The following is a 458,434-nucleotide window of genomic DNA, read 5'->3' as shown; positions in this document are numbered from 1 at the left end:
GAGGTGAGCAGCTGGCGCCACGGCGTGATCCAGTCCGGACGCAGCTCGGCGGCCTCGAACAGCTGCCGCTCGGCGATGTCGAGCCGCTCGTGGAACAGGCGCCACTGCTCCTGGGTGACGTGCACGGCGCGGGCGGCGGTGCGGGCCTCCCAGCCCCACTTGATGTGCCGCGCACCGGATATCAGCAGAGCCAGGGCGCGGTGCTCCTTGTCCTCCTCGACGGCGTGGCCGATCCAGTCCTGCAGCCCGTCGACGTCCACGAGCTGACCGAGGACCTGGTGGTCGCGGCCCAGGTCGAACGGGGCCAGCGCCTCCTTGACGTCCTCCCAGTCGCCCGCGTCGGCCGCCTCCACCGCCGCCAGCACCCGCCGGTCGCCGAGGGCGCGCAGCGGGTGGGCGCCGCTCTTCCCCCGGGGGACCGGAAGGGCGTGCGGATCCGCCCCCGGTCTCTCCTCGCCCCTGTCGAACAGCTTGCCGAACATGCCGCGCCCTCCCCTGGTCCCGCGTGATCGTCCGGCGCATCATAGGGCGCACCACCGACACCGCTTCCACAGGGTTTTCACACCGGCCTCACGCCGACGTCGCAGGTGACGCCGGAGCCTGCGGCGCGTACGGGGGACCGGCGGCAGTCAGCCGCGCAGTTCCGCCAGCACGCCGTCGGTGAACGGCGGCCACGCCTGGACCGCCCAGGGTCCGAACGCCCGGTCCGTGAGCGCCACGCAGGCCGCGCCCGCGTCCGGGTCGATCCACAGGAACGTGCCCGACTGGCCGAAGTGCCCGAAGGCGCGCGGCGAGGACGAGGCGCCCGTCCAGTGCGGCGACTTGCCGTCCCGGATCTCGAAGCCGAGCCCCCAGTCGTTGGGGTTCTGGTGGCCGTAGCCCGGCAGCACGCCCTTCGTGCCCGGGTACTGCACGGTCATCGCGGCCGCCACCGTCCGCGGGTCCAGCAGCCGCGGCGCCTGCACCTCGGCGGCGAACCGCAGCAGGTCGTCCACCGTGGACACCCCGTCCTTGGCGGGAGAGCCCTCCAGCGAGGTGGACGTCATCCCCAGCGGCTCCAGCACCGCCTGCCACGCGTACTCGGCGAACGGGATCTCCGTCGCCTTCTCCACGTGGTCGCCGAGCTGCTCGAACCCGGCGTTGGAGTACAGCCGCCGCTCGCCGGGCGCGGAGGTGACCCGGTGCTCGTCGAAGGCGAGGCCCGAGGTGTGCGCGAGCAGGTGCCGCACCGTCGCCCCGTCCGGTCCGGCCGGCTCGTCCAGCTCGACCGCCCCCTCCTCGTACGCGACGAGCACCGCGTAGGCGGCCAGGGGCTTGGTGACCGAGGCCAGCGGGAAGCGGTGTCCGGTCGGGCCGTGCGTGCCCAGGACGGTGCCGTCCGCCCGTACCACCCCCGCCGCAGCGGTGGGAACGGGCCAGTTCTCGATGGACGCGAGGCTCTTCAGCGACATGCGGTCGAGCCTAAGCGCTCAGAGCATGAGCTCCAGCAAAGGGTCCGGCCTGGGCGTGAACCCCAGCGACCGGTACAGCGGCTCCGCCTCCGGGCTCGCGGTCAGCCGCACCCGCCCGGCGCCCCGCTCGCGGAACCACTCCAGCAGCGCGCCCACGCAGGCCCGCGCGTAGCCGCGGCGACGGGCGTCCGGGTCGGTGGCGACGCTGAAGACGTACCCGTCGGTGCCGCGCGGATTGCGCGCCCCGCCGATGCGGTAGTCCAGCGTGCCGGCCACCAGCGCCGCGAGGGCGCCCGGCCGCTCCGGGTGGTCCACGACGAACGCGGCGAAGGAAAGGTCGTCCGCCAGCCGCTCGCGCAGCACCGGCAGGGACACCGCGTGCCACGCGGTGGACGGGTCGGAGCGGGCCATCGAATCGATCATCACCTGGCGCAGACGCAGCACTTCCTCCGCGTCCTCGGGCGTCGCCCGGCGTACAAGGCTCATGCGCGCACGGTAGCCGGAGCGTCCCGACACGTCCGCCCCTTTCTCACCGGCACCGCTTGCCTGGAGCGCACTCCAAGGATCTAGCGTGGACGTCATGACGGTGACGGAGACCACGGACACCAGGACCGACACCTGCGCCATGCCCCCGCAGGGCGACCGGCGGCCGGACGGCAAGGACAAGTACACGATCAGCGAGGTGGCCGCCCTCACCGGGCTGACCGCGCACACCCTTCGCTGGTACGAGCGCATCGGGCTCATGCCGCACATCGACCGCTCCCACACCGGGCAGCGGCGCTACACGAACCGCGACCTCGACTGGCTCGCCCTGGTCGGCAAGCTCCGTCTGACGGGCATGCCGGTCGCCGACATGGTGCGCTACGCCGAACTGGTCCGGGCCGGCGACCACACGTACGCCGAGCGCTTCGAGCTGCTCAAGGCGACCCGCGAGGACGTGCTGGCCCGCATCGCCGAACTCCAGGGCACGCTCGCCGTCCTGGACCGCAAGATCAGCTTCTACGCGGACGCCGGGCGCGCCCTGGCCTCGGAAAGGGCATGATGACCGGGCACACGATCCCGACGACGACGCTGGGCGCCGACGGCCCCGAGGTGGGCGTGCAGGGCCTCGGCTGCATGGGCATGAGCTTCGCCTACGGCCCCGCCGACGCGGACGCCTCCCGGGCGACCCTCGAACGCGCCCTGGAGCGGGGCGTCACCCTCTACGACACCGCCGACGCGTACGGCGCCGGCGACAACGAACGCTTCCTCGCCCCGTTCCTGGCGGCGCACCGCGACGAGGTGCTGATCGCCACCAAGTTCGCCCTGTCGATCCCGCCGGACGACCCGACCCGGCGCATCGTCCGCAACGACCCGCCGTACATCCGGCAGGCCGTCGAGGCGAGCCTGCGCCGCCTGGGCGTCGACGTCATCGACCTCTACTACATGCACCGGCGCGACGTGAACGTGCCCGTCGAGGAGACCGTCGGCGTCATGGCCGAGCTGGTCCGCGAGGGCAAGGTGAAGCAGCTGGGCCTGAGCGAGGTGACGGCCGGTGAGCTGCGCGCCGCGCACGCCGTGCACCCGATCGCCGCCGTGCAGTCGGAGTGGTCGCTGTTCAGCCGGGACATCGAGGCCGCCGTGGTGCCGGCCGCGCGCGACCTGGGCGTCACCCTCGTCCCGTACTCGCCGCTCGGCCGCGGCTTCCTCACCGGCTCCTTCACGGACGCCACGAAGGACCTCACGCAGGACGACTTCCGCCGCACGATGCCCCGCTTCACCGGCGACAACGCGGCGGCCAACGCGGCCCTCCTGGAGCCGGTCCGCGCGGTCGCCGGGCACCACGGCGCGACCCCCGCGCAGGTCGCCCTGGCCTGGGTGCACCAGCAGGCGGCGGTCCACGGTCTCCCGGTCGTCCCCATCCCCGGCACCCGCAGCCCGTCCCGCGTGGACGAGAACACGGCGGCCACCCGCATCACCCTGACGGAAGCGGACCTGAACCTGCTCGACCCGATCGCGGACCAGGTCACCGGCACCCGCTACGCGGACATGTCGTTCACGTCAGCGGGCAGGGAGTAGAAGGCGCTGCGGAAGAACGCCCCGAAGGGACGCGGGGAACCGCGCGCCCAGCCCTCACGCACCCGCGGGGAAGGTCAGAGCTCCGCGAGCAACTCCGCCTTCTTGGAGGAGAACTCCTCGTCCGTCACCAGCCCCGCCTGGTGCAACTCCCCAAGATGCCGGATCCGCTCGGCGATGTCCGCAGGGTCACGCCGAGCGGACGGCACACCGCCCGTGGCCGCAGCAGGCGATATCGCCGGCACCGCCGCACAGTCCCGCACCGCGGCCAGCACCGCCGCCGCGAACGGCAGCGACTCGTGCACGGGGCCGTACCCGAGCCCGAACACCACCGCGGCGGGGTCCTGGTCGGCCTGCGCCGGGGCCGGCACCGTCGTGTCCCGGCGCAGCAGCCGCAGATGGCCCTCGAACACCTCTGGCGAACGCCACTCCACCCCGCTCAGCTCGGAGACGGGGAAACGCTGGTCACCGGCCTTCCACTTGGCCGAGGACGCGCCGGTCCAGAACCAGCGGAACGCCACCGACGTGCCGTCGAACGTCGCCTTGCCGTCGTACGCCTTGAACTGCAGCGGCGGCTCGGGCGCGGCCACCAGGTGGCGTTCGGCGGGGCCCGACTCGGTGAGCTGCGCGCGCAGTTCGTCGGCGTAGTACTCCGCGAGCGTCTCCCGCTCGGCGGGCAGCACCAGCCGGTAGGGGTCGCTGCTCTCCTTCAGCTGCCCGGCGGCCGCCTCCGTCAGCGGGTCGGCTCCCGGCCGTGGCTCCAGCCGCAGGACCACGGTCCCGCGCTTGCCGGGCGTGAGGGTCACGCCCTCGATCGCCTCCAGCGGCACGCGCCGCTCGCCGAGCGCCTGGAACAGCTTGGGTGTTCGAATCCCTCGTACGTAACGGATGAGCACGGAGTCGGACTCGAACTCCCAGGCGGCATGAAATCCGGCCAGTACGTCACCCATGCGGCTCATCGTATGCGGCACGAGCTTCTCCGTCCCCTCCCCACGCATACCGCAGTATCTCCGCTTCTACGCGCGTCCGGTAGGGGTCGTACCGGACAAACCTGCCAGGCAGGTGTCGTTCCGGTGCGCACATGACACCGCCGTGTATGCGCCAACCCCGATCCCCGCGAAGTTCCGCAGGCTGTCCGTGCCGGGCACGAAGTACCCGGCGTGCCCCTTGGCGTCACGGGCCGACAGCAGACGCGCGCCGAACCCGTCGGCCATCGGGTCGGCCCCGTGGCCCAGTCCGCCGAGCTCCAGGTGGGGCACGTCCCGGATCCAGTCGTCGGCGTCCCGCATCGCCCACACCCGCGCGGTGGTGCGCAGCTGGGAGGCGTGCTCCACCCGCATCCCCGGGCTGCCGGCCACGGCGATGTCGGACACCCGCTCCGGCAGGTCCCGCGCGGCCAGTCCGCAGACCACCGAGCCGTAGCTGTGGCAGAACAGCGAGACCGGGGCGAGGCCGGGCAGCCCCCGCACCATCGCGTCCAGCCGGTCCGCGCCGTCCTCCGCGCGCATCGCCGTGGCAGCGTCCATGCCGAGCCCGCTGGGCGCGGTGTAGTCGGCCCAGGCGACCACGGCCGTGCGCGTCGCGGGATCGGCCTGCCGCTGCGCCTCGTACAGCGACGTGGCCATGCCCACGGGGGCGGTGTGCCGGCGCTCGGAGCGCTGGAAGGTGAGCAGATCGGTGTCGACGCCGGGGACGACCACCGACACCCGCTCGGCGTGGCGCAGGTCACCGAAGACCTCGGCGACCCGTCCGGTGCCCGCCGGGTTGAAGGCGAGGATGCGCCTCTCCGGCCGCATGAGCGACTCGATGCGGTCCAGCCTGCGGGCCGCCTGCTCCTGGCCCGCGGGCGTGAGCCGGCTGTCGCGCACCCGTCTGAGCTCGGTCCCGCGGGCCTCGGCCAGCGCGATGCGGTTGGCGCGGTAGCGCAGTTCGACCGGTGCGCCGTTCATGTTCCCGACCGCCAGCGGATACCGCTCGGCGAGCCGGATCCGCTGCGCGTCGGTGAGGGATGCGAAGAAGCGGGCCAGTCGCGTCGGCTGCGACTGCGGGTCGGGCAGCCGCTTCCCGGCCACCCGCCCGTCCTCCCACGCGGCGAGCGACGCCTGCAGGGGAGCGGGGTGGCGCTGGTGACGCAGTGCCGTCCAGCCGGTGGTCGCGAGCATCACGAAGACCACGGCGAGCGCCAGGAGCGCCCGCCACACGTTCAGCTGGGGGGAGGTGTCGAAGGAAGTCACTGGGAGGACACACTAGGAGAACGAGAGTGTCTCGCGGGAATCCCGTGACCGGGATCACGTTTCGTTGTGCCGTTTCAGGGATGCAGTCGTACGCCAGTTCGTGGCGAGGGCCGGTCCGACATGGTCCAGGCACGTCCGCATCAGCTCCCGCAGCGCCTCCGTGCTCGGGTCGTCCCCGGCGGACCACCGCCGCTCCGCCACCCGGATCACCCCGCCGAACGCGGCCACCAGGATGCGCGGCCGGGGATCGGTGTCCACGTCCAGCCCCTCGCGCTCGGCGATGATGCCCGCCAGTTCCTCCTCCAGCTCCGCCGCCCGGCGCAGATGTGCCGCGAGCAGCGCGGGCGTGGACTCGATGACCCGGTAGACGCGCATGTGCAGCTCCAGCGGGACCAGTTCACCCACGGCCTCGTTGATGGCGTCCCAGCTGTCCAGCACGGCCCGGCGCAGCGTCTCCAGCGGCGCCTCGTCGCGCGGGCGGGCCCGTACGGCCTCGGCGACGCGCAGCTCCGCCAGGTGGGGGACGAACAGCGCCACCTCCTCCTTGCTGGCGAAGTAGCGGAAGAAGGTGCGCTGGGAGACGTCCACGGCCGCGGCGATGTCGTCGACCGTCGTGCCGTCGTAGCCGCGCGCGGCGATGAGCTCCAGCGCGGCCCGGACCAGGGCGTCCCGGGTGCGCTGCTTCTTGCGCTCACGCAGCCCCGGCCGTGGCGGCGCGCCCACGGCGGTCCCGACCGTCTTCATGGCTCCTCCTTGAACCGTTTGCCCAGTTCAGGCTATACGCGGATGTCCTGTCAGCAACCGACTGGTGAATTGGTTTGTCAACTGTCAGTGACTGTCATTAGTGTCGAACGTATGACTAGTCAGACCACCCTCGACAAGGCGGGACAGGGGGACGGCCCTCCGGCCGGCCCGTCGGAGGCGACGCCCGGCAAGGGGCTGCGCGGACACCCCTGGTTCACGCTGTTCACCGTCGCCGTGGGCGTCATGATGGTGGCCCTGGACGGCACCATCGTGGCCATCGCCAACCCGGCCATCGCCAGTGACCTGGGCGCCACCCTCGCCGACGTCCAGTGGATCACCAACGCGTACTTCCTCGCCCTTGCGGTCTCCCTGATCACCGCGGGCAAGCTCGGTGACCGCTTCGGCCACCGGCAGACCTTCCTCATCGGCGTGGTCGGCTTCGCCGCCGCGTCCGGAGCCATCGGCCTGTCCGACAGCATCACGCTCGTCATCGTCTTCCGCGTGCTCCAAGGCCTGTTCGGCGCGCTTCTGATGCCGGCCGCTCTCGGTCTGCTGCGAGCCACGTTCCCCGCCGAGAAGCTCAACATGGCCATCGGCATCTGGGGCATGGTCATCGGCGCCTCCACCGCCGGCGGCCCGATCCTCGGCGGTGTTCTCGTCGAGCACGTCAACTGGCAGTCGGTGTTCTTCATCAACGTGCCGGTCGGTGTCCTCGCCGTCGCGCTCGGCGTGTGGATCCTGCTCGACCACCGCGCGGAGAACGCGCCGCGCTCCTTCGACATCCCCGGCATCGCCCTGCTGTCCGGCGCGATGTTCTGCCTGGTGTGGGCGCTCATCAAGGCGCCCGAGTGGGGCTGGGGGGACGGCAGGACCTGGGCGTTCATCGGCGCCTCCGTGGTCGGCTTCCTCGTCTTCGCCTTCTGGGAGACGAAGGTGAAGGAGCCTCTGATCCCGCTGGCCCTCTTCCGCTCCGTCCCGCTGTCCGCGGGTGTGGTGCTGATGGTCCTCATGGCCATCGCCTTCATGGGCGGCCTGTTCTTCGTCACCTTCTACCTGCAGAACGTGCACGGTCTCAGCCCGGTCGACGCCGGTCTGCACCTGCTGCCGCTCACCGGCATGATGATCGTCGGCTCCCCGCTCGCCGGCGTGATGATCACCAAGGTCGGCCCGCGGATCCCGCTCGCGTTCGGCATGGCCTGCACCGCGCTCGCCATGTACGGCATCTCCACGCTGGAGAAGAGCACCGGCAGCCTCGCCATGTCGGTCTGGTTCGCCCTGCTCGGTCTCGGTCTCGCCCCCGTCATGGTCGGCGCCACCGAGGTCATCGTGGGCAACGCGCCGCTGGAGCTGTCCGGTGTGGCCGGCGGTCTCCAGCAGTCCGCGATGCAGGTCGGCGGCAGCCTCGGCACCGCCGTGCTGGGCGCCGTGATGGCCTCCAAGGTGGACGGCGACCTGCCGGGCAACTGGGCGAAGGCCGGGCTGCCTCCGCTGACACCGGAGCAGACCGGCGCGGCGTCCGAGGCGGTCCAGGTGGGTGTGCCGCCGGTGGCGAAGGGCACCCCCGAGGCGATCGCCGCGAAGATCACCGACGTCGCCCACGACACCTTCATCTCCGGCATGAGCCTGGCGTCCCTGGTCGCCGCCGGGGTCGCCGCGGTCGCGGTCCTGGTCGCGCTGTTCACCAAGCGCGGCGAGAACGCGGAGGCGGGCGCGGGCGTCGGTCACATCTGACGGGCCGTCGTGCGACCCGGTGTCACTCGCCGGGACGAACCGACGCGGTGATTTCTCCCCGCGGGAAGGCGCCGCAGGTCACAGCAGGTCAAGTCCTGTGCGGGGCAGTGAGGACGACGGCCGCTGCGCGCTGCTGGAGGGGGGCGGCGCGCAGCGGCGGCCCCACTGGCCGTCCCAACGGGATGAATCCACCGCAGAAGCGGGGGTACCCGCCATGTCAACACACCCCAAAGGGAGTTGATGATGGCGAGCTTCGGACACGGAACGCGCAGGCACCCCCGCACACGTGGCCGGACGTGGTCACGGTCCGGGCCGGATCGCGCGACGCTCGGGATCATCGGAGCCATCTGCGCGGTCGCCGGCTTCTTCGTGCTGGGGATCGTTCTCGGCCCGGTGGCGATGGTCTGCGGGTGGCTCGCCATGGGCCGCAGCTGGGCGGGGGGTTCCCGCTCGGCGCCCGCCCTGGTCGCCCTGATCCTGGGTGCGATCGACACGCTCCTGGCCCTCGTCTGGCTGGCCGGGCCGACCCCTGGGTACGGCATGTTCTGACCCGGGCGCGAGAACCGAGGGTCTCCGGTGGGGCGCCGGGGGCCCTCACTCACGCCAGTTCGCGCGGCGGCCCGGCTGCCGGATCCGCCGTTTGCCCCCGCAGCGCCGCGATCTCCGCGCGCAGGGAGCGGACCTCGTCGGTCAGCGCATGGATGGCCGCCGTCTGCCGGCGCTCCTCCTCGTCGTCCATCTCGAACCGCGCGATGAACCACGCGGCGATGTTCGCGGTGACGACACCGAGCAGCGCGATCCCGGAGAGCATCAGCCCGATCGCGAGTATCCGGCCCCATCCGGTGGTCGGCGCCATGTCGCCGTACCCCACGGTGGTCATCGTCGTGAACGCCCACCACACCGCGTCCTCCAGCGTGTGGATGGACGCGTCCGGCCGGCCCCGCTCCACCTCCAGCACGGCCAGCGCACCGAAGACGAGCAGCCCCAGACAGCAGCCGGCGACATACGTCGTCACCCGGATCTGCGACGCCAGCCGCGCCCGCTGCCCGGCCAGCAGCAGCAGCGAGACCAGCCGCAGCAGCCGCAGCGGCTGCACCAGCGGCAGCACGACCGCGAGCAGCGCCAGCGGATTGCCACGCACGAACCGCATCCGGTCCTCGCTCAGCCACAGCCGGACCGCGTAGTCGCCGGCGAACGCGCACCATACACCCCAGTTCACGGCGTGGCAGGCGGTCAGCAGCGGCCGCGGGGCGTCCGGGTCCACGATCGGCAGCGCGTAGGCGATCGCGAAGAGGACGGCGAGAGCCATCAGCGGGATCTGCGTACGCCGCTCCCAGCGGTCCAGTGCGGTCGGTTCGGCCATGGGGGCATCGTAGGCGCGGACGGGCCGGCGGCCCCAAGGACCGCCGGCCCGCTTATGTCCGTGACCGGGGGCGCCGTCAGGCGTCGCCGCCCGCAGCGCCCGGGTCCGCGGCCGCCACGTCCAGCAGTTGGTACCGGTCGATCGCCTGCTTCAGCACCGAGCGGTCCAGGTGCCCCTCACGCGCCAGCTCCGTCAGCACCGCCAGCACGATCGACTGCGCGTCGATGTGGAAGAAGCGCCGCGCCGCCCCGCGCGTGTCCGCGAAGCCGAACCCGTCCGCGCCCAGCGACTGGTACGTCCCCGGCACCCAGCGCGCGATCTGGTCCGGCACCGACCGCATCCAGTCGGACACCGCCACCACCGGCCCCTGCGCCGACGCCAGCTTGCGCGTCACGTACGGGGTGCGCTGCTCCTCCTCCGGGTGCAGCAGGTTGTGCTCCTCGCACTCCACCGCGTCGCGCCGCAGCTCGTTCCAGGAGGTCGCCGACCAGACGTCCGCCTTGACGTTCCACTCCTCGGCGAGGATCTTCTGCGCCTCGACCGCCCACGGCATCGCCACCCCGGACGCCAGGATCTGCGCGGGGAGCGAGCCCGAGGTGCCCTCGCTGAAGCGGTACAGGCCCTTGAGGATGCCCTCGACGTCCACGTTCTCCGGCTCCGCCGGGTGCTGGATGGGCTCGTTGTAGACCGTCAGGTAGTAGAAGACGTCCTCGCCGTGCGGGTGTTCCTCCGACGAGCCGTACATCCGGCGCAGCCCGTCCTGGACGATGTGCGCGATCTCGAAGCCGAACGCCGGGTCGTACGCGACGCACGCCGGGTTGGTCGACGCGAGCAACTGCGAGTGCCCGTCGGCGTGCTGGAGACCCTCACCGGTCAGCGTGGTGCGGCCCGCGGTCGCGCCGAGCACGAAACCGCGCGCCAGCTGGTCGGCCATCTGCCAGAACTGGTCGCCGGTGCGCTGGAAACCGAACATCGAGTAGAAGACGTACACCGGGATGAGCGGCTCGCCGTGCGTGGCGTACGCGGAGCCCGCCGCGATCAGCGAGGCCGTGCAGCCCGCCTCGGAGATGCCGTCGTGCAGCATCTGACCCTGCGGCGACTCCTTGTACGCGAGCAGCAGTTCCCGGTCCACCGCCTCGTACTGCTGGCCGAGCGGGTTGTAGATCTTCGCGCTCGGGAAGAACGAGTCCATGCCGAACGTGCGGTACTCGTCCGGCGCGATCAGCACGAACCGGCGGCCGATCTCCTTGTCCCGCATGAGGTCCTTGAGGAGTCGCACGAAGGCCATGGTCGTCGCGATGGACTGCTGACCCGAGCCCTTCTTCACACTCGCGTACGTCTTGTCCTCGGGCAGCGCCAGTGGCTTGCCGCGCACCACCCGCGTCGGCACGTACCCGCCGAGGGACCGGCGGCGGTCGTGCATGTACTGGATCTCCTCGGTGTCCGGACCCGGGTGGTAGTAGGGCGGCGGACCGGACTCCAGGTCCTTGTCGGAGATCGGCAGGTGCAGCCGGTCCCGGAAGTGCTTCAGGTCGTCGACCGTCAGCTTCTTCATCTGGTGCGTGGCGTTGCGGCCCTCGAAGTTCGGGCCCAGCGTCCAGCCCTTGATCGTCTTGGCCAGGATGACCGTCGGCTGGCCCTTGTGCTCCACCGCCGCCTTGTACGCCGCGTAGATCTTGCGGTGGTCGTGGCCGCCGCGCCCCAGGTGCAGGATCTGGTCGTCGGTCATGCCCTCGACCATCGCGCGCAGCCGGTGGTCGTCGCCGAAGAAGTGCTCGCGGATGTACGCCCCGGACTCCGTGGCGTACGTCTGGAACTGACCGTCCGGCGTGGTGTTCATCCTGTTGACCAGCACGCCGTCGCGGTCCTGGGCCAGCAGCGGGTCCCAGGAGCGGTCCCAGATCAGCTTGATCACGTTCCAGCCGGCGCCGCGGAAGATCGACTCCAGTTCCTGGATGATCTTGCCGTTGCCGCGCACCGGGCCGTCCAGCCGCTGGAGGTTGCAGTTGACCACGAAGGTCAGGTTGTCCAGGCCCTCGCGCGCCGCGATGCTCAGCTGGCCCAGCGACTCCGGCTCGTCCATCTCGCCGTCGCCGAGGAACGCCCACACGTGCGACTTCGAGGTGTCCGCGATGCCCCGCGCGTGCATGTAGCGGTTCATCCGCGCCTGGTAGATGGCGCCGATCGGGCCGAGCCCCATCGACACCGTCGGGAACTCCCAGAAGTCCGGCATCGACCGCGGATGCGGGTACGACGACAGCGCGTACGGCGCCGCCGACTTCTCCTGGCGGAACCCGTCCAGGTGCTGCTCGCTCAGCCGGTCCAGCAGGTACGCGCGGGCGTAGATCCCCGGCGAGGCGTGCCCCTGGAAGAAGACCTGGTCGCCGCCGTCGCCCTCGTCCTTGCCGCGGAAGAAGTGGTTGAAGCCCACGTCGTACAGAGACGCGGAGGACGCGAACGTCGCGATGTGCCCGCCCACCCCGATGCCCGGGCGCTGGGCGCGCGAGACCATCACGGCGGCGTTCCAGCGGGTCGCGTTCAAGATCTTGCGCTCGATCTCCTCGTTGCCCGGGAAGAACGGCTCGGCCCGGGTGGGGATCGTGTTGACGTAGTCCGTGCTGCGCATCTCGGGCACGGCCACGCGCCGGGCGCGGGCTCGCTCGATCAGCCGCAGCATCAGATAACGGGCCCGCTCCCGGCCGCGCTCGTCGACCGCGGCGTCGAGGGAGTCGAGCCACTCCTGGGTTTCCTCGGGATCGAAGTCAGGAACCTGACTCGGAAGGCCGCCAATGATGATCGGGCTGCGATCGGATGCGGAAGCCACGCTGTTCCTTACCTGTCAGAGGGCCGTGGATGGGCCGTCGTCTCGCTCGCCGCGGCCCGGTGTGCGCCGCTCCCATGCTCCACCTCGCGGCCGCGGACGTCATCTCTACCGAGAGGTAATCCCCCGGCGCGGCCGGTACGGTGACCCAAGGGGCGAGTACATGCGAGTCTCGTACCCACAGACGGTTCCCAAACGCCCAAACGGGGCACAAAGGTGTGGTGTCCATCACTACTGACGGAGACGGGGTGCCTGGAGTTGCGGTGACCCGGCCGGGATCGTCACCGTTTCGGCGGTCCGCACGGCCGGGTACTTGCGCGATCCGTCCCGCCCGTGTGGACTACGGCCAATGCTTCGCGCACGCGCGTGGCTGAGATATTCCCAAGACATGATCAGGAGGCAACCCGTGAGCGCGACCGCGGACCACGCGGAGGAGCGGACGAACCCTGCCGCCAGGCTGGGGTTCCAGCCCGGGCAGGTGGTCCAGGAAATCGGCTACGACGACGACGTCGACCAGGAGCTCCGCGAGGCCATCGAGGGCGTCATCGAGAGCGACCTCGTCGACGAGGACTACGACGACGTGGCCGACGCCGTTGTGCTGTGGTTCCGTGACGACGACGGCGACCTGACGGATGCGCTGGTGGATGCCACCACGTACATCGAAGAGGGCGGCGCGATCCTGCTGCTCACGCCGAAGACCGGCCGGGACGGCTACGTCGAGCCGAGCGACATCTCGGAGGCCGCCACCACGGCCGGCCTGACGGCGTCCAAGAGCGTCAGCGTGGGCAAGGACTGGAGCGGCAGCCGGCTGGCGACCCCGAAGGCCGCCAAGTCGAAGCGGTGACACACCCCCGGACGGGCCGGCGGCGGCGTGCGCCGCACGCGTCGGCCCGTTCGCGGGACCCTCGTCCTGCCTGCGTAGGGTGGTCGCACGGCACCACCCCGGAGGGACGAGAACGACGATGACGATCCCGGTCGGAGCGCAGGCCCCCGACTTCGAGCTCAAGGACAACCACGGCGCCCCGGTGCGCCTGTCCGACTTCCGTGGGCAGAGACACGTCGTGCTGCTCTTCTACCCGTTCGCCTTCACCGGTGTCTGCACCGGCGAGCTGAGCGAGATCCGCGACCGGCTGGAGCAGTTCGCCGAGCGCGACGCCGAGGTGCTCGCCGTCTCCAACGACTCCATCCACACCCTGCGCGTCTTCGGCGAGCAGGAGGATCTTCCCTTCCCGCTGCTCAGCGACTTCTGGCCGCACGGCAACGTCTCGCGCGCCTACGGCGTCTTCGACGAGGACAAGGGCTGCGCCGTACGGGGCACCTTCGTGATCGACCGGCAGGGCGTCGTACGCGCCACCGTGAGCAGCGGGATGGCGGACGCCCGTGACGCCGGCGAGTACCTCGCGGCGCTCGACACCCTGTGAACGTCCGTCCCCAGGCCCTGCGGGTCCGGGGAACCCGTCACTAGGATCGACTCGTTGATCCGACATCCATGCACAACGGGGCATCCCGCCCCGGGACACCTAGGGAGGACTCGTGGGAGTCAGCCTCAGCAAGGGCGGCAACGTATCGCTGAGCAAGGAGGCGCCGGGCCTGACCGCGGTCATCGTCGGACTGGGGTGGGACGTCCGCACCACGACCGGCACCGACTTCGACCTGGACGCCAGCGCCCTCCTGCTGAACAACTCGGGCAAGGTCGCCAGCGACGCGCACTTCATCTTCTTCAACAACCTCAAGAGCCCCGACGGCTCCGTGGAGCACACCGGTGACAACCTCACCGGTGAGGGCGAGGGCGACGACGAGCAGATCAAGGTCAACCTGGCCACCGTCCCGGCCGACGTGGAGAAGATCGTCTTCCCGGTCTCCATCTACGACGCCGAGAACCGCCAGCAGTCCTTCGGCCAGGTGCGCAACGCGTTCATCCGCGTCGTCAACCAGGCCGGCGGCGCCGAGATCGCCCGTTACGACCTGTCGGAGGACGCCTCGACCGAGACCGCGATGGTCTTCGGCGAGCTGTACCGCCATGGCGCGGAGTGGAAGTTCCGCGCCATCGGCCAGGGCTACGCCTCGGGTCTGCGCGGCATCGCGCAGGACTTCGGTGTGAACGTCTGAGCCGGACACGTCCCGGGTACAGACCCGAGCGGCCGTCCCGTACGGCCACCGCCCGGGCGCCGCGCGCACTCCACGCGCGGCGCCCGGGGACGCCCCCTCGCGGGGGAGTGCAGGACCACCTGGATACACCACCCGGAGGGGGACCAGCATCATGGGCGTCACGCTCGCCAAAGGGGGAAACGTCTCTCTGTCCAAGGCCGCACCCAACCTCACGCAGGTGTTGGTCGGGCTCGGCTGGGACGCGCGCTCCACCACGGGCGCCGACTTCGACCTGGACGCCAGCGCCCTGCTGTGCAGCGGCGGCCGCGTCATGGGGGACGAGTGGTTCATCTTCTACAACCAGCTCAAGAGCCCCGACGGCTCCGTGGAGCACACCGGCGACAACCTCACGGGTGAGGGCGACGGGGACGACGAGTCCCTGCTGGTGGACCTCTCCAAGGTGCCGCAGCAGTGCGACAAGATCGTCTTCCCCGTGTCCATCCACATGGCGGACGAGCGCGGCCAGACCTTCGGCCAGGTCAGCAACGCCTTCATCCGCGTCGTGAACCAGGCGGACGGCCAGGAGCTCGCCCGCTACGACCTCAGCGAGGACGCCTCCACGGAAACCGCGATGATCTTCGGTGAGCTCTACCGCTACCAGGGCGAGTGGAAGTTCCGTGCAGTAGGGCAGGGGTACGCGTCGGGCCTGCGCGGCATCGCTCTAGACTTCGGGGTCAACGTTTCGTAAAGCCGCCGCGGCGGCGGGGGAGACCCGTACACACACATGGGGTAGCCAGTGGTTCTGAAAACCTTCGGCTGGTCGTTCGCGGTGACCGCGCTCGGCCTGGTCGCAGCATTCCTCTTCGGGGGGTGGACCGCCTTCGGAATCGTGGCGATCCTGTCGATCCTCGAGATCTCGCTGTCCTTCGACAACGCGGTGGTCAACGCCGGAATCCTGAAGAAGATGAATGCCTTCTGGCAGAAGATCTTCCTCACCATCGGCATCCTGATCGCCGTCTTCGGCATGCGACTGGTGTTCCCCGTCGTCATCGTCGCGGTCAGCGCGCAGCTCGGTCCCATCGAGGCGGTCGACCTCGCGCTCAGCGACAAGGACCGTTACCAGGAGCTCGTCACCGACGCCCACCCGGCCATCGCGGCCTTCGGCGGCATGTTCCTGCTCATGATCTTCCTCGACTTCATCTTCGAGGACCGGGAGATCAAGTGGCTGGCCTGGCTGGAGCGGCCGCTGGCCAAGCTCGGCAAGGTCGACATGCTGTCGGTCTGCATCGCGCTGATCATCCTGCTGATCTCCGCCATGACCTTCGCCACCCACGCCCACCAGCACGGCGGCACGCACGTGGACAAGGCGGAGACCGTCCTGCTGGCCGGTATCGCCGGTCTGATCACCTACATGATCGTGGGCGGGCTCTCCGGCTACTTCGAGGACAAGCTCGAAGAGGAGGAGGAACAGGAGCACGAGGAGGAGGAGAAGGCGGCCCGTGAGGGCAAGCCCAAGTCGGCGATCGCCCTGGCCGGCAAGGCAGCGTTCTTCATGTTCCTCTACCTCGAGGTCCTGGACGCGTCGTTCTCCTTCGACGGCGTCATCGGCGCCTTCGCCATCACCAACGACATCGTCCTGATGGCGCTCGGCCTCGGCATCGGCGCCATGTACGTCCGGTCGCTCACGGTCTACCTGGTCCGCCAGGGCACCCTTGACGACTACGTGTACCTGGAGCACGGCGCGCACTACGCCATCGGCGCCCTGGCGATGATCCTGCTCGTCACCATCCAGTACGAGATCAACGAGATCATCACCGGCCTCATCGGCGTCGTCCTGATCGGCGCCTCCTTCTGGTCCTCCGTGCGCCGCAACAAGCGCATCGCGGAGGCCGAGGCACAGGCGGGCGAGAAGACCGAGGTCCCGTCCGGGGTGTGACGGCCCTCCGGGTGAGGAACGCTCTCGACGGGGCGGCCACGAGGAGCAGTCCTCGCAGGCCGCCCCGTCGGCCGTGCGGCGCACCGGCGCCCCGCGGCCACCGGCGGGGGTTCGACGAGTGGACTTGGGGCGGGAATGGGTTTACTGGACGGACTGCGGCGCGGCCGCAACGACGACTTCGACTCCGGCAACGCGGCCACCAACGCCATCGAGCTGACCAAGCGGCACGGCCAGGTGTCGCTGACCAAGCAGGGCGCCGCCACCGGCCACCTGCGGATCAACCTGAGCTGGCAGATGCGCACCTCCGACATCGGCGGCCTGCAGCGGGAGAGCCTGCTGCGCCACCCGTTCAAGGCGCTCAAGCCGCCGGAGGTCGTCGGACACAGCCAGTCCATGGTCAACGTCGACCTGGACCTGGGCTGCCTGTACGAGCTGCAGGACGGCACCAAGGGCGTGGTCCAGCCCCTCGGCGGCTACCTCGGCGACGTCAACGGCCCGCCGTACGTGAAGCTCAGCGGCGACGACCGGTTCGGCTCCGCCTCCGGCGAGACGATCTACGTCAACCTCGACCAGCGGGAGAACATCAAACGCCTGCTGGTCTTCGCCTACATCTACGACCAGACGCCCGCCTTCGACCGTACCGAGGCCGTCGTCACGCTCTACCCGAGCAACGGCCCGCGCATCGAGATCTCCCTCGACGAACGCCAGCCGCAGGCCCGCTCCTGCGCGGTGGTGCTGATCGAGAACGTGAAGAACGAGATCGTCGTGCGCCGCGAGGTGCGGTTCGTCTACGGCTTCCAGGCCGAGCTGGACCGGCTGTACGGCTGGGGCCTGCAGTGGGGCCGGGGATTCAAGACGAAGGCCGACCGCTGAGGCGCGGTCGGCCCGGGGCGTGCACCGATGTCGGTGAGGGTGCGCGCCCTCAGCGTCCGATGAACTGCGGCCCCTGCGGCGGCAGCCGGAAGTCCGGGTCGGGCGCGCCCGTGGCCGGCGGCGGGAAGCCGTACCGGTCCTGCGCCGCCTGGGCCGCCGCCGTGGCGGGTGCGGGCGCCGGGTATCCGTGCGCGGGCGGGCTCGTCGGGTGCGGGTAGCCGTAGGCGGGCTGCGCGGGCGCGGTGGCCGGGGGCTGCTGCGGCGGGTAGCCGTACGCGGGCTGCGTGGGCACGCTCGAGGGCGGCTGTTCGGGCGGCAGCGGGCGGGACACCTCCGGGGCCGGCGCCGCCGGTGCCTGCGCCTGCGTCACCGCGTCGGGTGAGGCGGACCCGGGCGTCCGCGCGGGCGGCTCGGGCGTGGCGGACGCCTCCGGCTCCTCGGCGGCCTCCGACTCGTCCACCGAGATACCGAAGTCGGTCGCCAGACCCTTCAGACCGTTCGAATAGCCCTCGCCGAGGGCCCGGAACTTCCAGCCCTCTCCGCGCCGGTACAGCTCGCCGCAGATCAGCGCCGTCTCCTGGCCCGTCTCGGGCTTCACGTCGAAGTACGCCAGTGCCTCCCCGTCCGGGCTCTGCGCGTCGTACAGCAGGATGCGCAGCGCCTGCACACGGTCGAAGGTCACCCCGTCCGCCGACGCGACGAGCAGAATCCGGCCGACACCGGACTCGACACCGGCGAGGTCTGTCTGGATCGTGTCGGTCAGGCTCTCGGCCGCGCGCTTCTTGCCGAGCCGCCACACCTTCCCGGACGGATGCCGGGGCTGGTTGTAGAAGACGAAGTCCTCGTCGGAGCGCACGCGGCCGTCGAGACCGAGGAGCAGCGCGGAGGCGTCCACGTCCGGCACCCCCTGCCCGGGCGACCAGCGCAGCACGGCGCGTACCGTGGTGGCCTCGAGAGGAACGTTCGACCCCTTCAGCATCGCGTGCGTCATGCGGTCATCCTGCCTTCTCCGTCCTGGTCACGACAATGCGGGGGGTTGGCTCCGTCATCACGGGGTTACCTGAAGTTCATGCCCGGCGGGAACCGCCGACATGGGCTTCTACGTACTATTACCGGCCACCTTCCGGCACTCCACAGAGTCCACTACAACCACGGGGGAGTTCAATGCGTCATTTCGGGCACATCGCCCCTGAGGTGCGGAAACGTCTCTTCTATCGGGAGCCCTGCGAGTTCACCGCCGACTCCCCGGCCCGGGTGCTGTCCGCGGCGCTCGGCGCCACGCTCTACAGCCCCGCCACACGGCCCCGGCTCGCCGACGACGTCCTCAAGCAGGGCGACCGCGGCGTGGTCTCCATGGTGCTGTGCCTGGAGGACTCCATCAGCGACACCGAGGTCGTCGCCGGCGAGGAGAACCTGGTCCGCCAGCTCACCGACCTCGCCGGACGGCCCGGGGCGGATCTGCCGCTGCTGTTCGTCCGGGTCCGCGTGCCGGAGCAGATCGGCGACCTGGTCCGACGGCTCGGCCCCGCCGTCGCGGTGCTGTCCGGATTCGTGCTGCCCAAGTTCACCGCCGAGCGTGGCCTGCCGTTCCTCGAGGCGCTCACCGCCGCCGAGGCCGCCTCCGGCCGCCGTCTCTTCGCCATGCCGGTGCTGGAGTCGCCCGAGCTGCTCTACCGCGAGAGCCGCGTCGAGACCCTCGAAGGCATCTTCCGCGCCGTCGACAAGTACCGCGACCGCGTGCTCGCCCTGCGCCTGGGCGTCACCGACTTCTGCTCCTCCTACGGGCTGCGCCGCGGCCCCGACATGACCGCGTACGACATCCAGGTCGTCGCCTCCGTGATCTCCGACGTGGTGAACATGCTCGGCCGCGCCGACGGCACCGGCTTCACCGTGACCGGGCCCGTCTGGGAGTACTTCCGGGTGCAGGAGCGCATGTTCAAGCCGCAACTGCGGCAGAGCCCGTTCCTGGAGGTGGAGGCCACCGCGCTGCGCCAGAAGCTCATCGAGCACGCCATGGACGGCCTGCTCCGCGAGATCTCCCTGGACCGCGCCAACGGCCTCCTCGGCAAGACCTGCATCCACCCCTCCCACGTCCTGCCCGTGCACGCGCTGTCCGTCGTCAGTCACGAGGAGTTCAGCGACGCCCAGGACATCCTCCGGCCGGAACGCGACGGCGGAGGTGTACTGCGGTCCGCGTACACGAACAAGATGAACGAGGTGAAGCCGCACCGCGCCTGGGCGGAGCGGACCCTGCTGCGCGCCGAGGTCTTCGGCGTGGCCGACGAGGACATCGGCTTCGTCGAACTGCTCGCGGCCGGTCTGGCCGAGTGAGCGGGGCGTGGGAAGGAGTGGCCGAGGCGGTCGGCGGAGCGAGCGGGGCGTCGGGCGGAGTGAGCGGGGCGTGGGGCGGACCGACCGGGGCGGTCGGCGAGTGACCGAGAGGGAGACAAGAGTGAACACCTGGTCCGGCACCTGGGTCGCCGAGCGGCTCGGCGTCGAGCTGGCCGGCGACGAACGGCTGCGCGGCATGCTGGGGCTGGCGCTGCGGCGCAACCCCAAGCGGGCCCACCTGCTCGTGTCGAACCTCCTCGGCAAGCACGTGCCCCAGACGCCGTCCGTGGTGTACGGACACGGCGTCGAGCTCGGCCGCCGGGTGCGGGAGCTGCTGGGCGACGCGGCGGCCGCGCAGGCCGTCGTCCTCGGGTACGCCGAGACCGCGACCGGCCTCGGCCACTCCGTCGCCGACGGTCTGGGCACCGCGCCCTACCTGCACTCCACGCGCCGCCCGGTCGCCGGCGTCGCCACCGCCGGCGGCTTCGAGGAGTCCCACTCGCACGCCACCTCCCACCTGCTGCTGCCGGAGGACCCGTCCCTGCTGGCCGGGGACGGGCCGCTGGTTCTGGTCGACGACGAGTTCTCGACGGGGAACACGGTGCTGAACACCGTGCGCGACCTTCATGCGCGGTACCCGCGGGAGCGGTATGTCGTGGTCGCCCTGGTCGACATGCGGTCGGCGGCCGACGCCGGGCGGCTGGAGGAGTTCGCCCGGGAGATCGGGGCGCGGATCGACCTGGTGACGGTCGCCTCGGGGACGGTGCGGTTGCCTGACGGTGTCCTGGAGAAGGGGCAGGCGCTGGTCGCGCGGTTCGAGACGGCCGCGGCGCCGTCAGGGCCGAGCACGCAGTTCCCCGCGCCCCTTGAGGGTGAGTCGGTCACCGGCGACTCTCAGGGCGCCGGCCGGACAGCTGACCCAGGGGCGCGGGGAACTGCGCGACCAGCCTCCACCGGGCCGCAGTCACCCGGCACCGTCACACGAGTGGGCCTCCGCTGGCCGGCGCGTCTCCCTGACGGCGGCCGACACGGGTTCACCCCCACCCACCGCGCCCAACTGGACGCCGCCCTCCCCGCCATGGCGGACCGAATAGCCACCGCCCTCCCGGAAGACGCGCACCGTGTCCTCATCCTCGGCTTCGAGGAACTGATGTACGCCCCCTTGCGGCTGGCCGCGGAACTGGAGCGCACCACCACCGCCGAGGTGCGCTACAGCACCACCACCCGCTCACCCGTCCTGGCGGTCGACGACCCCGGCTACGCCATCCGCACCCGCCTCGTCTTCCCCGCCCACGACGACCCCGTCGACGGCCCCGGCGAGCGCTACGCCTACAACGTCGCCGGCGCCGGCTTCGACGCCGTGGTCGCCGTCGTCGACTCCGCCGCCGACACCCCCGCGCTGCACGCCCCCGACGGCCTGCTCGCCCGGCTCGCCGAACACACCCCGCACGTCCTCCTGGCGGTCGTACCGTCGTACGTGCCGGCCGCACTCGCCGGCGCCCAGGACGCCCCCGAAAGGCCCGTCACCATGCTGCCCGAGCCCCTCCGCGGCCCCGCCTTCTCGTCGTACGCGCCCGAGGAGGTCGGCTGGCTGCTCCAGGACCTCTCGGACGTGACGCTGGAGGCGCCGACCGAGGAGCGTGAGGAGGCCATCCAGAGCGGCGGCGCCCACTACGCCGAGTCGCTGCCCGTGGAGTACCAGCCCAGCGAGCAGTACCAGCAGCTCTTCCACAACGCCCTGGACGCCTCGGCCGCCCGCCTGGCGCACGCGGTCGGCGTGGTCACCGAGGTCGTCCTCGCCGAGCGCCCCCACTCCCGGCTTCGCCCGAGCGGGGGGATTTCCATGCCCCGCCCGGTGCTGGTGTCGCTGGCCCGCGCGGGCACCCCGGTGGGCATCCTGATGCGCCGCTGGGCGCAGCACCGCCACGGCCTCGACCTGCCGCACTACGCCGTCTCCATCGTCCGCGGCCGCGGCATCGACGCCAACGCCCTGCGCTGGCTGGCCGCCCACCACGACCCGCGCGACGTGGTGTTCGTCGACGGCTGGACAGGCAAGGGCGCCATCGCACGCGAACTCGCCCAGGCCGTCGAGGAGTTCGAGAAGGTCCACGGCGTCTCCGGCTTCGACCCGGAGATCGCGGTCCTCGCCGACCCCGGCTCCTGCGTCCGCACCTACGGCACCCGCGAGGACTACCTGATCCCGTCCGCCTGCCTCAACTCCACGGTCTCCGGCCTGATCTCACGCACCGTCCTGCGCGCCGACCTGGTCGGCCCCGACGACTACCACGGCGCCAAGTACTACCGCGAACTCGCGGACTCCGACCTGTCCGTGGCCTTCCTCGACGCCGTCTCCGCCCGCTTCGACGAGGTCACCGAGGCCGCCTGCGCCGAGGCCAAGGACCTGCTCGCCGCCGACCGCACGCCCACCTGGGCGGGCTGGGCCGCCGTGGAGCGCATCAGCGAGGAGTACGGCATCCACGACGTGAACCTCGTCAAGCCCGGCGTCGGCGAGACCACCCGCGTGCTGCTGCGCCGGGTGCCCTGGAAGGTGCTGGCCCGAGCCGGGGCCGGCAGCGACCTCGACCACGTCCGGCTCCTCGCCGAGCAGCGTGGCGTCCCCGTGGAGGAGGTACCCGACCTGCCCTACACCTGCGTCGGCCTGATCCACCCCCGCTACACCCGGGGCGCCACCGGCGCCGACGGCACGGCGGTGACCCGCTGATGCCCGTCATCGTCGCCAGCGACCTCGACCGCACCCTCATCTACTCGGCCGCCGCACTCGCCCTGACCATGCCCGACGCTCGGGCGCCCCGGCTGCTGTGCGTGGAGGTCCACGAGAGCCGGCCTCTGTCCTACCTGACGGAGACCGCGGCCCAGCTCCTCACCGAGCTGGGCGACGAGGCCCTGTTCGTCCCCACCACCACCCGCACCCGCAAGCAGTACCAGCGCATCAACCTCCCGGGTCCTCCTCCCACCTACGCGATCTGCGCCAACGGCGGGCATCTGCTCGTCGACGGCGTCTCCGACCGGGACTGGCACGCGCGCGTCCAGGACCGGCTGGCCGACGAGTGCGCCCCGCTGTCCGAGGTCCAGGACCACCTGCTGCGCACCGCCGACCCCGTGTGGGTGCGCAAGCACCGGACCGCCGAGGATCTCTTCGCCTACCTCGTCGTGGAACGCGAGCTGCTGCGCGAGGAGTGGGTGAAGGAACTCGGGGAGTGGGCGGAGAACCGCGGCTGGACGGTCTCCCTCCAGGGCCGCAAGATCTACGCCGTCCCCAAGCCGCTCACCAAGAGCGCGGCCATGCGGGAGGTCGCCCGGCGCACCGGCGCCGACCTGACCCTCGCCGCGGGCGACTCGCTCCTCGACGCGGACCTGCTCCTCGCCGCCGACCTGGGCTGGCGCCCGGGCCACGGCGAACTGGCCGAGGACTCCTGGACGGCCCCCGGCGTCCGGGCCCTGCCCGAGCGGGGAGTGCTGGCCGGCGAACGCATCCTCCGCGAGCTCCTCCGCACCGTCCGCTCCCGCTGAGACCGGTCCGCCGGGGCCGGTCCGCCGGGGCCGGTCCGCTGAGGCCGGCCCCCGGCCGGGGCCAGGCGGCGGGTTCACTCGGGGCGGCGCAGGCTGAGGGTGTCGGCTGCCGAACGGGCGGGCCGGGCGTGCGCGAACGAGGCGCCGTCGGCCGTCCCGGCCCCGCCGGCGCCGGACTCCGCGCCGGAGTGGGCGCCCGCGTCACGGGAGCCGCTGTCCCTCGAAGCCGAACCCCGGCCGGCGCGACGGCTGCCGCCGCCCGAGCGGAACAGGCGTATGACGACGAAGGCCACGAGGGCCAGGGCGGCCGCCGCCAGCACGACCTTCGAGTAGGCCGACACCACGGACGTCACCTGCGACCAGTTGTCCCCGAGGGCGTAGCCCGCGAGCACGAACGCCGTGTTCCATATCGCGCTGCCCAGCGTCGTCAGGCCGAGGAACAGCGGCAGCGGCATCCGCTCCACCCCGGCCGGTATCGACACGAGACTGCGGAACAACGGGATCATCCGGCCGAAGAACACGGCCTTCGACCCGTGCCGCAGGAACCACGCCTCCGTCTTCTCCACGTCCGAGACCTTCACCAGCGGCAGCCGTCCCGCCAGCGCCAGCGTGCGCTCCCGGCCGAGCAGCGCTCCCACCCCGTACAGGGCGAGCGCGCCGACCACCGAACCGACGGTGGTCCACAGCAGCACGGCGATCAGGCCCATCCGCCCGTTGCTCGCGGCGAACCCCGCCAGCGGCAGGATCACCTCGCTCGGTACGGGCGGGAAGAGGTTCTCGAGCGCGATGGCGATGCCGGCCCCGGGCGCGCCGAGGGCGTCCATGAGGTCGTTGACCCACTGCGGTCCGGCGTCCGTGCCCGAGGCCGCCGTGATCGTCTGCGCTGCGATGGCTGTCATGTCGTCCAAGCTAGGAAATCGGAGCTGAAGGGTCGCTGAGGAAAGCCGCACGACCGCCTGCGGTTCCCCGTACGAACGCGTGTGGTTTCCCGCAGGGCGAATTGCGGTTTTCCGCAGTGTGTGCCCCCGGCCGGCCCGGCTAGTCTCGCGATCATGCGAGTCATGGCGCGGCGTGTGGTGCGGTGCGCGGTCGGTCTCATGTGGGGGGCCGCCGCGGCCGTCGTCGAGCTGCTCGGGACCGTCCTGGCCGGCCTGCTGCTTCTGCTCGTCGTGGCCTGGCCGCGGCCCCGCCGGGCCGTGCTCCGCCCGGTCCTCGCGAGTGCGCGGCAGGTGACGGAGCTGGAGCGGGCCCGGCTGCGGGTCTGGCTCCGGGTCCACACCTCTCCCGTGTACGAGGACACGCAGGCCCTGCAGTATCTGGCCTGCCGCTGGGCCCTCGGCGTGCTGGGCGCGGTGGTGATGCTCTCGGCGGCGGTCGGCCTCGGCTACGGCACGTCCTGGATGTACCTGTGGCTGCTGGTGGACGACGTGCGGAACACGGGCGCGGTCGTCTACACGTCGCTTGCCGGGCTCTTCCTGCTCTTCCTCACCGTGCAGGGGATACTCGCGGTCGCCGAGCTGGAGGGGAAGCTGGCCCGCCGCATGCTCGGTCCCCGCCACCAGGAGGAGCTGGAGCGGCGCATCGCCGAGCTGTCCGCCAGCCGCGCGGCCGTGGTCGACGCGGTGAACGACGAGCGGCGCCGCATCGAGCGGGACCTGCACGACGGGGTGCAGCAGCGCCTGGTCGCGCTCGGCATGCTGCTCGGCCGGGCCCTGCGCAGCCAGGACCCCGAGCGCGCGGACCGGCTGCTGCGCCAGGCGCACGAGGAGAGCCGGCAGGCCCTGGACGACCTGAGAGAAGTGGCCTGGCGGATCTACCCCACCACATTGGACGAGGCCGGGCTGCGGGCGGCGCTGGAGACGGTCGCCGAGCGGGCGTCCGTCCCGGTGCGGGTGGAGTACGGCCTGAGCGGGGAGCCGGAGCGACCGGTGGCGACGGTCGTCTACTTCGTCGTCTGCGAGGCGGTGACCAACGCGGTGAAGCACGCGGCGCCGAGCCGGATAGTCGTCGCGATCGCATTGAAGGAGGGAGCGTTGCGGGTGAGTGTCGAGGACGACGGCCGCGGCGGGGCGAACGCGTCGGGCAGCGGCCTGTTCGGACTGGCCAGACGGGTGGCCGCGCTCGACGGGAGGCTGGAGGTGCGCAGTCCGCCGGGCGGGCCGACGCTGGTGACCGCGGAGCTGCCGTGCGCGTGATTCTGGCCGAGGACTCCATTCTGCTGCGGGAGGGGCTGGTGCGGCTGCTGGCGGAGGAAGGGCACGAGGTGCTCGCCGCCGTCGGCGACGCGGACCGGCTGCTGCAGGCCGTCGCCGTGACCCCGCCGGACGTGGTGGTCGCCGACGTCCGGATGCCGCCCACGCACACGGACGAGGGGCTGCGGGCGGCCCTGGAGATCCGCCGAAGCCGCCCCGAGGTGGGGGTGCTGGTGCTCTCGCAGTACGTGGAGAAGCGGTATGCGACGGAGCTGCTGACGGGCGAGTCGGAAGGGGTCGGCTATCTGCTGAAGGACCGGGTCGTCCAGGTCGACGAGTTCCTGGACGCGCTGGAGCGGGTGGCCGCCGGGCGGGCCGCCTTCGACCCGGAGGTCGTCCGGCAGCTGCTCGGCCGCACCACGCACGTCGACCCGCTGGCCCGGCTCAGCGCGCGGGAGCGCTCGGTGCTGGCCGAGATGGCGCAGGGGCACACCAACGCGGCCATCGCCCGCCGGCTGCACATCTCGCAGAGCGCGGTGGAGAAGCACACCAACGCGATCTTCGACAAGCTGGAGCTGGCGGGCGGAGGAGAGGGCTACTCGCGCAGAGTGCTGGCGGTGCTCCGCTACCTGGGCAGCTGACCCGCCCGGCCGGCGGTGGCGGGACGGTGTCAGCCGCAGCAGCCCCCGCCGCAGCAGCCGCCACCGCCACCGCCGGCCGGGCGGGGCGCGGGGGCCGCCGCGGAGGCGGCGCCGCCGACCGAGACCGTGGAGAGGAGCTTGACCGTGTCGTCGTGACCCGCCGGGCAGGCCGCGGGGGCGGAGGACTCCGCCATCGGACGGCTCAGTTCGAACGTGTCGCCGCAGGTGCGGCAGCGGAATTCGTAGCGAGGCATGGGCACAGGTTAACCGGACCGGTGGAAGGGGGCCGGTCAGTTGGCGCCGGCGCCGCGCTCCTCGCGTATCTGGGTCACCACGCGGCTCGCGGTCTCCCGGACCGCCTCGGTCTCGGTGAGGAAGTGCCAGTAGTCGGGGTGGCGGCCCTCCAGTCCGGCGATCGCGCGCTCCAGCCGGGCCACGGCGTCGTCGAGAGGGCGGGCGTGGCTCGGGTCGGGGGTGTTGCGGCCGGCCATGGCGAGCCGCTGGGCGTCCCGGATGGCGAACCGGGTGCGTTCGATCTCCTGCTCGGGGTCCTTCTGCACGGCGTTCAGCCGGCGCAGGCGGTCGCCGGCGGCGGACACGGCCTCGTCGGTGGTGTTCAGCAGGGCCCGCGCGGTGGACAGCAGGGAGGTGGCGTCGGCCCAGCGCTGATCGTCGCGGGCGGTGCGGGCCTCGGCGAGACGGGACTCCGCCTGGCGGACGTTGCGCTCGGCCAGCTCGGGCACGCCCTGGAGGTCCTGCCAGCAGGCGACGGTGAAGCGCCGGCGCAGTTCGCTGAGGATGGGTTCGACCTGTTCGGAGCGGGTGGTGAGGGCCTGGGCGCGGGTGCGCAGGGAGACCAGTCGGCGGTCGATCTCGGCGGCCCGTTCCGGCAGCCGCTCGGCCTCCACGCGGATCGCCTCAGCCTCGCGGGTGACGCGGGCGGCCCGGTCCAGGGTGGCGGGCACGCCGTGCTGTCCGGCGCCCTGGTTCAGCTTGGTCAGCTCGGGGGACAGGGCGGCCAGACGGGAGGCGAGGTCGTCGGCCTTCAGCCCGGAGCCGCGGGCGGAGTCGAGGGCCTGGGAGGCGGCGAGCAGCGCCTGCCGGGCGCGTTCGACGGCGGGCGCGAGCCGGGCCAGCTGGGTCTCGGCCTTGCCGAGCAGCGGGCCGAGGCCGTCGGCGAACCGGTCCAGGTCCTGCTTGACCCGCCCCAGTTCGTCCTTGGCGGCGGTCAGGTCGGCTCGGGCCCGGGAGGCCGTCGAGGCGTCCAGGTCGTCGCGGTCGAGGTCGTGGGCGTCGACGGCGCCGATGTAGCGGTGGCTGGCCTCGTCGATACGCCGGCCCAGCTCGGCGAAGTCGTCGACGGCGCGGCGGGCCGCGGGGGAGTCGTCGACGGCGGTGATCGTCTCGATGGAGATCCGCAGGTCGCGCTGGGCGGTGTCGAGTTCGTAGAAGGCGGCGGCCGCGGCGTCCTTGGCGGCCTGCGCCTCGGCGCGCTGGTTCTCCGCGCGCCCGCCGAACCAGCGCCGGGTGCCGCCCCCGGCGAACGCGGCGGGCAGCACCAGCGCCGCCACCAGCGGCAGGGCCGCCAGAGCGAGCGCGTCACGCAGGGATCCGGAAGCACCCCGGCGGGCGCGGCGGGCACTCCGGCCCGCCGGTCCGGGGAAGGGGGCGCGGCGCACGCGAGGCACGCGCGGCTCCGACGGCGAGTACGGCTGTGCTGGTGTCGCCGTCACATCCCTCTCCCGTACTGTCGTTCGCCCTGCCCGTTGTCATTCTCCCACCGGTACAGGACGAACACACGGGCCCGTCAGTTCGCGGTGCGGACGGTGAGTTTGCCGTCGCCGGTGCGTGCGGTCACCTCACGGGAGCTGGAGTCGTCGCGCGGGACGGTCACGTCCTCGCCGCCGTCGCCGGTGGAGGTGTCCACCCGATAGCTGCCACGCGGCAGCTCGATGGTCGTCGAACCGTCGCCGCTGCGGGACTCCACCCGGTCCGGCACGGCGGTGAGGACGAGGTGCAAGGAGCCGTCGCCGCTCCGGGCGCGCACGGTGGGGGAGGAGACCTCGGCGCGCACCGATCCGTCGCCGCTGCGCAGCTCCAGAGGCCCGCTGGTGTCCGTGACGCGGACCGAGCCGTCCTTGGTGCGGACGGCCAGCGCGTCGCGGAAACCGTCGGCACGGACACTGCCGTCGTCGCTCTCGACGGTGACGGCGACGCCGCGCGGCACCACGATGCGGTGCTTGGCGGAGCAGTCGGCGACGATGCCGGAGCAGTTCTCGCGCAGCACCAGCCGGTCGCCGTCCATGGACCAGGTGACCTCCGGGTCCGAGCCGATGGCGACGGTCCCCTGGAACCAGCGGGTGACCGCGATCTCGCCTTCCGGCTGCTCGTCCGAGGCGACGATCTCCAGGGCGGAGTCGTCGGAGTCGACGGTGAGGCCCGTGCCGGGCAGGTCGAAGGCGCGGTGCTCGGGCTCGTCGTCGTCGGCCGCCGACGCCCCGCACGCGCTCAGCGCGGCGCCGAGCACCACGGCGGCGCCGGCGAGCGCGGCGGCGCGCGCCCGTGCGGGACGGGACGTGCGGGTGGGTGAGGTGGTGCGGGCGGCGGCGGTCATGGCGGGCTCCCCCTGGAGGTACGGCTGACGGACGGCCGCGCGGTGCGGCGGCGTCGGACGTCTTCGACCGTAGGGAGACGGGGGCCCGGAGGGGATCCTGCCGACCGGCGGATCCGGGGTGGGGATATCCCCCGTGCCGGGGCGTGAGGGGTTTGCGGGACCGTGACCCCCGCCATGTAGTCTGTCCACTCGACCCGGGCGGCGAGCGACGGGTCAGGGGTGCGTAGCTCAGGGGTAGAGCGCCTGCCTTACAAGCAGGATGTCGGCGGTTCGAAACCGTCCGCGCCCACACGGGTCACAGGCCCCTCACCCGTCCGGTGAGGGGCCTTTGTGCGCCCCTTCAGGAGATCCGCAGGTGACCGCGCGAACAGCCCGGCCCGGTGACGTGGTCAGCCGGTATCGCGGGTACCGGTGCGCGTCGTGCGGTAGCTGTACACCAGCAGGGCGACGAGGATGACGCCCGACAGGATGAGCCCCGCGCCCGTGGGCCAGCCGCCGAAGGGGAGTTGGGGCATGACGCCCCAGAACAGACCTGCCGCGAGCAAGGCCGCCGCCGCGAGGCACGAACCGGCGATGCGGACGGGGGAGGAGACACTCTCCCTGGCCGCCCGCATGGCGCGCCGGCGCACGGGGTCGACGAAGCGGGCCACGGCGGGGAACCGGTCGGCGAGGACGAGCAGCCCGGCGAGGATGAGCAGCAGTCCGGGGCCGGGCAGGACCAGCAGCGCGACGCCGACGAACAGCAGCGCGAACCCGGCCACGAGTGCGAATCCCCTGCGCAGGATGTCTTGGCTGCTCACCTCTGCCTCTCGTGGTCTCCTCATGTGACGCAAGGCCGTTGGAACGATGGTCCGCTCCGGTCCACTTCCATGCTGGTGCCGGGACGCTCCCTGTGCAATCCGCCGGCCGTCCCGGGAGCTACGGAGACTCCTCCGCGCCCTCGTGGGCGCGTTTCAGGGCCGAGCGGGCGTACACGCGGTCGGAGCCGGTGAGTTCGGCCCAGTAGCGGTGGGTACTGACGAACACGGCGAGCTCGTGCTCGCGGCGCCGGAGCTTCTCGACCTCGGCCTGCTCGTCCTCGGTCCAGCCGGGCGAGGCGGGGCGCTCGACCTTGCGCCAGCCGTTGTCGTCGCTGAACCCGTCGAGGGGTTCGACCGACCAGGGGAGCCGCTTCAGCAGGGCCGACAGCTCGGCCCGGACCTGATGCAGTTCCTCCTGACCGGCACGGAGGTCACTTGGAAAGTCATAGGTCGCAGCCACGGCTCAATGATACGCCTGTTCGATTTTGGGTGGCGAGGTGTTCCGGGGTCTCCGGAGCGGTGTTCACTCCTTCGTGGCCTCGGGGGGCGGGAGGCGCGAGACTGGGGTCATGTGCCGGAGTATCAAGACCCTGCGTCCGCCCGCGCTCCCCGAGGAGGCCACGGAGGAGGACATCCGGGCCGCCGCCCTTCAGTACGTGCGGAAGGTGTCCGGCTTCCGGGCGCCCGCCGCCCACAACCGCGAGGTGTTCGACCAGGCGGTCGAGGCGATCGCCGCGGCCACGGCGGAGCTGCTGGAGAACCTGGAGGTGAGGGGCACCCCGGCCGGCCGACGGGCCGGCTGAGCGACGCCGTTCGACCCCCGGGAGGCCGCCGGGCGGACCGTCGGCCGGCGGGTCCGTGAGCTGAGCGGCGTGCCCGCCGCTGCCGCGCCGCCGTCTCCGGGCAGGTGAACTGCCGTGGTTCGTCCGGCCGCGCGGCGTCCGCTGCCACGCGGCCGTCATCCGGCGTCGAGCGCGCTTGCTCTGCTGCCGAGCCGTGTTCGGCGGACGGCCGTCGCCTGGCTGCCGGGCGGGATGCGATCAGGACTGCCGGCCCGCCGCGCCGCGGGCTGAGCGGCGCTGACGGCTGCCGGACAGTCGTCGAAGGGCCGTGGTGCGCCCCCGGGCCTACCCCGCCTTCGAACGGCCGTGGTGCGCCCCCGGGCCTACCCCGCCCCCCTCGGCTGCGGCTTGCGCATCAGGTACCCCGCCCCCGCCCCCGCCGCGAACAGCGCGCCGACCGAGACCGCCGACGCCAGCCATGTCGCGCCGAGCCACTGGCCGCCGAAGTAGCCGAGGGCGACGCTGTAGCCGGCCCAGGTGAGGCCCGCGAGGGCGGACCAGGGGAGGAAGTCGCGTGCGCGGTGGCGGGCGGCGCCGGCGCCGAGGGAGACCACCGAGCGGCCGGCCGGCGCGAACCGGGCGAGGACGACGAGGCCGCCGCCGCCCCGGGCCAGCGCCGCGCCGAGACGTTCCTGCGCGCCCCGCAGCCGGCGGGAGCGGGCCAGGGCCCGGTCCAGACGGGCGCCGCCGCGCCAGGCGAGGCGGTAGGCGACCAGGTCGCCCAGGAGGGAGGCGGTCGCGGCGCAGAGCGTCAGCACCAGGATGTCGGGCACGTAGGCGGCCGTGCTGGCGGCGGCCGCGGTGGCCGCGGTGATCACCAGCACCCCGCTGGGCAGTACCGGGAGGAACACGTCGAGCAGTACCGACAGGGCCACCACCACGTAGATCCACGGGCTGCCGACCAGCGACCCGACACTCTCCACTCGCACTCCCCGTACGCCCCCGTGGGCCCGCGCCCGCCGCGCTGTCGCGGTGGAGGCGGCAGGGGTGGCAGGAGAGGCCGATGACAGCCATAGAGCGTACGCCCGGCAAGTGACAGAAAGGTCACGGGGGGTTCGTGTGCCGGCCGGCCCGTGTGCAGCCCGTGTACGCCGGTCGTTCGCCCGCGTACGCCAAGGCGCCCCCCGCGTGTGCGCGGGGGGCGCCCGGAGCGACTCGGTGTTCCGCCGGGGAGGCGGGTGCCGTGGGGAGGCGTCGGCGGTCGTGCGGGCGGGCGGGGCGGGACCGGGCGGTCAGGCGGCCACGGGGGTCTGTTCCGCAGGCCGGCCCTCGCGCGCCGAGGCGCGCCTGGCGAGCAGGCGGTCCAGGCCGAAGGCGCCGGAGCCGGTGAAGACCAGCAGGAACATGGCCCAGCAGTACATGGCCGCGCCCTCGCCGTGGTTCTCGATGGGCCACAGGGCCTGGGGCTGGTGCACCTTGAAGTACGCGTAGGCCATCGCGCCGGACGCTATGAAGGCGGCGGCCCGGGTGGCGAGCCCGAGCAGGACGAGCGTGCCGCCGACGAGCTCGATGACGGCGGCGTACCAGTTGGGCCAGGCGCCGGCCGCGACGGTGCCGCCGTTGCCGTCCTTGCCGCCGAACAGGCCGAGCAGGGAAGCGGCGCCGTGACAGGCGAAGAGCAGGCCGACAACCATGCGGAACAGGCCCAGGGCATAGGGCTGGGCGCTGGTGAGGCGTCCGTTCATGGGGGAGTCTCCTTCGGTCGGGCCGGCCCCCGGATGAGGCCGGTCCAGGGGGACGGAACCGAGTCGGAGATTCACGTTAGGTGTACCTAAAACTTGCTTGCAAGTTCAACTTTTGGCCACGGCTTCGGCCCCTTTTGACCCCCTCCCGCACGCGGCAACCGCACGTCACCGCCCATCCCGCGGTGCTCCGTTGATCGCACGCATGACCGGAACCGCCCCTCGCCGCACAGCTGACTCACAGGGCACCACCCGCACTCCCCGGTGGCGTGCGCGCCGCCCCGTCCCGCGGTCGAGTGCCGCCACGTCAAGAGCTCAAGCGCCGCTCCATCACGCGCCGCAGCCGCACCCCGCCCCGGTGCTCCTGGGCGTGCTCCAGTCGCAGCACCGCCGAACGCCCCCGCGTGGCCAGCGTCATGAGCTGGTTGCCGAACCACGGCCCGCCCGTCCTGCGCCAGCCGACCGGCGGCCGGTCGAGACCGCCGTGCCGCCTGAACACCCGGCCCAGCGACCGGGCGGCCGAGCTCCAGCCGAACCGGAAGCCCACCCGCATCGAGGCGGGGATGGAGTTGTGCACCGGGGAACAGGTCAGCTGCACCACCCGCGCCTCGGGCTCCGCCCGCCCAGGCCAGCTCGGCTCGGCGACATAGGCGTGATGGACGTCCCCGGACAGCACGCACACCGTGGCGGGCGCGTCCGGGCCGCTGCCCGCGTCGGCGAGCACCTCCGCCAGCTCGGCGAACGAGTCCGGGAACGCCGACCAGTGCTCCAGGTCCGCCGCCCGCCGCAGCTTCTCCCCGAGCCGCGCCCAGCGCGGGCCCTTGTCGCCCCGGCACAGCACGGAGCTCCACACCTCCACGTCGTGGATGAGATGGGGGAGCAGCCAGGGCAGGGAGGTGCCGACGAGCAGATGGTCGTAGGAGCCGCGGTCGTCGGACACCTGGGCCCGCAGCCAGTCGGCCTCCTCCCGGTCGAGCATCGAGCGCCGCCCCTCCTCCAGCACCCGGGCCGCGCGGCTGTCCACCATGACCAGCCGCACCCGGCCGAAGTCGCGCCGGTAGCTCCAGCGCACGGCCGTCGCGTCGGCCTCCGCCCGGGCGGCGAAGTCCCGCAGCGCGTCGGTGCCGTCGGCGGTCTTCCGTACGGCCGCGTGGACGGGGTCGGCCTCGATGTCGGCGGGGGAGAGGTTGCCCAGGTGCTGGTACACCCAGTACGACATCAGCCCGCTGAGCACCCGGTCCCGCCACCACGAGGTGGCGCGCATGTCCTCGACCCAGGAGGCGGAGGTGTTCCAGTCGTCGATGACGTCGTGGTCGTCGAAGATCATGCAGGTGGGGACGGTGGACAGCAGCCAGCGCACCTGCGGGTCGAGCCAGGACTCGTAATAGAGGTGGGTGTACTCCTCGTAGTCCGCCACCTGGCTGCCCGGCGGCTCGCTCAGGTCGCGGCGCGCGGCGAGCCACTCCTTCGTGGCGTCGGAGGTCTCGTCCGCGTACACCTGGTCGCCGAGGAGCAGCAGGACGTCGGGCCGCTCGCCCTCGGGGTCGGCGGCGATGCGCTTGGCGAGGGCGTCCAGCGCGTCCGGCCCCACCGGGTCGGGCTCCCCGGTGGGCGGGGAGGCCCAGCGGCAGGAGCCGAACGAGATGCGCGCCCGGTCGTCGCCGGCCGGGGTGCGGATCACCGACGGCGGGAACGACGGGAACGGCTCCCGGGCGAGCGGCCACACGCGTTCGCCGTCCACATGGACCTCGTACGGGGTGGCCGTGCCCGGGGTGAGGCCGGTGACCCGGACCAGCGCGTAGTGGTGACCGCACACCTGGAAGGTGCCGGAGCTCCCGCCGGCGCCGTCCGGGCAGCGCACCTCCACGGTGCCCGGGCCCTCCGTCTCCGCCCAGACGGTCGCGGACGACCCGTCGACGTACCTCAGCAGCGGTCCGAGCCGCAGTCCGGCCATGGGGTGACCCCTTCCTCCGTCGCTCCGTACGGTACGCAGCGACGGAGGCCACCGGGAGATCGGCGCACCCGGCGGTCCGGGCCGTGCTGCGTCAGCAGTTGTTGAGGTACCCCTGCAGCGCGGATTTCTCGGCCGAGTCGACGGCCAGGTCGTAGTAGTACTTCACCTGGACCCACGCGCGGACGTAGGTGCAGCGGTAGGCCGTGCGGGACGGCATCCAGGTGGCGGGGTCCTGGTCGCCCTTGGACTGGTTGACGTTGTCGGTGACGGCGATGAGCTGCGGGCGGGACAGGTCGTTGGCGAAGGCCTGGCGCCGGGACGTGGTCCAGGAGCCCGCGCCCGAGTCCCAGGCCTCGGCGAGCGGCACCAGATGGTCGATGTCCACGTCGGAGGCGGCGGACCAGGTGGCGCCGTCGTACGGCGAGTACCAACTGCCGCTGGTGGAGGCGCAGGCGGAGTCGGTGACGACGTTCGAGCCGTCGCGCTTGAGGATCGTCTCGCGGGTGTTGCAGGTGCCGCTGATGGTGATCCAGTGCGGAAACAGGTCACGGTCGTAGCCGGTGCGGCTCTCGGTGCGCACGGGGAGGGTGGCGAGGTAGCTGCGCGCGGTGGCGGCGCTCACGGGGGTGGGGAGGGCGGCGGAGGCGGCCGGGGCGTTGAAGAGCCCGGCGGAGGCTATGAGTCCGGTGAGCGCCGCGGCTATGCTGAGCCGTCGACGCGCGTAGAACTTCGACATGCGAACTCCCTTGTGGGGTGCGGGCGTTGGCGTGCGTGCAGGGGAATGCTCGCGGCGCCGTGTTGCCGGGAGGCGAGGGTCCGGTAAGAAGTTAATGACGTGCTCATGACGCGTCTACGGTTCGGGTGTGAAGTTTCCGCGCACCCCGGTGCGGGCGGTCCGGCCCGGCGGTCGTCTCCGAGGTCCGCGCGGGTCTCGCGTACGATGGACGGCGCAGAAGGGGAGTAGCCCTGTGCCGGACCGTCGACATACTGCTCAGCCCGCCTGAGCCGGCGCCCGGAGGCAGATCCGTGACGGGTCTGCCGGCGAGACCTTCGGCAAGCAGTGCACGCCCGCGCCGTACGGTGCGGGCGCCGAGTGTGCTGCCGTGCCGAGGCGTCTTGCGCGAAAGCTCATCACTCTCGGTGGGGCGGCCCCGACCGATTGAGGAACCGTTGATCAGCCTGACCGTGACGGCCGTCGTCTTCGGCGTCGTCTTCCTGGCCGAACTGCCCGACAAGACCGCGCTCGCCGGTCTCGTCCTCGGCACCCGCTACCGCGCCTCGTACGTCTTCGCCGGCGTCGCCGCCGCCTTCGCGCTGCACGTCGCGCTGGCCGTGGCGGCGGGCAGTGTGCTGACCCTGCTGCCGCAGCAGCTCGTCCACGCGCTCACGGGTGTGCTCTTCCTCGCGGGCGCGGCGATGCTGCTGCTCAAGAAGGACGAGGGCGAGGAGGAGATCCGCAAGCCTGAGGACCAGTCCTTCTGGAAGGTCGCCGGGGCCGGGTTCATGCTCATCCTGGTCGCCGAGTTCGGCGACCTGACGCAGATCATGACGGCCAACCTCGCCGCCCGCTACGACGACCCGCTCTCCGTGGGCCTGGGGGCCGTGCTGGCGCTGTGGGCGGTGGCGGGGCTCGGCATCGTCGGCGGCAAGGCGCTGATGAAGCGGGTGCCGCTGAAGCTGATCACGCGGATCGCCGCGCTGCTCATGCTGGGTCTGGGTGTCTGGAGCCTGTGGGAGGCGGTCGCCGGGTGACGTGCGGCGGTCCCGCCGGTGAATACCCCGTGGAGGCGGTGGCGGGAAGCCCGGTTCGTTTTGTACCGTGGTTGAACAAAGTGGCTCCCGCCCGTTTTCCCTGACCGGCGGGCGGGGCCGCTCTGTCCCGCACGGGACCCGCCTCCACGGTCCCGCACCCCCGCCTTGGAGCAGCCGATGACGGTCACCACCGCCGTACTCCCCGCCCGCGCCCTCCTGCTCGACATGGACGGCACCCTCGTCAACTCCGACGCCTCGGTCGAGCGCATCTGGCGCCGCTGGGCCGAGCGCCACGGGCTGGACGGCGACGAGGTCATGAAGGTGGTGCACGGCCGGCAGGGCTACGCCTCGATGGCCCTGCTGCTGCCGGACCGGCCCATGGAGCAGAACTACGCCGAGAACGCCCGGCTGCTCGCGGAGGAGACCGCGGACACCGAGGGCGTCGTCGCGATACCGGGCGCCCGGGAGTTCCTCGCCTCCCTCGACGGGCTGCCGCACGCGCTCGTCACCTCCGCGGACGTCGCCCTGTCCACGGCGCGGATGGCCGCCGCCGGTCTCGAACAGCCCGCGGTGCGGATCACCGCCGAGTCGGTCGGCGCGAGCAAGCCCGACCCGGAGGGCTTCCTGAAGGGCGCGGCGGAACTGGGCGTCGCCCCGGCCGACTGCGTCGTCTTCGAGGACTCCGGCGCGGGGATCGCCGCGGGGCGCGCGGCGGGGATGCGGGTGGTCGGCATCGGCCCGCGCGCCGGGTTCCACCAGCCGGACGTCGTCGTCCGCGACCTCACCCAGGTACGGGTGGAGCGCACGCCGGAGGGGACGATCCTGCTGCACGTCTCCGCGTAGGGCCCGGCCGGGGAGCCCACGCCCGTTTTCAGGGCGGGGGCGTGCCGGACCTCGCGTCTTCGGCTGACCGGGCAGGCCTCGGCGACGGCTTCGGGTGGCGTGCTCCGTCGGGGCGTTCCGGTCTCCGGCGACGGCTTCGGGTGGCGTGCCCCGTCAGGGCGTTCCGGTCTCCGACTCCAGGCGGGAGCGGGTCTGCGGGCCGTACACGCCCAGCTCCTCGTGGATGCCCCGCGACCACTGGTAGTGACGCACGGCCTCCTCCACCCGGCGGCTGTACCAGCCGTCCGTGTCGCCCTGGTACAGCCACACCATGCGCAGGCGCTGCTGGAGCTCGACGACCTCCGGCCCCCGGTCGCCGCGCCGCAGCACGGGCGCGGTGTCGACCGGCTCCTCCGGCTCCGGCGCCACGGCGGGCGCGGACGACGCCCCGCCGGCCGACGGGGTCACCGACGGCTCGGCGGTCGCGGAGGCGCTCGGCGCGGAACTGGACGCCGAGGGCGACGGCGACCCCGACGCGCTCGCGCTCGCGGACGGGGACTCCGACGTGGACGCGGACGCGCTGGGGGAGGCGGACGGGTCCTCGGAGGACGGCTCCGCCGAGGACGCCTCCGGCGACGCGTCCGGCACGCTCGCCCTGACGTCGTCCGGCGCGGCGGTGTCCCGCGACGGCGTCTCGTACGAGAACAGCCCGCTCGCCCAGCCCGCGGCGCCCAGGACGGCCACGACGGCGCCGGACGCAGCGATGAGCGCTCCGCGCCGGCGACGGTTCCGGGGCGCGCCGGTCCCGTGGCGCGGGGCCGCCGGTGCCGCCGCCCCCGCGGACACCGCGCGAAGAGGGCGAGTGGAGTCGTCGAAGAGGCCCAGGTCGTCGGCGCTCGGCTGTGCGGTGCCGAGGGCGAGGGGGGTGGGGAGGACGGACGTGCGGTCGTCGGGGGCGGGGGCGGGGGCGGGGGCGGGGGGAGCCGTGCCGTCCAGACGGACGGCACGCAGCGCCATGGTGGCGTCGGGCGACTCCGCGACGTCGGAGTCCGCCGTTTCCTGCGACCCGCGCCGTGCCGATCCGGTGCCAGCCGCACCTCCGCCTTCGGGGGCGGCTGCGGCTGAGGCGTGGTTCTCGCCCTCGGACGCCGCGCCGGCTGCGCCACCCTCCGGGTGGGACGCGGCCGCTGTCGAGCCGGGCGCGGAGGCGTGGTTCTCGGCGCCGGGTGCCGCGCCGGCGGGGTCGCCGGTGTGCGCGGCCCCCGTGTGGGGGGCCGTCCCGGTGTCTGCGGCACCTCCCGGGGCGGGGGCTGCCGCCTCCGAGCCGCGTGTCTTCGCGGCGTCCGGGCTGATGGCCTTCAACGTCATCGTCGCGTCGGGCGCGTCCGGCCCCTCGGTCCCCGCCCGCGTCGCGGGCGACCCGTCGTGGGTCGCCCGGCCTCCCGCGGCAGGGCCTGCGGCTCCACCGGCCGTGTCCGCCGACGCGCCCCCCTGCGCCGCCGCCCGAGGCGTCCCCGACGCCGAGGGCGTTCCCTTCGTTGCCTCCGGCAACCCGTCCGGGCGAGTGCCGTTCAGGTCGACGTACGGGCGTATCCGGAGGGGATCGAAGTCCTCCGCTGCCGCCGCCTCCGCCGTCCGGGCGTCGCGGAGGGCGTCGGCCGTGCGGCGGGTGCAGGCGCACGTCGGTGTGCGGTCGGCGTGCCTGGGCGCACCGCATTCCGGGCACGGGTGCCCGTTCGGCTGGTCCACGTGTCGTCCCTCCCCTCGCGAACTCCAGAGATTATGCAGATCTTCTTCACACTCTTGTTCGCGCGCCCCCGGAATGCAGAGTTCCGCTCGGACTCGACAGGCCATAACCGGTCACACCGATCACGATGGGGGTGTCACGAGAACCTCTGGAGGTCCGCATGGCCGGGGACGCGCACCGTTCGGCGTCGGAGACGGGACGCACGCGGCCCGCACCGCCGGACGGTACGGCGGCCGCGGGCGGGACCGGCACGGACCAGGTGTCGAGCAGCGTGTGGCTGTCGATCGGCGCGCTGCTGCTCGGCCTGCTGCTGGCCGCCCTCGACCAGACCATCGTCTCCACCGCCCTGCCGACCATCGTCAGCGAACTGGGCGGCCTGGAGCACCTGTCCTGGGTGGTCACCGCGTATCTGCTGGCGTCCACGGCCGCGACCCCGCTGTGGGGCAAGCTCGGCGACCAGTACGGCCGTAAGCGCCTCTTCCAGACCTCCATCGTCATCTTCCTCGTCGGCTCCGCCCTGTGCGGGGCCGCGCAGGACATGCCCCAGCTGATCGGTTTCCGCGCGCTGCAGGGGCTCGGCGGCGGCGGGCTGATCGTGCTGTCGATGGCGATCGTCGGCGACCTGGTGCCGCCCCGTGAACGGGGGCGCTACCAGGGCCTGTTCGGTGCGGTGTTCGGCGCGACGAGCGTGCTCGGGCCGCTGCTCGGCGGGCTCTTCACCCAACACCTGAGCTGGCGCTGGGTGTTCTACATCAACCTGCCCGTCGGGATCGTCGCCCTCGTCGTCATCGCCACCGTGCTGCACATCCCCCGCCGGTCGACCAAGCACGTCATCGACTACCTGGGCACCCTGCTCATCGCCTCCGTGGCCACCTCCCTGGTCCTGGTCGCCTCCCTCGGCGGCAACACCTGGCCCTGGACGTCGCCGCAGATCATCGGGCTCGCGGTGCTGGGCGTCGTGCTGATCGCCGTGTTCGTCGCGGTGGAGCGCCGGGCCGCCGAACCGGTGCTGCCGCTGAAGCTGTTCCGGGTGCGGACCTTCACCCTGTCCGCCGTGATCAGCTTCATCGTCGGCTTCGCGATGTTCGGCGCGCTGACCTATCTGCCGACCTTCCTCCAGGTGGTGCACGGGATCAGCCCGACCCTGTCCGGGGTGCACATGCTGCCGATGGTGGCCGGCATGCTGCTGTCCTCCACCGGCTCCGGCCAGATCGTCAGCCGCACCGGCCGCTGGAAGGTGTTCCCGATCGCGGGCACCGCCGTCACCGCCGTCGGACTGCTCCTGCTCCACCAGCTCGACACACAGAGCTCCACCGCGGTGATGAGCGCCTTCTTCTTCGTCTTCGGCCTGGGACTCGGCCTGGTCATGCAGGTCCTGGTGCTGATCGTGCAGAACGCCGTCCCCTACGAGGACCTCGGCGTCGCCACCTCAGGTGCGACCTTCTTCCGGTCCATCGGCGCGTCGTTCGGCGTCGCCGTGTTCGGCGCGATCTTCTCCGGCCGGCTCGGCGACCAGCTCAGCGCCGCCTTCCGCGGCGCGGACCTGCCGCCCGGCGTCTCGCCCGAGACGCTGGAGGCCGACCCGCGCGGCATCGGCGCCCTGCCGCCTCCCCTGCGCCCCGCCGCGCTCGACGCCTACTCCACCGCCATCACCGACGTCTTCCTGTACGCCGTGCCGGTGGCGCTGCTGGGCTTCGTGCTGGCCTGGTTCCTCAAGGAGGACCCCCTGCGCGCCTCGGTCACCGCGCCCGACGTCTCCGAGACGCTCGCCCCCAACCCGGTGGAACGCTCCTCGCACGACGAGGTGTGCCGCGCCCTGTCGGTGCTCGGCACCCGCGAGGGACGCCGGGAGATCTACGGGAAGATCACCGACCGTGCCGGCTACGACCTGCTGCCCGCGTCCAGTTGGCTGCTGTTGCGCATCCGCCGCCACGGCTCGGTGGAGCCGGCCCGGCTCGCCGAGCGCAACCCCGTCCCGCTGGACGTCGTCCTGGAGGCCACCCGCCAGGTCGAGAGCCGGCGCCTCGCCGTGCGCCGGGGCGTCGACATGGTGCTGACCGACGAGGGCCGCGAGGTCGGCGAGCGGCTGGCGCGGGCGCGCGAGGAGTCCCTGGCGGAGCTGCTGGGGGACTGGTGGGGGCCGGACCGGCCGACCGACCTGGTGCAGCTCGTGCACGAGCTCAACGACGAGCTGTGCGGCTCCCGCGGTGAACGCCCCCAGGGCGCCCGCCCGGTCACACCGGCCCGCTGAGACACGGGTGATGACCCTGCCTCAGGCGAGCTGTCTGGCGAACCAGTGCTCCGCGTACGGGTCGTCGTTGTGCGGCTCGGTCTCGGCGTACCCGAGGCGGGCGTACAGGGTGCGCGCCTCGACGAGGTCGCTGCGGGTGTCCAGGATCATCCGGCGGGCGCCGAGGTCCCGTGCCGCCTCCTCCGCGGCCCGCACCAGCAGCGCCGCCCCGCCCCGGCCGCGCATCCCCTCGTACAGGAACACCCGGGTCAGCTCGGCCGCCGTGCCGTCCGGTGACAGGCGGATCCCGGCGCTGCCCGCCGGCTCGCCCCCGTACCGCGCGACCAGCAGCAGCCCGCGCGGCGGCGCGAGACCGGCGCCCGACCGCGCGGCGATCTCCCGCTCCAGCTCGTCCGGGTCGGTCCGGCGCCCCTCGTGCAGCAGGTACCAGCGGTCGCTGACCTCCGTGTAGTACGCGCGCCAGAGCGCGAGGGCCACGGGCGAATCGGGGGACTCCGGGGTCACGGTCCAGGTCATGGCCGCATTCTCCGTCCCCTACGGGCCCTGGGGGCAAGTGAATTGGGCGCCGTGCGGTGCCGGCCGGAGGGCGGGCGTCTGCGCCGTGCAGTTTGTGCGCGGTGCAACGGGCAACCCGTTGGGGCGAACCGGCTCGCGAGGAGTGCCGGTTGGGACGAGAACCCCGGAAGGCATCCATGTCCACTGGCCTGATCATTGCATTGATCGTGATTGTCGCGGTCGTTGTCGCCGTCGCGGCCGTCCTGACCCTGCGCGCACGCGGCCCGCGACACGGCGCGAGCCTCAAGCGGCGCTTCGGCCCCGAGTACGAGCGTGCCGTCGCCCGGCACGACGGGGACGCCAAGGCCGCCGAGCGGGAGCTGTCCGAGCGCGTGGAGCGCCACGGCTCCCTCCAGGTGCGACCGCTGGAGCCGGCCGAGCGCGAGCGCTACGAGGCGCGCTGGACGGCCGCCCAGGAGCGGTTCGTCGACGCGCCGCGTGAGGCGGTCGCCGAGGCCGACCGCCTGATCGCCGAGCTCGCCGGCACGCGGGGCTTCCCCGCCGACGGGCAGTACGAGGAGCAGGTCGCGGCGCTGTCCGTGCACCACGCCCACCACGTCGAGGGCTACCGCCGCGTCCACCGCGTCGCGCAGGCCCACCCGGACGGCGCGCACGAAGGCGCCGCCGGCACGGAGGACATGCGTGAGGCGATGGTCGAGGCACGGGCGCTGTTCGAGGAACTGGTCCGGCCGTCGCGCCACGACGGCGGGCGCCGCGGCGCCGCCGGCGAGCGTACGGCCGCCCCCGCCACCCGTCGCGACGGTCACCGCACCCCGTCGCTGCTGCACCGCCGCCAGGCGAAGGAGAGCTGATCGTCATGCCCGAGGCACCCCGCCGCACCACCCAGGACACCTGGATCCCGAACGGCCCGGACGCCCCGGCGCCCGGCCCCGCCTCCGCGGACCCCGGCCACGAGGCGGCCACGCTCGACCACAAGACGGAGGCCGGCCGCAGGGCGGAGCCCTCCGCCGGCCGTGGGGGCACGGACTCCACAGCCGGCTTCGGGGAGACCGACGCCGCGCGCCGCGGCGGTACGGGGGCGGCCTCCGCCGTCGGCGGCACGGACACCGCGCGTGGCTCCGGCCGCGGCTCCGCCGGCACGGAGAGCCCGCTGGTCGCGGCACACCCGCAGACCGGCGACCGCACCTCCGCCGGTACGCCCGGCACGGCCGACCGCACTTCCGCGGTACCTGGCCCGGACGGCACCGGCACCCACACCCCCGGCCCGGCCGGCACCGGCACGCGCACGCCCGGTCCGGAAGGCACCGGCACCCATGTGTCGGGCCTGGAAGGCACCGGCACCCACGCGCCCGGCCCCGACGGCACGGGCACCCGCACCCCCGGCGCCCACGCCGCCACCCCCGGCCAGGACGGAACGTCCGGGCGCCCCGGCTCCCGTCTCCTCGCCGACGACACCTGTGACCGTCTCTCCGCGCAGCTGCGGCAGGCCGTCGCCGGGTTCGTGGACCGGCCGCGGGACGCCGTCGAGGAGGCGGACCTCGTCCTGCACGAGATCACCGAGCGGCTCAACGACGCCCTCACCGAGCGCCGCCACACCCTGACCCGGAACTGGAAGGCGCCCGCCTCGGGCGACCCGAAGAAGGGCGACGCGGCCCCGGCCGCCGACACCGAGCAACTGCGGCTCGCGCTGCGGGACTACCGCGAACTGGCGGAGCGCCTGCTAGGTGTCTGAGCCGCCCCGCTCGCCCGTCCCGCCCTGTCCGTCCGACGCCGCCCGGCGCTCCCGCCACCGGCGTACGACGTCCTCCACGTCGTACGGCTTCTTGCCCAGCGGGGGGCCGGGCGGCGGCTTGAACATCATGTCGCTGATCTTCGCGTTGACGTCCGCGAGGATCTTCCGCACGATCCGCTCCGAGGGGGCCGTGAGGGCCGCCTCCAGCGCGTCCTCGGCCTCCTTGCGCAGGGCCAGTGCCGGCGGCAGCACCGACATGCCCTCACGGGCCATCTTCCGCTTGACCCACCAGAGTTCGTCGTAGGTGCTCTCGACCTCGGGCGGCAGCGGCCGGCCGGCGCCTTCGAGCCGTTCGAACTCCCCGCGCGCGTCGGCGTCGCGGATCTGCTTGTCGACCCAGCTCTCGAAGTCGACGCCCGGTGGCTTCCGCTCGGTCATGACCCCATTGTGCCGGACGCGGTACGGCCGGGCGTTTTATCATCTGGCGGCGGGCAGCCGATCCGGCCGCCCCGGCCCCAGGACCTCTCAGGAGGAGCGCACGTGCTCGAACTCACCATGGCCGCGGTGTCAGCGGCGGAATCGGGCGCCACGGCCGGGATGCTGATGGCCGACGCGCCGAGCGAGCCGGGCACCGTGCTGCGGGTGGGGAGGGACACGTCCCTGTGCCGGCTGGCGACGCCTGACGACTGGCTGTTCGTGTCCCGGGTGCACCTGGAGTTCCAGTGCGCGCAGGACGGGAGCTGGCAGCTGACCTGGCTGCGCGGTTCGCTGCCCGACCCGTCGTCGGAGGTGCGGCTGACCGTCGGGGAGTACGCCCAGCCGGTCGCCTACGGCGGGACCGTGCCGCTGCCCCGGGGCGGCAGCGGCGAGGTCGTGATCCTGGACCGCACCGCCCCGCGCAGCGTCAACGTGGGTTTCTACCACGAGGTCTGAGCCCGAAGGCCCGTCCCGGCACCCGGCCGCCCGTCCGCCCGTCCGCCCGTCCGTTCACGACACCACGCGCGCCAGTGCGAAGCCGTCGTGGTCCTTGACCCCGACCGTCTGCACCGCCGTGGCGTCGAGCCGCGGGTGGGTGCCGAACATCTCCAGGGCGGCGCGGGTGCCCACCACGTCCGGGTCGGTGTTGTCCGGGTCGGCGACCCGGCCGCCGCGCACCACGTTGTCGAGGACGATCAGGCTGCCCGCAGCCGTGAGGCGCAGCGCCCACTCGACGTAGTGCGGGTTGTTCGCCTTGTCGGCGTCGATGAACACCAGGTCGAACGGCGGCGGCTGCTCGTCCGCGAGCTTCGGCAGCGACTCCAGCGCCGGGCCGACCCGCACCTCCACCCGCTCGGCGAGGCCGGCGCGGGCGATGTTACGGACCGCGATCTCGGCGTGCCGGGGGTCGTACTCCAGGGTGATCAGCCGTCCGTCGGCGGGAAGGGCGCGGCCCAGCCAGATGGTGCTGTAGCCGCCCAGCGTGCCGATCTCCAGGACGCGCCGCGCGCCCTGGATCCGGGCGAGGAGATGGAGCAGCTTGCCCTGGAGGGGGGAGACGGCGATGGGCGGGAGACCGGCGGCGTCGCTCTCGCGCAGTGCCGCCGTCAGGGTCTCGTCCGGGTCGTCGCCCAGCAGCCGCCCGGTGAAGTAGTCGTCCACCGCGTTCCAGAGCCGCGCCTCGCTCATGCAGGGGTGCCTTTCGTCGCGCCAGCCGGACCTGCCCGGCCGGACCGGCTGTCGAAGATACGGGGCGCGGCCCTGGGATGTCAGACCTTTTCCGGGTGTGTCCCGGGCTCGAGCGACGGGGGCGATCCCGGCAGCGGGCGGCCGGCCGACTCGGCCATGCGCCACACCGCGAACCCGCCGATCACGGCGGCCGCCATCATGTAGTAGGCGGGCATCATCACGTCGCCGGTCGCGCCGATCAGCGCGGTGACCACCAGTGGGGTCGTGCCGCCGAACAGGGACACCGAGACGTTGAAGCCGATCGACAGCGAGCCGTAGCGGACCCGGGTGGGGAACAGCGCGGGCAGCGCGGACGGCATCGCGGCGGTGAAGCAGACCAGCAGCAGGCCGAGCGCGCCGAGGCCGGCGGCGACCGCGAGCAGCCCGCCGTCGCGGATCAGCAGCAGCGCCGGAACGGACAGCAGGAGGAAGCCCGCGCAGCCGGCCGCCATCACCGGGCGGCGGCCCACCCGGTCGGTCAGCGCGCCGACGAACGGCTGCACGGCCATCATCAGCACCATCACGCCGAGGACGACGACCAGGCCGTGCGTGGCGTCGTAGCCCAGCTCGCTGGTGAGGTAGCTCGGCATGTACGACAGCAGCATGTAGTCGGTGACGCTGAAGACCAGCACCAGGCCCACGCACAGCAGCAGCGCGCGCCACTGGCCCGTGACCATCTCGCGCAGCGGCACCTTGGGGCGCTCGGTCTCGGCCTTGGCGACCTCGGCCGCGAAGGCGGGGGTCTCCTCCAGCCGCATGCGCAGGTAGAGGCCGACGACGCCCATCGGGCCCGCGATCAGGAACGGGACGCGCCAGCCCCAGGAGAGCAGGTCGTCGGTGGACAGCAGCGCCGTCATCAGGGTCACCAGGCCCGCGCCGCCGATGTATCCGGCGAGCGTGCCGAACTCCAGCCAGCTGCCGAGGAAGCCGCGCCGCTTGTCGGGGGCGTACTCGGCGATGAAGGTGGAGGCGCCCGCGTACTCGCCGCCGGTGGAGAAGCCCTGCACCAGGCGGGCCGCCAGCAGCAGGATCGGGGCGCCCACCCCGATCGCGGCGTAGGAGGGGATCAGGCCGATGGCGAAGGTGCCCGCCGCCATCATGATCATCGTGAGGGCGAGGACCTTCTGCCGGCCCACGCGGTCGCCTAGCGGCCCGAAGACCATGCCGCCGAGCGGGCGGACCAGGAAGGCCGCGGCGAAGGCGCCGAACGTGGACAGCAGCTGGGCGGTGGCGTTCCCCGTGGGGAAGAAGACCTTGCCGAGGGTGACGGCGATGTAGCTGTAGACACCGAAGTCGAACCATTCCATGGCGTTGCCGAGTGCGGCCGCCTTCACGGCGCGCCTGACCAGCGCGGGGTCGGTGACAGTCGGGGGACCGGCGGAGGGGTCGGGTGTCTGTGCCGCACCGGCCCGGGGAGGGCCGGAGGGACCGGGGGCGACGGAGTGATGGGCGACCTGGGAAGTCGACAAGACGTCGCTCGCCTGCCTTTCGTCGGGAACAGGGGCGGGTCCGCGCGGCGGCACTGTCGGGCGGGCCGAAGCCAGTGACGATAGGAGGCGTTTCCCCCGTTACGTACGGTACGAGGGTCGATGCATACTGCACGGAAATGTGCCGTGTGCAGGCACGCCGTGCTCCCGGGGATCTTCACCGTAGGTGGCCGGTTGTGATCCTTCTCGCGTCGCCCCGAGGCAACCGCATCCCGCGCGGACTATCGTCATCCGGACAAAAGAGAGAGGGCCGTCAAGTGAAGCGGCGGTGTCCGGCGTCCTTGTGAGGGGCGCGCGCCCTGCGGGCCGCGCACGGCACGACCCCGGCACGGGACGCGCGGGGCGACAACGGGGCGGGAGGCCGACGAGGCGTGGCGAATGCGGAACACAGTGGGGGACCGGCCGAGGCGTTCGGCGCGACGGCCGTGGGCGGCACCCGGGCGCGGCTGCGGGCGGCGCGCCTCGGACTGTGGCTGCTCGCCGCCGTCCTCGCGGCGCGCCAGGTCGCCCTCGTCCTCACCACTCCGAGCGGTGAACGCCTGACCGACCTGGAGACCTGGGTGGGCCCCGAGGGCGTGCTGCACGTCAGCGGCTCCCTCTACGACTCCACCGAGTTCACCGGCACACCGTTCGGCGGTCTTGTCCTCAAGCCGCTCACCAGATCCGCCGAGCAGACCCTCGGCTGGGGCTGGACCTTCGGCACCCTGCTGCTGGTCGTGGCGCTGGCGCTGATCGCCGCCCGCGCGCTGCCGCAGCCCGTCGGCCGGCGCACCGCCCTGCTCGCCGCGCCCGTCGCGGTCAGCCTGCTCATGGTGTCCCTGCCGGTGCGCAACACCCTCTGGCTCGGCCAGACCAGCATCATCCCGGTGCTGCTCGTCCTGCTCGGCTGCTTCGTCGCCCACGGCCAGCGGGCCGGCGGCGTCCTCGTCGGGGTCGCCGCTGCCCTCCAGCCGACCCTGCTGCTCTTCGCGCCGCTGCTGTGGCTCACCGGCCGCCGCCAGGCCGCCACCGTCACCGCCGTCACCTTCGCCTCGGCCACCGCCCTCGCCTGGGCCGCCATGCCGCAGGACTCCGCCGCCTACTGGGTGCACCACCTGGCGGGCGTCGGGCTCGGCGGACCCGCCGACGCCCTCGCCAACCAGTCCCTGCACGGCGCGCTGCTGCGCCTGGGCCTCGAGGGCCCGCTGGAGATCGCCCTCTTCCTGCTGCTGGGCGCCGCCGTCGTCACCCTCGGCCTGAGGCGCGCCGTCCACTACGCCCGCGACGGCCAGCTGCTCCTCGCCGTCGGCATCACCGGGTGCGCCGCCATAGCGGTGTCACCGACCGCGTGGCAGCACCAGCTGCTGTGGGTGCTGCTCACCGTCGTCGGCCGGGTCGGCACACGCGCCCGCGACCGGCTGGTGTGGCCCGTCGCCGTGGTCCTGGTGATGACGCTGCCGGCCAAGATGATGCTGCCGAACATGGCGTTCCTGCACCCGCTGCGGGACAACACGGTGCTGCTCGCCGCGCTGGCCGCCGCCACCGCCGTGCCGTTCCTCCGACGCACGTCGCCGTACTTCCGCGAGCCCGTGCCCACGCCGTACGCCCCGCCCGTGCCGGCCCGGTTCGCGTTCGTGCCCCTGCTGCCGTTCCTGCGGCGGGTGCTGATCCGGCCGAACCTGCTGCTGGAGCTGCTCCTCATCCGCGTCACCTACGCCGGGTACGCCAAGGTGCGCCTCGCCGCGACCGGCGGCAGCAACGAGGCGGGCCGGGCCCGCGCCGAGAAGCACGGGCAGCAGATCCTCGACCTGGAGCGCCTGCTCCACATGGACATCGAGCACGCCGTCAACCACGCCGTGGTGAAGGCCGGCTGGCTGCGGAACTTCTTCGACTTCTACTACACGTCGTTCCACTTCGTCGTGCCGCTGACGGTGCTCGGCCTGCTCTACTGGCGCCGCCCCGTCCACTACCGCTGGGCGCGCTCCGCCCTCGGCTTCGCCACCCTGCTGGCCCTGGTCGGCTTCTGGCTGTACCCGCTGGCCCCGCCGCGCCTGATGCCGGACCTCGGCATCATCGACACCGTCCACGGCGTGCAGGACTTCTCCCAGCCCGACTACGGCACGCTGACCGCGCTCACCAACCAGTACGCGGCGATGCCCTCGCTGCACTTCGGCTGGTCGCTGTGGTGCGGCCTGGTGATCGCGATCATCGCGCCCAGGACCTGGATGAAGGTTCTCGGGCTGCTGCACCCGCTGTTCACGGCCGCCGCGATCGTCGCGACCGGCAACCACTGGATCCTGGACGCGGCCGGCGGCGCGGTCGTCGTCGGCGGCGGCTTCGCCCTGACGTACCTGTTCCAGGGGCCGCGGGCCCGCACGGTCACGGCGGCGGCCGAGGAGGACGGGGTGAAGGAGGTCAGCAGCGGGCCGCCGGCGCCGGAGAAGGACCGTACTCCGAGCTGATCCGGTACTCGCCGGGCGCGGACACGGTGAGCCGGGTGAACTCGCCCGCGCGGGACAGGCAGCCGCCGCCGTCCACCCGCAGCCACGGCGAGTACGCGACCCGCACGGTCATCGTTCCCGGCCGTGCCGCCCGCAGCACCAGCTCCGCGCCGGTGGTCCGCACCACCGACCCCGGCGCGGACACCAGCGGCACCGCGTCCCGTACCCGGAACACCTCCCAGTGCGCGTCCCGCCAGACCGGCACCAGCCAGTCGGGCCGCCGCTCCCGCAGCAGCCGCGCCTCCTCCTCGGCGTACCCGTCGGGCTTGCCGTCGTGCAGCACCACGAACCCGACCGCCCACCGGTCCAGCCACGCCCGGTAGGCGGCGGCGGAGAACGAGCCGTCGTAGAACAGCCGGGCCCGCTCCATGTCGAGCTGCCGGTTCCAGCCCCGAGCGAGGTGCACGTGGGGGGCGAGCGCCACCGCCTCCCGGTGGTTGCGGGCGGGCACCGCCTCCACCCGCGTCCGGTCGGCGCCCAGCGACTCCAGGGCACGCACCACGCCGTCCGTCTGCGCCGCCCAGGCGGGGACGTCCGTGGAGACCTTCAGGTCGTCGACGGTCTTCTTGACGGTCCACCCGGCGGAGAACACCAGCGCCGCCACGAGCAGGACGCGGCGCACCGGCCGCAGCCGGGGCTGCGCGAGCAGGGCCACCAGCAGCGCGACGGGCGCGGCGTACTCGGCGAACCGCTCGACGTTCGTGCCGATGGGGGAGGGAACCAGATACACCAGCGCGGTCCCGGCCGCGTAGACGGCGCCGCTCCACCGCGCCGCCCGCCAGGACGGCGGTGACAGCACCGCGACGGCGATCCCCAGGACCGCGGGTATCCATATGCGGCCCGCGGGCATCAACTGCTCGCCCTGGAAGGGGAAGAGCACACTGGTCGCGCCCACCACCAGCGCGGGCGGGACGAGCAGGGCGACGGCGGGAGCCGGGCGCCGCACCAGCGCGTACCCGGCGCCGACCACCGCGAGGAACAGGCCCGCGACCGGGGACGCCATGGTGGCGAGGGCGGCATAGGCACCGGTGAGGACGAGACGTTTCTGCTGGGCCGCGTGGCCGGTGAGGTACAGACACGCGGCCAGTCCGAAGGCGACGCCGAGGGCGAACGTGGTGCGCCCCGAGGCCACGTTGCCCCACAGGCCGAGCGCGGCGAGCAGCGCGGGCGCGAGCGGCCGGCGCGGCAGCACCCGCTCCACCAGCACCGCCGCGGTCCAGGTGGCGGCCAGCCCGGAGGCCACGGTGAGCGCCCGCACCCCGACGGCCGCCATCAAGTACGGCGATATCAGGCTGTAGTTGGCGGTGTGCATGCCGCCGTACCAGAACAGGTTGTACGCCGACGAGCCGTGCCGCCCCGCGAACCCCGCCCACGCGTCCTGGGCGGCGAGGTCACCGCCGCCGGTCGCCAGCACCGCCCACCACAGCGCGTACAGCGGCAGCACGGCGAGGGTGGCCAGGAGCGGGGTGCGGCGACGCCGGCAGAAGGAGCGGAAGGACCGCGTCCGCCGAGTGGCCGGGGCCGGCCGCCGGAGCAGGGTGAGGTCGGCAGAGGGCACGATCTTGAAGACGTCGTACTCCGCCCCCGCGTTCACTCCTGTGGGGGGTCCCGTCCACTATTCCCGGCGGCGAGACGGCCGCGCGGCTGCCGCCCGGTCCCGGGCTCGGACAGGCGAAGGCGGCGGCCCCGGGGATCAGGGGGCCGCCGCCTTCGGTATCAGGGTGACGCGCGCTCGTCAGTACCAGTGGTTGGCCTGCCAGAAGGACCAGGCGTCGCAGGCGCTGCCGTAGCGGTCCTTCATGTAGTCCAGGCCCCACTTGATCTGGGTGGCCGGGTTGGTCTTCCAGTCCGAGCCGGCCGAGGACATCTTCGAGGCCGGAAGCGCCTGGACCAGGCCGTAGGCGCCGCTGGAGGCGTTGGTGGCCTTCGGGTTCCAGCCGCTCTCGTGCGACACGATGTTGGAGAAGCACTGGAACTCGGCCGAGTCGCCGATCATCTTCTTCGCGGTCGCCTGGGCCGAGGCGGCGGTGGGGGCCGCCGTGGTCGCGGCCTGTGCGGGCGCGGCGGCGATCAGCGTGCCGCACGTGGCGGCCGTCAGGGCGGCGCCGACCACGGCCTTCTTCGGGGTGGCGACGGAGCGGAGGAGGGAAACGGCGGACACAGGCGGCCTTTCGGTCGGATGCAGGGGAGTCGCGGCCCCGCCGTGCGGCGGGGGCATACGTCGGCGCCGCGACCCGTGGGGTTCGTCGGCGCCTGGCGACTGTTCCACAGAAACAAATCCCCGGATCGCCCGCAAAGGTCCCTTTTACTACCGATGGTCGGAGGCGCTCGCGGCCTCCTGTCCGCAACGTCCGTTTTGGTGTGCGATAGCCGTAAGTGACCGCACGGCCTGTCTACGGCTCTCCTTCGTATGTGACGCCGGTCATGTGGGGTGCTTCACCACCTCGCCCACCCGGCGCGTACGCCCCCTTACCGAGGGGCGTCGTCGAATGTGACCGGCGCCTCGAAGGCGGCCCTGCGGGTGGCCCGGCGCAGCGCCCGCAGCACCGTCGCGCCGACGGTCAGCGTCAGCACCACCGTGATCACGGCCCGCCCCAGGTCCCAGCCGAGGGAGGTGGCCAGGCAGTAGGCGACGAAGCGGGCCAGGTTGGCGGCCACCGGGTCGTCGCCGTCGAAGGCGATGTTCGAGGCGAGCGAGCTCATGAAGGTCCAGCCCGCCAGGTTCATCACCGTGCCGTAGGCGAAGGCGGCCAGGAAGCCGTAGACGGCGAGCATCCACACTTCGAGGCGGCCCCGCAGCCGGTCCGGGCCGGGCAGGAAGCCCGCACCCATGGTGAACCAGCCCATCGCCAGCATCTGGAACGGCAGCCAGGGGCCCACCCCGCCGGTGAGCAGCGCGGACGCGAACATCGTGACCGAGCCCAGGGCGAAGCCGAACCCCGGGCCGAGGACCCGGCCGCTGAGCACCATCAGGAAGAACATGGGTTCAAGACCGGCGGTGCCCGCGCCGATGGGACGCAGGGCCGCGCCCGCCGCCGCGAGGACGCCGAGCATCGCCACCGCCTTCGCACCCAGGTCCGACTCCGACAAGGCCGCCGCCACCACGGCGACCAGCAGCACGAGCAGCCCCGCGAAGAGCCACGGCGCGTCCCCCTCGTGCGCGTTCACCGCCGACTCAGGCGGGGCCAGGAACGGCCAGCCGAAGCCGGCCACGCCCACCGCGCTGACCAGGGCCAGCGCCAGCCAGGTGCGGGGGCCGAGGCGCAAGGCGCGGGCCTGGCGGTCCACGGGCCGCGCGGGGGTCGTCGGCGCGCTCATCGCTCCAGCGCCTCCTTCACCTGGGCGACCGTGAGCCAAGGCTGCGGCGCCAGGATCTTCGCCACCTGCGGGGCGAACGCCGGGGACGCCACGACCACCTCCGCCGACGGACCGTCCGCGATCACCTCGCCCTCGGCGAGCAGCACCACCCGGTGCGCCAGCTCCGCCGCCAGCTCCACGTCGTGCGTGGCCATCACGATGGCGTGGCCTTCGGCGGCCAGCCGGCGCAGGATCGCCGTCAGCCGGGCCTTCGCCGCGTAGTCCAGGCCGCGCGTCGGCTCGTCGAGCAGCAGCAGGGGCGGCCGCGCGGTGAGCACCACCGCGAGGGCGAGCGTGAGCCGCTGCCCTTCGGACAGGTCACGGGGGTGCATGTCGTCGGCCACCGACGGCAGCAGCTCGCCCAGCAGCGCGCGGCAGGTGCCGGGCTCCGCCTCCGCGTCCCGGTCGGCGGCCGCGCACTCCGCCGCCACGGTGTCCGCGTACAGCAGGTCGCGGGGCTCCTGCGGGACCAGACCGACCTTGCGGACCAGGTCACGGGGGCGGGTGCGATGCGGCACCGCGCCGCCGGTGCGGACCGAACCGGACGACGGGGCGACCAGCCCGACCAGCGCGCCGAGCAGCGTCGACTTGCCGGCGCCGTTGCGGCCCATGAGCGCGACCGTCTCACCGGGCGACACCGTGAGGTCCACCCGGGTCAGCGCCTGCACCCGGTCCCGGCGGACCGCGAGGGACCGCGCCTGGGCCACCGGCTCGGGAACGCCGGCGTTCTCCTTCTTCGCCCGCCCGAAGAGACGCCTCGCCGGGGCAGCCGTCCGGGCAGCGGCGGTGTCCGGCTCGGGCCGCCCGCCCTCCAGGCGTTCCCGCAGCGGGGCCGCCCTGCGGCGGGCGTCGCGCACCGTCAGGGGGAGCGGGGACCAGCCGGCCAGGCGGCCCAGCTCGACCACCGGCGGGCAGACCGGGGACACCGCCATGACGTCCGCCGGGGCGCCCATCCACGGCCGCTCGCCGGGGCCCGGCAGCAGCACGACCTGGTCGGCGTACTGCACGACCCGCTCCAGGCGGTGCTCGGCCATCAGGACCGTGGTGCCCAGGTCGTGCACCAGGCGCTGGAGGACCGCGAGGACCTCCTCGGCGGCCGCCGGGTCCAGGGCGGACGTCGGCTCGTCCAGGACCAGCACCTTCGGGTGCGGGGTGAGGACCGAGCCGATGGCCACCCGCTGCTGCTGGCCGCCGGACAGCGTGGAGATGTGCCGGTCCCGCAGGTCGGCCAGGCCCAGCAGGTCGAGGGTCTCCTCGACGCGGCGGCGCATCACGTCCGGCGCAAGGCCCAGCGACTCCATGCCGTAGGCGAGTTCGTCCTCCACCGTGTCCGTCACGAAGTGGGACAGCGGGTCCTGGCCCACCGTGCCCACCACGTCGGCGAGTTCGCGCGGCTTGTGGGTGCGGGTGTCGCGGCCGGCGACCGTCACCCGGCCGCGCAGGGTGCCGCCGGTGAAGTGCGGCACCAGTCCGCCGACCGCGCCCAGCACCGTCGACTTGCCGACGCCGGACGGGCCCACCACCAGCACCAGTTCGCCCTCGGGGACCTCCAGGTCGACGTCCCGCACGGCGGGCCGCGCCGCGCCGTCGTAGGTCACCGACACGTTCTCGAAGCGGATCACGTCGTCGGCTCCTTGCGGGGGTCGCGGGCCGCCTCGGGGGCGGGGGTCACGAAGGCGGGCAGCAGACCGAGCAGCACGGCCGCCGCCGGCCACAGGGGCAGGGTGGGCGGCTCCAGCGGGACCACACCGGGGTCGAGACTCCCGGGGTCGAGCGAGCCGGCCAGGATCAGGAGGGCCGCCACGGCCGCGCCGGACGCGGAGACCAGCCAGGCGCGGGCGTCCCACGGATCCGGGCGGTAACGGGTGCGCACGCTGCGCCGCCCGCCGAGCCACAGGCCCGCCAGCGCCGACGCCAGACCGGCCAGCAGCACGGGCAGCCCGTAACTGCCGCCCGCCGCGGTGAGCAGCCCGTACGTCCCCGCGCACACGCCCAGCAGACCGCCGAGCGTGAGAGCGGCGGTGGTGCGCCGCACGGCGGTCGGCACCTCGGCCGTACGGCCGTACCCGCGCGCGTCCATCGCGGCGGCCAGGGACACGGAGCGCTCCAGCGCGCCCTCGAGGACCGGCAGCCCCACCTGCACCAGACCGCGCACGCCCTTGTCGGGGCGGCCCCGCAGCCGGCGCGCGGCACGCAGCCGCCGTACGTCGGCGATCAGATGCGGCGCGAAGGTCAGCGCCACCACCACGGCCACCCCCAGCTCGTACAGGGCGCCGGGCAGCGACTTCAGCAGGCGGGACGGGCTGGCGAGGGCGTTCGCGGCGCCCACGCAGATCAGCAGCGCGGCCAGCCGCAGCGCGTCGTACAGGGCGAAGGCGAGGCCCTCCGCGGTGACCCGGCCGCCCAGGCGGATGCCCTGGGCCCAGTCGGGCAGGGGTACCTCGGGCAGCGTGAACAGGATGTGGGTGCCGGGGATCGGCGAGCCGAGGACGATCGCGAAGGCCAGCCGCAGCACCAGCACGGCGGCGGCGAGCTTCACGAAGGCGCCGTAGGAGCGGGCCCACGGCGTGTGCGGGCGGCGGACGGCCACGACGTATCCGGAGACGGTGATCAGCAGGGCGAGCAGCAGCGGGTTGGTGGTGCGGGTGGCCGCGGTGCCCAGCGCGAGGGCCCACAGCCACCACGCGCCGGGGTGCAGGGCGCGGCGCGGGCGCGGCACGGGGACGCCGGCGGGCGGTGTCCCCCGCTCCGGGCGCGGACGGGCTAGGCCCGGACGCCCGGAGCGGTCCGTCTCACGCACGGCGACGGACCTGCCAGACGGCGGCGGCGCCCAGCACGACCACCACCGCACCGCCCGCGATCAGCCCCACGGAGGGGCCGGATCCGCCGTCGTTTTGCGCGGAGGCCTCCTCGGCGGTCTCGGCGGCCCCGGTGGCGGCGGACTCCTTGCCGCCCGTGGCGACCTGCTCGCCGCAGCCCTTCGCCGGGTAGCCGGCGATCGCGCACAGCAGGGCGTTGCTGTCGTAGCGCAGCGGCTCGGCGACCGAGGCCAGCGCCTCGGCCGTCGTGGCGTCCTCCGCCACCTGCGCGCAGGCCGTGCGGCCGGCCGGCGGCTTCGCCCCGGACGGGGCGTCGGCGGGCGTGCCGAAGTCGATCACCAGCGCCACCCGCTTCGTGCCGTCCTCGGCGGGCGTCCTCGCGCAGATCGTGTCGAAGTCGGCGGTGCCACGCGGCTTGGCCGCGTCACCCGAGTCCTCGCTGACCGAGAAGCGGAAGCCCTGCACGTCGCCGTCCGCGGGCCGCGACAGCGAGGGGCCCACGGTGGCGTACGCCCAGGCCGAGCCGTCCCGCTCCCAGAAGGACCAGTAGCGGTACCCGGCGGCCTGGGCCTGGCCGGCGCCCGCCAGCAGGGGCAGGAGCGCGGCCAGGAACAGCACGGTGAGGCGGCGGGTCACGGCTGCTGCCTCTTGGTGCGGTTGCTGATCAGGAAGCCGATGCCGATGCCCGCGACCAGGCAGACGCCGACGAACCACCACACGCCGAACGGGGACGACTCGTCCTTCTCGTCCTCGGCCTTCTCCGTCGCCTTCGTGGTCTTCCCGGGGGCGGCCGGGCCGGCGGCCTGGAGCTGCTTCACCAGGTCCGTGCCGCCGAAGTCGCGCGGGTCCGCGCCGGTCGCGTGGGCGGCGAGGATCAGCTGCGCGTAGGCGGCGGGCCCGCTCTGCGCGGCCCAGTCGGCGGCGTTCTTCTCCAGCCAGGCGTACGACTTGTCCGCCTGCGCCGCGTCGCCCCGCGCGGCGAACGCGATCACGGCGTCGGCGGTGTTGCCGAAGTCGGGCTGCTCCTCGCCGCCGGGCGTGACGGCCAGGAGGTGGCCCTCCGCGGTCAGCTCGCCGGAGAGGTGGGCGGCGCCGTTGGCGGCGGCCTGCTCCGGGGTGGTGGCCTTCACGCAGGAGCCTGCCGCTTCACCGTCGCCCTTGCCGGGCTCGACCAGCAGGCCCTTGCCGAGCGCGCCGAGCATGCCCGCCGCCGTGGCGTCCGCGTTGGCGGCCAGCGAGCCGTCCTTCTCCGGCTGGAAGGCGAACGCGCCCGCGCCCTCGCCCGTGCAGGGCAGCTCCAGGCCGAGCAGCGCGTCGTAGGGGGACTTGCCGCTGTTCTTCACCTCGCCGGGCTTCTCGCCTGCGGCGGCGAGCGCGCCGATGACGACGGACGTGGAGTTGGTGTCGCTGGCGCCGCCCGCGGTGTAGCCCCAGCCGCCGTCCTTGTTCTGCACGGACTTCAGCCAGCCGACGGCCTTCTCCGTGACGGCGTCGTGGCCGCCGAGCGCGGCGAGCGCCTGCACGGCGGCGGCGGTCTGGTTGGTGTCGACCATGGTCTTGGCGTCGCACGCGGCGGAGGGGTCGGCACGGAACGGCGCGAAGGAGCCGTCGGCGCACTGCTGGCCGGTCAGCCAGCCGACGGCGGCCTTCGGCGGCTCGGCGCCGGCGGCGTGCTGGGCGAGCAGGGCGAGCGACTGGCGCCACACCCCGTCGTACTGCGGGTCGGTGTCCCCGTACAGCGCGGACGGCAGTTCCTGCGGGGTCGGCGACGGGGACGAGTCGGCTGCGGCCGGTGCGGCGGCGCCGAGGACGGCGACGGCGGCCAGCACCGCTGCGCTGCGGCGGACGTTCATGACGGGCGGGTGCCTCTCCCTGAAAGAGGGCCGGGCAGCGCGGGACACCCCGGCGGCTCGGCTCCGTATACCTCGACGGTGCCCGTGCGCCGGCGGGACGCCGGGCACGTGAGCCGGTCACGATCCGTGCGGAGCATTCCGGCTCACCGTCCCCGGGACGGCTCACGGTTGCGGGTCAGCGCCGGATTCGCACCGGCTTCCCCCCGTACGGGTGTGATACGACCCGGCCACTCTACCCGCCCGTAGAACGGGTGTCCGGGGCGGCCGTGTGCGCGAGGAGAGGCACACAGACGTGAGGTGACGGGGGTCACGGCGCCCGTGAGCCGGTCCGCACCCGGGCGGGTGCGGACCGGGAGGAGGAAGGGCGAGGAGGGTCAGGAGGCGGTGCAGGCGCCGATCTGCGGCGGGGACGCGGAGGAGCCGTCGACGGTGAGGCCGAAGCTGGTCGAGGCGCCGGCCGCCGGCGAGCCGTTCCCCGTGGAGCGGACGGTCATCACGTTGCCGTTGCGGCTGGGTGATCCGTTCCACACCGAGTCCACCTGCTGCGACGACCTCGGGGGCAGCGTCGCGCTCCAGCGGGAGACCGGCGCGCCGGTCGCGGTGATCGTCACCCTGCCGTTGCAGCCGCCGTTCCACTGCTCGGACGTGGTGGAGGCGGCGGTGCACGCCGCGTCGGGGTCGCCCGGGTTCGTCAGCCCTGCCCGGAGCGCGGCGGAGCCGTCAGGTCGATCAGCCGGCACACCGTTTCGATGTCCACGCCCACCTGCTCGATGGAGGCGCGCCCCGACAGCCAGGTGATCAGCGTCGAGTGCCAGGTGTGCCCGATCACCCGTACCGCCGACAGCTGCTCGGGCGTCGGGTCGGTCAGGTCCGTCGCGTCCAGGACGATGGCCGTCGTCCGCCGGAAGACCTGCTCCACCTCCGCGCTCACACTGCGGTCCGCGAACGTCAGCGCCCGCACCATCGCGTCCGCCAGCAGCGGGTCGCGCTGCATCGCGCGGAAGGCCCGCATCAGCGTCCCGGCGACCCGGTCCGCCGCCGTCTCGCCGGCCGGCGGCTTCTTCCGCAGCGTCGCGTGCAGGTGCTCCAGTTGGTCCTGCATCGTCGCCACCAGCAGATGGATCTTCGAAGGGAAGTACCGGTACAGCGTGCCCAGCGCCACCTGCGAGGACTCCGCGACCTCACGCATCTGCACCGCGTCGAAACCGCCCCGCGAGGCCAGCCGCGCGCACGCCTCGAGGATGCGCCGGCGCCGCGCCTCCTGCCGCTCCGTGAGCGGGGAGGCAGGCTCGGCGCGCCCGGCGTCCGGCGCCGCCTTGGTCCTGTGGGCATCCGCGGGCATGGGTCCCGTCCGTGACAGTCGGTGAGGATCGATGATCGGACAGCATGGCACGGCGTCCGCCGTGGCGTGAATCACCTGATCCACCGCTGCCCCCGTTCTTACCTGCCGGTAGATTCGGTTCCTCCGAACGATCAACTCTGAAACTTGTTCTAGATCGGCGTCCCGTCGTACTGTCGCGGGACAGTGCAGGCAGAAGGGGGGCCCAGAGTGACCGCTGAGGCCAGTCAGGCCGGGCCCTCGGCAGGCCCCGCATCCGACGGCTCGCGACCGCTCCGCATCGCGCTCCTCACCTACAAGGGAAACCCGTTCTGCGGCGGCCAGGGCGTCTACGTGCGCCATCTCTCCCGCGAACTGGCCCGGCTGGGGCATCACGTCGAGGTCATCGGCGCGCAGCCCTACCCGGTGCTCGACGAGGGGCACGACGGGCTGAGCCTCACCGAGCTGCCCAGCCTCGACCTCTACCGGCAGCCGGACCCCTTCCGCACCCCGAAGCGCGACGAGTACCGCGACTGGATCGACGCCCTCGAGGTCTCCACCATGTGGACCGGCGGCTTCCCCGAGCCGCTGACCTTCTCGCTGCGCGCCCGCCGCCATCTGCGCGCCCGCCGCGGCGACTTCGACGTCGTCCACGACAACCAGACCCTCGGCTACGGCCTGCTCGGCGACCTCGGCGCGCCCCTGGTGACCACCATCCACCACCCCATCACCGTCGACCGCCGCCTCGAACTGGACGCCGCCGAGGACTGGAAGCGCCGTATGTCGGTGCGCCGCTGGTACGCGTTCACCCGCATGCAGAAGCGCGTCGCGCGCCGCCTGCCGTCCGTGCTCACCGTCTCCGGAAGCTCCCGCGCCGAGATCGTCGAGGACCTCGGTGTCCGGCAGGACCGCGTCCACGTCGTCCACATCGGCGCCGACACCGACCTGTTCTCCCCGGACGCGTCCGTCGCGGTCGTCCCGGGCCGGATCGTCACCACCTCCAGTGCCGACGTGCCGCTGAAGGGCCTCGTCTTCCTCGTCGAGGCGCTCGCCAAGGTGCGCGCCGAGCAGCCCGACGCCCACCTCGTCGTGGTCGGCAAGCGCCCCGCCGAGGGCCCCGTCGCCCAGGCGATGGAGCGCTACGGCCTCGAAGGCGCCGTCGAGTTCGTCAAGGGCATCTCCGACGCCGAACTCGTCGACCTGGTGCGCTCCGCGCAGGTCGCCTGCGTGCCGTCGCTCTACGAGGGCTTCTCCCTCCCGGCCGCCGAGGCCATGGCCACCGGCACCCCGCTGGTCGCCACCACCGGCGGCGCCATCCCCGAGGTCGCCGGACGCGACGGGGAGACCTGTCTGGCCGTGCCGCCAGGCGACGCGGGCGCCCTGGCCGCCGCGCTCACCCGGCTCCTCGGCGACGACGAACTGCGCGCCCGTCTCGGCGCCGCCGGACGCGACCGCGTGCTGGCCCACTTCACCTGGGCGCGCGCCGCCGAGGGCACCGTCGCCCGCTACCGCGAGGCCGTCGAGACCGCCCGCGCCGGCCGGGGCGGGCCCCCGCGCGTGACGGCCACGGCCCCGCAGGACCCGGCGCCCGCGGACCTCGACCTCGTCCCCGACGCTCCCGCGGACACGGGCGGCGTACCCGTGACCGCGGCCGACACCTCCGACCGTGAAAGCAGGGCCACGTGCTGACCGTCGACTTCTCCCGGTTCCCGCTCGCCCCGGGCGACCGCGTCCTGGACCTCGGCTGCGGCGCCGGACGGCACGCCTTCGAGTGCTACCGGCGCGGCGCCCAGGTCGTCGCGCTGGACCAGAACGGTGAGGAGATCCGCGAGGTCGCCAAGTGGTTCGCGGCGATGAAGGAGGCCGGTGAGGCGCCCGCCGGGGCCACCGCCACCGCCATGGAGGGCGACGCCCTCGCCCTGCCCTTCCCCGACGAGTCCTTCGACGTCGTCATCATCTCCGAGGTGATGGAGCACATCCCCGACGACAAGGGCGTGCTCGCCGAGATGGTGCGCGTCCTCAAGCCGGGCGGCCGCATCGCCGTCACCGTCCCGCGCTACGGCCCGGAGAAGGTCTGCTGGACCCTGTCCGACGCCTACCACGAGGTCGAGGGCGGCCACATCCGCATCTACAAGGCGGACGAGCTGCTGGCCAAGATCCGCGAGGCGGGCCTGCGCCCCTACGGCACCCACCACGCCCACGCCCTGCACTCGCCGTACTGGTGGCTGAAGTGCGCGTTCGGCGTCGACAACGACAAGGCGCTGCCGGTCCGCGCGTACCACAAGCTGCTGGTCTGGGACATCATGAAGAAGCCGCTGGCCACCCGGGTCGCCGAGCGGGCCCTCAACCCGGTGATCGGCAAGAGCTTCGTGGCCTACGCGACCAAGCCGCACCTGCCGCGCGCCGAGGCGGACGCCACGTGACGACCTCCCGCCCGGCCGGCGACCCTCGCGCCCCGCAGTCCGAACACCTCGTCCTCGACGGCGTGCTGACGGCCGAGCAGGCGGCGCGGACCGTCGCCGGCATCCTCGCCGTGCAGCGGGAGGACGGCGCCGTCCCGTGGTTCCGCGGTCACCACCTCGACCCGTGGGACCACGTCGAGGCCGCGATGGCGCTGGACACGGCGGGCGAGCACGAGGCGGCCGAGCGGGCCTACCTGTGGCTGGCCCGGCACCAGCTCGACGACGGCTCCTGGTACGCGGCCTACGCCGACGGGGACCCGGACGACGTCACCGACCGGGGCCGGGAGACCAACTTCGTCGCCTACGTCGCCGTCGGCGTGTGGCACCACTACCTCGCCACCGGCGACGACACGTTCCTGGACCGCATGTGGCCAGCCGTGTGCGCGGCCGTGGAGTTCGTGCTGGAGCTCCAGCAGCCCGGCGGGCAGATCGGCTGGCGGCGCGACGACGACGGCACGCCCGCCACGGACGCGCTGCTCACCGGCTCCTCCTCCGTCCACCACGCCCTGCGCTGCGCCCTCGCGATCGCCGAGCAGCGCGAGGAGCCCCAGCCCGACTGGGAACTGGCCGTGGGCGCGCTGCGGCACGCCATCCGGCGCCACCCGGAGCGGTTCCTGGACAAGGACCGCTACTCGATGGACTGGTACTACCCGGTGCTCGGCGGCGCGCTGACCGGAGCGGAGGCACGGGAGCGCATCGACGAGGGCTGGGAGCGGTTCGTCGTGCCCGGCCTCGGGGTGCGCTGCGTGGTGCCCAACCCGTGGGTGACGGGCGGCGAGTCGGCCGAACTCGCCCTGGCGCTCTGGGCGACGGGCGAGTCCGACCGCGCGCTGGAGGTGCTCCAGTCGATCCAGCACCTGCGCGACCCGGAGAGCGGCCTGTACTGGACGGGCTACGTCTTCGACGACGACGCCATATGGCCGCGCGAGCTGACCACCTGGACGGCGGGGTCACTGCTGCTGGCCGTCGCCGCCCTCGGCGGTCACGAGCCGACCTGCGCGGTCTTCGGCGGGGAGCAGCTGCCCAAGGGCATGGACCCGGACTGCTGCCCGGACGCCTGATCCGTACGGACGCCCGACCGCCCGGCGTTTACCCGCCGGGCCCCGGACGACCCGGGCAGTGGCCGCCCGGGTCAGTGGCGGCGCAGCCGGCCGGCGATGGCGTGGCCGATGAACAGGTAGACGACGGCGGCGAGTCCGTAGCCGAAGACGACCCGCGCCCACTCCTCGTCGAAGGTGAACAGATCACGCGACCAGGCGGCCAGCCAGTTCGCCGCGTCATGGACGAACCGCACCAGGTCGTTGGCCCGGTTGGCGTCCAGCAGGTACATCAGAATCCACAGTCCGAGGATGACGGCCATGACGTCCGCGATCACCGCGATGACCGTCCCCGCGGAGGTGGAACCAGAGCGATATCGAGGGGACATGCTGTCCGTCTGGCCCCGAACGCCCGCTTGAAACCAGCCCGGTTCGGGGCCCGCACGCGAACGGCCCCCCGCCCGGCAGGGCGAGGGGCCGTCGACGACGGGGCCGGGGCTCAGCCGCGCTGGATGCCCGACGTGTCCTGGAGGACGCCGCGGCGGCCGTCCTGCGTCTGCGCGACCAGCGCCTGACCACGCTGCTCCACCGCCAGGTACCAGGTGCCCGGGGCGAGTTCGGCGATCGGCGTGGGCGAACCGTCCTCGGGGAACAGCGGACGCGGCACCGGCACGGCGAACCAGAACGGCGAGAAGTCCGCGGCGGGCGGCGCGGCCGGCTGGCCCTGCTGCGGCTGACCACCGTACGGCTGGCCCGGCTGGCCGCCGCCGAAGGAAGCCTGCTGGGCGCCCGGGTAGCCGTAACCGCCGGGCGGCTGCGCGCCGTACGGCTGCTGCGGGGCGGCGGGGCGGGCGGCCGGGAGCAGCGCGCCCTTGAGCGCCGGCACCAGTGGCGTGGCCACGGCGGCGGCCGCCATGACCAGCGTGGCGACGAGCGCGAGGATCAGACCGAGGCCCGCGTCGGGGCCGTCGCCGCCGCCCCCGAAGTTGTCGGCGCCGCCGGCCGGGTCGAAGACGTTGCCCAGTGCGCTCCAGGCGGCGAACACCGCGAAGGCGACGCCGAACGGCGCCAGGTCCAGACCCGCGACCTTCGGCGCCTGCGGCAGGCCCCGGGCGACGACGATCAGGGCCGCGGCGATGAGGCCTGCCAGCACCACGCTCAGCAGCACCGGACCGCTCGCCCACAGGCTGGGGATGTCCACGCTGTCCGAGGCGCCTTCGATCGAGTACAGATCGAGGAACGACGCGATGAACAGCAGTACGGCTGCTCCGATCACCACGCCGTCGCCTCGAGTGAGGGAGCGGATATTCACTTCAGGTCCTTCGTAGGTCGTCTCGTCGTCGGAAGAGGCGTCGCTGTCACCAGGTCGCCCCGTAGGGTCCGGTGCGAAGCGCGGGGGTGGCCCCTGATCGTACGGACGACACTATCGTCCGCCGGACGGGGCTGTCCGCCCGGATCAGCGCGCTGATCCCTACCCGCGCAGGAAACTCACGATTCCCTCGGAAATCCCTTGCGCCGCTTTCTGCCGCCAGGCGCCGCTGGTCAGCAGCGCCGCGTCCTTGCTATCGCGCATGTTCCCGCACTCGATGAACACCTTCGGAACCGTTGACAGATTGAGACCGCCCAGGTCCTTCCGCGTGACGAGTCCGGTGCCGCCGCCGGTGTAGTTGGACGGCGCGGTGCCGGTGACACGGACGAAGTTGCCCGCGATGCGCTCCCCGAGGGCGCGCGAGGGCGCCACGATGGCGCGGGTGTCCGCCTCGCCCTCGTTCACGGAGCCCGGCAGGATCACATGGAAGCCGCGGTTGCCGGCGCCGGATCCGTCGGCGTGGATCGACACGACCGCGTCCGCCTTCGCCGCGTTGCCGATCCGGGCGCGCTCGTCCACGCACGGCCCGTACGGCCGGTCGCGGTCCTGCGTCAGCTTCACCGTCGCGCCCTGCTTCTCCAGGAGGGCGCGCATCCGGTGGGCGACGTCCAGGGTGAACTCGGCTTCCGCGTACCCGTCGTTGGTGGACGTGCCGGTGGTGTCGCACTCCTTGCGGTGCGTGCCGACGTCCACCTGACGGTTGATCTCCGCCGTGTGCTTCACGTTCGTCGGGTTGTGCCCCGGGTCGATGACGACGACCTTGCCCTTGAGCGGGCCGGCCGCGGCGGGCGCGGACGCGGAGGGCGTCCGTGAGGCGGGGGACTCCTCGCCCTCCGCGGACGGGGACGAGCCGCCGGCGGTGGGGGAGGAGGCGGCGGGCGACGGCGTGCGGGGCGCGGCCGACGGGGAACCCCCGGCTTCCGCGCCCTTGTCGTCCGTGCCGCCCGTGGCCGCGTACACACCCCAGCCGAGCAGCCCGCCGCAGACGAGCGCCGCGAGGGCCACGGTCAGCGGACCACGGCGGGAGCGCCGCTCCGGGGGCGGATCGAAGTCGGGACCTGTGTACGACACGCAGCCACCCTAGCGGTGCGCGGCGGCCGCACCCGTACGGCGCAGGACGCGCAGCGAACCCGTGGCGGAGACCTCGGTGAACTCCCCGGACGCCAGCGCCCGCTGGTGCACGCGGTACGGGGCCTGCCCGGTGAACTCGTCCACGGGGTCGGGGAAGACGTCGTGGATGACGAGCAGCCCGCCCTCGGCGACGTGCGGGGCCCAGCCCTCGTAGTCGGCGCTCGCGTGCTCGTCGGTGTGGCCGCCGTCGACGAACACCAGGCCCAGCGGCCGCCCCCACAGGGCGGCGATCCGCGGGGACCGCCCCACCAGCGCCACCACGTGCTCCTCCAGACCGGCCCGGCGCAGGGTCCGCCGGAAGGTCGGCAGGGTGTCCATCACGCCCAGCTCCGGGTCGACCGTCTCCGGGTCGTGGTACTCCCAGCCCGGCTGCTGCTCCTCGCTGCCCCGGTGGTGGTCCACGGTGAGCGCGGTGACACCGGCCGCGCGGGCCGCGTCGGCGAGCAGGATCGTGGAGCGGCCGCAGTACGTCCCGATCTCCAGCAGCGGAAGCCCCAGCCGCCCGGCCTCGACCGCGGCGGCGTACAGGGCCAGCCCCTCGTCCAGCGGCATGAACCCCTTCGCCGCCTCGAACGCGGCGAGCACGGCCGCCTCCGGCGCCTTCACCACGAGCTCCGCCTTTCCGCAGGTCACAGAAGTCTCCACGGGGCCATGCTGCCGTAGTCCGGGCGGGTGCGGTGAAGGGGGGTACCGGGAGGCGGAGCGGGTGCCGCCCGTGGTGCGTCACGGGCGGCACCCGGCCGTCAGGCCGTGACCGTCTCCGGCGGCAGGGACAGGTCCACGGCGACGCAGTCGCCCGTGCCCGTGTGGGTGGCCGGGGAGGCCAGGGGGCCGTGGCCGGGGGCGCGGGCGGCGAGGACGTACGGGCCCTGGGCCGGGACCGCGAGGGCGTAGGTGCCGTCGGCCGCGGTGACCGTGGCGCCCGCGCGGCGGCCGTGCCGGTCGATGAGGGTGACCCGGGCGCGGGCGACCGGCGCGCCGGACGCGTCCAGGACCCGGCCGCGGAAACCGCGCAGCGCCTCCCGCGCCCGCTCCAGGTTCGCCTCCTCCTCACTGCTCGCCCGGAGCCGCGGGTGTTCCGACGGGCGCCGGCCGGGCAGGAACAGCGCCAGCACCAGACCCACGGCCACCGCCGCCGTCGCGATCCCGAACGACACGCGGAACCCGTGCAGCGTCGGCACCGCGACCCCGCCCACCGCGTCCGAGGTGTTCGCCAGCACCATGCCGATCACGGCGCTGGACACCGACGTGCCGATGGAGCGCATCAGCGTGTTGAGGCCGTTCGCCGCGCCCGTCTCGGAGGCCGGGACCGCGCCGACGATCAGTGCGGGCAGCGAGGAGTACGCGAGTCCGATGCCCGCGCCGAGGGCCACCGAGGTGACCACGGTCTGCCAGGCGGCGCTCATCAGCCCGAGCCCGCCGCCGTACCCGGCCGCGATGACCAGCAGGCCGATGATCAGGGTGACCTTGGGGCCGTACCGGGCGGACAGACGGGCGTACACCGGCGCCGTGAACATCATCGTCAGGCCCAGCGGCGCCACGCACAGGCCCGCGACCACCATCGACTGCCCGAGCCCGTCCGAGGCGGTGGGCAGCTGGAGCAGCTGGGGGAGGACCAGGGAGACGACGAAGAAGGAGACGCCGACCATGATCGAGGCGAGGTTGGTGAGCAGCACCTCACGGCGGGCCGTGGTGCGCAGGTCCACCAGCGGCGCGGCGACCCGCAGCTCCATCAGCCCCCACAGCAGCAGCACCACGGCCGCCGCACCGAACAGGCCCAGCGTGGTGCCGGACGTCCAGCCCCAGTCGCTGCCCTTGGAGACGGGCAGCAGGAACAGCAGCAGTCCGGCGGTCAGCCCCAGCGCGCCCGGCAGGTCGAACGAGCCCTTGGCGCGCAGCGGTGACTCGGGCACGACGGCCAGGGTGAGGGCGATGGCGAGGACGCCGAGGCCGGCCGCGCCGAGGTAGAGGGCGTGCCAGTCGGTGTGCTGGGCGACCAGCGCGGCGGCGGGCAGCGCCAGACCGCCGCCGACGCCGATGGAGGAGCTCATCAGCGCCATCGCGGAGCCCAGGCGCTCACGCGGCAGCATGTCCCGCATCAGGCCGATGCCCAGCGGTATCGCGCCCATCGCGAAGCCCTGGAGGGTACGGCCGGCGATCATCACCAGCAGATCGCTGGTGAACGCGCTGACCAGCGCGCCCACCACCATCACCGCGAGACTGGCGACCAGCATCCGCCGCTTGCCGAAGAGGTCGCCGAGCCGCCCCATGACGGGGGTGGCCACGGCGCCCGAGAGCAGGGTCGAGGTCAGGACCCAGTTCGCGTCCGCGGGCGCGGTGTCCAGCAGCCGCGGCAGGTCCTTGACGACCGGGACCAGCAGGGTCTGCATCACCGCGACGACGATGCCCGCGAAGGCCAGGACGGGGACCACCGCCGTGCCCGCTCTGCCGGAGGGACGGGCGGGCGTCGTCTGTGTCATGAAGGTGCCTCCAGGCAGGCCGAACGGCAAGGTACGTGGGCCATGAACCCCGTGCGCCGAGGCAACTATTCCGTTGTTTTGGCCCGCTAACAATTTCTTGACCGTTCCTTGGGCCTCCGCAGACCGGTCGCCCGCCACGGCGGGCTCCTCCCTCGGTCCGAGGGAGGAGCCGGAGGTCGGACGAAATGCCGATGCGGCCCGCGCGCGTGGGTTGAGAACATGACCCTCATGCTCGAAGCCCCCGACACCACCCGCGCCCCCGCCCGCATCACACCGCCCGTCTGGCTGGTGGTGGCGCTCGCCTGCGCCGGCCAGTTCCTCGTCGTCCTCGACATCTCCGTGGTGAACGTGGCCCTGCCGTCCGTGCGCGGCGGCCTCGGGCTGGACGAGCAGGGCCTGCAGTGGGTGGTCAACGCGTACTCCATCGCGTTCGCGGGCTTCATGCTGCTCGGCGGCCGGGCCGGTGACCTCTACGGACGCAAGCGCATGTTCCTCGTCGGGCTGGGCCTGTTCACCGCGGCGTCGCTGGCCGGCGGGCTCGCCCAGGAGGGCTGGCAGCTGCTCGTGGCGCGGGCCGTGCAGGGACTCGGGGCGGCCGTCCTCGCGCCCTCCACGCTCACCCTCGTCACCTCGGCGGTGCCGGAGGGCGCGGCCCGCGCCCGCGCCATCGCCACCTGGACCGCCGTCGGCGCGGGCGGCGGCGCGGCGGGCGGCTTCGTCGGCGGGGTGCTCGTCGAGACGCTCTCCTGGCGCTGGGTGCTGCTGATCAACGTGCCGGTCGGCGCGGTCGTGCTGGCCGCCGCCGCCCGCTGGATCACCGAGAGCCGCGCCGGGGACGGCCGCCGGCTCGACCTGCCCGGCGCGGTCCTCGTCACGGCGGGCCTCGCCACCCTGGCGTACGGCGTCTCCCAGACGGAGGCGGCCGGCTGGACGGCGGTGTCCACGGTGGTGCCGCTGTGCGCCGGGCTCGCCCTCGTCGCCCTGTTCCTGCTCGCCGAGGCCCGCGCCAGGTCCCCGCTGATGCCCCTCGGGCTGCTGAAGCTGCGGTCGGTGGCCTCCGCGAACGTCGCCATGTTCCTCAGCGGCTCCGCGATGTTCTGCATGTGGTTCTTCATGACCCTGTACGCGCAGAACGTCCTCGGCTACACCCCGCTGGAGGCCGGACTCGCCCTGGTGCCCAGCTCGATCGCCGTGATCGTCGGCTCCAAGGTCGCCCCGCGCCTGATGCGGGCGACGGGCCCGCGCGCCGTGGCCGTGCTCGGCACGCTCGTCGCGACCGCCGGCTTCGCCTGGCAGTCCACGATGACGGCGGACGGCGACTATCTCACCGCGATCATGGTCCCGGGCGTCCTGATGATGCTCGGCGCGGGCCTCGCCGGCACCCCGCTGGCGTCCCTCGCCACGTCGGGAGCGGCCCCCGAGGAGGCCGGGGTGGTCTCCGGCCTGGTCAACACCTCCCGCACGATGGGCGGCTCCCTCGGCCTCGCGGTCATGGCCACCATCGCGGCGGCCCGCACGAACGGCGCGGACACCCCGGAGGCGCTGACCGAGGGCTACGCCCTCGTCTTCACCACCGGCACGGCCGTCCTGGCGCTGGGCGCCCTTCTCATGTGGGCGTGGCTGCCGCGGACGCCTGCGAGGCAGGCGGGCTGAACCTGCGGTCCGGGACGGCGCCGACCGCCGACCGCCGGTGCGGTGCCTCGCGGGTGTCGGGGCCGCCCCAGCCGTCGTGGTACCAGCTCACCCAGCCCGCGACCGCCGTCACCGCCGCGCCGACGGCCAGGAGCGGCCGCCCGCGCAGCACCACGCCCGTCGCCAGCCCCAGCAGCGGGAAGAACAGCAGCCAGTCGCCGCCGTGGGCGACGGCGAGCGCGCAGGTCACCGCCGCCAGCAGACCGAGCGCCACCCGCCGCGCCGCCGCGTCCCGTCGCCCGCAGGGGTGTGTGGTGAACGCGAGGTAGACGTACACGGAGTTGAAGGCCAGCAGCCCCGCCGCGCCGGCCCACGGGTTCGGCGTGGTGCCCTGGAAGAGGCTGGAGAAGGCGCCCATGGCGAGCAGCAGCCAGGGCAGCAGCCGCGGATGGCCGAGCCCGGCCCCGTGCGGCCCGCGGGCCTCCGTGGACGTCTCACAGGTGGTCGTCATGTCGCTGTCCCCGTCGTCATCGGTACGCCCGGCTTCCGTCACAGGTCCGGCTGCCGCCGTACGTCCGGCCGCCGTACCCGGCCGGGTGCGGTCCCTGCCGACGGTAGGCCCGGCCCGGCGCCCCCCGACAGAGCCGTCCGTACGGTCCGCACCGGTACGGATGTCCCGGGTCCCGCGGCCGACGTGCGGGCGTCCGGCTATACAGGGTCCGGACCACCCCCGGCGATCAGGAGCGACATGCCCGTCGACACCGCCCGCGCGCTCGCCGCCGCGCCCCGCACCACCGACATCTCCTGGACCCCCGAGGACGTCCAGCTCTACCACCTCGGCATCGGCGCCGGCGTCCCCGCCACCGACCCCCGCGAACTGCGCTACACCCTGGAGTCCCGCCTCCACGTCCTGCCGAGCTTCGCCACCGTCGCGGGCGGCGGAGCGCCCGGGGTGATCGCGGCCCTGTCCATGCCCGGCGTCGACGTGGACCTCGCGAGGGTGCTGCACGGCGCCCAGTCGCTCCGCGTGCACCGCCCCCTGCCCGTGCGGGCCACCGCCACCCGCACGGACCGGATCACCGCCGTGCACGACAAGGGCAAGGCGGCGGTGCTGGTCCTGCGCAGCGACGCCGCCGACGCGGACGGCCCGCTGTGGACGGCGGAGGCGCAGGTGTACGTACGCGGCGAGGGCGGCTGGGGCGGCGACCGCGGGCCCTCGGCGGACGCGCCGGAGGAGCGGGGCGCCCCCGACCGCACGGTCGAGCGCCCCGTACGGGAGGACCAGGCGCTGCTCTACCGTCTCACCGGCGACCTCAACCCCCTGCACGCCGACCCGGAGTTCGCGCACCGCGCCGGTTTCGACCGCCCCGTGCTGCACGGGCTGTGCACCTACGGCATGACCCTCAAGGCGGTCGTCGACACGCTCCTCGACGGCGACGTCACCCGCGTCCGCTCCTGGACCGCCCGGTTCGCCGGGGTGACGTACCCGGGCGAGACGCTGCGGATCCGGATGTGGCGCGGGGACGGCACGGTACGGGTGGCGGTGGGCGCGGTGGAACGCGGGGAGGCGCCCGTACTGGCGGGCGCGACGGCTGAGTTCACCCGCAGGTGAGCACGGAGACGGCCCCGACCGTCGGACGACGGTCGGGGCCGTGTTCTCCGTTCCGCCCGCGGGGGGCGGGACCGGCCGACCTGGGTCAGGCGGCCTGCTCCCCGCGGTCGTTCTCCTGGGTCGGCTTGCGGTGCCGGCCACGCGGGGACGTCTCCGCCTCCTGCGTGGAGACCGGACCCCGGTGCCTGCCGTGACCCGCGGCGGCCTGCTCGTGCTCGACGGGCCGCGGCTCGTGCGTGATGACGTCGCTCATCGGAAGGAATTCACCCCGTAAACATGATCTTTCCTACAGCCGGGCGAGTCTAACCGGCCCACCGCACCCCGGATCCAGGCGGCCACGCCAACCGCCGCTAGTTCGTTACAAGCCGTCCAAGGGGAGCTTGCTGAAGAGGCACGGGACGCGGCACGTCGGCCAGGGAATCGAGGTGATGAACGGTCATCTCCGTTTTACCGGTGGGTAGTTGAGCGCTGTACCGCTCGCCGCGTGGAAACGGCGATTCCGCGCCCTCCGCACCCTCCTCCGCCGTGGCGTCGTCCGGGGATCCGTCCTCCGGCCGCCGTTCCTCACCCGGCATCGTCAGCGTGGCCACCCCGCACGGCACCGCGCCGACGGAGTACGGGAGCCGCAGCACCCCGTCCGCCGTCCACAGCCCCGTGCCGCCCAGCCAGCCCGCCGGGGCCGGGACATGGTGGACGCGCCGCTCGGCGGGACGCCACAGCCCGATCCAGCCGGCGCCGTCCACCCTCTCGACGTGCAGCGCCACCGCGCACCCCTCCGGGGTCAGCATCTGCCCCGGCTGCACCGCGAACGGCGTCACCCTGCGGTCCGGCAGCCGCAGGCACTCGGGGAACCGCACGGGCAGGGTGCTGCCCAGCACGCCCCAGCCCAGCCGCGCCTCCCCCGGGGAGGGCGCGTCCGAGCGGATCAGCAGCAGACCGCTGTCCGGGTCGGCGAGCAGCACCCGGTCGTCGCTGCCGGGGGCGATCTGCAGCAACGGCGACACCTCACCGCCGCGTCCGAGGTCGACCACCACCGACTTGGTGCGTCCGCCCGACTCCCGGTCCAGGGCGAGCATCCGCCCCTCACGGTCCAGCCACACCCCGCCCGAGCAGCCGCCGGGGACCTCCGCGACCCGCTCGGGCCCGGATCCGCCGCCCGCCACCAGCCACACCGCGGCGCTGTGCCGTCCGGCGGCGAGGGCGTACGCCCGGCGGCCGTCCGGGGCCGGGGGGAGCAGCCGCAGCCGGGTCCCCTCCTCGGGGCGGTCGACCGTGCCCAGCGGAAGCTCGCCGGTGCCGGGGCCGGTCGGGTACAGCAGGGAGAAGGCGTGCCGCCCGTCCACCAGCCGGTGGATGAGGACCCGGCCGTCGGCGAGGGGCTGTACCTCGGTGCCGGGCTCCTCGGGCTGGTTGCCGGGGAGCGGCACCGCGTACGGCTCGGGGCCGTCCAGGGTCCAGCGCTCCGGGAACAGGGAGTCCCCGGCGAGGGCCAGGCGGGCGGCGTAGCAGCCGTCCGCGGTGATGGTGCAGCCCGCCCGTCCCGCTCCGTTCTCGTGTGCCGCCGCAGGTTCGATGGCGCAGACCGTCATCTTTCGGTCACCTCCGGTGACGAACGGTAGTTTTCGCGGACGGAGGCGGCGGAGCGGAGGAGCGCACTTCACACGTAAGGGTGCTCCAGGAACGATTCTGCTGAGGAAGCGCGGGGACTGTGCTTCACGGCGGCGGCACGGGGGAAGGCGGCCACCGCGCGGCGGAGGTCGCGGGGGATCGCGGGAGGACCGCGGCGGGGACCGGATCCGGTACTGCCGTGCGAAAGGGGCAGGTAGCCTTGGCGGCGTGCCCCGTCTGTCAGAAGTCATCTCCGCGCTGGACGACCTGTGGCCCGCCGAGCGGGCCGAGTCCTGGGACGCGGTCGGCACCGTCGTGGGCGACCCGGACCAGGACGTCACGCGCGTCCTGTTCGCCGTCGACCCGGTCCAGGAGACCGTCGACGAGGCGGTGAAGCTCGGCGCCGGCCTGCTGGTCACCCACCACCCGCTCTACCTGCGCGGCACGACCACCGTCGCGGCCTCCACCTTCAAGGGCCGTGTGGTGCACACGCTCATCAAGAACGACATCGCACTGCACGTCGCCCACACCAACGCCGACACCGCCGACCCGGGAGTCTCCGACGCCCTCGCCGGAGCGCTCGGCCTCAGGGTCGTCCGGCCGCTGGTGCCGGACCCGTCCGACCCCGAGGGGCGGCGGGGACTGGGCCGCGTGTGCGAGCTCGACGCCCCGCTCACCGTGCGTGAGTTCGCCGCCCGCGCCGCCGGGCGGCTGCCCGCCACCGCGCAGGGCATCCGCGTCGCCGGCGACCCCGAGGCACCGGTGCGCACGGCCGCCGTCAGCGGCGGCTCCGGCGACAGCCTCTTCGACCACGTCCGGGCGGCCGGCGTGGACGCCTTCCTCACCGCGGACCTGCGCCACCACCCGGCGTCGGAGTTCATGGCGGACCGCGCCCACGGTCCTCTCGCGCTGCTCGACGCGGCGCACTGGGCCACCGAGTGGCCCTGGTGCGAGCTGGCCGCCGCCCAGCTCGACGAGATCTCCGACCGTCACGGATGGGACCTCCGGGTCCATGTCTCGCGCACGGTCACCGACCCCTGGACCGCCCACGCGGATTCGTCCCGGGCCCACCCGTCACCCACCGCCACTCTTCCGGGGGGCGCTGCGCGCGCCCCGCTCGATTCCGAATCATCTGGAGCCCCCAACTGAACGCCGAGCCCGCCGACCAGATCCGACTTCTCGACGTCCAGGACCTCGACGTCCGCCTCCAGCAGCTCGCGCACAAGCGGAAGTCGCTCCCGGAGCACGCCGAGATCGAGTCCCTGAACCGGGACCTCGCCCAGCTGCGCGACCTGCTCGTCGCCGCGCAGACCGAGGAGAGCGACTGCACGCGCGAGCAGACCAAGGCCGAGCAGGACGTCGACCAGGTGCGCCAGCGCGCCGCCCGCGACCAGAAGCGCCTCGACTCCGGCGCCGTCTCCTCGCCCAAGGACCTGGAGAACCTCCAGCGCGAGATCACCTCCCTCGCCAAGCGCCAGGGCGACCTGGAGGACGTCGTCCTCGAGGTCATGGAGCGCCGCGAGTCCGCCCAGGAGCGCGTCGCCGAACTGACCGAGCGCGTCGGCTCCGTCCAGGGCAGGATCGACGACGCGACCGCCCGCCGGGACGCGGCGCTGGAGCAGATCGACGGCGAGACCGCGTCCGTGACGAAGGAGCGCGAGGTCGTCGCCGCCTCGGTGCCGGCCGCGCTGCTCAGCCTCTACGACAAGCTGCGCGAACAGCAGGGCGGCATCGGCGCGGCCAAGCTGTACGCGCGCACCTGCCAGGGGTGCCGTCAGGAGCTCGCCATCACCGAGCTGAACGAGATCCGCGCCGCCGCCCCGGACACCGTGGTGCGCTGTGAGAACTGCCGCCGCATCCTGGTCCGCACGGCGGAGTCGGGACTGTAGGGCCTGTCGGCAGGGGATCGAGTCCGATGCGGGAGTTCGTCGTCGAGGCGGACGGCGGGTCACGGGGGAACCCCGGACCGGCCGGTTACGGGGCCGTGGTGAGCGACGCGGCGACGGGGGAGACGCTGGCGGAGGCGGCCGAGTACATCGGCGTCGCCACGAACAACGTCGCCGAGTATCGGGGCCTGCTGGCCGGTCTGCGCGCCGCCAGGGAGCTGGATCCGGACGCCCGGGTCCGGGTGCGGATGGACTCCAAGCTCGTCGTCGAGCAGATGTCGGGCCGGTGGAAGATCAAGCACCCGGCGATGAAGCCGCTCGCGGCTCAGGCCGCGACGGTCTTCCCGCCGGACCGCGTCACCTACGAGTGGATCCCCCGCGAACGCAACACCCACGCGGACCGGTTGGCCAACGAGGCGATGGACGCGGGCAGGCGGGGGGAGTCCTGGTCGCCCGCGGAGAGCCGCGCCGACCTGGACACCCCGCCGACCGCCCCGGTCGCCCCGGCCCCCGAGGGCACGCCGGGCGACGCGACGGCCGGGGCGGCGCGGGTGCGGGAGGCTCTGGCATCGGCGGGCGGCGCTGCCGCACCCGGTGAGCCGGAGCCGGAACGGCGCCCGGTGGCCGAAGGTACTGCCGCGGCTGGCGCCGCGGACCCGGCGGGGACGGTCCGGGGCCGCAGCACCGAGGACGCCTCCGGCGAAGAGCCGGACACGGAACCGGGCCCCGGGGCCGACGACACGGAGCCCAGCCCCAGGGCCGACGACACGGAAGCCGCGGACGTTCAGGGCGGGCGCGGTGCCGAAGGAGACAGCGGCGGAGCGGGCGGTCCGGCACCGACGGGCCGGGCTCGTAGCCGCCGGGCGGGGGAGCCCCCCGCCACGGGGGTCCGGGCCGCGGGCGCATCGGGCGAGGGCCCCGAGGTCGGAGGGCCCGGCAGGCCGGGTGGGCGCGGCGTTGAAGGGGACAGCGGCGGAGCGGGCGGTCCGGCACCGACGGACCGGGCTCGTGGCCGCCGGGCGGCGGAGCCCCCCGCCATGGGGGTCCGGGCCGCGGGCGCATCGGGCGAGGGCCCCGCGGACGGGGGGCCCGGCAGGCCCGCGGGGCCTGCCCCCGCCGAAGCCGACCGCCGGGCCGCGCAGGCCGTCGCCACCCCCTCCTCCGGGTGGGCGCCCGCCGACATGGGAGCGCCGGCCACCTTCGTGCTGCTGCGGCACGGCGAGACGCCGCTCACCCCGCAGAAGCGGTTCTCCGGCAGCGGGGGCAGCGACCCCTCCCTCTCCGACATCGGGCGCGAGCAGGCCGGGAAGGTCGCCGCGGCGCTCGCCCGGCGCGGCACCGTGCAGGCGGTCGTCGCCTCGCCCCTCGCCCGTACGCGCGAGACCGCGCGCATCGTCGCCGCCCGGCTCGGGCTCGACGTGGCCGTCGAGGACGGGCTGCGGGAGACGGACTTCGGCGCCTGGGAGGGCCTCACCTTCGGCGAGGTGCGCGAGCGGTACCCCGAGGACCTGGACGCGTGGCTGGCGTCCCCGGACGCCGAACCCACCGGCGGCGGCGAGAGTTTCGCAGCGACCGCCGCCCGGGTCGCGGAGGCCCGCGACAGGCTGCTCGCGGAGTACCGGGGCCGCACGGTCCTGCTGGTCACCCACGTGACCCCGATCAAGATGATGATCCGGCTCGCCCTGGGCGCCCCGCCCGAGGCGCTGTTCCGCATGGAACTGTCCGCCGCCTCGCTGTCCGCCGTGGCGTACTACGCCGACGGCAACGCCAGCGTCCGGCTGTTCAACGACACGTCCCACCTGCGGTAGGGCCTGTCGTCCGTATCGGACCGGCCGTGAGACGCGGTGCCTGGCCGGCCGACCCGAACGGGGTCCCCGCTCGAGCGCGGCCGGGAGCGGGGGCCGGCAACCGACGACAACGCCGCCGGGGCGCCGCCCACGCCGTGAAGGCGGCGGGGGGCGTGTGCCGGATCCCCCGCCGCCAAGGATGATCCGAGCGCAAGGCCCCGGACGGGGCTACAGCGCCGCCGCCTCCCGCGCCAGCCGCTCCACGCGGTCCCAGTCCCGGGCGGCCACCGCGTCCTCCGGCAGCATCCAACTCCCGCCGACGCAGCCCACGTTGGGCAGCGCCAGGTACTCCGGGGCGGTGTCGGGGCCGATCCCTCCGGTGGGGCAGAAGCGGGCCTGCGGCAGCGGTCCCGCGAGGGACTTCAGATACGCCGTGCCGCCGGCCGCGCGCGCCGGGAAGAACTTCATCTCCCGCACCCCGCGCTCCAGCAGCGCCATCACTTCCGACGCCGTGGACACCCCCGGCAGGAACGGCACCCCGGCCGCCCGCATCGCCGCCAGCAGCGTGTCCGTGCACCCCGGGCTGACCAGGAACCGCGCCCCGGCCGCCACCGCGTCCGTGACCTGCCCCGGCGTGAGCACCGTCCCCGCGCCGACCACGGCACCCGGCACCTCGGCGGCGACCGCCCGGATCGCGTCCGGCGCGGCAGGGGTCCGCAGGGTCACCTCGATCGCGGGCAGCCCGCCCGCCACCAGCGCCCGCGCCAGCGGCACGGCGTCGGCGGCGTCCTCGACCACGACCACGGGCACCACGGGAGCGAGCCCGAGCACCGAGAAGGGGACAGCGGGCGCGCCGGACGACGGCAGGGGAGCGTTCATGGCGCTCATCCTGCCGTCGGCGCGCATCCTGCGCAAAGGTCGTTGCGCATAGTGCAACGCGAGGGTCAGTGCACCTCGTCCACCAGCACGTCCAGCGCCCACGCCGCCCCCGCCCGGGACGGCGCCGCGGCCTCCACCACGTACCCGAGGTCCCGCAACGCCTCCACCAGCTCCGCCGGGTCCTTCGGCGCGGCCCCGGCCGTCAGCAGACTCCGTACGATCCGGCCCTTGGTCGCCTTGTTGAAGTGGCTGACCACCTTCCGGGTCGGCGCGTGCAGCACACGGACCGTCGCCGTCCGCCCGGCCACCTCACCCTTCGGCTTCCACGCCGCCGCGTACGCCGCCGAGCGCAGGTCGAGCACCAGCCCCGACCCCGCCGCCTCCGGCAGCACCTCGGCCATCGGCGTCCGCCAGTACGCGCCCAGCGCGCCCAGGCCCGGCAGCTTGACCCCCATCGAGCAGCGGTAGGAGGGGATACGGTCGGTCACCCGGACCGCACCCCACAGCCCGGAGAACACCAGCAGCGACCGCGCCGCCCGCCGCTTCGCCGCCGCGTCGAGCGAGGCCAGGCCGAGGGCGTCGTACAGCACGCCCGTGTAGATCTCCCCGGCCGGGCGGGCCCCGGCGGTGCGCAGCTCACGGTTCTTCGCGACCTCGCCCCGCAGGCCCTCGCTCAGCCCGAGCGCGTCCCGCGCCTTGTCCTCGTCGCCGGAGCAGAGGTCGACCAGCTCGGTGAGGACCTCCTCCCGCGCGGCGGTCAGTCCCGGCAGCGACAGGGACTCCGGCCGCAGCGGGGCACCGCGGCCGGAAGCGGCCTTGCCTTCGGACGGCGGCAGCAGGACAAGCACAGGTACTCCTTCGATCGAGCTCGCCTGTCAGGGTACGGCGTGCCGTCCGCCGTCCGGCCTGGTGGCGTGGGGTACGGCACCCCTCTCCGGCGGGCTCGGCTCTACGCGGCGGCGGGCTCGGCTCCTACGCGGCGGCGGTGAGGGCCCGTACCAGGCCGTCGGCGTCGTCGGCGTGGAAGCGGACCACACGCACGTCACGGGTCCGGCCGAGCAGGGACCGGTGCGTGACCGGCTCGGTCAGCTCCACCGTCACGGTCGTCTGCGAGCCGACGGCGAGGTCCAGCTCACCGTCCGCCGGTTCGTGCGTCATCCGCAGCTCGCGCCGCACGGAGGCGATCCGCTCCCTCGGTATCCGCAGGTCCACGTGGACGGCCCGGCGGATCCGCAGCCCTTCCGGCCCGAGGACGTGCGGACGGACGACGGACGCGGCGTGGAGCGCGACGACGAAGACGACCGTGTAGACATCGAGGAAGAGCACCACCGCGTGCGCGGCCGGCCAGTCGCTCAGCAGCGCGGACATCGCGACCGTCTCCACCACGCACACGAACGCGAGCCCGAACATCATGGCCGTCTCCCCGCGCGCATAGCCGAAGGCGGTGCCTCCGCCCGTCCCGTCCGTACGCCGCGCCAGCCACAGCACGAGGCTCGCCATCAGCCGCGCCTCGTGCCGCACCAGTGTCCAGCCCACCCGCGTCGCCGCCATCACACACCCCCTCCACGTGTTCCGCCCCCGCGCCCCGGCCGCTCCGTCCTCGGCCGGTCCGCCCACCGTCGGCCCTACCTCACCCGCACGCTCCGCACCCACCACCCTCTCCTTCCACGACCGCCCGCCCTCGCGTGCTCTTCCCGTACTCCCGTCCGCCGCGGCCCCGCTCACGACCGCCCCTCCGCGAGCCTCCGCAGCGCCCGGCGGAAGGCCTCCGCCTGGGCGGGGGCGAAGTCCGCGTACAGGGCGGTCAGGAAGCTGTTGCTCTCGTCGAGGACGGCGTCCTCGGGCAGCAGCTCGGCGGGCACGCACTCCGCGATGGCGCGGGCTGCCTCGTCGATCCGCGGATCGTCGGGCCCGGCACCTTCGAGCTCGTCGAGCAGCCGGTACACGGCCGTGGCCCGCTCCGCCCCGCCCGGCGCGTCGACCACCCCGCTCATCAGCCCCATCAGCCGCTTCCGCTCCTCCGGCGGCGCGGAGGTCTCGATCAGCGCGAGGATCTCGCGGTCCTTCGCGGCCATGGGGGAGTCGGCGAGATGGGCGGTGTCCCGGAACAGCGCGGCCAGCTCCGGCGAGACCGGACCCTCCGCGGCCGTCCCGCCCTCCGACTCCAGCAACGTCCGCAGCCGCGCCCGCCGCTCCCGGATCGCCTCCTCCTGCCGCGCCAGGTCCTCGTCCAGCTCCGCCAGCACCTCGGCGAGATCCTTGCCCGCGTCGTCCGCGAGCACGTCCCGCACCTCGGCGAGCCCGAGTCCCAGCTCGGTCAGCCGCCTGATCCGCGCCAGCACGACGGCGTGCCGCAGGGTGTAGTCCCGGTACCCGTTCCCGAGCCGCTCCGGCTCCGGCAACAGCCCGAGATGGTGATAGTGCCGCACGGCCCGCGTGGTCACCCCGACCGCCGCGGCCAGCTCTCCGATCCGCATGCCCCCAGTAGAAACGCTGACGTCGCGGCAGGGTCAAGGGAACGCTGTGGCGCCCGACGGGGCCGCTGTTCCGCCACGATCGGGCGAACGGTTCCCGCACCCGCGAAGGGCGACGAGTACCGGGAGCACCGCACCCGCCCCCTGGGCAAGCCCCTCCCCCTCCCCGGGCCCTTCGCCTTCGACCTGGACACCGCCGACTTCCTCTGATCCCCTGAGGAGCGGGGGTGTGACGGCGTGGGGGACGGGCGGGAACAGGCCAGGTGGACCAGGGCGCGGCTCGGGCGGTGCGGGCCCGCGCTGGATCTGCTCACCGCCCGGTTCGCCCGGCACGAGTACGCGCCGCACGCGCACGACGAGTACACGGTCGGAGTCACCGTCGGCGGCCTCGAGGTGATCGCGTACCGCGGCGGACGCATCGTGTCCGGGCCCGGCTCGATCGTCGTGCTCGAGCCCGGCGAGATGCACACCGGAGGCCCCGCCGCCCCCGAGGGCTACGCCTACCAGGCCCTGTACGCCGCCCCCGCCCTGCTCGGCGACGGCACCCTCGGCACCGCCCTCCCGTACTTCCCCGACCCCGTCCTGCACGACCCGGAGCTGGCCGCCGCCCTGCGCCGTACGCACACCGACCTCAGCGCCCACCCCGACCCGCTGGAGGCCGAGTCGCGGCTGCCCTGGCTGCTCGCCGCGCTGGCCCGCCGCCACTCCACGTCCCGCGCCGACGACGGCGCCCTCCCCGGCGCCCGGTCCGTCGCGCTCACCGTCCGCGACCGCCTCGCCGACGAGCTCCTCGCCCCGCCCTCCCTGGCCGACCTCGCGGCCGACCTCGGCCTCTCCCGCTACCAGCTGCTCCGCGCGTTCCGTACGACGATGGGCGTGCCGCCGTACGCGTGGCTCGCCCAGCACCGGGTGGCCCGGGCCCGCGCCCTGCTGGACGCCGGGGTGCGGCCGGCCGAGGCGGCCGCCCTCGTCGGCTTCGCCGACCAGGCGCACCTCACCCGGTGGTTCCGCCGTGTGCTCGGCGTGACCCCGGCGGCGTACCGCAACAGCGTTCAAGACGCGGGGTGCTGAGCAGGCGGACACTCTCCGCATGACTGCACGCGGCTGGTTCCTGTTCTCCCTGATGGGAGTGGTCTGGGGCATCCCCTATCTGTTGATCAAAGTGGCGGTGGACGAGGTGTCCCCGTCGGGCGTGGTCTTCGCCCGCTGCGCCGTCGGGGCGCTCCTGCTGCTCCCCTTCGCCCTGCGCCAGGCGGGCCTCGCCCGGAACCTGCGGGCGCACTGGAAGCCGATGCTGGCGTTCGCGGTGATCGAGATCGTCGGCCCCTGGTACACCCTGACCGACGCCGAGCGTCACCTCTCCAGCTCCACGGCCGGACTGCTGATCGCGGGCGTCCCGATCGTCGGCGTGCTGCTGTCCCGCGCCTTCGGCCGGGCGGAGTCCCTCGGCCCCCGCAGGACCGCGGGTCTGGCGCTCGGTCTCGGCGGCGTGGGCGTCCTCACCGTCCCCCACCTGACCGGCGGCGACGCCCTCTCCCTCGCGGAGGTCCTGGTCACGGTCGTGGGCTATGCGACGGCGCCGCTGATCGCCGACCGCCACCTCAGGGACGTCCCCACGCTGCACCTGATCACGCCCTGCCTGGCCCTGGCCGCCCTGGTCCACGCCCCCGCGGCGATCGCCTCCCGTCCCGATGCGCTCCCCGCCCCGGAGACCCTGGCCGCGCTGGCCGCCCTCGGCGTCGTCTGCACGGCGGTGGCGTTCGTCGCCTTCCTGGAGCTGATCAAGGAGGCGGGCCCGATCCGCGCGTCCGTCATCACCTACGTCAACCCGGCGATCGCGGTGGCGGCCGGCGCGCTCTTCCTCGACGAGGCCCTGACCACGACGGTGGTGGCCGCCTTCGTCCTGATCCTCACCGGATCCGTGCTGGCCAACGCGCGGGAGCGGAAGCCGGCCGGCCGGCGGGTACCATGGTCGACACGGCAGACGAGCCGGGCGGACGGCCGCGTGGAGTCCCCGTAGGGGGCTTCCCGAGGAACGTCCGGGCTCCACAGGGCAGGGTGGTGGCTAACGGCCACCCGGGGTGACCCGCGGGACAGTGCCACAGAAAACAGACCGCCCGACGCTCAGGCGCCGGGTAAGGGTGAAACGGTGGTGTAAGAGACCACCAGCGCCTGAGGTGACTCAGGCGGCTGGGTAAACCCCACCCGGAGCAAGGTCAAAAGGAAGCACCCCGGTGCTTCTGCGCGGACGTTCGAGGGCTGCCCGCCCGAGTCCGCGGGTAGACCGCACGAGGCCGGTGGCAACACCGGTCCTAGATGGATGGCCGTCGCCGGTGGGTCCGCGAGGACCCACCGGAACAGAACCCGGCGTACAGCCCGGCTCGTCTGCCGCTCTCCTCCCTCTGCGGAGGAGCCGCCGTTTCCTCGTGCGCGACCCCCGTGTGTCCTCGCTCACGCAAACCGGCGCGAGCTGCCGTCACCGAACCTTCACGACCGGCGGGAATCCTTCACCTTCATGTCCTCCTCGTCACCGTGGCCAGGTGTGAAGCGCCTCTGGCATAACCGCAGTTGGCCGAAAAATGATGCCTCGCGTGGGTGAGGGGAGCCGCGACAGGCCTCCTGTGAAGCAGATGTGACGAACCGTCAGGCGCAATCGTGGGTGCGTTGTCGCACTCCGGCCCGGCTCGTCCGACCTCGTCACGGCTAGCACAGCGGAACGTACGAGCGATGGGTTCACGACGAACTGATTTTGCTGACGAGCTGTTCAGCAAGCGGGGCTTCGGCGCGCATCGGGGTGATTAGCATGAGCCGTACGTGGTCGGAAGATCGCCTTCTGTGGGCAGATCCCTTCCCCGGCCCGCGGCCGTCGTCGTAGGCCGCCCCCTTCCCCTGCTCTCACCGACCGAGGGACCGCTCCATGCCAGTGCCTGCTTCTCCCAGCCAGCACCCACCGGCGGGGGCGCCGCGCACCTCGTTCGCCGCACGGGCTGCCGTGCTGGTGGTGACCGCCGCCGCCGGTGGTGCGGCGCTCGCCCTGGCGCCCTCCGGCGCCACCCCGTGGACCCTGGCCGTGGTGCTGGCCGGATGGGCGTGCGTGGCCGTCACCGTCCTCGTCGACCACCGCCTCGTCCGGAAGGCCCGCGCCACCGCCGTCGAGCGGGAGTCGGAGGTCGGCCGCCTCCGCGCCGAGGCCGCCCGCCGCTCCGCCGAGATCTCCCACCTGGCCGGAGCCACCCTGCCCGCCGTGGCCGAACGGCTCCGCGAGGGCACCAGCGCCGCCGACGTGCTGGCCGCCGTGCCCCCGCCGTCCGACCCGCAGCTCTCCCGCGTCACCCACGCCTTCGCCGCCGTCGTGGAGGAGGACGTACGGCGCGTGATCACGCTCGACGACGAGTACCGCGCGATCCGGGACGAACTCGACCGGACCGTGGCCGAACACGACCGGTTCGCACGGGAGACGATGCCGGCCGCGATCACCCGGCTCCGCGAGGGCCGCTCCGCCGACACCGTGCTCGCCGAGACCGACCTGCCGCAGCACCCCGCCCTGCGCGCTCCGGCGGAATCGTTCATCCGTGAACTCGCCCACAGCGAGCGGCGCGCCGCCGCCGCCCAGGCCGCCTCCGCCAAGGCGCTCAGCCGCGTCCAGGCCAAGGCCGTACAGATGCTCGCCGACCTGCGCGAGATGCAGGAGCGGCACGGCGAGGAGGTCTTCGGCGACCTGCTCAGGCTCGACCACAGCACCTCCCAGCTCGGCCTGATGACCGACCGGCTCGCGCTGCTCATGGGCGGCCGCTCCAGCCGCGCCTGGAACAAGCCGATCAAGATGGAGAGCATCCTGCGCGGCGCCGCCGGCCGTATCGCCGCCTATCAGCGGGTGCGCCTGCACTGCTCCACCCGCACCGCGGTCGCCGGGTTCGCCGCCGAAGGCGTCATGCACCTGCTCGCCGAACTGATGGACAACGCGGCGAACTTCTCCCCGCCCATCGACGAGGTGCACGTCTACGTCGAGGACCGCAGCGCCGGCATCGTCGTCACCATCGAGGACAGCGGCCTGAAGATGGCCGACGCGGCGATGCGGCGCGCCGAGGAGGCCGTCACCGGCCGCGTCACCGACCTCGCCTCCCTCCAGGGCACCCGGCTCGGCCTGGCCGTCGTCGGCCGGCTCGCCTCGAAGTACGGCGTCAGCGTCAGCTACCGCCCGTCCTCCCGCGGCGGCACCGGCGTCGTCGTCCTGCTGCCCCTGCACCTGCTCGCCCAGCACCGCGAGCCGGCCCCGTACGAGACGGCCGGGCGGGGCGAGTCCCTGGCCGGGCGCGGGGGCGCGGCCCGGGGCGTGCCCGTGCAGTCCCCGTCGGCGTCGCGCGCGTCCTCGCTCCCCGCCCGGGACGCGTACGCCCTGCCCGCCGCGGGGTCCTCCGCCGGCTCCCGCAGCGACGCCGACGCCCTGCCCGTCCGCGGTTCGAACGGCTCCCGCGGCGACCGTGACAACGCTGCCGAGCCCCGCCCCACGGCGGCGGAGCTGCCCGCCGCCCCGGAAACCCCGGCCCCTCGCACGGAGCGCCAGGCCGCCATCACCGAGCGGTTGTCCGAACTGCCCACCGTCCCCGGCCAGGGACGGCACCGGCAGCCGGACAGCACCACCCCGAACGGCCTCCCGGTCCGCGCCCCCGGCCGCACCATGGCCGAGGCCGAACGCGAGCGCGAACAGCGCCAGTCGGCGGCCGCCCGCTCCGGCGACACGTCGGGCCGGCGCGGGGCGCGCGACGCCGGCTCCCGGTTCGGCGCCTTCCACCGCGGCGCACGGCAGTCCGGCAACGGTGTCACCGGCACGCCCGGCACCGGCACGCCCGGCACCGGCACGCCCGGCACCGGCAAGCCGGGCGACGGCACCTCCGGCGTCGACTCCCTGCCCCCCGCGGCTCCCTAGTCCCACCCCTCCCGTACGGCGCCGCGGCCCGGCCCCGTTCGGCGTCCGGGGCGACGGCGCCCCTTCCCGCTCGAGCACGTGAGATAGGAGGCACGGGCCGGTGACCGGCCAGTCCGGACACCACCGTCCCAACACCACCATGCAGACCACGACCACCGACAACAGCCTCAACTGGCTCCTGCAGGGTCTCCTGGAGCGGACCCCCGGCGCACGGCACGCCCTGGTCCTCTCCCGGGACGGCCTCAAGCTCTGCTGGAGCGAGCACCTGACCCTCGACCTCGCCGACCAGCTCTCGGCCATCTGCTCCGGTATCCAGGCGCTCGCCCAGGGCGCCTCGATGGAGTTCGGCGACGGCACCGGCGGCGTACGGCAGTCGATGACCGAGTTCCACGGCGGGCTGCTCTTCATCGTGGAGGCCGGCGCGGGCGCGCACCTCGCCGTCGTCGCCGGTGAGGACGCCGACCCGGGCGTGGTCGGACACCAGATGATGGAGCTGGTCGAGCAGATCGGCGACCACCTGCGGGCCGAACCCCGAACCGAGGCCCCCGGGAGCGGCACCTCGTGACCCCGCGCAAACCCGTCGACACGGGTGACCCGGACCGGCTCTACACCGTCACCGGAGGGCGCAGCCGCGCCGACGAGTCCTTCGACCTGGTCACCCTGATCGTCAGCGAGAGCGCGCCGACGCCGGGGATGCAGTCGGAGCACGCCCGGATCCTCGAACTGTGCGAACACCCCGTCGCCGTGGTCGAGATCGCCGCGGAACTCGGGCTGCCGGTCACGGTCGTGCGCATCCTGCTCGGCGACCTGCTGGACACCGGGCGCATCACCGCGCGCCACCCGCGCGCGGCGGCGTCCGTCGCCTCCCTGCCCGATTCCGCCCTACTCCAAGAGGTTCTCCATGGACTCCGCAACCTCTGAGCTGCCCGCCCACCGCACACCGCTCCGCGACACCGCGGAGACGGGGCTGAAGATCGTCGTCGTGGGCGGGTTCGGCGTGGGCAAGACGACGCTGGTCCGCTCCGTGAGCGAGATCCGGCCGCTGAACACCGAGGAGGTGATGACGCAGGCCGGTGTGGGCGTCGACGAGACCGAGGGGGTGGCGGCGAAGACCACGACCACGGTCGCCTTCGACTTCGGGCGGATCAGCCTCAACGACCGCATGGTGCTGTACCTGTTCGGCGCGCCCGGGCAGGAACGCTTCTGGTTCCTGTGGGACCGGCTGTTCTCGGGCACCCTGGGCGCCGTCGTCCTCGTCGACACGCGCCGGATGGACGACTCCTGGTACGCCATCGACCGGCTGGAGCACCACGGCACGCCGTTCGTCGTCGCCGTCAACCGGTTCGACGACGACGGCGTCCGGTACTCCCTGGACGAGATACGCCAGGCGCTCGCCCTTCCCGCGCACGTGCCGATGGTCGACTGCGACGCCCGGGTCCGGGCTTCCGGCAAGGACGTGCTGATCACCCTCGTGAACCACCTCCACGACCTGGCCACCGCCAAGGAGGCGACACTGTGACCGATCCGGCCGATCCCTTCGCGCGGCAGACCCGCACCGCGGACGGGCCGCCCCCGGGGTGCCCCGCGCACGCCGGCGCGGTGAGCCTGACCGGGCTGGACTTCCAGCAGACGCCGTCGGAGCTGTACCGCACGATGCGCCGCGAGCACGGCCCCGTCGCGCCGGTGCTGCTGGACGGCGGCATCCCGGCCTGGCTGGTGCTGGGCTACACCGAACTCTCCTACGTGACCAGCCACGACGAGCTGTTCGCGCGGGACTCCCGGCGTTGGAACCAGTGGGAGAACATCCCGTCGGACTGGCCGCTGCTGCCGTACGTCGGCTACCAGCCGTCGGTGCTGTTCGCCGAGGGCGACGAACACCGGCGGCGGGCCGGTGTGATCACCGACGCCCTGGAGGGCGTCGACCAGTTCGAGCTGGGCAACGAGTGCCTGCTGATCGCCGACGACCTCATCGCGCGGTTCGCCGGCAGCGGCCAGGCCGAGCTGATGTCCGACTACGTGCACCCCCTGCTGATGCGTGCCGTCGTGCAGATGTGCGGGATGCCGGCGACGGGTGAGGACACCCGCCGGCTCGTCGACGACCTGCGCATCTCCCTGGACGCGGCGGAGGGCGAGGACCCGGTCGCCGGGTACAACCGGGTGGGCGAGCGGCTGCGGCAGCTGGTCAAGGAGAAGCGGATGGCGCCCGGCCCGGACGTCACCTCGCGCATGGTGATGCACCCGGCGGGGCTCTCCGACGAGGAGATCGTCCAGGACCTCATCTCCGTGATCTCGGCGGGCGAGCAGCCCACCTCCAACTGGGTCTGCAACACGCTGCGTCTGCTGCTGACCGACGAACGCTTCGCCGTGAACGTCTCGGGCGGCCGGCTCAGCGTCGGCGAGGCGCTCAACGAGGTGCTGTGGCTGGACACGCCGACGCAGAACTTCATCGGGCGGTGGGCGGTACGGGACGTGCAGCTCGGCGGCCGGCAGATAAGGGAGGGCGACTGCCTGGTCCTGGGCCTGGCCGCGGCCAACACCGACCCGCAGATCTGGCCCGAGGGCCACGTCGGCGCGGAGAACGCCGCGCACCTGTCCTTCAGCAACGGCGAGCACCGCTGCCCGTACCCGGCCCCGCTGCTGGCGGACGTGATGGCGCGCACGGCGGTCGAGACGCTGCTGGAGCGGCTGCCGGACCTGGTGCTGTCCGTGGAGCCGGAGGAACTGGTCTGGCGTCCGTCGATCTGGATGCGGGGCCTGATGGAACTGCCGGTGCAGTTCACGCCGGTGGTGCAGTAGGGCCTCGCCGGCCGGGACGCGGGTGGGCACCGGCCCCCCTCCGCGGACGGCCGGGCGCGGTGGGACCCGACCGTGGCGGAACCTGACCGGAGCGGCCTCGGTTCCCGGCGGGACCCGCTCGGGGTGTAATCCGGCCGCGGCGGGCCCGGTGGGGGCGGAGCCGACCGGGTGGGCCGGGCCGACGGGATCTGGTCGGGACGGAATTCGACTGCGGGGGACCCGGTTGGGGCGGAGCCGACCGGGCGGACCCGGCCGGGACTGGAACCGGCCGCGGCGGACCCGGTCGGGATTGGGTCCCGCCGCGGCGGACCCGGTCGGGATGGAATCCGGCCGCGGCCGACGGGATCCGGCCGGGACGGGACCCGCGGGACCGGATCCGGCCGGGACGGGCGGTGGGTACGGGAGTGCGGCGACCCGTGGCGGTCAGCCGGTCACCGGCGTGAACCGGACCGGGAGGCTCTGCACGCCGCGGGTGAACACACCCTGCTCGGCCGGGCGGAAGCCGTCGGCGAGACGGACGTCCGGCATGGCGTCGAGGAGCTGGTTCATGCCGATCTCCACCTCCGCCTTGGCCAGCAGCGCGCCGACGCAGAAGTGCCGGCCGAGCGCGAAGGCGAGGTGGTCGGCGGCGGCGGAGAAGGCCTTGGTGGTGGCCAGGTCCTCGCGGAAGATGTCGAACCGGTCCGGGTCGGCGTAACGGCGCTCGTCCCGGTTGGCGGCGCCTATCAGGCAGGTGACGGTGGCGCCGGCCGGCACGGTGCCGCCGCTGAGGGTGACCTCCGTCGCGGACTGCCGCATGATCATGTGGACCGGCGGGGTGTGGCGCAGGGTCTCGGCGAAGGCGCGGGGTATCAGCGAGCGGTCGGCGCGGACGGCGGCGAGCTGGTCGGGGTGGGCGAGCAGGTTCGCGAAGATGCCGGCGATGGCCTTGTCGGTGGTCTCGCCGCCGGCGGCCAGCAGCAGGCTGCAGAACGCCTTGACGTCCTCGTCGCTCATCCGCACCCCGTCGACCTCGGCGCTGCACAGCGCGGACAGCAGGTCGTCGCCCGGGTTCTCGCGGCGCTCGCGGATGATCGGCAGCATGTACTCGGCGAACTCCACACGGGTCCGCTCGCCGGCCGCCGTCACCTCGGGGTCGCCCGCCAGGTTGCCGAGGAAGGCGATGACGGCGGTGTACCAGCGGTGGAAGCGGGGGTGATCGGCCTTGTCGAGGCCCAGCATGTCGGCGATGACGTTGACCGGGAAGCGGGTCGCGAAGTCGTCGACCAGGTCGGCCGAGCCCTTGTGGCGGAAGGCGTCGATCAGTTCACGGGAGTTGCGCTCGATGACCGGCAGGAACTTCTGCTCGAGGTCGCTGCCGCGGAAGGCGGGCGCGACCAGGGCGCGGCGCACGGCGTGCTCACGGCCGCTCATCTGCAGGATCGTCTTGCCGTGCACCGGCTCGAGCTGCCAGGCGTAGTTGTCGGTGGTGAACTCACCGGCCTTGTCCTTGAAGACGCGCTCGACGTCCTCGTAGCGCGAGACGACGTAGCTCTTGGTCGCCTCGTGCCAGAGGAGGGGCGCGGTCTCCCGCATCACGCGGTAGGCCGGATAGGGGTCGGCTGCGAACTCGGGCGAGAGGATGTCGGGCACCTGCTGGGCGGTGGACATGGGGCTCCCTGCGATCGTATTTCGTGTACTGCACAAGGTTATTGATCATCTGTCAGCAACGACAGACCGCCCGATGACCGGATCCGCTTGAACGATGAACAGGCCGAAAACAGCCCCTTGCGGCGCTCCCCGTGTACATGAGAGCCCTGCCGTCCGAAAGGACCGGCAGGGCTCTCATGACCGTACGAGTGTCAGACGCACCGCTCCGAGGAGGCCAGCCCGACGAACCCCGCCCACGCGTCACGCGAGACCGTGAGGACGGGCCCGGCGGCGGCCTTGGAGTCGCGGATGTGCACACCTGCTGTACCGTTTGCGACCTCTACGCATTCGCCGCCCTCGGTACCGCTGTGGCTGCTCTTGAACCAGGCGAGGCCGGAGGCGACGGTCGAGGACTCAGCGCTCTTCATGGCGATCCCAGCAACCTTTCGATGAACTCCGTTGACTCTCGCGGACTGAGAGCCTGTGATCGGATGATCCCATAGAGCGCCGCGGCCAGAACCCCTTGTTCCGGGTCGGTCTCCAAGGAGCCGATGCCTCGCGCCTCGGCATACACGAACTTCTTGCCGTCCTTGCGCGTGACGACCGTGAACGGACCGTTCACGCCCGCGTTGTCCTCACGGTCGAGCGGCATGACCTGGATCTCGACGTTGCGCTTCTGTCCGATCAGCAGCAGATGCTCCAGCTGTCCCCGCAGCGCGGCCTTACCCCCGTAGGGGCGTCGTAGCAGCGACTCGTCGAGCACGAAGCTGAGGAAGGGTGCCGGCCGGCGGTCGAAGATGTCCTGTCGGGCCAATCGTGCTGCCACACGCTGTTCTGTGGTCTCTTCGTCCAGGGGAGGGCGCCTCATACCGAGCAGCCCTCTCATGTACTCCTCGGTCTGGAGCAGTCCGTTGAGGACGGGCATGCTGTAGGAGACGAGTTCAACGGCCTCCTTCTCCAGCGTCGCCATCCCCTGGAAGAACACCGGATACTGAGCCCGCTCCACCTCCTCCTTCCATACGCACAGCAGCCCGTCGGCACCCAGCACCTCGTCCGCCCGTTCGATGGTCCGGGGTGACGGAATCCTCCGCCCCTGTTCGAACGACGCGACCGTGGCCGCCGAGTACCCGATCCGGCTCCCGAACTCCGCCCGGTCCAGCCCTTCCCGCAGCCGCAGCGTCTTCAAGGTCTGCCCGAACGCGGCGACCACGCCCTTCCCCGCCCCGTCCTCGGGCCGGCGCGCGCCGCCCCCGCCGTCGTCGCTCTCCCATCCGTCCCCGACACTCACGACCGTTCCGCCGTCCTCGCCGCACGCCAAGGCGTCCGTGCCCGTACGCTTCGTCATCGACCACCGCCTTCTCGGGCTCAACGCGCCCGCCGGGGACGCCGTCACGCCACACGCCTCGTACGCTCACCGGCACGTCGCGTACAGCGGCCCACGTCGGTGCGTCACCCCTGGTCACGCTGGGCGACCGGCGCGACCGTGGACGGCATGACGAACAACCCCGCCGGTCCCACCGGCCCCGGCCGACTCGCCACCCCCGCCGCTCACTTGGGCACCGCATCACCGGGCCTCATTCCGGTGTCCCGCACCTTCGCGATGCGCTTCACCTCCACCCCGCGCGGAGCCCGTCTCGCCCGCCACCTCACCGCCGTCCGCCTGGACGCCTGGGGCCTTCCGTACGGCACCGACGACCACGACGCGATCGTGCTGATCGTCGCCGAGCTGACGGCGAACGCCGTGCTGCACGGCAACGTACCGGGCCGGGACTTCCACCTCCGTCTCGCGCTCCTGGCCACCGGGCCCCGTTCCGCCACCGTTCGCGTCGAGGTCACCGACTCCCGAGGCGAGCGGGTCCCGCCGCGGCCGGGCGTCTCCCGGCCGGAGGTCCCCGCCGTCGACGAAACCGGCCGGGGTCTCCTCCTGGTCGCCGCGCTCGCCGCCCGCTGGGACTGGCGCCCACGGCCGGGCGGCCCGGGTAAGACGGTCTGGGCGGAATACGAGACCGCGACCCAATCAGATGTACATCCGCTGCATTCGCGACATGAGTGAACCGGTGATCGAATCCATGGCCGAGGTCCGAGGCCACCTCGCCGACGTCATCGACCGTGCCCGGCGGCAGGAGACCCCGACGATCATCACCCGGCGCGGAAAGCAGGAGGCCGTCGTGATCGACATCGAGGAGTACCAGCGGCTGCGCCGGATCGCCGAGGACGCCGAGGATCCTGGCTCAACCGGCTCGCCGACGAAGCCGAGTCCGAGGGCCTGGAGGGGTCGGTATCGCTCGAGGAGATGGCCGCCATGCTCCGCACCGACCGGGACTGACCGCATGGGATACGTCACGCGCTTCACGCCGCACGCGCAGCGGGACATGCACAAGATCCCGCGCCCGGACGTCCTGCGGATCCTGTATCGGCTCACCGAGTTGCAGAAGGCGATGGACGCCGGCGACACAGCGGCGTTCGACATCAACGCCCTGCAGGGCCACAGCGCCCGGTGGCGGCTCAGGGTCGGTGAATACCGCGTCGTCTACACCGTGGAGGACGGTCGGCTGATCGTGTGGGTCCTGGCTCTCGGCAATCGCTGGGACGTCTACCGTCAGGTGCCCTGACGTGCCGTCCTGCGAACTAGGTACCTGACGACGACGTTCGCGCCCGCCGAGCCCCCGGGTCCGCCGCGGCCTCAGGCCCGACGTCACCCGCCCGGCAGTCGTACGAGGAAAATGCGGCGACGTGCCCCCGGGTTCCGCGGTACGTTCCCGCTGTTCGAAGGGGGAGCCCGTGACCAAGCTGAACCAGATCATCGCGGTGGAGAAGGGTGTCAAGAGCAAGTCGCTCCAGGACATCAACGCCGCGCACGCCAAAGTGCAGAAGCCGGCCCTGCTGGCCGGTATCTCGCGCACGTACCAGCCGAAGGACGAGGAGGGCGAGCAGCTGCCGCCCGAGTCCACGCGGGTGCAGGTGCAGGCCGAGGACGTGCTGCGCGAGGTGTCCGCCTCGCTGACGCGGCTGTTCGACGTCACCGCGACGAAGGACTGGGCCAACTGCCTGGCCCGCGCGGACGTCACGGTCGACGGGCGGGCACTCGTCGCCGACGTTCCCGTCAGCTATCTGCTCTTCCTCGAGAAGCAGCTCGCCGAACTGCACGGCTTCGTGAAGAAGCTGCCGACGCTGGACGCCGCGGAGTCCTGGTCCCCCGACCCGTCCACGGACTGGTGGAAGACCGACCCGGTGCGCACGATCCGCACCAAGAAGGTGCCGCGCAACCACGTCAAGGCGGAGGCCACGGAGAAGCACCCGGCGCAGGTCGAGGTGTACTACGAGGACGTGCCGATCGGTTACTGGACCACCGTGAAGTTCTCCGGAGCCCTCCCGGCGCGGCGGGTGAACGAGTTGCTGGAGCGGGTCGAGAAGCTCCAGCAGGCCGTGAAGTTCGCCCGTGAGGAGGCCAACGGCACCGAGGTCACCGACCAGCGGGTCGGCGACGCGGTGTTCGGCTACCTGTTCGGCTGACGCGCGGCGCGGCCACAGGTGGCATCCACGATCGCCCCCGCGTGCGAGCGCGGGGGTGCGCTACGGGGCGCGGGCCGGGTGAGGACCGGTTCGCGCCAGGAGCGCAAGCTGAAACTGAAGTTCAGCCTGAAGAGCGGTCGTCGCAGAGGCGGCCGCGGTCAATCTCAGACTCTCGCTCCAGTCTCAGCATCGCCGCCGATCGCCGGACCGAACGGGGACGGACGAACGCCGTCGGATGCGAGTTCGACTCTCGCCTGCGCCTCTCTTCTCGGCGCGGTAGTTCAAAGGAAGAACACGACGGCCTGACGACTGATCCGTCCTCAAGCGCCGCCGGCGTGCGAATTGGGTGGCACCCCAGGGGCCCGGGAGCTGGATACGACTCCCGGGCTCCGCCACGTTCTGCGCCCCTCGACCGAGGTCGGGCCCGCCCGCGCCGCACAGTCGTCCAGCAACCCCTTGCCCTGGCGCGCACTCCAACTCCTACCGTCCCCCGCATGGAGTTCACACGCACACTGGGACGCAGTGGTATCCAGGTCAGCGCGCTCGGGTTCGGGTGCTGGGCCATCGGCGGGGAGTGGCAGGACGACACCGGGCAGCCGCTCGGGTGGGGGAAGGTCGACGACGAGGAGTCCGTGCGGGCGGTCCGGCGGGCCCTCGACCTCGGTGTCACCTTCTTCGACACCGCCGACGTCTACGGCACCGGCCACAGCGAGCGAGTCCTCGGCAGGGCGCTCGGCTCGCGGCGGGACGACGTCGTCGTCGCCACCAAGTGGGGCAACCTCTTCGACCCCGACACCCGCACCCTCACCGGCACCGACGACTCCCCTGAGCACCTACGCCGTGCCTTGACCGCCTCCCTGCGCCGGCTCGGGACCGATCACGTCGACCTCTACCAGCTGCACCTCGCCGACGCCGACCCCGACCGGGCGGCCAGGCTGCGCGACGCGTGCGAGGAGCTGGTCGCGGAGGGGCTGATCCGGGCGTACGCCTGGAGCACCGACGACCCCGCCCGTGCCGCCGTCTTCGCCGAGGGGCCGCACTGCGCCGCCGTGCAGCACGCGCTCAACGTCCTCGACGACGCCCCCGAGTTGCTGTCGCTCTGCGAGAAGAACGATCTCGCGTCCGTCAACCGCAGCCCGCTCGCCATGGGTCTGCTGACCGGCAAGCACCGCGGCGGCCGGTCGCTGGAGGCCGGGGACATCCGCAACCGTCCGCCCGCCTGGCTGCGGGGCTTCGGCGACGGCGGCGGCGCCGACCCCGAGTGGCTGGCCCGTGTCGACGCGCTGCGGGACATCCTCACCAGCGGCGGCCGCACCCTTGCCCAGGGCGCCCTGGCCTGGCTGTGGGCGCGCAGCCCGCGCACCGTGCCCATCCCCGGCTTCCGCTCCGTCGCCCAGGCCGAGGAGAACGCCGGCGCGCTAGCCAAGGGGCCGTTGACCGAGCGGCAGATGACAGAGGTGGAGCGCGTCCTCCGGCGAGAAGCGGCAGGGGCCGCGTAAGACGTGCGGCAGCCGTTCCACCCGCCGGTGCGCACCCGCGGTCCCGCGCGGGCCCACCCCCAGCCGGCGGCGTGGAACGGCTGCCGCCTCCCCCCTGGATGTGGCCCATCGGAAGACCGCTGCCTCAACTGTGAAGCTTTGGTGCAGAGAAGTTGAGCATAGGTTCTCCACCGGCCGCAATGGCGCGGATGTGCTAATTCCGATTGTGGGGATCGTGGCGCGCCGAATGCCGCGCCGACGCCGCGGAACGCCTCAGCCCCGCCCCACGTACGGCATCCCCGTCGCCAGCACCGTCGCGAACTGCACATTCGCCTCCAGCGGCAGCTCCGCCATGTGCCGCACCGTGCGTGCCACATCCGCGACGTCCATCACCGGCTCCGGCGCGATCTCCCCGTTCGCCTGCGGCACTCCCGTCCGCATGCGCTCCGTCATCTCCGTCGCCGCGTTGCCGATGTCGATCTGGCCCACCGCGATCCGGTACGGACGCCCGTCCAGCGCCAGCGACTTGGTCAGGCCCGTCAACGCGTGCTTCGTGGCCGTGTAGGCGACCGACCGGGGGCGCGGGACGTGCGCCGACACCGAGCCGTTGTTGATGATCCGGCCGCCCTGCGGGGTCTGCCCCTTCATCTGCCGGTACGCCGCCTGCGCGCACAGGAACGCCCCGTTGAGGTTGGTGTCCACCACGTGCCGCCACGCCTCGTACGGCAGCTCCTCCACCGGCACCCCGCCGGGTCCCGACGTACCTGCGTTGTTGAACAGCAGGTCCAGCCGCCCGAAGCGGTCGACCGCGGCCGCGAACAGCGCCTCCACGTCTCCCGGTCGTGACACGTCCGTCGGGACGGCCAGTGCCTCCCCGCACCCCGCACCGGCCGCCCCCGCCGTCTCCTCCAGCGTCTCCTCCCTGCGCCCGGCCAGCACCACCGACCAGCCCCCGCGCAGCAGTTCACGGGTCACCGCGCGTCCGATGCCGGAGCCCGCCCCGGTGACCACCGCGACCCCGGTCCGCCCGTCCCGTCCGTCCGTTTCCTTGGCGTTCATGGGCCCGCAGCGTACGGGAGGGTTCGCCATGCGGACCTCATACGACCGTCATCCGGATGCTGTGTACGCGTCAACGGTGCGTCGTCCCCGGCCACTGCAATTCCTCCCGCACCCACTCGCCCGCCAGGGGAGGACCCATGACGCAGGACCTCACGGCGCCCCACGCCGCCCGCTCGTCCCACGCCCCCGAACTCCGCGCCGTCGCCCGCCACATCGGCCGCCGCCGCTTCCTGACCGCCACCGGCGCCGCCGCCGCGCTCGCCTTCGCCGTCGGCGTGCCCGGCGCGGGCACCGCGGCCGCCGCCGAACTGGACACCGCGCGGCTCACCGACGACCCCTTCACCCTCGGCGTCGCCTCCGGTGACCCGTACCCCGACTCGGTGCTGCTGTGGACCCGCCTCGCGCCCGTCCCGTACCAGGCCGACGGCGGGCTGCCCGCCCGCCGCGTCACCGTCGAGTGGGAGATCGCCCTGGACGCCCGCTTCCGCAGTGTCGTCAGACGCGGCAAGGCCGACGCCCACCCGGAGTTCCACCACACCGTGCACGTCGAGGTGGGCGGGCTCGCCCCCGGCCGCGTCTACCACTACCGCTTCCGCGCCGGCCGCTTCGTCAGCCCCGTCGGCCGCACCCGCACCGCGCCCGCCCCGCGCAGCCGCGCCGCCGGGCTCACCTTCGGCGTCGTCTCCTGCCAGCGCTACGACCAGGGCTACTACACCGCCTACCGGCACCTCGCCCAGGAGGACCTCGACGTCGTCTTCCACCTCGGCGACTACCTCTACGAGTACGCCGTGAACGACGTCGCCGGCGCCCGCGCCTACCCGGCCGGCACCCTGCCCTCCGGCCTGTTCAACCGGGAGACCGTCACGCTGGAGGACTACCGGCTGCGGTACGCCCTCTACAAGTCCGACCCCGACCTCAGGGCCGCGCACGCCGCGCACCCCTTCGTCGTCACCTGGGACGACCACGAGACCGAGAACAACTACGCCGACGACACCCCCGAGAACAGCGTCCCGCCGGAGGAGTTCCTGCTGCGCCGGGCCTCCGCCTACCGCGCCTACTGGGAGAACATGCCGCTGCGCCGGCCGCAGCGCCCCGAGGGGCCCGACCTGAAGCTGTACCGCCGGCTGCACTGGGGCCGCCTCGCCCAGTTCGACGTGCTCGACACCCGGCAGTACCGCTCCAACCAGGCTTACGGCGACGGGTGGCAGTACCCGGGCCCCGAGTCCGAGAACCCCTCGCGCACCCTCACCGGCGCCGCCCAGGAGCGCTGGCTGCTCGACGGCTGGCGGCGCTCCGACGCGGTGTGGAACGTCGTGCCGCAGCAGGTCACCTTCTCCCAGCGGCTCGACACGCCCACCCCGCCCGCCAAGGTCTCCATGGACTCCTGGGACGGCTACCCGGCCTCCCGCGAGCGCGTCCTGGCCGGCGCGCAGGCCGCCGGCGTCGAGAACCTGATGGTCCTCACCGGCGACGTGCACGTCCACTACGGCTTCGACATCAAGCGGGACTTCGCCGACCCCGGCTCGAAGACCGTGGGCACCGAGATCGTCACCACGTCCGTCACCAGCGGCGGCAACGGGTCGGAGAAGCCCGCCAACTGGGACAACCTGACCGCCGCCAACCCGCACATGCGGTTCTACAGCGGCCTGCGCGGCTACACGACCGTCACCCTCGGCCGGGAGCGGGCGCGCGCCGACTTCAAGACGGTCTCCCACGTCACCACGCAGGGCGCGCCGCTCACCACCGCCGCCTCCTTCGTCACCGAGGCGGGGGACCCGGGGCTCAAGCCGGCATGACCGCCGCGCCGTGCGCCTCCTCGTCCGGGTAGCGGACGCCGACGCGGTCCCGGATCGCGTCGAGCGTCCGCATCACGGCGAGGGTGCCGTCCAGCGGGACCACCGGCGACTCCGTCTCACCGGCCCGCAGCGCCCGCATCACCTCCGCCGCCTCGTGCTTGAGGCTGGCCCGCGGGCCGTCGGCCGGGTCGGCCACGAACTCCTCGGCGTCCCGGCCGTCCCGGTGCAGCACGAACCGCTCCGGGAAGAAGAAGCCGTTCGGGATGTCGATGCGTCCCTCGGACCCGGTGACCGACGCGGAGGTGGCCGTACCGCCGACGATGGAGCAGTGCACCGAGGCGAGGGCGCCGTTCTCCCAGGAGAGCAGCGCCCCCGTCTGGAGGTCGACGCCCTCCTCGGAGAGCGTCGCCCGCGCGACGACGTCCGACGGCTCGCCGAGCAGCAGATGGGCGAACGACACCGGGTACACCCCGAGGTCCAGCAGCGCGCCGCCGCCGAGCGCGGGGTCACGCAGCCGGTGCGTGGCAGGGAACGGGCCCGCGAGACCGAAGTCCGCCTGGACGTGCCGCACTTCGCCGATCGCGCCGTCGGCGACCAGCGCCTTGAGGCGGCGCACCATGGGGTGGCAGTACATCCACATGGCCTCCATCAGGAAGCGTCCGCCGTCCCGCGCCAGCGCGACCAGCTCGGCGGCCTCGCGCGTGTTCAGCGTGAACGGCTTCTCGCACAGCACGTGCTGTCCGGCCTCCAGCATCATCCCGGCGGCCGCGCGGTGCGCGGAGTGCGGGGTGGCGACGTACACGACGTCGAGGCCGTCGTCCGCCGCGAGCGCCTCCCAGTCGCCGTAGGCGCGCGGTATGCCGAACCGGTCGGCGAAGGTCTTCGCGGACTCCACCGAGCGGGACGCCACAGCGACGACCTCGGCGTCGGGCATGTCCACCAGGTCCGCCGTGAACGTCGCGGCCATGCCGCCGGTCGCCAGGATCCCCCAGCGCACCTTCTGCTCTGTCATCCGTCCCACCCTGATCGTGTCGTTCGCCGTATCGTCGACGATGGCCGATGGAAGCGCTCCCATGACATCGTCGTCGACGCCGAGCACTCCGTACGAGCTGAGAGCATAGGGAGCTGACGGCGTGAAAAGGGAGGGGCACATGCCCGAGGGTGGGGCGTCCATATCGAAATCGACCCATAACGGGACGGCGGGCGCGGGGGCGGGCGCAGTGGCCCCTCCGGGCGCGGCGGCGGCCCCGCCGGGACGGCGCACCGGCGGGGCGTCGCAAGCCGGTCTGCTGGTCACCTTCATCCTCGGCGGCCTGACCGCCGTGACGCCGCTGGCGATGGACATGTACCTCCCGGCCCTGCCGGAGGTCACCCGGTCGCTGAGCGCGCCCGCCGCGACCGTCCAGCTCACCCTCACCGCCTGTCTGGCCGGCATGGCGCTCGGGCAGCTCGTGGTCGGTCCGATGAGCGACCGCTACGGCCGGCGCCGGCCGCTGCTCGTGGGTCTCGTCATCTACGTCGTGGCCACCGCGCTGTGCGCCTTCGCGCCGACCGTCGAACTCCTCGTCGCCTGCCGGCTGGCGCAAGGCCTCGCGGGCGCGGCCGGCATCGTCATCGCGCGGGCGGTCGCCCGTGACCTCTACGACGGCGTCGCCCTGGCCCGCTTCTTCTCGACTCTCATGCTGATCTCCGGCATGGCGCCGATCCTGGCGCCGCTGATCGGCGGTCAGGTGCTGCGGTTCACGGACTGGCGGGGCGTCTTCGTCGTCCTCGCGATCCTCGGCGTGCTGCTGACGGCGCTCGTGTGGACGAAGCTGCCCGAGACGCTGGCTCCCGCCGACCGGCACGGCGGCAACGTCCGCGAGGCCCTCGCGCCGATGCGCCGGCTGCTCGCCGACCGGGTCTTCACCGGCTACATGCTCGCCGGCGGCTTCGCCTTCGCCTCCCTCTTCTCGTACGTCGCGGCCTCCCCGTTCGTCATGCAGGAGATCTACGGCGCCTCCCCGCAGACCTTCAGCCTGCTGTTCGGGCTCAACTCGATCGGCCTGATGATCATGGGTCAGGTCAACGGGAAGATCCTGGTCGGGCGGGTCCGGCTGGACAAGGCGCTGGGCGCGGGACTAGCCGTCGTGATCGCCGCCGCCACCGCGCTGCTGCTGATGTCGCTGGGTGTGTTCGGTGAGACGGGCCTGGTGCCGGTCGCCGTGGCGCTCTTCGTGCTGATGTCGTCCATGGGCGTCGTCATGCCCAACACCCAGACGCTCCCGCTGATGCGGGCCCGGCACGCGGCCGGCTCCGCCTCCGCCCTGCTCGGCACGACGTCCTTCCTCATCGGCGCGATCGCCTCCCCGCTGGTCGGCATCGCCGGCGAGGACACCGCCGTCCCGATGGCCGTCGTCCAGCTGGCCTCCGCCCTGGTGGCGACGGCCTGCTTCCTGGGAATGTGCCGCCCGTGGAAGACCGCGACGAGCACGAAGGGCGGGGGCGTCTGAGCACCCCGCGACTGCGCCGGGGCACCCCGGAACGCGCCGGGCTGGACGCCGCGGAACTGCGGCGTCTGGTCCAGGAGGTCCGCGCCCGCACCGAGGGGAGCCGCCCCTGGGCCGCGGGCGCGGTGGTCGTCGCCGGACGCGGTCCGGTGGTCGCGGTGGAGGAGGCGGCGGGCTGGGCGGTGCGCTACGCCCGCTACGACGAGCAGGCGGACGCGCCGGTGGAACTCCCGCCGGAGCAGCGGGTGCCGACGACCGTGGACACCCCCTTCGACCTCGCCTCCGTCACCAAGCTGTTCACGGCGGTGGCCGCGGTGCAGCAGATCGAGCGGGGCACGCTGGGACTCGACGCGCGCGTCGGCACGTACCTGCCGGACTTCACGGCGGCCGTACGGCACGGCATCACCGTGCGCCACCTGCTCACCCACACCTCCGGGCTCCGCCCCGAACTCCCCCTGTACGACTGCGCCGACGACGCGGAACGGCTGGCGCTGCTGCGCGCGGAACGGCCGGTCGCCGCGCCTGGCACGTACCGCTACTCCGACCTCAACATGCTGCTGCTCCAGCACGTCCTGGAGCGGCTCACCGGCCGCGCCCTCGACGTCCTGGTGCGCGAGGGCATCACCCGGCCGCTCGGCATGGACGCGACCGGCTTCGGACCGTGCCCGTCGGCGGCGGCGACCGAGGACCAGCGGCGTCCCTGGGCCAAGGCGGACCGGGGGATGCTGCGGGGCGAGGTGCACGACGAGAACGCCTGGGCGCTGGGCGGGGTCGCCGGTCACGCCGGCCTCTTCTCCACGGCGGGGGACCTGGCGGTCCTCTGCCGCGCCCTGCTGGCGGGCGGTTCGTACGGTCCGGCCCGCGTCCTCGGCCCGGACCACGTGGACCTGATGCTCCGCCCCCCGGGCCTCGGCTTCGCCGTCGACCAGCCGTACTTCATGGGCGCCCTGGCAGGCCACGGCGCGGCGGGCCACTCCGGCTTCACCGGCACGTCCCTGGTCCTCGACCGCGCCACGGACACCTTCGTCGTCCTCCTCGCCAACACGGTCCACCCCCGCCGCCCCACCCCACCCGACAGCACCCCGCGAGCGGAGGCGGCGACGCGGGTGGCACGGGCGGTACGGGGGAGATGAGAGGGCCCGCCTCGGGGTGGCCCGGCGGCGGCGTCACGCCCGCGCGTTCTCGACGCCCCGCACGCGGTGAGCACGCGGGGCCCCGCCCACGGACCGTCACCAAGGGGTGGGCGCCCCGGGCGCGGACTGCTTGAATGCCGCGGTGATCACAAGCGTGTGCGCCATCGCGGCCGGCGCGCTGACGGTGCTCGCGCTGAGCCGTACGGTACGGCGACGCGACGAGCGGGCTGCGAGGGGCGGGACGATCGAGGTGCCGTGCATGCTGCGGCACCCCGCCCGTGAGCGGCGGTGGCTGCGGGGACGGATGGCGGTGGGACCGGCCACGGTCGCCTGGAAGCCGCGAACCCGGGCCGGGGCGGAGGTACCTGCACCGACCGCGTTGCGGCAGGTCGGCACGCGTGCGCCCACGTGGCGGGAAGGGCTGAGGATGAATCCCGGGTGCACGATCGTCGCGTGCGACTCCTCGGTGGGCGCCGTCGAGATCGCCGTGATGCCGCACGACCTGGGGCACCTGCTCCTCGCCCTGGAGCGGACCGCGACGGAATGAGGACGCCGGGCACCGACGATGCGGGCCGGGTGCTCTCGTGGGCCGAGGGTGGGGGAGTCGGGGCATCGTGCGGCGCCGGCAGGGAGCTGACGCGCTCTTCGTCGCCCCGCACGGACGAATGGTCCGGGGCCCCGCGCCCCGCGGTGCCGCGTGGAACAGAGGCCCCCGGAGGGGGCCGTAGAATCTCCGGGTGAACGCCCCCGCCTCCCTCCCCGCCGCCGACTCCCTGCGTGCCGCCCTCAGTGGGCTGCTGGACGGGATTCCCGCGCGGCAGGCCGGTCAGGCCGTCGAGCGGCTGATCGGGCACTACCGGGGCGCCACCCCCACCGACGCCCCCATCCTGCGCGACCGCGCCGACGTGGCCGCGTACGCCGCGTACCGGATGCCCGCCACCTTCGAGGCGGTGCACGCGGCGCTGCTGGCCTTCGCCGACGCCGTCCCCGGGTGGGCGCCCGGGAGTCACGTCGACGTGGGCGGCGGGACCGGCGCGGCGGCGTGGGCGGTGAGCGCGACCTGGGACGGCCAGCGTCCGGTGACCGTGCTGGACTGGGCCGCGCCCGCGCTCGACCTCGGCCGTGAACTGGCCGCCGGCCACCCCGCCCTGCGCGGCGCCCGCTGGGAGCGCGCCCGGATCGGATCCACGCTCACCCTGGAGCCGGCCGACCTCGTCACCGTCTCCTACGTGCTCAACGAACTCACCGCCGCCGACCGCGCCGCGCTCGTCGACGCGGCCGCCGGCGCCGCGCGGGCCGTGGTGATCGTGGAGCCCGGCACCCCCGACGGTTACGCCCGCATGATCGAGGCCCGCGACCGCCTGGTCGCCGCCGGCTTCCACGTGGCCGCACCCTGCCCGCACAGCGCGTCCTGCCCGATCGTGCCCGGCACCGACTGGTGCCACTTCTCCGCACGGGTCAGCCGCTCCTCGCTCCACCGCCAGATCAAGGGCGGCACCCTCGCCTACGAGGACGAGAAGTTCAGCTACGTCGCCGCGACCCGGCTGCCGGTCACCCCGGCCCCCGCCCGCGTCGTCCGCAAGCCCCAGATCCGCAAGGGCCAGGTCCTCCTCGACCTCTGCGAGACGGACCCGGCCCTGAACCGCACCACGGTCACCAAGCGCCACGGCGCCCTCTACCGCGCCGCCCGCGACACGGACTGGGGCGACCCCTGGCCGCCGCGGTCCGCGCAGGACTGACGCGCCGTCATCCCTGCTCCGTCTCCTGCCCCTCGTCGCGCCGTTTCTGGAGCTTGCGCAGCAGCGCGCGCTTCTGGGCCCGGGGGTCCGTGCCGCCGCCGATGCGGCCGGCCGGGCCCCCGCCGCGCAGGGCCTTGCGGCCCAGGTGCTGCCGGGCGCCGCCGACCCCCAGCATGTTTCCGCCTCGAGCCATGACGGGCTCCCTTCCGACAGTCGCCGCACGACGGGCGGCCGACAGACAACAACAACGAAACGAGACGGCTCGTCTCGCTTTCCGGTCGTACCAGCGTCCGGCGAGACGCGGCGTCTTGTCAACCTGGTAAATTCGGGCCATGGCCCAGAACCCGTCGTCCGCCCCCGACACGTCGCGCCGCAGCGAGCGCTCCCGTCGTGCCATCTACGACGCCGCCCTCGCCCTCGTCGCCGAGGTGGGGTACCCGAAGACCACCATCGAGGGAATCGCCTCCCGCGCCGGCGTCGGCAAGCAGACGATCTACCGCTGGTGGCCGTCGAAGGCGGACGTGCTGCTCGAGGCGTTCCTCGACCTGAGCGACCAGGCCGCCGAGGCCGCCGGACAGAAGCCGTACACCATCCCGGACACCGGTGACCTCGCCGCCGACCTCAAGAACGTCCTGCGCGCCACGGTCGACGAGCTGGGCGACCCCGCCTTCGAGGCGCCCTCCCGCGCCCTGGCCGCCGAGGGCGTCGTCAACGAGGAACTCGGCCGCCGCTTCGTCGCCCAGCTCCTGGAACCCCAGCTCCAGCTGTACGTCGACCGGCTGCGCGCCGCGCAGGAGACCGGGGAGGTCCGCCCCGACATCGACCCGCGCATCGCCCTGGAACTCTTCGTCTCGCCGCTGGCCCAGCGCTGGCTCCAGTACACCGGCCCGATCACCTACGAGTACACCGACACCCTCGTCGACTACGCCCTGCACGGCCTCGCCCCCCGCTGACGCCGGCCCTCACCGCCCCGTCACCGAGCTGACCGCCCCCGGCACCCGCGTCCGGTGCCGCGCCAGCCGCCCCGGCGCGTCCGTGAGGACGCCGTCGCAGCCGAGCGCCAGGGCGCGGTCGCGCTGGGCCGGGGTCACGACGGTGTGCGCCCACACCCGAGGGATCCCCGACCGGACGGCCCGCGTCACATCCCCGTCCCGCGCGCGGATGTCGACGTCCAGCAGGTCGACGAAGGAACGCCACCGCTCCGGCCGGTCGGTGCGCATCTGCTCGGCCGAGCGCCACAGCTGGGTCAGCAGCCCCGCGCGGTGCACCCGCTCCGCCACCCGGGGGTGGTTGGTGTTGACGAACACCGACCGGGTCAGCCCCCGCGCCCGGATCATCCCGGCCACCCGCTCGAGCCCGGCCGGGTCCTTCAGCTCCAGCATCAGCAGGATCCGCCCGCCCAGCCGGTCCAGCACCTCCTCGACCGTCGGAGGCCGCTCCGACCGCCAGCTCCCCGGCAGCCGGTCGCGCGGGCGCAGCCGCACCCCCTTCCACTCCTCCGCGTCCAGCTTCCGCACCTCCCCGCCCAGGAAGGTCGTACGGTTCAGGGTCACGTCGTGGAAGACCACCGGCGTGCCGTCCCGCAGCACCCGGGTGTCGAAGTCCAGCACCTGCGCCGTACCGCGCCGGTACGCCGCCATCAGCCCCGACATGCTGTTCTCCGGCACCTCGCGCGCCCCGCCGCGATGCGCCGCGTACGTCACACGGGGCAGCGAGTCCACCGTCAGCGGGCCGTCGCCCCATTCCAGCGGGGGCGGGCCGCCGTGCCCCGTGAGCGTCAGCGCGGCGAGGGACACCACGGACACCAGGGCGGCAGGCGCCGACGACGCGATCCACGTGATCATGGCGCCACGGTAGGCGGGCTCATCAGGGCGGACCGCGCATCGACACCCGGTCCGCGGCCTCCCGGCGGATGTCCTGTTCGCCCCACCGGTCAGCTTGCGCCCGGTGCCGTCACCCTCGCCCGACCTGCGGTGATTACACGCTCCGGGCCCCCGATGCGCACGATCGTGGGACCATAGGGCATGCTGGAGCGCACGACGGCGAGGCGAGGGGATAGATGAGCGCGGAGTTCGGCGGCCGGAGCGGCCGGCAGGGCAAACTCTCCCAGTGGCTGCGAGGACGCCGCCCGAAGCAGGCCGCCGGTGACGGCGGCCGTGAGGCCCTGCTGCTCGCCGCCGCCGAAGCGGGACTGCCCCTCGCGCCCGCCGCGCACCCCGCCGGCTACCGCTGTTCCTGCGACCGCGTGGGCTGTCCCACCCCCGCCCGGCACCCGGTGTCCTTCGCCTGGCAGACCCAGTCGACCACCGACCACGCCCAGATCGAGCGCTGGGCCCGCCACCAGCCGCAGGCCAACTTCATCACCGCCACGGGCATGGTGCACGACGTCCTCGACGTCCCCCTCGACGCGGGCCGCGAGGCCCTGGACCGTCTGCTGGAGGCCGGGGTCGAGGTCGGCCCGGTCGCCGAGAGCGACGACGGCCGCCTGCTGTTCTTCACCCTCACCCGGGGCACCCCCGAGGACGAGGACGAGTGGTGGCCCTGCGAGCTGGACTGCCATCCGGAGACCATGGACGAGCATCCCGGACTGCGCTGGCACTGCCGGGGCTCCTACGTCCTGGTCCCGCCCGCCCGCCTCCCCGGCGACGACGACCCGTCGGTCCGCTGGGTACGCGGCCCCGAGCATCCGCTGCCCGACCCGCTGAGCCTGCTGGAGTACCTCACGGACGCCTGCGCCCGGTACGCGGACGTCCGGCCCGACCCCACCGGCGCCGCCTGGCCCCTGCGCCACTGAACGCCGCCGACCGTCACGCCGGTCCCCCCACGCCGTCCGCCCGCCGCTACTCGCCCTTCGCGGACGTCAGCCCCTGGATCCGCCCCAGCACCTCCACCGGCCCGTCCGCCGGGTCCAGCGCCACCTCGTTCGAGACGAACTCCATCGTCAGCGACTGACGTATCTCCCCGCTGGTCAGCGCCAGCACGTCCTCGTTCGGCGTCGGCACCGTCGCCCCGGCCGCCGCCGTCTGCTTCTCGAAGTGCCGTGTCGTGAAGAACACCAGCGCCCCGCCGTCCGCCGTGCGCAGCGCGAGCGGCGCGTAGTCGCCGTTCACCAGCGGCTCGTCGATGTACTGCGTGGCCAGACCCGGCCGCACCGACTTCTGCTTACGGGTGTCCCGCCACCCCGTGGTGTGCGGGCCCTCCGCGAAACCGGCCCCGCCGTCCTTCAGGTACGTGGCGTACTTCTGGCTCAACTCGCCCGGTGCGACCGCGACATCGGTGGAGTTCGCCGGGACGGTCTCGGCCCAGCCGTCCTTGTCCGTCTTGAACTCCGGCACGTCGTCCGGGGAGACCAGCGTCAGGTACGCCACCTCCCACGGGTCGTCCAGCGCGTCGCGGGTGAACACCAGCAGCCAGCGGACGTCACCGCCCTTGTTGGCGGCGGTGTCGGCGAGGAACCAGCGCGGCCAGCCCGCCTTGGCGGGGATGGTGAACTTCGCGTCGGTCAGCTCCAGCGGCGCGTGACTCGGGTTGCCGTCCGGGTTGTTGACCTTGCCCGCCTTCAGCCGGGCCCCGTCGATGTCGGCGAGCGCGCCGGTGGTGCGGTCGGCGTCCAGGGAGGAGTCGTACGCCTTGTCGGCGGCGTTGTACGCGGCCGTGAACTCCTTGAGCGCCTCGGCGGCTTCGGCGCGGGTCGTCGCCGGGAGCACCTCGCGCTCGCCGTGCACCACCACACAGCCGCTCGCCGTCAGCGACAGCGCGGTCACGGAGACCGCGGCCAGCGCGGTACGGCGAGGCCCGCGGGGCCCGCGGAGTCCGTGGAGCCTACGAAGACCGAGATCCCTGCTCATCCGGTTGCTTCACCTTCCCCTTCCCGGAGGCGAACCCTACCGGGACGCCCGCACCGCCGGACGCGGGGACCGGTCACAGCGGCCACACCGTGACCTGGACCGCCTGACGGCACGCCGATCCTCACTCCTCCCGCACGGGCAGCACCAGCACCGCCCCCGTCCGCGGATGCGGGAGTACCTCGACCGGCTGGTCGTAGACCTCCGACAGGAGGGGCTCGGTGAAGATCTCCTCCGGGGGGCCGTCCGCCGCGACGCGGCCCGCGCGCAGGACCGCCACCCGGTGGGCGTAGGCCGCGGCGAGGCCGAGGTCGTGGAGGACCACCACCACCGCGTCCCCGGCCCGCGCCCGCTCCCGGCACAGCCGGAGCACCAGCTCCTGGTGGCGCAGGTCGAGTGCGGCCGTCGGCTCGTCGAGCATCAGCAGCGGCGCGCGCTGGGCGAGCACCCGGGCGAGCGTCACCCGCGCGCGTTCGCCGCCGCTCAGCGCGGAGAACGGACGTCCCGCGAACGCGGTCACCTCGGTCGCGGCCATCGCCTCGGCGACGGCCGCGTCGTCGTCCTCCGGGCCGAGCGCGGCCCAGGGCGCCCGTCCCATCCGTACGACCTCCTCCACCGAGAAGGGAAAGCTCAGTGCGGACGCCTGCGGCAACACCGCGCGGCGCAGGGCGAGTTCGGGGGCGGACCAGTCCGACACAGGGCGCCCGTGGATCCGTACGACCCCGTACGCAGGCGCGAGGTCGGCGGCGAGGGCGCCGAGCAGGGTGGACTTGCCGGCCCCGTTGGGCCCGACCAGCGCGAGCACTTCGCCCGCGCGGACGGCGACGTTCACGCCGTGGAGGACGTCCCGGGTGCCGTCGAGGCGGACGTGGAGGGCTTCGGCCTCGGCGAGGGTGTCGCCGGGGGAGGCGGGGAGCGGGGGAGCGGGACGGGGGCGGAGCAGTCGCACGGAAGGACCTTCCGGATCGGAACAAGGGGGACTGACGGACGAACGGCTGGGCGAGCAACCCAGGGGGCGCGGGGAACCGCGAGACCAGCCCTCACCGGCCCGCGGACGACGCGCGGCGCGGGACCGGAGGCCGGGGCTCTTGGACGAACGGCACGGCAGACCCCCTCAGAGGCGCGGGGAACTGCGCGACCAGCCCCCGCTCCCGCCGCAGACGGGACACGACCTCACGCCCAGCCCCCGTGCCGCCGCCGGGTCCTCCGCAGCAGCCAGAAGAAGAAAGGGCTGCCGAGCAGCGCCGTCAGCACCCCCAGGGGCAGCTCCGCCGGCGAGGCGACCGTACGGGCCGTCAGGTCCGCCGCCAGCAGCACCAGCGCGCCCAGCAGCGCGCTGCCCGGCAGCAGGAACCGGTGTCCGGGCCCGGCCGCCATCCGCAGCAGGTGCGGCACGACCAGCCCGACGAAGCCGATGATGCCGGACACGCTCACCGCGGCCGCGGTCAGCAGCGCGATCACCAGCACCAGCACGATCCGCAGCCGCTCCACGTCCACGCCCAGGTGGCGGGCGGGCCGCTCGCCCAGCGCCAGCAGGTCCAGGCGGCGGGCGTACAGGGGCGCGACGCCCAGCCCGAGCACCGCGCACGGCAGCACCGCCAGTACCTTCGGCCAGGTCGCCTGGGACAGTGAGCCGAGCTGCCAGAAGGTGATCTGGTTGACGGCGGCGGCGTCCGCGAAGAACAGGAACAGCCCGATCAGCGCGCCCGCGAAGGCGTTCACCGCGATACCGGTGAGGATCAGCGTCACCACCTCGGTGCGCCCGCCCGAACGGGACATCGCGTAGACGAGCAGCACCGTGACGAGTCCGGCGACGAACGCCAGGATCGAGACGGTCCAGTTGCCGGCGAAGTTCAGCCCCAGCGCGATGGCGGCCACCGCGCCGACCGCCGCGCCGGAGGAGACGCCGATGACGCCGGGTTCGGCGAGCGGGTTGCCGAACACGCCCTGCATCAGCGCGCCCGCGCACCCCAGTGACGCCCCCACCAGCAGGGCGAGCACGATCCGCGGGAAACGCACGTTCCACAGCACGGACTCGGCGACCCGGTCGAGCTCCGTGCCGCCCAGGCCCAACCGGTGCTGCACGGAGGCGACCACGTCCCCGACGGGCACGGGATAGGCGCCGGTGCGGGCCGCCACGGGCACCAGCACGACGAGGGCGGCGACCAGACCCGCCGTCAGCAGCCAGGGGACGCGGCGGCGCCGGGCGGGCGGGGCGGCCTCCCGTGGTTCCGTGCCGGAAGGTGTCCTGGTCAGGACGCTCACCGGGCACCGCCCTCGCCGCCGTAGAGCTGCTCCATGACGGAGGAGAGCACCTGGTCGGTGCGTGGGCCGTAGTTGAGCAGCACGCCGTCCTCGACGGAGACGATCCGCCGGTCCATCCCGGCGGGGGTCTGCGCGATGCCGGGGATCTCCACCAGCCCGTCGACGCCGCCGACCGACTCCAGCCCCTTCGACATCACGAGCAGCGCGTCGGGGGCCGCCTTGACCAATGCCTCGCTGGTGAGGGCGGTGAAGTCCTTCTCGAGGCCCGACTCGGCGCCCGCGTCGACCGCACCGGCCGCCTCGATCAGCGAGGTGGCGCCGGAGCCCTTGCCGCCGATGAGGTACACGGAGGCGGAGCCGCGCAGGTACAGGAAGGCGACCCGCGGCTTGTCCTTCTCCGCCGGTACGGACTCCGCGACGGCGGCGACGCGTTCCTCCGTACGCCGGGTCAGCTCCTCGCCCGCGGACGGCACACCGAGCGCCTGGGCGACGGCCTCGATGCGCGGGCCGACGTCGTCGAGCCCGGTCGCACCCTCGACGACGAGGACGGGCACGCCGGCCGCACGGATCTGGTCCATGGCCTCTTCGGGGCCGGTGGTGGATTCGGCGACGACGAGGTCGGGGCGCAGGGACAACACCCCTTCGGCGGAGACGTCGTGGCCCCGGGTGACGACCGGCAGGGCGGCCGCCTGCTCGAAGGTGGCGGTGACGTCACGGGCGACGACCCGGTCGCCGAGGCCGAGGGTGAACACGATCTCGCTGAGGCTGCCGGACAGCGGGACGATGCGCTCCGCCTGCTCGACCGTCACCTCCCGGCCGTCGGCGGAGCGGACGGTCACCGGGAGCCGCGGCTGCGGGGTGGAGTCCAGGGGTTCGACGCGGTCCGCCGTCCTCGTGGATGAGGCGACGGGGGAGGGGGAGGCGGCGTCGGAGGAGCCTCCGCACGCGGTCGTGGTGAGGGAGAGGGCGAGCACGGACAGCAGTGCTCCCGCCAGTTCTGTGCGCAAGCGTCGCACGGTTCCGTCCGTTCCTTCCGGCTGTGGGTGCATGTCGACCCAGGCGTAGCTTAGGTTAGCCTTACCTTCGTTCGCTATAGGCCCCCGCCTCCGGAGGACTTGCCATGCCCACGCGTCTTCGCGTCCTGGTCGCCGTGCTCTGCGCGGCCGTCGTAGGCGCGCTCGTCCCGGCCGCCACTGCGCACGCCGAGGCTCGTACCGTCCAGGGCGGCAGGCTCGACTGGGGCATCAAGACGTCGTTCCAGCGCTACGTCACCGGCCCAGTCGCCCAGGGCGGTTACGCCCTCACCGGCGGCGCGGCCACGGTCGGCGGCAGCGGATTCCGCTTCCACTCGGCCACCGGGACGTACGACGGCGAGACGGGCGCCTTCCGCGCCGCCTTCTCCGGCGGGGTGCGCTTCACGGGGCACCGCACCGACAGCGGTGCGTACCAGCTCGACCTCACCCTCAGCAGTCCCACCGTGTCCGTGTCCGGCGGCTCCGGCACCCTCTACGTGGACGTCACCAGCAAGGCGAAGGACACCGGGGCGATCACGACGGCCCGTCAGGTGCCCTTCGCCTCCCTCTCCCTCAGCGGCATCGACATGCGCGGCGGCGGCACCTCCGTGGTCCTGAACAACCTGCCCGCCACCCTCACCGCCCAGGGCGCCACCTCCTTCGCCGGCTACTACACGGCCGGTACCGCCCTCGACCCGGTCAGCCTCTCCGCCGACGTCCGGCAGCCGCGGGGCGAGGCGACCAAGAGCCCCGCGGCCAAGAGCCCGCAGCCCGAGAAGACGCGGAAGGCCGTGAAGAGCACGGCGCTCGTCGACGGAGCCGTCGACTGGGGCGTCCGCCGCACCTTCCGCGAGTACGTCACCGGCGACATCGCCCGCGGCAGTTGGGCCCTCACCTCCGGCGCCCTCGACGGCGGCGCCTTCTTCCGCTTCCCCGGCGGCCGGGGCACGTTCGACGACGGCGACCTCACCGCCACCTTCCGAGGCGCCGTCCGCTTCACCGGCGACCACGGCCTCGACCTGCGCATGACCGCCGTCCGCGTCACCGTCGAGGACGGCGAGGGCACCCTCTACGCCGACGTCACGACACCGGACCACACCGGCCGCAAGGTCCCGTTGGTCACCTTCACCGCGGAGAACCTCAAGACGAGGAACGGCCTCGCCACCGTCACCGAGGCCTCCGCGAAGCTCACCGCCCGGGGCGCCGAAGCCTTCGGCGGGATGTACCCGGCGGGCACCGCGATGGACCCGGTCACCCTGGCCGTCGCCCTCACCGACACCGCCGCGCTCCCCGCCCTGCCCGACCTGGGCAGCGCCCCGACCGCCACCCCGACGGCGTCCCCGTCCCCCTCCGTCGCCTCGCCCGAGCCGGCCGCGCAGGCCACAGGGCCCGACGACGACGGCACGTCCCCCGCTCTTCCCCTCTCCCTCGCGGCCGGATCCCTGCTGGTGCTCGCCGGCGCCGCCGCGCTCCTCGTCCGCACGCGCCGCGCAGGCACGGACGCCGCGGACACCCCGCGGAACCACTGATCCCCTTCACCTCCAAGGAGACATCCCGTCATGTCCGCAAGACGACGCCGCTCCCTCGCCCTCGCCGCCGCGGTGGCCACCGCGGCCGCCCTCGGCGCGACCGCCGCACCCTCCGCCTCCGCCGCCGCAGTGCCCCTCGACGGCTACGAACTGACCTGGGGCATCAAGGCGAGCTACCGCACCTACGTCACCACCTTCGCGCAGGGCACCTTCACGCCCGGCGCCGGCGCGAGCCAGGCCGAGAACAACGGCGCCTTCACCTTCACCGGCGGCACGGGCGCCTACGACTCCACCACCCACGTGATGTCGCTCGGCTTCCGGGGCGAGCTGCACGTCAAGTCGGAGAAGCATGGCTTCGAACTCAGTCTGTCCGACCTGAGGTTCGACAGCGGCAAGGGTGAGATCACCGCCGACGTCGAGCGGAACGGCACAACCGAGGACGACGTCCCGCTCGCCACCGTCACGGTCACCCGCGCGATGACCGACATGGCCACCACCCTCACCAAGGAGGCCGGCGAGGTCTTCGGCAGCGCCAGTTACGCGGGCGCGGAGGGCGACCCGCTGAGCATCGTGAAGAAGGCCGACCCGGAGCCGGAGCCCGAGCCGTCCACCACCGAGCCCGCCACCACCCCGCCGGCCTCCCCGACCGCCGAGCCCGAGCCCACCGGTCCGGCCACCCCGACGGCCGTCCCGACCGGTTCCCCCACGCCCACCACGCAGCCCCCGACGCCCACTCCGAGCGTCACCGCCTCGCAGTCCACCGCGCCCGCCACCCAGGGCGAGATAGCCGACGGCACCCTCGACTGGGGCGTGAAGCAGTCCTTCCGCACCTACGTCACGGGCCCCGTGGCCAAGGGCACGATCACCGCCTCGGAGGGCGCCACCCAGGCCTCCGGCAACGGCGCGTTCACCTTCTCCGACGCCACCGGCACGTACGACACGGAGGCCGGCACCCTCAAGGCCGGCTTCGAGGGAGCGGTCACCTTCAAGGGCCACGAGCACGACGGCGCCCACAGCCTCGACCTCACCCTCGGCGACCTGCGGGTGAATCTCACAAAGGGCAAGGGCACGCTCTCCGCCGACGTCGCCGACCACGACGAGACCACCCAGGACGTCGTCCTCGCCGACCTGTCCTCCCCGTCGCCCACGCTCACCGCGAAGGACGACGTCATCACCCTCGACAAGGTGACCGCCACCCTCACCGAGGCCGGAGCCAAGGCCTTCGGCGGGTTCTACGCCGCCGGCGCCGAACTCGACCCGGTGAGCCTGGCGGTGTCCCTCACCGAGGGCGCGGAACTGCCCGCCGGCACGGACGGCAACGGCACCGGCGGCAGCGGCACCGGTACGGACGGCGGCCCGGACGGTTCCGGCTCCACCACCGGCGGTGTCGGCTCGACCGTCGGCGGCGACCTGGGCGGCAGCCTTGCCAGCACCGGGTCCGACATCCCGGTCGGCGCCCTCGGCGCGGCGGCCGGCGCGGCCGTGGCCGCCGGGGCGGGCGTCGTCCTCGCCCTCCGCCGGATGCGCGCGACGGCAGGGTGAGTCACGGGGACGACGCACACCGTCCCCCTCCACCGAAACGCGTCGCCACGCGACGGAAGGGCGCCCCTCGCCCCCGGAGGCGCCCTCCCCGTGCGTCCGCCTAGCTCGCGAAGGCCGGCAGGGCGAAGCGCTGTACGAGCGGGAAGCCGTCCTCGCGGGCGCTCTTGGCGTTGACCGAGTGGACGACCGTGCGGGACAGGTCCCGGGTGGCGCCCAGCACCGTGTGGTAGCCGGGGCGGGAGCCGGTCTTGCCCCAGATCTCCCGGCCGTCGATCACGAACCGCTGGAGTGCCATCCCGTAGGTCGCGCCGTCGACGTCCGGCACGGTGAGCATCTGGTCCAGCAGCGACCGCGGGACGACCTTGCCGCCGAACACGCCGAACACCAGGCGCTCCAGGTCGGCGGTGGTGGAGATCATGTCGCCTGCCGCCCAGCGGTCGGACATGTTCCACTCGGTGACGTCGGTGGTCCGGCCGCCGATGTCGGCGTACGCGCGGTGGTGCGGGCCGTGGATGCGGGGGTCGGGGCCGCCGGGGAAGCCGGTGTGCCGCATGCCGAGAGGGCGGAAGACCCGTACGGCCGCCTGGTGTTCGTAGCTGTCTCCGGTCACCGCCTCGATGAGCATGCCGAGCACGGTGTAGTGGATGTTCCCGTACTCCTGCCGCTCGCCGGGGTCGTGCGCCGGGCCCTGGGCGACGGACGCGCCCACCACCTCCTGAGGGGTGAGCGTCTCGAACCGGTGCGCGTACATCTCCTCGGTCGTCGAGCCGAGGCTCGCGCCGGGGCGCAGTCCGCTGGTGTAGGTGAGCAGGTGACGCACGGTCGGGGGCTCGGTGAAGGACGGCGGGAGCAGGTCCGGCAGATAGCGGCCGACGGGCGCGTCGAGGTCGACGCGCCTCTCCGCGACGAGCTGGAGCACGACCGCCGCGGTGACCACCTTGGTCGTGGAGCCGGCCCGGAAGCGGGCGTGCGGCAGTGCGGGCGCCCCCGTGCGCAGGTCCCGGACGCCCGCGCTTCCCGACCAACTGCCCTTGCCACCGACCCGGATCAGCGCCGCGGAGACGTCCCCGTCGGGGACCTCGGCGAGCGCCCGCTCCAGCGCGGTCGCGTCGAACCCGCCGGCGCGGGGCGCGGAGGCGGCGGGGTGAGGGGCGGCAGCGGGGTGCGCGGCGGCCGTCCCGGCGAGGGGGACGAGCAGCAGGGACGAGCCCAGCAGGGCGGACACGGCCGTGGCGCGGGCGCGGGCGGTGGTGCGTGCGGTCATGGAGGATCTCCGATCGCGGCGGTATGTGCGTACGTGCTGCGGACGGAACCATCCTGGTGATCAAGTGAGGCGCCGGGATCGTACGCGGTGACGAGGCCCGCCCCTGACGCGTCCCTCACCGACCGGCCTGTCCTGTAGGGGACTTCCCGGGGCCGTGGCCCCGAGACGGGCGGGTGCCCGGGCCCATGGGCGGCCGGGGGCCGCGGACGGTGCTTCAATGCCCCCGTGACTGCTTACGACGTGCTGCGTGTCTTCTGCGGCCCACGCGGCGGATACGGCAACGAACTGGGCGTCGTCCGGGACGGCTCGGTTCTGCCCGGACCGGACGAGCGCCAGGAGTTCGCCGCCGAACTCGGCTTCAGCGAGACCGTGTTCGTCGACGACCCCGAGCGCGGGGTGATCGACATCTACACCCCCACCACCCGCCTGCCCTTCGCGGGCCACCCCTGTGTCGGCGCCGCCTGGCTGCTCGACGTGCCCGAACTCGTCACGCCCGCCGGGGTCGTGGGCGCCCGGCAGGACGGGGAGTTCTGCTGGATCGAGGCACGCGCGGAGTGGGTGCCGCCGCGCACCCTGCGGCAGTACGCCACCGCCGCCGAGGTGGACGAGCTGCCCGTGCCGCCGAAGGGCGAGTGGATCTACGCCTGGGCCTGGCTGGACGAGCCGGCCGGACGGATCCGCGCCCGCGCCTTCCCCGGCCGCACGGAGGGGCGCGGCGACAGCCGCTCCGGTGGGGCCGGCGCCTGCGCCGGGGGCATCGACGAGGACGAGGCGACCGGCGCCGCGGCGCTGCTGCTCACCGACCGGCTGGGCCGCGCCCTGAACATCACCCAGGGCGCCGGCTCGCAGATCCTCACCGCGCCGCAGCCGGAGGGATGGACGGAGGTCGGTGGCCGGGTCCGCCTGGAGCGCTGACCGGCACGACGGACGGGCGGCGCCGTCCGGGGCGCCGCCCGGCGTTCGCCCGACACGGACACCCTCGCGGGCGATCTGGCCGCCGTGAACGGTGAGGTGGAGGCCCGGGCTCACCGGTGAGCAGCCCGCGCGACGGCGGCCAGCGCCACACCGGCCGCCGCCTGTCGCGCGAGAAGCGGCCGCCTGCGGCGAGCGGAACGAAGCCGCGATCAGCGCCGCGGGCGTGCCGAAGGCCGGCTCACGCCGACAGCGGGAACTCCTCGCCCAGTGCGCGGAACACGTCCGAGTTCAGCGAGAACGCCCGCTTGCACTCGGCCACGACGCGCTGCTTCTCCAGGTCGTCCACCGCCAGCCCGTCCAGCAGCGCGCGGTACTCCCGCTTGAACGCGGCCGGATTGGTGATCCCTTCGAAGACGTAGAAGCGGACCCCGTCGCCCTTCTTCGTGAATCCCCAGGTCCGCTCCGCCTTGTCGCGGATGATCTGACCGCCCGAGAGGTCGCCCAGGTAACGGGTGTAGTGGTGCGCGACGTACCCCGCCGGCCACGCGCGGGCCACGGCCGCCACCCGGTCCGCGTAGACCCGCGTCGCGGGCAGGGCGGTCAGGGTCGAGCGCCAGTCCGGGCCGCGCAGATGCTCGAGGTCCCGCTCCAGGGCGGCGAGCCGGAACAGCTCGGGGCGGACGAACGGGCCCGTCACCCGGTCCGACGCCAGGTACTGCGCGCGGGACTCCAGTGCCTCGTACACGAACCACAGCTGCTCGGTGTAGCGCGCGTAGGCGTCCACGCCCAGCCGTCCGCCCAGCAGATCGGTCATGAAGGTCGAGGTCTCCGCCTCCATGTGCTGCTCGTGGGAGGCGGTACGGATCAGGGTCGAGAAGGAGTCCATGGTCCGATCTTCTATGGTTAGCCTTACCTAAGTCAATGCCTTGCCGACGGCCTGTCGGGAACTTCCCCCGCCCATGCGCCGGGCACACGGCGTGAGGCACGAGGAAGGAAAGCGGAGGGCCCGCGCTCCCGGAGGAGGCGGGCCCTCGAAGGCGTGGCGCGGACGCGCCGGACGTCACGGCAGGGTCAGGATGTCCGCCCCGGTGTCCGTGACCACCAGCGTGTGCTCGAACTGCGCCGTGCGCCTGCGGTCCTTCGTCACGACCGTCCAGCCGTCGTCCCACATGTCGTACTCGTGGGTGCCCAGCGTCAGCATCGGCTCGATGGTGAAGGTCATCCCCGGCTGCATCACCGTCGTCGCGTGCGGGCTGTCGTAGTGGGGGACGATCAGGCCCGAGTGGAACGACGAGTTGATGCCGTGACCGGTGAAGTCACGCACCACCCCGTAGCCGAACCGCTTCGCGTACGACTCGATCACCCGGCCGATGATGTTGATCTGGCGGCCCGGCTTCACCGCCTTGATCGCGCGGTTCAGCGCCTCGCGGGTCCGCTCCACCAGCAGGCGGCTCTCCTCGTCCACCTCGCCGACCAGGTACGTGGCGTTGTTGTCCCCGTGCACCCCGCCGATGTACGCGGTCACGTCCAGGTTGACGATGTCGCCGTCGCGCAGCACCGTCGAGTCCGGGATGCCGTGGCAGATGACCTCGTTGACGCTGGAGCACAGCGACTTGGGGAAGCCCCGGTAGCCGAGCGTCGACGGGTAGGCGCCGTGGTCGCACATGTACTCGTGCGCCACCTTGTCCAGCTCGTCCGTCGTCACGCCCGGCGCGATGAGCTTCGCGGCCTCCTCCATCGCGCGGGCCGCGATCCGGCCCGCGAGCCGCATCGCCTCGATCGTCTCGGGCGTCTGCACCTCCGGCCCGGTGTACGGGGTCGGCGCGGGCTTGCCGACGTACTCGGGACGGCGGATGTTCCCGGGCACGGAGCGGGTGGGGGAGAGCTTCCCCGGTACGAGGAGTGACTGGCCAGACATGCCGCGAGTCTAATTCAGCCGCGACGGGGGACCATCTTCCGTGGCGAGAGGAGCCGACATGCCCCTGTTCAAGAAGCGCACGGCCGGCAAACCCGGCGAGTGGTACTACTGCCTGGAGCACAAGAAGGTCGAGGAAGGGCCCGAGTGCCCCGCCAAGGACCGCTTCGGTCCGTACGCGAGCCGCGCAGAGGCGGAGCACGCGATGGAGACCGCCCGCGAACGCAACCTCCAATGGGAGAACGACCCCGCATGGCACGACGCGCCGAAGGGCCGCGACGAGGACTGAACCGCCGCGTCACCGGCGCGTCACCAGCGGGTCGGCGGCGGGGCGGTGAGCAGGTCGGCCAGCCGGGACAGCCGGTCCCGGAAACGGCGGCGGCCCCGGCGGGCGGGCAGCGCGTTCTCCCCGGCCGCCGCGCTGACCAGGTGCTGCACGGTGTCCAGGTCCAGCTCGGAGCCGTCCGGGACGGGCAGCACCTCGTGCGCCAGCGCCGGCAGCTCGCCCGCCTCCGGACCCAGCGACAGCAGCGTCGCCCCGGCGCGGCGGGCGTCCGACGCCCGCTCCAGCAGCGCCGCGGGCGGATCGCCGGGCGCCACCACCAGCAGCGTCTCGCCCCGCCGCGCCGCCTCCAGCCGGCCGAGGCCCACCGCCAGGTGCGCCGGGTCCGTGGGGCGCGCGTCGTGCCGCACCAGCGTCGGCGCCAGCTCCGGGGTGCCCGACCAGGCCGCCTCGTCCACCAGATGCGCCGCCAGGTGCCACGGCTCGTACTCCGGCGTGCCCACCAGCAGCAGCCCTCCGCCGTGCGACACCACCGACCCGCGCAGCGTCCCCGCGAAGTGCCGGGTCGCCCCCAGCCACTCCGTCCCCGCGAGCACTTCCCTCAGCAGCGCGACCCGTACGGCATCCATGCCGCCGCATCCTGCCCCCAACGGCACGCCCGCGTCCCCGTGTTCGGGGAGGGTTCGCCCGACCCGGGGACACCGGGCGGACGCCCGCGGGCGTCGCGTGACAGGCCTCACGCCCGGCCGGTGCGGAGGCGTGCGCGGCCGTAGAGTCGGGCCATGACCTCTACCGACAGCGCACAGCAGCCCCCGAAGAAGGCCCCCGCCAAGGACCCCTGGGACCTGCCCGACGTCTCCGGCCTCGTCGTCGGCGTGCTCGGCGGCACCGGACCGCAGGGCAAGGGCCTCGCCTACCGGCTCGCCAAGGCCGGCCAGAAGGTGATCATCGGCTCCCGCGCGGCCGAGCGGGCGCAGGCCGCGGCCGAGGAGCTCGGGCACGGCGTCGAGGGCGCCGACAACGCCGAGACCGCGCGGCGCAGCGACATCGTCATCGTCGCCGTGCCGTGGGACGGTCACGGCAAGACCCTCGAGTCCCTCCGCGAGGAACTGGCCGGCAAGCTCGTCGTGGACTGCGTCAACCCGCTCGGCTTCGACAAGCAGGGCGCCTACGCGCTGAAGCCGGAGGAGGGCAGCGCCGCCCAGCAGGCCGCCGCGCTGCTGCCGGACTCGCGGGTCACCGCCGCGTTCCACCACCTGTCGGCGGTGCTGCTCCAGGACCCGGAGATCGACGAGATCGACACCGACGTCATGGTCCTCGGCGAGGTCCGCGCCGATGTGGAGATCGTCCAGGCGCTGGCCGGGCGCATCCCCGGCATGCGGGGCATCTTCGCCGGGCGGCTGCGCAACGCCCACCAGGTGGAGTCGCTGGTCGCCAACCTGATCTCGGTCAACCGCCGCTACAAGGCGCACGCCGGGCTCCGCGTCACGGACGTATGAGGCGATGGGGGACACTGGAGCGGAAGCAGTGTCCCCCGACAGGAGCCCCCGCCATGCCCCGCCTCGCCGTCTACGCCCTCGTCGTGTGCCTCCTCGCCGTCGCCGCGGCCGTCGTCTCCTTCGTGGAGGGCAGCGTGCTGATCGGCGTCGTGTGGGTCCTGCTGGCGGGCCTGTCGTCGAACATGACCTGGTACTACATCCGCCGGGCCCGGGCCGCCGGCCCTGACACCCCGGCCACGAACTGACTCGGCAGGGGCTGACCCCCTCCAGGGCCCGGTGGGACGCCCGGCGCCTGGCCGGCGGGCCCCGCGCCCTGCAACGGGCTGCGGCGGGCAGCCGCCAAGCTGCGGGCAGTCGTGCCGCTGGGGCGGCACGGGTGGGCGCAGCGGCCTCAGCCCGGCAGCGGCTCGAGCGTGCCCACCGCGGTGAGCGGGACGCGGGTGCCCTTTGCAGCACCGGATCCTGCACGCACGCACCCGTAGGTCACCTGGCCCCCGGTGGTGGGTGCCGCTGCGCCCACCCGTGCCGCCCATACGGCACGACTGCCCGCAGCGGCGGTGGTGGTGGGGCTGCGCCCGGCGCGACTGCCCGCAGCGGCGGCGGGGTGTCGCCCCACAGGGGGATGCAGGGGTGCCGCGCCCTCAGACTCCGCAGTACTCGTCCGTGCCCCGCCAGAAGCGGAACAGGTCGAAGCCGCAGTACGTGTCGATCTCCTCGATGCACAAGAAGCCCAGCACCCCGTCGACCATGTCGAAGAAGACGCGGTTCACGGACGGCACCCACAGCAGGGCGAACACGAACAGCAGCCCGAACGGGGCGAACGGCTCGACCTGGCGGCGGACGCCGTGGGAGAGCCACGGCTCGATCACGCCGTAGCCGTCCAGCCCCGGCACCGGCAGGAAGTTCAGGATCGCCGCCGTGACCTGCAGCAACGCGAGGAACGCCAGCGCGAACCGGAAGGCGGGCGGCACGCCGTCCAGCGCGCCCAGCCAGAACGGCGCCGTGCAGATCACCGCGAACAGCACATTCGTCAGCGGCCCCGCCGCCGAGATCAGGCTGTGCCGCCACCGCCCCCGGATGCGGCCGCGCTCGATGAACACCGCCCCGCCCGGCAGGCCGATCCCGCCCATGATCACGAACAGCACGGGCAGCACGATGCTCAGCAGCGCGTGCGTGTACTTCATCGGGTTCAGCGTGAGATAACCCTTCGCGCCGACCGAGATGTCCCCGCCGTGCAGGGCGGTGCGCGCGTGCGCGTACTCGTGCAGGCACAGGGAGACGATCCACGCGGACGTCACGAAGAGGAACACCGCGAGCCCCGGCACGGCCGCGAACCCCGTCCAGGTGGCCCAGCCGGTGACCCCCGAGACGGCCAGGATGCCCAGGAAGACGGGACTGACCCTCCGGTCGCCGGGACGGGTGGCGGTGGTGGTCATGTGACTCCCAGGACTGAGGAACGCGCGGGCCTGCCCGACCGTACCCGGACCCGGCACGCCGGGAAAACGCTTCGCGCGGCCGCCCGGTTCCGTGCAAGGTGAGGGCGCCCCTGACCCCGGCCGCGCGATCCCGCGGGCGGCACCGGAGAGAATGGACCCCGTGCGCTACCGCATCCTCGGCACCACCCAGGCAGTCCGCCCCGACGGCACCGTCGTCCCCGTGGGCGGCGCACGGCTGCGCGCCCTGCTGACCGTGCTCGCCCTGCGGGCCGGCCGTACGGTGCCGGTCGGCCTGCTGGTCGAGGAGGTCTGGGACGGCGACCCGCCCGCCGACGCCACCGGCGCGGTGCAGGCACTGGTGGGCCGGCTGCGCCGGGCGCTGGGCGCCGACGCGGTCGTCTCCGACGAGGGCGGCTACCGCCTCACCGCCGCGACCGACGACGTCGACCTGCACCGTTTCGAGCGGCTGGCCGGCGAGGGCCTGCGCGCCCTGGCCGACGGCGACCCCGCCAAGGCGGCCACCGTGCTCGACGACGCCCTCGCCCTGTGGCACGGCGGCCCCGCGCTGCCCGGTCTGCCCGACCGCACCGCCGAGGCCGCCCGTGTGGAGACCCGCCACCTGGACGTGCTGCGCGCCCGCCACACCGCCGCCCTGGCCCTCGGCGAGGCCGAGCGGTCCCTCCCCGAGCTGACCGCCCTGTGCGACGGCCACCCCCTGGACGAGCCGCTCCAGGCGCTGCGGCTGCGCGCCCTGCGCGACACCGGCCGCACCGCCGAGGCGCTCGCCGCCTACGAGGAGGTGCGCCGGCTGCTCGCCGACCGCCTCGGCTCCGACCCCGGCGCCGAGCTGCGTGCCCTGCACGCCGAGTTGCTCAGACCCGAGACGCCCGCACCGCCCGCGCGCCGGGGCAGTGGCGCGCCCGGCAACCTGCGCGTCCGGCTGACCTCGTTCGTCGGCCGCGAGGCGGACATCGAGGCGATCCGCGCCGACCTGTCGGCCGCCCGTCTGGTGACGCTCCTCGGCCCGGGCGGGGCGGGCAAGACCCGTCTGTCGCAGGAGGCCGCCGAGACCGTACGGGCCGCCCACCCGGACGGCGTGTGGCTGGCCGAGCTCGCCCCCGTGGACGCCCCCGACGCCGTGCCGGAGGCGGTCCTCACCGCCGTCGGCGCCCGTCAGACCGTGCTGTACGGCGCCGGCGCGGAGGGCATGCGGGCCGTCACCGACCGGCACAGCGACCCCGTGGACCGGCTCGCCGAGCACTGCGGGCCGCGCCGCATGCTGCTGATCCTCGACAACTGCGAGCACGTCGTCGAGGCCGCCGCACGCCTGGTGGAGACCCTCCTCGAACGCTGCCCCGGCCTCACCGTCCTCGCCACCAGCCGCGAACCCCTCGGTGTGCGCGGCGAGTCGCTGCGCCCCGTGGAGCCGCTGCCCGAACCGGTCGCGCTGCGCCTGCTCGCCGAGCGCGGGGCCGCCGCCCGCCCCGGCTTCCGCACCGACGACGACCCGGAGGCGTGCGCCGAGATCTGCCGCCGCCTCGACGGTCTGCCCCTGGCCATCGAACTCGCGGCGGCCCGGCTGCGGATGCTCACCCCGCGCCAGATCGCCGACCGGCTCGACGACCGTTTCCGCCTCCTCACCTCCGGCAGCCGCACCGCCCTGCCCCGCCAGCAGACCCTGCGGGCCGTAGTCGACTGGTCCTGGGAACTGCTCGACGCCGGCGAACGCGACGTGCTGTGCCGCCTGTCCGTCTTCGCCGGCGGCTGCGACCTCACCGCCGCCGAGGCCGTGTGCGGTCCCGCCGCCCTGGACGCGCTGGGCTCCCTCGTCGACAAGTCGCTGGTGGTGGCCGCCCCGTCGGGCGACGACGGCATGCGCTACCGGCTGCTGGAGACCGTCGCCGAGTACGCGGGCGAACGCCTCGACGAGTCCGGCGGACGCGACGACGCCGAGCGCGCCCACCTGACGTACTACCGCGAACTCGCCCGTACCACGGAACCGTTGCTGCGCGGCCCGCGTCAGGTGGAGGCCGTCGCCCGGCTGGAGCGCGAGTACGAGAACGTCCGCACCGCGCTGCGGCACGCCGTCGTCCGGCGCGACGAGCAGGAGGCGCTCTGCATCGTCCTGTCCCTGGTCTGGTACTGGCAGATGCGCGACCTGCGCATCGAGGCCCGCAACTGGTGCAGGGAGGTCATGGCGCTCGCCCCCGACCCGTTCGCCGAACCCGTCGAGCCGGCCGCCCCGCTGTGGCAGCGCTGCACCGACCGGCCGCCCCCGATGTCGGGCGAGCTCCTCGCCGAGGCCCGTCGCGGGGCGCACCTGGCCCATCTCGCCCAGATGGACACCGAGCTGGACGACTGGCAGACCCCGCGGGCCCAGCACCGGCTGCGGCTGGTGTCCGCGACGTACGAGCCGGGGCTGCCGCAGGTCTGCCGCCCACCGGGCCTGCTGTGGACGTTCGCCGTGATGCTCACCGGCGACATGGAGCGGCTGCGCGAGGTGGTGGACGCGGCGATCCGCACCTGCCGGGAGAACCCCGGCTTCGAATGGGAACTGGCCTGCAACCTCCAGCTGCGCGCCAACTTCCTCGCCAACCGCAGCGACTGGGCCGGCGACGCCCGCCGCGACGCCGACGAGGCCCTGGAGATCCACCGGCGGCTCGGCGACACCTGGGGCATCGCCGAGGCGCTCTCCGCGCGCGGCGAGGCCCGCGAGCGCGCGGGCGCCTACCGGGAGGCCGCCGCCGACTACGAGGCGGCCATCGAGCACGCCGAACGCCTCGGCGCCCGCTCGCACACGGCCGTGCTCACGGCCCGGCTGGGCAACGCGCTGATCGAGGAGGGCGTCACCGAGCGGGGCGAGCGGCTGCTGCGCGAGGTCATCGACCACACCAGCGGCCGGCACACGGAGGCGCTGCCCGCCGCCCGGCTGTTCCTCATCGGCTGGCTGTGCGTGAGCGGACGCACGGAGGAGGCCCGTGAGCACGTGCGGGCGCTGCGCGAGGAGTTCCGCCTCGCCCACTACGTGGTCTTCGACGCGTTCATCCTCGGCGCCGAGGCCGGAATCGAGGTGGCCGCGGGCGACGACGAGCGCGCGCTCGACATCGTCCGGGAGGCGATGCGGCAGGCGGACGACTCGCTGGTCGTCGCCATGGCCCCGCACCTGCGCGCCTCGTACGTCGTCCTGGCCGCCGCGGCCCTCGCCGGGCTGGACGGCGGACGGCACGCCCGGGACGCGGCCCGCTGCCTGGGCGCCGCCGACTCCTGGCTGCCCGAGGGACACTCGGCGAGCCTCGTGGAGCGCACGACCCGCGCCCGCGCCGAGGCCCGGATCCGCCAGGTGCTGGACGAGGCCGCCTTCGCGGCCGCGTACGCCGAGGGCGACGGCCTCTCCCCGGACGAGGCCGTCGCCCTGCTCGACCCGGCGTGATCAGGTCTTCGTACGGAACTTGTGGATGGCGACCGGCGCCATCACCGCCGTGATCCCGACGGACCAGGCGAGCACCATCCACAGGTCGTGGGCGACCGGCCCGCCCACCATCAGCCCGCGGGCGGAGTCGGCCAGCGCGGACAGCGGGTTGTACTCGGTGAAGTTCTGCAGCCAGCCCGGCATCGACTGCGGCGGCGCGAAGATCGACGAGCCGAACTGCAGCGGCATCAGCACCAGGAAGCCCATGGCCTGCACCGACTGCGCGTTCTTCATCACCACGCCCAGCGTGAGGAAGACCCACATCAGCGCCGAGCCGAACACCGCGGACAGTCCCACGGCGGCGAACAGCCCCGGCCAGTTGGTGATGTCGAAGCCGACGAGCACACCGACGACCATGAGGATCGCGGTGGCGATCAGCATCCGCACCATCTCGACCGAGATCTTCGCGAACAGCACCGAGCCGCGCCCGATGGGCAGCGACCGGAAGCGGTCCATGACCCCGGTGTTGAAGTCCTGGTTGAACCCGGTGCCCACCCCCTGGGCCATGTTCATGCCCATCATGGCCATCAGGCCGGGCACGATGTACTGCACGTAGGCGTCCTGCCCGCCGCCCAGCGACTGCCCGATCGAGCCGCCGAAGACGTACACGAACAGCAGGGTGAAGACGACCGGGAAGAGCACGGCGTCGAACATCGACTCCGGGTCCTGCCGGATCCACAGCAGGTTGCGGCGGACCAGCGCCCCCGTGTGGCGCAGATGGGCCCGCGGCGAGATCCGCGCGTCCGTGCGGACGCCGGCGGCGGGAGCGGCGGTGGCGGCACTCATACGGCGACGGCCTCCTCGGAGGTGGTGGCGGGCAGGGGGTCCTGCGGGGAACTGGCGCGGTGCCCGGTCAGGGACAGGAACACCTCGTCCAGGCTGGGCAGTTCGGTGGTGACGGAGTTCAGCGTGACGCCGCGTGCGGTGACCGCGCCGACCACGGCGGTGAGCTGCTCGTCGCTGAGCACGGGGACCAGCACCGCGCCCCGCTCGGCGTCCACGGTGGTGCCGGCCAGCCCGGTGACACCCAGCTCGTCGAGGGCGGCGGCGAGCGGACGCAGCTGGAGCGGGTCGGCCGGGCGGACGCGCAGCGTGCGGCCGCCGACCTTGGCCTTCAGCTCCTCGATTCCGCCGCTCGCGATGACCTGGCCGCGGTCCACCACGGTCAGCTCGGAGGCGAGCTGCTCGGCCTCCTCCATGTACTGGGTGGTCAGCAGCACCGTCACCCCGTCGCCGACCAGCCGCTTCACCTCGTCCCACACCTCGTTGCGGGTGCGCGGGTCCAGGCCTGTGGTGGGCTCGTCCAGGTACAGCACGGCCGGGCGGCCGATCATCGAGGCGGCCAGGTCGAGCCGGCGGCGCATCCCGCCGGAGTAGGTGCCCACCGGGCGCCGGGCGGCCTCGGTGAGCGAGAACCTCTCCAGCAGCTCGTCGGCGCGGCGCCGCGCCTCCTTGCGCGGCAGGTCCAGCAGCCGCCCGATCAGGTACAGGTTCTCCCAGCCGGACAGCTTCTCGTCCACGGAGGCGTACTGCCCGGTCAGCCCGATCACCCGGCGCAGCTGCCGGGGCTGGCGGACCACGTCGTACCCGGCGACGGTGGCGTGCCCGGCGGTCGGGGCGAGCAGCGTGGACAGGATGCGCACCAGCGTGGTCTTGCCGGCCCCGTTCGGCCCGAGCACCCCCCGCACGGTCCCCTCGGCCACGTCCAGGTCGACCCCGTCGAGGGCCTTGGTATCCCCGTAGTGCTTGACCAGCCCTCGGACGGTCACGGCGCTCCCCGCGCCCCCCGTTCGTACGTCGTATCGCGTCATGTCCCCGACGATCGCAGCGCCCGCCGACAAAGCCCCGACAGACCGCCGACACCCCGCCGACAGACGTCCGCGCACGCGTCGGCGGGGTGTCCGGGAAAGGCGACGGCCCGCCGACGGGGGAAGATCGGCGGGCCGTCGTGGGTGGTGCGACAGTGGCTCACAGGGGTGTACGCGGTGGTTCACGCCACCCGGGCGCGGATCAGTGCACGGAGTGCTCCTCCTGCGGGAAGGACCCGGCGACGACGTCCTCGGCGAACGCCTTCGCCGCCCCGGTCATCACGTCCCGCAGGTTCGCGTACTGCTTGACGAACTTCGGCACCCGGCCGCCGGTCAGCCCGAGCATGTCGGTCCACACCAGCACCTGGGCGTCCGTCTCGGGGCCCGCGCCGATCCCGACCGTCGGGATGTGCAGCGTGCGGGTGACCTCGGCGGCCAGCTCGGCCGGCACCAGCTCCAGGACGACGGCGAACGCGCCCGCGTCCTGCACGGCCTTCGCGTCCCGCAGCAGCTGCTGGGCGGCCTCCTCGCCGCGGCCCTGCACCCGGTAGCCCATGGCGTTCACCGACTGCGGGGTCAGCCCGATGTGGGCCATCACGGGGATGCCGGACTCCACCAGCAGCTCGATCTGCCGGTGCGAGCGCTCCCCGCCCTCCAGCTTCACGGCGCCGACCCCGGCCTCCTTCACCAGCCGGGTCGCCGAGCGCAGCGCCTGCACCGGACCCTCCTGGTAGGAGCCGAACGGCAGGTCGCCGACGATCAGGGCGCGCGAGGTGCCCCGGACGACGGCGGCGGCCAGCATGGTCATCTCGTCGAGGGTGACGGGCACCGTGGTGTCGTACCCGAGGTGGCAGTTGCCCGCGGAGTCGCCGACCAGCATCACCGGGATGCCGGCCTCGTCGAACACGGACGCGGTCATCGCGTCGTACGCGGTGAGCATGGGCCACTTCTCGCCGCGTTCCTTGGCGAGGGCGATGTCCCGGACAGTGATGCGGCGCGTGCCCTTGCCCCCGTACAGCGTCTTGCCGCCGGAGGAGGGACCGGGCGCCCCGGTCTGGGCAGCCGAAAGCTGCGTCATGGATCCGTCTCCCAACACGTCATCTCGAGGCGCCCTGACGGCGTCCCCGGACCACGTCCATGGTGGCACCTCTCCCGGCGGAGGGCCAGAGGCAGCCCGGCGCACCCGCCCACGCCCCGGCGTGCCCTGCCATACCGGGACAAACTCGGGCAACACGCCCTCAATACGAGACGGTCTCGTATCGGAACTTCCTACGCTGGGCCGCATGACTTCTCCTGCCGCCCCAGCCCGCCGGATCCCGGAAGCCGTGCACCGGCGCCGCTGGGTGATTCTCGGCGTGCTGATGATGAGCCTGCTGATCGTCGTCCTGGACAATTCGATCCTGAACGTCGCCATCAAGACGATCTCCACCCCCGCCCCCACCGGCCTGGGGGCCACCCAGAGCCAGCTGGAGTGGGCCATCAACGCCTACACGCTCGTCTTCGCCGGGCTGCTCTTCACCGCGGGGCTGCTGGGTGACCGGCTCGGCCGCAAGAAGGTGCTGATCGGCGGTCTCGCCGTGTTCGGCGCCGGCTCGGCCCTCGCCGCGTTCTCCGGCTCCCCTGCCGAGCTCATCGTCTTCCGCGCGGTGATGGGCCTGGGCGCGGCGTTCGTCATGCCGGCCACCATGGCCGTCCTGATGCACGTCTTCGAGCGCGACGAGCAGCCCAGGGCCATCGGCATCTGGACCGGCGGAGTGGGCCTGGCCATCGCCATCGGCCCGATCACCGGCGGACTGCTCCTCGACCACTTCTGGTGGGGCTCGGTCTTCCTCGTCAACGTGCCCATCGTCGCCCTCGCCGTCGCCCTGATGCTGTGGCTGGTCCCCGACTCCCGTGATCCGAAGCCCGGCCGGCTCGACCCCGTCGGTGTGGTGCTGTCCGTGGCCGGCCTGGTCCTGCTGGTGTACGGGATCATCAGGGGCGGCCAGCTGGCCGACTTCACCGACGTCACCGTGCTGGCGACGACCGGCGCCGGTCTCGCCGTGCTGGCCGCGTTCGTGGCGTTCGAGAAGCGCAGCGACCACCCGTCCGTCGACATCTCGGCCTTCCGGAACAAGGTGTTCTCCGCCTCGATCACCGCGATCGCGCTGGTCTTCTTCGCCCTCCTGGGCGTGACCTTCTTCACGGTGTTCTACCTGCAGAGCGTGCGCGGCCACTCGCCGCTGGAAACCGGCCTGCTGATGCTGCCGCTGGCCGCGACCCAGCTGCTCTTCGCGCCCCGCGCCCGCCTCATGGTGGACCGCGTCGGCAGCAGGATCACCACGACCGCCGGCCTGGTGGTGCTCGCCGCGACGCTGGCCGCGTTCGCGCTCCTGGACGGGACTACGCCCCTCTGGTTCCTGGAAGCCGTCTTCTTCCTGATGGGCACCGGCATGGCCTACGTGATGACGCCGGTGAGCGTCGTCGTCATGCAGGCCCTGCCGCGCGAGAAGGCCGGCTCCGCCTCCGCGCTCAGCAACACCTTCCGCCAGGTCGGCGGCGCCCTCGGCATCGCCGTACTCGGCTCGGTGCTGTCCACCGCCTACCGCACCGACATCGAGGGGGCGCTGGGCTTGGTGCCGCCCGGTGCCCGGCACGCGGCCGGCGAGTCCATCGAGGCCACCCTGGCCGTGGCGGACCGGCTGGGCCCGCGAGGCGAGCCCCTGGCCGACGCGGCCGCCGACGCCTTCCTCTACGCCATGCACGTCACGGCGCTGTGGGGGGCGGCCGTCGCGGTGCTGGGCGCGGTCGTCGTCGCCGTCTTCCTGCCCGGCCGCACACCGGCGCCGGAGGGCGACGGCCGGGACCGGGCGTTGGTGACGGCGGCGGACTGAGAAGCCACGGGCCGGCGGACCCTCGCCGCCGCCCACCGGGGAGAATCACCACAGCCCAGCGAGAGGATCCGACGACGTGAGCCCGGCCGGCACCGGCCCCCCGTACCAGGTGCCCGCGCGGGGCCGCCCCCGCAGCGAGGCGGCCGAGCGCGCCATCATCGAGGCGGTGATGGGGCTCCTGGAGGACGGCGTGCCCCTCGCGGAGCTCTCCATCGAGCGCATCGCCCGCACCGCGGGCGTCGGCAAGGCAACCATCTACCGCCGCTGGAGCGGCAAGGAGGAACTCTTCGTCGACGTCATACGCGCCGCGGAACCCCCGGACCCCGACCTGCCCGGCACCTCCGTGCGCGACGACCTCGTCGTCCTGCTGGAGTCCCTGCGACTGCGCGGCCTGGCCGGCAGGAGCCCGGCACTCCTGCACAACGTGCACGCCCAGATGAAGAGCAGCCCCGGCCTCTGGGCGGCCTACCACGACACCGTCATCCAGCCGCGCCGCAGGCTCGGCCTGGAGGTGCTGCGCCGGGGCCGGGAGAACGGCGAACTGCGCGCCGACGTCGACCTGGAGCTGCTCAACGACATCGTCGTTGGCCCCCTGCTCGTCCGCACGGTCCTGAACCCCGACGCCGGCTTCCCGGACGACCTCGCCGAACGTGTGGTGGACACCCTCCTGGAGGGCCTGCGCCCGTCATGAGGGGCCGGGATGTGCGGATTTCGTCACAGACGCCACCCCGGTCACGCGCTCGAGGAACTGCCCGCGCGGCCCCGTACGTCATCGCTCCCGTAGGGCCGCCGGGCGGCGGCAGGAACGGAACCGATCATCCCCTAGGGTCTTACGGGGGGCGACGGTGTGTGTGCACGGCAGTTTGTGAGGCAACGGTATGGCGCGGCAGGCGTACATGACGGAGACGGACGAAGGGCGCCAGGGCCCCCGGACCCCGGCCTCTCGGTTGCGGCGCCTCCTCCACCGTCTGGAGGCCCTGCGCGAGGACCGCGGCATCTGGCGCCGGGGCTGGGTGGTGGCCGTCTGCGCACTGCTGCTGGCACTGCTGATGCTGGCCCACGCGCATGTCCCGAACGCCGTCGGCAACTTGGGCAGCCTGCTGGAGACGTTCCTGCCGTGGCTGGGCCTGTTCGTGCCGGTGCTGCTGGTCCTGGCGCTCGTCCGCCGCTCGGCGACGGCGCTGATCGCGACCGTCCTGCCGGCGGTCGTGTGGCTGAACCTGTTCGGCGGTCTGCTCAGCGACAAGAACACCCCCGGCGGCGACCTGACGGTGGCCACGCACAACGTCAACGCCGAGAACCCGGACCCGTCCGGCACCGCACGTGAGGTGGCCGCCGCGGGCGCGGACGTGCTGGCGCTGGAGGAGCTGAAGGCCTCCGAGGTGCCCGCCTACCGGGCGGCGCTGTCGGACACGTACGACCACCACGCGGTGGTCGGCACGGTCGGGCTGTGGTCCAAGTACCCGCTGAGCGACGTGAGGTCGGTGGACATCCGGCTGGGCTGGCAGCGGGCCATGCGCGCCACGGTGGACGCGCCGGCCGGCCGGGTCGCGGTGTACGTCGCGCATCTGCCGTCGGTCCGGGTGAAGCTGGAGGCCGGGTTCACGGCCCGTCAGCGCGACAAGAGCGCCGACGCGCTGGGTGAGGCCATCGCGGACGAGCCGCTGGACAACGTGGTGCTGCTCGGCGACCTCAACGGCACGATGAACGACCGCTCCCTGAAGGCGGTCACCTCCCAGATGCGCTCCACGCAGGGCGCGGTGGGCAGCGGCTTCGGCTTCAGCTGGCCGGCGTCGTTCCCGATGGCGCGGATCGACCAGATCCTGGTGAGGGGCGCCGAGCCGGAGAGCTCCTGGACGCTCCCGCCGACGGCGAGCGACCACCTGCCGATAGCGGCACGGCTGCGGGTCGCCGACACCTCGGACTGACCCCACGGGCAGACCCGGACACACGGCGGCGGGCGGGGCGCGGAACACCGCACCCCGCCCGCCGTCCGCGTACCGGACCTCACACCTCGGGCGGCAGACCCTCGCGCCAGCCGTTGGTGAGGGGCAGCCGGCGGTCCTTGCCGAAGCCCTTCGGGGAGATCTTGGTGCCCGGCGGGTACTGGCGCCGCTTGTACTCCGCCCGGTCCACCATCCGCAGCGTCTTCCCGACCAGTTCACGGTCGTACCCGGCCTCGACGATCTGGTCCGCGCCCTTGTCCTGGTCCACGTACAGCGCCAGGATCGCGTCCAGCACCGGGTAGTCCGGCAGCGAGTCCGTGTCCACCTGGCCCGGACGCAGCTCCGCGCTCGGCGGCTTGGAGATCGAGTTCTCCGGGATCGGGGGCGTCTCGCCCCGCTCCTCGGCCGCGCGGTTGCGCCACCGCGCCAGCCGGAAAACCAGCGTCTTGTACACGTCCTTGATGGGCCCGTACGCGCCGACCGAGTCGCCGTACAGCGTCGAGTAACCCACCGCCAGTTCGGACTTGTTCCCCGGGGCCAGGACGATGTGTCCCTCCTGGTTGGAGATGGCCATCAGCATCGTGCCGCGCAGCCGCGACTGGAGGTTCTCCTCCGCCAGGCCGGTCAGCTCCAGCGACCCCATGTACGCGTCGAACATCGGCTCGATCGCGACCGTGCGGTAGTTCAGCCCGGTGCGCCGCGCCAGCTCCGCCGCGTCGCTCCTCGAGTGGTCCGAGGAGTACTTCGACGGCATGGAGATGCCGTACACGTTCTCCGGGCCGACCGCGTCACAGGCGATCGCGGCGACCAGCGCCGAGTCGATGCCGCCGGACAGCCCGATCAGCACCGAACGGAACCCGTTCTTCTGCACGTACGCCCGCAGGCCCACGACCAGCGCGGAGTACACCTCCGCGTCGTCGTCCAGACGGTCCGCGTAACCGCCGGTGTGCTCCGGCTCGTACGCGGGGACCGGGTCCTCGGACAGCACGACCCGCTCGATGCGCAGCCCGTCGTCCACCACGCCCTCCGGCGCGTCGGCCACCGCGGCCGGCAGGTCCAGGTCGACCAGCAGGCACGTCTCGGAGAACTGCGGGGCGCGCGCGATCACCTCGGCGTCCGCGCCGACGACGATCGAGTCGCCGTCGAAGACCAGGTCGTCCTGCCCGCCCGTCATGGCCAGGTAGGCGGTGGTGCAGCCGGCCTCCTGCGCCCGCTTGCGCACCAGCTCCAGACGCGTGTCGTCCTTGTCCCGCTCGTACGGCGAGGCGTTCACCGACAGCAGCAGCCCGGCCCGCGCCGAGCGCGCCGCCGGCACCCGGCCGCCGTCCTGCCACAGGTCCTCGCAGATGGCCAGGGCGACGTCCACGCCGTGCACCCGCACCACCGGCAGGGTGTCGCCGGGCACGAAGTAGCGGAACTCGTCGAAGACGCCGTAGTTCGGCAGGTGGTGCTTGGCGAAGCTCAGCACCACCTCGCCCCGGTGCAGCACGGCCGCCGCGTTGCGCGGGGCGCCCGCGGGCTGGCCGTACTTCGGCTGGGCGGCGGCGCTACGGTCCAGGTAGCCGACGACCACCGGCACGTCGCCGAGGCCCTCGTCGGCGAGGCGCGCGGCGAGGGCGCGCAGGGACGCCCGGGAGGCTTCCACGAAGGACGACCGCAAAGCGAGGTCCTCGACGGGATACCCGGTCAGCGCCATCTCCGGGAACGCCACGAGATGCGCCCCCTGCCCGGCGGACTCCCTGGTCCGGCGGACAATCGTTTCCGCGTTGCCGGCGAGATCGCCGACGGTCGAGTCGATCTGATTCAGGGCGAGTCGTAGTTGAGGCACGCGGGCCAGTGTAATCGTCAGAGCGACGCGATGTGGGGCGGCGGGACCGCGGATCCTCGGGCGGCCAAGGGGGCGGCCTCCGGCCGTCACGGCCGCGCGGCCGCTCCCCGCGCCTTCAGCATCCCCGCCATCAGCCGGATCTCCGACTCCTGGCCCTCGACCATCCCGCTCGCGAGCCGCTTGCCGGTGTCCACCTCGCAGGCGCGCACACAGCCTTCCGCCATGTGCACACCGCCCCGGTGATGCCTCGTCATCAGCTGGAGGTAGAACACCTCGGCCTGCCTGCCGTTCAGCCGGCCGAGCCGCTCCATCTCCGCGTCCGTCGCCATGCCCGGCATCAGCGCGCCGTCCTCGCCGGCCGCCGCGTCGCCCATCCCCATCCAGGTCATGGGCGGGTCGGCGGACACCTTCGGCAGCTCCCACAGGTCGAGCCAGCCCAGCAGCATGCCCCGCTGGTTGGCCTGGGTCTGGGCGATGTCGTAGGCGAGCCGCCGCACCTCCTCGTCGTCGGTGCGGTCACGCACGACGTACGACATCTCCACGGCCTGCTGGTGGTGGACCGCCATGTCCCGGGCGAACCCGGCGTCCGCGGAGTCCGCCGCCGGGACGGGCAGGGCGCGCTCCTCCCCGCCGGCCGCCGAGGCGCCCGCCCACCCGGCCGCCCCGCCCACGACGAGCACCGCCGCCAGCGCCCCGGCGGCCAGGGCGGGCCGCCTCACTTCGACAGCCCGCCCGTGCAGGCCGCACCCGGCTCGGGCGTCTGCTGCCCCTGCACGAACTTCTCCAGGAACGCGTCCACGGCCGGATCCGCGGCGCCGGTCACCGTGCGCTGGTGCCCCCACGCGGTCAGCACGACCGGGTCCTTCTGCCCGTCGACCGGGCTCATCAGCGTGTACGGCGTCTTCCTCACCTTCGCCGCCAGCGCCTCCACCTCGGCCTCCGGGGCGTCGCCGTTGTACGTCACCCACACCGCGCCGTGCTCCAGCGAGTGGACCGCGTTGGTCGGGTTGATCTCGTCCTCGTAGACGTCCCCGTTGCAGTTCATCCACACGGGGTTGTGGTCGCCGCCCACGGGAGGCGTCACCGGGTAGTCGACGGACTTCGTGACGTGCTCACGGCCCAGCGTGCCCTTCCAGGCGCGCACGCCGTCCGCGTCCGTGACGAACTTCCCCGCGGACTTCGCGTCGTCCGCCGCGCTGCTGCCGCCGTCGTCCGACTGCGTCTGGACCAGTACCACCCCGCCGGCGACCAGGCCCGCGACGACCACCACGGAGGCGGCGACGACGAGGATCCGGTTGCGGCGCTCGCGGGCCTGCTCGGCGCGCCGCATTTCCTCTATCCGTGCCGTGCGTGCCGCGCTGCTCTTCTTGGCGGAGCCCATGGAGGTGTCCTTCGGGTCGGAGGAGGTGGGGCCGGAGTGGTGATCGGGTCAGCTGATCGTAATGGGGGAGCCGGGCGAGTCGTAGGGGGCGGCGGGACCGGACGGGGCCCGGGCGGATCCGGTGAAGGTCCGGCCGAAAATTTTGAGCCAGGATTCCGATTACCTACGCTGCCGGTATGCGGCTGCTGCGCTCCACCGACCTCGCCCTGCGGGTCCTCATGCGCCTCGCCGTGGCCGGAGACACCAATCCGACGACCCGGGACGTCGCGACGGCCATGGACGTGCCGTACACCCACGCCGCGAAGGTCGTCGCCGAGCTGCGGCACATGGGGCTGCTCACCGCCCGGCGCGGCAGGGGCGGCGGGCTGTCCCTCACCGAGAAGGGCCGCGAGGCTTCCGTGGGCGGCCTGGTCCGCGCCTTCGAGGGCGAGGGGGACGTCGTCGACTGCGACGGCGCCGTCGGCACGGCCCCCTGCCCCCTGCGCTCCGACTGCCGGCTGCGCGGCGCGCTGCGGCGGGCCCAGGAGGCGTTCTACGCCTCGCTGGACCCGCTGACGGTCGCGGACCTCACCGCGGACCCGACGGGCCCCCTGCTGCTGGGCGTCCCGAGCGTCCGCTGACGGCCCACCCGCTCACCGCGCGAGCCACAGGTCAGGACCGAACACCTCGTAGTGCACGTCCGCCGGGGCCACGCCCTTGGCGATCAGCTGCTCGCGGACCCTGCGCATGAACGGCAGCGGACCGCACAGGTAGGCGCGCGTGCCGGGCGCGACCGGCACGTCCGCGAGGTCCACGTACCCGGTGCCCGCGCCCGCCGGGGCGTCCCGCTCGTACCAGAACCGCACGGTCGCGTCCGGCAGCTTCCCCGCGTAGGCCTCGTGGTCCGTGCGCAGGGCGTGGTCGGCGGGGGAGCGGTCGCCGTGCACGACGGTGACCGGGGCGCGGTGCCCGGAGCCGGCGAGGTGCCCGAGCATCGCGACCATCGGGGTCACGCCGATCCCGGCGGAGGCCAGCAGCAGCGGCGTGTCGTCGCCGGCGTCCAGCACCAGGTCGCCGTACGCCTCGGACAGCTCCAGGACGTCGCCCACCCGGACGTGCGCGTGGAGGTGGGAGGACACCTCACCGTCGGGCGCCCCGCCCTCGTGCACGCGCTTGACGCTGAACTGCCGCAGGTCCGGGCCGGGCGCGCCGGAGAGGCTGTACTGCCGTATCTGGCGGGCGCCGTCCGCGAGCGGGACCCGCACGGAGACGTACTGGCCCGGGCGGAAGCCGCGCACCGGGCCGCCGTCGGCCGGACGCAGCCGGAAGGTCACCACGTCGGCGGTCTCGGTGACCCGCTCGACGACCTCCCAGGGCCGCCGTACGGCCCCGCCGCGCTCCTCGTGGAGCCGCTTCTCCACGGCGGTCAGGGCGTTCGCCATGAGCCAGTAGACCTCGTCCCAGGCGGCGGCGACCTCGGGCGTGACCGCGTCGCCCAGCACCTCGGCGATGGCGGCGAACAGGTGCTCGTGGACGATCGCGTACTGGTCCGGGGTCACGCCGAGGGAGGCGTGCTTGTGGGCGATGCGCGACAGCATCGCGTCCGGCCGCTCGCCGGGGTGGTCCAGCAGGTGCGTGGCGAACGCCGCGACGGAGCCCGCGAGGGCCTGGCGCTGGGTGCCCGCGGCCTGGTTGCCGCGGTTGAACAGGTCGCGCAGGAGCTCGGGGCGGGCGGCGAACATCCCGGCGTAGAAGCGCTCGGTGATCTCGCCGAGGGAGGCGCCCACGGCGGGGAGGGTGGCGCGGACGGTGACGGCGGACTGCTCGGACAGCATCGGGTCTCCTCGTGGCTCGGATGCCTGTGCCCTCATTAAAACTTGCATCAGGAACTCAAATTTAAGCGGGGGGTGTTCTCGCGGGACGGGGCCGATCGGACCGGAGGAGGGGTCCGGCCGGGCCGAAGGAGGAATCCGGTCGGACCGGGGGAGGGATCCGGTCGGACCGGAACCAGGGGATCCGACCCCCGTCCGCTGTCGTGGTGGCCGCTCCGACCGGGCAAGATGGGCGGAGGAGCCGTGCCTCCGACGGCCCCGGCGGTTCAGGCCGCGGCCGGTCGCCCGACCGGGCCCGGCAACGTGTGTGAAACGCTGGTGTGGTGGGATGCACGAGTGCCGGACCGTCTCCCGTGGGCCGGGAGGAACGGGCGGCCTGACCGGCAGGAATGGGGAAGCGGAAGATGGACAAGCAGCAGGAGTTCGTGCTCCGGACGTTGGAGGAGCGCGACATCCGGTTCGTACGCCTGTGGTTCACCGACGTCCTGGGCTTCCTCAAGTCCGTGGCCGTCGCCCCGGCCGAGCTCGAGCAGGCCTTCGACGAGGGCATCGGCTTCGACGGCTCCGCCATCGAGGGCTTCGCCCGCGTGCACGAGTCCGACATGATCGCCAAGCCGGACCCGTCGACGTTCCAGATCCTGCCCTGGCGCGCCGAGGCGCCCGGCACGGCCCGGATGTTCTGCGACATCCTCATGCCGGACGGCTCCCCGTCCTTCGCGGACCCGCGCTATGTCCTCAAGCGCGCCCTCGCCCGCACCTCCGACCTGGGCTTCACCTTCTACACCCACCCGGAGATCGAGTTCTTCCTGCTGAAGAACAAGCCGGTCGACGGCAGCCGCCCGACCCCGGCGGACAACTCCGGCTACTTCGACCACACGCCGCAGAACGTCGGCATGGACTTCCGCCGCCAGGCGATCACCATGCTGGAGTCGATGGGCATCTCGGTGGAGTTCTCCCACCACGAGGGCGCCCCCGGCCAGCAGGAGATCGACCTGCGCTACGCGGACGCGCTCTCCACGGCGGACAACATCATGACGTTCCGCCTGGTCATGAAGCAGGTGGCGCTGGAGCAGGGCGTGCAGGCGACGTTCATGCCGAAGCCGTTCTCCGAGCACCCCGGCTCGGGCATGCACACCCACCTCTCCCTCTTCGAGGGCGACCGCAACGCCTTCTACGAGTCCGGCGCGGAGTACCAGCTCTCCAAGGTGGGCCGCTCCTTCATCGCGGGCCTGCTGCGGCATGCGGCGGAGATCTCCGCGGTCACCAACCAGTGGGTCAACTCCTACAAGCGCATCTGGGGCGGCACCGAGCGCACGGCCGGCGCGGGCGGCGAGGCCCCCTCGTACATCTGCTGGGGCCACAACAACCGCTCGGCCCTGGTCCGCGTGCCCATGTACAAGCCCGGCAAGACCGGCTCGGCCCGCGTGGAGGTCCGCTCCCTCGACTCCGGCGCCAACCCGTACCTGGCCTACGCCCTGCTCCTCGCGGCCGGCCTCAAGGGGATCGAGGAGGGCTACGAGCTCCCGCCGGGCGCCGAGGACGACGTCTGGGCCCTCTCCGACGCCGAGCGCCGCGCCCTGGGCATCGAGCCGCTCCCGCAGAACCTCGGCGAGGCGCTCACCCTGATGGAACGCAGCGACCTGGCCGCCGAGACCCTCGGCGAGCACGTCTTCGACTTCTTCCTGCGCAACAAGAAGCAGGAGTGGGAGGCGTACCGGTCGGAGGTCACGGCGTTCGAGCTGAAGAATCTGCTGCCGGTGCTGTAGGCGCGGGTCAGCGCCTGGTTCCGCTGAATCGGCAGGAGGGGCGGACGGTCACGGACCGTCCGCCCCTCCGTGCGTCTACGGGCCCGGTGGCGCGTGCAGGCCCTTGTCGGCGCGCGGTCCAGCAGTGCTCCGTGCTCGCCCGAATCCCGGCCGACGGAGGGTAGTTGACGCATCAATCACCGAAGGCCTAGCTTGGATGACGCGTCAACCAAATGGTGGGGGTCGCCGGTCCGGCCGTCCGTGTCCCTCCCTGCGGGGCACCGGGACACCGGGTGCTGCCGGAGGCCCGCTGACGCGAGGCTCCAGAAGGAGAACGCCACGTGAGTACTGGGAACAAGGCCGGACTCGGCGCGCTGCTGACGCCCGAGGAGAGCGTGCTCGTCCTCATCGACCACCAGCCGTTCCAGGTCGCCAACCTGCACAGCCATGAACCGACGATGGTCGTCAACAACGTCGTCGGACTGGCCAAGGCCGCGAAGGTGTTCGACGTGCCGACCATCCTGACGACCGTCGTGGAGGAGCGCGGCGGCCTTCTTCTCCAGGGTCTGCGGGATGTGTTCCCCGACCAGAAGCCGATCAACAGGACCTTGATCAACACCTGGCAGGACGAGCGTGTCGTGGACGCCGTCAAGGCGACCGGACGCAAGAAGCTGATCCTTGCCGGCCTCTGGACGGAGATTTGTGTGGCCATGCCGGCGATACAGGCGGCGGGCGAGGGCTTCGAGGTCTTCGTCGTCACCGACGCGTCGGGCGGTGTCTCGAAGGAGGCCCACGACGTGGCGGTGCAGCGCATGGTCCAGGCGGGCGTGGTTCCGATCACCTGGATGGCCGCGCTGGGCGAGTGGCAGCGGGACTGGGCCCGCGAGGAGACCGTGCAGGGCGTCGCCGAGGTCCAGGCGCAGCACGGCGGTGCCAGCGCTGTGGCCTTCGCCTGGGAGATGCAGCTTCTGGCCACGCCCGCCGGAGAAGTGGCCTGACCTCGCAGCCCCGGCACCGCTCCATGTCGGCTGCCGCCCCCTGTCGCTGACCCGCTGTCGGCGGCAACGAGCGTCCGGCAGGTCCCGGCCTGTGCGACCCGGCGCCAGGACGCCGACGGCCGGGACGGCGTCCTCGGCCGCGCTGCTGATCGTTCACGGTCCCGGGCCCGCTGCGGGGGCCCGGGCCGTCCGCGCGCCGGCACGGAGGACATCCGAAGTGGCCGGCGCGACCGACGAGGTGGGTCCTGGCCTGCGCGACCAGCTGGGACGGAGGCCACGGGGCCGGCGGTCGACGACCGCCGGCCCCGTTCGCCTCTACGGCGGCCCGGGCCGTCACCCCATCGTCTTCGCCCCGTCCAGCGCCTCCCGGACGATGTCCGCGTGCCCCGCGTGCTGGGCCGTCTCCGCGAGGATGTGCAGCAGCGCCCGCCGCGCGCTCCACTCGGGCTGACCCTCGAACCACGGCGCCTTCGGCAGCGGCCACGACGCGTTCAGGTCGGGGAGGCCCGCGACGACCTCCTCCGTGCGGCGGGCCACCTCCGCGTACGCGTCCAGGACGCCGGCCAGCGTCTCGCCGGGCAGCATCCTGAACTCGTCGGCCCGGCGTGCGAAGTCCTCCTCCGTCATCTCCGTGAAGTCCGGCATCGCCGACGGGCCCTCCAGGATGAAGCGCACCCACATCCGTTCCATCGAGGCGACGTGCTTGATCAGGCCGCCCAGGCACAGTGCGCTCTTCGTCGTCCTCAGGCTTGCCTGCTCGTCGGTGAGGTCACGCGTGGTGAACCGCAGGAAGTGCCGGTGCTCGGCGAGCGTCCTCAGCAGGTCGGCACGCTCGTCCGTGACGGCGGGGGCCTCGGCGGACTGGTCGGTGGTCAGCTGGTTCACGGTCATGGTTTCCGCCTTCATCGGTCAGTTCGGTGATCTCGTGCGCTGCGTGCCGTACGCGTCCGGCGCGACGAGAGACACGTTAGAAGCCGTGTAGGTCGGATCCTGTCCTAGTTGCGGCGGCCCCCCGCGCCGCGATTCGGAACGCCCCGCTCCGCTCTCGCGCGGAACCTTGCCAGCCCGCTGTCGCGCCTCTACTGTCGCGACACACAGACAGAAAGCGCTTTCTCAATCGATGGGTCAGGCGCACCCCGCCCACCCTCATCGATGTCACTGACATGCCCATGACAGACCTCCGTGACAGTGAACGACGAAAGGCGAACACGACCATGAGACGAGCAGTCGCCGTGCGGCTCTCCGCGTTACTGGCCGCCGGGGCGCTGACGGCCGCCACCGGTGTGGCGCTGTCCACGACCACCGCGTCCGCCGCCACCGGAGGGGTCACCGGCTACGCGACCCAGAACGGCGGGACCACCGGCGGCGCGGGCGGACAGACGGTCCGCGCCACCACCGGCACCGCCATCCACCAGGCCCTCTGCGGCCGGGCCAGCAGCTCGACCCCGATCACCATCCAGGTCGAGGGCACCATCAACCACGGCAACACGACCAAGGTGTCGGGCTCCAGCTGCAACACCGCCGCCGACAAGATCGAGCTGAAGCAGATCAGCAACGTCACCATCGTGGGCGTCGGCAGCGGCGCGGTCTTCGACCAGCTCGGCATCCACATCCGCGAGGCCGGCAACATCGTCATCCAGAACGTGACCGTCCGGAACGTCAAGAAGTCCGGCTCGCCCACGTCGAACGGCGGTGACGCCATCGGCATGGAAAGCGATGTCAGGAACGTCTGGGTGGACCACGTGACGCTGGAGGCGTCCGGCGGTGAGTCCGAGGGCTACGACGGCCTGTTCGACATGAAGGACAACACCCAGTACGTGACGCTGTCGTACAGCGTCCTGCGCAACTCCGGGCGCGGCGGCCTCATCGGCTCCAGCGAGAGCGACCGCTCCAACGGGTACGTGACCTTCCATCACAACCTGTACGAGAACATCGACTCCCGTGCGCCCCTGCTGCGCGGCGGCATCGCCCACATGTACAACAACCACTACAAGCGGCTGAACGACTCCGGCATCAACTCCCGCGCCGGCGCCCGCGCCAAGGTGGACAACAACTACTTCGAGGACTCCAAGGACGTCCTCGGCACCTTCTACACCGACGAGGCCGGCTACTGGCAGGTCGGCGGCAACGTCTTCGACAACGTCACGTGGTCCTCGCGCAGCGGCGACCACAACCCGGCGGGCCCGAACCCGACGTCGAACACGTCGGTGAGCATCCCGTACGGCTTCACCCTGGACGGCGCGAACTGCGTGCCGAGCGTGGTGGCGCAGACGGCGGGCGCGGGCAAGGGCCTGAAGGTGTCGGACGGCAGCTGCACCCCGCAGAGCCCGGACCCGACCGACCCCGGCCCGACCGACCCCGGCCCGACGGACCCGGGTGAGCCGACCGACCCCGGCCCCACCGACCCGCCGGCCGGCACCAACCTCAGCCTCGGCGCGGGCGCCGACGGCTCCTCCAAGGCCTCCGGCACCAGCTACGGCAACGTGATCGACGGCAGTACGAGCACCTACTGGTCGCCGTCCGGCTCGACCGGCGCGGTCTCGGTGAAGTGGGGGAGTGCCACCACCGTGTCGAAGGTCAACATCCGCCTGGCCTCCGGCTCGGGCACCATAGGCGCCTACCGCCTGCTCAACCACGACACGGGCGCGGTCCTGGCCTCCGGCAGCGGAGCGGGCACGGTCGGCTTCTCCCCGGTCTCCCTGCGCAAGATCACTCTGGAGATCACCAACGCCTCGGGCACCCCGCGCATCGCGGAGTTCGAGACGTACGCGAGCTGACACACCCGGGGGCCGTCCTCGCGGCGGCCCCCGCCTCAGCAGGCGCTGTGCGACACGAAGCGGCTCCACGCGGCGGACGTGACGGTGAGGCGGGGGCCGTCGGGGGCTTTGGAGTCCCGGACGTGGACGGTACCGGGGGCTGTCGCGACCTCTACGCAGTCGTTTCCGTCCCCGCTGCTGCTGTAGCTGCTCCGGAACCACGGCAGTGTCAGGGCGTCCCGCTCAGGGGTGTGGGTCATGACTCTCCAAGCATCTGCTCGATGAAGGCCCGCGATTCCCGGGGCGTGAGGGCCTGGGCGCGGATCATGCCATAACGCAGTTCGAGGATCCTCAACTGCTTCGGATCGGTCACCGGCCGACCGGCGAACGCCCCGTCGGACCGCCCCACCGCGGTGCCGTCCGCGAACTTCAGCACCTCGATCAGCCCACCCGTCCCGAAGTGGTCCTCGACCTCGGTCGGCATCACCTGGATCGACACGTGCCGCAACTTCCCTAGTTCCAGCAGGCGTTCGAGCTGCCGACGCCACACCATTGTGCCCCCGACCGGACGGCGGAGCGTCACTTCCTCCTGGACGAAGCTCAGCATCGGCGCCGGTGACCTCTCGAAGACCGACCGCCGGGCCAGCCGGGCGGCCACCATGCGCTCCGTCTCCTCCTCGGTATGGGCGGGGAGCCAGACGTCGAACAGCGCGCGCATGTGCTCCTCGGTCTGCAGCAGTCCGTGGACGTTGTGGTTGCTGTACAGGCCGATCTCCACGGCCTGTGACTCCAGCTTGGCTAGCTCCCGGACCCTCTTCGGATACCGGACCTTCGCCACGTCCTCCTTCATCGCGGCGATCAGCCCGCCCGCCCCCAGGACCTCGTCCGCCTTCTCCAGGTACTCGGGCCGGGGAATCCGCTTCCCGCCCTCGACCTTGTAGACGAGATCCTCCCCGTACTGCACCGCCGCCGCGAAGTCGCAGGCGCGCATCCCCGCGGCCTCCCGGCGCAGTTTCAACTGCCGCCCCACCGTGGCGACGACGGCCACCCCCCACTCGTCGTCCGGGTCCACCTCCCACCCCGGTTCGTCCGCCTGAGCCTCGTCCGCGAGGCGCACCGCCCCACCGTCCACCGACATCCGTCCCCCTTTGCCGTACGCGTCGTATCGCGACGTGCCCGACGGTAGGCGGGCCGGTGAGGCCCGGGGAGGGGAACGGCCCTCGCTGCATGCCAACGAGTGACGCCGATCCGCTCTCGTGGTGTGCGCGCCCTACCATGCGGAGATGGCACTGAGGCGCATCACCCTCCACGTGGACGACGGAGACCTGCTCCTCGTCAAGGAGGCCGCCGTCCGCCTGGGAGTGCCGGAGGCGGAAGTGATCCGCGAAGGCATCCACCGGATCGCGGAGGCGCACCGCCTTCGGGACGGGTCGTTCGTGTCCGGGGACGAGACCTTCGACCTGGGCGGTCCGGCCCGCTAAGCCCCCGCCTGCTCCGACAGGAGCTTGTGCAGCGGTTCCGTCGCGCGCTTGCGGTACTCCTGGACCGCCCAGCCGTTGCCGTCGGGGTCCGTGAAGTGCATGAAGGTCGCGCCGTCGGAGTCGGCGTAGCGGACCGGCTCGGAGATCTCCAGGCCGCGCGCGACGAACTCCGCGTGGGCCTTCTCGATGTCGGCGACGCAGAGCTGGAGGCCCTGGTAGGCGCCGGGGGCCGGGGTGGGGCCCGGGGTCATCTCCCAGATGCTCTCGCCGAGGGCGATCGAGCAGCCGGAGCCGGGCGGGGTCAGCTGGACGATCCGCATGCCCGGCATGACCTCCTGGTCGATGTCGACGTGGAAGCCGACCTTGTCCCGGTAGAAGTCCCGGGCGCGGTCGATGTCGCTCACCGGCAGCGGGATCACTTCGAGCGTCATGTCCATGAGAGCCTCCTGCTCCTTCGTCGGGTACCGCGTCAGGCGAACCGCCACCGTGTCTGGCTGAACGGCTCCCCCTTACCGAAGCCGAATACCGTGTGCGGCGCCACCGAGAACACCACAGCCAGGCCCGGCCCGTGGTGGAAATGGCCGTCCCGGACATCGAAGTGCCAGAAGTCGCCGTACTTCTCCTCCCACAGCGCGGCCAGTCCGCGCAGACGCGCGTCGTCCCTGACGCGTTCCGCGCGGCCCTCCACGACCACGTCGTAGCCCCGGGCCCAGGTGTTGACGCCTGTGGTGAGCACGACATGGGGGTTCTCCGCCAGGTTGCGCGCCTTGCGTTCCTCGGGCCCGGTGCAGAAGTGCAGGGCGCCCGACGACCAGACCGCCGGGAGCGGGGTGACGTGCGGCCGGCCGTCGGGACGGACCGTGGAGATCCAGAACAGCTCCGCCTCCGCGATCAGCCGCTCCACCTCCGTCCAGGGCGGCGCCCCGGCCGTCGGGTCGCTGTAACGCGGGTCGAGACGGCCCGCGGGCGCCGCGGGGGTGTCGGGAACGTCGGTCATGGGAACTCCTCGACGGTCGGAGGGACGCGACCGCGAAGCCGCGGTCTCTCCATCAGACCCCGTCCGGTCCCGGAATTCACCGGGGGCCGCCCCAGGGCCGTGATCGTGTCCTCCGGTTAGGCTCAGGGCCGTACGACCCTGAACCGAGGCACGAGGGAGGCCGGGGATGACGTCGGCGCCGGGGCGCAGGAGCAGTATCTTCACGCGGCTGCTGCGGCACGGTTTCACCGATCCGTCGGCCGCCGAACGCCTCCTCGACAGTCCCGGGCTGTCGACCGTCCGCAACGACCCGGTGCTGCTGGACGCCCTCGGCGGCACCGCCGACCCCGACCTCGCCCTGCACGGCCTGGTGCGGCTGCTGGAGGCGCAGGACGGCGCCACCGACCGCCAGGAGCTGCTGGACACGGTGATAGCGGCCAAGCCGCTGCGCGACCGCCTCCTCGGGGTGCTCGGCGCCTCCGAGGCGCTCGCCGAGCACCTGGCCCGGCACCCCCGCGACTGGCAGGCCCTCGTCACCTACGAGCCGCGCGACCTGCACCCCGGCGTGGAGGAGTTCGAACGCGGCCTCGCCGACGCCGCCGACCCGGTCGCCCTGCGCGTCTCCTACCGCCGCTGCCTGCTGTCCATCGCCGCCCGCGACGTCTGCGGCACCGTCGAGGTCTCCCAGACCGCCGCCGAGCTCGCCGACCTCGCCACCGCCACCCTCCGCGCGGCCCTCGCCCTGGCCGAGGCCGACGCGCCCGAGGACGCCGCCATGTGCCGGCTCGCGGTGATCGCGATGGGCAAGTGCGGCGGCCACGAGCTGAACTACGTCTCCGACGTCGACGTCATCTTCGTCGGCGAGGCGGCCGGCGACGCCGACGAGGACAAGGCGCTGCGCGCCGCCACCCGGCTCGCCTCGCACATGATGCGGATCTGCTCGGAGACCACCGTCGAGGGCTCCATCTGGCCCGTCGACGCCAACCTCCGCCCCGAGGGCCGCAACGGCCCGCTGGTCCGCACCCTCGCCTCCCACCTCGCCTACTACCAGCGCTGGGCCAAGACCTGGGAGTTCCAGGCGCTGCTCAAGGCCCGCCCGGTCGCCGGCGACCTCGCCCTCGGCGAGGAGTACACGGCCGCGCTGAGGCCGCTGGTGTGGCAGGCCGCCGAGCGGGAGAACTTCGTCGCCGACGTGCAGGAGATGCGCCGCCGGGTCGTGGCGAACATCCCCGCCGCCGAGGTCGACCGTCAGCTCAAGCTCGGCCCCGGCGGCCTCAGGGACGTCGAGTTCGCCGTGCAGCTGCTCCAGCTGGTGCACGGCCGCGCCGACGCCTCCCTGCGCAGCGGCACCACCCTCGACGCGCTCAAGGCGCTCGCCGCCGGCGGCTACGTCGGCCGCGCGGACACCGCCCAGCTCGACGAGGCGTACCGCTTCCTGCGCTCGCTGGAGCACCGCATCCAGCTCCACCGGCTGCGCCGCACCCACCTCGTCCCCGAGGACGAGGCCGACCTGCGGCGCCTCGGCCGCTCCCTGGGCCTGCGCACCGACCCGGTCGCCGAACTGACCAGGGAGTGGCGGCGCCACGCCACCGTGGTGCGTCGGCTGCACGAGAAGCTGTTCTACCGGCCGCTGCTCGACGCCGTCGCCGCGCTCGCCCCCGGCGAGGCCCGGCTCAGCGCGGAGGCCGCCCGCGAGCGTATGGTCGCCCTCGGCTACGCCGACCCCGCCGCCGCGCTGCGCCACCTGGAGGCCCTCGCCTCCGGCGTCACCCGCAAGGCCGCCATCCAGCGCACCCTGCTGCCGGTGCTGCTCGGCTGGTTCGCGGACTCCGCCGACCCCGACGCCGGCCTGCTGAACTTCCGCAAGGTCTCCGACGCCCTCGGCAAGACCCCCTGGTACCTGAGGCTGCTGCGCGACGAGGGCGCCGCCGCGGAGAATCTCGCCCGGGTGCTGTCCGCCGGGCGGCTCGCCCCCGACCTGCTGATGCGGGCCCCCGAGGCGGTCGCCCTGCTCGGCGACGGGGACGGCGGCGGCCTCACGCCGCGCTCCCGCGCCTCCCTGGAGCAGGAGGTCCTCGCCGCCGTCCGCCGCGCCGACAACGCCGTCCAGGGCGTCACGGCCGCCCGCGGGGTGCGCCGCCGCGAACTGTTCCGCACGGCCGCCGCCGACATCGTCGGCTCCTACGGCACCGAGTCGCAGCCCGCCGAGGCCGACCAGGGAGCCCTGGTGGACCTGGTCGGGGGCGCGGTGTCCGACCTGACCGCCGCTGCCCTGGCCGGCACGCTCCGCGCGGTGGTCCGCGAGGGCTGGGGGGACACCCTCCCCACCCGGTTCACGGTCATCGGCATGGGCCGCTTCGGCGGGCACGAACTGGGCTACGGTTCCGACGCGGACGTCCTGTTCGTCCACGAGCCGCGCGAGGGAGTGAGCGAGCGGGAGGCGTCCGAGGCCGCGAACAAGGTGGTCGCGGAGATGCGCAGGCTGCTCCAGGCGCCCAGCGCCGACCCGCCCCTGCTGATCGACGCCGACCTGCGCCCGGAGGGCAAGTCGGGCCCGCTGGTACGCACCCTCGGCTCCTACGAGGCGTACTACCGGCGCTGGGCGCTGGTGTGGGAGCGGCACGCGCTGCTGCGCGCCGAGCCCGTCGCCGGGGACGAGGAGCTGGGCCGCCGCTTCATGGAGCTGATCGACCCCCTGCGGTACCCGTCCGGCGGGCTGGGCGAGGACGCGGTCCGGGAGATCCGGCGGCTGAAGGCCCGTATGGAGTCCGAACGGCTGCCGCGCGGCGCCGACCCCAAGCTGCACGCCAAGCTGGGGCCGGGCGGGCTGTCCGACGTGGAGTGGACCGTGCAGCTGCTCCAGCTGCGGCACGCGGCTCAGGTCCCGGGGCTGCGGACGACCCGCACCCGGGAGGCGCTGGCCGCCGCGCGCGAGGCCGGGCTGCTGTCCGAGGAGAACGCGGAGATACTCGACGAGGCATGGGTGCTGGCCACCCGCGTCCGTAACGCGGTGATGCTGGTCCGCGGCCGGGCGGGGGACACCTTCCCGACGGTGCCGCGCGAGCTGGCCGCCGTCGGGCGCTACCTGGGGTACGGCCCCGGTCACGCCGGCGACATGCTCGACGCCTACCGCCGCACGGCCCGCCGCGCCCGGGGCGTGGTGGAGGAGCTGTTCTACGGCGGGCTGTAGCCCTCGCGCCTGCCGCGCCCGAGGGGCCGGACGGGCTCCCAGGGCCCCTTCGACCGGTCCGCAGGGCCACAGCCCCGGGTGTCAGACCCGCTTCTGCAAGGGAACGCGCTCCGGGGCGGCCGGCTCCCGCCGTCTCGGGCCGTCGTGCGGGAGGTGGCGGGGGAGGGCCGAGGGGCGCCGGCCGTACCAGGCGTGGGCGACGCCGTAGCCGACGGCGAGGCAGAGGACGCCGCCGACCGCGTCCAGCCAGAAGTGGTTGGCGGTGGCGACGATGACCACCAGCGTGACCACCGGGTACAGCAGCCCGAGCACCCGCGCCCACGGCACCGTGGCCAGCGCGAACAGCGTGATGCCGCACCACAGCGACCAGCCGATGTGCATGGACGGCATCGCCGCGTACTGGTTGGAGACGTTCTTCAGATCGCCGGACGCCATCGAGCCCCACGTCTGGTGGACCACGACCGTGTCGATGAAGTTCTGGCCGTTCATCAGCCGCGGCGGCGCCAGCGGGAAGAGGTAGAAGCCGACCAGGGCGAAACCCGTGGTGACGAACAGGACCAGCCGGGTCGCCGCGTACCGGCCGGGGTGTCTGCGGTACAGCCACACCAGCACGCCCAGCGTCACCACGAAGTGCAAGGTGGCGTAGTAGTAGTTCATCCCGACGACGAGCCAAGTCACCGAGTTCACCGCGTGGTTCACGGACTCCTCGAAGGCCGTGCCGAGCCGGCCCTCAAGCCGCCAGATCAGATCGGCGTTGCGCAGCGCCTCCGCCCGCTGCTCGGGCACCGCGTTGCGCACGAGCGAGTACGTCGCGTAACTCACCGCGATCAGCAGGATCTCGAACCAGAGCCGGGGCCGGCGAGGAGCGCGAAGACGGCGCAGACGACCCGTCGCCGCCGCCTCTTCGACGGGGCTCGCTGCGGCCGGCTCGCGGCCTTCCAGCGTGGTCACGGTCGAGTCACCCATGGGCACAGAGTCTGCCAGAAAAGACCTCTCGGTCAGATCATCCCCCGGGCGGGTCCGGCCCGCATGTTCTGCCCCGGGAACGGGCGTTCCGTCTCCTCCTCGGGCAGGGCGCACCGGCGCCCGCTCTCCGCCTCAAGGACGATTGCGCTCCCCGGGCGCCGACGCCGTCGAGCCCCGCACCACCAGCTCGGGCATGAACACGAACTCGCTGTGCGGCGCGGGCGTTCCGCCGATCTCCTCCAGCAGCGTGCGCACCGCAGCCTGCCCCATCGCCGGGACCGGCTTGCGCACCGTGGTCAGCGGCGGATCGGTGAAGGCGATCAGCGGCGAGTCGTCGAAGCCGACCACCGAGATGTCGTCCGGTACCTCGAGACCGCGCTGCCGGGCCGCCCGGATCGCGCCCAGCGCCATCATGTCGCTCGCGCACACCACGGCCGTGCAGTCCCGGTCCATCAGGGCGCTGGCCGCGGCCTGGCCGCCCTCCAGCGTGTACAGCGAGTGCTGGACCAGCTCCGTCTCGACCGTCTCCGCGCTCAGCTTCAACTGCTCCTGCACGGCCCTGACGAAGCCCTCTATCTTGCGCTGCACCGGCACGAACCGCTTCGGCCCGAGCGCCAGCCCGATCCGGGTGTGCCCGAGGGACGCGAGGTGGGTGACGGCCAGCGCCATCGCGGCCCGGTCGTCGGGGGAGATGAACGGCGCCTGCACCTTCGGCGAGAAACCGTCCACGAGCACGAACGGCACGCCCTGCGCCCGCAGCCTCTCGTAGCGCTGCATGTCGGCGGTGGTGTCGGCGTGCAGTCCTGAGACGTAGATGATGCCGGCGACCCCGCGGTCCACGAGCATCTCGGTCAGCTCGTCCTCGGTCGAGCCGCCGGGGGTCTGGGTGGCGAGCACGGGGGTGTAGCCCTGCCGGGTCAGCGCCTGCCCGATCACCTGGGCCAGCGCCGGGAAGATCGGGTTCTCCAGCTCGGGCGTGATGAGGCCGACGAGACCCTCGCTGCGCTGCCTCAGCCGCACCGGGCGCTCGTAGCCCAGCACGTCCAGGGCGGCGAGCACGGACTGGCGGGTGGTGGCGGCGACGCCCGGCTTCCCGTTCAGGACCCGGCTGACGGTCGCCTCGCTCACCCCCGCCTGAGCAGCGATATCAGCAAGCCGTGTGGTCACAGGACCGGACTGTATCTGCCGGTTGTCGCCTTGCACACCGATCGGACGCCTGGTGCGCGCCGTGGGACGGCCCGTGGTGGGCTGCTGGCTCATCGCGATCCCTCAAGTCGTGGTCGGCGTCCGCTCCGCAACGGATGATTCCCCCGGCGGCAACGGATGGCAAGTGCTTGCAGAGTCTTGCACAACAGTCCGAACCCCAGGCGTACGGGCGCAAACGAGGGTCGCGCGACGGTCGAGACCGGGTCACGGCGACATAACTGTCACGGCCTCTTGCAAAACTTTTCTGCAAGGTCTTTCGGAAACGTTCCAACGCTGTTACGTTCACGTCGCCCGGCCGCCGCAACGGCGCAGTCGGCACCTCGCGGGACGGCAGACGGGGCCGTTCCCGCCTCACGGGCTTAACCCTCAAGGAGAACCTCATGCGGCGTGGCATAGCGGCCACCGCGCTGGTGGCGTCCCTCGCCCTCGCGGCGACGGCCTGCGGCGGCGACAGCGACAGCGGCGACAAGGCCGGCGGCCCTGTCACCATCACCTGGTGGGACACCTCCAACGCGACCAACGAGGCGCCGACGTACAAGGCCCTGGTCAAGGAGTTCGAGGCCGCCAACAAGGACATCAAGGTCAACTTCGTCAACGTCCCCTTCGACCAGGCGCAGAACAAGTTCGACACCGCCGCCGGTTCCAAGGGCGCCCCCGACGTGCTGCGCTCCGAGGTCGGCTGGACCCCCGCGTTCGCCAAGAAGGGCTTCTTCCTGCCGCTGGACGGCACCGAGGCCCTCGCCGAGCAGGACAAGTTCAAGTCCAACCTGCTCGAGCAGGCCAAGTACGAGGGCAAGACCTACGGCGTCCCCTTCACCACGGACACCCTCGCCTTCGTGTACAACAAGGCGCTGTTCGCCAAGGCGGGCGTCGAGGCCCCCAAGACCTGGGACGACCTGAAGAAGGCCGCCGCCACGATCAAGGCGAAGACCGGCGTCGACGGCTACTGGGGCTCCACGGCCGGCTACTACGCCCAGCCGTTCCTCTACGGCGAGGGCACCGACATGGTCGACGCCGAGGCCAAGAAGATCACGATCAAGTCCGCCGAGGCCACGAAGGGCTACAGCACCTGGCTGAGCCTCTTCGAGGGCAAGGGCCTGCACAAGGCCGACGTGACCGCCGACGCCTACGCCCACATCCAGGACGCGTTCGTCAACGGCAAGGTCGCCTCGATCATCCAGGGCCCGTGGGAGATCACCAACTTCTACAAGGGCTCCGCCTTCAAGGACAAGAACAACCTCGGCATCGCCACCGTCCCGGCCGGCTCCGCGGGCAAGGCGGGCGCCCCCACCGGCGGTCACAACCTCTCCGTCTACGCCGGCTCCAGCAAGGACAAGCAGGAGGCCGCGCTGAAGTTCGTGAAGTTCATGACCTCGGCGAAGGCACAGGAGACCATCGCGCTGAAGAACTCCACGCTGCCGACGCGTGACGACGCCTACACCGAGCAGGTCAAGGCCGACCCCGGCATCGCCGGCTACCAGACGGTCCTCTCGGCCGCCCAGCCGCGCCCGGCGCTGCCCGAGTACAGCTCCCTGTGGGGCCCGATGGACGACGAGCTGCCGCAGATCGCCAGCGGCAAGGAGTCCCTGGACAAGGGTCTGAGCGACGCGGAGGCCGCGTTCACCAAGCTGGTGCCGGACTTCTCCAAGTAATGCCCGTGTGGCCGCCGGACCCGTTCCAGGAGGGGAGGGTCCGGCGGCCGCCGGCCTGTGTGCCGTACTCCTTGATCCTCCAGAAGGTGCCGAACCATGACAGTCGCCATCGACCGCGCGACCGGCAAGCGCCGCGGTGACCGCGCGCCCCGCCCCGGGCCGGGCCAGCGCCTGAAGCACTCCTACCAGAAGCACTGGTACGCCTACGCCATGATCGCGCCGGTGGCCGTCGTGCTCGGCGTCATCGTCCTGTACCCCCTGGCTTACGGCTTCTACCTCACGCTCACCGACGCGGACAGCCTCAACTCGGCGCGCACCATCGGCGTCAACGAGATCGAGGCCACCTACAAGTTCATCGGCCTCGACAACTACGCCGAGATCCTGTGGGGCGAGACCGCCTACGACCGGTTCTGGTCGCACTTCATCTGGACGATCGTGTGGACGGGTGCCTGCGTCGCCCTGCACTACGGCATCGGCCTGGGCCTCGCGCTGCTGCTCAACCAGAAGCTGCGCGGCCGCACCTTCTACCGGCTGATCCTCATCCTGCCCTGGGCCGTGCCGACCTTCGTCACCGTCTTCGGCTGGCGCTTCATGCTCGCCGACGCCGGCATCATCAACTCCGGCCTCGACTTCCTCGGCCTGCCCACCCCGGCGTGGCTGGAGGACACCTTCTGGCAGCGGTTCGCCGCGATCATGGTCAACACCTGGTGCGGTGTGCCGTTCATGATGGTCTCCCTGCTCGGCGGACTGCAGTCCATCGACAGCAGCCTCTACGAGGCCGCCGAGATGGACGGCGCGAGCGCCTGGCAGCGGTTCCGCCACGTCACACTGCCCGGCCTGCGCTCGGTCAGCTCCACCGTGGTGCTGCTCGGCATCATCTGGACGTTCAACCAGTTCGCGATCATCTTCCTGCTGTTCGGCAACACCGCGCCGGACGCGCAGATCCTCGTGACCTGGGCCTATCAGCTCGGCTTCGGGCAGCAGCCGCGCGAGTTCGCCGAGTCCGCGGCCTACGGCATGCTGCTGCTGGCCATCCTGATCGTCTTCACGTCCTTCTACCGCCGCTGGCTGAACCGCAACGACCAGCAGCTCGCGATCTGAGGCGGGAGTCTTCATGAGCACCTCGACCCTCCCCACCGCCGCCGAGGCCGGCCCGCCCGCCGGCGAGCGGACCGCGGCGCCCCGCAAGGGCCGCCGGCGCGGTGAGGTCAGCCCCCTGGGCCGCCTCACCTCCCACGGCATCCTGATCGTGGCCAGCCTGATCGCGCTGTTCCCGGTCGCCTGGCTGGTGTTCCTGTCCCTCGGCCCCGACAAGGACGACTATCTGCGTCCCGGCGGGATCTGGGGCAAAATGACACTGGACAACTACTCGTTCGTGCTGCAGAACACGAACTTCTTCGACTGGCTGAAGAGCTCGCTGATCGTGTCCCTCGGCACCACGGTCATCGGCGTCCTGGTGGCGGCCACCACCGGCTACGCGGTCTCCCGCATGCGCTTCCCGGGCTACAAGAAGTTCATGTGGATACTGCTGGTCACCCAGATGTTCCCGGTGGCCGTGCTGATGGTCCCGATGTACCAGATCCTGTCGGACCTGCAGCTCATCGACAGCTACCTCGGCCTGATCCTCGTGTACTGCTCCACGGCGGTGCCGTACTGCGCCTGGCTGATGAAGGGCTATTTCGACACCATCCCGTTCGAGATCGACGAGGCGGGACGCGTCGACGGACTGACCCCGTTCGGCACGTTCACGCGGCTGATCCTGCCGCTCGCCAAGCCGGGACTCGCGGTCGCCGCGTTCTACAGCTTCATCACCGCGTTCGGCGAGGTCGCGTTCGCCACGACGTTCATGCTCGACGACAAGAAGTACACGCTGGCGGTGGGTCTGCAGAGTTTCGTCAGTGAGCACGACGCTCAGCGGAATCTGATGGCCGCGACGGCTGTGCTGATCGCGATACCCGTGTCCGCGTTCTTCTATCTCGTGCAGAAGAACCTCGTTGCCGGCCTTACGGCCGGTGGCACCAAGGGGTAACGCCGTCCGGGGTGACTGCCGGCGACCGGCTGCGGCTTCGTCGTGGCTGGTCGCGCCCACGCGGCGGAGCCGCATATCGGCAGAGCCCCGCGCCCCTTCGGGGGCGCTGCCCCTCCCTGGGTCCGGGGCGGTTGCGGTGGCCATCCGACCCCGCTGTCACCGCAACCGCCTCGTTTCGCCGCCCGCACCCACTCGCTTACCTGCCCGACCTCGTATCAAGGACGACATGAGCCAGCACTCCGCCGCCCCGGCCCCGACCCCCACGACCGACTCGGCCGTCGCCACCGTCGCGCGGCGCCGTGACTGGTGGCGGGACGCGGTGATCTACCAGGTGTACCCGCGCAGCTTCGCCGACAGCAACGGCGACGGCATGGGCGACCTGGAAGGCATCCGCTCCCGTCTGCCGTACCTGCGCGACCTGGGGGTGGACGCCGTGTGGCTGAGCCCCTTCTACGCCTCCCCGCAGGCCGACGCAGGCTACGACGTCGCCGACTACCGCGCCGTCGACCCGATGTTCGGCACCCTGCTCGACGCGGACGCGCTGATCCGCGACGCGCACGCGCTGGGTCTGCGGATCATCGTCGACCTGGTGCCCAACCACTCCTCCGACCAGCACGAGTGGTTCAAGCGCGCCCTCGCGGAGGGCCCCGGCTCGTCGCTGCGCGAGCGCTACCACTTCCGCCCCGGCAAGGGCGAGAACGGCGAGCTGCCGCCCAACGACTGGGAGTCGATCTTCGGCGGCCCGGCCTGGACCCGGGTCACCGAGCCCGACGGCACCCCCGGCGAGTGGTACCTGCATCTCTTCGCGCCCGAGCAGCCCGACTTCAACTGGGAGCACCCCGCGGTCGGCGACGAGTTCCGCTCCATCCTGCGCTTCTGGCTGGACATGGGCGTGGACGGCTTCCGCATCGACGTGGCCCACGGCATGGTGAAGGCCGAGGGCCTGCCGGACCTGGGCTCGCACGACGAGATGCGGCTGCTGGGCAACGATGTCACCCCGTTCTTCGACCAGGACGGCGTGCACGACATCTACCGGCAGTGGCGGCTCATCCTCGACGAGTACTCCGGCGAACGTATTTTCGTCGCGGAGGCGTGGACGCCGACCGTCGAGCGCACGGCCAACTACGTCCGCCCGGACGAGCTGCACCAGGCGTTCAACTTCCAGTACCTGGCGACCCACTGGGACGCGGCCGAGCTGCGCGAGGTCGTCGACCGCACCCTGGACTCGATGCGCCCGGTGGGCGCTCCGGCCACCTGGGTGCTGTCGAACCACGACGTCACCCGGCACGCCACCCGCTTCGCCAACCCGGCCGGTCTGGGCACCCAGATCCGCGAGGCCGGCGACCGTGAGCTGGGCCTGCGCCGGGCCCGCGCGGCGACCCTGCTGATGCTGGCGCTGCCCGGCTCGGCCTACGTCTACCAGGGCGAGGAGCTGGGCCTGCCGGACGTCGTCGACCTGCCGGACGAGGTGCGCCAGGACCCGGCGTACTTCCGCGGCGCGGGCCAGGACGGCTTCCGCGACGGCTGCCGGGTGCCGATCCCGTGGACCCGTGAGGGGTCCAGCTACGGCTTCGGCGACGGCGGCAGCTGGCTGCCGCAGCCGGAGGGCTGGGGCGAGCTGAGCGTCGAGGCGCAGACCGGGGTGCCCGGCTCCACGCTGGAGCTGTACCGCTCGGCGCTCGCCGTGCGCCGTGCGCAGGCCGACCTGGGCGCGGGCGACGCGGTGGAGTGGCTGACGGCGCCCGAGGGCGTACTGGCCTTCCGACGCGGGGACTTCGTGTGCGTCGCCAACACCACGGGCGCCGCGGTGACCGTGCCCGCCCACGGACGGGTGCTGATCACCAGCGGCGAGGTGGAGGAGACGGGCGGCGAGGCCGTGGTCGCGGCCGACACGACCGTGTGGTGGACGACGGCCTGACGGTCGTACGCCTCACAACTTTTTTCCTTCAAGTTGGTACGGCCCGCTGCCCTTTCGGGTTGCGGGCCTCTACCATCTGCGTTGCCGCAAGGTTTCTGAAGCTTTCTGCAAGAAGCTTCAACCATTCTGTGGCGGTACTCCCCATACCCTTCGATGAAGAAGGATCCCCACATGGCACGCAGAACCCTCGCCGGGATCGCCGCTCTCGCGGCCGCCTCGGCTGTCATGACCCCGACAGTGGCAGAGGCCTCCCCGCCCGGCTCCAAGGACGTCACGGCCGTCCTCTTCGAGTGGAACTTCGCCTCGGTCGCCCGCGAGTGCACCACCACCCTCGGCCCCGCGGGCTACGGCTACGTGCAGGTCTCCCCGCCCGCCGAGCACATACAGGGCTCGCAGTGGTGGACGTCGTACCAGCCGGTGAGCTACCGGATCGCCGGACGCCTCGGTGACCGCAGCGCCTTCAAGAACATGGTGGACACGTGTCACGCGGCCGGCGTGAAGGTCGTCGCCGACACCGTCGTCAACCACATGTCCGCCGGCAACGGCACGGGCACCGGCGGCTCGTCGTACACGAAGTACGCCTATCCGGGCCTGTACTCCTCCTACGACTTCGACAACTGCACGTCGGAGATCAACAACTACGGCGACCGCTGGAACGTCCAGAACTGCGAACTCGTCGGCCTCGCCGACCTCGACACCGGCGAGGAGTACGTCCGCAAGACCGTCGCCGGGTACATGAACGACCTGCTCTCCCTCGGTGTGGACGGCTTCCGCATCGACGCGGCCAAGCACATCCCGGCCGCCGACCTGGCCAACATCAAGTCCCGCCTGACCAACCCCTCCGCCTACTGGAAGCAGGAAGTCATTTACGGCGCCGGCGAGGCCGTCCAGCCCACCGAGTACACCGGCGCCGGCGACGTCCAGGAGTTCCGCTACGCCTACGACCTCAAGCGGGTCTTCAACAACGAGAACCTCGCCTACCTGAAGAACTACGGCGAGGGCTGGGGCTACCTGAACAGCGGTTCCGCCGGCGTCTTCGTCGACAACCACGACACCGAGCGCAACGGCTCCACGCTCAGCTACAAGGACAACGCCACCTACACCCTGGCCAACGTCTTCATGCTGGCCTGGCCCTACGGCGCACCGGACATCAACTCCGGCTACGAGTTCACCGACCACGACGCCGGTCCTCCCAACGGCGGCCGGGTGGACGCCTGCTGGCAGAGCGGCTGGAAGTGCCAGCACAACTGGCCGGAGATCAGGTCGATGGTCGGCTTCCGCAACGCCACCCGCGGCCAGGCGGTCACCAACTGGTGGGACAACGGCGGCGACGCCATCGCCTTCGGCCGGGGCAGCAAGGGCTTCGTGGCCATCAACCACGAGTCCGGCTCCCTGACCCGCACCTACCAGACCTCCCTGCCGGCGGGCACGTACTGCGACGTGCAGGGCAACAAGCCGGTGACGGTGGACGGTTCGGGCCGGCTCACCGCGACCCTCGGCAGCAACACCGCCCTCGCGGTGTACGCGGGCAAGAGCGGCTGCTGAAGCACTGGGACGTCCGGCGGCCGGTTCCGCGGTCGCCGGACGTCGGCGTGTCCTCGTCGGCCGCCGGACTCGTCCGCCCCTGCCCGGAAAGCTCCCGCTGGAAGTTCTTGCCGAGGCTTTCATGACTATTGCTGTAAGGCTTTCAACGAGGGTACGGTCACGCCGACGCTCCGGTGATGTGGCCGAAACAACCCTCGCCGGGGCGTGGGGTCGGACCCAATGAGCCGTAAGCGCAAGGAGTTCACGCCTTGATACCCAGATGGCCCGCGCCCCCGGGGCGCCGCACCGCGCGGGGCCGCCGCGTCGCCGCCGTCACGGTGGCCGCGCTCGCCGCGGCACTCGTGCAGCCGGTCGCCGCCCGAGCCGCCACCCCGCCCGCGCCCCCCTCGGACGCCGAGCTCGCCTCCTCCCCGGCGCGCCACGACCTGACGCGGGAGCAGTTCTACTTCGTCCTGCCGGACCGCTTCGCCAACGGGGACACCGCGAACGACCGCGGCGGACTGACCGGTTCGCGCCTCACCCACGGGTACGACCCCACCGACAAGGGCTTCTACCAGGGCGGCGACCTCAAGGGCCTCACCCGGAAGCTCGACTACGTCAAGGGGCTCGGCACCACCGCCATCTGGCTGGCGCCCATCTTCAAGAACCAGCCCGTGCAGGGCTCCGGCAAGGACGCCTCGGCCGGCTACCACGGGTACTGGATCACCGACTTCACCCAGGTCGACCCGCACTTCGGCACCAACCAGGACCTCGAGACCCTCATCGACAAGGCCCACGCCAAGGGCATGAAGGTCTTCTTCGACGTCATCACCAACCACACCGCCGACGTCGTCGACTACGAGGAGAAGTCCTACGACTACCTCTCCAAGGGCGCCTTCCCGTACCTGACGCAGGACGGCGTGCCCTTCGACGACTCCGACTACGCCGACGGCGCGAAGAAGTTCCCGCGCGTGGACGCCGGCACCTTCCCGCGCACCCCCGTGGTGCCCGCGGCGAAGAAGCGCCTCAAGGTGCCGTCCTGGCTCAACGACCCGGCGATGTACCACAACCGCGGCGACTCCACCTTCGCCGGCGAGTCGGCCGAGTACGGTGACTTCTCCGGGCTCGACGACCTGTGGACCGAGCGTCCCGAGGTCGTCGACGGCATGGAGAAGATCTACCAGCGGTGGGTCAAGGACTTCGACATCGACGGCTTCCGGATCGACACCGTGAAGCACGTCAACATGGAGTTCTGGACCCAGTGGGCCACCGCCCTCGACGCCTACGCCGCCAAGCGCGGCCGGGACGACTTCTTCATGTTCGGCGAGGTGTACTCCGCCGACACGAACGTCACCGCCCCCTACGTCACGCGGGGCCGGCTCGACGCCACCCTCGACTTCCCCTTCCAGGAGGCGGCCCGCACGTACGCCTCCCAGGGCGGCAGCGCCAAGAAACTCGCCTCGGTCTTCGGTGACGACTACAAGTACACGACCGACAAGGCCAACGCGTACGAGCAGGTCACCTTCCTCGGCAACCACGACATGGGCCGCATCGGGACGTTCCTGAAGCAGGACAACCCCGAGGCGTCCGACGCGGAGCTGCTGAAGCGGGACATGCTCGCCAACGAGCTGATGTTCCTCAGCCGGGGCAACCCGGTGATCTACTACGGCGACGAGCAGGGCTTCACCGGCGCAGGCGGCGACAAGGACGCCCGCCAGACCCTCTTCGCGTCCCGCACCGCCGACTACCTCGACGACGACCTGATCGGCACCGACCGCACCCACGCCGAGGACGTCTACGACTCCCGCTCCCCGCTCTACCGGCAGATCAGCGCCCTCGCGAAGCTCCGCACGGCGCACCCCGCGCTGACCGACGGCGTCCAGCAGGAGCGGTACGCCGACGACGGCCCCGGCGTCTACGCCTTCTCGCGCACCGCCACCGGCAAGGACACCACCGAGTACGTCGTCGCCTTCAACAACGCCGCCGAGACGAAGAAGGCCACCTTCACGACCGGCTCCGCCCGGACGTCCTTCAAGGGCATCCACGGCACCGACGCCACCGTGCGCAGCGACGCGGACAAGCAGATCACGGTCTCCGTCCCGGCCCGCTCGGCGATCGTGCTGAAGGCCGCCGCCCCGCTCGGCAAGCCCGAGGCGAAGCCCACGCTCACCCTGAAGGCCCCCGAGGCGGGCGCCACCGGCACCGTAGAGCTGAGCGCCGACGTCCAGGGCGGTCAGCTCAACCGGGTCGTCTTCGCCGCCCAAGCGGGCAACGGTACGTGGCAGACGCTCGGCTCCGCCGACCACGCCCCCTACAAGGTCACCCACACGATCGGCGCGGACGTCCCCGCCGGCACCGCCCTGCGCTACAAGGCCGTCGTGATCGACTCGGCGGGCCGTACCGCGAGCGCCCTGGCCGCCTCGACGACCGGCACCCCGCCGGCCGAGGAGGAGCCCACCGCCGCCTCCCGCGACTACGGGATCGTCCACTACCAGCGCCCCGACGGCGACTACGAAGACTGGAGCCTGTACGCCTGGGGCGACCTGGCGGACGGCGAGGCCACCGAGTGGCCGGCGGGCCACGCCTTCACCGGCCGTGACGCCTACGGCGCCTTCGCCTGGGTCAAGCTGAAGCCGGGCGCCTCCGACGTCGGCTTCCTGGTGGTCGACAAGGACGGCAACAAGGACGTCGCCACCGACCGCACCATCGACGTCACCCGCACCGGCGAGGTCTGGATCAAGCAGGGCGACGACACCGTCACCACCGAGCGGCCCGAGTACCCGGCGCAGGACACCACCAAGGCCGTCCTGCACTACCACCGTGCCGACGGCAACTACGAGGGCTGGGGACTGCACACCTGGACCGGCGCCGCGAACCCCACCGACTGGTCGAAGCCCCTGGAGCCGGTGAAGACTGATGCCTATGGCGCTGTCTTCGAGGTGCCGCTCGCCGAGGGTGCCACCAGCCTCAGTTACATCCTCCACAAGGGCGACGAGAAGGACCTGCCCACCGACCAGTCGCTCGACCTCAAGGCGAACGGCCACGAGGTGTGGCTGGTGAGCGGGCAGGAGAAGTACCTGCTGCCGCAGCCCGCCGGGTCCGCGGCCGCCCTCGACCCGACCACCTCCAAGGCGGTCTGGACCGACCGCTCCACCCTCGTCTGGGACGGCTCCGCCGCTGCCGCCTCCACCCAGCTCCTCGCCTCCCGCACCGGCTCGGTCGCGGTCAGGGACGGGAAGCTGGACACCGGCGACGCCCGCTGGATCCGCCTGTCGAAGTCGGCCCTCACCGACGCCCAGAAGGCGAAGTTCCCCCACCTCGCGAACGGCACCGCCTGGACCGTCGACCCGCGTGACCGCGACCGGGTGCGCGAGGCCCTGCGCGGCCAGGTCGTCGCCACCCAGCGGGCAGCCAGCGGTGCGGTCCTCGCCGCCACCGGCGTGCAGCTCGCGGGCGTCCTCGACGACCTCTACGCCGCCGGCGCCACCAAGGCGCAGCTCGGCCCGGTGTTCCGGCACAACCGGCCCACCCTGTCCGTGTGGGCGCCGACCGCGCGGAAGGTCGCCCTGGAGCTCGACGGCCGCACGGTCGCCATGCGCCGCGACGACGCCACCGGCGTCTGGTCCGTCACCGGCCCCGCCTCCTGGAAGGGCAAGGAGTACCGGTACGCGGTGACCGTGTGGGCGTCCGCCGCCGGTGAGGTCGTCACCAACAAGGTCACCGACCCGTACGCGACCGCCCTCACCACCGACTCCGAGCGCAGCCTGGTCGTCGACCTGGCCGACCGGTCCCTCCAGCCGCGCGGCTGGGACGGCTACACCAAGCCGAAGGCGGTGCCGCTGAAGGACGCGCAGATCCAGGAGCTGCACATCCGTGACTTCTCCGTCGAGGACCGCACCGCGCGGCACCCGGGCACCTACCTGGCGTTCACCGACAAGGACAGCGACGGCAGCAGGCACCTGCGCAGGCTGGCGCAGGCCGGCACCTCGTACGTGCACCTGCTGCCCGCGTTCGACATCGCCACCATCCCCGAGCGGAAGTCGGACCAGGCGACCGTCGACTGCGACCTGGCCTCCTACCCGGCCGACTCCGACAAGCAGCAGGAGTGCGTGGCCAAGGCCGCGGCGAAGGACGCCTACAACTGGGGCTACGACCCGTACCACTACACGGTCCCCGAGGGCTCCTACGCCACCGACCCGGACGGCACCGCGCGCACGGTCGAGTTCCGGAAGATGGTCAAGGCGCTCAACGAGGACGGCCTGCGCGTGGTGATGGACGTGGTCTACAACCACACCGCCGCCCACGGCCAGGCGGAGACCTCCGTGCTCGACCGGATCGTCCCCGGCTACTACCAGCGGCTGCTCGCCGACGGCTCCGTCGCCAACAGCACCTGCTGCTCCAACACGGCGCCCGAGAACGCCATGATGGGCAAGCTGGTCGTCGACTCGGTCGTCACCTGGGCCAAGGAGTACAAGGTCGACGGCTTCCGCTTCGACCTCATGGGCCACCACCCGAAGGCCAACATCCTCGCCGTCCGCAAGGCCCTCGACGCCCTCACCCCGAAGAAGGACGGCGTCGACGGCAAGAAGATCATCCTGTACGGCGAGGGCTGGAACTTCGGCGAGATCGCCGACGACGCCCGCTTCGAGCAGGCCACGCAGAAGAACATGGCCGGCACCGGCATCGCCACCTTCTCCGACCGGGCCCGTGACGCCGTGCGCGGCGGCGGCCCCTTCGACGAGGACCCCGGCGTGCAGGGATTCGCCTCCGGCCTCTACACCGACCCCAACTCCTCGGCGGCCAACGGCACCCCGGCCGAGCAGAAGGCCCGCCTGCTGCACTACCAGGACCTGATCAAGGTGGGTCTGAGCGGCAACCTCGCCGACTACACGTTCACCGACACCAGCGGCAAGGAGGTCAAGGGCTCCCAGGTCGACTACAACGGCGCGCCCGCCGGCTACGCGGCCGCCCCCGGCGACGCCCTCGCCTACGCGGACGCGCACGACAACGAGTCGCTGTTCGACGCGCTCGCCTTCAAGCTGCCGAAGGACACCCCGGCCGCGGACCGGGCGCGCATGCAGGTCCTCGCCATGGCGACCGCCGCCCTCTCCCAGGGCCCGGCGCTCTCCCAGGCGGGCACCGACCTGCTGCGCTCCAAGTCCCTGGACCGCAACTCCTACGACAGCGGCGACTGGTTCAACGCGATCCACTGGAACTGCGCGGACGGCAACGGTATGGGCCGCGGTCTGCCGCCCGCCGCCGACAACCAGGACAAGTGGCCGTACGCCAAGCCGCTGCTCGGCTCGGTCACCGTGGGCTGCCCGCAGATCGAGGGCGCCTCGGCCGCCTACCGGGACCTGCTGCGGATCCGTACGACGGAGAAGGCATTCTCCCTCGACACGGTGGAGCAGGTGCAGTCCCGGCTGTCGTTCCCGCTGTCCGGGAAGGACGAGACACCCGGCGTGATCACCATGAAGCTGGGCGGCCTGGTCGTGGTCTTCAACGCCACGCCCGAGCGGCAGCAGCAGCGCGTGGCCGCGCTCGCCGGGACGGACCACCGCCTGCACCCGGCGCAGGCCGAGGGCGGGGACGCGGTCGTCAAGACGGCGTCGTACGCGAAGGCGACCGGCACGTTCACCGTGCCGGCCCGCACGGTGGCGGTGTTCACCGCCGGATGACCGGCTGACCGGCTGCGGCTAGGGTGGGCCCTCCTGACCTGCAACAGGAGGGCCCATGCCGCAGATCACCGTCGACTACTCGGACAACCTGGCGGACGGTTTCGACCGGCCCGCCTTCGCGCGGGACCTGCACTCCGCCGTCGTGGAGATCGCGGCGGCGAAACCGCCCGCGTGCAAGACGCGGTTCAGGCGAACGGAGGACCCGGTGGTCGGCCCCGACACCGAGGGACACGCCCTGGTGCACGTGCACATCGCCCTGCTGGCCGGCCGCACCGACGAGACCAAGTCCCGCCTCACCGAGACGGCCCTGGACCTGCTGCGGCGGTACGTGAAGCCGGCCGACGGCCGGACGCTCCACGCCTCCGCCGAGATCCGCGACCTCGACCCGTCCTACCGGAAGTTCGAGGGCGAGTAGGCGGGCCTACTCCTGCGCCAGGGAGATCATCCGGGCGGCGAGGTCGGTGAACGGGCCGTCGCCCGGTTCCTGCTTGACCAGTCCCCGCAGCAGCGTGGCGAGTTCCTCGTCGCGGGCCGCGGCGACCGCGGCCAGGGCCGCGAAGTCCTGCACCAGCTTGGCCTCCAGCTCCTCGCGCGGCACCCGCCGCCCGTCCAGCCAGATCAGCGCCGTCGACTCCACCAGTGAGATCCACGAGCGCACCACCACCTCCAGCCGCGCCGGCGCCGGACCCACCACCCCCATGTGCGCCAGCATCTGCTCGTACGCGGCCTGACGCACCGAGTCCACCAGCGCGTTGGTGGTGGAGGAGCCCACGGCGGGGCCGCCGCGCATCAGGGCGGAGAAACCGGGTCCGTGCTCCTCCACGAAGTCGAAGAAGCGCGCCATCACCCGCCGCAGCCGCGAACCCAGCGGGCCCTCGTGCGGCTCGGCGAACCGGGACGACAGATCCTCCGCGGCCCGCCGCAACGCGGCCTCGTAGAGGCTCAGTTTGCCGGGGAAGTAGTGGTAGACGAGCGGGCGTGAGATGCCCGCCCGGGACGCTATCTCGTCGATCGAGACCTCGTCCGGGGAACGCTTGCTGAACAGTTCGAGAGCCACGCCGATCAACTGCTGCCGGCGCTCCTCGACTCCCATCCTCCGACGTACCCCGGTACTCATACGAACACCTTACCGATCGATTTCGGCCTCCCACGGGCCGGACCAAGAACCGGTGTTCCCCCGGATCACCGCAGCCCGCCGACCGACCCCCCGCCCTCAAGTGTGCCCCTGAGGTCGGCGCGCGCACCCTTCTCGGCGCGCACCGACAGCAGCCGGTCCTTCGCCCTGCCCTCGACGCCGCCGGTCGCCTCCACGGACTCCACCCCGTCGCTGCCGGCCGCGAGCAGGTACCAGGTGCCGCCCGCTGACTTCCACAACACCCCGGCCAGCACGTCCGGTCGCCGCGTCCCGCAGGCGGGCACGTCCTCCGCGCGGGCCGCGACCGCCCCGTACCGCGCGCCCGGCGAGTGGAACTGCGCCAGCACCCGCGCCCCCGTGCCCCGCCAGGTGTCCCCGCGCGTGCACAGCCACTGAGCCCGTCCGTCGCCGCCGGGCAGCGGCTGCTCCGCGTACGCCCAGGCGTTGACGCCACGCACGCCCGCCGACCGCATCGCCGCCAGTGAGCAGGCGTACGGCTCCCAGGCGCGCCGTGCCTTCCCGCCGGAGACGTCCTTCACCTCGCCCGGACGGCCGGTGGTCAGCCGCGCCGGGACCAGTTCGCCGAGGTCGCTGAGCAGCCGGGTGCCGGTGCCGTCGGTCAGCTCCAGCGCGTTCCACGTCGTGCACGGCTCCCGCCCCTGCCCCGAGACGAACGGCCCGGTCACCCCGCCCTCCAGAGGCAGCTCCTTCGCGCCCCCGTCCGGCTCGCGCAGGTCCCGCTCGCCGGCCTCGCGCACCCACGGGGCCAGCAGGAAGCGGACGTTGTCGTCCGAACGGCTCAGCACCACCGCGCTCGCCCCGGCCCGCCCGGCCCCGTCGACCCGCGCCAGGTCCAGGGCGGCGCCCCGGGCGCCCTCCTCCGGCTCGGCGTACCGGGCGAGACGCCAGCCGTCGTACAGGATCACCACGCGCGCGGCGTCCACCGTCCCCGCGTACAGCAGTCGGGGCGGTCCGGCGGGCCCGCCCGTGGGAGTGCCCGGGGTGGCCGAGGCGGTGACGCCCTCACCCGGCCGCGCCCACACGGCGAGCGCGCGGCGCAGCAGCGCGCGGTCACCCGTGAGCGCGCCGCGCGCCGGCCACACCGAGAAGTCCGTACGCTCCGACGTCTTCCACGCCGACGCCGGTGCCCGGGTCAGCTTCGCGGGGTCCAGCGCGGCCTGCGCGGCCGGGTTGCGCGCGTACGGGGGAGCGGCCGGGCCGTCGGCGCCCCAGCCGTCCCCGGGCAGCGACAGCAGCGCCCCGCACACCGCGAGCGCCGCCGCCCCGACAAGACCGGCCTTCAGATGCCGGCGGCGACGCAGCAGGTCCGTCGGCCGGGCCTGCAGCGAACAGGGGTCGAACTCGGGGGACTCGAGCAGCCGGTACGGGTCGGGGATGCCGTCGGCCTCCGCGAGCGCGGCGTCCGGGTCCGTGACGCCCGCGTCGTCCAGCACCCGGCGCACGTCGGCGTCCGGCAGCCGCTCCAGACCGCGCAGGGCGTGCGCGGCACGGGCCGGCCCGGACAGCGCCGACAGCCGCTGGTCCAGTGCCAGCTCGTCCGCGCCCCCCGGCCGCGGGAACACCGTCAGGCCCCACACCTGCGGCAGCAGCGGCGGCAGCTGGGACCGCTTCGGCAGACCCCGGCGGCGCAGCGGCAGGCCCGCCTCCAGCGCCGACCGCACCACCTGGAGCCGCACCAGCCTGTACCCGGGGTCGCCGTCCCGGCCGGCGCCCTGCGCGGGGATCAGCGGCGCGTCGGCCCGGCCCCGGGGCAGCGCCCGCTGCACCAGGGCGTGCGCGGTGAGCACCCGCCGGGTGCGGCCCATGCGGGACGGCAGCACCAGGTAGGCGAGCCGCACGAGCCGCGGATAGTGCTCGACGAGCGCGGCCTCGGCCTGTTCGACGTCCACGGCCGGACCGGCCGGGGAGGAGAGCGCGGGGGACTGGGCGGCGGCATCCTGTGACTGCACGTTCAGCTGAACGAGCGAACGAGTCGATGGTCACCTGACACCCGCGCCCTTCCGGCCACCGTCCGCGCCGATCCGGCGCGGCGATTGAGCGCCCGGCGCGCCGCAGCCGTATCGAATGCCGAGGGCCCCGCGCCGGGGCTCCGAGCGGCATGTCGCCGCCCCACGATGTCGCCGTCAAGACCGGAGGAACACATGAGGGTGACCCGACCGAAGCTCGCGCTGACCTGCGCGGTGGCGGCACTGGCGCTGGCGGGCTGCGGGTCCGGCGGCCACGGGGAGCACGCGGTGCCGCCCACCGCCACCGGCAGCCTGGAGAAGCTGGCCGCCGAGGCGAAGTGCGACCCCGACATGCAGACCGACGCCGACACCATCCGGCAGGCGCTGTGCGAGAAGGGCGACGAGAAGTACGTCCTCGCCACCTTCTCCACCGACCGCGGCCAGCGCGAGTGGCTCAACACGGCCAAGGACTACGGCGGTCACTACCTGGTGGGCCGCAAGTGGGTGGCCGTCGGCGGGACGGAGACGATCCAGGAGTTGCGCGGCACCCTCGGCGGGGACCTGGAGGAGGGCGTGCAGCACGGCGGGGCCTCCCACGACGAGGGCGGCGGTCACGGCCACGACGGCTGACCCCCGGCACACCACACACGGAAGGGGCCGGTGGCGGGATTCCCGCCACCGGCCCCTCTCAGTGGGCTCGGACCGCCGTCACTCGCAGTCCTGGCCGCTGTTGATGCACTGCACCACCTGGTTCATCAGGTCCTCGTCCATGACGTTGATGAAGTCGTTGTGGTCGGTGATCGGCTTGTGCAGCTGCTCCGGGAAACCGTCCACGGCGTACGGGTTCTTGATCTGGCCGTTCTCGATGGTCGGCGCGGGAACGTCGTACACCAGGCGGACCTGGAGCTGCGGGATGGCCTGGAAGCCCTGCGGGCAGCTGCCGTCGGGCTGGACGAAGGCCACGTGGTCGCGGTGGTTGGCGCTGTCGATGTTCTGTCCGTCCCAGCAGCTCTGGAAGTTGGACGTGCGCACCACCTGGCTGCCCTCGGGGCAGATCACGTACTTGTCCGTGACCTGCCGGTCCTCGAAGCCGGTGCAGCTGAACGACGTGTTCGCGTTCGCCAGGCCGTTGGTGAACGCCTTGGCGTCACCGGTGATGATGCGGATGAACTTGGGCATCGCGACGACGTCGGTCGTCCGGTTGCCGACGAACTTGATCTCCGCCTGCTGCGCCTTGAGGATCCTGCCGACGTTGCCCTCGGCGCCACCGCCCAGGTCGTTGGCGTCGAACTCCTGCGTACCGTCCTGGAGGCGGAGCACCGGCCAGTAGTAGGTGGACTTGTCGCCCTGGTTCTGGCAGGTCGTCTGCGCGTTGTTCAGGTCGTCGTCGCTGGCGAAGGCGGTGTTGCTCTGGTTGCCCACGTAGTCGTGCGTGTGGTGGGCGCCGTTGTCGACACCGGGGGCGACGATGATGTTGTCACTGTTGAACAGGTTGTTCTCGTTCACCCCGCACTCGGTGGTGAACGACCCGGTGCTGCCGGTGTCACCGTTCGCGGCGAGGCCGTTCTGCAGGTCGCGGCTGTTCGGCTGGACGTCGTTGATGTCGATGAAGTCCTCGGCGAACGGACCCGCGGCGCCGTTGCCGTTGTCGGCGGGCGGCTGCTCGTTGCCCTGGCCGCCGTCGTTCTGGCCGCCACCGTCCTGGCCGCCGCCGTTCTGGCCGCCGCCGTTCTGACCGCCGTCACCGCCGCCGGGCTGCTCGGCGGGGACGCCCTGGCAGCGGGCGAACCGGCCGAGGTCGCGCTCCTGGCCGCCGGCCCGCTTGATGTTGATGCCGATGCGGTCCAGGGTGGCCCGGCGCTTGTCCTTCAGCGGGCCGAGGATGGCGTTGTCGACGTAGTTCGCGTCGCCCGCCTGCGCCTGACGCGTCTCGGCCAGGCGCGAGTACGCCTCCGTGATCTGGCGGTCGAGCCGCGCCAGTTCACGCGCGACGCCCCAGCGCGCCTTGCGGGGCACCTTGGTGAGTTTCTGGCCGACGTCCGGACAGTTGATCGTGGCGACTTGGGCCTGCCCCGACTTGGTGGCGTTCTGCCCCCCGTTCTTCTCGTGCGCCGAGGCGTAGAAGTTGGCCCAGACCAGACCGCCCCCACCGATCGCCAGGGCCGCCGCCCCGGCTATCACCTTGGTGGCCAGCGGTGTACGGCGTTTTCTTGTGTTGCGTCCCATGGAACTCCTCTGACTTCCTTGCGGGGCATCCCTTAGCGGGGCACCGAGGCGCCCGTGAGGGGAAGCGGCGCCCATGAGTACGCGCCCCGCCCCACGGGTGTTCACCCGTCACAGGAATCGGTGCGAAGTCAGTGCGGTTCCGTAGGTTCCAACAGGCTTGCACATACCGGGAGTTGCCGGCCCTCCACCCGGGGTGAACCCTGGCGTCCGGTGCTGGGCCCGGGCCCGCCCTCGGGGTGGGGCCGGCTACACCCCGGAGGCTGCGGCCAGCACCTTCGCCTCCACCTCCGGGTCCAGTCCCTTGACCGTGCGGTCGGGGCGCTGCGGTGCCGTGCCGCCGATGTCCCGCAGCCAGGCCCAGGTGTCCGCGACGGTCTCCGCGACCGGCCGGCAGCGCAGCCCGGTCGCGACCGCCCGGGAGACGTCGGCCGAGTGCAGCGCGTCGTGCATGTCGCTGTGCGGCGGCACCCACACCGGGAGCTGGGTCCACGGCTCCACCCCGGCGTCGAGGATCACCTCCGGCGCCGTCCACCGCAGCTCGGCCGGCCCGCCGGTCACCCGTACACAGGCTTCCAGCAACTCGCCCATGGTGGCGTGGCCCTGCGGCGACATCAGGTTGTACGGCCCGCTCAGCCCCTGCTCGCACGCGCCGAGGATCCACTCCGCGAGGTCGCGCCCGTCGACGTACTGCAGCGGCAGGTCCCGCGGGCCGGGGGCGAGCACCGGGCCGCCGCGCGCCACGCGGTTCAGCCACCAGGGCAGCCGGCCGACGTTCTCGTACGGCCCGAGCAGCAGCCCGGCCCGCACCAGCACCGAACGGTCCACGCCGAACGCGTCCGTCGCGGCCAGCTCGCCGCCCCGCTTGTCCCGCGCGTAGTCCGTCGTGCCGGCGTCCGGGGAGGCGCCCTCCACCACAGGGGCGTCCTCGCCGTACCCGGCGGGCGGCGCCCAGGTGTACACCGAGCAGCTCGACACGTACACGTACCGCCCGGCGCGGTCCCGCAGCAGCCGCGCCGCGTCCCGTACCGCGCGCGGGGCGGACGACCAGGTGTCGACGACGGCGTCCCACGTCCCCGGGTCCTCGTCGAGCGCCGCCAGCCCGTCCACCTCGGTGCGGTCGCCCAGCAGTTCCCGGGTCCCCGGGGGCGCCTCGTGCCGTCCGCGGTGGAAGACGGTCACCTCCCAGCCCCGCGCGAGGGCCGCCTCGGCGACGGCCCGGCCCACGAACTCCGTACCACCCAGCAACAGAAGTCTCATACCGCCGACTCTGCCCGGCCGGGCTGCCCGGGGGAACAGGGATCTGCTGTCGGCAGACGCCGCGAGGGGCGCCCACCGGTATCGGCGGGCGCCCCTCGCGGCGAATGTGGTGCGGATCAGACCTGGCCGGCCTTCTCCAGCGCGGTGCAGCAGGTGTCGACCAGCAGACGGGTCACCACGTACGGGTCGACGTTGGCGTTGGGGCGGCGGTCCTCGATGTAGCCCTTGCCGTCCTTCTCGACCTGCCACGGGATGCGGACCGAGGCGCCGCGGTCCGAGACGCCGTAGCTGTACTCGTTCCACGGGGCGGTCTCGTGCAGGCCGGTGAGGCGGTCGTCGATGCCGGCGCCGTAGTTCTTGACGTGGTCCAGCGGCTTGGAGCCCTCGCCCAGCGACTCGGCGGCGGTGATGATCGCGTCGTAGGACTCGCGCATCGCCTTGGTGGAGAAGTTGGTGTGCGCGCCGGCGCCGTTCCAGTCGCCCTTGACCGGCTTGGGGTCCAGGGTGGCGGAGACCTCGAAGTCCTCGGCGGTGCGGTAGAGCAGCCAGCGGGCCACCCACAGCTGATCGGAGACCTCCAGCGGGGCCAGCGGGCCCACCTGGAACTCCCACTGGCCGGGCATGACCTCGGCGTTGATGCCGGAGATGCCCAGACCCGCCTTCAGGCAGTTCTCCAGGTGCGCCTCGACGACGTCACGGCCGAAGATCTCGTCCGAGCCGACACCGCAGTAGTAGCCGCCCTGCGCGGCCGGGAAGCCCCCCTCGGGGAAGCCGAGCGGGCGGGAGCCCTTGAAGAAGGTGTACTCCTGCTCGATGCCGAAGACCGGCTCCTGGGCGGCGAACTTCTCGGCGACCTCGGCCAGCGCGGCACGGGTGTTGGACTCGTGCGGCGTCATGTCCGTGTTGAGGACCTCGCACAGCACCAGGACGTCGTCGCCGCCGCGGATCGGGTCCGGGCAGACGAACACCGGCTTGAGGACGCGGTCGGAGGCGTGCCCCTTGGCCTGGTTGGTGGAGGACCCGTCGAAGCCCCAGATCGGCAGGTCGGCGCCCTTCGCGTCGTCGGCCAGGATCTTCGTCTTGGAACGCAGCTTGGCGGTCGGCTCGGTGCCGTCGATCCAGATGTACTCGGCCTTGAAGCTCACGGTCCACATCCTTCGGGGTGGGTCTGGGCGCTCGGTGCGGATGCTGCGGCGCTGCGGCACTGGGGCGCCGCCGTATGCCCCGCAGCTTGTCAACAGGCGATTTCCCGACCGTTGCCCATGTGTGAACCCCGTGTTACCGGACGCCCGTGTGCCCGGCGCCACTCCGTGAGGGCACGGGGGAGGGGGCCGGGTGTATGCGATGGGGCGTGAGGGTTTGAGGCGTGAAGGCGCGGGGACGTGAAGGCGTGCGGACGTGAAGGGGCCCGCCGCTCCTTCCCCGAGCGGCGGGCCCCGCACCTCACCCGTACGTGGACGTCACCCCACCTTCTCGATCACGGCCCGGCGGATCAGGAACTTGCCCGGCTCGCGGACCTGCTCGAACGCGGCGTTGTTGAGCAGCACGCAACTGCCGGACACCGAGGTGACCTCCACCGTCGTGGACTTGTTGTTGTCCAGGTTGGTGACCTTGAGCCTGGTGCCGGCCGGGAACTGGTTGCTGGACGCGGCCGGGGCGCCGGCCTCGCCGGACAGGGTGACGGTGGAGCCGTTGCACACCTGCTCACCGGCCGCGGCACCGCCGCCCGCCTGCCCCTCCTGGCCCGCCTGGCCGTCCTGCCCCGCCTGTCCTTCCTGGCCGCCCGCGGCGGGCTGCGACGGGGCGGGCTGCTCCGGCTGCGCCGGCTGGGAGCCCTGAGCCGACTCCCCCACCGTGCACCCGGACGCCTCCTGCTGCACCTTGATCTGCGCGATGACGGCCTCACGGTTGGCGATCCGCGCCTCGGACTGGGCGTCCGGGTTGGCCCGCTGGCCCGCGATGAACCGCTCGTTGTTGCCGAGCGCGGTGGCCAGCCCCTGGCAGACCGTCGAGTCCGCCGCCGATTTGGTGGTGGCGGCCGGCGGGCTGGCGTTGGACGTGGTCGCCATGACGAAGGCGCCGCCGCCCGCCACCGTGGCCGCGCTCAACAGCAGCGCGAGCTTCTTCTTCGGGCCGAGACTTCTCCTGCGCGACATGCGCGCCTCCAATGGATCGGGGGAGCGTACGCCGCTATGTACGAGATACCGAACGCAGTTGCTCAGCGGCCGGCCCAAGTCACCGAAGTGGCCTGCGTCACAGGGGTGTTGAGCTGGGAGGCTCCCGACGGGACAGCGCGTCCCGTACCGCTTCCTCCGTGCGGGCCACCACCGCCGTGCCGTCGTCGGCGGTGATGACGGGCCGCTGGATCAGCTTCGGGTGCGCGGCCAGCACCGCGATCCAGCGCTCCCGCGCCGCGGCGTCCCGCGGCCACTCCTTGAGCCCCAGCTCCTTGGCCGCCGCCTCCTGGGTCCGGGTGATGTCCCACGGCTCGAGTCCGAGCCGCTCCAGCACCTCCCGGACCTCGTCCTCGGTCGGCACGTCCTCCAGGTAGCGGCGGACGGTGTAGTCCGCCCCTTCGGCGTCGAGCAGACTGATCGCGCTGCGGCACTTGGAACAGGCGGGGTTGATCCAGATCTCCATGCCGCACACGGTACGCCGCGCCCCCGCTTGTTCGAATTGTAGGGCCGCCCGCGCGCCCCTCCCGCACCACCCGTCCCGAGCCCTCGAATACCGACTTCACCTGGGCCTTTGATGGCCGAAGCGAGCCTGCCGATTGTCAGCGGCGGCCCGTAGAATGGGAGCAGTGTTCGAGGGAATCGCCGAGGTCGCCGTGGACCCCGGACGACGGCCCCGACCGCGACAGGAGGACCCGTATGCCCGCTGCCGCACTCAAGCCGAAGCCCCTGCCCGTCCAGTCCACCGCGAAGCGACCCGTCCTGCTCGAACTGCCCTGTGCCCCGGTGGAGAAGCGCCCGCTGCCGCCGGGCCGCCCGCGCGAGTGGTACGTCACCCACAACCGCCGCCTGAAGGCGATGCGTCTCGCCATCGCCCTGCTCGACTCCGGCGTGTACCACCCGAGCCAGGCGCGCAACGACACGATCCACGGCGCCGCCGAGCTGATCGGCGTCCACCCGCCGTCGGACACCACGTGCCACATGGTGCGGGCGCTGATGCGCTACAGCCGCTGACCCCCAGCCGCAGCCGCTGAGCCCGCGTCCGGTGCCGGGCGTCTCCCGCGCGGGGGCGCCCGGCACGGTCGTATCCGGTCCGGGCGCGGGCTGAGGCAGTATGGGCGGCGGGGTGCCGCAGGAGCAGCGCGTCCGGTTTGTCGCGGCCGGCGAACGCTGCCGCCGTGCACCGCATGGTCACCCTGGAGTGCGCCCTCCACGGCGTCCCGGGCGGGATCCTCGGCCTGGCGCCGGGCCTGCCGTACTCGTGGCTCCTGGTGCGGGTCGCCGAGGTGAGCGTCCCGTTCACGGTGCCGGCGGGGCAGCTCGCGACGGTTCTCGCCGCCCTCGTCCTGGTGACCGCGGCGGCGGGCACGGTGCCCGCCCTGCGCGCCTCCCGCACCCGCCGGCGGTCGCCGTCGCCCAGGGCGGCCGACCCGTGTCAGTACGGGCCGACGCCGGCGTACCCGAGCAGCAGGATCACCGCGACGACACAGCCGAGCACCAGCACCGTCGACACCCACGGGCGGCGCCCGGCCGAGCCCCGGTGCTCGGGCTCGGCGCGGAACGGCACGGGTCCGGGAGGGTTCTCCTTCCAGCGGGCGGCCAGCATCCGCGCGCGGGCCGAGGGCTCCTTGTGCGCGGCCCCGTCCGCCCACCGCAGATCGAACTCGCGCTCCTCGTCGTCCCGCTCGGACATCCCCGTGACCTCTCTCGAACAGCCGTGTCATCCCAGGATCCCTCCCCACCGGCCTGGAGGGAAGCTCTCCGGCCAACGCCGCCGCCCCCGGCGTGAGAGCCCGCTGCGACTGACACCCACTCGAGAGGTAACGGGTCACGGGCCTCAGCACCACGTTGGGCCGCTCGAACCCTGTCCGTCCGGCCCTGAGGTGCCTCCGCTGTGGGCACGCTGCGCTGCACATTGCGGGAAAGGCCGTCGGCCGGCTCTCCGCGAAGGCGGAGAGCCGGCCGACGGCCCACGGACGGTCCGGGCGGGCGGTCACCCGCTCCGACCCGGGAGTCCGGTCACACGTCGAAGTACAGCTCGAACTCGTGCGGGTGCGGACGCAGCTGGAGCGGCGCGATCTCGTTCTGGCGCTTGTAGTCGATCCACGTCTCGATCAGGTCCGGCGTGAAGACGTCGCCCTGGAGGAGGAACTCGTGGTCGGCCTCGAGACGGTCGAGCACGGCGCCGAGGGAGGTCGGGACCTGGGCCACGTTGGCGTGCTCCTCGGGAGCCAGCTCGTAGAGGTCCTTGTCGATCGGCTCGGCCGGCTCGATCTTGTTCTTGATGCCGTCCAGGCCGGCCAGCAGCAGCGCCGAGAAGGCCAGGTACGGGTTGCCGGAGGAGTCCGGGGCGCGGAACTCGACGCGCTTGGCCTTCGGGTTCGAGCCGGTGATCGGGATACGCATGGCCGCGGAGCGGTTGCGCTGCGAGTACACCAGGTTGATCGGCGCCTCGAAGCCCGGCACCAGACGGTGGTACGAGTTCACCGTCGGGTTGGTGAAGGCCAGCAGCGACGGCGCGTGCTTGAGGATGCCGCCGATGTAGTAGCGGGCGGTGTCCGACAGGCCGGCGTAGCCCTGCTCGTCGTAGAAGAGCGGCTCGCCGCCCGCCCACAGCGACTGGTGGACGTGCATGCCGGAGCCGTTGTCGCCGAAGATCGGCTTCGGCATGAAGGTCGCGGTCTTGCCGTTGCGCCAGGCGACGTTCTTCACGATGTACTTGAAGAGCTGCAGGTCGTCGGCGGCCGCGAGCAGCGTGTTGAACCTGTAGTTGATCTCGGCCTGGCCGGCGGTGCCCACCTCGTGGTGCTGGCGCTCGACCTGCAGGCCCGACCGCTCCAGTTCGAGGGAGATCTCGGCGCGCAGGTCGGCGAAGTGGTCGACCGGCGGGACCGGGAAGTAGCCGCCCTTGTAGCGGACCTTGTAACCGCGGTTGTCCTCCAGCGCACCGGTGTTCCAGGCGCCCGCCTCGGAGTCGATGTGGTAGAAGGACTCGTTCTCAGAGGTCTTGAAGCGCACGCTGTCGAACACGTAGAACTCGGCCTCGGGGCCGAAGAACGCGGTGTCGGCGATGCCGGTCGAGGCCAGGTACGCCTCGGCCTTCTTCGCCACGTTCCGCGGGTCACGGGAGTACTGCTCGCCCGTGATCGGGTCGTGGATGAAGAAGTTGATGTTGACCGTCTTGTCACGGCGGAAGGGGTCGACCCGCGCGGTGGACAGGTCGGGCAGCAGCGCCATGTCGGACTCGTGGATGGCCTGGAAGCCGCGGATCGAGGAGCCGTCGAAGGCCAGCTCCTCGGCCGGGTCGAAGGCCGACGCCGGGATCGTGAAGTGCTGCATCACACCCGGCAGGTCGCAGAAGCGGACGTCGATGAACTTGACGTCCTCGTCCGCGATGAACTTCTTGGCCTCGTCGGCGTTCTGGAACATCCAGCTCCTCCTACTCCCGACCGTCCCGCCGGGGTGGTAGATCGTTCGTGCGGCCAGTGCGGGGGGCACACGCTGCACTCGACCCTAGGGACGGGTCATTTCTCGGGCGTGACCCGTTTGTTTCGCACAAGTTAACCAGCGCCTCTCCCACGGTAGCTCCGGCACACCCCGCCGTCTCCCGGTCATTTCCGGTCGCAGTACCGTGGACGGGTGGACAACAGGCAAGCAATCGGATCATGGCTGTCCGGCCCGCGCGCGGCCATGGAGGAGGCCGGTGCCGACTTCGGTTACCGGGGTGAGCAGTTGGGGCTGCCGGAGCAGGGGCCGGGCTCGATCGCACGCCCCGGCCGCAGGATCGGCGCCCTCGCCGTGGACTGGGGCCTGTGCCTCCTGATCGCATACGGTCTGTTCACCGACGGCTACGACGCCCGCACCGGCAACTGGGCGCTGCTGGTGTTCCTGATGCTGAGCGTGCTCACCGTCGGCACCCTCGGCTTCACGCCCGGCAAGCGGCTCTTCGGACTGCGCGTGGTCGCCGTCGACAGCGGCCGGGTGCAGCCGCTGCGCGGTCTGCTGCGCTCGGTGCTGCTGTGCCTCGCGATCCCCGCGCTCGTCTGGGACCGCGACGGCCGCGGCCTGCACGACCGGCTGGCCCGCACGGTCGAGGTCCGCATCTGACCCGGCCCGCGCACACGCCCTCACCCGGCCCGCGCACACGCCCTCACCCGGCCCGCGCACACGCCCTCACCCGGCCCGCGCACACGCGCTGACACGACCAGGCACGACCAGGCACACGCCCTGACACGACGAGGACGGGGCGCCGGAATGCGAATTCCGGCGCCCCGTCCTCGTCGTGTCGGCGCCCGCCAGTCTCAGCGGCCCCGCTGGCCGCCGCCCTTCGGCAGCTTCATGCCCTTCGGCATCGGCCCCTTCGGGAGCGGCATGTTGCTCATCAGATCACCCAGCGCGCGCAGCCGGTCGTTGGTCGCGGTGACCTGCGGGCCGGTGAGGACGCGCGGAAGCTTCAGCATGGTGGTGCGGAGCTTCTTCAGCTCCACCTGGCCCTCGCCGGTGCCCACGATCAGGTCGTGCACGGGCACGTCCGCGACGATGCGGTTCATCCGCTTCTTCTCGGCGGCCAGCAGGCTCTTCACCCGGTTCGGGTTGCCCTCGGCGATCAGCACGATGCCGGCCTTGCCGACCGCGCGGTGCACCACGTCCTGGTTGCGGTTCATCGCGACCGCCGGGGTCGTCGTCCAGCCTCGGCCGATGTTGTCGAGCACGGCCGCGGCGGCGCCCGGCTGCCCCTCCATCTGTCCGAAGGCCGCCCGTTCGGCACGGCGGCCGAACACGATCGCCGTCGCGAGGAAGGCGAGCAGGAAGCCCAGGAGGCCGAGATAGATGGGGTGCCCGATCAAGAAACCGATCGCGAGGAAGACACCGAAGGTGACGATTCCGACAGCCGCGAGTACAAGACCGATCTTCTTGTCGGCCCTGCGGGTCATCTTGTAGGTCAGGGCGATCTGCTTCAGTCGCCCGGGGTTCGCAGCGTCCGCTGCGGTTTCCTTCCTCGCCATGGCATGAAGTCTACGTGTCCCCCGGAGCGCGTTCGACGGCAGTGCCGGGTCGCCCCGGAGCGGCCGGGCTCAGGGGCGGGCGATCAGGGTCTGGTCGAGGACGCGCTGTGCCTCGACCCGGTCCTTGGCGCGGCGGCGGTCCTCCAGAACGGACGTCCAGGCGTTGCGCCGTGCGGTGCGCTGGCCGCCGCTCATCAGCAGGGACTCCACGGCGCGCAGAGCGGTGGTGAGGGACGGGATGGCGGTGGCGCGGACGGGCGCGGCCTGCATGGTGACGGTCTCCCTCGATGCCGGCGGGCAATGGTGGCGTGCGGTGATACCAGGGTCACTGCCTGGTGTTACCAGGGCGTGACCGACCGGTCAAACAGGCATGAAGCCTTCGCGCCGGGGACCGGAACGCCGACGCGGCCCCGGCCTGTGCCCTCAACTGGGAGGACGGCCGGGACCGCGTTCTCTCGGCCACTACCCGCCGGTAGAGCCTTGTGCGTGAATTCACAGCATGGCGGTGGGGCAGCGGGGCAGGGCCGCGCGGACGCGGGTAGGTCCCGCAGCCGTGCTCAGACCGCCTGGGAGGCGACGAAGGCGCCCCGCTTCTCGATCGCCATCTGGTACAGCCGGCCGGCGCGGTACGAGGAGCGGACCAGCGGCCCGGACATCACACCGGAGAAGCCGATCTGCTCGGCCTCGTCCTTCAGCTCCACGAACTCCTGCGGCTTCACCCAGCGCTCCACGGGGTGGTGGCGCACGGAGGGGCGCAGGTACTGGGTGATGGTGACCAGCTCGCAGCCGGCGTCGTGCAGCTGCTTCAGCGCCTCGCTGACCTCCTCGCGGGTCTCACCCATGCCGAGGATCAGGTTGGACTTGGTGACCAGGCCGAAGTCACGGGCCTCGGTGATGACCTTCAGGGAGCGCTCGTAGCGGAAGCCGGGGCGGATCCGCTTGAAGATCCGGGGGACCGTCTCCACGTTGTGCGCGAAGACCTCGGGGCGTGAGGAGAAGACCTCCGCGAGCTGCTCGGGGACGGCGTTGAAGTCGGGGGCCAGCAGTTCGACCTTGGTGCGGCCCTCGGCGCGGTCCGCGGTCTGCGCGTGGATCTGGCGCACGGTCTCCGCGTACAGCCAGGCGCCGCCGTCCTCCAGGTCGTCGCGGGCGACGCCGGTGATGGTGGCGTAGTTCAGGTCCATCGTGACGACCGACTCGCCGACGCGGCGCGGCTCGTCCCGGTCCAGGGCCTCGGGCTTGCCGGTGTCGATCTGGCAGAAGTCGCAGCGCCGGGTGCACTGGTCGCCGCCGATGAGGAAGGTCGCCTCGCGGTCCTCCCAGCACTCGTAGATGTTGGGGCAGCCGGCTTCCTGGCAGACGGTGTGCAGACCCTCGCTCTTGACCAGGTTCTGCATCTTGGAGTACTCGGGGCCCATTTTCGCCCGGGTCTTGATCCACTCGGGCTTGCGCTCGATGGGGGTCTGGCTGTTGCGGACCTCCAGGCGCAGCATCTTGCGTCCGTCGGGTGCGACTGCGGACACGACCGGCTCCTAGCGATTGATTCTTCGGCGTCTCAAGCGTACGCCCGTGGATGTGAAAGCCCGGACGGCCCTCAGACGCCGGACGCGGTGGCGGCCGCCGGGGCCTTCTCGACCACGCGCGGCCTCAGGTCGGCGTTCTCCAGCACGTCCTTCAGGTGGCGCTCCACGACGGGCAGCACCTCCTCGATCGTGACGTCGCGCCCCAGCTCGTTCGCCAGGGAGGCGACGCCCGCGTCCCGGATGCCGCACGGGATGATCTTGTCGAACCACTTGTTGTCGGGGTTCACGTTCAGCGCGAAGCCGTGCATGGTGACGCCCTTGGCGACCCGGATGCCGATGGCGGCGATCTTGCGGTCCTCGCGGCGCTGGCCTGCGTTGGAGGGCGCGTACTCCGGGCCGTTGAGCCGGGGGTCGAACTCCTCGTCCTGCATCCGGGGGTCGAAGTCCAGGGAGAGCCCCCCGAGGGCGGGCCGCTGCTCGACCGGGTCGCCCAGCACCCACACGCCGCTGCGGCCCTCGACCCGGGTGGTCTCCAGGCCGAACTCCGCGCAGGTGCGGATCAGTGCCTCCTCCAGGCGCCGGACGTGCGCGACCACGTCCACCGGGCGGGGCAGCTTCTGGATGGGATAGCCCACCAGCTGGCCAGGACCGTGCCAGGTGATCTTGCCGCCGCGGTCCACGTCGATGACGGGGGTGCCGTCGAGGGGCCGCTCGCTGTCCGCGGTGCGCCGCCCGGCGGTGTAGACGGGCGGGTGCTCCAGCAGGATCACGGTGTCGGGCACCTCGTCGGCGAACCGCGCGGCGTGCACCCGGCGCTGTTCGTCCCAGGCCGCCTGGTAGTCCACCGCCTCGTCACCGAAGCCCATCCGGACGAACCGCAACTCACCCACGGCAAACGCCTCCCTCGAAGGTCGTCAGGCGCGAAACGCGCCCACGCCACTGTACGACCGTTCGACGGACCTCCGGCTGTCGGTCGTCGCCAGTGCTGTCCGCCCGTAGTCGTCAGCTTCGGACCAATCCTCACACGATCGGATGAATGCCTGTTGATCTCTGCGATCAGGTGCTCACGCTCCGCTACATTCACGCCGACCACGAGGCCATAAGGACTGCTCACAGGCAATCCGGACAGACCGACAGCCGGAAGGCAGGAGACCGCACCGCAGATGACGGAACGACCCGCGCAGCGCACCCCCAACCGCCAGCTCGCCGCGCTCATCGCAGAAGCGGGGTTCTCCAACGCGGGACTCGCCCGTCGCGTGGACCAGCTCGGTCTCGAACACGGACTCGACCTGAGATACGACAAGACCTCCGTCACCCGCTGGCTGCGCGGACAGCAGCCGCGCGGGACGACCCCGGCGCTCATCGCGGAGGTCTTCACCCGGCGCCTCGGCCGCAGGCTCACCGCCCAGGACCTCGGACTGGACGCCTGCGCGCCGGTCTACGCGGGACTGGAGTTCGCGGCCTCCCCCGAGGAGGCCGTCGACATCGTCAGCGGGCTGTGGCGCAAGGACTCCGGCAGCCACGCCGAGCTGCGGAAGATCGCGTTCACCTCGGCGGGCCTCGTGGTGCCCAGCCGCGACTGGCTGATCGGACGGCCCGACGAGAAGGTCGCCCGCGCCGAGCCGGTCCGGGTGCCCGCCCAGGGCCGTCCGCCGGTGCGGCCCGTGACGCCCGCCGAGATCGCCGCCCGCCGGCGCGGGGCGGCCGACCGCGCGCCCGGCTACCGGGTCACCGGCGGCGACATCGCCGCGCTGCGCTCCGTCGGCGAGCTGTTCCGCACCCTCGACGACGCGTACGGCGGCGGCCACGCCCGCCAGGCCCTCGTGCGCTACCTGGAGCACGAGCTCGAACCGATGCTGCGGGGCGCCTACGGCGAGCAGACGGGCCGCCGGCTCTTCGCCGCCGCGGCCGACCTGACCCGGCTGGCCGGCTGGACCTCGTTCGACATCGCCGCGCACGGGCTCGCCCAGCGGTACTTCGTCCAGGCGCTGCGACTGGCGCAGGCGGCCGGCGACCGGGCGTACGGGGCGTACGTGCTGGTCACCATGAGCCGCCAGGCCGTCTACCTCGGCCACGGGCGGGAGGCCGTGCAGCTCGCCCGGGTCGCCCAGCAGGGCATGGGCAGCTCCGCCCCGCCCGCCGTCCAGGCCCTGCTGCACGCCGCCGAGGCGCGCGGGCACGGGGTGCTCGGGGAGGTGAGGGCCTGCACGGCCGCGCTGGTCCGCGCGGAACGCGCACTGGACGCGGCGCGGCCCGGGGACGAGGTGCCGCACTGGGCGCGGTTCTTCGACGAGGCCCAGCTGGCCGACGAGTTCGGGCACTGCCACCGGGATCTGCAGCAGTTCCGGGCGGCGGCTCAGCACGCGGAGCGGTCGCTGCAGTTGCGGGCGCCGGGGTATGCGCGCAGCCGGCTGTTCTGCCGGGTCGTGCTCGCCACCGCGCGGCTCGGACTGGGGGAGCTGGATCAGGCGTGCCAGCTGGCGGCGGAGGCTGCCGCGCAGGCGGGGGAGATGCGGTCGGTGCGGGCGGTGGAGTACGTGCGCGATTTCGAGCGGAGGCTGGAGCCGTATCGGGATGCGGGAGCCGTGCGGACGTACCGGGACAGGGTCGCGACCACGTTCGTCTGAGAGGCGCGGGGTGTCGGGGTCGGGCGGGGGAGTTCGCGCACCTCGGCGTGAGCGCGGTGCCGGTAACGCCCCTCAGGGGCGCGGGGAACTGCGCGACCAGCCACGGACCGCCCGCACCCGCCGCTGCGGAGGTGCCGCCTGCACGGGGTGGCTGGAAGGCACCCGCCGAGGGTGTTCTCACCGTCGGCGGGTGCCGGTCTGCAGGGTCAGGCTGCCCGGGCTGTGGGGAGGGGGTCGGCCGTGTGGAGGGGGCGGCTCACACCCAGGTCGGTCAGGAGGGCCGTGGCCGCGCGGTCCGCGGAGCGGAGGGCGCCCTGGACCGCGCCGCTGTCGCGGTGGTCGCCGCAGACGTACAGGCCGGCCAGGAGCCGTACCGGACGGCGCAGGTCGTGCGGCGGGCGCATCGCCGGGACCGCGTCGGCGGTGTGACGCACCGCCAGCGTCTCCCAGCGCGTCGTCGCCACCCCGTACAGCCGTGCCAGGTGTGCCCGCACGGCCGTGTCGGTGTCCGCCGTGGCCGGGCCGAGGACCGTGGAGGTCACCAGCGTGCGGCCGGCGGGGGCGCGGGACGGGTCGACCGCGCTGACGACCGCCGTGTGCGCCACCGGTCCGCCCCGGTCCGCGTCCAGCAGCAGCGAGGCGCCCGTGCCCGGCGGTTCGTCGGTGGTGTGGTGCACGACCGTCACCGGGTGGAAGTCCGGCACCCGCAGCCCCGGCAGCAGCTCCACCGCGTCCCGCGCGCCGGTCGCGACCAGCACGGCCGCGCACCGGAACTCCCCGTGCTCCGCGGTGGTGACCGAGGTCGTCGAGACCGAGGTGACCCGCACGCCCGTGCGCACCGTGCCCGGCGGCAGCGACCGCGCCAGCAGTTGCGGCAGCGCCTCCGCCCCGCCCTCCGGCAGGCACAGCCGCCCGCTCGCGAAGTCCCGCAGCGCGAGGTCCGCCGACCTGCTGGACGTGGTGAGCTCGGGGTCGCACAACAGGGCTGCGAGCAAGGGGCGCAGAAAGCCGTCGACGGTGCGGGCGGGCAGACCCCGGCCGTGCAGCGCCTCGGCGGCGGTCGTCTCCGGGCGGGCCAGCAGCCGCTCCACCGACGTGCCCGCCAGCCGGTTCAGCGCGGCGCCCAGCCGCGCCTGGTCCAGCGTCGTGCCCAGCGGGGCGCCGCCCCGGTGGCGGGGCACGGACACCTGCCGTCCGGGCACCGCGACCGGCCTGCGCGGCCCCGGCAGGGGGGCGCTCGCCAGGGCGCGCACCGCGTGAAGTGCGCCCCTCGCGCTCCGTGCGCCACGTGCGCGCCGGTTGCCCGGCTGCACGCCGGCGCGATGATGTCGCCCGTCGCTGTGCAGCAGGACACCGGGCGCGAACGGCCGCAGCACCAGATCCTCCAGCCCCGGGGTGACGTGCAGTTCGACGCAGGCCGTGGACAGCAGCCGGCCGACTCTGTCGAGGCGGAAGCCGTCGACCTTCTCGGTCGCCATGCGGCCCCCCACCTCATGGGCGGCCTCCAGGACGACGGTGGAGACTCCTGCGCTGGTCAGTCGACGTGCCGCGGAGAGTCCGGCCACCCCGGCTCCCACGACGACGACGTCCGCCTGGTACGTGGGCTCTAGCACGTGCCCCTCCTCGAGGTTGCGCGGGCGCTGGAGACGTCATGCCCTCAACAGGCCCCAGGGATACCCGAGTTCGGCTCGAGGTTAGGTCCGTACTCTGCCGCCGGGTCAGGCGCGCACGCACAGTGCACGGGCGCACGACGGTCGCATACGCGCCCCCGGTGGACACGACGCGGGCGCAGAGGATCAGAAGAGGTCGCCCGCCGCCCTCGCCCCGCCCCCTACAGCGCCGCCCTGATCGCCCCCTCGATCCGCGGGAAGGCGAACCGGAACCCCGACTCCAGCAGCCGCGCCGGAACCACCCGCGCGCTGCCCAGCACGTCCCCCGCCATCTCGCCGAGCACCGTCCGCAGCACCGGCGCCGGCACCGCGAACACGGCGGGACGCCGGAGCACGTGCGCCATCGCCGCGGTGATCTCACGGTTCGTCAGCGGCTCGGGCGCCGTCAGGTTGAACGGCCCCGACAGCCCCTCGGTGTCCAGCAGATGCCGCAGCGCCGCCACCTCGTCGTGCAGCGCGATGTACGACCAGTACTGCCGCCCGTTCCCGAGCCGCCCGCCCAGACCGGCCCGGAACAGCGGGAACAGCCGCCCCCACGCCCCGCCCCCGGGCGCCACCACGAGCCCCGTGCGCGCGAACACCGTCCGCACGCCCGCCTCCCGGGCCGGCGCCGCGGCGGCCTCCCACTCCACGCAGACCTGCGGCAGGAACCCCTCGCCCGGAGGCGCGTCCTCGTCCACCGCACGGTCGCCGGTCTCGCCGTAGTAGCCGATCGCGCTGCCGTTCAGGAACACCCGCGGCCGGGCGTCCTCGGGCAGCCCGGCGACCGCCTCGGCGAGCGCGGTCGTGCCCCGCACCCGGCTGGAACGGATCAGCTCCTTGTACGCGTCCGTCCAGCGCCGGTCGCCGACCCCGGCACCCGCCAGGTTCACCACCGCGTCGCACCCGGCGAGCCCCGCCGCGTCCACGGTCCCGCGGCCGGGGTCCCAGCGGACCTCGTCCGCCGACCGGGGTGCCCGGCGCACCAGCCGCAGCACCGTGTGCCCGTCCGCCGTCAGCGACCGCGCCAGGGCAGAGCCGATCAGTCCGGACGCCCCGGCCACCGCGATCCGCGCATGTTCCATGGCGTCCATCCTGCCCCGGACGCGGCGATATTCACGGTGAGGACGGCACACGGAGTCCTAGAGTGACGCGCATGCCGCAACCGCTCATACGTCCCGCCCGACCCGACGACGAGGCCGCCCTGGCCCGCCTGGACCGCGAGTCCTGGTCGCCGCTGCACGAGGTCCGGCCCGAGCCGCCCGCACCCGACGAACCCTTCTTCCATCCGACCTGCGGCCCGGACGCCCATCTCGTCGCCGAGCACGACGGACGGGTCGCGGGCTACGTCCGCCTCGGCCACCCCACCGGAATGCCGACCAACGCGCACGTCCTGCAGATCCGCGGCCTCGCCGTCGCCGAGGAGGCGCGCGGCAAGGGCACCGGCCGTGTCCTGGTGCGGGCCGCCGTCGAGGAGGCCCGCCGCCGGGGAGCCCGCCGGATCACCCTGCGCGTCCTCGGCCCCAACACCGTCGCCCGCACGCTGTACGCGTCCGAGGGCTTCGTCGTGGAGGGCGTGCTGCCCGGGGAGTTCCACGTGGGCGGGCGCTACGTGGACGACGTCCTGATGGGGCGGAGCCTCCTCTGAGCCGCTCCCGCTACGACGTCACCGGCTGTCCCGTGTCCACCGGACCGGTCGCCGTGGCTGCCCGCGCGGCCTCGTCGGCCACCTCGTCCGCGGTCAGCACGTACCCCGTCTCCGCGTCCGACGTGGAGCGCGCGAACACCACGCCGAACACCCGCCCGTCGGTGGTCAGCAGCGGTCCGCCCGAGTTTCCCGGGCGGACCGTGGAGCGGATCGAGTAGATCTCCCGGGTGACCGGCGCGTCGTTGTAGATGTTCTGCCCGCGCGCGTCCACCCGCGCCGCGACCGTCGCCGCCTGGAGGTTCAGGTCGCCGTCCTGCGGATAGCCCGCCACCACCGCCGCCGCGCCCCGCTCCGCGTCGTCCTCGAACGCCAGCACCGGCGCCGTCAGCTCCGGCACGTACAGCACGGCCACGTCGGTCCGCGCGTCGAACAGCACCACCCGCGCCTCGTACGTCCGCCCGACGCCGCCCACCCGCACGGTCGGCTGGTCGATGCCCGCCACCACGTGCGCGTTGGTCATCACGCGCTCCCGCGCGTACACGAATCCGCTGCCCTCGCGGCCCTGAGTGCCGGCCACGCCCTCCACCTTCACCGTGCTGCGCTGCGCCGCGCGGGTGGCGGCCGCCGTCACGTTGTCCCCGGTCGGCGCGGCGACCTCGGCGGTCGACTCGTTCTCGAACGGGTTAAACACCTGCGGGAAACCCGCCTCGGTCAGCGCCGACGTCGCCCGTGAGAACCAGGCAGGCGTGGTGTCCGGCATCGCGTCCTGCACCGCGCCCAGCAGCCGTGAGTCCCGGATCGCCGACGTCACCAGCGGCGACGAGGACGCGCCCAGCACGCTCGCCGCCACCCACGCCACGATCAGCACCGCCACCGCGTTCGCCGCGGCCCCGCCGATCCCGTCCGCCACCCGCAGCGGGCCGCGGTCCAGCTCCCGGCGCAGCCGCAGCCCCAGCCGCCCCGCCAGTTCGTGCCCCACGACGGCCGGCAGCAGCACCGTGAACACCGCGGTGACCGTCGCCCGGGTGGTCCCCGGTGTCACCAGGTCCATCACCCACGGCAGGATCCACACGCCGACGACCGCGCCGCCCACGAAACCGGCCAGGGACACACAGCCGGCCACCAGTCCACGCCGGTAACCGGACGCCGCATAGGCCAGGACGACCAGCATCAGCAGGATGTCGAGCAGATCCACGCACGCCGCCTTTCTCTCGGGACCACGACCCTCAGTACGGGGCCCGGGGGCCACGTGATCAGCCGCGCGCCCGCCGGACCCGGGAGAGCCGCCCACGAGGCGCGCGTGTACTGGGGAAAACGTCACGCACCGGGACGATGGTTCCACCGGCCGTCCACCGACTGGCGGAGCAGACGTCGCGTGCCGCTGTGGCCCGCCCCACAGTGGGACCATGCGTGTCCCCAGGAGACCGCGCGGCGCGCGGAAGCCCCGCCCGGCCCGGATACCCGGCGAGCCCGGCTCCTCGCGGCTGCCGAGAACGGTCACCGTGCCCCTCGGCTTCGTGCCGGGCGCGGCCGCGGCCGTCGCGCTGGTGCTGAGCGCCTACGGCGTCGAACGGGCCGCCGAGTCCTCCGAGCCCGCCGCCCGCCCCGTACCCGCCTTCCACGCCCCCCGGCCGGACATCGTGGCGCGCGCGGCATGGCTCGGCGACGCGGCCCGCGACCAGCCCCCGCCGCGCTACGACGACCAGGTCGTCGCCGTGTTCGTCCACCACACCGACTCGCCCAACGGGTACGACTGCGCCGACGCCCCCGGCATCATCCGGGCGCTGTACGAGGGGCAGACCCAGGGCCGCGACTGGGACGACCTCGGCTACAACTTCGTCGTCGACCGCTGCGGCACCGTCTACGAGGGCCGCGCCGGCGGCACCGACCGGCCCGTCACCGGCGCCCACACCCAGGGCTTCAACCACCGCACCGCGGGCATCGCCGCCCTCGGCACCTTCACCGAGGGCGCGGAGGTGCCGGACGAGATGCTGCGCTCGATCGCCGCCGTGACCGCCTGGAAGCTCGGCCCCTCCGGCACCGACCCGCGCTCCGAGGTGCGGCTGGTCTCCAGCAACGGCGGCAGCCGCTACGCCGCCGGCACCACCGCCACCCTGCCCGCCGTCGCGGGGCACAGCGACGGCTACATGACCGACTGCCCGGGCGCCGCCCTGCACGCGCGGCTCCCGGAGATCAGGGACCTCGCGGCCCGCATCCAGGGCCGCGACGCCGGCACCGGCACCGACCGGGACACCGGCACCGACACAGAGCGCGTCGAACTGGAAGACCGCGCACCGAACGAAGAGCTGAGCCCATGAGCGACACCCCTGACCGAAGTACCACCTGGGCGGACGCCCTGCGCCGCCCCTGGACCGCCCTGTGCGCCGCCGCGGCCGTCGTCCTCGGCCCCGCGGCCTCCACGGCCTCCGCCCTCATGCAGGCCAACGCGGCCCCCCTGCGCCACGCGCAGAGCCCCCACAGGCGCCTGTGACCGGCGCTCGGCGCCCGCGCCCCGCGGCTCAGTCCCCGCGGAACCTCTCCCACAGCCGCGGGTAGCGCGTGGCGAGCAGCGCCTCGTTCTCGAAGTCGAGCGGCGTGCCCTCCGGCTCCTCGGGGGCCGGAGGGAGGCCGAGGTCGGGCATCACCAGCCCGGTGAGCTGCTCGTACGCCTCGTCGGCCGCGTAACCCAGGTCCTCGGCGTCCCCGTCGATCTCCTCGTCGAAGTCGTCGAGCAGCTCGGCGAGCGCGTCCGGGTCGTGCAGCGCGCCCTCGAACACCTCACGGCCCTGGCCGATGAGCCAGCACCGGAAGAAGTCGAAGGCGTCGTCGCTGGCTCCGTCCAGCAGCACCCACGCGGCGCCCCACAGCTCCCAGCGGTACGCGCGCTGGTAGCGCGCCTCGAAGTGACGGGCGAAGTCCAGCACGGCCTCGGGGTCCAGCAGCACGAGCCGCTCCACGAGCAGATCGGCCTGCTCCTCGGGATCCCCTTCGGCATCCTCCCGAGCCCCGTCCACCAACGCCCAGAACTCCGTCTCGTCCATCACGGAACAAGCATCGACCCAAGCACCCCCCAGGGGCGCGGGGAACTGCGCAAACGGGGGTCCGGGGGCGCGGGCCCCAGGGACGGGAGGGGAAGGGGCGGAGGGGGAAAAGGGCCCTCACCCCCGGTACAACCGCACCAGCCTCTCCGCCTCGGAGGCGAAGAACTCCCGCAACGACACCGGCTCCAGAGCCTCCACCTCCGCCCCCAGCGAAGCCAACTGCATCCGAGCCACCTCCTCCGACTCCACCGGCAAGGTCACGGTCACCCACTCCCCGTCCCCGGGCGCGGCCACCCCCTTCAGCACCTCCCGCGCCACCCCCGGGTCCACCGCGTACGGCAGCCTCCGCACCCCCTCCGCCGAGAGCCGCACCACCACCTCCGCCCGCAGGATCGACCGCGCGAACTGCTCCGCCCGCTCCTCCCAGAACGCCGGCAGGTCGAAGTCCTCCGCCCGTTCGAACCGCTCCTCACGCGGCTCCACCGCCGTGAACCTGTCGATCCGGTACACCCGGAAGGAGTCCCGCCCCGCGACCCGTGCGCACAGGTACCAGACGCCCGCCTTCAGCACGAGCCCGTACGGCTCCAGCTCCCGCTCCACCTCGTGCCGCCGCTCCCCGGAACCGCGCCGGTAGCGGGCGCCGATCCGCCGGTCGTCCCACACCGCGTCCGCCACGGCCGGCAGCAGCTCCGGCGTCTCGGGTTCCCGGAACCAGTTCGGCGCGTCCAGGTGGAACCGCTGCGCGGCCGTCCGGGAGGCGTCCCGCAGCGACGGCAGCAGCGCGGCCGACACCTTCAGCCGGGCCGCCGAGGCAGCGTCCTCCAGGCCCATCTCACGCAGCGCGCCCGGCACCCCGGAGAGGAACAGCGCCTCCGCCTCGCTGCGGGCCAGCCCCGTCAGCCGGGTCCGGTACCCGCCGACCAGCCGGTAGCCGCCGATCCGGCCCCGGTCCGCGTACACCGGCACACCCGCATCCGACAGCGCCTGCGCGTCACGGGTGACCGTACGCTCCGACACCTCCAGCTCCTGGGCCAGTTCGGCGGCGGTCATGGAGGGCCGGGACTGCAGCAGCAGCACCATCTTGATCAACCGGGCAGCACGCATGCGCCCATCATGCAAGAGGTCCCCGTCGTCACGCGCATACGCGTGACGACGGGGACCTCCCGCAACTCGGGCCTTACAGCCCGTACTTCTCCCGGGCCTCCTTCACCGCGGTGGCCTGCACCTCGCCGCGGCGGGCGAGCTGGGCCAGGGCGGCGACGACGATGGACTCGGCGTCCACGCCGAAGTGGCGGCGGGCCGCCTCACGGGTGTCCGACAGACCGAAGCCGTCGGCGCCCAGCGAGGTGTAGTCCTGCTCGACCCACTGCGCGATCTGGTCCGGGACCTGGCGCATGTAGTCGGACACCGCCAGCACCGGGCCCTCGGCGCCCTGGAGCGCCTGCCGGACGTACGGCGTGCGGTCCTCGCCACGCAGCAGGGCCTCGTCGGCCTCCATCGCGTCGCGCCGCAGCTCGGTCCACGAGGTGGCGGACCACACGTCGGCGGACACACCCCACTCCTCGGCGAGCATCCGCTGCGCCTTCAGCGCCCAGTGGATCGCCGTGCCGGAACCCAGCAGCTGGATGCGCGGGGCGTTCGCGGCGGGGGAGAGGCCCGCGGACTCCGCCGTGTTGAAGCGGTACAGGCCCTTGACGATGCCCTCGTCGACGCCCGCCGCCTGCGGCTTCGCGGGCTGCGGCAGCGGCTCGTTGTAGACCGTCAGGTAGTAGAAGACGTTCTGGTCCTCGTCCGGCCCGGCCTCGCCGAACATCCGGCGCAGACCCTCCTTGACGATGACCGCGACCTCGTACGCGAACGCCGGGTCGTACGTCAGGGCGGCCGGGTTGGTCGCCGCGATGACGGGGGAGTGGCCGTCGGCGTGCTGCAGGCCCTCACCGGTCAGCGTGGTGCGGCCCGCGGTCGCGCCGACCAGGAAGCCGCGGCCCAGCTGGTCGCCGAGCTGCCACATCTGGTCGCCGGTGCGCTGCCAGCCGAACATCGAGTAGTAGATGTAGAACGGGATCATCGTCTCGCCGTGCGTCGAGTACGACGTCGACGCGGCGATGAACTCGGCCATGGCGCCGGCCTCGGTGATCCCCTCGTTGAAGATCTGGCCGTTCTTGGCTTCCTTGTAGTACATCAGCTGGTCACGGTCGACCGGCTCGTACGTCTGACCCATCGGCGAGTAGATGCCGAGGGACGGGAAGAGGCTCTCCATGCCGAAGGTGCGCGCCTCGTCGGGGACGATCGGCACCCAGCGCCTGCCGGTCTCCTTGTCGCGGACGAGGTCCTTGACCAGGCGGACGAACGCCATCGTGGTGGCCACGTTCTGCGAGCCGGAGCCCTTGTCGAACGCGGAGAACGCCTTGTCGGCCGGCTGCGGCAGCGGCGTGACCGGGTGTACGCGGCGGGCCGGGGCGGGGCCGCCGAGGGCGGCGCGGCGCTCCTGGAGGTAGCGGACCTCGGGGGAGTCGGCGCCCGGGTGCGCGTAGGGCACCACGCCGTCGGCGAACTGCGAGTCCGCGATCGGCAGCTCCAGACGGTCGCGCATCGCCTTGAACTCGTCCACCGTCAGCTTCTTCATCTGGTGGTTGGCGTTCTTCGACGCGAAACCCTCACCGAGGGTGTGGCCCTTGACGGTCTGCGCCAGGATCACGGTCGGCGCGCCCTTGTGGGAGAGCGCGGCCTTGTACGCGGCGTACACCTTGCGGGACTCGTGGCCGCCGCGGGAGAAGTGGAAGCACTCGAGGATCTTGTCGTCGCTCAGCAGCTTCGCCATCTCGACGAGCGCCGGGTCCTTGCCGAAGAAGTCCTCGCGGATGTAGGCGGCGTCGCGCGTCTGGTACGTCTGCACCTGCGCGTCCGGCACCTCGCGCAGACGGCGGACCAGGGCGCCCGTGGTGTCGAGCTGGAACAGCTCGTCCCAGGCGGTGCCCCACAGGGTCTTGATCACGTTCCAGCCGGCGCCGCGGAACTGGGCCTCCAGCTCCTGCACGATCTTGAAGTTGGCGCGGACCGGGCCGTCGAGGCGCTGCAGGTTGCAGTTGACGACGAAGGTCAGGTTGTCCAGCTGCTCGCGGGAGGCCAGGGTGAGCGCGGTCGTCGACTCGGGCTCGTCCATCTCGCCGTCGCCGAGGAACGCCCACACGTGGGAGTCGGAGACGTCCTTGATGCCGCGGCTGGTCAGGTAGCGGTTGAAGCGCGCCTGGTAGATCGCGGAGATCGGGCCGAGGCCCATCGACACGGTGGGGAACTCCCACAGCCAGGGCAGCCGCCGCGGGTGCGGGTAGGACGGCAGGCCGTTGCCGCCCGCCTCACGGCGGAAGTTGTCGAGCTGCTCCTCGCCGATCCGGCCGTCGAGGAACGCGCGGGCGTAGATGCCGGGGGAGGCGTGGCCCTGGATGTAGAGCTGGTCGCCTGAGCCGTCCCCCTCCTTGCCGCGGAAGAAGTGGTTGAAGCCGGTCTCGTAGAGCCACGCGGCCGAGGCGAAGGTGGCGATGTGGCCGCCCACGCCGTACTTGCTGCCGCGGGTCACCATCGCCGCCGCGTTCCAGCGGTTCCAGGCGGTGATGCGCTGCTCCATCGCCTCGTCGCCGTCCACGGCGGGCTCGGCCGCGGTGGGGATGGTGTTGACGTAGTCGGTCTCGAGCAGCTTGGGCAGCGCGACGCCGGCGCCCTCGGCACGCTCCAGCGTGCGCCGCATCAGGTACGCGGCACGGTGCGGCCCGGCCGCCGCGGTCACGGCGTCCAGGGAGGCCTGCCATTCGGCGGTCTCCTCGGGGTCGCGGTCCGGGAGCTGGTCGAGCTCGCTCGGCTGGATGGCGTTGGGGTCGGTCATGTCGCCGCCTTCCTCAGTCGAAGGGGGTGCCCTCAGAAGGGTTCGGGGGTGCCCTTTGTCTTTGGCAGGACAGGGCTACGGACTTCGGTGGAAGTCCGCAGGCGACAATAACTCCGTGATCGATGATCGATCAAAGGGTTGAGGGGCAAAATCGCTTGATCCGGAGAAAGTCGGCACGGGGTGCCTCCAGCGGTGGCACGCGGTGACGGCGATTCGGCGCGTTTGCGCAGGTGAGGGGGGTGTGGCGCGGAAGAGCACGGGGGGTGCGGCGGAGTGGCGACCGCGGGCCGGTGGGGCGTGATCGCGCAGTTCCCCGCGCCCCTTCTGGGGCGCGGGGCTGTACCCGGTATGCGGCTCCGCCGCTTGGGCGCGCGAGGGGAATCTGGGGGCGGAGCCCCCAGGGACGGGACGGGAAGGGGCGGCGGGGGCGAACTCCCTCAGGCCCGCGGCGCACACCCCAGCACATGCGACTTGACCAGTTCCGCGATACGCGGGTCGCGGCGGCGGAAGGCCGCGACCAGCTCCTCGTGCTCCTCCGCGTAGGACTGCTGCACGGTCCCCAGCCACCGTATCGACAGCGCCGTGAACACCTCGATCCCCAGCCCCTCCCACGTGTGCAGCAGCACCGAGTTCCCCGCCGCCCGCACCAGCTCCCGGTGGAACCCCACCGTGTGCCGCACCTGGGCGGTCCCGTCGGACAGCCGGTCCGCCTCGTACAGGGCGGAGACGTGCGGCTCCAGCGCCGAACAGTCCTCCGCCAGCCGCGCCGCCGCCAGCTCCGCCGCGATCGCCTCGAGACCGGCCCGGACCGGGTAGCTCTCCTCCAGGTCGGCCGCCGTCAGGTTCCGCACCCGCACGCCCTTGTTCGGCGCCGACTCGATCAGCCGCAGCGACTCCAGCTCGCGCAGCGCCTCCCGCACGGGCGTCTGGCTGACCTCCAGCTCGGTCGCGATGCGCCGCTCCACGATCCGCTCGCCCGGCTTCCAGCGCCCGCTGATGATCCCTTCCAGGATGTGCTCGCGGATCTGTTCGCGCAGCGAGTGGACGACGGGCGCGGTCATGACGGGCTCCTTAGCGGGGCCCGCGGGCCCCCGGGGGGCTTTGACGAATAGACAATACGGCCGGGAGTCCGCCCGGGTGGGGCGCGCGGGGGCGCTTTCGCCCAGGTGAGACGAGACTTACACGCCCCATGTGACGGTGCCCCCGTCCGGAAGCCGCGAGGGCTTCCGGACGGGGGCACCGTGGGACCGGATCAGCGGCCCGGGGTCACCGCCCGGTTCACAGACCGAGCTCGACCTCGAACTCGCCCGCCTCCAGGATCGCCTTGACCGCCGTCAGGTAACGGGCCGCGTCGGCGCCGTCCACCAGGCGGTGGTCGTAGGAGAGGGTCAGGTACGTCATGTCGCGGATGCCGATGACGGGACCGTCCTCCGTCTCCACGATGGCCGGACGCTTGACCGTGGCGCCGATGCCGAGGATCGCGACCTGGCCCGGCGGCACGATGATCGTGTCGAAGAGCGCGCCGCGCGACCCGGTGTTGGAGATGGTGAAGGTCGCGCCGGACAGCTCGTCCGGGGTGATCTTGTTCCCACGGACCTTGCCCGCCAGCTCCGCCGTGGCCTTGGCGATACCGGCGATGTTGAGGTCGCCGGCGTGCTTGATGACCGGGGTCATCAGGCCCTTCTCGGAGTCCACCGCGATACCGATGTTCTCGGTGTCGAAGTAGGTGATGGTCCCCTCGGCCTCGTTGATCTTGGCGTTGATCGGCGCGTGGGCCTTCAGCGCCTGCGCCGCGGCCTTGACGAAGAACGGCATCGGGGAGAGCTTGACGCCCTCGCGCGCCGCGAACGCGTCCTTGGCCCGGGCGCGCAGCTTCATCAGACGGGTGACGTCGACCTCGACGACCGAGGACAGCTGGGCCTGCTCGTGCAGGGCCTTGACCATGTTGTCGCCGATGACCTTGCGGATCCGCGGCATCTTCACGGTCTGGCCGCGCAGCGGGGAGGCCTCCAGGGTGGGGGCCTTCTTCGCGGCGGGCGCGGCAGCGGCGGCCGGGGCCGCGGCCTTCGCGGCCTCGGCGGCGGCGAGCACGTCCTGCTTGCGGATACGGCCGCCGACGCCGGTGCCCTTGACGGTGGACAGGTCGACGCCGTTCTCGGCGGCGAGCTTGCGCACCAGCGGGGTGACGTAGGCGCCGTCGTCCGAGGCCTGGGCGGCGGCCGGGGCCGGGGCGGCGGGCGCCTGCGGGGCCGGCGCGGGCGCCGGGGCAGGAGCGGGCGCCGAGGCCTGGGCGGCGGCCGGGGCCGGAGCGGCCTGCTGCGGAGCCGGAGCCGGAGCCGCCGGGGCGGGAGCCGGGGTGGGCTCCGGGGCCGGGGTGGGCTCGGGGGCCGGGGTGGGCTCGGGCTGCGCCGGGGCGGCCGGGGCCTCCTGGGCGGGGGCCGCGGCCGGGGCGGCGCCGGCCTCGCCGATGACGGCGAGCTTCGCGCCGACCTCGGCGGTCTCGTCCTCGCCGACCACGATCTCCAGCAGGGTGCCGGACGCGGGGGCGGGGATCTCGGTGTCGACCTTGTCGGTGGACACCTCGAGCAGCGGCTCGTCGGCCTCGACGGTGTCGCCCACCGACTTCAGCCAGCGGGTGACGGTGCCCTCGGTGACGGACTCGCCGAGCGCCGGCAGGACCACGTCGGTGCCCTGCGCGGAACCGCCGCCGGCCGAGGCCTCGGCGGTGGGGGCGGGGGCCGGGGCGGCCTGCTCGGTGGACGGCTCGGCCTGCGGCTCCGGCGCGGGGGCCGGCGGGGCCGCCTGCTCGGCGGCGGGCGCCTCGGTGGCCGCGGGGGCGCCGCTGCCGTCGTCGATCAGGGCCAGCTCGGCGCCGACCTCGACCGTCTCGTCCTCGGCGACCTTGATGGAGGACAGCACGCCGGAGGCAGGGGCCGGGATCTCGGTGTCGACCTTGTCGGTCGACACCTCGAGCAGCGGCTCGTCGGCCTCGACGCGCTCGCCCTCGGCCTTCAGCCAGCGGGTGACAGTGCCCTCGGTGACGCTCTCACCGAGCGCCGGAAGGGTTACGGAAACCGCCATGGTTTCGGTTGCTCCTTAGAAGTGCGGAAGTCTGTGTCGTCGCGCCCGGTGACTGAGGGCGTCAGTCGTGGGAGTGCAGGGGCTTGCCGGCCAGGGCCAGGTGGGCCTCGCCGAGCGCCTCGTTCTGCGTCGGGTGGGCGTGCACCAGCTGGGCCACCTCGGCCGGCAGCGCCTCCCAGTTGTAGATCAGCTGCGCCTCGCCGACCTGCTCGCCCATACGGTCGCCGACCATGTGGACGCCGACCACCGCACCGTCCTTGACCTGGACGAGCTTGATCTCGCCCGCGGTCTTCAGGATCTTGCTCCTGCCGTTGCCCGCGAGGTTGTACTTCAGGGCGACGACCTTGTCCGCGCCGTAGATCTCCTTGGCCTTGGCCTCGGTGATGCCGACGGAGGCGACCTCGGGGTGGCAGTACGTCACCCGCGGGACGCCGTCGTAGTCGATCGGGACGGTCTTGAGACCGGCCAGCCGCTCCGCCACCAGGATGCCCTCGGCGAAGCCGACGTGCGCGAGCTGGAGGGTCGGGACGAGGTCGCCGACGGCGGAGACGGTGGGCACGTTGGTGCGCATGTACTCGTCGACCAGGACGTAGCCGCGGTCCATGGCGACCCCGGCCTCCTCGTAGCCCAGGCCCTGGGAGACCGGGCCGCGGCCGACGGCGACGAGCAGGACCTCGGCCTCGAACGTCTTGCCGTCCGCCAGGGTGACCTTGACGCCGTCCTGGGTGTACTCGGCCTTCTCGAAGAAGGTGCCCAGGTTGAACTTGATGCCGCGCTTGCGGAACGCGCGCTCGAGCAGCTTGGAGCTGTTCTCGTCCTCGACCGGGACGAGGTGCTTCATGCCCTCGATGACCGTGACGTCGGTGCCGAAGGACTTCCACGCGGACGCGAACTCGACCCCGATGACGCCGCCGCCCAGGACGATCGCGGACTTGGGCACGCGGTCCAGGACCAGGGCGTGGTCGGAGGAGATGATCCGGTCGCCGTCGATCTCCAGGCCCGGCAGCGACTTCGGCACGGAGCCGGTCGCCAGCAGGACGTGGCGGCCCTGGACGCGCTGGCCGTTCACGTCGACGGAGGTGGGGGAGGACAGCCGGCCCTCGCCCTCGATGTAGGTGATCTTGCGGGAGGCGATCAGCCCCTGAAGCCCCTTGTACAGGCCGGCGATCACGTCGTCCTTGTACTTGTGGACGGCCGCGATGTCGATGCCCTCGAAGGTGGCCTTCACACCGAACTGCTCGCTCTCGCGAGCCTGGTCGGCGATCTCACCCGCGTGCAGCAGGGCCTTGGTGGGGATGCATCCGTTGTGCAGGCAGGTACCGCCGACCTTGCCCTTCTCGATCAGGGCGACGTCCAGGCCCAGCTGAGCCCCGCGCAGGGCCGCGGCGTACCCACCGCTGCCACCGCCGAGGATCACTAGGTCGAAAACGGTGCTGGCGTCGTTCGCCACGTCACGTCCTCCATGCATGTGCGCCACGCCGGTCTCCAGTGACCGGTCGGCGGCTGGTGTCCGGCCGCTCTATGTTCTCGGCCCTTGTGTGGGGCCCTGTCCTGCCGAGCCCTATCCTCGCACTTGTCGGGGCCGTACGAGACGCCGGGCCGTGGTGTGAGACGTCCCACTCCCCGGTGACGGGGCCCCGTCGCACCCGCGTACGAGGCCCGTCACCCGAGGACGTGTCAGCTCAGCTCGCCCGCGGCGGCCCGCTCCGCGAGCCGCACCAGGGTGCGCACCGCGGAACCGGTGCCGCCCTTGGGGGTGTAGCCGAAGGGGCCGCCCTCGTTGAAGGCGGGGCCCGCGATGTCGAGGTGGGCCCAGGTGATGCCCTCGCCGACGAACTCGCGCAGGAACAGACCGGCGACCAGGCCGCCGCCCATCCGCTCGCCCATGTTGGCGATGTCGGCCGTCGACGACTCCATGCCCTTGCGCAGGTGCTCCGGCAGCGGCATCGGCCACGCCGGCTCGCCCGCCTCCTCGGCGGCCTCCCGCACCACGGCGCGGAAGTCGTCGTCGTTGGCCATGATGCCGAAGGTGCGGCTGCCCAGCGCGAGCACCATGGCGCCGGTCAGGGTCGCCACGTCCACGATGGCGTCCGGCTTCTCCTGCGAGGCCGCCCACAGCGCGTCCGCCAGGACCAGCCGGCCCTCGGCGTCGGTGTTGAGCACCTCGACGGTCTTGCCGCTGTACATGCGCAGCACGTCGCCCGGGCGGGTCGCCGAGCCGGACGGCATGTTCTCGGCGAGCGCGAGCCAGCCGGTGACGTTGACCTCCAGGCCCAGGCGCGCGGCGGCGACGACCGCGGCGAACACGGCGGCGGCGCCGCTCATGTCGCACTTCATCGTCTCGTTGTGGCCGGCCGGCTTCAGCGAGATGCCGCCCGAGTCGTAGGTGATGCCCTTGCCGACCAGCGCGAGGTGCTTCTTCGCCTTCGACGAGGTGTACGACAGCTTCACCAGGCGCGGGCCGGACGCCGAGCCGGCGCCGACGCCGAGGATGCCGCCGTAGCCGCCCTTGACGAGGGCCTTCTCGTCGAGCACCTGCACCTTGATGCCGTGCTCCTTGGCCGCGGCCTGCGCGACCGCGGCGAACGCCTCGGGGTTGAGGTCGTTGGGCGGGGTGTTGATCAGGTCGCGGGCGCGGTTGAGCTCCTCGGACACGGCGACGGCGCGCTCGACGGCCGCCTTGTACGCCTTGTCGCGGGGCTTGCCGCCGAGCAGCGCGGCCTCGGCGAGCGGGGCCTTGCCGTTCTTCGCGTCGCCCTGGTCCTTGTAGGCGTCGAAGGAGTACGCGCCGAGCAGCACGCCCTCGGCGACCGCGCCGGCGTCGGCGGGGTCCGTCAGGGGCAGCGCGAACGCGGCCTTCTTCGTGCCGGAGAGGGCGCGGGCGGCGGCGCCGGCCGCCCTGCGCAGCGCCTCGGCGTCGTAGCCGGAGTCCTTCTGGGGCTGGGCGCCGAGGCCCACCGCGAGAACGAGCGGGGCCTTGAAGCCGGCCGGCGCGGGGAGCTTGGTCACCTCGCCCTCGGCACCGGACGCGCCGAGGGTCTCCAGGACACCGGCCAGGTTGCCGTCGTACGCCTGGACCACGGCCTCGGCGCCCGGAGCGACGACGGGTCCTCCGGGCTTGGACGCGGAGCCCTTGGCGACACCGATCACGATCGCGTCGGCGCGCAGGCCGGCGACCGCGGCGGTGCTGAGAGTCAGAGCAGTCACGGTGGTGAATTCTCGCTTCCGATGTGAAGTTTCAGTGGCCGAAGGGTGTGGGTCGACCGGGCCCGGCAGCCGACCCTAATCGTGACGTCCGGGTGCGATCCCGGCGGGGGCGCCCCCGGTGCGGCGAACACTCGGCCCCGAGCCTACGCGCGTGTGCGCCCGCACTCATGGGCGGTGCACGCACGTCCCGGCGCGGCGGGTGCCCCGCGACGGCCCGGGGATGCCCGCGCGATCATGGGGGTGCCGTCGTGCCGCAGGGGTACGGCGGCCATGAGGTGGGGGAGCGTCCCGTGAGAAGAGCGTGCGTGCTTGTCGTCCTGCTGGCCCTGGTGCTGACGGGGTGTTCCACGAGTTCCGGCGGCACGGACGCGGAGCCGTCGCCGGAGCGGGCGGGGGAGTGGTGGCGGCCGCGGCCCGGTCTGGACTGGCAGTGGCAGCTCACCGGCCGCCTGGACACCTCCGTCGACGTCCCCGTGTACGACATCGACGGCTTCCACCACTCGAAGGAGACCGTCGACGCGCTGCACCGTGACGGCCGCAAGGTCGTCTGCTACCTGTCCACCGGCGCCTGGGAGGACTTCCGCCCGGACGCGGACGACTTCCCCAGGTCGGTGATCGGCCGGGGCAACGGCTGGGAGGGCGAGCGCTGGCTCGACATCCGCCGCACCGACGTCCTGGAACCGCTGATGGCCGAACGCCTCGACATGTGCCGCGACAAGGGCTTCGACGCGGTCGAGCCGGACAACATGGACGGCTACCGCAACCGCACCGGCTTCCCGCTGACGGCCGGCGACCAGCTCCGTTACAACAAGCTGATCGCCCGGCTGGCGCACGAACGCGGCATGGCGGTCGGCCTGAAGAACGACCTGGACCAGATCCCGGAGCTGGTCGGCGACTTCGACTTCGCGGTCAACGAGCAGTGCGCCCAGTACGGCGAGTGCGAGCGGCTCACCCCGTTCGTGGAGGCGGGCAAGGCCGTCTTCCACGCCGAGTACGAGCTGCCCACCGCCCGCTTCTGCGCCGACTCCCGCCGGCTCGGGCTGAGCTCGCTGCTCAAGAGGTACCCACTCGACGCGTGGCGGCGGACCTGCTGAGCTCCACCGACTCCACCGAGGTCCCGGCGACCCGGTCGGCGAGGGAACGCCGCCGTCCGCCCAGCACCGGCAGCGCGTTCAGCAGGAACAGCGCCACCGCGACCAGCCACACCAGCACCGACAGCACGATCTCGCCCTCGACCAGCAGCACGCACGCCACCGCGTACACGGCGACGTCGGTGGCCGTGGTCACCGCCGCGCGCAGCGCCGCCCGGCGGGGCGTGCGCGGCATGACCTTCAGCCCCGTCAGGGCCTTGCCGGCGGTCCGCCCGGCGAGGGCGAGGCACGCCCACTGGTAGAGGAAGGCGGCGACGACCAGCAGCCCGAACGCCTGCTGCACGTACCCCACCGACCTGTCCCACAGCGACGTGCCGAGACCGGCGGACGCGTCCAGCACGTCCCCGCGCGAGGTGAGCAGGTCGAAGCCGCCGCGCGCGGCCAGTTCGGGCACGTCGGTCACCAGCGCGGACATCCGGTTGAAGGTGAGCACCGCCAGCAGCGAGGCCAGCGCCACCACCAGCGCGAAGTCGACCGACCAGGCCGTGGCACGACGAAATGCCGACATCGGCGTCCCCCGTTCTTCTGCTGATCCGCCCCCACAGGTCAGTGGCGGGGCGGACGGGCCCCCAGGGGGTCGCGGAGATCGTTTCAGCCCAGTGACATGACGACGAGCGCGGTCGTCGCCGCCGTCTCCGCGACCCCGCCGAAGACGTCACCGGTCACCCCGCCGAACCGCCGCACACAGCGCCGCAGCAGCAGTTCGGCCGCCCCGGCCGCCGCCACCACCGCCAGCCCGGCGCGCACCGCGTCGTACGCCCCCAGCGCCGCGCCCGCGCCCGCGAGCAGCGCGGCCACGAGGAGCGCGACGGCCGCCGCGCCCCGCACCGGCACCACGCCCGCGACCGCCGCGCCCAGCCCTTCCGGCCGGGCGGCCGGCACACCGGTGCGTGCGGCCAGGGTGAGGGCGACCCGCGCCGCGACCGCCGACACCACGACGGCCAGCGCGCCCCGCGCCCAGGAACCGCCGTACGCCTGCGCCAGCGCGGCCACCTGCGCCAGCAGCACGAGCACCAGCGTGAGGACCCCGAACGGTCCGACGTCCGACTGCTTCATGATCCGCAGCGCGTCCTCGGCGGGCTTCCCGCTGCCCAGGCCGTCCGCGGTGTCGGCCAGCCCGTCCAGGTGCAGCCCCCGCGTCAGCGCGGCCGGCACGGCGACGGAGGCCACGGCGGCGAGCGGTGCCCCCGCCCCGAGGGCCAGCAGCATCAGACCCGTCGCGGCGGCGAGCACCCCCACCACCAGACCCACCACGGGCGCGCAGAGCATGCCCGCCCGCGCGGCCGGACGGTCCCAGCGGGTCAGCCCGGCCGGGAGCACGGTGAGGGTGCCGAAGGCGAAGCGGAGGCCGTCGGCGGGGGAGGCGGAGGGCGCGGGGGACGCGGGGGAGGGCTCGGGCACCGGCGCAGATTACCCGGCGGTCACCAGGGCGCCGGGTGGGGCCGTGAATAAAGTACGCATATGGGACAGTGGCTGGAGCGGAACATCGTCGAGCCGGGCAAGCTCCCGCTGCTCCTCGCCCTGACCGCGTTCGTCGTCACCTTCGTGGTCACGCGGAGCATCACCCGCCTGATCCGGGCCGGCAAAGGCCCCTTCGGCAACGTCACCGCCGGCTCGGTGCACATCCACCACGTGGTGCCCGGCGTCATCCTCACCGTCGTCGGCGGCTTCGGCGCGGTGGCGAGCGGTGGGCACGGCTTCGGCCCGTACCTCAGCGCGGTGCTGTTCGGTGTCGGCGCGGGGCTCGTCCTGGACGAGTTCGCGCTGATCCTGCATCTCGACGACGTGTACTGGTCCGAGGCCGGACGCAAGAGCGTGGAGATGGTGGTGCTGACCGCGGCGCTGGTGGTGCTGCTGCTGGCCGGGTTCGCGCCGTTCGGCGTCAACGACCTCTCCCAGCAGGAACTCCAGAACCGGGCGGGCGCGCTGACCGGTGTCGCGGCGAACTTCGGCTTCGCGCTGCTCGCGCTGAGCAAGGGGAAGGTGCGGCTCGCGGTCTTCGGGGTGATCGTCCCGGTGGTGGCGCTCGTCGGCTCCCTGCGGCTGGCCCGGCCGGGGTCGCCGTGGGCCAGACGCTTCTACCGCCGCCGGCCTCGGGCGCGGGCGAAGGCGCTGCTGCGGGCCTACCGCCACGACCGCCGGTGGTCCCGCCCGACCCGGGCGGTCCAGGACTGGCTGGGCGGCAGACCGGACCCGCCCCGGCCTCCGGAACGCCCCTAGGGGCGCGGGGAACCGCGCGAACGGCGGCGAAACCCGCCCACCCCTGGAAACGCGGGGAGGGTCATCACCCTTCAAGGGCGCGGGGCGCTGCGCGAAGGGGGTCCGGGGGGGGAAGCCCCCGAGGGGGTGACGGTCCCTCCCTCGGTTTCATCGCGCCGTGAGTCCACTCCCGTTCGCGCCGTTCCCCGCGCCCCTGAAGGGCGTTCATCCCCCGCGTCCGGAAGGGCGCCCCGCGCCCCTTCAGGGCGTCAGCCTCACGCGTCCTTGACGAGTTCCCGCCGGACCGGCAACTCCGCGGCCAGCGCCGCCGCCGCCTGCACCAACGGCAAGGCCAGCAACGCCCCCGCGCCTTCCCCCACCGCGACCCCCTGCGGCAGCACCGGCTCGAGCGCCATCCGGTCCAGCGCCTTCGCCTGCCCCGGCTCCCCGCTCGCGTGCGAGGCCAGCCACCAGTCCGGCGCGCGGAACGCCACCCGCTGCGCCACCAGCGCGCACGCCGCCGTCACCACCCCGTCCAGCAGCACCGGCACCTTCCGCACCGCGCTCTGCAGCAGGAACCCCGTCATCGCGGTCAGGTCCGCCCCGCCCACCGTCGCCAGCAGCCGCAGCTGATCCCCCAGCACCGGCCGCGCCCGGCGCAACGCGTCCCGGATCGCCGCGCACTTGCGCATCCACGCCAGGTCGTCGATCGGCAGGCCGCCGCGACCGGTCACCACCGACGCGTCCGTCCCGCACAGCGCGGCGACCAGCGTGCCCGCCGCGGTCGTGCCGCCGACGCTGACGTCGCCCAGCACCACCAGGTCCGTGCCGGAGTCGGCCTCCTCGTCCGCCACGGCCATCCCCGCGCGGAACGCCGCCTCGGCCTCCTCCAGGGTCAGCGCGTCCTCGACGTCGATGCTCCCGCTGCCGCGCCGCACCCGATGGCGTACGACGTCCTCGGGCAGTGACGCCGGGTCGCAGTCCAGCGCCATGTCGACCACGCGCACCGGCACGTCCAGCCGGCGCGCCAGCACCGAGACCGGACGGCCGCCCTCCAGCACGTCCCGCACCAGCTCCACGGCGGTGCCCGCCGGACGCGCGGAGACCTCCCGCCCGGCGATCCCGTGGTCGCCCGCGAAGAGCACCACCCGCGGCCGCTCCACCGGCCGCACCGGCACCGAGGACTGCGCCGCGGCCAGCCACTCGCCCAGGTCGTCCAGGCGGCCCAGCGACCCGGGCGGCACCACCAGACGGGCCCGGTGCTCCTCCGCGTCGCGGCGCACCCCGCCGTCCGGACGCTCGATCAGATCGGTGAAGTCGTCGAGATTAAGCGAGCTCATTCGCCGAACAGTACCGGCCCCCGTCGAACACCCCGGAGCGCCGGTCGTCCCCGCGTTCGCGCCCTCACCCCCACCACGCCGCCCCGGCGGTGATCCGCCCCGTGAGGGCCTCCCGTACGTAACGTTTTGCTCGGGAATGCCGGAGATCCCTCCGTCCGTCCCCGACCGTCCCCGCACGTCGCGCCACCCGCGTGCCGTACGCCCTCACGCCGGGAGCCGCCCATGTCCGCCACCGCCCCCGACACCGCGTTCCCCGCCCCGCACGGCTCCGCCCGCGTGCACGAACCGCGCCGCCCCGACTGCCCCTGGTGCGGCTCCGCGCGGCTGCGCACCCGGCTGAGAACGGGGGACCTGCGCCGGCACCGGCCCGGGCTGTTCACCGTCGACCAGTGCCGGGACTGCCGCCACACGTTCCAGAACCCCCGGCTCACCCCCGAAGGCCTGGCCTTCTACCGGCGGGCGGTGCGCGGCGCCCCCCGCGACCCCGCCACGGAACGGGTCCTCGCCCTGCACGCCGCACGCCACCGCCGCCGCGCCACGGCCCGCGCGATGCTGCCGTACGGCGAACCGGAGAGCTGGCTGGACGTCGGCACGGGGCTGGCCCGATTCCCGGACACCGCGCGGGAGTTCTTCCCCTACACCGCCTTCGACGGCACCGACCTCGGCCCGCATGTCGAACGGGCGCGCGAGCTCGGCCGGATCGAGGAGGCGCACGTGGGGCCGCTCACCGACCCCGGGGTGCTGGCCCGGCTGGCCGGCCGCTACGACGTGGTCAGCCTGCTGCACCATCTGGAGCGCACCACCGACCCGCGCGCCGAACTCCACGCCGCCCTCGACGCCCTGCGCCCCGGCGGACATCTGCTGATCGAGACGCTCGACCCCCACTGCGCGTACGCCGCCCTGTTCGGCCGCTGGTGGCTGCCCTACGACCAGCCTCGCCGGCTGCACCTGCTGCCCCGGCGCAACCTCCGCGAGGAACTCGGGGCGCGGGGCTGCGAGATCGTCGCCGCCGGCCACCGCGCCGCCCACGTCCCGCACGACCTGGCGGGCCTCGCCGCCCTCGCCCTCTCCCACGCCCTGCCCGCCCCGGACACCCCCTGGCGGGCGATCCCGCCCTCCCCGGCCGAGCAGCGCCTGCGCACGGCCCTCCTCCACGCGGGCACCCCTCTGGTCGTCGCGGCGGCGGCGGTGGACCTGGCCCTGTCCCCCCTGGCCCGCCACACGCCGCTCGCCAACAGCTACCGCCTGATCGCCCGCAAACCGAAACGGTGACGCCCGGGCGTCACGCCGCCTCCAACGGCCCCGAAGCCCCCGATCGCCTCGCCCCCCGAGCCGCGCACGACCCACGCGTGCCGGTCATGCGCAAAAGCCCTGTGTGGGGCGCCCTGCCCGCCGTTGTGGTCGGTGTTCCCCGGGCGGTGCGGAGGCCTCGCTCGCGGGCGGCGGCGAGGCAACGACTCCCGGCCGGTCACGCGCGTACACGCCGGGAGGGTAGCCGTGGCCCGTGCGTCGGACTCGGCGAGGGCCTGTGTGGGGTGCCCTGCCCGTTGTTGTGGTCGGTGTTCCGCCGGGCGGTGCGGAGGCCTTGCTCGCGGGCGGCGGCGGGCCACGGCACGGCCGACCGCGGGCGGACGCGGCGGGAGCGAGCCGCGGCAACCGGGAGCGCCCCTCGCTGCCGCGACAGCCCGTCGCCCGGTCGCCCGGCGGCCTGGGCCGGCCCGGTCACCCCGGTCGTCGCTTCGCGGCCCGAGCGCGTCGACGAGCCGTGCCGATCACCCGGGGCGCGAGCCCGCAGCCGCGGGCTCCGGCAGAGCGCTGCCGGGTGTCGGCGAGCCGTTGGGCGTCAGGGCCGACGGCCCGCCGCCGGCTCAGCCCCGCAGCACCAGCGCCTGACCCGCCACCACCAGCAGCACCTGCTCGCACTCCGCCGCGAACGCCGCGTTCAGGCGGCCCAGTTCGTCGCGGTAGCGGCGGCCCGACGCGGTGGCCGGGACGATGCCGGAGCCGACCTCGTTGGAGACCGCGACCACCGTGCGGCCGGTCTCGCGGACCGCGTCCGTGAGGGCCCGCACGCGGTCACGGAGGGCGCGCTCGCCGCCGTCCGCCCACTCCGCGTCGTCCCAGGCGCCCACCACGTCCATCGCGTCCGTCAGCCACAGCGAGAGGCAGTCGACGAGGAGCGGCGGTCCGTCCTCCTTGAGCAGGGGCACCAGGTCGCAGGTCTCCACGGTCCGCCAGGACCCCGGCCGCCGCTCCTGGTGCGCGGACACCCGCGCCGCCCACTCCGTGTCGCCGTTGCGCGAGCCTCCGGTCGCCACGTACAGCACCTCGGGGAAGGACTCCAGGCGCCGTTCGGCCTCCACCGACTTCCCCGACCGCGCCCCGCCCAGCACCAGCGTGCGGCGCGGCACGTCGGGCACGTCCTCGTACGCGCCGACCTCCAGCGTCGTCCCGTCCGGCACGGCCCTCGCCCCCGCCGCCGCGAGCCTGCGCCGTACCTCGGGGCCGGGCGGGACGTCGTGGTCCAGGTGCACGGCGATCACATCCGTGGTCGGCACCACCGCGCCCGTCTCCCGCAGCCGCGCCAGCGCGTCCGGGCGGCCCACGACGTCCAGCACCACCATCGCGTACGGCTCGACGGGCGCCTCCAGACCGGCCGGGGCGCCGCCCGGCGGCAGGTACAGCAGCCGCTGCCCGTCGGGGCCGGTCACCGCGTACCCGGTGCCGGGTGCGTCCAGCGCCACCGCCCGCACCCGATGCCCCGTCAGCAGTGCCAGCTCACGCCCGTCCGGCACCCGCCCCGGCTGCGGCAGCCCGGCCGGCACCTCCACCGCGGGCCCGTCGTGCGGGTGCGACAGCAGCACCTGGCGCACCCCGCCCAGCGAACGCCCCGCACGGGCCGCCGCGAAGGCCGCGCCGGGGGTCAGGTCGAGCAGCAGCGCGCCGTCCACCAGCAGCGAGGTCGCCGCCCGCGCGTCCGGTCCGAGCGCGCACGCGCACGCCGCGCAGGGACAGTCGGGGCGGGGCAGTCCCGCCGGGGCGCCGGTGCCGAGCAGAGTCAGTTCCACGCCCCGATTCTCACCTTTCCCCACAGCCGATGCCCGTCCGACTACGCTCTTGGTCGGGAGCCGGACCAAGATCCGGCTTCTGCTGTGCAGTGAGCTCACACGCTTGGGAGGCGTACATGGCGGCATGGACGTGGCGGTTCGAGAAGGCCGACGGGACGCAGGTCGAGCCCGCGGTGGCGCCGGAGGAGTTCACCACGCAGGGGGACGCCGAGTCCTGGATCGGGGAGAACTGGAAGGCACTCCTGGAGGGCGGCGCCGACCAGGTGCGCCTGCTGGAGGACGACACCGAGATCTACGGCCCGATGAGCCTGCACGCGGACGAGGCCGCGGCGGCGGAGAGCGGGAGCGCCGGCGAAGGCGCCTGAGCTGACGGCGCGGGGGCCGGTGGCACCGGGACCGGGGTCCCCGCGGCCGGCGCTCTCCGGGGCTGAACCCTCAGCCCCGGACCCCGCACAGGTGCAGCAGCGCCGCGACCCCCCGGTACGGGTCCGTCCGCCCGGCCCGGTCCTCGACCGCCAGCACGGCGTCCAGGTCGTCCGGCAGCACCGCGTCGTCCGCCGCCGTGTCCGTGAAGACCCGTACGCCGTACCAGGTGTGCAGCGGCGCCCCGATCCCCGCGAGCGTCGACGTCAGCCGCTTCAGCCCGTACGACGTCGTCGGCGGGCAGAACGCCGCCAGCGCCCCCGCCCAGTCGCCGGACAGACCCGCCCGCATCGCCGCCGCGTCGCCGTTGCGCACGAGCAGCGACAGCATCCCCCCGGGCGCCAGCATCCGCGCCACCCCCGCGAGCAGCGCGTCCGGCTCCTCCACGTCGTCCATGAGCACGCCATGACAGAGCACGACGTCGAAACTGCCCGGCAGGAAGTGCACACCGGTGTCCCCGGCCTGCCCCTCGATGATCCGCATCCGCTCCCGGATGCCCTCGGGCTCCTCGGCGAACGCCTCCCGGGCCGCCGAGATCGACGCGGCGTCCTGCTCGACGCCCGTCACCTGATGGCCGGCCCGGGCCAGCCGCAGCGCCTGCACGCCCCGGCCCATGCCCACGTCGAGCACCCGCAGCCGCTTCCCCACCGGGAAGCGCGCGACTATCTGCTCCTCGAGCTGGCGGGCCACCAGCTCCTCACGGACGACGTCACGCAGACGGCCGGGCCCGCCCAGCGGACCCGGCGCCGTCGTACCGTGCGTGAACGGGGTGGTGCTCAGGGCCGCTCCCCGCGCTTCACCTGGGGCTTGGGCAGCCGCAGCCGGCGCATCTGGAGGGTGCGCATCAGCGCGTAGGCCACCGCGCCGCGCCGGTTCTCGTCGGGGAAGCGCTCGGCGAGCGACTTCTTCAGACGGACGCCCGTCACGACCGAGTCGAGCACGATCATCACGATGACGACCAGCCACAGCAGCAGCGCGATGTTCTGCAGCTGTGCGACCTGGACCATGCTCAGCACGAGGATGACCACGGCCATCGGCAGGAACCACTCCGCGATGTGGAAACGCGAGTCCACGAAGTCGCGGGCGAACCGGCGCACGGGACCCTTGTCGCGCGCGGGCAGGTACCGCTCGTCGCCGCTGGCCAGCGCCTGACGCTGACGCTCCAGTGCGGCACGGCGCTCCTCGCGCTGACGCTTGGCGGCCTCCTTGCGCGACATCGTCGTGTTGGCCACGCTGCGGCGCTGCGACTGGGCCACGCTGCGCTTGGGTGTGGGGCGGCCCTTGGGGGCCTCGGGGTGACGGGGCTGATGGGAGTCGGTCACGGTCGCCTTGTCGGCGCCCGGTGCCTTCTCTTCCTTGGCACGGCTACGGAACACAAAACCCAAGGGTACGGGGTGGCCGGGGTTGGACCACAGCCTTGCGGGGAACGATCCGGCAACACCGGACGTCTCTCCTAGGACAGATGGGGACGTAGCGGGGGCCTCCGGGGCCGACCGTCGGCCGCCACCCCGGGAGCCACCTACTCCCTACGCCGGATCAGGAGGGTACTCAGTCGTCCTTGGGGATGAGCGCATCCGTCCCCGAACAGTGCGGTAATGGATGCAGGGCCCGTACTGTGGGTTCTGAGGCAGTCACTGGAGCTGGAGTCCGTCAGAAGGGGGCGCGCGAAGCCCATGAGCGGTGTCATGAAGCGTATGGGGATGATCTTCCGCGCGAAGGCGAACAAGGCCCTTGACCGGGCCGAGGACCCGCGCGAGACCCTCGATTACTCGTACCAGAAGCAGCTGGAGCTGCTCCAGAAGGTCCGCAGGGGCGTCGCCGACGTGGCGACCAGCCGCAAGCGCCTGGAGCTCCAGCTCAACCAGCTCCAGTCCCAGTCGTCGAAGCTGGAGGACCAGGGCCGCAAGGCGCTCGCGCTGGGCCGTGAGGACCTGGCCCGCGAGGCCCTGTCCCGCCGCGCCGCGCTCCAGCAGCAGGTGACCGACCTGGAGACGCAGCACGCCACGCTCCAGGGCGAGGAGGAGAAGCTGACGCTGGCCGCGCAGCGCCTCCAGGCCAAGGTGGACGCCTTCCGCACCAAGAAGGAGACCATCAAGGCCACCTACACCGCCGCCCAGGCGCAGACCCGGATCGGCGAGGCCTTCTCCGGCATCTCCGAGGAGATGGGCGACGTCGGCCTGGCCATCCAGCGGGCCGAGGACAAGACCGCCCAGCTCCAGGCGCGGGCCGGCGCGATCGACGAGCTGCTCGCCTCCGGCGCCCTCGACGACCAGTCCGGCATGCACAAGGACGACATCCAGGCCGAGCTGGACCGCCTCTCCGGCGGCACGGACGTGGAGCTCGAACTGCAGCGGATGAAGGCCGAGCTGGCCGGGGGCACCTCCGGCGACCGGCAGGCACTCGAGGGCGGCCAGGGCCAGGCGCAGCCGCAGACCCAGCAGCAGCCGCAGGACACCCCGCGCTTCGACAAGCAGTAGCCCGCGCCGAGGAGGGCGACATGATCGTACGGATCATGGGGGAGGGGCAGCTGACACTGGACGAGAGCCGGCTGCCCGAGCTGAACAAGCTGGACGAGGAACTGCTCGCCGAGATGGAGAACGGCGACGGGCCCGGCTTCCGCGCCACGCTCCAGGCGCTGCTCGACAAGGTGCACGAGCTGGGCGAGCCGCTGCCGGACGACTCCCTGGAGCCGTCCGACCTCATCCTCCCGTCCCCCGAAGCCACCCTCGAGGAGGTCCGCGGCCTCCTCACCGACGACGGCCTCATCCCGGGGACCTGAGGCGTCCCCGGGACCACCGGGGCCCGCCGTCAGCGACAAGGCAGTCCGCAGAGAGGGGGGAGCCGGGGCCACGCCGCACGGGCGTCCGCCCCGGTCACCGCAACCAGCCGTGAGCACCCTGACACGCGCCCGCTGCCGGGCGCGGGCCCATCCGGCAGCCGTGGACACGGTGCTGGCCGTCGGCGTCCTGCTGTGCATGGTCGCCGGGTCCTTCGTCGAGCCGCACGACCCCGAGGGGGTCAGCTGGGGGCTGCGCACCCCCGACCCGCTCAGCCTGGTCCTGATGGCGCTCGGCGCCGCCGCGCTCGTCTTCCGCCGCCGCGCCCCGCGCACGGTGCTCGGCGTCGCGGGCGGCCTCTCCGTCGTCGAGTCCGTCACCGGGGACCCGCGCGCTCCCGTCGCCATGTGCGCGGTGATCGCCCTCTACACCGTCGCCGCCTCCACCGACCGCGCCACCACCTGGCGGCTGGGCCTGCTCACCATGACCGTCCTCACCGGCGCCGCCATGGCCGCGGGGCCCCTGCCCTGGTACGCCCAGGAGAACCTGGCCATCCTCGCCTGGACCGGCATCGGCGCCACCGCCGGCGACGCCGTCCGCAGCCGCCGCGCCTTCGTCCAGGCCATCCGCGAGCGCGCCGAACGCGCCGAACGCACCCGCGAGGAGGAGGCCCGCCGCCGCGTCGCCGAGGAGCGGCTGCGCATCGCCCGCGACCTGCACGACGTGGTCGCCCACCACATCGCCCTGGTCAACGTGCAGGCCGGGGTCGCCGCCCACGTCATGGACAAGCGCCCCGACCAGGCCAAGGAGGCCCTCGCCCACGTCCGCGAGGCCAGCCGCCACGCGCTCGGTGAACTGCGCGCCACCGTCGGCCTGCTGCGCCAGTCCGGCGACCCCGAGGCGCCCACCGAGCCCGCCCCCGGACTCGACCGCCTCGACGAACTCGCCGCCACCTTCCGCAACGCCGGGCTCCAAGTCGAGGTCGCCCGTGCCGACCAGGACACCGAACTGCCCGCCGCCGTCGATCTGGCCGCGTACCGGATCATCCAGGAGGCGCTGACCAACGTGCAGAAGCACGCCGGGACCGACGCGCGCGCCGAGGTCAGCGTCGTACGCGTCGGACCGCACATCGAGGTCACCGTGCTCGACGACGGCAACGACGACGGACACGACCCCACGCCAGGCGGCGGGCACGGACTGCTCGGCATGCGCGAACGCGTCACCGCCCTGCGCGGCACCCTGACCACCGGCCCCCGCTACGGGGGCGGCTTCCGCGTGCATGCGATCCTTCCCGTCGAGCCCCGCACCTCCGCCGCCTCCGGCGGCCGCCCGTGACCGACGACGCCCCGCTGGAGCCCGCATGACGATCCGCGTCCTGCTCGCCGACGACCAGGCTCTGCTGCGCAGCGCCTTCCGCGTCCTCGTCGACTCCGAGCCGGACATGGAGGTCGTCGGCGAGGCGTCCGACGGCGCCGAGGCCGTCCGGCTGGCGCGCGAACACCGGCCCGACGTGGTCCTCATGGACATCCGCATGCCCGGCACCGACGGGCTCGCCGCCACCCGCGAGATCAGCGCCGACCCCGCGCTCGACGGGGTGCGGGTGGTCATACTGACGACCTTCGAGGTCGACGACTACGTGGTGCAGTCGCTGCGGGCCGGCGCGTCCGGCTTCCTCGGCAAGGGCTCCGAGCCCGGCGAGATGCTGGGCGCCGTCCGGATCGCCGCCTCGGGTGAGGCGCTGCTGTCCCCGCAGGCCACCAAGGGCCTGATCGCCCGCTTCCTCGCCCAGGACGGCCCGCCCGGCCCCGACGGCGACCCCGAGCGCGCCGAGCGGCTCGACTCGCTCACCGTGCGGGAGCGGGAGGTGCTGGTCCAGGTCGCGGGCGGCCACTCCAACGACGAGATCGCCGAGCGCCTCGAGGTCAGCCCGCTCACCGTGAAGACCCACGTCAACCGAGCCATGGCCAAGCTGGGCGCCCGTGACCGGGCCCAGCTCGTGGTCATCGCCTACGAGTCCGGGCTGGTCCGTCCGAGGACGGACCGGGCGTAGCCGGGAGTACTGCGGCGGGAGTAGGCGCCGTGTGAAGAATCGGACCTCGGGACCACGGATCGGCCGTGGGCCATGGCCCAGGGTGTAGAGCGGGCCGCCCACTGTGCGTGCGCCCCTCTGCCGGACCTTCGCCGCTCCACGGAAAAGAGACCCTGACCCATGTCCTGGCTGTCCAGATTCAGCCTCGCGCAACGGGCGCTGATCGGACTGATGTCGATCATCGCGCTCGTCTTCGGGGCGATCGCGATACCCCAGCTCAAGCAGCAGCTCCTGCCGACCATCGAACTGCCCATGGTCTCCGTGGTCGCGCCCTATCAGGGCGCCTCCCCGGACGTGGTGGAGAAGCAGGTCGTCGAACCCGTCGAGGACAGCCTGGAGGCCGTCGACGGTATCTCCGGCGTCACCTCGAAGGCGAGCGAGGGCAACGCCGTGATCATGGCGTCCTTCGACTACGGCAACAACACCCAGCAGCTCGTCGCCGACGTGCAGCAGGCCGTCAACCGGGCCGGCGCCCGGCTGCCGTCCGGGGTGGACCCGCAGGTCGTCGCCGGCTCCACGGACGACATCCCGACCGTGGTGCTCGCCGTCACCTCCGACAAGGACCAGCAGGCGCTCGCCGACCAGCTGGACCGCACGGTGGTGCCCGCGCTGAGGAGCATCGACGGCGTCGGCCAGGTCCAGGTGGACGGCGTACGGGACCTCCAGGTCACGGTCGTCCCCGACGAGGCCAAGCTCACCAAGGCGGGCCTGACCAGCGCGTCCGTCGCGCAGGCACTGCAGGCCGGCGGCGCCACCCTGCCGGCGGGCTCCTTCGACGAGAACGGCGCCAACCGCACCGTCCAGGTCGGCGGCGGCTTCACCTCCGTCCGGCAGATCCAGGACCTCATGGTCGCCGCCGCCCCGGGCCAGGGGAAGCCCGTCCGCCTCGGCGACGTGGCCACGGTCCGGCAGGAGGAGGCGCGCTCCGACTCCCTCACCCGCACCAACGGCAGGCCCAGCCTCGCCGTGATGGCCACCATGGACCACGACGGCAGCGCCGTCGCCATCTCCGAGGCCGTCGAGGAGAAGCTGCCCGGGCTGCGTGAGGACCTCGGCGACGGCGCCACCCTCACCGTGGTCAGCGACCAGGGCCCCGCCGTCTCGAAGGCCATCGACGGCCTCACCACCGAGGGCGCGCTCGGCTTGCTCTTCGCCGTGCTGGTGATCCTGGTCTTCCTCGCGTCGGTCCGCTCCACCCTCGTCACCGCGGTGTCCATCCCGCTGTCGGTGGTGCTCGCGCTGATCGTCCTGTGGACCCGCGACCTGTCGCTCAACATGCTGACCCTGGGTGGTCTGACCATCGCCATCGGCCGGGTCGTCGACGACTCCATCGTCGTCCTGGAGAACATCAAGCGGCACCTCGGCTACGGCGAGGAGCGCCACTCCGCGATCATGAACGCGGTGCGCGAGGTGGCCGGCGCGGTCACCTCCTCCACCCTCACCACCGTCGCCGTGTTCCTGCCGATCGGCCTCGTCGGCGGCATGGTGGGCGAGCTGTTCGGCTCCTTCAGCCTCACCGTCACCGCCGCGCTGCTGGCGTCCCTGCTGGTGTCGCTGACGGTCGTGCCGGTGCTGTCGTACTGGTTCCTGCGGCCGCCGAAGGGCACCCCGGAGGACGCCGAGGAGGCCCGCAGGCAGGCCGAGGAGAAGGAGGCGAAGAGCCGCCTCCAGCGCACCTACGTGCCCGTGCTGCGCTTCGCCACGCGGCGCCGGCTGACCAGCGTCGCCATCGCCGTCGTCGTGCTGATCGCCACCTTCGCCATGGCTCCGCTGCTGAAGACCAACTTCTTCGACGCGGGCGAGCAGCAGGTCCTCACCGTCACGCAGAAGCTCGAGCCCGGCACCAGCCTGGCCGCCACCGACGCCCAGGCGAAGAAGGTCGAGAAGCTGCTCTCGGACACCGAGGGTGTCAAGGACTACCAGGTGACCGTCGGCTCGTCCGGCTTCATGGCGGCCTTCGGCGGCGGCACCGACACCAACCAGGCGAGCTACCAGGTCATGCTGGAGGACTCCGCGTCCTCCGAGGACGTCCGCGCCGGCATCGAGAAGGGCCTCGCCGGTCTCGACGGCATCGGCACCACCACGGTGGCGGCCGGCGACGGCTTCGGCAGCCAGGACCTCAGCGTCATCGTCAAGGCGGCCGACGCGCAGGTGCTGAACAAGGCGGCCGAGCAGGTCCGCGAGGCGGTGGCCTCCCTGGACGACGTCACCGACGTCACCAGCGACCTGGCGCAGAGCGTGCCCCGCGTCTCGGTCGTGCCCAACGACAAGGCGGCGGCGGCCGGTTTCGACGCCCAGACCCTCGGAATGGCCGTCGCCCAGTCGGTGAAGGGCACCCCGGCCGCCAAGGCCGTCCTCGACGACACCGAGCGGGACGTCGTGATCCGCTCGGCGCGGCCCGCCACGACCGTCGAGCAGCTGCGCAACCTGCGCCTCGGCCCGGTGAAGCTGGGTGACATCGCCACCGTCCGGCAGGTGGACGGCCCGGTGTCCATGACCCGGATCGACGGCCAGCGCGCGGCCACCGTCACCGCCCGCCCGGTCGGCGACAACACGGGCGCCGTGGGCACGGCGCTGCAGTCGAAGATCAACGAGCTGACGCTGCCCGCGGGCGCGACGGCCGAGATCGGCGGCGTGACCGAGGACCAGGACGAGGCCTTCGTCAACCTGGGTCTGGCCATGCTGGCCGCCATCGCCATCGTGTTCATGCTGCTGGTCGGCACCTTCCGGTCGCTGGCCCAGCCGCTGATCCTGCTGGTGTCCGTGCCGTTCGCGGCGACCGGCGCGATCGGCCTGCTGCTGGTCACCGGCACCCCGATGGGCGTCCCGGCGATGATCGGCATGCTGATGCTGATCGGCATCGTGGTCACCAACGCGATCGTGCTGATCGACCTGATCAACCAGTACCGCGCACAGGGGCACGGCATCATCGAGGCCGTGATCGAGGGCGGCCGGCACCGTCTGCGTCCGATCCTGATGACCGCCCTGGCGACGATCTTCGCCCTGCTCCCGATGGCGCTCGGCGTCACCGGAGAGGGCGGCTTCATCGCCCAGCCGCTCGCGGTCGTGGTGATCGGCGGCCTGATCACGTCGACCCTGCTCACCCTGCTCCTGGTCCCGACGCTCTACGCGATGCTGGAACTCCGCAAGGAGCGCCGGGCGAAGAAGCGGGCCGTGAAGCGGACCGGGAAGGCGGGCCGGCCCGAGCAGCCGGCGCCGGACGCCTCCTCCGACGAGACGCGGCCCGCGTCCGTCTGACCGCGTGACCCGCGGCGGCCGGTTGCCGAACCGGAACAATCGGTTCGGGAACCGGCCGTCGCCGCTTCGCCGTTACATATGCTGGGGCCTCGAACTGGCTCACGGGGGAGGGCTCGGGGTGCCGCTGCGCAAGGACGACCCGAAGTCGGTCGGTGGCTACCGGCTGCTGGACCGGCTCGGCGCCGGCGGCATGGGCGCCGTCTACCGGGGCAGATCGCGGTCCGGCCGCGAGGTCGCCGTGAAGGTGGTGCACGCCCAGTACGCCGAGGACCCCGTCTTCCGGACCCGTTTCCGCCAGGAGATCGCCGCCGTCCGCAAGGTGAGCGGCGTCTTCACCGCGCCCGTCGTGGACGCCGACCCGGACGCCGAGCGCCCGTGGATGGCCACCCAGTACGTGCCCGGTCTCTCGCTCGCCGCGCGGATCCGCGACGAGGGCCGGCTGAACCGCACCGAGTTGCGACGGCTGGCGCTCGGCCTGGTGGAGGCGCTGCGGGACATCCATCGCGCCGGGGTCGTCCACCGCGACCTCAAGCCCGCCAACGTGCTGATGGCCGACGACGGCCCCCGGGTCATCGACTTCGGCATCTCGCGCGCGGTCGAGAACCACAACACCCTCACCGAGACCGGCCAGATGATCGGCACCCCGCCGTTCATGTCCCCGGAGCAGCTGACCGACGCCCGCTCGGTGGGCCCGGCCTCCGACGTGTTCTCCCTGGGCGCCCTGATCGTCTTCGCCGCCACAGGCCGCGGCCCCTTCGACGCGGACAGCCCCTATCTGACGGCGTACCAGGTGGTGCACGACGCCCCGGCCCTGGACGACGTGCCGGACCCCCTGCGCCCGGTCCTGGAGCGCTGCCTGGCCAAGGACCCCAAGGAGCGGCCCGAACCGGGCTCCCTCGCGGCCGAGTTCATGGCCGCGCTTCCCGAGACCGGTGACGAGGAGGCGTCCACGGTCCGGCTGCGCGCCGACGATCTGGCCCTGGTGCGGACCCGGCCCGCCGGAACCCCCGACTACGGCTTCGGCGCCGACGCCTCGTCCGCACCCGAGCCGCCCGCCCGCCGCCGGGGCCGTGCCCGCAGGCTGTGGGCCGTGTCCGGGACCGCCGTCGCGCTCGCCCTCGGGCTGACGGCCTACCTCCTCTCAGGCCCCGGGGACGACGGGCAGAAGGGCACGGACGTCGCCGCGCCCTCCCGGTGGGCCGCCCTGCCGGACGGCTGGCGGCCATGGCAGACGACGATGGAGGCGCCCGCCGTGAGCGGGGTGAAGCGGGCGTACGACGTGGCCGGGGTGGGCGTCTTCTCCGCCCCGCGGTGCGCGGTGGAGGGAAACGCCGTGTTCTGCGCGGGCGACGGGACGCTGCCCCTGCGGATCGACGCGCTCACCGGGCGGGCGGTCTGGCGCGCCGACGGGGTCCCGTCCGCCGCGGCCGAGGGCGAGTTCGGCTTCTCGGTGCTCGGGGTCGTGGACGGCACGATGGTGGTGCAGCAGCGGTACCGCCCCGGCGAGGGCGGAGAGTACCGGACCTCGGTCACCGCCCTCGACGCGCGCACCGGAAAGCTCTTGTGGCACCGCGGCCTGAACGACTCCCAGACCTACGCCCACCTCCTCGGCGACCTCGTGGTCGTCCCGGACGACGACAGCGGCCGGACGCTCGTGGCCCGCTCGGCACGCACCGGCGCCGAGCGTTGGACGGCCGCGCTGCCGGAAGGGCAGTACTGCGACTGGACGGGCTCGGGCACCTACGTCCCCCTTGCTTGCGGGCCGGGCGATGAGCCCGCGGAGCACCAGGTGCTCCTGACCCTGGACGCAACCGACGGCACGGCGCACACCGCCGAGGCGCCCTACGACTCCGTGCCCCTCGGATGGTTCGACGGGCGCGTCCTCCTGCTCGACCGGCCCGAGGACGAGGAGAGGGACGCGTACACGCGCATCCGGCTGGTCGACACCGGCACGGGCCGCTCCACGACGACCCGGCTCGCGCACGAGCTGGAGGGGGACGTGACGCTCGCGGACGGCGTCCTGTGGAGCGCCTCGTCCTCCGGCCGGCTCACCGCGGTGTCGGCCCGGACCGGCGCACGGCTGTGGACCACCCGGACCAGCCTGGAACAGCCCTCCGGCGTCACCCACGATCCGCGGGCCCGCGTGGTCTACCTTTCCACCGCCAGCGGCCGGGTCGCCGCCCTCGACACCACCAAGGGAACCCCACTGTGGGAGACCCTGCCGCGTGCCCGGCGGGCGGATGCCCTGGGCCGGGAGTCGGCGCAGGTGCTGCTGCACGACGGCGCCCTGGTCGTCAGCACGTCCGAGGGCGGTCTGTTCTCGCTGGACCCCGCCCACCCCGACCGGGAGCCCGTGCCGGGGTGAGGGCGGGGCGGCCGGCTACGGCAGCGCCAGCATCCGCTCCAGGGCGAGCTTGGCGAAGGCCTCCGTCTCCTTGTCGACCTCGATGCGGTTGACCAGGGTGCCCTCGGCGAGGGACTCCAGGGCCCAGACCAGGTGGGGGAGGTCGATACGGTTCATCGTCGAGCAGAAGCAGACCGTGCGGTCGAGGAACACGATCTCCTTGTCCTCGGAAGCGAAACGGTTCGCCAGGCGGCGGACCAGGTTCAGCTCGGTACCGATGGCCCACTTGGAGCCGGCCGGGGCAGCCTCCAGCGTCTTGATGATGTACTCGGTCGAGCCGACGTGGTCGGCCGCGGCGACGACCTCGTGACGGCACTCGGGGTGCACCAGGACGTTGACGCCCGGGATGCGCTCACGGACCTCGTTCACCGAGTCCAGGCTGAAGCGGCCGTGCACCGAGCAGTGGCCGCGCCACAGGATCATCTTCGCGGCGCGCAGCTCCTCGGCGGTCAGGCCGCCGTTCGGCTTGTGCGGGTTGTAGACGACGCAGTCCTCCAGCGACATCCCCATGTCCCGCACCGCCGTGTTGCGGCCCAGGTGCTGGTCGGGGAGGAAGAGGACCTTCTCGCCCTGCTCGAACGCCCAGTCCAGGGCGCGCTCGGCGTTCGACGAGGTGCAGATCGTGCCGCCGTGCTTGCCGGTGAAGGCCTTGATGTCGGCGGAGGAGTTCATGTACGAGACGGGGACGACCTGCTCGGCGATCCCGGCCTCGGTCAGCACGTCCCAGCACTCGGCGACCTGCTCGGCGGTGGCCATGTCCGCCATGGAGCAGCCGGCCGCGAGGTCGGGGAGGACCACCTTCTGGTCGTCACCGGTGAGGATGTCGGCGGACTCGGCCATGAAGTGCACACCGCAGAACACGATGTACTCGGCCTGGGGGCGCGCGGCCGCGTCCCGCGCCAGCTTGAAGGAGTCGCCCGTGACGTCGGCGAACTGGATGACCTCGTCCCGCTGGTAGTGGTGGCCGAGCACGAAGACCTTGTCCCCGAGCTTCGCCTTGGCCGCGCGGGCGCGCTCCACCAGGTCCGGGTCGGACGGGGAGGGGAGGTCGCCGGGACACTCCACACCGCGCTCGCTCCTCGGGTCGGCCTCCCGGCCGAGGAGCAGCAGGGCGAGGGGCGTCGGCTGGACGTCGAGCTCCTGGGTCTGGGCGGTGGTCACGACACGCACCCTTTCTGTTCTGGCGACTTCTCGTCGATTTGACGCTATCTATCATAACCGGTTCACGTCACTTTGACGATGGCCATAGCGTCCATGTGACGTGAATCCCGGCGGCCCTCCGTTCATTCCCCGTGGGCCCCGGCGAGCGACGGTTTCCGCTCCGCACGGCGTGTGCGAGCATGAGGAGGGAGCCGAGGAAAAGACGCACCCGGCTTGGAATGAATCCGCGGCCCCGTCGGTTGCAACCGTCGGCAAGCAGTCTCCGTACAACCCGGGAGAGATGTAGATGTCCGTATCGGACGAGACCACCACCGTCACCGACGGCATCATCCTGACCGACGCCGCCGCGTCCAAGGTCAAGGCCCTGCTCGACCAGGAAGGCCGTGACGACCTCGCCCTGCGCGTGGCCGTCCAGCCCGGCGGCTGCTCCGGCCTGCGGTACCAGCTCTTCTTCGACGAGCGCGCGCTCGACGGCGACGTGGTGAAGGACTTCGGCGGTGTGAAGGTCGTCACCGACCGCATGAGCGCCCCGTACCTGGGCGGCGCCACCATCGACTTCGTCGACACCATCGAGAAGCAGGGCTTCACGATCGACAACCCGAACGCCACGGGCTCCTGCGCCTGCGGCGACTCCTTCAGCTGAGCACCGCCGGTCCGCCCGGCGGACCACATGACGAAGGCGGCGGCCCCGTGACCACGGGACCGCCGCCTTCGTCGTGCGCGCGTGCGCCGCTCAGCGTGCGCCGGTCGGTGCGGGCAGGCGGGCGCCGCCCTTGTGCAGCGGCACCGGCTCGCCGTCCGCCGTCACCACCTGGCGGTCGCCGAGCGGGGCGTCCAGCCGCAGCGTCTGCTCGTACTGCTTGGCGATCAGAATGCACACCTTGTCCGGCCAGGGCGTCTCGGTCACCCGCACGGTGACCTTGCTGGCGCTCTCGCTCGCGGTCGCCTTGTAGTCGGCGCAGACGCCGCCCGTGAACGTCACGGTCAGCTCGTCGCCCTGGGCCGTGTAGCCCTCCACCTCGACGTCACGGGTGGCCGGCGCGGACGTCGGCTCGTCACCGGGACCCGACGGCTCCTCGCCCGGCCGCTCCCCGGACCCCGTCGGCGCGGCGAGGAACTCCGGCTCCACCGCCGGATGCGTCACCGTGAACGGGTTGTCGGACCCCGCCGGGCGCACCTCGAACAGCCAGGACGGCACCAGCGCCGGGCGCCCGTCCACCGAGTGCGCGGCCAGCCCGAACACCGCCTCGTCGACCGCGACGGTCTCACCGGCCGGCTTCGCAGGTGCGCAGGGCTCCTCCTGCTGCTGCCCCTCGTCCAGCGGTGCGGGGGTGGCGCAGCCGCCGATCTCCACGCGGTCGCCGGCGCCGGGCGCCCCGTTCATCGCGTCCAGCGCCTCGCGGGCGCTCACCACCGGGTACTCGTCGCCCTTCACCGGCTCCGCGAGCCGCCCGCTGCCGCCGACGACCTCGCCGCTCGCCCCGACGACCACCCCGGTCGTCCAGCCGTACGTCGGCAGTCCGCCGACCTCCGGGTCGGCGTTCACGACGCGGCTGCCGTCCAGCACCTGGCTCGCGTCCAGCTTGGCGTCGTCCTGGCCCACCGCCTTCAGCACCGGTGCGGCGGCCTTCTTCGCGGCTTCCTCGCTCACCGCGGCCGCCTTGGCGCCGGTCGGGGCCTTGCAGGTGGCGCCCTTGCAGTTGTCACTGCCGCGGACGTTCCGGCTGAACGTCCAGGTGCCGGGGGCCTGCTTGTCGACGCGCAGGGTCGGACCGGAGCCGTCCTGGCCGCCGATGCGCCAGGAGCCGCCCTCGGCGACCGGCCTGCCCTCGACCCCCAGCGCCTCGGCCAGCGCGACCACGCGGTCCTCGGTGACCTGGCCCCGCGCGTGGAACACGGGTGCCGCGTCCGGACCGTCGGGGAGGGCGCCCTCGGCGCGGTAGGACGCGCCGTACGGGTTGGGCTCGCCCGGCGCGATGCCGTCCGGGCCGCTCTCGGAGTGGCCGTCCAGGGCGAGCGGCGGGGGAGTGGCGTCGCCGTTCGCCCCCGGCGTCGCGCCGCCCCCGGAGTCACCGGCCGCCCCGGCCGCGAGATACGCGCCACCGCCGCCGACCAGCAGCACGGCGGCGGCGACGGAGGCGACCAACGCAGGCGTGCGGCGACGGGCCGGCCCCTCGGACCCACGTTCCGCGTCCCGGCTCCCGCCGACCACGGGCTCGGGCCCTGCATAGGCATGGTCGTCCCCGGCCGACGGGACGGAGGACTCGGCGGCTCCGGTGCCCGCGGGCGCGCCGGCCGGCGCGGACGTGTCGTCTCCCGCGGCTGCCGGGTCGGTGGTTCCGGGGGTGGAGGCCGGGGCGCCTGCGGACGCGTTGGCTGCGGTCGCGGGCGGGTCGGCCGGTGCGGGCTCGTCCTTTCCGGCGCGGGGCTCGTCTCCTGCGGTTGCCGGGTCGGTGGTTCCGGGTGGGGAGGTTGCGGGGCTTGCGGGCGTGTCGGCTGCGGTCGCGGGCGGGTCGGCCGGTGCGGGCTCGGCCTTTCCGGCGCGGGGCTCGTCTCCTGCGGTTGCCGGGTCGGTGGTTCCGGGTGGGGAGGTTGCGGGGCTTGCGGGCGTGTCGGCTGCGGTCGCGGGCGGGTCGGCCGGTGCGGCCGTGTCGTCCGCGGCTGCGGGGTCGGTGGTTCCGGCCGTGGCGGCCTGAGCGGCCTCGGCCTCTCCGGTCCGGGGCGCGTCGGCGTCGCGCGGCCCCGTCACGTCCGGCTGCGTCGGCCGCGAAGGCACAGGCGCATCGGCGTCCACCGCCGTCGGTCCGGTCCCTTCCGTACCGGTGCGGTGCACACCGGCGGCGGTCTCGCCGGGCCCCGCGGAGGGCCGGCCGTCGGCGATTCCGCCCGCCCGGGCCTCGGAGGGGCCGCCCTCCTGCTTCCGCGGCCGATCGGCCGTGCCGCTTTCACCCGTCCGCGTGGGCCCCCCGGCCCTGGCCCCGGCGCCCCCGGCACCCTCCGCCGGGCCGTGCTCCCCGGACGCGCCGGCGTCCCCGGCCGGGCCGGATGTCCCGGAGCCCTCCGTGTCCTCGGCCGCCGGGCCACGCGTCTCCACGGCGTCCGTGCCGGAGCCGGCCGCCTCCGAGGAGGAGGTGGTGCGCGGCCGTGCGCCCTCCGTGTCGGGCGCGTCGCCCGGGACGGGGCGCGGCTCGTCGTCGTGGTCGGGTCGCTCGGTGTTCACCGCATCGCTCCTTCGCCTGCACAGCTGTCCCCTGCGGACCCTGCCCGGTCGCACCGGGGCTGCCGAGGGTTCGTATCCCGCATCCCCTCTACGGGGGACAGCGATGGGACGCAGTGGGGGAGCGCGCGGTTCCCCGCGTTCGCTCAGTCGCCGTAGTCGGACATGGCGTCGAGCATCCGCGCCGAGGAGGGCGGCACGTCCACCCCGTGGATCAGGGAGGGCGACACCGGCCGGGACGCCGTCCGCTCGGGTGCGGCCCAGTGCGGGACCATCCGGGCGCAGTCACCGCGCAGCGAGGTCAGATCGCCCTCGAGGTCGACCGGAGCGGGGCTGTGGACCTTGATGTTCGTCATGTCCGCACCGTATGCACGCCGACAGCCGCGAAGAAAGAGCTACTATCGGGTAGTTTCGACTGCTTCTACGGGCCGTTCCCACCCGGTAGCGTGAAGTGTCAAACCCCCTCCCTCAGGAGAATCCACGCCGTGCGCATCGCAGTCACCGGCTCCATCGCCACCGACCACCTCATGACCTTCCCCGGCCGGTTCGCCGACCAGCTCGTCGCGGACCAGCTGCACACGGTCTCGCTGTCCTTCCTGGTCGACAACCTCGACGTGCGTCGCGGCGGGGTGGCCGCGAACATCGCCTTCGGCATGGGTCAGCTCGGCACCCGCCCGATCCTGGTCGGCGCGGCCGGGTTCGACTTCGACGAGTACCGGGCCTGGCTGGAGCGGCACGGTGTCGACACCGACTCCGTCCGCATCTCGGACACGCTGCACACCGCCCGCTTCGTGTGCACCACGGACTCCGACCACAACCAGATCGGCTCCTTCTACACGGGCGCGATGAGCGAGGCCCGCCTGATCGAGCTGAAGACCGTCGCCGACCGCGTGGGCGGCCTCGACCTGGTGTCCATCGGCGCCGACGACCCGGAGGCGATGCTCCGGCACACCGAGGAGTGCCGCTCGCGGGGCATCCCGTTCGCCGCCGACTTCTCCCAGCAGATCGCCCGCATGGACGGGGAGGAGATCCGGATACTGCTGGAGGGGGCCACGTACCTCTTCTCGAACGAGTACGAGAAGGGCCTCATCGAGACCAAGACCGGCTGGACCGACGAGGAGATCCTCGCCAAGGTCGGCCACCGCGTCACCACTCTGGGCGCCCGCGGGGTGCGCATCGAGCGGGCCGGCGAGGAGACCGTCGAGGTCGCCTGCCCCGACGAGGAGCGCAAGGCCGACCCCACCGGCGTCGGCGACGCCTTCCGCGCCGGCTTCCTGTCCGGCCTGGCGTGGGGCGTCTCCCTGGAGCGCGCCGCGCAGGTCGGCTGCATGCTGGCGACCCTCGTCATCGAGACGGTCGGCACCCAGGAGTACCAGCTGCGCCGCGGTCACTTCATGGAGCGCTTCACCAAGGCCTACGGTGACGACGCCGCCACCGAGGTGCGCGAGCACCTCGGCTGACGCCGCCCTCGGTCACTCACGACAGCCGGCGGACCACATAGGCCGCGCCCCGGTCCGCCGGCTGCTCGCCGACGTACTCCTGGCCGCGCATCTCGCACCACGCGGGGATGTCGAGCCGGGCCGCCTCGTCGTCGGCGAGGACCCGCACCAGGCCGCCCACCGGCACGTCGCCGATCACCCTGGCCAGCTCGATCACCGGGATCGGGCAGCGCCGTCCCAGCGCGTCCACCACCAGCGCCTCGTCCCGCTCCCGCGTGACGGTCTCCGTCCGGGACACCGGCGCGCCCAGCTTCTCCCGCACCCCGGCGACCACCCCCGGCAGCACGCCGAGGAAGCGCTCCACGTCCTCCTCCTCGGTGCCCGGCGGCAGCGAGACCCGGACGTTGCCCTCGCTGAGCACCCCCATCGCCCTCAGCACATGGCTGGGCGTCAGCGTGCTGCTGGTGCAGGACGAGCCGGACGACACGGAGAAGCCCGCCCGGTCCAGCTCGTGCAGCACGGTCTCCCCGTCGACATAGAGACACGAGAACGTGACCACCCCCGGCAACCGCCGCTCCGGGTCCCCGACCACCTCCACGTCCGGCACCAGCTCCGGCACCCGCGCCCGGATCCGGTCCGTCAGCTCCCGCAGCCTGGCCGCCTCCTGGGCGGCCTCCGCCCGCACCGCCCGCAGCGACGCCGCCGCGGCCACGATCGCCGGGAGGTTCTCGAACCCGGGCACCCGCCCCGACTCCCGCTCGTCCCGCGGCCCCTGGGGCGCGAACCGCACCCCCTTGCGCACGGCGAGCAGACCCACCCCCGAGGGCCCGCCCCACTTGTGGGCGCTCGCCGCGAGCAGTGACCAGTCGCCCTCCACCGGACCCCAGCCCAGCGACTGCGCCGCGTCCACCAGCAGCGGCACCCCGGCGGCCCGGCACGCCTCGGCCGCCTCGGCCACCGGCTGGAGGGTGCCCACCTCGTGGTTGGCGGACTGCAGACAGGCCAGCGCGGTGTCCGGCCGCAGCGCCCCGGCGAACTCGGACGGGCGTACGGCACCCGTGCGGTCCACCGGGACCTCGGTGACCGTGCCGCCGCCGTCCCGGTGAACTTCCGCCGCATGGAGTACAGAAGAGTGTTCGACCGCTGACACGATCAGGTGGTGCCCGGTGCGCCGTCTGCCGGCCAGCGCCCCCGTGATCCCGGTGTGCACCGCGGCGGTCCCGGACGGGGTGAACACCAGCTCGTCGGGACGGCACCCCACGGCCTCGGCGGCCGCCTCCCGGGCGGCGTCGAGCAACAGCCGCGCCCGCCGCCCCTCCTTGTACAACCGCGCCGGATCCGCCCACCCTTCGTCCAGCGACGCCAGCAGGGCCTGACGGGCGACGGGATGAAGAGGAGCACCGGAAGCGGCATCGAAGTAGGACACACGGCAACGCTAACCCCCTCAGGGGCGCGAGGAACCGCGCGATCGACCACGACGGCGCCGCAGCCGCCACGACGCCCGTACCCCCGGATGACGAGGCGCTCGACGCAACCCGCGGCGCGTACGGCACCCCTCCCCGCGACCCCCGGAAGGGCGTCGGCTAGGGTTTGGTCCGCATAAACATCCAAACCCCTGCCCGACGCAGGGCGGCGACCGACCAGCGAGGCCGCAGCCGAACAGCGCGGGCGAGACTCTCGGGAAGGCGCTACGTGAGTCCCAACGGCTCCGACCTCCCCCACGGCCTGGAAGGCGTGGGCGGTACCCCCAAGCCGCGGCGCCCGATGCGGCGGAAGCTGCTGCAGGCACTGACCGCGGGCCTGGTCCTGGCGACCGCCACCGGTTGCACATGGGAGGACTTCCCCCGCCTTGGCATGCCCACCCCCACGACGGAAGAGGCTCCCCGGATCCTCTCCCTGTGGCAGGGGTCCTGGGCGGCCGCGCTCGCCGTCGGCGTGCTGGTGTGGGGCCTGATCCTGTGGAGTGCTTTCTTCCACCGGCGCAGCCGCACCAAGGTCGAGGTACCTCCGCAGACCCGGTACAACATGCCCATCGAGGCGTTGTACACGGTGGTCCCCCTCGTCATCGTCTCGGTGTTCTTCTACTTCACCGCGCGAGACGAATCCGAGCTGCTGAAGCTCGAGAAGAAGCCCGACGTCACGGTGAACGTGGTCGGCTTCCAGTGGAGCTGGTGCTTCAACTACGTCGAGGACGTCGAGGGTTCCACGGGCGACGCCAAGACGTCCGAGGAACTCGACGCGATTCCGGACCGCTACAAGGAGGCCTTCCCGGCCGACGCCGGCGGTGTCTACGACTGCGGCATCCCCGGAACCCGGAACCCGCAGACCAACAACCCGGGCCCCACCCTGTGGCTGCCCGAGGGCAAGCGGGTCCGCTTCGTGCTGACCTCGCGTGATGTCATCCACTCCTTCTGGGTGGTGCCGTTCCTGATGAAGCAGGACGTCATCCCGGGCCACACCAACGCCTTCGAGGTGACCCCCAACCGTGAGGGCACCTTCCTCGGCAAGTGCGCCGAACTCTGCGGCGTCGACCACTCCCGGATGCTGTTCAACGTGAAGGTCGTCTCCCCCGAGCGGTACGAGCAGCACCTGAAGGACCTCGCGAAGAAGGGGCAGCAGGGCTACGTGCCCGCGGGCATCGAGCAGTCCGGCCCCGAGAAGAACCGGGAGTCGAACATCCTGTGAGCATCCTCAACGAACCCAAGGGTGCCGCGGCAGCTGGGTCCCACTACGAGGACGAACTGCCGGTCAGGCGCCAGAACCGTGGCAGCGTCGTGGTCAAGTGGCTGACGACCACGGACCACAAGACGATCGGCACGATGTACCTCGTGACGTCGTTCGTCTTCTTCGTCATCGGCGGCGTGATGGCCCTGGTGATGCGCGCCGAGCTGGCCCGCCCGGGCCTGCAGATCGTGTCGAACGAGCAGTTCAACCAGGCGTTCACGATGCACGGCACGATCATGCTGCTGATGTTCGCGACGCCGCTGTTCGCCGGCTTCGCGAACTGGATCATGCCGCTGCAGATCGGCGCGCCCGACGTGGCGTTCCCGCGGCTGAACATGTTCGCCTACTGGCTCTACTCGTTCGGCTCGCTCATCGCGGTCGGCGGCTTCCTGACGCCGGACGGCGCCGCCAGCTTCGGCTGGTTCGCCTACTCGCCGCTGTCGGACGCGGTCCGCTCGCCGGGCATCGGCTCCGACATGTGGATCATGGGCCTCGCCCTCTCCGGCTTCGGCACCATCCTCGGCGCGGTCAACTTCATCACCACCATCATCTGCATGCGCGCGCCCGGCATGACGATGTTCCGCATGCCGATCTTCACCTGGAACGTGCTGCTCACCGGTGTGCTGGTGCTGCTCGCCTTCCCGGTGCTGGCCGCCGCGCTGTTCGCCCTGGAGGCGGACCGCAAGTTCGGGGCGCACATCTTCGACTCGACGAACGGCGGAGCGCTGCTCTGGCAGCACCTCTTCTGGTTCTTCGGTCACCCCGAGGTGTACATCATCGCGCTGCCGTTCTTCGGCATCGTCTCCGAGATCATCCCGGTGTTCTCCCGCAAGCCGATGTTCGGCTACATGGGTCTCATCGGCGCGACCATCGCGATCGCGGGTCTGTCGGTGACGGTGTGGGCGCACCACATGTACGTCACGGGCGGTGTGCTGCTGCCGTTCTTCTCCTTCATGACCTTCCTGATCGCGGTCCCGACCGGTGTGAAGTTCTTCAACTGGATCGGCACCATGTGGAAGGGCAGCCTGTCCTTCGAGACACCGATGCTGTGGACGCTGGGCTTCCTCATCACGTTCACCTTCGGCGGTCTGACCGGCGTCATCCTGGCCTCGCCGCCGCTGGACTTCCACGTCTCCGACTCGTACTTCGTGGTGGCGCACTTCCACTACGTGGTGTTCGGCACCGTGGTGTTCGCGATGTTCGCCGGCTTCCACTTCTGGTGGCCGAAGTTCACCGGCAAGATGCTCGACGAGCGGCTCGGCAAGATCACCTTCTGGACGCTGTTCATCGGCTTCCACGGCACCTTCCTGGTCCAGCACTGGCTGGGCGTCGAGGGCATGCCGCGCCGGTACGCGGACTACCTGGCCGCGGACGGCTTCACCGCCCTGAACACGGTCTCGACGATCGCGTCGTTCCTCCTCGGCATGTCGCTGCTGCCGTTCTTCTACAACGTGTGGAAGACCGCCAAGTACGGCAAGCCGGTCGAGGTCGACGACCCGTGGGGCTACGGCCGCTCCCTCGAGTGGGCGACCTCCTGCCCGCCGCCCCGGCACAACTTCCTCACCCTGCCGCGGATCCGCAGTGAATCCCCGGCGTTCGACCTGCACCACCCGGAGATCGCCGCGCTCGACGAGCTCGAGAACGCCGGTCACGGCGAGAAGGCCCTCTCCGGCGGCAAGGAGGCCGGCAAGTGAAGATCCAGGGCAAGATGTTCATGTGGCTGAGCCTCTTCTTCCTGGCCATGGCCGTGGTCTACGGCCTGTGGTCGAAGGAGCCGGTCGGCACCACTGCCCTTTTCCTGTCCTTCGGCCTGAGCATCATGATCGGCTTCTACCTGGGCTTCACCGCCCGGCGGGTCGACGTGGGCGCCCAGGACAACAAGGAGGCGGACGTCGCCGACGACGCCGGCGAGGTCGGGTTCTTCAGCCCGCACAGCTGGCAGCCCCTGTCCCTGGCCGCGGGCGGCGCCCTGGCCTTCGCGGGCGTGGCGATCGGCTGGTGGCTGATGTACTTCTCCGCGCCGCTGCTGCTGATCGGTCTGTGGGGCTGGGTCTTCGAGTACTACCGCGGTGAGAACCGCACCCAGTAACACGCCACACGGCACCCGGAAGCCCGGACACTCCGTCAGGAGGGTCCGGGCTTCCGCTTCTGCCGCATCCGCCTCACCCGTTCGGGCCGCCCGGTGAGCCGGGACGCGCCCGGCTCCCTAGCGTGAGGCCATGAGAGACACAGAGTCCCCCCGCACCGGCCTGCGCGGCACGCGGGCCCGCCTCGCCGGGTGCGCGCTGCTGGTGGCGGCCCTCGGCGCGGGCGTCACCGGCTGCTCCTCAGACGGCAGCCCGCTGTCCGCCGAGCCGTACGACGCGGCGGACCAGATCTCCTTCGGCGGCTCCCTCGACGAGGGAAAGCCCGCCGACCCCGACAAGCCCATCGAGATCACCGCCGAGGACTCCGACGGGCGCATCACCGACGTCGTCGCCGTGGACGCCTCCGGACGGCACCTGGCGGGCGAACTGGCCGCCGACGGCAGCCGCTGGCACAGCACCACGCCGCTGGCCGCCTCCGCGCAGTACACGGTCCGCGTGAGCACCGAGGACGAGGACGGCAGGCCCGGCCGCAAGGTCCTCACCTTCACCACCGGCAAGCCCGGCGCCGCCAAGCGCCTGGGCATCACCTTCGGCCCCGAGGCGGGCACGTACGGCGTCGGACAGCCGCTCGTCGCGGAGCTCAGCGAGCCGGTCAAGGAGCCGGCGCAGCGGGCCGTCGTGGAACGCGGCCTGAAGGTCGACTCCACGCCCTCCGTCACCGGCGCCTGGTACTGGGTGGACGACAAGAAGCTGCACTTCCGGCCCAAGGACTACTGGCCGGCCAACGCCAGCGTCCAGGTGCGCAGCAACCTGGAGGGCATCAGGATCGGTGACCGGCTGCGCGGCGACGCGGCCAAGCCGCTCACCATCCGCACCGGTGACCGCGTGATAGCCGTCACCGACGCCGCCGCGCACCGGCTGACGGTCCACAAGAACGGCGAGGAGATCAAGCAGATCCCCGTCACCACCGGCAAGCCCGGCTTCGAGACCCGCAACGGCGTCAAGGTGGTGCTCGCCAAGGAACGCTTCGTACGCATGCGCAGCACCACCGTCGGCATCGCCGAGGGCTCCGCCGAGTCCTACGACCTGGACGTGCACTTCGCGACCCGGGTCACCTGGAGCGGCGAGTACGTGCACGCCGCCCCGTGGTCGGTCGGCTCGCAGGGCTACGCCAACGTCAGCCACGGCTGCGTCGGGATGAGCACCGCCGACGCCGAGTGGTTCTTCGACACCTTCCGCCAGGGCGACCTCGTGGAGGTCGTGAACTCGGAGGGCGACGTCATGGAGCCGTTCGGCAACGGCTTCGGCGACTGGAACCTGACCTGGGACAAGTGGCGCGAGGGCAGCGCCCTCACGGGCAGCGGGAAGACCCCCGAGACCGCCCAGCAGGTGGCACGGCTGCGGCCCGCGGCCGCGTGAAGCACCACAGGGCCGCCGCGCACGCCCACAGGCGGGCCGGCGGCCCTCGTCGGCCGCCCGGGGCCGGGGCGGAAGCCTCAGGCGCCCGCCAGCGCCTTCCGGCGCAGCAGCGAGGCCAGGGCGTTCGCGAACTCCACCGGCTCCACCGGAAGCGTCACCGCCGCCTCCGCGCGGCTCCAGGTCGCCAGCCAGGCGTCCTGCGGGCGGCCCATCAGCAGCAGCACCGGCGGGCAGTTGAAGATCTCGTCCTTGATCTGCCGGCACAGCCCCATGCCGCCCATCGGCACGGCCTCGCCGTCCAGGACGCACACGTCGACGCCGCCCCGCTCCAGCTCCGTGAGCACGGCCGCCGGCGTCGCGCACTCCAGGAACTCCACGAGGGGCACGTCCGGCGCCGGCCGCCGCCCGGTGGCGAGCCGCACCTGCTCCCGGGTGTTGGCGTCGTCGCTGTAGACCAGCACCGTGGCGGTCGCCTGCATTGTTCCTCCACGCGTAAGAGAGAGGGCACGGCTCTGTCGGGAACTTCGGGTACCGATGGCGCGGATGCTACCCCCTCGGACCGCCCGTCAACACCGGTTCGGACACGGCTTCGAACGGGGCCTCCCTGGGCCATACGGGCAGTCCAGGAGGGGCGAACACACCGAACGGCACCCCCGGGAGTGAGGGCGGGATAAGCGACCGACATAATGTCGGCGTGGCGACAGCAACGACAGTAGACACCGGGCACGCGCACCCGTCGGTCAACCGACCGAACCTCACCAGCGTCGGAACCATCATCTGGCTGAGTTCCGAGCTGATGTTCTTCGCGGCCCTCTTCGCGATGTACTTCACCCTGCGATCGGTGACCGGACCCGACTTCTGGTCGGAGAAGGCCGACCTGCTGAACTTCCCGTTCTCGGCGACGAACACCACGATCCTGGTGCTCTCCTCGCTCACCTGCCAGCTCGGCGTCTTCGCCGCCGAGCGCGGTGACGTGAAGAAGCTCCGGATGTGGTTCATCGTCACCTTCATCATGGGCGCGGTGTTCATCGGCGGCCAGGTCTTCGAGTACACCGAGCTGGTCAAGCACGAGGGCCTGTCCCTCTCCTCCGACCCGTACGGCTCGGCCTTCTACCTGACCACCGGCTTCCACGGCCTGCACGTGACGGGCGGCCTGATCGCCTTCCTGCTGGTCCTGGGCCGGACCTACGCGGCCCGGAGGTTCACACACGAGCAGGCGACCGCGGCCATCGTCGTGTCCTACTACTGGCACTTCGTCGATGTCGTCTGGATCGGCCTCTTCGCCACGATCTACATGATCAAGTAGGCGGGCCCTCATCCGCGCGCGCTGACCACAGCGCACCCAACAGAAGCATCGACGCAGAAGATCCTGACACCGGGGTAATCCGTGAAAAAGCTCTCCGCACGACGACGCCATCCGCTGGCGGCGCTCGTCGTCCTACTCCTCGCGCTGGCATGCACCGGGGGGCTGTACGCCGTGTTCGCACCCGCGGACAAGGCGCAGGCCGACGAAACCGCCCAGTCCCTCACCATCGAGGAGGGCAAGAAGCTTTACACCGTCGGCTGCGCGAGCTGCCACGGCACCGGCGGTCAGGGCACGTCCGACGGCCCGAGCCTGGTGGGCGTGGGCGCCGCGGCGGTCGACTTCCAGGTGGGCACCGGCCGTATGCCGGCCGCCACCTCGCAGGCCGCGCAGATCCCGGACAAGCCGGCCGTCTACAACCAGGCCCAGATCGACCAGCTGGCGGCGTACATCGCCTCGCTGGGCGCCGGCCCGGCCATCCCGACCGAGGAGCAGTACGGCCCCGAGGGCGCCGACGCTGCCAAGGGCGGCGAGCTGTTCCGCAACAACTGCGCGCAGTGCCACAACTTCACCGGCAAGGGCGGTGCGCTCACGCACGGCAAGTACGCCCCGAGCCTGGAGGGCGTCACGCCCAAGCACATCTACGAGGCCATGCTCACCGGCCCGCAGAACATGCCCTCCTTCCCCGACACCACCCTGTCGGAGCAGAACAAGAAGGACGTCATCGCGTACCTGAACGCGGTCAACGGCGAGGAGACCGAGAGCCCCGGCGGCCTGTCGCTGGGCGGGCTCGGCCCCGTCTCCGAGGGTCTGTTCGCCTGGGTCTTCGGACTCGGCGCGCTGATCGCGGTCGCCGTCTGGGTCGCCGCTCGGACCGCAAAGGCCAAGAAGTCATGAGTAGCCAAGACATTCCCGAAGAGAACCTGCCCGCAGCGCAGGACACCAGCCACGGCGCGGTGAAGCCCGCGGACGAGCAGAACCCGTTCGCCGACCCGGGCCTCCCGCCCCACGAGCCGCGGGTGCAGGACATCGACGAGCGGGCCGCCAAGCGGTCCGAGCGCACGGTCGCCCTGCTGTTCACGGTGTCGATGCTGGCCACCGTCGGCTTCATCGCCTCGTACGTGACCATCCCGGTCGACAAGTCGGTCTACATCTGGCCGATCGGTCACATCAGCGCGCTGAACTTCGCGCTGGGCATGACGCTCGGCCTCGCCCTGTTCTGCATCGGCGCCGGCGCGGTCCACTGGGCCCGCACGCTGATGTCGGACCACGAGCTGGCCGACGAGCGTCACCCGATCGAGGCCGCTCCCGACGTCCGCGCGAAGGTCATGGACGACTTCCGCCAGGGCGCCAAGGAGTCGGTGCTCGGCCGCCGGAAGCTGATCCGCAACACCATGTTCGGCGCGCTGGCCCTGTTCCCGCTCTCCGGCGTGGTCCTGCTGCGCGACCTCGGCCCGCTGCCCGGCACGAAGCTGCGCCACACGCTGTGGTCCAGGGGCAAGCTGCTCGTCAACATGAACACCAACGAGCCGCTGCGTCCGTCGGACCTGATCGTGGGTTCGCTGACCTTCGCCAAGCCCGAGGGCCTGGAGGAGCACGACCACGGTTTCCAGACCGAGATCGCCAAGGCCGCCCTGATGCTCGTCCGTATCAAGCCGGACGACATCAAGGACAAGCGCGCGCTCGAGTGGTCGCACGAGGGCATCCTGGCGTACTCGAAGATCTGCACCCACGTCGGTTGCCCGATCTCCCTGTACGAGCAGCAGACGCACCACGCGCTCTGCCCCTGTCACCAGTCCACCTTCGACCTCTCCGACGGCGCCAAGGTGATCTTCGGTCCCGCCGGTCACCCGCTGCCGCAGCTGCGCATCGGCGTGAACGACGAGGGTTACCTCGAAGCGCTCGGCGACTTCGACGAGCCCGTCGGCCCTGCCTTCTGGGAGCGCGGATGAGTACTACGACGACACCCGAGTCCCGCGCACGCGGGAAGGCGCCGGCCGGCGAACGCGTCGCCGACTGGGCCGACGGCCGGCTGGGGATCTACTCCCTGGCCAAGGCCAACATGCGCAAGATCTTCCCCGACCACTGGTCGTTCATGCTGGGTGAGATCTGCCTGTACAGCTTCATCATCATCATCCTCACGGGTGTGTACCTGACGCTGTTCTTCCACCCGTCGATGAACGAGGTGGAGTACCACGGCAGCTACGTCCCGCTGCAGGGCCAGCTGATGAGTGAGGCCTACAAGTCGACGCTGGACATCAGCTTCGACGTCCGTGGCGGTCTGCTCATCCGGCAGATCCACCACTGGGCCGCGCTGATCTTCGTGGCCGGCATGTTCGTGCACATGATGCGCGTGTTCTTCACCGGCGCGTTCCGCAAGCCGCGTGAGATCAACTGGCTGTTCGGCTTCCTGCTGCTCGTCCTGGGCATGTTCACCGGTTTCACCGGCTACTCGCTCCCGGACGACCTGCTCTCCGGCACCGGTATCCGCTTCATGGAGGGCGCGATCCTGTCCGTGCCGATCGTCGGCACGTACCTCTCGTTCTTCCTCTTCGGCGGCGAGTTCCCCGGCGACGACTTCGTGGCCCGGTTCTTCTCGATCCACGTCCTGCTGCTGCCGGGCATCATGCTCGGCCTCGTGGTGGCGCACCTGATCCTGGTCTTCTACCACAAGCACACGCAGTTCCCGGGTCCCGGAAAGACCAACAAGAACGTGGTCGGCATGCCGCTGCTGCCGGTGTACATGGCCAAGGCCGGAGGCTTCTTCTTCCTGGTCTTCGGTGTGCTCGCGGCCGTCGCCGCGATCGCCACGGTCAACCCGATCTGGTCCATCGGCCCCTACCGGCCCGACATGGTCTCCACCGGCGCCCAGCCCGACTGGTACATGGGCTTCTCCGAGGGTCTGATCCGTGTCATGCCGGGCTGGGAGATCAACTTCTGGGGTCACACGCTCGTCCTGGGCGTGTTCATCCCGCTGATGATCTTCCCGCTGGTCCTGGCCGCCATCGCCGTGTACCCGTTCATCGAGTCCTGGGTCACCGGCGACAAGCGCGAGCACCACATCCTGGACCGCCCGCGCAACGCCCCGACGCGCACCGCGTTCGGTGTCGCCTGGATGACGCTGTACTTCGTGCTCCTCGTCGGCGGCGGCAACGACATCTGGGCAACGCACTTCCACCTGTCGATCAACGCCATCACCTGGTTCGTCCGGATCGCGTTCTTCGTCGCCCCGGTCGTGGCGTTCATCGTCACCAAGCGGATCTGCCTCGGCCTCCAGCGCCGGGACAAGGAGAAGGTGCTGCACGGCCGCGAGTCGGGCATCATCAAGCGCCTGCCGCACGGTGAGTTCATCGAGGTCCACGAGCCGCTCAGCCAGGAGCAGCTGTACACCCTCACCGCGCACGAGCAGCCCAAGCCGCTCGAGCTCGGCCCGGAGGTCGACGAGAACGGCGTCCGGCGCAAGGTGAAGGCCAGCGAGAAGCTGCGCGCGAAGCTCAGCAAGGGCTTCTACGGCGAGGAGTCGCAGATTCCGAAGCCGACCGTCGAGGAGTACAAGGAGATCACGAGCGGCCACGGCCACCACTGATCCCGGAGTTTCTCCACACGTCGCCACACGACAGCGAAGGGCCCCCGTCCGTTCTGCGGACGGGGGCCCTTCGCCGTGCCCGCGGCTGGATAGGGTGGGTGCGGGACCCGTCCGGTCCCCGAGGACCCGCTACGACCGTCAGGAGCGACCATGAGCGCTGTGACCCCCGCTGGAGGCGACACCGCGGCGGGCCGCTCCTGGCCCGCCCTGTTGAACTCCCTCCTCGACGGCCGGGACCTGACCGCCGACGAGGCCGCCTGGGCGATGGACCTGATCATGCGGGGCGAGGCGACCGACGCGCAGATCGCCGGGTTCGCGGTGTCCCTGCGGGCCAAGGGCGAGACCGTCGACGAGATCACCGGCTGCGTGCGGGCGCTCTACGACCACGCCAACGTGATCGAGGTACCCGGCGCCACCGTCGACATCGTCGGCACCGGCGGCGACGGCGCCAAGACGGTGAACATCTCCACCATGTCCTCGATCGTCGTCGCCGGCACCGGCGCGAAGGTCGTCAAGCACGGCAACCGCGCCGCGTCCTCCGCCTCCGGCGCCTCCGACGTGCTGGAGAAGCTGGGCGTCAACCTCGAACTGACCCCGCGCCGGGTCGCCGAGGTCGCCGAGGAGGCCGGCATCACCTTCTGCTTCGCGGTGAAGTTCCACCCGGCGCTGCGCCATGTGGCCGCCGCCCGCGGCCAGCTCGGCGTCCGCACCGTGTTCAACTTCCTCGGCCCGCTCGCCAACCCGGCGAAGGTCGAGGCGCAGGCCGTCGGCGTCGCCGACGCCCGGATGGCGCCCATCATGGCCGGGGTGTTCGCCGGGCGCGGCAACTCCACCCTGGTGTTCCGCGGCGACGACGGCCTCGACGAGCTGACCACCACCGGCACCTCCAGGGTGTGGGTGGTCCGCGACGGCAAGGTCACCGAGGAGACCTTCGACCCGCGCGACGTCGGCATCGAGCTGGTCCCGGTGGAGGCGCTGCGCGGCGCCGACGCCTCCTACAACGCCGAGGTCGCCCGACGGCTGCTGGACGGCGAGCGCGGCCCCGTGCGGGACGCGGTCCTGCTGAACTCCGCGGCGGCGCTGGTGGCCCTGGAGCCCGGCAGCGGCACGCTCACCGAGCAGATCCGCGCCGGGATGGAGAAGGCCGCCGAGTCCATCGACTCCGGCGCCGCCAGGCGCGTCCTGGAACGCTGGGTCGCCGTCACCAACGCGTAGATCCTTCGTACGGCCGTCCCGCCATCCGATACGGGTTGCGGGACGGCCGTCGCCTCACGTACGTTCCCTCTCAGGTCATGAGTGACAGCCATCAGGCCCCGGCCGGCTGTCCGGCAACCCTCCGTCCGTGGCGGGGTGCCCCGGGTGAAGACCAGGCCGTGAGCAGCAGGGCTCACGGCAAGCGCGGACCCCTCGCACACCAGGGGTCCTGGTCGTCGAGGAGTCTTCTGTGAGCAAGCGAATGCGCTAGGGCCTTTCGTTCGGATCAGGCCGGTTGTGAGGCGCGGTGCGTCTTCGGCCGACCCGAGCGGGGTCCGGTGCGTGCAGCTGCAAGGCGGAGGAGGGCGTCAACGCGGAGCGTTGGCAACCGACGACAACGCCGCAGATGCGCGTGCCAGGGCCCGCGACGCCAGGGTGATCCGAACGGAAGGCCCTGAGGGCGTCGAGCCCCGCCTCCGCACACCCTTGTCACTTCCTTCTCCGCGCTGGAGCGACGCGTCGCGCCGTCCGCTCGCGCGAAGATCCGCCCTGCCCTTGGGAGTTCCGTCATGCCTGCTGCCGCCACCGCCACCGCCGTCGCCGCCGAGCCCTCCGTCTGCGCCCCGCTGCCCGTCCTCGGCCGGGACGTCGCCGTCCCCCTCGTCACCGGCGGCGAGGTCACCTACGCCGCCCTCGACCAAGCCGCCAGCGCCCCTGCCCTCCAGCGTGTCTGGGACGACGTGGCCGCCTACGCCCCCTACTACGGCAGCGTCCACCGCGGCGCCGGCTACCTCTCGCAGCTCTCCACCGACCTGTTCGAGAACGCCCGCCGTACCGTGGCCGAGTTCCTCGACTGCCGGGACGGGGACGAGGTGGTGTTCACCCGGTCCACCACCGACTCCCTCAACCTGCTCGCCGCCGCCCTGCCCGACGGCTGCGAGGTCTTCGTCTTCGAGACGGAGCACCACGCGGCGCTGCTGCCCTGGCGGCGGGCGGGCCGGGTGACCTTCCTCGACGCCCCCGACAGCCCCGCGCAGGCCGTCGCGGCCCTGGAGCGCGCCCTCGCCGACCGCGACCCCTACGGCCCCGCCCTGGTCTGCGTCACCGGCGCCTCCAACGTCACCGGCGAGCTGTGGCCGGTCCGCGAACTCGCCGCCGCCGCACACGCGCACGGCGCCCGGATCGTGCTGGACGCCGCCCAGCTCGCCCCGCACCGCGCGGTGTCCGTGCGCGAGCTGGACGTCGACTGGGTCGCCTTCTCCGGGCACAAGCTGTACGCGCCCTTCGGCTCCGGGGTGTTGGCCGGGCGTGCCGACTGGCTGCGCGAGGCCGAGCCGTACCTCGCCGGCGGCGGCGCCAGCCGCACGGTCGTCCGGCGCGCGGACGGGGGCGTGGACGTGCGGTGGCACGAGACCGCCGCCCGCCACGAGGCCGGCTCGCCCAACGTCATCGGCGCCTACGCCGTCGCCTCCGCCTGCAAGGCGCTCACCGAGGCGGGGTTCGAGGCGCTGGCCGCGCGGGAGGACGCGCTGGTGCGCGCGGTGCGGGAGGGGCTGGCGGACGTGCCTGAGGTGCGCTTCCTGTCCCTGTTCGGCGACGACGCGCCCCGGGTCGGGGTGCTGTCCTTCGTGGTCGACGGCTGGAACAGCTCCCATTTCGCGGCGGCGCTGTCCGCGGAGTACGGCATCGGGGTGCGGGACGGTCTGTTCTGCGCGCACCCGCTGGTGCGGAGGCTGCTGGGCGGCGACACGGGCGGTGCGGGGGAGTGCGGGGCGCCGGAGCCGGGGGCGCTGAACGCGATCCGGGTCAGCTTCGGGGCCGGGACGCCGGAGGAGCATGTCGCGCGGTTCGTGCGGGCGGTGCGGGAGCTCGTGCGGGACGGGGCGCGGTGGACGTACCGGACGGTGGACGGGCGGTGCGTGCCCGGCGCGTCGGGGCGCGCGTGAGCGGTCCTCGCCCCCGCCGCCCCTTCCCGTCCCTGGGGGCTGCGCCCCCAGACCCCCTCGTCCTCAAGCGCCGGACGGGCTGGAATCAGCCCCTCCGCGCTTGAGGAGCGGGTACGGGGCGCAGCCCCGGCAGGTCAGCTGTCCAGCCCGATGGCGAAGGCAGCCTCGAGATCGTGCTGGGAGTACGTCCGGAACGCCACATGCGTGTCCGTGCCCTCCACCCCCGGGATCTTGCTGATCCTGCCGGGGATCACCTCGGCGAGGTCCTCGTGCTCCCGCACCCGCACCATGGCGATCAGGTCGTACGTGCCGGTGACGGAGAAGACCTCGCTGACGCTGTCCAGCGCGGCGATCTGTTCCGCGATCTCGGGGATCCGGTCCACGCTGGTCTTGATGAGGACGATCGCGGTGATCACGGCTGGTTCTCTCCCTCGGGGGCCGGAGCAGGGGCGGACTTCACTGTAGTCGCCCCGCCGCGCCACACCCACGCGCAGCCGAAGCCCAGCGCGAAGCCCAGCAGGTGCGCCAGATAGGCCACCCCGGGGCCACCCTCCGGCGTCCGCCCGGCCGCCGCCCACTGCAGCGCCGCCCAGAACGGCAGCACCGCCCACGCGGGCAGCCGTACCGGCAGGAAGAAGGCGAACGGCAGGAGACTGGTGACCCGCCCGCGGGGGAACAGGAAGAGGAACGCTCCGAGCAGCGCCGAGATCGCCCCCGAGGCCCCGACCAGGGACCGCTCGGAGCCGGCGTTGGCGGCCGCGTACCCCAGCAGGGCGAGGTAGCCGCAGCCGGCGTAGCAGAGGGCGAACCGCATCCGGCCCATCCGTGCCTCGGTCAGCGGCCCGAACACGTGGAGGAACAGCATGTTGCCCAGCAGATGCACCCAGCTGCCGTGCACGAAGAGCGCCGTGGCGGGCGTGAGCACGGCCGCGGGGGACCCGTCGAACAGGTCTGCGGGGATCACGCCCCAGCGGCGGAAGTAGTCCCGCTGCGCGGCGAGCAGCTCCTCCCCGGAGCCGTGCGCCGGATGCAGCCCCGAGGCCGGCCCGATCAGGAAGACCAGGCAGCACAGCACGATCAGGGTGCGGGTGACCGGGGCTGGCGTGGTCCTCAGCGCCCCGGCGGCCGCCGCGGTCCAGTTGCGGATCATGGGTACAGAGCATGACGTAACCGGACGCAACCGTGCGGATCGCCTCGCCGCCGTGGACGGGCGGGCGGCGCGGGCCCGGCAGGCCGTAGGGTAACGAGCCACACGCACCGGCCGCCCGGTGCGTCAAGGACACTGGAGAAAGGCGAACAGCCACGATGACGGTTCCCCTGCCGACCGACTCGACGCGGTGGCGCTGCACCCTCTGCGGCAACCTCACCCGCTTCGACGTCACCCGCTCGTCGAAGGTCGTCGAGTACGTGCACCTCGATCTGGCCGGAGAGCCCAAGGTCGAGGAGAGCGAGGTGCTCGACGAGACGATCGAGTCGGTGCGGTGCCGCTGGTGCAACGCCGTGGACCAGGTGGAACTCGTGGACAGGCCGGGCGCCGGCTCCTGACACGGAGCCGGCCCCGCTGACGGCGGTCCCGCGGACGGGGCCGCACACAGGCATTGGGGTGTGACGGATGGTGGAGACCGCGGGCGGGGGGCCGCAGGACGGCGCCGCCGAGGTGCTCGACCGTCCGCTGCCCGACGGGGTGCGCCGCAAGGTCGTCCAGATCGTCGCGGACGGCTTCGGCGGACTCACCGTCGCCGAGCTGCCCGCACAGCTGAGGCAGTACGCCCGGTTCGCCCCGAACCGCCGCGCCAAGTTCGCCGGGAACGCGATGGCGGCGGCGCTGGAGACCGATCCGCTGTTCCGGCAGCGGATCGGGGAGAAGCTCAGAGAGTCGCAGCCGGAACTGACCGGCGCCCTCGACTCCGGCTCCCCGCCCCCGGCCGCGGACCCGCTCGATGTGGCGGCCGCGGCCTACGTGCTCCGCCCGCCGGGCTGGGTCAAGCTGGTCGCCGCCGCCGGAGAGGAGGCGCAGCGCGCCGACGCCGAGCGCGCCGACGAGCAGACCCGCGCCGAGCTGGAGCGGCTGCGCGCCGAACTGGACCGCGCCCGCGAGCACACCCGCTCCGAGACCGAGCGGCTGCGCGCCGAGCTGGACGCGGCGAAGAAGGAGACCGACTCCCTGCACCGCAAGCTGCGGTCCGCCCTCGCCGACGTCAAGCGCGGCGAGGCCGCCCTGCGCAAGCTGCGCGGGGAGATGGAGGCGGTGCGCGCCGAGGGCCAGGCCCAGGTGTCAGCCGCCGAGAGCGAGACCCGGCGCCTCAAGGCCCGGCTCGGGGAGACCGAGGCCGCCCTGGAGGCCGCCCGCCGCGCCGCCCGCGAGGGACGCAGCGTCGAGGACATGCGCGTACGGCTGCTGCTCGACACCGTGCTGGACGCCGCCCAGGGGCTGCGGCGCGAACTGGCGCTGCCTCCCGTGTCCGTGCGGCCCGCGGAGACCGTGGACGCCGTGGAGCCGGGCCGGATGACCCCCAAGGACATCGCCGCCCGCGCGCTCTCCGAGGACGACCCGGCCGTCCTCGACCAGCTCCTCGCCCTGCCGCAGGCGCATCTGGTCGTCGACGGCTACAACGTCACCAAGACCGGCTATCCGCAGATGCCGCTGGAGAAGCAGCGGCTGCGGCTGCTCGGCCAGCTCGCGCAGCTCGCCGCGCAGACCGGTGCCGAGGTCACCTGCGTCTTCGACGGCGCCGAACTGGCCGCGCCGGTGCTGCTGGCGCCGCCGCGCGGGGTGCGGGTGCTGTTCTCCAAGCCGGGCGTCACGGCCGACGAGCTCATCCGGCAGCTCGTGCGCGCGGAGCCGCCGGGGCGGCCGGTCATCGTCGTCTCCACCGACCGCGAGGTCGCCGACGGGGTCGCACGCGCCGGCGCACGCCCCGTGGCGTCAGCCGTGCTCCTCAAAAGGCTTTCTTAGTATCTGATGCATTTCCGTCCCTCGTGCAACGTACAGGGGCAATGCCCCAATTGACGGAACCGCTACACAACGTAGCGTCAGGACGGCGTCACTGCAGGTGAGTTGTCTCGGAATAAACGCGCTGTAGCGGAGATTTTGTGCCCAGGGATTTGAACTGATCACAAGAGAATCACTAGGGTCTGCCTTCGAACCCTCGCTCGCGCGATCACTCTCGAGAAGGAGCTCGTCTCCGTGGCGTCCCACCGTCGTCCCAAGCAGCCGAGCCGCGCACGCGTGACCGTGCTCACCACCGCCGCCGCCGCTGCCGTCGTCATGAGCTCGCAGGCCGCCAACGCGGCCCCCAGCGAGAAGCCGAGCAAGGACGAGGTCAAGGCCAAGGTCGACAAGCTCTACGAGCAGGCGGAGCAGGCCACCGAGAAGTACAACGGGGCCAAGGAGAAGCAGGAGAAGCTCCAGAAGGAGATCTCCACCATCCAGGACAACGTCGCCAAGGGTCAGCAGGAGCTCAACGACCTGCGCGACGGCCTCGGTTCGATGGCCAGCGCCCAGTACCGCAGCGGCGGCATCGACCCCTCCGTCCAGCTCTTCCTCTCCGCCGACCCGGACGACTACCTCGACAAGGCGTCCACCCTGGACCAGTTGAGCGCCCAGCAGGTCGACTCGCTGAAGAAGATCCAGGAGAAGCAGCGCGAACTGGCCCAGCAGCGCGCCGAGGCCGCCGAGAAGCTCAAGGACCTCTCCTCCACCCGGGCCGAACTGGGCAAGAAGAAGAAGGAAGTCCAGGGGAAGCTCGCTTCCGCGCAGAAGCTGCTCAACAGCCTCACCGCCGCCGAGAAGGCGCAGCTCGCCGAGGAGCAGAACCGCGCCACCCGCGCCAGCGAGCGCGATGCCCTCTCGGTCAACGTCCCGGCCGGCTCCGGCCGCGCCGCCGCCGCCTTCGCCGCCGCGCAGAGCAAGCTCGGCACCCCCTACGTCTACGGCGCCACCGGCCCGTCCTCCTTCGACTGCTCGGGCCTGACCTCCTGGGCGTACGCGCAGGCCGGCGTCGGCATCCCGCGCACCTCCGAGGCCCAGACCGGCGCCGGCACCAAGATCTACTCGGTGGACCAGCTCAAGGTCGGCGACCTGGTGTTCTTCTTCAACGACCTGCACCACGTGGGCCTCTACGCGGGCAACGGCCAGATCATCCACGCCCCCCGCACCGGCACCGTCGTGCGCTACGAGTCGATGAACACCATCGGCGGCCCCTTCATGTTCGGCGTCCGCGTCTGACCCGACCGGCGCCCGACCGGCCGGACACCGCCCCGGGTGCCCCCGTTCGGGGGATTCCCGTCGGCCCCGCACCACCTCCACGCCCCGCCGCGACCCAGGTCAACGGCGGGGCGTCACCGTGCGTGCCGCCCTGGCCGTGGTTCCGCGGGCGGCCCCGACGGCTACTGTCTGCCGCGTTTCCCTGTCCGCCAGCGGAAGGAGCGCGACTTCCCGTGGGGTCCCATCGCCGTACCGCACCGTCCTCAGGGTCCGAGCGGAGCACCGCCCTCGCCCTGGGCCTGCTCTCCGCGGCCGCCACCGCCCTCGGCGCGGTACCCGCGACGGCCGCGCCCCAGGAGGACTCCCGGGCCGAGGTCGACCGCCTCTACCGCGAGGCCGAGAAGGCCACCGAGGCCTACAACGCGGCCGACGAGCGCGCCGACGCCCTGCGCCGGGAGATCGCCGACGCCCAGGACGCCATCGCCCGCAAACAGCAGCGGGTCAACACCATGCGGGAGACGCTGGGTTCGCTCGCCGGCTCCCAGTACCGCTCCGGCGGCCTCGATCCCGCCCTCTCCCTGCTGCTCTCCGAGGACCCGGAGGACTACCTCCGGAAGGCCTCCGTCCTCGACCGGCTCGGCGTCCACCAGACCGCCGAACTGAGGAAGCTCCGCGGCACCCTGCGCTCGCTGTCCCAGGACCGCGCCGAGGCCGGGAAACGGCTCGGCGCCCTCGAACGCAGCCGGAAGGCCGCCGCCACGCACAAACGCACCGTGGAGCACAAGCTCGCCGAGGCCCGCCGGCTGCTGGGCTCCCTCCCGGCCGGCGAACGTGCCGCCTGGGACCGCGCCTCCCGCTCCGGCCGCACCGACCTGCTCGGCCCCGGCGGCGCCCCCGCCTCCGGACGCGCGGCCGCCGCCGTCGCCGCCGCCCGCTCCGCCCTCGGCAAGCCCTACGTGTGGGGCGCCAACGGCCCCTCCGGCTTCGACTGCTCCGGGCTCACCCAGTGGGCGTACGCGCAGGCCGGGGTCGCGCTGCCGCGCACCTCGCAGGCCCAGCGGTACGCCGGCCGGCAGGTCCAGCTGTCCGAGGCCCGCCCCGGCGACCTGGTCCTCTACCGCTCCGACGCCTCCCACGTGGGGATGTACATGGGCAACGGCCAGGTGATCCACGCCCCCTACCCCGGCGCACCCGTGCGCTACGACCCGGTCGGCATGATGCCGGTCTCCTCGGTCACCAGGGTCTGACTCCCGCGGGCCCGCGCCCGTACCCTCGGGAAGGTGGCCGGTCGAACGCGGGTGTCCCTCCAGGCGGCGGTGGCGGCGTTGTGCCTGCTGCTCGCCGCCCTGGTGGGATGCGGCGGCGGCCCCGCCGTGGACGCCGCCCGAGCCGAGGTGCAGTCCCTGCTCGACCGGCGCGCCGAGGCCGTCCTCGACCGCGACGCCGCCGCCTACGCCCGCACCGGCACCCGCGACGGCTTCGACAACCTGCGCGCGGTGCCGCTCGCGGACTGGTCCTACCGACTCACCGCCCTGGACCGCACCGGCGACCGGGCCACCGCCGCCGCCGACCTCAGCTACCGCGTCGACGGCCACGACCGTTCCCCGGTCGTCACCGCCCGCACCCTGAGCCTCAGCCAGGACCGTGAGGGCCGCTGGTCGGTGGAGTCCGACCGCCCCGCCGAGAAGTCCGGCCAGCAGCTCTGGGACCAGGGCCGCGCACAGGTCGTACGCGGCGAGCGCAGCCTGGTGCTGGGCGTCGGCCAGTCCGAGGAGACCCTGCGCGACTACGCAGAGCTCGCCGACCGCGCCGTGCCGGCAGTCTCCGACGCGTGGGGTCCCCGGTGGGCCCGCAGTGTCGTCGTCCTCGTCCCGGAAACCCTGGAGGGCATGGCGGGCCTCCTGGGCTCACCCCCGTCCTCCTACCGGGGCATCGCGGCCGTCACCACCGGGGCGGCCGGAGGCGGTCCGCGGGCGCCCGCGGACCGGGTGATCGTCAACCCGGACGCGTTCGGGCTGCTCGGCGACTCCGGACGGCAGGTCGTCCTCACCCACGAGACCGCGCACGTCGCCACCCGCGCCCACACCTCCGCCGCGACGCCGCTGTGGCTGTCCGAGGGGTACGCCGACTGGGCCGGCTACCGCGGCGCGGGCAGCACCCCCGCCGAGGCCGCGCCGGAGCTCGCGCACGCCGTCGGGCGGGGCGAGGTGCCCGACGCGCTCCCCGAGGACGAGGACTTCGGTTTCACCGGCGACGCGGACGGGCTGGCGCGGGCGTACGAGGGCAGCTGGCTGGCGTGCCGGATGATCGCTGAGCGGTGGGGGGAGGAGCGGCTGGGGGCGTTCTACCGCGCCGTGGGCGCGCACCCGGACCGCGAGGGCGCGGTCGAGGACGCGATGGGGCGTGTGCTGGGGGTGACGCCGGAGGAGTTCACACTGCAGTGGCGGGACTACGTGCGGGGGGTTCTGGCGGAGTGAGGGGTGCCCTCGGGACGGCCGCGCAGTTCCCCGCGCCCCCTTGTGGGGCCTTTTCCGTCCGTGGCGCACGTGCCGCGCTGTGGGGGCTGGTCGCGCGGTTCCCCGCGCCCCTGAGGGGCGCTTCCGCGCCCGCCTCGGCTGCGGGCAGTCGTGCCGCTCGGGGCGATGGGGGAGGGTGGGCGCAGCGGCACCTCTGCGGCGTCGGGTGCGGGTCGTCGGTGGCTGGTCGCGCGGTTCCCCGCGCCCCTTGGGGACGCTTGGGTTCGTCGCGCACGTGCCTTGCCGCGGGGGCTGAGCGCCCAGTTCCCCGCGCCCCTTCGGGGCGTTACGACGGCACTGTCGTTCGTTTGGCCCACGACGGGCCCGCGGCTGAGGGAATCTCCCGCCGGGCCGGCACCGTCGCCCGCCACAGGGCGCGTGCTGCCAGGAGTGACGCCGCCACCAGGAGGCCGTTGCGGATCGTCAGCAGGGTGATGCCCAGCGCGTCGCTCGCCACCACGTGGCCGAACCACACGGGGAACTCCAGCATCGTCACCGGGCACGCCGCCAGCACCAGGGCCGCCGGGCGGCCCATGCGGCTCTCCCGGAAGCACAGGCACACCGCGGCGGTTCCCACCAGCCACACCATGTACTGAGGGCTGATCACCCGGCTCGTGACCGTGAACAGCAGCACCGCCGTGAACGCCGCGTCCGCCGCCGTGTGCGGCGCGAACCGGGTCGCCAGCAGCCGCCACAGCACCAGCCAGGCGAGCGCGGCCCCGGTCAGGAACAGCGCCCCGGTGGACACCCAGCTCACGTACGGACCGAGGAACTCCACCGAGCCGTAGTTCAGCAGCACCTCGCCGTCCCAGCCGTGGTGCCGGGCCACGTGGAACACCAGCGACCCCAGCGACTCCACCTCAGTGCCCCGGTCCCGCTGGAAGCCCAGGAACGCGAACGCGCCCGGCATCAGCACCGCGAACAGCCCGGCCACCGCCACACCCGTCACCGCCGCCGACACCCACGCGACGCGCCTGCGGACCGCGAGCAGCAGCAGCGCCGGCCACACCTTCAGCAGCGCCCCGAAGGCCATCAGCGCGCCCGCCAGCCGGGGATGCCGGCCGGCCGCCAGCAGCGCGGCCACCGCGACCGCGGTCACCATCACGTCGTAGCGGGCGTACACCGTCGGACCGAGCAGCGGCACGGCCGCCACCCACAGCCACGCCCCGCGCCGGGAGCGGCCCGTGCCGCGCGCCCCGCGCAGCAACAGCGCCAGCGCCGCCGTGTCGGCCACCAGCGCCAGCACGAAGAAGGCCGTGGCGTACTCCAGGAACGGCAGCACGGCGGGGGAGAGGACCGCCAGGGCCGCGGCGGGCGGGTACTGCCAGGTCACGTCGTCCTGCGGAAACGTTCCGGTGACCAGGACGTCGTACCAGCCCCGGTAGATCACCGACACGTCGCTGGTGACGTCCGGGCCCGGGAAGACCACCACCTTCAGCACGCACAGCAGCAGCGCCGCGCGCGTCACGCCCCAGATCCCCAGCAGCCCTGCCAAGGACCCCCGTGCGGCCGTCGGTTCCACGTGATTCCTGCCCGTCCGGTGTGCGGTCGATGAGGAGCCATGATGTCCCGGAAGCCGGTGCACATGCCACCGAGCAGCGCCGTGGCGGACGCACGACAACCGTTCGGTAGGGTCGGCGGCGATGCACAAGACCCTGATCGTCACCAACGACTTCCCGCCCCGTCCCGGCGGCATCCAGGCCTTCCTGCACAACATGGCGCTGCGCCTGGACCCGGAGCGCGTCGTCGTCCACGCGTCCACCTGGAAGCGCACCCGGGAGGGTGTCGAGGCGACCGCGGCCTTCGACGCCGAGCAGCCCTTCACCGTCGTCCGCGACCGTACGACGATGCTGCTGCCCACCCCGGCCGCCACCCGGCGGGCCGTGGGGCTGCTGCGCGAGCACGGCTGCACCTCGGTGTGGTTCGGGGCGGCGGCGCCGCTCGGCCTGATGGCGCCGGCGCTGCGACGGGCGGGCGCCGAGCGGATCGTCGCCACCACCCACGGTCACGAGGCCGGCTGGGCCCAGCTGCCCGCCGCACGGCAGCTGCTGCGCCGTATCGGGGAGTCCACGGACACGATCACCTACCTGGGCGAGTACACCCGCTCCCGGATCGCCCGCGCCCTCACCCCGGAGGCCGCCGCCCGCATGGTGCAGCTGCCGCCCGGGGTCGACGAGAAGACCTTCCACCCCGGCTCGGGCGGGGACGAGGTGCGCGCCCGGCTGGGGCTCACGGACCGCCCGGTGGTCGTGTGCGTCTCGCGTCTCGTGCCGCGCAAGGGCCAGGACACGTTGATCCGGGCGATGCCCGCGGTCCTCGCCGCCGAGCCGGAGGCCGTCCTGCTGATCGTCGGCGGCGGCCCCTACGAGAAGGACCTGCGCCGCCTCGCCGCCGACACCGGTGTCGCCGCCTCCGTCCGCTTCACCGGCTCCGTCCCCTGGTCCGAGCTGCCCGCCCACTACGGCGCCGGCGACGTCTTCGCGATGCCCTGCCGGACCCGGCGCGGCGGCCTGGACGTGGAGGGCCTCGGCATCGTCTACCTGGAAGCGTCCGCGACCGGCCTCCCGGTCGTCGCCGGCGACTCCGGCGGCGCCCCGGACGCCGTCCTCGACGGCGAGACGGGCTGGGTCGTCCGAGGCGACTCGCCCGCCGGGACCGCGGAACGCCTCATCGCCCTCCTGGCCGACGAGGAACTGCGCCGCGGCATGGGCCGCAGAGGCCGGGAATGGGTCGAGGAGAAATGGCGCTGGGACCTCCTCGCGGACAAGCTGAAGACCCTGCTCTGACGCGGGGAACTGCGCGACAAGCCCTCATGGCGCGCCACTTGCGCGACGGGCGGAAACCACCCCTCAGGGGCGCGTGGAACTGCGCGAACAACCCCGCCCGGCGCGGCACCCTTCGGGGGCGCGGGGAACTGCGCGAACAAGCCCCCACGGCGCGGCACTTGCCCCACAGGCGGGTATCACCCCTCAGGGGCGCGGGGAACTGCGCGAACAACCCCGCACGGCGCGGCACTTGCCCCACGGGGGGATATCACCCCTCAGGGGCGCGGGGAACTGCGCGAACAACCCCCACGCACCCGCACAACGCCAACGGCAAGCACAGCCACCCCAGTTGGCGCTACTCCACACCCATCACTTCGCGTAGATCGCCTCGATCTCGTGCGCGTAATCCTTCGCCACAACATTCCGCTTCAGCTTCAGTGAAGGCGTCAAATGCCCCGACTCCTCCGTGAACTGCGCCGGAAGGACCCGGAACTTCCGCACCGACTCCGCCTTCGACACCGCCGCGTTCCCGTCGTCCACCGCGTCCTGGACCGCCGCCAGCAGATCCGGGTCCTCGCACAGCGACGCCGCCGTCGACCCCTCCGGCTTGCCGTGCTCGGCGCACCAGCGGCCCAGGAACTCCTCGTCGATGGTGATGAGCGCGCCCACGAACGGCCGCCCGTCGCCGACCACCATGCACTCCGCGACCAACGCGTGCGCCCGGATGCGGTCCTCGATGACCGCCGGGGCGACGTTCTTGCCGCCGGCCGTCACCAGGATCTCCTTCTTCCGGCCGGTGATCCGCAGGTAGCCGTCCTCGTCCAGGGTGCCGATGTCCCCGGTGTGGAACCAGCCGTCGGCCAGCGCCTCGGCGGTCGCCCCAGGGTTGTTCCAGTACTCCTTGAACAGGTGCTCGCCGTGCAGCAGCACCTCGCCGTCGTCCGCTATGCGCACCACCGAGCCGGGCAGCGGCTGGCCGACCGTGCCGATCTTCTGGCGGTCCCACGGGTTGAAGGCGGTGGCCGCGCAGGACTCGGTCAGGCCGTAGCCCTCCAGCACGCTGAAGCCGATGCCGCGGAAGAAGTGGCCGAGGCGCTCGCCGAGCGGGGCGCCGCCGGAGATGGCGTACTCACCGCGTCCGCCCAGCACGGCGCGGAGCTTGCTGTAGACCAGCTTGTCGAAGACCTTGTGCTTGACCTTCAGGCCGAACGACGGGCCCGACGGGGAGTCCAGCGCCTGGCTGTAGGCGATCGCGGCGTCGGCGGCCCTGTCGAAGATCTTGCCCTTGCCGTCCGCCTGCGCCTTGGCACGCGCCGAGTTGTAGACCTTCTCGAAGACCCGCGGCACACCGAGGACCAGCGTCGGGCGGAAGGAGGCCAGCTCGTCGGTGAGGTTCTTGATGTCCGGGACGCAGCCCAGCTTGATCGGCGCCACCATCGGCGCGATCTGCACCATCCGCCCGAAGACGTGGGCGAGCGGCAGGAACAGCAGCACCGAGCACTCACCGGTGCGGAACAGCGGACGCAGCCGCTCCACGATGTTGCCGCACTCGGCGAAGAAGTTGCGGTGGGTGAGCACACAGCCCTTGGGGCGTCCGGTGGTGCCCGAGGTGTACACGATGGTCGCCGGGTCGTCGGCCTTGGCGACCGAGGAACGCTCCTCGACCGTCTCGTCGCCGACGTCCGCGCCGAGGCGGCCCAGCTCCTCCAGCCCGCCGCCCTCGATCTGCCACACGTTCTTCAGCCCGGGCAGCCGGTCGCGCACGGACTCCACGGTCGCCGCGTGCGAGTCGAGCTCCACCAGGCAGGCGGTGGCACCGGAGTCGCCGAGGATCCACGCGACCTGCTCCGCCGAACTGGTCTCGTACACCGGCACGGTGATCGCGCCGGCGCTCCAGATCGCGAAGTCGAGCAGCGTCCACTCGTAACGGGTGCGGGACATCAGGCCGACCCGGTCGCCGGGCTGCACGCCCGCCGCGATCAGGCCCTTGGCGGCGGCCCGCACCTCCGCGAGGAAGGTGGTGGCCGTCACGTCCTGCCACGTGCCGGCGACCTTGCGGGCCATGACGGCGACGTCAGGGTGCTGCGCGGCGTTTCGGCGGACGATGTCGGTCATGTTGCCGTCCGCAGGGACCTCGTACAGGGCCGGAAGGCTGAACTCGCGCAAGACTGCTGCTCCTCTTAGGGCGCCGGCGCCACGACGTTGTGCGATGCGACGGTGCGGTCCAAGGCTCGGGCGGGTGCTCGCGAATTCACTGGTTGAAATCCCGAGCACGACTGGACTGCCCGGACGTTACCCGCCGGTATGGCTGTCACGACAGGGGGACCCTGCCAGATGTTCGCTGCGTCACACAGCTTGGTGTTTCATTGCGCACAGTAGTCCACGGCGCAACCGGCGAGCCAGTAACCGCAGGTAGGACCGCCATTGTTCACGTATGCCCCACACGATTAGGCTTGATCGCCATGGCATCCTCACCCGGCGGCGGGCGCAGCACCCGCGTCCACGTGGTCAGCGACGTACACGGCAACGCGGCCGACCTCGCCCGTGCCAAGGAGGGCGCCGACGCCCTGGTCTGCCTCGGTGACCTGGTGCTGTTCCTCGACTACGCCGACCACTCGCGCGGCATCTTCCCCGACCTGTTCGGCACGGAGAACGCCCACCGCATCGTGGAGCTGCGCACCGCCCGCCGCTTCGAGGAGGCGCGCGACTTCCAGCGCGGACTGTGGGCCGGCATCGACGTCGACCGGGCGACGGCGATCGAGACGGCGGTGCGCAAACAGTACGCGGAGCTGTTCGCCGCCTTCCCCACTCCTACGTACGCCACCTACGGCAACGTCGACGTGCCGCCCCTGTGGCGGGAGTACGCCGGGCCCGGCACCACCGTGCTCGACGGGCAGCGGGTGGAGATCGGCGGCTGGACCTTCGGTTTCGTCGGCGGCGGCCTGCGCACCCCGATGCGCACGCCGTACGAGATCGACGACGAGGAGTACGCGGCGAAGATCGAGGCCGTCGGCGAGGTCGACGTGCTGTGCACGCACATCCCGCCGGAGGTCCCCGAGCTGGTCTACGACACCGTCGCCCGCCGCTTCGAGCGCGGCAGCACGGCGCTGCTGGAGGCGATACGCCGTACCCGTCCCCGCTACTCGCTGTTCGGTCACGTCCACCAGCCGCTGGTGCGGCGGATGCGGATCGGCGCCACCGAGTGCGTCAACGTGGGGCACTTCGCGAGCACCGGCCGGCCCTGGGCACTGGAGTTCTGAGACGCCCCTCGGCGCCGACGCCCCCAGGTCGGGTGATCTCGGTACGGGCGGTGCGCGGTAGCCTTCCGCTGCACGCGCGTGCGCCGTCCGGCCCACGCACGGCGAGGACGACCTACCGGCCCGCATCTGGAGGAGCCACGGCGATGGCGGAACACACCAGCTCGAGCATCACCATCGAGGCGGCACCGGCCGACGTGATGGGGGTGATCGCCGACTTCGCCCGCTATCCCGAGTGGACGGGAGAGGTGAAGGAGGCGGAGGTCCTCGAAACCGACGCCGAGGGCCGCGCCGAGCAGGTGCGCCTGGTCATGGACGCCGGCGCGATCAAGGACGACCAGACCCTGGCGTACACCTGGAGCGGCCCGCACGAGGTCTCCTGGACCCTGGTGAAGTCCCAGATGCTCCGCTCCCTCGACGGCTCCTACGTCCTCGCCCCCGCCGGCGCGGACACCACCGAGGTGACCTACCGCCTGACCGTCGACGTCAAGATCCCGATGCTCGGCATGATCAAGCGCAAGGCGGAGAAGGTCATCATCGACCGCGCCCTGGCGGGCCTGAAGAAGCGCGTGGAGTCCGGAATCAGCCCCTCCGGCGCTTGAGGAGCGGGGTCCGGGTCGGAGGCCCGTGCGTGGCCGAACGGTAGCGTGCACCTCCATGCGCACCCTCCTGATCACCGGCCCCGGCGGCAGCGGCCGCACCACTGTCGCGGCCGCCACCGCGTTCGCCGCCGCCCGTGAGGGCACCCGCACGCTGCTGCTGGGGGCCGGTCCGGGGGACGCCCTGGGGCCGGTGCTGGGGGACGCGGACCTTCCCGGGCTCACCGTGCGGCGGGTCGACGCGGACGCGGGGTTCCGGGCCGACCTCGCCGCGTTGCAGGAGCGCGCGGGCGGTGCGCTGGACCTGCTCGGCGCCTCCCGCCTGGTGCCCGAGGAGACCGGCCCCCTCCCCGGCGCCGAGGAACTCGCCGTGCTGCGCGCCCTGCGGGACGCCGCCGCCTCCGAGGACGCCTACGACCTCCTCGTCGTCGATCTGCCCGCCGCCCCCCGCGCGCTCGCCCTCCTCGCCCTGCCCGAGGAGCTCCGCCGCGTCCTGCGCCGCCTGCTGCCCCCCGAGCGGCAGGCCGCCCGCGCCCTGCGCCCGGTGCTCGGGCGGCTCGCGGGCGTCCCGATGCCCGCGGAGTGGATCTACGAGACGGCCGCCCGCCTCGACCTCCAGCTCGCCGCCGTCCAGGCCCTCCTCGCCGACCGCGGCACCGCCGTACGCCTGGTCGCCGAACCGGGGCCCGCCGGCGCCGACGCCCTGCGCACCGCCGCCCTCGGCGTCGCCCTGCGCGGGCTGCGCCTGGACGCGGTCGTCGCCAACCGCGTCCTGCCGGAGAGCGAGGCGGCCGGATGGCTCGCCGGGCCCGTCGCCCAGCAGCGCAAGACGCTGGACGAATGGCGCGAGGAGCACACCGTGCACCCCGTGGCCCACCTCGGCCGCGACCCCCGCGGCGCCGACGACCTCGCCGCCCTCGCGGCGCCCGTGGCCCCCGCGGTCACCGGCCCGGTCCGCTGGCCGGTCACCGACCGGATCGCCGAGGACGGCGTCCTGGTCTGGCACCTCCCCCTGCCCGGCGCCCGCCGCGACTCCCTCGACCTCGTCCGCCGCGGCGACGAACTGACCGTCACCGCCGGACCGTTCCGCCGCGTCGTCCCGCTGCCCTCCGCGCTGCGCCGCTGCACCGTCGACGGCGCCGCCCTCCGCGAGGGCGAGCTGCGCATCCGCTTCCGGCCCGATCCGGAGCTCTGGCCGCGCACCCGGTGAAGCCGCGACGGCCGTTCGGGTACCGTCGAGGGGGCCACCCGCAGTCAAGGAGTCCGTCATGAGCGAACAGCTCCCCCCGCCCGACGACACCGGGAACGAGGCCGGCGACGAGACCTACGGCAAGCGGGCCGACGACGCCCGGGCCGACCGCGCCGAGGCGCCCGCCGAGGCCCCCTCCGAGGTCCACGACGACGCCTGGGCCACCGCGGCCTCCGAGGTCCGCGCCGACGCACCCTCCGGAGCCCGCGCCGACGCGCCCTCCGATGTGCCCGCCGAGGCCCCCTCCGAGGTCCACGACGACGCCTGGGCCACCGCCGCCGCCGAGGACCTGGAAGCCGAGCGGGCCCGCCGCCGCGCGCGCCACGGCACGCCTCCCGGTTCCGCCGCCGAGGAGTTCAAGAAGCTCGTCGACGCGGTCGCCGACAAACTCTCCGACCTCCAGTCACCGCTGCTCGGCGCGGTCGCGGGACCCGCCGCCCAGCAGGTGGTCCGCCAGGTCGTGCAGCAGGCGAAGGCCGCCGTCGAACCCGTCATCGAACGCAACCCGGACGTCTTCGACCACCTCGCCGCCGCCGGCAGCGAACTCCTCGCCGCCTACCGCTCCGCCGTGCAGGACCAGGAGCGCCGCTGGACGGCGCGCGACACCCCGCCCCGCGCCCGCGAAGAGCGCCGCGACCCCGGCGACGACCCCGGCACCGGCCCCGGCGAGCCCATCGACCTGGACTGAGCCCGGCCCGGACCCCTCGGTGGTTCCGGGCCGCCCGGCCTGCGGACACAGGGACGGCGCGCCCGTCACCTCGGGTACCGTTGGCGTAGCGGGGCTCGACCGAAACTGAGGGATTCATGGGACTCACCATCGGCGTCGACATCGGCGGCACGAAGATCGCGGCCGGCGTGGTCGACGAGGAAGGCACCATCCTCTCGACCCACAAGGTGCCGACCCCGGGCACGTCCGAGGAGATCGTGGACGCCATCGCCTCCGCGGTGGAGGGAGCACGCGCCGGACACGACATCGTCGGCGTGGGCATCGGCGCGGCCGGATACGTCAACCGCCAGCGCTCCGAGGTCTACTTCGCCCCGAACATCCACTGGCGCAACGAGCCGCTGAAGGAGAAGGTCGAGGCCCGCGTGGGCCTCCCGGTCGTCGTGGAGAACGACGCCAACGCGGCGGCCTGGGGCGAGTACAAGTTCGGCGCGGGCAAGGGCCACCGCAACGTCATCTGCATCACCCTGGGCACCGGCCTCGGCGGCGGCGTGATCATCGGGAACAAGCTGCGCCGCGGCCACTTCGGCGTGGCCGCCGAGTTCGGCCACATCCGCATGGTGCCGGACGGCCTGCTGTGCGGCTGCGGCTCCCAGGGCTGCTGGGAGCAGTACGCCTCCGGCCGCGCCCTCGTCCGCTACGCCAAGCAGCGCGCCAACGCCACCCCCGAGCAGGCCCAGACCCTGCTCTCGCTCGGCGACGGCACCCCCGAGGGCATCGAGGGCAAGCACGTCTCCATGGCAGCCCGCCAGGGCGACCGGGTGGCAGTCGACTCCTACCGCGAGCTGGCCCGCTGGGTCGGCGCGGGCCTGGCCGACCTCGCCTCCCTGTTCGACCCGTCCGCGTTCATCGTCGGCGGCGGCCTCTCCGACGAGGGCGAGCTGGTCCTCGGCCCGATCCGCAAGTCGTACCGCCGCTGGCTGGTCGGCGGGAACTGGCGTCCCGTCGCCGACGTCCTCGGCGCCCAGCTCGGCAACAAGGCCGGCCTGGTCGGCGCCGCCGACCTCGCCCGCGAGCCCGACCCCGTCATGTGACGGCCCATCGGCACCCGGCCGGCGCCCGCCCGACCTCCCGAGGGGAACGGCGGGCGTCGCCGTTCCCGGGAGGCCTCCGCGGCGTATCTTGATCCGCATGGCGACGACTGAGCTGCTGCCAGGGTCCCGCACCGACGCCGACGGCTCGGCCGTCGTCCGGGTCCTCAGCTACAACATCCGCTCGATGAAGGACGACACCGCCGCCCTCGCCCGGGTGATCGGCGCCTGCGCGCCCGACCTGGTGCTCCTGCAGGAGGCGCCGCGGTTCTTCCGCTGGCGCAAGAAACTCGCCCGGCTCGCCTCCGACTCCGGACTCGTGATCCTGTCCGGCGGGGCCACCGCCGCCGGGCCCGCCCTGCTGTGCTCCCTGCGCGCCACCGTCGAGCGGACCGAGGACGTGCTGCTGCCGCTCACCCCGGGGCGGCACCGGCGCGGCTTCGCCACCGCCGTCGTGCGGTTCGGCGGGGCCCGGCTCGGCGTGCTGAGCTGCCACCTGTCACTGGAGAAGGGCGAGCGTTACGAGCAGGGCGGGATGCTGCTGGACCGGGTGGCCGGGATGGGCGTCGACCACGCCGTCGCGGGCGGGGACCTCAACGACGAGCCGTCCGGACGCGCCTTCCGGCGGCTGGCCGGCACCCTGACGGACTGCCGCACCGCCGCGCCCTGGGGCGGCGAGCACACCTGGACGCACAGCGACCCGCCCAAACGCATCGACGCCCTGTTCGTCACCGAGGGCGTCGAGGCGCTGGGCTGCGGCGTCCCCCACGACCAGCCCGGAGTGACGGAGGCGGACCTGCGGGCGGCGACCGACCACCTGCCCGTGCTGGCCGCCCTCGCCGTGCCCGCGGCCGTCTGACGGTGGTCGGACCTCCGCATCCCGGATCGGGCCGTCGTCGCCGTGTCAGCGGCTGTCCGACCGCCGCGCTCCGGCCAGGGGCGCCGTGCCCGGCGGCCGCCTGGGCGCGGTCAGACCACGGCGCCGCGGCCCGGGTCCTCGTCGTCCTCGTCGTCCGTGCGCATCCGCATGACCAGCGTGAGCGCGCCGCCCAGGAAGCCGCCGACGCACGCGGTGGTCAGCCACCAGGTCATCTCCCAGCCCAGCAGTATCGCCAGCAGGAGCAGCAGCGGCGCGCCCAGCACCCCCAGCCAGGCGAACTTGGAGGTCACGTCCGCCTCCGGCAGCGGCGGCGGCTCCGGCGGCACGAAGTGCCCCTCGTCGCTCTCGTCGAGGTCCTCCTCGGCCGGCTCCGCCACGCTGTAGTCACGCGGCCCGACCCCCGGCGCGAACGCCACCGAGCCGCCCAGGGGCCTGGCCGGCGGCTCCTCCTCCGCCTTCCGCGGGAGCGCCTTGGTCCCGACGCCGTCCCCGCCGTCCTCGTCGTTGGTCTCGGGCTCCAGCAGCGCCAGGTCCTCCACCGACTTGAACGGCTTGGCGCCCGGCGGGTCCGGCGGCTCCTCGCCGTACCCGGCGACGATCGCCTCCCACGCGGCGGCCTCGTCGAAGGGGACGCCCTTCTCCTCCGGCTCGCGGCCCTCACGGTCCGAGTCGTGGTCAGCCACCTGCGGTCGTCCCTTCCTTGCCGAGACCGGGCTCCCTGACGGCGCCGGGTGCGACCCGGCCGATGAACGCGGTGCTCTCCCGGAAGATCAGCTCCGCGTCGTAGTCCAACGTCGCCACGTGGTAGCTCTGTTCCAGCAGGACCTCCGACACGTCCGTCGACGACACCCGGGACAGGATCCGCGCCGAGTCCGCAGGCGGCACCACATGGTCCTGCGGGCTGCGCATCAGCAGCAGCGGCTGCGTGACCTGCGGCAGCTCACTGTCGACCAGCCGGAAGAAGTTCCGCAGGGAGTGCGCCGCGTGCAGCGGCACCCGGTCGTACCCCAGCTCCCGCGTCACCGGCTTGGCGATGTCGCTCGCGATGCCCTTGGTCGCCGGGACGAGATGACGCAGCACCGGGAGGGCGTGCGCCGCCACCCCGTGCACCCTGTTCGCCGGGTTGACCACCATCACCCCGCTCACCGCGTCACCGTGGAGCGCCGCCAGCCGCAGCGCCAGCGCGCCGCCCATCGACAGCCCGGCCACGAACACCCGCGCCGAGCGGTCCCGCAGCAGCCGCAGCTCGCGGTCCACCTCCGCGTACCAGTCCTGCCAGCCGGTCACCCCCAGGTCCTGCCAGCGGGTGCCGTGCCCGGGGAGGAGCGGCAGCGACACGGTCAGCCCGCGCTCGGCGAGATGCTCCGCCCACGGACGCATCGACTGCGGCGAACCGGTGAAGCCGTGACAGAGGAGGACGGCGGTCTGACCGCCCTCGTGGCGGAACGGCTCGGCTCCGGTCAGCAGCGGCACCTTCGGCCTCCTGTTTCCTGGACTTGTGGAAGGTCCGGCACGTCGTCCCGGCCGGCACAGGGATTGCAGGACCTTCACCGTACGCGACCGCATCGACACCGACCAGGGCCGTCGGGGCCTTCGGCGCCGCTCCGGGATATGGTCTGACCAACACGCACAGGAGGCACTCGGTTGTTGTACGGCACGATGAAGGTCGCCATCGGAGGGCCGCTGAAGCTCGCCTTCAGGCCCTGGGTGGAGGGCGTGGAGAACATCCCGGCCGAGGGCCCCGCCATTCTGGCCAGCAACCACCTGTCGTTCTCGGACTCCTTCTTCCTCCCCGCGGTGCTCGACCGCAAGGTCACCTTCATCGCGAAGGCGGAGTACTTCACCACTCCGGGCGTCAAGGGCAGGATGACGGCGGCCTTCTTCAAGGGCGTCGGCCAGCTCCCCGTGGACCGCTCCGGGGCGCGCGGCGCCGGCGAGGCGGCGATCAAGAGCGGCATAGAGGTGCTGGAGCGCGGTGAGCTGTTCGGGATCTACCCCGAGGGCACCCGCTCGCCCGACGGCCGTCTCTACCGCGGCAAGCCGGGCGGCCTGGCGCGCGTGGCACTGGCCACCGGCGCGCCCGTCATCCCGGTCGCCATGATCGACACGGAGAAGATCCAGCCTCCGGGCCAGGTCGTGCCCAAGCTGATGCGCCCGGGCATCCGGATCGGCAAGCCCCTCGACTTCACCCGCTACCAGGGCATGGAGCACGACCGCTTCGTGCTCCGCGCGGTGACGGACGAGGTCATGTACGAGATCATGAAGCTGTCCGGCCAGGAGTACGTCGACATGTACGCCACCGCCATGAAGCGGCAGCTCGCCGAGGCGGCCAAGGCCGAGAAGGAAGCGGAGAAGGCGGAGAAGGAGGCCGAGAAGGCCGCCAGGGCCGCCGTCGCCCGGGCCGACAAGGAGCAGGCGGAGAAGGTCAGGGCGGCCATGGAGCAGGCGGACCGGGGACAGACCGGGGGACCGTCCGAGCCGTAGCCGGGCCGGGCACGCACCGGGGGGAGTGGGGGAACATGGCCCAGCGCGACAGAGTCATGCGCATGTCGGTCGAGCAGCCGCTGTGGCGCGCGCTCGCCGGCTACCGCGTCCTGGCCATGATCTACGCGATCGGCCTGTTCGCCGCCGCCCACGACGGGTTCACCCGCCCCTGGCTCGCGATCGCCTACCTCGCCGTCCTCGGCGTGTGGACCCTCGCCACGCTGCCCCAGGTCGCGAGCGCCGCCGCCTGCACCAAGCCGTTCCTCGCCGTCGACCTCGCCGTCGCGCTCACCGGCATCCTGATCACCCCGCTCGCCGACGCCGTCCAGCGCGTCCACGACGGCGGACCCACCCTGCCCTCCATATGGACCGCCGGATCCGTGCTCGCCTTCGCGATCAAAGGCGGCTGGCGCTGGGCGGCCCTCGCCTCCACCCTGGTCGCCGTCGCCAACCTGATCGAGCGCGGCACCCCGGCCCGCGACACCGTGCACAACGTCGTCCTCGTCTGGGTCGCCTCCATCGCCATCGGCTACGTCGTCGAGGTCGCCCGCGCCTCCGAGCGCACCCTCGCCCGCGCCCTGGAGATCGAGGCCGCCACCCGGGAACGGGAGCGCCTCGCCCGGGACATCCACGACAGCGTCCTCCAGGTCCTGGCGATGGTGCAGCGGCGCGGCGCCGTCATCGGCGGCGAGGCTGCCGAGCTGGGCCGGATGGCCGGCGAGCAGGAGGTGGCGCTGCGCACCCTGGTCTCCGGCGGCCTGGTCCCCGTCTCCCGCGCCTCCGAGGACGCCGCCCGGGACGCCGTCGTACGCGGCGCGGCGGAGGACGAGCCGGACGACGGGCCGGTGGACCTGCGGTCCCTGCTCGCCCCGCACGCCGGGTCCCGGGTCGGCCTCGCCGAACCCGGCGCGCCCGTGCCGCTCGCCCCGCAGGCCGCGCGCGAGGTGGCCGCCGCCGTGGGCGCCGCCCTGGACAACGTCCGCCGGCACGCCGGGGAGCAGGCCCGCGCCTGGATCCTGGTCGAGGACGAACCGGACGAGGTGATCGTCACCGTCCGCGACGACGGCCCCGGCATCCCGGAGGGACGGCTCGCCCAGGCCGAGGGGGAGGGGCGGCTCGGCGTGGCCCAGTCCATCCGGGGCCGGCTGCGTGACCTCGGCGGCAGCGCCGACGTGATCTCCGTGCCGGGACAGGGCACGGAGGTCGAACTCCGGGTGCCGAAGCACCACCAGCAGACGAACGACCCGCGGGGGAAGGCGGAACAGCGATGACCGGGACGGCACCGATCAGGGTGATGGTGGTCGACGACCACCCGATGTGGCGCGACGCCGTCGCCCGCGACCTCTCCGAGTCCGGCTTCGAGGTCGTCGCCACGGCCGGCGACGGCGACCAGGCGGTGCGCCGCGCCAAGGCCGCCGCGCCCGACGTCCTCGTCCTCGACCTCAACCTGCCCGGCAAGCCCGGCGTGCAGGTCTGCAAGGAGGCCGTCGCCGCCGACCCCTCCGTCCGGGTGCTGGTGCTCTCCGCCAGCGGCGAGCACGCCGACGTCCTGGAGGCCGTGAAGTCCGGCGCCACCGGCTACCTGCTGAAGTCCGCCTCCACCGAGGAACTGCGGGACGCCGTGCGCCGCACCGCCGACGGCGACCCGGTGTTCACCCCGGGCCTCGCCGGACTGGTCCTCGGCGAGTACCGCCGCCTCGCCTCCGAACCGGCCGCGCCCGCCGCCGGCGGTGAGGAGCAGAAGGCGCCCCGGCTCACCGAACGCGAGACCGAGGTGCTGCGCCTGGTCGCCAAGGGCCTGAGCTACAAGCAGATCGCCGAACGCCTCGTCATCTCGCACCGCACCGTGCAGAACCACGTCCAGAACACCCTCGGCAAACTCCAGCTCCACAACCGCGTGGAACTCGTCCGCTACGCCATCGAGCGCGGCCTCGACGACGAGTAGTCCCGTCCTCCCGTCCCAACACCCGGACACTTTCCGGTATTTACCGTCTCGGCCATGTCGATGTGACCCCGGTCACCCTTACCGTGCCAGGTGGGAACGAACGGCATTCCGTCAACCATGGCGAAGGGACGCTTCCATGCGGGTCGGAGTACTGACCGGAGGCGGCGACTGCCCCGGGCTCAACGCCGTCATCCGGGCCGTCGTCCGCAAGGGCGTACAGGAGTACGGCTACGAGTTCACCGGGTTCCGGGACGGCTGGCGCGGTCCCCTCGACGGCGTCACCGTCCCCCTCGACATCCCCGCCGTGCGCGGCATCCTGCCCCGCGGCGGCACCGTCCTCGGCTCCTCGCGGACCAACCCGCTCAACCAGCAGGACGGCATCCGCAGGATCAAGGACAACCTCGCCGCGCTCGGCGTGGACGCCCTCGTCACCATCGGCGGCGAGGACACCCTCGGCGTCGCCACCCGCCTCGCCGACGAGTACGGCATCCCCTGCGTGGGCGTGCCGAAGACGATCGACAACGACCTGTCCGCCACCGACTACACCTTCGGCTTCGACACCGCCGTGGGCATCGCCACCGAGGCCATCGACCGGCTGCACACCACCGCCGAGTCCCACATGCGGGTGCTGGTCGTCGAGGTGATGGGCCGCCACTCCGGCTGGATCGCCCTCCACTCGGGCCTGGCCGGCGGCGCCAACGTCATCCTCATCCCCGAGCACCCCTTCGACGTCGACCAGGTGTGCGCATGGGTGACCTCACGGTTCCGCGCCTCGTACGCGCCGATCGTGGTCGTCGCGGAGGGCGCGGTGCCGCGCGACGGCGACATGGTGCTCAAGGACCAGTCCCTGGACGCGTTCGGACACGTCCGGCTGTCCGGGGTCGGCGAATGGCTCGCCAAGCAGATCGAGAAACGCACGGGGAAGGAGGCCAGGACCACGGTCCTCGGCCACGTCCAGCGCGGCGGCACCCCCAGCGCGTACGACCGCTGGCTCGCCACCCGCTTCGGGCTCCACGCGATCGACTGCGTCCGCGACGGAGACTTCGGCACGATGGTCGCCCTCCAGGGCACGGACATCGCGCGAGTCCCGATAGCGCACGCGACAGCCCAGTTGAAGACGGTCCCACCGACCCTCTACGAGGAGGTGGGGGTCTTCTTCGGGTAGCGCCTGGCCGCGGGCGGTCCGTGGCCGGTCGCGCAGTTCCCCACGCCCCTGAGGGGCGCTTCCGCCGCGGCCCGCTGACAACACCCCCGCAGTCGCCGGGCTGCGCAACGCCCCCGACCCACATCGACACCCGGGACCATCCGGCCCACGCCAAGCGCAGCGACGGCCCCGTAAGCTCCCCGCAGGGAAGCAAACCGGCGCAAACCCCCGGAGGGGCCCGTGGAACTCCTCGCCTTCGGCGTCCAGGCAGACGAGAAGCCGCTCATCGAGCAAGCCTTCGCAGACCACCACCCCACCCGCACCCTCGACGTCTTCCTCACCACCGACACCGCCCCCATCGCCGCCGGCCACGAGATCATCTCCACCAGCGTCAACTGCGACCTCGGCGCCGACGTCCTGTCGAACCTCGCCGCCGGCGGCACCCGGATGGTCGCCCAGCGCTCCACCGGCTTCAACAACGTCGACCTGGACGTCGCCGAACGCCTCGGCATCACCGTCGCCCGCGTCTCCTCCTACTCCCCGTACTCGGTCGCCGAGTTCGCCTGGACCCTCGCCATGGCGGTCAACCGCCGTATCGTCCGCGCCTCCACCCGCACCCGCGACTTCGACTTCCGTCTCGACGGGCTGATGGGCCGCGACCTGCACGGCCGGACCGCCGGCGTGCTCGGCACGGGGAAGATCGGCGAGGCGTTCGCCCGGATCGCCCGCGGCTTCGGCATGCGGCTGCTCGGCTGGGACGTCGCGGAGAACCCGGCCTGCCGGGAGCTGGGCATGACGTACGTCCCGAAGGAGCAGCTGCTCGCCGAGTCCGACCTGGTCAGCCTGCACGTCCCGCTGCTGCCCAGCACCCGGCACCTCATCGACGCGACCGCCCTGAAGACCATGCGGGACGACGCGATCCTGGTGAACTCCAGCCGGGGCGGCCTCGTCGACACCGCCGCCCTCGTCGACGAACTGCGCGCCGGCCGCTTCACCGGCGTCGGCCTGGACGTGTACGAGGCGGAGGCGGGCCTGTTCTTCCTCGACAAGTCCCTGGAGGCCGTCGACGACGACACCCTGGCCCGCCTCGTCACCTTCCCCAACGTCCTGGTCACGTCCCACCAGGCGTACTACACCGTGGACGCCGTCACCCAGATCGTCGCGACGACGGTCGACAACGTCCTCGACTACACCGCGGGCCGCCGCTCCGGGAACGTGCTGGTGCCGCGCAGCTGACCCACCAGCTCCCGCACCACGGCCGCCCCGTCCAGGCTCAGCACCGACTCGGGGTGGAACTGGACGCCTGCGAACCCGGGGCCCCGCACCGCGTGCACCTCGCCGTTCGCCGCGCGGCTCACCTCGACACCGTGCGCGGCCAGCTCCCGCGCGGCCTCGTCGTCGCAGTGCGCCACGAAGCTGTTGTAGAAACCGACCGTCTCCGGCCGTCCGAACAGGTCGATCTCCGTCTGCGCCCCCTGGTACGGCACCTCCTTGCGGACGATGTCCAGGCCCAGCTCGGCCGCGATCAGCTCGTGGCCGAGGCACACGCCGAGCACGCCGTGCCGGTTGCCGGCGATCACCTCGGCGGTCAGCCGGCGCAGGAACCGCATCTTCGGGTCGGCCGTGTCCGAGGGGTCGCCGGGACCGGGGCCCAGCACCAGCGGGCCCTCGTGCGTCAGCGCCGCCTCCCGCAGCCCGGGCTCGTCGTAGCGGCGCACGGTGACGTCCAGTCCGGCCGCCCGCAGCACATGGGCGAGCATCGCGGTGAAGGTGTCCTCCGCGTCCACGACCAGCGCGTGCCCGGTCAGCGTGTCGGCCCGCTCCTGCATCCGCAGCCAGAACGGCGCGAGCGAGGCCCGGCGCCCGTCCAGCGCGGCCCGCACCCGCGGGTCCTCCGCGAGCCTCGGCCGCACCGCCTCCGCGCGCGGCCGTCCGGGGCGCACGCCCAGCGCGGCCAGAACGCCCGCGGCCTTGGCATGGGTCTCCGCGACCTCGCCGGCCGGGTCCGAGCCGCGCACCAGCGTGGCGCCGACCGGCACCCGCAGCCGTCCGGCGGCGTCGATGTCGGCGGTGCGGATCAGAATGGGGGAGTCCAGCGTCTGGGCGCCGCCCTCGTCGCGGCCGAGCAGGGCCAGCGCGCCCGCGTAGTAGCCGCGTCCGCCGGCCTCGTGCCGTTCGATCACCCGGCAGGCGTTCTGCACCGGCGAGCCGGTGACGGTCGCCGCGAACATCGTCTCCCGCAGCACCTCGCGCACGTCCAGCGAGGACCGGCCGCGCAGCTCGTACTCGGTGTGCGCGAGGTGGGCCATCTCCTTCAGCCGGGGGCCGATCACCACGCCGCCCATGTCGCCGACCGTGCACATCATCTTGAGCTCCTCGTCGACGACCATCGACAGCTCCTCGATCTCCTTGCCGTCGGCGAGGAAGCGGAGCAGGTGCTCGGGGGTCGGACCCTCGGCGGGGTAGCGGTAGGTGCCGCTGATGGGATTCATCACGACCGTTCCGCCCGACGCCCGTACGTGCACCTCGGGGCTGGCCCCGACCAGGGTGCGGTCCCCGGTGTGCACCACGAACGTCCAGTACGCGCCCCGCTCGCCCTCCAGCAGCCGCCGGAACAGCGCGAGCGCGTCGGCCCGCCCGAATCCGGGGATCTCACCCTCGTACGTTCTGCGGATCACGAAGTTGGCGCCCTCGCCCCGGCCGATCTCCTCGTCGAGGACCCGGCCGACGATCCGCGCGTACTCCTCGTCGCCGACGTCGAAGCCGCCGCCCTCGACCCGCACGTCGTGCGACGGGAGCGCCGCCAGGGCCTCGTCGAGCGGGATCTCGTGACGCTCCTCGGGTGTCAGCACCAGCAGCGGGGTGCCGTCGTCGCGGACGTCGAAGCCGCGCTCGCGGATCTGCCGGAAGGGCACCAGCGCCAGGCCCTCGTCGGGCAGGTCGGCCAGACGGTCGCGGGAGGTGACCGGGCCGGTCAGCAGCTCCACCGTGTCGTGGTCGTGGCCGGGGGTGCGGCGGCGCAGCAGGGCGAAGGGACGGTTCTCGTGCGGGAGCCGTGCCAGGTCCATGGGGCGTTCCTCGTTTCGTCGCTGTCGTGAGCGGTGAGGAACGGCCCCGGAAACCACCGAAGGCCGCCCCTCGGGCGGCCTTCGCGAAGTCGGTGCGTACGCGCAGTCAGTGGGCCGCCGGATGAGCGGTCCACCACCAGGTGCGGGTCGAGTGCGCGAACATGGCCCCGACCTTAGCGCATCGCGCACCGGTGCGGCCCCTGTCTCATTTCCTGGGCGTCGGGATGGACGACCGTTCCGACCCCGTAATGTGGGACGCGTGACCGTGAACGCTAAGACCAGCGCGAGCGCTGGCAACACCTGGCGAGACCTGCCCGCGGCGCAGCAGCCCGAGTACCCCGACCCCGAGGCTCTGCGCGCAGCGATCGCGGACCTCGAGTCGTATCCGCCGCTCGTCTTCGCGGGCGAGTGCGACCAGCTGCGCGCCCGGATGGCGTCCGTCGCCAAGGGAGAGGCGTTCCTGCTGCAGGGGGGCGACTGCGCCGAGGCCTTCGACGCCGTGTCCGCCGACCACATCCGCAACAAGCTCAAGACGCTGCTCCAGATGGGCGCCGTCCTCACCTACGCGGCCTCCGTGCCCGTGGTGAAGGTCGGGCGGATCGCCGGGCAGTACTCCAAGCCCCGCTCCAAGCCGACCGAGACCCGTGACGGCGTGACGCTGCCGACGTACCGGGGCGACTCGGTCAACGGCTTCGAGTTCACCGAGGAGGCCCGGGTCCCGGACCCCGAGCGGCTGAAGCGGATGTACCACGCGTCGGCGTCCACGCTGAACCTGGTGCGCGCCTTCACCACCGGCGGTTACGCCGACCTGCGCCAGGTGCACGCCTGGAACCAGGACTTCGTGAAGTCGTCGCCCTCCGGCCAGCGCTACGAGCAGCTGGCGAGGGAGATCGACCAGGCGCTGAACTTCATGCAGGCCTGCGGCGCGGAGCCGGAGGAGTTCAAGACCGTCGAGTTCTTCTCCTCGCACGAGGCGCTGCTGCTCGACTACGAGTCGGCGCTCACCCGCGTGGACTCCCGCACCGGTCAGCTGTACGACGTCTCGGCGCACATGGTGTGGATCGGTGAGCGCACCCGGCAGCTGGACCACGCGCACATCGAGTTCGCCTCGCGGATCCGCAACCCGATCGGCATCAAGCTCGGCCCTACCACGACGGCCGAGGAGGCGCTGCAGTACATCGACCGCCTCGACCCGGAGCGGGAGCCCGGCCGGCTGACGTTCATCGTGCGGATGGGCGCGGACAAGATCCGCGACAAGCTCCCCGAGCTGGTGGAGAAGGTCACCGCGTCCGGCGCGACCGTGGCGTGGGTGACGGACCCGATGCACGGCAACACCTTCGAGGCCGCCTCCGGGCACAAGACCCGCCGCTTCGACGACGTGCTCGACGAGGTGAAGGGCTTCTTCGAGGTCCACAAGGAGCTGGGCACCCACCCGGGCGGCATCCACGTGGAGCTCACGGGTGACGACGTCACCGAGTGCGTGGGCGGCGGCGACGAGATTTTCGTCGACGATCTGCACCAGCGCTACGAGACGGCGTGCGACCCGCGGCTGAACCGCAGCCAGTCGCTCGACCTGGCGTTCCTGGTCGCGGAGATGTACCGGGACCAGTGACCGGCCGGGCCGGCTGACAGCAGTCGGGGGTGGGGCGTGTCTCACACGGGATCACGCCCCACCCCCCTTTTCCGCCCACGCGGGGCGCAGGTAAGGTTAGGTTTGCCTCACCGGCGGAGGGTCGGTACGGCACGACCCCAGTCTTCGTCGGGAGGTGACCCGCGTGTTCGTCTGCAGCTGCTTCGGCGTGACCGAGGAACAGGTGAGGAGCCACGCGGAAGCCGGTGCCTGCACGCCCCGGCAGATCGCCTCCGCCTGCAAGGCCGGCACGGACTGCGGCGGCTGCGTCCGGCGCATCCAGGCGCTGCTCGGTCGTGGCGCCTGCCCCCGGCGGCAGCTCGTCGACCAGGGCGGGCAGCCGCTCGTGGCAGAGGTCGCGGCGGAGGTCCCGGAAGCCGCCTAGGTGTGCTGTTCCGGGAGGCCGTCAGGGCGTCTTGAACCCGTGCGTCCCGGGGCCCGAGGGGTCCGGCTGGGTCTGCTCGACGACTGTCGACAGGTAGAGCGCCTCGCCCAGTTTGTCGATCAGCTCGAGCTGGGTGTCCAGGTAGTCGATGTGGTGCTCCTCGTCGGCCAGGATGGCCTCGAAGATGTTGGCCGAGGTGATGTCGTTCTTGTTGCGCATGACCTCGACGCCGCGGCGGAGCCGGTCGATCGCCTCGAGTTCGATCTCGCGGTCGGCCTGGAACATCTCGGTGACGGTCTGCCCGACGCGCACGTGGAACAGCCGCTGGTAGTTCGGCAGGCCGTCCAGCAGCAGGATCCGGTCGGTGAGCAGCTCGGCGTGACGCATCTCGTCGAAGGACTCGTCGCGGGTGTACTTGGCGAGCTTGTACCAGCCCTTGTGGTCCTGGAGCTTGGAGTGCAGGAAGTACTGGTTGATCGCCGTCAGCTCGGCGGTCAGCTGCTCGTTGAGGAACTCGATGACCTCGGGATCGCCCTGCATGGCACGGGCTCCTTCCGCGTGGGGGAAATGTGCGGGTCGGGGCGCATGATTGCACCGGCGCGAAAGATCGTCCAGTAAGTCTTGACTTAGTAAGTAATCCCATACTTGGTCTGTTATGACCCTGAATGACCGAATGTGTGAGGCCCGATTCAGGGGCATGGCCACCGGTCTGTCAGGATGGGGACATGGGTCAGCCGGCGGAACGCGAATCGGGGGAGCGCGCGACACGAGGAGCGACGGATCTCCAGCTCCCGCCGGGACAGCGGCTCCAGAAGGGCTGGCCGGTCACCCACTACGGGCCCGTCCCCAAGTTCCGCCCGGAGCGCTGGGAGTTCCGGGTCTTCGGCGCCACCGCCGACGGCGGGAAGCACTGCTGGACCCACGAGGAGTTCACGGCGCTGCCGTACACCACCGTCGAGGCCGACCTGCACTGCGTGACCAAGTTCAGCATGATCGGCGCCGAGTGGGGCGGGATCCCGGCGCGCACGGTCGTGGAGATCGCCCCGCCCGCACCCGACGTCACCCATGTGATGGTGTGGGCGGAGTACGGTTTCAGCTCCAACCTGCGGCTCGAGGACTTCACGTCCGACCGCACCCTCTTCGCCACCCACAAGGACGGTGAGCTGCTCACCGCCGAGCACGGCTTCCCGCTGCGCCTGATCGTGCCGCACCTGTACGCGTGGAAGGGCCCCAAGTGGGTCCGCGGGGTGGAGTACATGACCGCCGACCGCCGCGGCTTCTGGGAGGAGCGCGGCTACCACAACGTCGGCGACCCCTGGAGGGAGCAGCGCTACTCCTACCAGGAGGAGCCCGGGGACGGCCCCGAGCTCTGACCCGCCCCGCCGGCTCTCAGCCGTCGCGGAGCTTCTTCAGCCGCTCCACGTCCGCCGCGTGCCCCTCCTTGCCGCCGGGCGTCTCGATCACCAGCGGTACGCCCGCGGTCTCCGGGTGCGTCATCAGGTCCCGGAACGGGTCCTCGCCGATGTGTCCCGCTCCGATGTTGGCGTGCCGGTCCTTGTGCGCGCCGACGACGTCCTTGGAGTCGTTGGCGTGGATCAGCTTCAGCCGTCCCGCGCCGACGGTCGCGGCCAGCTCGTCCAGGGCGCGGTGCGCGCCGCCGGGCCCGGCCAGGTCGTGCCCGGCCGCGAAGACATGGCAGGTGTCCAGGCAGACGCCGAGCTTCGGATGGGCGTCCAGCTGCTCGAAGTACGGGCCCAGGTCCTCGACCAGGGAGCACAGCGAGGCGCCCTGGCCCGCGGTCGGCTCCAGCAGCAGGTACGGGTCGTCGTCACGGGTCAGCTCGTCCAGCAACGGCAGCACGTGCTCCCGCACCTGCCCCAGCGCCACCGCGCGCTCGCGTCCGCCGGTCGCGCTGCCGGTGTGCACCACCACACCCAGCGCGCCGATCTCCCGGCCGCGGCGCAGCGAGTGCCGCAGGGACTCCACCGACCGCTCCACGGTCGCCGGGGTGTGGGACCCGAAGTTGATCAGGTACGGGGCGTGCACGTACGCCGGGATCGACGCCTCGGCGCAGGCCGCGCGGAACGCCTCGTCCTGGAGCGGGTTGCCTGCGGGGGTGGCCCATCCGCGCGGGTTGGCGACGAAGACCTGCACGGTCTCCGCCCCCAGGTCACGGGCGTAGGACAGACCGACGGAGTGCAGACCGCCGGCCACGGGGACGTGACTGCCGATCGGGTTGCGGGCGGGGCCGGACGGGTGACTCTTCACCCGTCAAGGGTGTCACGGACGCGCGCGCCACCCGGACGGCCCCCTCCGTCACCTGATCCTCAGGGTGATCGTCGAGCCCTTGGGAGCGGTCTCGCCGCCGTCCACCGACTGGTCCTTGACGGTGTCGCCGAACAGGCCCAGCAGACCGCGGTCCTCCTTCACCCCGAACCCGGCGCCCTCCAGCTTGTCCCGGGCCTCGTCCACGCTGTCGCCGACGACGTCCGGCACCTCGACCATCTCCGGGCCCTTGGACAGCGTGAGGGTGACCGTGTCGCCCTCGGCGGCCTCACCGCCGGCGCCCGGGGTCTGCCGGGCGACCTTGCCCGCGTCGTGCTCGGAGTGGATCCGCCCGTCGGCGATCTCCACCTTGAGCCCGGCCTCCTCCAGCTCGGCGCGCGCGTCCTCCGGGTCGTCGCCCGTGAGGTCGGGCACGTCCACGGGGCTGCCCTTGCTCACCGTCAGCTTCACCGCGGTGCCCGCCCGGACCTCGGTGCCCTTGCCCGGCTCGGTGGAGATCACCGCGTCCCTCGGCACGGAGTCGCTGAGCTCGCGGGTCACCATGCCCGGCTCCAGGCCTTCGTCCTCCAGCAGCGACCTGGCCTTGTCCAGGCGGTAGCCGTCCAGGTCGGGCACCCGCACGGTCTCCGGGCCCTTGGACACGGTCAGGGACACCGAGGCGCTGCCGCGGACGCGGGCGCCCGCCGCCGGGTCGGTGCTGATCACCTTGCCGCGCTCGACGGTGTCGCTGTACGCCTCCTTGACCTCGCCGACGTCCAGTCCGGCCTCGGCGAGCCGGTCGCGGGCCTCCTGCTCGGTCTTCGACAGCACCGGCGGGATCTTCGTGAACTGCCCGGAGTTGATGTACCAGACGCCGGCGCCCAGGCCGAGCACCAGCAGCACGGCCACGACGATCGCCGCCGGGCCGCGGTGCAGCGCCGTGCGGCGCCGGGGCGGCAGCGGGGGAGGGGACTGCAGGCGGCTGGTGCGGTGGACGCGGTCCGCGCCGTCGTCGTCCTCGTTCACCGGGAGGGGGCGCGGCACGGTGAGGGAGCGCGGGATGACGCTGGTGCGGTCGTCGGCGTTGTCGTGCTCCGCGGACAGCGCCTGCGGGGGCATCGCGTCGAGCTGCTCGTCGGTGAGCCGGCCGCGCGTCTCGCGGGTCAGGGCGAACAGCGCCACCGCGTCGGCCGGGCGGACCTCGGCGTCGCGCGCGGTCGCCGCCCCGACCAGCGAGTCCAGCACCGGCGCCAGACCGGGCACCACCGCGGAGGGCGGCGGCACGTCGTCGTGCAGATGCTTGTAGAGGACGATCGCGGGGGAGTCGCCGTCGTGCGGCTTCTCGCCGGTCAGCATCTCGTAGAGCAGGATGCCGCAGGCGTACACGTCGACGCGGGGGTCGGCGGTGCCGTGCTCTATCTGCTCCGGGGCCAGGTACGACACGGTGCCAAGCACCGTGCCCGTGCTGTGGGTGACCGTGTCCACCGAGCGGACCAGGCCGAAGTCGGCGACCTTGACCCGACCGTCGTCCCCGATCAGCACGTTCTCCGGCTTCATGTCGCGGTGCACGAACCCCGCGCGGTGGGCGGCGCCAAGCGCGGCCAGCACCGGCTCCAGGATGTCCAGCGCGGCCCGCGCCTGCAGCGCCCCGCGCTCCCGCAGCACGTCCCGCAGGGTGCAGCCCGGGATGTACTCCATCGCGAGGTAGACGTACCCTCCGTCGGTGCCCTGGTCGAAGACCTGGACGACGTTGGGATGGGCCAGCCGGGCGACGGACTTGGCCTCGCGGATGAAGCGCTCCACGAAGCCGGCGTCGGAGGCCAGGGAGGGGTGCATCACCTTGAGCGCGAGGATGCGGTCGAGGCGGGTGTCCAGGGCCCGGTAGACCGTGGCCATCCCGCCGACGGCGATCCGCGCCTCGACGCGGTAGCGGCCGTCGAGCACCTGCCCGACCAGCGGGTCCTGAAGGGTCGTGTCCACGCAGCGAGTCTACGAGTCCGCGAGGACAGCCCCGGCCCGTTCAACCGCCGTTGGAGCGGACCTGTGACCTGTGTTACCCGGCCGCGTCCGAATCGCATCCGGGGCACAGGCCCCGAGGCCGGTTCCCCGGACGGACCGGAACGCTGCCGTCCGTCGTCAGAACGCGGGCCGTTCCGGGTCCAGCTCCGCCCGGCCCCCGACCGGCGAGGACGCCAGAGCGAAGTGGCGCCGGGGGATGCGTCCGGCCCGCCGCGCGAGCCGCCCCGCCTCCACCGCGCTCCGCATCGCGGACGCCATCAGCACCGGCTCCTGGGCGCGGGTCACGGCGGACGCCAGCATCACGCCCGCGCAGCCCAGCTCCATCGCCAGCGCCGCGTCCGACGCCGTGCCGGCCCCGGCGTCCAGGATCACCGGCACGCCCGCGCGCTCCACGATCAGCTCGAAGTTGTGCGGGTTGCGGATGCCGAGGCCGGAGCCGATCGGCGAGCCCAGCGGCATCACCGCCGCGCAGCCCACGTCCTCGAGCTTCCGCGCCAGCACCGGGTCGTCGTTGGTGTACGGCAGCACCGTGAACCCGTCGTCGACCAGCGTCTCCGCCGCGTCCAGCAGCTCCACCGGGTCCGGCAGCAGCGTGCGCTCGTCCGCCACGACCTCCACCTTCACCAGGTCCGTGCCCAGCGCCTCCCGGGCCAGCCGCGCGGTGAGCACGGCCTCCCCGGCGGTGAAGCAGCCGGCCGTGTTCGGCAGCACCTCCACGCCCAGCTTCCGCAGCACCGACAGCACCGACCCCTGCACCGTGGGGTCCACCCGCCGCATCGCGACGGTCGTCAGCTCCGTGCCGGACGCCACCAGCGCCCGCTCCAGCACGTCGAGGCTCGGCGCCCCGCCGGTGCCCATGATCAGCCGGGACGTGAAGGTCCGGCCGCCGAGGACGAGGGGATCGTCGGCCATGGTCAGCCTCCTTGGACGGCGGTGAGGACCTCCACCCGGTCCCCTTCGGACAGGGGGGTGGCGGGCCACTGCGCGCGCGGGACGACGGTTTCGTTGAGGGCGGCGGCCACCCCTGAGGGGGCCGTGGTGAGCGACCTCACGACGAGGTCGAGGGCCGTGCCGGGCGGCACCTCCCGGGGCTCGCCGTTGACGGTGACGGTGACCGTGGTGACCGGGGCGTTCATACGGACTGCTCCGCGAGGACGGGGGCGCCGAAGCGCCGCGGGGTGAACGGGAGGGCCTCGTCGGGCAGCTCGCCGCCGGTCAGCACCCGCGCCATGGCGTCGCCGGTGACGGGCGTCAGCAGCACGCCGTTGCGGTGGTGCCCGGTGGCCAGCAGCAGCCCGTCGAGGCGGGTCGGGCCGAGCAGCGGCGCGTTGTCGGGTGAGCTGGGGCGCAGTCCCGCGAGCGTCTCGTTGAGTGGCAGCTCGGTGAGGCCGGGCACCAGTTCGTGGGCGTCGCGCAGCAGCTCGTAGACACCGCCCGCGGTGACCGTGGTGTCCCAGCCCATCTCCTCGCTGGTCGCGCCGATCACCAGCTCGCCGCTCTCGCGCGGCACCAGGTAGACGTGGCTGCCGCGCACCACCGCCCGCACCGTGCGGCTCAGGAACGGCCCGGGACGGTCCGGCATGGTCAGCCGCAGCACCTGCCCCTTCACCGGACGCACCGGAGGCAGCACCTCCGCGGGGACGCCCGCCAGCCGCCCGCTCCAGCTGCCGCCCGCCAGCACCACCTGGCCCGCGCCCAGCTCTCCGCCGTCCGCCGTGACCACGCCGGTCGCACGGTCGCCGGTGACGACGAGCCGCTCCGCCCAGGCGCGGTGGAGCGTGACGCCGGCCCGCTCGCAGGCGGTGAGCAGCGCGGACGCCAGCCGGCGCGGGTCGATCTGGTGGTCGCCGTCCACCCGCAGCCCGCCGCGCACACTTGGCGCGAGCATCGGCTCCAGGCGCCGGCACTCCCGCCCGGTCAGCCACTGCGAGTCCAGTCCGGAACGCTCGTGCAGGGCGTGCAGTTCGCGCAGATGAGCGCGGTCGTCGGCGTCCAGCGCCACGGCGAGGGTGCCGCAGCGGCGGTAGCCGAGGTCCTGGCCGGTGCAGTCGGACAGCTCGGCCGCGAATTCGGGGTAGCGGCGCGCCGAGGCCAGGTTGAGGCCGAGCAGCATCTGCTCGCCGTGGTGCAGCTCGGTGACGGCGGCCAGCATCCCGGCCGCCACCCGGGCGGCGCCCCCTCCCGGATCGGGGTCCACGACCGTCGTCGCGAGACCGGCCTGCGCGGCCCGCCAGGCCGTCACCAGACCGATGATCCCGCCCCCGACGACGAGGACGTCTGCGGTACGCGTGGGCGACATGGGCGTCTCCTCCCTTCGCCGGCATGACCCGGATCAGGTTCGTACGGTCGGAGGCCGCCAGCCTCCCTCTCAGCCCGGTGCGTCCGGGCTCCCGCGAGTGCGTGTACGCGAGCCACCCTAGCCCGCGCCGAGCCGCACCCGTAAGGGACCCCGCGCGGCAGCGGTCCGGCGTGGCGGGCACGGGTGTCTATGGTGAGCGGGTGAGCGAGCAGACGCAGGAACCGGGAGGGGCCGCGCCGCGCCGGGTCGTGGTGGCGGGCGCGGGCATGGCGGGCGTGCAGACCGCGGCGGCGCTGCGGGAGCGGGGCTTCGCCGGCGAAGTGACGCTGATCGGCGCGGAGCCCCACCAGCCGTACGACCGGCCGCCGTTGTCCAAGGCGGTGCTGCTGGGCACCGCCGAGAGCTCCGCCTTCGACGTGGACTTCGAGGAGCTCGGGGTCGAGCTGCGGCTGGGCTGCGAGGTGACCGGCCTGCGCCCCGGCGACCACGCACTGGACACCGAGGCCGGACCCGTCCCGTACGACGTGCTGGTGATCGCCACCGGCGCGGAACCGCTGCGGCTGCCCGGCGCGGAGGGCGTGCCCGGCGTGCACCTGCTGCGCACCCTGGACGACGCCGAACGGCTGCGGCCGGTGCTCGCCGCCCGGCACGACATCGTGGTCGTCGGCGCCGGCTGGATCGGCGCGGAGTTCGCCACGGCCGCCCGGGAGGCGGGCTGCGCGGTCACCGTCGTGGAGGCCGAGGAACGGCCGCTGGCGGGCGTGCTGCCCGCGGAGGTGGCCGAGCCGATGACCGCCTGGTACGCGGAGGCCGGCGTCACGCTGCGCACCCACGCGCGCGTGGCGCGCGTCGAGCCCGGCGCCGTGCTCCTCGACGACGGCACCAGGCTGCCCGCCGGCGCGGTCGTCGTCGGCATCGGCGCCCGTCCCGCCACCGCCTGGCTGGCCGGGTCCGGGATCGCCCTCGGCGCGCACGGCGAGGTCGTCGCCGACGCGCACCTGGCGACCTCCCTGCCCGACGTGTACGCCGTCGGCGACTGCGCGTCCTTCCCGTCCGCCCGCTACGGCGAGCGCCTCCTCGTCCATCACTGGGACAACGCCCTCCAGGGGCCGCGTACGGTCGCCGCGAACATCGTCGGCGGGGCCCAGGGCCGCGAGGTGTACGACCCGGTGCCGTACTTCTGGTCCGAGCAGTTCGGGCGGTTCGTGCAGTACGCCGGTCACCACGCGGACGCCGACCGCACGGTGTGGCGCGGCGACCCGGCCGACCCGGCGTGGAGCGTGTGCTGGCTGCGCGGGGACCGGCTGGCCGCGCTGCTCGCGGTGGGGCGGCCCCGGGACCTGGCGCAGGGGCGGCGGCTGATCGAGTCGGGCGTCGCACTGGATCCGGAGCGGGTGGCGGACCCGGCGCGGCCGCTGAAGTCGGCGACGGTCTGACCGACTCGCCCGCGCGCTGGGACGGGGCTGACTTCCGACTGTCGGTGGCAGGTGGCAGGCTTGTCCCGTGACCGAGATTGACGCAAAGATCGATGCTCTCGTCCCCGCCTGGCTCACCCTCCCCGACATCGCCGAGAAGCTCGGCGTCGAGGTGACGCGCGTCCGGCAGCTGGTCAAGGAGGGCCAGCTCATCGCCGTGCGCCGCGGTGAGAACCGCGCGCTGCACGTCCCCGCCGCCTTCATCGACGGGGACAAGGTCGTCAAGGGCCTGACCGGGACCCTGACGCTCCTGCGGGACGACGGCTTCACGGTCGAGGAAATGCTGGAGTGGCTCTTCACCCCCGACCCCAGCCTGCCGGGCACCCCCGCGCAGGCCCTCGCGGAGAACCGCGGCACGGAGGTGAAGCGCAGGGCCCAGGCCCTCGCGGTCTGACCGACGACCCGTAACCCCTCAGGGACGCGGTGGCCCTTCCCTGAGGGACGCGGTCAACCGCGCGCCCAGCCCCCACGGACCCGCAGGCGACGGACGGCGCGCGGCCCGGGCCCGCCCGCACGGTCCGACCGGCGCCCGGGTGACACCCTCAGGGGCGCGAGGAACTGCGCGCTCAACCCCCACGCACCCGCAGGCGACGGACGTCCCCAGGGGCGCGGGGGACTGCGCGCTCACCCTGACGGCCCCGCAGGCGACGGACGGCGCGCGGCCCGGGCCCGCCCGCAGGGTCCGACCGGCTCCCGGGTGACACCCTCAGGGGCGCGGGGAACTGCGCGCTCAACCCCCACGCACCCGCGGGCGACGGACGTCCCCAGGGGCGCGGGGGACTGCGCGCTCACCCCCCACGCACCCGCAGGAGGCAGACGTCCCCAGGGGCGCGGGGAACCGCGCGCCCACCCTCACGCACCCGCAGGGAACACCCCGCCCGGGAGCGGCGCGAGCCGCCGCTCCCGGAGCCCGCGCGCCGACAGGCACCGCATAGGGTTCCGCCGACGGGCCCGCCCGGCCCGTGCCGACGCGACGACCCCCGGGGGACCCACATGACCGCCACGACCGACAGCCCGCGCACCCACCTCGCCGACGCCCGCGTCTACCTCTGCACCGACGCCCGCAAGCGCCAACGCGACCTCCCGGAGTTCCTGGACGCCGTGCTCGCCGGCGGCGTCGACATCGTGCAGCTGCGGGACAAGGGCATGGAGGCCGCCGAGGAGCTCGAGCACCTGGCGGTCCTCGCCGACGCCTGCGCCCGGCACGGCAAACTGCTCGCGGTCAACGACCGCGCCGACGTCGCCCACGCGGCCCGCGCCGACGTCCTCCACCTGGGTCAGGGCGACCTGCCCGTCCCCGCCGCCCGCGCGATCGTCGGCGACGGGACCCTGATCGGCCGTTCCACCCACGCGGAGCAGGAGGCGGCCGCGGCCGCCGTCCAGCCCGGCGTGGACTACTTCTGCACCGGCCCCTGCTGGCCCACCCCCACCAAGCCCGGCCGTCCCGCGCCCGGCCTGGACCTCGTCCGGTACACCGCCGGGCTCGGCACCGACCGCCCGTGGTTCGCGATCGGCGGCATCGATCTCGCCAACCTCGACCAGGTGCTGGACGCAGGCGCCCGCCGGGTGGTCGTGGTCCGCGCCCTCTCCGAGGCGGACGACCCGGGCGCCGCGGCCGCCGAGCTGGCCCGTCGCGTGCGGGAGGCCGCGGACGCCGGCTGACCGGCGCCGCGGAGACCAGGGCGTCTCAAGTTTGTCCACACTGTGGACGGCAAGTCGGCAAATCAGACAAATATCCCGCTTCTGGTTGGGGGGCCGCCCACCCGTGGCTACCCTGCCCGTATGGCCCTCGGAACCGCATCCACCAGGACGGACCGCGCACGCACCGTGCGCGACATGCTCGCCAGTGGGAAGACGACGTACTCGTTCGAGTTCTGGGCCCCCAAGACGGAGAAGGGCGAGCGGAACCTCTGGAACGCGCTCCGCAGGATCGAGGCCGTCGCGCCCAGTTTTGTCTCCGTGACCTACGGCGCGGGCGGCTCCACCCGCGCCGGCACGGTGAAGGCGACCGAGCGGATCGCCGCCGACACCACCCTCACCCCGGTCGCCCACCTCACGGCGGTGGAGCACTCCGTCGCCGAACTGCGCAACATCATCGGCCAGTACGCCGACGCCGGGATCCGCAACATGCTGGCCGTGCGCGGCGACCCGCCCGGCGACCCGATGGGCGCCTGGGTCCCGCACCCCCAGGGCCTCACCTACGCGGCCGAACTGGTCCGTCTCATCAAGGAGTCGGGCGACTTCTGCGTGGGCGTCGCCGCCTTCCCCGAGATGCACCCGCGGTCCGCGGACTGGGACGCCGACGTCGCCCACTTCGTGGACAAGTGCCGGGCGGGCGCGGACTACGCGATCACGCAGATGTTCTTCCAGCCCGAGTCGTACCTGCGGCTGCGTGACCGAGTCGACGCAGCGGGCTGCGAGACGCCCGTGATTCCCGAGGTCATGCCTGTGACCAGCGTGAAGATGCTGGAACGGTTGCCAAAGCTCAGTAATGCGGTGTTCCCCGACGCCCTGAAAGAGCGGATCCTCACAGCGAAGGACGATCCGGCGGCGGTACGCTCCATCGGTATCGACTTCGCCACGGAGTTCTGTGCGCGGCTGCTGGCCGAAGGAGTGCCCGGTCTGCACTTCATCACGCTCAACAACTCCACGGCGACGCTGGAAATCTACGAGAACCTGGGTCTGCACCACCCGCCGCAGGCCTAGACCGGTCGCACGCGCATACGACACACTGCGTAGCGACCACTGGGAGAGGGGCGTACATGGGCTGGACGGTCCTCTACATCGCGTTCGGCATCGTCGCGCTGTGGTTGCTGGGTGAGGTGCTGCTGCAGTACAAGGCGCGCCTGCGCTGGCGGCTGCTCGCCTTCGTCGGGTTCCTCGGCGTCGTGTTCGGCGTGCTGATCCCGTCCGTGGTGGTGATCGGACTGGGCGCCGCGGCCTTCGCCGTCGGGCAGACCTACGTCACGCTGTCGTTCCGCCGAGGCTTCCAGTCCGGCTGGGCGGTCAACGCGCCGCTGCTGTCCGCCGTGAAGGGGCGCCGCGACGAACCGACGCCGGAGGTCACCGACCTCGAGGCGTCCGGCGACCGCGCCGACGCGTTCGACACCGGTCCCGTGACGGCCGGTTACGGCGCCGACGACGACTACGACCGCGACGACGTCTTCACGCCGGCCGCCGACCGCCAGACGGCCGCGGAGTCCACCGCCGTCTACGAGCCGCAGCCGATGCCCGACGACACCGGCTCCTACGGCGTCTACGGCGACCAGGGTTACGCCGGCCAGGACCAGCACGCGAACCAGGACCAGTACGCGAACCAGGACCAGTACGCGGGCCAGGACCAGTACGCCGCGACCGCGCAGACCGCCGACCCCAACTACGCCTACGACTACTCCGGTTACGGGCAGCAGCAGGGCTACGACACCGGTCAGCAGTACGCCGCGTACTCCGACCCGTACGTCGGCAACACCACCTACGGCGGCGGCACGTACGACACGGGCTACACGGACCAGCAGTACGCCCAGCAGGGCTACGCGGCCCAGGATCCCTACGCGACGGGCGGCTACGGGGGCGAGACCCCGGCCGGCGGCCTGTGGGTGCCGCAGCAGCGCAGCGCCGACGACCCGTACGGCGGCGAGCTCCCGCCGGAGCAGCAGTACCCGTACCAGGACGGCGGCCAGCAGCAGGGCACCCAGGGCAACGGGTACGACGAGCAGTACCGCTACTGAGCGGGCGGGCGGCCACGGGCGGCCGAGGACGTCCTCAACCGCCCGTGCCGCGGCCCGCGTTCACTGGGAGCCGCGGAAGTCCGGCCCCTCCACGATCAGTCCGGCGACCAGCGCCCCCGACATCCCGGCGTGCGGCAGCCCGCCGCCGGGATGCGACCAGCCGCCGACGGTGAACAGCCCCGGCAGCCGCGTGGTGTTGGACGCGTGCAGGAACCGGCCGTCCGCCGCGGCGAGCGCCGGCGCCGGCACCGCACCGCCCTCCGCGCCCGTCTCCCGCGCGACCTCCTGAGGCGTGCGCACCTCGTGCCACAGCAGCCGGTCCCGCAGATCCGGCACCGCCCGCGCCGCGGCCGTGACCATCCGCTGCGCGAACTCCCCGACGCCGTCCGCCCCGGAGGGCGTCACCGCCGTCAAGGTCACCGCCTCGTGCGCGGCGTCCGGGACCAGCGCCGGGTCGTCCGGCCGCAACACGGTCACCGTCGGCTCGCCGGGCAGTCCGCCGCCGGACAGCGCGTCCAGCTCCGCCGCACGGTCCCGGGTGTGCACCACGGTCCGGTGCGGGGTGTTCTCCGGGCGGGTACCGCGCAGCGCCAGCAGCACCGTCGTCCGGCTCGCCCCCTCCCGCCGGGCGGGCACCTCGCCCTCCCCGCGCAGCCGCGTGCCGCACATCCGCTCCAGCAGCCCCGGGCCGACCCCGGCGACCACCAGGTCCGCCTCCACCGTCGTGCCGTCGGCGAGTTCCACGCCCGCCGCACGGCCGTCCTTCTCCCGCACCGCGGTGACCTCCGCGCCGAACCGGAACTCCACCCGGCGGGCCAGACACCGCTCGTACATCGCCCGCGCCAGCTCCCGCAGCCCGCCCCGCACGTACCAGGTGCCGAAGGCGTGCTCCATGTACGGCAGCACCGCCGCGCTCGCCGGCGTGGTCCGCGGGTCCAGGCCGAACGCCAGGGCGTGGCTCTCCAGCAGCGCCCGCAGCCGCGGGTCGCGCAGCTCCCACTCACCGACCTCGGCCAGTGTGGCCGCCTTGCGCAGGCGCAGCCGCCGCCGGTGCGGGACCGCGGGGTAGGGCTCGCGCTCGGCCAGCACCTCCCAGTTGGGCCACAGCGGCTCCTCCAGCAGCGGGCGGCGCGCCCGGTCCCAGGCCTCGCGGGCCCGCACCAGGAAGTCGCCCCAGCGCCGCGCCGCGTCCGCGCCCAGCGCCTCCTCCACCGCGGAGACCACGCCCGCGCGGGAGGCGTTCGGCAGGGATACCCGGGTGCCGTCCGCGAAGACGTGGTGCGACGACGGGTCGGCCTGCACCAGCTCGACGCACTCCTCCAGCGGCTCCCGGCCCGTCTTCACGAACAGGTCCCGGTAGACGGCGGGCAGCGGCAGCAGCCCGGGGCCCGTGTCGAAGACGAACCCGTCCCGCTCCCGGCGGCGCAGCGCACCGCCGTACGTCTCCGTCCGCTCGTACACCGCCACCCGGTGGCCCGCGACGGCCAGCCGGGCGGCGGCCGCCAGCGCGCCCGCGCCGGCGCCGATCACCGCAATCCGTGCCATGTCAGGGACCTTATCCGCCGCCGGTCAGGGCCCGTGCACGAGTATCCGCGCCCCCGTAGCGTGACCGTGCGTGCGCGCGACATGGTGGGCCCGGGTGCGCAGGCGTGAGTACATGTACCTGGCCGGCGACTTGAGTACGGCGGCGGATGGGCCCGGACCAGCGGGAACGGGAGAGTGGAGACCACGGAGAGGGGGCCCGGGCCCACGGCACCGGCGACACGGGGCGCCGGAACGGGGACCGGCCCGCGATCCGCTCCTTCCGCCGGCGCCGTCGGCGGGAGCGAGGCACGGGGGAACCCGGGGGGCGACCGCAAGGGGGGTTCCACGGGGGGACGTACGGGGGATCACGGGGAACAGTAAGGCGCCGGTCCGGCCGGTGGCCCGCGGGGGACGCGGCCACGGACGGACCGGCGCCTTCGCGTGTCCGGCGCCGGACGGGCCTAGGGCCGTCCGTTTGGATCAGGCCGGGCTCGCGGGCTCCCTGATCCGGCCTGATCCAAACGAAAGACCCTAGAACTAGCCGCGGCCGCTGACCCGGCCCTGCAGCAGCCGCGACAGCGCCGCGTGCACGTCGTCCAGGGACCGCTCCGGCTGGAACGACTTCCAGTCCAGCGCCGCCACCAGCACCATGCCCACCAGCGCCGCCGCCGTCAGCGGCACGTCGATCTCCTCGCTGAACTCACCGGCCGCCACACCCTCGCGCAGCACCCCCTCGACCACCGCCACGGCCTGCTGCCGCACCACCATCAGCGTGGACTGCCAGGCCCGGTTGGTGCGCCACAGCTCCGCCACGTACAGCTGGGTGAAGGCCGGGTAGCGGTCGATGAAGACCAGCCCCGCCCGGATCATGGCGTCCAGGGCGTCGACCTTGCTCCCGCCCTCCCGTTCCGTCCGCTCGGCCGCCTCCCGCAGGGAGGCGGTCAGCAGGCCGACCCCGTGCCGCAGCAGCTCCTCGAAGAGGACCGACTTGCTCGCGAAGTTGTAGTAGACGGTGCCCTTCGCGACGCCCGCCCGCTCGGCGATCTCGTCCACGGTGGTGGCGGAGAACCCCTGCTCGGCGATGAGCGTGACGGCCGCCTCGTAGAGCTTCTGCCGAGTGGCCTCGCGGCGGGCGCTGCCGCCCGGCGTGGTGCTGCTGCGTTCCATGGCCCTGATTCTCACAGGAGCTCCGGCCGGCCGGTTCACAGGCTCAGCTCCGGGTGCAGCCGGTCGAGCGTCCACACCTGCCGGCGGCGGGCCGACAGCGCGGTCAGCGCGAGCGCGCCGGCGGTGAAGGCCGCCAGCACCGCGCAGGCCGTCCACACGGGCCCGAGACCGCCGCCCGAGATCAGCCGCCGCAGCCCCTCCACGACGTGGGTCATCGGCAGGAACGGGTGCAGCGCGTTGAAGAAGTCCGGACTGGTCTGCACGGGGTACGTGCCGCCCGCCGAGGTGAGCTGGAGCATCAGCAACGCCAGCACCAGGATCCGGCCCGCCGCGCCGAAACGGGCGTTCAGCCACTGCACGAGCGCCGCGAAGCACGCCGTCACCAGGAACAGGAACCCCACCGTCCCGGCCGCCCGCGCCATCCGGAGCCCCAGCCCCCAGTGCAGCACCGACATCAGCGCCACCGTCTGCAGCACCCCGATCGCCGCCACCGGCAGCCAGCCCGCCAGCGCGATCCGCCAAGGGGAGGCGCCGGCCGCGAGCGCCCGCCGGTTCATCGGCGCGATCAGCATGTACGCCACCATCGCGCCCACCCACAGCGACAGCGGGATGAAGTACGGGGCGAAGCCGGTGCCGTAGTTGGGCGCCTTGTGCAGGTCGCGGGAGACCAGCCGCACCGGGTCGGCCATCACCTCGGTGCGCTCGTCGCGCTCGGCCTTGTCGTAGTCGGGGATCTGCTCGGCGCCCTCGTGCAGACCGCCCGCCAGCTCCTCGGAGCCGTCGGCCAGCTTGAAGAGTCCGCCGCTCAGGTCGTCCGCGCCCGTCGTGAGCTTCCTGACGCCCTTGTCCAGGTCGAGGGCGCCGGTCTCGGCGGTGGCGAGTCCCTTGTTGAGCTTCTTCGCCCCCGCCGCGACCTTGCCGGCGCCGGCGTCGAGCTTGTTGATGCGGCCGACGGCGTCGTCGAGGTCCTCGGAGAGGTGCGGGGCGCGGTCGGCGAGCGCACGCGCCTGCTTCTCCAGGGTGGCGAGGTGCCCGTCGAGCTTCTTCAGGTCCGCGCGGTGCCCGGTGACCAGGCCGCTGACGTCGTCCGCGACGGACGAGGCGGTCGCCGCCGCCTCCTTGGCCTTCTTCAGCTCCGGGCAGGCCGGGTCGGGCTCGTCGGCGTCCTCGCAGCGCTCGCGGTGGAGCGTGTCCAGGGTGCCGGACGCCTCACGGGCGTCCTTCGCGGCGGCGGGGGCCTTCTCCGTCAGCGTGTCCAGGTCGTCGCGCAGCTCTCCCGCCGTGTCGGCGACGAGTCGTGCCGTCTCCCCGATGGCCTTCTCGTTCTTCTTCAGGAACGGGCCCGCCTCCGCGTTCAGCGCGTTCACCTTCTCGGCGAGCCGGCGCGTGCCGTCGGCGACCTTCCCGGAGCCGTCCTCCAGGGTGCCCGCGCCCTTGTGCAGGTCCTTGAGCCCCTTGGACAGCTTGCCGCTGCCCGCGCGGGCGTCCTTCAGCCCGTCCACGAGGTCCTTGGAGCCCTTCTCCGCCTTGCCGATGCCCCCGTTCAGCTCGTCGGCGCCCTGGGCCGCCTTCACCGTCTCGCCGTGCAGGTCGGAGAAGGAGACGAAGATCTGGTCCAGGAAGGACCGGGAGGTCTTGGTGGAGGCGGCCCGTCGCACCTCGCCGAAGACCGTGCGGGAGATCTGCCCGACGAGGTAGTTGTTCGCGTCGTTGGTGCGCACCTGGAGGGCGCCGGTCTCGGGGGAGTCGCCCGAACTGGAGGCGACACGGCGGCTGAAGTCGGCCGGGACGGTGAGCGACAGGTAGTACGTGCCGTCCTCGACCCCGCGCCGGGCCTCCTCCTCGCTCACCTCCCGCCAGTCGAAGGCGGAGCTGTCGTGCAGCCCCTCGGCGATGTCGTCGCCGGCCGTGACGCGCTTGCCGTTCGCCGTGGCTCCCTCGTCCTCGTTCACGAGGGCCACGGGGATCCGGTCGAGACGGTCGTACGGGTCCCAGAACGACCACAGGTAGAGGGCGCCGTAGAGCAGGGGCAGCACCAGCAGGGCGACGAGCGCCGCGCGCGGCAGGCTGCCGCGGCCGAAACGCCGCAGCTCAAGAGCGGCCAGTCGCGGCGATCGCATCGTCGGCCTCCTTCTCGTGGGGAGTGGCCCGGTCGGCGGGCTCGGTCTTCGGTGCTGCGGCGGTCTCTTCAGGGGCGGCGTCCGTGGTGTCGGCGGCAGAGACGTGGGACGCGTCGCCTGTGGGGGCCGTGGACCCATCGGCCTCCGCGCCGCCGGACCGGTCAGCATCCGTGCGGACGACCACCGCGTCCGACGGCGGCTCGCTGCACACGGCGAGCACCGTGACCCCCGTACCGGTGACGGACCGCAGCAGCCCCCACACCTCCTCCCGCTCGGCGGCCGACAGCTTGAGGTCGGTGTCGTCGATCCCGAGCAGCCGGGGACGCGCCAGCAACGCCAGCGCCAGCGCCAGCCGCAGCGCCTCCACCCGCTCCAGGTCCCGCACCGCGGTCCGCTCGCGCTTGGGCAGGGCGGCCAGGTCGAGCCCGGCGGTGGCCAGCGCCTCGTCGATGTGCCGGCGCCGCTCCCGCCGCCGCTCGGCGCGCGGGCGCAGCAGCTGCCGGGGCCGGGGGAGCGCGTCCCCGAAGCGGCGCCGCAGCAGCTCCTGCTCACGCAGATGCTCGGCCACGGTGAGCGCCGGGTCGAGGTCGGTCACCCCGGCCACGTGCGCCAGGGCGCTGCGGCGGCGTACGGCGGCCATGCGCCGGGGCAGGTCCATACCGCCGACGGCGGCCCGCCCCTCCGTCGGCCTCATGCGTCCGGTGAGCGCGAGCAGCAGGCAGGTGCGGCCGGTGCCGGACGGCCCGGCCACCGCGATCAGCGCGCCGGGTCCGGCGTCGGCCGACACGTCGCGAAAGGCCCATCCCCGGGGTCCCTTCAGGCCGAGGCCGTCGGCCACGACGGCGAGTCCGCTCGGATCGTCCACGAATCCCCCTGGAGCGTGCGCACGTTTTGAACTGACTGGTCAGTGCAAAAGTTAGCTCGAACGGGAGAACGAGGCAACGTCGCAGGTCAGAACGGATTGTCAGTGCCATACCGCACGATGTGCACATACGGCACTCGCCTCATGGCGTGCCGTCACGAAGACGACAGGAGGTTCGTCATGGCCCACTCGTCCGCAGCAGCCGCCCGTCGGCGCCGCGCAGCCGGCCCTGCCCCCTCACTGCACAACGGCCCGGCGAGCGACATCCACCCGGTGCTGCGCCGCGCCGCGGCCCCGCCCGCCGCCCTCGACCTGCTCGCCCAGGCCCGTGCCGGACTCGACGAGGCCGCCGTCCTCGACACCCCCAACGAGCGCTACGCGACGGCCCACCTGGCCGCCCTGCGCACCGCCGCCGCCGTGCTCGCCGCCCGGGGCAGGCCCGAGACCTCGCCCCGGGCGCGGGCGAAGATACGAAGTGCCTGGGAGGTGCTCCCGGAGATCGCGCCCGAACTCACCGAGTGGAGCGCCCTCTTCGCCTCCGGGGCGCGGCGCCGGGCCCGCGCCGAGGCGGGCATCCAGGGCGCGGCGACCGTGCGGGACGCCGACGACCTGATCCGGGACGTGGCGATGTTCCTGCGCCTGGTCGAGCGGATGCTGGTGCTCCAGCCGGTGCTGCCCCAGCCCCGCCCCGACCAGGACGGCGGCCCGGACGCCGCCCCGCGCGGCGACCTGCCCGACGCGGGCTGACCCGGGGAGCCACCGGGTGACGGCGGGCCGCCGCGCAGGCCATAGGGTGGACAGCGCCTGAAACCCGATCGCCCCGCCCCACCCCAGGCGGTGCCCCGCCGAGGAGTCACCACCGTGTCGGACCCGATGCGCCCCCGCGCCGCTCTCCGTACCGCCGTTGTCTGGGACGTCCTCCAGGACTCCCTGGAACGCAGGGTCGAGGCCACCGGACGGCAGGCCCTGGACGTCCTCGACACCGGCGGCGGCAGCGGCAACTTCGCCGTGCCCCTGGCCCGGCTCGGACACCGGGTGACCGTCGTCGACCCCAGCCCCAACGCCCTGTTCGCCCTGGAGCGCCGCGCCGCCGAGGAGGGCGTCGCCGACCGGGTGCACGGCGTGCAGGGCGACGCCCGCGGCCTCTTCGACGTCGCCGAGCGCGGCGGCTACGACGTCGTGCTGTGCCACGGCGTCCTGGAGTACGTCGACGACCCGGCGGAGGGCGTGCGCAACACCGTGGCCGCCCTGCGCCCCGGAGGCGTCCTCAGCCTGCTCGCCGCCGGCCTGGGCGGGGCGGTTCTCGCCCGCGCCCTCGCCGGCCACTTCACGGAGGCCCGGCAGGCCCTCGACGACCCGAACGGCCGATGGGGCGAGGGCGACCCCGTACCGCGCCGCTTCACCGCCGAGCAGCTCACCGGACTGGTGCGCGGCGCGGGCCTGGAGGTCGGCGCGGTGCACGGCGTCCGCGTCTTCTCCGACCTCGTCCCCGGCGTCCTGGTCGACACCGAGCCCGGGGCGATGGAGGCGCTGCTGAAGCTGGAGGCCGCCGCGGCCGAGCTCGCCGCGTTCCACTCCGTGGCCACGCAGCTTCATGTGCTCGGTGAGGCGGCAGAGGCCGCCGGGGCGTGAGCGGTCGCCGTGACACGGCGCTGATCAGCGGCGCGTCCGGCGGCCCCGGGGCGCATGGACTGTGCCACAGGCCCCCCGAATGGCGGCTCGGAGCCGTATGATCGAGGGAGACCGCCCGGCATGACGGGTCGGCCGCCGGGGAATGACAGCCTCAGCGGACCGGTGCGTGATGGCGGACACCGGTTGGCAATTGGCGCAGAGGGGCGGGTTTCACGGGGGCGATTCCCTGCCTATCCTGAAGGGACCCCCCGGGTCGCCCCGGCGACTGCACGATGAGGAGGACTCCGTGCCGCTCTCGGAGCACGAGCAGCGCATGCTCGAGCAAATGGAGCGAGCGCTGTACGCCGAAGATCCCAAGTTCGCGACGGCGCTCGAGGGAAGCGGGCTGCGTACGTACACCCGGCGACGGGTCTACCAGGCGGTCGCGGGCTTCCTCGTAGGTATTGCGCTCCTCATGGCCGGTATGGTCGCCCAGCAGGTGTGGCTCAGCGTCGTGGGTTTCCTCGTGATGCTGGGATGCGCCGTGCTCGCGGTGACCGGTTGGCGCAAGGCGCCCAAGCCGGGTGAGCAGGCCCAGGGGGCGGCAGCCGCCCCGCGGGCGGGCCGCCAGGGCAGAGCGCGGCGCTCGATGATGAACCGCATCGAGGAGCGATGGCAGCGCCGGCGCGACGAGCAGGGCGGCGGCCACTGAGGCCTACGTAGTCTTTCGGTTCAGGGGTGTCCACCAGCACGGGTGGGCACCCCTGAGTCGTCCCTGCGGGTCGCTGCGGGTGCGTGGCGGTTTTCTGCGCAGTTCCCCGCGCCCCCGATGTGCGTCCTGCGGGTACGTCGTGGTTGCTCGCGCAGTTCCCCGCGCCCCTGAAGGCGCTGCAGTGGCAGCGTCCCAAAGGGGCGCGGGGAACTGCGCGATCAGCCCGTGACGGCCCGAGGCCGCCTTTCGGCCTCAGCCCCGCTGGCGCGTAGGCAGGTGCCAGTCGGGGCGGAGGGCGACCACACGGTCCCGGAGGGACATCCAGCGGTCGGACATCGCCCACACCACCCGCACGGCCGAGCGCGGCATCAGTACGGCCCGCAGACGGCCCGCCCGGGACGCCGAGTCCCGCAACGCCCCCGACGCGCGCCGCACATCCTGCGCCAGCCCCACAGCCGGCCCCGGCCGAGGCGCGTACAGCACCTGCTCCACCGCTCCCGCCAGCCTCCGCACCGATGCGGCCGCCTCCCCCTCGAGCCCGCCCGTCCGCACGATGCGGTCGGCCGCGCCGCGCGGGGTCAGCGACTCGTCCGGCACGATCCCGTGGTCCCAGGCCGTGTCCGTCAGCTCCTCCCAGGCGGCCAGCACCCGCGGAGCGACGTCCCCCTCCGTGCGGCCGCGGCCGCCCAGCCGGAGCGCCCGCATCCGCGTCCGCCACAGCATCGGCGACAGCGGCAGTGCCGTCACCAGCAGCCCGGCCAGCGCCCACAGCAGCACCACATGCCACTTCGGGCCGTCGCCGTCCGCCGGCAGGGCCGCCTGCGGCGACTCGCTCTCGCAGGACCCCGGGTCGCTGCCGTCCGCCCGGCAGTCGGTGCTCTGCGACGGCTGCGCCGACGGGTCGGCGGGCGCGGCCTGCGACGGCCGGGCGGGATCCACGGGCCCGTTGTCCTCGACGTCCTGCACGGTGTAGTCCGGCGTGGAGCCCCGGGTCGGGGTGGGCTCGAACCGCGTCCAGCCCACGCCCTCGAAGTACAACTCGGGCCAGGCGTGCGCGTCCCGCATCGCGACCGAGACCGTGCCGTCGGCCTGCGGGGTGCCCGGCGCGAAGCCCACCGCGATCCGCGCCGGGATGCCCAGCGACCGCGCCATGGACGCCATCGCGAACGAGTAGTGCACGCAGAAGCCCCGCTTGTTCTCCAGGAAGCGGGCGATCGCCTGCGAGCCGCTGCCGACCTCGACGTCGGTGTCGTACTGGAAGTCCCCGCTCAGCGTGAACCAGTCCTGCAGCATCACCGCGCGGTCGTAGTCACTCTTCGCGCCGTCCGTCACGTCACGGGCGGTCTCGGCCACCACGGAGGGCAGCGAGTCGGGCAGGTCGGTGTACTCGCGCAGCAGGTCGGCCGGCGCCTCCGGAGCGTTGGCCAGCTGCTCCGCCGTGGGCCGCACGTCCAGGCTGCGCACCTCGTACGTCAGGCCGCGCGTGCTCTGCCCGTGGTCGCCGACCAGTGTCATGCCGACCGGCTCGTACCGCCAGTCGCCCTGCACGCTCACCCGGCTCGGCGGGTACGGCATCGGCAGCCATGTCTGGCCGTACCACTTCGCGACCGAGACCGACGTCCCGACCTCGCTGAACTCCACGTCCGGCCCGAGTCCCGGCGGGGCCGGGAAGCCCTCGGGCACCTGGGTGATCGCCCGCTTCGACGGTTTCCACGTGGTGCCGTCGAAGTCGTCCAGGGACACGATGCGCAGGTACAGGTCCGAGGTGTTCTCCATCTCGGTGCGCACCGAGAAGACCGCGCGGTCGTCGTCGTTGTTCAGCGAGTCGCGCAGCGACACCAGCGGGTTCACCGCGGAGATCGTGCCGCCCCCGCCGACGCCCGCGCCGACGCCCCGGCCGTTTGGGTCGAGCAGGCCGCCGTCCATCGCGGGCAGCGCCAGCGGCACCACCAGGGCGATGCCCAGCGCCACCGCCCCGATCCGGTGCCCGAACCGCGCCGGGGCCGGCGCGCCGGGCGTCTCCCGGCTCCGGCCGCGGGGCGGCCCGGCGAACACACGGCCCCACTGCGAGAGCCGGTCCCGGCCCTCGGCGAGCAGCAGCATCAGGTAGCCGGCCGCGGCCAGCAGGAACCACAGCCACTCGATGCCGTTGTCCGTCAGGCCCGCGGCCACCGAGTACAGGGCGAGCAGCGGCAGCCCGGCCGGGGCCGCGCTGCGGAAGGTCACCGCGAGCACGTCCACCAGCAGGCCGATGACCAGCACCCCGCCGACCAGCATCAGCCGGATGCCGTCGCTCAGCGGCGCCGGTATCGCGTACCGGTTGACGTCCTGGCCGCCCTGTTCCAGCAGCTGCCCGAAGAAGCGCAGCGCGTCGGGGCCGGGTATCAGCCCGGCGACGGCGTGCTCCCGGGCGAACAGCAGCGTGAGCAGCATCAGCGTGACGACGACCTGCGCCGCCACCGTCAGCGGCCGCGCCAGCGGCACCCGCCGCGCCGCCGCGCCCACGCCCGCCTGCACGCCCAGCAGCAGCGCCGCCTGGAGGATCCAGACCGTCGACTCCACCAGCGGCAGCAGGGCGCAGGCCGCCAGCAGGGTGGCCGCCCAGGCGCGCACCGTGAGCCTGGCCAGTGAGCTGATCACGGTCCCTCCCCACCGCTCGCCGCCACCAGGCCCGAGCGCTCACGGTCCGCCTGCCGCCACAGCCGCTCCAGCGAGGCACCCCGCTCCACCGCCACGGCGGTCCAGCCCGACTCGCGCAGCATCCGCAGATGCTCCTCGCGCGGCCGCTCGTCGGGGCCGGGCACGTCGGACGGCTCCCGCAGCCAGTCGTCGCTGTCCAGCAGGAACGCCACGGCGCCGCCGCTGCGCTGCCGCATCCGGGCCAGCACCGCGGCCTGCTCGTCGTCCAGGTCGCCGAGGAACGCCACCAGGAGGCCCTCGCCGCCGGACCGCAGCACGTCGTAGGCGCGGGACAGGCCCTCCTCGTCGGAGTGGTCCACCACGGCCAGCGTGTCCATCATCAGCCCGGCCGTGTCCGCCGATTCCTGGTGCACCCCCGAGAAGCCGTCGGCGCCCTCCCCGGGCACCGAGTCGCCGGTGTCCGTCAGCAGCCGCACCGAGAAGCCCCGCTCCAGCATGTGCACGAGCACCGAGGCCGCGCCCGACACCGCCCACTCGAACGCCGAGTCCGGCCCGGCGCCCTCGTAGGCGACGGCGCGGGTGTCCAGCAGCACCGTGCAGCGGGCGCGCTGCGGCTGCTCCTCGCGGCGCACCATCAGCTCGCCGTAGCGGGCGGTGGAACGCCAGTGGACGCGGCGCAGGTCGTCGCCGTAGCGGTAGCCGCGGGGGATCACGTCGTCCTCGCCGGCCAGCGCCAGCGAGCGCTGCAGCCCGTCGCCGTACCCCTTGGCCTCGCCGGCCAGCCGCACCGGCGGCAGCGCCTCCACCCGGGGCGTCACCGTCAGCGTGTCGTACGAGGAGAACGAGCGGTTCAGCTCGCACATCCCGAACGGGTCCGACAGCCGCAGCTGGAGCGGGCCCAGCGGGTAGCGGCCGCGCAGGTCGGAGCGGACCCGGTAGGACACCTCACGGCGCCCGCCCGCCTCCATCCGGTCCAGCACGAACCGCGGGCGCGGACCGAGCACGTAGGGCACCCGGTCCTGGAGCATCAGCAGGCCCGTGGGCATCCGGGAGACGTTGTCCATGCGCAGGTGCACGCGCGCCTCGGTGCCCGCCGGCACCCGGCCGGGGGAGAGGCGGCGGCTGCCCGCGACCCGGTAGCGGGTGCGGTGGAGCACGGCCGCGCACACCAGCGGCAGCACCGCCAGGAGCAGGCCGACCCGCAGCAGGTCGCTCTGCCCGAGCACGTACGCGCAGATCGCGGCCGCGATCCCGGCCGCCAGGAAGGAGCGCCCCCGGGTGGTGAGCCCCGCCAGGGCGGTCCTCAGCCCGCTCCGGTCGCCCCGGTCGTCGTCGGCGTGGACCGCACCGGCGGTGCTCATCACAGCCTCCGGGGCGGCTGCTGGCCGTAGCCCCCGCGGCCCAGGCCGAACCCGGCGGGCTGGCCGGCCGCCGCGGGCACCGTGGTGCGCTGCAGGATCTCCTGCACCACCTGCTCGGCGGTGCGGCGGTTGAGCTGGGCCTGGGCGGTGGGCAGCAGACGGTGGGCGAGGACGGCCACGGCGAGCGCCTGCACGTCGTCCGGCAGCGCGTAGTCACGGCCCGCCAGGGCGGCCGCCGCCTTCGCCGCCCGCAGCAGGTGCAGCGTCGCGCGCGGTGACGCGCCGAGTCTCAGGTCGGGATGCGTGCGGGTGGCGGCGACCAGGTCGACCGCGTAGCGCCGGATCGGCTCGGCCACGTACACGCCGCGCACCGCCTCGATGAGCTTCACGATGTCGTGGGCGTGCGCCACCGGCTGGAGGTCCTCCAGCGGGGAGACGCCGCCGTGCACGTCGAGCATCTGCAGCTCGGCCTCCGCGCTCGGGTAGCCGACCGACACGCGGGCCATGAAGCGGTCGCGCTGGGCCTCCGGCAGCGGGTAGGTGCCCTCCATCTCGACCGGGTTCTGCGTCGCCACCACCATGAAGGGGCTGGGCAGTTCGTAGGTCTTGCCGTCGATGGTGACCTGGCGCTCCTCCATCGACTCCAGCAGCGCGGACTGGGTCTTCGGCGAGGCGCGGTTGATCTCGTCGCCGATGACGATCTGCGCGAAGATCGCGCCCGGCTTGAACTCGAAGTCACGACGCTGCTGGTCCCAGATGGACACACCGGTGATGTCCGAGGGCAGCAGGTCCGGTGTGAACTGGATGCGCCGCACCGAGCAGTCGATCGACCGCGCCAGTGCCTTCGCCAGCATCGTCTTGCCGACTCCCGGGACGTCCTCGATGAGCAGATGTCCCTCGGCGAGCAGCACGGTCAGCGAGAGCCGTACGACCTCGGGTTTCCCCTCGATCACGCCTTCCACCGAACCGCGCACGCGCTCCACGACGGCGGTCAGGTCCTCCCCGACCGCTCCGTATGCCCGGTCGGGGGCGCCCCCATGGCTTGCACGATCGTCATAGGTCGTCACCCGGCCCTCCTCGGCCTTACCCCCGCTCAGCGATGAGCGAGGGGTTCCCCACATGTGCCTGCCGATCCCGTACCCGACGGACCGGCCCACCCCGAATCACGGGCGCCACGCGCATGAGTTCCGCGTGACACCACTTCCGCATTCTTGCCGCCGTTACCGTTTCGTGTCACTCGCCTGTGGACAACTGACAGCGATATGTCAGCTCTTACGACGTTCGACAGCTCTCCGGGTACGGCCGGCCCGGGACGGACGGACGGACGGCCGGTCAGGCGGGGTCGACCTCGCGCAGCAGACCCGTCTTCACGTCGAAGACGAACCCGCGCACGTCGTCGGTGTGCAGCAGGAACGGCGAGGTCCGCACCCGCTGCATCGACTGGCGGACGTCCTGGTCCACGTCCCGGAAGGCCTCGACGGCCCACGCCGGACGCTGTCCCACCTCCATCTCGAGGTCGTGCCGGAACTCCTCGGTGAGGGACTCCAGACCGCAGTTGGTGTGGTGGATGAGGACGACGCTGCGGGTGCCCAGCGCCCGCTGGCTGATGGTCAGCGAGCGGATCACGTCGTCGGTGACCACACCGCCGGCGTTGCGGATGGTGTGACAGTCGCCCAGCGACAGGCCGAGCGCGTCGTGCAGGTCGAGGCGGGCGTCCATGCACGCCACCACGGCGACGTGGAGCACCGGGCGCGCGTCCATGCCCGGATCGGCGAACGCGGAGGCGTAACGCTCGTTGGCTTCGACCAGTCGGTCGGTCACGGTGCCGGAGGCGGCGGTGCTGTTCCCGGAGCCCGCGGGCGCGGATGCAGAAGTCGTCATACTGCTGACGGTACTGGTCACGAGGGCGTCGAGCCCGTTGTGAGAGGCGACAAAGAACGTCAGCGATGCTTGGTGTGAGGTAACCCACAGGAGTGGTGTGACCCCCTGCCTACGGGTGATGTGCCCGATCCGCCTCTTGACCCGCGCGGGCCGCGACGCGCAGTCCGGTTGATTGACCGGGCCGGACCGTGGACTAAAGTGACGCGAAGCGGGAGGTGAGACTGCCCGCTGCAGTGACTTCCCCGGATCCCCCGGCGCCGACCAGGGGATCTCCCGCGTGCGCGGCGCGTACGTACGGCTCGGCCTTCTCCCGCCGCCGCCCGGCCGACGCCTCCGGCGCCGGCCGCCCCCCTCGCCGGGGAGGGCGGGGAACCGGCGGTGCGTGAGCGTCACGCCGGATCTGAGAGGGCCTAAGTGAACGGGCGCGAAGCGCTTCCGCATCAGGGCGGTGGTGGGCGACGGGAGGGCGAGAGCCGACACGTCCCGGTGATGCTCCAACGGTGCCTGGACATGCTGGCGCCCGCCCTTGAACGGCCCGGCGCGGTGGTCGTCGACTGCACGCTCGGCCTCGGCGGCCACAGCGAGGCGCTGCTCAGCCGCTTCCCCGAGGCGCGGCTCGTCGCCCTGGACCGCGACAAGGAGGCCCTGCGCCTGTCCGGCGAGCGGCTCGCACCGTTCGGCGACCGGGCCACCCTGGTGCACGCCGTCTACGACGAGCTCCCCGACGTCCTCGGCCGGCTCGGCATCCCGCGCGTGCAGGGGATCCTGTTCGACCTCGGGGTGTCCTCGATGCAGCTCGACGAGGCCGACCGCGGCTTCGCCTACGCCCAGGACGCCCCCCTCGACATGCGCATGGACCAGACGACCGGCGTCAGCGCCGCCGAGGTCCTCAACACCTACCCGCCCGGCGAGCTGGTCCGCATCCTGCGCGCCTACGGCGAGGAGAAGCAGGCCAAGCGGATCGTGGCCGCGATCGTCCGGGAGCGCGAGAAGGAGCCCTTCACCACCAGCGCCCGCCTGGTCGAGCTGATCCGCGACGCGCTGCCGCAGGCCGCCAAGCGCACCGGCGGCAACCCGGCCAAGCGCACCTTCCAGGCCCTGCGGATCGAGGTCAACGGCGAACTGTCGGTGCTGGAGCGGGCCGTCCCGGCGGCCGTGAGGTCCCTGGACGTCGGCGGCCGTATCGCCGTGCTGTCGTACCACTCCCTGGAGGACCGGCTGGTCAAGCAGGTGTTCGCGGCGGGCGCCGCCACCACCGCCCCGCCCGGACTCCCGGTCGTCCCCGAGCAGTACCAGCCGCGGCTCAAGCTGCTCACGCGCGGTGCCGAACTTCCCACCGAGGAGGAGATCGCCGAGAACCGCCGTGCGGCCCCCGCGCGGCTGCGCGGCGCGGAGCGCATCCGGGAGGACGTCGGGTGAGGCGGCTCCGGTGAGGCACGGGCCGGCCCGGAAGCGGGTGACGGCCGGGTGAACGGGCGGGACGAGCGAACTCAGGGGAGCGTGAGTGACCAGTAAACCCGAACTGAAGGGGCGGCCCGAGCTGCGGGGGAGGGCGGCCCGGCTCGCGCACCTCCTGCCCACCGGCCGCGCCCAGGCGGCGCGCACCCCCTTCGTGCTCCTCGTGGTCCTGCTCCTCGGCGGCGGTCTGATCGGCCTGCTGGTCCTGAACTCCGCGCTCAGCGAGGGCGCGTTCCGCCTCGACGACCTCCAGCGGGAGACCAAGGAGCTCACGGACGAGGAGCAGGCCCTGCAGCGCGACATCGACGCCTACTCCGCCCCCGACGCCCTCCAGCGCCGCGCCCGCGAGCTCGGCATGGTGCCCGGCGGCGACCCCGCCTTCCTCGGTCCCGACGGCAAGGTCAAGGGAGTGCCCAGCGCGGCCTCCGCCGCCCGCGCCCCCTTGGTCCTCGCGCCCGAGGCGCTGGCCACGGCGACGGCCCCGCTGCCGTCGCCGCAGTCCACCCCCCGTTCCCCGCACGCCACCACGACCCCGGGCAGGTGACGGAAGTGTCCGACAGGCAACCGCCCCGCCGCCGGGTGCCCGGACCCGCCCGGCCCGTCCGTCCGGCCGCCCGCGGCCGCACCGGCCCCGGCGCCCGCCCGGCCCGCGGGCCCGGCGGGCCGCGCCCCGGCGCCCCGAAGACCATCCGGCTGGGCAGCCCGCGCCCCCGGCTGCGCCTGGTCGGCGTCGGCCTGACCCTCGTCATGCTCGCGTTCGTCGTCCGCCTGGTGCAGGTCCAGGCCGTCGACGCGAGCACCTACGCCGGCAAGGCCGAGCGCAACCGCTACGTGGGCCAGGTCCTGGCCGCCGAACGCGGCGAGATCACCGACCGCGACGGCGTGGCCCTCGCCACCAGCGAGGACGCCTACGACATCACCGCCGACCCCACGATGTTCGCCCCGGACGAGCTGAAGATCGACGACGGGCCCGAGCAGGCCGCGGCGCTGCTCGCCCCGATCCTCGGCGCCGACCAGGAGGACCTGGTCCGCAAGCTGCGGCCGGACAACCCGTCGCTTCGCTACGTGAAGCTGGCCGGGCGGCAGACCCCGCAGGTCTGGAGGCAGATCAAGGACCTCAGGTCCGCCCTCGCCACCAAGTCCGAGACGGACAGGTCGACGGTCAACGTGCTGGCCGGTGTCTTCTCCGTGCCCACCAGCAAGCGGGTGTACCCGAACAACGAGCTCGCCGCCGGAATACTGGGCTGGGTCAACGCCGAGGGCAAGGGCAGCGGCGGCGTCGAGCTCCAGCTCGAGGAGCGGCTGGCCGGCGAGGAGGGCAAGATCCGCTACGCCCAGTCCGGCGGCCGTCTGGTGCCCACCGCGGGCTCCACGGAGACCCCGGCCGTGCCCGGCGACGACATCGAGCTCACCATCGACCGCGACATCCAGTGGGCGGCGCAGAACGCCATCAGCAAGCAGGTGGAGGAGTCCGCGGCCGACCGCGGATACGTCATCGTGCAGGACACCCGCACCGGCGAGGTCCTGGCCATGGCCAACGCCCCCGGCTTCGACCCCAACGACCTGTCCGGCGCCGACCCCAGGACGCTCGGCAACGCGGCCCTCCAGGACGCCTTCGAACCGGGCTCCACGGCCAAGGTGCTGTCCATGGCGGCCGTGCTGGAGGAGAACGCCGCCACCCCCGGCACCCATGTCGTGGTCCCCAACCGGCTGCACCGCGGCGACCGGCTGTTCAAGGACGACATCGACCACCCGACCTGGTACCTGACGCTCAACGGCGTCCTCGCCAAGTCCAGCAACATCGGCACCATCCTCGCCACCGGCCAGCTGGGCAAGACCCAGTCCCAGGCCAACAAGGTGCTGTACGACTACCTGCGCAAGTTCGGCCTCGGCAGCCACACCGGGCTGCGCTTCCCCGGCGAGACCAAGGGCATCCTGGCCCCGCCGGACCAGTGGTCCACCTCGCAGCAGTACACGATTCCCTTCGGCCAGGGCGTGTCCGTCAACGCGATGCAGGCCGCCTCCGTCTACTCGACCATCGCCAACGGCGGCGTCCGCGTCGAGCCCACCCTCGTCCGCGGCTCCAAGGGACCTGACGGGCGCTTCACACCCGCTCCCAAGCCCGAGAGGACACGGGTCGTCAGCGAGAAGACGGCGAAGACCCTCGCGCAGATGCTGGAGTCGGTCGTCGACGACGAGGAGGGCACGGGTACCAAGGCCCGCATTCCGGGGTACCGGGTCGCGGGCAAGACCGGTACGGCGAACCGCGTGGATCCGGCCACCGGGAAGTACCACGGCTACACCTCGTCCTTCGCCGGTTTCGCCCCCGCCGACAAGCCCCGGATCACCGTCTACTGCGTCATCCAGAACGCCACCCAGGGCAGCTACTTCGGCGGTCAGATCTGCGGCCCCGTCTTCAAGCAGGTCATGGAGTTCTCCCTGAAGACCCTCCAGGTCCCGCCCACCGGAGCCGCCCCCGCCGCCCTGCCGGTCACCTTCGAGCCCTGACCCCGTACCGAGCACCGAGCCACCAGGAACCACCTCGTGACAACGATCACCCCCGACCCCGGGAACCAGAGCCGCCGCGGCCCCTCGCTTGGCCCGCCGAGCGGTACGCCCGGTACGCTCACCGCCGTGCCACACGCTGATCAGTCCCAAACCACCCAGAAGGGCCACCCCGTGACATATCCGGGACCGCCCCGTCCGGACCAGGTCTCCGCCGCACCCCTCGCGGAACTCGCCGGTCAGCTGGGTGTCCCCGCACCCGCGCAGGCCGCCGAGGTCACGGGCATCACCCACGACTCGCGTGCCGTCCGGCCCGGGGACCTGTACGCCGCGCTCCCGGGCGCCCGCGTCCACGGCGCGGATTTCGTCACCCAGGCCGCGGGCCTCGGCGCCGCCGCCGTGCTCACCGACCCGGCGGGCGCCGAACGCGTCGCCGCGACCGGGCTCCCCGCGCTGGTCGTGGACGACCCGCGGGCCCGGATGGGCGAACTGGCCGCCACCATCTACGGCCACCCCGGCCGCGATCTGCTCCAGATCGGCATCACCGGCACCTCCGGCAAGACCACCACCGCCTACCTCGTCGAGGGCGGTCTGCGGACCGTCCGCAGCACGGGACTGATCGGCACGGTCGAGATGCGCATCGGCGACGAGCGCATCAAGTCCGAGCGCACCACGCCCGAGGCCACCGACCTCCAGGCGCTGTTCGCGGTCATGCGCGAACGCGGCACCGAGGCCGTGGCCATGGAGGTCTCCAGCCACGCCCTGGTCCTCGGCCGGGTCGACGGCTGCGTCTTCGACATCGCCGTCTTCACCAACCTCAGCCCGGAGCACATGGAGTTCCACTCCGGGATGGAGGACTACTTCCAGGCCAAGGCGCAGCTGTTCACGCCCGCCCGCAGCCGGCTCGGCGTGGTCAACGTGGACGACGAGTACGGCCGCCGCCTGGTGAAGGAGGCCGGCGTCCCGGTCGTCACCTATTCCGCCGAGGGGCACCCCGACGCCGACTGGCGCGCCGAGGACGTCCAGGTCGGCCCGCTGGACTCGACGTTCACCGTGGTCGGTCCCAAGGGCGAGCGCGTCACCGCCCGTTCGCCGCTGCCCGGCCCGTTCAACGTGGCCAACTCCCTGGCCGCGATCGTCGCGCTGGCCGTGGCCGGACTCGACCCGCAGTCCGCCGCCGACGGCGTCGCCGCCGTGCCGGGCGTGCCCGGCCGCCTGGAGCGCGTCGACGAGGGCCAGCCGTACCTGGCGGTCGTGGACTACGCCCACAAGACGGACGCCGTGGAATCGGTGCTGCGCGCCCTGCGCAAGGTCACCGAGGGCCGGGTGCACGTCGTGCTCGGCTGCGGCGGCGACCGTGACGTCACCAAGCGGGAGCCGATGGGCGCGGCCGCCGCGCGGCTCGCCGACACCGCCGTACTGACCTCCGACAACCCCCGCTCCGAGGACCCGCTGGCGATCCTCGCCGCGATGCTGCTGGGCGCGGCCTCGGTGCCCGCCCACCAGCGCGGCGAGGTCCAGGTCTTCGAGGACCGTGCCGCCGCGATCGCCGCCGCCGTCGCCCGGGCCGAGCCCGGCGACACCGTGCTGGTCGCCGGCAAGGGCCACGAGCTGGGACAGGACATCGCCGGGGTGGTGCGTCCGTTCGACGACCGCCAGGTGCTTCGCGAAGCCATCAAGAAGACCCAGGGATGAACTTGTGATCGCCCTCTCCCTCGCCGAGATCGCAGAAGTCGTCGGCGGGCAGACGCACGACATACCGGACCCCTCCGTCCTGGTCACCGGCGAGGTGGTCCGGGACTCGCGGGAGGCGGGTCCGGGCAGCCTCTTCGTCGCCTTCGTCGGCGAGCGCGTGGACGGCCACGACTTCGCGGCCCAGGTCGTCGAGGCGGGCGCGGTCGCCGTGCTCGCCTCCCGGCCGGTCGGGGTGCCCGCGATCGTCGTGGAGGACGTCCAGGCCGCCCTGGGCGCCCTCGCCCGGCACGTCGTCCGCCGGCTCGGCGCCACCCTCGTCGCCCTCACCGGCTCGGCCGGCAAGACCAGCACCAAGGACCTCATCGCCCAGGTGCTGCGGAGCAAGGCGCCGACCGTCTTCACCCCCGGCTCCCTCAACAACGAGATCGGGCTGCCGCTGACCGCGCTCACCGCCACCGAGGAGACGAAGTTCCTCGTGCTGGAGATGGGCGCGCGGGGCATCGGCCACATCCGCTACCTCACCGGACTGACCCCGCCCAGGGTCGGCCTGGTGCTGAACGTCGGCTCCGCGCACATCGGCGAGTTCGGCGGCCGGGAGCAGATCGCCCAGGCCAAGGGCGAACTCGTCGAGTCGCTGCCGCCGGCCGAGGAGGGGGGCGTCGCGATCCTCAACGCGGACGACCCCTACGTCCGCGCCATGGCCTCCCGTACGAAGGCGAAGGTGATCCTTTTCGGAGAGTCCGGCGAAGCGGACGTCTCCGCCGAGAACGTGCGACTCACGGACAGCGGACAGCCTTCCTTCAGGCTTCACACACCCTCCGGTGCAAGCGATGTGACCATGCGCCTGTACGGTGAGCATCACGTGTCGAACGCGCTCGCCGCGGCCGCCGTCGCCCACGAGTTGGGCATGTCCGCAGACGAGATCGCCCGCGCGCTCTCCGAGGCGGGCTCCCTCTCCCGCTGGCGCATGGAGGTCACCGAGCGACCGGACGGCGTGACGGTCGTCAACGACGCCTACAACGCGAACCCCGAGTCCATGAAGGCCGCGCTGCGTGCGCTGGCTGCGATGGGCGAGGCCTCACGGGCGAAGGGGGGACGTACGTGGGCGGTGCTCGGCAAGATGGCCGAGCTCGGGGACGAGGCGCTCGCCGAGCACGACGCGGTCGGACGGCTCGCCGTCCGGCTCAACGTCAGCAAGCTCGTCGCGGTCGGGGGCAGGGAAGCCGCCTGGCTGCAACTGGGCGCATATAACGAGGGTTCGTGGGGTGAGGAGTCGGTGCACGTGTCCGACGCACAGGCGGCGGTCGACCTGTTGCGCAGCGAATTGCGCCCGGGGGATGTCGTACTCGTGAAGGCGTCCCGTTCGGTCGGGCTCGAGAGCGTGGCGCAGGCGCTGCTCGAGACCGGTGCCGAGGGTGAGGTCGCCGCCCGATGATGAATCAGGTCCTGTTCGCAGGAGTCATTGGCCTCTTCCTGACGCTGATCGGCACGCCGCTGCTGATCAAGCTGCTCGCCCGCAAGGGATACGGGCAGTACATCCGCGACGACGGCCCGCGCGAGCACGCGAGCAAGCGCGGTACGCCGACGATGGGCGGCATCGCCTTCATCCTGTCGACGGTCGCCGCCTACTTCCTCTCCAAGGTGATCAGCGGCGAGTCGCCGCGGTACTCCGGCGTGCTGGTGCTGGGCCTGATGGTCGGCATGGGCCTCGTCGGCTTCCTCGACGACTACATCAAGATCGTCAAGAGGCGTTCGCTGGGCCTGCGGGCCAAGGCGAAGATGGCGGGCCAGCTGATCGTCGGCGTCGCCTTCGCGGTGCTGTCCCTGCAGTTCGCGGACTCCCGCGGGCAGACCCCCGCCTCCACGAAGCTGTCGTTCATCACGGACTTCGGCTGGACCATCGGCCCGGTGCTGTTCGTGATCTGGGCCCTGTTCATGATCCTCGCCATGTCGAACGGCGTGAACCTCACCGACGGCCTGGACGGTCTGGCGACCGGCGCCTCCGTGCTCGTCTTCGGCGCCTACACCTTCATCGGCGTCTGGCAGTTCCAGGAGTCCTGCGCCAACGGCGAGACACTGACCAATCCGGGCGCCTGCTACGAGGTGCGCGACCCGCTGGACCTCGCCGTCGTGGCCTCCGCGCTGATGGGTTCCTGCCTGGGCTTCCTGTGGTGGAACACCTCCCCGGCCAAGATCTTCATGGGCGACACCGGTTCGCTGGCGCTCGGCGGCGTGCTCGCGGGTCTCGCGATCTGCTCCCGCACCGAGCTGCTGCTCGCCATCCTCGGCGGCCTGTTCGTCCTCATCACGATGTCGGTGGTCATCCAGGTCGGCTCCTTCCGGCTCACCGGTAAGCGGGTCTTCCGGATGGCGCCGCTCCAGCACCACTTCGAACTCAAAGGCTGGTCCGAAGTCCTTGTGGTGGTCCGCTTCTGGATCATCCAGGGCATCTGTGTGATCGTCGGACTCGGCCTCTTCTACGCGGGATGGGCAGCGGACAAGTGACCGACTGGCAGGGCAAGCACGTCACCGTCGCGGGACTCGGCGTCTCCGGCGTCCCGGCGGCCAAGGCACTCCACGGACTCGGCGCGAAGGTCACCGTCGTCAACGACGGCGACGACGCCCGGGCCCGCGAGCAGGCCGCGGAACTGGAGGCGCTCGGCGTCACCGTCCGCCTCGGGGACGGCGACACCCTGCCCGACTCCACCGAGCTGATCGTCACGGCGCCCGGCTGGAAGCCGGACAAGCCGCTCTTCGCGGCGGCCGACGCGGCCGGGGTGCCGGTGTGGGGCGACGTCGAACTCGCCTGGCGGCTCAGGAAGCCCGGGGCGGCGGACTGGCTCGCGGTCACCGGCACCAACGGCAAGACCACCACCGTGCAGATGCTCGCCTCCATCCTGGAGGCGGCCGGGCTGCGCACCGCCGCCGTCGGCAACATCGGCGTCTCCCTCCTCGACGCCGTCCTCGGGGACGAGGAGTACGACGTGCTCGCCGTGGAGCTGTCCAGCTACCAGCTCCACTGGGCGCCCTCGCTGCGCGCCCACTCCGCCGCCGTCCTCAACCTGGCGCCCGACCACCTCGACTGGCACGGCTCCATGGAGGCGTACGCGAAGGACAAGGGCCGCATCTACGAGGGCAACCGCGTCGCCTGCGTCTACAACACCGCCGACAAGGCCACCGAGAACCTCGTCCGCGAGGCCGACGTCGAGGAGGGCTGCCGCGCGATCGGCTTCACCCTCGGCACCCCCGGCCCCTCCCAACTCGGCGTCGTCGAGGGCCTCCTGGTCGACCGTGCCTTCGTGGAGAACCGGCAGAAGAACGCCCAGGAGCTCGCCGAGGTCGCCGACGTGAAGCCGGCCGCCCCGCACAACGTCGCCAACGCCCTCGCCGCGGCGGCCCTCGCCCGCGCCTACGGCGTGCCCGCGAACGCCGTGCGGGACGGACTGCGGAACTTCACCCCGGACGCCCACCGCATCGCGCACGTGGCGGATGTGGACGGCGTGGCCTACGTGGACGACTCCAAGGCCACCAACACGCATGCCACGCAGGCCTCGTTGGCGGCGTACGACTCCGTGGTGTGGATCGCGGGCGGACTCGCCAAGGGCGCCACCTTCGACGAACTCGTCGCCGGGGCGGCCGGGCGGCTGCGCGGCGCCGTCCTGATGGGCCGGGACCGTGCCCTGATCCGTGAAGCCCTCGCGCGACACGCCCCGGAAGTCCCCGTGGTCGACCTCGAGCGGACCGACACTGGGGCGATGCTCCAGGCCGTCCAGGAGGCGAGGCGGCTGGCACGCCCCGGTGACACGGTGCTGCTGGCCCCGGCCTGCGCCTCGATGGACATGTTCGCCAACTACAACAAGCGCGGTGACGCGTTCGCACAGGCGGTGCGCGAGCTCGGCGCCTGACCCCGGCCGCCCCGGCGCCGGGCGACCCTGGGAGGGACGCGTGGGACCGTCCGAGACCTGTTGGCCGGCGTACCGCGGAGGTCGTGATGTCCAGTAGCCGTACCGGCCGGCCGCCCGTGCAGCGGGCCGCCCGGCGTCCCGTCGCGCCCCGCCCCCCGCGCGAGAACCCGCTGCGTACCCTGGTGACCCGGGCGCGCAGGGCCTGGGACCGGCCGCTGACCGCGTACTACGTCATCCTCGGCGGCAGTCTGCTGATCACCGTGCTGGGTCTGGTGATGGTCTACTCGGCCTCCCAGATCACGGCGTTGCAGATGTCGCTGCCGGGTTCGTACTTCTTCCGCAAGCAGCTGCTGGCCGCCGCGATCGGCGCGGTGCTGCTGCTGGCGGCCTCCCGGATGCCGGTGAAGCTGCACCGGGCGCTCGCCTACCCCATCCTCGCCGGCGCCGTCTTCCTGATGGCCCTGGTGCAGGTGCCGGGGATAGGAGTCGCGGTCAACGGCAACCAGAACTGGATCGCGCTCGGCGGCAGTTTCCAGCTCCAGCCCAGCGAGTTCGGCAAGCTGGCGCTGGTGCTGTGGGGCGCCGACCTGCTCGCCCGGAAACAGGACAAGCGGCTGCTGACCCAGTGGAAGCACATGCTGGTGCCGCTGGTGCCGGCCGCGTTCATGCTGCTCGGGCTGATCATGCTCGGCGGCGACATGGGCACCGCCATCATCCTCACCGCGATCCTCTTCGGCCTGCTGTGGCTGGCGGGGGCCCCGACCCGGCTGTTCGCCGGGGTGCTGGCGGTCGCCGCGCTGCTCGGCGCCGTCCTCATCCGCACCAGCGAGAACCGCATGGCCCGGCTCGCCTGCCTCGGCGCCACCGAGCCGCAGACCGGTCCGGTCGACTGCTGGCAGGCCGTGCACGGCATCTACGCCCTGGCCTCCGGCGGGATCTTCGGCTCCGGTCTCGGTGCGAGTCTGGAGAAATGGGGCGAACTACCCGAAGCGCACACGGACTTCATCTTCGCCGTCACCGGTGAGGAACTGGGCCTGGCGGGGACGCTGTCGGTGCTCGCCCTGTTCGCCGCTCTAGGCTATGCGGGTATCCGCGTGGCCGGACGCACGGAGGACCCCTTCGTCAGGTATGCCGCGGGAGGCGTGACCACCTGGATCACGGCGCAGGCCGTGATCAACATCGGTGCGGTGCTCGGTCTGCTGCCGATCGCCGGAGTCCCGCTCCCGCTGTTCTCCTACGGCGGGTCCGCCCTGCTGCCGACCATGTTCGCCATCGGGCTGCTCATCGCCTTCGCGCGTGAGGACCCCGCTGCGCGGATGGCGCTTGCGATGCGGCAACCCCGCTTTGGTAGAAAGCGGATCGGGGGTTCTCAGCGGCCCCGGAGATGGAACACGATGCGACGGCGTGCCCCGGGGGCGCGTCCGTCCGGAGAGCGGTGAATTTCGGTGCATGTCGTACTCGCCGGCGGAGGAACCGCGGGCCACATCGAGCCCGCGCTCGCCCTCGCGGACGCGCTGCGCAGGCAGGATCCGTCCGTGGGCATCACGGCCCTGGGCACGGAGCGCGGCCTGGAGACCCGTCTCGTACCCGAGCGCGGGTACGAACTGGCGCTGATCCCCGCCGTCCCGCTGCCACGCAAGCCGACCCCCGAGCTGATCACCGTCCCGGGCCGGCTGCGCGGCACCATCAAGGCGACCGAGCAGATCCTGGAGCGCACCCGGGCCGACGTCGTGGTCGGCTTCGGCGGCTACGTCGCCCTGCCCGGCTACCTCGCGGCCAAGCGCCTCGGCGTGCCGATCGTCATCCACGAGGCCAACGCCCGCCCCGGCCTGGCCAACAAGATCGGCTCCCGCTACGCCGCCCAGGTCGCCGTCGCCACCCCGGACAGCAAGCTGCGCAACTCGCGCTACATCGGCATCCCGCTGCGGCACACCATCGCCACCCTCGACCGGGCCGCCGTCCGCCCCGAGGCGCGCGCCGCGTTCGGGCTCGACCCCAACCTGCCGACGCTGCTGGTCTCCGGCGGCTCGCAGGGCGCCCGCCGGCTCAACGAGGTCGTCCAGCAGGTCGCTCCGTGGCTCCAGCAGGCGGGCATCCAGATCCTGCACGCGGTCGGCCCGAAGAACGAACTGCCGCAGGTGCAGCAGATGCCGGGCATGCCCCCGTACATCCCGGTAAGTTACCTGGACCGGATGGACCTCGCGTACGCGGCGGCGGACATGATGCTCTGCCGCGCCGGCGCGATGACCGTCGCCGAACTCTCCGCCGTCGGACTCCCGGCCGCCTACGTCCCGCTGCCCATCGGCAACGGCGAACAGCGGCTCAACGCCCAGCCGGTGGTGAAGGCGGGCGGCGGACTGCTGGTCGACGACGCGGAGCTGACGCCGGAGTGGATCCAGCAGAACGTGCTGCCCGTGCTCGCCGACCCGCACCGGCTGTACGAGATGTCCCGCGCCGCAAGCGAGTTCGGCCGCCGGGACGCCGACGAGCTGCTCGTCGGCATGGTGTACGAGGCGGTCGCCGCCCGTGCCCACAGGTAGAGACATGTGACGGAAGGCAGGGAGCGTGGCCGGATCGACGACCGCCGAGCGCGGTGAACGCAAGCGGGAGTCGTCCGGCCCGCCACCCGTACGAGCCGTACGGCGACGGCGTCTTCGTCTGATCATCGCATCGGCGGTCGCCCTCCTGTTCTTCGGCAGCGGCGCCTTCTGGCTGCTGTACGGCTCCGATCTGGTCCGCGTCGAGCGCGTCTCGGTGTCCGGGACCGACGTCCTGACACCGGACCAGGTCCGCGAGGCGGCCCAGGTGCCCCTCGGGGAACAGCTCGTCTCGGTCGACACCGGGGCCATCGAGAAGCGGGCCGCCGAGGAGCTGCCCCGCATCGACACCGTCGACGTGGTCCGTTCCTGGCCCGACGAGATCAAGCTCCGGGTCACCGAGCGCACCCCCGTGCTCCTGGTCCACCAGGGCGGCAAGTTCGTCGAAGTGGACGACGACGGCGTGAGGTTCGCCACCGTCGAGAAAGCGCCCAAGGGGGTGCCGGCGCTGGAGATGGATCTCTCCCGTTCCGGATCCTCCGCGGCCAGCCTCCGGCGATTCGGCGAGGACCGTCTGGTGCGGGAGGCGGTACGCGTGGCCGGCGCCGTCCCCGAGTCCCTCGCGCCGGAAACGCGCAGCGTCAAGGTCCGTTCCTACGACGCCATCTCGCTGGAACTCACGGACGGCCGTACCGTCGACTGGGGAAGCAGCGAGAAGGGGACGCAGAAGGCGCGCGCCCTCACCGCCCTGATGAAAGCGGAGCCGGACGCGCGGCACTTCGACGTCAGTGTTCCCAGCGCCCCGGCGTCATCAGGGAGTTGACGCACATCCGCGCAGGCCAGCACCCTGGTTGGGCAGCGACACGGCTGATCACATAGGGTGAAAAGAAAAACGGGAGGTTCGGCGTGTTCGTTGAACGTGCGCCACGTGTCGACTTAGTGTCCTGTTCAGAAGACTCCAGGGAACAGACACACTGGTAACCCTAAACTTCAACGTTAGGGTTCGGGTCGGCGATACGGACCGTCCCATTCGGCATCAGTCGACGGAACGCGGGGGCAGCAGTTGCTCCGGCGCCCCGGCGACACGTAACTCGAGGCGAGAGGCCTTCGACGTGGCAGCACCGCAGAACTACCTCGCAGTCATCAAAGTCATCGGTGTCGGCGGCGGTGGTGTCAATGCCATCAACCGGATGATCGAGGTCGGTCTCAAGGGCGTCGAGTTCATCGCCATCAACACCGACGCGCAGGCGCTGTTGATGAGCGACGCCGACGTCAAGCTCGACGTCGGCCGTGAACTCACCCGCGGACTCGGCGCCGGAGCGAACCCGGCCGTCGGCCGCAAGGCCGCCGAGGACCACCGCGAGGAGATCGAGGAGGTCCTCAAGGGGGCCGACATGGTCTTCGTGACGGCCGGTGAAGGCGGCGGCACCGGCACCGGCGGCGCGCCCGTCGTGGCCAACATCGCCCGCTCCCTCGGTGCGCTCACCATCGGTGTGGTCACGCGCCCGTTCACCTTCGAGGGACGGCGCCGCGCGAACCAGGCCGAGGACGGCATCGCGGAGCTCCGCGACGAGGTCGACACCCTCATCGTGATCCCCAACGACCGGCTGCTGTCCATCTCGGACCGCCAGGTGTCGGTTCTCGACGCCTTCAAGTCGGCCGACCAGGTCCTGCTCTCCGGTGTGCAGGGCATCACCGACCTCATCACCACCCCCGGTCTCATCAACCTCGACTTCGCCGACGTCAAGTCGGTCATGTCCGAGGCGGGTTCGGCCCTCATGGGCATCGGCTCGGCCCGCGGCGACGACCGCGCGGTGGCCGCGGCCGAGATGGCCATCTCCTCCCCGTTGCTCGAGGCGTCCATCGACGGCGCCCGCGGCGTCCTGCTCTCCATCTCCGGTGGCTCCGACCTCGGCCTGTTCGAGATCAACGAGGCCGCCCAGCTGGTCAGCGAGGCCGCCCACCCGGAGGCCAACATCATCTTCGGCGCCGTGATCGACGACGCCCTCGGCGACGAGGTGCGGGTCACCGTCATCGCCGCCGGCTTCGACGGCGGCCAGCCGCCCGCCAAGCGGGACAACGTCCTCGGCTCCTCCTCGGCCAAGCGTGAGGAGCCCGCCCCGGCGGACCGGCCCGAGAGCCGCCCGTCCTTCGGCTCGCTCGGCAGCGTCACGCCGAAGGAGGAGCCCGCCCCGGCCCCCGAGCCCGTGGCCGACATCCCCGCCGTCCAGCCCCCCGTCCCGCCCTCCCGGAGCTACGACAGCGCGGCCGAGGAACTGGATGTCCCGGACTTCCTGAAGTGATAGGACAGCGCGAGAGCGTGAGCGGCGCGCACTTCGGCTTCACCGACCGGTGGGGCGGGGTGAGCGCCGCTCCGTATGAGGAGCTCAACCTCGGGGGCGCGGTCGGCGACGACCCCGGGAACGTGCGGACCAACCGTGAACTGGCCGCCGAGGCGCTCGGCGTGGACCCGGTCCGCGTGGTCTGGATGAACCAGGTGCACGGCGCGGACGCCGTCGTCGTCGACGAGCCGTGGGGCGACCGTCCGGTGCCCGAGGTGGACGCGATCGTCACCGCGCGGGGCGGACTCGCCCTCGCCGTGCTCACCGCCGACTGCGTGCCCGTGCTGCTGGCCGACCCCGTCGCGGGCGTCGCCGCCGCGGCGCACGCGGGCCGGCCCGGGCTGGTCGCCGGGGTCGTCCCGGCCGCCGTCCGGGCCATGACCGGACTCGGCGCCGACCCCGCCCGGATCGTCGCGCGCACCGGACCCGCGGTGTGCGGCCGGTGCTACGAGGTGCCGGAGGACATGCGCGCCGACGTGGCCGCCGTCGAGCCGGCGGCGTACGCGGAGACGAGCTGGGGCACCCCCGCGGTCGACGTCGTCGCGGGTGTGCACGCGCAACTCGAGCGGCTGGGCGTCTCCGGCGCCGGGCGCTCGCCCGTGTGTACACGGGAGTCGGACGATCACTTCTCCTACCGTCGCGACCGCACCACCGGGCGGCTCGCGAGTTATGTGTGGCTGGACCCGAGAACATGACGGACCGTAAGGACGAACTCGCCGCGAATCTGGCGGGCGTGGAGGAGCGGATCGCCGCCGCGTGCGACGCGGCCGGTCGCGGACGCGACGAGGTGACGCTGATCGTGGTCACCAAGACCTGGCCCGCGAGCGATGTGCGGATCCTCTCCGGACTCGGCGTACGGCACGTCGCCGAGAACCGCGACCAGGACGCAGCCCCGAAGGCGGCGGCCTGCGCGGATCTGCCCCTTGTGTGGCATTTCGTCGGTCAACTTCAGACCAACAAGGTGCGTTCGGTGGTCGGTTACGCCGATGTCGTGCAGTCTGTCGACCGTGCCCGACTTGTGTCGGCGCTCTCCAAGGAGGCCGTCCGGGTGGGGCGCGAGGTCGGCTGCCTCATCCAGGTGGCGCTCGACGCCGGCGTCGACGGCCGGGGCGAGCGCGGTGGCGTGGCGCCCTCCGGCGTCGCGGAGCTGGCCGACCTGGTGGCGGGGGCCGAAGGGCTGCGGCTGGACGGTCTGATGACCGTCGCGCCGCTCACCGGGGAGTACGCAGGCCGCCAACAGGCGGCGTTCGAGCGGTTGATGGATTTGTCGACCGCCCTGCGCCGGACCCATCCGGCTGCGAACATGGTGTCCGCAGGGATGAGTGCGGATCTCGAACAGGCCGTGGCCGCCGGAGCGACACATGTGCGCGTCGGCAGTGCGGTACTCGGAGTCCGCCCCAGGCTCGGGTAACGTCGCCAAGAAGTCGGACCACAGCAGAAAATATGGTCATTTCCGCCCAATGGCGGAGCAAGGACCCAGTGGATCGCGGGCACTTGGCGGTCGTCAGCGGATCCACCACAGAGCGGAGGACTCGGAGCATGGCCGGCGCGATGCGCAAGATGGCGGTCTACCTCGGCCTCGTGGAGGACGATGGGTACGACGGCCGCGGATTCGACCCAGACGACGACTTCGAACCGGAACTCGACCCGGAGCCGGAGCGGGACCACCGGCGGCACGAGTCGTCGCACCAGTCCCACGGAACACACCAGCCACAAAGGGACGAAGAGGTACGAGTCGTCCACCCGCCCGCGCCCCGCGAGCCGGTGTCCCGGTCCGCTTCGCTGCCTGCGGAATCGCCCCGTCCGGCGCGGATCGCGCCCGTGGCATCCATCACACAAGAACGCGCCAGTCTGGAGAAGAACGCACCGGTGATCATGCCCAAGGTCGTGTCGGAACGAGAGCCTTACCGGATCACCACGCTTCACCCCCGGACCTACAACGAGGCCCGTACCATCGGGGAACACTTCCGTGAGGGCACCCCGGTGATCATGAATCTGACTGAGATGGATGACACAGACGCGAAGCGACTTGTCGACTTTGCGGCGGGTTTGGTGTTTGGTCTTCACGGCAGTATCGAGCGGGTGACGCAGAAGGTGTTCCTGTTGTCGCCTGCTAACGTCGATGTCACGGCGGAGGACAAGGCCCGCATCGCAGAGGGCGGGTTCTTCAACCAGAGCTGAGACGCAGGACCGGACAAGAGCGGCACAGGGGAGAGGGAAAAGCAGGCCATGGGCGTGTTCGCGCAGGTGATCTACATCGCGCTGATGGTGTTCCTCATCGTGCTGATCTTCCGTTTGGTCATGGATTACGTGTTCCAGTTCGCCCGCTCATGGCAACCCGGCAAGGCGATGGTGGTCGTTCTGGAGGCCACCTACACTGTCACCGATCCACCGCTGAAGCTTCTGCGGCGGTTCATCCCGCCGCTGCGTCTCGGGGGCGTGGCGCTCGACCTGTCCTTCTTCGTCCTGATGATCATCGTCTGGATCCTCATCTCAGTCGCACAGAGGTTTGTGTGATGAGGCTGGACGATACGGTCTTGCCGACTGCCGATGACTACGTTGAGGTGAAGAGATGCCGTTGACCCCCGAGGACGTGCGGAACAAGCAGTTCACGACCGTCCGCCTCCGAGAAGGCTATGACGAGGACGAGGTCGATGCCTTCCTCGACGAGGTCGAAGCCGAACTGACGCGCCTGCTGCGCGAGAACGAGGACCTGCGCGCCAAGCTGGCCGCTGCCACCCGTGCCGCGGCGCAGAACCAGCAGAACATGCGCAAGCCTCCGGAGCAGCAGGACCAGCAGCAACAGCAGGGTCCGCCTCCCGGCATGCCCCAGCAGGGCATGCGAGGTCCCGGCGCTCCGGTGCCCGCCGGCATATCGGGCCCGCCGCAGCAGCAGATGGGCGGCCCCATGGGTGGCCCGCCCCAGCTGCCGAGCGGTGCTCCTCAGCTGCCCGCCGGCCCCGGCGGGCAGGGCGGCCCGCAGGGTCCCGGCCCCATGGGCCAGGGTCCCGGGCCGATGGGCCAGGGCGGCCCGATGCAGGGGCAGATGGGCCCTGGCGGCCCGATGGGCGGTCCCATGGGCGGCCCCGGTCTCCCCGGTCAGGGGGGCCCCGGCGGCGACAGCGCCGCGCGCGTCCTGTCGCTGGCCCAGCAGACCGCCGACCAGGCGATCGCGGAGGCCCGTTCCGAGGCCAACAAGATCGTGGGCGAGGCGCGTTCGCGTGCCGAGGGCCTCGAGCGTGACGCCCGTGCCAAGGCCGACGCCCTGGAGCGGGACGCGCAGGAGAAGCACCGCGTCGCGATGGGCTCCCTGGAGTCCGCCCGCGCCACGCTGGAGCGCAAGGTCGAGGACCTGCGCGGCTTCGAGCGCGAGTACCGCACGCGGCTGAAGTCCTACCTGGAGTCGCAGCTGCGCCAGCTGGAGACCCAGGCGGACGACTCGCTCGCCCCGCCGCGTCAGCCCGCGAGCGCCGCTCCGTCCCTGCCGCCGTCCCCGGCGCCCTCGATGGCTCCGGCCGGCGCGGGTGCCCCGTCCTACGGCGGCAACCAGTCGATGGGCGGCGGCCCCGGCGGCCCGTCCGGCCCGTCGTACGGCGGTCAGCAGCAGATGCAGCCTGCGATGACCCAGCCCATGGCTCCGGTCCGCCCGCAGGGCCCGTCGCCGATGGGTCAGGCTCCCTCGCCGATGCGTGGCTTCCTGATCGACGAGGACGACAACTGACGGCCCCCGCGGTCATAGGTACGGCGTAGCAGTCGGCAGCGTTCAGGGCGGGGCCCCGGGTTCACCAACCCGGGGCCCCGCCCTTGTGCTACGCGTGTTCCCACCGGTTCCCCCGGTTTCGCTCCGTTTGTTCGGGCGCGGCGGACATGTCCGACGTACGCAACGCCGAAGGCCCGGTCCCCCGGAAGAACTTCTCCGGGGGACCGGGCCTTCGGCGTGTGACGGTGGTTACGCCTTGCGCAGACGGAACGTCAGGGACAGGCCCTCGTCGGTGAACGGGACGCCGTAGGAGTCGTCCGCCTCGTCCCGGGCGAAGTCCGTGGCGAGCACCTCGTCGGCGATCAGCTCCGCGTGCTCCGTCAGCGCGGCCGCCGTGGCGGCGTCGCCCGAGGTCCAGCGCAGGGCGATCCGGTCGGCCACGTCCAGGCCGCTGTTCTTGCGGGCCTCCTGGATCAGCCGGATCGCGTCACGGGCCAGGCCGGCGCGGCGCAGCTCCTCGGTGATCTCCAGGTCCAGGGCGACCGTGGCACCCGCGTCGGACGCCACCGACCAGCCCTCGCGGGGCGTCTCCGTGATGATCACCTCGTCCGGGGAGAGGGTGACCGTCTCGCCGTCGACCTCCACCGAGGCCGTGCCCTCGCGCAGGGCCAGGGACAGCGCCGCGGCGTCCGCGTTCGCGACCGCCTTGGCCACGTCCTGGACCCGCTTGCCGAACCGCTTGCCCAGCGCGCGGAAGTTGGCCTTGGCCGTGGTGTCCACCAGCGAGCCGCCCACCTCGGACAGCAGCGCCAGCGACTCGACGTTCAGTTCCTCCGTGATCTGCGTGTGCAGCTCCGGGTCGAGGGCGTCGAAGCCGGCCGCCGCGATCAGCGCCCGCCGCAGCGGCTGACGCGTCTTGACGCCCGACTCGGCGCGCGTGGCGCGGCCCAGCTCCACCAGGCGGCGCACCAGCGCCATCTGCCGGGACAGCTCCGGGTCGACGACGGACAGGTCCGCCTCCGGCCACGAGGACAGGTGCACCGACTCCGGCGCGCCCGGCGTGACGGGGACGACCAGGTCCTGCCACACCCGCTCGGTGATGAACGGGGTGAGCGGGGCCATGAGCTTGGTCACCGTCTCCACGACCTCGTGCAGGGTGCGCAGCGCGGCCCTGTCGCCCTGCCAGAAGCGGCGGCGGGAGCGGCGGACGTACCAGTTGGAGAGGTCGTCGACGAACGCGGACAGCAGCTTGCCGGCGCGCTGGGTGTCGTAGTTCTCCAGAGCCTGGGTCACCTGGCCGGTGAGGGCGTGCAGTTCGGACAGCAGCCAGCGGTCCAGCACCGGACGCTCGGCCGGGGCCGGGTCGGCCTCGCTCGGCGCCCAGCTCGACGTGCGGGCGTACAGGGCCTGGAAGGCGACCGTGTTCCAGTACGTGAGGAGCGTCTTGCGGACGACCTCCTGGATGGTGCCGTGGCCCACACGGCGGGCCGCCCAGGGGGAGCCGCCGGCCGCCATGAACCAGCGCACCGCGTCCGCGCCGTGCTGGTCCATCAGCGGGATCGGCTGGAGGATGTTGCCCAGGTGCTTGGACATCTTGCGGCCGTCCTCGGCGAGGATGTGGCCGAGGCAGACCACGTTCTCGTAGGACGACTTGTCGAAGACGAGCGTGCCGACCGCCATCAGCGTGTAGAACCAGCCGCGGGTCTGGTCGATGGCCTCGGAGATGAACTGCGCGGGGTAGCGGGACTCGAAGAGTTCCTTGTTCTTGTAGGGGTAGCCCCACTGCGCGAACGGCATGGAGCCCGAGTCGTACCAGGCGTCGATGACCTCGGGCACGCGGGTCGCCGTGGCGCCGCAGCCGTCCTGCGGGCACGCGAAGGTGACCTCGTCGATGTACGGGCGGTGCGGGTCGAGGCCCGACTGGTCCGTGCCGGTCAGCTCCGTCAGCTCGGTGAGCGAGCCGACGCAGGTGAGGTGGTTCTCCTCGCAGCGCCAGACGGGCAGCGGGGTGCCCCAGTAGCGGTTGCGGGACAACGCCCAGTCGATGTTGTTGTTCAGCCAGTCGCCGTACCGGCCGTGCTTGACCGTGTCCGGGAACCAGTTGGTGTTCTCGTTCTCCTGGAGCAGCCGGTCCTTGACGGCGGTGGTGCGGATGTACCAGGACGGCTGCGCGTAGTAGAGCAGCGCGGTGTGGCAGCGCCAGCAGTGCGGGTAGCTGTGCTCGTACGGCAGGTGCCTGAAGAGCAGGCCGCGCTGCTGGAGGTCCTCGGTGAGCTGCTCGTCGGCCTTCTTGAAGAAGACCCCGCCGACCAGCGGCAGGTCCTCCTCGAAGGTGCCGTCGGGGCGGACCGGGTTCACCACGGGCAGGCCGTAGGAGCGGCAGACCTTGAGGTCGTCCTCACCGAACGCGGGGGACTGGTGGACCAGACCCGTACCGTCCTCGGTGGTCACGTACTCGGCGTTGACCACGTAGTGGGCCTCCGCCGGGCTGTGCTCATCGGTTCCCTCGCCGACGCTCGGGAACTCCACCAGCTCGAAGGGGCGCCGGTACGTCCAGCGCTCCATCTCGGCGCCGGTGAAGGTCTGCCCGGTGGTCTCCCAGCCCTCGCCGAGCGCCTTCTCGACCAGCGGCTCGGCGACGACCAGCTTCTCCTCGCCGTCCGTAGCGACCACGTAGGTCACCTCGGGGTGGGCGGCGACCGCGGTGTTGGACACCAGGGTCCAGGGGGTGGTCGTCCACACCAGCAGGGCGGCCTCGCCGGCCAGCGGGCCGGAGGTCAGCGGGAAGCGGACGTAGACCGACGGGTCGACGACCGTCTCGTAGCCCTGCGCCAGTTCGTGGTCGGACAGGCCGGTGCCGCAGCGGGGGCACCAGGGGGCGACGCGGTGGTCCTGGACCAGCAGGCCCTTGTTGAAGATCTCCTTCAGCGACCACCAGACCGACTCGACGTACTCCGGGTCCATGGTCCGGTACGCCTCGTCGAGGTCGACCCAGTAGCCCATGCGGGTCGTCAGCTCGGCGAAGGCGTCCGTGTGCCGGGTCACCGACTCACGGCACCTGGCGTTGAACTCGGCGATGCCGTAGGCCTCGATGTCCTGCTTGCCGGAGAAGCCCAGCTCCTTCTCCACCGCCAGCTCCACCGGGAGGCCGTGGCAGTCCCAGCCGGCCTTGCGGGCCACGTGGTAGCCGCGCATGGTGCGGAAGCGGGGGAAGACGTCCTTGAAGACGCGGGCCTCGATGTGGTGGGCGCCCGGCATGCCGTTGGCGGTGGGCGGACCCTCGTAGAACACCCATTCGGGGCGGCCCTCGGACTGCTCCAGGCTCTTGGCGAAGATCTTCTGCTCGTCCCAGAACTTGAGCACCGTGTGCTCGAGCGCGGGCAGATCGACCTGGGCGGGTACCGGGCGGTACGTCGGCGTTGTCATCAGCGGGCTTCCTCCGGCGGACTTGCTGCCTTCCGACCGGAGGGACGAGAGCTGTGTCCTTGCGCCGCCGTCGGCGCGCTCCCGCGGTACCACCCTCCTTGGCCCCCCGGTGCGCCGTACGCTCCGGTGAGCCCCCTCATTCGGGTCGCGATGCCGGTTCTACTCGCCGCTGCGGCTCGCTGCGGCTTTCTTCCGGCGGCTCCGGGGTGATCTTCACGTCGCGCTCGCCCCCGGGCTCACACCGTCCCCGGGTCGCTCTGGGCTGCGTACGCCGCTACTCGTCCCCATCCACGCTTTTCGCTCCGCCCAGTGTACGGCGCGCCGCGACGGGCGGCCGACCGCTTTTCCCGCGACGGTGTGCCCGGGAGTGCCCCGAATGGAGCGGTGCGCCTGTTCCGGACGCCGGGACGTCCGCGCCGGCGGCATACCCGGCGGGTAGCTGGGCACAACGCATGCAGGTCGCCGCGCGGCGTGCGCGGGGCGAGGTGACCGTGCGGTGCGCCCCGTTGCCGCAGGGTCCCAGTCGATTTATCGTCCCAGCACGATTCGCGTGCAAGATCACAATATGTGAAGGGGCCGCGGCCATGGTGGCGAAGAAGGGTGCGGCGGCCGAGGCCGCCGAGACGGAGGCCGGTGCGGCCGAGGCCGCGTCCGGGGCGACGGCGTCGAAGGGTGCCACCGCGAAGGCCGGGGGCCGGAAGGCCGCCGCGAAGAAGCTCGCCGGCAAGAAGCCGGCACGGGGGACCGCCGGGAAGGCGGCCGCCGCGGGCCGGGGCGGGGGCGGCCGTCGGGGCGCCCCCGAGGGGAACGGTGCGGCCAGGACCAGCGGGTCCGCTCAGGACGGGGCCGGGCACAGCGCGGCCGACGACGCGGACGCGGCCGAGGCCGCGGCGCAGACGGGAGTGACGACGGTGGGTGCGAAGAAGACCCCTGGCCCGGCGGCCACAGCGGCGGCGGCGACCGCCGTGCCCAAGGCCCGGCACAGCGCGGTGGAGCCGGGCGAGCTGGCGGTGCGTCCCGGCGAGGAGCCGTGGACCGACGAAGAGGTCGAGGAGGCGCGGGCGGAGCTGATGTCGGAGGTGCTGCGGCTGCGTGAGGAGATCAGCTCCTCCGAGCGGTCGCTGGCAGGCCTGATGCGGGACTCCGGCGACGGCGCCGGCGACGACGACGCCGACACCGGCACCAAGAACATCACGCGCGAGCACGAACTGGCCCTCGCGGCGAACGCGCGCGAGATGCTCGACCAGTTCGAGCGGGCGCTCCAGCGGCTCGACGCGGGCACCTACGGCCTGTGCGAGAACTGCGGCAAACCCATCGGCAAGGCCCGCATGCAGGCCTTCCCGAGGGCCACCCTGTGCGTCGAGTGCAAGCAGAAGCAGGAGCGCCGGTACTGAGGAGCGGCCCCGCAGACCGTGCCGTACCCTCGTCCTCAGTCAAGGACCTAGGCTGAGGGACTCACGTGGCAGAGGCGGAGCGCATCATCGGTACGCCGGACACCCCGGACGCGGACCGGGACGGGCAGGACCGGGACATCGAGGACCGGGACCTGCGGGACCGGGACGGTCGGGAGCCGGCCGGCGCCGACGGTACGAAGGAGGCGGCGGAGCGGCCCCGCGGCAGGCGGCGGATCGCCGTCCTGTTCGCCGTCGCCGCCTTCGCCTACCTCCTCGACCTGGTCAGCAAGATGATCGTGGTCGCCAAGCTGGAGCACCACGAGCCGATCGAGGTCGTCGGCGACTGGCTGCGCTTCGAGGCGATCCGCAACGCGGGCGCCGCCTTCGGCTTCGGCGAGGCGTTCACGGTGATCTTCACGGTCATCGCGGCCGCCGTGATCGTGGTGATCTTCCGCCTGGCCCGCAAGCTCTACAGTCTGCCCTGGGCGATCGCGCTCGGCCTGCTCCTCGGCGGCGCCCTCGGCAACCTCACCGACCGGATCTTCCGCTCGCCGGGCGTCTTCGAGGGCGCGGTCGTCGACTTCATCGCGCCCAAGCACTTCGCCGTGTTCAACCTGGCCGACTCGGCCATCGTGTGCGGCGGCGTCCTCATCGTGCTGCTGTCCTTCCGGGGCCTCGACCCGGACGGCACGGTCCACAAGGACTGACGGCACGGGCCGCGCGGACCGAGGCGCCCGTCACTCCCGTGCGGGAGTGACGCGCCCGTCCGGCATACTCGACGGGTGAGCACGATTCCCGAGATCCGTACCCTGCCCGTGCCCGACGGCCTGGAGGGCGAGCGCGTCGACGCCGCCATCTCCCGCATGTTCGGCTTCTCCCGTACCAAGGCGGCCGAGCTCGCCGCCGCGGGGAAGGTCACGGTCGACGGGTCGGTGGTCGGAAAGTCCGAGCGGGTCAGCGGGGGCGCCTGGCTCGAGGTGGAGATGCCGCAGGCGCCCGCCCCGGTGCAGGTCGTCGCCGAGCCGGTCGAGGGCATGGAGATCGTGCACGACGACGACGACGTGGTCGTGATCGTCAAGCCCGTCGGCGTCGCCGCCCACCCCTCCCCGGGCTGGACGGGACCGACCGTGATCGGCGGTCTGGCCGCCGCCGGCTACCGCATCTCGACCTCCGGCGCCGCCGAGCGCCAGGGCATCGTGCACCGCCTCGACGTCGGCACCTCCGGCCTGATGGTGGTCGCCAAGTCCGAGTACGCGTACACGTCGCTGAAGCGCCAGTTCAAGGAGCGCACGGTCGACAAGCGCTACCACACGCTCGTCCAGGGCCACCCCGACCCGACCAGCGGCACCATCGACGCCCCCATCGGCCGCCACCCGCACCACGACTACAAGTGGGCGGTCACCGCCGAGGGCAAGCCGTCCGTCACGCACTACGACCTGATCGAGGCGTTCCGCGCGGCGTCCCTGCTCGACGTGAAGCTGGAGACCGGCCGCACGCACCAGATCCGCGTGCACATGGCCGCCCACCGCCACCCCTGCGTCGGCGACCTCACCTACGGCGCCGACCCCACGCTCGCCAAGCGGCTGAAGCTGACCCGGCAGTGGCTGCACGCCGTGCGCCTCGGCTTCGAGCACCCCGGCGACGGGCAGTGGGCGGAGTTCTCCTGCGACTACCCGGACGACCTCCAGCAGGCGCTCGACCAGGTCCGCGAGGAGACCTACGCATGAGCCCGGCCGTCACGGTGCGGGTGGCGGAGGACCCCGCCGACCGCGAGGCCTGCTTCGGCGTCCGCAAGGAGGTCTTCGTCGCCGAGCAGGGCGTCCCCGAGGACATCGAGTACGACGTCCACGACGCGGACGCCGTGCACCTGCTCGCGGTCGCCGGCGACGGCACCCCGCTCGGCACGGCCCGCCTGCTGCACGGCGCCTCAGCCGCGGCGAAGAACGGCGGCGACCCGTCGGCCGGCTCCCTCGGCCGGCTCGCGGTGCTGAAGCGGGCGCGCGGCCTCGGCGTCGGCGCTGCGCTCGTGCGGGCCGTCGAGGAGGCGGCCCGGGAGCGCGGGCTCACCGGCGTCGACCTGCACGCGCAGACCCACGCCCTCGGCTTCTACGAGCGGCTCGGCTACGAGGCCTACGGGCCTCAGTTCCCGGACGCGGGCATGCCGCACCGGGCCATGCGGCGCGCGCTCTAGCAGGGCCCGGGTGACCGCGCCGGTCGCGCGGCGCATGGCAGGCTGGAGACCGCTCGTCCCGTCCGATCTCCGGGAGCGGTGACCGTGGATCAGTTGGCCCTGCTGTTCGCCCTGTTGCTCGGGGCGGTGGTGAGCGTCCCCGTGGGGGAGCGGCTGAGGCTGCCGGCGCCGGTACTGATGACGGTGTTCGGAATCGTCCTGGCGCTGCTGGAGTTCGTGCCGAACGTCGACGTCCCGCCGGAACTGATCCTGCCGCTGCTGCTGCCGCCCCTGCTCTACGCGGCCGTGCGCCGCACCTCCTGGCGCCAGTTCGCGGCCAACGTCCGGCCGATCCTGCTGCTGGCCGTGGCGCTGGTCTTCGTCACCACCTTCTGCGTCGCCGTCGTCGCCCACGCGATCGTGCCGGGGCTGCCGCTGGCCGCCGCCGTCGCCCTCGGCGCGCTGGTCGCCCCGCCCGACCCGGTCGCGGCGACCGCCGTGGCCGGCAAGCTGGGGCTGCCCCGCCGGCTCGTGTCGATCCTGGAGGGCGAGGGCCTCTTCAACGACGTCACGGCGATCGTGCTGTACCACGTGGCCGTGGCCGCCGCCGTGAGCGGCACCTTCTCGCCCTGGTCGGCAGGGCTGGACCTGATCCTGTCGGCGGTGGTGGCGGTCGCCGTCGGGCTGGTGCTCGGCTGGGCCACCAACAAGGCCATGGACCTGCTCGGCGACCCGACCCTCCAGGTCGCGCTGACCTTGCTGGTGCCGTTCGCCGCGTACGTCCTCGCCGAGGAGCTGCACGGCTCGGGCGTCCTCGGGGTGCTGGTCACCGCGCTGTTCCTGGTGGAGTACGCCACCGACGCCGACGACGTGACGGCGCGGCTGGCCGGGCACACCTTCTGGGGCATCGTGGACACCCTGGTCACCGGCGTGGCGTTCGGCCTGGTCGGCCTGGAACTGCACAACGCGGTGGAGACCGCGTCCGGCCACTGGGGCGAGCTGCTGGGCTGGTCGGCGGCGGTCGTCGGCGTGGTCGTGTTCGTGCGGCTGGCGTGGCTGCTGCCGGCGACCTGGCTGACCAAGCGGATGCACACCGAGCGGGACGTCGGCGAGGACATCCCGCTGAGCTGGCGCGAGACCGTGGTGATGTGGTGGTCCGGGATGCGCGGGGTGGCATCCGTCGCGCTGGCCCTCGCCATCCCGCTGGAGACCGACTCCGGAGCCGGCTTCCCCGCCCGGTCCGAGATCATCTTCATGGCGTTCGGCGTGGTGCTGGGGACCCTGCTGGTGCAAGGGCTCACCCTGCCGTGGCTGGTGGGCAAGCTCGGCGTGCGCGGGGACACCGGGCACGAGAAGGAGATGGAGCGCGAACTCGCCGTCCGGGCGGCGAAGGCGGCCAAGCGCAGACTGAGGGAGATCGAGGACGTCGAGGACCTGCCGGAGGAGCTGTCCGAGCAACTGCTGCGCAGGGCGTTCGACCTGGGGGTGCGGATCAGCCCGGAGATGGCGGACGACGAACGGCGTGAGGCGACCCGGCAGCGGGCCGAACGGCTGAAACGGGTCCGGCGCATCGAGCACGAGATGCTGAGCGCCGCCCGGCACGAGGTGCTCACCGCGCGCAGCGAGCCGGGCGCCGACCCCGAGGTGGTGGACCGGGTGCTGCGTCATCTGGACGTGCGCAGTCTGCGCTGAGCGCCGCCGCGTTGCCGCCGTCCGCCGTCGCCCGCTCCGTAGGGTCGGGGCATGACACGCAATGTTGTGATCAGCGGCGGCGGCACCGGCATCGGGCTCGCCACCGCGCAGACGTTCGCCGCCGACGGGGACCGCGTCCTGCTCATCGGGCGGCGCGGTGACGTCCTGGAGCGCGCCGAGGTGCCCGGCGCGCTGACCTACGCCGCCGATCTGGCCGACCCCGAGGCCGTGCGGGGTGTGTCCGGGTTCGTGGGGCGCGAGTTCGGCGCGGTGGACGTCCTCGTGCACAGCGCGGGCGGCAACGGGCTGCTGGAGCCGCCGGTCGGCGGCGACGACCCGCTCGACGCCGTCGCCCGTGACTGGACGGTCAACTTCCGGCTCAACGTGCTGACCGCCGTGCTGCTCACCGAGGCGCTGCGGCACCGGCTCGCCGTGCCCGGCGGCCGGGTGCTGTTCCTCAGCTCCATCGCGGCGAGGCGCGGCTCGGGACGGGTGTCGTACGCGGCGGCCAAGGCCGGTCTGCATCCGTACGCCCACGCCCTGGCCCGGGAGCTGGGGCCGCACGGGATCACCGTGAACGTGGTCGCGCCCGGCTACATCGAGGACACGGCGTTCTTCGGCGGCGACGGCCTGGACGAGGAGCGGCGGGCCCGGCTGGTCGCCGAGACGTCGGACAAGCGCGCCGGCCGGCCCGGTGACGTCGCGGCGACCCTGCACTGGCTCGCCTCGCACGGCGCCGGCCACATCACCTCGCAGATCGTCCAGGTGAACGGCGGTGCCGAGCGCGGCTGCTGAGGTCCGCTCAGCGCGGCTGCCGGGGCGGATGGGTGTGCAGCCGGCGCGCCGCGGGGACGCCGTCGGCGGGCGCGCTCTCCCGGGCGGTCCCTGGCGGCAGCACCGCGTCGGCGGTGTTGACCCGGGGCAGCGCGTAGGGGTGCTCGTCGGCGAGGAAGCGCATCATCTGCTCGCGGACCTTGACCCGGACCGTCCAGATGTCGTCCGCGTCCTTCGCCGTCACCAGCGCCCGCACCTCCAGGGTGCTGGGGGTGGTGTCCGTGACGGTCAGGTTGTAGGCGCGGCCGTCCCACTCCGGGCACTCCCGCAGGATGTCGCGCAGCCTCTCGCGCATGGCGTCCAGCGGCGCGCTGTGGTCCACGTGCCAGAAGACGGTGCCGGTCATCTGCGGGGTGCCGCGCGACCAGTTCTCGAACGGCTTGGAGGTGAAGTACGACACCGGCATGGTGATCCGGCGCTCGTCCCAGGTGCGGACGGTCAGGAAGGTGAGGGTGATCTCCTCGACCGTGCCCCACTCGCCGTCCACCACCACGGTGTCGCCGATGCGCACCATGTCGCCGAACGCGATCTGCAGTCCGGCGAACATGTTGCTCAGCGTCGACTGGGCGGCGACACCGGCGACGATGCCGAGGATGCCCGCCGAGGCCAGCAGCGAGGCGCCGGCCGCGCGCATCGCGGGGAACGTCAGCAGCATCGCGGCCACGGCGACCACGCCGACCGCCGCCGAGACCACGCGGCGGATCAGGGTCACCTGGGTGCGCACCCGGCGCACCCGGGCCGGGTTCCGCTCCCGGTGGTTGCTGGCGTACCGGGTGTAGGAGGTCTCCACGACGGCGGCGGCGATCCGGATCGCCATCCAGGCGGCCGACCCGATCAGCACCAGGGTGAGCACCCGGCCGACGGCGACGTCGTGCGAGGTCAGCAGCCGTGCCTCGTCGTAGGAGGCTCTGAGCAGGACCGCGCAGAGCAGCAGTTGGTACGGGACACGGGCCCGGCGCAGCAGGCCCCACAGCGGTGTCTCGTGGTGGCGTTCGTCGGCCTTCCGCAGCAGCCGGTCGGTGGCCCAGCCGAGCAGCAGCGTCAGCACCACCGAACCGCCGACCACGATCAGCGGGCGTAGCACGTCATCCATGCCCCCGAACCTAACCGGCCCGCTCCGGCATGAACATGTGACTTCCGTCCGGTTCCGGGTAGTGCCGCCCGCGAGATCCGCCACACCCGGCTGGCACCATGGGCTCCATGAACATCATGCTCTTTCACTCGACCTACGGACTGCGCCCCGCGGTGCACCGGGCCGCGGACCGGCTGCGCGCGGCCGGACACGAGGTGTGGACGCCGGACCTCTTCGAGGGCCGCACGTTCGACACCGTCGAGGAGGGCATGGAGCACAAGGACGAGGTGGGCAAGGACGAGCTGCTGAAGCGGGCCGTCCTGGCGGCGGCCCCCTACTCGGAGCGCGGCCTGGTGTACGCGGGGTTCTCCTTCGGCGCCTCGGTGGCGCAGACGCTGGCCCTGGGCGACGAGAAGGCCAGGGGCCTGCTGCTCCTGCACGGCACCTCCGACATCGCGGAGAACGCCGCCGCCGACGGGCTGCCGGTGCAGCTGCACGTCGCCGAGCCGGACCCGTTCGAGACCGACGACTGGCTCACCGCCTGGTACCTGGGGATGGGCCGGGCCGGGGCCGACGTGGAGGTCTACCGGTACGCGGGCGCCGGACACCTCTACACCGACCCCGACCTGCCCGACTTCGACGAGGAGGCCGCCGAGGCCACCTGGCGGGTGGCGCTCGGCTTCCTCGACTCGCTGGAGGAGGACGCGGACTGAGCCGCCCGATCCTCGTCCTCCTACCGCGGGGTGCTCAGACGGGGGCGTCGGCCCGCTCGACCCTCTGCGTGCCGCTGCGGGTGCGGTAGGAGCGGGCCCAGGCCGCGGTGGCGCCCGCCTTGGTGCGGTCGGACAGCACGTAGTAGTCCATCTGCGCCCGTTCGGCCGTGAGGTCCAGCACCCCGAAGCCGTGCCGGTCGGTGTCCACCCAGTGCACGTGCCGGTTGGCGGCCCGGATCAGCGGGGAGGCGACCGCGTCGACCGTGCCCTCGCCGACCTTGAGGATGTCGTCGAGGTTGTCGGAGGTGACCGACGTGACCACGAACTCCGTGGCGGCGGACGCGGACAACGGGTAGGTCCCCGCGTTCACCGGCACGTCGTTCGCCCACGCCATGTGGATGTCGCCGGTGAGGAAGACCGTGTTGCGGATGGCGTTGCCGCGCAGATGGGCCAGCAGCTCGCGACGGTCGGCGGTGTAGCCGTCCCACTGGTCGGTGTTGAGCGCGAGGCCCTCCTGCGGCAGGCCGAGCAGCTTCGCGAGCGGCTTCAGCAGCGTCGCGGGCAGGGAGCCCAGCGCGAACGGCGAGATCATCACCGAGGTGCCCACCAGCCGCCAGGTCGTGTCCGACGCCGAAAGACCCGCCTTGAGCCAGTCGAGCTGGGCGCGGCCGGTGAGGGTGCGGCCGGGGTCGTCCACGTCGCCGTCGCCGAGCGAGACCTGCCGCGAGCGGAAGGAGCGCAGGTCCAGCAGCGACAGGTCGGCCAGCCTGCCGAAGCGCAGCCGGCGGTAGGTGGTGCCCTCGACCGCCGGGCGGACCGGCATCCACTCGAAGTACGCCCGCTTGGCGGCGGCCTGCCGGGCGGCCCAGGCGCCCTCCGCGCCCTCGGTGTGGTTCTCCGCGCCCCCGGACCAGGCGTCGTTGGCGAACTCGTGGTCGTCCCACATCGCGATCACGGGCGCGGTGGCGTGCAGCGCCTGGAGGTCGGGGTCGGTCTTGTAGCGGGCGTGCCGGGTCCGGTAGTCGGCGAGGGTGACGATCTCGTGGGCGGGGGAGTGCGGGCGGACGACCGTGCCGCGGGTGCCGTAGTCGCCGGTGCCGTACTCGTAGATGTAGTCGCCCAGGTGCAGCCAGGCGTCCAGGTCGCCGCGGGCCGCGAGATGGCGGTACGCGGCGAAGTGGCCGGCCTCCCAGTTGGCGCAGGAGACCACCCCGAGGCGCAGCCCCGCCACGGAGGCGTCGGCGGCGGGCGCGGTGCGGGTGCGGGCCGCGGGGGAGTCGGCGCCGCCGGCGGAGAAGCGGAACCAGTAGTCGGTGGCGGGCCTGAGGCCCCGGACGTCCGCCTTGACGGTGTGGTCGGAGGCGGCGGTGGCGAGGACCGTGCCCTGGGCGACGACGTCGGTGAACGTCCGGTCGCGGGCGACGGTCCAGCGCACCTCGGTGTCGGGACCGGCGCCGGAGCCCGGGAGGGCGTCCGGGGTGGGTGTCACCCGGGTCCACAGCAGCACGCCGTCCGGCAGCGGGTCGCCGGAGGCGACGCCGTGCAGGAAGGCGGGGGCCTGCTGGACGGCGCGGGCGGGCAGCGCGGCGGCGAGCGGTCCGGCCAGGGCCGCGGTGGCGGCGGCCGCCTTGACGACGGTCCGGCGGCGCGGGGTGAGGGAGGCGGTGTCCGCGGTGGCGGAGACGGCGCTCTCGGATCTTCCGTGTCGACTGGTCACAGCCGCTCAGGTTACTGACGTGTACATGCCTCGTGTAGCCGCCGGAGCGGGCGAACCCGGGAAAGTTCGCCCGCTCTTCAACCACACGTCAGCGGGGCGTCGGCCGGTCGCGTCAGCCCTTCAGCGCCTTGTCGACCGCCGTGGTGAACTCGGCCGCCGTCATGGGCGCGTTCTGTCCGTCGGAGCCGGTCAGCTTCTCGCCGTCCATCTTCACCGTCGGCGTGCCCTGGACGTCGCTGCTGTCGAACTTGTCCGACATCTCCAGCGCCCAGCGGTCGTAGGTGCCGTCCTTCACGGCCGCCTGGAACTCCTTGTTGTTCTTCAGGGCGTCCACCGTGTCGGCGATCTTGATCAGGTAGGCGTCGTCCTTGAACTTGTCGTCCGTCTCCTCGGGGTGGTACTCCGCGGAGTAGAGGGCCGACTTGTACGCCAGGAACGCCTCGGGGCTGACGTCCAGCGCGGCGCCCAGGGCGCTCAGCGCGTTCTTCGAGCCCTCGCCGGTGAGGTTGCGGTCCAGGAACGAGGCGCCTATGAACTGCACCTTGTACTTGCCTGCCTCGACGTCCTTCTCGATCGTCCCGCCGACGGCCTGCTCGAAGGAGGCGCAGATCGGGCAGCGCGGGTCCTCGTAGACCTCGAGGGTCTTCTTCGCGTCGGCCTTGCCGATCACGACGGTCGTGCCGTCCTTGCCGCTGGTGTTGGCAGGCTTGACCAGCTTGGCGTCCTTCGCGGCCTCCCAGTGGTCCGGCTGGTTCGCCTGGACCACCGCGTAGCCGATGCCGCCGGCGGCGGCCAGCACACCGACCACCGACGCGGCGACGACCAGCTGCCGCCTGACCTTCGCCTTCTTCGCCTGGCGCTCGCGCTCCTGGCGCAGACGCTCGCGCGCCGCCGTCTTGGCCGCCTGGCTGTTCCGCTTGCTCATGATGATGTCTCCACAGGGGACGCACACGGTCGTGTGCGGAGTTCGTACGGGGGGAACTGCTGGTGCTCGGGCGACCGCCCGGGGCGTGATCCGCCTCAGGCGGCGAGGGAGCACGGCGGCCCGCGCCGTCCCAGGGAGTGCGCGAGGAGCAGGGTGCGCGCCACGGTCGCGCGGTGCGGCGTGCGGGCCGGCCGGCCCGTCTTCGGCGCCCGGCGCACGGTGACCACCGCGACGGCCAGCAGCAGCGGACGGACCGCCGTCGACGCCGTGGCCGCGACCGCGCTCAGCAGCTGGGCCAGCGCCCGCTCCCCACGGCGCAGCCAGGCGGCGGCGAACAGGCCGACCCCGATGTGCGCGCCCAGCAGCAGCCAGGCGGTCGCCGGGCCGGCCTCGGCCAGCACCACCGCCACCCGGTCGCCGCCCTGAGCGGCGTGCCCGGTGACCCGGGCCAGCGGCCCGCCCACACCGGTGCCGTCGCCGCACAGCACGTCGAACCCGACGGAACGCAGCGGACCGGCGACCGGGCCGCCCATGCGGCCGTAGCAGACGTGCTGGCCGGTGGTGAAGACCGTGTCGGCGGCCAGCTCCAGCGGGATCAGCAGGGCGGCGATCCGCCCGAAGGAACGCTCCCGCCCCGCGAGCGCGTAGGCCAGGCCGAACACGGCGGCGCCGACCACGGCCACCGTGTTCAGCGGCAGCGGGGCCCCGGACAGCAGCACGTGCGACGCGGTGCTGAGCGTCACGACGACAGCCGTGAACAGCGCCGCGCGAACGGCTCTGAGCTGGGGTCCGGATATGTCCATGGCGGCTACGAGTGTGGCACGTGCTCCGTTAAGGGATCCCTAAAGGGGGCCTGTGAATGTGCGGAAGGTTACAGCCCCGGAATCCGGCCGTTGCGGAACAGGTCGAGGAAGATCTGGTGGTCGCCGCGGGCCCGCGCCCCGTAGTCGTGGGCGAAGTCCACCAGCAGCGGCACCAGTCCGTCCTCGTCGGCCGCGATCGCGGCGTCGATGGCCCGCTCCGTGGAGAACGGCACCAGCGACTCGCCCGAGGTGTCGTCTGCCGCCGCGTGCATCGCCGCCGTCGCCCGGCCCAGGTCGGCGACCACCAGCGCCATCTCCTCCGGGTCGTCGAGGTCGCTCCAGTCCAGGTCCACCGCGTACGGCGAGACCTCGGCGACCAGCTGCCCGGCGCCGTCCAGCTCGGTCCAGCCCAGCCACGGGTCGGCGTGCGCCTGGAGGGCGCGCTGGGAGATCACCGTGCGGTGCCCCTCGTGCAGGAAGTACTCCCGCACCGCCGGGTCCGTGATGTGCCGCGAGACGGCGGGGGTCTGCGCCTGCTTGACGTAGATCACGACGTCGTTCTCCAGGGCGTCGCTGTGCCCCTCCAGCAGGATGTTGTACGACGGCAGCCCGGCCGAGCCGATGCCGACGCCCCGGCGGCCCACGACGTCCTTCACGCGGTAGGAGTCCGGGCGGGCCAGCGAGGAGTCCGGCAGCGTCTCCAGATAGCCGTCGAACGCGGCGAGCACCTTGTAGCGCGTGGCGGCGTCCAGCTCGACCGCGCCGCCGCCGGGCGCGAAGCGGCGCTCGAAGTCGCGGATCTCCGTCATCGAGTCCAGCAGCGAGAACCGGGTCAGCGACCGGGCGTCCCGCAGCACGTCCAGCAGCGGCCCCTGCGCCGTGTCCAGGGTGAACGGCGGCACCTCGTCGTCCTTCGCGCCGGTCGCCAGGGCGTGGATGCGCTCCCGGTAGGCGGCCGCGTACACCGACACCAGATCGGTGATCTGCTCGTCGCTGAGCGCCTTCGCGTAGCCGATCAGCGCCATCGACGCCGCGAAGCGCTTCAGGTCCCACAGGAAGGGGCCGACGTACGCCTCGTCGAAGTCGTTGACGTTGAACACGAGGCGGCCGCCCGCGTCCATGTACGTGCCGAAGTTCTCCGCGTGGAGATCGCCGTGGACCCACACGCGCGAGGTGCGCTCGTCCAGGTACGGCCCGCTGTGGGCCGCGCCGCCGCGCCCGGCGTGCTCGGCGGACAGGTCGTGGTAGAAGAGGCTCGCGGTACCGCGGTAGAACGCGAACGCCGACGCCGCCATCTTCCGGAACTTCACCCGGAACGCGGCCGGGTCGGCGGCCAGGAGCTCGCCGAAGGCGGTGTCGAGGACGGCGAGGATCTCCTCGCCGCGGTGCTCGTCGTTGAGCTGCGGGACCGACATCGCTGGGTGCCTCCTGGTGCGGGATCTGGGGGACGGCCGCGCCGTCGCCTGACTAACGCGCGGAGGTGCGCGGGAGTGCCCGGCGCCCCGCCCGAAGGTACGCGGGGAAGGGCTCCGGGTGTCAGTGCCGGGGCATAGACTTCGACGCTGTCCCCCGGGACCTGTCCACCCGCAGCCGATGAGATCTCCCTGGAGGCCGCACCGTGTCGAAGCCGCCGTTCACGCACCTGCACGTCCACACCCAGTACTCGCTGCTGGACGGTGCCGCGCGGCTGAAGGACATGTTCAACGCCTGCAACGAGATGGGCATGAGCCACATCGCCATGTCCGACCACGGCAACCTGCACGGTGCCTACGACTTCTTCCACTCCGCGCAGAAGGCCGGCGTCACCCCGATCATCGGGATCGAGGCCTACGTCGCCCCCGAGTCCCGGCGCAACAAGCGCAAGATCCAGTGGGGCCAGCCGCACCAGAAGCGGGACGACGTCTCCGGCTCCGGCGGGTACACCCACAAGACGATGTGGGCGGTGAACAGCACCGGTCTGCACAACCTCTTCCGGCTCTCCTCCGACGCCTACGCCGAGGGCTGGCTGCAGAAGTGGCCCCGGATGGACAAGGAGACCATCGCCAAGTGGTCGGAGGGCATCGTCGCCTCCACCGGCTGCCCCTCCGGCGAGGTCCAGACCCGGCTGCGCCTCGGTCACTTCGACGAGGCCCTCAAGGCCGCCGCCGACTACCAGGACATCTTCGGCAAGGACCGGTACTTCCTGGAGCTGATGGACCACGGCATCGACATCGAGCACCGGGTCCGCGACGGCCTGCTGGAGATCGGCAAGAAGCTCGGGATCCCCCCGCTGGTCACCAACGACTCGCACTACACCTACGCGCACGAGGCGAGTGCCCACGACGCGCTGCTGTGCATCCAGACCGGCAAGAACCTGTCCGACCCCGACCGTTTCAGGTTCGACGGCACCGGCTACTACCTGAAGTCCACGGACGAGATGTACGCCATCGACTCCTCGGACGCCTGGCAGCAGGGCTGTGCCAACACCCGGCTGATCGCCGAGATGGTCGACACCACGGGCATGTTCGAGAAGCGCGACCTGATGCCGAAGTTCGACATCCCGGAGGGGTACACGGAGGTCAGCTGGTTCCGCGAGGAAGTCCTGCGCGGCATGCACCGCCGCTTCCCGGACGGCATCCCGGACGACCGCATGAAGCAGGTCGAGTACGAGATGGACACCATCATCTCGATGGGCTTCCCGGGCTACTTCCTCGTGGTCGCCGACTTCATCATGTGGGCCAAGAAGCAGGGCATCGCGGTCGGCCCCGGCCGAGGCTCCGCGGCCGGCTCGATCGTTGCCTACGCCCTCGGCATCACCGACCTCGACCCGATCCCGCACGGTCTGATCTTCGAGCGGTTCCTCAACCCCGAGCGCATCTCCATGCCCGATGTCGACATCGACTTCGACGAGCGCCGGCGCGTCGAGGTGATCCGCTACGTGACCGAGAAGTACGGCGCCGACAAGGTCGCCATGATCGGCACGTACGGCACCATCAAGGCGAAGAACGCCATCAAGGACTCCGCGCGCGTGCTGGGCTACCCGTACGCGATGGGCGACCGCCTCACCAAGGCCATGCCCGCCGACGTCCTCGGCAAGGGCATCAACCTCGACGGCATCACCAACCCCGAGCACCCCCGCTACTCGGAGGCGGGCGAGATCCGGGCGATGTACGAGAACGAGCCGGACGTGAAGAAGGTCATCGACACCGCCAAGGGCGTCGAGGGCCTGGTCCGGCAGATGGGCGTGCACGCGGCCGGCGTGATCATGTCCAGCGAGACCATCACCGACCACGTCCCGGTCTGGGTCCGGCACACCGACGGCGTGACCATCACGCAGTGGGACTACCCGAGCTGTGAGTCGCTCGGCCTGCTGAAGATGGACTTCCTGGGCCTGCGCAACCTCACGATCATGGACGACGCCGTCAAGATGGTGAAGTCCAACAAGGGGATCGACATCGATCTCCTGAGCCTCCCGCTCGACGACCCCACGACCTTCGAACTGCTCCAGCGCGGCGACACCCTCGGCGTGTTCCAGTTCGACGGCGGCCCCATGCGCTCCCTGCTCCGGCTGATGAAGCCGGACAACTTCGAGGACATCTCCGCCGTCTCGGCCCTGTACCGGCCGGGCCCGATGGGCATGAACTCGCACACCAACTACGCGCTGCGCAAGAACGGCCAGCAGGAGATCACCCCGATCCACCCCGAGCTGGAGGAGCCGCTCAAGGAGGTCCTGGATGTCACCCACGGCCTGATCGTCTATCAGGAGCAGGTGCAGAAGGCCGCCCAGATCATCGCCGGCTACTCGCTCGGCGAGGCCGACATCCTCCGCCGCGTGATGGGCAAGAAGAAGCCGGAGGAGCTGGAGAAGAACTTCGTCATCTTCCAGGCCGGCGCCCGCAAGAACGGCTACAGCGACGAGGCCATCCAGGCGCTGTGGGACGTGCTGGTGCCGTTCGCCGGCTACGCCTTCAACAAGGCGCACTCCGCCGCCTACGGACTGGTCTCCTACTGGACCGCCTACCTCAAGGCGAACCACCCCGCCGAGTACATGGCGGCGCTGCTCACCTCGGTGAAGGACGACAAGGACAAGTCCGCGGTCTACCTCAACGAGTGCCGCCGCATGGGCATCCGGGTGCTCCCACCGAACGTCAACGAGTCGATGTCCAACTTCGCCGCGCAGGGCGACGACGTGATCCTCTTCGGCCTCTCCGCGGTGCGCAACGTCGGCACCAACGTGGTCGAGTCGATCATCAAGTGCCGCAAGGCCAAGGGGAGGTACACGTCCTTCCCGGACTACCTCGACAAGGTCGACGCGGTCGTCTGCAACAAGCGCACCACCGAGTCGCTGATCAAGGCCGGCGCCTTCGACTCCCTGGGCCACACCCGCAAGGGCCTCACCGCGCAGTACGAGCCGATGATCGACAACGTGGTGGCGGTCAAGCGCAAGGAGGCCGAGGGACAGTTCGACCTCTTCGGCGGCATGGGCGAGGAGCAGAGCGACGAGCCCGGCTTCGGCCTGGACGTGCAGTTCACCGACGAGGAGTGGGACAAGACGTACCTGCTCGCGCAGGAGCGGGAGATGCTCGGCCTGTACGTCTCCGACCACCCGCTGTTCGGTCTGGAGCACGTGCTGTCCGACAAGGCCGACGCGGGCATCTCCCAGCTCACCGGCGGTGACTTCGGCGACGGCGCGGTGGTCACCATCGGCGGCATCATCTCCGGCCTCCAGCGCAAGATGACCAAGCAGGGCAACGCCTGGGCGATCGCCACCGTGGAGGACCTCGCGGGCTCCATCGAGTGCATGTTCTTCCCGGCGACCTACCAGCTCGTCTCGACGCAACTGGTCGAGGACGCCGTGGTGTTCGTCAAGGGCCGGCTCGACAAGCGGGAGGACGTGCCGCGCCTGGTCGCGATGGAGCTCCAGGTTCCCGACCTGTCCAACGCGGGCACCAACGCGCCCGTCGTGCTCACCATCCCGGCCACCCGCGTGACCCCGCCCATGGTCAGCCGGCTCGGCGAGATCCTCACCCACCACAAGGGGGAGAGCGAGGTCCGCATCAAGCTGCAGGGGCCGACGAGGACGACGGTGCTGCGGCTCGACCGGCACCGGGTCAAGCCCGACCCGGCCCTGTTCGGCGATCTGAAGGTGCTGCTCGGCCCGTCCTGCCTGGCCGGTTAGACACCGGACCCCGACGCGCCGGAGGGGCGCACCCGCGACGGGTGCGCCCCTCTTCCTGTGCTGCCGGGCCGCAACGGCCCTTCACACCGGTGTCAGTTGTGGCCGAAGCGCTTCTGCCGGCCCTTGCCGGGGCCGACCTCGCCGGGCACCACCTGCGTGGTGCGCTGCTCGTCCGGGGTCTCCATGGTGGACGTCTGCGCGCCGCGCGGGGCGCGCTCGGCCTGGGGCTGCTTACGGTCACGGTTCTTGTTCTTGGCCATGGTGTTGCCTCCTGTGGGGACTAGGGGCCAGGGCCGAATTCAGATTCACATAAGCCGATAACACACGCATGTCGGACAATTACCGTCTGTAGTGGGGCGGTCGGGGGAGGAAGTGTGGAAACGCCACGCCGAAGATCGAGTTCGGGCCGTTAACACCGGCGGGGTCGGGCAGACTCGAAGGAAGCCCGAAGCCAAACCTCCCGGAAAGAGGGTGGATCGCGTGGACCGCTGCATCGTCCTGGTGGACGCCGGGTATCTGCTGGGGGCCGCCGCGAGTCTCCTCGCCGGGGAGCCCTCGCGGTCCCGCATCACCGTGGACCACGCCGCCCTGATCCAGGGACTGCGTGACCGCGCCGAGAACGACACGCGCCAGCCGCTGCTGCGCATCTACTGGTTCGACGGCGCCCCCGACCGCGTGCCGCAGCCCGAGCACCGCCGGCTGCGCGTGATGCCCCGGGTCACCGTCCGGCTCGGCGCGCTGACCCGCAGCGACGGGCGCTGGGCGCAGAAGGGTGTGGACGCCGCGATGCACGCCGAGCTGACCGAGCTCGCCCGCAACCGCGCCTGCTCCGACATCGTCCTGGTCACCGGCGACGGCGACCTGCTGCCGGGCATGATGGCCGCCAAGGAGCACGGGGTCGCCGTGCATCTGTGGGCCGTGCAGGCCGCCGACGGCGACTACAACCAGTCCGAGGACCTGGTCGCCGAGGCCGACGAGCGCCGGGTCCTGGACCGGGCGTGGATCACGCAGGCCGTGCGCGCCAAGGAGATCGGCGGGGTGTGCGCACCGCCGCCCGCGCCCCGGCCCGAGATCGCCGCGATCCTCTCCGCGCCGCTGCCCGACTCCGCCCTCACCCCGGCCGCCGAGCGGGCCCCGGCCGAGCCGCGCCATCCGGCCGGCGCGCACAACGGGACCGTGGAGCGCGCGCCCGCCACGAAGGGCGTCCCCACCCCGAAGGACCTGGCCGCGCTGCGCCACCCCGGCCTGCACCAGCCGCAGCAGCCCGCCTCCGCGACCCTGCGGTGGTCCTCCGACAAGGGGTGGGTGGACCGGCCGGCCGCCGAGCCGCCGGAGGCCGCGTCCATGCCGACGCTGGCGCAGCTCACCACGGCGGAGCAGCGGTGGGCGGACCGGGAGGAGGACATCACCACCGTCGGTGGCGACCCTTTCGAGGTGGGGCAGGTCTTCGCCCGGCGGTGGGTGGAGCGGCTGGGCGACCACAGCCATGTGCGGAAGCTGTCCGGGATGTATCCGCGGATCCCGCACCGCATCGACGGTGAGCTGTTGCGGTACGCGGCGCGGTTCGGGCTGCTCGCGCACAAGGACGACCAGATCGACGAGCGGGATCGTTACGCCATTCGGGCGGGGTTCTGGCGGGAACTGGACACGCGGACGGGGACGGAGCGGGCGTCCGCGGGGGAGTGAGGGACGCGCCGGCTTCACACCCCGGGGGCGGTCGTGGCGCCCGTTCCGCGCAGTTTCCCGCGCCCCCGAATCGGCATGGTCAAGACCGTCGGGGGCTGGTCGCGCAGTTCCCCGCGCCCCTTCCCGGGCTCGCGCCGGTGGGCATGGCCGAGGCCGTGGTGGGCTGCTCGCGCGGTTCCCCGCGCCCCTGAATCGGCATGGCCGAGGCCGTGGTGGGCTGGTCGCGCGGTTCCCCGGGCCCCTTCGAGCCCGGGGGCGGTGGGTACCGCCCCGCCGTGTCCGGCGGGCGGGTCTACTCGCCCAGTTCGGTGAACAGTGTGAGCTGGAGGGCGGCCGGCGCCTCCAGGCGGGAGTTCAGGGAGTTCCACGGTGTGCGGGTCGGCTCGGCGACGACCTCCGCCCCGGCGGCAGCCAGCCTCTCCGTCGTCGCCGCCGAGTCGTCCACCTGGAAGGCGACCCGGACATGCCCCGCGACCCGCCGCCCCACCTCGACGTCGTCGATGAACGCGGCGTGGCTCGGATCGGTCAGCTCCAGCGTCGCCCGCCCCGCCTCCAGGATCGTGACCCGCCCGCCGTCCGACGCGAACGCGGCCCGTTCGGTCAGCCCCAGCACGTCCCGGTAGAACCGCAGCGCGGCGTCGTAGTCCTCTGCCGTCACCACCAGGCGCAGCTCTTTCACGGCGGCTTCGTCGGTCATGGCAGCTCCGTCTCGTCGTCCCGTCGGAGAATCGTCCCGGTACACGGGTGTGAACACGCTGCGCCATCGTCCGATTCCCGACCGTCGACACGGCGGCGCCCCGGTCGCGCGACACATCGGCACCCCGCTGCGGGTGCGTGGGGTCAACGAGGAACTGGACCTCACAGCTCGGTCCGGGTGGCCGACCTGCCGAGGAGGGCGTCGATCCGTCCGCGAGTGTCCGGTGCGTCCCCCCGGTCCGGGCGGGGCGGAAGGGCGACCCGAGGGCGGGGGGACGGCGGCGACCCCGTAGGCTCGTCCCTTGTGAGTACGCGCGCGGCACAGGCACATCGGCACGGTGGTGACGTCGTGTGCGCGGTGCGCGGGCTGACCAAGACCTATCCGGCGGTGCGCGGACGGCGCGGGGCGCCGGCGACGCCCGAGGTGCGGGCCACCGACGACGTGGCGCTCGACATCGGGCGCGGTGAGATCTTCGGCCTGCTCGGGCCGAACGGCGCCGGCAAGTCCACCCTGGTCCGGCAGATGACCGGCCTGATGCGGCCCGACAGCGGCAGCGTCGAGATCCTCGGCCACGACATCGTCCGCCACCCCGAGCGGGCCTCCCGCATCCTCGCCTACCTCGGGCAGGAGTCCAGCGCCCTCGACGAGCTGACCGTGTCCCTGGCCGCCGAGACCACCGGCCGGCTGCGCGGGCTCGACGCCCGGCAGGCCCGCGCGGATCGGGACGACGTGCTCGACGAACTGGGGCTCGCCGCCCTCGCCTCCCGGCCGCTGCGCAAGCTCTCGGGCGGCCAGCGGCGGCTCGCCTGCTTCGCCGCCGCGCTGGTGGGGGAGCGGCCTCTGCTGGTGCTGGACGAGCCCACCACCGGCATGGACCCCGTCGCCCGGCGCGCCGTGTGGTCCGCCGTCGACCGGCGGCGCGCCGAGCACGGCACCACGGTGCTGCTGGTCACCCACAACGTCATCGAGGCCGAGACCGTGCTCGACCGGGTCGCCGTGCTCGACCGCGGCCGGGTCATCGCCTGCGACACCCCGAACGGCCTGAAGGAACAGGTCGCCGGGGAGGTCCGGGTGGAGCTGGTGTGGCGCGAGGCCGCGCCGCTGCACGTGCCCGAGGTGGCCGCGCTGCGCGACCGGGCCGTCGAGTCCGGCCGCCGCTGGACCCTGCGGCTGGCACCCGAGGAGGCACGCACGGTCGTCGCCACCGTCACCGGCGGCGCCGCCTTCGCGGCCCTCGACGACTTCACGCTGGCCACGCCGAGCCTGGAGGACGTGTACCTGGCGCTGGGCGGTGCCGTGCGGCAGGGGCTGGTGAAGGCGTGAGCACACGGGCCGTGTCATCCGTACGGAACGGGGCGACCTCCGGAGCGGCTCCGGACGGAATCCCGAGCGAAGGGGAGCAGCACGACGTGAGTGTCGTACCCGCCGGCGCCCTGCCGGCCGGCGTCCTGACAGCGGAGGAGGCCGCCCCGCCGCGGCCCGCCGCGCTCGGCCCCCGCGCACGGCTGTTGCCGTCCCTGGCGGCCGTGTACCGGGCGCAGCTGTCCCGGGCCCGGGTGGCGCGGATCCCGCTGCTGTTCGTGGCGACCTTCCAGTCCGTCGGGATCATGATCCTGATGCGCGGGGTCGTCGACGGCGGCGGCGAGGCGCGCGCCGTGGTGGCCGGATCGTCGGTGCTGGTCGTCGCGTTCGTCGCGCTGAACCTGCTCGCCCAGTACTTCGGCCAGCTCCGCGCCAGCGGCGGACTCGACCACTACGCCACCCTGCCCGTGCCGCCGGCGGCCGTGGTGCTGGGCGCGGCCGGCGCCTACGCGTCGTTCACCGTCCCCGGCACCGTCGTGACGGCCGTCGTCGGCTGCGCCCTTTTCGGGCTGCCGCTCGCCCACCTGTGGATCCTGGCCGCGGTGATCCCCCTCGCCGGCGCCGCGCTCGCCGGGCTCGGCGCCGCCCTCGGACTGCTCGCGCCCCGGCCCGAGCTGGCCACCCTCCTCGGCCAGCTCGGCATGTCGGCGGCGCTGCTGCTCGGCGTGCTGCCGCCGGAGCGGATGCCGGAGGCGGTCCGTCTCGTCCGTGACCTGCTGCCGTCCACGTACGGCGTCGAGGCCTTCGCGCGGACCTTCGCCCCGCACCCCGACTGGGCCCACGTCCTCGGTGACCTCGCCGTGTGCGGCGTGGTCGGGGTGATCTCGCTGGCCGTGGCGACCTGGGCGTACCGCAGGGCCGCCGTCCGGTGACGCGGCCCACAGCGACGCCTGGCACGATGGCAGGGTGAGTGCACCTCTGACACCCCCGCCACCGCACGACCCCTCCGCGCGCGACCCCTGGCAGCCGCCCTCCGGCGGCGCCCACCGTTATGACGGGAAGCCCGGCCACGCCGCGTACCCGCGGCACGGCTGGTGGCACGACGAGGACGGCCCGGGGATGGCGAAGGAGATCCGTGAGGCGGCCGTGGTGGCCGTGGCGGTGGCCCTCGGCGGGGTGCTGCTCGGGGTGCTGTGGTGGTGGCTCGCGCCGCGCGTGCCGCTGGTGGGCGACGCCTCCGGTGACGCCTGGGTGGTCTACCTCAAGGACTCCGAGGGCGAGCAGAGCATCGGCGTGGACGGCACGTTCACGCTCATCGCCCTCGGCTGCGGTGCGCTGAGCGCGCTGGCGGTCTTCCTCCTCCGCCGGCGCGGCGGCGTCCCGCTGGTGGTGGCGCTGGCGGTCGGCGGGCTGCTCGGCTCGCTGCTGGCCTGGCGGCTCGGGGTGTGGCTCGGCCCCTCCCAGGACGTGATCGCACAGGCGAAGAGCGCGGGGAAGGGCGTCACGTTCGACGCCCCGCTGAAGCTGAACGCGAAGGGCGCGCTGCTCGCGTGGACGTTCTCCGCGCTGGTGTTCCACCTGGGCCTGACGGCGCTGTTCGGTCCGCGCGACCCGGAGGAGTGGCTGCCGCCGGGCGAGCAGCAGCCGCCCCGGTGAGGGCGCCGGGCGTCACATCCCCGGTCAGGCCGGGCGCCGCCCATGGTTGGCCCGCCGCTTCCTGATCCGCCACCTGCGCTTACGCGTCCGCTTCGACATACCTTCCGTACATAGCCGAGGGCGCGGAAGCCGTCGAGGTACGGAACCGGCCGCGTCAGCCCCGGCCGATCGGGGCCAGGACCGCCGACGTCAGGTTCGCCAGGTCGGTGGGGGCGAGCTCCACCTCCAGGCCGCGGCGGCCGGCCGAGACGCAGATCGTCTCGTGGCGGGTCGCCGACTCGTCCAGCACCGTCGGCAGCTTCTTGCGCTGGCCGAGCGGCGAGATGCCGCCCCGCACGTACCCCGTGGTGCGCTCCGCCAGCGCCGGGTCGGCCATCGACGCACGCTTGCCGCCGGCCGCCGAGGCCAGCGCCTTCAGGTCGAGCTGGCCCGCCACCGGCACCACCGCCACGGTCAGGGCGCCGTCGACGTCCGCCACCAGCGTCTTGAAGACGCGGTCGGGGGAGACGCCCATCGCCTCGGCCGCCTCCTCGCCGTAGCTCGGGTGGGAGGGGTCGTGGTCGTAGGAGTGCACCGTGAACGGCACCTCGGCGGCGGTGAGCGCCACTGTGGCGGGCGTGCCGTTGGACTGCTGCTTCTTGGGCTTCTTGGCCATGCCGGTCGTCGCTCCGCAAGCGTCAGTTGAGACTCGTCGGCGCCCGCGTCAGCTCCGACGCGGGCAACGACGGAAGACTACGGATGATCGCCGTCTCGGTGCGAAGCAGTTTCAGCTCGTCGCGCAGCCGGGACGCGGTGTCCGGCGCCTGGAGCAGCCGCTGCCGCGTCGGCGTGTCCAGCATCATCGCGGCGGCGACCAGGTACGACACCACGCTGGGCTCGTCCGGCAGCTCCGCGTCCGAGGTCAGCGACCGCTCCCGGGCCCCCGCCAGCCGCTTCTGGTACTGCCGGAACGCCCGCAGCACGCCCTCGGCCAGCGGCCCCGCCTCCTCGCCCGGGTCCTCCTCCAACTGCTCCAGCTCGGCCGTGAGGAAGGGGCCTGAGGCGTCCACCGACAGCAGCCGCACCCGGGTCGTACCGGTCGCCAGCACCTCGAAGGTGCCGTCGGGCCGCTCCCGGATCGTCGCCGCGTCGGCGATGCACCCCACCTTGTGGAACGCGTGCAGCGGGTCCGCGCCGAAGCCGGCCGCGGGGCCCCGTTCGGGCACGGCCGTGGGGTCGGGCAGCCCGGGGGCGCTCGGCGCCACCTCGTGGCCGTCCCGGATCGCCACCACGGCGAACTGCCGTGGCTCGTCCTCCGGGGTCTTGAGCAGCTCGCGCATCATGGCGCGATAACGCTCCTCGAAGACGTTGAGCGGGAGCACGAGCCCCGGGAACAGCACCGTGTTCAGGGGGAAGAGCGGAAGCCGGACGGTGGTCACGACGTAAGAGCCTAATGGTCGCGGGGCTCCGGCCGTCCGCGCCGTTCGCTCCCCGGACGTCGGAACCGGGCGCCCGAGGCGTCCGTCGCGGTCGTTTCGGCTCCCGACTCGACTGCCCGGTGCACTTCCTGACGGACCTCCAGGAAGCGCCCGAGCGGGTCGTCGGCGTCCCGGTCCCACGGGAAAGAGGTGGCGTACGGGCCGGTCAGCCGGAACTGCTCCAGCGCGTCCCGCCGACGCCCGAGCCGGACCAGGACGTGGGCGAGGAGGTTGCGCAGCTCGGCCGGCCACGGCTGGGCCGACGGCAGCCGCGCGGACAGGACGGCCGCCCGGTCGGCTGCCGCGTCCAGCCGCGCCCGCTCGACCGGCGGGCCGCAGCCGTCGGTGAGGTAGCCGAACGCCGCGCGCAGCGGCAACGCCTGGGTGAGCGAGCCCTCCGGCGCGTCCTGCGCGGCCGTCTCGGCGAAGTCGAAGCACTCGCGGTGCGAGCCGTGCCAGGAGGACGCCAGGTAGCGCAGGGCCGCCACATGGCAGCCCTGGTGGTGCGGGGCGCGGCGCACCGCCGCCTCCCACAGCTCCTCGAAGTACGTGTGGCCGGCCCGCGCGCCGCGCGCGTGGTCCAGGGCCAGCCGCCAGGGCACCGGGTCGCGGTGGTCGGCGCGGGCGGCGGCCGTGATCAGCGGGCTCACCTCGCGCAGCAGCTCGGCGCGGGCCGGGGAGTCCCAGACCCGGTCCACCGCGCGCTGGGCGTCCAGGAGCAGCGCGTCCGGGTCGCGCGGGGCGCGGGTGCGCCAGGCGTCCAGCCACTCGGGCCGCGACCGCGAGAACGCGGCGAGCCGGCGTACGTAGCGGTCGCGGTGCTCCCACGCGGACCGGCGGCGGGTGGCGACGAGCAGTTCGGCCGCGGGGGCGTGGTCTCCGGCGGCGGCTCCGACGAGCGCCCGGCCGAGTGCGTCGTCCGGCACGTCGAGGAGGACCTCGTCGTCGGCGGGCAGCGCGGTCTGGGCGGGGGGCGGCGGGGTGCCCGTCCGCCTGCCCCGCGCCCGGGACGTGCGGGTGAACGCGTGCAGCAGAGCCATGGTGTCGACCATTGAAAGACCGCTGGTCACGGGTGCGCCAGGGGCCACGCGGAAGTTGTGGAAAGTTGTACGGGGGTTGGTCAAGGGGAGGCAAAAACGGTGGGCTCTGGGGATGGCTGGCGCCTCGGTGGTCCCAGGTGTCGCACATCTGCGGATTCACGGCCCCGTGTCGCCGTGGACGTCGCGCAGTTCCCCGCGCCCCTGGGGTGGTGGCGTCACGCCGATCTCACGTGGCGTGGGGACGCTTTCGTTGCGCAGTTCCCCGCGCCCCTGAGGGTGTCGCGCTCACGCCATTCTCACGTGCCGTGGGGACGCTTTGGTCGCGCAGTTCCCCGCGCCCCTGGGGGGTGTGGCGCTCACGCCGTTCTCGGGTGCCGTGGGGACGTTTACGTCGCGCAGTTCCCCGCGCCCCTGAGGGGGTGGCGTGCTCATGTGCGGCGCAGGGTGCGGGTTGCGCCCGCTGCCACCGTGGTCGCCAGGATCCAGCCCAGGAGGATGAACGCCGTCGACAGCCACTGCCAGCCGCCGCGCAGTTGCCAGAAGCCCGCCTGGCCCAGGTCGATCACCGGGAGCAGCAGGTCCAGCGCGAACAGCGCCGGGTTCCAGTCCGGATGCTCACCCGCCTTCAGCGGTGGGTGCTCCGCCCGCGCGAAGGCCACCGAGCCGGCCGCCCACAGCACCGCCATCCACACCGCGGCCCGGCCCGGGCGGTACCCGTAGGCGACCGTCCAGTCCTGCGCGTACCCCCACAGCTTCGCGGCGAGCGGCAGGCTCTCGCGGCGCCGCCGCTGCTTGGCCAGCAGCACCTCACGGGCGTCCTCGTCCGCCCCGCTCTCCCGCAGCACCGTCGCCAGCCGCTCGTACGGTTCGGGGGTGTACTCGGCGCTCGCCGCGTCCACCCAGCGCAGCCGCAGCGTCAGCGGGAACGGGCCGCGCGGCACCAGGTTCTCGTAGGTGAAGCCGCCCATGTGCAGCCGTCCCGGGCCCGGCCAGCTGTCCGCCCGGTCCACCAGATTCACCACTCGCGCTCCCGACAGCACCACCCGCCCGCGCGCCGGCCGCTGCCCGAGGAACCGCAGCTCCGGCGTCTGCACCCGGCGCAGCGACAGCTCCTGTTCGTCGGCGAGGGTGAACTCGGCGCCCTCGAAGTCGACCGCGTCCCCGAACCGCCCGTCGTCCAGCCGGATCCCGCCCTCGCACTCGAACCGCTGGATGCGCGTGCCCTGCGCGGGCGTCATGCCGCTGCGGGCCTGGGCTCCCACCCCGGCCGGGGTCAGGTACAGCGAGCGCTCCACGGTCAGCTGCGGCGCGTTCAGCGCGAGACGGGCGCGCGGGTTGACCAGCCGGGCGCCGCGCAGGCTCAGCGAGACGCCGATGGTCGCGCCGCGCAGGCTCAGCTCGCCGTACGACTCGAGCATCTCCGCCTGGAGGTCCTGGCCGACGCTCATCCCGTCCCCGGCTATGGAGCGGCCGCTGCGGTCGCGGTGCACGACCGCCTGGTTGAGCAGCAGATCCGTGCCGATCCGGGCGTCGGTGAGCCGTATGCCGCCGAGGAAGCGGCAGCGCGGCAGATGCAGATCGCCCTCGGTGCTCAGCCGGGCGGCCTCCAGCCGGGGTACGGAGCAGTCCACCAGCCGCATCGTGGTGAACCGCGCCTCCGGCAGGAGCACGTCCCGCTCGAAGCGGCAGCCGCGCATCTCCACGTACGGCTCGACCGTGCCCCCGGCGAGGTCCAGCGGGCCGCTGATCCGCACCCCGACCAGCTTCAGCGAGGAGACGCGGCCGGCCAGCGCGGGCGGGCCGTCCAGCAGCAGCCAGCACACCACCCGGGCCCGCACCGTGCGCCCGGGTCCCCAGGGGTGTCCTCCGTGCGGATCGTCGACCAGCGCGTCGCCGCAGCTCAGGTCGTACACGCTGCCGTTGCGGAAGGCCTGCCACATCCCCGCCTCCGCGGCGGTCAGGTCCTCCGGCGGCTCGCCGTCGTGCGGTCCCGTCCCTTCGGCCACGGAACTCCCCTCCTCCCCGTTACTCACCGGTTCATCACTTCGTACAGCCGTTCATGCCCGGTACGGTGAGCTGTTGAACACGGAAAGTGAAGAGGATCTCGAAAACGAGCGCGGACCGTCACGACGAGCGTGATGTATCAGCCACTGGAACGGGCGGACGCCCTCCGGGGCGGGTCTGAGAGAATTGGGCACGTGATCTCGCGAATCGACCTGCGCGGCGACGCCCTCCCCGAGGGCCCCGCCCTGCGTGACCTGCTGCCCCGTGCCGACTTCGACGTCGCGGCCGCCCTGGAGAAGGTGCGGCCCATCTGCGAGGACGTGCATCATCGCGGCGACGCGGCGCTGATCGACTTCGCCGAGCGCTTCGACGGCGTGAAGCTGGACCAGGTCCGGGTGCCCGCCGCGGCGCTGGAGCGCGCGCTGCAGGAGCTCGACCCGGCCGTGCGCGCCGCCCTGGAGGAGTCGATCCGCCGGGCCCGCCTCGTGCACCGCGCGCAGCGCCGCACCACCCACACCACCCAGGTCGTGCCGGGCGGCACGGTCACCGAGAAGTGGGTGCCGGTCGACCGCGTCGGGCTGTACGCGCCCGGCGGCCGGTCCGTCTACCCGTCCTCCGTGATCATGAACGCGGTGCCCGCGCAGGAGGCCGGTGTCCCGTCGGTCGCGCTGGCCTCCCCGGCCCAGGCCGAGTTCGGCGGGCTGCCGCACCCGACGATCCTCGCCGCGTGCGCGCTGCTCGGCGTCGACGAGGTGTACGCGGCCGGCGGCGCCACCGCCGTCGCGATGTTCGCCTACGGCACCGAGTCCTGCCCGCCCGCCAACATGGTCACCGGCCCCGGCAACATCTGGGTCGCCGCCGCCAAGCGCTACTTCACCGGGAAGATCGGCATCGACGCCGAGGCCGGCCCGACCGAGATCGCGATCCTCGCGGACTCCACGGCCGACCCGGTGCACGTCGCCGCCGACCTGATCAGCCAGGCCGAGCACGACCCGCTGGCCGCCGCCGTCCTCGTCACCGACTCCACGGACCTCGCGGACGCGGTCGAGAAGGAGCTGAAGCCGCAGGTCGAGGCCAGCAAGCACGTCGACGAGCGGATCGCGCCCGCCCTCGGCGGCAAGCAGTCCGCGATCGTGCTGGTCGACGGCGTCGAGGAGGGCCTGCGGGTCGTCGACGCCTACGGCGCCGAGCACCTGGAGATCCAGACCGCCGACGCCGCCGCTGTCGCCGACCGGGTGCGCAACGCCGGCGCGGTCTTCGTCGGCCCCTGGTCCCCGGTGTCCCTCGGTGACTACGCGGCCGGCTCCAACCACGTGCTGCCCACCGGCGGCTGCGCCTGCCACTCCTCGGGCCTGTCCGTGCAGTCCTTCCTGCGCGGCATCCACGTCGTCGACTACACGGAGGACGCCCTCGCCGAGGTCGCCCACCACGTGGTCACGCTGGCGGAGGCGGAGGACCTGCCCGCGCACGGCGCGGCGATCAAGGCCAGGTTCGGCTGGAAGGTGCCCGAGGACAAGTGAGCGACGTGAGCATCGACGACCTCCCCGTGCGGGACGAGCTGCGCGGCAAGACCCCCTACGGCGCGCCGCAGCTGGACGTTCCCGTACGGCTCAACACCAACGAGAACCCGTACCCGCTGCCCGAGCCGCTGGTCGAGCGGATCGCCGAGCGGGTCCGCGAGGCCGCCCGGCACCTCAACCGCTACCCCGACCGGGACGCGGTCGAGCTGCGCAGCCGGCTGGCCGCCTACCTGACGAAGACCACCGGCCACCCGGTCGCCCTGGAGAACGTCTGGGCGGCCAACGGCTCCAACGAGGTCATCCAGCAGCTGCTGCAGACCTTCGGCGGTCCCGGCCGCACCGCGCTCGGCTTCGAGCCGTCGTACTCGATGCACGGCCTGATCGCGCGCGGCACCGGCACCGGCTGGATCTCCGGCCCGCGTGACGAGGACTTCTCCCTCGACCCGCCCGCGGCCGAGAAGGCGATCGCCGAGCACCGGCCCGACGTCGTCTTCGTCACCACCCCCAACAACCCCACCGGCAACGCGGTCCCCGCCGACACGGTGCGCGCCCTGTACGACGCCGCGCAGGCCGCGAAGCCCTCGATCGTGGTCGTCGACGAGGCGTACGTGGAGTTCAGTCACGGCGACTCGCTGCTGCCGCTGCTCGACGGGCGCCCCCACCTGGTGATCTCCCGCACCATGTCGAAGGCGTTCGGCGCCGCCGGACTGCGTCTCGGCTACTTCGCCGCGCACCCGGCCGTCGTCGACGCCGTCCAGCTGGTGCGGCTGCCGTACCACCTGTCGGCGGTCACCCAGGCGACGGCGCTGGCCGCGCTGGAGCACACCGACACCCTGCTCGGCTACGTCGAGCAGCTCAAGGCGGAGCGGGACCGGCTGGTCGCCGAACTGCGCTCCCTGGGCTACGAGGTGACCGACTCCGACGCCAACTTCGTCCAGTTCGGCCGCTTCCAGGACTCCCACGCCGTATGGCGGCAGATCCTCGACCGGGGCGTCCTGGTCCGGGACAACGGCGTACCGGGACGGCTGCGGGTCACCGCGGGCACCCCGGCCGAGAACGACGCGTTCCTCGACGCGGTACGTGAGATCAAGAAGGAGCACAGCGCATGACCCGCGTAGGACGCGTGGAACGCACCACCAAGGAAACCTCCGTGCTCGTGGAGATCGACCTCGACGGCACCGGGAAGACCGAGATCTCCACCGGGGTCGGCTTCTACGACCACATGCTCGACCAGCTCGGCCGGCACGGTCTGTTCGACCTCACGGTGAAGACCGAGGGCGACCTCCACATCGACTCCCACCACACCATCGAGGACACCGCCCTCGCGCTCGGCGCCGCCTTCAAGCAGGCGCTCGGCGACAAGGTGGGCATCTACCGCTTCGGCAACTGCACGGTCCCGCTGGACGAGTCCCTCGCCCAGGTCACCGTCGACCTCTCCGGCCGCCCCTACCTCGTGCACTCCGAGCCCGAGAACATGGCGCCGATGATCGGCGCCTACGACGTGACGATGACCCGGCACATCCTGGAGTCCTTCGTCGCCCAGGCGCAGATCGCGCTCCACGTCCACGTGCCCTACGGGCGCAACGCCCACCACATCGTGGAGTGCCAGTTCAAGGCCCTCGCCCGGGCCCTGCGCTACGCCTCCGAGCGCGACCCGCGCGCGGCCGGCATCCTGCCCTCCACGAAGGGCGCGCTGTGAGCGACGCACGCGTGGCCGCCGGGCCGCGGACGACGACGATGGCCGCACCTCTGCGCCGCGCGGGCGGAGAAGCGAACGGAGGGACACGGTGAACGGACTGTCCACCGTCCTGATCGTCGTCGGCCTGTTCTTCGTCGGAGGGATCATCTCCTTCGTCAAACAGAAGATGCCCACGAGCCTGATCACGCTGATGTCCGTCGGCGCCGCGCTGTGCATCGTCACGGGCCTGCTGCAGATGGAGGTGTGAGACCTTGAGCAGCACCAGGAATGTCGTGGTCTTCGACTACGGCTTCGGCAACGTCCGCTCCGCCGAGCGTGCCCTCGCGCGCGCCGGTGCCGACGTCGAGATCACCCGCGACTTCGACAAGGCGATGAACGCCGACGGGCTGCTGGTGCCCGGCGTCGGCGCGTTCGCCGCCTGCATGAAGGGCCTCAAGGAGGCCCGCGGCGACTGGATCGTCGACCGCCGCCTGGCCGGCGGCCGCCCCGTCATGGGCATCTGCGTCGGCATGCAGATCCTCTTCGCCCGCGGCATCGAGCACGGCGTCGAGGCGGAGGGCCTCGACGAGTGGCCCGGCTCCGTCGAGCCGCTCCAGGCCGACGTCGTCCCCCACATGGGCTGGAACACCGTGGACGCCCCCGAGCGCTCCCGGCTGTTCGCCGGCCTGGACGGCGACGCGCGCTTCTACTTCGTGCACTCCTACGCCGTCCACGACTGGTCGTTCGAGGTGACGAACGCGGCGATGGAGCCTCCGCTCGTCACCTGGACCACCCACGGCAAGCCCTTCGTGGCCGCCGTGGAGAACGGCTCCCTGTGGGCCACCCAGTTCCACCCCGAGAAGTCCGGCGACGCCGGCGCCCAGCTCCTCACCAACTGGATCGGAACCCTGTAGAGACATGGCCACCCTCGAACTCCTCCCCGCCGTCGACGTCCGCGACGGCCAGGCCGTCCGCCTTGTGCACGGCGAGTCCGGCACCGAGACCTCCTACGGCTCGCCGCTGGAGGCCGCGCTCGCCTGGCAGCGCTCCGGCGCCGAGTGGCTGCACCTGGTCGACCTGGACGCCGCGTTCGGCACCGGCGACAACCGCGAGCTGATCGCGGAGGTCACCAGGGCGATGGACATCAAGGTGGAGCTGTCCGGCGGCATCCGCGACGACGACACCCTGGCCGCCGCCCTCGCCACCGGCTGCACCCGCGTCAACCTCGGCACGGCCGCCCTGGAGACCCCCGAGTGGGTCGCCAAGGTCATCGCCGAGCACGGCGACAAGATCGCCGTCGGCCTCGACGTGCGCGGCACCACCCTGCGCGGCCGCGGCTGGACCCGCGACGGCGGCGACCTCTACGAGACGCTGGACCGTCTCAACAAGGAGGGCTGCGCCCGCTACGTCGTCACCGACATCGCCAAGGACGGCACCCTCCAGGGCCCCAACCTGGAGCTGCTGAAGAGCGTCTGCGCCGCCACCGACCGCCCGGTCGTCGCCTCCGGCGGGGTGTCCTCGCTGGACGACCTGCGGGCGATCGCCGAGCTGGTGCCGCTCGGCGTCGAGGGCTCCATCGTCGGCAAGGCCCTGTACGCCAAGGCGTTCACCCTGGAAGAGGCCCTGGAGGCTGTGTCCCGATGACGTCGGAAGCCGTGCGGCGCGTGCAGAGCGGGAACCCCTGGGAGGAGACCCTCGGCTCGGCGCGCGCCGTCGCGGCCGGCGACCTCGTCCTGGTCGCGGGCACCACCGCGTTCCGGGGCGACGTGCTGTACGGGGAGGGCGACCCGTACGAACAGGCCAAGGTGGCCTTCACCAGCGCGTTGGAGGCGGTCGCGGAGTTCGGGCTCGACGCCGGGTCCGTGATCCGCACCCGTATCCATCTCGCCCACGCGCGGGACGTGGACGAGGCCTGCCGCGCGCACAAGGAGCTGTTCGACACGGTCCGGCCGGTCACCACGCTGCTGGTGGTCGAGGGCTTCGTCGACTCGCGCGTACTGGTCTCAGTGGAACTCGAAGCATTCAGAGGAGCCGTGGATTCATGACCCTGGCGGTCCGAGTCATCCCCTGCCTGGACGTGGACGGCGGCCGGGTCGTCAAGGGCGTCAACTTCCAGAACCTGCGCGACGCGGGCGACCCCGTCGAGATGGCGAAGGTGTACGACGCGGAGGGCGCCGACGAGCTGACGTTCCTGGACATCACCGCGTCCTCCGGCAACCGTGAGACCACCTACGACGTGGTCCGCCGCACCGCCGAGCAGGTGTTCATCCCGCTCACCGTGGGCGGCGGCGTGCGCACCGCCGAGGACGTCGACAAGCTGCTGCGGGCCGGCGCCGACAAGGTGGGCGTGAACACCGCCGCCATCGCCCGGCCCGACCTCATCCGGGAGATCGCCGAGCGGTTCGGCCGCCAGGTGCTCGTCCTCTCGGTCGACGCCCGGCGCACCGAGGGCGGGACCTTCGAGGTCACCACGCACGGCGGCCGCCGCGGCACCGGCCTCGACGCCGTCGAGTGGGCGCACCGCGCCGCCGAGCTGGGCGCCGGCGAGATCCTGCTGAACTCCATGGACGCCGACGGCACCAAGGACGGCTACGACCTGGAGATGATCGCCGCCGTGCGCAAGCACGTCACGGTTCCGGTGATCGCCTCCGGCGGCGCCGGCAAGCTCGCCGACTTCCCGCCCGCCGTCGCCGCCGGCGCGGACGCGGTGCTGGCCGCCTCGGTGTTCCACTTCGGCGACCTGCGCATCGGCGAGGTCAAGCAGACCCTCAGGGACGCCGGCCACCCGGTGCGGTGAGCCTCAGCCGAGCGGCTGCGTGAGCTGGATCAGATTGCCGACCGTGTCGTCCAGCAGCGCGGTCAGCACCGGGCCCTGCTTCTCCGGCTCCCGGACGAAGTGGACGCCCTCCCCGCGCAGCCGCTCGAACTCCGCGCGCAGGTCGTCCACGGAGAACACGATCGACGGCAGCCCCGCCTCGCGCACCGCGCGCCGGTAGGGCTCCGCGATCGGCCCGTCGCCCGGCTCCAGCAGCAGCTCCAGATCCGGCTGGGCGCCCTCGCGCGCCCCCACCGTGACGAACGGCTTGCCGCCGCCCGGGTTCACATGGGTGCGCGTCTCGAAGCCGAGCACCCCGGTGTAGAAGGCGTGCGCCTTGGCCACGTCCTCCACGTACACACTCGTCATGGCGACCTTGATCACGAGCCGTGCCTTTCCGGAGCCGAGCCGAGCGGTCAGATGCCGAGCTGCTTGGTGGCGCGCAGCCGGGCGATCGCGTTCTCGTCGCCGTCCAGCTCCACCTTCGCGGCGCCCTGCCGGCCGTACGTGAACATCACCAGCTCGGACGGCTGTCCGGTCACCGTCACCACCGGCGCCCCGCGGCGCGCCACCGTCGTCTGCCCGTCCGGACGGCGCAGCACCAGACCGGTCGGCACCCCCCGGCCCATCAGCCGCGCCGAGCGCTCGAGGCGTGACCACAGGGCGTCCTGGAACACCGGGTCCAGCTCGCGCGGCGTCCAGTCCGGCTGCGCCCGGCGGACGTCCTCGGCGTGGACGTAGAACTCGATCACGTTCGACATCTCGTCGACCTGCTTGAGCGAGAAGGGGGAGAACCGCGGCGGGCCGGTGCGGATCAGCCCGATCAGCTCGTCGTACGGCTTCGCCAGGAACTCCGCCGTCACCCGCTCCAGACGCGACGCCAGCTGTTTCACCAGGATGCCGCCCGCCGCGTCCGGACGGCGCTCGCGCACCACCACGTGCGCGGCCAGGTCCCGGGTGGTCCAGCCCTCGCAGAGGGTGGGCGCCTCCGGGCCCGCGGTCTCCAGCAGGTCGGCCAGGAGGAGTCGTTCACGCTTGGCATGGGTCGACATGCCAGCCAGCCTACGGCGGGCCGTCACGTCCGGACAGTGGACGACGGCACGGGGGGACCGGGGGCGCGCGGCAGAATGGACCCATGACCAGCACGCCCGCCCGTCGCCCGGCCACCGCCCCTCACGGAGGCGCTTCGCGCCACGGCGCTCCGCCCAGCAGCCTCGACCCGGAGATCGCCGCGCGCCTCAAGCGCACCCCGGACGGCCTCCTCCCCGCGATCGCCCAGCAGTACGACACCGGGGAGGTGCTGATGCTGGGCTGGATGGACGACGAGGCGCTGCACCGCACCCTCACCACCGGCCGCTGCACCTACTGGTCGCGCAGCCGCCAGGAGTACTGGGTCAAGGGCGACACCTCGGGCCACTTCCAGTGGGTGAAGTCGGTCGCGCTGGACTGCGACGCCGACACCGTGCTGGTCAAGGTCGACCAGGTGGGCGCCGCCTGCCACACCGGCGACCGCACCTGCTTCGACGCCGACGTGCTGCTGAAGGACGCGGACGCCGGTACCGGCGTGCCCGCCGGCGATCAGTAGGGTCTGCCGCCATGGACCTCGAGACGTTCCGCAAGCTCGCCACCGACCGCCGGGTCATCCCGGTCACCCGCAAGCTCCTCGCCGACGGCGACACCCCGGTCGCGCTCTACCGCAAGCTCGCAGCGGAGCGCCCCGGCACCTTCCTGCTGGAGTCCGCGGAGAACGGGCGCGCCTGGTCCCGCTACTCCTTCGTCGGTGTCCGGTCCGCCGCCACCCTCACCGAGCGCGACGGGCAGGCCCGCTGGGAGGGCACCCCGCCGGTCGGCGTGCCCGTCGACGGCGACCCGCTCGCCGCGCTGCGCGCCACCCTCCGGACCCTGCACACCCCGCGCGACCTCGCCCAGGACCTCGGCCTGCCGCCCTTCACCGGCGGCCTGGTCGGCTACCTCGGCTACGACATCGTGCGCCGCCTGGAGAAGATCGGCCCCGGCGAGCGGGACGACCTGAAGCTGCCCGAGCTGACCATGCTGCTCACCAGCGACCTCGCCGTCATGGACCACTGGGAGGGCTCCGTGTGGCTGATCGCCAACGCGATCAACCACAACGACCTGGAGACCGGCGTCGACGAGGCCTACGCGGACGCCGTGGCCCGCCTCGACGCCATGGAGGCCGACCTCGCCCGCCCGGTCGCCCAGCCCCCGGCCGCGCTGCCGCCGTCCGAGCTGCCCGGGTACACCGCGCTGTGGGGCGGCCCCGATTTCCAGGAGGCCGTCGAGGACGTCAAGGAGCGCATCCGCGCGGGCGAGGCCTTCCAGGTGGTCCCCTCCCAGCGGTTCGAGACGCCCTGCACGGCGAGCGCCCTGGACGTCTACCGGGTGCTGCGCGCCACCAACCCGTCGCCGTACATGTACCTGTTCCGGTTCGACGGCTTCGACGTGGCCGGGTCGTCGCCCGAGGCGCTGGTGAAGGTCGAGGACGGGCAGGCGATGGTGCACCCCATCGCCGGCACCCGGCACCGCGGCGCCACCCCGCAGGAGGACCAGGCGCTCGCCGACGAGCTGCTCGCCGACCCCAAGGAGCGCGCCGAGCACCTGATGCTCGTCGACCTCGGCCGCAACGACCTCGGACGGGTCTGCGAACCGGGCTCCGTCGAGGTCGTCGACTTCATGTCGATCGAGCGCTACTCGCACGTCATGCACATCGTCTCGACCGTCACCGGGCGGGTCGCCGCCGACCGCACCGCCTTCGACGTGCTCACCGCCTGCTTCCCGGCCGGCACCCTCTCCGGCGCGCCCAAGCCCCGCGCGATGCAGATCATCGACGAGCTGGAGCCGTCCCGGCGCGGCCTGTACGGCGGCTGCGTCGGCTACCTCGACTTCGCCGGGGACTCCGACACGGCCATCGCCATCCGCACCGCCCTGCTGCGCGACGGCACCGCGTATGTGCAGGCGGGTGCGGGCATCGTGGCCGACTCCGACCCGGTCGCCGAGGACACCGAGTGCCGCAACAAGGCGGCCGCGGTGCTGCGCGCCGTCCACACCGCGAACCGGCTGGGTGACGGCTGACACAGCCCCCCGGATGCCGCGCGGGCCGGGGACGGGGCCATAGTGGAGGGCGTGACTGCCGTACCCAGCCCCCGTTCCGAGCCCGCCGGCCCCTCCCGGACCGGCCGTACGAGTCTCGCCGCCGCCCTGCTGAGCGGCGCCCTCGGCGCGGCCGTGGCCCTGCTCGCCACCCGGCAGGAGTGGTCGGAGGGCACCGCGACGGTGGCCGGCGGCGCGTTCCCGCTGACCGCCAAGGGCAGTGACGTCACCGGCGTGCCCGCCGCCCTGGCCGTCGTCGGGCTCGCCGCCCTGGTCGCCGTCTTCGCCGTGCGCCGCGCCGGACGGCTCGCCGTCTCCGCCGTGCTCGCCCTCTCCGGGGCCGGCACGGTCGCCGCCGCGCTGCTCGGCGCGTCCGACTCCACCGCCCTCGACGAGAAGGCCGCGCAGGCCTCCGGCGACGCCTCCGCGACCGTCGGCGCCCTCTCCCACACCGCCTGGCCGTACGTCGCCGCCGTCGGCGGACTGCTGCTGCTCGTCGCCGGACTGCTCGCCCTGCGCTACGGACGCCTGTGGCCCGCCATGTCCGGCCGCTACGAGCGGGGCGGCGCTCCTCGTCCGCGCCGGACGGCCGCCCAGGCCGACCCGGACCGTCCCGAGGAGCTCTGGAAGGCCCTCGACCGAGGCGAGGACCCCACCGGCGCCTGAGCCGCGCAACCCGCCACGGCAGACCCCGGCGCACGGCGGTCCGGCGTGTGCGGGACAATGGGGACGAGCGTTCCGCTCACCCACGTACACGGCAACGAGGAGCAAGCAATGGCGGGCAGCAGCCACGGTCACACCCCGGCCGCCTGGACCGGTGTCATCATCGCCTTCATCGGTTTCTGCGCCGCGGGCGCGTTCATGGTGATGGCCCAGCCCGTGGGCTTCTGGGTCAGCATGGGCGTCATCCTCCTCGGCGGCGTGGTCGGCGCCGTCATGCGTTCGATGGGCCTGGGCCAGCCGAAGAGCGACCACCCGGTGCACGCGACCACCGGCGACCGCGAGCCGGCCCGCGCCCAGGGCTGAGCCCCGCGGACCACTCCGTACGGGGGCGGCGTCCGGCCGTGAGCCGGAGCCGCCCCCGCGGTGTGCCCGGGGGACAATGCCTCCCGTGAACGCCCCGAGCCCCCACGCGGTCCCCGGCCGGGCGGCCCGGCTGGCCGCCCCCGCCGGCCTGCTCGCCGCCGTGACCGCGGCCTTCGCCTACGTCGCCGCCGTCGACCCCAACGAACCCGGGCACTACCCGGTCTGCCCGCTGCTCGGCCTCACCGGCCTGTACTGCCCCGGCTGCGGCGGACTGCGCAGCGCCCACGCCGTCGCCCACGGCGACCTGGCCGCCGCCCTCCAGGCCAACGCCCCCGCCGTCCTCGGCTACGCCGCCTTCGCCGTGCTGTGGACCGTCTGGGTGGTCCGCGCGGCGCGTGGCCGGCCGATGCGCCTCGACCCGCCGCCCGCGGTGCTGTGGACGGTCGGCGGCCTGCTGCTGGCCTTCACGGTGCTGCGGAACACGCCGTTCGGCGGCTGGCTGCACCCGTGAACGAGCGGTGATCGTCCAGGTGCTGGACGTCGCCACAGCCGGATGCGGGGCATTCGCCCTGCTCCGGATACCATCGCAGGGACCAGCCAAGCCCGACCGTCAGGAAGGGGGCCGCTCGCGTGAGTGTGCTCGACGAGATCATCGACGGAGTCCGTGCCGACCTCGCGGAGCGGCAGGCGCGCGTCAGCCTCGACGAGCTCAAGGAGCGCGCGGCCAAGGCCCCCGCCGCCAAGGACGGCGTGGCCGCCCTGCGCGGCGACGGCGTCAAGGTGATCTGCGAGGTCAAGCGCTCCAGCCCGTCCAAGGGCGCGCTGGCCGCGATCGCCGACCCGGCCGGCCTCGCCGCCGACTACGAGGCGGGCGGCGCCGCCGTCATCTCCGTCCTCACCGAACAGCGCCGCTTCGGCGGCTCGCTGGCCGACCTGGAGGCCGTCCGCGCCAAGGTCGACATCCCGGTGCTGCGCAAGGACTTCATCGTCACCTCGTACCAGCTCTGGGAGGCCCGCGCGTACGGCGCCGACCTGGCGCTGCTGATCGTGGCCGCCCTGGAGCAGTCCGCCCTGGAGTCGCTCATCGAGCGCGCCGAGTCCATCGGCCTCACCCCGCTGGTCGAGGTGCACGACGAGGACGAGGTGGAGCGGGCGGTCGACGCCGGCGCCAAGGTCATCGGCGTCAACGCGCGCAACCTGAAGACCCTCGAGGTCGACCGCGGCACCTTCGAGCGGGTCGCCCCCGAGATCCCGGCGCACCTCGTGAGGGTCGCCGAGTCCGGCGTGCGCGGCCCGCACGACCTGATCGCCTACGCCAACGCCGGGGCCGACGCCGTCCTGGTCGGCGAGTCCCTGGTGACCGGCAAGGACCCGAAGACGGCGGTCGCCGACCTGGTCGCCGCGGGCGAGCACCCGGCCCTCCGGCACGGCCGCTGAGACCTCGCAAGGCTGACCCCCGATGACGCTCTCCCGACTCGCACGAGGCTGCCGGCCCCGCGGCTGCCGTGCCCCGGCCCGCCGGGTCCACGGCCGCAGGGTCCGCTACGTCATCGGCGACGAACCGGGCCAGGTGAACGGCAGGCGATGGCAGCGCGCCCCGCAAGGGGCGCGGGGAACGGCGCGCTGAACCACAACGGACCCGCACGGGCCGAACACCCCCCACCCCTCCAGGGGCGCGGGGAACTGTGCGACGAGCCACGTACGGCCTGCGGCCGACGAACCACCCCGCCCCCACGGCGCTCAGTGTCGTCCACACACACTCACCGTGAGGTACACGCATGCCCAGCACCTTCTTCATCCCCGACCCGGAGGGTCGAACCCCTTCCACGGAGGGCTACTTCGGCGCCTTCGGCGGCAAGTTCATCCCCGAGGCCCTCGTCGCCGCCGTCGACGAGGTCGCCGTCGAGTACGACAAGGCCAAGTCCGACCCCGAGTTCGCCCGCGAGCTCGACGCCCTCCTGGCGCACTACACCGGCCGCCCCAGCGCCCTCACCGAGGTCCCCCGCTTCGCCGAGCACGCCGGCGGCGCCCGCGTCTTCCTCAAGCGCGAGGACCTCAACCACACCGGCTCGCACAAGATCAACAACGTGCTCGGCCAGGCCCTGCTCACCAAGCGCATGGGCAAGACCCGCGTCATCGCCGAGACCGGCGCGGGGCAGCACGGCGTGGCCACCGCCACCGCCTGCGCCCTGTTCGGCCTCGAGTGCACGATCTACATGGGCGAGATCGACACCCGGCGTCAGGCGCTGAACGTGGCCCGGATGCGGATGCTCGGCGCCGAGGTCGTCGCCGTGAAGTCCGGCAGCCGCACCCTCAAGGACGCCATCAACGAGGCGTTCCGCGACTGGGTCGCCAACGTCGACCGCACCCACTACCTGTTCGGCACCGTCGCGGGCCCGCATCCCTTCCCGGCGATGGTCCGCGACTTCCACCGCGTCATCGGCGTGGAGGCCCGCCGCCAGCTGCTGGAGCAGGCCGGCCGGCTGCCCGACGCCGCGGTCGCCTGCGTCGGCGGCGGCTCCAACGCCATCGGCCTGTTCCACGCGTTCATCCCCGACGAGGGCGTCCGCCTCATCGGCTGCGAGCCCGCCGGACACGGCATCGAGACCGGCGAGCACGCCGCCACCCTCACCGCCGGCGAGCCCGGAATCCTGCACGGCTCCCGCTCCTACGTCCTCCAGGACGACGAGGGCCAGATCACCGAGCCGTACTCGATCTCCGCGGGTCTCGACTACCCGGGCATCGGCCCCGAGCACGCCTTCCTCAAGGACAGCGGCCGCGGCGAGTACCGGGCGGTCACCGACGACGCCGCCATGCAGGCCCTGCGCCTGCTGTCGCGCACCGAGGGCATCATCCCGGCCATCGAGTCCGCGCACGCCCTGGCCGGCGCCCTGGAGGTCGGCAAGGAGCTGGGCAAGGACGGGCTGATCGTCGTCAACCTGTCCGGGCGCGGCGACAAGGACATGGACACCGCGGCCCGCTACTTCGGGCTGTACGACACGGACGCCGAGGTCGAGGACAACGCCTCCGGCACCGCCGAGATCGAGGGGGACGCCAAGTGAGCGGGAACGTGCGGCTGCTGAGCGACACCCTCGCCGCGGCGAAGGAAGAGGGCCGTTCCGCCCTGATCGCCTACCTCCCGGCCGGGTTCCCGACCGTGGACGGCGGCATCGAGGCGGTCAAGGCGGCGATCGAGGGCGGCGCCGACGTCGTCGAGGTGGGGCTGCCGCACAGCGACCCCGTCCTGGACGGCCCGGTCATCCAGACCGCCGACGACATCGCCCTGCGCGGCGGGGTGCGCATCGCCGACGTGATGCGCACGGTGCGCGAGGCCCACGCGGCCACGGGCGCGCCGATCCTCGTCATGACGTACTGGAACCCGATCGACCGCTACGGCGTGGAGCGGTTCACCGCCGAGCTGGCGGAGGCCGGGGGCGCCGGGTGCATCCTGCCCGACCTGCCGGTCCAGGAGTCCGCGCTGTGGCGCGAGCACGCCGAGAAGCACGGGCTGGCCACCGTCTTCGTGGTCGCGCCCAGCAGCAAGGACGAGCGGCTCGCCGAGATCACCGCGGCCGGCAGCGGCTTCGTCTACGCCGCCTCCCTCATGGGCGTCACCGGCACCCGCGCGTCGGTCAGCTCCCAGGCCGAGGACCTGGTGCGGCGCACCCGTGCCACCACCGACACCCCCGTCTGCGTCGGACTCGGAGTGTCCAACCCGGCGCAGGCCGCGGAGGTCGCCCGGTTCGCCGACGGGGTGATCGTCGGCTCGGCCTTCGTGAAGCGGATGCTGGACGCGCCCGACGACGCCGCGGGCGTCGAGGCCGTCCGCGCTCTCGCCGGTGAGCTGGCCAAGGGCGTGCGCGGACAGGTGTGACCGCACCGGCCGGCCGTCCGCGGCGGGCCGTCGGGGTCCCTCGTACGGGTGGACCTGGGACCGGGGAGGCGCTGGGTGCCTCCCCGGTTCGTTCTGCGGGGTGTGAGCGACAAGAACCGTGAGGGAAAGCGCACCGCCCGGGAGCGGATGGCGGCAGAGCGCGAGAAGCAGAAGACGGCGGAGAAGCGGCGCCGCACCCTGATCGTGGGCGCGAGCGTGGTCTGCGTCCTGGGACTCGCGGCGGTGATCGGCGTCGTCGCGGCCAACTCCGGCGGGGACGACGAGAGCAAGGCGTCCGGCCCGGTGGTGGCGCCCTCGGGGGCCCAGGGCAAGGACGGCCTGGCCATCCCGGTCGGCGAGGAGAACGCCAAGGCCACCCTCACGGTCTGGGAGGACTTCCGCTGCCCCGCCTGCAAGGCCTTCGAGCAGACCTACAGCTCGACGCTGAACGAGCTGACCGAGGCCGGCAAGCTGAAGGTCGAGTACCACCTGGTCACGCTGATCGACGGCGGCCTCGGCGGCAGCGGCTCGCTGAACGCGGCCAACGCCGCCGCGTGCGCCCAGGACGCGGGGAAGTTCACCGCGTACCACGACGTGCTGTTCGAGAACCAGCCGATGGAGAGCGACGACGCCTTCTCCAGCGACGACAAGCTGTTCGACCTGGCGAGCAAGGTCGACGGGCTCGACACCCCCGAGTTCCGCACCTGCGTCGAGGACGGCACGCACGACAGCTGGGTGGTCAAGTCCAACGAGGCCTTCCAGAAGGGCGGCTTCAGCGGCACCCCGACGGTGCTGTTCGAGGGGCAGAACATCTACCAGGACCGTTCCATGACGCCCGAGAAGCTCAAGCAGATGGTCGAGGAGGCGAACAAGTCCTAGGGCCCTTTCACCGGGGCCTGTTATGGAGCCGTAGCCGGGCTGCCTGCCGTACGGGCGGTCCGGCACGGTAGCGTCGGTCCTGCCATGGAACTTGCCTACATTCCCAGCCCGTCGAGCGGGGTGCTGTACCTCGGCCCCGTTCCGCTGCGCGGCTACGCGTTCTGCATCATCATCGGCGTCTTCGTAGCCGTCTGGCTCGGCAACAAGCGCTGGATCGCCCGGGGCGGGCGGGCCGGCACGGTGGCGGACATCGCTGTCTGGGCCGTGCCGTTCGGCCTGGTCGGCGGCCGGCTCTACCACGTGGTCACGGACTACCAGCTGTACTTCAGCGAGGGCCGTGACTGGGTGGACGCCTTCAAGATCTGGGAGGGCGGCCTCGGCATCTGGGGCGCCATCGCCCTGGGCGCGCTCGGCGCGTGGATCGGCTGCCGCCGCCGAGGCATCCCGCTTCCCGCCTACGCCGACGCCATCGCCCCCGGCATCGCGCTCGCCCAGGCCATCGGCCGCTGGGGCAACTGGTTCAACCAGGAGCTGTACGGGCGGGAGACCGACCTGCCGTGGGCCGTGGAGATCACCTCCTCCGCCGACGGCCGCATGCCGGGCACCTACCACCCGACCTTCCTCTACGAGTCGCTGTGGTGCGTCGGCGTGGCGCTGCTGGTCATCTGGGCGGACCGGCGCTTCGAACTCGGACACGGCCGCGCCTTCGCGCTGTACGTCGCCGGGTACTGCGCGGGCCGCTTCTGGATCGAGTACATGCGGGTCGACGAGGCCCACCACATCCTCGGCCTGCGGCTGAACAACTGGACGGCCCTCCTGGTCTTCCTGCTGGCGGTGCTCTACATCGTGCTGTCCGCCCGGAAGCGTCCGGGCCGGGAGGCCGTGGTCGAGCCGGGCGCCGGCGACGGCGAGGGCCCGGCCGCCGACGCGAAGAAGACCGACGGCGACGCGACCGGGAAGGACGCCCCCGCCGAGGAGGCGACGACGGGCGACGCCCCGGACACCGAGGACTCCGGTAGGCCCGGGAAGCCGGACGAGCCCGAGGCGTCCGCGGAGCAGGAGGGCGCCGAGGAGCCGGAGGAATCCAAGGACGGGGCCGGGTCGGCCAAGAAGGGCTGACCGACCCGCGTACGCACGCCGAGGGCGCCCGGGGACACCCCGGGCGCCCTCGGCGCGTCCGGGCCGGTCACCGCTTGTGGGCCAGCGCCAGCGTCCGGTGCGCCGCCGTCACCACCGCCGCGTCCACGAACGTGCCGTCCGGCAGCGCCTGCGCGCCCTGCGTGGCCGCCGCCGCCTTGAGGACCCTCTCCGCCTGCTCGATCTCCCGTTCCGTGGGCAGATAGGCCCGCTCGATGACCGGGAGCTGGCGCGGATGGATCGCCGCCCTGCCCAGGAAGCCCAGGGCGCGCCCGCGCACGCAGGACGCCTCCAGGCCGTCCAGGTCGCGGATGTCCGGGTGCACCGACTGGGCAGGCGGGGCCAGCCCCGCAGCGCGGGCCGCGACCACCACCCGGGCCCGGCACCAGTCAAGACCCGCGTCCTCGCGCACCCCCAGGTCGGCCCGCAGGTCCGCCTCGCCGAGCGTGATTCCGCGCAGCGCCGGGTGCGCGGTGGCCACGGCGTGGGCGTGCTCGACGCCCAGCGCGCTCTCCAGCAGCGCGTACAGGGGCGGGGAGCCGCCGCGCGCGGAGACGGCCCGGCGGGCGACCCGCACCACGTCGGACGGGGAGGACACCTTCGGCAGCCGCAGCCCGGACAGGCCCGGCGCCGGGGCCAGCGCCGCCACGTCGGCCGGTCCCCAGGGCCCGGCGAAGGCGTTGACGCGGACGTGCACCGGCACCGGCTGCGGGTCGCGCAGCAGCTCGGCGGTGGCCGCGCGGGCGTACGCCTTGCGGTCCGGGGCCACCGCGTCCTCCAGGTCGACCACCACCACGTCCGCCCCCGCCGTGAGCGCCTTCGCCACCACGTCGGGTCGGTCGCCGGGGGCGTACAGCCAGGTCAGCGGGATGCTCTTCATGCGGCGCCCTCCGCCCGCAGCTCCGCCAGGTCGGCCGGGGTGAGGCCCAGCTCGGTCAGCACCTCCTCGGTGTCCGCGCCGTGCGGGCGGCCCGCCCAGCGGATCGCCCCCGGGGTGGCGGAGAGCCGGAACAGCACGTTCTGCATGCGCAGCGGTCCGAGCTCCGGGTCGTCGACCGTGGTGACGGTGGAGAGGGCCTGGTACTGCGGGTCCGCCATGACGTCCCGGACGTCCTGCACCGGGGCGACGGCCGCCTCCGCCTTCTCGAACGCGGCCAGCACGTCGGCGCGGCTGTGGAGGGCGATCCAGCCGCCGACCGCCTCGTCCAGCACGTCCGCGTGCCGGGCCCGGCCCTCGCCGGTGGCGAACCAGGGCGCCTCGACCAGATCGGGGCGGCCCACCAGGACCATCACCCGCTCGGCGATCGACTGGGCCGAGGTGGAGACGGCGACCCAGGTGCCGTCGGCGGTGAGGTAGGTGCCGCGCGGGGCGTTGTTCTGCGACCGGTTGCCGGTGCGCGGCTGGACGTACCCGAGCTGGTCGTACCAGGTGGGGTGGGGGCCGAGGGCGGCGAGGATCGGCTCGATCAGCGCCGTGTCGACGACCTGCCCCTGGCCCGTGCGGTCGCGGGCAGCGAGCGCCGTCATGATCGCGTACGCGGTGGTGAGGCCCGCGACGGAGTCGGCGAGGCCGAACGGCGGCAGGGTCGGCGCCGCGTCCGGTTCGCCGGTGAGCGCGGCGAAGCCGCTCATCGCCTCGGCGAGGGTGCCGAAGCCCGGCCGGTGCGCGTACGGGCCGAACTGGCCGAAGCCGGTGACCCGCGCCAGCACCAGCCGGGGGTTGGCCGCGGACAGCTCGGGCCAGCCCAGGTCCCACTTCTCCAGGGTGCCGGGGCGGAAGTTCTCCACGACCACGTCGGCGGTGCGCACCAGGCGCAGCAGCGTGTCCCGGCCGCCCGGGGTGGACAGGTCGAGGGTGATGGCCCGCTTGTTGCGGCCGAGCACCTTCCACCACAGGCCGACGCCGTCCTTGGACGGTCCGTGTCCGCGCGAGGGGTCCGGCTTCCTCGGGTGCTCGACCTTGACGACGTCGGCGCCGAAGTCGCCGAGCAGGGTGGCCGCGAGGGGGCCGGCGAACAGGGTGGCGAGGTCCAGTACGCGCAGGCCGGCCAGCGGGGGAGCGGCGTGCGGTGCGGCGGGGGCCGGGTCGGGGGGAGTCATGGGCGGGACGCCTCCAGATGGGTGAGACGGGCCAGGGTGTCGAAGCCGGTGCCGTCGAAGTCGCCGACGGAGGTGGCCAGGCGGTTCTTCAGCGGGGCCGTCCAGCGCTCGGGGAGCGCGCGGGGCGAGCCGGCGAGCAGCCCGGCGACGCTGCCGGCGGTGGCGCCCACCGAGTCGGTGTCCCAGCCGCCGGACACCGCGCGGCAGATCGAGGCGGTGAAGTCCCCGTCGGCATGGGTGAGGGCGGCGGCCAGCAGAGCGGTGTTGGGGACGGCGTGCACCCAGTGGTGGGTGGCGCCGTGCTCCTCGTGCAGCAGGTCGACGACGGTGTCGAAGTCCCGGTGCTCGCGGGCCAGCCCCACGGCGTCGCGCACGGCCCGGGCGAGCCGGGAGCGGGGCGGGACGACGGTGAGGCCGGTGCGCAGACAGGCGTGGACGTCCCGCTCGCCGCCCGCCGCGGCGGCGATGACGGCGGCGGTGAACATGGCCGCGTAGACGCCGCTGGCGGTGTGGGTGAGGGCGGCGTCGCGGTACGCCTGCTCGGCCGCGGCGCCCGGGTCGCCCGGGTTGGTCCAGCCGTGCGCGTCGGCGCGGATCAGGGCGCCGATCCACTCGCGGAACGGGTTGCGGTGGCGGGCGGTCAGCGGCGGTTCGAGCCCGCAGAGCAGGTTGCGGTAGGCGATGCGCTCGGCGGTGAAGGCGCGGCCCGCGGGCAGCTCGTCGAGCCAGACGCGGGCCACATCCGCGGTGGTGAAGCGACGACCGTGGCGGCGCAGCACCAGCAGGGCGAGCAGCGGATAGTTCAGGTCGTCGTCCTCGGGCATGCCGTCGATGTTCTCGGCGAGGGAGACGGGGGCGGAGCGCCGGTTCCAGGGGTGCTCCGCCAGCAGCTCGGCGGGGACGCCCCGGGCGGTGAACCAGCCGCTCAGCGGCCAGTTGCCGGCGGCGCGGGCCAAGGCGCGGATCGCGGCGAGCGGCAGCTTCTCCACCGGCTTGCCCAGCAGACAGCCGGCCGCGCGACCGAGCCAGGCCGCCTCCAGCCGCGCCTCGAACACGGGTCCGTCCCAGGCGGCCGGGGCGCCGGGGGAGAGGGGCCACTCGGGGCACAGCGCCTGGATCTCGGCGAGGTCGGAGGGCTCGTCGTCGGCGAGGGCGCTCGGCAGCTCGGCCAGCTCGTCCAGCAGGTCGCAGGCCAGCAGCCGGAGGTAGCGGGAGACGGGGCGGGGGGAGGCGCCGGCGGCGAGCGGGGCCGGAGGGCCGCCCGCCGCGTGCCAGCGGGCGGCGACCGCCGACGCCTCCCGGCCGTCCAGCGCGGCCTGGCGCAGTTCGTGGCCGACGAGGTCCTCGGGCTGGACCCAGGTCAGTCGGAGCATCCGGCACCTCCGAGCCGCGCGAACGCCCGCTCGTGGGCGCGGCGGCGCTCCACGTCCCGGGCGAAGACGTCGCGGGCCACCGAGGTGAGCGTGGCGGCCGGCTCCCACAGGTCGAGGCGGCTGGCCTCCGCGACGGTCTTGGCCCACTCCTCGGGCACCGGGGAGCCGAGCGCGCCGGTCACCGCCCCGGCCATCGTGGCGATGGAGTCGCAGTCACGGCCGTAGTTCACCGCGCCCAGCACGGCGTGCCGGAAGTCGCCGCGAGCGGCCACCACCATGCCGAGCGCGACCGGCAGTTCCTCGATCGCGTGCAGCCGCGACGGCCGCCGCGCGCCCAGCGAGGGGGAGCGGTAGTCGGGCCCGACGGTGTCGTAGGGGGCGACCGCCTCGCGCAGCGGGCGCAGCGCCGACTCGACGTCGGTGTGGAGCGAGGCCTCCTCGCAGACCTTCTCGATCGCCTCCCGGGTGCCGTCCTTGGCCAGGGACAGGCACGCGGCGACGACGGAGTCCGGGGTCGCGTCCGGCGCGCAGGCCGCCGCCACGGCCGCCGCGAACACCCCGGCCGCCTCCCTGCCGTACGACGACTGGTGGGCGCCCGCCACGTCCAGGGCCTCGGCGTACGCGGCGGCCGGGTGGGTGGCGTTGACCAGGCCGACGGGGGCCATGTACATCGCGGCGCCGCAGTTGACGATGTTGCCCACGCCCGCCTCGCGCGGGTCGACGTGACCGTAGTGCAGCCGGGCCACCAGCCACTTCTCGGCGAGGAAGATCCGGTGCAGGGGGAGCGTCTCCGCCTCCAGCTCCGGGATCCAGCGCGGGTTCGTCATCAGGTCCGGGACCAGGTGGTCGGCGACCGCGTAGGCGTCCAGATGGTCGCGGACCCGCGCGTACACCCGGACCAGCGCGTGGGTCATCAGGGTGTCGTCGGTGACGTGCCCGTCGCCCTTGTGGTACGGCGCGATCGGCCGGGCGGTGCGCCAGTCGTCGCCGTGCCACGGGCCGACGACGCCGTGCACGCGGCCGCCGTGGCGCTCGGCGATCTGTTCGGGGGAGTACCCCTCGACCGGGCCGCCGAGGGCGTCGCCGACGGCCGCCCCCACCAGCGCCCCGGTGATCCGCTCGTCCAGGGCGGGAGTGTTTTCGGTGTCTTCGTGCGTCATGCCGGGATCATCCTCCGGGGGCGGTCGGTCGGGCGGCTTCCAGCAGTCCGGCGAGTTCCACCAGGTCCGTCCCGGTGAGCCGGGGGAGGACGCAGCCGGACAGGGTGCGGCAGCTCTCCCGCCAGGACGCGGGGATCGCGGCACTCCCGCCCAGCGCGCCGGTGAGGGCGCCGGCCAGGGCCGGGGCGGAGTCCGCGACCCGGGACAGACAGGCCGCCGCCGGGACCGCCTCCGCGATCCGGCCGCGGGCGGCGGTGGTCAGGGCGAGGGCGACGGGGACGGTCTCGGCGGCGGCGACGCCGTAGCTGTAGACGTGGTCGACGATCTGGTGCTCCAACGGCGGTACCAGGGCGAAGGCGCTGTCGGCGTCCGCCGCGAGCGCCAGGGCGTGCCGGGCGTTGCGGCCGATCTCGGTGTCCTCGGGCAGTTCGGCGCAGGCGGCGGCCGCGCAGGCGGCCGGATCGGCCCCGGTGAGCGCCAGGGACACGGCGGCGGCCATGGCGCGGGCGCCGTGCACACCGTCGCCGTCCTGGGTGTAGCGGGCGTCGAACTCGGCGAGGTCGGCGGCGGCCCGGGGGTCGCCCGGGTGGGCCACGGCCAGCACGCAGGCCCGGACGCAGGCGGCGTCGTCGAAGTAGTGCGGGTTGTCGTGGCCGGAGGCGGGCGGGCGCAGCCCGGTGGCGAGGTTGCCGAGTCCTGCGCGCACGGAGATACGGGCGCGCAGCGGCAGCACGGCGGACTCGGTCTCGGGGGCCCGCTCGGTGGCGGCGGCGACCTCGGCCGCGACCGCGTTCCAGGTGAGGTCGATGGCGGCGCGGGTGCGGCGCTCCCGGCTCAGGTCGCCGAGCACCATGTCGTCGCCCGCGCGCAGCACCGCCTCGGCGGCGAACGCGGCCCACTCGGCGTCGTCGGACGGGCCGAGGCGGAGCGGTTCGGGAGGCTGGTTCAGGGCGATGGGGACCGGGAGCGTGGTGGTGGCGTTCTGCTCGGCGAAGGTGTCCAGCTCGCGGGTGAGGCGCCGGGTCCACTCGGGCATGCGGGCGGCCCGGTGCCGGGCGGCCGGCCAGCCGGCGGCGTCCCCGGCGGCGAGTCCGAGGAGCAGGCCCTCGACGGCCGCGCGGGGCGGACGGGGTGCGGGCGCGTCGGGCGTGCGCGGCGCCGGGGCCGCGTCGTCCTGCCCGGGTGCGGGGGCGAGGGTGCCGTCGGTGACGGGGGCGGGGGTGGTGGAGGTCATGTGGGGGTCTCCGGGGTCAGCAGGTCCGCGATGTCGAGGACGTGGTGGCCGGCCATGGCGGGCAGACAGGTGCCGCGGGCCGGGGTGATGGCCGCGGCCCAGCGTTCGGGGACGGCGGCGACACCCTGGGTCGCACCGGCCAGCGCACCGGCCACGGCGGCCGTGGTGTCGGCGTCGCGGCCCATGTTCACGGCGGTCAGCACCGCCTGTTCGAAGTCGCCGTCGGCCGCCGCGTAGGCGCCGAAGGCCAGGGCCACCGCCTCCGGGGCCAGGTCGGTCCAGGGGTAGCCGCCGATCACCACCGCGGTGCGGACCGCCCGCTCGCCGTGGTGGGCGGCGGTCACCGCGCGGCGCAGCGAGCGGGCGGTCCAGGAGTCCTCCGGCACCACCGCGAGCGCCGAGGCCACGACCGTGACCACCGGCGCCCCGGCCATGGCCGCCGCGACGCCCGCCGCGACCGCCCGGCCGCCGTAGATGCCCTCCCCGTCGTGGCTGACCGAGCCGTCGATCGCCGCGAGCCGGGCCGCCTCGTCGGGGCGCCCGGCCGCGTGCACGCCGTACGGCGCCGCCCGCATCGCCAGCCCGTCGCTCCAGGCGTGGCGGTGCTGGGCGGAGATGGGCGCGGCCAGGCCCCGGCGCAGGTTCTCCAGGGTGCCCCGCTCGCTGAAGCCGGCGCCTCGGAAGGGGCCCTCGGCACGGTCCGCGATCCACTCGTGCCAGGCCGCCTCGACGTGCGCGGGGGTGAGCGCGGAGCCGTGCCGGGCGGCCAGCAGGCCCGAGAAGATCGCGTACTCGGTGTCGTCCGTGCCGGCCGGGGGGTCGCTCACGTAGCCCGTGACGCGGCCCCACTTCGCGCGGATCTCGGAGGGCTTCAAGTTCTCGGCGGGGGCGCCCAGCGCGTCGCCGACTGCCAGGCCGAGCAGTGCGCCGCGGGCCCGTTCGCGAAGCCCGGGGGCGTCCCCGGGCGCGGGCGCCGAGGGGATGCGGGCGGTCGATGCCATACGCGGCTCTCCTCTCAGCCGCGCCCCGTGGGGCGCCGGCCCTTTGCGGAACTGTCCCCGGTGCCGTGTCCGCCGCAGCCTCGTGCGTGGGAGCGTCACCCGGACGAGATGCGCGGGGCGTCCGAGCGGACCGGGGCAGGAGGCAAAAGCGCTGGTTAGCGCAGCCTTTCCTTGCTGGCAGGGGGTTCCGCCGAGGCGTAGACTGGGCGGCGTCAAAAATTGGAATGAGTCCAATTCGCATCCGCGCGGGTGTCCGGAAGTGAGGCGCCTGCAGAACCCAGGGGGATCCGGCATGGCCATCATCGAGACCGAGGCGACGCTCCACGAGGCGCACCGCGACAACCACACCCACCGCGACGTCAACGGGGGATGGCTGCGCCCCGCGGTGTTCGGCGCCATGGACGGCCTGGTCTCCAACCTCGCCCTGATGACCGGCGTCGCGGGCGGCGCTGTCAGCCAGCAGACGATCGTCCTCAGCGGCCTGGCCGGACTGGCCGCCGGCGCCTTCTCCATGGCGGCCGGCGAGTACACCTCCGTGGCCTCCCAGCGCGAGCTGGTCGAGGCCGAGCTGGACGTGGAGCGCAGGGAGCTGCGCAAACACCCCAAGGACGAGGAGGCCGAGCTGGCCGCGCTCTACGAGTCGCGCGGCGTGGAGCCCGGCCTGGCCCGCGAGGTCGCGCGGCAGCTCTCCCGCGACCCCGAGCAGGCGCTGGAGATACACGCCCGCGAGGAACTGGGCATCGACCCCGGCGACCTGCCCTCGCCGACCGTCGCCGCGGTCTCCAGCTTCGGGTCCTTCGCGCTGGGCGCGCTGCTGCCGGTCCTGCCCTACCTGCTCGGCGCGAGCAGCCTGTGGCCGGCCGTGCTGGTCGCGCTGCTCGGGCTCTTCCTGTGCGGGGCCGTGGTGGCGAAGGTCACGGCGCGCTCCTGGTGGTACAGCGGTCTGCGGCAGCTCGCGCTCGGCGGCGCGGCGGCCGGTGTGACGTACGCCCTGGGGTCGCTTTTCGGAATCGCCGTAGGATGACCTCTTGCGCCTATGCGGAGCGTCGCATAAATAATCATTACTCGCTGGTTTCGAGTGTGTGACCAGTGGGCATGAGCCGTACGCGCTGCAGGCAACGAGGCCGACGGCGTGCCCGGCGGAGGAGGCGAAGAGGCCTCGTCCCGCCATCGGGCCGACGGACACCGATCTGTTCTGTCCGGACAGGCCCCCCACAGCCTCCGTCGACGGGCGCGGAACCCCGCGCGACCCGGACGATGTCCGCATGCTGGAACGGATTGTCCCGGTTCCCGAGAGTCACTCCATCATGTAACCTGCACGAAATTTAGCCACGCAGAGGGCCAACGTCGTCCCTCGGCACTTGCACGAATGCCAATTGACGACGACGGGAGAGCCGATGCGTACGCCGCGCCAGCCGTCCCAGCATTCCTCGAACGACCGCGCGAGCTGGTCGTTCATGGATGCTCGCCCTGCTGCGCAGGGTATGTACGACCCCCGCAACGAGCACGACGCCTGCGGCGTCGGCTTCGTCGCCACCCTTACCGGCGAGGCGTCCCACACCCTGGTCGAGCAGGCCCTCACCGTCCTGCGCAACCTCGAGCACCGAGGCGCCACCGGTTCCGAGCCGGACTCCGGCGACGGCGCGGGCATCCTCTCCCAGATCCCGGACGCCTTCTTCCGCGAGGTGGCCGGATTCGAGCTGCCCGCGGCGGGCGGCTACGCCGTCGGCATCGCCTTCCTCCCCGAGCAGGGCACCGGCGAGGCCGTCGCCCGCATCGAGGAGATCGCCGCCGCCGAGGGGCTCACCGTCCTCGGCTGGCGCGAGGTGCCGGTCGCGCCCCAGCTGCTCGGCGCCACCGCACGCTCGACCATGCCGGTCTTCCGTCAGCTCTTCGTCACCGACGGGGCTGGCACGGGCATCGACCTGGACCGCAAGGCGTTCGTGGTGCGCAAGCGCGCCGAGCGCGAAGTGGGCGTCTACTTCCCGTCGCTGTCCGCGCGGACCATCGTCTACAAGGGCATGCTGACCACCGGCCAGCTCGAGCCCTTCTTCCCGGACCTCTCCGACCGCCGCTTCGGCTCCGCGATCGCGCTGGTCCACTCCCGGTTCTCCACGAACACCTTCCCGTCGTGGCCGCTCGCGCACCCGTACCGCTTCGTCGCGCACAACGGTGAGATCAACACCGTCAAGGGCAACCGCAACTGGATGCGCGCCCGTGAGTCCCAGCTGATGTCCGACCTGTTCGGCACGGAGAAGGACCTCGAGCGTATTTTCCCGGTCTGCACGCCCGACGCGTCCGACTCCGCGTCCTTCGACGAGGTGCTGGAGCTGCTGCACCTGGGCGGCCGTTCGCTGCCCCACTCCGTGCTGATGATGATCCCGGAGGCGTGGGAGAACCACGACTCCATGGACCCGGCCCGGCGCGCCTTCTACCAGTACCACTCCACCATGATGGAGCCCTGGGACGGCCCGGCCTGCGTCACCTTCACCGACGGCACCCAGGTCGGCGCCGTGCTCGACCGCAACGGCCTGCGCCCCGGCCGCTACTGGGTCACCGACGACGGCCTGGTCGTCCTCGGCTCGGAGGTCGGCGTCCTCGACATCGACCCGGCGAGGGTCGTCCGCAAGGGCCGTCTGCAGCCCGGCCGCATGTTCCTCGTGGACACCGCCGAACACCGGATCATCGAGGACGACGAGATCAAGTCGCAGCTCGCCGCCGAGCACCCCTACGAGGAGTGGCTCGAGGCCGGCGAGATCGAGCTGTCCGACCTGCCCGAGCGCGAGCACATCGTGCACACGCACGCCTCGGTCACCCGCCGCCAGCAGACCTTCGGCTACACCGAGGAGGAGCTGCGCGTCCTCCTCGCGCCGATGGCCAAGACCGGCGCCGAGCCCATCGGCTCCATGGGCACCGACTCGCCGATCGCCGCGCTCAGCGAGCGCCCGCGGCTGCTGTTCGACTACTTCACCCAGCTGTTCGCGCAGGTCACCAACCCGCCGCTGGACGCGATCCGCGAGGAGCTGGTCACCTCCCTGCGCTCCTCGCTCGGCCCGCAGGGCAACCTGCTGGAGCCGACGGCCGCCGCGTGTCGCAGCGTCACGCTGCCCTTCCCGGTGATCGACAACGACGAGCTGGCCAAGCTCATCCACATCAACGCCGACGGCGACATGCCCGGCTTCAAGGCCGCGACCCTCTCCGGCCTGTACCGGGTGGCCGGCGGCGGCGAGGCCCTCGCCGCCCGCATCGAGGACATCTGCGCCGAGGCCGACTCCGCCATCGAGAACGGCGCCCGGCTGATCGTCCTGTCCGACCGGCACTCCGACGCCGAGCACGCGCCGATCCCGTCGCTGCTGCTCACCGCGGCCGTCCACCACCACCTCATCCGCACCAAGCAGCGCACCCAGGTGGGCCTGCTGGTCGAGGCCGGCGACGTCCGCGAGGTCCACCACGTCGCCCTGCTCATCGGCTACGGCGCCGCCGCGGTCAACCCGTACCTGGCCATGGAGTCCGTCGAGGACCTGGTCCGCGCGGGCACCTTCCTGCAGGCCGTCGACGGCGAGCCCGAGAAGGCCATCCGCAACCTCATCCACGCCCTGGGCAAGGGCGTCCTGAAGGTGATGTCCAAGATGGGCATCTCCACGGTCGCCTCCTACCGCGGCGCGCAGGTCTTCGAGGCCGTCGGCCTGGAGGAGTCCTTCGTCGAAAAGTACTTCAACGGCACCACCAGCAAGATCGGTGGCGTCGGCATCGACGTGATCGCCAAGGAGGTCGCCGCCCGCCACGCCAAGGCGTACCCCGCCTCCGGCATCGCCCCGGCGCACCGCGCGCTGGACATCGGCGGCGAGTACCAGTGGCGCCGTGAGGGCGAGCCGCACCTGTTCGACCCGGAGACGGTCTTCCGCCTCCAGCACTCCACCCGCTCGGGCCGCTACGACATCTTCAAGAAGTACACGGAGCGCGTGAACGAGCAGTCCGAGCGGCTGATGACGCTGCGCGGCCTGTTCGGCTTCAAGTCCGGCCGGCAGCCCATCCCGGTGGAGGAGGTCGAGCCGGTCTCCGAGATCGTCAAGCGGTTCTCCACCGGCGCCATGTCGTACGGCTCCATCTCGCAGGAGGCGCACGAGACCCTCGCCATCGCCATGAACCAGCTGGGCGGCAAGTCCAACACCGGTGAGGGCGGCGAGGACCCGGAGCGCCTGTACGACCCGGCCCGCCGGTCGTCCATCAAGCAGGTCGCCTCCGGCCGCTTCGGCGTGACGTCCGAGTACCTGGTCAACTCCGACGACATCCAGATCAAGATGGCCCAGGGCGCCAAGCCCGGCGAGGGCGGCCAGCTGCCCGGCCACAAGGTCTACCCGTGGGTCGCGAAGACGCGTCACTCGACGCCGGGCGTGGGGCTCATCTCCCCGCCGCCGCACCACGACATCTACTCGATCGAGGACCTCGCCCAGCTGATCCACGACCTGAAGAACGCCAACCCCCAGGCGCGCATTCACGTCAAGCTGGTCTCCGAGGTCGGCGTCGGCACCGTCGCCGCGGGCGTCTCCAAGGCCCACGCGGACGTCGTGCTGATCTCCGGCCACGACGGCGGCACCGGCGCCTCCCCGCTGACGTCGCTGAAGCACGCCGGCGGCCCCTGGGAGCTCGGCCTCGCCGAGACCCAGCAGACCCTGCTGCTCAACGGCCTGCGCGACCGCATCGTCGTGCAGACCGACGGCCAGCTGAAGACCGGCCGCGACGTGGTGATCGCCGCGCTGCTCGGCGCCGAGGAGTTCGGCTTCGCCACCGCGCCGCTCGTCGTCTCCGGCTGCGTCATGATGCGCGTCTGCCATCTGGACACCTGCCCGGTCGGCATCGCCACCCAGAACCCGGTGCTGCGTGACCGCTACTCCGGCAAGGCCGAGTACGTGGTGAACTTCTTCCGGTTCATCGCCGAGGAGGTCCGCGAGCTCCTCGCCGAGCTGGGCTTCCGCTCCATCGACGAGGCTGTCGGCCACGCCGAGGTGCTGGACGTGACCCGCGCGGTGAACCACTGGAAGGCGCAGGGCCTGGAGCTCGAGCCGCTGTTCCACGTGCCCGAGCTGCCCGAGGGCGCCGCCCGCCACCAGGTGGTCGGCCAGGACCACGGCCTGGAGAAGGCGCTCGACAACGAGCTGATCAAGCTCGCCGCCGACGCGCTCTCCGCCTCGGGGGCCGAGGACGCCCAGCCGGTGCGCGCCCAGGTCGCCATCCGCAACATCAACCGCACGGTCGGCACCATGCTCGGCCACGAGGTGACCAAGAAGTTCGGCGGCGCGGGCCTGCCCGACGACACCATCGACATCACCTTCACCGGCTCCGCCGGCCAGTCGTTCGGCGCCTTCGTCCCGCGCGGTGTCACGCTGCGCCTGGAGGGCGACGCCAACGACTACGTCGGCAAGGGCCTGTCCGGCGGCCGGATCGTGGTCCGCCCGGACCGCGGCGCCGACCACCTCGCCGAGTACAGCGTCATCGCGGGCAACACGCTCGCCTACGGCGCCACCGGCGGCGAGATGTTCCTGCGCGGCAAGACCGGCGAGCGGTTCTGCGTCCGCAACTCCGGCGCGCTGGTCGTCTCCGAGGGCGTGGGCGACCACGGCTGCGAGTACATGACGGGCGGTCACGCGGTCGTCCTCGGCGAGACCGGGCGCAACTTCGCGGCCGGCATGTCCGGTGGCGTCGCGTACGTCATCGACCTGGACCGGGACAACGTCAACGCCGGCAACCTCGCCTCCGTCGAGGTGCTGGACGACGCCGACAAGCAGTGGCTGCACGACGTGGTCCGCCGGCACCAGGAGGAGACGGGCTCCACCGTCGCCGAGAAGCTGCTCGCCGACTGGGACACCGCCGTGGAGCGCTTCAGCAAGATCATCCCCAGCACGTACAAGGCAGTGCTCGCCGCCAAGGACGCCGCCGAGCGAGCCGGTCTGTCCGAGACCGAGATCACCGAGAAGATGATGGAGGCGGCGATCAATGGCTGACCCGAAGGGCTTTCTGAACCACGGCCGCGAGGTCGCCACGTCCCGGCCGGCCGAGGAGCGCAAGAAGGACTGGAACGAGGTCTACGTCCCCGGCTCCCTGCTGCCGATCATCAGCAAGCAGGCCAGCCGCTGCATGGACTGCGGCATCCCGTTCTGCCACAACGGCTGTCCGCTCGGGAACCTCATCCCCGAGTGGAACGACTACGCCTACCGCGAGGACTGGGGCGCGGCGAGCGACCGGCTGCACGCCACGAACAACTTCCCCGAGTTCACCGGGCGGCTGTGCCCCGCCCCGTGCGAGTCGGCGTGCGTGCTCGGCATCAACCAGCCGCCGGTCACCATCAAGAACGTCGAGGTCTCGATCATCGACAAGGCGTGGGAGACCGGCGACGTCGCGCCGCAGATCCCCGAGCGCCTGTCCGGCAAGACCGTCGCGGTGGTCGGCTCAGGACCCGCGGGTCTGGCCGCCGCCCAGCAGCTGACCCGGGCCGGCCACACCGTCGCCGTCTACGAGCGCGCGGACCGCATCGGAGGCCTCCTCCGGTACGGCATCCCCGAGTTCAAGATGGAGAAGCGGCACATCAACCGCCGGATCGAGCAGATGCGCGCGGAGGGCACCAAGTTCCGCACCGGCGTCGAGATCGGCCGCGACATGCCCGCCACCGCGCTGCGCAAGCGGTACGACGCCGTGGTCCTCGCCGTCGGCGCCACCACCGCGCGCGACCTGCCGGTGCCCGGCCGCGAGCTCAAGGGCATCCACCAGGCGATGGAGTACCTGCCGCTGGCGAACAAGGTGCAGGAGGGCGACTACGTCTCCCCTCCCATCACCGCCGAGGGCAAGCACGTCGTCGTGATCGGCGGCGGCGACACCGGCGCCGACTGCGTGGGCACCGCCCACCGACAGGGCGCCGCCTCGGTGACGCAGCTGGAGATCATGCCCCGCCCGAACGACGAGCGGGACCCGATCGCCCAGCCCTGGCCGACGTTCCCCATGCTGTACAAGGTCACCAGCGCGCACGAGGAGGGCGGCGAGCGGGTCTACTCCGTCTCCACCACCCACTTCGAGGGCGACGAGGACGGCAACGTCCAGTGGCTGCACCTCACCGAGGTCGAGTTCGTCGACGGCAAGCTGACGCAGAAGCCGGGCACGGAGCGGAAGATCCCCGCCCAACTGGTCACCCTCGCGATGGGTTTCACCGGCACCGACCGGGAGAACGGCCTGGTCGAGCAGTTCGGCCTGGAGCTCGACGAGCGCGGCAACATCGCCCGTGACGCCGACTTCCAGACCAACGTGCCCGGCGTGTTCGTCGCGGGTGACGCGGGCCGCGGCCAGTCGCTCATCGTGTGGGCGATCGCCGAGGGCCGCTCGGCCGCCCGCGGCTGCGACCGGTTCCTGACGGGGGCGAGCGCCCTGCCCGCCCCGATCCGCCCGACGGACCGCGCCCTGGCGGTCTGACACCCCTGAGAACGTCCCGCACAAAGGCGTGCGGAACACCGCGGCGCCTGCCCGCCAGTCCCCGACCGGACCGACTGGGCAGGCGCCGCAACATGTTCAGGACAGGGTGTAGGAGTCCCCGTACATCTCCCAGGTGAGCGGGGTGTCCAGCCCGAGGTTCCCGGCCTGGAGGAAACGGCGCTGCGCGGTGTCGACGCGGGAGGTGTCGCGGTCCGGGTAGCGGGTGAGCATGGTGGCGCGGCGGACGTCGAGGAAGGCGTCCAGGTACGCCTTCTCCGAGCCGCCCGCGGCGGGAGTCTTCGCCTTCTTCAGGGTGCGCTCACGCAGCGCGTAGAAGCCGCTCTCGTCGGTGCCGGTGCCGTGGAAGACCATCGCGTCGTAGTACACGAACTGGCCGAGTGCGCCCAGGCCGTCCAGTTTGGCGAGGCGGACCGCCGGCTCGAAGTAGACGCGGTCGCGCTCCTCCTCCTGCGCCGCGCGGAACTCCGGCAGCTCCGACTCCGCCTTCCACGCGTCGGTGAAGCCCGGGTCGAGTCCCTCGTGCGAGTCGGTGCCGTCGACCTTCCGCAGGGCGGGCAGATAGCGCGCGAGGCCGTTGCCGGGGTGGCTCCCGGTGTAGTGCTCCACCAGGGTGAGCAGGTCGTGGGTGCCGGTACAGAAGCCGATGATGCCCGCGGTGTAGCCGCAGTCGTCGTCGCGGTCCTCGATGATCCCGTAGGTGGAGCGCCAGTCGGTGGTGGAGTGCTCGGCGCTCGACACCAGCCGGTGGGCCAGCTCCTTCCGGTCGGGGGCGGCGAGGCCGGGCGGCAGGGAGGCGATGATCGCGTCGTCCTTGTCCTGCTTCTGCCCGTGGTCCTGCTCGGCCCGGTCCTTGGCGTCGTCGCGGGAGGACTGTGCGCCGACCGACGTCGGGGCGGCGGGGGCGTCGGCGGCTCCCGACGGCAGGACGAAGTACACCGCCGTGGCGACCACGGGGACGCCCGCGAGGAAGAGCACACCGGCACGTTTCACTGGGGGATCCCTCCACCTGTCAGGTCCGACACCTTGACCGCCGCCAGGACGGCGAGCAGCACCACCAGCCCCGCGCACGCGCCGGCCTGGACCAGCACGCGGCGTCCGTCGCGCGGCGCCCAGGCGAACGCGAGCGCCACCAGGCCGCCGGCCAGCAGCCCGCCCAGATGGCCCTGCCACGACGTGAAGAACGCGGAGACCACCAGCCACAGCAGCAGCCCGGTCATGAAGCGGTTCACCCCGCGCATGTCGGCGCCCACCCGCCGGGACACCACGTAGTAGGCGGCGCCGACCCCGAACAGCGCGCCGGAGGCCCCGACCGTGGGCTCCGAGGGCGCGAGCAGCAGCACCAGCACCGAACCGCCCAGTGCCGACAGCAGATACAGGGCGAGGTAGTGGACCCGGCCGAGCATCGGCTCGACCACCCGGCCCAGGTTCCACAGCACCGCCATGTTCATCACCACGTGGACGACGCCGAACGTCCCCTCCGTGGGCGGCAGGTGCAGGAACGCGCCGGTCAGCAGCCGGTACCACTCGCCGCCCGCGACCCCCTCCGGGGTGAAGTCCGCCGGGTACGGCTGCGTCCACACGTAGTGGCCGCCGTCCGGGCCGAGCAGCCCCGCGCCCACCATCGCGAACCGGTCCACGACCTCCGGCCGGACCACCTCCGCCAGGTACGCCAGCACGTTGAGGGCGATCAGCGCGTACGTGACCACGGGCACGACGGAGACCCGGCCGCCCACCAGGGTGCGTGCCTGCCGCACCGACCGGGCGCCCTCCCGCACGCAGTCGGGGCACTGGTGGCCCACGGCGGCCTCGCGCATGCAGTCCGGGCAGATGTACCGCTCGCAGCGGACGCAGCGCACATGGCATTCCACCCGTGGATGGCGGTAGCAGGTGGTGACGGCGGACTCGGGTTCCACAGGCCGGCTCCTCGGCGGGGTCGGGACGAAAACGGCCGGCGGCGGACGGCGGCGCACAGAACGACAGCGGCGAACAAAATAGCGAACACCCGAGAAGTGAGCGAATGCCGGGGTGGAATGCCGCCCTTGTGCCGGTCGTCGACAGCGGGGCCCGGGAGCCGCACGTCAGGTGTCGCACTCCAGCACGGACCGGCACAGACCGCACCGCGCCCGCACCCGCCCGGCCACCGGCACCCGGATCCGCTGGTGGCAGGTGGGACAGGGGAACGACACCCGCAGCGGGCCGCGCCCGCCCGCCGAGAACCGGTACGCCGTCTCCCGCCCCGCCTCCGGCGCCTTGGCGTGCCCCTGCGCGTGCCGCCGGTCCCGCGCGTAACGGAGCCGCCCGGTCCAGCCCGCCGCGCGCAGCGGCGGCTGCTCCGCGTCCCGCCGCGCCAGCGCCAGCCCCTCGCCGTACGCCGTGTACGCCTGCGGACTGGTGAACCACACCGACGGGTCCTCGCCGAACAGCAGCGCCCGCTTCGCCAGCACGTACCCGAACTCCTCCGGCGTGAGGTACCCGAGCTTCTGCGACGACGCCCCGTGCTCCCGGAACGCGTCCAGCAGCAGCCACCCCGCACCGAGATACGTCGCCACGGTGTCCGTGAGGATCTCGTTCTCCCGGGTCGACGGGAACGACAGCCCCAGCCGGTGCAGGTACACGTGCGCCACCTCGTGCGCCAGCGCCGCCCCGATGTCCCGGCGGTGGTCACGGAACCGGTCGTTCAGCTCGACGAAGTACTCCGGGCCCGCGGTCAGCTCGACGTTCGCCGCATGCGTCATCTCACGGAACCCGACGATCAGACGCGCGTCCGGCAGCCGGTAGTGCGCCACCATCTCCCGGGCCACCCGCTGCGCCCCCAGATGCAGGTCGTCCACGTCCGCGAACGCCACGTCGGCCGGCGCCACACTCGCCGAGAAGGTGCGCACCGTGTCGTACGACAGGCGCCGGTACAGCGCCGTGACCGACTCCCGCACCGTCCGCAGATGCGGGTAACCGTGCTCCACCGGTCCGCCGTTCGCCACGTCGCACCCCCGCCGCGCCTGGACACCGTCCACTGTACGGGCCGTGCCGCCGCCGGGGGACCGCGCCGCCGTAGGCTGAGCCGCCATGACCACCAGCAACGCCGCCACCCCCGACGCCGACCCCGCGGTCCTCGAGGAACTGACCCGTCTGCGCGACAGCATCGACAACATCGACGCGGCCGTCGTCCACATGCTCGCCGAGCGCTTCAAGTGCACCCAGCAGGTCGGCCGCCTCAAGGCCGAGCACCGGCTGCCGCCCGCCGACCCGGGGCGCGAGGCCCGCCAGATCGCCCGGCTGCGCGCCCTCGCCGAAAACGCCAAGCTCGACCCGGCCTTCGCGGAGAAGTTCCTGACGTTCATCATCGCCGAGGTGATCCGCCACCACGAGCGCATCGCGGACGACACCGCGGGCGGCAGGTCCTGAACGGGCCGGAGACGGGCCCGGGACGCGGCGGGGAGTGACAGGGCGGCCCGCGCGGTGCATGCTCGCTGTGCACGCCTTGTCGGCTCACGAGCACCGTCCGTCAGCGCCCGGACCCCGCGTCCGGCCCGACGGGGAAGGACGTGCCCCATGCCGCCCACCGCCCGCATCCTCCTCGTCGACGACCACGAGGACACGCTGTACGCCCTGGAGAGCGCCCTGGCCCCGCTCGGACAGCCGCTGGGCCGGGCCACCAGCGGCGACGAGGCCCTCAAACAGCTGCTGCGCGGCAACGTCGGCGTGCTCCTGCTCGACGTCCACATGCCCGGCACCGGCGGCCTCGACGTCGTGCGCTGGATGCGCCGCCTGGAGCAGACCCGGCACATACCCGTCGTCCTGCTCACGGGCTTCGCCCGCGACCACCGGCTCGGCGCCGCCGCCTACCGCCTCGGCGTGGCCGACCTCGTCACCACCCCCGTCGACCCCTGGGCGCTGCGCACCAAGGTGCGCCACCTCTACGACACCCACCAGCGCGGGCTCGCCCTGGAGGCCGAGATGCGCTCCCTGCGCGCCCGGCTCGACGCGGCCGCCGCCTCCGCCGCACGCCCCGCGCCGCCCCTCCCGCACGCGCACGTGCCCCCCGCACAACCCCCGGGGGCGCACACCGCGGAGCTCGGCGGGGACCGGACATAGGTCGCGTACCCCATCCACCTCTGTGCCGGGCCGACGCCATCAGGCAGCATGGCGTGCATGTCCGTACTGACGCGCGACGAAGCGCAGAACCGAGCACAGCTCATCGACGTCCACCGCTGCACGATCGCCCTCGATCTGACCGCCGGGGACGAGACGTTCGACTCCCGCACCCTCATCAGGTTCGGCGCCCGCGCGGACGCGGACACCTTCGTCGAGATCGACCCCGCCGAGCTGCGTTCCGTCACGCTCGACGGCCGGTCCCTGGACCCCGCCCTCCTCGACGACGGCCGGTTCCCGCTCAAGGACCTCACCGCCGGCGAGCACGAGCTGCTGGTCGACGCGCGCATGCGCTACTCCCGCACCGGCGAGGGCATGCACCGCTTCACCGACCCCAGCGACGGCGAGACCTACGTCTACACCCAGCTCTTCCTGGACGACGTGCGGCGGGTGTTCGCCGCCTTCGACCAGCCCGACCTCAAGGCCGTCTTCGAGCTCACCGTCACCGCGCCCGAGCACTGGACGGTCCTCGCCAACGGCGTCACCGAGCACACCGGCGGCGGGGTGTGGAAGGCCGCGCCCACCCCGCCCGTCTCCACCTACCTGGTCGCCGTCGCCGCCGGACCCTGGCACTCCGTGCGCACCGAGCACCGCGGCCTGCCGTTCGGCCTGCACTGCCGCCGCTCCCTCGCCCCCCACCTGGAGGCGGACGCCGAGGAGCTGCTCGAGATCACCCGCGCCTGCTTCGACCGCTACCACGAGAAGTTCGAGGAGCCGTACCCCTTCGACTCCTACGACCAGGCCTTCGTGCCCGAGTTCAACGCGGGCGCCATGGAGAACCCCGGCCTTGTCACCTTCCGCGACGAGTTCGTCTACCGCTCCGCCGTCACCGACACCGAGCGGCAGCGGCGCGCCATGGTCGTCGCCCACGAGATGGCCCACATGTGGTTCGGCGACCTCGTCACGCTGCGCTGGTGGGACGACATCTGGCTGAACGAGTCCTTCGCCGAGTACATGGGCTACCAGACCCTCAACGAGGTCACCCCCGCGAGCCCCGGCGGGCAGCCGCCCCGCTGGCGCGGCGAGGGCACCTGGACCGACTTCGGCGTCTCCCGCAAGACCTGGGGCTACGACGCCGACCAGCGGCCCTCCACCCACCCGGTCGCCCCGGAGCACGTCGAGGACACCGCCTCCGCGCTGCTGAACTTCGACGGCATCTCCTACGCCAAGGGCGCCTCCGCCCTCCGCCAGCTCGTCGCCTGGCTCGGCGAGAAGGACTTCCTGGCCGGCATCAACACCCACTTCGAGCGGTACCGCTTCGGCAACGCCGGCCTCGCCGAGTTCATCGACTCCCTCGCCTCCGCCACCGAGCGGGACGTGCACGCCTGGGCCGACGCCTGGCTGCGCACCAGCGGCGTCGACACGCTCACCGCCTCCGTCGACGCGGTGCCCGGCCGGTGGACCCTCACCCTGGACCACGAGGGCAGCCGCCCGCACCGGGTCACCGTCGGGGTCTACGACCGCGACCTCAGCGACGGACGCACCCTCACCCTGCGCGAACGCTACGAGGCCGACGTGCCCCAGGCCGCCGCCCCGGAGCCCCGCCCCGGCACCCGCCCCGCCCTGGTCGTCCCCAACGACCTGGACCTGACCTACGCGAAGATCCGCCTCGACGAGACCTCCCTGGAGACCGTCCTGCGCGGACTGTCGGGCATCCCCGACGCGCTCACCCGGGCCGTCGTCTGGAACAGCCTGCGCGACATGGTCCGCGACGGCGACCTGGCCCCCTCCGCCTACCTGGCCACCGCCGCCGCCCACCTGCCCGAGGAGACCGACGTCGCCCTCGTCCAGGGCGTCCTCGCCTTCGCCTCCGGGGAGGTCGCCGACCACTACCTCGCCCCGGACCGGCGGCCCGCCGCGCTCGCCACCCTCACCGACCTGTGCCGCGACCTCATCCGCCGCACCGAGGACGGCGACCACCCGGGCCTGCGCCTGGTCGCGGTGCGCCACTGCATCGACGCCGCCGCCCGCCCCGAGACCATCGCCGCCTGGCTGGCCGAGGGAACCGTCCCCGGCGGGCCCGAGCTGGACCCGGAGCTGCGCTGGCGGATCCTCGCCCGGCTCGCCGTGCTGGGCGCGGTGGACGAGAGCGCCGTCGCCGAGGAGCTGCGCCGGGACCCCAGCGCCACCGGGCGCGAGGGCGCCGCCCGCTGCCGGGCCGCCCTGCCCGACCCGGACGCCAAGGCCCGCGCCTGGGACGCCATGTTCGGCTCCGACGACCTGTCCAACTACCTGTTCACCGCCACCGCGCAGGGCTTCTGGCAGCCCGAGCAGGCCGAGCTGGTCCGCCCGTACGTGGCGCGCTACTTCAAGGACGCCGTGGCCGTCGCCGCGCGCCGCGGCCCCGCCATCGCCACGGCCGCGGGACGGTGGGCGTTCCCCGCCCACGCGGTGGAGGCCGAGACCCTGAAGCTCGGCGAGAAGACGCTGCGCAAGGCCGACCCCGTGCCCGCGCTGCGCCGCCAGTTCACCGACCGGCTCGACGACCTGGCCCGCGCCCTGCGCGTCCAGGAGGCCTGAGACCGGGAGGGAACACCGCGGGGGCGCCGCCGGACGAACCGGCGGCGCCCCGGCGCGCACCCGTGTGAGGGGCGGTCAGAACACCGGCGTGCCGTCCCGGGTGAGGCGCCAGTCCTCCGACGCGAAGTCCTTCGGGTCGAGCACACCCTTGGCCGTCGCCCACTCGGCGATCCGGGTGCGGATCTCGGTCGACTCCGCCCACAGCTCCGGCGCCGACGCCACGTGCGGGAACGCCCCGCCGCCGTTCGCACGGTAGTTGTTCACCGCGAACACGAACTGCTGCCCGTCGTCCACCGGGACGCCGCCGAACGTCAGGTTCTTGACGCGCGACCCGGCCGGCTGGGCGATGTCGATGTCGTACGTCACGCCCGACACGTAGTCGTAGTTGTAGTCCGGGCGCCCGCCCGCGTTCGTCAGCTTGTCGACGTCCACCGGCGCGCCGGCAGCGGTCTGCGTGAAGTACTCCGCCGAGTACTCCAGGTACGCGCGCACCTGAGCGCCCGTCAGCAGCTTCGCCACCAGAGTGTTGTCGTACACGTAGAGGCTCGAGAGATCCCGGATGGTCACGTCGCCCGCCGGGATCTCGCTGGTCCGGGAGAACGGCGAGGCCTGCGACAGCACCGGCAGCGAGGCGTACTCCGTGCCCGCCAGCGCTTCCCGGACCACGTCCTCCTGCACCTTGCTGATCAGGTCGATGATCGGCGCGTCCTTGTAGCGCGCCTCCACCGTCGTCAGGGTCTCGGTCGCCGTCCCCACCACCTGGTTGACGTACGCCACGACCTGCGCGTGCTCGTCGCCCAGCAAACGGGTGATCCGCGGGTCGTCCTCCACCGTCGCCGCGTCCCGCAGCGACGCCTTCACGGACTCCACCCGCCAGCGGCCCCGCTCGAAGGTGAGCTCGACGTCGAAGAGGGTCAGCCGCTCGGCGTAGCACAGCGGCTCCGACAGCACGACCTCCCTGCCGGTCCTCTCGTTGGTCACCCGCAGCTCGGCGATCTCCGCGTGCGCGTGGCCGACCAGGACGGCGTCGATGCCCGGCACCTGCCGCGCCACGTTCGCCGCCGCGTTCTCCACATGCGGCAGCTGGTCACCGTACGAGGAGGTGCCCGACGTGCCCGAGTGCGCCGACACGACGACCACGTCCGCGCCCATGGAGCGCAGTTTCGGCACCCACTTCGCCGCCTGCTCCTCCAGGCCGGGGAAGGTCAGCTTGCCCTGCACGTAGGCCTTGTCCCAGATCGCGATGCCCGGGTTGGTCAGACCCAGCACCGCCACCTTCACCGGCGGCGCGCCCTTCACGTGGAACGTCTTGACGAAGTACGGCGGGAAGGCGGGCCTGAGGGTCTTCGCGTCGAGCGCGTTCGCGCCCAGCAGCGGGAAGTCGCACTGCTCCTCGAACTTCCGCAGCGTCTCGATGCCGTAGTTGAACTCGTGGTTGCCGAGCGCCACCGCGTCGTACCCGATGGCGTTCATCGCCTGCGCCATCGGGTGCACCGGACCGCCCTTCGCGGTGATCGGGTCCACCTTGGCGTAGTAGTACGTCAGCGGGGTGCCCTGGATGGTGTCGCCCGCGTCCAGCAGCAGGGTGTTCTCCCGGCCGCGCTCCTCGCGGATCCGGTTCACCAGCGTGGACACGCGGGCCAGCCCCTGCGCGTTGCCGGCCGGGTCCTGGTACTCGGCGTCCTTGTAGTAGTCCCAGTTGAAGACGTGACCGTGCAGGTCCGTGGTGCCCATCACGGTCAGTGCGTACCGCTTCACCGGCTTCTTCCCCCGTCCCGCCTGCGGAGCGGCCTCGGCCGCCGGGGTGGCCACCGTACCCGCCAGCGCCACCCCCGCCCCCGTGACGGCGGACTTCTTCAGGAACTTCCGGCGGTCGAACGGCATATCAGGCTCTCCTTGTACGACGGCGGCGCACAACGCGCGTAGATTCGCCCGACGATTCTGACCTGAACACGTCGACCAGGAACACCCCCGGCAGGTTTCGATCCGGTGACCGCCCCCGGCGCGCTCGTCCGAGCGGTCCGGTGCACATTTCAACGCTTGTCAATACCCCTTCACCCACGCGCCGTTGAGTCGTCACGCGCCGCCAGATCGCTACCCGCCGGTAAGCCCTAGGGTCGAACCATGCGCCGAGCGAAAATCGTCTGCACCCTGGGTCCCGCGACGGACTCGTACGACCAGATCAAGGCCCTGGTCGACGCCGGAATGGACGTGGCCCGCTTCAACCTCAGCCACGGTGAGCACGCCGAGCACGAGGAGCGGTACCGAAGGGTGCGCAAGGCCGCCGACGAGACCGGCCGCAGCGTGGGACTCCTCGCCGACCTTCAGGGTCCGAAGATCCGCCTGGGCCGCTTCGCCGAGGGGCCCGTACTCCTCGAACGCGGGGACTCCTTCACCATCAGCGTCGAGGACGGCGTCGAGGGCGACCGCCACCTGTGCGGCACCACCCACGCCGGCCTCGCCGAGGACGTCACCCCGGGGGAGCGCGTCCTCGTGGACGACGGCCGGGTCACCCTCGAGGTCACCGCCGTCGACGGCCCCCGTGTGCACACCACTGTCGCCGAGGGCGGGGTGGTCTCCGACCACAAGGGCCTCAACCTCCCGGGTGTCGCCGTCTCCGTGCCCGCCCTCTCCAAGAAGGACGAGGACGACCTGCGCTGGGCGCTGCGCACCGGCTTCGACGTCGTCGCCCTCTCCTTCGTCCGCAGCGCACGCGACATCAAGGACGTCCACCGGATCATGGACGAGGAGGGCCGCAGGCTCCCCGTCATCGCCAAGATCGAGAAGCCGCAGGCCGTCGAGGCGCTCGACGAGATCGTCGCCGCCTTCGACGGGGTCATGGTGGCCCGCGGGGACCTGGGCGTCGAGATGCCGCTGGAGCAGGTGCCCATCGTCCAGAAGCGCGCCGTGAAGCTGGCCCGGCGCAACGCCAAGCCGGTCATCGTCGCCACCCAGATGCTCGACTCGATGATCGACAACGCCCGGCCCACCCGCGCCGAGGCGTCCGACGTCGCCAACGCCGTCATCGACGGCACCGACGCGGTGATGCTCTCCGGCGAGACCAGCGTCGGCAAGCACGCCGTGGAGACTGTGCGCACCATGGCCCGCATCGTCGAGGCCGCCGAGGAGGACATCCTCGCCCGCGGCCTGCCGCCGCTGAGCGAGCACAACAAGCCCCGCACACAGGGCGGCGCCGTGGCCCGCGCGGCCGCGGAGATGGGCGACTTCCTCGGCGCCCGGTTCCTGGTCGCCTTCACGCAGTCGGGTGACACCGCCCGCCGCCTGTCCCGCTACCGCTCGCCGATCCCGCTGCTCGCCTTCACCCCGGACCCGGCCACCCGCTCCCAGCTCAGCCTGTCCTGGGGCGTGGAGACCTTCCTGGGCCCGCACGTCGAGTCCACGGACGCGATGGTCGACCAGGTCGACGAGCTGCTGCTGCGGTACGCGCGCTGCGCGAAGGGCGACGCGGTCGTGATCACCGCCGGCTCCCCGCCCGGGGTCTCCGGCTCCACCAACATGGTCCGCGTCCACCACATCGGCGAGGACGACAGCCCTCGGTAGCGCGGCCGGACGGACGATACGCGAAGAAGCGGATGTTCACCGAAAAGGCGGACATCCGCTGGCAAATGGTGACCTTGGATTCTAAGGAAAAGTACCCCGGGTCGGATTCGAACCGACGCTGGATGGTGTTTGAGACCATTGCCTCTACCGCTGGGCTACCGGGGCGCCCTGCAAAACGAAGGTCGACGGTCACCCGCCGTGCCCCCACCTTACCGCAGCTCGGTACGCTCTTGTCAGCAGTACCGGCCTGCCTCGCACCAAGGAGCCCACGTTGAGCGCCCCCGAGTCGCCCCAGCCCGCAGACGTGCCCGACGACGACAAGTCGCACGTGCCGCCGATGACGACCCGCGTGGTCATCGCCGAGGACGAGGCATTGATCCGGCTCGATCTCAAAGAGATGCTCGAGGAGGAGGGGTACACGGTCGTCGGCGAGGCCGGCGACGGTGAGCAGGCCGTCGAGCTGGCGCGCGAGCACCGCCCCGACCTGGTGATCCTCGACGTGAAGATGCCCAAGCTGGACGGCATCTCCGCGGCCGAGAAGATCGCCGAGGAGTCCATCGCCCCCGTACTGATGCTGACCGCCTTCTCGCAGCGCGACCTGGTCGAGCGGGCGCGGGACGCGGGCGCGATGGCGTATCTGGTCAAGCCGTTCAGCAAGAGCGACGTGGTGCCCGCGATCGAGATGGCGGTCTCCCGGTTCACCGAGCTGAAGGAGCTGGAGCGCGAGGTCGCCGACCTCAGCCAGCGCCTGGAGACGCGCAAGCTGGTGGACCGCGCCAAGTCGGTGCTCCAGACGCAGTACGGCCTGAGCGAGCCGGCCGCGTTCCGCTGGATCCAGAAGACCTCGATGGACCGGCGTATGTCGATGCAGCAGGTCGCGCAGGCGGTCATCGACGACGCCGAGGAGAAGAAGGCCGCGAAGGGCGGCTGACCTGCCGTCACACGGACGCCGAAGGCCCGCACCCCGTGAAGGGGCGCGGGCCTTCCGCCTGCCGGGTCAGTCCTCGCCGAGGTAGGCCTTGCGGACCGACTCGTCGTGGAGCAGGTCGCGGCCGGTGCCGGAGAGGACGATGTTGCCGACCTCCATCACATGGCCGTGGTCGGCCAGCGACAGGGCCGCCTGGGCGTTCTGCTCGACGAGCAGGATGGTGGTGCCCTGCGACTTCAGCTCGGCGATGGTCGCCATGATCTTCTGCATCATGATCGGCGACAGACCCATGGAGGGCTCGTCGAGCATGAGCAGCTGCGGACGGGACATCAGGGCCCTGCCCATGGCGAGCATCTGCTGCTCACCGCCGGACAGGGTGCCGGCGGCCTGCTTGCGGCGTTCCCCGAGGATGGGGAAGAGGTCGTAGGCGCGCCGGATGTCCTGCTCGATGCCCTGCTTGTCGCTGCGCAGGAAGGCGCCGAGGCGCAGGTTGTCCTCGATCGTCATGCGCGGGAAGATGTGCCGCCCCTCGGGGGAGTGGGCAAGACCCAGCGAGACGATCTTGTGGGCGGGGACCCTCTTCAGCGACCTGCCGTTGAACTTGATCTGGCCGCCGACCGGCTTCAGCAGCCCGGACAGCGTGCGCAGGGTGGTGGTCTTGCCGGCGCCGTTGGTGCCGATCAGGGTGACCACTTCGCCGGCCTCGACGCTGAACGAGATGCCCTTGACGGCCTGGATCTTGCCGTAGGCGACTTTCAGGTCCTCGACCTCGAGCAGTGCGGTCATCGGTCGTTCTCCTTGCCGGGCGCGGCGTCCGTGGTGGCCTCGGCCTCCGCCTCCGCCTGTGCTTCTGTCTCGGCGTCCGTCGTCTCGGCGTCCGTGGCTTCGGCGTCGGCGGAGTGGCCGGCCTCGGCGGCCGCCTCCGGCCGCGGGTCCGCCTCGGCCGTCTCCTCGGTTGCCTCGCCCGCGGGCGCCGGGGCGCCGGCCGTCTTGGCGGGCGACTGGGGCCGGCCCGCCGCCTCGGCCGCCGCTTCCGCGGCCTCGACCTCGGCGACCTCGGCGGCGCCGGGGTCGTCCGCCAGCGGCTCACCGATGTACGCGGCGATGACCCGCTCGTCGCCCTGGACGGTGGCCGGGTCGCCCTCGATCAGCTTCTGGCCCTGCACGAGCACGGCGACCCGGTCGCAGAGGTTGAAGATGAACCGCATGTCGTGCTCGATGACGAGGACCGCGGTGCCCTGGTCGCGGATGGCGAAGATGAGTTCCTCGGCCGCCCGGGTCTCCTGGGGGTTCATGCCCGCGGTGGGCTCGTCGAGGAGCAGCAGCCCCGGCTCGCTGGCGAGCGCGCGGGCGATCTCCAGCTTGCGCTGCTCGCCGTAGGGGAGGTTGCGCGCGAGCTGGTCGGCCTTCTCGGCGAGGCCTACGAACTCCAGCAGTTCCAGGGCGCGGGCGCGGGAGGCGGCCTCGGCCTTGTGGAAGCCGGGCCCGCGCAGGACGGCCGACCAGAAGCCCTCCTTGGTGCGGGTGTGGCGGCCGACGAGCACGTTTTCCAGGACCGTCATGTTGGCGAACAGACGGATGTTCTGGAACGTGCGGGCGATGCCGGCGGCGGTCACCTTGAAGGACTTGGGCGGCAGCACCTTGTCCTTGTAGCGGACCTCGCCCTCGGTCGGGATGTACAGCCCGGTCAGGCAGTTGAAGAACGTGGTCTTGCCGGCGCCGTTGGGGCCGATCAGACCGACGATCTCGCCGCTGCGCACGGTGAGGTCGACGTCCTTGACGGCGGTGAGGCCGCCGAACCGCATGGTGACGCCGCGCGCGTCGAGGACGACGGAGCCGGGGGCGGGCGGGCCCGCGGCGCTGTCCTTGGTGATGGTGTCGGTGGTCATGGTGGTCAGGCCCCCGTCTTGCTCAGGACTGTGGGCGCGTCGGCCTCTTCGTGGAACTCCAGCTGGCGGCGCCGGTTGGGGATGAGGCCCTCGGGACGGAAGCGCATCAGCAGCACGAGCGCGAGACCGAACGCGAGGAGCTGGTAGTCGCCGAGGAACTGGAGCTTGTTGGGGATCAGGAAGAGCAGCGCCGCACCGATGAGGGGTCCGGCGATGGTGCCCATTCCGCCGAGCACGACCGCGGCCAGCAGGAAGGCGGAGTTGGGCGGGGTGGTGCCGGCGAACAGGTACTGCTCGGGGGTCACGGTGTACGTGACGTGCGCCTGGACCGTGCCGGCCAGACCGGCGAGGGTGGCGCCCACGGCGAAGGCGATGAGCTTCACCCGGAAGCCGTTGATGCCCATGGCGAGCGCGGCGGTCTCGTCCTCGCGGATGGCGACCCAGGCACGGCCGATGCGGGAGTCGCCGCTGCGCCGGAAGACGAGGACGACCACGGCCGTGATGAGCAGCATCAGGAAGAAGTAGTTCGCGAACCGGCCGATGGTGAAGCCGCCGATGTCGTGCGCGACGCCCAGGTCGAAGCCCAGGATGTTCAGGTCCGGGATGGACGCGATGCCGTTGGAGCCGTTGGTGATGTCCGGACCCGAGGTGCCGTCGGTGTTGTTCACGGCGATACGGAAGATCTCACCGAAGCCGAGGGTCACGATGGCCAGGTAGTCGCCGCGCAGCCGCAGCGTCGGTGCGCCGATCAGCACACCGAAGACCAGCGAGGCGATCGCACCCACCAGGACGGCGGCCCAGAAGGGGAAGTGCACGCCGAACGGCGAGCTGGGCGAGCCGGAGACCAGCGCGGCCGCGTAGGCGCCGACGCCGAGGAAGGCGACGTAGCCGAGGTCGAGCAGGCCGGCGAGGCCGACGACGATGTTCAGGCCCAGGGCGACGGTGGCGAAGATCAGGATGTAGACGCCGAGGGTGGCGTACTGGTCGTCGGTCTGGGTGAAGGGGAACAGCGCCGCAGCGATGAACGCGCCGCACACGGTGATGTTCTGGTGGCGGGCGCTGATCTGGGAGGCGTGGGCGATCAGGCCGGAGCGGTTCAGCGCGCCGAACCCGAAGCCGGCGGTGATCAGGAAGCCGACGAACAGCTCGTCGTACTCGGTTCCGATGCCGTAGGTGAAGACGACCAGGGCCACCGCCAGGACGGCGACGATGATCAGGATCTCGGCGTACGACGGCAGCGTGCGCACGGGACGCGGGGAGCCGGAGGCGAAGGCCGCGCGCAGCACGGCCATGGTGTGCGCGGCGTCGTGCGTGAACTGCTCCCAGCCGCTCGCCTCGGGGTCGATCGGGTCGGGCTCGGGCCGCTCGAAGGGGAGGGCCAGGGCGCCGATCAGGGCTATGAGCGTGGCGGCGGCGACGATGTAGCCGCCTGGCTCCAGGTTGACGACTCCGCCGAGCTCGACGCTGATCGAGACGACGGTGTACCAGGCGGTGGCGAAGGTGCCGAGCACCGCGTACTTCACGGCCGCGTCGGCGCCGGCCGGAGTGAGCCAGCCCAGTCCCTTGACGCCGTAGGAGGCGAGGCAGAACAGGGTGGCGAGGGCGCCGCCGACCAGGACGAGCACCTGGAGGCCGCCCGGGTAGCCGTAGAAGGTGAGGTCGCCGGGGAAGGCGGCCGTCCAGGTCCAGGCGAGGAAGGTCGAGACGACGGCGAGCACGCTGCCGCCGGTGGCGAGGGCCCGCCCGAGGTGCGCGGGGATGCCGATGAGCCCGGAGGGGGTGTTCGGGGCGGGTGCGGCCACGGTCTTGGTCGCTGTGGTCTGTGTGGTCATCGGTGTCACGCCCTGTCCGCGACGCGCTCGCCGAGCAGGCCCTGTGGCCGGAACAGGAGCACGAGGATGAGGAGGATGAAGGCCCAGACCTCGGCCCAGGACTGGCTGCCGAACTGGTCCAGGCCGGGGATGTCCGCGATGTAGGCGGTGGCCAGGGTCTCGACGACGCCGAGCACCACACCGCCGATCATGGCCCCGTAGATGTTGCCGATGCCACCGAGCACTGCCGCGGTGAAGGCCTTGAGGCCGAGGATGAAGCCCATCTTGAAGTCGATCTGACCGTACTTCAGACCGCTGGCGACACCGCCGACGGCGGCGAAGACGGCGCCGAGGGCGAACGCGATCACGATGATGCGGTCGGTGTTGACGCCCATCAGCTTCGCGGTGTCCGGGTCCTGCGCGGTGGCCTGCATGCCGCGGCCGGTGCGGGTCCGCATCACGAAGTAGGCGAGGAACGCCATGCTGAGGGGGGCGGCGACGATCAGGAAGATGTCGCCCGTCTGGATGGTGGCGCCGCCGATGGAGAAGGGGCCGCCCTCGATCTGCGGGAAGGCCAGCTTGGACTTCGCCTCCGGGTAGAAGGCCCAGACGGCCTGCTGGAGCGCGAGGGAGAGACCGATGGCGGTGATCAGCGGGGCCAGACGGGGCGCGCCGCGCAGCGGGCGGTAGGCGAACCGTTCCGCTCCGATGGCGACCAGCACCGACGCGATCATGGCGCCTATCAGCATGAGCGGCAGCGCGACCCACATGGAGGTGCCGTCCGGCAAGACGTACAGATGCACGGTGATGGCGCCGAAGGCGCCGACCATGAAGATCTCGCCGTGGGCGAAGTTGATGAGCTGGACAATGCCGTAGACCATTGTGTAGCCGATGGCGACCAGGCCGTACATGGATCCCAGTAGCAGGCCGTTGACCAGCTGCTGCGGCAGTTCGTTCACCGCATGTCCTCCGAGACTTTCGGAATGTTCGACGGATGGGCCGGAACCGAGTCCGCGCGGGGCGCCAGTGGAACAGCGCCCCGCGCGGCTCGTGGGAGTGGTGCGGCGGAGATCAGCCGGTGAAGGTGCCCGACTTCACGGTGGCCCAGTCGCCGCCCTTGACGGTGTAGACGGTGAGCTGCTTGTTGGTGGCGTCACCGAACTCGTCGAAGGAGACCTTGCCGGTCACACCGTCGAAGGAGACGTTCTGCATGGCGTCGACGACCTTGGCGCGGGCGTCGTCCGGCAGCTTGCCGTCGTTGTCCTCGACGACCTTCTTGACGGCCTCGATGATGGCCCAGGCGGAGTCGTAGGAGTAGCCGCCGTAGGCCTCGTAGGCCTCCTTGTAGCCCTCGGTCTCGTAGTTCGCGACGAACTCCTTGGCGGACGGCAGCGACTCGACGGGCGCGCCGACGGAGGTGGCGAGGTCGCCGGCGCCGGCCGTGCCGGCCAGCTTGATGAAGTCGGCGCTGTAGATGCCGTCACCGCCGACCAGCGGGATCTTCGCGCCCGCTTCCTTGATCTGCTTGCTCAGCGGGCCGGCCTGCGGGTATTCGCCGCCGTAGTAGACGACGTCGGCGCCGGAGTTCTTCACCTTGGTGGCGACGGCGCTGAAGTCCTTGCTCTCCGGGTTGATGTGCTCGGTGCCGACGACCTGGCCGCCGAGCTCCTTGAACTCCGCGGTGAAGGTGGCGGCCAGACCGGCGCCGTAGGTCTTCTTGTCGTCGATGACGAAGACCTTCTTCTTCTTGGCCTCGTTGAAGACGTACTGCGCGGCGAACGGGCCCTGGATGGCGTCGGTGGTCGCGGTGCGGAAGTACGACTTGTACGGCCGCTCCTTCTTGGTCTGCCAGTTCACGCCCTGGGTGAGGGCGGGGTTGGTGTTGGCGGGGGAGACCTCGACCAGCTTGGCCGTGTCGAAGACCTTCTGCATCGACTCGCCGACGGAGGAGTTCAGCGGGCCGACGACGCCGAGCACGTCCTTGTTGGCGACGAGCTTGGTGGCGTTCTGCTGGCCCACGGAGGCCTGGCCCTGGTCGTCGAGCGCCTCGATCTTGAAGGTGACGCCCTCGACGTACTTCTCCTTGTTGGCGATCTTCGTGGCGAGGTCCACGGAGTTCTTGATGCCCAGGCCGAGCGCGGAGAGGTCGCCGGTCAGCGGCGCGTCGACGCCGATGACGACGGTGGTGTCACCGTTGCCCGAGTCCGAGCCGCCGCCGTTGTCGTCGCGAGAGCCGCAGGCGGTGAGGGTGAGTGCACCCGCCGCCAGGGCGGCGGTGATGGCGATGAGCGAACGTTGACGCACGATCCAGTCCTTTCCCCTGACAGCCGCTTCCCCGTGGAAACGGCCGAGTCGAGCGCTGGGCCGAGTGAGAATCAGGCTCCGCGGTGACTGGCCGTGACTCTAAGCGTGTGTAGGGAATGCGGAGGAGACTCTGGCCAAGGCTGTGACGCTCTTGTTATGACACGACGTATTGCAGAGCGGTACTGAGTGGGGGGAAGAGCAGAATTCCCGCCGATTTGCCCTGTCCGCATGGTGAGAAACCGCAGGAACCGGCAGGGGTGGTTCAGGTGTATCAGGCGTTTTGCTGATTACCGAAAATTGTTGCCGCAGGCCACCTCCAGGGCCGTGGACAGGTCCCTTGCGTACCGGGCGCCGAGGATGTAGCTGTGCGCTTCCTTTGCGCGCGTGTTACGCAGTGTTACGTCCAGGAAAGGAAGTCCGGCGTTCCGTGGCACTTTTCCGCATTCCGTCACTCGGACGGTGACGACGACCGTGCGGGAGCCGCCACCTTTCACTCGTAAAGGAGTTGCCGGTCGGGAGGCCAGGGACAGGCCGGCGTAGGGCTGGGAAATGCTCAGAACGGTCACCGGAGCGTCGGATTCCGTAAGCGCTTGTATTGTGAATTCAAATTCCGGCAAAGTCGTCTTCGTGTCTCTGACCTGCAGGGAGAGGTACCGGAAGGACGTCGTCTGGCTCGGGAGACGCGGTTCGGGCGGAGGGGTGGGACGGGGGCGGGTGAGGTAAAGGAGCGTCCCGGCCGCGAGCACGGCCACGGCGAGGAACGCGGCGGCCGTGGACCTCCGATGAGGTCCCGGCATGCGGATCGCAGGCCCGCTTCGGAGGTGCGGTGCGCGGGGAGAGGGGTCCGACGGGCGCGTGTCACCGTCCGGTTCGACCGGGCCGATCCCGCTCATCGCCACGGCCCCTCACCGGGACCGCCGGAGCGGTACCAGGCGGTGCAGCCTGCGCGTGCCTGACGTTCTGTCAACCTGTCGACGTCCCGCGCCCCTTGGCGGCGGGCGGCGCGCGCCGCGTCCACGACCTCGCGCAGGATGTCGTACTGCCCGCCGGACATTCCCATCGACTGGTAGTCGCCGTACCCGCGGCCGTCGAGCACCTCGCGCGACCAGTGGCGGACGATGCTCACGCACAGGTCGACGTCCGAAGTCGCCTTGGGGGACGGAGTGTCGGCTGTGGAAGGGGGAGGGGAAGGGGCGCGGGCGGTACGGGAGCCTTCCGCCGCGCACCCGGTCGCGGTCAGGGCCGCCACGAGCACGGCCAGGAGGGGCGCCCGGAACGCCCCGGCGCTGTGAGAGGTGCCACCCCGTCCCATGGCACCGAACGCTAGAGCGCCCGTCGGCCGCGGGCAATGGCGGTGACGGGCGCTGTGTGGGGGAGGTGGGGGAGAGGGGGCGGCTTTGCGGGAGTGCGGCTTGCGGGGGCGCGACTCAAAAGGCGCGGCTTGGGGGGAGCGGCTTACGGGGGTGCGGCTTGCGGGGGTGCGGCTTTCCGTACCCCCGCCGACGTCAGCCGGCCGCCTTCTCCGCGTCGCCGGGGCGGACGTCCCGCAGCAGACAGGTCAGCCGGGCGGTGCACACCCGCTTGTCCGCCTCGTCCGTGATCACGATCTCGTACGTCGCCGTGGACCTGCCCCGGTGCACCGGGGTGGCCACGCCGGTGACCAGACCGGAACGCGCTCCGCGGTGGTGCGTGCAGTTGAGGTCCACGCCGACCGCGATCTTGTTCACCCCGCCGTGCAGCATCGAGCCGACCGAGCCCAGGGTCTCCGCCAGTACGGCGGACGCACCGCCGTGCAGCAGGCCGTAGGGCTGGGTGTTGCCCTCGACCGGCATCGTCCCGACGACACGCTCCGCGGAGGCCTCCGTGATCTGCACGCCCATCCGCGTGCCGAGGTGGCCCGCCGAGAACAGCGCCCGGAGGTCCACACCGAGCGCGGCGTACTCGTCGATGACCTCCTGCGGGAACTTCACCTGCTGCGGCTCTCCCATGGGCCCGGCTCCAATCGTGCGTCGGTACGTCTGTGCCCTGAGCGAACGCTCAGTCGGTCGCCGATTGTTCCAGACGCACCACGACCGACTTACTGGCCGGGGTGTTGGAGACGTCCGCGGTGGCGTCCAGCGGCACCAGCACGTTGGTCTCCGGGTAGTACGCGGCGGCGCAGCCCCGTGCCGTCGGGTAGTGCACGACGCGGAAACCGGGCGCCCTGCGCTCCACGCCGTCCTTCCACTCGCTCACCAGATCCACGTAGGAGCCGTCCGCGAGCTTCAGCGCCCGGGCGTCGTCGGGGTTGACGAGCACCACGCGGCGCCCGTTCCTGATGCCCCGGTACCGGTCGTCCAGGCCGTAGATCGTGGTGTTGTACTGGTCGTGCGAGCGCAGCGTCTGCAGCAGCAGCCGGCCCTCGGGCAGGCGCGGGTACTCCACCGGCGCCGCCGTGAAGTTGGCCTTGCCGGTGGCGGTGGGGAAGCGCCGCTCGTCGCGCGGGGCGTGCGGCAGCGCGAAGCCGCCGGGGTGCGCCACGCGCGCGTTGAAGTCCTCGAAGCCGGGCACCACGCGCGCGATGCGGTCGCGGACCGTCGCGTAGTCCTTCTCGAACTCCTCCCACGGCACGTCGTCCTCCGTGCCGAGGACGCGGCGGGCCAGCCGGCACACGATGGCCGGCTCCGACAGCAGGTGCGGGCTCGCCGGCTCCAGGCGCCCGCGTGAGGCGTGCACCATGCCCATGGAGTCCTCCACCGTCACGAACTGCTCGCCGCTCGCCTGCAGATCGCGCTCGGTGCGGCCCAGCGTCGGCAGGATCAGGGCGCGCGCGCCCGTGACCGCGTGCGAGCGGTTCAGCTTCGTCGACACGTGCACGGTCAGCCGCGCCCGGCGCATCGCGGCCTCGGTGACCTCGGTGTCGGGGGAGGCGGAGACGAAGTTGCCGCCCATCGCGAAGAACACCTTCGCCTCGCCGTCGCGCAGCGCGCGGATCGCCCGGACCACGTCGTAGCCGTGCTCGCGGGGCGGCGCGAAACCGAACTCCCGCTCCAGGGCGTCCAGGAACGCCGGCGCGGGCCGCTCGAAGATGCCCATCGTGCGGTCGCCCTGCACGTTGGAGTGGCCGCGCACCGGGCACACGCCCGCGCCAGGACGGCCGATGTTGCCGCGCAGCAGCAGGAAGTTGACGATCTCGCGGATCATCGGCACGGAGTGCTTGTGCTGGGTGAGGCCCATCGCCCAGCAGACGACGATGCGCTCCGAGTCCAGGACCATGCGCAGGAAGCGTTCGACGTCCTCGCGGGCCAGGCCGGTCGCGGCGAGTGTCTCGTCCCAGTCCGCGGCGCGGGCTGCCTCGGCGAACTGCTCAAAACCGTGCGTGTGTCCGCGGACGAACTCCTCGTCCACCGCGCCCGGCGTGTCCAGGATCAGCTTGTTGAGGAGACGGAACAGGGCCTGGTCGCCGCCGATGCGGATCTGCAGGAACAGGTCGGTCAGCGTGGTGCCGGCGGTCAGCCCCTTGGGCGTCTGCGGGTTCTTGAAGCGCTCCAGGCCCGCCTCGGGGAGCGGGTTGACGCTCACCACGCGCGCGCCGTTCGCCTTGGCCTTCTCCAGCGCGGACAGCATGCGCGGGTGGTTGGTACCCGGGTTCTGCCCGGCGACGACGATGAGGTCGGCCTGGTACAGGTCGTCCAGGAGCACGCTGCCCTTGCCGACGCCGATCGTCTCCGACAGGGCCGAGCCGGACGACTCGTGGCACATGTTGGAGCAGTCGGGCAGGTTGTTGGTGCCGAGCTTGCGGGCGAAGAGCTGGTAGAGGAACGCGGCTTCGTTGCTGGTGCGGCCCGAGGTGTAGAAGACGGCCTCGTCGGGGGACGACAGCGCGGTCAGCTCCTCGGCGACGATGTCGAAGGCGCGCTCCCAGCTCACCGGCTCGTAGTGGTCGGCACCCTCCGGGAGGTACATGGGGTGGGTCAGCCGGCCCTGCTGCCCCAGCCAGTAGCCGCTGCGGCGGGCCAGGTCGGAGACGGGGTGCGCGGCGAAGAACTCGGGGGTGACCCGGCGGAGGGTGGCCTCCTCGGCCACCGCCTTGGCGCCGTTCTCGCAGAACTCAGCCTTGTGCCGGTGCTCCGGCTCGGGCCAGGCGCAGCCCGGGCAGTCGAAGCCGTCCTTCTGATTGACGCTGAGCAGGGTGAGTGCCGTGCGCTTCACGCCCATCTGCTGGTGGGCCATGCGCAGGGTGTGACCGATCGCGGGCAGCCCGGCGGCGGCCCGCTTCCGCTCGGCCACCTTCGGCGCGTCCTGGACCGGATCACCCTGGGGCGGCTTCGTTGCCATCGCGCACTCCTGTTCACGCACATGTGTGAGGTGGATCTCTTCGATCCTCGCATGCGGGGGGTGCGTGTACGGAGGTGCCTGCGGCGCAGGGTTCTGTGCGGTGGGGGTTGCTGTAGCGCCCAGGGTGGGGTGGGTGGTGCGGGGCCGCGGTGGGGTGGTCGTCCTCGGTCTGGCGCGAGAGTGCGTGCTGGAGAGGTTCGGGGTGTGGACGCGCCAGCCGCTGCGGGCGCCCACCCCCACCCCGTCCCCTTCCCGCCGTGGGCGGCTGCACCGACACCGGTGGCGGAGGCTGCCACCTGCCGCCCCCGCAGGTGTCGCCAACCGCGGGCAGTCGTGCCTCCCCCAGTGCCTCAAGGGCCTGGGAGGTGCCCCCAGGGCGATGGGGGTACCTCCCGCTCATGGGGGTCTCCCCGCTCGAGCGGAGTCGAGAGTGGGGGAGAAGCCGAGAGTGGGGGAGGGTGGGCGCGGCGGCACCCTGCCGGCGCCAGGTGTGCGAACACCCCCGGCCCGCACCGACGCCGGCGCCCATTGCCCCGCCGGCCGCGGGCAGGCGTGGCGCCTGGGCCCGACAGGGGAGGGTGGGCGCGGCGGCACCCCGTCAGCGCCGGGCTGCGTCGACACCCCCCGGCCCACACCGGCACGGTGCCCGCTGCCCCGTGGGCGAGGACGCGGCGGGCGCCGGAGTCCGGTGTCAGTCCGGCGTGGCAGGATCGGACACGTGGCAGACACAGCATCGAAGAAGACCGACCAGACCCCCGGCGGAAGCCGCCCGCGCCTGATGCTCATGGACGGGCACTCACTGGCGTACCGCGCGTTCTTCGCGCTGCCCGCGGAGAACTTCACCACCGCGACGGGCCAGCCGACGAACGCGATCTACGGCTTCGCGTCGATGCTCGCCAACACCCTCCGTGACGAGGCGCCCACGCACTTCGCGGTCGCCTTCGACGTGTCCCGCAAGACATGGCGCTCGGAAGAGTTCACCGAGTACAAGGCGAACCGCTCCAAGACCCCCGACGAGTTCAAGGGCCAGGTCGAGCTGATCGGCGAGCTGCTCGACGCGATGAGCGTGCCCCGCTTCGCCGTCGAGGGGTACGAGGCGGACGACGTCATCGCCACGCTCGCCACCCAGGCCGAGGCCGAGGGCTTCGACGTGCTGATCGTCACCGGCGACCGCGACTCCTTCCAGCTCGTCTCCGACCGCACCACGGTGCTGTACCCGACCAAGGGCGTCTCCGAGCTGACCCGCTTCACCCCGGAGAAGGTCTTCGAGAAGTACAACCTGACGCCCGCGCAGTACCCGGACTTCGCCGCCCTGCGCGGCGACCCGTCCGACAACCTCCCCGGCATCCCCGGCGTCGGCGAGAAGACCGCCGCGAAGTGGATCAACCAGTTCGGCTCCTTCGCCGAGCTGGTCGAGCGGGCCGACGAGGTCAAGGGCAAGGCCGGCCAGAACCTCCGCGACCACCTCGAGTCCGTCAAGCTCAACCGCCGCCTCACCGAGCTGGAGCGCCGGGTCGACCTGCCGAAGGGCGTGCAGGACCTGGACCGCACCGCCTACGACCGCAAGGCCGTGGCGGTGATCCTCGACACCCTGGAGATCAGGAACCCGTCGCTGCGGGAGCGGCTGTTCGGCGTCGACCCGGGCGCCGAGGAGGCCGAGACCACCCCGGTCGTCGCCGACGGCGTGGAGATCGACGGCACGGTGCTGGGCACCGGCGAGCTGGCAGGCTGGCTCGCGGAGCACGTCACCGGCCCGGTCGGCGTCGCCGCCGTCGACACATGGGCGCTCGGCACCGGCTCCGTCGCCGAGATCGCGCTCGCCACGGCGGAGGGACCGGCCGCCTGGTTCGACCCGGCCGAGATCGACGAGGCCGACGAGCAGGCGTTCCGCGCCTGGCTCGCCGACCCGGCCCGCCCCAAGGTGTTCCACAACGCCAAGCGCGCGATGCGCGTCTTCCCCGAGCACGGCTGGACGGTCGAGGGCGTCGCCATGGACACGGCGCTCGCCGCGTACCTGGTCAAGCCGGGCCGCCGCTCCTTCGACCTGGACGCGCTGTCCCTGGAGTACCTGCACCGGGAGCTGGCGCCCGCCGCCGCGCCCGACGGGCAGCTCGCCTTCGGCGCGGACGACGGCGCCCAGGCGCACGCCCTCATGGTGCAGGCCCGCGCCGTCCTCGACCTGGGCGAGGCCTTCGAGGGCCGCCTCGCGGACGTCGGCGCCTCCGACCTGCTGCGCGACATGGAGCTGCCCACCTCCGCCCTGCTCGCCCGCATGGAGCGGCACGGCATCGCGGCCGACCGGGCGCACCTGGAGGCCATGGAGCAGATGTTCGCCGGCGCGGTGCAGCAGGCGGTGAAGGAGGCCCACGCGGCGGCCGGACACGAGTTCAACCTGGGCTCGCCCAAGCAGCTCCAGGAGGTCCTCTTCGGCGAGCTGGCCCTGCCCAAGACGAAGAAGACGAAGACTGGCTACACCACGGACGCGGACGCGCTGGCCTGGCTCGCCGGCCAGACGGACAACGAGCTGCCGGTCATCATGCTGCGCCACCGCGAGCAGGCCAAGCTCCGCGTCACCGTCGAGGGCCTGATCAAGACGATCGCCGCGGACGGCCGCATCCACACCACGTTCAACCAGACCGTCGCCGCGACGGGCCGGCTGTCCTCCACGGACCCCAACCTGCAGAACATCCCCGTCCGCACGGACGAGGGCCGCGCCATCCGCCGCGGCTTCGTCGTCGGTGAGGGCTTCGAGTCGCTGCTCACCGCCGACTACAGCCAGATCGAGCTGCGCGTCATGGCCCACCTCTCCGAGGACGCCGGCCTCACCGAGGCGTTCACCTCCGGCGAGGACCTGCACACCACGGCCGCCGCCCAGGTGTTCTCCGTCGAGCAGTCCGCCGTGGACGCGGAGATGCGCCGCAAGATCAAGGCGATGTCCTACGGCCTGGCCTACGGGCTGTCCGCCTTCGGCCTCTCCCAGCAGCTGAACATCGAGGCGGCGGAGGCGCGCCAGCTGATGGACGCCTACTTCGAGCGCTTCGGCGGCGTGCGGGACTATCTGCGCCGTGTCGTCGACGAGGCGCGGGCGACGGGGTACACGGCGACCCTCTTCGGCCGCCGCCGCTACCTGCCCGACCTCAACAGCGACAACCGCCAGCGGCGGGAGGCGGCGGAGCGGATGGCGCTGAACGCGCCGATCCAGGGCACGGCCGCGGACATCGTCAAGATCGCCATGCTGAACGTCGACCGCGCCCTGCGCGAGGCCGACCTGCGCTCCCGCATGCTGCTCCAGGTCCACGACGAAATCGTCCTGGAGCTGGCCCCCGGGGAGCGGGAACAGGTCGAGGAACTGGTCCGCCGCGAGATGGCCTCCGCGGTCGAGCTGAGGGTCCCCCTCGGCGTCTCGGTGGGCGTGGGCCCGGACTGGGAGTCGGCGGCGCACTGAGATGCCGCGGTGCGGTGCCGGGCGCGGTCGTGCAGCCGCGCCCGGCATGTGCGTTCAGGGGGCCTCACCGGAAGGCTTGTGCCGCCCCCCCCCCCCCGCCCGCGCGGGTGCCGTCCGGGTGCGCCCCGGCCCTGGTTGTCGCCGTGCGGCGGGTGACGGCTCGGCGGCAGCGCCCACTCGGCAGTCATGCAACGCGCTGACCCGGCTGCCGCACCGGGCGGTCGTCGGCCGTAACAAGACCGAGCGGGTGGTCCGGCTGGTCGACCGGCTCAAGGGCGATCAGCTTCGAGGGCCGCGGCCCGCGCATGCCGCCGCGTGGCGTCCGGTGGGCATCCGTCGGGCGACCTTGGCGACTGTGCCGCCCGGAAGGTGTCCGGACGGGCATCGGTCCAGCCCGCCCACGCCGCCGGCAGGCGGCCGATGGTCCCGAGGAGCGTGCGGTCGGCCGCTCGCGTGCCGCCCGGGGGCGCCCCCGCCCCGCTCGGCGTCGCGCGACCGGAAGGAACTCCGCGACTGCGCCCCGCTCGGCAGTGGCCGCCAGGAGCGTGGCATCCCCGCCTGTGCCGGTGCGCGGCCTCCGGTCAGCCGCCTGCCCGCCCCGTTCGCCGTGCGACCGACACGCGTCCGGCGCTCGCAGGGCGGGCGTACGCCCCCGCCGAGCCGGTCGGCCCCCCCCCGTGCCCCACGGAGCGTCCCCGTGCGGGCATAACCCCAGGCCAGAGGCCATCCTTGAGAGTGTCCCGGCGCTCGTCGGGCTTCTGTTCTTCACTCGCCTGGCCCCCGCAGGGGAGCCCGCGGCGGGGTGGGCGGCCAGCATGCCAAGCATGGGTATACGCATGCTTCACCGCAGAGCGGCACCCCCGCAGGCCGACGCCGACGGACCCACCACCCAGGCGTTTCCGCCGGTCCCGGTCTTCGCGGCCGCCGCAAGTACCGCCCGCATCCCCGGCGGCCTCACGGCCGCGTTCCGCGACACCGCCGTCCGGCTCGGCCGGCGCGTCACCGACGGCCGGTGGAGAACCGGCCGCACCCCCGCCGCCCAGGGCACGGGAACCGACCAGCCCCCGTGGCGGCTGTGGGCCGAGCTCGCCCGCGCCTACCTCACCCTCGTCCTCACCCTGCTGCCCAGGCCCCGCCCGGTCCGCACGGTCACCGTGTTCGTCGCGGCGAGCGAGACCCTCAGTGTGCGGCCGTACGGTCCGGCTCCCGCGTACCCGCGTCCGCAGGGCCCTCCGTGGCCGGGACCCGACGCCGCACCCTGACGGCGACCGCGTACACCGGGAGCGTGGCCACCAGCCCCGCGCCCGCGCCGAAACAGACGGTCGGGATCAGCTCATAGGGCTTCGCCATGTGACCCCAGTAGTCCCACCACCGGACGGCCCGCGGGACCGCCGCGGCCACCGCGCACCCGGCGAGCAGCACGACGGCTCCCCACCGGTCGCGAGCCGACAGCACCGGCACCCCCGAGGGCACCGCGCTCCCGGGGACCGCACGCCGCAGCGCCCGCACCGTGAACACCACGAGGACGACCGCGGCCAGCAGCGAACTGCCGTACTGCGCGTACCAGAACACCGGCGAACCGCCGATCTCCTCGCCCAGCACCGGGATCAGCCGTGTGCCCCAGCGGTCGTGATGGGTGAACGCGTCCCACACGACGTGCGTCAGACCACCCAGCACGGCGGACAGGTACCAGCGCGCCACCAGCGACGCCCGTACGCGCTCCCGGGGCGCCCCGCAGCGCGTCAGCGCCGCCACCCGCCCCTGACGGGCCCGCGGCAGCAGCGCCACCAAGGGCTCCCGCACCAGCAGCCACAGCCCCACCAGCGCCCAGGCGATGACCACGTCCACGGTGAACACCCCCCACCCCGCGTGCGTCACGTCGCCGAACTCCATCGCCCCGGACACGACACTGGCCGCGTAATAGGTCATGTCGGGCGCGAAGCTGCCCGCGACCAGCACCGCCGGGACCAGCGGGCCGCGCCCCGTGCCGTCGGCGCGGACGGCGGGCAGCACCGCCGCCGCGTGGCTGAGTGTGAAGGGCAACGGAACTCCTCGCAGCGGGGATCGACCGGGTGTGCCCGGACGCGTCGGCCGTAAGGCGGCGGGCGCGGGCGGACCTCAGTATTCGGCAGACCGGGGCGCGGCGGTCGGCCGCCCTGTGAACCGCCTGGACGAGAAGATGGTCAACCGGTGAATATCGGGCATCAACGGGTGTCCGTGCAAGGGAAGTTGTCGTAGGGTCGCGAGGGTCGTCGACCCGGTTCCGCATCCCAGGGCAACCGGCGGGACGGGCAGATCGTCACAACAGGGCGAACGCGGTACAGGTGAAGGGCGCCCACAGCGCCCGCGGGGAGGGGTTCACTCTATGGCGGCGCACATCGGCAGGCGGCTGCGCAAGGGAGCGGCAACCACCGCCGTCGCCGCGGCAGCGGTGGCGGCCCTGTCCGCGTCCCAGGCTCCCGGCGCCACGGTCGACGACCAGGGCAGACAGAACACCGGCGACGCCACCTCCGCGCCCGACACGGCGGCCGACGACAGCGCGACCGGCAACTCGCCGTACTACACGGACCTGCCGCCCCTCAACAGCCCCGCCCCGTCGCCCTCCGCGGGCTCCGACGAGGCGGGCGACCGGAGCGCCGCCGAGGCCGGCATACCCGCGACCGTCCTGGACGCCTACAAGAAGGCGGAGGCGGCGCTGCGCGAGAAGAAGGCCGGCTGCAACCTGCCCTGGCAACTCCTCGCCGCCATCGGCAAGGTGGAGTCCGGTCAGGCGCGCGGCGGCCGGGTCACCGCCGACGGCACCACCGTCACGCCGATCCTCGGCCCCCAGCTCGACGGCAACGGCTTCGCCCTCATCCGCGACACCGACAACGGCGCCTACGACGGCAACCGGATGTACGACCAGGCCGTGGGACCGATGCAGTTCATCCCCTCCACGTGGTCCTGGGCGGGCCGCGACGGCAACGGCGACGGCCGCAAGGACCCCAACAACATCTACGACGCCGCCCTCGCCGCCGGCCACTACCTGTGCCGCTTCGACTGGGACCTCTCGGAGCCGGGCGACCTGCGCAAGGCGATCCTCAGTTACAACAACTCGACGGAGTACCTGAACACCGTCCTGTCGTGGCTGGAGTACTACCGCAAGGGCACCCACGAGATCCCCGACGGCACCGGCGCCCTGCCCGAGGACCGCAGCGACGCACGCCCCGGTGTCACGCCGTCCGCGCCGGGCACCACCCCGCCGGCGCGGCCCGGCAAGCCCTCCGGTTCCCGGCCGTCGCCCAGCCCGTCCGCACCCGGCACCGGCAGCCCGAGCGCGCCGCCCACCACGCCTCCGCCGCCCACCACGCCTCCGCCGTCCACCCCGCCGACGCCCACCGACACGGTGCACCACCTGGAGGACGCCGGCACCGGCACCCTCACCGCCATGGCGGGCCACACCTTCGCCGAGCGCATCTCGACGCGCGCGGAGACGGAGGCGGGCAAGGCGGTCGCCAAGGTGCGGATCCGCTTCACGATCGTCGGCGACACGGACACCACCTTCGCCGGCGGCGAGAGCGTGGCGACCGTGACGACCGACGCGTCCGGCGTCGCGGTGGCGCCCGCGCTGCAGGCGGGGGAGAAGACCGGCGCGTTCGCCGTCCAGGCGGCTGTGGCCGGCCGCTCCGTCAAGGGCGTCCCCTACAAGGTGACGGTCACCCAGCGCGTCGCCGACGCCCTCACCCGTGTCGGCGAGAAGGAACTGACCTGCGTCGCGGGCGGCGAGTTCGCCGAGCCGGTCGAGGTCAAGGCCACCTACGGCGGTGAGGCCGCCGGGAAGGTCGCCGTCACCGCGAAGCTCGTGACGTCCGCCGACGACCCCGCCGAGAACGACAAGGGCCCCTACTTCAAGGACGCCGACGGCAAGGCAATCCGCACCCTGACCGGTCTGAGGACCGGCCCGGACGGACAGCTGACCCTGCCGAAGCTGTACGCGGACGGAACCGCCGGCACGTTCCTGCTCCGCCTCACCACGGCGGGCGGCGCCACTCTTGAGGTGGAGCTGACCGTGGAGCCGGCCGCCACACCGAGCCCCGACCCGGACCCGTCGGCGGACCCTGACCCCTCGACGGACCCGTCCACCGAGCCGTCGGAGACCCCGGCCGCCTGAACCGACGCCCTGCCCGCTACCCGCGCGAACGCGCGTTGGTGTGGCGGGTGGGCCGCGCGGTGGCCGGGTCCTCCGGCCAGGGGTGCTTCGGGTACCGGCCGCGCAGCTCCGCCCGCACCTGCTGGTAGCCCTCGCGCCAGAAGGAGGCGAGGTCGGCGGTGACCGCGGCGGGCCGCCCGGCCGGGGACAGCAGGTGCACCAGCAGCGGCACCCCGGCCACCGTGGGCGACTCCTGCAGCCCGAACATCTCCTGCAGCTTCACGGCGAGCACCGGCCGCTCCGGGTCGGACCAGTCGACACGGACGGCCGACCCGCTGGGCACGGTGATCCGCTCGGGCGCCAGCTCGTCGAGGCGCGCCGCCTCGCCCGACGCCCACGGCAACAGCCGCGCGAGCGCCTGCCCGGCGTCGATCCGCGCGAGGTCGGCGCGGCGCCGCGCCCGGCTCAGCTCCGGCTCCAGCCACTCGTCCACGCGCGCGTGGAGCGCCTCGTCGGACACGTCCGGCCACGGCTCGCCCAGCCGCGCGCGCAGGAAGGCCAGCCGCTGCCGCAGGACCTCCGCCCCGGCCGGCCACCGCAGCAGCCCGAACCCCTCCCGGCGCAGGCCGTCCAGCAGCGCGGCACGCACCGGCGCGGGGCCGGCGTCCGTGAGCGGCCGCGCGGCCAGCTCGACCGCCCCCAGCCGCTCGACCCGGCGCGCCACGACGTCCCCGTCGGCCCAGTGCACCTCCTCACGCCGGTCGAGGAGCGTGCCCGCGGCCCACCGCGCCACGTCCTCGTCCACGGCGGCCCCCAGCAGCACGCGCGCGTGCCCACGCCCCACGGGCCGGTCGGCGACGGCGACGGCCACCCACTCGGCCCCACGCAACGCGGACCCGGCCCCGACCTCGGCGCGCGTCCCGCCCACCATCAGATATGACCCCCCGTCGGCCCGGGCCACCCGCTCCGGGAACGCGAGAGCCACGACGAGCCCGACGGCCCGCTCCTCGGCCACGAGGTCACCGCCACGGCCGGCCGCCCCGACGTCGGAAATTCCGCCCGGGCGCGGCGCCACTCCCGGCACGCCCCCGCGCCCGGCCGACCGTCTTCCGCCACCGCGGGTCCCCGGCACCGCGCCACTGTCCGACGGTGCCGTGGCTTGCGGGCCGGATGCTTCGCCCGTCTGCCGCTCACCGGCCGTGGGTTCCTTCGCTTCGGTGGTGCCCGAGCCGATCGGACCTCCGGGCCCGGCGGACCGTCTCCCGCCGGCGCGGGTTCCCGGCACCGCGCCACTGTCGGACGGTGCCGTGGCTTGCGGGCCGGATGCTTCGCCCGTCTGCCGCTCACCGGCCGTGGGTTCCTTCGCTTCGGTGGTGCCCGAGCCGATCGGGCCTTCGCGCCCGGCCGACCGTCTTCCGGCACCGTCCGACTGCGCCGAGGCACCCGCGCCGGTTCCGGCCGTACCGCCCAGACCCTCGCGCGAGGACGAGCCGTCCGCATGCCCCGGAACCGCCGACGCTCCAGCGGCGACCGCCCGCACCGGGTCGTCCGAACCGGAAACCCCGCCACCGGCGTTACCGCCTGGCCCTGCGGCTCCCTCCGCCTGGGACAAGGCGCCCCGCAGCCTCCGTACCTCCGCCCGCCAGCGCGCCGCGTACCCGTCGCCGCCCCGGCGTGCTGTGCGCAGGGCCGCGGGGAGGTCGTCGCCGTAGTCGCGGGGTGGATCCTCGGAGAGGAGGGCGACGACCTCGGAGGCGAGGGCGGCGCCCACGCGCGGTGACGCGTCCAGGAGGGCGCGGCCCAGGCGCGGGTGGAGGCCGAGGCGGGCCAGGCGGGTCCCCCGTTCCGTGGGGCGGCCGTCCGGCCGTACCGCGTCGATCGCCGTGAGGACGTCCCGGGCCGCCGCCATCGCGCCGCCCGGCGGAGGGTCCATCAGGGCCAGGCCGGAGGCGTCCGGGTCGCCCCAGCAGGCCGCCTGGAGCGCGAACGCCGTCAGGTCGGCCACCTTGATCTCGGGGGAGGGGTACGACGGAAGCCGCGCGTCCTCCGCGGCCGCCCAGCAGCGGTACACCGCACCCGGCGCCTCGCGCCCTGCACGACCCGCCCGCTGGCGTCCCGCGGCGCGTGAGGCCCGTACCGTCGCGAGCGCGCTCAGCCCCCGTGCGTGGTCGACGCGCGGCTCGCGGGCGAGGCCCGAGTCCACCACCACCCGTACGCCCGGCACCGTCAGCGAGGACTCCGCGACCGAGGTCGCCAGCACCACCCGCCGCCGCTCCCCGGGTGCCAGCACCGCGTCCTGCACGGCGGCCGGCGCACGCCCGTGCACCTGGAGGACGTCCACGCCGGACAGGCCGCCCAGCATCCCGGCCACCCGGGAGATCTCCCCGACCCCCGGCAGGAACACCAGCACATCGCCGTCCCGCTCGTCCAGGGCCCGCCGTACCACCGCCGCCACGTGCGTGAGCAGCGCCGGGTCCACCCACATGCCGTGCGGCGGACGCACCGCGCGCGGGGGCGGCGCCCACACCACGTCGACCGGGTGCGCGGCGCCCCGCGCCTCCACCACGGGCGCGCCGCCCAGCAGCCGTGCCCAGCCCTCCGCGTCCGTCGTCGCCGACGCGGCCACCAGCCGCAGGTCGGGCCGCAGCGTCTCGCGCACGTCCCACAGGAACGCCGCTGCGGTGTCGGCGTCCAGATGCCGTTCGTGGCACTCGTCCAGGACCACCGCGTCCACCCCGGCCAGCTCCTGGTCGCGCTGGAGCCGCTGCAGCAGCACACCGGTCGTGACGACCTCCACGCGCGTGTCCCGCCCCACGGCCCGCTCTCCGCGCACGGTGAAGCCGACCGAGGCGCCGACCCGCTCGCCCAGCAGCCACGCCATCCGGCGCGCCGCCGCGCGGGCGGCGATCCGCCGGGGTTCGGCGACCAGCACCCGCCGCGTGGGGCCCGCGCCCCACAGACCGGCGAGCGCCAGCGGCACCAGGGTCGTCTTGCCCGTGCCCGGCGGCGCCACCAGCACCGACGTGCCGTGCGCGTCCAGCGCCCCGGCGAGCGAGGGCAGCGCCTCGCGCACCGGAAGGGACTCCAGCGCCTCGTGACGGATCACGCGCTCAGTCCCGTACGCACACGAAGATCGCGGTGCCGGGGATCAGGCTGCCGCGCAACGGGGACCAGCCGCCCCACTCGGTGGTGTTCCAGGACGGCCACTCCGGCTCCACGAGGTCCACCAGCCGGAACCCGGAGGAGACCACGTCACGCACCCGGTCCCCGAGCGTCCTGTGGTGCTCGACGTACACCGCGTGACCGGTGTCGTCCTGCTCCACGTACGGCGTGCGGTCGAAGTACGACCCGGACACGCTCAGCCCCTCCGGGCCCGGCTCGTCCGGGAACGCCCAGCGGATCGGGTGCGTCACGGAGAACACCAGCCGCCCGCCCGGACGCAGCACCCGGTGCACCTCCCGCAGCACCAGCCGCGGATCGGCGACGAAGGGCAGCGCCCCGTACGCCGAGCAGGCCAGGTCGAAGGAGGCGTCGGCGAAAGGAAGCACGCCCGCGTCCGCGCACACGAGGGGGAACGCCCCGCCGATGCGCAGCGCGTGCTGGAGCTGGCGGTGCGAGATGTCCAGCGCCACCGGCCGCGCCCCCTGCGCGGCCAGCCAGCGCGAGCACTGCGCCGCGCCCGCGCCCAGCTCCAGGACGTCGCGCCCCTTCAGCTCCTCCGGCGGGCCGAGCAGTTCCGCCTCCACCTCGTCCAGGCCCTCCGGGCCCCACACGAAGCGGTCGTCGCCGAGGAAGGTCCCGTGCTCGTTCTGGTACTCGTCGGCGTTGCGGTCCCACCAGCCCCGGTTGGCCCGGGAGCTCTCCGTGACGCCGGCCTCCCGCCGGGTGGCCTCCGGTTCGGGGACTTCGGGCTCTTGGATGATCGGCTCCCTCGTCGTACTCTTCCGTCCAGCCGGGTCCCCGGTGTGTCGCCGCGGGGGGTCTTCTTCACCCCTGCATGGCCTCGGGAGACGGCAGTTGTGCCGGTTATGCGGCGATCCGCCCCGGGTGGGCGGCTTCGCGCATTGACCCTGCCCGGCCGCCCCCGTATGCTACAAGTTGCGCTGCGGGCCTGCGCACCTCAGACGTAGCAGGCTGCGCTCGCATCTGTTGTATGTCCCCTCGGTTGTCGAGGCGCCACCGTGTTTTTGTGGCGCTTCCTTGGCTGTCCGGCTTCTGCAGAGCGAAACGGGCTCCGGCGTAGCAGTACCTACGACTTCAATGTCCGTACCGGAGCCCTTTCCCACATGACGAGCAGCACCGAGACCACCGCCACCACCCCGCAGGTAGCGGTCAACGACATCGGTAACGAGGAAGCTTTCCTCGCCGCGATCGACGAGACGATCAAGTACTTCAACGACGGCGACATCGTCGACGGCGTCATCGTGAAGGTCGACCGGGACGAGGTCCTGCTCGACATCGGTTACAAGACCGAAGGTGTCATCCCGAGCCGAGAGCTCTCGATCAAGCACGACGTCGACCCGAACGAGGTCGTCGCCGTCGGCGACGAGATCGAGGCCCTGGTCCTCCAGAAGGAGGACAAGGAAGGCCGCCTGATCCTCTCGAAGAAGCGCGCCCAGTACGAGCGTGCCTGGGGCACCATCGAGAAGATCAAGGAAGAGGACGGCATCGTCACCGGTACCGTCATCGAGGTCGTCAAGGGTGGTCTCATCCTCGACATCGGCCTCCGCGGCTTCCTCCCGGCCTCCCTGGTCGAGATGCGCCGCGTCCGCGACCTCCAGCCCTACGTGGGCAAGGAGCTCGAGGCGAAGATCATCGAGCTGGACAAGAACCGCAACAACGTGGTCCTGTCCCGCCGTGCCTGGCTGGAGCAGACCCAGTCCGAGGTCCGCCAGACGTTCCTCACCACCCTGCAGAAGGGTCAGGTCCGTTCCGGCGTCGTCTCCTCGATCGTCAACTTCGGCGCGTTCGTGGACCTGGGCGGCGTGGACGGTCTGGTCCACGTCTCCGAGCTGTCCTGGAAGCACATCGACCACCCCTCCGAGGTCGTCGAGGTCGGCCAGGAGGTCACGGTCGAGGTCCTCGACGTCGACATGGACCGCGAGCGTGTCTCCCTGTCGCTGAAGGCGACCCAGGAAGACCCGTGGCAGCAGTTCGCCCGCACCCACCAGATCGGCCAGGTCGTGCCCGGCAAGGTCACGAAGCTGGTTCCGTTCGGTGCGTTCGTCCGCGTGGACGAGGGCATCGAGGGTCTGGTCCACATCTCCGAGCTGGCCGAGCGCCACGTGGAGATCCCGGAGCAGGTCGTCCAGGTCAACGACGAGATCTTCGTCAAGGTCATCGACATCGACCTCGAGCGCCGTCGCATCAGCCTCTCGCTGAAGCAGGCCAACGAGGCCTTCGGCGCCGACCCGACGGCGGTCGAGTTCGACCCGACCCTGTACGGCATGGCCGCGTCCTACGACGACCAGGGCAACTACATCTACCCCGAGGGCTTCGACCCCGAGACCAACGACTGGCTCGAGGGCTACGAGAAGCAGCGCGAGGAGTGGGAGCGCCAGTACGCCGAGGCGCAGGCTCGCTTCGAGCAGCACCAGGCGCAGGTCATCAAGTCCCGCGAGGCGGACGCCCAGGCCGCTGCCGAGGGTGGCGAGCCCGCCGCTCCGGCCGCGTCCGGCGGCGGTTCGTACTCCTCCGAGGGCGGCGACCAGTCCGGCGCCCTGGCTTCGGACGAGGCGCTGGCCGCGCTTCGCGAGAAGCTGGCGGGTGGCCAGAGCTGAACGCTCTCCACTGAGGGTCAGTAGTTGATCTGAGGGGCCGCACCTTGCGAGGTGCGGCCCCTCAGGCGTTCCCCCGTGGGGGTGCGTCGTCGGCTGCGGCGCCGTGGGGGCCTCGCGCAGTCCCCGCGCCCCTTCAGGGCCTTAAGGGGAATGCCTGTGCTTCGTGCCACGTTGTGGTGGGTGAAACACGAGGAGGAGCGGTCACTGTGCTTGATCCGCAGGATTTGTACGCCTGGGAGCCGAAGGGTCTGAGCGTCGTCGACATGGCGCTGGCCCAGGAGTCGGCCGGACTTGTCATGCTCTACCACTTCGACGGATACATCGACGCGGGTGAGACCGGCGACCAGATCGTCGACCGGCTGCTCGACTCGCTGCCCCACCAGGTCGTCGCCCGGTTCGACCACGACCGGCTCGTCGACTACCGGGCCCGTCGGCCTCTGCTCACCTTCACCCGCGACCGATGGACCGACTACGAGGTGCCGGCCATCACCGTGCGGCTCGTGCAGGACGCCACGGGAGCGCCCTTCCTGCTGCTCTCGGGCCCCGAGCCGGACGTCGAGTGGGAGCGCTTCGCCGCCGCCGTCCGGCAGATCGTGGAGCGCCTCCAGGTGCGCCTGTCGGTCAACTTCCACGGCATCCCCATGGGCGTCCCGCACACCCGCCCGGTCGGCATCACCCCGCACGGCAACCGCACCGACCTCGTCCCGGTCAGCACCAGCGTCTTCGACGAGGCGCAGGTCCCGGGCAGCGCCGAGGCCCTGGTCGAGTACCGGCTGATGCAGGCCGGGCACGACGTCCTGGGCGTCGCGACGCACGTGCCGCACTACATCGCCCGCTCGCCGTACCCGGACGCGGCGCTGACCGCGCTGGAGGCCATCACGGCCGCCACCGGGCTCGTCCTGCCGGGCGTGGCGCACTCCCTGCGCACCGACGCACAGCGCACCCAGACCGAGATCGACCGGCAGATCCGCGAGGGCGACGACGAGCTCACCGCCCTCGTGCAGGGCCTGGAGCACCAGTACGACGCGGCCGCGGGCGCCGCGACCCGGGGCAACATGCTCGCCGAGCCGGTGGAGATCCCGTCGGCGGACGAGATCGGCCGCGAGTTCGAGAAGTTCCTGGCCGAGCGGGAGGGCGACAACTGACGCCCGCCGGACCGCCGGTCACAGTCGACGCCTAGGCTGCTGCCCATGCTGACAGTGGGCCTGACCGGCGGTATCGGAGCCGGCAAGAGCGAGGTGTCGCGGCTGCTCGTGGAGCGCGGCGCCGTACTGATCGACGCCGACCGCATCGCACGCGACGTCGTGGAGCCGGGCACGCCCGGGCTCGCCGCCGTCGTCGAGGCCTTCGGCGAGGAGATTCTGGCCGAGGACGGCAGCCTGGACCGGCCCCGCCTCGGCGCCCTCGTCTTCAACGACCCGGCCAAGCTGGCCACGCTCAACTCGATCGTGCATCCCCTGGTGGGCGCCCGGTCGCGCGAGCTGGAGGAGGCCGCGCCCGGGGACGCCGTCGTCGTCCACGACGTTCCGCTCCTCACCGAGAACGGCCTCGCCCGCCTCTACGACGTCGTGATCGTCGTCGACGCGAGTACCGGGACCCAGCTCGACCGGCTGGTGCGGCTGCGCGGCATGAGCGAGGAGGACGCACGGGCCCGCATGGCCGCCCAGGCCACCCGCGAGCAGCGCCGCGCCGTCGCGGACATCGTCATCGACAACGACGTGCCCCTCGACGCGCTGGAACGCCGCGTCGAGGAGGTGTGGGCCGACCTGGTCCGCCGCGCGAGGGAACCCCGGCCGGAATAGAGGGCGCCGGGCGGGGCGTTGATCCTCCGGAGAGAGGGAAGGATTCCGCCGTGCCCCAGACCAGTGGTCCGTCCGGACGTACGCCGGAGACGCACGTCATCGACTTCCGGGCCGCCGAGCACCTGCTCGCCTCCCGCGACCCGCGGGGCGCGGTGAAGCTGCTCGACGGCGTCATCGACGTCCATCCCGAGAACACGGCCGCCCGGCTGCTCCGGGCGCGCGCCTTCTTCGCGGCGGCCCAGCTGCGCCCCGCCGAGCTGGAGTTCTCGCTCGTCCTGGAGCGGGAGCCGGACAACGCCTTCGCCCACTTCGCCCTCGCCCGCACCTACGAGCGGCAGGGCAGGACCCACCCGGCCAAGCGGCACTTCCGCCTCGCGGCAGCGCTGGATCCGAACCCGGAGTACCTGAAGGCCGCGCGCTTCGACGGCTGAGCCCGCGGGCGCGGGGGTGCGGGCGCCGGGCGGCTAGTGCCGGTCCGTCGGCGGCCCGTGCGGGGGCTCGTACGGCGGGACGTCGCGGCCCGGCTGGTAGTGCGGGCCCTGGAGGATGTGCCGGACCACGAACACCAGGTCCGCCACGACGACCAGGAACAGCATTCCGCAGGCCAGCGCCCAGCCCGGATACCCGGCGAGTGCGAACGCCACCGTTCCGGCCACCGTCCAGAGCACGCCCCACACGCTCAGCCAGAACCGCACGCGCAGAGGACTCCGCGCGGTCGTCGGCTCACTGCCCGTACGCATCGCGATCCTCACCCTGGCGGCCGGACTTTCTCACGCTCCGGGTGCCCGCCCCGATCCGCTGTCACTCGTTCGTGTGGCAACGACGGGGAGGGGAACGGACGTGCGGGCGCTGCCCGTTCGACGGGCATGGAGAAGACGATGCGGGCGGGGTACGAGGGGACGGGACCCGGGGCGATCACCCCGGACGGGTGCGCGGTGGAGCTGTACGCGCGGCTTCCCGTGGGGGACGAGCCGGACGTGATCGCGGCGGCGGCGCCGACGGGGGCGAGGATCCTGGAGCTGGGCTGCGGGGTGGGGCGGATGACCCACGCGCTGCTGGAGCGCGGCTTCGAGGTGACGGCGGTGGACGAGTCCGCCGAGATGCTGGAGCGGGTGCGCGGGGCGCGGACGGTATGCGGCCCGATCGAGCTGCTCGACCTCGGTGAGACCTTCGACGTGGTGCTGCTGGCCTCGTTCCTGGTGCACGCGGGGGACGCCGAGGTGCGCCGGGGCATGCTGCGCACCTGTGTACGGCATCTCGCGGAGGGCGGGTGCGTCCTGATCCAGCGGGAGGGCGCCGACTTCCACACGGACGTGCCGCGCGAGCGGGTCGACCCGGCGGGCTTCACGGTGCGGATCGTGTCCGTGGAGCCGGTCGGCGACGGCGTCGACTCGGTCCACGCGGAGTACGTCTTCCCGGACGCGACCTGGACCCAGACGTTCCTGTCGCGTCCCCTGACGCCGGAGCAGTTCGAGACGGCACTCGCGGAGGAAGGGCTGAGGGCGGACCGGTACCTGACGGAGGACGGGATCTGGGTGACGGCGGTGCCGGCGGACCGCGTCTGACGGGACGCGGGCGCCGGCGCGCTCGGGACACGATGCCCGGACTCCGCGGCCGGGGTGTGCCTCCGATGCCCGTGGCCCTGCCGCGTCCGGGTGGGCGCGGTGCCGGCGCCCCCCGCCTGACGGGAGGGCGCGCCCCTCCGGCGCCGGCTCCGTACCCGTGCCTACGGTCGGGGCGTGCCCCCGGCGCCCTTGTTGCGGCCCCGGCGTCCGCCTGCCCCACGTCCGTTCGCGGCGCCCCGTCCGCCCGGTGCGGCACCCGGGTCGCCGAGGGCGGGCGGGCCCGCGGCCCCACCCAGCGGGCCGGCGCCGCCGAGGCCGCCCAGCCCCCGCAGCCGTTCCAGCTCGCGGCGGTCCCGTTTGGTCGGGCGGCCCGCGCCGCGGTCGCGGATGCCGGCCGGGGCGACGGCCTCGCGCGACGGAGGCGGCGGCGAGTTGTCGACGTAGCACTGGACGGCGACCGGCGCCCCCACCCGCTTGCGGATCAGCCGCTTCACGACGACGACCCGCTCCCGCGTCTCGACCCGCACCCGTACCTCGTCGCCGACCCGCACGGAGTGCGACGGCTTCACCCGCTCGCCGTTCACGCGGACGTGCCCGCCCCGGCAGGCCGCGGCCCCCATGGACCGCGTCTTGACCAGCCGCACCGACCAGATCCAGCTGTCGATCCGCACGGTCTCGCCGTTCTGCGGTCCTGCCGCCTCGGCGGCGGCCACCGCCGCCGCGACCTTCGGCTCCACCGCCTCCGGCGTGACCCCCTCGGACGTGGCCTCCGCGCCCTCGTCCGCGCCGGCCGTCCTGTCGTTCCGCGCACCCTCCGCAACCATGCTCCCGACCTTAGCCCGCCCGGCCCGCCGACCGGACGCCCTACCGTGGAGCCATGGAATCCGAAGGCCTCGCCCGGCTCGACCGGCGCATCGCCGGCTGCCGTGCCTGTCCGCGTCTGGTCGACTGGCGTGAGGAGGTAGCCCGTACCAAGCGGGCCGCGTTCGCGGACTGGACGTACTGGGGGAGGCCGGTGCCCGGGTTCGGGCCCCCCGACGCGCGGCTGGTGATCATCGGTCTCGCGCCCGCCGCGCACGGCGGCAACCGCACCGGCCGGATGTTCACCGGCGACCGCTCCGGCGACGTGCTGTACCAGGCGCTGTACGACGTGGGCCTGGCCTCCCAGCCGACCTCCGCGCACACCGACGACGGCCTGGAGCTGTACGGGGTCCGCGTCACCGCGCCCGTGCACTGCGCCCCGCCCGCCAACAAGCCCACCCCGGCCGAGCGGGACGCCTGCCGGCCCTGGCTGGTGCAGGAGCTGCGGCTGCTGCGGCCCACGGTCCGGGCGGCCGTCGTCCTCGGCGCCTTCGGCTGGCAGGCGGCGCTGCCCGCGTTCGCCGAGGCCGGCTGGACCGTGCCCCGCCCGCGGCCCGTCTTCGGGCACGGCGTCCATGTCGAGCTGGACGCCGGCGACGGCCCGCCGCTCGGCCTCCACGGCTGCTTCCACGTCAGCCAGCGGAACACCTTCACCGGCAAACTCACCCCCGAGATGCTCAGGGACGTCCTGCGCACGGCGGCCACGGCGGCCGGACTGCCTCCCACGAAACAGGGATGAGCCGACCCGCGCGGGGGCGCTACGGTGCCCGCATGGGCAGGTATCCGGAGATCGAACCGTACGACCAGGGCATGCTCGACGTCGGGGACGGCAACCGCCTCTACTGGGAGACCAGCGGGAACCCGCACGGCAGACCCGCGGTGGTGCTGCACGGCGGACCCGGCTCGGGCGCCGGCGCAGGACTGCGGCGCTACTTCGACCCCGCCGCCTACCGCATCGTCCTGTTCCACCAGCGCGGGGCGGGACGGTCACGGCCGTCGGCCGCCGACCCCGCCACCGACATGAGCGCCAACACGGCGCCGCACCTGATGGCGGACCTGGAGCGGCTCCGCGCGCACCTGGGCATCGGGCGCTGGCTGGTGTGGGGGGTGTCCTTCGGCTCGGCCCTGGGCCTGCGGTACGCGCAGACCCACCCCGGCGTGGTGTCCGAGCTGGTGCTGACGGGCGTGGCCACCGGCTCGCCCGCGGAGGTCGACCTGCTGACCCGGGGCCTCGGCCGGATCTTCCCGGAGGCGTTCGAGCGGTTCCTCGCCGAGCTGCCGGAGGACGAGCGCGACGGCAGCCTGGCCGCCGCGTACAACCGCCTGCTGGAATCACCCGACCCCGAGGTCAGGGCGCGGGCGGCGCAGGCGTGGACGGACTGGGAGACGGCGATCATCCCCGCCCCGCCCGGTTCCGTCGAGCGGTTCCGGGACCCTGAGTTCCGCTACGGCTTCGCCCGCACCGTCACCCATTACTGGGGCAACGACCACTTCTTCGGCGACGGGGGAGAGCAGGGTGTCGTCCTGCGCGACGCACACCTCCTCGCGGACGTCCCCGGCACCCTGGTCCAGGGCAGCCTCGACTTCGGCAACCTGCTCGGCACCGTGTGGCGGCTGCACCACGCCTGGCCGGGCAGTGAGCTGGTGATCGTCGACGACGCCGGGCACGACGCGGGCGCCGTCGGGGACGACGCCCTGGTGGCGGCGACGGACCGGTACGCCCGCCGCCGCCCCTGACGGACAGCGTGCCCGCAGCCTTCCTACGGGTGCAGTACCACCTTGGTGTAGCCCTCGATCCGCTTGTCGAACTTGTCGTACGCCGACGGTGCCTGGTCCAGCGGCAGTTCGTGAGAGACCACGAAGCTGGGCTCGGCCCGGCCCTCGATGATCATGTCGCGGAGCTGCCGGTTGTAGCGCTTGACGTTGCACTGACCGGTACCGAGCTTCAGGCCCTTCTCGAAGAGCTTGCCGATCGCGACCAGCAGCATGCCCTGCTTGGACTGCTCGTCCGGGGCGCCCGGGTCGGACGGCACGTACAGCCCGGGGATGCCGAGCATGCCGGTGGCACGGACCGTGCGGACCAGCGCGTTCAGCACGGTCGCCGGCTCCTCGCGGTCGGTGCCGCCGCCCGCCGAGGCCTGGTAGCCGACGGCGTCGATGCCCTTGTCGGTGCCCATGCCCTCGGTCTGGTCGTGGATCTGCTCGACCGGGTCGCCCTCCGTGAAGTCGATCGGGATCGCCCCGATCTCCTCGGCCTTCTGCAGCCTCTCCGCGACGCGGTCGACCACGAACACCTTCCGCGCGCCGCGCAGCAGCGCCGAGTAGGCGGCCATCAGGCCGACCGGTCCGGCGCCGTACACGGTGACGCTGTCGCCCGGGCGCACCTGGGCGAGTTCGCAGCCGTGGTATCCGGTGGGGAAGATGTCCGCGAGGAGCACGAAGTCCTTCTCGTGCTCGGTGCCCGCCGGCAGCTTCAGGCAGTTGAAGTCGGCGTAGGGGACGCGCAGGTACTCCGCCTGGCCGCCCTTCCAGGGGCCCATGGCCACATAGCCGTAGGCGCCGCCCGGAAAGCCGGGATTGACGGTGAGGCAGTACCCGGTGAAGCCCTCGACGCAGTTGGTGCAGAAGCCGCAGGCGACGTTGAAGGGCATGACCACCCGGTCGCCCTCCTTGAGCGAGGTGACGCCCGGGCCGACCTCGGCGACGATGCCCATGTTCTCGTGGCCGAAGGTGATACCCGGCTCGGCGGCCGTGCGGCCCTCGTACATGTGCAGGTCGGAGCCGCAGATCGCGGTTGAGGTGACCCGTACGATCACATCGTTCGGATGCTGGATCGTCGGGTTCTCGACGTCCTCGACGGCGATCTCGAACGGTCCCTTGTACACGACGGCCTTCATGGTGCGATCTCCGTTCGGTTGGTGTTCTGCGTGGTGCGCAGCGACGCCCCTCCCGATGGCCCGCGTGACCGATATCTCATGATTCTCCGGTCTTGTGGCCGGAGCAAGCCGGTAGCATCCGACGAATATCGTGCGACGTCCGCCCCATTTCCCGGGGCGCCGCACCCGGCGATCAGGCCGCCATCCGACGTGACACCCGACGAGAGGGGAAGGGCGGAACATGTCAGCTCAAAGGCTGGGGACACTGCTGGTGGCCGTGCCCGGGCTGTCCGGCACCACATACCCCCCGGGCACGACCGTGACGGTCCGCGGCCGCGGCGCGACCGTGGACGCGTTCGTCAACGGCGACTGGCTCCCGCTGTCCTGGTGGGAGTTCTCCGACGGTCTGCGTGAGGACATCGCCGACCGCTGAGCCGTCGCGCGAGGCGACCGCCGGCCGGCCGCCCCGGGGTCAGTCGACCTTCACCCAGTCCAGGGTGCGCTCGACGGCCCGCTTCCAGTCCTCGTAGCCCTGGCGGCGCCGGTCCTCGTCCCACGACGGCTCCCAGCGCTTGGACTCCTGCCAGTGCGAGCGGAGCTCGTTCTCGTCGCTCCAGAAGCCCGTGGCGAGGCCCGCGGCGTACGCGGCGCCCAGCGCGGTGGTCTCCGCGACCACGGGCCTGCTGACCGGCACCCCGAGCACATCGGCCTGGATCTGCATGCACAGGTCGTTCGCGGTGACGCCGCCGTCCACCTTCAGCACGTCCAGGTGGACCCCGGAGTCCTGCTCCATCGCCTCGACCACGTCACGGCTCTGGTAGCAGATCGCCTCCAGCGTGGCCCGCGCGATGTGGCCGCCGGTGTTGTACCGGGACAGGCCGACGATGGCCCCGCGGGCGTCGGAACGCCAGTAGGGGGCGAACAGACCGGAGAAGGCCGGCACGAAGTACATGCCGCCGTTGTCCTCCACCGACCGCGCCAGCTGCTCGCTGTCCGGGGCGCTTCCGATGATCTTCAGCTGGTCGCGCAGCCACTGCACCGCCGCGCCGGTCACGGCGATGGAGCCCTCCAGCGCGTACACCGCCGGGCTGCCGGCGAACTGGTACGCCACCGTCGTCAGCAGGCCGTTCTGTGAACGGACCAGCTCGGTGCCGGTGTTCAGCACCAGGAAGTTGCCGGTGCCGTACGTGTTCTTGGCCTCGCCCGGGGAGAAGCAGACCTGCCCCACGGTGGCCGCGTGCTGGTCGCCGAGGACGCCGGTGATCGGCACGGCGGCGCCCAGCGGCCGGGACGTACGGGCCTGGCCGAACGCCTCCGGGTCCGAGGAGGGGTGGATGGCCGGGAGCATCGAGCGCGGGATGCCGAAGATGCCGAGCAGCTCGTCGTCCCAGTCGAGGGTCTCCAGGTTCATCAGCATGGTGCGGCTGGCGTTGGTCACGTCCGTGGCGTGGATGCCGCCGTTCGGACCCCCGGTGAGGTTCCACAGCACCCAGGCGTCCGTGTTGCCGAACAGGGCGTGGCCCGCCTCGGCCGCCTCGCGCAGCCCGTCCACGTTCTCCAGCAGCCACTTGATCTTGCCGCCGGAGAAGTAGGTGGCCGGCGGCAGGCCCGCCTTGTGGCGGATCGTGTCGCCGTGGCCGTCGCGTTCGAGGGCGGCGGCGATGCTGTCGGTGCGCGTGTCCTGCCAGACGATCGCGTTGTAGTACGGACGGCCGGTGCGCGGATCCCACACGACGGTCGTCTCGCGCTGGTTGGTGATGCCGATGGCCCGCAGGTCGGAGGCCGACAGGCCGCCGTCGCGGAGGGCGTTCTGGATCACCGTGTTGGTGCGCTCCCAGATCTCCACCGGGTCGTGCTCGACCCAGCCGGAACGGGGCAGGATCTGCTGGTGCTCCAGCTGGTGCTTCGCCACCTCGTTACCGGCGTGATCGAAGATCATGAAGCGGGTGCTGGTGGTCCCCTGGTCCACCGCGCCGACGAATTCGGGCATCACTGAAACCTTTCCTGAGTGACGACGGGTCCCGGGGGCGGCCTACGCCTCCTCGGTGGCCGGGCCTTCCTCCTGGGCCTCCATCGCCCGCGCCCTGGCGGTGACCACCGGCTTGATGATCAGGTCGTACACCAGCACACCGGCGACGCCGCCGATCAGCGGGCCGACGATGGGGATCCACCAGTAGCCGCTGAACCACCCGAACGTGCCCGGAAGGGCGATGTCACCCCAGCCCTCGAAGTACGTGAACAGCCGCGGACCGAAATCCCGCGCGGGATTGATCGCGTATCCGGCGTTCGTGCCGAAGGTCAGACCGATGGCGACGACCACCAGACCGATGAGGAACGGGTGCAGATTCGACAGGGGCGCGACGTTCTTCAGGTCGATGAGTGCGCAGACCAGAAGAAGCAGAATTCCGGTGCCCACGATCTGGTCGAGCAGCGGACCCCACCAGGAATCACCGAAGTATTCCGCGGGGAAGGTCGCGAAGATGGAATAGGTGGCCAGTGATTCGTCACGGGCCAGTCCCGCCTTCGCGTCGGCGGCGTCGATCGCCCAGCGGTAGCAGGCGTAGACGAGCGCGGCCGCGACGAACGCGCCGCACAGCTGGGCCAGCCAGTAGGCGGGCACCTTCTTCAGCGGGAAGTCCCTGCGCACGGCGAAGGCCAGGGTCACCGCCGGGTTGATGTGGGCGCCGCTGATGCCGCCGGCCACGTAGATGCCGAAGACGACGGCCAGGCCCCAGCCCCAGCAGATGATGAGCCAGTTCGCCGGCCCGAAATCCACGAACTGCCGTCCGGAACCGGGCAGGCCCACGACGGCGACGGCGACGGATCCGACACCCAGCAGAATGAGGACGAACGTCCCCAGGAATTCGGCGAGCATCTCGCCGCCTATGCCTTCGCGATAGCCGCGTCGGCGCGGAGCTGTTACGCGATCAGCCATCAGCTCTCCTTGAATGGAAATGGCGTGGACTGTGCCTCCCCATGTCGGCAGCGTAGGTCCACCGCACACGGCGGGCGCGCGGGGAGCGGTATTTCCCACCAACAGCCCAATTCGATGGGCGAAGGGGAAGGGAGCGGCTAATACTGCGGGGATTTCGGCGCATCGAGGGCGGGCCATCGCCCGGTCCGCTCAGGACGGACAGGGCGCGTCCGCCCGGCTGTCACACCGGTGAAACACGCCCGTTCCCTCCCGTCAGTGAAGCCCGCCTACCGTGGGGGGCATGAGTTCCGCCCCGGTCAGCGTTGTCCGAAGGAGCAGCCGCAACGACCGGACGACAGGAGCCCTGTGACCCGCACCGCCCTCGCCGTACCCCCGTGGCTCGCCCATGCCCTCCGGTCCCAGCGGGGGCCGGTCTCCCGGAGTGCGGTGCTGCGCGGGGCGCTGGGCGGCGGGCCGCTGCTGCTCGCCGCCGTGTTCGCCGGGCGGCCCACCCTCGGGGTGGTCGCCGCGATCGGCGCCATGTTCGCCGGGATCAACGACCGGCCCGGCAGCCGGCGCGCCTCCGTGGCCCGGATCGGGACGCCCGCCCTCGCGGGTGCGGCTGGGCTGCTGACGGGCACGCTCGCCGGGGACCACGCGCCGGCCGTGCTGCTCACCCTGCTGCTGACCGTGCTGGGTCTGGCCGCCGGAGGGATCAGTGCGCTGGGCCCGGTGGGGTCCTCCGCCGGGACGCAGCTGCTGGTCGGCGCGGCCGTCGGGGCCGGTATGCCGCTGCCCGAGCCGGGCTGGCTGCGGGCGGCCGCCTTCGTCGCGGGCGCCGCCTGGCTGCTCCTGCTGCGGCTCGCGCTGCCCACCTCCCACACCCTCGCCGGGGACCGCCGCTTCGAGCTGCGCTTCGACGGGGAGCGCGCCGCCGTCGCCGGGGTGTACGAGGCCGTCGCCGGGCTGCTCGACGCCGCCGGCTCGGACGGCGCCACCGCACGGCGGGCCGCGCTCACCGCCTCCCTCGACCAGGCGCAGGACGCGCTCGCCGGACCCCGGCTGCGCCGCCGCCCCTCCTCCGCGGCCGAACGCCGGCTGCACGCCCAGTACGCCGCGGCCCTCCCGCTCGCCGAGGCCGCGACCGCGCTGGCCTGGGCGGGCGACCCGGTGCCGGACCGTACGTCCGAGGCGCTTCGCCGTCTGGCTGCCGCCGTGCGCAACGGCGCTCCCACCGGCCCGCTGCCCGCCCCCGCCCGCTCCGCACCCGGCCTGCGCGCCCTGGACGACGCCCTGCTGTACGCGGCCGAGACGTTCGACCGGGCCGACAGCCGGCGGCTGCACGGACGCAGGCGCACCCGGACCTCCGTCCTGCGGACCGTCCTCGGCGCCCGCGGCCGCGAGTACGGGATGCGCGTCGCCCTCTGCTTCGGCGTGAGCGCCGCCGTCGCCCAGGCCCTCCACCATGCGCGCTGGTACGGCCAGCACGAGCACTGGTACTGGCTGCCCGCCACCGCCGTCTTCCTCGTCAAGCCCGACCTCGGGCCCCTGGCCTCCCGCGTGCTGTCCCGCGCCGCGGGAACCGTGCTGGGCGCCCTGCTGTTCGCCGGGTTCGCCGCGGTGCTGCCGCGGCCGGTGGGGCTCGTCCTCCTCGTCACCGTCTGCGGGGCGCTGATCCCGCTCGCCACCCGGCACTTCGCCGCGCAGACCGCCGTCGTCACCGTGCTCGTCCTGGCCCTGGTGATGGCCGGCGGCGAACCCCAGGCGTCCTTCGCCCGGATCGGCGAAACCCTGCTGGCCTGCGCCATCGTGCTGGTCGTCGGACACCTGCCCACCCCCGGCCGGCGCGGCGAGGCCATCCGTGCCCGGCTTGCCGAGGCGAGCGGCGCGGCACGCGAGTACCTCGCCCATGTGCTGGGGGAGTCCGAGGACCGCGAGGCCCGCTGGGCGCTGCGCCGCGAGGCCTACCGCACCCTCGCCGAGGCCCGCGCCGCCATCGCCCTCGCCTCCGCGGAGCTCCCGACGCTCGCCCGGCACGCGGACGGCGCCGACGAGATCGCCACGACCCTCGAACGGCTCGTCGACACCACCACCGCCTGCGCCGTCCACCTGGACGACACCGGCACCCTCGACCCCCACCATCTCCGCCGCCTCACGTCCCTCGGGAACGAACTGGCCCACCACGGCGCGCCACCCCCCGTCCCGACCCGGCCCCCCGGTCACCACCCCCTCGGCGTCGGCTGAGCGCGCCCAGAGGGGCGCGGGGAACTGCGCGATCAACCCCCACAACCCGGCACCCGAAGGACGACCATCTGTCGCCGGTGACCACTCGGCCGCGGTCGGCTGAGCGCGCCAGGAAGGGGCGCGGGGAACTGCGCGCCCAGCCCCCCACAACCCGGCACCAAAGGACGATCACCTGCCGCTGGTGACGACTCGGTCGCCGTCGGCTGAGCGCGTCCGGAAAGGGCGCGGGGACTGCGCGATCAACTCCCACGAACCAGCACCCGGCCCCCGGCCACTTGCCGCCGGTGGCCGTCCCGTCGGCGTCGGCTGAGCGCGCCCGGAAGGGGCGCGGGGACTGCGCGATCAACTCCCACGAACCAGCACCCGGCCCCCGGCCACTTGCCGCCGGTGGCCGTCCCGTCGGCGTCGGCTGAGCGCGCCAGGAAGGGGCGCGGGGAACTGCGCGCCCAGCCCCCACAACCCGGCACCCGCCGGCCCGCCGCGGCACCCACCCGCCCGCAGGACCAACGGCCCCGGCCCGCGCAAGGCCGAGCCCCGACCTCCAACCCGCCCCGCCAAAAGAAGAACGCCCCGCGTTCACCCCACCCGCACCCACACCGGCGCATGATCCGACCCCGCCACCCCCCGCCGCTCCCCGGGATCCGCTCCCACGGACGGCAGGCGGGGCGGCCCGTCGTCCGGCAGCCCCGTCCCCGCCGCCGACACCCTCCGCACCAGCCGGTGGCTGAGCAGCACATGGTCGATCAGCTCCCGGCGCCCCGAGTTCACCCGCGAATAGCGTTCCGACGCCGGGATCAGCGGGGCCACGTCCCACAGCCGGACCGCGTCCCCCCGGTCCGGCCGGTCGTACCCAGGCGTGCCGATCTCCGAGCCGGGCGGCCCGAGCAGCAGCTGCGTGGTCGCCGCCTGCACCTCGTCGTTGAGGTCGCCGAGCACCGCCACGTCCCGCTCCCGCCCGTCACCCTCCAGCAGCCGGTCCGCCAGCGCGCGCAACGCCGCCGCCTCGGCCGCCCGCCGGTACAGCGCGTAGGCGCCGTACCGGGCCCGTTCGCCCTCGTCGCGCGGCTGGAAACGGCCGTCCGGATAGGACAGCAGCTTCGACTTCAGATGACACACCGCCACCCGCAACGGCCCCCGTTCGCCCGCCACCTCCACCGCGAGGAAGCCGCGCCCGGCCTGAGAGACGGTCAGCCCGGTGTCGTCCGCCTGCACCGGCAGCATCCGAGGCGGGAACGCCGCCGTGTCGGCGACCACCGTCAGCTCCGTACGGCTGAGGAAGCCCACCCGGATGCCCCGGCTGTCGGCGTGCGAGGACAGCGCGACGTGCCAGTCGTCGTCGAGCATCCCCGCCAGATCCTCCAGCGCTCCGGGGTCGCCCACCTCCTGCACGCCGAGCAGCCCCGGATCCAGTTCCGTGATCACCGCGGCGAGCGCGGCCAGTTTCGAGGCGTAGGCGGCCTCGTCGGCGGGCCCATAGGGGCCGCCGGGCCGGTACAGGTTCTCCAGGTTCCAGGTGCCGAGGAGCAAGGCGGGCCCCTTTCAGCCGTGGGCGGGCTCGTGGTGAGGCCAGGGTGCGCGCCCGGCCCGCCGTGCGACAGAGCCGCGACGGGATGTCGCGGTTCGGCTCCCCCCGGTTCGGAGTCCCGTCGTACGTTGACGTGATGACGCCTTCTGCCGTGGAGAGTCCCGCCGGCCTCATCATCACCGGATGCACCGTCCTCACGCACGACGATCAAGAGGAGGCCGTCTTCCTGGAGGACGCCGCCGTCGTCGTCCGCGACGGGGTCGTCGCGGAGGTGACCGACGCCGCGTCCGTCGCCGGGCGCACGGCCGACGAGTGGATCGACGCCCGGGGGCAGGTGGCGCTGCCCGGTCTGATCAACTGTCACACCCATGCCCCGATGGCCGCCCTGCGCGGGCTCGCCGAGGACCTGCCGACGGAGGCGTGGTTCAACGACGTCGTCTGGCCGGTGGAGTCCAACCTCTCCGAGCGGGACGTCACCCTCGGCGCGCTGCTCGCCTGCGCCGAGATGATCCGGGCCGGCGTCACCTGCTTCGCCGACCACTACTTCGCCATGGACGCGGTCGCCGAGGTGGTCACCGCGTGCGGCATGCGCGCCCTGTTGGGAGAGGCGTACTTCTCCTCCCAGGGCCCTCAGGGACGGGAGAAGTCCCTGGAGTTCGCGCTGCGCCACCGGGGCGCGGCCGGCGGGCGCATCACCACCGCGCTCGCCCCGCACGCCCCCTACACGGTGGACGACGCCGACCTCGCCGCCACCGCCGAGCTGGCCCGCGCGCACGGCCTGCCCGTCCATCTGCACGCAGCCGAGAATCGCGACCAGACCGAGGCGTCCCTCGCCCGGCACGGGGTCACCCCCGTCGAGGTGCTGCACCGCACCGGTGTCCTGGACACCGACGTACTCATCGCCCACGGCACCGGCATCGTCGAGAGCGACCTGCCGCTCCTCGCACACGCGCGGGGGCGTACGGCGGTGGCGACCGCGCCCCGCGGCTACCTCAAGTTCGCCTGGCCCACCACCACCCCCGTACGGGCGCTGCGGGACATCGGCGTGCCGGTCGGGCTCGCCACGGACGGCGCCGCGTCCAACAACTCCCTCGACGTGTGGGAGTCCATGGCGCTCACCTCGCTGATCCAGAAGTCCACCGAGGGCGACCCGCGCTGGCTGACCTCACGTCAGGCCCTGCACCACGCCACCCTGCAGAGCGCCCGCGCGGTCGGCCTGGAGGGCAGCATCGGCCGCATCGCGCCCGGCCACCGCGCCGACCTCGTCCTGGTCGACCTCACAGGACCGCACACCCAGCCCGTGCACGACCTCGCCGCGACCCTGGTGCACAGCGCCCGCTCCGCCGACGTCCGCACGACCGTCGTGGACGGCCGGGTCCTCATGCGCGACCGGCGCCTGCTCGTCATCGACGTCGCCGAGGTCGTGCGCGAACTGGACGAGCGCCTGCCCGCCCTCGTCGACCGCGGCCACGGCCGGCGCATCCAGGAGTACGACACCTGAGCGGGGCCCGTATCGCGGTGAAAGGACGTCGCACGCGGCCGATGAGTTCCGCGCGGCACACCGATCACCCCTCGTAACGGGACCGTCGCACAGGAGGAATGATGCCGCTTCCGGAGACCCCGGCGACTTCGACGCGGAGGGCGGCGTGCTCCTGGAGGAGGACGGCGGGACGGCGCAGCGCCCCGGCGTGAGCTGCTTCCTGCGCGACGGCGACCGCGTCTTCCACACCTGCTCGGCGTTCGGCCGAGGCCTGGAGGGGCTGGGCTCCACCACCAGCCTGCTGGACCGCGCTCGGCAGGCAGGAGCCCCGGGAGGAGCCCCAGGGGCGCGCGCACGCCGTCGGGGTGCCCGTGGCGCAAGAGCATCTCCGCTACCACGACGAGTACGACGACTGACACGGAGGGTGACGAATTACTCCGGAAAGCTGAGAGCGCGCTCACACTTGGCGGTGAACGGGTGTCAACTACGTCTCAGTACCGTCACCGGACGAGGCGTTCGCCCCATGGTTGGCGTTTAACTCTACGAGTACAGCGCTACATGGAGGTGGCAGGGTGAACGGGCGAACCGTGCTCGAACGCTTTCCCGCAGGTGGACCGCGTGGCTCCTGGCCCGCGGAGGAGTTCGCGCACGCGCGGCGCCTGGAGGGTCTGCCCGCCGAGGTCGTCATGGACCTCGCCACCGACATGTTCCTGGTGATCGTCCGCGGCGAGGGCGCCGGCGGTGAGGCGGTGGCGTGACCGCGGCCGGGCGGCGCCGTGCGCGACCCTCAGGCAGTGACGGGGCGTGACCAGACGGGGGTCGTCCCGGTGAGCCCGCACAGCGCCAGGTAGAGCGGTATGGGCGGCGTGTACGGGAGTGTGCCGTCGGGGCGGTGGATCAGCCCCGGAAGGCCGGCCGCGTCCGTGCCGGCGGAGGAGCCGGGGAGGACGGCGCCGGCGGCGTAGTGCGCGGGGGCGGGCCACTCCAGCGCGTAGTCCGAGTCGGACGGGACCAGCCACCACCAGTGCGCCTCGTCGGCGTACACGCACCCCACGCGGGGCAGCCGGGGCAGGACCAGCGGGCCGAAGCGGGCCGGCACGGCCACCGCGTCGCAGCCCATCGGGGCGGTCATGCCGTCGGGCACGGGGAGCCGTCGGGGCGCGTCCGGCGTCAGCCGTCCGCGCTGGATCCGGACCAGCGAGTCCAGGCTCAGCACGCGTGTGCCGCCGGGGCCCGTCACGCCCGGCCTCCGTCCCGGTCCGAGGGTGTGTCCGTGCGCTGCTCGGCGGGGTGGGCGGCGTCGCCGTCGCCGGTCTCGTCCTCGCCGCCCTCCGAGCCGCCGGCCGGACCGGGCTTGGGGCGGGCGCCCCAGCCGAGGTCGTTCAGGGGTTCGGCGGGGTCGCCGGGGGAGTCGGCGGTGCGGGGGAGTTCCGCCCAGACCAGCAGGCCGGGACCGTGTTCGTGGGCGCCCCACGCGTGGCACAGGGCGTCGACCAGGAGCAGTCCCCTCCCGTGCTCCTCCTCCGGTTGCTGCCGGGTGTTCGCCCGCGGCCGGCCCGGCGCGCAGCCCTCGTCCCGCACGGCGATGCGCAGCAGGTCGGCACCGTCGTGCAGCTCGCAGACGACATGGCTGCTCGCGGTGTGCACGATGGCGTTGGTGACCAGCTCGGAGACGACCAGTGCCGCCGTGTCGCAGGTGTCCTCGCAGACCGACCACCCGGTCAGCCGGGCCCGTGTCAGTCGTCTCGCCTGCGCGGGGGAGCCAGGGTGAGCGGCCAGTTCGAAACGGAACCGGCGCTCGGCGGAGCCCCCCGCGGGAGCGGTGGCCGGGGCGGCGCCGAGGCCCACGGGAGCCGCGGCGGCGTCTGTTCCTAAGGGCGCGGACGGAATCACGCTTGCCACTATCGCCCCGCCGTGAACACTTGGCAAGTGTCACTCTGAAAAATGCAGAGTGCTGTGTGACGGTCTGGACGGGCGTGGCACACTGCTCGCAACAGCACCTCGCGCGGCGCCAGTTGGGATCGCCGGAGATTGATTCGAAAATGTGTTCGGGTCAGTTGATCTCCGTGCCAGATCACCGGACGGCGCCGCAGGGCTGTCAGGATTTGTTCGAGGGAGGTGAAGCGTGAGCGAACCCCGGTCCGCGCCGACGGTCGGGCAGGTCGTCCTCGGGCGCCGCCTGCTGGATCTGCGCGAGCGCGCGGGTCTCAAGCGGGAGGAGGCCGCCCGTATCCTGCGTGTCGCCCCCGCCACCGTGCGCCGCATGGAGATGGCCGAGGTGGCGCTCAAGATCCCCTACCTCCAGCTGCTGCTGAAGGCCTACGGCGTCTCCGACGAGGAGGCCGAGGCCTTCGTCCAGCTCGCGGAGGACGCCAACAAGCCCGGCTGGTGGCAGCGCTTCCACGACATCCTGCCCGGCTGGTTCTCCATGTACGTCAGCCTGGAGGGCGCGGCCTCCCTCATCCGCAGCTACGAACCCCACTTCGTCCCCGGGCTGCTCCAGACCGAGGACTACGCGCGCGGCGTGCTGCGCTCCGGCGCCATAGGGCAGACCCGCCCCGAGGACATAGAGCGCCACGTCGACCTGCGCATGCGGCGCCAGGAACTGCTCACCCGCGAGGACGCGCCCAGGCTGTGGGTCGTCATGGACGAGACCGCGCTGCGCCGCCGGGTCGGCGGCCCGGAGGTGATGCGCGCGCAGATCGACAAGCTGCTCGAGGCGTCGGCGCTGCCCAACGTGACGCTGCAGATCGCCACCTTCGACAGCGGGCCCCACCCCGGCACGTACGGGCCGTTCGTGCTGTTCCGATTTGCCATGCCCGAACTTCCGGACATGGTCTACAGCGAGTACCTGACCGGCGCCGTCTACCTGGACGCGCGTACCGAGGTGGCGACCCACCTCGAGGTCATGGACCGCATGGCGGCGCAGGCCGCCACGGCACATCGCACGAAGGAGATCCTCCGGGATCTCCGCAAGGAGCTGTGAATGGAACTCATCAAGCCCCCGAAGACCCAGCCGGGTGCGCGGGCACACGCCAGGAGGATCTACAACGGCATGCCCGCCCGGGAGCTGGGCAGCGAGGGCTGGCACAAGCCCTGGAGCGGCGGCAACGGCGGCAACTGCCTGGAGGCGATGAAGCTGGACGACGGCCGGATCGCCGTCCGCCAGTCCACCGACCCGGACGGTCCGGCGCTCATCTACACCTCCGCCGAGATGACGGCCTTCATCGAAGGGGCCAAGGCCGGAGAGGCGGATTTCCTGCTGTCCTGACCTCCGATTGCCGCACTACCTTTGCTTTTCCCTTGAAGCACCGACTTGGCACTGAATTGATCACTAACGCTTGCAGACAGTTACGGAGTCCGTCATGACCGGCCAGAACCCCGTGGAGATCGACACCACCAGACCGCATCCGGCCCGGATGTACGACTGGTACCTCGGAGGCAAGGACAACTACCCGGTCGACGAGGCCATGGGCCGGCAGATGCTCGCCCTGGAACCGAGGGTGCCGGTCATGGCGCGCGTCAACCGCGCGTTCATGCAGCGCGCCACGCGCTGGCTCGCCGGACAGGGCGTGCGCCAGTTCCTCGACGTCGGCACCGGTATCCCCACCGAGCCGAACCTGCACCAGATAGCCCAGCGGATCGCACCGGACGCCCGCGTCGTCTACTGCGACAACGACCCCATCGTGCTGGCCCACGCGGCGGCCCTGCTGCGCGGCACGGACGAGGGCGTCACCGACTACCTCCAGGCCGACGTCCGGGACCCGGACACCATCCTGGAGGGCGCGCGCAAGGTCCTCGACTTCGACGAGCCGATCGCGCTGTCGCTCATCGCGCTGCTGCACTTCGTCCCCGACGAGGACGGCGCGCACGAACTGGTGGCGCGGCTGGTGGACGCCCTGCCCTCGGGCAGTCACCTGGTGCTCAGCCACGCCACGGCCGACTTCACCCCCGAGGACTCGGAGGCGGCCACGGCGAAGCTCAAGGGAGCGGGCGTCACCCTGGCGCTGCGCAGCCGTGAGGAGTTCACCCGCTTCTTCGACGGCCTCGACCTCGTGGAGCCGGGCGTCCAGGTGCCGCACCTGTGGCGCCCTGACCTGGGCGAACCGGTCCCCGGCCAGGACGACGGGGTCATCCCTGGCTACGGCGCGGTGGCGCGCAAGCCGTAGGTCCGTTCCGCGTCCGACCTCGACGCCCCTGGGCGCCCGGCTTCGGCCGGGGGTCCGGGGGCGTCGGTGTGCGGGGGCGGCGGGTGTCCCCACCTGGATGCGGGTGTCCCCCCGGATGTGCCGGGGCGGATTCCGGCCAGGGGGGCCGGGCGGTGGGGCGCGGAGGACGGCGGGGTGTCTCAGACGGTCATGGGCCGGTCGTACGGGCCGATCGGCGCGGGCAGTCGGCTCGCGCCGCCCGTGAGACAACGGTCGACGGACGCCGCCACCGCCCGCCCCTCCGCGATGGCCCACACGATCAGCGACTGCCCCCGAGCGGCGTCGCCCGCCGCGAAGACGCCCGGCACGTTCGTGGCGAAGTCCGGCCCGCGCGCTATCGTGCCACGGGGCTCCAGCTCGAGACCGAGCTGCGCGATGATCCCGTCGCCCTGGTCCGGCCCGGAGAAACCGAGCGCGAGCAGCACCAGGTCGGCGGGCAGCGTCCGCTCCGTCCCCGGTACCGGCCTGCGCTCCGCGTTCACCTCGACCAGATGCAGCCCGCGCACCCGCCCTTCCTCGTCCCCCTCGAAACGCAGCGTCGACGCGGCGAACAACCGCGCGTCGGCCTCCGCCGCCGGCGCCGTCACCAGCGCGCCCGCCTCCTCGTGCGCCGCCGACAGCCGGTACAGCTTCGGATACGTCGGCCAGGGTTCGCTCTCCTCGTCGCGCTCGCTGCCCGGCTTCCGGTAGATGTCCAGCTGGGTGACCGACGCGGCCCGCTCCCGTACCGCCGTGCCCAGGCAGTCCGCACCCGTGTCGCCGCCCCCGACGATGACCACGTGCCGCCCCTCCGCCGACAGCGGCGACCTCTCCAGGTCGCCCTCGCACACCCGGTTGGCCAGCGGCAGGTACTCCATCGCCTGGTGGATGCCCGCGAGGTCACGGCCCGGCACCGGCAGCTCCCGCCACGCCGTCGCTCCCGTGGCGATCACCACCGCGTCGTAGCGGCTCCGCAGCTCCGCCGCGTCCACGTCCTGCCCGACCGTGGTCGACGTGCGGAACCGCGTCCCCTCGGCCCGCATCTGCTCCACGCGCCGCTCCAGATGGTGCTTCTCCATCTTGAATGCGGGGATCCCGTACCGCATGAGCCCGCCGATCCGGTCGTCCCGCTCGTACACGGCGACCGTGTGCCCGGCCCGCGTCAGCTGCTGGGCGGCGGCCAGCCCGGTGGGCCCTGAACCGATGACCGCGACCGTCCGCCCGGACAGCCGGTCCGGCGGGGCCGGTGCGGCGAACCCCTCCTCCCACGCCTTGTCCGCGATGGCGCACTCGACGTTCTTGATGGTCACCGCCGGCTGGTTGATGGCGAGCACACAGCCGGCCTCGCAGGGCGCCGGGCACAGCCTCCCCGTGAACTCGGGGAAGTTGTTCGTGGCGTGCAGCCGCTCCGCCGCCGCCCGCCAGTCCTCCCGGGAGACCAGGTCGTTCCATTCCGGGATGAGATTGCCCAGCGGACAGGCCTCGTGGCAGAACGGCACACCGCAGTCCATGCACCGGTCGGCCTGCTCGCTGATGATCGGCAGCAGTCCCCCGGGTACGTACACCTCGTCCCAGTCGAGGACGCGCTCCTCCACAGGCCGGCGCGGCCACTCCCGGCGGGGTGTGGTGAGGAAACCCTTGGGATCTGCCATGGCCGTCTTCTTTGCGTGCCAGGGGGACAGGCCGTGCGTCGTCGGGCGGCACTCCTGCGCACACGATACGTCCGCCCACCCCGGCCCGCAGCGTGCCGGACACCGGCCGTACGGCGCCTCAGCCGGTGAGTGCGACGAGGTACGCCAGCGCTGCCCCGGCCGAGGCGACGGCGCGGACGTGGTTCCACCGCGTCCACCCGCGCACGTACTCCGGCCAGTACGCGGCCGCCTCCGCACCGTCCGCGTCGAGACGGGCCAGCCGCTCGTTGCGGGGTATGTTCGCCGCCACGGTCAGGCCGAACGATCCGCACAGGAACAGCACGCCGCCCACCACGGAGGCGACTGCCCCCTGGTCCGGCCACGTCACGAGCGTCACCACTGTGAGCACCGCGCTCAGTACCGTCGTGCCGAGGAACACCGCCATGAACGGCGGCCGCACCGCCGCCACGTTGACCGCCCGCATCGCGGCCGCACCCCGCGCCGCCGGCAGCGCCGCGAGCCCCCGCATCACGAACGTCGAGAACGCGCAGAACACCCCGGCCACCAGCCCGGTTCCCAGCACACCCAACGCCGTCAGCACGGCGTACGCCCCGTCACCCATGTCCTCACCCCGTCGTCCTCGTCACCCTCGTCCTTCCGGCCGGGCCCTTTCCCCGGCCGCCCGCACCACCAGTGAACGGGTCTCCGCCGCGCCGGGCCATGGCCGAGCGACGCACACCCATACGCGAGCGTCCACCGTCCGCGCCCGCCCAGGGCGCCCGGCCTTCCCCGGCGGTCCCGGTGCTGTCCGGGACGTGCCGCATCATGGCCGTGTGCGACTCGAAGCGATCACCTGGGACCGGCTCGTCGACCTGCTCGCCGAACGCCTGCTGGACCTCGACACGGCCGACGGCGCCCCTTGGCCCCGCGTCGCCCTCGACGGCGCCCCGGCCGCCCGCCCGGGAGACCTCGCCGAGCGGCTCGCCGACGCGCTGCGCGTTCGCGGCCGCGCCGGCCTGGTCGTCGGCACGGAGGGCTTCCTGCGCCCCGCCTCGGTCCGGCTCGAGTACGGCCACCAGGACCTGGAGTCCTACTACAGCGGCTGGTACGACACCGGCGCCCTGTGGCGTGAGGTGTTCGACCCGCTCGGCCACGGCGGCAGCGGACGCGTGCTGCCCGACCTCTGGGACCCGGTCACCGACCGCGCCACCCGCAGCCCGTACGTCGAACTGCCTCCCGGCGGCGTGCTGTTGCTGCACGGCCCGCTCCTCCTGCACCACTGGTTCCCCTTCGATCTGACCGTCCACGTCCTCCTCTCACCCGGTGCGCTGCGCCGCCGTACCCCCGAAGTCGAGCACTGGACCCTGCCCGCCTTCGAGCGCTACGAGCAGGAGACCGACCCGGCCGGAACCGCCGACGTGCTCGTACGGGCCGACGACCCCCGTCACCCGGCCTGGCGCGGCTGAGAGCACGGCGAAGAGCTTGGCCGGGGCAAGGCCGGGGCCGTGCTGGAGCCGGGGGCGCGGCGCCGTCCGCTGCGGGTGCCGTCCGGGCGCGGCACGACGACAATGAAGGGCGTCGGGACTCGCGACGCGCCCCGCGCCGCGCCGGCCCGTCCGGCACCGGGAGGTACCTCATGACCACCGCCGGAGACATCATGCACCGCGGCGCCCAGTGGATCCCCGCGCATGAAACCCTCGACCGAGCGGCACAGTTGATGCGTGAACTGAACGTCGGCGCGCTCCCCATCAGCGACGAGAACGAACGGCTCTGCGGCATCCTCACCGACCGCGACATCGTCGTAGGCTGCGTCGCCATGGGCCACGATCCCGCCAAGGTCACCGCGGGCGAGATGGCCAAGGGCACACCCCGCTGGATCGAGTCCGAGGCCGACGTCGACGACGTGCTCACCGAGATGCGCACCCACCAGATCCGCCGGCTGCCCGTCATCGACGACAAGCGTCTCGTCGGCATGATCAGCGAGGCCGATCTGGCGCAGCACCTGACGAACGAGCAGATCGCCGCCTTCGCCGAGAGCGTCTACGCCCGGTCCGCCTCCGGCTGACCCCGCCGCCCGCGACCGGCGGGACGGGAGGGCGTCACAGCCAGCCGCTGCGCCGGAACGCCCGGTACAGCAGGAGACACGCCAGGGATATCACCCCGACGACCATGCCGTAGCCGTACCGCCAGTGCAGCTCCGGCATGTGGTCGAAGTTCATGCCGTACACCCCGCACACCATGGTCGGCACCGCGACGATCGCCGCCCATGCGGTGATCTTCCGCATGTCCTCGTTCTGGGCGACCGTGACCCGCGCCAGGTGGGCCTGGAGGATCGAGTTGATCAGCTCGTCGAAGGCCGCTATCTGCTCCGTCGCCCGCTGCAGATGGTCGGCGACGTCACGGAAATACGCCTGTATGTCCGGGGCGACCACCCGGCTCGGCCGGGTGGCGAGCTCCTCCAGCGGCCGGCCCAACGGCACCACCGCCCGTTTCAGCTCCAGCAGTTCACGCTTGAGCTGGTAGATACGGCCCGGGTCGACCCGGGCACCGTGCTCCGCGAACACCTCCGTCTCGACCTGGTCCATGTCCTCCTGGACCGAGTCGACCACGCGCAGATAGTCGTCGACGACCTGGTCCGCGACGGCGTGCAGCACCGTGGACGGGCCCTGAGCCAGCCGCGCGGGATCGGCCTCCAGCCCTTCCCGCAGCGGGCCGAGCGACCCGTGCCGGCCGTGCCGCACGGTCACCACGAAGTCCTCGCCGACGAACACCATGATCTCGCCGGTGTCGACCACCTCGCTGGTCGCGGTGAGTTCCTCGTGCTCGACGTAGCAGACGGTCTTGAACACGGCGAACAGCGTCTCCCCGTACCGCTCCAGCTTCGGCCGCTGATGCGCCTCGACGGCGTCCTCCACCGCCAGTGGATGCAGGTCGAACAGCTCGGCGATGCCGGAGAACTCCCGGCTCGTCGGCTCGTGCAGCCCCAGCCACACGAACCCCTCCCCGCTCTCGCGCACCCGCTTGACGGCGTCGGCCGCGTCCCCGGGCACGGAGAGGCGGTGACCGTCCCGGTACGTCACGCAGTTGACCACCGAGGAGCCCAGCGGAGACCGGGCTGGGTGGCTGAGATCCACCCGGGGACGCCTGCGCGCCAGCCGGCGCAGCCCGCTCACCCGGCCGAGACCGGTGACCTTCCTCAGATTCACTGCCCTGGACATTCGGCTCCCCCTCGCGTGGATCCCCCGTGCCGCGCTTCCTCGGCGGCCTGCCGCGCCAGTCTGCCAGCGACCGGATGACCGCGTGCAGGCCTGTGGAAACGCCAAGTTCCGTTTGGTTCCCGCCTGTGGAAGAGGGCGCTCCTCAGGTGGTTCCCGCCTGTGGAGGAACGCGCCCTTCAGTTGGTTCCCGCATGGAAGAAGCCTCCCGTCAGTCCCGCGCCGGCGGCCGTGCCCCCACCCGCCCCACCGCCGCCGCTCCTGCCCGGCACCCCTCCTCCATCGCCCGCCCGGCATCCGCACCGGTCAGCAGCGCCGCCAGGAAGGCCCCGGTGAAGGCGTCGCCCGCACCGGTCGTGTCCCGAGGCGTCACCGGCGGCGCGGGAACACGTGCGCACACCTCTCCGGACCGCGCCAGCAGCGCGCCCTCCGCGCCGAGCTTGACCACCACCAGCGGCACCGACCGGCTCAGCGACGCCGCCGCCTCCGCCACGTCCGGGCACCCTGCCAGCAGGCAGGCCTCGTCACGGCTGGGCAGCAGCACGTCCACGCCCTCCACCAGCGACAGGAAGCGGTCCGGACCCAGCTCGGCCAGGAACCCGGCCGACGCCGGGTCCACGCTCACCGGCACCCCGCGCGCCCCCGCCGCCTTCAACGCCATCGCCACCAGGGCCCGGCTGCTCCCGCTGAACAGCAGATAACCCGACAGATGCAGCCGACCCACCCCGTCCAGCAGGGCGTCCGACCAGTCCTCGGGCCCGAGCCGCAGCGACGCGCCGCTGTCGGTGAGGAAGGTCCGCTCGGCCGCCGCACCCTCGTCGACCAGGCAGACGACCGTCCCCGTCGGCGCGTCGGCGTCCACGACCAGCCGCGGACGCACCCCGCGGGCAGCCAGTTCCCGTTCGTGCCAGACCGCCGCGTCCGCGCCCACCCGCCCCAGCAGCCGCACCTCGCACCTCCCCTGTCGCGCGGCCCAGCAGGCGACGTTCGCGCCCGCCCCGCCCGGCACCGTGCGGATCACGGCCGCCGTGTCCGTGCCCGGGGCGAGCGGTCCGGCATGGCACGCGACCACATCCGTGATCACGTCGCCGACGACCAGCAGAGCCCCGCCCGGCCCGGTCACTGCCCTGCGGCCCAGGCCGCCGCCACCCTGGCCGCGAGCGCCACGTTGCCGCGCACCGCCGCCAGGTTGGCCTCGAGGGAGGCGCCGTCGGTGTGCCTCACCAGATGGTCCAGCAGGAAGGGGGTGACGCCCTGACCGGTGACCCCCGCGGACTCGCACGCCCGCAGCGCCTCGTCGAGCACGCGCGCGTGCACCTCAGGATCCAGCTGCTCGCCCTCCGGCACCGGGTTGGCGACGATCAGCGCCGACCCGGGGCCGCCGAGCGTGTCCTGCGCCCGCATCACCCCGGCCACCTGCTCAGGGGTGTCCAACCGCCAGTCCACGGGATGTCCGGAGTCCGACAGGTAGAAGCCGGGGAAGCGGTCCGTGCCGTACCCGGCGACCGCCACACCCAGCGTTTCCAGCCGCTGCAGGGTCGCCGGCACGTCCAGGATCGACTTCACGCCCGCGCACACCACGGTGACGCGGGTGCGCGCCAGCAGCCCCAGGTCGGCAGACTCGTCCTGGGTGACCGTCCATTCGCGGTGCACCCCGCCGAGCCCGCCGGTGGCGAAGACGCGGATGCCCGCGCGCGCCGCGAGCAGCGCGGTCGCGGAGACGGTCGTCGCGCCGCTCGCCCCCGTGGCGACCGCGAGCGGCAGGTCACGGTGTCCCAGCTTGCGGATGCCGTCCTCGTTCGCGACCCGCTCCAGCTGCTCCTTGTCCAGGCCGACCCGCGGCGTGCCGTCCAGCACCGCGATCGTCGCCGGGACCGCGCCCTCCCGCCGCACCGCGGCCTCCAGTTCGCGCGCCACCTGGAGATTGCGCGGCCGGGGCAGGCCGTGGGCGATGATCGTGGACTCCAGGGCCACCACCGGCCGGCCCGTCGCGACCGCGTCCCGTACCTCTTCCGACACCATGAGCACCACGCGTTGCCTCCCGTCTGCCGCCTTTCCCTCCATCTCTGGCGGGCGGCACGCCGGGCCAAACCCTTGCGGTGCGTCACACAGCTCACGGAGGCTGGGGCCATGACAGATCACGCGACCCGGCTCGACCACATCGTCCTCTGGGTGAGCGACCCGATCGCCGCCGCGCACTTCTACGAGAAGGCCGTCGGCCTGGAGCCGGTCAGGCTCGCCGACTTCTCGGCCGGCGAGGCGCCCTTCCCCTCGGTGCGCGTCAGCGAGGAGACGATCCTCGACCTCATGCCGCGCGCCAAGGCGGACCGCATGACGATGCTCCCAGGGGCCGCCGACAGCTCCGGCCACCCCGTCAACCACGTCTGCCTTTCGCTGTCCGCTGACGCATTCGACGCCCTCCTCGACCGGCTCCAGGAGCAGTCGGTCCCGGTGTCGGACATCGCCCACGACTCCTTCGGCGCCCGCGGCCTGGCCAAGCGCAGCTTCTACTTCCGCGACCCCGACGGCAACATCTTCGAGGCGCGCCACTACGACTGAGCCGCGGTTCCGCGGGCCCCGCGGCCGTCAGAACAGAGGTTCCGGCAGCACACCCTCCAGGGCGAGCAGCCGCCGCTTGGTCTCCAGCCCGCCCCCGAACCCGCCGATGCCGCCGCCGCTCTCCACGACTCGGTGGCAAGGCACGACCACGGGAAGCGGGTTGGCGCCCATGGCCATGCCCACGGCCTGCGCGGCGCCCGGCTGACCCACCCGGCCCGCCAGGTCGCCGTACCCCACCACCGTGCCGAACGGCACGGTGGTGGCCAGTTCGCGCAGCACCTCGCGGTTGAAGCCCGAGATCAGCGACCAGTCCAACGGCAGCTCGAAGAAACGCCGCTCACCCGCGAAGTAGGCCTCGAACTGGCGTATCGCCTCGGCCAGCAGGGGAGAGCCGGGCTCCTCCACGGGCTCGGAGCCGAGCCGGGACGCCAGCCGCGACAACGCCTTGTCACGCACCTCGTCGGTGGCGTGGAACACCACGTTGACCAAACCCTCCCGGGTCGCCGCCAGCAGCAGCGGGCCGATGCCGGTGTCCACGACGGCCCACACGACCCGCTGCTCGTACCGCCCGTCGTCGTCCATGCGCCCCACCGTACGGCCCGCCACCGACAACGCCCGCCGGAACGGCGACAGGGGAACAGGCGCCCGCGGGCGCGGATCAGCCGCCCACCGCGTCACGCACGACGTCGGGGTTGTTGGTGATGATCCCGTCCACCCCGTAGCCGGCCACCCGGCGGGCGGCGGCCGCGTCGTTCACCGTCCAGGTGAACGTCTCCAGCCGCTTGCCGTGCGCTCCCTTGAAGGCGTGCACCGCGGTCACGTAGTCGGCGGTGAGCGACGCGTGCGAGGGGTTGATCTGGTCGGTGAAAGCCGCGTACGTCGGCAGGTCGGCGATGGGCGGCGTGCCGAGGAAGCCGGTCTTCACCGCGGGCGCCAGCTGGTGGACCGTGCGCACGCTGTCCGCGCCGAAGCTCTGCACGATCAGCCGCTGCCGTACATGTGCCGGGTCGAGCCAGCCCTCGTCGGCCAGCACCTTGAGGATGTCCCGCTCGATGCCGGGGTACAGCTGCGGGTTCTTGATCTCCAGCAGCAGCTTCTGCCGGTGCTGGTCGATCCGGTGCACGAACTGCTCCAGCGTCGGCACGCGCGCGCCCGCGTACTTCGGGTCGAACCAGCTGCCCGCGTCCAGGCGGGCTATCTCGGCGGCGGTGAAGTCCTTCACCTTCCACGGCGCACGGTCGGGGAAGACCTCCTCGACGTCGGTGGTGCGCTGCAGGCTGTCGTCGTGGACGACGACGAGTTCGCCGTCCTTGGTGCGCTGGACGTCGTTCTCCACCCACTCGGTGCCCAGGGCGGCCGCCTTGTCGACGGCGGCGAGCGTGTTCTCCGGCGCGTAAGCGGAGGCGCCCCGGTGCGCGACGACCACGGGCGCGGGCGCGGCACCCTCGGCGGCCCGGGCCGGGGAGAGCGGCAGCAGGAGGACGGCGGCTCCCGCGAGCGCGGTGGTCGAGGTGGCAACAGCGCGTACGGGCATGTGTACTCCTCGCGTCGAGCGGTCACGTTCAGAACCACTGTGACAGCAGAGGGTCAACGCGAGGCGGGTGCGGGATGGCCGCAGATTGAACGCTGTCCCCTGAACGCCGCACACCGGTGCCACACACCTGCGGCAAGGACGTGTTTCTTTGTCGGATAGTCGTTCGACCATTCCGGTGGGGGTCATACTCTCTGCGAAACCCTGGCCGCCACAGCGGTCCTGGGAGGGGGCGCACAACGGGACAACGCGGGACGTACAGGGCGGAAGGGCAGCCGCGCATGCAGGGCACGGTCGACGGATTCAGTTACGGGCTGGTAACACCTCTGGTGGCCTATCTCATGGCATGCCTCGGAGGTGCGCTCGGGCTGCGCTGTACCACCCGGGCCGGACTGGGGCCGCGCTCCTGGCGACCGGGCTGGCTTGCCCTCGGGGCCGCCGCCATCGGCGCCGGCGTATGGACGATGCACTTCATCGCGATGATGGGCTTCACCGTCGAGGGGACGCCGATCCACTACGACCGCGCGATGACCTACGCGAGCCTCGCCGTCGCCGTCGTCATGGTGGGCATAGGCATCTTCATCGTCGGTTACCGGGGGGCCACCGGGACGGCCCTGTTCACCGGGGGGACCGTCACCGGTCTCGGCATGGCCTCCATGCACTACCTCGGCATGGCCGGAATGAGTCTCGACGGACGGGTCGAGTACAACACCGTCGCCGTCGCCGCCTCGGTCGTCGTCGCCATGGCCGCCGTCAGCGCCGCCCTGTGGGCGGCGGGACAGGCCAGAGGGTTCCTGTGGAGCGTCGGCGCCAGCCTGGTCATGGGCCTCGCGGTCACCGGCATGCACTACATCGGCATGGCCGCCGTCGAGGTGCACGTGCACGGCACCGCCGAACCCGCCACGGGGGAGTCCGCGGCCGCCCTGCTCGGCCCCATGATGGTCGGCCCCCTCGCCGTCCTCGTCCTCGCCGGCCTCGTGGTGATCTTCGACCCCCTGGTCGTCATGGGCCGGGCACCGGCGCCCTCCGCCGAACGCCTGCCCGGGATCCCCGCCCACTCCCCGGCGCACCACCCCCCGGTCCGCTCCCGGCTGCGTGCCCGCGGCCCCGTCGAGCACCGCTCTCGCACCCCTCAGCGCCGCTGACCCGGACCCGTTGTCAGTGGGGGGTCGTACCGTGGATGACATGCGGCCCGTTTCCCAGATCGAACGCACGGTGGCGCCCTTCGAGGTCGTCAGCCCCTACCAGCCCAGCGGCGACCAGCCCGCGGCCATCGCCGACCTCGCCCGGCGCATCGAGGCCGGCGAGCAGGACGTCGTGCTGCTCGGCGCCACCGGCACCGGCAAGTCCGCCACCACGGCGTGGATGATCGAGAAGCTCCAGCGTCCGACCCTGGTCATGGCGCCGAACAAGACCCTGGCCGCCCAGCTGGCCAACGAGTTCCGCGAGCTCCTGCCGAACAACGCGGTGGAGTACTTCGTCTCCTACTACGACTACTACCAGCCCGAGGCGTACGTCCCGCAGTCGGACACCTACATCGAGAAGGACTCCTCGATCAACGAGGAGGTCGAGCGGCTGCGCCACTCCGCGACCAACTCGCTGCTCACCCGCCGTGACGTCGTCGTGGTCGCCTCCGTCTCCTGCATCTACGGCCTGGGCACGCCGCAGGAGTACGTGGACCGCATGGTCCCGCTGCGCGTCGGCGCCGAGATCGACCGCGACGAGCTGCTGCGCCGCTTCGTCGACATCCAGTACACGCGCAACGACATGGCCTTCACCCGCGGCACCTTCCGCGTGCGCGGCGACACCATCGAGATCTTCCCGGTCTACGAGGAGCTCGCCGTCCGCATCGAGATGTTCGGCGACGAGATCGAGGCGCTGTCCACGCTGCACCCGCTCACCGGCGAGATCATCAGCGACGACCAGCAGCTCTACGTCTTCCCCGCCTCCCACTACGTCGCGGGCCCCGAGCGGCTGGAGCGCGCGGTCAACGACATCGAGAAGGAGCTCGTCGAGCGTCTGACCGAGCTGGAGAAGCAGGGCAAGCTGCTGGAGGCCCAGCGGCTGCGCATGCGCACCACGTACGACATCGAGATGCTCCGCCAGATCGGCTCCTGCTCCGGCGTGGAGAACTACTCGATGCACTTCGACGGCCGCTCCCCGGGCTCTCCGCCCAACACCCTGCTGGACTACTTCCCGGACGACTTCCTCCTCGTCATCGACGAGTCGCACGTCACCGTCCCGCAGATCGGCGCCATGTACGAGGGCGACGCCTCCCGTAAGCGCACCCTGGTCGACCACGGCTTCCGGCTGCCGTCCGCCCTGGACAACCGCCCGCTGAAGTGGGAGGAGTTCCAGAAGCGCGTCGGCCAGACGGTCTACCTGTCGGCCACCCCCGGGCAGTACGAGCTCTCCCGCTCGGACGGCTTCGTCGAGCAGATCATCCGCCCGACCGGACTCGTCGACCCGGAGGTCGTCGTCAAGCCCACCGAGGGCCAGATCGACGACCTGGTGCACGAGATCCGCACCCGCGTGGAGAAGGACGAGCGCGTCCTGGTCACCACGCTGACCAAGAAGATGGCCGAGGACCTCACGGACTACTTCCTCGAACTCGGCATCCAGGTGCGGTACCTGCACAGCGACGTCGACACCCTGCGCCGGGTGGAGTTGCTGAGGGAGCTGCGCAGCGGCGAGTACGACGTCCTGGTCGGCATCAACCTGCTGCGTGAGGGTCTCGACCTGCCCGAGGTGTCCCTGGTGGCGATCCTCGACGCCGACAAGGAGGGCTTCCTGCGGTCGGGCACCTCCCTGATCCAGACCATAGGCCGCGCCGCGCGCAACGTCTCCGGCCAGGTCCACATGTACGCCGACAAGATCACGCCGGCGATGGAGAAGGCCATCGAGGAGACCAACCGCCGCCGCGAGAAGCAGATCGCGTACAACCAGGCCAACGGCATCGACCCGCAGCCGCTGCGCAAGAAGATCAACGACATCGTCGCGCAGATCGCCCGCGAGGACATCGACACCGAGCAGCTGCTCGGCTCGGGCTACCGCCAGGCCAAGAAGGACGGGGGCGGCACCAAGACGCCCGTGCCCGCCCTCGGCGGCAAGGCGGCGAAGGCCGCGAAGAACGCCAAGGGCGCCAAGGGCGCCAAGGGCAAGGCTGCCGAGACCGTGCCCACCGACCGTCCCGCGGCCGAACTCGCCGAGCAGATCGAGGAACTCACCACGCGCATGCGCGCCGCCGCCGCCGACCTGCAGTTCGAGATCGCGGCACGGCTGCGCGACGAGGTGTCCGAGATGAAGAAGGAGCTGAGGCAGATGCAGGAGGCGGGCCTGTCCTGACCTCCGCGTACGGAATGTGTTGCAAGACCGACACAAAGTGCGGACCGGGGTTCGTCGCTGTCAGTGCACCTGCGTAGGGTTCTGGTCAACCGCGGTCTTCGCGGCAACAGGGGACGTCCGAGAGGGGAATCAGCGCGTGACCGTCAACATGACCAAGGGTCAGGCCATCAGTCTGCAGAAGAACGACGGCGGCAGCCTGACCGCGGTTCGCATGGGTCTCGGCTGGCAGGCGGCCCCCCGGCGTGGCCTGTTCGGCTCCCGCACCCGGGAGATCGACCTGGACGCCTCCGCCGTCCTCTTCGCCGACAAGCAGCCGGTCGACGTCGTCTTCTTCCGTCACCTGGTGAGCGACGACGGCTCCGTGCGCCACACCGGTGACAACCTCGTCGGCGGTGTCGGCCAGGGCGGCGACGACGAGGCCATCCTCGTCGACCTGTCGCGCGTCCCGGTCCACATCGACCAGATCGTCTTCACCGTGAACTCCTTCACGGGCCAGACGTTCCAGGAGGTGCAGAACGCCTTCTGCCGCCTGGTCGACGAAACCAACGGCCAGGAGCTCGCCCGCTACACGCTCGCCGGCGGCGGCGCCTTCACCGCCCAGATCATGGCCAAGGTGCACCGCGTCGGATCGGGCTGGTCGATGACGGCCCTCGGCAACCCGGCCAACGGCCGCACCTTCCAGGACCTTATGCCGGCCATCCTGCCGGTCCTCTAGGCAGCAGCGGCGGACGAACCGGCCCCCGGAGCGGGGCCGGTTCGGCGCACCCGACACATCGACGCGACACAGGGGGACCAACGCGATGACGGCCGAGCTGGTGCGGGGGCAGAACCACCCGCTGTCCCAGTCCCGTCTGGAGATCCGGATCTCGGCCGGCACGCCGGTCGCGGCCGCCGCCGCACTGAGCGACGAGAACGGACGGATCCACGGCACGGAGTGGGTGGCCCACCCGGGCGCCCCCGTTCAGCCCGGTCTCGAGGTGTCGCGCCAGGCGGCCGCCGACCACCGTCTCGCGGTGGACCTGGACGCCATGACCGAAGCCGTCCACCGCGTCAGCCTGCTGCTCGCCCTGCCCGCCCCGAACGGCGGCGCGGGACCCGCCCGCTTCGGTGCCGTGGCCGCCCCCTTCGTCGCCGTCACCGGCCTCGACGGCACCGAGGTGGCCAGTTACACCATCACCGGCCTGGACCTGGAATCCGCCGTCGTCGCGCTGGAGCTGTACCGGCGGCAGGGCGCCTGGAAGGTGCGCGCCGTCGGCCAGGGCTACGCGGGCGGACTGGCCGAACTCTTGGCCGACCAGGGGTTGTCCGAGGCCGCGCAGCTCGCTGCCGGCATCGACGAGGCCGTCGCCCGTGGCCTCGCGCGCTCCGTCCAGGCGCCGCCGCCCCGCACGTCCGAGGGCGACCGCTCCCGTCAGGCCGCGGCCCCCGCGGTCGGCCACGACCAGGGCTCCGTGCCGCAGGGCGCCCCCGGCTCCGTGCCGCCGGCGTACGGCGGGCAGCCGTCGGGCGGCCAGGGCCAGGGCGGACCGCAGCCGGCCTACGGCGCCGCCACGGACCCCCACGCGGCGTCGGGCGGGCCCGTCAACTACAGCCACCCCGGGCGGCAGACCTCCGCCCCGCCGCCGCCCCCGCCCGCGGCGCCCCCGGCCCGGCCCGGACAGCCCGCGCAGCCCGTGGCGGGCGACGCGACCGGCTGGTCCATGGAGGAGCGGCTGTACAACCAGGTCTGGGGCATGTTCGAGGACCTGGCGCGCACCGCCGCCGCCTACCGCAGCGCAGTGGACTTCGCCGAGTCGCGGATGGACAAGGAGCTGGAGCAGGCCCTGTCCGACCCGCGCAGCCGCATCGGCGGCCAGGGCGACGCCGCCCGAGAGGCGGCCCGCGCGCGGTACTCGCAGCTCGTCGACCAGGCGAGGGCGTCCCTGGACCGGGACGTCGCGCAGCTCGTCGCCGAGTCCCAGGTCGTCGAGCCCGCCCTGCCCCCGGCGTTCGCCCGCTGGGACAACCCCTGCTGGCACGCCTACCGGGTGCCGATGGAGATACCCATGGCGCTGCGCCTGGGCGACCTCCGGCTGCCCGAGGCCGAGGCGATCCGTATCCCCATGCTGCTCCGGCTGCCGCTGGAGCGCGGACTGTGGATCGACAGCGGACGCACCGACTCCCTGGACGGGACGTTCACCGACTCCCACGACATGCGGCGCCTGGCCATGGACACCGCGGTGGCGCACGCCGCGCGGCTGCTCGCCGTCTACCCGGCCGACGAGTTCACCGTGCACGTCGTCGACCCGGCCGGATCCGGCGCGCAGGCCCTGGCCCCGCTCAGCCAGACCGGCGTCCTCGCCGGGCCGCCCGCCCAGGGCGCCGCGGGGGTGACGGAGGTGCTGGCCCGGCTCATCCAGCGGGTCGACCTGGTGCAGATGGCGCTGCGCGGCGGGGCCCCGGACGCGCTGCCGCCCGGCTTCGACACCGCGCAGCAACTGCTGATCGTCAACGACTTCCCGCACGGCTTCGACGACCGGGCCGTGAACCAGCTGCGTTACCTCGTCGACGAGGGGCCGGCCGTCGGCGTCCACCTGATGATGGTCGCGGACCGTGAGGAGTCCGCGGGTTACGGCCCGCTGCTCGACCCGCTGTGGCGCGCGCTGCTGCGTCTGACCCCGGTGCCCGACGACCACCTCGCCGACCCCTGGGTGGGGCATGCCTGGACGTACGAGCCGCCGACGGTGCCGAACGGCAGCGAGGTGCTCCGGCAGGTCCTCACCAAGGTCGCCGAGGCCCGCCGCACCTGGAACAGGTGACCTCCCGAGCGCTTTAACCAAGGACGCGTAAAGCCCTCCACCTGGGTCTTTGTGTCTTTCTTTACCGATCTCTTTACCAATCCTTGGTGATTGGGTAGTCTTGGCGGCACGGAGGGGAGTACTCCCTGTCTGTGCGGCGACCCCGTCAATACGGATCAGGCCAGATCCCGGGGCGTCGGCCCGAGGACCGTCGGGGCGCATCACGCGTCCCAGGCCCGGGTGGAAGAGACCTCCGGCAGCGACGACGCTGACATTTGCCGTGTGACGTATCTGCCGGAGGCGTAGTGGATGTTTCCCTGACCCTGTGGGTCCTGACGATCGTGGGTCTGTGCGGCCTGATCGCCGTCGATTTCTTCATCGGCCGCAAGCCGCATGACGTGTCCGTCAAGGAGGCGGGGATCTGGACGATCGTCTGGATCGTCCTGGCCGCGATCTTCGGAATCGGTCTGCTGATCTTCGGAGGCGGCCGGCCGGCGGGCGAATTCTTCGCCGGCTACATCACCGAGAAGTCGCTGAGCGTCGACAACCTCTTCGTCTTCGTCCTGATCATGGCGAAGTTCGCGGTGCCCTCGAAGTACCAGCAGCGGGTGCTCCTCGTCGGAGTACTGATCGCCCTGGTGCTTCGCGCGATATTCATCGCAGCGGGCGCGGCCATCATCGCCAGCTTCTCCTGGGTGTTCTACATCTTCGGCGCCTTCCTGATCTGGACCGCCTGGAAGCTCATCCAGGAGGCCCGGGCCGACCAGGAGGACGAGGAGTTCGAGGAGAACAAGCTGCTCAAGGCGGCCGAGCGCCGCTTCGGCGTGGCCGACCGCTACCACGGCACCAAGCTGTGGATCCAGCAGAACGGCAAGCGGGTCATGACCCCGATGCTCGTCGTGATGCTCGCGATCGGCACCACCGACGTCCTGTTCGCGCTGGACTCGATCCCTGCGATCTTCGGCCTGACCCAGGACCCGTACATCGTGTTCACGGCGAACGCGTTCGCGCTGATGGGTCTGCGACAGCTGTACTTCCTCATCGGCGGACTGCTGAGGAAGCTGGTTCACCTGTCCTACGGCCTGTCGATCATCCTGGGCTTCATCGGTGTGAAGCTGGTGCTGCACGCCCTCCACGAGTCCGGGGTGCACGTTCCCGAGATCAGCATTCCGGTCTCCCTGGGCGTGATCTGCTCGGTGCTGATCGTCACCACGATCACCAGCCTCCGCGCCTCCCGCAAGCAGGCCCAGGCCGAGGCGGTCACCGGGCCGGTCGAGACCCCCGCGACGAAGACCGACATCGACGCCTGATCCCGTCGACACCAGGAACACGGGCACCGGGAGCGGGGCGGCGCAGCGCCGGCCCCCCTCCCGGACCCGCACGTTCCACCACGCCGCTCCCTGGGCGGCGCCCACCGTAACCGACCAGTACGAGGAGGGCATGCGTGACCATGACGACCCCGAGACGATCAGGAGCGCGGAGCGGAAGGGGTCGCCGCACGGCGGTGACAGCAGTTCCGACGCCCTCGACGGTCGCCCGGTGGTCGACAGTCCTTGAGGTGCGGCATCCCCTCGTGCCGGGGACGATCGCCGCATGACGGACCGGATCAAGGCAATGGCGTCCCGATGGACGGTCGCCGTTCCCGTGCTCGCGGTCGTGCTGCTCGTCCTCACCTGGGGGAGGACACTGCCCGGCGGCGTCGTCGTCGTGGTGACCCTGGTCCTGGCGGGAGCGGTGCTCGCGGCGGTGCACCACGCCGAGGTCGTGGCCCACCGGGTCGGTGAGCCGTTCGGCTCCCTGGTGCTGGCGGTCGCCGTCACGGTCATCGAGGTCGCGCTCATCGTGACCCTGATGCTCGACGGCGGGGACAAGAGCGCGACCCTCGCCCGGGACACGGTGTTCGCCGCCGTGATGATCACCTGCAACGGCATCGTCGGCATCAGCCTGCTGGTCGGCTCGCTGCGCCACAAGACGGCGGTCTTCAACTCGGAGGGCACCGGAGCCGCCCTGGCCACCGTGACCACGCTGGCGACCCTCAGCCTCGTGCTGCCGACGTTCACCACCAGCAAGCCGGGCCCGGAGTTCTCCACCGTCCAGCTCACCTTCGCGGCGGTCGCCTCGCTGAGCCTCTACGGCTTGTTCGTCGCGACCCAGACCGTGCGGCACCGCGACTACTTCCTGCCGGTCGCCAAGCAGGGCGAGACGTCAGGACCGGAGGAGGAGCACGCCGAGGCGCCCTCCACACGCACCGCGCTGATCAGCGCAGGGCTGCTGCTTCTCGCGCTGATCGGTGTCGTCGGCCTCGCCAAAGGCGTCTCGCCGACGATCGAGTCGGGGGTGCAGGCGGCCGGTCTCGGCCACGGCGTGGTCGGTGTGATCATCGCCTTGCTGGTGCTGCTGCCGGAGACCATCGCCGCCGTGCGCGCCGCGCGCCGCAACCACGTGCAGACCAGCATGAACCTCGCCCTCGGTTCGGCGATGGCCAGCATCGGCCTGACCATCCCCGCCGTCGCACTGGCGTCGCTCTGGCTGCCCGGCGCGCTCGTCCTCGGCCTGGGCAGCACCCATATGGTGCTGCTCGCCCTGACCGTGGTGGTCAGCGCTCTGACGGTGGTCCCGGGCCGGGCCACACCGCTCCAGGGAGGCGTGCACCTGGTGCTGCTCGCCGCCTATCTGGAACTGGCGATCAACCCCTGACCGCCGCGATTCGGGGTCGCCCGCACATCCGGGCGGCCCCGGCTGCTTCCTGGTGCGCCGGCAGACCGCGTGCCCGCGGCGGAAGTGCCGTACGAGCCGCCTCCACGGCGTGATAGACCGGGTGCGACCAGTGGTTCCGGCGAGGGACCGCGCTCCCGACGGACCGGAGGAAACGTGCCCCGCAACCTGGCCGACGCCCCGATCATGATCCTCAACGGCCCCAATCTGAACCTCCTCGGGCAGCGGCAGCCGGAGATCTACGGGCGCGACACGCTGGCCGACGTCGAGGCGATGTGCACCCGCGCGGCCGCCGCGCACAACGGCACGGTGGACCTCCGCCAGTCCAACCACGAGGGCGAGCTGGTCGACTGGATCCACGAGGCACGGCTCGACCACTGCGGCATCGTCATCAACCCAGGCGCCTACTCGCACACGTCCGTCGCGATCCTGGACGCCCTCAACGCCTGCGACGGCATGCCCGTGATGGAGGTCCACATCTCCAACATCCACCGGCGGGAGAGTTTCCGGCACCACTCCTACGTGTCCCTGCGCGCCGACGGCGTCATCGCGGGGTGCGGCGTCCAGGGGTATGTGTTCGCGGTGGAGCGGATCGCGGCACTGGCCGGACCGGGCGTGGCCGAGGCCTGACGCAGGTCCGCCGCCCGCTCACCAGCCGCGGGCGCGCCACTCCGGCAGGTGGGGCCGCTCGGCGCCGAGCGTGGTGTCGTTGCCATGGCCCGGGTAGACCCAGGTCTCGTCCGGGAGAACGTCGAAGATCTTGCTCTCGACGTCGTGCAGCAGGCTGGCGAACGCCTCCGGGTCCTTGTGGGTGTTGCCCACACCGCCCGGGAACAGGCAGTCCCCGGTGAACGCATGGGGATGCCCGTGGGGGTCGTCGTAGACGAGGGCGATCGAGCCGGGGGTGTGGCCGACGAGCCGACGGGCGGTGAGCTCGACCTGGCCGACGCGGATCACGTCACCGTCGTCCACGAGCACATCGGTCGGAACCGGGACGCCCTCGGCGTCGTACCGGCCCGCGTAGGTGCGGGCGCCGGTGGCGGCGACGACCTCCGCGAGCGCCTGCCAGTGGTCGCCGTGCCGGTGGGTGGTGACGACGGACGCGATGCCGTCGTCACCGATCATGCCCAGCAGCGTCCCGGCGTCGTTCGCCGCGTCGATCAGCAGCTGCTCGTCGGTGGCCCGGCAGCGCAGGAGGTACGCGTTGTTCTCCATGGGGCCGACCGCGACCTTGGTGATCATCAGGTCCTTGAGTTCGTGCACGTCGGCCGGCCCGCCGACCGTCACCCGCCCGCTGTACGTCATGGGCGTCAGCCTAGCGCCGGAACCGGCGCCGGACAGTGCTCAGAGGGGCGGGAGCTTCGGAAGGTCACCGCCCTTCACCGTCAGGGCGCCGCCGTCCCGGCGTCCGGCGAGCCAGCCGAGCAGATCGGCGGGCGTCCCCTCGACGGTGACCGGGCCGCCGTCCGCCCCGCCGCCGGTGGTCCAGGTGCGGCCGTCGGCGGACGACAAGGTGGTGGCGGGCACGTCCGCGTGACCGCTGAACCGGGCCGCGAGAAAGCCGATCTCCCGCTCGGTGAAGTCCGCCGGCAGGTCCTCCAGCTCGTATCCGATGCCCAGGTCGACGTGGTGCAGCTCCACCTCGATCCAGCGCCGGAAGGGCACCCGCTCGGCGCGGTCGGTGACGCCGTTGCGCAGTTCGACGGTGCGCGACCAGTCCGCCGGGACCGCGGCCGCCGCGCGGAGACGCTCCGCGCTCTCCCGCACGTCCGCGAGCTGTTCGTCCAGGGGACGCGTGGCGCCCGCCTCGATGTCGGCGTCCCGCGCCTCGGCGGAGGCGTACATGGGGCGGCCCTCGAAGACGTTCACCAGCGCGTCCGCGTTGCGGGCCAGGTGGGTCAGCACATGACCGCGGGTCCAGCCGGGCAGGCGTGACGACTGGGTCACAGCCGCGTTGTCCAGTGCGCCGACCGCGTGGAGCAGCCGCTCGGTCGCGGCCTGTACAGACGCCAGGTCATCAGCGTGATCAATCATGCCGCTGACCCTAGCCGTGTCACACCTTCGGGTGAAGGAAGTGAACCGGACAGCAAAATCGAATGCACGTGCTATAAGGTCGGGTGCGGCGTCGGGCATGCTGGAGAGCCGGGGTTTGTTGACTATCCGTGAATCCGAACCGGCGTTGTCAGTGGCTCCCCCTAGTCTGAGAAAGACGGGGGCCCCGCCCCTGTCACTTCCCTTCAAGAAAGGTGCGGACCGGCGTGGCCGACCGTCTCATCGTCCGTGGAGCGCGCGAGCACAACCTCAAGAACGTCTCGCTCGACCTCCCGCGCGACTCGCTCATCGTCTTCACGGGCCTGTCGGGGTCGGGCAAGTCCTCGCTGGCCTTCGACACCATCTTCGCCGAGGGCCAGCGGCGCTACGTCGAGTCGCTCTCCTCCTACGCCCGGCAGTTCCTCGGCCAGATGGACAAGCCGGACGTCGACTTCATCGAGGGCCTCTCCCCGGCGGTCTCCATCGACCAGAAGTCCACCTCGCGCAACCCGCGCTCCACGGTCGGCACCATCACCGAGGTCTACGACTACCTGCGCCTGCTCTTCGCGCGCATCGGCAAGCCGCACTGTCCCGAGTGCGGCCGGCCGATCTCCCGCCAGTCGCCGCAGGCCATCGTCGACAGGGTCCTGGACCTGCCCGAGGGCAGCCGCTTCCAGGTGCTCGCCCCGCTGGTGCGTGAGCGCAAGGGCGAGTTCGTCGACCTCTTCTCCGACCTCCAGACCAAGGGCTACTCCCGCGCGCGGGTGGACGGCGAGACCGTCCAGCTGTCCAGCCCGCCCACGCTGAAGAAGCAGGAGAAGCACACCATCGAGGTGGTCGTGGACCGCCTCACCGTCAAGGACGGCGCCAAGCGCCGGCTCACCGACTCCGTGGAGACCGCCCTCGGGCTGTCCGGCGGCATGGTGGTGCTCGACTTCGTCGACCTCCCCGAGGACGACCCGGAGCGCGAGCGCATGTACTCCGAGCACCTCTACTGCCCGTACGACGACCTGTCGTTCGAGGAGCTGGAGCCCCGCTCGTTCTCCTTCAACTCGCCCTTCGGCGCCTGCCCCGAGTGCACCGGCATCGGCACGCGCATGGAGGTCGACCCCGAGCTGATCGTCCCCGACCCGGACAAGAGCCTCGACGAGGGCGCCATCCACCCGTGGTCCCACGGCCACACCAAGGACTACTTCGACCGCCTCGTGGGCGCCCTCGCGGACGCGCTCGGCTTCCGCACGGACATCCCGTGGGCCGGCCTGCCCCAGCGCGCCAAGAAGGCCCTGCTCCACGGCCACAAGACCCAGGTCGAGGTCCGCTACCGCAACCGCTACGGGCGCGAGCGGCGCTACACCACGGCCTTCGAAGGCGCGGTGCCGTTCGTCAAGCGGCGGCACAGCGAGGCCGAGAGCGACGCCAGCCGCGAGCGCTTCGAGGGCTACATGCGCGAGGTGCCCTGCCCCTCCTGCCAAGGCACGCGCCTCAAGCCGGTCGTCCTCGCCGTCACGGTCATGGACAAGTCCATCGCCGAGGTCTCCGCGATGTCCATCAGCGACTGCGCGGACTTCCTGGGCGAGCTGAAGCTGACCGCCCGCGACAAGAAGATCGCCGAGCGGGTCCTCAAGGAGGTCAACGAGCGGCTGCGGTTCCTGGTCGACGTCGGCCTGGACTACCTCTCGCTGAACCGCGCGGCGGGCACCCTGTCCGGCGGCGAGGCCCAGCGCATCCGCCTGGCCACCCAGATCGGCTCCGGCCTCGTCGGCGTGCTCTACGTGCTCGACGAGCCGTCCATCGGCCTGCACCAGCGGGACAACCACCGGCTGATCGAGACCCTGGTCCGACTGCGCGACATGGGCAACACGCTCATCGTCGTGGAGCACGACGAGGACACCATCAAGGTCGCCGACTGGATCGTCGACATCGGCCCCGGCGCCGGCGAGCACGGCGGCAAGGTCGTGCACAGCGGCTCCCTCAAGGAACTGCTCGCCAACGCCGAGTCGCAGACGGGCCAGTACCTGTCGGGCAAGAAGGCGATCCCGCTGCCCGACCTGCGGCGCCCTCACGACCCGTCGCGCCGCATCACGGTGCGCGGCGCCCGGGAGAACAACCTTCAGGACATCGACGTGTCCTTCCCGCTGGGCGTCTTCACGGCGGTCACCGGCGTGTCCGGCTCCGGCAAGTCCACGCTGGTCAACGACATCCTGTACACACACCTCGCCCGCGAGCTGAACGGCGCGCGCACCGTGCCCGGCCGGCACACGCGCGTCGAGGGCGACGACCTCGTCGACAAGGTCGTCCACGTCGACCAGTCGCCCATCGGCCGCACCCCGCGGTCCAACCCGGCGACGTACACGGGCGTCTTCGACCACATCCGCAGGCTGTTCGCGGAGACCACGGAGGCGAAGGTCCGCGGCTACATGCCGGGCCGCTTCTCCTTCAACGTCAAGGGTGGCCGCTGCGAGAACTGCTCGGGCGACGGCACCATCAAGATCGAGATGAACTTCCTGCCCGACGTCTACGTCCCCTGCGAGGTCTGCCACGGCGCCCGCTACAACCGGGAGACGCTGGAGGTCCACTACAAGGGCAAGTCCATCGCCGACGTACTGAACATGCCGATCGAAGAGGCCATGCACTTCTTCGAGGCGGTCCCGGCGATCTCCCGCCACCTGCGGACGCTCAACGACGTCGGCCTCGGCTACGTCCGGCTCGGCCAGTCCGCGACCACCCTGTCCGGCGGCGAGGCGCAGCGCGTCAAGCTCGCCAGCGAACTGCAGAAGCGCTCCACCGGCCGCACGGTCTACGTCCTCGACGAGCCGACGACCGGTCTGCACTTCGAGGACATCAGCAAGCTGCTGACGGTCCTGTCCGGCCTGGTGGACAAGGGCAACACGGTGATCGTCATCGAGCACAACCTCGACGTGATCAAGACGGCCGACTGGGTCGTCGACATGGGCCCCGAGGGCGGCTCCGGCGGCGGCCTCGTCGTCGCGGAGGGCACGCCCGAACAGGTCGCCGGCGTGCCCGCCAGCCACACCGGCAAGTTCCTGCGGGAGATCCTGGGCGCGGAGCGGATCAGCGACGCCCAGCAGGTCCGCGCCCCGCGCAAGGCGGCGAAGAAGACGGTCGCCGCCCGGTCGACGGGGAAGAAGACCACGACCAAGACGGTCGGGGCCACCGCCAAGAAGACGGCGGGTAAGACCGCCGCGAAGAAGACGACGCGCGGCACCAAGGCCTGACCCGCTCGCCGTTCGCACGTGTGCCGTGCCGCAGGGACGCTCCCCGCGGCACGGCACACGTGCGTCAGACGGTCTTCCACGCCTCCAGTTCTCGGGCGTACGGAGGCTCCGCACCTGCGCGCGAGCAGGTGATCGCCGCCGCGCGCGCCGAGAACCGGAGCAGGCTCTCCCAGCCCTCGGCCCCGAGCCCGGCCACGCCCTCGTCGCTGAGCGCGTCGCGCTCGGCCAGCCCGTGCAGCAGAGCCGCGTTCACCGTGTCGCCCGCGCCGATGGTGTCCACCACCTCCACCCGCTCACCCGGCACCGCGTAGGCGCCGCCGTCCCGGGTGTACGCCGTCAGCCCGTCCCCGCCCCGGGTCACCACCACCGCCGCGGGACCCGCCGCCAGCCACTCCCGCGGGGACCCGCCGAGCCACTCGGCGTCCTCCTCGGACAGCTTCAGCAGCGACACCGACGGCAGCCAGCTCCGGAACCGGTCCCGGTAGGCGTCGGCGTCCGCGATCAGCCCCGCCCGGATGTTGGGGTCGAGCGCCGTGAACACACCCCGCGCCGACGCCTCACGCATCAGCGCCTCGTACGCGCTCGCGCCCGGCTCCAGCACGAGGGAACAGGTCCCGAAGGACACCGCCCGGGTGCCGGCGGGCAGCGCCTCGGGCTCGCCGAACAGCCGGTCCGCCGTGCCGTCCACGTAGAACGAGTAGGCCGCCGAGCCGTCGGCGGCGACCGTGGCGACGGCGAGCGTCGTCGGCTCGTCACCGCGCTGCACGGACTCCACGTCCACACCGGTCTTCTCGAGCCGCTGCAGCAGCGCCTCACCGAACGCGTCCCGCGACACGCGCGAGCAGAACGCGGTGGGGGAGCCGAGGCGGCCCAGCGCCACCGCCGTGTTGAAGGGACCGCCGCCGAGCGCGGGCGTCAGCGCGGCGAGCGCACCCGCCCCCTGCGGTACCAGGTCGATCAGTGCCTCACCGGCGACGACGATCACGAGGGGTTCCTTTCTTCCGGGCAGCCGCAGGAGGTGCGGTGCACGAAGGTGCACGGGAGGCGTTCGGTGCGGGTCGGCCGGTCTGGGTCGGCGAGACGGTCCAGCAGCATCCGGACGGCCCGCGCGCCGATGTCCCGGCTCGGCTGGGACACGGCGGTGAGCCGGGGCGAGAACAGGTCGGCCCAGGCGAAGTCGTCGAAGCAGCACAGGGCGATGTCCCCGGGCACGGACAGACCGTGGGACTGCAGGGCGCGCAGGGCGCCGATGGTCATGGCGTTGTTGGCCGTGATCAGCGCGGTGGGGCGGGAACCGAGGCGCAGCAGCTCGGCCGTGGCGCGCTCGGCCCCCGCGGCCTCCGAGTCGCCGTGCACCAGGATCCGCTCGTCGAACGGCAGTCCCGAGGCCGCCAGCCCGAGGCGGTAGCCGGTGATCCGCTCCGTGGTCGTGCTGAGCCCGGGCAGCCCGGCCACCAGGCCGATACGGCGGTGGCCCAGCCCCGTGAGATGGGTGACCAGGCCGGCGGTCGGCTCGGTGCTCTCGGCGCAGACCTGGTCGAAGAGAGGCGGGCTGTCGTCGGTGGGCGGGCCGACCAGCCGGTCCAGGAACACGGCAGGAACCCGGTGCCGCCTCAGGTAGGCAAGGAGCTCGCCGGGCTCGGGGGAGGGCGCCGCGATCATGCCCTCCACCCGGCGTTCGTGGAGCAGCTGGACGATCTTGCGCTCGTGCGCCGGGTCGTCGTGCGGATCGGCGATGAGGAGGCTGTACCCGTGCTCCAGGGCGGCCGCCTCCACGCCTTGGAGGATCTCCGTGAAGTACGGGTTGCTGATCGCGGACACCGCGAGCCCGATCGACCGGGTCCGGGCCGTGACCAGCGAGCGGGCCAGCGTGTTGGGGGTGTAGCCGAGCTCCTCCACGGCGTCCAGGACGGCCTGGCGGGTGTGGGGGAGCACGGGGCGGGTGTCGTTCAGCACGTGCGAGACGGTCGCGATGGAGACCCCGGCGCTGCGCGCCACATCCGCCATGGTTGCCATCGTCGCCGGTTTCTCCTTCGTGCGGGGCCGCGGACCGCTGTCTGCTGCCTGCTGAGCGCCGGCCGTTGAGTGCGGAGTGCGGAGTGCGAATTGCTGAGTGCTGAATGCTGAGTGCTGACCGGGCTCGGGGGGACCGTATCGCATGCACGCGGGGGTCGTAAACGATTGCGTAAGCGTTTACGCGAGCGCTTGCGTCAACGCTTGTGCAAGCGTCCACGCAAGCGCTTACGCGAGCGTTTACGCACACGCTTACGCGAGCGTTTACGCACGCCTCCTCCGCCCCCGCCGTGCCACCGCCCCCATCCCCACCCACCCGCGGCCCGCCCCACCCGCCCCGGTATCGTCCCGGTGAACACTCGTCCACCGCGTACCGACCGTGGGAGCCCGCATGTCCGCCCGACCCGCCGCGACCCGCCGGACCGTCCTGCGAGGCGCCGCCCTCACACCCGTCGCAGGGCTGGGATTCACCGCGTGCGGAGGCGGCGACGACAACAGGCCCGCCGCGTTGGCGGGGCCCGTCGAGCTGGGCCCGGAGAGCGAGGTGGCCGCGGGCGGCGCGAAGCTGTACCGGGACCACAACGTGGTGGTCAGCCGGGGCGAGGACGGCTCCCTCACCGCGTACAACACCGTGTGCACGCACGCGGGGTGTCCCATCAACAAGCTGGACGGGACCCGGCTGGTCTGCCCGTGTCACGGCAGCGAGTTCGACGTCACCACCGGCAAGGTGCTGCGGGAGCCGGCCGTGGCGCCCTTGAAGCCGCTGGCCGTCGAGGTCAGGAACGGCACCCTGGTCGCCAAGCCCCGCGACTGACCCGCAGCCGCGACCGTGGCCTGCCCGCAGCCGCAGCCGCAGCCGTGGCGCCCGCAGCCGCGTCACCCCGGGCCGGCCGGGATCACCCCCAGTCCCAGGTGATCCCGACGTAGCCGGCCCGCAGGCGCGGTTCCACCAGGTGCACCGAGCGGTGCCGTGCGCTGAGGGGCAGCTCCTGGCGACCCCCGCGCGGGGCCGCCGCCGAGTGCTGGGTGAAACGGTGGCACCGCACCGGGAGCGCGGAGGAGTCGAAGCAGACCTGGAGGGCGTACTGGCCGCCGGGGGAGTCGGCGCCCCGTACGTACTCGCGGCAGACGTCGGCCGTGCCGTCCTCCACGGTGTACCGGAAGAGGAAGGTGTCACCGGCGCGCAGCCGGATGTCGAAGAGCAGCTCGGCGGCGAGGACGCCGGTGTCGTGGTGCCGGCGTATGCGGCCGATGCGGCAGTTCTCCAGGGCGCGGACGTGCATGCGCTCCGGGTCGGCGCCCGGGTCGCCGTGGTGGACGGCGATGTAGCGGTCGACGCCGTCGCGGTGGGCGCGCACGATGTGGTGCGACTCGCGTTCCGCCAGCTCCCGGCGGGTGCCGATGCGGACGCGCTCGTGATGGCCCAGGGTGTGCAGACCGCCGTCGCGCGGGGTGCCGAACTCGGCCAGGAGCTTTTCCAGGACGCCCGAGGCCTCGACGAGGGAGCGGTAGGTGCGGCCGGCGGAGCTGCGGTCCCCGGAACGGTCGTCCGTCTCGGCGAGCAGACGGATCAGTGACTCCTCCGGCAGTTGCAGGATCTCCTCCAGCGCCCGGACGGCGCGCAGCGACTCCGGGCGCTGCGGCCGGCGGGCGCCCTGCTGCCAGTAGCTCAGGCTGGTGACTCCCACTCTCACGCCGTGACGTGAAAGGTGGTGCTGCACCCGCTGCAACGGCAGGCCCCGCGCGGCGATGGCGGCGCGCAGGGCGACGTGGAACGGGCCGCCACGCAGGGCCGAGTCCAGTTCTGCGGTGACGACGTCCGCGTGCTGTGTGGCGTGCGGCATGCAGGGGCCTTTCTGTCAATGTCACAACGGCTGGTCAGACCGTTCGCACGGAGCACCCCGGGGCCCGCCCCCGTCGGCACGGCGCGGTCTTCACATGCGTACGCCGTCGTTCAGCGCCCCGAGTTCCCCCGCATTGAAGCGTGTTGACCAAGTCCCGACAACCGTCTGGCGGCAACAGCGGCACACGAGAGGGGGCCGTACCGGCCGTGCGGCCGGTACGGCCCCCTTCAGGTGTGTGCGTCTTCGTCCGGGATCAGGCCTCGTCGGTACGGTTCCCGCCGCGGAGCCGCGAGTCCGCGGCCCGGAGGCGCTTCGCGCGCACGATGTCGGGGTCGCGCGGGTCGAGGGACTCGGGGAAGGCAGCCGTCTCGTCCGAGTACCGGCGGTACCGGGCCGGCCGTCGTGGTTTCTCGATCCGCGTCTGGCGCATACGACCTCCCGACTCGCAGCCACGTGAGTGACCGCTGTCATGACCGCCTCGGACCACCGACTGGAGAGCCGGTGCGGACCGCCGGCGGACCGCCGCTGCGGTCCGTCCGCCGGCCCCGGTGATCGCCCGAGGCACGGACCCCCCACCTTCCCGCTTACCGGCCGCCGTAACCCATCCGGCCCCCATCAGCCCGGGCGGACCCGCCGACCGGGCCCCACGGACCCCCGTCGCGAGACCCACGGGCCCCCGTCCAGCCCTCCTCCCGACCACGCCGGTCCCCGGCCCTCACCATCCCCCGGCCCCGCCGTGCTGTCGGTGTCCGCCAGTAGGGTGTGTTGCATGGCCGACCCCTCCAGCTACCGCCCCAGACCGGGTGAGATCCCCGACTCGCCGGGGGTCTACCGGTTCCGTGACGAGCACCGCCGGGTGATCTACGTCGGGAAGGCGAAAAGCCTGCGCCAGCGCCTGGCGAACTACTTCCAGGACCTGGCCGGGCTGCACCCGCGCACCCGGTCGATGGTGACCACGGCCGCGTCCGTGGAGTGGACGGTGGTCTCGACCGAGGTCGAGGCGCTGCAGCTGGAGTACTCCTGGATCAAGGAGTACGACCCCCGGTTCAACGTCAAGTACCGCGACGACAAGAGCTACCCGTACCTCGCGGTGACGATGAACGAGGAGTTCCCGCGCGTGCAGGTGATGCGCGGTCACAAGAAGAAGGGCGTGCGGTACTTCGGCCCGTACGCGCACGCGTGGGCGATCCGCGACACCGTGGACCTGATGCTGCGCGTCTTCCCGGTGCGCACGTGCTCCGCGGGCGTGTTCAAGAACGCCGCCCGTACCGGCCGCCCCTGCCTCCTGGGCTACATCGGCAAGTGCTCGGCGCCCTGCGTGGAGCGGATCTCCCCCGAGGACCACCGGGAGCTGGCAGAGGAGTTCTGCGACTTCATGGCCGGGCGCACCGGCACCTATCTGCACCGTCTGGAGAGGCGGATGGCGGAGGCGGCCGAGGAGATGGAGTACGAGCGGGCCGCGCGCCTGCGCGACGACATCGGCGCACTGAAGAAGGCCATGGAGAAGAACGCGGTGGTGCTGGCGGACGCCACCGACGCCGACCTGATCGCGGTCGCCGAGGACGAGCTGGAGGCGGCCGTCCAGATCTTCCACGTGCGCGGCGGGCGCGTGCGCGGCCAGCGCGGCTGGGTCACGGACAAGGTCGAGGAGATCACCACCGGCGCCCTGGTCGAGCACGCCCTGCAGCAGCTCTACGGCGAGGAGACCGGCGACGCCGTGCCGCGCGAGGTGCTGGTCCCCGCCCTGCCGGACCCGGTGGAGCCGGTGCAGGAGTGGCTGACCGGGCGGCGCGGGGCGAACGTCTCCCTGCGCGTGCCGCAGCGCGGCGACAAGAAGGCGCTGATGGAGACGGTCCAGCGCAACGCACAGCAGGCGCTCGTGCTGCACAAGACCAAGCGCGCCTCCGACCTCACCACGCGTTCGCGCGCCCTGGAGGAGATCAGCGACGCCCTGGGCCTGGACAGCGCCCCGCTGCGGATCGAGTGCTACGACATCTCGCACCTTCAGGGCGACGACGTGGTGGCCTCCATGGTCGTCTTCGAGGACGGGCTGGCCCGTAAGAGCGAGTACCGCCGCTTCCAGATCAAGGGCTTCGCGGGCCAGGACGACGTGCGGTCCATGCACGAGGTGATCACCCGCCGCTTCCGCCGCTACCTGGCGGAGAAGGAGCGCACGGGGGAGTGGACCGACGGCGAGGAGCCGGGCGCCGAGCCCGGGGCACAGGCGGACCCGGGGGCGGCCGCCGCGGGCCTCGCCGAGCCGCCCGCGAGCACCCTCACCGAGGACGACGGCCGCCCCAAGCGGTTCGCGTACCCGCCGCAGCTCGTCGTGGTGGACGGCGGCGCGCCGCAGGTCGCGGCGGCCCAGCGGGCGCTGGACGAGCTGGGCATCGACGACATCGCGGTGTGCGGCCTCGCCAAGCGGCTGGAGGAGGTGTGGCTGCCCGGCGACGACGACCCGGTGGTGCTGCCCCGTACGAGCGAGGGCCTGTACCTGCTGCAGCGCATCCGGGACGAGGCGCACCGCTTCGCGATCACCTACCAGCGCGCCAAGCGCGCCAAGCGCTTCCGCTCCAGCCCCCTGGACGACGTCCCCGGTCTCGGCGAGACCCGGAAGCAGGCACTGATCAAGCACTTCGGTTCGTTGAAGCGGCTGCGGTCGGCGACAATCGAGCAGATCTGTGACGTTCCGGGCATAGGCCGCAAGACGGCCGAGACGATCGTCGCGGCTCTCGCCCAGGCGGTACCCGGCGGTCCCGCCGTGAACACGGCCACGGGCGAGATCATGGATGACACGGAAGAACCCGGGCAGCAGACGGGTTCTCCGGGGGAGCCCGTGTCCACGGGCGCCCCGGACGAACGACGGGGGCAGGAGCGATGACCGAGCACGAGACAGGGCCCGGGGACCGGGCGGCACAGCAGGCGGGCGGGGCCACGGCCCGCGCCGACGTCCGGCAGGACAACGGAGCACAGGTGAAGACGGGCAAGGACAACGGCGGGGTGCCCGAGGCGGGCATCCCCGAGCTGGTGATCATTTCCGGGATGTCCGGGGCGGGCCGGTCGACGGCCGCGAAGTGTCTGGAGGACCTCGGCTGGTTCGTCGTCGACAACCTGCCGCCCGCGCTGATCCCCACCATGGTGGAGCTGGGCGCGCGCTCCCAGGGGAACGTGGCACGGATCGCGGTCGTCGTCGACGTCCGCGGCCGGCGTTTCTTCGACGCTCTGCGCGAGTCCCTCGCCGACCTCGACGCGCGCGGGGTCACCCGTCGCACGGTCTTTCTGGAGTCCTCCGACGAGGCCCTGGTGCGCCGCTTCGAGTCGGTGCGCCGCCCGCACCCCCTCCAGGGCGACGGCCGGATCGTCGACGGCATCGCCGCCGAGCGGGAGCTGCTGCGCGAACTGCGCGGCGACGCCGACCTCGTCATCGACACCTCCGGGCTCAACGTCCACGAGCTGCGCGCGAAGATGCACGCGCAGTTCGCGGGCGAGGAGGAGCCCGAGCTGCGGGCCACCGTGATGTCCTTCGGCTTCAAGTACGGCCTGCCGGTCGACGCCGACCTGGTCGTGGACATGCGGTTCCTGCCCAACCCGCACTGGATCCCGGAGCTGCGCCCCTACACCGGCCTCAACGAGGAGGTGGCGTCGTACGTCTTCAACCAGCCCGGCGCCAAGGAGTTCCTCGACCGGTACGCCGAGCTGCTGCGCATGATCGCCGCGGGGTACCGCCGTGAGGGCAAGCGCTACGTGACCATCGCGGTCGGCTGCACGGGCGGCAAGCACCGATCGGTCGCCATGTCGGAGAAGCTCGCCGCCCGGCTCGCCGCGGAGGGCGTGGAGACGGTGGTCGTCCACCGGGACATGGGACGGGAATGACACGACGTACTCCGCGGCTGAGCCGGCTGCGCAGGGCGGTCCCCGAGGGCCGCGCCGGCCGGTCGGCAGAGACGCGCGGCGGACGCCCGCGCCGCAGAGGCGCCCAGCCCAAGGTCGTCGCCCTCGGCGGCGGCATGGGCCTGTCCGCGTCGCTCGCCGCCCTGCGCCGGATCACCGGCGACCTCACGGCCGTGGTCACCGTCGCGGACGACGGCGGCTCCAGCGGCCGCCTGCGCGACGAACTGGGCGTGCTGCCCCCCGGTGACCTGCGCAAGGCGCTGGCCGCGCTGTGCGGGGACGACGACTGGGGGCAGACCTGGGCGCGTGTCATCCAGCACCGCTTCCAGTCCAAGGGCGACCTGCACGAGCACGCGGTCGGCAATCTGCTGATCGTCGCCCTGTGGGAGCAGCTCGGCGACCACGTCCAGGCGCTGGACCTGGTGGGCCGGCTGCTCGGCGCGCACGGCCGGGTGCTGCCCATGTCCGCCGTGCCGCTGGAGCTCCAGGCGCTGGTGAAAGGGCACGACCCGGAGCGCCCCGACGACATCGACACCGTGCGCGGCCAGGCCACCGTCGCCCTCACCCCCGGTGAGGTGCAGTCGGTGCACCTCGTGCCGAACGACCCGCCGGCCGTGCCGGAGGCGGTCGCGGCGGTGCTGGACGCCGACTGGGTGGTGCTCGGACCCGGCTCCTGGTTCTCCTCGGTGATCCCGCACCTGCTGGTCCCCGAGCTGCTGGACGCCCTCGTCGAGACGAAGGCCCGGCGGGTACTCTCGCTGAACCTCGCCCCGCAGCCCGGAGAAACCGAGGGCTTCTCCCCGCAGCGTCATTTGGAGGTTTTGGGGCGACACGCCCCTAAACTCGCCCTGGACGTGGTGCTGGCCGACGAGGCCGCCGTGCCCGACCGCGACTTGCTGACCGATGCCGCCAAGCGGTTCGGCGCCGCGGTCGAGCTGGCCCCCGTGGCCCGGCCCGACGGAAGCCCCCGGCACGACCCGGAGCTGTTGGCCGCCGCGTACGACCGTATTTTTCGGATGCATGGAAGGATCGGCCCATGGCGATGACGGCAGCGGTGAAGGACGAGATCAGCCGGCTCCCCGTCACCCGTACCTGCTGCAGGAAGGCGGAGGTCTCCGCCATTCTGCGGTTCGCCGGCGGCCTCCACCTGGTCAGCGGGCGCATCGTGATCGAGGCGGAGCTGGACACCGCCATGGCCGCCCGGCGGCTCAAGCGGGACATCCTGGAGATCTTCGGCCACAGCTCCGAACTGATCGTGATGGCGCCGGGCGGACTGCGCCGGGGTTCGCGCTACGTGGTGCGTGTGGTCGCGGGCGGTGACCAGCTCGCCCGTCAGACCGGCCTGGTGGACGGCCGGGGCCGCCCGATCCGCGGCCTCCCCCCGCAGGTGGTCTCGGGGGCCACCTGCGACGCCGAGGCCGCCTGGCGGGGCGCCTTCCTCGCGCACGGCTCCCTCACCGAGCCCGGCCGCTCCTCCTCCCTGGAGGTGACCTGCCCGGGTCCCGAGGCCGCGCTCGCCCTGGTCGGCGCCGCCCGCCGGCTGCACATCGCCGCCAAGGCGCGCGAGGTGCGCGGCGTGGACCGCGTGGTCGTCCGGGACGGTGACGCGATCGGCGCGCTGCTCACCCGGCTCGGCGCGCACGAGTCGGTGCTGGCCTGGGAGGAGCGCCGGATGCGCCGCGAGGTGCGGGCCACGGCGAACCGGCTGGCCAACTTCGACGACGCCAACCTGCGCCGTTCCGCCCGCGCCGCCGTCGCGGCCGGCGCCCGGGTGCAGCGCGCGCTGGAGATCCTCGGCGACGACGTGCCCGAGCATCTCGCCGCGGCCGGCCGGCTGCGCATGGAGCACAAGCAGGCCTCCCTGGAGGAGCTGGGCGCGCTCGCCGACCCGCCGCTCACCAAGGACGCGGTGGCCGGACGCATCCGCCGGCTGCTGGCCATGGCCGACAAGCGCGCCCAGGACCTCGGCATCCCGGGCACGGAGGCCAACCTCAGCGAGGAACTGGACGAGAAGATCGGCGTCTGACCCGGACGGGTGACCGTCTCCTGACGGCCGATCAGAGCACCGGCGCCGCCGCCCACTTGGGTGGCCGGCGCCGGTTCCGTGTGTCGTGGCGGCGCCCTTGACTCGATCATGTTGTGTCATGAGCCTGGCATCTGTTCGCCGCCGTGGCGGACCTCTTTCAGGGGGGCTCATGAGACGAAGAGCGAGATCGATCCTCGCTGTCGGCACGCTCCTGCTCGGCGGAGCCGGCTTCGCACCTGTCGCCCAGGCACAACCCGCACCGTCCTCGTCCGGTGATCCCGGCGAGGTCAAGGTCTACCGCGCCGACGTCACGCGGCAGCAGGTACCCCTGCTGCTGGCGGCGGGGCAGGACGGTCACGAACTCGGCGAGCGGGTGCCCGAACGGGGCACGGCCGCCGTCGAGGTGTACCTCACCGAGGGACAGGCCCGGAAGCTGGGGAAGCAGGGCGTCGACCTCACCGAGCACACGCTGCCCGCCCGGGCGGAGAAGCGCGTGGCGGACGCGGCCGAGGGCGTGTTCCGGCCGTACAGCGGCACGGGCGGCCTCAGGGAGGAGATCCTGCGCACCGCGCAACGCAACCCCTCCCTCACCAAGGTCGTCTCCCTCGGAAAGACCGTTCAGGGCAAGGACATCCTCGCCCTGAAGCTCACCAAGCAGGCCCGCACGAAGAAGGACGGCTCCAGGCCGGCCGTCCTCTACATGGCCAACCAGCACGCCCGTGAGTGGATCACGCCGGAGATGACCCGCCGGCTGATGCACCACTACCTGGACCGCTACCGCACCGACAGGCGGATCAAGAGGATCGTCGACACCACCGAGCTGTGGTTCGTCCTCTCCGCCAATCCCGACGGCTACGACCACACGTTCGCAGACGACGCCAACCGCCTGTGGCGCAAGAACCTGCGGGACGTCAACGGCGACGGGGAGATCGGCTCCGGCGACGGCGTCGACCTCAACCGGAACTTCCCCTACAAGTGGGGCTACGACGACGAGGGCTCCTCGCCCAGCCCCTCCAGCCAGACCTACCGGGGGGCCTCCCCGGGCTCCGAGCCCGAGACCAAGGCGATCGACGCCTTCCAGAAGCGCATCGGTTTCACCTACGGCATCAACTACCACTCCGCCGCCGAGCTGCTCCTCTACGGCGTCGGCTGGCAGGTGGCCACGCCGACCCCCGACGACGTCCTGTACGAGGCGCTCGCCGGCACGCCGGACAACTCGGCGATCCCGGGCTACCACCCGCAGCTCTCCTCCGAGCTGTACACCACCAACGGCGAGGCCGACGGGCACGCGGCCAACGTCAACGGCATGGCGATGTTCACCCCGGAGATGTCGACGTGCCAGACGGCCTCGGCGTACGACCCCGACGACGCCTGGGAGCCCGGCGACTGCCGCTCGATCTTCACCTTCCCGGACGACGAGAAGCTGATCGAGCAGGAGTTCGCCAAGAACGTCCCGTTCGCGCTGTCCGTGGCCGAGTCCGCCGCGCACCCCGACCGGCCGTCCTCCGCGGCCGGCCTGGAGGCCGCGGACTTCACCCCGGCGGCCTTCACGACGTCCTACGCGCGCGGTGAGGACCAGGAGGTCTCCGTCGTGGCCCGCAAGTCGGTGCGCGACAAGGAGCTGCGGTACCGGGTGAACGGCGGCCGCACGCACAGCGCGGACCTCAGGGCCTGGCGCGGCGGCGAGCGCTACGGCGGCGAGGACGACCTCTACTTCGACGAGTACCGCGCGAAGGTCCGGCACGCCGGGCCCGGCGACCGGGTCGAGGTGTGGTTCACCGGCAAGATCCGTGGCGGCAGGAAGGCGTCCAGCGAGCCGTTCACGTACACCGTGGCGCAGCGGCCCCGCGCGGACGTCCTCGTCGTGTCCGAGGAGGGCTCGAAGGCCGGCGCCACGAGGGCGTACGTCGACGCGCTGCGGGCGAACGGGCGGAGCGCCGTCGTCTGGGACGTGGCCGAGAAGGGCGCGCCGGACGCGCTCGGCGTGCTGAGCCACTTCCGCACCGTCGTCCACCACACCGGGGCGGCCGTCCCGGGCGTCGCCACCCAGCTCCAGCTGCGGGCCCACCTCAACGAGGGCGGCCGGCTGATCGAGGCGGGGGAGCAGGCAGGCGGCAGCGTCGACCTCGGCGACGGCGTCCTGTCCGACGACTTCAGCCAGTACTACCTGGGCGCCTACTCCCGCACCGCCACCTCCGGCGCCACCGAGTTCACGGGCGCCGGACGCCTCGCCGGCACCGGCGGGCCGCTCGGCGACGCGCCCGGGAACCCGCTCGACCGGCCCGGCAGCTTCGCCCTCACCTCGGACGAACTGCCGCCCGCCGCGTACCCGCAGTTCACGAGCGCCGGCGCCGGGTCGTTCACCGGCACGGTCAACCCCTACGGGCCCTACGCGGGCACCTCCATGGCGGCCGCCGTGCACACCGACGACGGCTACAAGCGCCTCACCCGCGCCGTCGACCTCACCGGTGTCACCGCCGCCGAGCGGCCCACGCTGCGCACCCGCCTGCTGTGGGACACCGAGCCGGGATACGACAACGTGATCGTCGAGGCGCGCACCGCCGGCGGCGACGACTGGACGACGCTGCCCGAGGCGGGCGGCGCGACCCGCTCCACCGTGCCCGCCGAGTGCGCGGCCGGGTTCTACATCGCCGGGCACCCCTGGCTGGAGCACTACCTGACGCTCGGCGACGACGGCTGCACCGCCACCGGCACCAGCGGCGCGTGGAACGCCCTCACCGGGTCCTCCGGCGGCTGGCAGCAGGTGGAGTTCGACCTGAGCGCCTACGCCGGCCGGACGGCCGAGGTGTCGGTCGCCTACGTCACCGACCCGGGCAGCGGCGGCCGGGGCGTCCTCGCCGACGAGGCCTCCCTGGTCGTGGGCGGGACGGTCACCGAGACCGAGGGCTTCGAGGAGTCCCTGGGCGCCTGGTCGGCCTCCGGGCCGCCGCCGGGCAGCCCGGCCGTCCTGAAGGACTGGACCCGCGCCGGGGAGCTGTTCCGGACCTACGCGGCGGTCACCACCAAGGACACCGTGCTGCTGGGATTCGGCCTGGAGCACCTCGCCTCGGCGGCGGACCGGGCCGCCCTGATGAGGAAGGCGCTGGCCGCCGTCCGCGGGTGACACCGGGGCCGGCGAAAGCGGGCACGCACGGCGAAAAAGGGTGACTGAAGACCGTCGCCCTGGGGCGGTCCGTACCCTACTGGCGGGTACGGACCGCACTGCCGGGTATGGGACAACTCGATGTCACGGCCGGGGCCCCGGAGAGGTAGGGTCGACAGTGGTCGGGGACATCCCAAATACAGCTCGCCGGCGTCAGAGCCGGCGTACCAACGAGGAGATCGGTTCGTGACGATCCGCGTAGGCATCAACGGGTTTGGCCGCATCGGTCGGAACTACTTCCGCGCGCTCCTGGAGCAGGGCGCCGACATCGAGATCGTGGCCGTCAACGACCTGGGCGACACGGCGACCACCGCGCACCTGCTGAAGTACGACACCATCCTGGGCCGTCTCAAGCAGGAGGTCTCGCACACCGAGGACACCATCACCGTCGGCGACAAGACGATCAAGGTCCTCTCCGAGCGCAACCCCGCCGACATCCCGTGGGGCGAGCTGGGCGTCGACATCGTCATCGAGTCGACCGGCATCTTCACCAAGAAGGAAGACGCCGAGAAGCACATCACCGGCGGCGCCAAGAAGGTCGTCATCTCCGCCCCGGCGAAGGGTGAGGACATCACCCTCGTCATGGGCGTGAACCACGACCAGTACGACGCGGCGAACCACCACGTCATCTCCAACGCCTCCTGCACCACCAACTGTGTGGCGCCCATGGCGAAGGTGCTCGACGAGAACTTCGGCATCGTCAAGGGCCTGATGACGACGGTCCACGCGTACACGAACGACCAGCGCATCCTGGACTTCCCGCACAAGGACCTGCGCCGCGCCCGTGCCGCCGCCGAGAACATCATCCCCACCACCACGGGCGCCGCGAAGGCCACCGCCCTGGTGCTGCCGCAGCTCAAGGGCAAGCTGGACGGCATGGCCATGCGCGTCCCGGTCCCCACCGGCTCCGTCACGGACCTGGTGGTCGAGCTCTCCCGCGAGGTCACCAAGGAAGAGGTCAACGCCGCCTTCCAGAAGGCCGCCGAGGGCGAGCTGAAGGGCTACCTGGAGTACACGGAGGACGCGATCGTCTCCTCCGACATCGTCAACGCCCCGGCGTCCTGCACCTTCGACTCCTCCCTGACCATGGTCCAGGAGGGCAAGAACGTGAAGGTCATCGGCTGGTACGACAACGAGTGGGGCTACAGCAACCGCCTCGTCGACCTGACGGTCTTCATCGGCAACCAGCTCTGATCGCGGAGCGGACGGCCTGATATGAGTGCAGGGCTCGGACGGTGCGACGACGCGCCGTCCGAGCCCTGACGCACGTATCGGAACGGTCGCCCTCTTTCGATCACGAGCGATCACGAGCGAACAGGTCGCTGAACACGTTGCTCTGACAGGGAGCCCCTATGAAGACGATCGACGAACTCCTCTCCGAAGGCGTCGCGGGCAAGCGGGTCTTCGTCCGCGCCGACCTCAACGTGCCGCTGGACGGCACCGCCATCACCGACGACGGCCGCATCCGCGCCGTGGTGCCCACCGTCAAGGCACTCGCCGACGCGGGCGCCCGGGTGGTCGTCGCCTCGCACCTGGGCCGCCCCAAGGGCGCCCCGGACCCCGCCTTCTCGCTCGCCCCGGCCGCCACGCGCCTCGGTGAACTCCTCGGCGCCGACGTCGCGTTCGCCACCGACACGGTCGGCGAGTCCGCCTCCGCGACCGTCGCCGGCCTCGACGACGGCGAGGTCGCCGTCGTCGAGAACCTCCGCTTCAACGCGGGCGAGACGAGCAAGGACGACGCCGAGCGCGGTGCCTTCGCCGACCAGCTGGCCGCCCTCGCCGACGTCTACGTCGGCGACGGCTTCGGCGCGGTGCACCGGCGGCACGCCTCGGTCTTCGACCTCCCGGCCCGCCTGCCGCACTACGCCGGGTACCTCATCGCCACCGAGGTCGGCGTGCTGAAGAAGCTCACCGACGACGTCAAGCGGCCTTACGTGGTCGCCCTCGGCGGCGCCAAGGTCTCCGACAAGCTGGCCGTCATCGACCAGCTGCTCGGCAAGGCCGACCGCATCCTCATCGGCGGCGGCATGGCGTACACCTTCCTCAAGGCCAAGGGGTACGAGGTCGGCTCGTCCCTGCTCCAGGAGGACCAGATCCCGGCCGTCCAGGAATACCTGGAGCGCGCCGAGAAGAGCGGCGTCGAGCTGGTGCTGCCGGTCGACACCCTGGTCGCCGGCGAATTCCCGGACATGAAGGCCAAGGCGCCGGGCAACCCCGAGACCGTCGCCGCGGACGCCATGCCGGCCGGGAAGATGGGCCTGGACATCGGCCCGGAGACCCGCAAGCTCTACGCCTCGAAGCTCGCCGACGCCGCCACCGTCTTCTGGAACGGTCCCATGGGCGTCTTCGAGCACCCCGACTACGCCGAGGGCACCAAGGCGGTCGCCCAGGCCCTCCTCGACTCCCCGGGCTTCACCGTGGTCGGCGGCGGGGACTCCGCCGCCGCGGTCCGTACCCTGGGCTTCGACGAGCAGGCATTCGGCCACATCTCGACCGGCGGCGGCGCCTCCCTCGAATACCTCGAGGGCAAGACGCTCCCCGGCCTCGCAGCACTGGAGGACTGACCCTCAATGACCACCCGTACGCCGCTGATGGCGGGCAACTGGAAGATGAACCTCAACCACCTCGAGGCCATCGCCCACGTCCAGAAGCTCGCCTTCGCCCTGGCCGACAAGGACTACGAGGCCGTCGAGGTCGCCGTCCTGCCGCCGTTCACCGACCTGCGCTCCGTGCAGACCCTGGTCGACGGCGACAAGCTGAAGATCAAGTACGGCGCCCAGGACATCTCGGCCCATGACGGCGGCGCCTACACCGGCGAGATCTCCGGCCCCATGCTGGCCAAGCTGAAGTGCACCTATGTCGCGGTCGGCCACTCCGAGCGCCGGCAGTACCACGCCGAGACCGACGAGGTCGTCAACGCCAAGGTCAAGGCCGCCTTCAAGCACGGCATCACCCCCATCCTGTGCGTCGGCGAGGAGCTGGAGGTCCGCGAGGCGGGCAACCACGTCTCCCACACCCTCGCGCAGGTCGAGGGCGGCCTGAAGGACGTCCCGGCCGAGCAGGCCGAGTCCGTCGTGATCGCCTACGAGCCCGTCTGGGCCATCGGCACCGGCAAGGTCTGCGGCGCCGAGGACGCGCAGGAGGTCTGCGCGGCGGTCCGCGGCAAGCTCGCCGAGCTGTACTCGCAGGAGCTGGCCGACAAGGTCCGCATCCAGTACGGCGGCTCCGTGAAGTCCGGCAACGTCGCCGAGATCATGGCGCAGGCCGACATCGACGGCGCCCTGGTCGGCGGCGCCTCGCTGGACGCCGACGAATTCGTCAAGATCATCCGCTTCCGCGACCAGTGACCGGCCGGGGTGCGTCCGCCCGCGGGCGCACCCCGGGAGCGGGAGTAGGCCACAGGGCCGATCCGTCGTACTCTTGCGGGGTCCAGTCCCGTGCTGGACCCCGTGTCGTCCATCCGTTTCCGAGGAAGTTGGTCCAGCCGTGGTTCTGGGGTTCTCCATCGCCCTGATCGTCTTCAGCCTGCTGCTGATGCTGCTGGTGCTGATGCACAAGGGGAAGGGCGGCGGCCTCTCCGACATGTTCGGCGGTGGCATGCAGTCGTCCGTCGGCGGCTCCTCGGTCGCCGAGCGCAACCTCGACCGGATCACGGTCGTGATCGGTCTGCTCTGGTTCGCGTGCATCGTGGTGCTCGGCATCATGATGAAGATGAACAACTGACCCACGCGGCGCGATCCGCCCGCATTCCCCACGTAACGCCCCA

At 72.7% G+C, this 458,434-nt stretch carries 406 protein-coding genes, 3 tRNA genes, 1 other RNA gene, 2 pseudogenes and 3 riboswitches (1 of these 415 running past the window's edge); of the genes and pseudogenes, 225 read left to right on the top strand and 187 right to left on the bottom strand.

Annotated elements, in window-relative coordinates; genetic code table 11:
* The 3 genes from MTR79_RS26760 to MTR79_RS26750 all read right to left on the bottom strand — a co-directional run.
* A protein-coding gene (locus MTR79_RS26760) for a hypothetical protein (RefSeq protein ID WP_244792123.1) crosses the window boundary here: on the bottom strand, positions 1-482 show its 5' portion. 499 nt of this gene lie to the left of the window's left edge; only the first 482 of its 981 coding nucleotides appear in the window; it begins with the start codon at positions 480-482; its stop codon lies off the left edge, out of view.
* A gap of 147 nt (positions 483-629) precedes the next feature.
* Positions 630-1,451 (bottom strand): serine hydrolase domain-containing protein, encoded by an 822-nt coding sequence (locus MTR79_RS26755; RefSeq protein WP_244792122.1) that lies wholly within the window; start codon positions 1,449-1,451, stop codon positions 630-632.
* A gap of 18 nt (positions 1,452-1,469) precedes the next feature.
* Positions 1,470-1,937, bottom strand: coding sequence for an N-acetyltransferase (locus MTR79_RS26750; RefSeq protein WP_086700545.1), 468 nt, complete (start codon positions 1,935-1,937; stop codon positions 1,470-1,472).
* Between the two features lie 94 nt (positions 1,938-2,031).
* On the opposite strand from MTR79_RS26750, the gene MTR79_RS26745 reads away from it, so the two are divergent.
* Both MTR79_RS26745 and MTR79_RS26740 read left to right on the top strand, forming a co-directional pair.
* Entirely contained in the window at positions 2,032-2,493 is a 462-nt protein-coding gene (locus MTR79_RS26745; RefSeq protein ID WP_048457713.1) for a MerR family transcriptional regulator, read from the top strand.
* The gene (locus MTR79_RS26740; protein ID WP_114873650.1) at positions 2,493-3,509 is read left to right on the top strand and encodes an aldo/keto reductase; all 1,017 of its coding nucleotides are present in this window, start codon (positions 2,493-2,495) and stop codon (positions 3,507-3,509) included. Before MTR79_RS26745 ends, MTR79_RS26740 begins: the two co-directional genes overlap by 1 nt.
* A 74-nt stretch (positions 3,510-3,583) precedes the next feature.
* On the opposite strand, the gene MTR79_RS26735 is transcribed toward MTR79_RS26740, so the two are convergent.
* The 3 genes from MTR79_RS26735 to MTR79_RS26725 form a co-directional block, all read right to left on the bottom strand.
* Positions 3,584-4,456, bottom strand: coding sequence for a DUF4429 domain-containing protein (locus tag MTR79_RS26735; RefSeq protein WP_048457626.1), 873 nt, complete (start codon positions 4,454-4,456; stop codon positions 3,584-3,586).
* 66 nt (positions 4,457-4,522) lie between these two features.
* Positions 4,523-5,740, bottom strand: a complete 1,218-nt coding sequence (locus MTR79_RS26730; RefSeq protein ID WP_102639550.1) for an alpha/beta hydrolase — start codon at positions 5,738-5,740, stop codon at positions 4,523-4,525.
* Positions 5,741-5,794: 54 nt separating this feature from the next.
* Entirely contained in the window at positions 5,795-6,484 is a 690-nt protein-coding gene (locus MTR79_RS26725) for a TetR family transcriptional regulator (RefSeq protein WP_189365127.1), read from the bottom strand.
* 111 nt (positions 6,485-6,595) lie between these two features.
* On the opposite strand from MTR79_RS26725, the gene MTR79_RS26720 reads away from it, so the two are divergent.
* Both MTR79_RS26720 and MTR79_RS26715 read left to right on the top strand, forming a co-directional pair.
* On the top strand, positions 6,596-8,215 hold the full coding sequence (locus MTR79_RS26720) for an MFS transporter (protein WP_086700539.1): 1,620 nt from the start codon (positions 6,596-6,598) through the stop codon (positions 8,213-8,215).
* Positions 8,216-8,455: 240 nt separating this feature from the next.
* Positions 8,456-8,764, top strand: a complete 309-nt coding sequence (locus MTR79_RS26715; protein ID WP_048457630.1) for a hypothetical protein — start codon at positions 8,456-8,458, stop codon at positions 8,762-8,764.
* A gap of 49 nt (positions 8,765-8,813) precedes the next feature.
* Here the strand turns inward: MTR79_RS26715 and MTR79_RS26710 are convergent, their stop codons facing one another.
* Positions 8,814-9,578, bottom strand: a complete 765-nt coding sequence (locus MTR79_RS26710) for a potassium channel family protein (RefSeq protein ID WP_086700537.1) — start codon at positions 9,576-9,578, stop codon at positions 8,814-8,816.
* Positions 9,579-9,654: 76 nt separating this feature from the next.
* Positions 9,655-12,402, bottom strand: coding sequence for a pyruvate dehydrogenase (acetyl-transferring), homodimeric type (gene aceE / locus MTR79_RS26705; RefSeq protein WP_086700536.1), 2,748 nt, complete (start codon positions 12,400-12,402; stop codon positions 9,655-9,657).
* A 403-nt stretch (positions 12,403-12,805) separates the two neighbouring features.
* Here aceE (MTR79_RS26705) and MTR79_RS26700 point away from each other — a divergent pair, with 403 nt between their 5' ends.
* The 6 genes from MTR79_RS26700 (at position 12,806) to MTR79_RS26675 (ending at position 17,296) form a co-directional block, all read left to right on the top strand.
* Positions 12,806-13,243 carry a DUF3052 domain-containing protein gene (locus MTR79_RS26700; RefSeq protein WP_031018687.1) on the top strand — a complete coding sequence of 146 codons (438 nt, stop codon included), beginning with the start codon at positions 12,806-12,808 and terminating at the stop codon, positions 13,241-13,243.
* 118 nt (positions 13,244-13,361) lie between these two features.
* Positions 13,362-13,820, top strand: a complete 459-nt coding sequence (locus MTR79_RS26695) for a peroxiredoxin (RefSeq protein ID WP_048457633.1) — start codon at positions 13,362-13,364, stop codon at positions 13,818-13,820.
* Between the two features lie 112 nt (positions 13,821-13,932).
* Positions 13,933-14,508, top strand: a complete 576-nt coding sequence (locus tag MTR79_RS26690) for a calcium homeostasis/redox stress adaptation protein (protein ID WP_048457634.1) — start codon at positions 13,933-13,935, stop codon at positions 14,506-14,508.
* Positions 14,509-14,659: 151 nt separating this feature from the next.
* Positions 14,660-15,235: a TerD family protein gene (locus tag MTR79_RS26685; protein WP_048457635.1), complete on the top strand. Its 576-nt coding sequence runs from the start codon at positions 14,660-14,662 to the stop codon at positions 15,233-15,235.
* Between the two features lie 48 nt (positions 15,236-15,283).
* Positions 15,284-16,423 (top strand): DUF475 domain-containing protein, encoded by a 1,140-nt coding sequence (locus MTR79_RS26680; protein WP_048457636.1) that lies wholly within the window; start codon positions 15,284-15,286, stop codon positions 16,421-16,423.
* A 135-nt stretch (positions 16,424-16,558) separates the two neighbouring features.
* A complete protein-coding gene (locus MTR79_RS26675) occupies positions 16,559-17,296 on the top strand; it encodes a Tellurium resistance (RefSeq protein ID WP_102639559.1) in 738 nt (245 codons plus the stop codon).
* Positions 17,297-17,345: 49 nt separating this feature from the next.
* Here MTR79_RS26675 and MTR79_RS26670 read toward each other — a convergent pair whose 3' ends face one another.
* Positions 17,346-18,287: a TerD family protein gene (locus MTR79_RS26670; protein ID WP_189365125.1), complete on the bottom strand. Its 942-nt coding sequence runs from the start codon at positions 18,285-18,287 to the stop codon at positions 17,346-17,348.
* A 173-nt stretch (positions 18,288-18,460) separates the two neighbouring features.
* Between MTR79_RS26670 and MTR79_RS26665 the strand changes: the two genes are divergently transcribed.
* From MTR79_RS26665 to MTR79_RS26655, 3 genes are all read left to right on the top strand, one after another.
* The gene (locus MTR79_RS26665) at positions 18,461-19,627 is read left to right on the top strand and encodes an HpcH/HpaI aldolase/citrate lyase family protein (protein WP_189365124.1); all 1,167 of its coding nucleotides are present in this window, start codon (positions 18,461-18,463) and stop codon (positions 19,625-19,627) included.
* A gap of 121 nt (positions 19,628-19,748) precedes the next feature.
* A complete protein-coding gene (locus MTR79_RS26660) occupies positions 19,749-22,349 on the top strand; it encodes a phosphoribosyltransferase (RefSeq protein ID WP_244792121.1) in 2,601 nt (866 codons plus the stop codon).
* Positions 22,349-23,158 carry a hypothetical protein gene (locus MTR79_RS26655; protein ID WP_048457641.1) on the top strand — a complete coding sequence of 270 codons (810 nt, stop codon included), beginning with the start codon at positions 22,349-22,351 and terminating at the stop codon, positions 23,156-23,158. Before MTR79_RS26660 ends, MTR79_RS26655 begins: the two co-directional genes overlap by 1 nt.
* A gap of 74 nt (positions 23,159-23,232) precedes the next feature.
* Here the strand turns inward: MTR79_RS26655 and MTR79_RS26650 are convergent, their stop codons facing one another.
* The gene (locus tag MTR79_RS26650) at positions 23,233-24,057 is read right to left on the bottom strand and encodes a DedA family protein (protein ID WP_244792120.1); all 825 of its coding nucleotides are present in this window, start codon (positions 24,055-24,057) and stop codon (positions 23,233-23,235) included.
* 153 nt (positions 24,058-24,210) lie between these two features.
* Here MTR79_RS26650 and MTR79_RS26645 point away from each other — a divergent pair, with 153 nt between their 5' ends.
* The gene (locus MTR79_RS26645; RefSeq protein ID WP_244792119.1) at positions 24,211-25,353 is read left to right on the top strand and encodes a sensor histidine kinase; all 1,143 of its coding nucleotides are present in this window, start codon (positions 24,211-24,213) and stop codon (positions 25,351-25,353) included.
* Positions 25,344-25,991: a response regulator transcription factor gene (locus MTR79_RS26640; protein WP_048457644.1), complete on the top strand. Its 648-nt coding sequence runs from the start codon at positions 25,344-25,346 to the stop codon at positions 25,989-25,991. Before MTR79_RS26645 ends, MTR79_RS26640 begins: the two co-directional genes overlap by 10 nt.
* Positions 25,992-26,020: 29 nt before the next feature.
* On the opposite strand, the gene MTR79_RS26635 is transcribed toward MTR79_RS26640, so the two are convergent.
* The 3 genes from MTR79_RS26635 to MTR79_RS26625 all read right to left on the bottom strand — a co-directional run bounded on the left by MTR79_RS26635 (position 26,021) and on the right by MTR79_RS26625 (position 28,605).
* Entirely contained in the window at positions 26,021-26,245 is a 225-nt protein-coding gene (locus MTR79_RS26635; protein ID WP_048457645.1) for a zinc ribbon domain-containing protein, read from the bottom strand.
* A gap of 36 nt (positions 26,246-26,281) precedes the next feature.
* Complete coding sequence (locus tag MTR79_RS26630) at positions 26,282-27,670, bottom strand: hypothetical protein (protein ID WP_244793306.1); 1,389 nt, start codon at positions 27,668-27,670, stop codon at positions 26,282-26,284.
* A 128-nt stretch (positions 27,671-27,798) separates the two neighbouring features.
* Positions 27,799-28,605, bottom strand: a complete 807-nt coding sequence (locus tag MTR79_RS26625) for a DUF4097 family beta strand repeat-containing protein (RefSeq protein ID WP_189365119.1) — start codon at positions 28,603-28,605, stop codon at positions 27,799-27,801.
* 217 nt (positions 28,606-28,822) lie between these two features.
* Between MTR79_RS26625 and MTR79_RS26620 the strand changes: the two genes are divergently transcribed.
* A tRNA-Val gene (locus MTR79_RS26620) sits at positions 28,823-28,894 on the top strand.
* A gap of 100 nt (positions 28,895-28,994) precedes the next feature.
* Here MTR79_RS26620 and MTR79_RS26615 read toward each other — a convergent pair.
* Both MTR79_RS26615 and MTR79_RS26610 read right to left on the bottom strand, forming a co-directional pair.
* Entirely contained in the window at positions 28,995-29,405 is a 411-nt protein-coding gene (locus MTR79_RS26615; RefSeq protein WP_244792118.1) for a PGPGW domain-containing protein, read from the bottom strand.
* A gap of 118 nt (positions 29,406-29,523) precedes the next feature.
* Positions 29,524-29,865, bottom strand: a complete 342-nt coding sequence (locus tag MTR79_RS26610) for a hypothetical protein (protein ID WP_086704515.1) — start codon at positions 29,863-29,865, stop codon at positions 29,524-29,526.
* 109 nt (positions 29,866-29,974) lie between these two features.
* On the opposite strand from MTR79_RS26610, the gene MTR79_RS26605 reads away from it, so the two are divergent.
* Positions 29,975-30,208 carry a DUF2277 domain-containing protein gene (locus MTR79_RS26605; RefSeq protein ID WP_086704513.1) on the top strand — a complete coding sequence of 78 codons (234 nt, stop codon included), beginning with the start codon at positions 29,975-29,977 and terminating at the stop codon, positions 30,206-30,208.
* Between the two features lie 362 nt (positions 30,209-30,570).
* On the opposite strand, the gene MTR79_RS26600 is transcribed toward MTR79_RS26605, so the two are convergent.
* The 4 genes from MTR79_RS26600 to MTR79_RS26585 all read right to left on the bottom strand — a co-directional run bounded on the left by MTR79_RS26600 (position 30,571) and on the right by MTR79_RS26585 (position 34,619).
* Positions 30,571-31,170 (bottom strand): VTT domain-containing protein, encoded by a 600-nt coding sequence (locus tag MTR79_RS26600; RefSeq protein ID WP_244792117.1) that lies wholly within the window; start codon positions 31,168-31,170, stop codon positions 30,571-30,573.
* Between the two features lie 309 nt (positions 31,171-31,479).
* Entirely contained in the window at positions 31,480-31,932 is a 453-nt protein-coding gene (locus MTR79_RS26595; protein WP_189365117.1) for a DoxX family protein, read from the bottom strand.
* Positions 31,933-32,236: 304 nt separating this feature from the next.
* The gene (locus MTR79_RS26590; RefSeq protein WP_244792116.1) at positions 32,237-33,883 is read right to left on the bottom strand and encodes an alkaline phosphatase D family protein; all 1,647 of its coding nucleotides are present in this window, start codon (positions 33,881-33,883) and stop codon (positions 32,237-32,239) included.
* 91 nt (positions 33,884-33,974) lie between these two features.
* The gene (locus MTR79_RS26585) at positions 33,975-34,619 is read right to left on the bottom strand and encodes an HNH endonuclease family protein (RefSeq protein WP_244792115.1); all 645 of its coding nucleotides are present in this window, start codon (positions 34,617-34,619) and stop codon (positions 33,975-33,977) included.
* Positions 34,620-35,053: 434 nt separating this feature from the next.
* Here MTR79_RS26585 and MTR79_RS26580 point away from each other — a divergent pair, with 434 nt between their 5' ends.
* Positions 35,054-35,635 carry a TMEM165/GDT1 family protein gene (locus tag MTR79_RS26580; RefSeq protein ID WP_086705453.1) on the top strand — a complete coding sequence of 194 codons (582 nt, stop codon included), beginning with the start codon at positions 35,054-35,056 and terminating at the stop codon, positions 35,633-35,635.
* A 177-nt stretch (positions 35,636-35,812) separates the two neighbouring features.
* Complete coding sequence (locus MTR79_RS26575; protein ID WP_086705454.1) at positions 35,813-36,478, top strand: HAD-IA family hydrolase; 666 nt, start codon at positions 35,813-35,815, stop codon at positions 36,476-36,478.
* Between the two features lie 153 nt (positions 36,479-36,631).
* Here MTR79_RS26575 and MTR79_RS26570 read toward each other — a convergent pair whose 3' ends face one another.
* Positions 36,632-37,825 (bottom strand): peptidoglycan-binding domain-containing protein, encoded by a 1,194-nt coding sequence (locus tag MTR79_RS26570; RefSeq protein ID WP_244792114.1) that lies wholly within the window; start codon positions 37,823-37,825, stop codon positions 36,632-36,634.
* A gap of 539 nt (positions 37,826-38,364) precedes the next feature.
* On the opposite strand from MTR79_RS26570, the gene MTR79_RS26565 reads away from it, so the two are divergent.
* A complete protein-coding gene (locus tag MTR79_RS26565) occupies positions 38,365-40,455 on the top strand; it encodes an MFS transporter (protein WP_189365115.1) in 2,091 nt (696 codons plus the stop codon).
* A gap of 21 nt (positions 40,456-40,476) precedes the next feature.
* Here MTR79_RS26565 and MTR79_RS26560 read toward each other — a convergent pair whose 3' ends face one another.
* Positions 40,477-40,971, bottom strand: a complete 495-nt coding sequence (locus tag MTR79_RS26560; RefSeq protein ID WP_086705052.1) for a GNAT family N-acetyltransferase — start codon at positions 40,969-40,971, stop codon at positions 40,477-40,479.
* A 176-nt stretch (positions 40,972-41,147) separates the two neighbouring features.
* On the opposite strand from MTR79_RS26560, the gene MTR79_RS26555 reads away from it, so the two are divergent.
* Together MTR79_RS26555 and MTR79_RS26550 are read left to right on the top strand one after the other, a co-directional pair.
* Positions 41,148-41,822: a hypothetical protein gene (locus tag MTR79_RS26555; protein WP_086705053.1), complete on the top strand. Its 675-nt coding sequence runs from the start codon at positions 41,148-41,150 to the stop codon at positions 41,820-41,822.
* A gap of 5 nt (positions 41,823-41,827) precedes the next feature.
* Positions 41,828-42,703 (top strand): hypothetical protein, encoded by an 876-nt coding sequence (locus tag MTR79_RS26550; RefSeq protein ID WP_244792113.1) that lies wholly within the window; start codon positions 41,828-41,830, stop codon positions 42,701-42,703.
* Here MTR79_RS26550 and MTR79_RS26545 read toward each other — a convergent pair.
* A complete protein-coding gene (locus tag MTR79_RS26545) occupies positions 42,692-43,141 on the bottom strand; it encodes a DUF1992 domain-containing protein (protein ID WP_244792112.1) in 450 nt (149 codons plus the stop codon). The genes MTR79_RS26550 and MTR79_RS26545 overlap by 12 nt on opposite strands.
* Before the next feature lie 102 nt (positions 43,142-43,243).
* Between MTR79_RS26545 and MTR79_RS26540 the strand changes: the two genes are divergently transcribed.
* A complete protein-coding gene (locus MTR79_RS26540) occupies positions 43,244-43,636 on the top strand; it encodes an FHA domain-containing protein (protein ID WP_086705056.1) in 393 nt (130 codons plus the stop codon).
* A 54-nt stretch (positions 43,637-43,690) separates the two neighbouring features.
* Here the strand turns inward: MTR79_RS26540 and MTR79_RS26535 are convergent, their stop codons facing one another.
* Complete coding sequence (locus MTR79_RS26535) at positions 43,691-44,368, bottom strand: O-methyltransferase (RefSeq protein WP_086705057.1); 678 nt, start codon at positions 44,366-44,368, stop codon at positions 43,691-43,693.
* 80 nt (positions 44,369-44,448) lie between these two features.
* Complete coding sequence (locus tag MTR79_RS26530; protein WP_244792111.1) at positions 44,449-45,876, bottom strand: MFS transporter; 1,428 nt, start codon at positions 45,874-45,876, stop codon at positions 44,449-44,451.
* A 389-nt stretch (positions 45,877-46,265) separates the two neighbouring features.
* On the opposite strand from MTR79_RS26530, the gene MTR79_RS26525 reads away from it, so the two are divergent.
* Positions 46,266-48,335 carry a bifunctional glycosyltransferase 87/phosphatase PAP2 family protein gene (locus MTR79_RS26525; RefSeq protein WP_244792110.1) on the top strand — a complete coding sequence of 690 codons (2,070 nt, stop codon included), beginning with the start codon at positions 46,266-46,268 and terminating at the stop codon, positions 48,333-48,335.
* Here MTR79_RS26525 and MTR79_RS26520 read toward each other — a convergent pair.
* The 9 genes from MTR79_RS26520 to MTR79_RS26480 form a co-directional block, all read right to left on the bottom strand.
* Positions 48,289-49,968: a hypothetical protein gene (locus tag MTR79_RS26520; protein ID WP_189365112.1), complete on the bottom strand. Its 1,680-nt coding sequence runs from the start codon at positions 49,966-49,968 to the stop codon at positions 48,289-48,291. The genes MTR79_RS26525 and MTR79_RS26520 overlap by 47 nt on opposite strands.
* A 141-nt stretch (positions 49,969-50,109) precedes the next feature.
* The gene (locus MTR79_RS26515; protein ID WP_048457666.1) at positions 50,110-50,535 is read right to left on the bottom strand and encodes a transglycosylase SLT domain-containing protein; all 426 of its coding nucleotides are present in this window, start codon (positions 50,533-50,535) and stop codon (positions 50,110-50,112) included.
* Positions 50,536-50,843: 308 nt separating this feature from the next.
* Positions 50,844-51,692: an ECF transporter S component gene (locus MTR79_RS26510; RefSeq protein WP_048457667.1), complete on the bottom strand. Its 849-nt coding sequence runs from the start codon at positions 51,690-51,692 to the stop codon at positions 50,844-50,846.
* Positions 51,689-53,353 carry an ABC transporter ATP-binding protein gene (locus MTR79_RS26505; protein ID WP_189365111.1) on the bottom strand — a complete coding sequence of 555 codons (1,665 nt, stop codon included), beginning with the start codon at positions 53,351-53,353 and terminating at the stop codon, positions 51,689-51,691. The genes MTR79_RS26510 and MTR79_RS26505 overlap by 4 nt, the downstream gene beginning before the upstream one ends.
* Entirely contained in the window at positions 53,350-54,450 is a 1,101-nt protein-coding gene (locus MTR79_RS26500) for an energy-coupling factor transporter transmembrane component T (RefSeq protein WP_114876014.1), read from the bottom strand. The genes MTR79_RS26505 and MTR79_RS26500 overlap by 4 nt, the downstream gene beginning before the upstream one ends.
* A gap of 73 nt (positions 54,451-54,523) precedes the next feature.
* Positions 54,524-55,186 (bottom strand): SCO2322 family protein, encoded by a 663-nt coding sequence (locus MTR79_RS26495; RefSeq protein WP_244792109.1) that lies wholly within the window; start codon positions 55,184-55,186, stop codon positions 54,524-54,526.
* On the bottom strand, positions 55,183-56,403 hold the full coding sequence (locus tag MTR79_RS26490; RefSeq protein ID WP_244792108.1) for a prenyltransferase/squalene oxidase repeat-containing protein: 1,221 nt from the start codon (positions 56,401-56,403) through the stop codon (positions 55,183-55,185). The genes MTR79_RS26495 and MTR79_RS26490 overlap by 4 nt, the downstream gene beginning before the upstream one ends.
* A 111-nt stretch (positions 56,404-56,514) precedes the next feature.
* Positions 56,515-56,651: riboswitch (cobalamin riboswitch) on the bottom strand.
* 126 nt (positions 56,652-56,777) lie between these two features.
* Positions 56,778-57,143, bottom strand: a complete 366-nt coding sequence (locus MTR79_RS26485) for a cellulose binding domain-containing protein (protein ID WP_244792107.1) — start codon at positions 57,141-57,143, stop codon at positions 56,778-56,780.
* A complete protein-coding gene (locus MTR79_RS26480; protein ID WP_189365107.1) occupies positions 57,095-57,745 on the bottom strand; it encodes a TetR family transcriptional regulator in 651 nt (216 codons plus the stop codon). The genes MTR79_RS26485 and MTR79_RS26480 overlap by 49 nt, the downstream gene beginning before the upstream one ends.
* A gap of 207 nt (positions 57,746-57,952) precedes the next feature.
* Here MTR79_RS26480 and MTR79_RS26475 point away from each other — a divergent pair, with 207 nt between their 5' ends.
* The 3 genes from MTR79_RS26475 to MTR79_RS26465 are packed head-to-tail and all read left to right on the top strand — an operon-like array spanning position 57,953 to position 61,244.
* A complete protein-coding gene (locus tag MTR79_RS26475) occupies positions 57,953-59,410 on the top strand; it encodes a glycosyltransferase family 4 protein (RefSeq protein ID WP_244792106.1) in 1,458 nt (485 codons plus the stop codon).
* Complete coding sequence (locus MTR79_RS26470; protein WP_048457675.1) at positions 59,404-60,144, top strand: class I SAM-dependent methyltransferase; 741 nt, start codon at positions 59,404-59,406, stop codon at positions 60,142-60,144. Before MTR79_RS26475 ends, MTR79_RS26470 begins: the two co-directional genes overlap by 7 nt.
* Entirely contained in the window at positions 60,141-61,244 is a 1,104-nt protein-coding gene (locus MTR79_RS26465) for a prenyltransferase (RefSeq protein ID WP_086702667.1), read from the top strand. Before MTR79_RS26470 ends, MTR79_RS26465 begins: the two co-directional genes overlap by 4 nt.
* Before the next feature lie 71 nt (positions 61,245-61,315).
* On the opposite strand, the gene MTR79_RS26460 is transcribed toward MTR79_RS26465, so the two are convergent.
* The 5 genes from MTR79_RS26460 to MTR79_RS26440 form a co-directional block, all read right to left on the bottom strand.
* Positions 61,316-61,609, bottom strand: coding sequence for a hypothetical protein (locus tag MTR79_RS26460; protein ID WP_048457677.1), 294 nt, complete (start codon positions 61,607-61,609; stop codon positions 61,316-61,318).
* A 110-nt stretch (positions 61,610-61,719) separates the two neighbouring features.
* Complete coding sequence (locus tag MTR79_RS26455; RefSeq protein ID WP_048457678.1) at positions 61,720-62,532, bottom strand: DUF5336 domain-containing protein; 813 nt, start codon at positions 62,530-62,532, stop codon at positions 61,720-61,722.
* A 159-nt stretch (positions 62,533-62,691) separates the two neighbouring features.
* On the bottom strand, positions 62,692-63,660 hold the full coding sequence (locus MTR79_RS26450) for an N-acetylmuramoyl-L-alanine amidase (RefSeq protein WP_086702664.1): 969 nt from the start codon (positions 63,658-63,660) through the stop codon (positions 62,692-62,694).
* Positions 63,661-63,669: 9 nt separating this feature from the next.
* Complete coding sequence (locus MTR79_RS26445) at positions 63,670-64,329, bottom strand: class I SAM-dependent methyltransferase (protein WP_107500451.1); 660 nt, start codon at positions 64,327-64,329, stop codon at positions 63,670-63,672.
* A gap of 134 nt (positions 64,330-64,463) precedes the next feature.
* Positions 64,464-66,200 carry an MFS transporter gene (locus tag MTR79_RS26440; protein WP_244792105.1) on the bottom strand — a complete coding sequence of 579 codons (1,737 nt, stop codon included), beginning with the start codon at positions 66,198-66,200 and terminating at the stop codon, positions 64,464-64,466.
* 219 nt (positions 66,201-66,419) lie between these two features.
* Between MTR79_RS26440 and MTR79_RS26435 the strand changes: the two genes are divergently transcribed.
* Positions 66,420-67,853: an MFS transporter gene (locus MTR79_RS26435; RefSeq protein WP_244792104.1), complete on the top strand. Its 1,434-nt coding sequence runs from the start codon at positions 66,420-66,422 to the stop codon at positions 67,851-67,853.
* Here the strand turns inward: MTR79_RS26435 and MTR79_RS26430 are convergent.
* Positions 67,807-68,343: a hypothetical protein gene (locus MTR79_RS26430; protein WP_244792103.1), complete on the bottom strand. Its 537-nt coding sequence runs from the start codon at positions 68,341-68,343 to the stop codon at positions 67,807-67,809. The genes MTR79_RS26435 and MTR79_RS26430 overlap by 47 nt on opposite strands.
* A gap of 237 nt (positions 68,344-68,580) precedes the next feature.
* Here MTR79_RS26430 and MTR79_RS26425 point away from each other — a divergent pair, with 237 nt between their 5' ends.
* Positions 68,581-69,444 (top strand): MaoC/PaaZ C-terminal domain-containing protein, encoded by an 864-nt coding sequence (locus tag MTR79_RS26425; RefSeq protein WP_189365101.1) that lies wholly within the window; start codon positions 68,581-68,583, stop codon positions 69,442-69,444.
* Between the two features lie 85 nt (positions 69,445-69,529).
* Here the strand turns inward: MTR79_RS26425 and MTR79_RS26420 are convergent, their stop codons facing one another.
* Both MTR79_RS26420 and MTR79_RS26415 read right to left on the bottom strand, forming a co-directional pair.
* Positions 69,530-69,697 (bottom strand): hypothetical protein, encoded by a 168-nt coding sequence (locus MTR79_RS26420; protein WP_175447081.1) that lies wholly within the window; start codon positions 69,695-69,697, stop codon positions 69,530-69,532.
* Positions 69,698-69,794: 97 nt separating this feature from the next.
* A complete protein-coding gene (locus tag MTR79_RS26415; RefSeq protein ID WP_244792102.1) occupies positions 69,795-71,033 on the bottom strand; it encodes a hypothetical protein in 1,239 nt (412 codons plus the stop codon).
* 247 nt (positions 71,034-71,280) lie between these two features.
* On the opposite strand from MTR79_RS26415, the gene MTR79_RS26410 reads away from it, so the two are divergent.
* The 3 genes from MTR79_RS26410 to MTR79_RS26400 are packed head-to-tail and all read left to right on the top strand — an operon-like array spanning position 71,281 to position 74,746.
* Complete coding sequence (locus tag MTR79_RS26410; protein WP_244792101.1) at positions 71,281-72,201, top strand: Nif3-like dinuclear metal center hexameric protein; 921 nt, start codon at positions 71,281-71,283, stop codon at positions 72,199-72,201.
* On the top strand, positions 72,198-72,941 hold the full coding sequence (locus tag MTR79_RS26405) for a C4-type zinc ribbon domain-containing protein (protein WP_048457718.1): 744 nt from the start codon (positions 72,198-72,200) through the stop codon (positions 72,939-72,941). Before MTR79_RS26410 ends, MTR79_RS26405 begins: the two co-directional genes overlap by 4 nt.
* Positions 72,942-72,967: 26 nt before the next feature.
* Positions 72,968-74,746, top strand: a complete 1,779-nt coding sequence (locus MTR79_RS26400; protein ID WP_244792100.1) for a bifunctional RNase H/acid phosphatase — start codon at positions 72,968-72,970, stop codon at positions 74,744-74,746.
* 207 nt (positions 74,747-74,953) lie between these two features.
* Here the strand turns inward: MTR79_RS26400 and eda are convergent, their stop codons facing one another.
* The 4 genes from eda to MTR79_RS26380 form a co-directional block, all read right to left on the bottom strand.
* Entirely contained in the window at positions 74,954-75,604 is a 651-nt protein-coding gene (eda, locus tag MTR79_RS26395) for a bifunctional 4-hydroxy-2-oxoglutarate aldolase/2-dehydro-3-deoxy-phosphogluconate aldolase (RefSeq protein ID WP_244792099.1), read from the bottom strand.
* Positions 75,605-75,669: 65 nt separating this feature from the next.
* Positions 75,670-76,452 (bottom strand): peroxide stress protein YaaA, encoded by a 783-nt coding sequence (gene yaaA / locus MTR79_RS26390; protein ID WP_244792098.1) that lies wholly within the window; start codon positions 76,450-76,452, stop codon positions 75,670-75,672.
* 124 nt (positions 76,453-76,576) lie between these two features.
* Entirely contained in the window at positions 76,577-77,155 is a 579-nt protein-coding gene (locus MTR79_RS26385; protein WP_244792097.1) for a hypothetical protein, read from the bottom strand.
* A 170-nt stretch (positions 77,156-77,325) separates the two neighbouring features.
* The gene (locus tag MTR79_RS26380) at positions 77,326-78,081 is read right to left on the bottom strand and encodes a MerR family transcriptional regulator (protein WP_114873617.1); all 756 of its coding nucleotides are present in this window, start codon (positions 78,079-78,081) and stop codon (positions 77,326-77,328) included.
* 234 nt (positions 78,082-78,315) lie between these two features.
* On the opposite strand from MTR79_RS26380, the gene MTR79_RS26375 reads away from it, so the two are divergent.
* The 7 genes from MTR79_RS26375 to MTR79_RS26345 all read left to right on the top strand — a co-directional run bounded on the left by MTR79_RS26375 (position 78,316) and on the right by MTR79_RS26345 (position 85,801).
* Positions 78,316-79,149 carry an AraC family transcriptional regulator gene (locus tag MTR79_RS26375; RefSeq protein ID WP_048457692.1) on the top strand — a complete coding sequence of 278 codons (834 nt, stop codon included), beginning with the start codon at positions 78,316-78,318 and terminating at the stop codon, positions 79,147-79,149.
* Between the two features lie 914 nt (positions 79,150-80,063).
* Positions 80,064-80,466: RNase P RNA component class A (gene rnpB, locus MTR79_RS26370), an RNA gene on the top strand.
* Positions 80,467-80,995: 529 nt separating this feature from the next.
* Positions 80,996-83,005, top strand: coding sequence for an ATP-binding protein (locus MTR79_RS26365; RefSeq protein ID WP_244792096.1), 2,010 nt, complete (start codon positions 80,996-80,998; stop codon positions 83,003-83,005).
* Positions 83,006-83,144: 139 nt separating this feature from the next.
* Entirely contained in the window at positions 83,145-83,570 is a 426-nt protein-coding gene (locus tag MTR79_RS26360; protein ID WP_086698749.1) for a roadblock/LC7 domain-containing protein, read from the top strand.
* The gene (locus MTR79_RS26355; RefSeq protein ID WP_019522447.1) at positions 83,567-83,926 is read left to right on the top strand and encodes a DUF742 domain-containing protein; all 360 of its coding nucleotides are present in this window, start codon (positions 83,567-83,569) and stop codon (positions 83,924-83,926) included. The genes MTR79_RS26360 and MTR79_RS26355 overlap by 4 nt, the downstream gene beginning before the upstream one ends.
* Positions 83,907-84,524 carry an ATP/GTP-binding protein gene (locus tag MTR79_RS26350; RefSeq protein ID WP_086698730.1) on the top strand — a complete coding sequence of 206 codons (618 nt, stop codon included), beginning with the start codon at positions 83,907-83,909 and terminating at the stop codon, positions 84,522-84,524. Before MTR79_RS26355 ends, MTR79_RS26350 begins: the two co-directional genes overlap by 20 nt.
* On the top strand, positions 84,521-85,801 hold the full coding sequence (locus MTR79_RS26345; RefSeq protein ID WP_086698732.1) for a cytochrome P450: 1,281 nt from the start codon (positions 84,521-84,523) through the stop codon (positions 85,799-85,801). Before MTR79_RS26350 ends, MTR79_RS26345 begins: the two co-directional genes overlap by 4 nt.
* Before the next feature lie 423 nt (positions 85,802-86,224).
* Here the strand turns inward: MTR79_RS26345 and MTR79_RS26340 are convergent, their stop codons facing one another.
* The 3 genes from MTR79_RS26340 to MTR79_RS26330 all read right to left on the bottom strand — a co-directional run bounded on the left by MTR79_RS26340 (position 86,225) and on the right by MTR79_RS26330 (position 88,775).
* On the bottom strand, positions 86,225-87,451 hold the full coding sequence (locus MTR79_RS26340) for a cytochrome P450 (protein WP_086698733.1): 1,227 nt from the start codon (positions 87,449-87,451) through the stop codon (positions 86,225-86,227).
* Between the two features lie 191 nt (positions 87,452-87,642).
* Positions 87,643-87,858, bottom strand: a complete 216-nt coding sequence (locus MTR79_RS26335) for a DUF397 domain-containing protein (RefSeq protein ID WP_244792095.1) — start codon at positions 87,856-87,858, stop codon at positions 87,643-87,645.
* Complete coding sequence (locus MTR79_RS26330) at positions 87,855-88,775, bottom strand: helix-turn-helix transcriptional regulator (RefSeq protein ID WP_244793304.1); 921 nt, start codon at positions 88,773-88,775, stop codon at positions 87,855-87,857. The genes MTR79_RS26335 and MTR79_RS26330 overlap by 4 nt, the downstream gene beginning before the upstream one ends.
* Before the next feature lie 147 nt (positions 88,776-88,922).
* On the opposite strand from MTR79_RS26330, the gene MTR79_RS26325 reads away from it, so the two are divergent.
* The 6 genes and pseudogenes from MTR79_RS26325 (at position 88,923) to MTR79_RS26300 (ending at position 92,442) form a co-directional block, all read left to right on the top strand.
* Positions 88,923-89,483, top strand: coding sequence for an ATP-binding protein (locus MTR79_RS26325; RefSeq protein ID WP_244792094.1), 561 nt, complete (start codon positions 88,923-88,925; stop codon positions 89,481-89,483).
* Positions 89,484-89,487: 4 nt separating this feature from the next.
* Positions 89,488-89,756 (top strand): annotated as a pseudogene (locus MTR79_RS26320) (type II toxin-antitoxin system Phd/YefM family antitoxin).
* A 4-nt stretch (positions 89,757-89,760) separates the two neighbouring features.
* Positions 89,761-90,042, top strand: coding sequence for a type II toxin-antitoxin system RelE/ParE family toxin (locus MTR79_RS26315; RefSeq protein ID WP_244792093.1), 282 nt, complete (start codon positions 89,761-89,763; stop codon positions 90,040-90,042).
* Between the two features lie 169 nt (positions 90,043-90,211).
* Positions 90,212-90,943 carry a hypothetical protein gene (locus tag MTR79_RS26310; RefSeq protein WP_086698742.1) on the top strand — a complete coding sequence of 244 codons (732 nt, stop codon included), beginning with the start codon at positions 90,212-90,214 and terminating at the stop codon, positions 90,941-90,943.
* Between the two features lie 139 nt (positions 90,944-91,082).
* Positions 91,083-91,205, top strand: a tRNA-OTHER gene (locus tag MTR79_RS26305).
* Between the two features lie 232 nt (positions 91,206-91,437).
* Entirely contained in the window at positions 91,438-92,442 is a 1,005-nt protein-coding gene (locus MTR79_RS26300; protein ID WP_244792092.1) for an aldo/keto reductase, read from the top strand.
* 252 nt (positions 92,443-92,694) lie between these two features.
* Here MTR79_RS26300 and MTR79_RS26295 read toward each other — a convergent pair whose 3' ends face one another.
* Positions 92,695-93,480: an SDR family oxidoreductase gene (locus MTR79_RS26295; protein ID WP_244792091.1), complete on the bottom strand. Its 786-nt coding sequence runs from the start codon at positions 93,478-93,480 to the stop codon at positions 92,695-92,697.
* 137 nt (positions 93,481-93,617) lie between these two features.
* Here MTR79_RS26295 and MTR79_RS26290 point away from each other — a divergent pair, with 137 nt between their 5' ends.
* Positions 93,618-95,276, top strand: coding sequence for an alkaline phosphatase D family protein (locus MTR79_RS26290; protein WP_156703072.1), 1,659 nt, complete (start codon positions 93,618-93,620; stop codon positions 95,274-95,276).
* Here the strand turns inward: MTR79_RS26290 and MTR79_RS26285 are convergent.
* Positions 95,263-96,288 carry a Gfo/Idh/MocA family oxidoreductase gene (locus tag MTR79_RS26285; protein WP_244792090.1) on the bottom strand — a complete coding sequence of 342 codons (1,026 nt, stop codon included), beginning with the start codon at positions 96,286-96,288 and terminating at the stop codon, positions 95,263-95,265. The genes MTR79_RS26290 and MTR79_RS26285 overlap by 14 nt on opposite strands.
* Positions 96,289-96,427: 139 nt before the next feature.
* On the opposite strand from MTR79_RS26285, the gene MTR79_RS26280 reads away from it, so the two are divergent.
* The 4 genes from MTR79_RS26280 (at position 96,428) to MTR79_RS26265 (ending at position 100,637) form a co-directional block, all read left to right on the top strand.
* Positions 96,428-97,768, top strand: a complete 1,341-nt coding sequence (locus tag MTR79_RS26280) for a multidrug effflux MFS transporter (RefSeq protein ID WP_086698747.1) — start codon at positions 96,428-96,430, stop codon at positions 97,766-97,768.
* A complete protein-coding gene (locus MTR79_RS26275; protein ID WP_244792089.1) occupies positions 97,729-98,898 on the top strand; it encodes a serine hydrolase domain-containing protein in 1,170 nt (389 codons plus the stop codon). Before MTR79_RS26280 ends, MTR79_RS26275 begins: the two co-directional genes overlap by 40 nt.
* 142 nt (positions 98,899-99,040) lie before the next feature.
* A complete protein-coding gene (locus tag MTR79_RS26270) occupies positions 99,041-99,445 on the top strand; it encodes a DUF2550 family protein (protein ID WP_244792088.1) in 405 nt (134 codons plus the stop codon).
* 190 nt (positions 99,446-99,635) lie between these two features.
* Positions 99,636-100,637 (top strand): small ribosomal subunit Rsm22 family protein, encoded by a 1,002-nt coding sequence (locus MTR79_RS26265; RefSeq protein ID WP_244792087.1) that lies wholly within the window; start codon positions 99,636-99,638, stop codon positions 100,635-100,637.
* A 7-nt stretch (positions 100,638-100,644) separates the two neighbouring features.
* On the opposite strand, the gene MTR79_RS26260 is transcribed toward MTR79_RS26265, so the two are convergent.
* Entirely contained in the window at positions 100,645-100,830 is a 186-nt protein-coding gene (locus MTR79_RS26260; protein WP_244792086.1) for a DUF6243 family protein, read from the bottom strand.
* Positions 100,831-100,969: 139 nt separating this feature from the next.
* On the opposite strand from MTR79_RS26260, the gene MTR79_RS26255 reads away from it, so the two are divergent.
* Positions 100,970-101,590, top strand: a complete 621-nt coding sequence (locus MTR79_RS26255; RefSeq protein WP_086705037.1) for a TetR/AcrR family transcriptional regulator — start codon at positions 100,970-100,972, stop codon at positions 101,588-101,590.
* Positions 101,591-101,599: 9 nt separating this feature from the next.
* Here MTR79_RS26255 and MTR79_RS26250 read toward each other — a convergent pair whose 3' ends face one another.
* The gene (locus tag MTR79_RS26250; RefSeq protein WP_189365086.1) at positions 101,600-102,481 is read right to left on the bottom strand and encodes a glycerophosphodiester phosphodiesterase family protein; all 882 of its coding nucleotides are present in this window, start codon (positions 102,479-102,481) and stop codon (positions 101,600-101,602) included.
* A 215-nt stretch (positions 102,482-102,696) separates the two neighbouring features.
* Between MTR79_RS26250 and MTR79_RS26245 the strand changes: the two genes are divergently transcribed.
* The gene (locus MTR79_RS26245) at positions 102,697-103,431 is read left to right on the top strand and encodes a bifunctional DNA primase/polymerase (RefSeq protein WP_086705035.1); all 735 of its coding nucleotides are present in this window, start codon (positions 102,697-102,699) and stop codon (positions 103,429-103,431) included.
* Between the two features lie 46 nt (positions 103,432-103,477).
* On the opposite strand, the gene MTR79_RS26240 is transcribed toward MTR79_RS26245, so the two are convergent.
* The 4 genes from MTR79_RS26240 to MTR79_RS26225 form a co-directional block, all read right to left on the bottom strand.
* Positions 103,478-104,485 (bottom strand): hypothetical protein, encoded by a 1,008-nt coding sequence (locus MTR79_RS26240; protein WP_189365085.1) that lies wholly within the window; start codon positions 104,483-104,485, stop codon positions 103,478-103,480.
* Between the two features lie 121 nt (positions 104,486-104,606).
* Positions 104,607-105,431: a heme ABC transporter ATP-binding protein gene (locus tag MTR79_RS26235; protein WP_244792085.1), complete on the bottom strand. Its 825-nt coding sequence runs from the start codon at positions 105,429-105,431 to the stop codon at positions 104,607-104,609.
* A gap of 224 nt (positions 105,432-105,655) precedes the next feature.
* Positions 105,656-106,666, bottom strand: coding sequence for an iron ABC transporter permease (locus tag MTR79_RS26230; protein ID WP_189365159.1), 1,011 nt, complete (start codon positions 106,664-106,666; stop codon positions 105,656-105,658).
* A gap of 77 nt (positions 106,667-106,743) precedes the next feature.
* The gene (locus MTR79_RS26225; protein WP_244792084.1) at positions 106,744-107,796 is read right to left on the bottom strand and encodes a hemin ABC transporter substrate-binding protein; all 1,053 of its coding nucleotides are present in this window, start codon (positions 107,794-107,796) and stop codon (positions 106,744-106,746) included.
* A gap of 71 nt (positions 107,797-107,867) precedes the next feature.
* On the opposite strand from MTR79_RS26225, the gene MTR79_RS26220 reads away from it, so the two are divergent.
* The gene (locus tag MTR79_RS26220; protein WP_244792083.1) at positions 107,868-109,289 is read left to right on the top strand and encodes an HtaA domain-containing protein; all 1,422 of its coding nucleotides are present in this window, start codon (positions 107,868-107,870) and stop codon (positions 109,287-109,289) included.
* 30 nt (positions 109,290-109,319) lie between these two features.
* Entirely contained in the window at positions 109,320-110,831 is a 1,512-nt protein-coding gene (locus MTR79_RS26215) for an HtaA domain-containing protein (RefSeq protein WP_244792082.1), read from the top strand.
* Between the two features lie 100 nt (positions 110,832-110,931).
* On the opposite strand, the gene MTR79_RS26210 is transcribed toward MTR79_RS26215, so the two are convergent.
* Positions 110,932-112,095 (bottom strand): serine hydrolase domain-containing protein, encoded by a 1,164-nt coding sequence (locus MTR79_RS26210; RefSeq protein WP_244792081.1) that lies wholly within the window; start codon positions 112,093-112,095, stop codon positions 110,932-110,934.
* A gap of 225 nt (positions 112,096-112,320) precedes the next feature.
* Between MTR79_RS26210 and MTR79_RS26205 the strand changes: the two genes are divergently transcribed.
* Positions 112,321-113,010: a PhzF family phenazine biosynthesis protein gene (locus MTR79_RS26205; protein WP_086701195.1), complete on the top strand. Its 690-nt coding sequence runs from the start codon at positions 112,321-112,323 to the stop codon at positions 113,008-113,010.
* Between the two features lie 238 nt (positions 113,011-113,248).
* Here MTR79_RS26205 and MTR79_RS26200 read toward each other — a convergent pair whose 3' ends face one another.
* Positions 113,249-113,896 carry a biliverdin-producing heme oxygenase gene (locus MTR79_RS26200; protein WP_189365079.1) on the bottom strand — a complete coding sequence of 216 codons (648 nt, stop codon included), beginning with the start codon at positions 113,894-113,896 and terminating at the stop codon, positions 113,249-113,251.
* A 174-nt stretch (positions 113,897-114,070) separates the two neighbouring features.
* Entirely contained in the window at positions 114,071-114,928 is an 858-nt protein-coding gene (gene map, locus MTR79_RS26195) for a type I methionyl aminopeptidase (protein WP_048456686.1), read from the bottom strand.
* A 58-nt stretch (positions 114,929-114,986) separates the two neighbouring features.
* Between map and MTR79_RS26190 the strand changes: the two genes are divergently transcribed.
* On the top strand, positions 114,987-115,214 hold the full coding sequence (locus MTR79_RS26190; RefSeq protein WP_048456687.1) for a hypothetical protein: 228 nt from the start codon (positions 114,987-114,989) through the stop codon (positions 115,212-115,214).
* Positions 115,215-115,234: 20 nt separating this feature from the next.
* Here MTR79_RS26190 and MTR79_RS26185 read toward each other — a convergent pair whose 3' ends face one another.
* Positions 115,235-115,837, bottom strand: coding sequence for a hypothetical protein (locus MTR79_RS26185; protein ID WP_086701193.1), 603 nt, complete (start codon positions 115,835-115,837; stop codon positions 115,235-115,237).
* 153 nt (positions 115,838-115,990) lie between these two features.
* Between MTR79_RS26185 and npdG the strand changes: the two genes are divergently transcribed.
* Together npdG and MTR79_RS26175 are read left to right on the top strand one after the other, a co-directional pair.
* Positions 115,991-116,707 carry an NADPH-dependent F420 reductase gene (gene npdG, locus MTR79_RS26180; protein ID WP_086701191.1) on the top strand — a complete coding sequence of 239 codons (717 nt, stop codon included), beginning with the start codon at positions 115,991-115,993 and terminating at the stop codon, positions 116,705-116,707.
* Positions 116,708-116,760: 53 nt separating this feature from the next.
* A complete protein-coding gene (locus MTR79_RS26175) occupies positions 116,761-116,952 on the top strand; it encodes a hypothetical protein (protein WP_189365076.1) in 192 nt (63 codons plus the stop codon).
* Positions 116,953-117,348: 396 nt separating this feature from the next.
* Here MTR79_RS26175 and MTR79_RS26170 read toward each other — a convergent pair whose 3' ends face one another.
* Entirely contained in the window at positions 117,349-118,143 is a 795-nt protein-coding gene (locus MTR79_RS26170) for a site-2 protease family protein (RefSeq protein ID WP_086701188.1), read from the bottom strand.
* A gap of 151 nt (positions 118,144-118,294) precedes the next feature.
* Here MTR79_RS26170 and MTR79_RS26165 point away from each other — a divergent pair, with 151 nt between their 5' ends.
* The gene (locus MTR79_RS26165) at positions 118,295-121,573 is read left to right on the top strand and encodes a BTAD domain-containing putative transcriptional regulator (RefSeq protein WP_244792080.1); all 3,279 of its coding nucleotides are present in this window, start codon (positions 118,295-118,297) and stop codon (positions 121,571-121,573) included.
* Here the strand turns inward: MTR79_RS26165 and MTR79_RS26160 are convergent, their stop codons facing one another.
* From MTR79_RS26160 to panB, 3 genes are all read right to left on the bottom strand, one after another.
* On the bottom strand, positions 121,574-122,398 hold the full coding sequence (locus MTR79_RS26160; RefSeq protein WP_086701185.1) for an ABC transporter permease: 825 nt from the start codon (positions 122,396-122,398) through the stop codon (positions 121,574-121,576).
* A complete protein-coding gene (locus MTR79_RS26155; protein WP_244792079.1) occupies positions 122,395-123,423 on the bottom strand; it encodes an ATP-binding cassette domain-containing protein in 1,029 nt (342 codons plus the stop codon). The genes MTR79_RS26160 and MTR79_RS26155 overlap by 4 nt, the downstream gene beginning before the upstream one ends.
* A gap of 199 nt (positions 123,424-123,622) precedes the next feature.
* Complete coding sequence (gene panB / locus MTR79_RS26150; RefSeq protein WP_163036058.1) at positions 123,623-124,498, bottom strand: 3-methyl-2-oxobutanoate hydroxymethyltransferase; 876 nt, start codon at positions 124,496-124,498, stop codon at positions 123,623-123,625.
* A 205-nt stretch (positions 124,499-124,703) separates the two neighbouring features.
* Between panB and MTR79_RS26145 the strand changes: the two genes are divergently transcribed.
* The 3 genes from MTR79_RS26145 (at position 124,704) to MTR79_RS26135 (ending at position 128,221) form a co-directional block, all read left to right on the top strand.
* Positions 124,704-126,293, top strand: a complete 1,590-nt coding sequence (locus MTR79_RS26145) for an MFS transporter (protein WP_244792078.1) — start codon at positions 124,704-124,706, stop codon at positions 126,291-126,293.
* Between the two features lie 76 nt (positions 126,294-126,369).
* Positions 126,370-126,984, top strand: coding sequence for a TetR/AcrR family transcriptional regulator (locus MTR79_RS26140; RefSeq protein ID WP_244792077.1), 615 nt, complete (start codon positions 126,370-126,372; stop codon positions 126,982-126,984).
* A 187-nt stretch (positions 126,985-127,171) separates the two neighbouring features.
* Positions 127,172-128,221, top strand: a complete 1,050-nt coding sequence (locus tag MTR79_RS26135) for an endonuclease/exonuclease/phosphatase family protein (RefSeq protein ID WP_244792076.1) — start codon at positions 127,172-127,174, stop codon at positions 128,219-128,221.
* A gap of 79 nt (positions 128,222-128,300) precedes the next feature.
* Here MTR79_RS26135 and MTR79_RS26130 read toward each other — a convergent pair whose 3' ends face one another.
* The 3 genes from MTR79_RS26130 to MTR79_RS26120 all read right to left on the bottom strand — a co-directional run bounded on the left by MTR79_RS26130 (position 128,301) and on the right by MTR79_RS26120 (position 131,448).
* Positions 128,301-130,067 (bottom strand): NAD+ synthase, encoded by a 1,767-nt coding sequence (locus MTR79_RS26130; protein WP_086701179.1) that lies wholly within the window; start codon positions 130,065-130,067, stop codon positions 128,301-128,303.
* 86 nt (positions 130,068-130,153) lie between these two features.
* Positions 130,154-130,786 (bottom strand): DUF305 domain-containing protein, encoded by a 633-nt coding sequence (locus MTR79_RS26125; protein ID WP_244792075.1) that lies wholly within the window; start codon positions 130,784-130,786, stop codon positions 130,154-130,156.
* Positions 130,783-131,448 carry a DUF3105 domain-containing protein gene (locus tag MTR79_RS26120; RefSeq protein ID WP_244792074.1) on the bottom strand — a complete coding sequence of 222 codons (666 nt, stop codon included), beginning with the start codon at positions 131,446-131,448 and terminating at the stop codon, positions 130,783-130,785. The genes MTR79_RS26125 and MTR79_RS26120 overlap by 4 nt, the downstream gene beginning before the upstream one ends.
* A 176-nt stretch (positions 131,449-131,624) precedes the next feature.
* Between MTR79_RS26120 and MTR79_RS26115 the strand changes: the two genes are divergently transcribed.
* Complete coding sequence (locus MTR79_RS26115; RefSeq protein ID WP_086701175.1) at positions 131,625-132,068, top strand: Rrf2 family transcriptional regulator; 444 nt, start codon at positions 131,625-131,627, stop codon at positions 132,066-132,068.
* 12 nt (positions 132,069-132,080) lie between these two features.
* Here MTR79_RS26115 and MTR79_RS26110 read toward each other — a convergent pair whose 3' ends face one another.
* Positions 132,081-133,262, bottom strand: coding sequence for a globin domain-containing protein (locus MTR79_RS26110; protein WP_086701173.1), 1,182 nt, complete (start codon positions 133,260-133,262; stop codon positions 132,081-132,083).
* Between the two features lie 401 nt (positions 133,263-133,663).
* Between MTR79_RS26110 and glnA (MTR79_RS26105) the strand changes: the two genes are divergently transcribed.
* Together glnA (MTR79_RS26105) and MTR79_RS26100 are read left to right on the top strand one after the other, a co-directional pair.
* Complete coding sequence (gene glnA, locus MTR79_RS26105; protein WP_086701200.1) at positions 133,664-135,025, top strand: type I glutamate--ammonia ligase; 1,362 nt, start codon at positions 133,664-133,666, stop codon at positions 135,023-135,025.
* A 320-nt stretch (positions 135,026-135,345) separates the two neighbouring features.
* Positions 135,346-136,002, top strand: coding sequence for a hydrolase (locus MTR79_RS26100; protein WP_086701172.1), 657 nt, complete (start codon positions 135,346-135,348; stop codon positions 136,000-136,002).
* 333 nt (positions 136,003-136,335) lie between these two features.
* Here MTR79_RS26100 and MTR79_RS26095 read toward each other — a convergent pair whose 3' ends face one another.
* Positions 136,336-136,893: a DinB family protein gene (locus tag MTR79_RS26095; protein WP_086701198.1), complete on the bottom strand. Its 558-nt coding sequence runs from the start codon at positions 136,891-136,893 to the stop codon at positions 136,336-136,338.
* Between the two features lie 323 nt (positions 136,894-137,216).
* On the opposite strand from MTR79_RS26095, the gene MTR79_RS26090 reads away from it, so the two are divergent.
* Positions 137,217-138,779 carry a pectate lyase gene (locus tag MTR79_RS26090; protein ID WP_086701170.1) on the top strand — a complete coding sequence of 521 codons (1,563 nt, stop codon included), beginning with the start codon at positions 137,217-137,219 and terminating at the stop codon, positions 138,777-138,779.
* Between the two features lie 35 nt (positions 138,780-138,814).
* Here MTR79_RS26090 and MTR79_RS26085 read toward each other — a convergent pair whose 3' ends face one another.
* Positions 138,815-139,018, bottom strand: a complete 204-nt coding sequence (locus MTR79_RS26085; RefSeq protein ID WP_189365067.1) for a DUF397 domain-containing protein — start codon at positions 139,016-139,018, stop codon at positions 138,815-138,817.
* A complete protein-coding gene (locus MTR79_RS26080; protein ID WP_244792073.1) occupies positions 139,015-139,896 on the bottom strand; it encodes a helix-turn-helix transcriptional regulator in 882 nt (293 codons plus the stop codon). The genes MTR79_RS26085 and MTR79_RS26080 overlap by 4 nt, the downstream gene beginning before the upstream one ends.
* 145 nt (positions 139,897-140,041) lie before the next feature.
* Between MTR79_RS26080 and MTR79_RS26075 the strand changes: the two genes are divergently transcribed.
* Entirely contained in the window at positions 140,042-140,239 is a 198-nt protein-coding gene (locus MTR79_RS26075; RefSeq protein WP_244792072.1) for a hypothetical protein, read from the top strand.
* Here MTR79_RS26075 and MTR79_RS26070 read toward each other — a convergent pair.
* Together MTR79_RS26070 and MTR79_RS26065 are read right to left on the bottom strand one after the other, a co-directional pair.
* Positions 140,236-140,676 carry a VOC family protein gene (locus MTR79_RS26070; RefSeq protein WP_189365064.1) on the bottom strand — a complete coding sequence of 147 codons (441 nt, stop codon included), beginning with the start codon at positions 140,674-140,676 and terminating at the stop codon, positions 140,236-140,238. The genes MTR79_RS26075 and MTR79_RS26070 overlap by 4 nt on opposite strands.
* 32 nt (positions 140,677-140,708) lie before the next feature.
* Positions 140,709-141,236, bottom strand: a complete 528-nt coding sequence (locus tag MTR79_RS26065) for a pyridoxamine 5'-phosphate oxidase family protein (protein ID WP_189365063.1) — start codon at positions 141,234-141,236, stop codon at positions 140,709-140,711.
* A gap of 166 nt (positions 141,237-141,402) precedes the next feature.
* Here MTR79_RS26065 and MTR79_RS26060 point away from each other — a divergent pair, with 166 nt between their 5' ends.
* A complete protein-coding gene (locus MTR79_RS26060; RefSeq protein WP_189365062.1) occupies positions 141,403-144,405 on the top strand; it encodes a bifunctional [glutamine synthetase] adenylyltransferase/[glutamine synthetase]-adenylyl-L-tyrosine phosphorylase in 3,003 nt (1,000 codons plus the stop codon).
* A gap of 81 nt (positions 144,406-144,486) precedes the next feature.
* Here the strand turns inward: MTR79_RS26060 and MTR79_RS26055 are convergent, their stop codons facing one another.
* The gene (locus tag MTR79_RS26055; protein WP_244792071.1) at positions 144,487-145,371 is read right to left on the bottom strand and encodes a phosphatase PAP2 family protein; all 885 of its coding nucleotides are present in this window, start codon (positions 145,369-145,371) and stop codon (positions 144,487-144,489) included.
* A 132-nt stretch (positions 145,372-145,503) separates the two neighbouring features.
* A complete protein-coding gene (locus tag MTR79_RS26050; RefSeq protein ID WP_086701197.1) occupies positions 145,504-146,538 on the bottom strand; it encodes a LacI family DNA-binding transcriptional regulator in 1,035 nt (344 codons plus the stop codon).
* A gap of 419 nt (positions 146,539-146,957) precedes the next feature.
* Here MTR79_RS26050 and MTR79_RS26045 point away from each other — a divergent pair, with 419 nt between their 5' ends.
* The 7 genes from MTR79_RS26045 to MTR79_RS26015 all read left to right on the top strand — a co-directional run bounded on the left by MTR79_RS26045 (position 146,958) and on the right by MTR79_RS26015 (position 159,793).
* Positions 146,958-148,229 carry an extracellular solute-binding protein gene (locus MTR79_RS26045; protein WP_086701161.1) on the top strand — a complete coding sequence of 424 codons (1,272 nt, stop codon included), beginning with the start codon at positions 146,958-146,960 and terminating at the stop codon, positions 148,227-148,229.
* Positions 148,230-148,325: 96 nt separating this feature from the next.
* Positions 148,326-149,330, top strand: coding sequence for a sugar ABC transporter permease (locus tag MTR79_RS26040; protein WP_086701159.1), 1,005 nt, complete (start codon positions 148,326-148,328; stop codon positions 149,328-149,330).
* A gap of 13 nt (positions 149,331-149,343) precedes the next feature.
* Positions 149,344-150,258 (top strand): sugar ABC transporter permease, encoded by a 915-nt coding sequence (locus MTR79_RS26035; RefSeq protein WP_048456714.1) that lies wholly within the window; start codon positions 149,344-149,346, stop codon positions 150,256-150,258.
* A 226-nt stretch (positions 150,259-150,484) separates the two neighbouring features.
* Positions 150,485-152,176, top strand: coding sequence for a glycoside hydrolase family 13 protein (locus tag MTR79_RS26030; RefSeq protein WP_244792070.1), 1,692 nt, complete (start codon positions 150,485-150,487; stop codon positions 152,174-152,176).
* A 171-nt stretch (positions 152,177-152,347) separates the two neighbouring features.
* A complete protein-coding gene (locus tag MTR79_RS26025) occupies positions 152,348-153,721 on the top strand; it encodes an alpha-amylase family protein (RefSeq protein ID WP_086701156.1) in 1,374 nt (457 codons plus the stop codon).
* Positions 153,722-153,969: 248 nt separating this feature from the next.
* Positions 153,970-159,378, top strand: a complete 5,409-nt coding sequence (gene pulA, locus MTR79_RS26020; RefSeq protein WP_244792069.1) for a pullulanase-type alpha-1,6-glucosidase — start codon at positions 153,970-153,972, stop codon at positions 159,376-159,378.
* 55 nt (positions 159,379-159,433) lie between these two features.
* Positions 159,434-159,793 carry a 5-carboxymethyl-2-hydroxymuconate Delta-isomerase gene (locus MTR79_RS26015; RefSeq protein ID WP_086701153.1) on the top strand — a complete coding sequence of 120 codons (360 nt, stop codon included), beginning with the start codon at positions 159,434-159,436 and terminating at the stop codon, positions 159,791-159,793.
* Positions 159,794-159,799: 6 nt separating this feature from the next.
* Here the strand turns inward: MTR79_RS26015 and MTR79_RS26010 are convergent, their stop codons facing one another.
* Complete coding sequence (locus tag MTR79_RS26010) at positions 159,800-160,495, bottom strand: TetR/AcrR family transcriptional regulator (RefSeq protein ID WP_078895044.1); 696 nt, start codon at positions 160,493-160,495, stop codon at positions 159,800-159,802.
* A 65-nt stretch (positions 160,496-160,560) separates the two neighbouring features.
* Positions 160,561-162,483, bottom strand: coding sequence for a hypothetical protein (locus MTR79_RS26005; protein WP_244792068.1), 1,923 nt, complete (start codon positions 162,481-162,483; stop codon positions 160,561-160,563).
* A gap of 192 nt (positions 162,484-162,675) precedes the next feature.
* On the opposite strand from MTR79_RS26005, the gene MTR79_RS26000 reads away from it, so the two are divergent.
* Complete coding sequence (locus tag MTR79_RS26000) at positions 162,676-163,110, top strand: hypothetical protein (protein ID WP_086701150.1); 435 nt, start codon at positions 162,676-162,678, stop codon at positions 163,108-163,110.
* Positions 163,111-163,188: 78 nt separating this feature from the next.
* On the opposite strand, the gene MTR79_RS25995 is transcribed toward MTR79_RS26000, so the two are convergent.
* The 5 genes from MTR79_RS25995 to MTR79_RS25975 form a co-directional block, all read right to left on the bottom strand.
* The gene (locus tag MTR79_RS25995; protein ID WP_244792067.1) at positions 163,189-164,706 is read right to left on the bottom strand and encodes a DUF1996 domain-containing protein; all 1,518 of its coding nucleotides are present in this window, start codon (positions 164,704-164,706) and stop codon (positions 163,189-163,191) included.
* 246 nt (positions 164,707-164,952) lie between these two features.
* Positions 164,953-165,963 (bottom strand): NAD-dependent epimerase/dehydratase family protein, encoded by a 1,011-nt coding sequence (locus MTR79_RS25990; RefSeq protein WP_244792066.1) that lies wholly within the window; start codon positions 165,961-165,963, stop codon positions 164,953-164,955.
* Between the two features lie 116 nt (positions 165,964-166,079).
* Entirely contained in the window at positions 166,080-167,108 is a 1,029-nt protein-coding gene (gene glnII, locus MTR79_RS25985) for a glutamine synthetase (RefSeq protein WP_048456724.1), read from the bottom strand.
* Positions 167,109-167,423: 315 nt separating this feature from the next.
* Complete coding sequence (locus tag MTR79_RS25980) at positions 167,424-168,119, bottom strand: hypothetical protein (RefSeq protein WP_086701146.1); 696 nt, start codon at positions 168,117-168,119, stop codon at positions 167,424-167,426.
* 97 nt (positions 168,120-168,216) lie between these two features.
* Entirely contained in the window at positions 168,217-168,603 is a 387-nt protein-coding gene (locus MTR79_RS25975; RefSeq protein ID WP_244792065.1) for an arsenate reductase family protein, read from the bottom strand.
* 233 nt (positions 168,604-168,836) lie between these two features.
* Between MTR79_RS25975 and MTR79_RS25970 the strand changes: the two genes are divergently transcribed.
* Positions 168,837-169,151, top strand: coding sequence for a hypothetical protein (locus MTR79_RS25970; RefSeq protein WP_048456727.1), 315 nt, complete (start codon positions 168,837-168,839; stop codon positions 169,149-169,151).
* A gap of 421 nt (positions 169,152-169,572) precedes the next feature.
* Here the strand turns inward: MTR79_RS25970 and MTR79_RS25965 are convergent, their stop codons facing one another.
* Both MTR79_RS25965 and glnA (MTR79_RS25960) read right to left on the bottom strand, forming a co-directional pair.
* Positions 169,573-169,830 (bottom strand): hypothetical protein, encoded by a 258-nt coding sequence (locus MTR79_RS25965; protein WP_244792064.1) that lies wholly within the window; start codon positions 169,828-169,830, stop codon positions 169,573-169,575.
* A gap of 326 nt (positions 169,831-170,156) precedes the next feature.
* Complete coding sequence (gene glnA / locus MTR79_RS25960) at positions 170,157-171,566, bottom strand: type I glutamate--ammonia ligase (RefSeq protein WP_086701142.1); 1,410 nt, start codon at positions 171,564-171,566, stop codon at positions 170,157-170,159.
* 210 nt (positions 171,567-171,776) lie between these two features.
* Between glnA (MTR79_RS25960) and MTR79_RS25955 the strand changes: the two genes are divergently transcribed.
* Positions 171,777-172,244, top strand: coding sequence for an RDD family protein (locus MTR79_RS25955; protein ID WP_244792063.1), 468 nt, complete (start codon positions 171,777-171,779; stop codon positions 172,242-172,244).
* A gap of 194 nt (positions 172,245-172,438) precedes the next feature.
* On the opposite strand, the gene MTR79_RS25950 is transcribed toward MTR79_RS25955, so the two are convergent.
* The 4 genes from MTR79_RS25950 to lipB all read right to left on the bottom strand — a co-directional run bounded on the left by MTR79_RS25950 (position 172,439) and on the right by lipB (position 175,556).
* Entirely contained in the window at positions 172,439-173,143 is a 705-nt protein-coding gene (locus MTR79_RS25950) for a DUF4191 domain-containing protein (protein WP_086701139.1), read from the bottom strand.
* 69 nt (positions 173,144-173,212) lie between these two features.
* Positions 173,213-173,413: a hypothetical protein gene (locus MTR79_RS25945; protein WP_033272909.1), complete on the bottom strand. Its 201-nt coding sequence runs from the start codon at positions 173,411-173,413 to the stop codon at positions 173,213-173,215.
* 287 nt (positions 173,414-173,700) lie between these two features.
* Positions 173,701-174,666 carry a lipoyl synthase gene (lipA, locus tag MTR79_RS25940; RefSeq protein ID WP_048456733.1) on the bottom strand — a complete coding sequence of 322 codons (966 nt, stop codon included), beginning with the start codon at positions 174,664-174,666 and terminating at the stop codon, positions 173,701-173,703.
* Positions 174,667-174,737: 71 nt separating this feature from the next.
* Positions 174,738-175,556 (bottom strand): lipoyl(octanoyl) transferase LipB, encoded by an 819-nt coding sequence (gene lipB / locus MTR79_RS25935; protein WP_086701137.1) that lies wholly within the window; start codon positions 175,554-175,556, stop codon positions 174,738-174,740.
* Positions 175,557-175,829: 273 nt separating this feature from the next.
* On the opposite strand from lipB, the gene MTR79_RS25930 reads away from it, so the two are divergent.
* Positions 175,830-177,293, top strand: coding sequence for a regulator (locus MTR79_RS25930; protein WP_244792062.1), 1,464 nt, complete (start codon positions 175,830-175,832; stop codon positions 177,291-177,293).
* A 206-nt stretch (positions 177,294-177,499) separates the two neighbouring features.
* Here MTR79_RS25930 and MTR79_RS25925 read toward each other — a convergent pair whose 3' ends face one another.
* Both MTR79_RS25925 and MTR79_RS25920 read right to left on the bottom strand, forming a co-directional pair.
* On the bottom strand, positions 177,500-178,906 hold the full coding sequence (locus MTR79_RS25925; protein WP_244792061.1) for an NAD(P)/FAD-dependent oxidoreductase: 1,407 nt from the start codon (positions 178,904-178,906) through the stop codon (positions 177,500-177,502).
* A gap of 218 nt (positions 178,907-179,124) precedes the next feature.
* Entirely contained in the window at positions 179,125-180,027 is a 903-nt protein-coding gene (locus MTR79_RS25920; RefSeq protein ID WP_048456737.1) for a TIGR01777 family oxidoreductase, read from the bottom strand.
* 71 nt (positions 180,028-180,098) lie between these two features.
* Here MTR79_RS25920 and MTR79_RS25915 point away from each other — a divergent pair, with 71 nt between their 5' ends.
* Positions 180,099-180,590 carry a GNAT family N-acetyltransferase gene (locus tag MTR79_RS25915; RefSeq protein WP_244792060.1) on the top strand — a complete coding sequence of 164 codons (492 nt, stop codon included), beginning with the start codon at positions 180,099-180,101 and terminating at the stop codon, positions 180,588-180,590.
* Between the two features lie 10 nt (positions 180,591-180,600).
* Here MTR79_RS25915 and MTR79_RS25910 read toward each other — a convergent pair whose 3' ends face one another.
* Positions 180,601-181,785 (bottom strand): MarP family serine protease, encoded by a 1,185-nt coding sequence (locus MTR79_RS25910; protein WP_244792059.1) that lies wholly within the window; start codon positions 181,783-181,785, stop codon positions 180,601-180,603.
* A gap of 307 nt (positions 181,786-182,092) precedes the next feature.
* Here MTR79_RS25910 and MTR79_RS25905 point away from each other — a divergent pair, with 307 nt between their 5' ends.
* A complete protein-coding gene (locus MTR79_RS25905; RefSeq protein WP_086703867.1) occupies positions 182,093-182,908 on the top strand; it encodes a peptidoglycan recognition protein in 816 nt (271 codons plus the stop codon).
* Complete coding sequence (locus MTR79_RS25900; protein ID WP_175449429.1) at positions 182,905-183,081, top strand: hypothetical protein; 177 nt, start codon at positions 182,905-182,907, stop codon at positions 183,079-183,081. The genes MTR79_RS25905 and MTR79_RS25900 overlap by 4 nt, the downstream gene beginning before the upstream one ends.
* A 28-nt stretch (positions 183,082-183,109) precedes the next feature.
* On the opposite strand, the gene MTR79_RS25895 is transcribed toward MTR79_RS25900, so the two are convergent.
* The 7 genes from MTR79_RS25895 to MTR79_RS25865 form a co-directional block, all read right to left on the bottom strand.
* On the bottom strand, positions 183,110-183,631 hold the full coding sequence (locus MTR79_RS25895; RefSeq protein ID WP_244793302.1) for a DUF4240 domain-containing protein: 522 nt from the start codon (positions 183,629-183,631) through the stop codon (positions 183,110-183,112).
* A gap of 117 nt (positions 183,632-183,748) precedes the next feature.
* The gene (locus MTR79_RS25890) at positions 183,749-184,735 is read right to left on the bottom strand and encodes a YafY family protein (RefSeq protein WP_189365049.1); all 987 of its coding nucleotides are present in this window, start codon (positions 184,733-184,735) and stop codon (positions 183,749-183,751) included.
* 73 nt (positions 184,736-184,808) lie between these two features.
* A complete protein-coding gene (gene aceE, locus MTR79_RS25885) occupies positions 184,809-187,511 on the bottom strand; it encodes a pyruvate dehydrogenase (acetyl-transferring), homodimeric type (RefSeq protein ID WP_122216977.1) in 2,703 nt (900 codons plus the stop codon).
* A gap of 437 nt (positions 187,512-187,948) precedes the next feature.
* Entirely contained in the window at positions 187,949-188,572 is a 624-nt protein-coding gene (locus MTR79_RS25880) for a GntR family transcriptional regulator (RefSeq protein ID WP_048456744.1), read from the bottom strand.
* A gap of 217 nt (positions 188,573-188,789) precedes the next feature.
* Positions 188,790-190,592 carry a 2-oxoglutarate dehydrogenase, E2 component, dihydrolipoamide succinyltransferase gene (gene sucB, locus MTR79_RS25875; RefSeq protein WP_244792058.1) on the bottom strand — a complete coding sequence of 601 codons (1,803 nt, stop codon included), beginning with the start codon at positions 190,590-190,592 and terminating at the stop codon, positions 188,790-188,792.
* Positions 190,593-190,653: 61 nt separating this feature from the next.
* A complete protein-coding gene (gene lpdA, locus MTR79_RS25870; protein ID WP_244792057.1) occupies positions 190,654-192,042 on the bottom strand; it encodes a dihydrolipoyl dehydrogenase in 1,389 nt (462 codons plus the stop codon).
* A 227-nt stretch (positions 192,043-192,269) separates the two neighbouring features.
* Entirely contained in the window at positions 192,270-193,799 is a 1,530-nt protein-coding gene (locus MTR79_RS25865) for a leucyl aminopeptidase (protein ID WP_244792056.1), read from the bottom strand.
* A gap of 305 nt (positions 193,800-194,104) precedes the next feature.
* On the opposite strand from MTR79_RS25865, the gene MTR79_RS25860 reads away from it, so the two are divergent.
* The gene (locus tag MTR79_RS25860) at positions 194,105-194,893 is read left to right on the top strand and encodes an endo alpha-1,4 polygalactosaminidase (protein WP_238695831.1); all 789 of its coding nucleotides are present in this window, start codon (positions 194,105-194,107) and stop codon (positions 194,891-194,893) included.
* On the opposite strand, the gene MTR79_RS25855 is transcribed toward MTR79_RS25860, so the two are convergent.
* Positions 194,853-195,458: an RDD family protein gene (locus MTR79_RS25855; RefSeq protein ID WP_189365046.1), complete on the bottom strand. Its 606-nt coding sequence runs from the start codon at positions 195,456-195,458 to the stop codon at positions 194,853-194,855. The two genes, MTR79_RS25860 and MTR79_RS25855, sit on opposite strands and share 41 nt — an antisense overlap.
* An 83-nt stretch (positions 195,459-195,541) precedes the next feature.
* Positions 195,542-196,351, bottom strand: a complete 810-nt coding sequence (locus tag MTR79_RS25850) for an adenosylcobinamide-GDP ribazoletransferase (RefSeq protein WP_244792055.1) — start codon at positions 196,349-196,351, stop codon at positions 195,542-195,544.
* Positions 196,352-196,411: 60 nt separating this feature from the next.
* Between MTR79_RS25850 and MTR79_RS25845 the strand changes: the two genes are divergently transcribed.
* Entirely contained in the window at positions 196,412-197,170 is a 759-nt protein-coding gene (locus MTR79_RS25845) for a hypothetical protein (protein ID WP_244792054.1), read from the top strand.
* A gap of 254 nt (positions 197,171-197,424) precedes the next feature.
* Here MTR79_RS25845 and cobT read toward each other — a convergent pair whose 3' ends face one another.
* Positions 197,425-198,489: a nicotinate-nucleotide--dimethylbenzimidazole phosphoribosyltransferase gene (gene cobT / locus MTR79_RS25840; RefSeq protein WP_189365043.1), complete on the bottom strand. Its 1,065-nt coding sequence runs from the start codon at positions 198,487-198,489 to the stop codon at positions 197,425-197,427.
* A 222-nt stretch (positions 198,490-198,711) separates the two neighbouring features.
* Between cobT and MTR79_RS25835 the strand changes: the two genes are divergently transcribed.
* The gene (locus MTR79_RS25835; protein WP_048456753.1) at positions 198,712-199,761 is read left to right on the top strand and encodes a class I SAM-dependent methyltransferase; all 1,050 of its coding nucleotides are present in this window, start codon (positions 198,712-198,714) and stop codon (positions 199,759-199,761) included.
* A 596-nt stretch (positions 199,762-200,357) separates the two neighbouring features.
* Here MTR79_RS25835 and MTR79_RS25830 read toward each other — a convergent pair.
* The gene (locus tag MTR79_RS25830; protein ID WP_086702313.1) at positions 200,358-201,557 is read right to left on the bottom strand and encodes a bifunctional adenosylcobinamide kinase/adenosylcobinamide-phosphate guanylyltransferase; all 1,200 of its coding nucleotides are present in this window, start codon (positions 201,555-201,557) and stop codon (positions 200,358-200,360) included.
* A gap of 116 nt (positions 201,558-201,673) precedes the next feature.
* Here MTR79_RS25830 and MTR79_RS25825 point away from each other — a divergent pair, with 116 nt between their 5' ends.
* On the top strand, positions 201,674-201,922 hold the full coding sequence (locus MTR79_RS25825; RefSeq protein ID WP_048456755.1) for a hypothetical protein: 249 nt from the start codon (positions 201,674-201,676) through the stop codon (positions 201,920-201,922).
* Between the two features lie 70 nt (positions 201,923-201,992).
* Here MTR79_RS25825 and MTR79_RS25820 read toward each other — a convergent pair whose 3' ends face one another.
* Positions 201,993-202,670 carry a methyltransferase domain-containing protein gene (locus MTR79_RS25820; RefSeq protein WP_189365158.1) on the bottom strand — a complete coding sequence of 226 codons (678 nt, stop codon included), beginning with the start codon at positions 202,668-202,670 and terminating at the stop codon, positions 201,993-201,995.
* 86 nt (positions 202,671-202,756) lie between these two features.
* Complete coding sequence (locus MTR79_RS25815; RefSeq protein WP_048456757.1) at positions 202,757-203,356, bottom strand: DUF3043 domain-containing protein; 600 nt, start codon at positions 203,354-203,356, stop codon at positions 202,757-202,759.
* Positions 203,357-203,665: 309 nt separating this feature from the next.
* Between MTR79_RS25815 and MTR79_RS25810 the strand changes: the two genes are divergently transcribed.
* The 6 genes from MTR79_RS25810 to MTR79_RS25785 all read left to right on the top strand — a co-directional run bounded on the left by MTR79_RS25810 (position 203,666) and on the right by MTR79_RS25785 (position 212,469).
* Positions 203,666-204,457 carry a PspA/IM30 family protein gene (locus tag MTR79_RS25810; RefSeq protein ID WP_019522025.1) on the top strand — a complete coding sequence of 264 codons (792 nt, stop codon included), beginning with the start codon at positions 203,666-203,668 and terminating at the stop codon, positions 204,455-204,457.
* A 20-nt stretch (positions 204,458-204,477) separates the two neighbouring features.
* Complete coding sequence (locus MTR79_RS25805) at positions 204,478-204,759, top strand: hypothetical protein (protein ID WP_086702316.1); 282 nt, start codon at positions 204,478-204,480, stop codon at positions 204,757-204,759.
* Between the two features lie 109 nt (positions 204,760-204,868).
* Positions 204,869-206,092, top strand: a complete 1,224-nt coding sequence (locus tag MTR79_RS25800) for a sensor histidine kinase (protein ID WP_086702317.1) — start codon at positions 204,869-204,871, stop codon at positions 206,090-206,092.
* A gap of 25 nt (positions 206,093-206,117) precedes the next feature.
* On the top strand, positions 206,118-206,807 hold the full coding sequence (locus MTR79_RS25795; protein WP_086702319.1) for a response regulator transcription factor: 690 nt from the start codon (positions 206,118-206,120) through the stop codon (positions 206,805-206,807).
* A 159-nt stretch (positions 206,808-206,966) separates the two neighbouring features.
* Positions 206,967-210,104, top strand: coding sequence for an efflux RND transporter permease subunit (locus tag MTR79_RS25790; protein WP_244792053.1), 3,138 nt, complete (start codon positions 206,967-206,969; stop codon positions 210,102-210,104).
* A 118-nt stretch (positions 210,105-210,222) separates the two neighbouring features.
* Positions 210,223-212,469, top strand: coding sequence for a serine/threonine-protein kinase (locus MTR79_RS25785; RefSeq protein ID WP_244792052.1), 2,247 nt, complete (start codon positions 210,223-210,225; stop codon positions 212,467-212,469).
* A gap of 15 nt (positions 212,470-212,484) precedes the next feature.
* Here MTR79_RS25785 and nadA read toward each other — a convergent pair whose 3' ends face one another.
* Positions 212,485-213,669, bottom strand: coding sequence for a quinolinate synthase NadA (gene nadA, locus MTR79_RS25780; RefSeq protein WP_086702322.1), 1,185 nt, complete (start codon positions 213,667-213,669; stop codon positions 212,485-212,487).
* A 286-nt stretch (positions 213,670-213,955) separates the two neighbouring features.
* Between nadA and erpA the strand changes: the two genes are divergently transcribed.
* Positions 213,956-214,312: an iron-sulfur cluster insertion protein ErpA gene (gene erpA, locus MTR79_RS25775; protein WP_048456762.1), complete on the top strand. Its 357-nt coding sequence runs from the start codon at positions 213,956-213,958 to the stop codon at positions 214,310-214,312.
* A 90-nt stretch (positions 214,313-214,402) separates the two neighbouring features.
* Here erpA and MTR79_RS25770 read toward each other — a convergent pair whose 3' ends face one another.
* Both MTR79_RS25770 and MTR79_RS25765 read right to left on the bottom strand, forming a co-directional pair.
* On the bottom strand, positions 214,403-215,881 hold the full coding sequence (locus MTR79_RS25770; RefSeq protein WP_244793300.1) for a hypothetical protein: 1,479 nt from the start codon (positions 215,879-215,881) through the stop codon (positions 214,403-214,405).
* A 1,151-nt stretch (positions 215,882-217,032) separates the two neighbouring features.
* Positions 217,033-217,242, bottom strand: coding sequence for a hypothetical protein (locus MTR79_RS25765; RefSeq protein ID WP_086703234.1), 210 nt, complete (start codon positions 217,240-217,242; stop codon positions 217,033-217,035).
* A 129-nt stretch (positions 217,243-217,371) separates the two neighbouring features.
* Between MTR79_RS25765 and MTR79_RS25760 the strand changes: the two genes are divergently transcribed.
* Positions 217,372-218,346, top strand: coding sequence for a carbohydrate kinase family protein (locus MTR79_RS25760; protein ID WP_048456764.1), 975 nt, complete (start codon positions 217,372-217,374; stop codon positions 218,344-218,346).
* Between the two features lie 16 nt (positions 218,347-218,362).
* On the opposite strand, the gene MTR79_RS25755 is transcribed toward MTR79_RS25760, so the two are convergent.
* Positions 218,363-219,751: a cysteine desulfurase/sulfurtransferase TusA family protein gene (locus MTR79_RS25755; protein WP_244792051.1), complete on the bottom strand. Its 1,389-nt coding sequence runs from the start codon at positions 219,749-219,751 to the stop codon at positions 218,363-218,365.
* Between the two features lie 338 nt (positions 219,752-220,089).
* On the opposite strand from MTR79_RS25755, the gene coxB reads away from it, so the two are divergent.
* The 4 genes from coxB (at position 220,090) to MTR79_RS25735 (ending at position 224,555) form a co-directional block, all read left to right on the top strand.
* Positions 220,090-221,010 (top strand): cytochrome c oxidase subunit II, encoded by a 921-nt coding sequence (gene coxB, locus MTR79_RS25750; protein ID WP_048456951.1) that lies wholly within the window; start codon positions 220,090-220,092, stop codon positions 221,008-221,010.
* Positions 221,007-222,743 carry a cytochrome c oxidase subunit I gene (gene ctaD, locus MTR79_RS25745; protein ID WP_033272941.1) on the top strand — a complete coding sequence of 579 codons (1,737 nt, stop codon included), beginning with the start codon at positions 221,007-221,009 and terminating at the stop codon, positions 222,741-222,743. Before coxB ends, ctaD begins: the two co-directional genes overlap by 4 nt.
* Entirely contained in the window at positions 222,740-223,138 is a 399-nt protein-coding gene (locus tag MTR79_RS25740) for a cytochrome c oxidase subunit 4 (protein WP_086700590.1), read from the top strand. Before ctaD ends, MTR79_RS25740 begins: the two co-directional genes overlap by 4 nt.
* 130 nt (positions 223,139-223,268) lie before the next feature.
* Positions 223,269-224,555, top strand: a complete 1,287-nt coding sequence (locus tag MTR79_RS25735; protein ID WP_086700588.1) for an Ig-like domain-containing protein — start codon at positions 223,269-223,271, stop codon at positions 224,553-224,555.
* Between the two features lie 77 nt (positions 224,556-224,632).
* Here the strand turns inward: MTR79_RS25735 and MTR79_RS25730 are convergent, their stop codons facing one another.
* Complete coding sequence (locus MTR79_RS25730; protein WP_048456767.1) at positions 224,633-225,034, bottom strand: response regulator transcription factor; 402 nt, start codon at positions 225,032-225,034, stop codon at positions 224,633-224,635.
* 215 nt (positions 225,035-225,249) lie between these two features.
* On the opposite strand from MTR79_RS25730, the gene MTR79_RS25725 reads away from it, so the two are divergent.
* From MTR79_RS25725 to MTR79_RS25700, 6 genes are all read left to right on the top strand, one after another.
* Positions 225,250-225,861: a heme-copper oxidase subunit III gene (locus tag MTR79_RS25725; protein ID WP_031019600.1), complete on the top strand. Its 612-nt coding sequence runs from the start codon at positions 225,250-225,252 to the stop codon at positions 225,859-225,861.
* An 81-nt stretch (positions 225,862-225,942) separates the two neighbouring features.
* The gene (locus MTR79_RS25720) at positions 225,943-226,755 is read left to right on the top strand and encodes a c-type cytochrome (protein ID WP_086700587.1); all 813 of its coding nucleotides are present in this window, start codon (positions 225,943-225,945) and stop codon (positions 226,753-226,755) included.
* Positions 226,752-227,810, top strand: a complete 1,059-nt coding sequence (locus tag MTR79_RS25715; protein ID WP_086700585.1) for a Rieske 2Fe-2S domain-containing protein — start codon at positions 226,752-226,754, stop codon at positions 227,808-227,810. The genes MTR79_RS25720 and MTR79_RS25715 overlap by 4 nt, the downstream gene beginning before the upstream one ends.
* Positions 227,807-229,444 carry a cytochrome bc complex cytochrome b subunit gene (locus tag MTR79_RS25710; protein ID WP_086700583.1) on the top strand — a complete coding sequence of 546 codons (1,638 nt, stop codon included), beginning with the start codon at positions 227,807-227,809 and terminating at the stop codon, positions 229,442-229,444. Before MTR79_RS25715 ends, MTR79_RS25710 begins: the two co-directional genes overlap by 4 nt.
* Positions 229,445-229,594: 150 nt before the next feature.
* Positions 229,595-230,659 (top strand): anthranilate phosphoribosyltransferase, encoded by a 1,065-nt coding sequence (gene trpD / locus MTR79_RS25705; RefSeq protein WP_122216957.1) that lies wholly within the window; start codon positions 229,595-229,597, stop codon positions 230,657-230,659.
* Between the two features lie 73 nt (positions 230,660-230,732).
* Positions 230,733-230,849: riboswitch (SAM riboswitch) on the top strand.
* Between the two features lie 358 nt (positions 230,850-231,207).
* Positions 231,208-232,584, top strand: coding sequence for an aminotransferase class V-fold PLP-dependent enzyme (locus tag MTR79_RS25700; RefSeq protein WP_244792050.1), 1,377 nt, complete (start codon positions 231,208-231,210; stop codon positions 232,582-232,584).
* A gap of 134 nt (positions 232,585-232,718) precedes the next feature.
* Here MTR79_RS25700 and MTR79_RS25695 read toward each other — a convergent pair whose 3' ends face one another.
* Positions 232,719-233,000, bottom strand: a complete 282-nt coding sequence (locus tag MTR79_RS25695) for an Lrp/AsnC ligand binding domain-containing protein (RefSeq protein WP_006136621.1) — start codon at positions 232,998-233,000, stop codon at positions 232,719-232,721.
* Positions 232,997-233,734 carry a rhomboid family intramembrane serine protease gene (locus MTR79_RS25690; protein ID WP_086705001.1) on the bottom strand — a complete coding sequence of 246 codons (738 nt, stop codon included), beginning with the start codon at positions 233,732-233,734 and terminating at the stop codon, positions 232,997-232,999. Before MTR79_RS25690 ends, MTR79_RS25695 begins: the two co-directional genes overlap by 4 nt.
* Positions 233,735-233,889: 155 nt before the next feature.
* Here MTR79_RS25690 and MTR79_RS25685 point away from each other — a divergent pair, with 155 nt between their 5' ends.
* The 5 genes from MTR79_RS25685 to MTR79_RS25665 all read left to right on the top strand — a co-directional run bounded on the left by MTR79_RS25685 (position 233,890) and on the right by MTR79_RS25665 (position 239,268).
* On the top strand, positions 233,890-234,129 hold the full coding sequence (locus MTR79_RS25685; RefSeq protein WP_244792049.1) for a hypothetical protein: 240 nt from the start codon (positions 233,890-233,892) through the stop codon (positions 234,127-234,129).
* Between the two features lie 67 nt (positions 234,130-234,196).
* Positions 234,197-235,540, top strand: a complete 1,344-nt coding sequence (locus tag MTR79_RS25680) for an NYN domain-containing protein (RefSeq protein WP_244792048.1) — start codon at positions 234,197-234,199, stop codon at positions 235,538-235,540.
* Positions 235,541-235,771: 231 nt separating this feature from the next.
* Complete coding sequence (locus MTR79_RS25675) at positions 235,772-236,812, top strand: C40 family peptidase (protein ID WP_048456776.1); 1,041 nt, start codon at positions 235,772-235,774, stop codon at positions 236,810-236,812.
* A 212-nt stretch (positions 236,813-237,024) separates the two neighbouring features.
* Positions 237,025-238,038: a C40 family peptidase gene (locus tag MTR79_RS25670; RefSeq protein WP_244792047.1), complete on the top strand. Its 1,014-nt coding sequence runs from the start codon at positions 237,025-237,027 to the stop codon at positions 238,036-238,038.
* Positions 238,039-238,071: 33 nt separating this feature from the next.
* Positions 238,072-239,268, top strand: coding sequence for a hypothetical protein (locus tag MTR79_RS25665; protein ID WP_244792046.1), 1,197 nt, complete (start codon positions 238,072-238,074; stop codon positions 239,266-239,268).
* A gap of 325 nt (positions 239,269-239,593) precedes the next feature.
* On the opposite strand, the gene MTR79_RS25660 is transcribed toward MTR79_RS25665, so the two are convergent.
* Positions 239,594-240,829, bottom strand: coding sequence for a glycosyltransferase family 87 protein (locus MTR79_RS25660; protein ID WP_244792045.1), 1,236 nt, complete (start codon positions 240,827-240,829; stop codon positions 239,594-239,596).
* 121 nt (positions 240,830-240,950) lie between these two features.
* Here MTR79_RS25660 and MTR79_RS25655 point away from each other — a divergent pair, with 121 nt between their 5' ends.
* On the top strand, positions 240,951-242,093 hold the full coding sequence (locus MTR79_RS25655) for a glycosyltransferase family 4 protein (protein ID WP_244792044.1): 1,143 nt from the start codon (positions 240,951-240,953) through the stop codon (positions 242,091-242,093).
* A 348-nt stretch (positions 242,094-242,441) separates the two neighbouring features.
* Here the strand turns inward: MTR79_RS25655 and MTR79_RS25650 are convergent, their stop codons facing one another.
* Positions 242,442-244,238: an AMP-dependent synthetase/ligase gene (locus tag MTR79_RS25650; RefSeq protein WP_244792043.1), complete on the bottom strand. Its 1,797-nt coding sequence runs from the start codon at positions 244,236-244,238 to the stop codon at positions 242,442-242,444.
* A 296-nt stretch (positions 244,239-244,534) separates the two neighbouring features.
* Between MTR79_RS25650 and MTR79_RS25645 the strand changes: the two genes are divergently transcribed.
* The 6 genes from MTR79_RS25645 (at position 244,535) to MTR79_RS25620 (ending at position 249,791) form a co-directional block, all read left to right on the top strand.
* The gene (locus tag MTR79_RS25645; RefSeq protein WP_086704886.1) at positions 244,535-245,332 is read left to right on the top strand and encodes a metallophosphoesterase; all 798 of its coding nucleotides are present in this window, start codon (positions 244,535-244,537) and stop codon (positions 245,330-245,332) included.
* A gap of 143 nt (positions 245,333-245,475) precedes the next feature.
* Positions 245,476-245,931: an SRPBCC family protein gene (locus tag MTR79_RS25640; protein ID WP_086704882.1), complete on the top strand. Its 456-nt coding sequence runs from the start codon at positions 245,476-245,478 to the stop codon at positions 245,929-245,931.
* Between the two features lie 55 nt (positions 245,932-245,986).
* Complete coding sequence (locus MTR79_RS25635; RefSeq protein ID WP_189366693.1) at positions 245,987-247,138, top strand: ArsA-related P-loop ATPase; 1,152 nt, start codon at positions 245,987-245,989, stop codon at positions 247,136-247,138.
* A 265-nt stretch (positions 247,139-247,403) separates the two neighbouring features.
* A complete protein-coding gene (locus tag MTR79_RS25630; protein ID WP_244793298.1) occupies positions 247,404-247,865 on the top strand; it encodes a DUF5304 domain-containing protein in 462 nt (153 codons plus the stop codon).
* A gap of 116 nt (positions 247,866-247,981) precedes the next feature.
* A complete protein-coding gene (locus MTR79_RS25625; RefSeq protein WP_048456784.1) occupies positions 247,982-248,935 on the top strand; it encodes an ROK family glucokinase in 954 nt (317 codons plus the stop codon).
* 97 nt (positions 248,936-249,032) lie between these two features.
* The gene (locus MTR79_RS25620) at positions 249,033-249,791 is read left to right on the top strand and encodes an endonuclease/exonuclease/phosphatase family protein (RefSeq protein ID WP_244792042.1); all 759 of its coding nucleotides are present in this window, start codon (positions 249,033-249,035) and stop codon (positions 249,789-249,791) included.
* Between the two features lie 110 nt (positions 249,792-249,901).
* On the opposite strand, the gene MTR79_RS25615 is transcribed toward MTR79_RS25620, so the two are convergent.
* A complete protein-coding gene (locus MTR79_RS25615; RefSeq protein ID WP_244792041.1) occupies positions 249,902-250,495 on the bottom strand; it encodes a hypothetical protein in 594 nt (197 codons plus the stop codon).
* Entirely contained in the window at positions 250,488-251,285 is a 798-nt protein-coding gene (locus MTR79_RS25610) for an alpha/beta fold hydrolase (RefSeq protein WP_244792040.1), read from the bottom strand. The genes MTR79_RS25615 and MTR79_RS25610 overlap by 8 nt, the downstream gene beginning before the upstream one ends.
* Before the next feature lie 186 nt (positions 251,286-251,471).
* Between MTR79_RS25610 and MTR79_RS25605 the strand changes: the two genes are divergently transcribed.
* The 5 genes from MTR79_RS25605 (at position 251,472) to MTR79_RS25585 (ending at position 256,621) form a co-directional block, all read left to right on the top strand.
* Positions 251,472-252,296: a lysophospholipid acyltransferase family protein gene (locus MTR79_RS25605; protein ID WP_048456954.1), complete on the top strand. Its 825-nt coding sequence runs from the start codon at positions 251,472-251,474 to the stop codon at positions 252,294-252,296.
* A 35-nt stretch (positions 252,297-252,331) separates the two neighbouring features.
* A complete protein-coding gene (locus MTR79_RS25600) occupies positions 252,332-253,567 on the top strand; it encodes a DUF5931 domain-containing protein (protein WP_244792039.1) in 1,236 nt (411 codons plus the stop codon).
* Positions 253,564-254,241 carry a response regulator transcription factor gene (locus tag MTR79_RS25595; RefSeq protein ID WP_244792038.1) on the top strand — a complete coding sequence of 226 codons (678 nt, stop codon included), beginning with the start codon at positions 253,564-253,566 and terminating at the stop codon, positions 254,239-254,241. The genes MTR79_RS25600 and MTR79_RS25595 overlap by 4 nt, the downstream gene beginning before the upstream one ends.
* A gap of 136 nt (positions 254,242-254,377) precedes the next feature.
* Positions 254,378-255,406, top strand: a complete 1,029-nt coding sequence (locus MTR79_RS25590; RefSeq protein WP_086704333.1) for a 6-phosphofructokinase — start codon at positions 254,378-254,380, stop codon at positions 255,404-255,406.
* Between the two features lie 219 nt (positions 255,407-255,625).
* Positions 255,626-256,621, top strand: a complete 996-nt coding sequence (locus MTR79_RS25585) for a 2-hydroxyacid dehydrogenase (protein ID WP_163079302.1) — start codon at positions 255,626-255,628, stop codon at positions 256,619-256,621.
* Here the strand turns inward: MTR79_RS25585 and MTR79_RS25580 are convergent.
* Positions 256,573-258,453 (bottom strand): anthranilate synthase family protein, encoded by a 1,881-nt coding sequence (locus MTR79_RS25580; protein WP_244792037.1) that lies wholly within the window; start codon positions 258,451-258,453, stop codon positions 256,573-256,575. The two genes, MTR79_RS25585 and MTR79_RS25580, sit on opposite strands and share 49 nt — an antisense overlap.
* A 259-nt stretch (positions 258,454-258,712) precedes the next feature.
* Here MTR79_RS25580 and MTR79_RS25575 point away from each other — a divergent pair, with 259 nt between their 5' ends.
* Positions 258,713-260,065: a 3-deoxy-7-phosphoheptulonate synthase class II gene (locus MTR79_RS25575; RefSeq protein WP_086704337.1), complete on the top strand. Its 1,353-nt coding sequence runs from the start codon at positions 258,713-258,715 to the stop codon at positions 260,063-260,065.
* Positions 260,066-260,228: 163 nt separating this feature from the next.
* Positions 260,229-260,468 carry a (2Fe-2S)-binding protein gene (locus MTR79_RS25570; RefSeq protein ID WP_086704339.1) on the top strand — a complete coding sequence of 80 codons (240 nt, stop codon included), beginning with the start codon at positions 260,229-260,231 and terminating at the stop codon, positions 260,466-260,468.
* Positions 260,469-260,489: 21 nt separating this feature from the next.
* Here the strand turns inward: MTR79_RS25570 and bfr are convergent, their stop codons facing one another.
* Positions 260,490-261,008: a bacterioferritin gene (gene bfr / locus MTR79_RS25565; protein WP_048456794.1), complete on the bottom strand. Its 519-nt coding sequence runs from the start codon at positions 261,006-261,008 to the stop codon at positions 260,490-260,492.
* A gap of 185 nt (positions 261,009-261,193) precedes the next feature.
* Here bfr and MTR79_RS25560 point away from each other — a divergent pair, with 185 nt between their 5' ends.
* Positions 261,194-261,841 carry a sulfite oxidase-like oxidoreductase gene (locus MTR79_RS25560; protein ID WP_048456795.1) on the top strand — a complete coding sequence of 216 codons (648 nt, stop codon included), beginning with the start codon at positions 261,194-261,196 and terminating at the stop codon, positions 261,839-261,841.
* 16 nt (positions 261,842-261,857) lie between these two features.
* On the opposite strand, the gene MTR79_RS25555 is transcribed toward MTR79_RS25560, so the two are convergent.
* The 5 genes from MTR79_RS25555 to thiO form a co-directional block, all read right to left on the bottom strand.
* Positions 261,858-262,736 carry a deoxyribonuclease IV gene (locus MTR79_RS25555; protein WP_244792036.1) on the bottom strand — a complete coding sequence of 293 codons (879 nt, stop codon included), beginning with the start codon at positions 262,734-262,736 and terminating at the stop codon, positions 261,858-261,860.
* 48 nt (positions 262,737-262,784) lie between these two features.
* Entirely contained in the window at positions 262,785-264,713 is a 1,929-nt protein-coding gene (gene pknB, locus MTR79_RS25550; protein WP_189366701.1) for a Stk1 family PASTA domain-containing Ser/Thr kinase, read from the bottom strand.
* Between the two features lie 156 nt (positions 264,714-264,869).
* Positions 264,870-265,664, bottom strand: coding sequence for a thiazole synthase (locus MTR79_RS25545; protein WP_086704343.1), 795 nt, complete (start codon positions 265,662-265,664; stop codon positions 264,870-264,872).
* A gap of 2 nt (positions 265,665-265,666) precedes the next feature.
* Complete coding sequence (gene thiS / locus MTR79_RS25540; RefSeq protein ID WP_244792035.1) at positions 265,667-265,888, bottom strand: sulfur carrier protein ThiS; 222 nt, start codon at positions 265,886-265,888, stop codon at positions 265,667-265,669.
* Positions 265,885-267,051 carry a glycine oxidase ThiO gene (gene thiO / locus MTR79_RS25535; RefSeq protein ID WP_244792034.1) on the bottom strand — a complete coding sequence of 389 codons (1,167 nt, stop codon included), beginning with the start codon at positions 267,049-267,051 and terminating at the stop codon, positions 265,885-265,887. Before thiO ends, thiS begins: the two co-directional genes overlap by 4 nt.
* Positions 267,046-267,156, bottom strand: a riboswitch (TPP riboswitch). It overlaps the preceding gene by 6 nt.
* Before the next feature lie 95 nt (positions 267,157-267,251).
* On the opposite strand from thiO, the gene MTR79_RS25530 reads away from it, so the two are divergent.
* The 5 genes from MTR79_RS25530 (at position 267,252) to MTR79_RS25510 (ending at position 272,254) form a co-directional block, all read left to right on the top strand.
* Positions 267,252-268,487 (top strand): FAD-dependent oxidoreductase, encoded by a 1,236-nt coding sequence (locus tag MTR79_RS25530; RefSeq protein WP_244792033.1) that lies wholly within the window; start codon positions 267,252-267,254, stop codon positions 268,485-268,487.
* A gap of 67 nt (positions 268,488-268,554) precedes the next feature.
* The gene (locus MTR79_RS25525; RefSeq protein WP_006131264.1) at positions 268,555-268,920 is read left to right on the top strand and encodes an Rv2175c family DNA-binding protein; all 366 of its coding nucleotides are present in this window, start codon (positions 268,555-268,557) and stop codon (positions 268,918-268,920) included.
* Positions 268,921-269,519: 599 nt separating this feature from the next.
* Positions 269,520-270,188: a thiamine phosphate synthase gene (gene thiE / locus MTR79_RS25520; RefSeq protein WP_244792032.1), complete on the top strand. Its 669-nt coding sequence runs from the start codon at positions 269,520-269,522 to the stop codon at positions 270,186-270,188.
* Positions 270,189-270,308: 120 nt separating this feature from the next.
* Positions 270,309-271,232, top strand: a complete 924-nt coding sequence (gene metF / locus MTR79_RS25515; protein WP_086704350.1) for a methylenetetrahydrofolate reductase [NAD(P)H] — start codon at positions 270,309-270,311, stop codon at positions 271,230-271,232.
* Between the two features lie 56 nt (positions 271,233-271,288).
* Complete coding sequence (locus tag MTR79_RS25510; protein WP_244792031.1) at positions 271,289-272,254, top strand: hypothetical protein; 966 nt, start codon at positions 271,289-271,291, stop codon at positions 272,252-272,254.
* A gap of 60 nt (positions 272,255-272,314) precedes the next feature.
* Here MTR79_RS25510 and MTR79_RS25505 read toward each other — a convergent pair whose 3' ends face one another.
* The 4 genes from MTR79_RS25505 to MTR79_RS25490 all read right to left on the bottom strand — a co-directional run bounded on the left by MTR79_RS25505 (position 272,315) and on the right by MTR79_RS25490 (position 277,930).
* Entirely contained in the window at positions 272,315-273,799 is a 1,485-nt protein-coding gene (locus MTR79_RS25505) for an NAD(P)/FAD-dependent oxidoreductase (RefSeq protein ID WP_244792030.1), read from the bottom strand.
* Positions 273,800-274,315: 516 nt separating this feature from the next.
* Positions 274,316-274,945 (bottom strand): TetR/AcrR family transcriptional regulator, encoded by a 630-nt coding sequence (locus tag MTR79_RS25500; protein WP_048456806.1) that lies wholly within the window; start codon positions 274,943-274,945, stop codon positions 274,316-274,318.
* A gap of 35 nt (positions 274,946-274,980) precedes the next feature.
* Positions 274,981-277,065 carry a YhgE/Pip domain-containing protein gene (locus tag MTR79_RS25495; protein ID WP_189366166.1) on the bottom strand — a complete coding sequence of 695 codons (2,085 nt, stop codon included), beginning with the start codon at positions 277,063-277,065 and terminating at the stop codon, positions 274,981-274,983.
* On the bottom strand, positions 277,037-277,930 hold the full coding sequence (locus MTR79_RS25490; protein WP_086704875.1) for an ATP-binding cassette domain-containing protein: 894 nt from the start codon (positions 277,928-277,930) through the stop codon (positions 277,037-277,039). The genes MTR79_RS25495 and MTR79_RS25490 overlap by 29 nt, the downstream gene beginning before the upstream one ends.
* A 177-nt stretch (positions 277,931-278,107) precedes the next feature.
* Here MTR79_RS25490 and MTR79_RS25485 point away from each other — a divergent pair, with 177 nt between their 5' ends.
* From MTR79_RS25485 to MTR79_RS25475, 3 genes are all read left to right on the top strand, one after another.
* Positions 278,108-278,674 carry an SAV_6107 family HEPN domain-containing protein gene (locus MTR79_RS25485; RefSeq protein ID WP_086704876.1) on the top strand — a complete coding sequence of 189 codons (567 nt, stop codon included), beginning with the start codon at positions 278,108-278,110 and terminating at the stop codon, positions 278,672-278,674.
* A 114-nt stretch (positions 278,675-278,788) separates the two neighbouring features.
* Positions 278,789-279,559 carry a methyltransferase gene (locus tag MTR79_RS25480; RefSeq protein ID WP_189366165.1) on the top strand — a complete coding sequence of 257 codons (771 nt, stop codon included), beginning with the start codon at positions 278,789-278,791 and terminating at the stop codon, positions 279,557-279,559.
* Positions 279,560-279,845: 286 nt separating this feature from the next.
* Entirely contained in the window at positions 279,846-280,250 is a 405-nt protein-coding gene (locus MTR79_RS25475; RefSeq protein ID WP_048456956.1) for a DUF3040 domain-containing protein, read from the top strand.
* A 252-nt stretch (positions 280,251-280,502) separates the two neighbouring features.
* Here the strand turns inward: MTR79_RS25475 and MTR79_RS25470 are convergent, their stop codons facing one another.
* From MTR79_RS25470 to MTR79_RS25455, 4 genes are all read right to left on the bottom strand, one after another.
* The gene (locus tag MTR79_RS25470; RefSeq protein WP_086703231.1) at positions 280,503-282,890 is read right to left on the bottom strand and encodes a DUF3488 and transglutaminase-like domain-containing protein; all 2,388 of its coding nucleotides are present in this window, start codon (positions 282,888-282,890) and stop codon (positions 280,503-280,505) included.
* Complete coding sequence (locus tag MTR79_RS25465) at positions 282,887-284,251, bottom strand: DUF58 domain-containing protein (protein WP_244792029.1); 1,365 nt, start codon at positions 284,249-284,251, stop codon at positions 282,887-282,889. Before MTR79_RS25465 ends, MTR79_RS25470 begins: the two co-directional genes overlap by 4 nt.
* On the bottom strand, positions 284,251-285,318 hold the full coding sequence (locus tag MTR79_RS25460) for a MoxR family ATPase (RefSeq protein ID WP_225252668.1): 1,068 nt from the start codon (positions 285,316-285,318) through the stop codon (positions 284,251-284,253). The genes MTR79_RS25465 and MTR79_RS25460 overlap by 1 nt, the downstream gene beginning before the upstream one ends.
* Before the next feature lie 265 nt (positions 285,319-285,583).
* The gene (locus tag MTR79_RS25455; RefSeq protein ID WP_048456813.1) at positions 285,584-286,132 is read right to left on the bottom strand and encodes a carbonic anhydrase; all 549 of its coding nucleotides are present in this window, start codon (positions 286,130-286,132) and stop codon (positions 285,584-285,586) included.
* 414 nt (positions 286,133-286,546) lie between these two features.
* On the opposite strand from MTR79_RS25455, the gene rsmH reads away from it, so the two are divergent.
* From rsmH to MTR79_RS25375, 16 genes are all read left to right on the top strand, one after another.
* A complete protein-coding gene (gene rsmH, locus MTR79_RS25450) occupies positions 286,547-287,551 on the top strand; it encodes a 16S rRNA (cytosine(1402)-N(4))-methyltransferase RsmH (protein ID WP_078895048.1) in 1,005 nt (334 codons plus the stop codon).
* Between the two features lie 85 nt (positions 287,552-287,636).
* Positions 287,637-288,134 (top strand): septum formation initiator family protein, encoded by a 498-nt coding sequence (locus MTR79_RS25445; protein ID WP_244792028.1) that lies wholly within the window; start codon positions 287,637-287,639, stop codon positions 288,132-288,134.
* A 5-nt stretch (positions 288,135-288,139) separates the two neighbouring features.
* A complete protein-coding gene (locus MTR79_RS25440) occupies positions 288,140-290,098 on the top strand; it encodes a penicillin-binding protein 2 (protein WP_280518359.1) in 1,959 nt (652 codons plus the stop codon).
* Positions 290,099-290,269: 171 nt separating this feature from the next.
* On the top strand, positions 290,270-291,790 hold the full coding sequence (locus MTR79_RS25435; RefSeq protein WP_086702364.1) for a UDP-N-acetylmuramoyl-L-alanyl-D-glutamate--2,6-diaminopimelate ligase: 1,521 nt from the start codon (positions 290,270-290,272) through the stop codon (positions 291,788-291,790).
* Positions 291,791-291,794: 4 nt separating this feature from the next.
* Positions 291,795-293,225 carry a UDP-N-acetylmuramoyl-tripeptide--D-alanyl-D-alanine ligase gene (murF, locus tag MTR79_RS25430; RefSeq protein ID WP_048456818.1) on the top strand — a complete coding sequence of 477 codons (1,431 nt, stop codon included), beginning with the start codon at positions 291,795-291,797 and terminating at the stop codon, positions 293,223-293,225.
* Positions 293,225-294,295: a phospho-N-acetylmuramoyl-pentapeptide-transferase gene (gene mraY / locus MTR79_RS25425; protein ID WP_006131287.1), complete on the top strand. Its 1,071-nt coding sequence runs from the start codon at positions 293,225-293,227 to the stop codon at positions 294,293-294,295. Before murF ends, mraY begins: the two co-directional genes overlap by 1 nt.
* Entirely contained in the window at positions 294,277-295,695 is a 1,419-nt protein-coding gene (gene murD / locus MTR79_RS25420) for a UDP-N-acetylmuramoyl-L-alanine--D-glutamate ligase (RefSeq protein WP_244792026.1), read from the top strand. Before mraY ends, murD begins: the two co-directional genes overlap by 19 nt.
* 86 nt (positions 295,696-295,781) lie before the next feature.
* Positions 295,782-297,134, top strand: a complete 1,353-nt coding sequence (ftsW, locus tag MTR79_RS25415) for a putative lipid II flippase FtsW (protein WP_086702361.1) — start codon at positions 295,782-295,784, stop codon at positions 297,132-297,134.
* A 6-nt stretch (positions 297,135-297,140) separates the two neighbouring features.
* Positions 297,141-298,235, top strand: a complete 1,095-nt coding sequence (murG, locus tag MTR79_RS25410) for an undecaprenyldiphospho-muramoylpentapeptide beta-N-acetylglucosaminyltransferase (RefSeq protein WP_048456821.1) — start codon at positions 297,141-297,143, stop codon at positions 298,233-298,235.
* Positions 298,236-298,260: 25 nt separating this feature from the next.
* Positions 298,261-299,055, top strand: coding sequence for an FtsQ-type POTRA domain-containing protein (locus MTR79_RS25405; RefSeq protein WP_086702359.1), 795 nt, complete (start codon positions 298,261-298,263; stop codon positions 299,053-299,055).
* Between the two features lie 289 nt (positions 299,056-299,344).
* Entirely contained in the window at positions 299,345-300,535 is a 1,191-nt protein-coding gene (ftsZ, locus tag MTR79_RS25400; RefSeq protein WP_048456823.1) for a cell division protein FtsZ, read from the top strand.
* Positions 300,532-301,269, top strand: coding sequence for a peptidoglycan editing factor PgeF (pgeF, locus tag MTR79_RS25395; protein WP_244792025.1), 738 nt, complete (start codon positions 300,532-300,534; stop codon positions 301,267-301,269). Before ftsZ ends, pgeF begins: the two co-directional genes overlap by 4 nt.
* Entirely contained in the window at positions 301,266-301,985 is a 720-nt protein-coding gene (locus MTR79_RS25390; RefSeq protein WP_244792024.1) for a YggS family pyridoxal phosphate-dependent enzyme, read from the top strand. The genes pgeF and MTR79_RS25390 overlap by 4 nt, the downstream gene beginning before the upstream one ends.
* A gap of 128 nt (positions 301,986-302,113) precedes the next feature.
* Entirely contained in the window at positions 302,114-302,755 is a 642-nt protein-coding gene (gene sepF / locus MTR79_RS25385; RefSeq protein ID WP_048456959.1) for a cell division protein SepF, read from the top strand.
* A gap of 48 nt (positions 302,756-302,803) precedes the next feature.
* The gene (locus MTR79_RS25380; protein ID WP_033273006.1) at positions 302,804-303,091 is read left to right on the top strand and encodes a YggT family protein; all 288 of its coding nucleotides are present in this window, start codon (positions 302,804-302,806) and stop codon (positions 303,089-303,091) included.
* A 55-nt stretch (positions 303,092-303,146) separates the two neighbouring features.
* Positions 303,147-304,295: a DivIVA domain-containing protein gene (locus MTR79_RS25375; RefSeq protein ID WP_048456826.1), complete on the top strand. Its 1,149-nt coding sequence runs from the start codon at positions 303,147-303,149 to the stop codon at positions 304,293-304,295.
* A 228-nt stretch (positions 304,296-304,523) separates the two neighbouring features.
* On the opposite strand, the gene ileS is transcribed toward MTR79_RS25375, so the two are convergent.
* A complete protein-coding gene (gene ileS, locus MTR79_RS25370; RefSeq protein ID WP_086699943.1) occupies positions 304,524-307,700 on the bottom strand; it encodes an isoleucine--tRNA ligase in 3,177 nt (1,058 codons plus the stop codon).
* Between the two features lie 584 nt (positions 307,701-308,284).
* On the opposite strand from ileS, the gene MTR79_RS25365 reads away from it, so the two are divergent.
* The 6 genes from MTR79_RS25365 (at position 308,285) to MTR79_RS25340 (ending at position 313,751) form a co-directional block, all read left to right on the top strand.
* Positions 308,285-309,094, top strand: coding sequence for a TraR/DksA C4-type zinc finger protein (locus tag MTR79_RS25365; protein WP_121740285.1), 810 nt, complete (start codon positions 308,285-308,287; stop codon positions 309,092-309,094).
* 65 nt (positions 309,095-309,159) lie between these two features.
* Positions 309,160-309,801 (top strand): signal peptidase II, encoded by a 642-nt coding sequence (gene lspA / locus MTR79_RS25360; protein WP_086699940.1) that lies wholly within the window; start codon positions 309,160-309,162, stop codon positions 309,799-309,801.
* Positions 309,802-309,876: 75 nt separating this feature from the next.
* The gene (locus MTR79_RS25355) at positions 309,877-310,821 is read left to right on the top strand and encodes an RluA family pseudouridine synthase (protein ID WP_033273011.1); all 945 of its coding nucleotides are present in this window, start codon (positions 309,877-309,879) and stop codon (positions 310,819-310,821) included.
* Positions 310,818-311,285 carry a GNAT family N-acetyltransferase gene (locus MTR79_RS25350; protein ID WP_189366160.1) on the top strand — a complete coding sequence of 156 codons (468 nt, stop codon included), beginning with the start codon at positions 310,818-310,820 and terminating at the stop codon, positions 311,283-311,285. Before MTR79_RS25355 ends, MTR79_RS25350 begins: the two co-directional genes overlap by 4 nt.
* 78 nt (positions 311,286-311,363) lie before the next feature.
* On the top strand, positions 311,364-312,956 hold the full coding sequence (locus MTR79_RS25345) for a Na+/H+ antiporter (RefSeq protein ID WP_244792023.1): 1,593 nt from the start codon (positions 311,364-311,366) through the stop codon (positions 312,954-312,956).
* A 51-nt stretch (positions 312,957-313,007) separates the two neighbouring features.
* Positions 313,008-313,751: an SDR family oxidoreductase gene (locus tag MTR79_RS25340; protein ID WP_048456833.1), complete on the top strand. Its 744-nt coding sequence runs from the start codon at positions 313,008-313,010 to the stop codon at positions 313,749-313,751.
* Between the two features lie 7 nt (positions 313,752-313,758).
* On the opposite strand, the gene MTR79_RS25335 is transcribed toward MTR79_RS25340, so the two are convergent.
* Positions 313,759-314,883, bottom strand: coding sequence for a mechanosensitive ion channel domain-containing protein (locus MTR79_RS25335; RefSeq protein ID WP_199207306.1), 1,125 nt, complete (start codon positions 314,881-314,883; stop codon positions 313,759-313,761).
* Between the two features lie 107 nt (positions 314,884-314,990).
* Here MTR79_RS25335 and MTR79_RS25330 point away from each other — a divergent pair, with 107 nt between their 5' ends.
* Positions 314,991-315,575 carry a dienelactone hydrolase family protein gene (locus MTR79_RS25330; protein WP_163040840.1) on the top strand — a complete coding sequence of 195 codons (585 nt, stop codon included), beginning with the start codon at positions 314,991-314,993 and terminating at the stop codon, positions 315,573-315,575.
* 34 nt (positions 315,576-315,609) lie between these two features.
* Here the strand turns inward: MTR79_RS25330 and MTR79_RS25325 are convergent, their stop codons facing one another.
* From MTR79_RS25325 to MTR79_RS25310, 4 genes are all read right to left on the bottom strand, one after another.
* Complete coding sequence (locus MTR79_RS25325) at positions 315,610-317,292, bottom strand: alkaline phosphatase D family protein (RefSeq protein WP_086699934.1); 1,683 nt, start codon at positions 317,290-317,292, stop codon at positions 315,610-315,612.
* 112 nt (positions 317,293-317,404) lie between these two features.
* The gene (locus MTR79_RS25320; protein ID WP_189366156.1) at positions 317,405-318,217 is read right to left on the bottom strand and encodes a DsbA family protein; all 813 of its coding nucleotides are present in this window, start codon (positions 318,215-318,217) and stop codon (positions 317,405-317,407) included.
* A gap of 95 nt (positions 318,218-318,312) precedes the next feature.
* On the bottom strand, positions 318,313-319,020 hold the full coding sequence (locus tag MTR79_RS25315) for a hypothetical protein (protein WP_086699931.1): 708 nt from the start codon (positions 319,018-319,020) through the stop codon (positions 318,313-318,315).
* Positions 319,021-319,088: 68 nt separating this feature from the next.
* The gene (locus MTR79_RS25310; RefSeq protein ID WP_086699930.1) at positions 319,089-320,435 is read right to left on the bottom strand and encodes a DUF2252 domain-containing protein; all 1,347 of its coding nucleotides are present in this window, start codon (positions 320,433-320,435) and stop codon (positions 319,089-319,091) included.
* Positions 320,436-320,638: 203 nt separating this feature from the next.
* On the opposite strand from MTR79_RS25310, the gene dnaE reads away from it, so the two are divergent.
* Positions 320,639-324,178: a DNA polymerase III subunit alpha gene (dnaE, locus tag MTR79_RS25305; protein ID WP_086699928.1), complete on the top strand. Its 3,540-nt coding sequence runs from the start codon at positions 320,639-320,641 to the stop codon at positions 324,176-324,178.
* 92 nt (positions 324,179-324,270) lie between these two features.
* Here dnaE and MTR79_RS25300 read toward each other — a convergent pair whose 3' ends face one another.
* Positions 324,271-324,438, bottom strand: a complete 168-nt coding sequence (locus MTR79_RS25300; protein WP_086699926.1) for a hypothetical protein — start codon at positions 324,436-324,438, stop codon at positions 324,271-324,273.
* A gap of 220 nt (positions 324,439-324,658) precedes the next feature.
* Between MTR79_RS25300 and MTR79_RS25295 the strand changes: the two genes are divergently transcribed.
* Positions 324,659-325,864 (top strand): NYN domain-containing protein, encoded by a 1,206-nt coding sequence (locus MTR79_RS25295; RefSeq protein ID WP_244792022.1) that lies wholly within the window; start codon positions 324,659-324,661, stop codon positions 325,862-325,864.
* 292 nt (positions 325,865-326,156) lie between these two features.
* Here the strand turns inward: MTR79_RS25295 and MTR79_RS25290 are convergent, their stop codons facing one another.
* A complete protein-coding gene (locus tag MTR79_RS25290) occupies positions 326,157-326,561 on the bottom strand; it encodes a VOC family protein (RefSeq protein WP_114873513.1) in 405 nt (134 codons plus the stop codon).
* Positions 326,562-326,909: 348 nt separating this feature from the next.
* On the opposite strand from MTR79_RS25290, the gene MTR79_RS25285 reads away from it, so the two are divergent.
* The 3 genes from MTR79_RS25285 to MTR79_RS25275 all read left to right on the top strand — a co-directional run bounded on the left by MTR79_RS25285 (position 326,910) and on the right by MTR79_RS25275 (position 329,519).
* Positions 326,910-327,884 (top strand): ABC transporter ATP-binding protein, encoded by a 975-nt coding sequence (locus tag MTR79_RS25285; protein ID WP_048456842.1) that lies wholly within the window; start codon positions 326,910-326,912, stop codon positions 327,882-327,884.
* 86 nt (positions 327,885-327,970) lie between these two features.
* Complete coding sequence (locus MTR79_RS25280; RefSeq protein WP_048456843.1) at positions 327,971-328,795, top strand: ABC transporter permease; 825 nt, start codon at positions 327,971-327,973, stop codon at positions 328,793-328,795.
* A 34-nt stretch (positions 328,796-328,829) separates the two neighbouring features.
* On the top strand, positions 328,830-329,519 hold the full coding sequence (locus MTR79_RS25275; RefSeq protein WP_102638907.1) for an AAA family ATPase: 690 nt from the start codon (positions 328,830-328,832) through the stop codon (positions 329,517-329,519).
* 154 nt (positions 329,520-329,673) lie between these two features.
* On the opposite strand, the gene ybaK is transcribed toward MTR79_RS25275, so the two are convergent.
* From ybaK to MTR79_RS25255, 4 genes are all read right to left on the bottom strand, one after another.
* Positions 329,674-330,174 carry a Cys-tRNA(Pro) deacylase gene (gene ybaK / locus MTR79_RS25270; protein ID WP_086699922.1) on the bottom strand — a complete coding sequence of 167 codons (501 nt, stop codon included), beginning with the start codon at positions 330,172-330,174 and terminating at the stop codon, positions 329,674-329,676.
* Between the two features lie 22 nt (positions 330,175-330,196).
* Positions 330,197-330,937: an LON peptidase substrate-binding domain-containing protein gene (locus tag MTR79_RS25265; protein ID WP_086699920.1), complete on the bottom strand. Its 741-nt coding sequence runs from the start codon at positions 330,935-330,937 to the stop codon at positions 330,197-330,199.
* 11 nt (positions 330,938-330,948) lie between these two features.
* Entirely contained in the window at positions 330,949-332,028 is a 1,080-nt protein-coding gene (locus tag MTR79_RS25260; protein ID WP_086699919.1) for a hypothetical protein, read from the bottom strand.
* 416 nt (positions 332,029-332,444) lie between these two features.
* The gene (locus tag MTR79_RS25255) at positions 332,445-334,022 is read right to left on the bottom strand and encodes an oxidoreductase (protein ID WP_189366155.1); all 1,578 of its coding nucleotides are present in this window, start codon (positions 334,020-334,022) and stop codon (positions 332,445-332,447) included.
* Between the two features lie 192 nt (positions 334,023-334,214).
* On the opposite strand from MTR79_RS25255, the gene hisD reads away from it, so the two are divergent.
* The 8 genes from hisD to hisF all read left to right on the top strand — a co-directional run bounded on the left by hisD (position 334,215) and on the right by hisF (position 340,015).
* Positions 334,215-335,540 (top strand): histidinol dehydrogenase, encoded by a 1,326-nt coding sequence (gene hisD / locus MTR79_RS25250; RefSeq protein WP_199207296.1) that lies wholly within the window; start codon positions 334,215-334,217, stop codon positions 335,538-335,540.
* Positions 335,537-336,649: a histidinol-phosphate transaminase gene (locus MTR79_RS25245; protein WP_086699914.1), complete on the top strand. Its 1,113-nt coding sequence runs from the start codon at positions 335,537-335,539 to the stop codon at positions 336,647-336,649. The genes hisD and MTR79_RS25245 overlap by 4 nt, the downstream gene beginning before the upstream one ends.
* Positions 336,646-337,239 carry an imidazoleglycerol-phosphate dehydratase HisB gene (gene hisB, locus MTR79_RS25240; protein ID WP_086699913.1) on the top strand — a complete coding sequence of 198 codons (594 nt, stop codon included), beginning with the start codon at positions 336,646-336,648 and terminating at the stop codon, positions 337,237-337,239. The genes MTR79_RS25245 and hisB overlap by 4 nt, the downstream gene beginning before the upstream one ends.
* An 88-nt stretch (positions 337,240-337,327) precedes the next feature.
* Positions 337,328-337,486 carry a hypothetical protein gene (locus tag MTR79_RS25235; RefSeq protein WP_033273033.1) on the top strand — a complete coding sequence of 53 codons (159 nt, stop codon included), beginning with the start codon at positions 337,328-337,330 and terminating at the stop codon, positions 337,484-337,486.
* Between the two features lie 4 nt (positions 337,487-337,490).
* Positions 337,491-338,132: an imidazole glycerol phosphate synthase subunit HisH gene (gene hisH / locus MTR79_RS25230; RefSeq protein ID WP_244792021.1), complete on the top strand. Its 642-nt coding sequence runs from the start codon at positions 337,491-337,493 to the stop codon at positions 338,130-338,132.
* A 4-nt stretch (positions 338,133-338,136) separates the two neighbouring features.
* Positions 338,137-338,862, top strand: a complete 726-nt coding sequence (gene priA / locus MTR79_RS25225; protein ID WP_086699909.1) for a bifunctional 1-(5-phosphoribosyl)-5-((5-phosphoribosylamino)methylideneamino)imidazole-4-carboxamide isomerase/phosphoribosylanthranilate isomerase PriA — start codon at positions 338,137-338,139, stop codon at positions 338,860-338,862.
* On the top strand, positions 338,859-339,263 hold the full coding sequence (locus MTR79_RS25220; RefSeq protein WP_086699908.1) for a Rid family hydrolase: 405 nt from the start codon (positions 338,859-338,861) through the stop codon (positions 339,261-339,263). The genes priA and MTR79_RS25220 overlap by 4 nt, the downstream gene beginning before the upstream one ends.
* Positions 339,260-340,015 (top strand): imidazole glycerol phosphate synthase subunit HisF, encoded by a 756-nt coding sequence (gene hisF / locus MTR79_RS25215; RefSeq protein ID WP_086699906.1) that lies wholly within the window; start codon positions 339,260-339,262, stop codon positions 340,013-340,015. The genes MTR79_RS25220 and hisF overlap by 4 nt, the downstream gene beginning before the upstream one ends.
* 3 nt (positions 340,016-340,018) lie before the next feature.
* Here the strand turns inward: hisF and MTR79_RS25210 are convergent, their stop codons facing one another.
* Positions 340,019-340,417, bottom strand: a complete 399-nt coding sequence (locus MTR79_RS25210; protein WP_086699905.1) for a VOC family protein — start codon at positions 340,415-340,417, stop codon at positions 340,019-340,021.
* Between the two features lie 32 nt (positions 340,418-340,449).
* Entirely contained in the window at positions 340,450-341,085 is a 636-nt protein-coding gene (locus tag MTR79_RS25205) for a TIGR03085 family metal-binding protein (RefSeq protein WP_244792020.1), read from the bottom strand.
* A gap of 83 nt (positions 341,086-341,168) precedes the next feature.
* Here MTR79_RS25205 and hisI point away from each other — a divergent pair, with 83 nt between their 5' ends.
* From hisI to lgt, 10 genes are all read left to right on the top strand, one after another.
* Entirely contained in the window at positions 341,169-341,618 is a 450-nt protein-coding gene (gene hisI / locus MTR79_RS25200) for a phosphoribosyl-AMP cyclohydrolase (RefSeq protein ID WP_086699902.1), read from the top strand.
* A gap of 11 nt (positions 341,619-341,629) precedes the next feature.
* Positions 341,630-343,123, top strand: coding sequence for an anthranilate synthase component I (locus MTR79_RS25195; RefSeq protein WP_086699900.1), 1,494 nt, complete (start codon positions 341,630-341,632; stop codon positions 343,121-343,123).
* Positions 343,124-343,165: 42 nt separating this feature from the next.
* A complete protein-coding gene (locus MTR79_RS25190; protein WP_244792019.1) occupies positions 343,166-343,807 on the top strand; it encodes a TIGR02234 family membrane protein in 642 nt (213 codons plus the stop codon).
* A 108-nt stretch (positions 343,808-343,915) separates the two neighbouring features.
* Positions 343,916-344,167, top strand: coding sequence for an HGxxPAAW family protein (locus MTR79_RS25185; protein WP_048456862.1), 252 nt, complete (start codon positions 343,916-343,918; stop codon positions 344,165-344,167).
* A gap of 76 nt (positions 344,168-344,243) precedes the next feature.
* Complete coding sequence (locus MTR79_RS25180; RefSeq protein WP_244792018.1) at positions 344,244-344,678, top strand: DUF2752 domain-containing protein; 435 nt, start codon at positions 344,244-344,246, stop codon at positions 344,676-344,678.
* A gap of 119 nt (positions 344,679-344,797) precedes the next feature.
* A complete protein-coding gene (trpC, locus tag MTR79_RS25175; protein WP_019525466.1) occupies positions 344,798-345,604 on the top strand; it encodes an indole-3-glycerol phosphate synthase TrpC in 807 nt (268 codons plus the stop codon).
* A gap of 341 nt (positions 345,605-345,945) precedes the next feature.
* Positions 345,946-347,229, top strand: coding sequence for a tryptophan synthase subunit beta (gene trpB, locus MTR79_RS25170; protein ID WP_122216896.1), 1,284 nt, complete (start codon positions 345,946-345,948; stop codon positions 347,227-347,229).
* A complete protein-coding gene (trpA, locus tag MTR79_RS25165) occupies positions 347,226-348,041 on the top strand; it encodes a tryptophan synthase subunit alpha (protein WP_086704184.1) in 816 nt (271 codons plus the stop codon). Before trpB ends, trpA begins: the two co-directional genes overlap by 4 nt.
* A 102-nt stretch (positions 348,042-348,143) precedes the next feature.
* Positions 348,144-348,920: a thioredoxin domain-containing protein gene (locus tag MTR79_RS25160; RefSeq protein WP_244792017.1), complete on the top strand. Its 777-nt coding sequence runs from the start codon at positions 348,144-348,146 to the stop codon at positions 348,918-348,920.
* Between the two features lie 84 nt (positions 348,921-349,004).
* Positions 349,005-350,039: a prolipoprotein diacylglyceryl transferase gene (gene lgt, locus MTR79_RS25155; protein ID WP_086704180.1), complete on the top strand. Its 1,035-nt coding sequence runs from the start codon at positions 349,005-349,007 to the stop codon at positions 350,037-350,039.
* A gap of 67 nt (positions 350,040-350,106) precedes the next feature.
* On the opposite strand, the gene MTR79_RS25150 is transcribed toward lgt, so the two are convergent.
* From MTR79_RS25150 to MTR79_RS25125, 6 genes are read right to left on the bottom strand one after another with little or no spacing between them, the layout of a single operon-like run.
* Positions 350,107-350,937 (bottom strand): CoA ester lyase, encoded by an 831-nt coding sequence (locus tag MTR79_RS25150; protein ID WP_086704179.1) that lies wholly within the window; start codon positions 350,935-350,937, stop codon positions 350,107-350,109.
* Positions 350,934-352,157: a CoA transferase gene (locus MTR79_RS25145; protein WP_114873498.1), complete on the bottom strand. Its 1,224-nt coding sequence runs from the start codon at positions 352,155-352,157 to the stop codon at positions 350,934-350,936. The genes MTR79_RS25150 and MTR79_RS25145 overlap by 4 nt, the downstream gene beginning before the upstream one ends.
* Positions 352,154-353,530 (bottom strand): ADP-ribosylglycohydrolase family protein, encoded by a 1,377-nt coding sequence (locus tag MTR79_RS25140; protein ID WP_244792016.1) that lies wholly within the window; start codon positions 353,528-353,530, stop codon positions 352,154-352,156. The genes MTR79_RS25145 and MTR79_RS25140 overlap by 4 nt, the downstream gene beginning before the upstream one ends.
* Complete coding sequence (locus tag MTR79_RS25135) at positions 353,518-354,690, bottom strand: ADP-ribosylglycohydrolase family protein (protein WP_244792015.1); 1,173 nt, start codon at positions 354,688-354,690, stop codon at positions 353,518-353,520. The genes MTR79_RS25140 and MTR79_RS25135 overlap by 13 nt, the downstream gene beginning before the upstream one ends.
* 7 nt (positions 354,691-354,697) lie before the next feature.
* The gene (locus MTR79_RS25130; RefSeq protein WP_122216888.1) at positions 354,698-355,924 is read right to left on the bottom strand and encodes an ADP-ribosylglycohydrolase family protein; all 1,227 of its coding nucleotides are present in this window, start codon (positions 355,922-355,924) and stop codon (positions 354,698-354,700) included.
* Positions 355,921-356,925, bottom strand: a complete 1,005-nt coding sequence (locus MTR79_RS25125; RefSeq protein ID WP_189366146.1) for an ADP-ribosylglycohydrolase family protein — start codon at positions 356,923-356,925, stop codon at positions 355,921-355,923. The genes MTR79_RS25130 and MTR79_RS25125 overlap by 4 nt, the downstream gene beginning before the upstream one ends.
* Before the next feature lie 292 nt (positions 356,926-357,217).
* Here MTR79_RS25125 and MTR79_RS25120 point away from each other — a divergent pair, with 292 nt between their 5' ends.
* The 3 genes from MTR79_RS25120 (at position 357,218) to MTR79_RS25110 (ending at position 364,383) form a co-directional block, all read left to right on the top strand.
* Positions 357,218-357,949: a VIT1/CCC1 transporter family protein gene (locus tag MTR79_RS25120; protein WP_086700591.1), complete on the top strand. Its 732-nt coding sequence runs from the start codon at positions 357,218-357,220 to the stop codon at positions 357,947-357,949.
* Positions 357,950-358,322: 373 nt separating this feature from the next.
* Positions 358,323-362,927: a glutamate synthase large subunit gene (gene gltB / locus MTR79_RS25115; RefSeq protein ID WP_244792014.1), complete on the top strand. Its 4,605-nt coding sequence runs from the start codon at positions 358,323-358,325 to the stop codon at positions 362,925-362,927.
* Positions 362,920-364,383, top strand: a complete 1,464-nt coding sequence (locus tag MTR79_RS25110) for a glutamate synthase subunit beta (RefSeq protein ID WP_086700594.1) — start codon at positions 362,920-362,922, stop codon at positions 364,381-364,383. The genes gltB and MTR79_RS25110 overlap by 8 nt, the downstream gene beginning before the upstream one ends.
* A 96-nt stretch (positions 364,384-364,479) precedes the next feature.
* Here the strand turns inward: MTR79_RS25110 and MTR79_RS25105 are convergent, their stop codons facing one another.
* From MTR79_RS25105 to MTR79_RS25095, 3 genes are all read right to left on the bottom strand, one after another.
* Positions 364,480-365,394, bottom strand: coding sequence for a chitosanase (locus MTR79_RS25105; protein ID WP_244792013.1), 915 nt, complete (start codon positions 365,392-365,394; stop codon positions 364,480-364,482).
* Positions 365,391-366,317, bottom strand: a complete 927-nt coding sequence (locus tag MTR79_RS25100; protein ID WP_244792012.1) for a rhomboid family intramembrane serine protease — start codon at positions 366,315-366,317, stop codon at positions 365,391-365,393. Before MTR79_RS25100 ends, MTR79_RS25105 begins: the two co-directional genes overlap by 4 nt.
* A gap of 165 nt (positions 366,318-366,482) precedes the next feature.
* Positions 366,483-367,382: a hypothetical protein gene (locus MTR79_RS25095; protein WP_244793296.1), complete on the bottom strand. Its 900-nt coding sequence runs from the start codon at positions 367,380-367,382 to the stop codon at positions 366,483-366,485.
* 85 nt (positions 367,383-367,467) lie between these two features.
* On the opposite strand from MTR79_RS25095, the gene MTR79_RS25090 reads away from it, so the two are divergent.
* The 3 genes from MTR79_RS25090 to pepN all read left to right on the top strand — a co-directional run bounded on the left by MTR79_RS25090 (position 367,468) and on the right by pepN (position 371,073).
* Positions 367,468-367,806: a chorismate mutase gene (locus MTR79_RS25090; RefSeq protein ID WP_048456878.1), complete on the top strand. Its 339-nt coding sequence runs from the start codon at positions 367,468-367,470 to the stop codon at positions 367,804-367,806.
* A gap of 147 nt (positions 367,807-367,953) precedes the next feature.
* Entirely contained in the window at positions 367,954-368,496 is a 543-nt protein-coding gene (locus tag MTR79_RS25085) for a response regulator (RefSeq protein ID WP_189366143.1), read from the top strand.
* Between the two features lie 48 nt (positions 368,497-368,544).
* Positions 368,545-371,073, top strand: a complete 2,529-nt coding sequence (pepN, locus tag MTR79_RS25080) for an aminopeptidase N (protein WP_244792011.1) — start codon at positions 368,545-368,547, stop codon at positions 371,071-371,073.
* A gap of 75 nt (positions 371,074-371,148) precedes the next feature.
* On the opposite strand, the gene MTR79_RS25075 is transcribed toward pepN, so the two are convergent.
* Complete coding sequence (locus MTR79_RS25075; protein ID WP_086701963.1) at positions 371,149-372,957, bottom strand: 5'-nucleotidase C-terminal domain-containing protein; 1,809 nt, start codon at positions 372,955-372,957, stop codon at positions 371,149-371,151.
* Between the two features lie 240 nt (positions 372,958-373,197).
* Between MTR79_RS25075 and pyk the strand changes: the two genes are divergently transcribed.
* Positions 373,198-374,634, top strand: a complete 1,437-nt coding sequence (gene pyk / locus MTR79_RS25070; RefSeq protein WP_244792010.1) for a pyruvate kinase — start codon at positions 373,198-373,200, stop codon at positions 374,632-374,634.
* Positions 374,635-374,726: 92 nt separating this feature from the next.
* Here the strand turns inward: pyk and MTR79_RS25065 are convergent.
* Positions 374,727-374,799 (bottom strand) — tRNA-Leu (locus tag MTR79_RS25065).
* Between the two features lie 106 nt (positions 374,800-374,905).
* Here MTR79_RS25065 and MTR79_RS25060 point away from each other — a divergent pair.
* Positions 374,906-375,565, top strand: coding sequence for a response regulator (locus MTR79_RS25060; RefSeq protein WP_033273066.1), 660 nt, complete (start codon positions 374,906-374,908; stop codon positions 375,563-375,565).
* Positions 375,566-375,631: 66 nt separating this feature from the next.
* On the opposite strand, the gene MTR79_RS25055 is transcribed toward MTR79_RS25060, so the two are convergent.
* The 8 genes from MTR79_RS25055 to MTR79_RS25020 form a co-directional block, all read right to left on the bottom strand.
* The gene (locus tag MTR79_RS25055; protein WP_006135514.1) at positions 375,632-376,348 is read right to left on the bottom strand and encodes an ABC transporter ATP-binding protein; all 717 of its coding nucleotides are present in this window, start codon (positions 376,346-376,348) and stop codon (positions 375,632-375,634) included.
* Positions 376,345-377,451 carry an ABC transporter ATP-binding protein gene (locus tag MTR79_RS25050; protein ID WP_244792009.1) on the bottom strand — a complete coding sequence of 369 codons (1,107 nt, stop codon included), beginning with the start codon at positions 377,449-377,451 and terminating at the stop codon, positions 376,345-376,347. Before MTR79_RS25050 ends, MTR79_RS25055 begins: the two co-directional genes overlap by 4 nt.
* Positions 377,452-377,456: 5 nt before the next feature.
* Entirely contained in the window at positions 377,457-379,283 is a 1,827-nt protein-coding gene (locus tag MTR79_RS25045; RefSeq protein ID WP_244792008.1) for a branched-chain amino acid ABC transporter permease, read from the bottom strand.
* Positions 379,284-379,288: 5 nt separating this feature from the next.
* A complete protein-coding gene (locus tag MTR79_RS25040) occupies positions 379,289-380,221 on the bottom strand; it encodes a branched-chain amino acid ABC transporter permease (RefSeq protein WP_033273069.1) in 933 nt (310 codons plus the stop codon).
* A gap of 112 nt (positions 380,222-380,333) precedes the next feature.
* Positions 380,334-381,566 (bottom strand): branched-chain amino acid ABC transporter substrate-binding protein, encoded by a 1,233-nt coding sequence (locus MTR79_RS25035; RefSeq protein ID WP_048456886.1) that lies wholly within the window; start codon positions 381,564-381,566, stop codon positions 380,334-380,336.
* 889 nt (positions 381,567-382,455) lie between these two features.
* Entirely contained in the window at positions 382,456-382,692 is a 237-nt protein-coding gene (locus tag MTR79_RS33720) for a hypothetical protein (protein ID WP_234309829.1), read from the bottom strand.
* A 379-nt stretch (positions 382,693-383,071) separates the two neighbouring features.
* Complete coding sequence (locus MTR79_RS25025) at positions 383,072-383,554, bottom strand: hotdog fold thioesterase (protein WP_048456888.1); 483 nt, start codon at positions 383,552-383,554, stop codon at positions 383,072-383,074.
* A gap of 49 nt (positions 383,555-383,603) precedes the next feature.
* Positions 383,604-385,883 (bottom strand): FdhF/YdeP family oxidoreductase, encoded by a 2,280-nt coding sequence (locus MTR79_RS25020; protein WP_086700019.1) that lies wholly within the window; start codon positions 385,881-385,883, stop codon positions 383,604-383,606.
* A 718-nt stretch (positions 385,884-386,601) separates the two neighbouring features.
* On the opposite strand from MTR79_RS25020, the gene polA reads away from it, so the two are divergent.
* Positions 386,602-389,328 carry a DNA polymerase I gene (gene polA, locus MTR79_RS25015; protein WP_086703658.1) on the top strand — a complete coding sequence of 909 codons (2,727 nt, stop codon included), beginning with the start codon at positions 386,602-386,604 and terminating at the stop codon, positions 389,326-389,328.
* An 836-nt stretch (positions 389,329-390,164) separates the two neighbouring features.
* A complete protein-coding gene (locus tag MTR79_RS25010; RefSeq protein WP_048456891.1) occupies positions 390,165-390,590 on the top strand; it encodes a hypothetical protein in 426 nt (141 codons plus the stop codon).
* Here the strand turns inward: MTR79_RS25010 and MTR79_RS25005 are convergent.
* Complete coding sequence (locus tag MTR79_RS25005) at positions 390,508-391,371, bottom strand: DUF4184 family protein (protein ID WP_244792007.1); 864 nt, start codon at positions 391,369-391,371, stop codon at positions 390,508-390,510. The two genes, MTR79_RS25010 and MTR79_RS25005, sit on opposite strands and share 83 nt — an antisense overlap.
* 322 nt (positions 391,372-391,693) lie before the next feature.
* Between MTR79_RS25005 and MTR79_RS25000 the strand changes: the two genes are divergently transcribed.
* Positions 391,694-393,478 carry a lytic transglycosylase domain-containing protein gene (locus MTR79_RS25000; RefSeq protein ID WP_244792006.1) on the top strand — a complete coding sequence of 595 codons (1,785 nt, stop codon included), beginning with the start codon at positions 391,694-391,696 and terminating at the stop codon, positions 393,476-393,478.
* A 16-nt stretch (positions 393,479-393,494) separates the two neighbouring features.
* Here MTR79_RS25000 and MTR79_RS24995 read toward each other — a convergent pair whose 3' ends face one another.
* Both MTR79_RS24995 and MTR79_RS24990 read right to left on the bottom strand, forming a co-directional pair.
* A complete protein-coding gene (locus tag MTR79_RS24995) occupies positions 393,495-396,563 on the bottom strand; it encodes an ATP-dependent helicase C-terminal domain-containing protein (RefSeq protein WP_244792005.1) in 3,069 nt (1,022 codons plus the stop codon).
* A 4-nt stretch (positions 396,564-396,567) separates the two neighbouring features.
* Positions 396,568-397,380, bottom strand: coding sequence for a class I SAM-dependent methyltransferase (locus MTR79_RS24990; RefSeq protein ID WP_086700270.1), 813 nt, complete (start codon positions 397,378-397,380; stop codon positions 396,568-396,570).
* Between the two features lie 363 nt (positions 397,381-397,743).
* On the opposite strand from MTR79_RS24990, the gene rpsA reads away from it, so the two are divergent.
* From rpsA to MTR79_RS24970, 4 genes are all read left to right on the top strand, one after another.
* Positions 397,744-399,237 (top strand): 30S ribosomal protein S1, encoded by a 1,494-nt coding sequence (gene rpsA, locus MTR79_RS24985; RefSeq protein ID WP_086700269.1) that lies wholly within the window; start codon positions 397,744-397,746, stop codon positions 399,235-399,237.
* Between the two features lie 206 nt (positions 399,238-399,443).
* Entirely contained in the window at positions 399,444-400,382 is a 939-nt protein-coding gene (locus MTR79_RS24980) for a PAC2 family protein (protein WP_086700268.1), read from the top strand.
* A gap of 45 nt (positions 400,383-400,427) precedes the next feature.
* The gene (gene coaE / locus MTR79_RS24975; protein WP_189366611.1) at positions 400,428-401,039 is read left to right on the top strand and encodes a dephospho-CoA kinase; all 612 of its coding nucleotides are present in this window, start codon (positions 400,428-400,430) and stop codon (positions 401,037-401,039) included.
* 50 nt (positions 401,040-401,089) lie between these two features.
* On the top strand, positions 401,090-401,470 hold the full coding sequence (locus MTR79_RS24970) for a tetratricopeptide repeat protein (protein ID WP_033273083.1): 381 nt from the start codon (positions 401,090-401,092) through the stop codon (positions 401,468-401,470).
* Positions 401,471-401,503: 33 nt separating this feature from the next.
* Here the strand turns inward: MTR79_RS24970 and MTR79_RS24965 are convergent, their stop codons facing one another.
* Positions 401,504-401,779, bottom strand: a complete 276-nt coding sequence (locus MTR79_RS24965; protein WP_244792004.1) for a DUF6343 family protein — start codon at positions 401,777-401,779, stop codon at positions 401,504-401,506.
* Positions 401,780-401,917: 138 nt separating this feature from the next.
* Between MTR79_RS24965 and MTR79_RS24960 the strand changes: the two genes are divergently transcribed.
* Positions 401,918-402,604, top strand: a complete 687-nt coding sequence (locus MTR79_RS24960; protein WP_244793294.1) for a class I SAM-dependent methyltransferase — start codon at positions 401,918-401,920, stop codon at positions 402,602-402,604.
* A 161-nt stretch (positions 402,605-402,765) separates the two neighbouring features.
* On the opposite strand, the gene MTR79_RS24955 is transcribed toward MTR79_RS24960, so the two are convergent.
* Positions 402,766-403,428 carry an RNA-binding S4 domain-containing protein gene (locus MTR79_RS24955; RefSeq protein ID WP_086700263.1) on the bottom strand — a complete coding sequence of 221 codons (663 nt, stop codon included), beginning with the start codon at positions 403,426-403,428 and terminating at the stop codon, positions 402,766-402,768.
* Positions 403,429-403,481: 53 nt separating this feature from the next.
* On the opposite strand from MTR79_RS24955, the gene MTR79_RS24950 reads away from it, so the two are divergent.
* Positions 403,482-404,204, top strand: coding sequence for a uracil-DNA glycosylase (locus tag MTR79_RS24950; RefSeq protein ID WP_086700262.1), 723 nt, complete (start codon positions 403,482-403,484; stop codon positions 404,202-404,204).
* A 32-nt stretch (positions 404,205-404,236) separates the two neighbouring features.
* The gene (gene pip, locus MTR79_RS24945) at positions 404,237-405,202 is read left to right on the top strand and encodes a prolyl aminopeptidase (RefSeq protein WP_244792003.1); all 966 of its coding nucleotides are present in this window, start codon (positions 404,237-404,239) and stop codon (positions 405,200-405,202) included.
* A gap of 23 nt (positions 405,203-405,225) precedes the next feature.
* Here pip and MTR79_RS24940 read toward each other — a convergent pair whose 3' ends face one another.
* Entirely contained in the window at positions 405,226-406,362 is a 1,137-nt protein-coding gene (locus MTR79_RS24940) for a glutathione-independent formaldehyde dehydrogenase (RefSeq protein WP_244792002.1), read from the bottom strand.
* Between the two features lie 220 nt (positions 406,363-406,582).
* Between MTR79_RS24940 and MTR79_RS24935 the strand changes: the two genes are divergently transcribed.
* Positions 406,583-406,774, top strand: coding sequence for a hypothetical protein (locus MTR79_RS24935; RefSeq protein WP_048456904.1), 192 nt, complete (start codon positions 406,583-406,585; stop codon positions 406,772-406,774).
* 39 nt (positions 406,775-406,813) lie between these two features.
* Here the strand turns inward: MTR79_RS24935 and glpK are convergent, their stop codons facing one another.
* Positions 406,814-408,331, bottom strand: a complete 1,518-nt coding sequence (gene glpK / locus MTR79_RS24930) for a glycerol kinase GlpK (protein ID WP_086700257.1) — start codon at positions 408,329-408,331, stop codon at positions 406,814-406,816.
* A gap of 42 nt (positions 408,332-408,373) precedes the next feature.
* Positions 408,374-409,276 carry an MIP family channel protein gene (locus MTR79_RS24925; protein ID WP_086700255.1) on the bottom strand — a complete coding sequence of 301 codons (903 nt, stop codon included), beginning with the start codon at positions 409,274-409,276 and terminating at the stop codon, positions 408,374-408,376.
* Positions 409,277-409,621: 345 nt separating this feature from the next.
* On the opposite strand from MTR79_RS24925, the gene MTR79_RS24920 reads away from it, so the two are divergent.
* Positions 409,622-411,499: an FUSC family protein gene (locus MTR79_RS24920; protein ID WP_244792001.1), complete on the top strand. Its 1,878-nt coding sequence runs from the start codon at positions 409,622-409,624 to the stop codon at positions 411,497-411,499.
* A 576-nt stretch (positions 411,500-412,075) separates the two neighbouring features.
* Here the strand turns inward: MTR79_RS24920 and MTR79_RS24915 are convergent.
* The gene (locus MTR79_RS24915; protein ID WP_175448531.1) at positions 412,076-413,026 is read right to left on the bottom strand and encodes an endonuclease/exonuclease/phosphatase family protein; all 951 of its coding nucleotides are present in this window, start codon (positions 413,024-413,026) and stop codon (positions 412,076-412,078) included.
* Between the two features lie 134 nt (positions 413,027-413,160).
* On the opposite strand from MTR79_RS24915, the gene MTR79_RS24910 reads away from it, so the two are divergent.
* The 3 genes and pseudogenes from MTR79_RS24910 (at position 413,161) to MTR79_RS24900 (ending at position 415,262) form a co-directional block, all read left to right on the top strand.
* Positions 413,161-414,525: an amidohydrolase gene (locus MTR79_RS24910; RefSeq protein WP_189366605.1), complete on the top strand. Its 1,365-nt coding sequence runs from the start codon at positions 413,161-413,163 to the stop codon at positions 414,523-414,525.
* 124 nt (positions 414,526-414,649) lie between these two features.
* Positions 414,650-414,920 (top strand): annotated as a pseudogene (locus MTR79_RS24905) (DUF899 family protein); the annotation flags it as partial.
* Positions 414,921-415,076: 156 nt separating this feature from the next.
* Entirely contained in the window at positions 415,077-415,262 is a 186-nt protein-coding gene (locus tag MTR79_RS24900) for a hypothetical protein (protein ID WP_019525306.1), read from the top strand.
* A 29-nt stretch (positions 415,263-415,291) separates the two neighbouring features.
* On the opposite strand, the gene MTR79_RS24895 is transcribed toward MTR79_RS24900, so the two are convergent.
* Both MTR79_RS24895 and MTR79_RS24890 read right to left on the bottom strand, forming a co-directional pair.
* Positions 415,292-415,744: a hypothetical protein gene (locus tag MTR79_RS24895; protein WP_086699555.1), complete on the bottom strand. Its 453-nt coding sequence runs from the start codon at positions 415,742-415,744 to the stop codon at positions 415,292-415,294.
* Positions 415,741-416,433 carry an ATP-binding protein gene (locus tag MTR79_RS24890; RefSeq protein WP_244792000.1) on the bottom strand — a complete coding sequence of 231 codons (693 nt, stop codon included), beginning with the start codon at positions 416,431-416,433 and terminating at the stop codon, positions 415,741-415,743. The genes MTR79_RS24895 and MTR79_RS24890 overlap by 4 nt, the downstream gene beginning before the upstream one ends.
* 196 nt (positions 416,434-416,629) lie before the next feature.
* On the opposite strand from MTR79_RS24890, the gene MTR79_RS24885 reads away from it, so the two are divergent.
* The 3 genes from MTR79_RS24885 to MTR79_RS24875 all read left to right on the top strand — a co-directional run bounded on the left by MTR79_RS24885 (position 416,630) and on the right by MTR79_RS24875 (position 418,673).
* Positions 416,630-417,490 (top strand): helix-turn-helix transcriptional regulator, encoded by an 861-nt coding sequence (locus MTR79_RS24885; RefSeq protein WP_093766709.1) that lies wholly within the window; start codon positions 416,630-416,632, stop codon positions 417,488-417,490.
* On the top strand, positions 417,491-417,775 hold the full coding sequence (locus tag MTR79_RS24880; protein ID WP_033273098.1) for a DUF397 domain-containing protein: 285 nt from the start codon (positions 417,491-417,493) through the stop codon (positions 417,773-417,775).
* 94 nt (positions 417,776-417,869) lie between these two features.
* Positions 417,870-418,673 (top strand): SAM-dependent methyltransferase, encoded by an 804-nt coding sequence (locus MTR79_RS24875; protein WP_244791999.1) that lies wholly within the window; start codon positions 417,870-417,872, stop codon positions 418,671-418,673.
* Positions 418,674-418,852: 179 nt separating this feature from the next.
* Here the strand turns inward: MTR79_RS24875 and MTR79_RS24870 are convergent, their stop codons facing one another.
* Both MTR79_RS24870 and MTR79_RS24865 read right to left on the bottom strand, forming a co-directional pair.
* Positions 418,853-420,343: a glutamate synthase subunit beta gene (locus MTR79_RS24870; RefSeq protein ID WP_244791998.1), complete on the bottom strand. Its 1,491-nt coding sequence runs from the start codon at positions 420,341-420,343 to the stop codon at positions 418,853-418,855.
* A 118-nt stretch (positions 420,344-420,461) separates the two neighbouring features.
* Positions 420,462-420,944, bottom strand: a complete 483-nt coding sequence (locus MTR79_RS24865) for an anthrone oxygenase family protein (RefSeq protein WP_163038252.1) — start codon at positions 420,942-420,944, stop codon at positions 420,462-420,464.
* Positions 420,945-421,155: 211 nt separating this feature from the next.
* On the opposite strand from MTR79_RS24865, the gene MTR79_RS24860 reads away from it, so the two are divergent.
* Both MTR79_RS24860 and MTR79_RS24855 read left to right on the top strand, forming a co-directional pair.
* The gene (locus MTR79_RS24860) at positions 421,156-421,788 is read left to right on the top strand and encodes a uridine kinase (RefSeq protein ID WP_244791997.1); all 633 of its coding nucleotides are present in this window, start codon (positions 421,156-421,158) and stop codon (positions 421,786-421,788) included.
* 170 nt (positions 421,789-421,958) lie between these two features.
* The gene (locus MTR79_RS24855; protein ID WP_102639034.1) at positions 421,959-422,387 is read left to right on the top strand and encodes a CBS domain-containing protein; all 429 of its coding nucleotides are present in this window, start codon (positions 421,959-421,961) and stop codon (positions 422,385-422,387) included.
* Positions 422,388-422,421: 34 nt separating this feature from the next.
* Here MTR79_RS24855 and MTR79_RS24850 read toward each other — a convergent pair whose 3' ends face one another.
* The 3 genes from MTR79_RS24850 to MTR79_RS24840 form a co-directional block, all read right to left on the bottom strand.
* Positions 422,422-423,540 carry a magnesium and cobalt transport protein CorA gene (locus MTR79_RS24850; protein WP_244791996.1) on the bottom strand — a complete coding sequence of 373 codons (1,119 nt, stop codon included), beginning with the start codon at positions 423,538-423,540 and terminating at the stop codon, positions 422,422-422,424.
* Positions 423,541-423,748: 208 nt separating this feature from the next.
* Positions 423,749-424,660 carry a sugar kinase gene (locus MTR79_RS24845; protein ID WP_189366600.1) on the bottom strand — a complete coding sequence of 304 codons (912 nt, stop codon included), beginning with the start codon at positions 424,658-424,660 and terminating at the stop codon, positions 423,749-423,751.
* Complete coding sequence (locus MTR79_RS24840; RefSeq protein WP_244791995.1) at positions 424,657-425,568, bottom strand: pseudouridine-5'-phosphate glycosidase; 912 nt, start codon at positions 425,566-425,568, stop codon at positions 424,657-424,659. The genes MTR79_RS24845 and MTR79_RS24840 overlap by 4 nt, the downstream gene beginning before the upstream one ends.
* 99 nt (positions 425,569-425,667) lie before the next feature.
* On the opposite strand from MTR79_RS24840, the gene MTR79_RS24835 reads away from it, so the two are divergent.
* On the top strand, positions 425,668-426,096 hold the full coding sequence (locus MTR79_RS24835; protein ID WP_048456920.1) for a VOC family protein: 429 nt from the start codon (positions 425,668-425,670) through the stop codon (positions 426,094-426,096).
* Between the two features lie 27 nt (positions 426,097-426,123).
* Here the strand turns inward: MTR79_RS24835 and MTR79_RS24830 are convergent, their stop codons facing one another.
* Both MTR79_RS24830 and MTR79_RS24825 read right to left on the bottom strand, forming a co-directional pair.
* Entirely contained in the window at positions 426,124-426,678 is a 555-nt protein-coding gene (locus tag MTR79_RS24830; protein ID WP_244791994.1) for a methylated-DNA--[protein]-cysteine S-methyltransferase, read from the bottom strand.
* Between the two features lie 76 nt (positions 426,679-426,754).
* Positions 426,755-427,630 carry a glycerophosphodiester phosphodiesterase family protein gene (locus MTR79_RS24825; RefSeq protein ID WP_244791993.1) on the bottom strand — a complete coding sequence of 292 codons (876 nt, stop codon included), beginning with the start codon at positions 427,628-427,630 and terminating at the stop codon, positions 426,755-426,757.
* A gap of 278 nt (positions 427,631-427,908) precedes the next feature.
* On the opposite strand from MTR79_RS24825, the gene MTR79_RS24820 reads away from it, so the two are divergent.
* The 7 genes from MTR79_RS24820 (at position 427,909) to aroQ (ending at position 437,094) form a co-directional block, all read left to right on the top strand.
* Positions 427,909-428,772: an MHYT domain-containing protein gene (locus MTR79_RS24820; RefSeq protein ID WP_244791992.1), complete on the top strand. Its 864-nt coding sequence runs from the start codon at positions 427,909-427,911 to the stop codon at positions 428,770-428,772.
* A 40-nt stretch (positions 428,773-428,812) separates the two neighbouring features.
* Entirely contained in the window at positions 428,813-430,972 is a 2,160-nt protein-coding gene (uvrB, locus tag MTR79_RS24815) for an excinuclease ABC subunit UvrB (protein ID WP_244791991.1), read from the top strand.
* 136 nt (positions 430,973-431,108) lie between these two features.
* Entirely contained in the window at positions 431,109-431,687 is a 579-nt protein-coding gene (locus MTR79_RS24810; RefSeq protein ID WP_024882439.1) for a TerD family protein, read from the top strand.
* Between the two features lie 85 nt (positions 431,688-431,772).
* Positions 431,773-433,770 (top strand): TerD family protein, encoded by a 1,998-nt coding sequence (locus MTR79_RS24805; protein WP_244791990.1) that lies wholly within the window; start codon positions 431,773-431,775, stop codon positions 433,768-433,770.
* A 284-nt stretch (positions 433,771-434,054) separates the two neighbouring features.
* Positions 434,055-435,059 (top strand): TerC family protein, encoded by a 1,005-nt coding sequence (locus tag MTR79_RS24800; RefSeq protein ID WP_189366593.1) that lies wholly within the window; start codon positions 434,055-434,057, stop codon positions 435,057-435,059.
* Between the two features lie 283 nt (positions 435,060-435,342).
* On the top strand, positions 435,343-436,446 hold the full coding sequence (locus tag MTR79_RS24795; RefSeq protein WP_086704990.1) for an ionic transporter y4hA: 1,104 nt from the start codon (positions 435,343-435,345) through the stop codon (positions 436,444-436,446).
* Between the two features lie 174 nt (positions 436,447-436,620).
* The gene (gene aroQ / locus MTR79_RS24790) at positions 436,621-437,094 is read left to right on the top strand and encodes a type II 3-dehydroquinate dehydratase (protein WP_189366591.1); all 474 of its coding nucleotides are present in this window, start codon (positions 436,621-436,623) and stop codon (positions 437,092-437,094) included.
* 18 nt (positions 437,095-437,112) lie between these two features.
* On the opposite strand, the gene MTR79_RS24785 is transcribed toward aroQ, so the two are convergent.
* Entirely contained in the window at positions 437,113-437,769 is a 657-nt protein-coding gene (locus tag MTR79_RS24785) for an MBL fold metallo-hydrolase (RefSeq protein WP_086704988.1), read from the bottom strand.
* Positions 437,770-437,808: 39 nt separating this feature from the next.
* Positions 437,809-438,498 carry a maleylpyruvate isomerase family mycothiol-dependent enzyme gene (locus tag MTR79_RS24780; protein ID WP_086704987.1) on the bottom strand — a complete coding sequence of 230 codons (690 nt, stop codon included), beginning with the start codon at positions 438,496-438,498 and terminating at the stop codon, positions 437,809-437,811.
* Between the two features lie 224 nt (positions 438,499-438,722).
* Between MTR79_RS24780 and uvrA the strand changes: the two genes are divergently transcribed.
* Positions 438,723-441,731 (top strand): excinuclease ABC subunit UvrA, encoded by a 3,009-nt coding sequence (gene uvrA, locus MTR79_RS24775; protein WP_086704986.1) that lies wholly within the window; start codon positions 438,723-438,725, stop codon positions 441,729-441,731.
* 64 nt (positions 441,732-441,795) lie between these two features.
* On the opposite strand, the gene MTR79_RS24770 is transcribed toward uvrA, so the two are convergent.
* On the bottom strand, positions 441,796-442,716 hold the full coding sequence (locus MTR79_RS24770) for a carbohydrate kinase (protein WP_086704985.1): 921 nt from the start codon (positions 442,714-442,716) through the stop codon (positions 441,796-441,798).
* Positions 442,713-443,747, bottom strand: a complete 1,035-nt coding sequence (locus tag MTR79_RS24765) for a LacI family DNA-binding transcriptional regulator (protein ID WP_086704984.1) — start codon at positions 443,745-443,747, stop codon at positions 442,713-442,715. The genes MTR79_RS24770 and MTR79_RS24765 overlap by 4 nt, the downstream gene beginning before the upstream one ends.
* Before the next feature lie 388 nt (positions 443,748-444,135).
* Between MTR79_RS24765 and MTR79_RS24760 the strand changes: the two genes are divergently transcribed.
* Positions 444,136-444,558: a Rieske (2Fe-2S) protein gene (locus MTR79_RS24760; protein WP_244791989.1), complete on the top strand. Its 423-nt coding sequence runs from the start codon at positions 444,136-444,138 to the stop codon at positions 444,556-444,558.
* An 82-nt stretch (positions 444,559-444,640) separates the two neighbouring features.
* On the opposite strand, the gene MTR79_RS24755 is transcribed toward MTR79_RS24760, so the two are convergent.
* Positions 444,641-445,588, bottom strand: coding sequence for a hypothetical protein (locus MTR79_RS24755; protein WP_189366585.1), 948 nt, complete (start codon positions 445,586-445,588; stop codon positions 444,641-444,643).
* A 253-nt stretch (positions 445,589-445,841) separates the two neighbouring features.
* Positions 445,842-446,018, bottom strand: coding sequence for a hypothetical protein (locus MTR79_RS24750; RefSeq protein WP_175448969.1), 177 nt, complete (start codon positions 446,016-446,018; stop codon positions 445,842-445,844).
* Positions 446,019-446,357: 339 nt separating this feature from the next.
* On the opposite strand from MTR79_RS24750, the gene uvrC reads away from it, so the two are divergent.
* From uvrC to secG, 9 genes are all read left to right on the top strand, one after another.
* On the top strand, positions 446,358-448,469 hold the full coding sequence (gene uvrC / locus MTR79_RS24745; protein ID WP_086702651.1) for an excinuclease ABC subunit UvrC: 2,112 nt from the start codon (positions 446,358-446,360) through the stop codon (positions 448,467-448,469).
* A complete protein-coding gene (rapZ, locus tag MTR79_RS24740) occupies positions 448,466-449,461 on the top strand; it encodes an RNase adapter RapZ (RefSeq protein ID WP_086702649.1) in 996 nt (331 codons plus the stop codon). The genes uvrC and rapZ overlap by 4 nt, the downstream gene beginning before the upstream one ends.
* On the top strand, positions 449,458-450,525 hold the full coding sequence (yvcK, locus tag MTR79_RS24735; RefSeq protein ID WP_048456938.1) for a uridine diphosphate-N-acetylglucosamine-binding protein YvcK: 1,068 nt from the start codon (positions 449,458-449,460) through the stop codon (positions 450,523-450,525). Before rapZ ends, yvcK begins: the two co-directional genes overlap by 4 nt.
* Positions 450,516-451,505, top strand: coding sequence for a DNA-binding protein WhiA (gene whiA, locus MTR79_RS24730; protein WP_048456939.1), 990 nt, complete (start codon positions 450,516-450,518; stop codon positions 451,503-451,505). The genes yvcK and whiA overlap by 10 nt, the downstream gene beginning before the upstream one ends.
* Positions 451,506-451,674: 169 nt before the next feature.
* Positions 451,675-454,629 carry a M14 family zinc carboxypeptidase gene (locus tag MTR79_RS24725; RefSeq protein ID WP_244791988.1) on the top strand — a complete coding sequence of 985 codons (2,955 nt, stop codon included), beginning with the start codon at positions 451,675-451,677 and terminating at the stop codon, positions 454,627-454,629.
* A 225-nt stretch (positions 454,630-454,854) separates the two neighbouring features.
* The gene (gap, locus tag MTR79_RS24720; RefSeq protein ID WP_048456941.1) at positions 454,855-455,862 is read left to right on the top strand and encodes a type I glyceraldehyde-3-phosphate dehydrogenase; all 1,008 of its coding nucleotides are present in this window, start codon (positions 454,855-454,857) and stop codon (positions 455,860-455,862) included.
* 158 nt (positions 455,863-456,020) lie between these two features.
* Entirely contained in the window at positions 456,021-457,232 is a 1,212-nt protein-coding gene (locus MTR79_RS24715) for a phosphoglycerate kinase (RefSeq protein WP_086702646.1), read from the top strand.
* Positions 457,233-457,238: 6 nt separating this feature from the next.
* The gene (gene tpiA, locus MTR79_RS24710; RefSeq protein ID WP_048456943.1) at positions 457,239-458,015 is read left to right on the top strand and encodes a triose-phosphate isomerase; all 777 of its coding nucleotides are present in this window, start codon (positions 457,239-457,241) and stop codon (positions 458,013-458,015) included.
* A gap of 139 nt (positions 458,016-458,154) precedes the next feature.
* Positions 458,155-458,391 carry a preprotein translocase subunit SecG gene (secG, locus tag MTR79_RS24705; protein ID WP_102641081.1) on the top strand — a complete coding sequence of 79 codons (237 nt, stop codon included), beginning with the start codon at positions 458,155-458,157 and terminating at the stop codon, positions 458,389-458,391.
* The last annotated feature ends 43 nt before the right edge of the window (positions 458,392-458,434 follow it).

The organism is Streptomyces sp. BJ20, from assembly GCF_022869105.1.
Classification (GTDB): domain Bacteria; phylum Actinomycetota; class Actinomycetes; order Streptomycetales; family Streptomycetaceae; genus Streptomyces; species Streptomyces griseoincarnatus.
This window is presented reverse-complemented; position numbering and strand designations above follow the sequence as displayed.

What these genes read in the sequence shown, in the direction of transcription:
- MTR79_RS26755 (WP_244792122.1), bottom strand. Translation starts at nt 1,451, where the DNA reads ATGTCGCTGAAGAGCCTCGCGTCCATCGAGAACTGGCCCGTTCCCACC.
- MTR79_RS26750 (WP_086700545.1), bottom strand. Translation starts at nt 1,937, where the DNA reads ATGAGCCTTGTACGCCGGGCGACGCCCGAGGACGCGGAGGAAGTGCTG.
- MTR79_RS26745 (WP_048457713.1), top strand. Translation starts at nt 2,032, where the DNA reads ATGACGGTGACGGAGACCACGGACACCAGGACCGACACCTGCGCCATG.
- MTR79_RS26740 (WP_114873650.1), top strand. Translation starts at nt 2,493, where the DNA reads ATGACCGGGCACACGATCCCGACGACGACGCTGGGCGCCGACGGCCCC.
- MTR79_RS26735 (WP_048457626.1), bottom strand. Translation starts at nt 4,456, where the DNA reads ATGGGTGACGTACTGGCCGGATTTCATGCCGCCTGGGAGTTCGAGTCC.
- MTR79_RS26725 (WP_189365127.1), bottom strand. Translation starts at nt 6,484, where the DNA reads ATGAAGACGGTCGGGACCGCCGTGGGCGCGCCGCCACGGCCGGGGCTG.
- MTR79_RS26720 (WP_086700539.1), top strand. Translation starts at nt 6,596, where the DNA reads ATGACTAGTCAGACCACCCTCGACAAGGCGGGACAGGGGGACGGCCCT.
- MTR79_RS26715 (WP_048457630.1), top strand. Translation starts at nt 8,456, where the DNA reads ATGATGGCGAGCTTCGGACACGGAACGCGCAGGCACCCCCGCACACGT.
- MTR79_RS26710 (WP_086700537.1), bottom strand. Translation starts at nt 9,578, where the DNA reads ATGGCCGAACCGACCGCACTGGACCGCTGGGAGCGGCGTACGCAGATC.
- MTR79_RS26695 (WP_048457633.1), top strand. Translation starts at nt 13,362, where the DNA reads ATGACGATCCCGGTCGGAGCGCAGGCCCCCGACTTCGAGCTCAAGGAC.
- MTR79_RS26685 (WP_048457635.1), top strand. Translation starts at nt 14,660, where the DNA reads ATGGGCGTCACGCTCGCCAAAGGGGGAAACGTCTCTCTGTCCAAGGCC.
- MTR79_RS26675 (WP_102639559.1), top strand. Translation starts at nt 16,559, where the DNA reads ATGGGTTTACTGGACGGACTGCGGCGCGGCCGCAACGACGACTTCGAC.
- MTR79_RS26670 (WP_189365125.1), bottom strand. Translation starts at nt 18,287, where the DNA reads ATGACGCACGCGATGCTGAAGGGGTCGAACGTTCCTCTCGAGGCCACC.
- MTR79_RS26665 (WP_189365124.1), top strand. Translation starts at nt 18,461, where the DNA reads ATGCGTCATTTCGGGCACATCGCCCCTGAGGTGCGGAAACGTCTCTTC.
- MTR79_RS26655 (WP_048457641.1), top strand. Translation starts at nt 22,349, where the DNA reads ATGCCCGTCATCGTCGCCAGCGACCTCGACCGCACCCTCATCTACTCG.
- MTR79_RS26650 (WP_244792120.1), bottom strand. Translation starts at nt 24,057, where the DNA reads ATGACAGCCATCGCAGCGCAGACGATCACGGCGGCCTCGGGCACGGAC.
- MTR79_RS26645 (WP_244792119.1), top strand. Translation starts at nt 24,211, where the DNA reads ATGCGAGTCATGGCGCGGCGTGTGGTGCGGTGCGCGGTCGGTCTCATG.
- MTR79_RS26635 (WP_048457645.1), bottom strand. Translation starts at nt 26,245, where the DNA reads ATGCCTCGCTACGAATTCCGCTGCCGCACCTGCGGCGACACGTTCGAA.
- MTR79_RS26625 (WP_189365119.1), bottom strand. Translation starts at nt 28,605, where the DNA reads ATGACCGCCGCCGCCCGCACCACCTCACCCACCCGCACGTCCCGTCCC.
- MTR79_RS26605 (WP_086704513.1), top strand. Translation starts at nt 29,975, where the DNA reads ATGTGCCGGAGTATCAAGACCCTGCGTCCGCCCGCGCTCCCCGAGGAG.
- MTR79_RS26595 (WP_189365117.1), bottom strand. Translation starts at nt 31,932, where the DNA reads ATGAACGGACGCCTCACCAGCGCCCAGCCCTATGCCCTGGGCCTGTTC.
- MTR79_RS26590 (WP_244792116.1), bottom strand. Translation starts at nt 33,883, where the DNA reads ATGGCCGGACTGCGGCTCGGACCGCTGCTGAGGTACGTCGACGGGTCG.
- MTR79_RS26585 (WP_244792115.1), bottom strand. Translation starts at nt 34,619, where the DNA reads ATGTCGAAGTTCTACGCGCGTCGACGGCTCAGCATAGCCGCGGCGCTC.
- MTR79_RS26575 (WP_086705454.1), top strand. Translation starts at nt 35,813, where the DNA reads ATGACGGTCACCACCGCCGTACTCCCCGCCCGCGCCCTCCTGCTCGAC.
- MTR79_RS26570 (WP_244792114.1), bottom strand. Translation starts at nt 37,825, where the DNA reads ATGACGTTGAAGGCCATCAGCCCGGACGCCGCGAAGACACGCGGCTCG.
- MTR79_RS26565 (WP_189365115.1), top strand. Translation starts at nt 38,365, where the DNA reads ATGGCCGGGGACGCGCACCGTTCGGCGTCGGAGACGGGACGCACGCGG.
- MTR79_RS26560 (WP_086705052.1), bottom strand. Translation starts at nt 40,971, where the DNA reads ATGACCTGGACCGTGACCCCGGAGTCCCCCGATTCGCCCGTGGCCCTC.
- MTR79_RS26555 (WP_086705053.1), top strand. Translation starts at nt 41,148, where the DNA reads ATGTCCACTGGCCTGATCATTGCATTGATCGTGATTGTCGCGGTCGTT.
- MTR79_RS26550 (WP_244792113.1), top strand. Translation starts at nt 41,828, where the DNA reads ATGCCCGAGGCACCCCGCCGCACCACCCAGGACACCTGGATCCCGAAC.
- MTR79_RS26545 (WP_244792112.1), bottom strand. Translation starts at nt 43,141, where the DNA reads ATGACCGAGCGGAAGCCACCGGGCGTCGACTTCGAGAGCTGGGTCGAC.
- MTR79_RS26535 (WP_086705057.1), bottom strand. Translation starts at nt 44,368, where the DNA reads ATGAGCGAGGCGCGGCTCTGGAACGCGGTGGACGACTACTTCACCGGG.
- MTR79_RS26510 (WP_048457667.1), bottom strand. Translation starts at nt 51,692, where the DNA reads ATGAGCGCGCCGACGACCCCCGCGCGGCCCGTGGACCGCCAGGCCCGC.
- MTR79_RS26490 (WP_244792108.1), bottom strand. Translation starts at nt 56,403, where the DNA reads ATGAACGTCCGCCGCAGCGCAGCGGTGCTGGCCGCCGTCGCCGTCCTC.
- MTR79_RS26480 (WP_189365107.1), bottom strand. Translation starts at nt 57,745, where the DNA reads ATGCCCGCGGATGCCCACAGGACCAAGGCGGCGCCGGACGCCGGGCGC.
- MTR79_RS26460 (WP_048457677.1), bottom strand. Translation starts at nt 61,609, where the DNA reads ATGTCCCCTCGATATCGCTCTGGTTCCACCTCCGCGGGGACGGTCATC.
- MTR79_RS26440 (WP_244792105.1), bottom strand. Translation starts at nt 66,200, where the DNA reads ATGACACAGACGACGCCCGCCCGTCCCTCCGGCAGAGCGGGCACGGCG.
- MTR79_RS26435 (WP_244792104.1), top strand. Translation starts at nt 66,420, where the DNA reads ATGACCCTCATGCTCGAAGCCCCCGACACCACCCGCGCCCCCGCCCGC.
- MTR79_RS26430 (WP_244792103.1), bottom strand. Translation starts at nt 68,343, where the DNA reads ATGACGACCACCTGTGAGACGTCCACGGAGGCCCGCGGGCCGCACGGG.
- MTR79_RS26425 (WP_189365101.1), top strand. Translation starts at nt 68,581, where the DNA reads ATGCCCGTCGACACCGCCCGCGCGCTCGCCGCCGCGCCCCGCACCACC.
- MTR79_RS26420 (WP_175447081.1), bottom strand. Translation starts at nt 69,697, where the DNA reads ATGAGCGACGTCATCACGCACGAGCCGCGGCCCGTCGAGCACGAGCAG.
- MTR79_RS26415 (WP_244792102.1), bottom strand. Translation starts at nt 71,033, where the DNA reads ATGACGGTCTGCGCCATCGAACCTGCGGCGGCACACGAGAACGGAGCG.
- MTR79_RS26400 (WP_244792100.1), top strand. Translation starts at nt 72,968, where the DNA reads ATGCGGGAGTTCGTCGTCGAGGCGGACGGCGGGTCACGGGGGAACCCC.
- eda (WP_244792099.1), bottom strand. Translation starts at nt 75,604, where the DNA reads ATGAACGCTCCCCTGCCGTCGTCCGGCGCGCCCGCTGTCCCCTTCTCG.
- MTR79_RS26385 (WP_244792097.1), bottom strand. Translation starts at nt 77,155, where the DNA reads ATGGCGGCGACGCGGGTGGGCTGGACACTGGTGCGGCACGAGGCGCGG.
- MTR79_RS26380 (WP_114873617.1), bottom strand. Translation starts at nt 78,081, where the DNA reads ATGCGGATCGGAGAGCTGGCCGCGGCGGTCGGGGTGACCACGCGGGCC.
- MTR79_RS26365 (WP_244792096.1), top strand. Translation starts at nt 80,996, where the DNA reads ATGCCAGTGCCTGCTTCTCCCAGCCAGCACCCACCGGCGGGGGCGCCG.
- MTR79_RS26360 (WP_086698749.1), top strand. Translation starts at nt 83,145, where the DNA reads ATGCAGACCACGACCACCGACAACAGCCTCAACTGGCTCCTGCAGGGT.
- MTR79_RS26350 (WP_086698730.1), top strand. Translation starts at nt 83,907, where the DNA reads ATGGACTCCGCAACCTCTGAGCTGCCCGCCCACCGCACACCGCTCCGC.
- MTR79_RS26340 (WP_086698733.1), bottom strand. Translation starts at nt 87,451, where the DNA reads ATGTCCACCGCCCAGCAGGTGCCCGACATCCTCTCGCCCGAGTTCGCA.
- MTR79_RS26335 (WP_244792095.1), bottom strand. Translation starts at nt 87,858, where the DNA reads ATGAAGAGCGCTGAGTCCTCGACCGTCGCCTCCGGCCTCGCCTGGTTC.
- MTR79_RS26330 (WP_244793304.1), bottom strand. Translation starts at nt 88,775, where the DNA reads ATGACGAAGCGTACGGGCACGGACGCCTTGGCGTGCGGCGAGGACGGC.
- MTR79_RS26325 (WP_244792094.1), top strand. Translation starts at nt 88,923, where the DNA reads ATGACGAACAACCCCGCCGGTCCCACCGGCCCCGGCCGACTCGCCACC.
- MTR79_RS26315 (WP_244792093.1), top strand. Translation starts at nt 89,761, where the DNA reads ATGGGATACGTCACGCGCTTCACGCCGCACGCGCAGCGGGACATGCAC.
- MTR79_RS26300 (WP_244792092.1), top strand. Translation starts at nt 91,438, where the DNA reads ATGGAGTTCACACGCACACTGGGACGCAGTGGTATCCAGGTCAGCGCG.
- MTR79_RS26295 (WP_244792091.1), bottom strand. Translation starts at nt 93,480, where the DNA reads ATGAACGCCAAGGAAACGGACGGACGGGACGGGCGGACCGGGGTCGCG.
- MTR79_RS26290 (WP_156703072.1), top strand. Translation starts at nt 93,618, where the DNA reads ATGACGCAGGACCTCACGGCGCCCCACGCCGCCCGCTCGTCCCACGCC.
- MTR79_RS26285 (WP_244792090.1), bottom strand. Translation starts at nt 96,288, where the DNA reads ATGACAGAGCAGAAGGTGCGCTGGGGGATCCTGGCGACCGGCGGCATG.
- MTR79_RS26280 (WP_086698747.1), top strand. Translation starts at nt 96,428, where the DNA reads ATGCCCGAGGGTGGGGCGTCCATATCGAAATCGACCCATAACGGGACG.
- MTR79_RS26260 (WP_244792086.1), bottom strand. Translation starts at nt 100,830, where the DNA reads ATGGCTCGAGGCGGAAACATGCTGGGGGTCGGCGGCGCCCGGCAGCAC.
- MTR79_RS26255 (WP_086705037.1), top strand. Translation starts at nt 100,970, where the DNA reads ATGGCCCAGAACCCGTCGTCCGCCCCCGACACGTCGCGCCGCAGCGAG.
- MTR79_RS26250 (WP_189365086.1), bottom strand. Translation starts at nt 102,481, where the DNA reads ATGATCACGTGGATCGCGTCGTCGGCGCCTGCCGCCCTGGTGTCCGTG.
- MTR79_RS26245 (WP_086705035.1), top strand. Translation starts at nt 102,697, where the DNA reads ATGAGCGCGGAGTTCGGCGGCCGGAGCGGCCGGCAGGGCAAACTCTCC.
- MTR79_RS26240 (WP_189365085.1), bottom strand. Translation starts at nt 104,485, where the DNA reads ATGAGCAGGGATCTCGGTCTTCGTAGGCTCCACGGACTCCGCGGGCCC.
- MTR79_RS26225 (WP_244792084.1), bottom strand. Translation starts at nt 107,796, where the DNA reads ATGCACCCACAGCCGGAAGGAACGGACGGAACCGTGCGACGCTTGCGC.
- MTR79_RS26220 (WP_244792083.1), top strand. Translation starts at nt 107,868, where the DNA reads ATGCCCACGCGTCTTCGCGTCCTGGTCGCCGTGCTCTGCGCGGCCGTC.
- MTR79_RS26215 (WP_244792082.1), top strand. Translation starts at nt 109,320, where the DNA reads ATGTCCGCAAGACGACGCCGCTCCCTCGCCCTCGCCGCCGCGGTGGCC.
- MTR79_RS26210 (WP_244792081.1), bottom strand. Translation starts at nt 112,095, where the DNA reads ATGACCGCACGCACCACCGCCCGCGCCCGCGCCACGGCCGTGTCCGCC.
- MTR79_RS26200 (WP_189365079.1), bottom strand. Translation starts at nt 113,896, where the DNA reads ATGGACTCCTTCTCGACCCTGATCCGTACCGCCTCCCACGAGCAGCAC.
- map (WP_048456686.1), bottom strand. Translation starts at nt 114,928, where the DNA reads ATGTCTGGCCAGTCACTCCTCGTACCGGGGAAGCTCTCCCCCACCCGC.
- MTR79_RS26190 (WP_048456687.1), top strand. Translation starts at nt 114,987, where the DNA reads ATGCCCCTGTTCAAGAAGCGCACGGCCGGCAAACCCGGCGAGTGGTAC.
- MTR79_RS26185 (WP_086701193.1), bottom strand. Translation starts at nt 115,837, where the DNA reads ATGGATGCCGTACGGGTCGCGCTGCTGAGGGAAGTGCTCGCGGGGACG.
- npdG (WP_086701191.1), top strand. Translation starts at nt 115,991, where the DNA reads ATGACCTCTACCGACAGCGCACAGCAGCCCCCGAAGAAGGCCCCCGCC.
- MTR79_RS26175 (WP_189365076.1), top strand. Translation starts at nt 116,761, where the DNA reads ATGCCCCGCCTCGCCGTCTACGCCCTCGTCGTGTGCCTCCTCGCCGTC.
- MTR79_RS26170 (WP_086701188.1), bottom strand. Translation starts at nt 118,143, where the DNA reads ATGACCACCACCGCCACCCGTCCCGGCGACCGGAGGGTCAGTCCCGTC.
- MTR79_RS26165 (WP_244792080.1), top strand. Translation starts at nt 118,295, where the DNA reads ATGGACCCCGTGCGCTACCGCATCCTCGGCACCACCCAGGCAGTCCGC.
- MTR79_RS26160 (WP_086701185.1), bottom strand. Translation starts at nt 122,398, where the DNA reads ATGAGTGCCGCCACCGCCGCTCCCGCCGCCGGCGTCCGCACGGACGCG.
- MTR79_RS26155 (WP_244792079.1), bottom strand. Translation starts at nt 123,423, where the DNA reads ATGACGCGATACGACGTACGAACGGGGGGCGCGGGGAGCGCCGTGACC.
- panB (WP_163036058.1), bottom strand. Translation starts at nt 124,498, where the DNA reads ATGACGCAGCTTTCGGCTGCCCAGACCGGGGCGCCCGGTCCCTCCTCC.
- MTR79_RS26145 (WP_244792078.1), top strand. Translation starts at nt 124,704, where the DNA reads ATGACTTCTCCTGCCGCCCCAGCCCGCCGGATCCCGGAAGCCGTGCAC.
- MTR79_RS26135 (WP_244792076.1), top strand. Translation starts at nt 127,172, where the DNA reads ATGGCGCGGCAGGCGTACATGACGGAGACGGACGAAGGGCGCCAGGGC.
- MTR79_RS26120 (WP_244792074.1), bottom strand. Translation starts at nt 131,448, where the DNA reads ATGGGCTCCGCCAAGAAGAGCAGCGCGGCACGCACGGCACGGATAGAG.
- MTR79_RS26115 (WP_086701175.1), top strand. Translation starts at nt 131,625, where the DNA reads ATGCGGCTGCTGCGCTCCACCGACCTCGCCCTGCGGGTCCTCATGCGC.
- MTR79_RS26110 (WP_086701173.1), bottom strand. Translation starts at nt 133,262, where the DNA reads ATGCTGTCCGAGCAGTCCGCCGTCACCGTCCGCGCCACCCTCCCCGCC.
- glnA (WP_086701200.1), top strand. Translation starts at nt 133,664, where the DNA reads ATGGACAAGCAGCAGGAGTTCGTGCTCCGGACGTTGGAGGAGCGCGAC.
- MTR79_RS26095 (WP_086701198.1), bottom strand. Translation starts at nt 136,893, where the DNA reads ATGACCGTGAACCAGCTGACCACCGACCAGTCCGCCGAGGCCCCCGCC.
- MTR79_RS26090 (WP_086701170.1), top strand. Translation starts at nt 137,217, where the DNA reads ATGAGACGAGCAGTCGCCGTGCGGCTCTCCGCGTTACTGGCCGCCGGG.
- MTR79_RS26085 (WP_189365067.1), bottom strand. Translation starts at nt 139,018, where the DNA reads ATGACCCACACCCCTGAGCGGGACGCCCTGACACTGCCGTGGTTCCGG.
- MTR79_RS26080 (WP_244792073.1), bottom strand. Translation starts at nt 139,896, where the DNA reads ATGTCGGTGGACGGTGGGGCGGTGCGCCTCGCGGACGAGGCTCAGGCG.
- MTR79_RS26075 (WP_244792072.1), top strand. Translation starts at nt 140,042, where the DNA reads ATGGCACTGAGGCGCATCACCCTCCACGTGGACGACGGAGACCTGCTC.
- MTR79_RS26070 (WP_189365064.1), bottom strand. Translation starts at nt 140,676, where the DNA reads ATGGACATGACGCTCGAAGTGATCCCGCTGCCGGTGAGCGACATCGAC.
- MTR79_RS26065 (WP_189365063.1), bottom strand. Translation starts at nt 141,236, where the DNA reads ATGACCGACGTTCCCGACACCCCCGCGGCGCCCGCGGGCCGTCTCGAC.
- MTR79_RS26060 (WP_189365062.1), top strand. Translation starts at nt 141,403, where the DNA reads ATGACGTCGGCGCCGGGGCGCAGGAGCAGTATCTTCACGCGGCTGCTG.
- MTR79_RS26055 (WP_244792071.1), bottom strand. Translation starts at nt 145,371, where the DNA reads ATGGGTGACTCGACCGTGACCACGCTGGAAGGCCGCGAGCCGGCCGCA.
- MTR79_RS26045 (WP_086701161.1), top strand. Translation starts at nt 146,958, where the DNA reads ATGCGGCGTGGCATAGCGGCCACCGCGCTGGTGGCGTCCCTCGCCCTC.
- MTR79_RS26040 (WP_086701159.1), top strand. Translation starts at nt 148,326, where the DNA reads ATGACAGTCGCCATCGACCGCGCGACCGGCAAGCGCCGCGGTGACCGC.
- MTR79_RS26035 (WP_048456714.1), top strand. Translation starts at nt 149,344, where the DNA reads ATGAGCACCTCGACCCTCCCCACCGCCGCCGAGGCCGGCCCGCCCGCC.
- MTR79_RS26030 (WP_244792070.1), top strand. Translation starts at nt 150,485, where the DNA reads ATGAGCCAGCACTCCGCCGCCCCGGCCCCGACCCCCACGACCGACTCG.
- MTR79_RS26025 (WP_086701156.1), top strand. Translation starts at nt 152,348, where the DNA reads ATGGCACGCAGAACCCTCGCCGGGATCGCCGCTCTCGCGGCCGCCTCG.
- MTR79_RS26015 (WP_086701153.1), top strand. Translation starts at nt 159,434, where the DNA reads ATGCCGCAGATCACCGTCGACTACTCGGACAACCTGGCGGACGGTTTC.
- MTR79_RS26010 (WP_078895044.1), bottom strand. Translation starts at nt 160,495, where the DNA reads ATGAGTACCGGGGTACGTCGGAGGATGGGAGTCGAGGAGCGCCGGCAG.
- MTR79_RS26000 (WP_086701150.1), top strand. Translation starts at nt 162,676, where the DNA reads ATGAGGGTGACCCGACCGAAGCTCGCGCTGACCTGCGCGGTGGCGGCA.
- MTR79_RS25995 (WP_244792067.1), bottom strand. Translation starts at nt 164,706, where the DNA reads ATGGGACGCAACACAAGAAAACGCCGTACACCGCTGGCCACCAAGGTG.
- MTR79_RS25990 (WP_244792066.1), bottom strand. Translation starts at nt 165,963, where the DNA reads ATGAGACTTCTGTTGCTGGGTGGTACGGAGTTCGTGGGCCGGGCCGTC.
- MTR79_RS25980 (WP_086701146.1), bottom strand. Translation starts at nt 168,119, where the DNA reads ATGTCGCGCAGGAGAAGTCTCGGCCCGAAGAAGAAGCTCGCGCTGCTG.
- MTR79_RS25975 (WP_244792065.1), bottom strand. Translation starts at nt 168,603, where the DNA reads ATGGAGATCTGGATCAACCCCGCCTGTTCCAAGTGCCGCAGCGCGATC.
- MTR79_RS25970 (WP_048456727.1), top strand. Translation starts at nt 168,837, where the DNA reads ATGCCCGCTGCCGCACTCAAGCCGAAGCCCCTGCCCGTCCAGTCCACC.
- MTR79_RS25965 (WP_244792064.1), bottom strand. Translation starts at nt 169,830, where the DNA reads ATGTCCGAGCGGGACGACGAGGAGCGCGAGTTCGATCTGCGGTGGGCG.
- glnA (WP_086701142.1), bottom strand. Translation starts at nt 171,566, where the DNA reads ATGTTCCAGAACGCCGACGAGGCCAAGAAGTTCATCGCGGACGAGGAC.
- MTR79_RS25950 (WP_086701139.1), bottom strand. Translation starts at nt 173,143, where the DNA reads ATGGCGAGGAAGGAAACCGCAGCGGACGCTGCGAACCCCGGGCGACTG.
- MTR79_RS25945 (WP_033272909.1), bottom strand. Translation starts at nt 173,413, where the DNA reads ATGCAGGCCGCGCCCGTCCGCGCCACCGCCATCCCGTCCCTCACCACC.
- MTR79_RS25930 (WP_244792062.1), top strand. Translation starts at nt 175,830, where the DNA reads ATGACGGAACGACCCGCGCAGCGCACCCCCAACCGCCAGCTCGCCGCG.
- MTR79_RS25920 (WP_048456737.1), bottom strand. Translation starts at nt 180,027, where the DNA reads ATGGAACATGCGCGGATCGCGGTGGCCGGGGCGTCCGGACTGATCGGC.
- MTR79_RS25915 (WP_244792060.1), top strand. Translation starts at nt 180,099, where the DNA reads ATGCCGCAACCGCTCATACGTCCCGCCCGACCCGACGACGAGGCCGCC.
- MTR79_RS25900 (WP_175449429.1), top strand. Translation starts at nt 182,905, where the DNA reads ATGAGCGACACCCCTGACCGAAGTACCACCTGGGCGGACGCCCTGCGC.
- MTR79_RS25895 (WP_244793302.1), bottom strand. Translation starts at nt 183,631, where the DNA reads ATGGACGAGACGGAGTTCTGGGCGTTGGTGGACGGGGCTCGGGAGGAT.
- MTR79_RS25890 (WP_189365049.1), bottom strand. Translation starts at nt 184,735, where the DNA reads ATGCGTGCTGCCCGGTTGATCAAGATGGTGCTGCTGCTGCAGTCCCGG.
- aceE (WP_122216977.1), bottom strand. Translation starts at nt 187,511, where the DNA reads ATGACCGACCCCAACGCCATCCAGCCGAGCGAGCTCGACCAGCTCCCG.
- MTR79_RS25880 (WP_048456744.1), bottom strand. Translation starts at nt 188,572, where the DNA reads ATGACCGCGCCCGTCGTCCACTCGCTGCGCGAACAGATCCGCGAGCAC.
- sucB (WP_244792058.1), bottom strand. Translation starts at nt 190,592, where the DNA reads ATGGCGGTTTCCGTAACCCTTCCGGCGCTCGGTGAGAGCGTCACCGAG.
- MTR79_RS25855 (WP_189365046.1), bottom strand. Translation starts at nt 195,458, where the DNA reads ATGTCGGCATTTCGTCGTGCCACGGCCTGGTCGGTCGACTTCGCGCTG.
- MTR79_RS25845 (WP_244792054.1), top strand. Translation starts at nt 196,412, where the DNA reads ATGGGACAGTGGCTGGAGCGGAACATCGTCGAGCCGGGCAAGCTCCCG.
- cobT (WP_189365043.1), bottom strand. Translation starts at nt 198,489, where the DNA reads ATGAGCTCGCTTAATCTCGACGACTTCACCGATCTGATCGAGCGTCCG.
- MTR79_RS25835 (WP_048456753.1), top strand. Translation starts at nt 198,712, where the DNA reads ATGTCCGCCACCGCCCCCGACACCGCGTTCCCCGCCCCGCACGGCTCC.
- MTR79_RS25825 (WP_048456755.1), top strand. Translation starts at nt 201,674, where the DNA reads ATGGCGGCATGGACGTGGCGGTTCGAGAAGGCCGACGGGACGCAGGTC.
- MTR79_RS25810 (WP_019522025.1), top strand. Translation starts at nt 203,666, where the DNA reads ATGAAGCGTATGGGGATGATCTTCCGCGCGAAGGCGAACAAGGCCCTT.
- MTR79_RS25805 (WP_086702316.1), top strand. Translation starts at nt 204,478, where the DNA reads ATGATCGTACGGATCATGGGGGAGGGGCAGCTGACACTGGACGAGAGC.
- MTR79_RS25795 (WP_086702319.1), top strand. Translation starts at nt 206,118, where the DNA reads ATGACGATCCGCGTCCTGCTCGCCGACGACCAGGCTCTGCTGCGCAGC.
- MTR79_RS25790 (WP_244792053.1), top strand. Translation starts at nt 206,967, where the DNA reads ATGTCCTGGCTGTCCAGATTCAGCCTCGCGCAACGGGCGCTGATCGGA.
- erpA (WP_048456762.1), top strand. Translation starts at nt 213,956, where the DNA reads ATGTCCGTATCGGACGAGACCACCACCGTCACCGACGGCATCATCCTG.
- MTR79_RS25765 (WP_086703234.1), bottom strand. Translation starts at nt 217,242, where the DNA reads ATGACGAACATCAAGGTCCACAGCCCCGCTCCGGTCGACCTCGAGGGC.
- coxB (WP_048456951.1), top strand. Translation starts at nt 220,090, where the DNA reads ATGCGGCGGAAGCTGCTGCAGGCACTGACCGCGGGCCTGGTCCTGGCG.
- MTR79_RS25735 (WP_086700588.1), top strand. Translation starts at nt 223,269, where the DNA reads ATGAGAGACACAGAGTCCCCCCGCACCGGCCTGCGCGGCACGCGGGCC.
- MTR79_RS25730 (WP_048456767.1), bottom strand. Translation starts at nt 225,034, where the DNA reads ATGCAGGCGACCGCCACGGTGCTGGTCTACAGCGACGACGCCAACACC.
- MTR79_RS25715 (WP_086700585.1), top strand. Translation starts at nt 226,752, where the DNA reads ATGAGTAGCCAAGACATTCCCGAAGAGAACCTGCCCGCAGCGCAGGAC.
- MTR79_RS25710 (WP_086700583.1), top strand. Translation starts at nt 227,807, where the DNA reads ATGAGTACTACGACGACACCCGAGTCCCGCGCACGCGGGAAGGCGCCG.
- trpD (WP_122216957.1), top strand. Translation starts at nt 229,595, where the DNA reads ATGAGCGCTGTGACCCCCGCTGGAGGCGACACCGCGGCGGGCCGCTCC.
- MTR79_RS25700 (WP_244792050.1), top strand. Translation starts at nt 231,208, where the DNA reads ATGCCTGCTGCCGCCACCGCCACCGCCGTCGCCGCCGAGCCCTCCGTC.
- MTR79_RS25690 (WP_086705001.1), bottom strand. Translation starts at nt 233,734, where the DNA reads ATGATCCGCAACTGGACCGCGGCGGCCGCCGGGGCGCTGAGGACCACG.
- MTR79_RS25685 (WP_244792049.1), top strand. Translation starts at nt 233,890, where the DNA reads ATGACGGTTCCCCTGCCGACCGACTCGACGCGGTGGCGCTGCACCCTC.
- MTR79_RS25680 (WP_244792048.1), top strand. Translation starts at nt 234,197, where the DNA reads ATGGTGGAGACCGCGGGCGGGGGGCCGCAGGACGGCGCCGCCGAGGTG.
- MTR79_RS25655 (WP_244792044.1), top strand. Translation starts at nt 240,951, where the DNA reads ATGCACAAGACCCTGATCGTCACCAACGACTTCCCGCCCCGTCCCGGC.
- MTR79_RS25645 (WP_086704886.1), top strand. Translation starts at nt 244,535, where the DNA reads ATGGCATCCTCACCCGGCGGCGGGCGCAGCACCCGCGTCCACGTGGTC.
- MTR79_RS25640 (WP_086704882.1), top strand. Translation starts at nt 245,476, where the DNA reads ATGGCGGAACACACCAGCTCGAGCATCACCATCGAGGCGGCACCGGCC.
- MTR79_RS25635 (WP_189366693.1), top strand. Translation starts at nt 245,987, where the DNA reads ATGCGCACCCTCCTGATCACCGGCCCCGGCGGCAGCGGCCGCACCACT.
- MTR79_RS25625 (WP_048456784.1), top strand. Translation starts at nt 247,982, where the DNA reads ATGGGACTCACCATCGGCGTCGACATCGGCGGCACGAAGATCGCGGCC.
- MTR79_RS25620 (WP_244792042.1), top strand. Translation starts at nt 249,033, where the DNA reads ATGGCGACGACTGAGCTGCTGCCAGGGTCCCGCACCGACGCCGACGGC.
- MTR79_RS25605 (WP_048456954.1), top strand. Translation starts at nt 251,472, where the DNA reads ATGAAGGTCGCCATCGGAGGGCCGCTGAAGCTCGCCTTCAGGCCCTGG.
- MTR79_RS25600 (WP_244792039.1), top strand. Translation starts at nt 252,332, where the DNA reads ATGGCCCAGCGCGACAGAGTCATGCGCATGTCGGTCGAGCAGCCGCTG.
- MTR79_RS25595 (WP_244792038.1), top strand. Translation starts at nt 253,564, where the DNA reads ATGACCGGGACGGCACCGATCAGGGTGATGGTGGTCGACGACCACCCG.
- MTR79_RS25590 (WP_086704333.1), top strand. Translation starts at nt 254,378, where the DNA reads ATGCGGGTCGGAGTACTGACCGGAGGCGGCGACTGCCCCGGGCTCAAC.
- MTR79_RS25580 (WP_244792037.1), bottom strand. Translation starts at nt 258,453, where the DNA reads ATGGACCTGGCACGGCTCCCGCACGAGAACCGTCCCTTCGCCCTGCTG.
- bfr (WP_048456794.1), bottom strand. Translation starts at nt 261,008, where the DNA reads ATGCAGGGCGATCCCGAGGTCATCGAGTTCCTCAACGAGCAGCTGACC.
- MTR79_RS25560 (WP_048456795.1), top strand. Translation starts at nt 261,194, where the DNA reads ATGGGTCAGCCGGCGGAACGCGAATCGGGGGAGCGCGCGACACGAGGA.
- MTR79_RS25545 (WP_086704343.1), bottom strand. Translation starts at nt 265,664, where the DNA reads ATGGCCGACGATCCCCTCGTCCTCGGCGGCCGGACCTTCACGTCCCGG.
- thiS (WP_244792035.1), bottom strand. Translation starts at nt 265,888, where the DNA reads ATGAACGCCCCGGTCACCACGGTCACCGTCACCGTCAACGGCGAGCCC.
- thiO (WP_244792034.1), bottom strand. Translation starts at nt 267,051, where the DNA reads ATGTCGCCCACGCGTACCGCAGACGTCCTCGTCGTCGGGGGCGGGATC.
- thiE (WP_244792032.1), top strand. Translation starts at nt 269,520, where the DNA reads ATGACCGCCACGACCGACAGCCCGCGCACCCACCTCGCCGACGCCCGC.
- metF (WP_086704350.1), top strand. Translation starts at nt 270,309, where the DNA reads ATGGCCCTCGGAACCGCATCCACCAGGACGGACCGCGCACGCACCGTG.
- MTR79_RS25510 (WP_244792031.1), top strand. Translation starts at nt 271,289, where the DNA reads ATGGGCTGGACGGTCCTCTACATCGCGTTCGGCATCGTCGCGCTGTGG.
- MTR79_RS25505 (WP_244792030.1), bottom strand. Translation starts at nt 273,799, where the DNA reads ATGGCACGGATTGCGGTGATCGGCGCCGGCGCGGGCGCGCTGGCGGCC.
- MTR79_RS25500 (WP_048456806.1), bottom strand. Translation starts at nt 274,945, where the DNA reads ATGGAACGCAGCAGCACCACGCCGGGCGGCAGCGCCCGCCGCGAGGCC.
- MTR79_RS25495 (WP_189366166.1), bottom strand. Translation starts at nt 277,065, where the DNA reads ATGCGATCGCCGCGACTGGCCGCTCTTGAGCTGCGGCGTTTCGGCCGC.
- MTR79_RS25485 (WP_086704876.1), top strand. Translation starts at nt 278,108, where the DNA reads ATGGCCCACTCGTCCGCAGCAGCCGCCCGTCGGCGCCGCGCAGCCGGC.
- MTR79_RS25465 (WP_244792029.1), bottom strand. Translation starts at nt 284,251, where the DNA reads ATGAGCACCGCCGGTGCGGTCCACGCCGACGACGACCGGGGCGACCGG.
- MTR79_RS25455 (WP_048456813.1), bottom strand. Translation starts at nt 286,132, where the DNA reads ATGACGACTTCTGCATCCGCGCCCGCGGGCTCCGGGAACAGCACCGCC.
- mraY (WP_006131287.1), top strand. Translation starts at nt 293,225, where the DNA reads ATGAATCAGGTCCTGTTCGCAGGAGTCATTGGCCTCTTCCTGACGCTG.
- murD (WP_244792026.1), top strand. Translation starts at nt 294,277, where the DNA reads ATGGGCAGCGGACAAGTGACCGACTGGCAGGGCAAGCACGTCACCGTC.
- ftsW (WP_086702361.1), top strand. Translation starts at nt 295,782, where the DNA reads ATGTCCAGTAGCCGTACCGGCCGGCCGCCCGTGCAGCGGGCCGCCCGG.
- MTR79_RS25390 (WP_244792024.1), top strand. Translation starts at nt 301,266, where the DNA reads ATGACGGACCGTAAGGACGAACTCGCCGCGAATCTGGCGGGCGTGGAG.
- sepF (WP_048456959.1), top strand. Translation starts at nt 302,114, where the DNA reads ATGGCCGGCGCGATGCGCAAGATGGCGGTCTACCTCGGCCTCGTGGAG.
- MTR79_RS25380 (WP_033273006.1), top strand. Translation starts at nt 302,804, where the DNA reads ATGGGCGTGTTCGCGCAGGTGATCTACATCGCGCTGATGGTGTTCCTC.
- MTR79_RS25375 (WP_048456826.1), top strand. Translation starts at nt 303,147, where the DNA reads ATGCCGTTGACCCCCGAGGACGTGCGGAACAAGCAGTTCACGACCGTC.
- ileS (WP_086699943.1), bottom strand. Translation starts at nt 307,700, where the DNA reads ATGACAACGCCGACGTACCGCCCGGTACCCGCCCAGGTCGATCTGCCC.
- MTR79_RS25365 (WP_121740285.1), top strand. Translation starts at nt 308,285, where the DNA reads ATGGTGGCGAAGAAGGGTGCGGCGGCCGAGGCCGCCGAGACGGAGGCC.
- MTR79_RS25350 (WP_189366160.1), top strand. Translation starts at nt 310,818, where the DNA reads ATGAGCCCGGCCGTCACGGTGCGGGTGGCGGAGGACCCCGCCGACCGC.
- MTR79_RS25340 (WP_048456833.1), top strand. Translation starts at nt 313,008, where the DNA reads ATGACACGCAATGTTGTGATCAGCGGCGGCGGCACCGGCATCGGGCTC.
- MTR79_RS25335 (WP_199207306.1), bottom strand. Translation starts at nt 314,883, where the DNA reads ATGGATGACGTGCTACGCCCGCTGATCGTGGTCGGCGGTTCGGTGGTG.
- MTR79_RS25330 (WP_163040840.1), top strand. Translation starts at nt 314,991, where the DNA reads ATGAACATCATGCTCTTTCACTCGACCTACGGACTGCGCCCCGCGGTG.
- MTR79_RS25320 (WP_189366156.1), bottom strand. Translation starts at nt 318,217, where the DNA reads ATGAGCAAGCGGAACAGCCAGGCGGCCAAGACGGCGGCGCGCGAGCGT.
- MTR79_RS25315 (WP_086699931.1), bottom strand. Translation starts at nt 319,020, where the DNA reads ATGGACATATCCGGACCCCAGCTCAGAGCCGTTCGCGCGGCGCTGTTC.
- MTR79_RS25310 (WP_086699930.1), bottom strand. Translation starts at nt 320,435, where the DNA reads ATGTCGGTCCCGCAGCTCAACGACGAGCACCGCGGCGAGGAGATCCTC.
- MTR79_RS25300 (WP_086699926.1), bottom strand. Translation starts at nt 324,438, where the DNA reads ATGGCCAAGAACAAGAACCGTGACCGTAAGCAGCCCCAGGCCGAGCGC.
- MTR79_RS25290 (WP_114873513.1), bottom strand. Translation starts at nt 326,561, where the DNA reads ATGACCGACGAAGCCGCCGTGAAAGAGCTGCGCCTGGTGGTGACGGCA.
- ybaK (WP_086699922.1), bottom strand. Translation starts at nt 330,174, where the DNA reads ATGGCCAAGAAGCCCAAGAAGCAGCAGTCCAACGGCACGCCCGCCACA.
- MTR79_RS25260 (WP_086699919.1), bottom strand. Translation starts at nt 332,028, where the DNA reads ATGGTCGACACCATGGCTCTGCTGCACGCGTTCACCCGCACGTCCCGG.
- hisB (WP_086699913.1), top strand. Translation starts at nt 336,646, where the DNA reads ATGACCCGCGTAGGACGCGTGGAACGCACCACCAAGGAAACCTCCGTG.
- priA (WP_086699909.1), top strand. Translation starts at nt 338,137, where the DNA reads ATGGCCACCCTCGAACTCCTCCCCGCCGTCGACGTCCGCGACGGCCAG.
- MTR79_RS25220 (WP_086699908.1), top strand. Translation starts at nt 338,859, where the DNA reads ATGACGTCGGAAGCCGTGCGGCGCGTGCAGAGCGGGAACCCCTGGGAG.
- hisF (WP_086699906.1), top strand. Translation starts at nt 339,260, where the DNA reads ATGACCCTGGCGGTCCGAGTCATCCCCTGCCTGGACGTGGACGGCGGC.
- MTR79_RS25205 (WP_244792020.1), bottom strand. Translation starts at nt 341,085, where the DNA reads ATGTCGACCCATGCCAAGCGTGAACGACTCCTCCTGGCCGACCTGCTG.
- hisI (WP_086699902.1), top strand. Translation starts at nt 341,169, where the DNA reads ATGACCAGCACGCCCGCCCGTCGCCCGGCCACCGCCCCTCACGGAGGC.
- MTR79_RS25195 (WP_086699900.1), top strand. Translation starts at nt 341,630, where the DNA reads ATGGACCTCGAGACGTTCCGCAAGCTCGCCACCGACCGCCGGGTCATC.
- MTR79_RS25185 (WP_048456862.1), top strand. Translation starts at nt 343,916, where the DNA reads ATGGCGGGCAGCAGCCACGGTCACACCCCGGCCGCCTGGACCGGTGTC.
- MTR79_RS25180 (WP_244792018.1), top strand. Translation starts at nt 344,244, where the DNA reads ATGCCTCCCGTGAACGCCCCGAGCCCCCACGCGGTCCCCGGCCGGGCG.
- trpB (WP_122216896.1), top strand. Translation starts at nt 345,946, where the DNA reads ATGCCCAGCACCTTCTTCATCCCCGACCCGGAGGGTCGAACCCCTTCC.
- lgt (WP_086704180.1), top strand. Translation starts at nt 349,005, where the DNA reads ATGGAACTTGCCTACATTCCCAGCCCGTCGAGCGGGGTGCTGTACCTC.
- MTR79_RS25150 (WP_086704179.1), bottom strand. Translation starts at nt 350,937, where the DNA reads ATGAAGAGCATCCCGCTGACCTGGCTGTACGCCCCCGGCGACCGACCC.
- MTR79_RS25145 (WP_114873498.1), bottom strand. Translation starts at nt 352,157, where the DNA reads ATGACTCCCCCCGACCCGGCCCCCGCCGCACCGCACGCCGCTCCCCCG.
- MTR79_RS25140 (WP_244792016.1), bottom strand. Translation starts at nt 353,530, where the DNA reads ATGCTCCGACTGACCTGGGTCCAGCCCGAGGACCTCGTCGGCCACGAA.
- MTR79_RS25135 (WP_244792015.1), bottom strand. Translation starts at nt 354,690, where the DNA reads ATGACGCACGAAGACACCGAAAACACTCCCGCCCTGGACGAGCGGATC.
- MTR79_RS25130 (WP_122216888.1), bottom strand. Translation starts at nt 355,924, where the DNA reads ATGACCTCCACCACCCCCGCCCCCGTCACCGACGGCACCCTCGCCCCC.
- MTR79_RS25125 (WP_189366146.1), bottom strand. Translation starts at nt 356,925, where the DNA reads ATGGCATCGACCGCCCGCATCCCCTCGGCGCCCGCGCCCGGGGACGCC.
- MTR79_RS25120 (WP_086700591.1), top strand. Translation starts at nt 357,218, where the DNA reads ATGGCCATCATCGAGACCGAGGCGACGCTCCACGAGGCGCACCGCGAC.
- gltB (WP_244792014.1), top strand. Translation starts at nt 358,323, where the DNA reads ATGCGTACGCCGCGCCAGCCGTCCCAGCATTCCTCGAACGACCGCGCG.
- MTR79_RS25110 (WP_086700594.1), top strand. Translation starts at nt 362,920, where the DNA reads ATGGCTGACCCGAAGGGCTTTCTGAACCACGGCCGCGAGGTCGCCACG.
- MTR79_RS25090 (WP_048456878.1), top strand. Translation starts at nt 367,468, where the DNA reads ATGACCACCAGCAACGCCGCCACCCCCGACGCCGACCCCGCGGTCCTC.
- MTR79_RS25085 (WP_189366143.1), top strand. Translation starts at nt 367,954, where the DNA reads ATGCCGCCCACCGCCCGCATCCTCCTCGTCGACGACCACGAGGACACG.
- pepN (WP_244792011.1), top strand. Translation starts at nt 368,545, where the DNA reads ATGGCGTGCATGTCCGTACTGACGCGCGACGAAGCGCAGAACCGAGCA.
- MTR79_RS25075 (WP_086701963.1), bottom strand. Translation starts at nt 372,957, where the DNA reads ATGCCGTTCGACCGCCGGAAGTTCCTGAAGAAGTCCGCCGTCACGGGG.
- pyk (WP_244792010.1), top strand. Translation starts at nt 373,198, where the DNA reads ATGCGCCGAGCGAAAATCGTCTGCACCCTGGGTCCCGCGACGGACTCG.
- MTR79_RS25055 (WP_006135514.1), bottom strand. Translation starts at nt 376,348, where the DNA reads ATGACCGCACTGCTCGAGGTCGAGGACCTGAAAGTCGCCTACGGCAAG.
- MTR79_RS25050 (WP_244792009.1), bottom strand. Translation starts at nt 377,451, where the DNA reads ATGACCACCGACACCATCACCAAGGACAGCGCCGCGGGCCCGCCCGCC.
- MTR79_RS25045 (WP_244792008.1), bottom strand. Translation starts at nt 379,283, where the DNA reads ATGACCACACAGACCACAGCGACCAAGACCGTGGCCGCACCCGCCCCG.
- MTR79_RS25025 (WP_048456888.1), bottom strand. Translation starts at nt 383,554, where the DNA reads ATGGGAGAGCCGCAGCAGGTGAAGTTCCCGCAGGAGGTCATCGACGAG.
- MTR79_RS25020 (WP_086700019.1), bottom strand. Translation starts at nt 385,883, where the DNA reads ATGGCAACGAAGCCGCCCCAGGGTGATCCGGTCCAGGACGCGCCGAAG.
- MTR79_RS25010 (WP_048456891.1), top strand. Translation starts at nt 390,165, where the DNA reads ATGCTTCACCGCAGAGCGGCACCCCCGCAGGCCGACGCCGACGGACCC.
- MTR79_RS25000 (WP_244792006.1), top strand. Translation starts at nt 391,694, where the DNA reads ATGGCGGCGCACATCGGCAGGCGGCTGCGCAAGGGAGCGGCAACCACC.
- rpsA (WP_086700269.1), top strand. Translation starts at nt 397,744, where the DNA reads ATGACGAGCAGCACCGAGACCACCGCCACCACCCCGCAGGTAGCGGTC.
- coaE (WP_189366611.1), top strand. Translation starts at nt 400,428, where the DNA reads ATGCTGACAGTGGGCCTGACCGGCGGTATCGGAGCCGGCAAGAGCGAG.
- MTR79_RS24965 (WP_244792004.1), bottom strand. Translation starts at nt 401,779, where the DNA reads ATGCGTACGGGCAGTGAGCCGACGACCGCGCGGAGTCCTCTGCGCGTG.
- MTR79_RS24960 (WP_244793294.1), top strand. Translation starts at nt 401,918, where the DNA reads ATGCGGGCGGGGTACGAGGGGACGGGACCCGGGGCGATCACCCCGGAC.
- MTR79_RS24955 (WP_086700263.1), bottom strand. Translation starts at nt 403,428, where the DNA reads ATGGTTGCGGAGGGTGCGCGGAACGACAGGACGGCCGGCGCGGACGAG.
- MTR79_RS24950 (WP_086700262.1), top strand. Translation starts at nt 403,482, where the DNA reads ATGGAATCCGAAGGCCTCGCCCGGCTCGACCGGCGCATCGCCGGCTGC.
- pip (WP_244792003.1), top strand. Translation starts at nt 404,237, where the DNA reads ATGGGCAGGTATCCGGAGATCGAACCGTACGACCAGGGCATGCTCGAC.
- MTR79_RS24940 (WP_244792002.1), bottom strand. Translation starts at nt 406,362, where the DNA reads ATGAAGGCCGTCGTGTACAAGGGACCGTTCGAGATCGCCGTCGAGGAC.
- MTR79_RS24935 (WP_048456904.1), top strand. Translation starts at nt 406,583, where the DNA reads ATGTCAGCTCAAAGGCTGGGGACACTGCTGGTGGCCGTGCCCGGGCTG.
- glpK (WP_086700257.1), bottom strand. Translation starts at nt 408,331, where the DNA reads ATGCCCGAATTCGTCGGCGCGGTGGACCAGGGGACCACCAGCACCCGC.
- MTR79_RS24925 (WP_086700255.1), bottom strand. Translation starts at nt 409,276, where the DNA reads ATGGCTGATCGCGTAACAGCTCCGCGCCGACGCGGCTATCGCGAAGGC.
- MTR79_RS24910 (WP_189366605.1), top strand. Translation starts at nt 413,161, where the DNA reads ATGACGCCTTCTGCCGTGGAGAGTCCCGCCGGCCTCATCATCACCGGA.
- MTR79_RS24880 (WP_033273098.1), top strand. Translation starts at nt 417,491, where the DNA reads ATGGAACTCATCAAGCCCCCGAAGACCCAGCCGGGTGCGCGGGCACAC.
- MTR79_RS24875 (WP_244791999.1), top strand. Translation starts at nt 417,870, where the DNA reads ATGACCGGCCAGAACCCCGTGGAGATCGACACCACCAGACCGCATCCG.
- MTR79_RS24870 (WP_244791998.1), bottom strand. Translation starts at nt 420,343, where the DNA reads ATGGCAGATCCCAAGGGTTTCCTCACCACACCCCGCCGGGAGTGGCCG.
- MTR79_RS24865 (WP_163038252.1), bottom strand. Translation starts at nt 420,944, where the DNA reads ATGGGTGACGGGGCGTACGCCGTGCTGACGGCGTTGGGTGTGCTGGGA.
- MTR79_RS24855 (WP_102639034.1), top strand. Translation starts at nt 421,959, where the DNA reads ATGACCACCGCCGGAGACATCATGCACCGCGGCGCCCAGTGGATCCCC.
- MTR79_RS24850 (WP_244791996.1), bottom strand. Translation starts at nt 423,540, where the DNA reads ATGTCCAGGGCAGTGAATCTGAGGAAGGTCACCGGTCTCGGCCGGGTG.
- MTR79_RS24835 (WP_048456920.1), top strand. Translation starts at nt 425,668, where the DNA reads ATGACAGATCACGCGACCCGGCTCGACCACATCGTCCTCTGGGTGAGC.
- MTR79_RS24830 (WP_244791994.1), bottom strand. Translation starts at nt 426,678, where the DNA reads ATGGACGACGACGGGCGGTACGAGCAGCGGGTCGTGTGGGCCGTCGTG.
- MTR79_RS24825 (WP_244791993.1), bottom strand. Translation starts at nt 427,630, where the DNA reads ATGCCCGTACGCGCTGTTGCCACCTCGACCACCGCGCTCGCGGGAGCC.
- MTR79_RS24820 (WP_244791992.1), top strand. Translation starts at nt 427,909, where the DNA reads ATGCAGGGCACGGTCGACGGATTCAGTTACGGGCTGGTAACACCTCTG.
- uvrB (WP_244791991.1), top strand. Translation starts at nt 428,813, where the DNA reads ATGCGGCCCGTTTCCCAGATCGAACGCACGGTGGCGCCCTTCGAGGTC.
- MTR79_RS24805 (WP_244791990.1), top strand. Translation starts at nt 431,773, where the DNA reads ATGACGGCCGAGCTGGTGCGGGGGCAGAACCACCCGCTGTCCCAGTCC.
- MTR79_RS24795 (WP_086704990.1), top strand. Translation starts at nt 435,343, where the DNA reads ATGACGGACCGGATCAAGGCAATGGCGTCCCGATGGACGGTCGCCGTT.
- MTR79_RS24785 (WP_086704988.1), bottom strand. Translation starts at nt 437,769, where the DNA reads ATGACGTACAGCGGGCGGGTGACGGTCGGCGGGCCGGCCGACGTGCAC.
- MTR79_RS24780 (WP_086704987.1), bottom strand. Translation starts at nt 438,498, where the DNA reads ATGATTGATCACGCTGATGACCTGGCGTCTGTACAGGCCGCGACCGAG.
- MTR79_RS24765 (WP_086704984.1), bottom strand. Translation starts at nt 443,747, where the DNA reads ATGGCAACCATGGCGGATGTGGCGCGCAGCGCCGGGGTCTCCATCGCG.
- MTR79_RS24760 (WP_244791989.1), top strand. Translation starts at nt 444,136, where the DNA reads ATGTCCGCCCGACCCGCCGCGACCCGCCGGACCGTCCTGCGAGGCGCC.
- MTR79_RS24755 (WP_189366585.1), bottom strand. Translation starts at nt 445,588, where the DNA reads ATGCCGCACGCCACACAGCACGCGGACGTCGTCACCGCAGAACTGGAC.
- MTR79_RS24750 (WP_175448969.1), bottom strand. Translation starts at nt 446,018, where the DNA reads ATGCGCCAGACGCGGATCGAGAAACCACGACGGCCGGCCCGGTACCGC.
- uvrC (WP_086702651.1), top strand. Translation starts at nt 446,358, where the DNA reads ATGGCCGACCCCTCCAGCTACCGCCCCAGACCGGGTGAGATCCCCGAC.
- rapZ (WP_086702649.1), top strand. Translation starts at nt 448,466, where the DNA reads ATGACCGAGCACGAGACAGGGCCCGGGGACCGGGCGGCACAGCAGGCG.
- yvcK (WP_048456938.1), top strand. Translation starts at nt 449,458, where the DNA reads ATGACACGACGTACTCCGCGGCTGAGCCGGCTGCGCAGGGCGGTCCCC.
- whiA (WP_048456939.1), top strand. Translation starts at nt 450,516, where the DNA reads ATGGCGATGACGGCAGCGGTGAAGGACGAGATCAGCCGGCTCCCCGTC.
- MTR79_RS24725 (WP_244791988.1), top strand. Translation starts at nt 451,675, where the DNA reads ATGAGACGAAGAGCGAGATCGATCCTCGCTGTCGGCACGCTCCTGCTC.
- MTR79_RS24715 (WP_086702646.1), top strand. Translation starts at nt 456,021, where the DNA reads ATGAAGACGATCGACGAACTCCTCTCCGAAGGCGTCGCGGGCAAGCGG.
- tpiA (WP_048456943.1), top strand. Translation starts at nt 457,239, where the DNA reads ATGACCACCCGTACGCCGCTGATGGCGGGCAACTGGAAGATGAACCTC.